The following is a 461373-nucleotide window of genomic DNA, read 5'->3' as shown; positions in this document are numbered from 1 at the left end:
ACGTTCGTGGGTAGTGTCACAGCCTCGGCAGGTACGTTTACACCCGCAGCCGACGGTGGTAGCTGGCGCATTGGAAGTTTAGCCGGCGGACAAGTAGCTACGTTACGCTATCGGGTGCGGCTCAACGACGAGGGCATTACCTATAACACCGTCACGGCCCCTAATGGACAGACGGCTACTGTCTGCACCACCGTGCCGTTTCGGGTATGTGCGGGTGAATCGTTTGAATTTCTGCTGTCGGTGCCTGCCAGTTACAGTACCTACCAGTGGAGCTTCAACGGCCAGCCCATTGTGGGCGCTACCACCAGCACCCTCTCGGTTACGGCCGTGGGTAAATATACGGTCATGGCCAATGGCATGGGCGGCTGCCCCACCGGCGACTGCTGCCCCTTTGTTATTGACTCCTTTGGCGAACTGCCCAGCCTGACCGCCGTTGCGCAGATGGCCTCCTGCCTGGGTGCCACGGCGCAAAACGACGCCAGGATTACGCTGGTGGGCAGCAGCGCATCCCTGAGCTACAACATCACCAAAGCCAGCAGCTTCACTGCTGCCACGCCCCTGCTGGCCTCCGCCCGCAACCTCTCGGCCGTGGTAGGCGGCGTGCTGCTGGGGGGAGAGGCCAACCCCGCCGCCCCCCAGGACTACACCATCCGGGTGTATTCGGCCACGGGCTGTTTCAGCGACACAGTGGTGAGGCTGTTGCCTACCACCTGCGTTTGTCCCCCCACTACCTGTGCCCCCTTTGTAGTGAAAAAAATCAAATCGCAGGGTAAAGCCGTGGCACCCTGATCCTACTTCTTTGCTTTATCAATGCCAAAAAGGTCACTGGTTCTCCAGTGACCTTTTTGGCGTACATCTAGTTCCTGCTAATCATCGTGCAGTTTCTGCTGATGGCGCAGATCCTTGGCACACCAATTGTTAAGCGAACCTACACCTTTTTAGGACTGCTGATGATGTCTGTCTAGCCCTGCCTGAAGTTGCACAGGCAACTAAACGGATAGATTTCTTATAAGTAAAAATGCGGAATTAGCCGTGGCACACTAATTGTATGCTTAAGGAAGCTACTTAGTTTTCGTACAATTACCTGTCACTATTATGCATATATCTACGTTCAAAACGCTTCGGGCGGTAGTCTGGTTGCTCGTTAGCCTGGCGTTCTGCGCTCTTCCCGGTTATGCACAGACTATCTCGGGTACGGTCTACCGTGACTTTAATGGAGACGGTACGTTTGCTGCTGCCACCGCTGAGGTCAAAGAAGTTGGCGTACAGGGAATTGTCGTTACAGCCTACAGCAGTAACAGCAGTACCGCACCCATTTCGGCAACGACATCCAGCACAGGCGGCTACACCCTTACCACCGGCGGCGGCCTATTCCGACTCGAATTTACCAACGTGCCAACAGGTTTTTACGAGACCATGACTGGTGTTGACAACGGCACGGGCATTCGGTTTGCGGCGGGTGGTGACGTAGTCAATCTGGGTGTCAACCGGCCAGCCGAATACTGTCCGCCAAATCCACCTGTGGCTATTCCCTGCTTTTTAATTGGCAAGGGAGCCGTTGATGAAAATGTGGTGGTCACCGTTCCGTATGAAGCATCGGGTATTGACGCGGGTTCCAAACAAATGCTCAACACGCCTTCGCCGGCATCGAGTGCTTCTGCCACGGTGGGTAGCGTCTGGGGTACGGCCTACCGACGTTCAACGGATGATCTGTTCACGGGTGCGTTTATGAAGCGGCACTCGGCTTTTGGCTCTGGCGGACTTGGCGCCATTTACCGCACCAGCAGCGCGTCTACGCCCAGCGCATCAGCCACCAGCCTGTTTGTCACGCTCAACGCTGGCACAGACCCCCATAATACTGCTGATTACTTCAAAGACGAAATTCAGAGCGGAAAGAACCCGTTCGATGCCGTTGGCAAAGTTGGCCTCGGCGACATCGACATCAGTGCTGACGGCAAGTATCTCTACGCAATCAACCTATTTGACAAAAAGCTTTATCGCATTGCCGTCGACGCCGACAATAATGCAGCTACGAATCCCGCTCCTGCCGATATTACGTCCTATGCGTTTCCGGCAACGAGTTGCCCCAGTGGCGTAGGACGTCCGTTCGGCATGGGTATCAACCCCATCACAGGCAACATCTACGCTAGCATTACCTGCGATGGCAGCGCTAACAGTAGTACGAGCACTGCTTCGGGTTTGTCAGCCTCGATTTATGAATTCAACGTCACCACGCTCAGTTTTAATTCGGCGCCAGTCAGTGCTTTCAGCCTGAACTATACACGGGGCGTCATTAATGATGGTCGCCAGGTTTTTGGCACCAAAAGCTGGCACAACTGGATCAGCACCTGGGAGAAAAATGTGTCGCCAAACATTAGCGACATAAACCAGGATTATGGTTTTTATCCGCAGCCGCTGTTGTCGGATATTGTTTTTGATGACGACGGCTCATTGGTGATTGGTATTACTGACCGGTTCTCGCATCAGTTCGTACCGGGCAGCTACGATGCCGTGGGAACTAACCAATATGGAGGTACCATGATTGCCGGTGGCGACATTGTCCGTGCCTGTAATACCGGAACACTAGCCAACCCTATCTATGTGCTGGACCCCTACAACGGGGGATTGTGCGGCACGAATGGCAATGGCACTACGGGCAAAAACAATAATGACAACACACTGTCAATTGCTGAATTCTATTCAGATGAATACATTGATCCATACCACTACGAAACGGCCCTGGGGGGCCTGGCGCTAGTACATGGCAGTGGCCAGGTCGTTACCAGTGTCATGGACCCAGTCAACGTAATTAATACCAACGGTTTTTCGGTATTTAGTAACACTACCGGCGACGAAGTGCGTGATTTTCAGATTGTCCCATCCGGTGAGCTTTTCTCGAAGGGTTCCAGCGTTGGCGATATTGAGATTATGTGTAAAGCCGCGCCCATCGAAATTGGCAACCGGGTCTGGAACGATACGAACAACAACGGCGTACAGGATGCCGGTGAACCACCGATGGCCGGCGTGACCGTAACCCTTAAAGGCCCCGGCTCAACCACCATCGCTACGGCTATCACCAATAGCGCTGGTGAATATTATTTCTCGAACGCAGCGGGTACTCCCACCACGGGCTTTGTGTACAGCCTCACGGGCCTGACCTACGGCGGCAGCTATTCGCTGTGTTTCCCCACCAGTTTCAATACACTGAGCCTGAGCGCCAAAGCCAACGCAGCCACGGGTGCTAATGCCGACGCTATTGACACCGACCCTAACGCGGCAGGCATTATTAGCTTCACGCTGGGACAGGCAGGCCAGAATAACTTCACCTACGATGCCGCCTTCGTCACAACCCCCTTTATCACCACCTCGACGCTCTGCGCCAAAGCTACCCTGATCGTGGGCGACCTGCTGCCAAATGGCGGCGGGCAAACCATGACATTCCCCTTCTCGACCTCTGCCAACAGCACCAACCCAGCGCCTGGCGCGGGAAACCTGAACACAGGCGGTGAAGCACTGGCCGTATCACCCGACAACAAATACGTCTACATCGGCCAGCCGGGGGCCAGCAATGGAGCCAGTCAGGTCAATATTTATGATGCGGTCACTAAAACCTTCGTGTCAAGTTTTACAACCACCGCCTCCCTCTACGATCTGGCAGTCAGTAATAACGGCAATAAGCTCTACGTCACAACGGCCAGAGGGCTTGAAAGCTTCGACGTGACCAACAAAGCTAACCCGGTTGCTTCTGCGGTACTGCTGACGGCGGCCTTCCCGGCCAGTTCAGGTGGGCAGCAGCAGTTGTGGGGCGTTGCGGTTGAACCCGTCACGGGTAACGTGTTCGTGTCGCGGGGGTTTGGCTTCTCGGGGGGCGACAAGGGTGGCATTATTGCCAAAGTGGATGCCAACCTGAGTACAACTCCAACGCTGGTGGCCAATGATCTCAAACGTACGCTGATGGGCATCAAATTTCTGCCCGACGGTTCATTCCTCACGGCGGGTAAAAACAATTTCAACAGCACCGATAACTCAACCCCCGATGCAATTCTGCACTATAAGGCCGATGGCACCTATCTCGACAAGCGCGACGTGGTCATCAGCAACTGGCAGAACTATACCGCTTCAGGGGCCACCTCGTCTACCTCGAATTCCACTCAGGTAAATAAAATTGCCTGCGGTCCCGATGGGAACATCTACGTTACCACGTTTGACGTCTACTGCGTTCTTCGCTACATCGTGAACCCGTCGGCCAGCACAGGGCCGGTCAACACCTGGGAAGTTTATCTTCCAAAACCAGCCGTGGGCAGCGGTAAAGCCTTGGCGTTCCTGTGCGATAATGATGTTACATTCCAGCCCTGCCAGTTGTCGGTGGCTACGCCAACAACTGCCTGCGTCCTAGCCAACAACACCTATAGTATTACAGGTACGATCTCTGTGAGCAGCGCCTCGCCCAACTCGCTGACCGTCAGAGACGGTGCAGTGTCAACGGTAGTGAGCTTGTCAGGCGGGCAAACAACAGCCACCTATAGCCTGACCGGCTTAACGCCGGGTTCGGGCAGCCACACGGTAGTGGTGACCAGCCAGGGCCTGGCCTGTGGCTCGGCGACGGTGGGTTATTCCGCGCCCACTTCCTGCTCAGTAGTACCCATGCCCACCTATGCCCTGGCCAAAACTGTGGATCTCAAGCAGGTAGAAAAAGGCCAGATCGTTACCTACACGATCTCGTTGACCAACACGTCGGGTACCACTGCCACCAGCCTGGTCCTCACCGACGGGCTTAGTTCCAGCGCCGTTACGCTGGTGGGCAGCGCCACCGCCAGTACAGGTACGTTTGCTCCGGGCCTCAGTGGTGGCACCTGGACCATTCCCAGCCTAAGCGGTGGTCAGGTGGCTACGCTGACGTTGAAGGTGCAACTCAATGAAGAGGGCATCATCTACAACACCATCACCCTGCCCGGCCAGCAAACGGCCACCACCTGCGTAAGTGTGCCCGCCCACGTTTGTGCAGGCGAGGTTTTCCAGTTTGACCTGACGGCCCCGGCCAGCTACTCGACTTATCAGTGGAGCCGCAACGGCCAGCCCATTGTGGGCGCTACCACCAGCACCCTCTCGGTTACGGCCGTGGGTGAATATACCGTCGCGGCCACCAGCTTGGGCGGTTGCCCCGACGGCTCATGTTGTCCCTTCATTGTGGTGGCCGACCCCGCTCCGAGTCTGACCGCGCTGGCCGTTTCGGCGCAGTGCATAGGCCAGCTTCCACAGGCCAACGGGGCCATTACGCTGGTGGGTAGCAGCAGCGCATCCCTGAGCTACAACATCACCAAAGCCAGCAGTTTCACAGCCGCCGCTCCTCTGCTGGCCACGCCCCAACCCCTTTCGGCAGTAGTGGGCGGTCTGCTCCTCGGCGGGCAGCCTAACCCCGCCACCCCCCAGGACTACACCATCCGGGTGTATTCGGCCACGGGCTGTTTCAGCGACACGGTGGTGAGGCTGTTGCCTACTACCTGCGTTTGTCCCCCCACTACCTGTGCCCCCTTTGTGGTTAAAAAAACCAAATCGCAGGGTAAAGCCGTGGCACCGTAACCAACCGCATTACAGGCAATTAAAACGGGATAGCCCCGGTACCGCTGTGTAGCGGTACCGGGGCTATCCCGTTTTAGGAGCATCAGCGCGTTAATCAACACCAACTCAACTACGCTGATCGGGCCGACCGGTGATCAACCCGGTTAGGGAGGCTCACTTAGTGAACTCAATAATATGGCTGGAGAGGTACTCGCTCTTTTCGGGCCTGATGTGTTTGGCGTAAAGCCGTGCCCGTTTGCCCAACCGCAGGCAGGTATGCTTATTCGCCACGTCGTCGGGGGTGTTCATGGGCTGCAGCGAGGGATACCACAGAAAATAGCCGGGACGATTAAGCAACAGTTGCGGTTTAGTCCAGTCCTGCGCGTTAAGTGCTTCGCCCAGGTCGGCGTGGGTGTTGAAGGCGATATGGATGCTGCTGCCCGCCCATGATGGCCCCGTTGCCTTGGCCATCAGCATAACCCAACTGTTGAGGTACGTATTCCAGCTCACCGACGGCCCCCAGTGGTAGCCCGCTGCGGGCGATGAGGCCGGCCCGCCCCCCGCCGACGGTGGAATCTGCAGTGCCGCAATGGGTGCTCCTACTCCGTTGTAGGGGGCGTTGAAGCCCTTTCCGTCCCAGCGCCGGGCTTTTCCCTGCGGTTGGTCCAGGTCGGCCAACCTAATTCGGGCTACGCTGATGCACTGCCCGCTTCGCTCTTTGTCGGCATCGTAGGTAGCGGCATTGTAGGTGCCGGGGTAACTGTATTCACCGTAAAAGAGGTAAAGGTAATCGCCGCTAGCCACCGCCGATGGGTCGCCCACGCCACCGGCAAACGTTTTCGATGTGTTTTGCGGCTTCAGGATCAGGCGCGGCTGAAGGTCCTCCAGAAACAGGCCTCTATTTTCCCAATGCCGCCCCCCATCGGTCGATCTCATGATCCCAATCCGGCAAACGGCGGCGGGTGTGGTGGGGCCTGTCAGGCCCTGCGGCCACCGTTCGTTTTTGTATCCCTGCCCCGTAGCAGGGTCATAGGGCAAGGTAGCGGGGTAATTTTCGTTGTGGTAAACGGCATACAGCGTCCTGCCTGACTTGTCGGCGGGTAACTGGTAGATGGTTTCAAACCACACGGCCCCGTGCAGCCCCGGCTGACCAACCGGCACGTTTTTGGGCATCACCGGCTCCGTAAACGCCTCTTTGGGGCTACTAAAGGCCTTTTCGGCGTTGACACCATCGGCGAATTTCAAATCGCGGGCGTTACCCCAGAGTGGATCTTCGCCGTATTTTCCTGGGAAAATGCGGAACGTATCGCCCACCCACGCCTCGGCCATGTTGCAGTCGACGAAGGAATTGAAATAGCGCGTAGGGGCGGGAACTAGCTTAAACGCAGGTGCTGATGGCTGACTCGTTTGGGCTTTTTTGTCAGCCGAACAACGGGCAAACGTGGCAACAGTGGCAGTAACGATCAGGCAGTTTAATAAACGGCAGGTAAGCAGCATAACAAGCGGTTTCCTACGAAACGCACACAACGCCGTTTTCTAACAGTTTAGCGGAGCGTGGTGGCAGTAGGGCTGACGCGTAGCTGATCCCGCGTTAGCAATACGCCACTAGACGGGTCAATCAATTTCGCGCCAGGTTGAGATGGGAGCCAGATCAACGGCAGGCAGTGGTGCTTCAACACTATGGTCAACGGGTACACCGGCAGTGGCCGTTTCTACACCAGCGGGGCGTGGACCACGGTTACGGCGACGTTTCTTGCGGCGGGCTTTTGTCGCAGCATCTTCGGTTGGGGCCTGACCAGTGGGCAACACCTGCACCTCACCATCAGCCGAAGCCTGAGCAACGCCGTTGGCGTCGGTTGGCTTATCGAGTTGTCCTTCAGGACGGGGACCACGACCACGGCGACGATTATTCCGACGGCGACCTTCACGGCCCGCCTCGGTGGGTTGTCCGTCCGTAACCACAGTGGTCTCACCGTCGGGCAACGCCGCAACCTCAGCCGTTTCCGCACGTGCCGCCGGATTAGCGACTGCCACCGCGGGGCGTGGTGCATGACGATCCCGGCTTCCGTCGCGGCCACCTTCCCGACGGCCACCACCCCGGCTGTCGCGGCCACCCCGGCCGTTGCGGCCATTGTCGCGACCCCGGCTGAACGGACCCGGCTCGTCCTTTTCGCCCGCCACCGGACCCGGACCAAAGCCCAGTTCTTCGGTGACAGACAGCCGTTCCAGCTTGCGTTCGATGAGTTTTTCAATCCGACCCAGCTTGTTCATGTCGGCCTCATTCACAAACGTGATGGCAATGCCGGTACTGTTAGCGCGGGCCGTGCGGCCAATACGGTGTACGTAATCTTCGGCGTCGCGCGGCACGTCGTAGTTTACCACGTGGGTAATGTTATCGACGTCGATGCCCCGCGAGAGCACGTCGGTGGCTACTACGATCTGGAGCTGCTTGTTTTTGAATTCACGCAGAACAGCCTCGCGCTCTTCCTGCTCCAGGTCTGAACTAACGCCCTTGGCTACGTAGCCGCGTTTGGCCAGTGCCCGCACAATGGCGTTCACTTCCGACTTGCGCGATGTAAACAGTACCATGCTTTCTACCTCCATCTGACCCATCAGGTGTTCCAGCAAGGGCAGTTTCTGGTGGTCTTTGGCCAGATAGATCCGCTGATCAATCCCCGCCGCGGGCTTCGACACCGATAGCCGGATCTCCTCAGGCTGGTTCAGTATCTGCGCTGCAAACGACCGAATTTTGGCGGGCATCGTAGCCGAAAACAAGAGCGTTTGCCGATTCGCCGGAATCGTTTTCACGATCTTCAGAATATCGTCCGAGAAGCCCATGTCGAGCATCTTGTCGGCTTCGTCGAGCACCAGGTAATTGAGCTTGTCGAAGTTGACATAGCCCATCTGCATGTGCGCGATGAGGCGACCCGGCGTGGCAATAATAATGTCGGCCCCCGTTTCGAGGGCTTTGCGCTGCTTGTCCCAGTCGTCGCCTTTGCCACCGCCGTAGATGGCAATGCTCGTGGCCGACACGAAGTAGCTGAATCCCTCTACCTGATCGTCGATCTGTTTGGCCAGCTCACGCGTGGGCACCAGCACCAGCGTACTGGTGTGGTCGTGTTCGGCGTGGGCAATTTTGTCGAGCAGGGGAATAAGGAACGCCGCCGTTTTGCCGGTGCCGGTCTGGGCGCAGGCGATGAGGTCTTTTCCTTCCTGAATGAGGGGGATGGCCTGCTCCTGAATGGGCGTAGCCTGTTTGTAGTTCATGGCCTCGACACCCGCCCGGAGGTCGTCGTGGAGGCTAAATTCCTGAAAAGTCAAGGTAACAGCTTGGTAAAGTGAATAGGACGCTGACCTTTTCTTCCCGGCCAGCTAACCGCTTGAGTATGAAACAAAGGTAAGCCAAAAGCCGTTCCGGTGGCTTACCGAGGCCGGGCAATACCCTACGCTACGGCTTCGTGTGTATTTTTGGCCGGAAAGCTGGACATCAGACTTTGGACATTATTGATTGAACAGACGTGGTAGCGATCAGGGCACTAAGCGAGATAACTGGCGTGGGCCGCCCCCAGCGTCTGATGCTCTACAGGCTGATATACTGCACCGGTGGTGAACTAGGCCTCACTGTCGACGAAAGCACGTTTACGCTCCGGGCAGGGCAAGTTGTCACCATCACGTCGGGGCAGGTACATGTGGTCAGCAGCCTAACCAAAGCGGAAGGCTTTGTACTTGACTTTACGTTCGATTTTTTCTGCAAAGACGACAACGACATCGAGCTAATTTTTCATAACGGTCTCTTCTGCCATTTCGACCAAAACGAAGTCATTCCTGTCGAGAATCCATTTGTTCATGAACAGCTTGCTACGATCCAGGACGAGCTGCAACGGCAGCCCTATCAGCATCTCATTGCTATTCACAGCCGCATCAAGCTCATCCTGGTAGCTATCAACCGGGCCAAAGTGCAACGGGGCGACGCTATCTGGAAGCCGGATGCGCTGTTTCTCAAATTTCTGGAAACCGTACGAAACAACATTGCGCAGCACTACACGCTGGCGCAGTGCGCCGAACGACTGGGCACTACCGAACTAAAACTAACCGAACTGGCCAAAACGCACACGGGTAAAACGGCGCAGAACGTGATCTATGGCCTGATCGTGTCGGAGGCCAAACGACTGCTCACCTACGAAAACCTATCGGTGAAGGAGGTGGCGTATCAGCTCGGATTTAACGATCCCTTTTACTTCTCGAATTTTTTCAAAAAACAGGTCAATACGTCACCGAAAGCCTATAAGAACCGGTTGTGGCCGTAGATGTTGCATGTTTTTCTCAGCATTGTCTATTTCTCAGCCTACTGACAGACAAGACCTTTGTGGTATTCTTAATCATGAAAACAGGAACGCCATGAACCAACTTGTGCGCAGCCAGCAACTCAACTGGCAACCGCTTATCGAAGCCAATACCAATACACCCCGCATCTCGGTTAAAAGCCTTCGCTACGACGAGGCCACCCAACGCGCCACCACCTTTCTGCTGAAATTTGAGGCGGGAGCGTCGTACCCCAACCACAGCCACCCGGCGGGCGAAGAAGTGTTCGTGCTGGACGGTGAGGTACGGTTTGGGGCCGAACAACTCCGGGTGGGCGATTACCTTTTCACCGCCCCCGGTGCTAAGCACGCCGTCTACTCAAAAACGGGCTGTACCCTGCTGTTTGTCGTGCCGGAAGAAGTTATTCTCCTCTGATAAGCCCATGAACCAGTTTCCCATCTGTACCACCTGTGGCACCCAATACCGCCCCGACCACGCCCCCGAACTGGGTTGCCCCATCTGCCTCGACGACAGGCAGTATGTGCCCGAAACAGGCCAAACGTGGACCAGCCTGAGCGAGTTAGACAAGCATTACAGCGTAATTATTCGGCCATTGCAGGCGCACCTCTACGAGCTAAAAATGGTACCCACGTTTGCCATTGGTCAACGCGCCCTGTTGCTGAAAACACCCGAAGGCAACATCCTCTGGGACTGTATTGCCCTGCTCAATGAGCCAACGGTGGCATTTATCAGGGCCAATGGCGGTCTCAGGGCTATCGCGTTCTCTCATCCTCACTACTACACCACCATGCATGAGTGGGCCGAAACGTTCGATTGTCCGATCTATATCCATGAGCATGATCAGCCGTGGATCTATGGACCACTAGGCCGCGTCCGGTTATGGTCGGGAGCAGAGACCGCGTTATGGTCGGGCGTAAAACTCATCAACGTAGGAGGTCATTTTCCGGAAAGCAGCATCCTGCACGTGCCATTTCTGTCTGCCCATGGGACGCTGCTCTGCGGCGATACGTTCTACATTGCTCCCAGCAAAAGGCACATAGCCGTGATGTACAGCTACCCCAACCGAATTCCGCTACCAATAGCTGAGGTACAGCGCATTAAGGCGCTCATGCAAACCATTCCGTTCGACGCAATGCATGGCTTTTACGATGACCAGAACATAGACCACCACGCCAAAACCCTCTTGTTTACCTCGCTGGACAGATATAGGTAAAGCACATCCCACACGCCCGGCTTTGGTTTGGCAGAGCAAGGTATGTGGAGTGGGAAAGTCGAGAGAAGGCGGGAGGGCTACAAGCAAACACCTACTGCTTCAATACCTTAAACTGACTGCGCCGCCCGTCGGCTTCGGCGGTGAGGATGTAGACCCCCGTGGGTTGCCCGCTCAGGTCGATGCGGTGGCTCAACCGCCCCCCGGCTGGGGTATTGACTGACTCATGCACCTGTCGGCCCGTGGCAGTGGTGAGCACAAAGGCCACCGGGCTGCCCGTGGGCCAGTCGCCCTCAATTTGCAAACCAGCACTAGTGGGGTTAGGAAATACCCGCACCGTTAGTGGCAGGGCGGGTTCGGTGGATAGTAAGACAGAAACGATGATTTGGGTGGTGCCACTGACAGTACCACGGCCACACTGAAGATTGTAGACAGAAGTAAGCTGGAAGCGGATTGTCGTATCTGGCTTAACTGCTAGTACATAAGGGCTTTGGTCTATCCCGTATGACAACGGCCCGACCTGACCAGGATAAGTCACTCGCCAGGGAGGCGTACCCGTTAAGGCTACTGATACACGGGCTGAATCGCCTTTAAAAATGGCCAACGTGCCTGTAAGAGTAGCCGTCGGTACATGCCTGACCATAAAATTTACCGACTCGGATGATCTTGGATCGACGAGCGAAGCGCTCATATGTGCAGGATTACTTGACCCAACCCGAAAGACAAAGCGGTCGCCATCTGGTAAGTCATTGGGCAGAAATATGTATAGACCATCAGATGAGAACTCCTTATTCGGCGCTATTGGCAGTGATCGAAAAACACGGCCCACTGAGTCGGCGATGTAGGCGGTAAAGACATTATCGGACCTAAATGACCCAACTGTCTGCATACTAACCAGATAAGATTGGCCCGTACAGTAGGCGCCATCTAATGTGTTGGGCATTCGAGGGAAAATTATTGCCTCCGACTGAGGCAAAATTGTCACCGACGCTACTCCCGACACGTGTCCCGGCCCACACCGACTTGAGGCATCAACCAGCGAATAACTACCTGATTCAGTAATAGGTACAAGAATTTTATTAGTAGTTCCACCAAAGGGCATCGTAACGGAATTAGTCTGAACACCACTTGGTGTGGCCATTTTATAAGAAAACGTTCCGCCGGCCGTAGAGCTTAGTATCAACTGATTATAGTAGTTTTTATAGATCGCTTTTGATACCGGCGCAAGGCTTAGGCTAACCGGCTTTTGTACGTAAAAAATGGGTGCCTGACTGAACGTGAGCGCGGGTGCTGATGCCCGGCATTCGAGCATGTACGCCCCAGCAACCGGAGCAGCACTGAGCGAGAAAGAAAATGAACCACTTAGCACAGCGGTTTCTTGGACTAGCATTTTGTTAGGCGACTTAGCGTTCGGGTCAAACACGTAGAACGACAGTTTGTTAGTAGCATCGAAATCACCTGTCGCTGTATAAGAAACCGACACCGGTTCGCTCAAGCAGTAGGTTGTTTCTCGCGTGAAAAAATAGGTTAAATCCGGCTTAACTGCCAGCCGGGCAATCTGTCGTTGTTTTGCCGTATTGCCGTTAAACAGTGTAGGGGCTGACCTGGGTTGAATCGATTGTGCGTAGCCAAGCAATGGCCGTAAAACAAACAGTACTACCAGCAAATAGTAGTTTTTCATGGTAATGAATAAAGCGACTAGGAACACATAGATAAGCAAAATTAATTGTGTCAGGCAGAGGGTTGTCCGACGTATTCTTCCCTTCTTTCCCTTACTGTTTCAACACCTTGAACTGACTGCGCCGCCCGTCGGCTTCGGCGGTGAGGATGTAGACCCCCGTGGGTTGCCCGCTCAGGTCGATGCGGTGGCTCAACCGCCCCCCGGCTGGGGTATTGACTGACTCATGCACCTGTCGGCCCGTGGCAGTGGTGAGCACAAAGGCCACCGGGCTGCCCGTAGGCCAGTCGCCCTCAATTTGCAAACCAGCACTAGTGGGGTTAGGAAATACCCGCACCGTCAGCGGTAGGGCGGGTTCGGTGGATAGTAAGACAGCGACCGTAACCAGTGCGGTGCCAGTGGCCGTGCCCGCACCACACTGGCTGTCGCGTACGTCTGTAAGCCGATAGCCAATGTCAGCATCGGGTTTTACGATCAGTTCAAACGGCGATTTAGTGGTGGTAAAAACGCGGGGACCAAACAAATCGGTGATGGTCAGTTGCCAGGGAGGTGTGCCGGTCAGGGCCACGCTAATTTTAGTAGAATCACCCTTAAAAATGGACGAGTTACCGCTGAGCGTTCCCGTTGGCGACTGCCTGATACTAACCGGTTGAAAAAGCGAAGCACCCAGATGAGCCGGAGCAGACGACCCTACGCGCAACACATACCGGTCGCCCACCGGCAGAGTAGCCAGAATCGTGACGGTGATTTGGGTTGGGCTGCTAAGCGTGGGGAGCACCTGCTGACTGCTGCCTGTTGAATCGAACAGGTAGGCAGTGAAGGCATTGGTTGTGCTAAACACCCCCGTCGTACGCAGGTAAACTATATACTGTCTTCCTGTGCAATAAGGACCACCGAAAAGTTCGGGACGGATGGTAACGCTGGCGTCGGGCAGTACCGAAAACGACGCACTACCCGTAGCCCGCCCCGGGCCGCACACGTTGGAAACACCCACAATAGAGTAGCTGCCCGACTGGGTCAGTGTCACGGGTATGTCTGTCAGCCCTGAAAAGGCCGCAATAACCGACTGGCTGCCAGGGCCCGCCAGGGTCAATGAATAGGGGCGTGCGTTGGAGCCGACCACACGAATAAAGGACGGATCGTTGGCGTAAACCACGCGTGTACCTGATAACAGCGTAGCACTGATGGGGCCATCAACATCCAGCGTGAAGCCGTAGAGGGTGGTCTTCGGTGCCGACGTTTCTACCCGGACGTAGTATGAACCAGCCTGTAACGCCGGATTTAACGAGAAAGAAACCACCCCGCTCAGCGCCGTCGACTCCCCCAGTGCCACCGCAGAACCAGACATTATTCCACTCGGCACAAGGGCAAATGACAACTTGTTGCCAGCCTCATAGTCACCGGCGGCAACGTAGGTGAACGATACCGCTTCACCTACACAGGCCTGGTATTTGCTCAGGCGGAGTTGTGCCAGATAAGGCTTTTCAGAGATCGTGACGCTGCCCTGGCCCGTGCCATAACCGCAGGTGTTGTATGCACTCACAATGCTGAACGTACCTGGCTGAGTAACAAAAACGGCTCCGCCCGGCCCAAAAATTGACACCGGATAAACCGTTTTCCCATTCGACACCACCACCGACGCCTCGGTATATGGATCGGTTACGTTCAGTTGAACAGTAGTGCTCAGCGACCGGTCCAGTTGCACAACCGAGGCGTTATTAGGGCCGGTTAAGGCTACCGTGGGAGTCGATCTGATCAGTAATTTGGTTGGTGCTGCAAGGCCTGCCACCAGCCCGTTGTCCTGATAGGCCACCCGATAATAGACGCTTTTATTGGCCAGCGATGGGGAGAGTGTAGCGGTCAGCGGACTAACCAGCCCCGAGGTGGGTAACGTTGTCCACGTAAGCTGATCGTCGGACACCTGCACCACATACGATACACTGGTGGGAACGTTACCCACATGCTTAAAGGGCACCAGCAACGGCGTTTGTACACAGGCCGATATACCCGCGTTTCCGGTTGTGAGCAGCGTTGCTACCACATTAACCTGCTGGCTGGACGTGCTGGTTGTAGACAGGCCACAACCATCGGTCACGCGTTTTATGGCGTAGGTGGTATTGACAGTAGGCTGATAGGTGGTTTGTATGGTGTTGTTTCTGAGTATGCCCCGCCTACCGTCGGCCAGTTCGTAAGTAAACGGACCTCGCCCCAGAATCGTGTACAGGGCCTTTACTGTCTGCCCCGCCACCACTGTTACTGACGATCCGGCGGTGGAGATACCGCTGGGGGCCTGCAGGGTAACGCCGGCACTGAGCGGCGCATAATCGACATAATAGGTGATTTCAGTACTGCGGGTCACCGGGTCGGTGGTGGCCACCCGCACCCGGTAGTAACCGTTTTGCGTGGGCAATGTCAGCGAAATCGGCTCCGTTTTTGTCAACGACATCAGCGGCGTGGTGATGAATGTGCCTAGTCCGTCAGATAGCTCAAGCCTGAACTGGTTGTTGGGGCCAAACGTGCCTGTAGGCGTTGCGTTGAGCCATACCTGCGCCCCAGGGCAGGACGTGTATATGGTATTGCCCACTGTGCTGGCCGACCGAAGCGTAACTCCGGTGGACAGCACGCCACTGTTTTGCACGGTGACGGTGGTTGTTTTGTCGGAAGCAATCCCACCGCATTCATTGCTTACCGACGCCACCGAAAACGTGGTTGTACCCGCAACGATGACCTCAATAGAGCCACCCATGGATAAAATCGGCCCTGAGAAATCGCGATCCATCAGTGATAATCGTACGCCGGTGTTCAGCAGCACGGTGGTGTTCCCACCGCCCGTGATGGTGTAACCCAGCGAATTATAACCCGGAGAAGACTGGAGATATGTTGGATACGAAAACGAAAATGAGGCCTTTGTTTTTATCCTTAATGGCAATGCGGCTTTAGACAGCACTGAATCAGCCCGGTCTTTAAACGTCAGCCGTATTTCCTGACTTTGAACGGGCGTGGTCGACACCGGTGACGTAAACACAAGCTGACCGGGTTTAGTGGCAACAACGTCGGCTGGGCTACCATTGTCAAATCGTACCTGTAGATTAGACGGCGGCGAATACCCTGGCGAGGCAGTGTAGTAGAGCGTTACGGGTTGTCCGGCGCACACCTCGCTCGTTGAAAGTGAGTCAATCCGGAGGCCCGGTCCCACCTGCACCCTTGCGGCACGACTGTCGTAGCTGATACCATCGGCGCAGGCACCCGCAAATGACACAATGCTGTATGACGTTGTGACACCGGGCTTTACCGTTACGAGCGCCTGGGTACCATAGCCACCGCGATTACCAAAAACCGAAACCACCTGACCATCGCTGAGCAACACGTCACCCCCCGACAAACTGGTTGCACTAAGGGTAAGGGTGGCCTGTCCGCCGAACGGAACACCACCGGGTCCCGTCAGCGACAGCCGGGGCGGGGCGTCAAACGTGAATAAAGACCGGTCCCGATACCAGGCCGACAAACCGGCGGACCGCGAAAAAATGCGCAGTCGATAACTAGCCGCCGGGTTTGTCTCTAGTGGCGTTGGCAACGTGACCAGCAATGGACTTGCCGTACCGCTCACTTTTACCGGTATAGTCTGATCAGTAGAGGACAGCCCCACCAGTTCACCCTCAAAGGTGGTGTTGGGTGGTAATGGACCGTCGGCGGAGTAGTAGACCGGCAACTGCTTACCATAGCATACCGCTTCGCCGTTGGTCGACAATAGCCTGAATCCTACCGGGTTAACACTAACTATTGCGCTCCCGCTTGCCGGACCGGTGCCGCAGCTGTTCTGCACACGCGCCAGGCGATAGGTGGTTGTGCGGGCCGGTGCCACCGGTATGGCGAAACTGCTGCTGTAGACATCATAGTTAACAATTCGGGTGCTATCCTGTAAGGTAAGCGTATAACTGCCTCCGCCTGAAAGAGACACCCGCAGGTTAACAGGTGTGTAGGGGTTTACGGGTTCGCCCTCTGTCGAACTACCCGTGAGTTGCGCCGTTGGGGTACGGTTTGCCATAAATGAACTGCTGCTGGAGCTGAACACCAATGGCTTTTGAGCCACTATCCGAATCACGTAGCTATTGATGGTGTTGAGCGAAGCGGGCAAGGTTACAGAAGCAGGGCTGCTCACAAACGATCCCGGCAGGTCGATGAAGCTGTTGCCGTAGTCACTCGATAATTGCGCCCTGAACGTATTGTCGGTGGCAAACGAGCCTGACGTGGTAAAGGACACGCTAATAACTGATCCCGCACATGGGTTACCGGCGGGCACAACGGGATAGCCAATCGTTTGTGTCCAACCCGAAAAAGGCAGCAGCAGGCTAATCAACAGTACGAAAAATGAGTAGCGTTTTTTCATAAAGAAGAGCTATCAAGGCAAAGCGAAAAGTAATCCCGGCAATTTTTTTGTGGCACGGGTTGTGAGTAATGAGCAACCAGCCACATAAAATAAGCAAAAATCCGTGATGACGATCATTCGAAAATGATCGTCATCACGGATTAACAGGCGAATCAGGCAGGCTATTACTGTTTCAGCACTTTGAACTGGCTGCGCCGTCCTTCCTGCTCAGTTGTGAGGATGTATAGACCCGTAGGCAAGCCGCTGAGGTCGATGCGGTGTTGCAACAGACCCTGCCGCACCTCGCCGACCGACTGATGCACCAGCGAACCCGTCACGGTATGCAGGCCAACGGCTACCTCGCCCCGACCCGGCATCTGGCCTTCAAGCTGTAGCACGCCCGCCGTGGGGTTGGGCCAAACCCGCACCGTCAGCGACAACACCGGTTCGGTAGCCAACAGCGGCGATACGCTGATCTGGGCGGTACCCGTAGCCGTACCCACCCCGCACTGGGCGTTGCGTACTTCCGTCAGGCGGTAACTGGTGGTAGTATCGGGCCGTACGGTCAACACATAAGGCGAGGTAGCGGCGGTATAGCTACGGGGGCCAGCCTTGTCGGCGATGGTTAACTGCCAGGGTGCGGTACCCGTCAGCGCTATCGATACCCGCGCCGAATCACCTTTGTAGACCGAAGTAGCACCCGTAATGAGGGCCGTCGGCGACGGCTGGACACTGAGATTCTGCATCAGCGACGCACCCAGGTGTTCGGGGCTGCTAGACCCTACCCGTAACGTGTATCTGTCGCCAGTGCGCAAACTGGCCGGCACCGTAACCGTGAGTTGGTTGGGACCATATACCGTGGGCAGTGCCACCTGATTGCCACCCGTAGAATCAGCCAGGTAGGCCGTGAAGACGTTAGAGGGGTTAAAAGCGCCTGTCGTATTTAGGTTAATGACATACTGTTTATCATAGCAATAGAACCGGCTGCTGGCAACGGGCCGGATGGTAACGTCGCCCACTGGGATAGCCACCAACGATACCGTACCGGTTGCCTTACCCACCCCGCACTGACTCGACACCCCTACGACAGAGTAGCTACCCGGCTGCCACGTGGCCAGCGGAACGGCGTTGGTGAATTCACCCGTCAGCACGACCTGGTTTGTGGGTGTAGCCAGCGTTAGGGTATACGGTCCTGTGTTGCCTGATGTTGTGATGGCCAGGCTGGGTGAATCGGTGGCATAAACGGCTTTTGTTCCCGACATCAGCGACACACTAACCGGGGTGCGTACCGTGAGCACCGAACCAACAAAGGTTCTTGCGGGTGCCGACGTTACGTACTGAACGGTATAGTTGCCGGCGCGCAGGGCGGGGTTCAGGGTTAGTGAGTACCCCCCGTTCAGCGTGGTAGTTTCGGTCAGTAGGGTTCTATCGGTAGGATTGTCGGTATTGACTAAGTAGATAGAGACTATGTTATCAGGGTCGTAGGCTCCACCCAGCGCGTAAGACAACGAGGTCGATTCGCCCGTGCAACCACTGGTTTTGCTCAGCGTTGATGCGGCCAGATAAGGCTTTTCTATTACCCGAACCACGCCCTGTACGGTTCCATAGCCGCACTCATTGTAGGTACCGGCAAGGCTGTAGGTGCCCGGCTGGCTCACAAACAGCGACTGGCTGGTGGTAGACGTGTTTATGATCTGGCTTGTTGACCCGTAGACAAGAATCGTTGTACCGGTAGTTAGAGCATCCGATAATTTCAATTCAGCTCTGGCAGCGCTACTTCGGTCGAGTTCAACAACGGTTGTATTGTTTGGCCCGGTCAACGTCACGCTTGGCAGCGCACTAACTTTAAGCTGAGTTGTATAAGTGGCCGGAATCCACTCGCCATCCAGCAGATAGGCTACCCGGCAGTTCACCTGCTTGCCAGCCATGCTAGCCGGGAAGTAGGTAGTCAGCGGGCTAGCCGTACCTGACGTGGGTAATGTCTGCCAGTTACTCTGACCATTCACAGTAGCCTGCACTACGTACGACACGCTGGCTGGCTGGTATCCCGATGCGACAAACTCTACCCGAACCGGCGACCCCACGCAGGCGTCGCCAGCCCGGTAGGTGAGCAGACGCAATGGCCGGACAGTAAGGTTGACCTGCCCCCCCACGGCTGTCGTTGACACACCACACAAGTCTGTCACTTGTTTGACCGCATAAGTGTTTGTCGTTTTAGGCTGGAAGTATCGGTCCGCACGAGCATAAATGCTGGTAGCCTCAGACGGGTCCACCGATACACCATCTGAAAAGTCGAACCGGGCTGGTGCCCGTCCTTCGATTGAATAGACAGCAGATAGGTATTCGTCAGGCCCTAATGTTATTGATATAGGCTGGCTGTTTACACTCTTCAATATACCGCTGGCAGACTGTACCGATGCGGCAACCAGTGGCGAAGGTGTGCTGATGCTGTAATATCCCTGCGCGCTACGAATAACAGGGTTTGTACTCGACACCCGCACCAAGTACTTCCCAGGCGTACTGGGTAGGGTAAATAGCCTGCTTTCTGCTTTTGAAAACGATTGAATAACAGTCCACGATGAGCCGATTGTTTGATCTCCCAACTCGATCTGAAATTGGTTATCGTCGGCAAACGTGCCACTGGAGGTAATATTCAACCATTCCTGGGCACCTGGACAGAAATAAGACTGTCCTCGGTTGTTTGGGCTTATGTATAGGGCTGGAGAGGTCGTAGTGGCATTTCGAAACGCAACTGTTGTGGAAGCAGACAAGGGCATTGTACCACAAGCATTGCTAACTGACACTGTTGAGTAGCTTGTTGTGCTGGCCGTATACACCCGCAGAAAATTGCCGGCATTGTTAAAGTAACCTCCTTGTATTATCGATTTTGTCCCGTCGCTTAACGCGATTGTCATTGTGCCACCACCAAATGCTTGAATCTCCAGAAATTGATCACCAGGTGCGGAAGCCGTTTGCAACGGCTTCGAGAACATAAGTTGAGGAACTGTATTGATTACCAAATTCGACCTGAACATCATTAATAGTGTGTCAACTGCAGCGTCTCTCAATTCAATAACTATACCTGATCTGGCCACCATCGTTGGAGGAGGTACAAACGTTACTTGACCGGCTTTGGTGGCGGTCACCTCGGCCACCACTCCGGGGTCTGACTCGTACCAACTCTTCAACCGGACCGACAACTGGTCTGGCACCCTATAGCCCGGTTTGGTGCTATAATAAAGCGTAACAGGCTGCCCTGCGCATACCATTTTTGTGGAAAGAGAATCCGCCAGCATAGACGGCTTTATGACCCTAGTTACACGATTAATAAAACGGGCGCTTTGGCTACAAGCCCCTGTGTAGGACACAAGACTATAAGACGTGATTGGGCTGTTGGCGTCTACTCGAAACGAAGGGTATGTGTTAGAGAGCCAAACTGTTTCTCCATTACTCAACAGCGCGCTTCCACCCTCCAAACCCGTATAGCTTATTGGAGCAGCCACGCTGGTCACGCCCGGTGCAAAGCTAACCGACTGAGGCATGGCAATGCGTGCCGGATAAGTCAGGTAGACACCCAGGGCCGGGTTATAGTAGCCCGACACCCCAGCCGTCCGAGAGAAAATCCGCAGTTGATATCCATACGGAAGCGGGCCAGGCGACTCCGCAGGCAGGGTTATCTGTAGGGGACTCGACGAGCCAGTGACGGGCAACTTGGTAATGCTGTTATTGTCCCGTTCGTTGATCAGTTCAGCCTCAAAAACGGTGTTAGCGGGCAGCGGACCACTGGTTGTAAAGTAAATGGGTACTGTTGAACCAAGGCAAAACATCTCACTGGGACGTACCTGAAGATTGAAGCCCACTGTATTTACGGCCACTGCCACGCTACCACTCACCGGCCCCGTGCCGCAGGCATTACGCACACTGGCCAGCCGGTAGGTAGTTGACTGAGCTGGTCGTACCGGAAGTGTAACCGAGACATCGTCCTCTGGCTTGATAAACTGGGTACTGTCTTGCAGCGTGACGGTATAGGGACCACCACCCGTGAGTGTCATCTGTAAATTAATTGCCGAATAGGGATTGATTGGGCCAGTCAGTGAACTGCCTGTCAGTTGAGCCGATGGCAGTGAAACAAGCTTAAACACATCGCTGGGGTTACTGACTACCTGCGGCTGGCTGGCTACCACCCGGTACACGTAGCCGCCAGCCCCTGTAACCGCCGCCGGTAGCGTAACCAACACCGGGCTACTCGCCGACGATTCTGGCAAATCGATATAGTTAGCTCCTTTATCGGCTGACAGCTGCACCTTAAAGACGTTTCCTGGTCCAAACGTCCCCGTTGTGGTAAATGAGATGCTAACGGCCGCGCCACCACAATAGGCACCTGACGGGGCATTTGTCAGTGAAATAGACTGGGCCCATCCTGCCACCGACAGTAGTAAACAGAACAGGCACAAAAGTGAGGAGTAGGCGTTTTTCATACAGGGAGAAGTGACGTGAGTAGACTATCACACTAGCAAATAGCTACAAATAGCGTGCTGAATTTGTCGGGTTAAAGTAGAAATAAAGCGATCACGAAATATAAAAAAAACAACATTTCTTAGTGCATAGCTACTATAAAAAAGGGTACTTTATTCATCAAGGCAGGCTCTTTGCCTTTCTGCAACGGCAAATTGCTCCCTTCCTGCAGCTTCTTCCCCTATCTTTGCCCCCTCAAAAATTAACACCATGGCATCATCCATTCGCATTGCGCTCCAGAAATCGGGACGCCTCAGCGAAGATTCATATCAGTTGTTTAAGGCCTGTGGCATCCGGTTCGACTACGGCACGGGCAAGCTCAAATCCGTTTCGTCTAACTTCCCCGCCGAATTTCTTTTCCTGCGCGACGATGATATTCCGGGCTATGTAGAAGATGGCGTGGCCGACCTCGGCATTGTCGGCGAAAACGTGTCCGTCGAAACCGGGCGGCAGGTGACTACGGTGCATAAACTGGGCTTCTCGAAATGCCGCTTATCCATTGCCATACCGCGCGGCGACGTCTATAACGGCATCAGTGATTTGCAGGGCAAAAACATCGCCACCTCCTACCCCAACCTGCTGGGCAAATACCTAACCGGTGAGGGTGTACAAGCTCATATCCACGAGATCAGCGGGTCGGTAGAGATTGCACCGAGCATTGGCCTGGCCGAAGCTGTCTGCGACATTGTATCGTCGGGAAGTACGCTGATGAGCAACGGGTTGAAAGAAGTGGAAACCATTTTTCGGTCTGAGGCCGTGATGATTGCCCACGCCAGTTTGTCATCGGATAAACAGGCGTTATTGGATCAGTTGCTGTTTCGTATCAACGCGGTGCAGGCGGCCAAAAACAACAAATACATTGTACTGAACGCCCCCAATACAGCTATTCCGGCTATTGCCAAACTCCTGCCGGGCATGAAGGCTCCCACCGTAACGCCCCTGGCCACCGAGGGCTGGAGTTCGGTACATTCGGTCATCAACGAGAACGCGTTCTGGGAAAACATCGAAGCCATCCGCGCCGCCGGGGCCGAAGGCATCCTGGTCGTACCTATTGAGAAAATGATTAACTAAAAAACGGTTAGACGACTTGCTTCGGTAGGCAATCGATAAGTGATTGACTGGTACAGCACCTATCCGTTTTTGTCATTACTTAGCGGACAAATGGTAAGTAACTGCCTATCATGAAAATCAGTTTACTATATAGCCTGTTAACTGGCCTATTGGTCAGCCTGAGCTTGTCGGCCCAACCCCGTTTTGGCATCAGAGCCAGTGTTCAAAACTGCTTTTTAACCTACCCGACCGTTCAAACCGGCACATCGTTTGGTACCCGTATTGGCTATGATGTGGGCGTTGTACTGGAGTGGCCATTGTCAACATCGTGGGCTATACAGCCGTCGTTGCTGTTAAGCAGTAAGGGCAGCACTTTCGCAGGCACAGTGAGTTACGGCACCACGGGGGTGGTTTTTGCGGCAAACAACACGGTGTTTCGTCCGCTGTATCTTCAGCTACCCGCGCTGCTGGTCTACCGCTTCCCAGTCACACCACGCTTTAAATTGCTGGTAGGGGCTGGACCTTATGGAGCGATCGGGGTAGGCGGTACTATGCTACGCGACGTCTTATACCAAAACTTTGAAGTAGCTATCACCTATGGCCCGAAGGGCACAGGAACGCAGTTTCGACGGTACGATTATGGTGTCAGCGCCCTGGCTGGCATTGAAGTGGGCAAATGCAACTTTACGCTTAACCTAAACGAGGGTTTAGCCAACACAACCAGTTTCATTGTGTCGACTGACATTCGTAACCGCACCATCGGTTTTTCGGCAGGCTTTTTGGTGGGGGCCGGAAGCGAGACGAAGCGCCTATCTACTACGACAAATAGCAACAGTCCTGCTCAATGCCCCGCCAGCAGTTCCAGGCTGCGCCAGACCAGGTCGCCCATGCTGCGGCTGGTGTCGAATAAGCGGGTTTGGTAATGGCGATCAAGGGCCTCGGCAAGCTGACGCACGTGACCGTCAGGGGCAATGGTGTCGAAGCGCATGGCCGCCATCAGGTCGCCGATACGGGTTTGCTCTACCCGTAGTCGTCCCGCCATTAAGGATCGTTCCTCAATCTGGTACTGCCGTACACTTTCGGGCGTCAGATACTCCGTTCCCAGCCTGATCATTGGCCCATTTTGCCGGTAATACTGCGGCATATACACCGATTTGCGCCCTTCGTACGACTGCTGATCAAAATCAATGGCCCGGATTCGGTAATACACCTCGTCGAAATCGGGCGTCACGTCGACCACAAAATTGCTCGAATGCATATCCCCCAACAGGCGCACAAAGCAGCGTTCGTTGAACTTGACAAACTCCTTGCAAAGCCGCACCGGGTTGCGGTCGGCATCATTCATTTGCTGCTCGAAAAACATGTCGCCCGGAATACCCGCAATGTGCTCTTCGATCAGGGTCTGTCCGCTGGTAAGGTAGCTGATGCGATTTGGCGACAGAATATGCTCTAATTCAAGGCCATACACCCGCGAGGCATCGGCGTTTTTGATGTAGAAATAGTCAAAGTTATCGTTGACCAAGTTTCGGACCCGCACCCGAAACGGTTGGGTATTGCCATAGCTGCACAGGTCTACCCGATCAATGGTGAGGTGGCCCGTCACCGACATATCGCCATCGGCTTTCAGGATGGCGTAAATCTGTTTCAACCCCAGCAGCATGTCGTTGGCCTCCGACGCGGGAAAATAAACCGTCTCCCAGAGCGTGTCGCGGTTGCGCTTATCGAACAGCGACGCCGAGTTGTCGTAGCGCAGCAAATCGCGGTACTGGATGGGCAGTTTGTGCTCTCGGTTATAGTGCGCCAGGTAATCGCGCAGGGGCTGCCGGATGGGGTAAACGAGCTTTTTGCGTGAAATGAGGGGCATGACAAGGCGCGGAAGGGTTTTGCAATTTTCAGTTGGGCAGGATAATCAAACTGTGTAGGTTTGCTACAGACAGGCTAATGCGATCCAAGCTACCTATGCATTTTGATGAAAACGGTTGGTTGCAACCATCTGGTTTATTACCTAACCGGCAAGAAACCGTTGAACAGCTATTTGTCACGAATAGTCATCGACAACGTTTATGGGATCAGTTTAAAGTATTAGTAAGCCGACTGGTTCAGCAGTCAATTCCTGTTCATGCCTTCTGGCTTGATGGTAGCTTTATCAGCACCAAAGAGAAGCCGAAAGACATTGATATTGTTATTTTCACCGAAGTCAATTTTCTAAATTCACAGTTTAGCCTTCTAGACGGATTGCGGAATCAGTTTGATGGCCTTGACGTTTTTTGGGCAAGTTCAAGTACAAAAGAAGATGAGTTGTCGGTAGCCATTACCAAGTTTGAAATACTGAAATGGGACTGGGTATTTGGTATGAACCGAGCAAAAAAAGCGAAGGGATACATCGTACTAACTGACTAAAGTTATGGAAATTGATGATCAGCAGGAGGTAGCCATTGTGACCACGATTCGGCTCATCCGCAAATTCAGTGAGTCAATAGTTGCGCTGGAAAAGATGGGAGCTACAGGTAGTGCCAATGAATCAATTCGCATGCGTGACCGACTAGTAGCTGAATTGAAACAACTGACTAATAAGGCAACAAATGCAGCTGTATTTGCCTAATACTCTTCTCTCCATTGCCCACTAAACTCCTCTTTGTTTGTAGCCGAAACCGGAAGCGTAGCCTGACCGCCGAACACGTTTTTGCTCATGAACCCCATTACGCTGTGCGGTCGGCAGGTACTGAGGCAGGAGCACGGACTAAGTTGACACCAGGGTTACTTGGCTGGGCCGACGTTGTTTTTGTGATGGAGATAAAACACCGCGATTGGATTCAACGACGCTACTCCGATCTAGTAGCCAACAAACCGCTGGTCAACCTGCTTGTCGCCGACAACTATGCCTGCATGGATGAAGAATTGGTGGATATACTCATTAGCCGCGTAACGACTTATCTCAGTGAACCATGATTGACACGAACAGACTATCAATCAGACCCTTAACACTGGACCAACTGCGCCTGCACCTGGCCGGGGGCACGGCACTGGAAGATGAGTTTGGCGCGTTGCCCGGTCACCGCGAAGTGGTCGAACCGTTATTGAGCATCCTGAAACATTTTACTATTCCCTTTCTCCAAAACCCCAACCGCCAACCCCTCTACGACACCATCTGGATTGCCCGCGACCGGACGCTGAACCAATTCGTAGCCGACGCTAAATTCAAAGGGGCACCCGACGAGGAGCAGACCGTCGAGATCGGCTACGGCACCTACCCTGCTTTTCAGCGGCGTGGCTACATGACCGAACTCGTGGGTGGGCTGGTGGCCTGGGCACTCAAACAATCCGGCGTGCGGCGCGTCACCGCCGAGACAGCCGTCACCAACACCGCCTCACAGGCCGTACTCCTCAACAACGGCTTCCATCCCTTTGCACAGGATGAGCACACGCGGTGGTGGGAGAGGGAACGATGATTTACGATGTACGATTTACGAATTACGATTGGTTGCTTTCGCGAGAATACCCCGGCGTCAGCCACTCGCGTCAGCAACCAATCATAATTCGTAAATCGTACATCGTAAATCAGCATCATGTACCCACTCTTCCTGCTTCTCGCTTTCCTCACCGGCGTTGCCATCTCTATTCAGGCGGGGGTCAACTCGAACCTGCGGCTAGGACTGAATAATCCGGTGCTGGCCGCGCTGATTTCATTTGGTACGGGCTTTGTTACCCTGATTATTCTGCACCTGGGTATGCGTGGTGGTCTGCCACCAACCAGTACACTTCGGTCATTGCCCTGGTGGAAATACACGGGGGGCGTAATCGGGGCAGTTTACGTGACCACCGTCATTCTGTCGGTGCCGCGCATCGGTACGGCCAACCTGGTTAGCCTGAGCGTAGCGGGGCAGTTGATTGCCGCCGTGGTGCTGGACCATTACGGTCTGCTAGGCTTTGTTCAACACCCCGCCAACGGCTGGCGACTGCTGGGTATCGGCCTTATTCTGGCGGGTGTTTGGCTGGTAGTAAAAAACTGATTGTCTCAATTTTACGTTTATTAGGTAGCGGTACAGCACGGGCTTAATCACCGCCAAACTCACATGAACTACCTTATTAACAGTACGTTAGCTATTGCCATTTTGGCTACTATTGCCTGTCAGACAAACACGTCGGCCAAAGAATCTGCCGCCCTTTATAGCCAGGGGCAAACCCCGCCCGGCGGTAAGACAGTCACCAAAACCGACGCCGAATGGAAAAAGCAACTCACACCTGATCAGTATGAGGTATTACGTAAGCACGGTACCGAACGCGCCGGCACTAGTCCGCTACTGAACGTACACGAAGACGGTACCTTCTATTGCGCCGGTTGCCACAACCCCCTGTTTTCGTACAAAACCAAATTTGAATCGGGCACGGGCTGGCCGAGCTTTTATGAGCCGATCAGTAAAAACGCCGTGAAAGTGGCTAAAGACAATAGCTATGGCATGGAACGCGACGAAGTGGTTTGCTCGGTCTGCAACGGCCACCTCGGCCATGTCTTCAATGACGGTCCCAAACCCACCGGTCTTCGCTACTGCATGAATGGCGTAGCGATGACGTTTGCGAAAAAATGAGTTCAATGTTTAACGTTTAACGTCTAAAGTTGGCTGATGCAAGAATACGCTTGCGTCAGCCAACTTTAGACGTTAAACGTTAAACATTGAACGCTAAAAAGCCCCCCCGCAAGCTGCGGGGGGGCTTTTTTATCAGTTTGGGCCGACTTTACGTTATCTTTGCTGACCACCTGCCATAGCAGGTACAGACTACCAAAACGTACATATGAGTATCCATAGAGAGCGGCTACGGGCTGTGCAGCGGGGTGTTAACTCGTTTCGGCAGCGTGCCCGGCACCGACGTGCGCAACTGGGCGCGGGCGTTTCGCGCATAATTGGCGAAGAACGCGTGAGTTCGTGGAAAGATGGCCTGATGGCTCGCCGCGAACAGTTCCGAACCTTTGTGCACCAATATATTGACCCTGAAAGCTGGTATTATCCGTTTCTGCGAGGTCTGGCCAAATACAGCCTGCTTTTCCTGCTGTTTCTGATCGGCTATGTGTTTGTGCTGCAAACCAACTTTCTCTACCTCACCGGCGCGCTGCCCAGCGTAGAAGACCTGCGTAACCCTAAGCTGAATCAGGCATCGGAGATTTATTCGCTGGACGGTAAGATGATTGCCCGTTTTTATGCCGAAAACCGTACGCCGATCAAGTACGAAAACATTCCGAAGCACTTAATTCAGGCGTTGATCGCCACCGAAGATGCCCGCTTTTATGACCACGGCGGCATCGACCCGCGCGCCATTGGCCGGGCGGCTTTTAGCCTGGGGCGCGACGGCGGGGGCTCCACCATCACGCAGCAGCTGGCCAAAAACCTGTTCAAAACCCGCCGCCGCACCAACGACGGTTTTTTGAATCGTATTCCTGGCATACGCAAGGTGATCTACAAGTCGAAGGAGTGGCTGATGGCTATCACGCTGGAACGGAATTTCACCAAAGAAGAAATCCTTACCTACTACTTCAACACCGTCGATTTTGGGTCGAACTCGTTTGGGCTGAAGACTGCCGCCCGTACGTTTTTCGACAAAGCCCCCGACAGCCTGAACGTGCAGGAAGGGGCCGTGCTGGTGGGACTACAAAAAGCCACGACGTACTATAACCCGCTGAAAAACCCCCAGAATTCGCTCAAAAGGCGCAATACGGTGATTCAGCAGATGGCCAAATACAAGTACCTTACCAAAACGCAGGCCGACTCGATCAGCGATCTTCCCCTCAAGACCGACTACACACCCGAAAATCCGTATGCGGGTCCGGCCAGTTACCTCAAAAATGCCGTGGTTGATTTCGTGACCGAATGGGGCAATAAAAACGGCTATAACCTGTATACCGACGGGCTTAAGATTCACACGACCATCGACTCGCGAATGCAGCAATATGCGGAAGAAGCGACCGCCGAGAAGATGAAACGCCTGCAGAAAACCTTCGACAGCCATTGGAAAGGCCGCAACCCCTGGACCGACGAAGACGGCAACGAACTCCCCGGCTTTATTGACTCGGTTGCCCGGCGTACGGAACGGTACAAGAGCCTGGTAAAACGATTCCAGATCTACCCCGATTCGGTCGATTATTACATGAAGGTCAAAAAGCAGCCCATGAAAGTCTTCGACTGGAATGGCAAGGAAAACGCCCGCAAGACCAGCATGACCCCCTATGATTCCATTGCCTACTACAAACGCTTTTTGCAGGCGGGCATGGTGGCCATGGATCCCCACACGGGCTTCATCCGGGCGTGGGTGGGTGGCCTCGACTACGACTACTTCAAATATGACCACGTGAAGCAGGGTCGCCGCCAGCCGGGGTCTACATTCAAGCCGTTTGTCTATGCCACAGCTATCGACGACACGGCCTTCAATATGACCCCCTGCGACCGGATCCGCGACAAGCCGTTCCGCAAACCATATCGCGAAAACGGCGAAGACAAGGTCTGGGAGCCTAAAAATTCAGGCGGCGGCTTTACCTATTCCAACATGACCCTGCGCCGGGCATTGGCCCGGTCGGTCAACTCCATCACGGCCCAGCTTACCGATATGGTTGGCCCGGAGCGCGTGGCCGAATACGCGCATAAACTGGGCATTAACAGCAAACTGGAGGCCGTACCGTCTATCGGGCTAGGCTCGTCAGACGTGTCGTTATATGAGTTGGTATCAGCCTATTGTTCATTTGTCAATGAAGGGCAGTACACCAAACCAATGCTGATTCAGCGCATTGAAGATCGGGATGGCAAAGAAATTGAGTCGTTCAAACCCGAACGCCGGCCCGCGATCCGGCCCGAATCGGCTTATCTGATGCTCTATATGTTGCAGGGTGGCTTGCAGGAGCGCGGCGGCACGTCGCAAAACCTGTGGTCGTTTGATCTCTTCAAGCACAACCACCAGATGGGTGGCAAAACCGGCACCACATCCAACAACTCCGACGGCTGGTTTGTGGGCGTTTCCGACAAATTGGTAGTGGGTGCCTGGGTAGGTGGCGACGACCGCAGCATTCACTTCCGGTCTACAGACATGGGCGAAGGCGCCAAGACGGCGCTGCCCCTGGTAGGTGGTTTCCTGGAAAAAGTGTATGCCGACCCCAAATTCCGCGATCTGCAGGGGCCGTTCCCCAAAGCCACCGTCGACATTCAGAAACAGTATGATGACTGTGTCTACGAAGATGATGGCTATGGTGATGAAAGCATCGAATCGGATTCAACCAGTACTGATGGCGGCAGCGGCGGAACCGATTCGCTCAACGTACCCCCACCGGTAGCCATTCCCGAACCAACCGATACCACCGGCAGGCAGAGGCCATAGGGTAAGAAAGGAGGTTTAACGTTAAAGGTCCAATGTTTAATGTTCGTTGCCGCTGTTCTTTACCATGAGCAAAAACGAACTTTAAACGTTAGACTTTAAACGTTAAACTTATTTCTCTACCCTATGGAAACCTACGCAGATGACCCCAGCGAATTGAAAGATGTACCCACGGGCATGGAAACAGACCCCGAAGCCGATGAGCAGGTGATTGATCAAACGGACGACGGCCTTACCAACGACCAGCCCGCCGAAGTAAATCCGTCGGGTATTGAAAAGCCAAAAGCAGGCGAAGAAACGGCCATTGACGACCTGGCCAATGCTCTTGCACACGCCATTGATGGCAGTGGGATGGGCCTGGCGGGTGCGCCGCCCGTGGCTCCGAGTGTGGGTACTCCTCAGAAAATAGCGACCGAAGGCACAACCGGGGCCGGGCTTACCGATGAGGAGAAGTAGTGAACAAAGGAATGAATAGTGCATCATGCATTATTCATTCCTTCCCACAACAGCCACCGTTGCCTTCCGGCGTTCATAAATGCGGCGACGGAGCGCTTCTACGGGCTCGCCCACGAAATGATTTAGCCCTAGTGCCAGCACCAGTGAGATAGCCAGCGTGAGGAGGTTGGTGTATTCGCCACCCACCTGGTAGGCCCGCAACGTCTCGAAAACGATGTAATGCACAATGTAGAGCGGGTACGACAAATCGCCGATGCGCTGGTCGAGGCGGTTGTTTTTGCCGTGGATGAACAATACCGGTATGCAGGCTGCAATGGTTAGCGTAAACAACGTAGACATAGCAATGGGCGGTACGCCAAGCCGGTTGGCCACCTGAAAGATTCCGCCGAAAAACAGGGTGAAACTGAGTGTTCCATACAAACACAACTGCCTCACCCACAACGGTATAACTTTTTTGCGTAACACCCGGTACGCTTTATAGCCCAACGCACCGAGCATGAAAAACGCAATTTCGGTGGGGAAAAACCGGTACTGCCAGGCCAGGCCCGTGAGTCCATAATGGCGGCGCAGATATACCCGCAGAGCCGTAGCCAGTACCACAATCAGGATCAGCAGCCAGCTTTTTCGACGAACCAAAAACGGGGCCATCAGGTAGAACGTGATCTCCAGCCCGATGGTCCAGCCCTGATGCACCAAGAGAAAATTGTTGAGGTTGACGGGTGCCGTCGAAAAGTCGCGGGTAAAGATCAGGGCATGCGTGGTGGGGTCGAGGGTCATGAAACTGACCCAGTCCTGCCCCACCATGGCGGCATTGGCCGTGGCCAGAAACGCCTTCGTGCCTACTGATAGTTGATCGCCATAGGTGCGCACGGCCTGCACAAACTCGAGACGTATATCGCCCAGCGTCAGCCACATAACCAGCGCAACCACGCCAATAATGGCCAGCGTAGCGTAGTAAATGGGCAGCAGCCGCAACAGCCGGTTGGTCAGAAATAGCCGGTACACCTGTCCCGCACGTAGTTGACCTGCGCCCGTTTTCGACGAAACAATGTATTTTTCGTTGAGGATCAGGGCCATGTAGAACCCTGAAATAATATAGAATGCCTGCACGGCCAGGTTACCGCCAATGGTAGGAAACCCGCGCATGGGTCCGGCATGAACAAAAACCACCGCCGCCGCCAGCAGTACACGTAAAAGACCCATTCAGGAGAGAGATTTATGTTTTTTTGACAGGATTTCAGGATTTGCAGGATGAACAGGATTTCTTTTTATCCAGAGGCAGGCATACCAGCGAACAAAGAAATCCTGTTCATCCTGCAAATCCTGAAATCCTGTCAAAAAAACCTCTACGCCATCTCTTTGTACTGCATCCGGTAGAGGTTGGCGTAGAACCCTTCCAGTTGCAGGAGTTGTTCGTGAGTGCCCTGCTCCTTGATTTCGCCCCGGTCTACAACCATGATCTGGTTGGCTTTCTGGATGGTGCTCAGGCGGTGGGCAATCACGATGGCCGTACGCCCGCGCATGAGTTTGCTGATGGCCTCCTGAATCAGTTCTTCCGTTTCGGTATCGACCGACGACGTGGCCTCGTCGAGCACGATGATGCGGGGGTTCTGCACCATGGCCCGCACAAACGAAATCAACTGCCGCTGCCCTACCGAGAGCGTAGCCCCGCGTTCCTGCACGTTGTAATCATACCCGCCAGGCAACCGCATGATAAACTCGTGAACGCCCACCAGCTTGGCCGCCTCGATAATCTGTTCGCGGCTGATGGTCGGGTCGCCGAGGGTGATGTTGCGCTCGATGGTTTCAGAAAAAAGAAACACGTCCTGCAAGACCACACCGATGTGGCGGCGCAGGGATTTGAGGTCATATTCTTCCACGTTCACACCATCAATCTGGATCGTGCCTTTGTTAATGTCGTAAAATCGGCTTAACAGGTTGATAATGGATGACTTACCCGCGCCCGTTGCGCCCACAAAGGCTACCGTTTCACCCGCCTTCACCTCAAACGATACGTCTTTCAGCACATAGTTTTCGTCGTTATAGGCAAACCAGACGTTGCGAAACGACACGTCGCCGCGCAGGTTGGCGGGGGCGTGGGTGCCGTTGTTGACGGTGTATTCGTCACTGTCGAGGAGCTTGATGATCCGGTCGGCGCTGACGATGCCCATTTGCAGCGTGTTGAACCGGTCGGCCAGCATACGGATGGGCCGGAAAAAGAGGTTGATAAACATCACGAACGCGGTAACGGTGCCAAACGAAATCTGTTCGTTCAGAATCTGCCGTGCTCCATACCACACCACCAGCCCCGTACCCGCCGCCGCCAGGATATCGGCCACCGGAAAGTAGATAGAATAGTACCAGATCGACCGGATGTTGGCCTTGCGGTGCACGTCGTTGATGACGCGGAATTTTTCGGCCTCAATTTTTTCGCTGCTGAAAATCTGGACAATGTTCATGCCCGAAATGTGTTCCTGCACAAAGGCGTTGAGGTTGGCCACCGCCGTGCGCACCTCGTTGAACGATGCCTTGATTTTCTCTTTGAACACATACGTACTCAGCAACATCAGCGGCACCATCGACAAACTGATGAGCGCCAGCCGCCAGTCGGTGTAGAACATTACGCCGATGATGAGGATCAGTTGCAGCAGGTCGCCCGCAATGGCTGCCATGCCTTCGCTGAATACGTCGGCCAGGGTTTCAATGTCGGAAATGGTGCGCGTCACTAGCCGACCGATGGGCGTATTGTCGAAAAATTTGAGGCGCAGGCTCAGTATTTTGTCGTAAAGCTGCACCCGCACGTCGCGGATCACGTGCTGCCCCAGCCAGCCCGACAGGTAGGTGTTGGCAAACTGCACCCCTGCCTGAATCACCAGTACACCCACCATCACCGAAAGCATCATGACCAGTCCGCCGTAATTAGCTCCGGCAATGTCATTATCAATGGTTTGACGAATAAGCAGCGGGGTGATAGGTGCCAGCGCGGCACCCAGCAGAATCACGCCCACCAACCCATAAAAACGCCCCTGGTAGGGCCGTACAAAGTCATACAAACGCTTGAGAATGGCAATATCGAAGACCTGGCCGGAAGCTGGTCCGCCGCTTTTTTGTTCGTCGCTCACGGGGTAAGATTTTCGCCCATTTTCGGCGATTGTTCGGGAGAGTAACAGTTATTTGGCGTTATAAAGTTTTACCGAACTGAATATGGAATGGATCATGAGTGCCTGCGTGGGCGTTGGCCTGGCAGCTTGTTGCGGTTTCCGCATTTTTGTACCCATGCTCGTGGCAGCAGCGGCAACCCACTTTGGCCTTATTGGTACTATGCCCGGTTTCGAATGGCTCGGTAGCTGGACAGCCATCATTGGCCTGAGCATTGCTACATCGGTTGAATTGGTGGCCTACTACATTCCCTGGGTCGATAATATACTCGACGCCATCGCCATGCCCGTTTCGGTAATAGCGGGCACGTTGCTGTCAACGTCGTTTCTACGCGTCGATGATAGCATGGTGCGCTGGTGTATGGGCCTGATGTTGGGTGGTGGCTCGGCAGGAATTGTGCAGGCGGGCACCAGTTTGTTGCGACTAGGATCTACCGCCACCACCGGCGGACTGGCCAACCCCGTGGTGGCTACGAGCGAAAACGCTGCCTCGCTGGGGCTGTCTGTGCTGATGGTCTTTCTGCCGCTGGTTGCCTTTGCAGCGGTACTGTGTATTGTGCTGTTTTTTGCTTTCCGCCTACTGGGTCGCCGCCGACTGAGTTTCACCAAAGCCGACGTACCCCTCACGCCCCCCGCCCCACTGGCTCCACCCCCACCCTCGCTGCCCGAAGACGAGAGGTAGAAGGATTGGGCTGGGGTGCGATGTCTCGGCCCCAACGTACCACGGACTTTAGTCCGTAAGAAACAGAATACATACGGACTAAAGTCCGTGGTACGTTGGGGCCGAGACATCGCACCCCAGCCCAAATCCCAGTAACCTTTACACCCGGCACGCAGTTAGGTCTGGTATGGAAAACAAACCCGACAACTACGACGCTGGCATTGACCAGAATCAGGGTGTTGTGGGCACGATGGCCCGCAACCAGGAACGCTCAGATGCCACCGACAGCGATGACCGCGTAAGCCGCCTGGACCCTAACGTGGTGACAGGCCAAACCGCCCCTCAGCCCGACGATGAGAACGCTGCCGAAGCGAATGATGACATGGGTGAGCGCACCTATATGAGCGATGAAGAAGCCTCAGAGGGTGGTGTAACTGCACAAGACGATACTAAGAAGTGATAGTATTATGTAGGGAAAATACTCTCTAGAAAAAATTCTATTTTCTTGCTTCTGTAAAGCCGCCGAAAACCTTGTATACAGGCTGTATGGCGGCTTTTTTGTGGATTCATTAATCTCTCAAAACTTGGTTACATACTATATCCCGTAGGATAATTCGCAGAACAACCATTTGTCAACCGCCACATAATCAGGTATTTTTGCATAATGATTTTTGGACTACGGCGTTACTTATGAGCGCCGTAACTAGTCTTAGTCTATCAACAAATACCTCTCGATCTTGATAAAATCTGTCGGATTCTCTGCCCTGATTGCACTGGCCAAACCAGCTAGTGCCGCCGCGCCCATCGAGGCCAATTTTGAACTCGATACCACGCACAAGGCTGGTAGCCCGCTGGCTATTTCACAGAAATTAAATACCCCTCTGCTGCTCAACGCCGACACTACCCGGCGGTTTGTGCCCATTTATTTTTGCGGCGAAGCCGTACCCATCGACAATGCTTCGGTGTCCCGGCAGTGGATGCGGAACCTGATGCAATGCCAGGCCGAGCGCGAAGAATTGTACGCTATCCGGAAACGGGCTGCTGTGTTTTTTCCGGTGATTGACCCCATTCTGCGGCGGTTCAACATCCCCCCCGATTTCCGATACATCCCCCTGGCCGAAAGTGCACTCATCAACAATTGTGTATCACCCAAGGGCGCGTCGGGCTACTGGCAGCTCATGCCCGAAACCGCCCGTGAATTGGGGCTGATCGTTAATGATGAGGTGGATGAGCGCTATGAACTGCCAAAAGCCACGGTGGCCGTCTGTCGGCTGCTCCGCGATCTGTACCATGAGTTAGGTTCCTGGACGCTGGTGGCAGCAGCCTACAACAGCGGGCTGGGTCATGTACAGAGCCGGATGTTGCAACAGCGGCAGAGCAGCTATTTTAACCTGAAGCTCTATCGCGAAACCAGCCAATACCTCTACCGGGTGCTGGCTTACAAAGAGTTACTGACCAATCCACAGCAGTACCGGTTGCTCCTGTCGTCGGCGGTGCTTGGGTTCCTGACCCGTCCCCTGCCGGCCCACCTGCAACCTCTGCCTGGCACCCGCAAACGGCCTGCTTCGGCGGTGGCGGTGGGCACCGATACCGAACTGGCCGACATTGAGAATATCGACCCGGCCTGGGGACCCCAAACGGGCGATTCCTTTCTGGACGCCCCTACCCTGGCCGAAATTCTGCTGGCCGGTGTCAATTATGCCAGTATCCTTCCTGCTAACGATGGCAACCGTCCTACTGACCTGACCAACGAGCAGAAAGGGCAACCCATCCCGAAACTGCTCGGCCTGATGGTGCTGCGGTTCCGTCGGCCCCGGTTCCTGCGGCAAACGCCCGGCACCGGCAGCCGCCCCCGCCATCGCTGGGAGTGGGTTTAGGGTAGTTCAAGGTTTAAAGTCTAAAGTCCAAGGTTGGCTGACGCATGTACTCTTGCGTTAGCCAACCTTGGACTTTAGACTTTAAACCTTGAACTACCCTAAACCTTAGACCCCTTTTTCCGTTAATTTTGGGGGTTGTTGATCTACAGAAGCATCCTAATCTATTATGGCAGAATTAATCCGTATGCCCAAAATGAGCGACACCATGACCGAAGGGGTGATCGCTGAATGGCATAAGAAAGTAGGCGATACCGTCAAGTCGGGCGATGTGCTGGCTGAAGTCGAAACCGACAAAGCTACCATGGACCTGGAGGCCTATGACGAAGGTACCCTGCTCTATATCGGCGTTGAAAAAGGGCAGGCCGTGCCCATAGACGGGGTTATTGCCGTTATTGGTCAGCAGGGCGAAGATTTCCAGGCACTGTTGAATGGTAACACGGGCGGCAGCGCCGAGGTAAAACCCACTACCGCTCCACCCGCCAACAGCCCCGCGCCCGCTGCCGCCGATACGAAGCAGGTGAATACCAGTATGCGCGACGCCGAAGTGATCTCTGCCGCCCCCGCCGCCGATGCCGGCAATGCCACCGTGATCCGTATGCCCAAGATGAGCGACACCATGACGGAGGGCACCATTGTGGCGTGGCACAAAAAAGAAGGTGACGCCGTAAAATCGGGTGATGTGCTGGCCGAAGTCGAGACCGACAAAGCCACCATGGACCTGGAAGCCTACGAAGAAGGCACGTTATTATACATTGGCGTGAAAGAAGGCGAAGCCGTTGCCGTTGATGCCGTTATTGCCGTAGTCGGCGAAAAAGGGGCCAATTTCAAAGTACTGCTTGACGGAAAAGGGGGTGGTGATGCCGCATCTTCTGCCCCGGCTCCCGCCTCAGCACCGGCTTCGGGTCCTGCTAATGAATCTGGATCTGCCTCCGGTAACGACACAGCCGAACAAAATCCGCAGGCAGACGTACCCGCCAATGCCGCCACGGACTTGTCGTACGCGGGTGCCTCTGAAAACGGTCACGATGCCAACGGTCGCCTGAAAGCCTCACCCCTAGCCAAGGCCATTGCCGACCAGAAGGGTATCGACCTGAAGCAGATTCACGGCACCGGCCCCGAAGGTCGCATCGTAAAAGCCGACGTTGAATCGTTCAATCCCCAAACGGCACCACAGGCCAAACCGGCTGCTCCCGCGCAACCCGCCGCGCCAGCACCTGCCGCTCCGGCACCGCAACCGGCCCAAAGCGCCCCTGCTCCGGCTATTCCGCCCGTACAACCTACACCGGTGGCCGCTGGCGACTACGAAGACATTCCGCTCACGCAGATGCGCAAGACTATTGCCCGTCGACTGAGCGAAAGCCTGTTTACCGCGCCCCATTTCTACCTCACCATGGAAATCACCATGGACAAGGCGATGGCCCTGCGCGGACAGGTCAACGCGGCGTCGCCGGTCAAGATTTCGTTCAACGATTTTGTGATCAAAGCGGCCGCCCTGGCCCTGAAACAGCACCCCAACGTGAACTCGTCGTGGCTGGGCGACAAGATTAGGAAGTACAACTACGTGAATATCGGCGTGGCCGTAGCCGTAGATGAAGGCCTGCTGGTACCCGTGGTGCGCAACGCCGACCACAAAACGCTCTCGACCATTGCGGGCGAGGTGAAAGAGATGGCGGGTAAGGCTAAGGACAAGAAGCTGCAACCCAAAGACTGGGAAGGCAGCACGTTCTCGATTTCCAACCTCGGCATGTTCGGTATCGACCAGTTTACGGCCATCATCAACCCACCCGACGCCTGTATTCTGGCGGTAGGGGCCATTAAACAAAGCGTGGCCTTCGAAGGCGAAATCCCCAAGCCCGTCAACATCATGAAGGTGACGCTCTCCTGCGATCACCGCGTGGTAGACGGTGCCACCGGCGCGGCCTTCCTTCAAACGTTCAAAGGCTTCCTGGAAGACCCCATGAAAATGCTGGTGTAGAGGCGAGTGCAAGACATAAACGTCAACGTTTTAGGGGCTTTGCTCAGCACAGGTTTGTGCCGGGCAAAGCCCCTGATTGTTAGCGCGCTGGCTATGCATAACGATCACCGTTACGGGGTTGTCTGTTGCTGTACGACCTCACCAGATGCAAAAAAATCGCACCCAGGTTGTCCAATTTGGGCTGACTCAGTCATTGGTAGGGTGAAACCAACACGGACTGATTATGACAACGAATCAACGTACAGCGAAAAAAAGCAAACACATTGGCTACTGGGTCGTAACCGGCCTGCTGCTTTTCGGAATGGTAGCGGGCGGTATTGCTCAGATTAGCCATGTTAGAGTTAACGTCGATGGTATGATCCGCCTGGGGTACCCGCTCTACACAATGAGGCTGCTGGGCATCTGGAAGCTAGCCGGTGCAGTGGTCCTTATCATACCTGGCTACGGCCTGGTGAAGGAGTGGGCCTATGCCGGTTTCTTTTTCCTGCTGACCGGGGCCGTCATGTCGCATATTGCGTCCGGCGATGCCTTTTTTCAGTGGGTAGCTCCACTCACCTTTGCCATCCTGACCGTAATATCGTGGTATTTGCGGCCCGCCAACCGTAGATTAGCCAGCACGACCGATACCCCCAGCGCGTCTTTCCAGGCCACAGAACCCCAATCTATCTAATTGACCATGAGCGAATTCATGTTGTTGTTTCGCCAGCCCAGCTTCGAAACGGGTCAGATGTCGCCCGCTGAATTTGCCGCCATCGCCAGTCGCTGGCAGGCGTGGGTAGGCGGTATAGAGGCAGAAGGTAAATTGGTTAGCCGGGGCACCCGGCTGGCTACAGAAGGCAAAGTAGTGCGGGCCAATGGCCTCATTACCGACGGCCCGTTTGTGGAAATAAAAGAACGGTTGGGCAGCTTTGTGCTTGTCAGGGCCAACAGCCTGGACGAAGCCACCGCGCTGGCCCACGGCTGTCCCGCCATAGCGGCAGGGGGCAGCGTTGAGGTTCGGCCCCTGCTGGTGTAATTTGTGAAGATCAAGTCAAGGTTAACTCGTCATCCCGTAGGGATAACGGGTTAGGCAAAACAGGCAACAATCGACACGGATGGAAGACGCGCAGGAATCGCTCAGGCAGGTATTTCAGCAGGAATTTACCCGGCTGGTGGCCGTTATCAGCAGACGGTTTGGCCTTCAGCACATCGAACTCGCCGAAGACATCGTGGGCGAAACGTTTCTGCTGGCCGCCGAAACCTGGGGCGTACGGGGACTGCCCGCCAACCCCACAGCCTGGCTCTATACCGTGGCTAAACAAAAGGCTATCTACCAGTTCAGACGGCGCAAACTGCTCAACGACAAGGTTATTCCCGAACTTGTGGCCCAACGTACTCAGGACGACGAGTGGGACGACCTGAGCTTTTCAACCAAAACCATCCGGGACAGCCAACTGCAGATGCTGTTTGCTATCTGCACACCCCTTATTGCCGACGAAGCCCAGATTGGGCTGGCCCTGCGTATCCTCTGTGGTTTCGGTATTGATGAAATAGCGGAGGCGTTTCTGACCAACAGAGAAACGATCAACAAACGGCTGTTTCGGGCGAAAGAGAAACTACGGGCGGCGGGTATAACGATGAATTTACCTACTGATCATGAACTGGTTAGCCGACTGGACACGGTGCTACGGGTGATCTACCTGTTGTTTAATGAGGGCTATTATTCCAGTACCCAGAATCGCTCGTTGCAGAAAGACGTGTGTCTGGAGGCCATGCGGCTGGGCGTTATGCTTACCGACTATGAGCAAACAGATAGTCCCAAAACCAACGCACTCCTGGCCCTGATGTGCTTCCATGCCTCCCGATTTGAGGCCCGGCATGGAGGTGCCCCGCATGGAGGTGCCCCGCACGGCGGTTTCGAGGGTGTGCTCCTGCTATATGAACAGCAAAATGATGCCCTGTGGGACAGGGCGCTGATTCGGCAGGGGTTTGTTTATCTGGAGCGAGCCATGCAGGGTAACGACCTGAGTACCTATCACCTCGAGGCCCGCATTGCTTCGTGGCATTGCGTAAAAGACGATACGCCCGAAAAATGGACCGCCATTCTGGATCTGTATAACCAGCTTTTGCTGCTCAACAAGTCACCCAGCGCGGCACTCAACCGGGTCTACGCGCTCTACAAAGTGGCCGGTCAGGCGGCGGCGCTGGCTGCGGCCAAACAGCTTCGGATGGACAGTAACCACCTGTATTTCACGCTGCTGGGCGAACTGTACCGCGAAACAGATACGGCGCAGGCGGCAGCTTGTTTTCAGCGAGCCTATGCCCTGGCAAAAACGCAGACAGACCGGCAGACCATTCAGCAGAAACTGGATGAACTGCGCTAAACAGGACCATAGATGAACACCCCGTTTTTAGTTGTGTATCGACCCGACCCGGCACGGCCGCCGTTACAGATGCCGTCTTTACCTACGAACTGCATCGCTGAGCGTTGGTGCCTTGGGACCGTATGCCTGGTCGTAGCAGCCTAGCCTGACCATGTATACCGGGCAGGGGAGCGGCAAAAGACTGCGCAACGTCCACACCCCGGAACCAAGCCCGGCTCAAAACTGTCAGCTTAAAAACAGCAGTCGTAACTAATGACACCAGTACACGCTACCACCGTAGTAGGCATCCGGCACAACGGGCAGGTTTCTTTGGGGGCCGACGGGCAGGCCACCATGGGTAACACCGTTGCTAAGAGCAACGTTAAGAAGATTCGTCGGCTGGCGGGCGGGCAGATTCTGGCCGGTTTTGCCGGGTCAACCGCCGATGCGTTTACGCTCATCGAACGGTTTGAAGAAAAGTTGGCCAATTACAATAATAACCTGCGCCGCGCCGCCATTGAACTGGCTAAAGACTGGCGCACCGACCGCTTTTTGCGCAAGCTGGAAGCCATGATGATCGTGGCCTCAAAAGATGACCTGCTCGTGATCTCCGGTACCGGCGACGTACTGGAACCCGACATGGACGTGGCCGCCATTGGCTCCGGGGGCACCTACGCGCAGTCGGCAGCGATTGCGCTTAAGAAGCACGCGCCGCAACTGACAGCGCAGGAAATGGTAAGCGAAAGCCTGCACATTGCCGCCGATATCTGCATCTACACCAACCACAACCTGGTTGTGGAAACAGTGGGCTGATTCTGGACCATACGGGCCATTGCCTAATATTGTGGATGGGTACCTGGTGGCAGTTCTACCTTTATTGCCAGGGCTTTGCCTGACAATTACTGTCCACCTTTATGCTGTCTGTGCTTCCGGCAATTGACGTATCTCGGCTGCTCCTTTGCTGACGTGCGTTTCTGTTGCGGGCTATGACGTCTGCCTGTCGTGATGAGTCTGTTTGCTGACTTACTTCCTGCTGAACCAACCAGCCGACGCATTGTCGTTGGTTTCACAATAGCCATGTTACTGGTTAGTGTAGGATTCGGGATGGCGCTGTACAGCTACGATGAGTCGAAACGGGACAACCAGCGAATCAATCATACGTTTACCGTTATCAACGCCATTGGCAACGTAGTATCGCTGCTGAAAGATGTTGAAACAGGCGCACGAGGCTATGCCGCTACAGGACTGACATCGTTTCTGGAACCTTATCAGAACGCCAGGCCTCAATTAGTGCCAAACCTCAACAGCCTGGACAGCCTCCTTGCCGACAACCCGGTTCAGCGGCGGGCAAGCCGTCAGCTACGGCAGTTTGTGCTCGCTAAGCTGGCTACCACCGACCGGCAGATCCGAGTTGGCAGGCAGGATACCGACTCCGTACGGCGCGCATACCTGCTGGAAGGAAAAGTACGGATGGACCATGTTCGGCAGCTGAGTGGTGTCATGATCAGGCACGAATATGTGCTGCTGGCTCAACGCAATGCCAGGGCAAGCAGGTCGTATCGCAACGGGCTGGTTGTCACGTTTTTTCTGGCGCTGACTACCTTCATCACCCTGATTATTCTGTATAACATGCTGACAACAGAATTGCGGCGGCGGGCTGAAAATGAACAACAATTACGTACCTACGAAGCCGATCTGACAACGAAACTTAATCAGCTGGAGATTTCGAATCAGGAGTTGGAACGGTTTGCTTTTGTGGCCAGCCACGATTTGCAGGAGCCGCTCCGTAAAATCAGCTCGTTTGGCACACTGCTTAACGAACGGTATGGCACCGTCTTTGACAATGACGGCCGGTCGTTTCTGGGGAAAATGCTTTCAGCAGCCGAGCGCATGTCGACACTCATTCAGGACCTGCTCAACTTCTCGCGTTTGGCAAATCAGCCGGAGTCTTTCCAGTTTTTACCCCTCAGCGACGTAATAAACCGGGTTATTGCCGAGCTTGACCTGCCGCTGAAAGAAACCAACGCCATGATTGAGGTAGGGCCGCTGCCGTCGCTGGAAATGGTGCCGCCACAACTAGAGCAGTTATTTTCCAACCTGATCAACAACGCGATGAAATACCACCGCCCCGACGTGGTACCTCATATTCAGATCACTGCCGATTCAGTGCCAGGCGCCGCTTACCCTACGCTTCAGCCCGACCAACTGTACTACCAGATTTTCGTGACCGATAATGGCATCGGTTTCAACGAAAAGTATATTGACCGCATCTTCAATATCTTCCAGCGGCTGCACACCAAGCAGCAGTATGAAGGCACCGGCATCGGACTAGCTATTTGCAAACGGGTAGTTGCTTATCACCAGGGGTATCTCACCGCCCACAGCCAGGAGGGCGTTGGCTCCACGTTTGTAGTGGTGTTGCCAGAGAGGCAAATTTAATTGTGAATGAGTGAATGGTGAAAGAGCGAAAGTTGCTGACGCCAGTATACTTCTGCCGCACTGGAATGCCAAGCCAGTCAGCGATTTTCGCTCTTTCACCATTCACTCGTTCACTTATAGCCCCACCAGCAGCACAAACAATTTCTCGATTTGCGGGGTCAGGGCGGCGTATTTGCCCTCGGCGTATTTGTTGACCATGAACGAAAAGCACATCAGGCTCCCATCCGTGGTGGTGAAATAGCCTGCGTAGGCCCGCACACCCTCGATGGTACCACTTTTAGCCCGTATGTTGCCTGCTGCTTTGGTATTTTTGGCCAGGTTCTTCACCGTACCCGTACGACCCACCACCGGAATACTGGCATAGAACGCCGGGTAGGCCGCTTCACGGGTCATAGCTGCCAGAATGCCCGTCATGTTAGCCGTTGTCATGGCTCCTACCGTCGACAGGCCGCTGCCGTCGCGGGGGCGAAAGCCCGACAGGTCAACACCTTTATTTTGCCAGAAACCCGTAATGGCCGAAATAGAAGCGGGCCAGCTCCGGGCGGGTATGGCAGGGGGATTCTGAGTCAGTTTTTGCGCCGCCGACCGCATCAGGGCTTCGGCGTAGAGATTGATACTCTGAAAGTTAGTCTCGCGGGCCAGATCGCTCAGCGGCGGCGAGAGGTAACGCGTGATTTCGGTGCGACGGAGAGGCTTGCCCGCCACTGATGCTTCGTTCATGCCAATAGTCCCCGGCACGTCGTTGCCCACGCCTGCCACCACCACACCCGTAGGGCTGGTGCCAACGCGGTAGGACATGGGTGCCCCCGTCACGCGGATGCTGTCGCGCCGGAACTGCTCGGTCAAGGCGTAGGCCACGAAATAGGCAGGGTCAGGCATAGACCCTTTCACAATGAATTCCGGGCTGTTAGCGGGCACGGTACCCTCCAGCGTTACGGTGTTCTGAAACGGTGCCCCGTAAATCATCACTTCGTCGCCGGTGGTCGGTTGGTCGGTGACGACGTGGTTGGTCAGCGCGAGGTAGGGCATGGCCGGGTCGAGGCGGGCAATAGGAGCCGATGCTCCCACCGCCGGACCGGTTTTAAACGCCACGCGGTACAGGTTTTCGTTAAAATTTAACCCAAAGAGACCCGCACCGTAATAGTTGCCCAGGTCACCATAAGGCCAGGTATCGGGGGTGGGCATGTCGTCGTAGAAGCTGGCGTCGCCAACAACGGCCCCGCTGATGCGCCGAATGCCCGCCTGCCGCACCGTATTACTCACCGACTTCAGAAACGTGACCCAGGCCGGGTAGCCCGCAAACCGCCCGCTGGCCAATGACGGGTCGCCGGTGCCGCGCAGATACAGGTTACCCTGCAAGGTGCTGTCACGGATAACGCCGTCGTATTCCAGCGTGGTGGTGTAGGAGTAGGTACTGCCCAGCGTGGCCAGCGCGGTAGCTGTGGTCACTAATTTCAACGTAGAAGCCGTAGCCAGACTAATGTGCTCGTTTTGCCCGAACACACAATACCCGTCACTGGCCCGCCTAACCGACAGCCCAACGATGCCGTTCTGCGCCAGCGCACCACGCTGCAGCGCCTCGGCCCACGCTCGCACCCGCTGCAACGCGGTAGAATCAATTATAGTTAGCCTATCGGCAGACCCTGGTAATAAACGAGGCCCTATTTCTACTGCACAACAGGCTGAATGACATATGATTAACAACGAAAACAAGAGCAGATGTGCCCGGCATAAACGGGCTATGGTAGGGAGCGTTGGCACGGCGTGGGGGTTAGGCGGTATGGGCCTTTTTCGTAGCTTTGCAAAGCTAAGGGAATTTTGGCATACCGTATCTGCGTTACGCAGTAGCCCTTTTTGCGCCAAAAAAGAACGAATACGCCGATCTGGCACGCCGCCCCGCTGGGGTTTTGGGGTGCCCTACGAGTGTCGGCGATGACCATATATAGACGGTAGACACCACGCATGAAATTAACGTTTTGGGGAGCCGCCCAGCAGGTTACGGGCAGTATGTATCTGCTGGAATTAGATGACGATTACCGCATTCTCATCGACTGCGGTTCCGACCTGGAGCGATCGAACGGACATACTCCCCCCCCTATTGACCAACCCACAACTGCTTTATTTCCCTTTGAAGCATCCAGCCTGAACGTGGTATTGCTGACCCACGCTCACATCGATCACTCAGGCAACCTTCCGAACCTGTACCGGGAGGGATACGAAGGCCAGATTCTGTGTACCGAACCTACTTTTGCCCTCACCGATATTCTGCTGAAAGACGCCGCGTCGCTGAATCAGAAAAAGATTAACGAACTCAACGGCAGCAAAAAAAAGAAGGTGCGCGACAAGCAGGTACAACTGCAGAAAGACCTGTTTCTGGACCGGCAGGTGCGCGAGAGCATGGAGAGTGTGGTAGCCATTCAATTTGGTCGCAAATTCCGCCTTACCGATACCTGCAACGTCACGTTTCTCCCCGCCGGTCATCTGTTGGGTGCTGCCCATATCGTAGTGGAAGTTTACGAAAATGGCCAGAAAAAAAGCATCTGCTTTTCCGGCGATATTGGCCGGAAGAATTACCCGCTGCTGGTTGATCCCGCCACCGTACCCCACGTGGATTACCTGGTTTGCGAATCGACCTACGGCAACCGGATGCACAACGACGACGTGAGTCCCGAAGACGCCCTGGCCGACGTGATCAAGCGTACCTGCGTCGATATTCCGGGACGGCTCATTATTCCGTCGTTTTCGGTGGGGCGTACGCAATCGCTGCTCTACACGCTGAACCGGCTATATTCAGAGCGGGGTTTTCCGCCCATAAAAGTGTTCTCAGACAGCCCAATGGCCTTCGAGAGCACCAAAGTGTACCTGAAAAACGTGCGGCAGCTGAGCAAAGAAGCCCGCGATTTCTACGACGCCAACGAGACCCTGTTCGACTTTGAAAACTTCGAGTTTCTGGAATCGAGCAAGGCCAGCAAAGCCGTGTCTGATTACAACGAACCATGTATCATTATCTCGTCGTCGGGCATGGTACAGGGTGGCCGGGTAGAGTATCACGTGGCGGCCAACATCGGTAATCCGTATTGCACCATCCTGCTTATTGGCTACTGCGCCGAGGGCACATTGGGCTGGCGGCTGCTGAACGGTCAACCTACGCTGACAATCAAAGGCGAAGAGAAACAGGTGCTGGCCAACATTGAGAAAATTGACGTGTTCAGCGGCCACGGTGACCGCGCCGATCTGCTCGGTTTTGTGCAAATGCAATCGCCGGAGACCTTGAAGCGGGTGTTTCTGGTTCACGGCGAAACCAGCAGCATGGAAGCCTTCAAAGGCACCCTCGCCGAAGCTGGTTACCCCAACGTAGAAATCCCCGCTAAAGGGCAGACGTATGAACTTTAAATCAGTTCAATGTTTAAAGTCTAATGTCTAAAGTTGCTTCGCGCTTGGATCAAGCAATACGCGAAGCAACTTTAGACATTAGACTTTAAACATTGAACTCCCCTTATGAGAACCTACCTCGACTTTGAGAAACCGATTGCCGATTTAGAAGGTCGATTGGATGAGATGAAGCGGCTGGCCGAGACCAATAAGGTCGATGTGTCGGAGGCTGTTGAGACGCTGGAAAAAAGCATCGACCGGCTGCGGCACGAGCTGTTTAGGAACCTCACACGCTGGCAGCGCGTGCAGCTTTCGCGCCATCCCGACCGGCCCTACACGCTCGACTATATCGAGCGGATGTGCGACCAGTTCATTGAGCTTCACGGCGACCGCACCGTGCGCGACGACCCCGCCATGGTAGGTGGTTTTGCCGAAATAGACGGGCAGACCATCATGATTATTGGGCAGCAGAAAGGCCGCAATACCAAGCAGCGGCAGCACCGCAACTTCGGCATGCCCAACCCCGAAGGCTACCGAAAAGCCCTCCGCCTGATGAAAATGGCCGAGAAGTTCAACAAACCCATCGTGACGCTCATCGACACGCCGGGTGCCTTTCCTGGCCTTGAAGCCGAAGAGCGCGGGCAGGGTGAGGCCATTGCCCGCAACCTGAAAGAAATGTTTTTGCTGAAAGTGCCCGTCATCTGTATCGTCATTGGCGAAGGGGCCAGCGGCGGGGCACTCGGCATTGCCATCGGTGATCGGGTGCTGATGCTCGAAAATACCTGGTACTCCGTTATTTCGCCCGAAAACTGCTCTACCATCCTGTGGCGTAGTTGGAACTACAAAGAGCAGGCGGCCGAAGCCATGAAGCTCACCGCCACCGACATGACCTCGTTCAAACTCGTGGACGGTATCGTCGACGAACCCGTTGGCGGTGCTCATTACGACCACGCCGAGATGGCCAACATCTTGAAAAGAACAATCCTCGACACCCTCACCGAACTCAACGCTCTATCGCCTGAAGAGCGCATTGACCAGCGCATCGACAAGTTCTGCGCGATGGGGGTTGTGGTGGAATAAACGGAGGAAGGGAGTAAAGGAAAAAAGGAGGAAGGGTTGCTTACGCCTAAGCAATGGACTGGCGTAAACAACCCTTCCTCCTTTTTCCTTTACTCCATTCCTCCCTTCCCTATTGCCAGCCGGATATGCGCCAGGTGATGTTGCCCATGCCAGACAACCATGTCAATGGCCTGCGCCAAACTCACGTCGATTTGCCGGAAAGGGTGATAATAAGCTTTTTGCAAATCGGTCTCTGTCAGGTGTTCATACAGGTAGGCCAACCGTTCGTGCAGCCCGTCGATGATGGCCAGCGACGGCGCCACGGGGGCATCATGACCGTCGGGTTGGGCGGCCCAGTCGTTAACGGTGCTCAGGATGCCGGGGGCCGTTTCGGGCAGGGTAAGGGCATGTTTGATCCGGTAATAGTGCCACCCATGCGTGTCGGCTACGTGATGCACCAACTGCCGGATGGTCCAGCTACCGGGTCGGTATACACGCGAAAGCTCGTCATCGCTCAGCGACTCGGTCAGGCTGCGATACTGCCGGGGTAGCTCACGGAGTTGCGCAATACGGTCGGTGATTTCGGCGGCAGAAAAGTGGGCTTGTCCAGCCCAGCGGCCAATAGGAAATTGACGGGCATCGTCAGCTTGCATAGGACGTTTGTTTAGTTTGGTGCGACCAATTTAAGCCCGATGATTGCCACAGCCAACAGCGCTACGAAGAAGAGCTCGGCGACCGTGTAACTGGCATTCAGGAATACCACATCGGCCAGTTTTAGCAGCACCAGCGTACCGGCAGTCCATACGCCGAAGGCGGTGGTAAGAGGCATTTGTTTAAACGCCAGGTTCAGAAAAAACACGTTCGCCAGCCCCGACACGATATTGACAACGATGGGCAACAGCACACCCAAGCTCAATCGAAACTGCACCAGTGCCCCAAAATCAGCTTGTTTCAGCGAATACGTCCAGACAGCCTGACAGGCCGACGCCAACAGCAGATACATCCAGGCCATAAGACAACAGGCGTTTTGTTGATTAGCCGGCAAGGTAGATGCACCAGCCATAAGGCCTGTTAAGCCACTGTTACCAACCTGCCGAACCCGCCTCAGCTACTTCCAACACTACGCTGGTACGCTGCCCGCTCACGGCGGGGTCGAGGCCTACGGTCATGAGAAAATCACCCGAATAGGTCAGCGACGAATTGATGGGCGATTTTTGCCCGGCGGCCAGGTTAATCTCTCTGATTTTATACTGCCGGTCGGCTTGCAGACCCTTTAGCCGAATGGGTGGCTGATCGGTTCCAGCTTTGTAGCGGGTGCTGACGAGGTACGAAAACCACACGGCCCGGTCTCCTTTTTCACTCACAAACAGCATGGCCGACACGTCATTGTTTTGCGGCGATTGCAGCCGATACTGATCTCCCTGCCAGATCACAGGTTTCAGGCGGTCATATGTTTTCAAAGCCTGCTGACTAAAGGCCAGGTCGGCGGGCGAGAGCTTACTCACGACAATGTCGTAGCCCATTTTGCCCGCCATTGCCACGTCGGTGCGGAACTTCATCGGAAAATCGCCCCAGGCCGTGATGTGGTTGCAGGTGGCAATGGCAGGGAAGAAATACGAGTAATTATGTTGAATGAAAATGCGCTCGGTGGGGCTGGTATTATCACTCGGCCAGAACTCAGTGAAGTAGTTCAGCGCACCATAATCCACCCGCGCTCCGCCGCCCGAACACAACATCATGGGCACGGCAGGGTGTTTGGCCCGCAGCTTCTCCAGCACCGAATACAGTCCCCGCACGTAGTCAACGTAAAGATGATCAGCGGGGTTAACGGACGAGTACGCATTGTAAATCACCGCGTTACAATCCCACTTGATGTAGCCAAGCGTCGGATTTTCGGTGAGCAGGCCGTCCACCACGCCGTAGACGAAATTCTGTACAGCGGGGTTAGAGAGGTCCAACACCTGCTGATGACGGAACACGGCGTCGGGGCGGTTGGGCAGTTTAATCACCCAGTCGGGGTGCTTCTGGTAGAGATCACTTTTGGGGTTTACCATCTCCGGCTCTACCCAGATACCAAACTTCACCCCCGCGGCTTCGGCTTCTTTCACGAGGTAGCCAATGCCGTGGGGTAGTTTCTTCTTGTTTGCCTGCCAGTCGCCCAGGCCGGCAAAGTCATCGTTGCGGGGATGATTATTACCAAACCAGCCATCGTCGAGCAGAAACAGGTCCACACCCAAGGTTTTGGCTTCTTTAAACAAACCTACCAGCTTGGGTTCGTCGAAATCAAAATAAGTGGCTTCCCAATTGTTAAGCAGGGTGAGCCGGTTGCCTTCACCCTGCGGAATGCGGTGTTTTCTGGCCCACCGTTGCAGGTTGCGGCTGGCTAATCCCGTGCCCTGATTCGAGAACGTGTAAATCAGCGCGGGGGTGTCAAATGCTTTTCCCGGCTCCAGCGAATAGTCAGAGGCGAACGGGTTCATGCCCGCCAGCAACCGCAGATTATGCTGCGGGTCAAGCTCAAACGCGAACTGAAAATTGCCCGACCACGCCAGCGTCCCGGCCAGCACGTCGCCGGTTTCTTCCTGTGCCGGCTGATTCATCGACAGCATAAACATGGGAGCCTGAAACAATTGCGCCCGCGTACCAAGCTTACTATCAAGCACCTTCATCCCCGCCGTCAGTTTGGTTTCTTCGGGCCGCACCTCCGAGGCGTGGGTGCCGTGAAAATGGGTCAGGTAATAGTCTTTGGCGGTCAGATACAGGTTCGCCGACGCGAAATGCGCCAGCCGGATAGCCTTCTTTTCGGTATGCCGGATGGTAGACCATTGCTCAATCACATCTTCATTCCGGTATGCCTGGTAATGCAGCGTCACCTCAAACGGATACTGCGGATCTTTCAAATAAACGTCCGTCAACGTCACCCCATCGCGCACAGGTTTAGTCTCATGCCGCACATACACCAGGTCGAGCGAGGGATTGCCATCGACGTGGGTGGCCTGCACGGCGGGCTCCAGTAAACTCCGCGACCCGGCAGGTGTGTAGGCCGAACTGTACAGATCGGAGTAACCCTCATACAAGCGCGGGTTACCCGGCAGCCGGGCATAGTCGGCTGCCTGCGTGAGCCGTTTGCCCAGATGCACAGTGGTTACGTGCCTATCGGCATCAACCCGTAGCACCATTGCCGTACGGGCTGTTTCAATTGGAATTTCGGATACGGTTTGCGCTATGCCCAGCGAGGGCAGGATCAGCAAGCCACTTAGCCAGTAGAAAGTAGATCGGATCAGGTACATAGTTGGGGGTTGTGCGGCATACAGCAACAATAGCTGAGAGCTATGCAAAACTACCCACGCGAATCATCACCAAGTGCAACACGTAGAGACCAAAGATCATCTGTATTGAGGATTCGGGCATATCCCTTCGCGCGAAGACCTGTATAAAGCACTTTATCGCCTGTCCAAAGTGTAGCGCTTAGTTGCTCATTGAGCGCAATGAATGCAGCATCATCTGGGTCAATATCGGCTGTAATACGCTCAGCAATTTCCCAATAGGAACCTGAAATAAGCTTTTCGTTTATGAGTGTACATTGACCAAGCACGTTATTCACTGCTATATCGACCTGTGATTCAGTCATTTTCTTAGCAATCTTCACTAGCTTAACTCTATGATTATTCAGTTCTGTTTTGAGAAAATCGCAACTATAAAACGTGAATAAGCCGGTGGAGTTAAAAAGCAAATCGCCGATTCGACCGTTCGAATTCAGAACCGCGCTAAAGACAATATTTGTATCAACAATAACCTTCACCGTGTACCGTGTCGGGAAATTTGCCGGGCTTTTTTCACTTCCGATACCAACACATCTACCTCATCCTGTGTGGCTTCACTTTCTGCGGTAGCTTCTTTGTATTCTAGATAATTAAGCACCTGCTGTAGTTCTTCCACATTAACTGAGGGAGAAAGACGAACAATGACTTCGCTGGCAGTACGTTCGACGATCATATGCAATCTTCATTTTTAGATTTAACAAGGTAACTATTTTCGGCATAAAAAAAGCCCCCACATGTTCGCAGGGGCTTTGTCATTATACAAACGGAGCAACGCCGCACGGGCGGCCCCGTCCGTTAGGCTATTATCCTACTGAACCTTCCAGGCTGATTTCCAGCAGTTTCTGGGCTTCGATAGCGAACTCCATCGGCAGTTGGTTCAGGACTTCTTTGGCGTAACCGTTGATGATCAGCGCTACGGCCTGTTCTGTCGGGATGCCGCGCTGATTGCAGTAAAACAGTTGATCTTCACCGATCTTCGACGTGGTGGCTTCGTGCTCTACCGTGGCCGATTGGTTTTTGACTTCGATGTAGGGGAACGTGTGCGCACCGCATTTATCACCCAGCAGCAACGAGTCGCACTGCGAAAAATTCCGGGCGTTGTCGGCGCGTTTCATTACTTCCACCAAGCCGCGATACGAATTTTGGCTCTTGCCCGCCGAAATACCTTTCGACACGATCCGGCTCTTCGTATTCTTACCGATGTGGGTCATTTTGGTACCCGTGTCGGCCTGCTGCATGTTGTTGGTTACGGCCACCGAATAGAACTCACCGATGGAATTATCACCTTTCAGGATCACTGAAGGGTATTTCCAGGTGATCGACGAACCCGTCTCTACCTGCGTCCACGAGATTTTGGCGCTGGTGTGGCAGATGCCGCGCTTGGTCACGAAGTTGTAAATACCACCGCGACCATCTTTGTCGCCGGGGTACCAGTTCTGCACCGTCGAATATTTGATCTCGGCGTTGTCGTGGGCGATCAATTCCACACAGGCAGCGTGGAGTTGGTTTTCGTCGCGCATGGGGGCGGTGCAGCCTTCCAGATAGCTCACGTACGATCCTTCGTCAGCCACGATCAGCGTCCGCTCGAATTGACCGGTGTTGGCGGCGTTGATGCGGAAGTAGGTCGACAGTTCCATTGGGCAACGGATGCCTTTGGGAATGTAACAGAACGACCCGTCGGAGAAAACAGCGGCGTTAAGGGCAGCGAAATAGTTGTCTTTGGCCGGAATCACCGAGCCAAGGTATTTCTTGACCAGTTCAGGGTGTTCCTGAACGGCCTCGGAAATGGCGCAGAAAATAATACCCTTTTCGGCCAGTTCTTTCTTAAACGTAGTCGCTACCGAAATGGAATCCATCACGGCATCAACCGCTACGCGAGGGCGCTCAATGGGGTTGCCGTCGGCGTCAACGGGTTCATCAACTACACCCGCCAGACGCTTTTGTTCGCTCAGAGAGATACCCAGCCGCTCGAACGTACGGCGCAGTTCGGGGTCGATTTCATCCAGCGAACCAACCGTTTTCTGCTGCTTCGGGGCTGAATAATAAATGATATCCTGGTAATCGATCTTGGGGTATTTCACATTTGGCCAATGGGGTTCTTCCATCTTCTGCCAGATGCGGAATGCCTCCATCCGCCAGTCGAGCAGCCATTGTGGCTCGTTCTTTTTAGCGGAAATGAAACGTATGGTGTCGTCGTTCAGCCCTTTAGGAGCTTCGTCGGCTTCAATCAGGGTCTCAAACCCGTACTTGTATTCGGCGTTGGTAATGCTCTCTAAGAGTTCAACTTCTTTGCTCATGGTTGTTGGCGAATGCCTTTGAAAACGGGCGTAAACGCAAAAGTAGCCCGTTATTGTGTAAAGAACGTATCGTATAGTTTTAACAAATACTATTCCGGCTCTGTTCCGGTGGGTTGAAATAAGGTTTACCTGTAGGGGCAGCCCATGGTGACTGCCCCTACAGGCGATACACCCGGCAACCGCTTTCTTCGAATACCAGCATACCCGGACCATCGGTCACAGCCGCCTCCCCTATCGAAGCCGTAAACACGTATTGGTCAGCTACTTGCCAGGCCAGGGCAGTACCGTTGGCTTGGGCGGGATCGGGCTTTTGACGCCATCGCATGGGCTGGGCGATCAGGTCGGGCCAGATGGTTTCGGCAAAAGCCCGGATACGATTGATGGCGGTAAACTGCGCCGCATTTTGGCCCCAGACAAACGGGCCGTGGGTTACTTTGTCGGTTTCGGCCTCGTCGCTGATACGGAAGACGTAGAGCTTGGTATATTCTTCGTTAGCCCCCCGTTCTTCGTGCAGATTCCGCTGCTCAAAACCGAGGCCCACGTAGCTGGGTAGCTGCGGTAAAAACAAACCCACAAAATACCGAAACACGTTGCCTGTGCGGTAGAACAGGTCAAACCGCGGGTCATCTTTGTCGGCGGTCATGACCGTGAAGTTGGGCGCAAATTTCCGCGTTTCGGCCAGGTCAATATAGGTGGCCAACTGCTCGTTAAACACTGCTGACCCTACCACCATCGACTGCAGATCACCCAACGTACTATCGGCGTTGATGGCTTCGAGGTGAGCGGCTTCGTTGCCGTAGGCCATCGTGTCGTCGGGGGCCAGGAAGGTTTCGGCGAAAAACGCGAAATGGGGTGTTCCCAGGTTCTGCACATAGTGTTTGATGGTTCGTAGCGGGTCGTAGTGGGCATCAGGACTGGCTGGAACGCCATCGGGCCGAAGCTGCACATGGGCCATGTCGCCACGCATGAAATCGAAGCTATACCGTTGCTGGCAGGCCCGTACCTTCTGACAGATATAGTCCCAGGCGGGCTGATTAGGCCGTTTGAAGTCCAGTTGCCAGTCGCGGTTATCATCCAGACTGTGGTAAAATTTGTACCGCGCCAACGGCCCAAATACCCGCGAAAATGGCTGGGGCTGGTTAAAAGCGTACTGGTACCATGTTTGCCCAAACTCATCGACCACAAACTCATTGGGCACGATATGCAACCCCCGATAAGGCGGGGCCATGGTCATGGGCAGCGTCTCGAACCCCTGCGCCGTGAGGTGCCGGATGAGGTCGATTCGCCGCCGGAGCCGCCCGCCATAGTCGCCGGGAAGGCCAAACAGGATCAGATGCCGCTGCTCGTCGGTGAGAAGCGGAATCTGGGTAGAAAAGAAAACGCTTTTCGAGTACGTAATAGGGCTACCGTCGGCGGTGCCGTGCTGGTTGAGATATTGCCAGATGACCTCTTCTACGTGGCTGAACACGTTTTCGGAATGGTCAACCAGCCGGAACCCGTCGCGGTGTACCCACTCGAACAGGGCGGGGTGCACCAGTGCCATCTCCGAAAACCGGTCCGTGTGCGGAATTACGTCCATGCCTACCGTGCGTCCCAGGGCGTGAAGCAGGTTTATAACCACCTTCAACTGCTTGTCGACGGTGTCGAGCGTGGGGATGAACCGGGCCAGGTCGACACTATAAAATTCGGGGTTTATCTGCCAGCTCACCATGCCGTAGAGGCTGCCCACCACCCCCGGCTCCCAGATGGGCAGCAGGTGGATGCTGTCATGGCAGGCGGGCAGCGTCAGGGCGTAGTTAATAATGTTCCAGAACGAGCCGATAGTCCGCACGTTGACGCCCACCATCTTGCTTTTTCGCAGCCATTGGCCATTTTTCTGCCCCAACACCGGCGAAGGCACGCTCTGTTGCGGGTCCAGCGCCTGCCGCATCCGGTCGGTCCCCAGCCGTTTTTGCAGAATGTCGAGCGTCTGAAATACCGAGAATTGCACGGCAGTTTGCGGCAGCAGATTTGGTACGTACGACGTTTTCCCGGATTGGTATTGATCCAGATAGTTGGGATAGTTACGTTGCCAGTCGGCGTTGAAATCAGCAATAGAAGTCGGCATGGCGCAAAAGTAGGATTTAAGCTATAGAGTTACGCCGGACCGGTGTAACTCTGTGGCCTCTAAACCTGTTTACCTTCTATGCAGGACGTAATCATTATTGGCGGGGGGTTGGCCGGGCTGGTGAGCGCGATTGAACTGACGCGGGCAGGCTTCGGCGTTACGCTGGTTGAGCGCAAGACGTACCCCTTCCATAAGGTCTGCGGCGAATACGTGTCTAACGAGGTGCGGCCCTATATTGAATCCCTGGGGGTAAATCTGGATGCACTTGATGCCGCCCGCATTACTGAATTCTGGCTCTCGGCACCGTCGGGCAAGCTGCTCAGATCACCCCTCGATCTGGGTGGGTTTGGCATTTCCAGGTACGTGCTTGACAACGAATTATACCACCTTGGCCTGGCCGCTGGCGTTGATTTCCGGCTGGGGCAAAGCGTAGAAAACGTCACCTTCAACGATGATCAATTTAGCGTTGAACTGGCTACTGGTGAGCCGCTTACGGCCCGACTTGTCCTCGGCACTTTTGGGAAGCGCACCAAACTCGACAAAACGCTTGACCGGGCGTTCATGCATGAACCTTCGCCGTATGTGGGTGTGAAATACCACATCAGCGGCATCGACTTTCCGAACGATGTTATAGCCCTGCACAATTTCCCGGATGGGTACTGCGGCATGTCGGCTATCGAGTCTGACAAGTACTGTTTCTGCTACCTGACCACCCGCGCCAACGTCCGCGCCAACGGCAACATTGCGGCCATGGAAAAGGCGGTGATGTACCGAAATCCGCATCTACGGGCCGTTTTTGAGGAAGCCACCTTCCTGTACGACCGTCCCGAAGTAATCAACGAGGTATCGTTTGCGCCCAAAAAAGCGGTGGAAAATCATATCCTGATGGCGGGCGACGCGGCGGGTCTGATCACCCCCCTTTGCGGTAACGGCATGGCCATGGCCATTCACGGTGCCAAACTTGCCAGCGGGTTGGCTACCCGTTTTTTGCACAACGAAACAGACCGCGCCACGCTGGAACGGGCGTACCAGGCGGGCTGGTCGCGGCTGTTTGGCAGACGGTTATGGGTGGGGCGCACGGTGCAAAATCTCTTCGGGCAGTCATGGCTGAGCGAGGCTGCCATTGCCGCTTTCGGAGCCGTGAAACCTGCTCTGCGCACGGTGATGAAGCAAACGCATGGAGAAGTGATTCCGGTGTAGCTGAACAGGCCATTCGATAGATAAGCAGATCATATTTATTGGTTAAGTTGGCTGATCCATAGCTTGGTACATAAAGTTATGTACCAAGCTATGGATCAGCCAACTACAAACTACATGAAACGCTTTGTTGTCCCTCTACTTCTCTTGTCGTCCTCCCTCTTTTGGGCTTGTCAGGAGGCCCCACGATCTGTTATCGCGCCGGTTGTTACGCCACCAGTAGTGTATTACCCGCCTGTTACAACAACTCCAACAGTCAAGCCTAGTGTCCCTTCAGGGGTGGATCTTTATGCGCAGTTTGCCCAGCCATTTGCTTCATCGGCCACGCAACGGCTCAAACAGATTAACCTCTACATAGACACCTTGCTCGTTGCTAATTCGGCCTTTACCTATAATAGCACCGGGCAAGTAGCTATGGTTGCCTACTTACGCTACTTTGGCGGTGAGCCTTACAGAAACACCGTCACTTACACCTACGACAGTCAGGGACGGCTACTGCGCGAAGCCTTCACAGAACCTATCAATTCTGGCAATGGACCAGAACAGGTAACAACCAGGCAAATCGATTACACTTACACTGCCGATAAACTTAGTTTAGCTGTTGAGCAGAGCAGTATCTATTTCGCCTTTCCATCTAGATTATCAGTATCAGCACGCACCCGATACGGCGCTTCGGTCAACGGCTACGATCTGATTACTAAAATAGGTTATCATAACGCAGTGGGTGGTGTCAACACAGCGGCCTCCGTGGATTCTACCCGGCAGTTACTTTCTCGAACAGGTAACGTAGTGACGCGTAGTGATTCACTGTTTGATGCCCGCACATCGATGTTGATCAACTACACAATCCGGCGAAAAGAGCTTGACCCCAAGAATAACGTCCTGCTCCTTCGCACAGATGAACGGCGTTTTTATCAAAGTGGCGATCAGCTCACTGTTACCACCAGTGCTTACACCTACCAATACAACGGTCCAGATGGCCTGCTCAGTGGTTCAACTAATCAGACGCTAGGGCTGCGATATGCGTTTGTTTACGAATCGAAATAGTACGTTAACGTTCACCTACCCGCCCCATGGGGGCATAACAGCGCAGCGTCGGTAACCAGCCAGATCGCCCAAACGAATAAAGTCCCGTCAGGGACGTGATAGCGGAGCGTCGGTAGCACCACCCCGATTGCCCGGGTAAACAAAGTCCCGTCAGGGACGCGATAGCCATAGGCGTCGGTTGGTTTCATGCCAATGTTCGACGCCCCGCTATCACATCCCTACGGGACTTTATTTGTATTCGCAACCTTGTTTGCTACCGACGCTACGCTGTTGTGCCCCCATGGGGCGGATAGGTGAACGTCAACTTACTACTTCGATGTCTAACCGCTACCGGTCGTAATCCGTATTCTGGGGGTTAAAATTGGTCCAGCCTGTAGTCCAATTATCGGTACCGAATGCGCCGCGGTAGGTGGTCGTGACGAAGAAACCGCTCGTGAGTTTGGTGTTCGAAACAGCCCCCGCCAGCAGCGTAGAGCCGGTTTGTGGCACAAAATTCGGGGCGGCAGCATTGAAGTTAGCTCCGTTCAGGGCCAATGTGCCAACATCGGCCGTACCCACAAACTGGTTGGCAAAAGCAGGCGTAGCCAAATACGCACTGGCCACACTACTTGTGATGGTGCCACTACCCGCCGCTGAGGTCAGCGTGTTGGCAAACACATTGCCGCGCAGGTCAATAGTCCCGTTGGCCAGACTCGCCGCCAGCCCCGTGGTGGTGCCCTCCAACCGCACACCTTCAGGATAGCCGTAGATGAGCGAGTTGTACAAACTAAAGCCCGTATTGCGACGCAGGTATACGCCCGACTGGTAGTAGCCCAGACCTGGCGAGGCCGCCGAAATGGCCGTAGGAGCCGTGCTGAAAGCAAACGTACTGATGTTGGCGAACACGGGTGCCGTCTGCGGCAGGCCGTTCAGGCGCGTTATTGGTGTGCCATCGGCGTTTTCGCCCGGATCGTAGTTCTGCGACTCAATGCCGTTGCTACCTGCCGGATCAGCCACGGTGGCGTCGCGCAGACCCACGCCAAACTGCACCCGCCCTACATAGCCCCAGTTAGTGGCCCATTCGTTGCGGGTGGTGCGGTTGGCCACCAGGTATTTCGCGTCGACGGTACCACCATACCAGCTAAAGGCATCGGCACTGCTTTGCGTAACCTGCACATTGTTGATCACCGTACCCCGACCCACGCCAATGAGCGTCAGGCCCGCCAGTTTGCTATCGGCCACCAGTGGCTGCCCCGTTCCGGCGTATTCGATGCGGACGTATTGCAGTAAACCGCTGTTGTCTTCAGGCTCGTTATACGTTTCGGCAGTGCCGCGAATGCCCCCGAAGTAGGTGGTCACCCCGGGCCGATTGGTGGGCGATTTACCGATCAGCACAATGCCACCCCAGTCACCGGGTTTACGCTGCCCGGCAGCTTTGTTCGACGTAAAAACAATGGGCGATGCCGCCGTGCCATTGGCAATTAATTTACCGCGGCGCTCCACAATGAGCGTACCGGCGGCATTTTTGCCCAATGGGTCCAGTTCGGGGCCACCTCCCTTGATTACCGTTCCCGGCGCAATAGTCATGGTGTAATCAGCCGCTACATAGACATAGCCTTTCAGCACATAGACCGTGTCTTTACTTAGTGTTCGGTTCTGGAAGATCGTCCCCTGCAGGGTTGCGGTGGGCTTTACCGGGCTGGGAGCCAGCGTAAACGTGGTAGGGCTCTGTACTGTTTGTCCCCCCGTAGTAACGGCAACGGCACCAGTCTGGGCACCGGTTGGTACGGTTACAACCAGCCGCGTGGCCGACGCCGACACAATAGTGGCTGTTACCCCGCCAATGCTAACGGTGTTGCTTCCGGGCGACGTGTTGAAATTGGTACCGTTGATGGCGATGGTGCTGCCTACAGGTGCGGTGGCCGGGTCAATACTGGTGATGGTAGCCACCGTGACTACCGGAGCCGGATCGGGCGTCTTGTCTTTGCAGGCGGCGAAGAGCATAAGCAGGGCCGCAAAAAGCCACAGGGTGTGGGTCCAGCGCATGGATGTTTTCATAACGTAGTTAGTAAAGTCAACCTACCAGTAAGGGGGCTGCGTTAATTAAACTTACGTTAAAGGCACCGATGTAGTCTGTGGTCGATATGGGAATCTTATTAAACGTCTCACAATCATCATAGGGTGCTATCTGACCTCTGAATCAGCCTATTCGCCTGGCCAAAGCAACGCTGCCTGTTACGCTAGAGCGGCGTATTCACTGGCACGGCTGTGGTACTTTTTACTTCAGCCATGACAAAGAAACTGCTGATATGCACAATGCCGGGAATAGTTGAGAAACGGTCCTGGTAAAAGCGGTTGTAGGCATCCATGTCGGTTACAATGAGCTTCACCAGGTAGTCGAACGTGCCTGATACCCGGCAGCAATCCAGCACTTCGGGCAGGTCGGCTATGGCGGCATCGAAGGTGTCGAAGCTGTCGCGGTTTTGTTTATCAAGGGTTATCTGGCAATAGATCTGTAGTCGGTTGCCCAGCTTTTTTTTATCAACGAGCGTTACGTAGCGGGCAATGACGCCTTCGCGCTCCATGCGTTTAATACGCTCATGCACAGGCGTTTTCGACAGATTGATGCGCTGCCCTATCTCCTGAATCGTCAGTCGGGCGTCGGTTTGCAGCAGCGTAAGGATAGCCTGGTCTATTTTATCGAGAATCATGGAGGCAGATACAGAACAGGCTGACGGGATTTATTGCCCGTAAGAACGTTATCCTGCGAAGCTACCAATCAGTGCGAACATTTCACCAATTATCCTGCTAAACGTAGATTAAATAGGTTTATTTCCTGATTATTTGCAGATCAATGCGTCAATATTCTGTTTTTATACATTTGTACTACCTATTGCAAACGCAGACAGACAGCTCGACATCATGGTTATTGGCGTTCCCAGAGAGATTAAGAATAACGAAAACCGCGTGGCGCTCACGCCTGCGGGCGTGGCCGAACTACGCAAAGCTGGCCACACCGTTTATATTCAGGTCAATGCCGGCGAAGGCAGTGGCTTCAGCGATGAAGAATATATCGGTGCCGGGGCTATCATGCTCCCTACCATTGAAGAAATCTACGGTATTGCCGAGATGATCATCAAGGTGAAGGAGCCTATTGCGCAGGAGTATTCGCTTATCAAAGAAAACCAACTGCTGTTTACTTACTTCCACTTCGCCTCGTCGGAGCCGCTGACCCACGCGATGATTGAGCGGGGGGCTGTTTGCCTGGCCTACGAGACCGTAGAGAAAAACGATCGGAGCTTGCCGCTGCTCGTACCGATGAGTGAAGTAGCGGGCCGGATGGCTATTCAGGAGGGAGCCAAGTATTTAGAAAAGCCAACCAAAGGCCGGGGTATTCTGCTGGGCGGCGTACCGGGCGTGAAACCCGCCAAAGTACTGGTACTGGGCGGTGGTATTGTGGGTGCACAGGCTGCCCGCATGGCCGCTGGCCTGGGTGCCCATGTGACGCTGATGGACGTGAGCCTGCCCCGCCTGCGTTACCTGGCCGACGTGATGCCCGAAAACGTTGACACGATGATGTCGAACGAATACAATATCCGTGAGGAAGTGAAGCATGCCGACCTGATTGTGGGTGCCGTGTTGATTCCGGGTGCCAAAGCGCCGCACCTCGTCACGCGCGATATGCTCAAGCTGATGCGTCCCGGTACGGTGCTCGTCGACGTGGCGGTAGATCAGGGCGGTTGCATTGAAACCTGCCGCCCCACCACCCACGAAGACCCAACGTACATCATCGACGACGTGGTCCACTATTGCGTGGCCAACATGCCCGGCGCGGTGCCCTACACCAGCACTGTGGCCCTGACCAATGCTACCTTGCCTTACGTGATGCAGCTGGCCAACAAAGGCTGGCAGCAGGCCTGCCGCGACAACGCCGAATTAAAACTGGGCCTCAACGTGGTGGATGGGAAAGTGGTTTACAAAGGTGTTGCCGACGCCTGGAACCTGCCCCTGGTAGCCGTAGAAGACGTTTTACAGCAAGAAGTTTTGAATTAGAGGTAAGAGATGAGAGGCAGGAGACAAGATTTTTACTGGTCTTGTCTCCTGCCTCTCATCTCTTACCTCTCTACACAGTATTACAAATTCGTCGACGAACGGGGTCGCTTTCTACGGAAGGCGGCCCTTCTTTTTTGCCCTCATGGACGGCCGCTTTCGTGGGCGTCCATGGGGACAAGACCCTTTGCCTGTATCAGCGGCCACTGCCGTGGCCGAGAGCGGGCGGGCACGAGGGCCCGCCCCTACAAATATGTCTTTACCAACTCGTTCCATTCCTCATCCAGCGTGCCTGGGAAAACGGGTTTTCGGGCGCGACGGTACCAGTAACCGGCGTTGAACGCGTCGCCTTCTTTCCGGTGGAGGTAAGCGTGCAGGTGGTCGTAGGCGGGGGTACCCTCCTGCGATTGAGCGATGGTATGAGCCGCTTCCCAGTCACCCCTGGCATCGTGCCATAGTGCGGTCAGAATAGGGTTTGCGGCAGCAGGTGGCGTTTGGGCGGTAAGCGACTGGGTAAATTCGTGGGTAGTCATGAAACGGCACTGTTGTTTGACGATGAACATTGAGCGGAGGTGCCTCCCCTGGCAAATAGCTTATGTGACGCGTTGAAACAGAGTCGCTAACGGTAGAGTTGGTCATCCATGTTCTTCTCCATAAAATCAGGGAATGACAGGGTTTTACCCTGTGTCAATACTGCTTGGCTTACCCGTTGTCTACTATGAAAACGAAACACTGGATTGGAAGTTTGCTGACGACCTCGGCAGTGGTTGTTGCCTGTACGGTTGCTAAATCGCCGCAACAACAAATGGCGGTTGCTTTAGAAGACGTTGCTGATCCAAAACCGGTGGTTAATCCCATTGCGAATCCGGCGCAGCTCACGCCCGAACAGAGTCTCAACGCCTTTCGGGTACCCAAAGGCTACCATATGGAACTGGTGGCGAGCGAACCCATGATTCATGAGCCAGTAGCCATTGCCTGGGATGGTAACGCCCGCATGTATGTAGCCGAAATGGACACCTACATGCAGGATGCCGACGCCACCGGTGAGCACGAACCCGTCAGCCGCGTGATGCTGCTGGAAGATACCGACGGCGACGGAAAGATGGACAAAAGTTCGGTCTTCATCGACCACCTGCTGTTGCCCCGAATGCTGCTGTGCGTCAACCACGAACTCATTGTCAATGAGACCGATACCTACGATATGTGGTCGTATAAAGACACCAACGGCGATGGCGTGGCAGATGATAAAAAGCAGATCTACCATGTAGACAGAAAAGCACCGGGTAACCTCGAACACCAGCGCAGCGGCCTCGACTGGAACCTCGACAACTGGCTCTACGTCACGGTTGATCCCGTCCGTTTTCGGTATACCAATGGCACCATCACCGTCGATTCACTGGCCAGTGGTTCCAACGGGCAGTGGGGCCTCACGCACGATAACTACGGGCGGCTTTTCTTTAGCCGGGCCGGGGGCGAAAATGCCGGGGCTGGCTTTCAGATCAATCCCAAATACGGGTCGCTGGAATTTGCCGACGCCTATGACGAGGCCACCTTCGCGCCCGTCTGGTCGATCATTGCCAACCCCGACGCGCAGGGCGGTGCCAAACGGCTACGCCCCGACAGCACCCTAAACCACTTCACGGCCGGTTGCGGGCAGTCGATCTACCGGGGCGACAAACTCCCCGCCGACCTGGTGGGCGATTACCTCATCTGCGAACCAGTGGCCCGCATTGTTCGTCGGGCGCACGTGCTGAACCAGCAGGGCAAAACCCGCCTCGAAAATGCCTACCACGAGCAGGAATTTATCGCTTCGTCGGATTTTAACTTCCGGCCCGTGAACACCTACACCGGTCCCGACGGCAACCTGTATATCGTCGATATGAACCGGGGCATCATTCAGGAATCGCAGTGGACACCGAAGGGCAGCTGGATTCGTCCGCAGATTGAGCGGTTGGGTCTGGACAAGCACGTGCAGCATGGCCGTATCTGGCGGCTGGTGCAGAACGGTGCCACGCCCGCACCACGCCCCCATTTGCTCGATGATTCGCCTGCCCAGTTGGTCACGTACCTGAGCCACCCTAATGGCTGGTGGCGCGACAACGCCCAGAAACAACTGGTGGCTCTCGGCGACAAATCAGTGGTGCCAGCTTTACAGCAAATGGCTTCGGGCGTGCAGAAAGCAGGCACACTGGCCCGGATTCATGCACTCTGGACGCTGGAAGGGCTAGGTGCCATTGACCCCACAATTGTGGCTAACGCCCTGAAAGACAGTGACCCACAAATTCGCCGGACGGCCATCTGGCTGAGTGAGCCGTTCATACGACAGAACAACGAAAGCGTGGTTGGTCAGGTGGCGTCGCTTCAGAATGACCCCGATGCCAACGTACGTATCCAGGTACTTGAGTCGCTGCACTACAGCACTGCCCCTACGGCCAAAAAGGCTGTCAGCGACCTGCTGTCCCAAAACGCTACCGACCCGGTGCTGATGGCGGTGGAGGCCAGCATTCAGAAAAATGCCGACTTTAAAACCTACGGCAGCAAACTTGGCAGCCTCGCTGTTGCAGAGCGGAATTCAGTGCTGAAAGGGGCCGAAATCTTCAAATCGTATTGTTCGTCCTGCCACGGCACCGACGGCAAAGGGTTAGCCAGTATGGTGGCGCCTCCCATCGCCGGGTCGAAACACCTGGCCGACAATGCCGTGCTGCTCCGCATTCTGATGCAGGGGTTATCCGGCCCCATCGACGGAAAAACCTACCCGACCCTGATGCCGCCCGTGGCCGACAACACCGATGAATGGATTGCCGCCGTGGCCAACTATGTCCGCTACGAGTTCGGTGGTCCGCCGCCCCGGCCAACGCCACCAGCCCAAACCACCCCCACGTCGGGCAGTGGCGTAGCGGGTGCTGCGCCGGTTCGGCCGGTGGGTGGTTTCCGGCGCACATTACCCATCATTCAGTCTGACGAGGTGGCCAAAATCCGGCAGGAAACCGCCACCCGCACCACCCCGTGGACGCTGGTAGAGTTAGAGAAAAAATGAATTCTCGTTGGGAATTGACTGACGTGTGAGACGTCGCGTTGGTGCTTCTTCCATGAGGGCGAGAGTAAACTACGCAGCAGGTAGGGGGCGGGGGGCATGGCCGTACGAAGGCATTACATTTAATCATCTATTCTTTTCAACCCTGCTTATCGGCATGAACGCATCAGTTACCTGGACGGGTGTCTACCCCGCACTGCTCACCCCTTTCACGGCCCAGGACACCCTGGACGTTCCTCTTTTCGAGAAAAACCTTCACGCTCAGCTCGATGCCGGAGTGCACGGTTTCATCATCGGCGGCTCATTAGGTGAGGCCAGTACGCTGGAAAACGACGAGAAAATCGCGCTGCTTCAATCGGCTTTGGCGGTGTGTCAGGGTAAGGTGCCGGTGGTCGTCAACATTGCCGAACAGGCCACCCGGCAGGCCGTTGCCCGCGCCCATGAAGCCGAAGCCAACGGTGCCGACGGCCTGATGCTACTGCCCCCCATGCGCTACCCCGCCGACGCCCGTGAAACGGTCGCGTTCTTCAAAGCCGTGGCCGGGGAGACAAGCTTGCCTATTATGATCTACAACAATCCGTACGATTACAAGATCATGACAACCGTGGCTATGTTCCATGAGCTGGCCGGGCACACCAACATTCAGGCGGTGAAAGAATCGACCCGCGACCTGACCAATATCACCCGGATGCGCAACGCCTTCGGCGACCGGTTTAAACTCATGGGCGGCGTAGATACCCTGGCGCTGGAGGCTCTGCTACTGGGTTGCGATGGTTGGGTGGGCGGCCTGGTCGATGCCTTTCCACGCGAAACCGTAGCGATCTACGACTTCGCCAAAGCCGGAAAAGTAGCCGAAGCCCTCGCTATCTACCGCTGGTTTATGCCCCTGCTGGAGCTTGATATTCACCCCAAACTGGTGCAATATATCAAGCTCGCTGCCACTGCTACGGGCATCGGTTCCGAACACGTCCGCGCCCCACGTTTACCCCTTGTTGGCGAAGAACGCGCTCAGGTACAGGCAGTTATTGACAGAGCACTGGCCGTACGGCCAGTGACGAGTGGTGCGGGGCTGAAGGTTGCTGACGCATAGCCATTACTCATCACTTACTCCTAACTTATGCCAACAACGCACTACTTCTGCATCGACGCGCATACGTGCGGCAACCCCGTTCGGGTGGTTACGGGGGGTAGCCTTCCGTTTCTGGAAGGGGCTACCATGAGCGAAAAACGGCAGCATTTCCTCCGCGACTACGACTGGATTCGGCGGGGGCTGATGTATGAACCGCGCGGCCATGACATGATGTCGGGCAGTATACTCTACCCGCCCGCTGATCCCCAAAATGACGCGGGCGTGCTGTTTATCGAAACATCGGGCTGTTTGCCCATGTGCGGCCACGGCACCATTGGCACGGTCACGGTAGCGATTGAGCAGGGGCTGATTTCGCCTAAAACACCGGGCGTGTTGAACCTCGAAGTACCGGCAGGACTGGTGCGGGCCGAATACCGGCAGGAGGGCCAGAAGGTGACGTCGGTGAAGATTACAAACATCAAATCGTACCTCGCCGCCGAAGGGTTAACCGTGGCATGTCCCGACCTGGGCACACTCACCGTCGATGTGGCTTATGGCGGCAATTTCTACGCCATCGTAGATCCGCAACCAAACTTTGCCGGGCTGGAAAACCACACCGCCGACCAGCTCATTGGCTGGGCACGGACCATGCGGCAACGGATGAATGAGCAATATACGTTCGTGCATCCCGACAACCCGACCATCAACGGCCTGAGCCATATTCTCTGGACGGGCGCACCCCTAAAAGCCACGTCTACAGCCCGAAATGCCGTTTTTTATGGTGACAAAGCCATCGACCGCTCGCCCTGCGGTACAGGCACGTCGGCCCGCATGGCGCAGTGGTACGCGCAGGGACGACTAAAACCGGGTGAGGTTTTCGTGCATGAAAGCATTATCGGCTCCATCTTCAACGGCCGTGTCGAGGCCGAAACAGAGCTTGCCGGTAAGCCCGCCATCGTGCCCAGTATTGACGGTTGGGCCAGAATTACCGGCTACAACCATATTATCCTCGACGATGACGACCCGTATGTACATGGGTTTCAGGTAATTTAAACTAAACAAACATGATCGGCATTGTTGGCGGGGGTATCATCGGGCTTTGCTCAGCGTATTATTTGCAAAAGGCAGGGCATAAGGTCACGGTTTTTGATCAAACCATTATTGCCGACGGCTGTTCGACGGGTAATGCGGGGATGATTGTGCCTAGCCATATTGTGCCGCTGGCGCAGCCGGGTATGATTGCCAAAGGCATGCGCTGGATGCTAAAGTCAACTAGTCCGTTCTACATCAAACCCCGCCTGAATGCCGACCTCATGCGGTGGGGATGGCTCTTCTACCGCCACGCTACCCCCGAACACGTGGCGCGGGCCATTCCCCAACTTCGCGACCTTAGCCTGTTGAGTAAACGACTCTATCAGGACCTGGCCACCAACGGCGAAATCACCTTCGAATGGCAGGAGCGCGGCTTGCTGATGCTCTACAAAACCACCGCCGCCGAACACGACATGGCCGAAGAAGCTGACGTAGCTAACCACGCAGGCATTGACGCACAAGTACTTACGAGCCAGCAAGTGCAGGATATGGAACCCCACACCCGCGTCGACGTGCGCGGTGGTGTGCTCTACCCCGGCGATGCTCACCTGAACCCAAACGAGCTGATTGCCTCATTGGTCGCGTATCTGCGCGGGGCGGGCGTGACTATTCTGGACGGCCAGGTGGTAACAGGCTTTGGCAAAACCGGGTCGCGGATCACGTCGGTGCAGACCGGGCAGGGGCCCTATGCTATTGACCAACTGGTGATTGCGGGCGGGGCCTGGTCACCGGGGCTTTCGCGGATGTTGGGCATTAGCCTGTCGTTACAGGGCGGCAAAGGCTACAGTTTCATGCTTCGCCACGTACTAAACAACGTGCAGATTCCGGCCATCATGCTCGAAGCCCGCGCCACAGCCACGCCAATGGGCCATGACCTACGCTTTGCCGGAACCCTGGAAGTGGCCGGTACCGATATGACCGTGAACAGGAACCGGGTACGAGGCATCGTGCAGTCCATCAACCACTACTACCCCGACCTTCCGGTACAAATGCCCGCCATCGACACCGTTTGGCGGGGCCTGCGTCCCTGTTCGCCCGACGGCCTGCCCTACATTGGCCGGGTCACCCACTTCGACAACGTGATCCTGGCTACGGGCCACGGCATGATGGGCCTGAGCCTCGGCCCGGCCACAGGCAAGCTGGTCAGCGAACTGGTTGACGGGGTCGCCAATAGCCTGGACATTAGCGGGTTTAAGATAGGTCGGTTTGCATAGTTCCGTTCTGGCCCATTGAGCACTCTAGGTGTGGCAAAAGTATACCCTACTAAAAAACACGCCCACTTACACACTCCTCTTTTACTGGTAATCAATGAACAAGGCCAAGCTGCTTAGCCAAACCGAGTACTGCTATCCGGAATCGGCGATGGTGATGTGATGCCAGCAAAGCCGCTAGTTCCTTCTTAGCCTCGTCGGTGCGGCCTAATTGAGCCAAGACTCGCACGTAAGACATAGAAGGCCGCCCATGTTGATCAAGGATATGGTCAATAGTATTGATACCATCCAGAAAGGGTAATATCTTGGTCAGAAGTAAGTTACGCAAATAACGAATCATGTTTCCTTCTGGTTGTAACAGGTCTAAAACTAGCCATTGATCACCTCGCCGTTTACCGAAAAATTTACCCAAACTGCGATTAACCTCATAAGGATAATGGGTATGAAAGGGAAAGTCAGGGGGCTGGATATCAGGATTAGTTATGGCCCAAAGTTCCTCTGATACAATCTTTACAGTAATGGTAAAGACCACCACCTGATAATGTGGGGGGTGAATAATCTCACGCCGTAGTGTAATTAGCTTTCCAATGCCCCCTGACTGTTGATAAAACTGGTCGCCAACCTGCTGGAAATTCTTCGGTAATAGAAGCTTGGCTAACGTCCCACGAACAACCCGTTCAAACCGGTTATCAATAGCTAAGGGCATAGAATTAGCTGGTCATTAGTATAGGGCCATTGGTGCAGAGCCTGCAATTAATACAGCCACTTCACTGCCGTTTTCAGTACACCGGGAATATTGCTGCCGAGGGCTTCGACCCAGATGGCTTTGTTGACTTTGCTGGCGGTGGGGTATGGATAGGTTTTGCCCAGAAACGCGCTGATGGATAACCCCTGCTGGTTGGCCAGAATCAACTCCTGGATTAGCTCGCCCGCGTTGGGGGCCACCATTGTTCCGCCCAACACCTTTCGGTTTAGCGGATTCAGGCCTGCGGGTTCTACCAGCAGCCACATGCAGGCATACTGATTGTCTTCTACCACCGCGCGGTCGTCTTTCTCGAAACGGTGTTCGATGGTCTCGAAAGCAACAGCTCGCTCCGTCAACTCCTTCGCCGACAGGCCAAACGTGGCTACTTCGGGATCGGTGAAGGTGACCCACGAAAAGTGGTCATAGCTGAGGCTCTTATCAAAAACCGGCGTGATAAAGTTGGCAACGAGCAGTGAGGCATGAAGCTCGGCGGCATGCGAGAAATACCGTTCACCGGCGGGTGCTCCGGCGGCCGCATCGCCCGCCGCAAAAACGTGCTGATTGGTGGTTTGCAGGTGGTTATTCAGCCGCAGCCGCCCTTTGTCATCCAGTTCGATGCCCGCCGCTGCAAGGTTCATATCGTCATAGTCGAACGTGCGGCCTAGTGTAGCCAGCACCTGATCGAACACTACAGTATGCCGCTGACCATCAGCCGATTCTATATGGGCGGTATGGGCATCGGTGAATGATTTCACTTCGGCGCTGAGCAGAAAATTAATGCCCTCGCCCGCCAGCCGCTCCTGCAACAGTGCCGACGCGGACGGTGGCTCTTTCGACAAAATCCGGTTTTCGTGGCCCACTACCGTTACGTCGCTGCCCAGCCGCCGAAACGCCTGCGCCATTTCAATACCGTTTGGCCCGGCTCCCACAATCAACAGGTGCCTGGGCAAGTCGTTTAGGCTAAATATCGTCTTGTGGGTCAGCACGTTAACCTGCTCTACGCCACTTGCTTTCAACGGTTGCGGCTGCGAGCCGGTACACAGCACGATGTTCTTCGCCGACGTTTCGTTGCCGTTGATCCGAATCGTTTTTGGCCCCACAAAAGAGGCCGTACCGATCTCCACATCCAGCATTTCCACGTCGCGGAGATATTGTGCGTTTTCGTGCGCCCGGATCACGTCCTGCCGTTCGCGTACGTACTGCATTACCCGCGCCAGGTCAACCTCGCCGCTCAGGTTGAGGCCATATGCTGTAGCCAGCCGAGCCTGATGCACCTGCCTGCTTATGTGAAGCAGGGCTTTGCTGGGTACGCAACCGTCGTTGAGGCAGTCGCCGCCGATGCGGTTATCGTTGCGGTCAATAAGCAACACCGACAGGCCAAAGCGCCGCATGGCAATGCTCACACTCAGCCCCGCCGACCCGGCTCCAATAACAATGAGGTCGTATTCAGCTTTCATACTGTGTTTCTGGATGTTATACATTGGATGCTGGATGCTGGATACTAGACGTTAGCTAACTAACAGTTAGTCGGCTGTCCAATATCCAACGTCCAGCCCCTGACACCCTACTTCTTCACAAAGTCGGCCAGTGTACCCCGGATGGTGCTGACGAATTTGCTGCCGTCGAACATTGGATTTTTACTTCTGTCGATCATTTTACAGCGAAACGCCACCTCTACTTTCGTGTCTTTTTTGTTAAACAACATCTTGGGCAACAGTCCCAGCGACTGACCGGGCTTCACGGTGGTGGGCAGCACAAACGGCGTGTTGGCCTGCGCTCTGATCCGGATGGGCTGGGGCTGGTCACCTTCGGCAATAGGCTTGCCGTCGATGGTGACGCTGTAGTGGGTATCCCGAATCTCGAACGGGAATTTGTTCTTGTTGCGGCACTCAATTTTGGCGGCTACATCCGTGGTTTTCAAACCCAGTTTTCCCAAATCAATATCGATAATCTTGAATTCGGGAATGTGGTAGGCAGGCATCCGCTTCGATAGGGTATTGGTAAAGGTGCGCTCACCGGCAATGGGTACGTCCAGGGCAAAGATACTGACCACCCTATAGTCGGCACTGTCGATGCCTTTGGCCTCCAGGCGCTTCAATAGGCTCGTTAGCTTTTTCACCTCCAGCCGCGCAGGCAGTGTCACCAGCGTACTATCCTGCGATTTCACCGAGATGGTCTTTTCATAAGCGCTCTTCATCACTTCTTCGTTGTTGATGAAGATGGTATAGTCTACTTTTTTGGCCGTAAAACTCACCGGCAGTGGATTGTCGATCAGCAGGTACATGTTTAGTTTGACGGCCTCATCGCTGACGTCGCTCAGGTCGAACCGGCTCAGCTCCAGGCGGGGTTTCAACGTACCATCATAGGCACCGCCTTCAGACAGCGCCTTGTTTTTCAGTTGGTTGTACCAAATAAACGCACCCAATCCGCCCAATAGAAGCAGGGCCAGTGCAATAATCCATCCTCGTTTCATATCGTTAAGTAGTCTATCAGTGGCTGTCTACAACCAACGACCTGCCCCCGCTATGGTTCGGAATACTGAGGTACTGAACAACGGTTGAGTATGGTAATGACTGAAAATAGTTTGATGTTTGACTTTTGGTCCGTTTCTCAATCCAATGTCAAACTGCTTCGGCGGTTCGTTTCACTATTAAACCTCACAAGTACCTATGTCGCTGTCTTCCTCACTCACCCGCGCCGAGTTTCTGAAAACCTCCGCGCTGGCCCTATCACTCCCCCTGCTCAGCCGTTTCGAGGCGCAGGCCAAACCCCTGAAAAACGTGGGTCTGCAACTCTACACCCTTCGCGACACGATCATGAAAGATCCCGATGGTGTGCTGAAACAGGTGGCCGCCCTTGGCTACAAAGAGGTGGAAACGTTTGGCTTCAACGAGGGTAAATTCTTCGGCAAAACGCCTAAGGATTTCAGGGCTTACCTCAGCAGCCTGGGCATGAGCACTCCCAGCGGTCACTACATGCCCAACCAACTCCGCACCGGCTGGGAAAAAACCGTGGAAGCCGGAGCCGAAGCGGGCCAGAAGTACATGGTTTGCGCCTACCTCATGCCCGACGAGCGCAAAAAAGCCGACGACTACAAGCAATTTGCCGAACTGTTCAATAAGTCGGCGGAGGTGTGCAAGAAAGCGGGCATCCAGTTTGTGTACCACAACCACGATTTCGAATTCCAGCCTGTAGACGGCCAACTAGGCTATGATATTCTGCTGAAAGGCACCGACCCCAAGCTGGTGAAGATGGAACTGGATCTTTATTGGGCCACCATCGCCGGGCAGGACCCCGTAGCCCTCTTCAAAAAGAATCCCGGCCGTTTCCCGCTGGTGCACATGAAAGACATGGCCAAAACCGAAAAGCGCGAATTTGCCGAAGTTGGCACCGGATCGATCAATTTTCAGCGCATCATCGACGCCCGCAAAATTGGCGGCATCCAGCACTTCTTTGTCGAGCAGGACGTCTGCAAACAACCCCCCATCGAAGCCATCGCCGTTAGCTTCAAAAACATGGAGAAGCTGAATTTTTAAGTGGTTGGTATGAACAAAGAAAGCCCGGTGATCACCGGGCTTTCTTTGTCACTGGTTATTGGTAGGGTGGCTACGCGCTCTAGGTGGCTGACGCCTGGCCCTTCGACTGGGCGTCCCCGACAAGCTCAGGGTGACACGCTACCTAAAGCTGTTTAGTGGACTAGATTTAAGTTCCTTGTCACCCTGAGCTTGTCGGGGACGCCCAGTCGAAGGGCCAGGCGTCAGCCACCTAAAGCGCGTAGCCACCCCACCAATAACCCTCAATTCAACCAGTGAACACAGTCTTTCTGAAGGCTCATCAGTGATTGTACTGCCTGATTATCGGCAACGCCCGTTGGACATTAGACTTGATACTTACTTCGCGTAGGCTACCGAGCGCATTTCGCGGATGACCGTGACTTTGATCTGGCCGGGGTACTGCATCTCTTTCTCTATCTTCTGCGAAATCTCGTAGGATAACGTACCGGCCCGCTCGTCGGTAACGTGGTCTGCATCCACCATCACGCGGAGTTCGCGGCCCGCCTGAATGGCGTAGCACTTGGTGACGCCCTGGAAATTGGTAGCCAGTTCTTCAAGTTCTTTCAGCCGCTTGATATACGACTCCATCATCTCGCGGCGGGCACCGGGGCGCGAGCCCGACACGGCGTCGCACACCTGCACAATGGGCGAAATCATGGTCGTCATCTCGATCTCGTCGTGGTGAGCGCCGATGGCGTTGATCACTTCGGGGTTCTCTTTGTACTTCTTCGCCAGTTCCATACCCAGCAGGGCGTGGGGCAGTTCGGCTTCTTCGGGCCACACCTTGCCGATGTCGTGGAGCAAACCGGCGCGTTTAGCGAGCTTGGCGTTGAGGCCCAGTTCGGCGGCCATCGTGGCGCAGAGCTTGGCTACCTCGCGGGAGTGTTGCAGCAGGTTCTGGCCGTATGACGACCGGAAACGCATGCGGCCCACCATCTTGATCAGTTCGGGGTGGAGACCGTGAATACCCAGGTCGATAACCGTGCGTTCGCCAATCTCCACGATCTCATCTTCGATGTTTTTGCGCGTCTTGGCTACTACTTCCTCAATGCGGGCGGGGTGAATACGGCCATCCTGCACGAGCCGGTGCAGCGACAGGCGGGCCACTTCGCGCCGTACGGGGTCGAAACCCGAAATGATAATGGCCTCTGGCGTATCGTCGACGATGATTTCTACGCCCGTGGCGGCCTCCAGTGCCCGGATGTTGCGGCCCTCGCGCCCAATAATCTTGCCTTTGATGTCGTCTGATTCGATGTTAAAAATCGAGACACAGTTTTCAATGGCGTGTTCGGTAGCGGTGCGCTGAATGGTGTCGATTACTACCTTCTTGGCCTCTTTGGTGGCGGTCAGTTTGGCTTCTTCAACAATATTTTTCACGTAGGCCGAAGCACGGGTTTCGGCTTCAGCTTTCAGGGTATCGATAAGCTGACTACGGGCTTCTTCAGCCGAAAGGCCAGCGATTTTTTCGAGCTGCGACACCTGTTCGGCCAGCATTTTGTCGGCTTCGGCCTGCCGGTGGTCTACGTCTTCACGACGGCGGTTCAGGGCTTCGGTCTGCTGCGCCAGGGCGTTTTTCTGACTGTTGAGGTCATTTTTCATCTGGTTCAGCTCACCTTCCCGAATGCGCTGCTGATCGGCCTGTTGGGTAAGCTGCTGCTCACGCTGCTTGAGTTTGCCCTCGTTTTGTTGCAGTAAAATTCGCTTCTGATTGCTCTGATCTTCAAACTCCGTTTTCAGCTTCAGGTATTTTTCTTTAGCCTCCAGAATACGGTCTTTCTTTAGATTTTCGGCTTGTAGCTCGGCGTTGCGCAGTATGTCGGCAGCTTTTTCTTCAGCTTCCTGTTGTTTGCCTGCAACGGTATTCTGGAGCATTTTTCGCCCCATAAATAGACCAATGCCCAAGCCGAGCAAGCCGGTCAGGAGCATTAGTAGTATGCTGGTAGTGGTCATTGATTCGTATCGTTTGAGTTAAACATAGTCACCTATGCACCCTCTTGCCAACACGCATTGCCCAACAATAAAACCAGATAGATTGCCAGTACATTACGCCGGAGGCGACGTAGCAATTTGGTCTATCTGGGACACTTTGTCATAAATCCGTTTTTGAGTCCGTCGGGCCTGATCTTCTGTTTTCAGACTCGCCACTAAACAATCCAGCGCCACCAGCGCCAAAATGTCCTGTGTGTCGCGCACGCCCCGGCCCCGGTGCACGTCGATGCGGTCGCGGATGAGCTTCACGGCATCGCGCAGGAAAGTTTCCTCTTCTGGCAACGATTTGAACGTGTAGTCACGGTCAGCAATTTTGACGTGTATGGAAAGTCGGTCGTCCATATGGTACGCTTACTTCGTATGTCGTGTAGGTATTATGACAAGGTACTCAGGTGAGCAATGCAACGGTCAAGGTCGCGGATGTACTCATCGAGTTGGTGCTTTACTGCTTCACGGGCAACCGCATCTGGGAGGCTGCTACTTACAAGATTAACAAAATCTTTTGATTTAGGCATCACGGCCGCTGCCTCAGCTCCCTTTTTAGGCTGCCTCAACTGCCGCTCCTGCTCGCGGTTTGTTTCCTGAAGCCGCGACACTTCGCTCTCTAACTGCGCGATACGCTGCTGCTGTTCAGCAGCCAGTATCGACAAGTCGTAGACTTTATGTTCGAGGTGATCCAGTAAAACGAAAATCTGCGATTCAGAGGCCATTTACAAGGGAGTTTACCGTTTGCTGTTTATTGTCTTCTGTTGGCTGACGCGTCTACACTCTTGCGTCAGCCAACAGAAGACAATAAACAGCAAACGGTAAACCTATTTTCGAATTGTCGCTCCCAGTTCGCGCTCGAAGGCGGTGATGAGACGTTGCATGGTTTTGTCAATTACGGTGTCGGTCAGGGTTTGGGTGGGGTCCTGCAAGGTAAAGCTCACGGCGTAGGCTTTCTTGTCGGCACCCAACTGTGGTCCTTCAAACACATCAAATACAGTTAAACGCTGTAACAATTTTCGTTCCGTTTGGCGCGCAAGTCGATTAATTTGTTCAAAAGTGACGCCCTTATCGATCACCAGCGACAGATCGCGGCGCACGTCGGGGAAACGGGGTACTTCAGTGTAAGAAAGACCGGCACGGTACTGTTTCAGCAGTGCTTTCCAATCGAAATCAGCGTAGTAAACCGGCTGCTTTGCATCAGCTAACTTAGCCAATTTTGGCTGTACTAACCCAAAGGTGACAACCGGCTTTTGATTAAGCGTATACGTCAACCCATACTGAAAGATCGTGCTGTCGGCGGGTTGCTGACCCGTTGGCTGCACCCGCATCACCGACAATACTTGCCCTACAGCTGCCATAAGATCATGGAAGTCAACCGGTTGTGGTTTATGCTGCCAGGTTTCGGCGGTCTTGTCACCTACCAGCGCGAGGGCCAAACGGGGGCTTTCGACGTATTTGCCAGCTTTGCCGTCGGTGGCAGCCTGGCGGCCGTAGGTGGTGCCAAACTCAAACAGGCGCAGGTCACGCTGACGGCGGTTGAGGTTGTACACTAGTGCGTCGATCACCGAAAACAACAGCGATTGCCGCATCACGGAAAGCTCTTCGCTCAATGGGTTCAGCAGCCGCACATCGGCAAGCGGCAACGAGGGCCGCAGGGCATCGTGGTAGGCCGGACGGGTCATGGACAGCGACATCGTTTCCACGAAACCATTGGCGGCCAGCAACTGCCCCACGCGGGTCTGCAACTGATTGGCGTCTACCACCGGGAAGTCCGACAGGGTGTCGGCGGCGAGATGGTCAGACAAGGGCACGTTGTCGAGGCCGTAGATGCGCAGAATCTCTTCTACCACGTCGGCTTCGCGCGTTACATCAACGCGATAGGGCGGTACGAGCGCGGTGAAGCCATTTTCGGTCAGATCGACGGTTTGAATGTCGAGCGCATGGAGAATGTCGTGTATGCGTTCGTAATCTATCTGGATGCCGATGAGCCGATTGACGTTTTTGTACGAAACTGCCACCCGGAAATCCTCAATGGGGTTAGGGTACAGATCCACCAGGTCAGACGTGACGGTGCCACCTGCCACTTCCCCAATCAGCAGGGCGGCATATTTCAGCGCGAAGGGCGGCATGTTGGGGTCAGTGCCGCGCTCATAGCGAAACGACGCGTCGGTTTTCAGGCCGTGATGCTGAGCCGTTTTCCGGATCGACGCGGGCGAGAAATAGGCACATTCCAGAAAAATCCGCGTGGTCTTCTCCGATACGCCCGACGTTTTTCCACCGAACACCCCCCCAATACACATGCCCTCCGTGCCATCGCCGTTGCAGATCATCAGGTCGGTGGCGGTCAGTTTGCGCTCAGTACCGTCGAGGGTGACAAAGGGCGTTCCGGCAGGCAGTGATTTCACTACCACGGCCCCCGACGTAATGGCATCGGCGTCGAAAGCGTGCATGGGTTGACCCAGGCCGTGAAGTACGTAGTTCGTTACGTCGACCACGTTGTTAATGGGCGTAAGACCAATGCTGAGCAGCCGTTTCTTCAGCCAGTCCGGCGACTCCTTCACGGTTAACCCACTCATGGTCAGACCCGTATAGTGCGGACAAGCTTCCGCGTCTTCCACCCGAACGTCGAGCGTAAAGTCCGTGGAATGAACCTGGAACGCCTCTGTGGACGGCCATTGCACGGGCTTGCCCAACACGGCGCGGAGGTCGCGGGCCACGCCAAGGTGCGAAGCGGCATCGGCGCGGTTGGGCGTGAGGCCAATCTCGATCCGGTGGTCGGCTTCGAGCTGGAAAAAGCGGGCGGCGGGCGTGCCGTTGGGTACGTCGGTGGTGAGCACCATAATGCCTGCGTGCGACTGCCCCAGGCCAATTTCGTCCTCAGCGCAGATCATACCTTCCGACGCGGCACCACGAATTTTTGCCTTTTTGATCTGTAGCGGTTCACCGTTGGTTGGGTAGAGTGTCGCGCCCACGGTGGCTACCACCACGCGTTGCCCGGCAGCCACGTTGGGGGCACCACATACGATGTTCAAAGGCTGATCGTCCCCAACGTCGACGGTGGTAAGGCTCAGTTTATCGGCGTCGGGATGACGCTGACAGGTCAATACAGTGCCAATAACCACGCCTGCAAGCCCGCCCGGCACGGCCTCAACGGTTTCGATACCGTCTACTTCAAGGCCGGTACCGGTCAACAGCTTACTTAGCTCGTCGGGCGTCTGGTCAACGTCGATAAACTGAGCAAGCCAATTATAGGAAATGTTCATGTGTCAGCTTTAATGTACAAAAATAACGAGTGAATGAGCGATTGAGTGACTGAGCGAATAGCCTGGTCGCTCAATCGCTCAGTCATGCGCCACATACCGCTCCCCGGCCCGCACCGCCACGTCGAGTTTGTTTTCGGGTGGAGGCAGGGGGCAGGCGTAGGTGGGGTTGTAGGCACAGTAGGGATTATAGGCGGCGTTGAAATCGAGGGTTACGGTGTTGTCTTTCACCGCGTTCGGTTCAATATCGAGATAGCGGCCACCGCCATACGATTCGTGGCCTGCGGTGGCATCCTGAAAAAGTACCGTCAGTGATTTCTGGTAGGTGAGCAGCAACAGTCGGCATGGTTTTCCGGCCAGGGTAAAGTTGGCGTGACCGTATTTTTCGTACACCTCTTCCGAGCCATCGGTCATCCTGATAACCAGTTTTTCCCGCTTGTCTTCGGGAAACGGCTCGAGTTTGGCCTGCACCCGAAACGACAGGTCAGCAGGAAAATAAGCCAGCCCGCGGAATGAGGCTTTGTCGGAAATGGGCGAATCGGCGCTGGTGCGCATGAAATCGTCTTTTTTGCGGCGTGCGGCGGCGAGTTCGGTTTGGTAGGCGGCCGGGTCTACGACTGTTTCGGTGGTTTGGCTAGGCAGCAGAAACAGCCAGACGAGACCAATGCCAATGATAGCCAGGATAATCCAGAGAATGGGATTGTTGCGCATGATGCGGCGGGGTGGTTGGGAAGGCTGGCGCAAAATTACGACGCCCATCGTTGTGTGGGGCCTTATCTTGCAGGCTTAAATTACCGTAACGACACGTTGACCTGTAAAATGGCTAACCTCCTAAAACTAACGACTCATACGGCTTCGGCGGGCAACCTGACGCTCTATGACAACGTGCTGCCCGGCGATATAAAGCGGGTATTCTACATCCACGGAGCCGGTACTGAACCACGCGGCGGGCATCGCCACCATACGGCCTGGCACGCATTGATCTGCGTGGCCGGTCATTGCCGCCTCACGATCAGCAACGGTAGCGAAGAGCAGATCATCAGGCTGCAACATCCCGATGAATGCCTGGTGCTGGAACCTCAGGACTGGCGCGTAATGGACCAATTTAGCCCCGATGCCGTGCTGCTGGTGGTTTCGAATACAGTCTATGACCCCGCCGACTATATCTACGAACCGTACCCGGCTTTTCCCGAAACAGCCAAGCTGGCACTGGCATGATTCCCTTTCTGGACCTGTCACGCGTTAATGCCCCCCACATGGCCCGCATCGAGGCAGCTATGCAGGCCGTAGCGCGGTCGGGCTGGTATGTGCTGGGTTCGGCGGTGCAGACGTTTGAGGAAGCCTTTGCCGCTTATGTTGGCGTGAAACACTGCATCGGCGTGGCTAACGGACTGGAGGCACTCACGCTGACCCTGAAAGCCTGGAATCTGCCGCCGGGCAGCGAAGTCATCACGCAGGCTAACGCTTACGTTGCCTCAGTACTGGCTATTAGTCAGGCGGGATTGACACCGGTATTGGTTGATCCTGACCCGGCTACTTACCTGCTCGACGCTGACCGGGTGGCCGCCGCCATTACCCCCCGTACCCGCGTTATCCTGCCTGTTCATCTCTACGGACGTTGCACGCCCATGGCTCCGTTGCGTGCGTTGGCAGACCAGCACAAACTGCTTATTCTGGAAGACGCCGCCCAGGCTCACGGGGCCACCCAACAGGGGCAGCGGGCGGGCAGTTTGGGCCATGCGGCTGGGTTTAGTTTTTACCCCACAAAAAATTTAGGTGCCCTGGGCGATGCCGGCGCGATTACCACCAATGATGACCAGCTGGCTGCTCAGCTACGGCAGTGGCGCAACTACGGGTCGAGCCAGAAATATATCAACGAGGTGCCGGGTCATAACAGTCGTCTAGACGAAATCCAGGCGGCTGTGTTATCGGCGAAACTGCCTTTTCTGGACGCGGAGAATGACCATCGGCGTGCGTTGGCCCGTCGGTATCTGGCTGAGTTGCAATGCGATGATTTGGTGCTTCCCCCCGCCAATACCATTGATGACGACGCCTGGCATTTGTTTGTGGTATGTCATCCCCGTCGTGATGATTTTCGTGCCTACCTGCACCAACACGGGGTGGGCACCGAACTGCACTACCCAATACCGCCCTACCGCCAGCCAGTATACGCCAGCCAATGGTCTCCCGCTGATTTTCCGGTCACAGAGACATTATGCAGAAAAATAACTACTTTACCACTGAGTACTTATATGACCGATTCAGAAATATCCGTCATAACATATGTGATAAATAACTATCGCTGAAACAATCACTATGGTGCGGTACAGCCTCCGATATACCGGCCGCATCATAGCCTGTTTCACCTGTTTACCTGTGGCAGAGTAGTAGGCAACTACCCGCGCCAGCATTTTGGGGCTGCTATGAGACAAATCCTGTACGTATTGCTACTGCTGTGCCTACCGCTGGCCGGGTATTCCGACCATGTTTTCGGGGGCGAGCTGACCATGCGTTATTTGGGGAAAGGGGGTAATTACCGCATTCAGCTCAACCAGTTTGTCGACGGGGCGCATGTGAATGCATCCAACCGTGACTACTCAGCCACAGTCTATATTTTTCGGAAAAAGAATCCTATCCTGATGGATAGTTTCATTCTTAATTTCCGTAAACGGGAAAGCATTAGTTACGAAAATGCGGCCTGTGCCAAAGCACAAAACCTCAGTACGTTCAACGACACCTTCGACACAGACGTACAACTCAATGTGGGTGAATATAATGACCCGGATGGCTATACCCTTGTTTTTGAACGCTGCTGCCGCGACAAGGCCATCACCAACGTAAGCAAGTCGACAGATGTAGGGCTGGTGTTTTATCTGGAGTTCCCGCCGCTGGTACGTGGTGGCGTTGCCGTGGTTAATTCGTCGCCAGTGTTCAGCACACCGGGGGGTAACTACCTTTGCCTGAACAAGTTGTTTACAACAGCGTATAGTGCTACCGACGCTGACGGCGACGAACTGCGTTACTCGCTGGTAACACCCTACCAGGGTTATACCGACGCCACGTTTGTTTATGGCACAGGCACACCGCGGTCAAGCTACCCGTTCATTACCTGGTCACCCGGCTTTGGGCCGACCAACGCCATTCCGGGTTCGCCCGCGCTGCAGGTAGATGCCAAAACGGGGCAGTTGACGGTGAAACCGTCCATGACGGGCTACTTTCTCTTTGCCGTGCAATGCGACGAGTACCGGGCCGGGCAGAAAATCGGAACCATCCGCCGCGATTTCCTCCTGTCGGTAGTCGATTGTCCTATCAACACGCCACCTGCGCCTGTCATTACGCTAAACGGAAAACCTGCTCAAACCGGTACCATCTGCGCGGGTGCTTCACTCTCTCTGGCCGCTGATGCCAGCCCTCTGTGGGCTTATCAGTGGCAACAGGACGGGGTCAATCTGGCCGGAGAAACCGCCCCCTCGCTCACCGTGGCTAACCCTGGGCGGTATACGGTGGTGCGGCGGTCGGTGGTTAACTGCGCCAGCGAGATTGCTTCCTCACCCGTTCAGGTGCAGACGGCACCCCTGCCCGCCGTGGCTGCCGACTCCATCACTCCGGTTTGTGTTGGCAGTTCAGGCATTCCGCTTAGGGGCACTCCCGCCACGGGTGTCTGGTCGGGCAAGGGGGTCATAGGGTCGCGGTTCGACCCCACCGCCGCCGGAGAGGGCGTCCAGCCAGTACGCTACACGGTCACAGACGGCAATGGCTGCCAGAATTCGGTTGTCCGTTGGGTGCACGTAACGCCACCCCTACGGCTGGACGGCGCCCTGACGCATCGGGTGCAGCGCAACGACGCCGTTCGGCTTCAGTTACAACCCAGCATGGCCAATGCTTCCGTCCGTTGGTCGCCCGCGCTATACCTCGACGACCCGGCTATACCCGCACCGCTGTATCGGTCAGGCGAATCGACCACATATACGGTACAGGCACAAACCGCGTCTGGCTGTCAGGCCACGGCCCGTGTTGCGGTGCAGGTGTTCGAACGGTTGTATATTCCTACTGCTTTTTCGCCCAACGGCGATGGCGAAAACGAACAATGGCGACCTATCAACAGCGAAAGTTTTCCCGACTGTGAGGTGTCGGTCTATAACCGCTGGGGGAATCTAGTTTACCAGGGAACGGGCAGCAACGCCGTCTGGGATGGTCGCTATCAGCAGGAAGTGGTTGAGCCGGGCGTGTATCTCTACCAGATCAAAACCGGTCCCAACGAACCCCTGCTTTCGGGGACTTTGACTGTTTTTCGGTAACGCACCAATTCAGTCCCCGAATCATTCGCTGCCTGTGGCTGTTCCCCTGCAATAGCCAAAATTGACCAAATACATGTTTACGGGTATTGTTGAAACGACGGGCCGGGTGGTGGCCATCGACGCCGAGGGAACCAACCTTACGTTCCACATCGAAGCACCAATTGCGCACGAATTAACCATCGACCAGAGCGTGAGCCACAACGGCGTATGTCTCACCGTGACAGCCGTTTCCGACCACGACTACAGCGTTACGGCGGTAGACGAAACCCTCAAGAAAACCAATCTGGGTCAGCTAGCCGTTGGCAACATCGTAAATCTGGAGCGGTGTATGCCCGCTACGGGACGTTTCGATGGGCACATTGTGCAGGGTCACGTCGACCAGACGGGGACGTGTGTGGCCGTACAGGATCTGAATGGAAGCTGGCTGTACGATTTCGAATATGACCCCGCCGTGGGCAATATCACGGTTGAAAAAGGGTCGATTTGTATCAACGGCGTGAGCCTGACCGTTTTCGATTCGCACGACACGGGGTTTCGCGTCACCATCATCCCCTACACCTACGAGCACACCACCTTTCGCAATTTACAGCCCGGCGACGTCGTTAATCTGGAGTTCGACGTTGTGGGGAAATATATCAAGAAGATGCTGGCAGCATATAAGTAGACTTCTGTTTACTGTCTTCCGTCTTCTGTTAGCTTGCGCGGGAGGATTGCTTACGCAAGCCAACAGAAGACTATAAACAAAAGACTTCCTTCTATTTTTGCCGAATGACGAAACTGAGTACCCGTTCCCGCACCGACCTTCTTCTGCATATTGGCATCATTCTGGCACTGACGGTGGTATTGGTGCTGGTCTTCTTTTTCGGCTATCTGCCATACTCGACAAACCACGGCCAAACCATCACGGTACCGGATCTAAAGCACATGAGTTTAGACGAGTTGGAAAATTACCTAGATGACCGCGACCTGCGCTACGAAGTCAGCGACTGCACCTTTGTGTCGGGGGGCGTGCCGCTAACGGTTTTTGCGCAGTACCCGCAACCAGGGTCTAACGTAAAGGAGGGCCGCAAAATATACCTCACCATCATCAAGCGCATGGCACCAACCATGCCCATGCCCAACCTGATTGACCAGACGTCGCGCACGGCCGAACTACAGTTGCGGGCGCTGGGGCTGGTGCTGGGTGAGTTGACGTACGAACCCGATCTGGGAAAGAACAAAGTGCTGAAGCAACTTGTCAACGGCAAGGAACTGGCACCAGGAACCCCCGTAGCTAAAGGCACTACCGTTGACCTGGTGGTAGGCGATGGCGAAGGCAAAGTGTATTTCCCCACGCCCGACGTGACCAACATGAACTTCGAAGAAGCCGTGGCGGCTATCCGGGGTTCGGGCCTGCGGGTAGGGGTGCGCGTACCTGTCGATGATCCGGAACAGGAAGTAGGTACGGTGATTAAACAAAAACCCCGCGCCGATGAACGCATCCGGCTGGGGCAGTCGGTCGATATCTGGGTAGTAGGGCCTATTGATGCCAATGCTGATGCGCAGTAGATTCGTGGCCCTGCTGGGCACTTTATGGCTGTTTTTAGGACAAATGGTCATTGGGCAAACGCTGCCACTCCCTTTCTTCGACGATTTCTCTACGTCTGCCCAAACGGCCTCACCTACACGCTGGGCACCGGGCAGTGGCGTCTACATCAACAACACGCTGACCGTCAATCACCCCACTGTTAACGTCGCCACCTTCGACGGGCTGCGGGCCGATGGGTTTCCGTATGCACTAAACAACGAAAACGCCGAGGGCGGCACCGACACGCTGATGTCCTTGCCAGTGAATATGGCCGGGCTTTCGGCGCGCGACTCGGTCTATATCAGCTTCTACTGGCAGCGTAAGGGTTTGGGCGAAGCCCCCGATGAAAATGACTCTTTGTCGCTGGCGTTCAAAACGGCTGGTGGCACCTGGCTCACTCTTTGGGCTAAATCACTGCCAGTCCATCCACTCGAGCCGCAGAAAGCAAACAACCCAGCCTATAAGGCTGACAGCGCTGCGTACGGCAGAAAACTACAGGTATACAAACTGGATAGCACGGCTTATTACAACCCAAATTTCAACCAGAGTTTTGTAAGAGTCGACGATCCAGCTTTGTTCCATGCCAATGCCCAGTTTCGCTTTGTGAGCAGAGGAAGGCAGTCTGGTGCCTTTGATGAGTGGCATATCGATTACGTATACCTGAACAAAGGGCGCTCAGCCTTCGATAAATACATTCGCGATATAGCTGTTCGTCAGCCGGTTACGCCGCTGCTTCGTCGGTATACCGCCATGCCGATGCGTCAGTTTCAGGCTAAAGCCACCGCCGAACTAGCCGATTCGGTAGCAACGGATATCAACAACCTGTTCAACGACTTCAACTTCACCACGTTCCGGTATCTTCTTCGCGACGAGACGAGCGGGCGGGAACTGCAAAACGTGCTGTCGCCCACGGCCACGCTGGTTCAGGCGCTGGGTCGGCAGAATAAAGCAGGACGGCCAACGGTGCCAGCGGGCCTTGGCGCAAAGGCCGTGCTGAGGTCTACATTCAATGTGACCACGACCGACAATCAGAACAATTCGCTGCCTGGCGTAGACCTGCGCCAGAATGATACCATTTCGGGAGTGACGGTGCTGGACAATTACTATGCCTATGATGATGGCAGCGCCGAAGTGGTGAAGCAGATCAATCAGCGGCTGGCACGGGTAGCCGTACGGTTTGTGAATAACCTGCCCGACGCCGTAACAGGCATACGCATCAACATTGTCCCCACCCGTCGTGACCAGACTGGTCAGCAAGTAGTATTCGGGATATATAACGACACCGGAAATGGGGTACCTGCGCCTCGTCCCGTTGCTCAAAAAAGCTTTTCGCTGACCTACGCCGCCGCCCGCAATGGCTTTGTCGACTACCGGTTTGATTACCCGGTCGATGTGCGCGACACGTTTTATGTGGCCTTCTCGCAACTTGATGACCCGCCTATTCCGGTTGGTTTCGACCGAAACAGTCCTTTCCGGAACCAGATTTATATTAATCTTGGCAATAGCTGGGACGTGTCGCCCGATCGGGATGGGGCGTTGATGATCCGGCCTCTAATGAACAACGGACCCAGCGCGGTTATTACCGCCACCGAACCCGTATTGCCTCTTTCAGTGTTTCCCAATCCAACCAATAGCACCGTCAACTGGCCCGCCACCACCGCCACGCAACTCGATGTGCTCGACGTAGTAGGCCGACCCGTGCTATCCATGCCATTGACAACAGGGCAAACCCGTGCCGACCTTGGGCAGCTACCCGACGGGTTTTACCTGCTTCGGTTTACCGATCCGCAGGGGCCACCCCGAACGTCGAAATTGCTGATCAGACATTAACACTAAATCAATCCCTAACTCATGGATATTACCGTACAGGAACTCCGCGAACGCCTCGAAAAAGGCGAAAACCTTCACCTCATCGACGTGCGCGAACCCAATGAATACGCTGAGGACAACATTGGCGGCATGCTCATTCCCCTTGGCGAATTGCCTTACCGTGTCGACGATCTCGACGGCCTGCAGGATGAGGAAGTGATCGTGCACTGCCGGTCGGGTGCCCGTTCAGCCCGTGCCCAGCAGTTTCTGGAAGAAAACGGCTTCAACAACGTCCGCAACCTGGTGGGCGGCATGCTGGCATATAGGCAGTGATAAATGATGAGTGATGAATGATGAATTTGCTTCCGCCAACGTATTATTCTGGCGAAAGCAAATTCATCATTCATCACTCATCATTACTTTCAAAATGCCTTCCACCTCATCCGGGTGAAACCACTGGAATTCGTTTTGGTGGCGAAACCAGGTAAGTTGGCGTTTGGCGTAGCGGCGGGTATTGCGCTTGAGCAGTTCAACCATTGCCGCGTAGTCATAGGCGCCATCCAGGTAGCCAAAAACCTCCTTGTAACCCACTGTTTGCAGGGCAGCGGTATGCCTGTAGGGCAACAAGGTTTGTACTTCACTGACCAAACCCGCTGCCAGCATGGACTCCACCCGCCTATCAATGCGGGCATAAAGTTCGTCGCGGGGGCGGTCCAGGCCAATGAGTATAGTGCGAAACGGCCGATCTACCCGCTTGCGTTGCCGAAACGACGAATAGGGCCGACCTGTGGTTAGGCATACCTCCAGCGCCCGCATCACCCGCTGGGTATTGTTCAGATCCATCAACTGCGCAAAGGCGGGATCAAGGGCCAGCAATTGCTCTTGCAGGGCCGTAATTCCGTTCTGTTCAAACTGCTGTTGCAGGCGCTGGCGCAGGGCAGGATCACCTTCCGGCATATCATCAAGTCCGTGTAATACGGCATTGACATACAGCCCGGTACCTCCACTCAAAATCAGCAGGTCACGATCCTGAAAAAGCCCATCAATAACGGTCAGCACTTCGCGTTCGTACTGGCCCGCACTAATGGGTGCATGAATTGAGTGAGAATCGATGAAGTGATGCCGCACCCCCGCCATCTCGGCCACGGTTGGTTTGGCAGTGCCAATGGTCATCTCTTGGTATAGCTGCCGCGAATCGGCCGAGATAATCTCGGTTTGAAAGCGCTGAGCCAGGTCTACGCTCAATGCCGTTTTGCCAACCGCAGTTGGTCCGGCAATCACAAGTACCGTTTTGATCAAGGTAGGCCGACTGATGTGAGTTTACGAAATTAAACTACAGAGATTCTGTCTGAGTTCAACGGGAGGCTGGATGATGTATCATAGTATACAACTACAATAGGAATAGTATTGTATTGAAATATTTTTCCTGCTAAATTCGTACAGTAATAGATGTTGATCTGTTGTGGCTAACCGTTTACTCAAATTAGGGTGACGAAAAAGTAGGATGACCAGTTAGCTACCGGGTAAGTTAGTGACCTATCAGATAGTCGTTTACGTACTTTTTTATCAGTATAAACAGCGTGTAAAGGTGAGTGATATAACCACTTTTTAATGGGTTTGTCTATCGGTAACATCTATTAATAAATGTGAATGTTTAGGAACAACTATTACCTTTGCAAAGTCGGTTAATCACTTACAAATCAGTCAGTTACAAACCACAAGGTTAGTGGCGTGTCGTTACAATGAACGGAATAAAACAGCCCGAGTTGATGGTCGACGAAGATCGGCTACTAATAAAAAAAGCGTTAGAAGTTGTTTGCGGAAAGTGGCGTTTGTTCATCCTGCTGCACCTGGCCGAAAAGACCCGCCGTTACAGTGAACTTCGTCGGCTTCTACCCGATGTAAGTGAGAAGGTACTTATTCAGGAACTGAAGGCGCTGGTTGTGCTGGGGGTGCTGGAGAAAGAATCATTCAATGAAGTCCCCCCCCGCGTGGAGTACCGGCTGTCTGAGCGAGGCAAAGCCGTAATGCCCCTCTTATTGCAGATCAAAGAAATTGGTCGGCATTTTGTGTAAGCCATCCTGCGTTTTTCTTCATACGTATAGTATGTAGCGTTATTGGGTTGGATCCACGATTGCTTTGGCTATCCCTAAAAAAGCGGGCGGTTAACTCTTGTACAAGAGTTAACCGCCCGCTTTTTTAGGGATAGCTGTTCTAGGTTACTCGATGCCGCCCATCCAGCGCTTCAGAGGGCGAACAAACAGGAGTAGCAATGCCCCACCGCCCAGTAGCACCAAGGCCACGTTCTGAAAGAGTACGGGCATTTGAGACACGTTTTTTTCGTCGAAACCGCCCGCAAACAGGCCCGCGACGAGATTACCTAATGACGAGCCTACAAACCAAAGGCCCATGAGCTGGCTGGTGTAGCGTTTGGGAGCCAGTTTGGAGAAGGCGCTCAGGCCCACGGGGCTTAAAAAGAGTTCGCCGAGGGTGAAAAACAGGTACGTACCCGTCAGAAACAGGGGTGACGTACGGGTACCGGTAAGGGCTATTTTAGCCGCTATCACCATAATCACATACGCCAGCCCTACCAGCAGCAGCGAGGTGGCAAATTTGGCCGGAACCGGGTAGTTGATTTTCCGATTAGCCAGAAAAATCCAGAGCGAAGCCAGCACCGGCGAGAAGAGCAGAATAAAGGCGGGGTTGAGGTTTTGGAACCAGCTTGACGGAATTTGCCAGCCAAAGAAAACCAGATCGGTATACCGGTCAGCAAAGATTTGCAGCGAAGAGCCTTGCTGCTCATTACCCGCCCAATAGAGGGCGGCTCCCAAAAAGAAGATAAACAGAACGGATACCCGTTTTTTCTCGACGGTATCGAGCCCGCCTGCCAGCAGAATAAACAGGAAGTAGCCCAGCGCAATCATGGAAATAATAGTCCCCATGCCTTTGGCTAGCCCCTGTGCGGTGGTCAGGTCAATAACGCCGGTTAGCTGTAGCGCTCCCAATACAACGACCATAACGGCCAGGAAGGCCAGAATAGGACCATTGTTGCTTGTCGATTTGGCAGTAGTGGCCACAACGGCTTCGGGTACGTTGCCCAGATGACTGAGGTATTTTTGCCCGGCCAGGCGAAAGGTAATGATACCGAGACCCATGCCCACTGCGGCGGCCCCAAAGCCATAGTGCCAGCCTACCTTTTGCCCCAGATACCCTACAATGGTGATGCCCAGCAATGAGCCGAGGTTAATACCCATATAGAATATAGAGAAAGCAGCGTCTTTACGAGCCCCCCCCTCCGGGTACAGTTCCCCCACAAGGGTGCTGATGTTGGGCTTGAGCAAGCCCGTACCCAGCGACACGATCAGCAGACCAATGTAGAATAGACTGGTGCCGCCGGGGACGGCCAGCACAATATGGCCTATCATGATGACGATGCCGCCTAAGAAAATAGACTTGCGCTGGCCCAGAACATTGTCGGCAATCCAACCGCCGGGGAGCGAGAGCAGGTAGACCGATGAAGTGTAGATGCCGTAAATAGCGGCGCCTTCGGCAACGGAAAGTCCCATGCCACCACTCACATTGTCGATCAGAAAAGCCAGCAGGATAGCCCGCATGCCATAGTAGCTAAACCGTTCCCACATTTCGGTGAAAAACAGCACATAAAGCCCCGGCGGATGGCCTACGGAGGCAGTGGAAGGGGCAGTGGTTGTTGGGGTCATGGGAGAAAGGGGGTCAACGTTTAAAGTCCAATGTTTAAAGTTGCTTCGCGTCCGCAATACTCGTGCGGAGCAACTTCAGACATTGGACTTTAAACGTTGAACTTAACTGTTATTTTTTATCAGCGATCACTTCCCGAATATCGGAGATGATTTTGTTGGCCAGGTAATCGGCGGTGGAGAGGGTGTCTGACTCGCAGTAGATACGGATGATCGGTTCGGTGTTCGATTTGCGTAGGTGAACCCATTCCTTGTCGAACTCGATTTTCACACCATCAATGGTGTTGACAGGGTTTTTGGCATACTTCGCCCGGATACCCTCCAGCACTGCGTCTACGTCGATATTGGGCGTTAGCTCAATCTTATTCTTGGAAATATAATAGCTGGGGTACGTCCGGCGCAGGATAGAGGCCGACTTACCGAAGGTAGCCAAGTGACTCAGGAATAGGGCAATACCTACGAGCGCATCGCGGCCATAGTGCAGTTCAGGGAAGATGATGCCGCCGTTTCCTTCGCCTCCAATGAGCGCGTTTTGGGCTTTCATCATCTCGACCACGTTTACTTCGCCCACCGCCGAGGCAAAATACTGACCGCCGTGTTTCTGGGTTATGTCGCGCAGGGCCACGGTGCTCGACAGGTTGGAGACGGTGTTTTTGTTGGTGCCAGGGCTTTGCTTGAGCACATAATCAGCCACGGCCACCAGCGTGTACTCTTCACCAAACGGTGAGCCGTCTTCGCAGATGAGGGCCAGCCGGTCTACGTCGGGATCAACCACAATGCCGAGGTCCTGGTCGTCGCGCTTGGTAACGGCCAGAATATCGGTGAGGTTTTCGGGCAGGGGTTCGGGGTTGTGGGCGAAGTTGCCGGTGGGGTTGCAGTGTAGCTTGGTGATCTGCTCAACACCGAGGGCTTCCAGCAACATGGGCACCACAATGCCTCCGGTTGAGTTGACGGCGTCGACCACCACGCGGAAGTTGCGGTTGGCAATGGCGTCACGATTAACCAGGGGAAGCGCCACTACGGCGTCAACGTGTTTTTGCAGCCAGGTATCATCCGTGCGATACTGGCCCAGCTTGCGCACATCGGCAAAGGTAAACGCCTCGCGCTCAGCAATGTCGAGTACGGCAGCCCCGTCGTCGGCCGAAATAAATTCGCCGGTTTCGGCCAGCAGTTTCAGGGCATTCCACTGAATGGGGTTGTGGCTCGCGGTGAGAATAATGCCGCCAATAGCGTTTTCGCCGGGTACGGCCAGTTCAACGGTGGGCGTTGTTGAGAGGCCCAGATCGAGCACATTGATACCCAGGCCCTGAAGCGTGGCAGCCACCAGTTGTGAGACCATCGGTCCCGATAGCCGCCCGTCGCGCCCGATAACCACGGTATGCGGACCGCTTTTCTGGGATTGCCGCGACAGCAGCCACTGACCAAACGCGGCCGTAAATTTCACTACATCAAGCGGGGTCAATCCCTCACCACTCTGTCCGCCAATAGTACCCCGGATACCGGAAATCGATTTAATTAAAGCCACGTGTTTGGGTGTAACAGGTATATGCTGATCTGTCTGTTTGTGAGTTTGTCTGTAATTACAAGGACCAACAAACCCACAAACAGACAAACCAACACACAACTTTGAGTCTGCTACAAAGATAAATTTACCCTACACCAAACCCTATCGGTTCACTCGGAAAGGACCAACTTTTATTTGAACCGAACGTCGCCATAGGTTGCCACCACCCGTATGTGAGGCCCCCCACCCGTGCCAAATTGCCCAATATACTGACGGGTTTGACTGGGGCGGCGGGGCAGGCTTGGCGGCGAAGGTGGCGTGGTGAGCCGAAACGAGGGCAGGTTGGGATAACTAAAGCCCCCGTGCGTAACGGTAATATCGAAGTTGCCGTTCGACTCGTTCTGCACGGGCATGGCCACCGTTGAGTAATTGGCTTCTACGTCAATTTTGTTAGCCGACGCGCCCACCTGCCCCAGCAAAAACCGCCGGGCGTAGTTCAGACGTAGTTTGGCCGACTGCCGAATCAGCCCAATGCTGGCATCGGCGTAGCTCATCCGGGCATCGACCTGGTTGGTTTCACCAATTTTCAGCTTGCCATAATCCTGCACAATAGACAATACGTTGCCCGAATTGATGTCGATATCACCAAACGACATGGTGAGCGTGCCGTTCTGAATATCGCGGATAGAGACATTGCCAAATTCGGCCTGAATGCGGGTGTTGGGGTTATTAAAATCGGCGCCGTAAACATTCCCAAATTTCGATGACAGCGAAAGCGGCGCCCAGAAATTAGGAATAGTGGTGTTGCCAAAGCTGTTTTTAATGGCCAGGCGGTTGGCTTTCGGCATAGAAATACGATAGTCGACCCGCAGGTAGTTCTGCCGGTCGCCTTTTTTCCAGCCCCCGTCGAAGCCGTCGGCAATAATCGTTTTGAAGCTGAAGGTGTCGTCTTTGCGTTGCTCATCAATAGTTACGGCGTCCAGCACTTTGCGGGCGCGTTCGGGCTTGTCAGACGAGGACGTAACGGCCACCTCGACGCGCATTTCGTTGCGTTCCCACAGCGTCACGGTCACGTCGCCGAAGTGATTGTCTACCGAGAGGGCATCTTTTGCCGTGACGGTGTATGATTTCACAATGGTTCGGTGCAGTTCGGTACGGTCGTCGGGCTGGGGCGTCCAGCGCTCAACCCGCGCCGGTCGGATGGTCATACCTCCCGTCTGGTTAGTGAAGATGAGCGAATCGAGCGTTTGGGCCAGGCCGATTGGGCTGGTTGCGGACAGCAGACAACCGCTGATGAGGGAAAGGCTAAACCGTTTCATGGGTGGTGTTTTGTTGTTTCATGCGCTGGATAACACGCAATTGCTCGTTGAGCAGGTCGATCTGAAGTTGCAGGTTCTGGATCATAGCCTGGATCAGTATCTCCTGGTTGGGCGTTTCGGGCAGGTCTTTTTTCAGGCTCGAATAGCTGGCTTCGAGACGGTCAAGATCATTGGCAAACTGCTGATACAGGGCCGGGTTGCTCTGCGTAAGCTGCTGTAGTTCGGCCCGTTTATCGTCGATCATGCTGGCATACTGGGCCACCTCTTTGGCGTAGGTGGGGCTAACGGCCACCACTTCGGGCTGTTCGGCCAGGTCATAACGGGCATTTACCCACCACAACACGCCCAGCAGCAACGCTACCGAAGCCGCCACCGCCCACCACCGCCCGGCTATGCTGTTACTTTTTTGTACAGCCAAAAAGGGCCTTCCCAGCGTAGGTTTGACGGTTTCGGCCGTACGATCAACCGTTGGTGATCCCGGTAACTGCGCAGCCAGCCGTTGCCAGACAGCATCGGTAGGGGCATCCTGATCAAATTCGTCGCGGTGTTCGCGTATGAAGTTTTCGAGAGACATTGTTGGATTAGTAGCCCGTAGCCCCCAAAGGAGGAAGCTGCTTGCGTAAGCAGGTTTCCCCTTCGGAGGCCAGGGGGCTACTCATTAATTACGCTAATTAATTTCCGTTTCGCCCGCAGGTATTGCGACCGGGACGTTGATTCGCTGATGTTGAGGATCTGGCCAATTTCGTCATGGTCATAGCCTTCAAACAGATAAAGCGTCAGCACCACGCGGTAGCCATCGGGCAGGCGGGCCACCGCTTGCCGAACTTGTTCTACATCATACTGCACCTGCTCTTCGTCGATACCCAACACATCATCGGCCCGATCAACCGATTCATTGTCAAGCACTTCTGTTGATACCAGGGGTAGCCGTCGTGCCCGGAGGCAACCTACCGCCCGGTTTACCACAATCTGCTTAAGCCAGGCTCCAAACGTGCTGTCGCCCCGGAAGCGGTGCAGGTTGCCAAAGGCGTCGATAAAGGCATCCTGCAACACATCTTCAGCTTCGGCATCATGCCCCACAATCCGTTTGCAAACGTTATACATGGCTTTGGCATAGCGTTTATACAGGTCATACTGCGCCCGCCGGTCGCCAAGCAGGCACCGCGCAACGAGTTCAGGAACAGGGTCCAGAGGCAGTATAGGTGCCAAGCGGGGTTCGGCCATTTCCTCGCCAGCCGCTACACTGCCGGTTGCCGGGTTAGGGGCCATTGGTTTAGATCATCAGTGCAGCAAAGACGCAGTGGGGAAGGGAACGTTGCACGGGAGGGAGAAGATTAATGTAGAATGCATAATGTACAATGAATAATGGCTTCGCAAACAGTCTGTTACAGCGCGAAGCCATTATTCATTGTACATTATGCATTCTACATTAATCTTCCTTCTTCAACCCTTCCTTATACATTTCCACTACACGCTGCCGGGCGAAGGCGTGGTCGATGATGGGGGCAGGATAATCCAGGCTATTGTATTCGGGCACCCAGCGGCGGATGTATTCGCCTTTAGGGTCGAATTTTTCGGCCTGGGCCGTGGGGTTAAACACGCGGAAATAGGGGGCGGCATCGGTGCCGGAACCCGCCGCCCACTGCCAGCCGCCGTTATTGGCCGCCAGGTCATAGTCGCGGAGTTTTTTGGCGAAATACGCCTCGCCGATACGCCAGTCGATAAGGAGGTGTTTGATGCAGAAACTAGCCACCACCATCCGCACGCGGTTGTGCATCCAGCCAGTTTCGTTTAGTTGCCGCATACCCGCATCAACCAGCGGGTAGCCGGTCATTCCCTGCTCCCAGCGTTCGATGTCTTCGGGGCGGTTGAGGAATTTGATGTTGTCATATTCCCGCCGGAACGCATGCTGCTCTACGTGCGGAAAATGGTCGAGCACCTGAAAATAGAAGTCGCGCCAGCACAGTTCGCTCAAAAACGTGGGACTGGTTTCCTGCGCCTGTCGGGCCAGATCGCGGATGCTGATGGTGCCAAACCGCAGGTGAATACCCAGCTCGCTCGTACCCCGTTCGGCGGGGTAGTCGCGCATTTTCTGGTACTGTTTCAGCAGCGCGTCATCGACGGTGGGTTTCGGGAAATTCTCACCCAGGCCCTCGAAACCCATATCCGTTAACGTAACCATGGGTAGCGGCTGCGTTTTTTCCAGCCGGTCGAAGTATTTCTCCGTAGGGTACGATTTAAGGTAAAACGGGTCGGCGAGCTTGCCAAGCCAGTTTCGGCTATACGGTCCGAAGACGGTGTAGGGTTTGCCGCTGCCGCTGAGTACTTCGTCACGGTCAAACAACGTCTGGTCTTTGTAGCTATGAAAGCCCGCGCCAACCGTCTTCAAAAACGCCGCTACCTCGGCATCGCGGCCTTTGGCGTAGGTTTCGTAATCGTAGTTGGTGAAGACGTTGGTGATCTCGTATTCTTTTGCCAGATCCTGAAACACCTCCAGCGGCCGACCATACCGCACAATGAGCGACGACCCCATCTGCTGAAGCTCGTCCTGGAGCTTCAGCACATATTTGTAAATAAACTCCACCCGCCGGTCGCGTTTGTCGTCGAGGTGGTCGAGGATGTCTTTATCGAAAATGAATAAGGGCAACACGGGCCGTCCGGCCTTAAGGGCGTAATACAGGGCGGCATTGTCGTGCAGACGCAAATCGCGCCGGTGCCACATAATGGCGATAGGCATAAAAGGGAGTTCCAGGTTTAATGTTTAATGTCTTCTGTTGCTTCGCCCAATACAGTAGTTCGCAAAGCAACTTTAGACATTAAACATTAAACCTGAAACTCCCCTTAAGGTTACCACCATTTTTCATAGCCCGCCACGGGTTTGAAGGTGGATTTAGGTTCGAAATGTTGCCAGAGAACGGCAGCTACGGTGCGGAGCAGGGCGAAGCCTTCGTTGGCGCGGGTCCAGCTTTCGTCTTTCTGATTTTTCGTCATTACGCAGTACACATAGTCGCCGTGCGGGGCATGCACCAGCGCCACCTCCGACCGTGACTGGTTGACAGCCCCGTTTTTGCAGGCCACTTTCACCTCGGCGGGTAGCTGCGACAGGCCGTCACCGTCCCAATACTGACGGCACAGGTTGCGGTACATGCGGTCGCTGGCGTCGGGGCTAACGGCCTTGCCCTGCCGGATGTAGTGGAGCAGGCTGGCCAGTTCGCGGGGGGTGGTCTGGCCCCAGCCATATTGTTTCTGAAACGGCTGTCGGCCCGGCGTGCGCGAGTTCACCCGCGTTTGCGGAAAGCCGTTGGCATCGAGCCAGGCGTTGATGGCTGTGCCCCCACCCGCCAGCGCCTGACACCAGAGGCTACCCGTATTGTCGGAAACGGTTTCCATGAGCATGACCACTTCGCTCAAGGGTAGTTTGGCCCCGTCTTTCAGCGATCCCACAATGCCGTCATCATAGTGCAGGGAATCTCTATAGACCACCTCCTGCCCGTAGCTAATTTTGCCTTTCTGAATCTGGTCGAAAAGGCCAATCATAATCGGGATTTTGACCGTACTGGCCGTAGGAAACAGCGTGTCGGCGTTGATAGCCGCGGTTTTACCCGTTTTCAGGTTCAACACATACACGCCCGCATCGCCTTTGAACCCCCGCAGGGCATCGGTTAATTTTTGGGTCAGCTTGGCGTCGGTTTTATCCGTACTGGTCTGAGCCGGAACAGGGTAGTGGAGCAATAGTAGAAGCACAGCAAGCAGCGAGACTGGGGGCAGACGGAGCATAATAGGATTGTTAAGCCATGATGTTCTAGTTGAAAGCCTACTTTCCAGAACACCTACCGCGTTATCCAATCGGTATTAATCCACAGCTAAACGCCAGTTGGTGTGCCCAGTAAGATTCGGGTATTGTCGCAAAAAGTCATCTTCAGCCGTATACAAATGTTTTACCGCTACCTGGCAGATGACATCTGTTTTACGATTGGCCTAATTAATCAATGATTATGGATCAGGAGAAACTAACTACAACCAGTGCCGAACAGGGCCAGTACCTATCGGTTGTGGGCGATACGTATCGCCTTGTTATTACGGGTGAACAAACCGACGGCGCCTATGCCGTCATCGACATGCTGGTTCCACCCAACGGCGGCCCCGGTCCTCACGCGCACCCCGATTTTCAGGAATCATTTTATGTCTTGGACGGCGAAGTGGAAGTAAAAACAGAGCACGAAACCTACGTGGCCCGCAAAGGAGCATTCGTCAATATTCCGTTGGGTGGTATTGTACATCGCTTCAAAAATAAATCGGGCGAAGTGGCCCATTTGTGGTGCGTTGTTGTTCCCGCCGGGCTAGAGGCCATGTTTCAGGAAATAGGTCAGCCCGTGGCCTCAGGTACGTTTTTGCCACCCCCACCCATGGGTCCGGATGACATGAAACGAATACAGGCCATTGCCGAAAAACATGGGCAGAAAGTGTACCCACCCGATTATCTGGGGGCGTAGGATCATCGGCTGAAAGAAGCGGGAGATAAAGTAGCTGTGCCAACGATACGGAAGAAATCGGCCACACAAAACGGTGCAATTCGCAGCACGTTATAACTTAACCCGCTGACCGTCAGATCGCTAAATCTATAAACTCAACAGAGTTTGGTGCGCCTCAGCACTAGTGACCTGCGTAAACAATTTTATAAAACAGGACCATTCGGTAAGCAAACACAAGTACCGCCAGTGTGACGCTGCTCAACATTGCCGCCAGCAGTGACCATACAACACCCGTTCGATAAAATCGACGGAAGGCAATAAACAAGTATATAGCTAATGCGAACAGAATAATGAACGATACCAACCCGTCGCCGTATCTGACCCAGGCCTGGATACCCATAAAGTGCTGAATAGGCATAGCGACAAGAAACGTTACCACCAGCATGTACAACAGCATGAAAGCCATAAAGTAGGTCGCAAAAAGGAGGTGTTCAATAAACGTACGCCGGGCAGTGACAAAAATTAAGCTAAAAACAAGCGCGTACAATGGGATTAGCAGTACCAGAAAACCTTTTGAACTGCTCGTCATGGCAGCATTAAAGCGAGGCGTATAAGTCAGTAATGTTTCGTGCCGTTCTGTGAGCAGGTGGTTCACCGTTTTATTCGTGCCGAATTCAATATAGGGCGAGTACGTCAGGAAACTGCTCAACGGCTGATTGAACACGTTTGTAGACGATAGCAGAAAAAATACCAGGTTAACTACCAGAAAAAATCCGAGCGGCTTCATGTACCGTATCCGTCGGCCTGCTACGTACTCGGCGGGCAATTTTCCGGGCTGCAACAGTACCGCCCGAACCGTTCGGAGCAGGTTATGGTCGGCATGAGTGAAGCTTTCGAGTGATTCTTCCACCACATGTTTCAGCGACAGGCTATGTGGGTCGTGGCGTTTCTCACCGCAGTTGGGGCAAAAATGCTCCTGATGTGGGTTACCACAGGTCTGGCAGGTCATAAAAGGGCAGGCATGTACCTTGGCCAAGATACAGAGATATACAATACGCCCTTTAGCCGAAAACACTTGCCGTTAACTCCCACACCCCTACCTGCCTCCCAATGCCGCAACTGTTTGCTTCACGGCCTTGGCGTTGGTGGTGGGTGTGTACCCAAACGCTTTGCTGAACTTCGCTGAATCGAAAAAATAGTCGCGGTCATATTGGTAGCGCATCTCATGCATCTCTTTCAGAATGGGTACGAACAAACCGAGCGCCCACATCCCCCATCCGGGCAGGACCTGAACACCGTTGGGCTTCTGAAGCTCGTGAGCAAACAGCGCGGTCCACTCCCGGCCGGTGGGGGCGTGGGTGTCAACGGGAAGGTTCCAGATTTGGTTGTAGGCCGTGGGCGTATTGCCCAGTATAGCCGTGCCAGTACCCAGGTCGGGGGTATAGCCGGTAGAGTGTAGTTTATCGGCGTTGCAGAACCACTGTGCTTTCTTGCCTTTCACCATGTTGTCATAGATCAGGTTCATGGTCAGGCTTTTATCTTTGATTGGCCCGAAAAAATCAGGCGCACGGGCAATAATGGCGTCGAGCTTGCCGGCTTCCACCGCCTCCAGAATATGCCGGTCTACCGCCGCCCGCACTTCGCCCTTTTTGCTCGACGGACTTATGGGCGACGACTCCGTGATGTGCAGGACATTGTCACCACCGATAGCATACACATTGTCGAAAAAGACAAGTTTACTCTCATGCTGAATACAGGCTTCAACCACGTTTTTGATGAGCACGGGCCAGCGTTCCTGCCATAGTTTGGTGTGGTAATCGTAGCCGACAGTCAGGTAGGTGACAGCGCTGCCCGCCACGGCTCTCGACACCTGATCCCAGTTGTTGAGGTCTGCCGATAACAGCGCGTCAGTGTCATTTACCTTTTTCGGATGGCGGCTCACTAGCCGAATCGTGTCTGTAGTGTATTGGGGAAGCGCTTTGGCCAGTTCAACGCCAATGGCCCCGCCGGCACCGAGGATAGTCTGCATAAGGGTGGGAGTTTAGAGTTTTCTGTTTAGAGTTTTCAGTTGGCTTCGCGCTACACACCGTGGGCCATATATTAACGCATTTCCTCCTCCCCTACTTCAGCTGCCGCACGTTGACGTAATAATCGGCGTCTACGTTTAGGCTGGTGGGTTTTTCCTTCGCCGAAAACGACTGCCAGGTGGTAGTGGGCTTCAGAGTCTGATACGCATCGGCATTGCCCAGGCAAACCGGCACGGGCATGTCGAAACCGGCCACGCAGTCGGCCCATCGGTACTGGATGGAACTTTTCTGGATGCGGTATTCCAGCACCGGAATACGCGTATCGCGGAGATATTGGTCGAAAATGGGTTTCAGATTCCGGCCCGATTGCCCACTCAGGTACGATTCAATCTGTTGACTGGTAACGGTTTGATGGTAAAACGTCCTGTTCAGCCCGCGTAGCATCTGCCGCCACTGCTCATCGTCGCCCACGAGTTGCCGGATGGTGTGGAGCATGTTGCCTCCCTTGTAATACATATCACCCGACCCCGATTTGTTTACATCATACGTCCCGATAATCGGGCTGTCGTTGCGGACGTTCTTGCGGCAACCAATTACGTACTGCGCCCCGGCGGCCTTGCCATGATAGTATTCCACGAACAGATTTTCCGAATAATTGGTGAAGCTCTCGTGAATCCACATGTCGGCCACGTCGCGGTAGGTAATGTTGTTGGCAAACCATTCGTGGCCCGACTCATGCACGATGATGAAATCCCAGAGCAACCCCCAGCCCGTGCCCGACAGGTCGCGCCCCCGATAGCCGTTTTTGAAGCCGTTGCCATACGTCACCGAGCTTTGGTGTTCCATGCCGAGGTAGGGTGTTTCCACCAGCTTATACCCATCCTCATAGAACGGATACGGCCCAAACCAATGCTCAAAGGCCTTCAGCATGAGCGGCACCTGCCCAAACTGCTTCCGTGCCAGCGCCTCGTGTTCAGGCAGGGCGTAAAAATTCAGGGGCAGTTTACCCTTCTCGCCCGCGTAGGCATCGGCCCAGTGCACATAGGTGGCGGCGTTGATATTGACCCCGTAGTTGTTGATCGGATTGCGTACCAGCCAGTCGAAGGTGTGCGTGCCGTCGTTGTTGTTGACCACCCGCTGCAACTGCCCGTTCGATACGTCTGTGAGCGGGTCGGGCACGGTGACACTGATGCGCATGGAGTCGGGTTCGTCATACATATGATCTTTGCACGGCCACCAGGCGCTGGCGCCTAACCCTTGGCAGGAGGTAGCAATAAACCACTGCTTGGTAGTATCGCGTGCCCAGGTCAGGCCACCGTCCCAGGGTGGACGTTTGGCTACACGGGGTTTGCCTTCGTAAAACACCGTCAGCCGTTCCGATTGGCCGGTTTGCTGCGGTTTCTGGAGCGTCACAAAATACGCGTCGCCATCTTGCCGAAACGTTAAGAGCCTTCCATCCTGCTCTATTTTAACCACGCGCAGGGGTCGTTGCAGATCAACCTGCAGCGTCTGGCTGGGTTTCAGCACTGTATACTGCATGGTGGTGCTACCGCCCAGGGCACTGTCGTTGGGCAATACCCGCACCTGAAGATGGTAATACGTCAGGTCCCACCACGCGCGTTCGGGCGTGATGCTACCGCGCAGGGTGTCGGCATGGGTGAAGGGGCTACCCTGTGCCCAGGCAAAAATGGGCAGCAGACAGAGGGCCATGCAGTAAAGCGTACGATTCATGGGCTTAAGTTAGGCAGGAATTGTGCTTACTTTTGATGTAGTCAACCTGAACGCATACCGAATGAATCCTTGTCGACAGACGCTTGCCGCGCTGCTTCTCCTGCTTACCCTTGCTCTCCCCGGTTTTGCCCAAATGGGCAATGGACAACCCGTCAATTCGCCCCGCCCCGCAAGCCCGACGAAACCTACCCCACCCGTTCGTACCACGGCTGCCCTGCCGACGTTTCTACGCGCCGATGCCCGCGCCAGCCGCTGGGCCGACTCCATTATGGCCCGTATGCCGCTGGATGAGCAGATCGCGCAACTGATTATGGTGGCGGGCTATTCTAACCGGACCACCGGTTATGAAGATTCGCTGACCACGCTGGTACGCACCTACAAACTCGGCGGCGTGGTATTTTTCCAGGGTGGGCCCGTCCGGCAGGCCAAATTGACTAACCGGTTGCAGTCGGCTTCGGCGGTGCCGCTGCTGGTAGCAATGGATGCCGAATGGGGCATTGCCATGCGCCTCGACAGCACCGTGCGATTCCCCTACCAGATGACCCTTGGCGGCATGCCACAGGCGTCGGAAAAGCTGATCTATGACATGGGCGCCGACGTAGCCCGGCAGTTTCGGCGGCTAGGTATGCACGTCAATTTCGCGCCCGATGCCGACGTCAACAACAACGCCAACAACCCCGTCATTAACTTCCGGTCGTTTGGCGAAGATAAGTACGCCGTGGCTCGCAAAGCCTTGGCCTACATGCGTGGCATGCAGGATAACCGCCTGTTAACCAGCCTTAAGCACTTTCCCGGCCATGGCGACACCGGTACCGATTCGCACTTTGATCTACCGCTGATCAACAAAAGCCGGGCGCAGCTGGACAGCTTGGAACTGTATCCGTTTCGCGAGTTGATCAAGGCGGGCGCGGCGGGCGTGATGATTGCGCACCTGAACATTCCCGCCCTCGACACCACCCGCAACCGCCCCTCTACGCTGTCGCCCAACATTGTGACGGGCTTACTGAAAAACGAGCTTGGTTTTGGCGGCCTGGTCTTCTCCGATGCCATGAACATGAAGGGCCTCACCAAATATTTTCCCTCTGGCCTGGCCGACCGGCGCGGGCTGGAAGCAGGCATGGACGTGCTGGAATTTACCGAAAACATTCCCCGCGCTGTGGCCGAAATCTGCAAAGCCGCCGACGAACGAACGCTGTCGACGCAAGAAATAAAAGACCGCTGCCGCAAGATGCTGCTGGCCAAATACTGGGTGGGGCTGAACAATTACAAACCCGTTGTGCTCGACAACCTGGTGGCCAATCTGAACCGTCCCGAATCGGAGGTGATCAACCGCCGCCTCACCGAAGCGTCGCTAACGGTGCTCACCAATGCCAATAACCGTCTGCCCCTGCAACGCCTCGACACGTTGCGGATCGCGTCGGTTTCGGTGGAAGCTACCGCCCCCACCCTATTTCAAAATCGCCTCGCCGACTACACATCGGTGAAGTCGTTTCTGCTATCGTCGAAATCATCAGACGCCGAGATAAAGGCCGTGCTGGACTCGCTGGGGCAGTTTAACACGGTGCTGGTGGGTGTGCATCTGAATAACATCCGGCCCGCCAAATACGGTGTACAGACCCGCACCGCCGAACTGGTGCAGAAACTGGTGGGTACCGGCAAGGCCGTTATCACGGTGTTTGGCAACCCCTACGTGCTCGACAAGCTACCTGATCTGGAAGGAGCGACGGCGCTGGTGATGCCTTACCAGCTCACCAATTTCACCGAAGACCTGTCGGCGCAACTTATTTTTGGGGCCATTGGCGCGTCGGGGCGGCTGCCCGTCACGGTCAATCAGCGGTTTCGGGTGGGCGACGGCATGACCATTCAGCCTATTGGCCGGTTGAAATACACCATCCCCGAAGAAGTGGGCATCAGCAGTGCGTATCTGGCGCAACAGGTTGATTCGGTGGTGAACCTGGGGCTAAACGCGAAGGCCTATCCGGGTTGCGTGGTGCAGTTGGCGAAAGATGGCAAAGTGATTTTCCGCAAAGCCTACGGCAAGCACACCTACGACACCAGCCTGGGCGGCAAAGCTGAACCTACCCAACTCGACGACCTCTACGACTTTGCGTCGGTTACGAAAATCAGCACCTCTACCCCTGCCCTCATGCGTCTGGTCGATGCCGGAAAATTCAACATCGACGGCACCATGGGCGAGTACCTGCCCGGCTATAAAAAGTCGAACAAAGACACGATCCGGTGGCGCGACGTACTCACGCACCAGGCCAAACTAAAGGCGTGGATACCCTTCTGGCAGGCCACCAAAAACCCCGACGGCACCTTCAAAAAGAAGACGTTTGTGGCTGAACGCAGTAACCGATACCCCATTGAGGTGACGGATAGCCTGTTTTTGTTCAAAAAATACCCCAAAACCATTTTCGAGCTGATCAAAGATTCGCCGCTGAACGCGAAGAAAGAATACGTCTACAGCGACCTGTCGTTCTACCTTTACCCGCAGATTGTGCAGCGCCTCACAGGCCGCGATTTCGAGGGGTATTTGAAAGACAGTCTCTACGCCCCCATTGGTGCGACCACGCTGACCTACAACCCCCGTCGGTTCTATCCGCTGAGCCGTATTGTACCCACCGAATATGATTCGCTGTTCCGCAAAACGCTGATCTGGGGGCGGGTGCATGACGAAGGCGCGGCTATGCTGGGCGGCTTGTCGGGCCACGCGGGTCTGTTCGGTACGGCCAACGACCTGATGAAACTGACGCAATTGTACCTGCAACACGGCACCTACGGCGACCGTCAGCTGATCAAGCCCGAAACGATCACCGAATTCACCCGCTACCAATTCCCCGAACTGGGCAACCGCCGCGGACTGGGCTTTGAAAAAGCGGCCTACAAATACAACGGCAACGCCCCCCGCCTGGCCAGTCCATCGAGCTACGGGCATTCGGGCTACACCGGTACGTTCACCTGGATCGACCCCGCCGTGGGCCTGAACTACGTCTTCCTCTGCAACCGCGTTTACCCCACGCGCAATAACAACAAAGTCAGCGAACTGGGTATCAGAACGGGCGTCGCCGATGCGTTTTACAAGGCAATACGACGGGGGATTTAGAAAAGGGTTTTTGGGACAGGATTTCAGGATTTATGCAGGATTTACTGGATTTCTTTTTGATCGAGAGTCATATCTCAGTATAAAAAAAGAAATCCAGTAAATCCTGCATAAATCCTGAAATCCTGTCCAAAAACCCTTTTATCCTTTTAATACTTCATCTCGCCGCGATCTTTTTCCACTGACGTCCGCCCCTCTTTCATCCAGATGGGCTGGGGAGCGTCTTTGAGGTAGTAATCGAAAAACTGGTACATGCGGATGCTTAAATCTTTGGCGTTGTGGCGTTGCGTCAGGTTGTGGCCTTCGCCGTTGTAGACCAGCATCCAGACGGGCTTATTCAGTCGGCGCAGGGCCGAAAACAATTCGATACCTTGATACCAGGGCACGGCCCCGTCGGCATCATTGTGCATCAGCAGCATTGGCGTTTCCACGCGGTTGGCGTAGAACAGCGGTGAATTTTCGATGTAGTTCATCGGCTTGTCCCACAACGTGCCCCCAATGCGGCTCTGCGTTTTTTCGTACTGGAACGCCCGGCTCACGCCCGTTTCCCACCGGATACCGCCATAGGCCGACGTCATGTTCGCCACGGCAGCCCCGGCCTCGGCGGCGCGGAACAGGTTCGTGCGCGTGACGATGTAGGCCGTCTGGTAACCGCCCCAGCTTTGCCCCTGAATACCCAGCCGGTTGCGATCCACAAAGCCCCTGTTGAGCAGGCTCAGCACCCCCGGCACCACGCAATCATAAGCATTCGGGCCGGGCTGGCCGGTGGTATACACGATGTCGGGCACGAAGACCAAATAGCCGTTTGAGACGCAGTAGGGTATGTTTATCGTCGACCGGCTGGGGCTGGGGGCGCGGTAGTCGTTGAGCGTTTCGGCATTGCGTTCGTAGAAATACGTCAGCATAGGGTACTTCTTGCCGGTGGTGTCGCCGGTGAAGCCTTCGGGTTTGAAGAGCAGCCCCTCCAGTTTGGTCCCGTTCGTGCCAACCCAGTTCACCAGTTCCACGCTGCCCCACCGGATGCTGTCCTGCTGGGGGTTGGTGCGGGTGAGTTGCACAGGCGTAGCCAGCGTGGTATCCGTCTGAAACAGGTTGACCGACTCCTGGAAATTACCCCGGTAGAACGTCATGGTGGCCGCGTGCTTCGCCTTGCTCAGACCCGAATAACGGTGGTTGCTGCGGGTCAGCACGGCGGGTTCAGTGGCGGCAAGGCCGTTTTTGCTTTTCAGAATGCCCGTAGCCTTGTCGCTCTCCCAGATACCCGTCAAAAACAGTTCGGTTTTCGGGTCAATGGGCTTCTCCGGCGTACGTCGGTTGGCACCGGGTGTGGGCGTGGGGGTAGGTGTGTCATCGTCGTCGTTCAGGTTGGCGCGGCGCAGGCGAATCTTGTTTTTGCGCCCCCAGCCCGCCGTCAGGTTCAATGGTTTTTCGGTGCCGGTGGGGTCAATCTGCCAGATATCGTAGCGGTCGTAAAGCCACAGGTACCGGTCGCCGGTGGTCCAGCCCGCGGAGCCGTAGGAGCCGGGCAGGTTGGGCGTGTCGTGCTCTTCGTCGAAAAATTTGCTGGGTAATCCGCGCGTGAGGTCGATGCGTTTGCCCGCGTCGATGTTCCATGCCCGCCACAGCGAATCGCGCTCATCGAACCAGTAGGCGTACTTACCACCGGGCGACAGTTTGGGGCTGGACGCCATCACATCGTTGGCGATGCGCTTTCGCTCACCCGTCTGTGTGTCAACCAGATACAGGTCTGTGTGGCCGGGGTCCCACGACGATTGCACCTGATAAGGTAAATCGCTCAGGCCGAGCAGGTAGCGCGTATTCACCTTCTCGTCGAACGCCACCGTAGGCACCTCGCGACTGGCCAGAAGCGTGACTCTGTTGGCGGGGAGGTCATAGACAGCCAGAAAACCGCGCTCTTTCTCTTCCTTCAACCGCTTTTGCTGCATGGGCTGCAGCCGCGTGTCGGTCCAGCTCCAGACGTCCATCTTCACTTTCTCATCCTCCGGTGTCAGCGTGTCTTTGGTCGGCTTCGGCGCAATCGGCGAGGCTGAGAAGTACAGCCGCTTGCCGTCGTCGGCAAACTGTGGTTCGCGGTATTCATTCACCGACCAGCCCTTGGGCAAGGCCTTCGTCAGCGTGTCGGCAATGACCGTGTAAGGCAGTTCGGGGGTGGTTGTTTTTGCCCGTTTACCCTTGGCCACCACAGAAGGAAGCAGGCTTTTGTAGTAAAGCGTAAACACCTTCACGTCGCTCCCGGCGCTGTCGGCGGAGGCCATCCAGGCGAGTTGCTTGCCGGGCTTGTCGATCGCTAACCCCTTGTAAATTTTCCGGGTCGAACTGGTGTCGATGAGCGTTGTTTGTCCAGTGGTGGTTGTGAACAAAAACACCCCAGGTATACTCTTTTCGCCTGTTTTCAACGAATCATTGGCCGATTCTTTACTGTAAAAAATGGCCTGCCCGTTGTCGGCCATCACCACGTTCGAGACATAACGCACCGTTTTCGTTGACCCATCGGCCATGTTCAGCAGCGTCAGGTCGTCGCCTTTGGGCTTCTTCGTATTGCCCTTTGCCGTAGTGGTCGACACGGGCGGCAGCGGGTTGAGGGTATCCTTCTGGTCACCTTTTTGGGCTACCGGTTTGGCCCCTGTTTTCGGGGTAGCTTCCTTGCGTTCCTGCAACGCGGCCACCCACGAACCCGCGTCTTTCCCCAGCACAAACGACTTCACGTTGGGGAGTCTGGTGGTCTTGCCCGTTGCCAGATTCAGGGCCAGCAAACTGTCTTTGGGCATCTCGTCGGGCTTCTTTTTCTTCAGTTTGGCTTTGCGTGTGTCGGCCACCGGCACCTTCAGTCGCATCACCAGATACTTGCTGTCGGGCGTGAACTGCGCCATATAGCCACGCGCAAAGGCGTAACGCGTCCGGCTACCAAGCGGACCGGTACTGCTCACCACCTCCAGCCGCCCGTCGCCATCCTGCGGATCAATCTGGTAGGCGATCCAGCGGCCATCATTCGCAATTTTTTCGGAGCGAACCGTTTGCCAGCGATCATAATCGGCCGCCGTGAGCGCCCGTTTCTGGCTCAGGGCAGGCAGCGAAATCAAGAGAAATAAAAGGGCAGTCAGTTGCCTGTATCGGGTCATGGGCTGGGTACGTTGATAAGTACAACATAAAGGTATAAACAAGCCGACTGCCCCGGCATTGCTTAGTGCATAAGTCATGTCAGGGCAGTCGGTTATGTATCAGGCAGGTTGGTTGGTGGGTTTGTGGTTGGCTGACGCGAGTGGCTTCGCGCTTGTGGCCCTTCGACAGGCTCAGGGTGACAGGCCAATAATTAATCTTCCTAGGTTGATTCAAGGTCATTGTCACCCTGAGCCTGTCGAAGGGCCACAAGCGCGAAGCCACTCGCGTCAGCCAACTATAAACCAAAAACCCACAAACCACCTCCCCCCCTTACAGCGGATTCTGCACGGCGGCTTTGTTGGCGTTCAGTTCGCGGCGGGGCAGGAGAAACTCCCACTGCTTGTCGCCTGCTGGTATGTCGAAAACAACGGCCACGGCGGGATTATGGTTGGCTCCGTTGCGGTTCAGCGGCAGGTTCATCCGCTTCAAATCGGTGAATCGCTGCCCTTCGCCCCACAGTTCGACGCGCCGGTTGAACAGGATTTCGTCAACCAACTTGGCCCCTGTGTTCGTTGAGCGTTTGTAGGACGGGTCACGCTTACTGACCAGATCAAACAGCAACGTGGTAGCCTCCGTCTCTTTGCCCAGCCGCGCCTGTGCTTCGGCCTCGATCAGATACATTTCGGCAGCCCGCATGTACGGAATATCGCCCATCGTGCTGGTCGAGGGCGTACCTGGCAACCGAAATTTCTGGTTCATATAGGGTGCCCGGATTCCCCCGGCTGGCACCACCGAGTTCGTCGTTGTCGGCGCTTTTACCCACATCTTCGAGCGCACGTCCGTAGCCGGAATCTGGTCGTAGAGCAGGCTGTTGATCAGCTTGGGCGTGGCCCGGATGTTGGTCGAGTTGAAGTTGCAGGAGATGTAGGAATGGTACGCCCCGAAAAACTCCGACTGGTCTTCTACGTGGTCGAAGCCCCAAATCCACTCCGGGTTACCAATATCCGCGAACCCCTCCTGGTACTGCGCCACCGACATCAGCGTGTAGCTTTTCCGGGCTTCGGCGGCAAATTTGGCGGCGTCGGTCCAGTTCTGCTGCGTCAGGGCTACCCGCGCCTGAAAACCCTTTATCACGTCGCTGTTGATGTGCGATTTAAACGTGCGGGTTGCTTTCAACAGGGTCGCCGCGTCGGTCAGGTCTTTGTTGATCTGCGTGTAAATCTCTTCCACGCTGGCCCTGGGCAGGCCGTCGGTGGTGGGCGTCAGCACCAGCGGCACGGCGGGCTGGGTGTTGGGCTTCACGGAGGCATCGTACCGCTTGCCGTAAAGTTGCACCAGGTTATAATAGGCGAATGCCCGCAACCCCAGGGCCTCTCCTTTTACCTGGTCGCGTTCCGCCTGAGTACCAGCGGCCTGATCAATATTAGCCACGGCAATGTTGGCATTACCGATGATCCGGTAATACATCTGGTAGGCAAACTGCGTCAGCGTACTGACGTCCGACCGGTGGGCCGTCCACCGTTGTTCGGGCAAATGCCAGGTGTTCGAGGCGTTGCTGAGCACCAGGTCCTCGCCCAGCGCGTCGACAATAATCATCATGGCCGGGTGGCCGAAGTGGCCCTGCGAATCGAGGTACCGCAACACCATGGCCCGGTAAATGCCGTTAATGGCTGCTGAGGCGTTTTTGGTGGTGGCATAGGCCGAACCAGCATCAACGCTGCCGGTGGGGGCTGTTTCCAGGTAATCTTTGTCGCACGAGGTTGTGAGTAAACCCAGGGCAATGACGATGGTTAGAAATCGTGTTTTCATGAGTGGGTTGCCGATTAAAGTGTGAAAGAGACGCCCAGAACGATGCTTTTGGCCGAACTGAACACGTTGCCCGTGGTGCCGCCGAAATTCTGCTGAACGTTCATCCCCTGCCGACGCGACCGGATGAAGAAGTTCTCGGCACTGACGTAAACCGACGCGTTTTCGAGGAACGCCTTCTTGGCAATGGTACTGGGAAGCGCGTAGGACAGCGTCACCGTGCGGATGTTCAGGTAGCTGGCGTCGATGAGCCAGCGGTCGGAGGCGGCGTCGAAATCAGACGTGCGGCCCGCGTCCATCCGGGGCACGTCGGTGATGTCGCCGGGGTTACGCCACCGCCGCAGAATGTCGGTGCTTTTGGCACTGCCGTACCCGCCCGAACTCATCAGTGCGGCATAGGCCCCGTCATACACCTTGCCACCCAACTGATACACCAGCAATGCCGACAGCGAGAAGCCTTTGTACCGGAAGGTGTTGGTGATGCCGCCCGTCATGGTGGGGATAGACGAGCCATTGTAGCGGAAACGGGCGTTGTTGACGTTGGTCGTGAGCGTGTCGCCGGTGTCGGTAATGCGCGAGTTGGCGGCTACGTAGCTGGATGCGCGGTACTGCGCCTCGCCCGTTTGCGGATTGACGCCCGCGTATTCCCGCAGCCAGAAATCATAGATCGAACTGCCCACCTTGAGCTTCTTGGTCCCGTCGATGATTTCGGGGTTCTCGTCGGGCATTTTGGTGATCCGGTTCTTGATGAATGTCGCGTTGAGGTTGATGTTCCAGCTAAAGTCGCGGGCACGAATTGGCTCCACGTTCAACTCCAGTTCCAGCCCCCGGTTATACATCGTCCCGATGTTGCGCGTCACCGTCGTGATCCCCGCCGAGAGGGGCAGGGGTACGTTGAAAATCAGATTCGACGACTGCCGGTCGAAGTACTCGATGGTACCCGACACCCGGTTTTTGAACAGGCCAAACTCCACAGCCACGTCAAACGAGTTGCTCGATTCCCACTCCAGATTCCGGTTGCCCAGGCTCGTTTGCAGGATGCCCGCTTCCGACGCGTTGTTGAAACCCAGGCCGTAGAGGGGTTGCCAGGCGTAGTAGCTAATGCCCAGATCAGCGGCGGCAGCGGCGGTTGTGCCCCCGCCGTCGTTACCCGTTTGACCATATGAGCCCCTCAATTTCAGCAGATTAATGCTCGAAATGGCCTGAATAAACGGCTCCTGATCGAGCCGCCAGGCCCCGCTGATGGAGTAGAACGTGCCCCAGCGCGAATCCTGGTAGAACTTGCTGGTGCCGTCGCGCCGAATGGAGGCCGACAGGAAATACCGCTGATCGTAGTCGTAGTTGACCCGCGAGAAATACCCCTCAATCCGCCGCGTGTTGTACACCGACTCCAGGTTGGTGGTGGTGGTGAAGTTGACCAGTTCAACGTTACCATCCAGAATCTGCTGCGACCGCGAGCCACTCAGGTAATTGTCGGTCGTGTGGAAGTTTTCATGGCCCAGCAACACGTCTACGTTGTGCCGCCCAAACGACTTGTTGTAGTTGAGCAACTGGTTGAGGTTGTAGCCGGTGATGTTCTGAAAATCGTGCGTAGCGCGGCCCGCCGGGGCACCATCCCCTACTTCGGGGTTACCGTAGGTGTAGAAATTATTGTTGGTGATGTCGGCCCCGATGTTGGCCGTAAACTTGAACGCGTTCAAAAACGATACCTCCCCGTAGGCTCGTGCACCCACCACATTGCGGCGCAGGTAGTTCTGGTTTTTCAGCGTTTCGGCCACCGAGTGCCGACCACCAAACTGAGGCCGCGACGGCAGGCCCAAACTGGTCAGGTTCCCATAATCGTAGCGTTTGTCGCCGTTGGGCAGGGTCAGAAACTGACCAGGATTAGCCGGGTCGTAGGCGTAGACCGGGTAGATCGGGCCAATGTTGCGCGAGAAATAGAATGGGTTCACAAACGTGGTGCCCCCGTCGGCGGGCACGTCGGCCTGGTTGGAGTTGATGACCGTGGCCGACAGGTTAGCCCCCGTTCTGAACCAGGGCTTCATCTGCGAATTGACGTTGAGCCTGGCCGTATAGCGCTCATAATCAGACCGAATCAGGAAACCTTTATCATTCAGATACGACAGCGACAGGAAGTAATCGGACTTCTGCTGCCCACCCGCGAAGCTCACGCCCAACTCGTCGCGGTTACCCTGCCGCGTCAGGGGCTTTTCCCAGTTCAGGTCGTCGGGCGAATAAATCAGTTTGGCGTTGGGGTTCATTTGCCCGTCGGTGTTCACCAGCTGGTTGAACGGCACGTCATAGACGTTGTAGCCAACCAGACTACCCAACCGGCTCGTGGCATCGGCGTTGGCAGCCGACAGGGAAAGCGGGTTGGTGGCGCGGTAAGCTACGCTGTTGCGGTACATTTCCCACATCAGGGGGTAATACTGGTCGGTACCCACCCGGTCGTATTCGGGCAGGGCGCGGCTGTTGAGACCCTTGGTATAGCGCACGCTGATGCTGTTGCGGTCTTTCATACCTTTTTTGGTTGTCACCACCACCACACCGTTGGCCGCGCGGGCACCATACAGGGCCGTAGAGGCGGCATCCTTCAAAATCGTGATGCTCTCGATGTCATTCGGGTTCAGCGTGGCGATGTTGGCTGTATAGGGGATGCCGTCTACCACATACAGCGGATCGTTTGACGAGGAAATAGAGCCAAAACCCCGAATCCTGATCGTGGGAGCCGTTCCCGGTTGCCCGCTGCCCGCCGTTGTCTGCACACCCGGTGCGGCTCCGGCCAGCGCCTGAGCGATGTTGTTGATGGGCCGGTCACTGATTTGTTTGGCCGCAATTACCCCTGCCGAACCGGTGAAGGCCGCTTTCTTGGCTGTACCAAATGAAGTAACGACTACTTCGTCAAGGTTGCCAACGTCGGCGGTCAGGTTGATCGTGATGTTGGTCTGATTACCAACGGCCACCTCCTGCGAGGCATACCCAACAAAACTGAATACCAGCCGACTGTTGGCCGGTACGTCGAGTTTGAACGTCCCGTCGGCACCCGTGCTGGTGCCCTGGGAGGTGCCCTTAATGAGTACGGTAACGCCGGGCAGCGCGGCCCCATCGTCGGCCGTTACTTTGCCCGTCACGGCCCGGCTTTGCGCCAGCGCAAACTGGCTGATCAGGCACAGGATCAGGAAGTAAAGTAGCTGTAAAATCTTTTTCATAGCATCGACATTTGGATTGAGTGATTTGCAAGTTATCGACCCATGTCTGATGCTGAAAGTTAATTGCTATTTAATTTGGCACATCTGTTTGTTATATCCATAAAATACCAGTTATTCTATTTTCGACCATATAATAGTTTGTGTACAGACTGATTGACAGTTATTGTATTAACATGTATTCTGTATACATTCTGTCACCGGCCAACACCGATTTATGGAAATAGCCCTGGCCCGGCATCAATACACTGTCGTTGATGTTCTGACTACAAACAGCCTGTACGTATGTTTTTCAAGCGCTTCCTGAGAAACCGCCCCACTGCCGATGCCGACTTCGTGTCGGCCTACAAGGCTACGGGTGATCTGGACGTGCTGGGTGAACTCTACGAACGGCATATGGACCTTGTCTACGCCGTTTGTTTCAAATACCTGCGCGACGAAGCCGAAAGCAAAGACGCGGTGATGCAGTTGTTCGAGCAACTGGTGGTGGACCTGCGGCGGCACGAGGTAACCAACTTCAAAAGCTGGCTGCACTCGGTAGCGCGCAACCACTGCCTCATGCATTTGCGCAAGCAGCGCATCAGGGTAGGCGATGGCGATACAGACCTGCTCGATGAAGAACGTCCCCTCAGCGATACCCTCGTTGTGTGGCCCGATGGGGACGACGATGCACTGGATGTAGAACGGCACCTGGCACGTTTACCCGCCGCGCTGAACCAGTTGCCCGAACCGCAACGCGTATGCATCGACCTGTTTTATTTGCAGCAGAAAAGCTACGCCGAAGTAGCCGACCTGACGGGTTTCGACCTGAAACAAGTGAAAAGCTACCTTCAGAACGGACGCCGTAACTTGAAAATAAGTTTACAAAAATGAGCCATTCAGCCTATAATCAGCCGCTTACCCTCGACGAGCTTCGGGCCTATCAGGCCGGACAACTCAGCGCGGCTGAGCAGCACCGCGTTGAACGGCTGCTGCTCGAAAACCCCTTTTATGCCGATGCGCTGGAGGGGTTAGAAGCCATCCAGCAGGCCGGCAGTAGCCTGCAACGCCAAACCAGAAGCCTGCACGAATCGCTGCAGGAACGCCTGGAAGAAGCCGCTACCCCCCGCCGACTGATGCCGCTTTGGGTGGCAAGTCTCGTAGCGTCGGTATTACTGGTGCTGAGCGTAACGTTCTACCTGATCTATACCACAAATCCTGTGGGTACTGCCGCCCGCAAGGGCAATATCCCCGCTATTACCGATGCAGTGCAGCCACATCTCGAACCAGGTACGGTGCTGCTGGATGTGAACGATCTGGGAACAGCCGAAACGCCACCAGTGGTCCAACCGGCCACTTCATCTGCTAAACCAATGCAACTGGCTGCCACTGCCAAAGCGCACCGGTCTGTAGTAAAAACGCCGCGTGTGCTCCTGTCAACCGTAGCGCCGGTCAGCACACTAGTTGAAGTTGCGGCAACGGGCTCAACAACGGGGTTACCCGCCGAACCCCACCTATCGGCCACTCCTACTGAAGAGCAACAGGCCATTCGCCGTGCCCGCACCATCAACCCCGAACGCGCCTTTGATGACTGGCCACCGGCGGTGAAGTTGTAAAGGGGAGTTTAAAGTCTAATGTCTAAGGTCTAAAGTTGGCTACGCTGTAGGTTGCTGCCGCCTGGCCCTTCGACAAGCTCAGGGTGACACGCCAATAAGCAATCTTCCTAAGTTGATTCAAGGTCGTTGTCACCCTGAGCTTGTCGAAGGGCCAAGCGGCAGCAACCTACAGCGTAGCCAACTTTAGACTTTAAACATGAAACCTTAAACTCTCTTCCCTTACGCATACGCCGGCTTATACGCCACGGCATCGACCACGATTTTGGCGATGATCTCGCGCATAATTTCGGAAGTGCCCCCGGCAATGGTACCGGCGCGGGCATCGCGGTAAGCCCGGCAGATGGGGTAGTCTTCCATAAAGCCGTAGCCACCAAAAAATTGCAGACAGGTGTCGATCACGCGCTTCTGCATCTCCGATGTATAGAGCTTCGCCATCGAGCACTCTTTCACCACCACTTCGCCCTGCGTGAAAAGCCAGCAGGTGTGGTGCACAAACTGCTTTGCCATCTCGATCTCGGTGGCTACGTCGGCAATTTTGTGCCGTATGGCCTGGAATTTGCCGATTTTCTTGCCGAAAGCTTCGCGTTCGTTTAGGTAATCGAGCGTCCAGTCGAGGGCTACTTCGGCACCCGACACGGCCATGATGGCGGCCACGAGGCGTTCCAGCTGCAGGCTTTCCATGAGATAATAAAACCCCGAATTTTCTACGCCAATGAGGTTCTCAACGGGTACGCGTACATCATCGAACCGAATCTCGGCGGTGTCGGAACTGTGCCAGCCCATCTTGTTGAGCTTTGTGCGTGTTACGCCGGGGCTATCTAAATCCACCACGATCAGGCTCACGCCGTTGGCTCCACCGTCCGGACGCGTCTTCACCGTCAGGGTGACAAAGTCGCCGTAGGTGCCGTTGCTGATAAACGTCTTGGCGCCATTCACAATATACTGATCACCGTCTTTGACCGCCGTAGTGCGAATAGACGACACGTCGGAACCAGTGTCGGGTTCAGAAATGGCCAGCGCGGCCACTTTCTGCCCGGCAATGGCTGGTACCAAGTACCTCTGTTTCAGCGCCTCGGACCCAGCTTTGGCAATGTGGTTGATGGCCATGTACTCGTGCACGCTTACCGCCGTCACGAACCCGCCCATACCACACCGGGCCAGTTCCTCCAGAAACACCACCGAAAACCAGAAATCGGCTCCCGACCCGCCGTAGGCTTCGGCATAGGGCAGACCCAGAAAACCCAACTCGCCCATGCGCCCAAAAACAGATAACGGAATGCGGCGGGCAGTCTCCCAGGCTTCGGTGTGGGGAATCACTTCTTTCTCAATAAACTGCCTGACGCTCTGCCGAAACAGGTCGTGGTCTTCGGTAAAATACAGGGACGGTCTTTTCATGTGTATTTGTTTGCTGAGTGCAATTTTTTCGTCAATGGGGTCAATACGTAAAAGTAGCCATTCGGGGCCGTTCGCAAAAACAATCGGTATTTGTGAAACAAAGCCGAAACACGGCCGTTATGGGTTCAGTTAGTTAACTTAAAATCGTTATAATTTGCCCAAAGTCAACAAGTGCCTGTCTGGTCTTATCTGGTTAGTAATGAGTAGATTATGCGCTTTTTGATCGTAAGCATGAAATGTCTCCCATCTTTTTATGCAAAACGCACGTTACATCTTTCTTTTCGCTACGCTTCTCTTTGTCCAGACCGTTAGTTTCGGTCAGTCACGCCAACGCTGGAGCTTTGGCCCTCGCGTTGGGCTGAACCTGACCAATCTGGTGGGCAACAGTATCAACGTTCCGGGTGCCCCGCAGGGAAGCAATGGCAATGGCTCAAATGAATTGCTTCCGGGTATATCGGCAGGCGTCGGTTTTGTCTACAGCGATATCAGCCGCTTCGGATTTGGCATCGATATCCTTTATTCACAACGGGGCAACAAAGCGAAAACCATCGTTAACAATGTAGAGTACACGGGTATCAACCGGGTTAACTACCTGGAGTTACCCATCACGGGCCGCTATTACCTTACGCGCGGTGGTAACTTCCGCCCAAACATCTACCTGGGTGCTGTGCCTGCCCTGCGCCTCAATGGCAAGGGTACAATTAAAGGGGGTGGCAACGAAATCTCGGTCAACACCACTGAAGACTACCGCACGGCTGACCTTGGTCTGACGGGTGGTCTTCAACTCAACTGGGGTACTGGCCCACGGCAGCACTTCACCGTCGATGCCCGCTACACGCAGGGTATTACTAACATTGCACTCAGAGCCGACGACGTACGTAACCAGATGATTACCATTGGGTTAGGTTACTCATTTGGTATTGGCCGTCAATACAGCCCCGACGATCGCAAACTGCCCATTCGAACACGGTAGTACTAACTAATCGGGCATAAAAAAGGGTCGTACCTCGTCTGGTACGACCCTTTTTTATGCCCGATTAGTCGCTATGGTTGCACCATAGACCTGTCAAAGTACTCTCAGGGCCATATCAACCACTCGATTCAGCAGGCTGGCACTTGTGCTGGTTTTTGCCAAAATGCGCAGGCCGGCCAGCTGACTGATTAGAAAAGGTAGTATGTCATCGAGGGACAAATCGGCCCGAAACTCACCGCTGCGGATCCCCTCTCCAACAATGGTGCGCAGCATAGCCTCCATTCGCTCAAAATTACCACACACAATAGTCACTATATCGGCATAATGGGGTAGCATTTCCAAGGTGGCGTTAGTCATGAAGCAACCTTTATGGTCACCATCGTCGAGGGTTTCTTGAATAAGCCGGTCGAAGATAGCGCGAAGCTTAGCCTTGCCAGTATCAGCGCCGGCAATAGATTCGGCCATTTCGGCGCAGTTCAAATCACGGTAACGCTCCAGTGCTTGTTTGTAGAGCGTATGCTTATCAACAAAAGTATCGTATAAGCTGGCCCGGTTAATACCCATCGCATCGACTAGGTCCTGCATAGAGGTTTGGTGGTAGCCTTTTCGCCAGAAAGTCTCCATTGCTGCTTGAAGTGCATCCTGTTCCGCAAAAGCCTTTGGTCGAGCCATAGTGTAGTGTTAATCTTTAAAGCGTTACCATCCCGCCATCAACGATAAGTTCGCTGCCCAGGATAAACGATGAGTCATCAGATGCAAAGAAAACAATCGTTCTGGCAATTTCATCCACATGCCCGAAACGGCCCAGGGGCACCAACCCAGCAATATGCTGTCCCATTTGCGTCAACTGCTCTTCATCGACGCCCAGCTTCGCTGTAGTGAACAGAGGCGTACCAACCGGACCGGGGCTAACCGCGTTCACCCGAATTTTACGCGGGAGTAATTCAGCCGATAAATTCCGCGCCAGCGAGACCAGTGCGGCCTTGCTCGCCCCGTAAGCACTAGCACCCGCCATGCCCATGTGAGCATTTACAGACGTATTTAACACAATAGACCCGCCCTCGCGCATCAGGGGTAAAACTGCCTGAATGCTAAAGAAAGCGCCTTTGAAGTTCACGTCCATGTTGTGATCAAAGGTTGCTTCTGTCATGTGTTCCAGCGGTGCAAACGTAGCCACACCAGCGTTGACAAACAGCACATCGACGTGGTCAGTTAATGTACCTAACGTCTCGCCCATCTGCCGGATCGCGGCCATATCGGCTACGTTAGCGACAATACCCGCCGCTCTGCTACCCAGCAACTCAACTGCCTCATCTATAGCACGTTGATCACGACCTGTAATGATCACTTTGTCGGCGCCTTCGGCTAAAAAGGCCTGCGCTGAGGCAAATCCAATACCGCTGTTACCGCCTGTAACAACGGCTACTTTACCCTGCAACTTGCTCATGTCTGTTTGTTTTAGACTGATTGTTCCAAAAATAGACCAGAAAAATGCCGAGTGGCCAACCCGGCAGCTTGCAAGCGAGGGTAAAGGTATGCTATTGGAATGAACAGTACAAAATAAAAGTTTTCAGTTCAAGGTGTTTTGAGTTGCTCCGTATGGAAAAAACGTACCCAGGCGGAGCTACTCAAAACACCTTAAACTGAAAACCTCCTGTTAGGCTCCGTGCAAAAACTCCATAATGTCGCCGTCCTGCACGACGTATTCTTTGCCTTCTACCGATAGTTTACCAGCTTCTTTCACGGCCGATTCAGTTTTAAACTGCTCGAAATCAGCCAGTTTCATCACCTGTGCGCGAATAAATTTCTTCTCGAAGTCGGTGTGAATTACTCCGGCGGCGGCGGGGGCTTTCCACCCCCGGCGAATGGTCCAGGCGCGGACTTCTTTCACACCCGCTGTGAAGTAAGTGATCAGGCCCAGCAGTTTGTACGACGCCTTGATGAGCTTGCTCAAACCTGATTCAGTGAGGCCATATTCGCTTAAAAACAGTTCACGCTCTTCGGGGTCGCTCATCTCGGCAATCTGCGATTCGATACCCGCCGAAATTACTACCACGTCGGCACCCTCTTCGGCCACCGCCGCCCGCAGCTTATCGGAATAAGCGTTGCCGTTGGGCAATGAGCCTTCGTCTACGTTGGCTACGTACAATACCGGCTTCACTGTCAGCAAATCAATGTCGCCAATAGCCTCTTCCTGCTCTTCGGCCGATACCTGCACCGTGCGGGCGCTTTTGCCCTGTTCCAGCGCAGTTTTGTACATCCGCAATGTTTCGAGCGCCGCTTTCGCCCTAGCATCGCCCGACTTAGCATTGCGCTCCAGCTTCTGCATTTTTTTGTCAACCGACTCTAGATCCTTCAGTTGCAATTCGGCGTCGATGATCTCTTTGTCGAAAACAGGATCAACGCGACCTTCTACGTGCACAATGTTATCGTCTTCAAAGCAGCGTACTACGTGCACAATGGCGTCTACTTCGCGGATGTTGGCCAGGAATTTGTTGCCCAGTCCGGCACCCTGACTAGCCCCTTTCACCAGCCCGGCGATGTCGACAAATTCAATAATGGTTGGCACCACCCGTTGGGGGCTCACCAGTTTTTCGAGCGAATCGAGCCGCTCGTCGGGTACCGTTACCACACCCACGTTGGGTTCGATGGTACAAAAAGGGTAGTTGGCAGCTTCGGCCTTTCCGGTCGAAATCGCATTAAATAAGGTCGACTTGCCCACGTTTGGCAAGCCCACAATTCCACATTGAAGTCCCATGAATAAGAGTCGATAGTCGCCAGTCGATAGTCAATAGTCGCTGACGCAAGAATAAAGTTGGCGGCAGATTACTTATGCATCAGCGACTATTGACTATCGACTGACGACTACCGACTTGTAAAATTACAAAAAAAGCCTCAGACGGGGGTCGAGGCTGGCTTAACGGCTTCAATCAAAATAGTACTATTCCCATTTTAGCTGCGTGTGGAGGTCATCAGTAACCTCATCAGGGCGATCAAATTGGGTGAAATCGGTGCCAGGCATGAGTTCCGTTTTCACATAGTCGATCGTTTCCTGGAGGGCTTCGAGAAATTTGGTGAAGTCCTCTTTGTAAAGAAACATCTTTTGCTTGTCGTAGGTGAATCCATCACCCTGTGGCAGGCGGCGGCTCTCGGTCAGTGTCAAATAGAAATCATTGCCACGGGTTGATTTCACGTCAAAAAAGTACGTCCGTTTGCCCGCACGCACCCGTTTTGAATAGATTTTCTCGTTTGTTCGCTCGTCCACTTGTCAATCAATTAAGGGCTAGTACGGGTCAAAATACGGCCCGGAGCGGCAGAACAAAAAGAAAGGCGAGAATATAATTTTCCAAAAAAATCATATTCTGTAGAATTAGCTCCACAGAATATGTGTAGATAATCTTCCCCTAATGCTTTGTCGTATAGCCTTTTATTAGTAGTTTTGTTACTAGGGAATTGCATTTTTTGGTGAATGAAGGCGTTATGAAACCCGGTTTTGGAAAGGTCTTCTTCTATTATTTCACGAACCAAAGACTGTATGAGTTTATTCACGACCCTACTGCTGCTGGCAGGCACCGTTTGCTCGTCAGAGTCGCCCCAAAAAGAAGAGCATAAGCAGTCAGGCCAGGCATCCTATTACGCCAATCGGTTCAACGGATGCCGGACAACAAGTGGCGAGCGCGTTAAGCAACATCTGTTTACAGGCGCACATCGCACATTTCCGTTCAATACGCTGGTTGAAGTAACCAATCAAGCCAACCAGCAATCAGTCGTCATCCGGATCAACGACCGGGGACCGTTTCACAAAGGCCGCGTGGTCGATATGACCACCGCCGCCGCCAAAGCCATCGGATTGCTCGGAAGAGGGGTGGTTAATGTTACATTACGAGTAGTGGGTAAAGACCGTTATGTCGCCCAACTCGATGAGTCGCCAACGCTCGATGGGCGTTCGCCGCTGCTACCCGGCCTGGTGCCAGTGCAGTAATTAAGGGGATGGGGAGCCCAGGCGTACCGACGCAACCCGCACCCACACATCTGTACGGACGAGTACAGTCCGTTTTAGTTAAGACCTGATTCACAGGCTGGCCCTTTTTTTGCAATTCCCTTTGCAAAGCGCCGGACCTACGAATCAGGTTTTTTTTGTGCTTTTGGACGTTGGATGTCGGATATTAGACGTTGGATATTGGACGTGGCTAGCTTCGCGCTTTGTGGCTGACGCGAGGCCGACCCGTCGGACCGCATTTTACATTCTTCATTTTACATTCCCCCTCTCTCCCTTGGCAGCAACACTCAACTTGGCGCAGGTACGTTCGTTTGGTAACGTCGAATTTCTGGCCAGGCAGCTGGTCGAGGGGTTCATTACGGGGTTACATAAATCTCCCTTCCACGGATTTTCGGTCGAATTTGCCGAACACCGGCTCTATAACCCCGGCGAAAGCACCCGCTACATCGACTGGAAGGTGTTTGGCAAGACCGATAAGCTCTTTGTGAAACGCTACGAAGAGGAAACTAATCTTCGCTGTCACCTGCTCATCGATACGTCGTCGTCGATGTATTACCCCGAGAAAGATTACGGCAAAATCACGTTCAGTGCCATGGGTGCGGCTAGTTTAGCCTACATGCTGCAACGCCAGCGCGACGCGGTGAGCCTGTGCACCTTCGCCGACGAGATTGAACTGCAAACACCCGTGAAATCTACGCCGGGGCACGTACACAAGCTCTTTACTCACCTCGATCAGCTCCTGCAGTCGCCAAAACCAAACCGCCGTACGAGCGCACCGGAGGTGATTCACCAACTAGCCGAGAAGATCAATAAACGGTCGCTGGTAATTCTCTTCAGCGATATGTTCGATTCGGCGGGAACAGATCCGGCCCGGCAGGATGCCCTCTTTTCGGCCCTGCAACACCTGCGCCACAACCTGCATGAGGTGCTTATTTTCCACGTCACTGACCGCCAAACCGAGCAGGCCTTTGCCTTCGACGAGCGACCTTACGAGTTTATCGACCTGGAAACCGGTAACCGCGTGAAACTCCAGCCTAACCAGGTGCGCGACGCCTACAAAACCGCCGTGACAAACTACCTCCACAACCTGAAACTCCGCTGCGCCCAGTACCGCATCGACTTCATCGAAGCCGACATTGCCCAAGGCTTCGAACCCATTTTGTCAGCGTATCTGGTAAAGCGGACGAAAATGAGGTAGTATTAATGCACAATGCACAATGAATAATGTACAATGGGCTGACGCGAGAAATGACTTGCGTCAGCCCATTGTACATTATTCATTGTGCATTGTGCATTAATACTACCGCCCTCTTCCCGTAGTTACCGGCTCAGGAACAGCATCGACGTCGGCGAGGATACGACCGCAGTGTTCGCACACGATGATCTTCTTCTTGTCTTTAATATCGGCTTGACGTTGTGGGGGCACTACGTTGTAGCAACCACCACAGGCACCGCGCTTCACGGTCACAACGGCCAGTCCATTCAGGGCATTATGCCGAATTTTGTCATACGACACCAGCAGTCGAGCTTCTACGTTTTTAGCCTGCTCTTCGCGCTCAACGGCTAGTTGCTTTTCGTCAGCTTCGCTCTCCGAAATCAGCTGATCAAGCTCCTGCTTTTTCACTTTCAGGTCTTCCTTACGCAGATTCAGTGTCTCTTGCGTCGCGTTGATTTCGTCCTGCTTACCCTGCATCCGAAACTGCGACTCGCCGATTTTCTTGTCCGACAATTCCATTTCCAGCGACTGCAACTCGATTTCTTTCGTGATCGCGTCGAATTCGCGGTTGTTACGCACGTTCATCTGCTGCTCTTTGTAGCGGGCAATGAGTTTGTCGGCGTCTTTCTTAACAGTCTTGTTACGGTCAATTTCTTCCTGAAGGGTGCTGACCTCGCTGTTGAATTTTCCGATGCGCGTCTCGAAACCGATGATCTCATCTTCCAGATCACGAACTTCCTCGGGGAGGTCGCCCCGCATACGGCGGATATCATTCAGTTGAGAATCAATGGCTTGCAGTTTAAGAAGTGCGTCTAATTTTTGCGCTACCGTTAGTTCCATTCGGGGGAGTGATGTTAATGTACAATGAACAATGTATAATGTACAATGAAAGCTAGCGGAATTGATCCCGTAAACTGTGTTGAATGCTGACAATGATGTCCTTAAAGGTCATTGTACATTGTGCATTATTCATTGTACATTAAAAAAATATCGCACCGGGTTGGTGTTTGTTTCTGCTAAAATTACCGCAAAGGTAGTGAATTTTTGGGCCAAACGCTGTTGAATCAGGTCTTTGGTAAAGACCTCGCTTTCGTAGTGACCAATGTCGCAGATGATTAGTCGGCCTTCGGCGTCAAAGAACTCGTGGTATTTATAATCGGCAGTGACGAAGGCGTCGGCACCAGCCCGGATGGCGTCGGAGAGCAGAAAACTGCCTGCTCCACCGCATACCGCCACGCGCCGGACGGGCCTGTTACGCAGAGGCGTATGCCGAATCACAGACGCGTTCATGTTCATGCTAAGGTAACGCAGCCAGGCCGTCTCGTCCATGGGTTCGGGCAGATCACCCACCGCACCGGAGCCGACAGTCTGGTTAGCGTTGTTAAGCGCGTAGAGATCGTAGGCGGGCACCTCATACGAATGCGCACGGGTCATGGCCCGCACCACAGTGCCTTCCAGGTGCGTGGGCAGGATCACTTCCAGCCGCAGTTCCTCTACGGATTCATCCTGCCCCACGGCCCCCACCACTGGGTTGGACCCGGTTAGCGGCCGGAACGTGCCGGTGCCCCCTACTCGGAACGAACAATGGTCGTAGTCACCAATCTGACCTGCTCCAGCCTCATAGATAGCCGCGAGTACGTTGGCCATATCAGCTTTGGGAGTAAAGACTACGAGCTTACTGAGCACCTGCGCTTTCGGAGCTAGAATCTGTACATCCTGCAACCCTAACCGACTGGCAATGTGGTAGTTTACTCCCCCTGCCACACTGTCTAGGTTGGTGTGGGCAGCGAAAATGGCGACGTCGTTTTTGATCGCTTTGATTACCGTGCGTTCTACGTAGTTTTTGCCGTTCAGCTTTTTCAGGCCCCGAAACACGATGGGATGGTGTGCCACAATGACGTTACAACCCCTGGCAATGGCCTCATCCACTACCGCTTCCGTGGCATCGAGCGATACCAGTACGCCGGTGATGACTGCGTTGGGATCACCCACGATCAGCCCGGCGTTGTCGTATGATTCCTGATACACGGGCGGTGCCCAGGCGTCCATATAGCGCGTCAGGTCACGAATTTGGGGCTGGTTCATAAGGGCAAAGGTACAGGCAATTGGATACCTAGCTGGCCTAATTGCCGGACTGGACAAATTTGCGATCCGATTGCAAATTTGTCCAGTTTGCATTCTTACACCATTAAAAAATTGACAGTTAGCTAGTTAGTTATATTTATACCCCCCCACGTGCTCATAAACATCACGAATAGTAATGGTGCAACCGCCAATGGTGACGGATTGATCGGGCTGTTCAGCGAAGGTGTTGAGCCAGTCGTTACTGTCGCCGACGCGGGTATAGAGATCGAGCCGGAGCGCGTTTTGCGATACCCGGATGTATTGCTGAAGGGAATGGAGCTTATTGTAATTGTACCACTTCATCGTCTCATCGTAATCGCTGGTCGATTCGGAAAGGACTTCAATCAACACCGTTGGATTGACCGTTGCCTGCATCTTGCCTTTGTACGTTTTGAAGACTGACTCGCCGCAAACAACCATCACGTCGGGGTAGTAATAATTCGCGGTTTCCGGCACAAACAGCATCCGGTTGTTGGGATAAACGCGGTATCCGGTGCCTTTTAAAGAGGTGCCTAACAAGCCAATCAGGTTAGCCACAATGAGGCCGTGATTTTCGGACGTGTAGGGCATGAGGCGAATTTCTCCGTCGATGTATTCCTGTTTTTGAACAGACTGAACCACCGTCGTCATGTATTGATCGAGCGTGGCTTTACGGCGACGTTGAGCTTGCCGTGTTGCGGAGCGGCGTGTGGGTGGTGCTTGCATACGGCTAAACGAGTTAACGAAAGATAGGAAAACTTCGCCGCATCTAGTAACCCGGTATAATCCACTCAACCAGGTACGCCTGCGCTAGCGTCAGGAAGCAGATGATAACGAGCAGGATGAAACTGTGTTTCACCGTGAACCGGAACAACTGCGACTCCTGCCCCACCAGATTACCTGCGGCGGCGGCTACGGCAATCGACTGGGGCGAGATCATTTTACCCACCACCCCACCCGACACGTTGGCCGCCACCGTCACCACCGGGTCAATGCCGATGGACTGCGCCGTGGCATACTGAATCTTGCTAAATAGGGCATTGGCCGATGTATCGGAGCCCGTGATAAACACGCCCAGCCAGCCCAGCACGGGCGCGAAAAACGGGAACAGTACACCCGTTCCCGCCAGCATGGTAGCCAGCGTGAGCGTGATGCCCGAATCGTTCATGATGTAGGCAAATCCCAGCACGGCCGCGATGGTCAGGATCGGAAATTTGAGTTGACTCAGCGTAGCGCGGAATACAGCGGCTCCTTCCCGATAGGTCAAGCCAACCAGGGGAATGGCGATGAGCGCAGCAAGCAGAATAGCCGTGCCAGCCGCTGACAAATAATTGAGCTTGAACAATTTGGCCAGATTAGTACCGTCTGCTCCCTGAATGGCATTGTGTAGTCCCGGCACCTCAAACTGAACCAGGCCAACAGCGTTCAGTCCATTTTTGACAGGCTGCAATCCCCACATAATGATGATGACCGTCAACACCAAAAACGGCGACCATGCCCGAATGATCTGCCCGGTTGAATAGCTCGTCTGGTCGGCGATGAGGGTGGGAGCTGGTTCATTGGCAAAGCGCCAGATAGTTTTGGGTTTCCAGAAACGGAGGAAAACGATCAGGCTGATGATGGAACCCAGCCCCGCAATGACGTCGGGCAGGGCGGGGCCGAGGAAATTGGACGACAGGAACTGCAACACCGCGAATGATACACCCGACACCAGCACCGCCGGGCCAATCTCCCACGCTTTTCTGGCCCCGGCAATGATGCTCACCAGGTAAAACGGCAACACCAGCGACAGCATCGGCAACGTCCGGCCCACCATCTGCGAGATGGGCATCTCTGGTATGCCTGACACCTGCGAGGCCACCGTGATGGGAATGCCGATGGAGCCAAACGCCACCGGTGCCGTATTGGCAATCAGGCAGATACCCGACGCATAAAGCGGGTTGAAGCCCAGTCCCACCAGCATGGCCGCCGTGATCGCTACAGGTGCCCCAAACCCGGCAGTCCCCTCCAGAAACGAGCCAAACGAAAACGCAATCAGCAAGGCCTGCAATCGGCGGTCGGCGGTGATACCCGCCATCACATGCTTGATGACCTCAAACTGCCCGCTTTTCACCGTGACGTTGAACAGAAAAACGGCCATGACCACCAGCCAGCAAATAGGAAAGAGGCCGTACAGGGCACCGTGGGTAACAGAAAGGAAGGCTAGCTTCAACGGCATTCCATACACAAAAACGGCAATAAGCAGGGCTAATCCAGTAGCGATCAGACTAGCCTGATACCCTTTCATCTTCTTGATAATCAACGCCCAGAAGATAAATAGAATGGGTATGGCTGCCACCAGCACCGACAGCGTGAGATTGTGAAAGGGGTCAATTACTTGCTTCCAGATCATGCGTTTTTGGTAAAGAAAGCCCGCTGGCTAATCTGTGCTAACAGGCAGTTGACAAAGGAAAAGAGCCAGCCTGTTATACCATACCGACGACCTGCAATGCCATCACCATAAACACAAAACGCCCCTAACCAGCAGGCCAGGGGCGTTTTGTGTATAGCGAGCGGGTGATGTTACATCATGCCGCCCATGCCGCCACCGCCGTGGGCGTGAGCACCCGCACCGGCACCAGCTTCTTCCGGCTCGTCGGTGATCAGGCACTCAGTCGTCAGCAACAGGCCGGCGATAGAGGCTGCGTTCTCAAGAGCAAGACGCGTTACTTTCTTGGGGTCAATCACACCAGCAGCGAAGAGATCTTCGAAGGTGTCGTTCTTGGCGTTGTAGCCAAAACCACCCTGACCATCTTTTACCCGGTTTACCACTACCGAGCCTTCGCCACCGGCGTTGGCTACAATTGTGCGGAGGGGTGATTCGAGGGCCACACGGATGATGTTGACACCCGTTTTCTCGTCTTCGTTGATCGTGTTGACACCGTCCAGTGCCGCAATAGCGCGGATCAGGGCGATACCACCACCCGTTACGATACCTTCTTCAACGGCAGCGCGGGTAGCGTGCAGGGCATCGTCAACGCGGTCTTTCTTTTCTTTCATCTCTACTTCGGTGGCAGCACCGATGTACAGAATAGCTACACCGCCCGACAGTTTCGCCAGACGCTCTTGCAGCTTCTCACGGTCATAATCAGACGTGGTGTTTTCAATTTGGGCTTTGATCTGGTTTACGCGACCGGCGATATCATCTTTGCCACCCACGCCATTGACGATGGTCGTGTTGTCTTTGTCGATGATGATCTTCTCGGCCTGACCCAGGTATTCAGCCGTAGCGCTTTCCAGCTTGTAGCCACGCTCTTCGGCAATAACGGTACCACCCGTCAGGATAGCGATGTCTTCCAGCATAGCTTTCCGACGGTCGCCAAAGCCAGGGGCTTTTACGGCAGCCACTTTCAGGGCGCCACGAATTTTGTTTACTACCAGTGTGGCAAGCGCCTCACCGTCAACGTCTTCGGCGATGATCAGCAGCGGACGACCCGTTTGGGCCACCTGCTCCAGCACCGGCAGCAACTCTTTCATCGACGATACTTTTTTCTCCGAGATCAGGATGAAGGGGCGTTCCAGCTCCACTTCCATTTTCTCGGTGTTCGTCACGAAGTAAGGCGACAGGTAGCCCCGGTCGAACTGCATACCTTCTACGGTCTTAACTTCCGTTTCGGTACCACGCGCTTCTTCCACCGTGATCACACCTTCTTTACCCACTTTCTTCATCGCCTCGGCGATCATGGTGCCGATTTCCTCGTCGTGGTTCGCCGAGATCGTGGCTACCTGCGCGATTTTGCTGAAATCATCACCCACCGTCTGCGCCTGCTCTGACAGGTTGGCGGTTACGGCCAATACGGCTTTATCGATACCGCGCTTCAGGTCCATTGGGTTGGCACCAGCGGCTACGTTTTTCACCCCGATTGAGTAGATTGCCTGGGCCAGTACCGTTGCCGTGGTCGTACCGTCACCGGCCGAATCGGCGGTTTTCGACGCCACTTCTTTAACCAATTGAGCGCCCATGTTTTCCATGGCGTCTTTCAGTTCAATTTCTTTGGCCACCGTCACACCGTCTTTGGTGATTGATGGTGAACCAAATTTCTTGTCGAGGATGACGTTGCGACCTTTAGGGCCGAGGGTTACTTTAACCGCGTCGGCAAGGGTATCAACACCCTTTTTGATCTTGTCGCGGGCTTCTGTATCGAAGAGAATTTTCTTAGACATGATTTTTTGAAGTTTAAAGTTCAAGGTTCAAAGTCTAAAGTCGCACTGCATGTGGCAGGCTAACCGAACTTTGGACATTAGACTTTAGACGCTGGACTAATTTTTTAAACAATGGCGAAGATGTCAGACTCGCGCATGATGAGGTACTCTTTGCCTTCAACGGTGATCTCGGTGCCGGCGTACTTGCCGTACAGCACCGTGTCGCCAACCTGAACGGTCAGAGGCTCGTCTTTTTTGCCCGTGCCGATGGCGACGATGGTGCCACGCTGGGGTTTTTCTTTGGCCGTGTCGGGAATGATAATTCCGAAGGCGGTCTTTTCTTCAGCCGGGGCGGGTTCAACCACCACGCGGTCGGCGAGGGGTTTTACTTTCACGTCTTCCATTGCTGTGGTCATAGCGATAAGAGATGATTAAGGTTGTTAAACTGTTTTTTTTGCTTAATCGAACGGGTTTGCGGCGTCAAGCATTATGCCAGATAAAAAGACTGACAAAATTTCAGGCTTTGTACGTTATTGGGGTAAATAAGGAGCAGAGCTATTGATTATTTGGCAACAAAAGCACTTTAACACGCTTTATTTTGCCGTAACCAGTTATGACCTTATCTTGTTACGCACCAACCGCACGATGAATTATGGCCGAAATCCGTCTGAATTCCCTTTCATCTGACTGGCTGACACAAAGCCGAATCGATGCCGAATACAAGCAGTATGTCGTTTTGGCGTATCTGCAGGGCGTTCACCAACGGTTTGCCGATAACAGGCTCTGCCCCGATTTACCCGATCTTCAACGCCATTACGAAGCCACCCTCCGTTTTCGGACGGGCAAAGGTACGCTGATGGCGGCCTTTCCCAAGCGTGTGGCGGGTATTGGCGGGCCGCCACCTCAAATAACCTATGCACCGGAACACACCGACGACCCGCTACTGACCGAAGTAGATGAAATCGTCGATTTTGCGCTGCCTCGTTTCCAGGCTACCCTCACCGACGGTCGTGAGCGCTGGGCCGAACTGGCACGAACCCTGACGCTGGAACCTGTTGGCCTTATGCCCCTGCATCCCGAAGAAGGGTACCTGCTGGTGCATTATACCACCACCACCGATTTGTCGGTCTATCAATACCGGCTTACGCTCTATGATCAGACCGCGCCAGGTGGGCGGTTGGTCCACTGGCAGTTTCGGGAGCGGTTGCGTCGGGGTATAGGCATTACGTTCGAGCGGTTGAAGCTCGATCTCATTCGCCGATATGATTTGCCAAATCCGGCAGCGTTTCGGCTGGAAAGTCAGCGCTTCATTTCAGAAGAAGAAACATTGCTGCCCATTGCACAGGAACTGCTGAATCAGGTAGTAAAGGCCTGATAGCCCCCGTAACCAGACACTGAATCCGCCTAATTTATTGTTGGTTTATTACGCCAATATTACGTCGGTGTGTTTTTAGTAAAAAATAGCTTAATATATAATCTGTTGACAATCAGCGAGATTACCTGTTTTTAGTAAGTATTGCGTGATTAATCTCTTCTGAAAAAGACCATTTGTTAACATTGGCTTAACATTAAAGCCGATTTTTTATTACTATTGTATTATCAGTCGCACAACTGTATTCCATGACATGACCACGTAGGCCATAAACGGACGAGTACACCGATAGACTGGGTTTGGATTTTCTCACCTCTAAAGCCTGCATAATCATGAAGACGCTCCTGTGCTCATGGATGTTAATCGGTCTGGCGACCGTAGCGGCTTTTGCCAACCCTGGAACGAAAAAGCAGAGTAAGGCAAAGCCACAAGCCAATTTGGAACAACAATTGGCCAGTCAACTCACCTACCCCGAAGCCCTGCGCGAAGGAAAAGGCGGTAGTGTGGTGGTGGTTCAGTTTCGCCTTGCCGATGACAATTCGGTACTCGCGCCGACCGTTTTCACGGCCAATGAAAAATTAAAAAACGACCTGACCCGGCAGTTGCTGAATGCTAAACTGACAACCAATGAGATTAGCCGAGCCGACGAAGTACACACCGCGCGGCTCCATTTTAAGGCCGAATAATTTCCGTTAACTTTCCCGAAAAGGCTCTTCTGTATCAGAGGGGCCTTTTTTTATGCGCTCGTTTTGCGGCCGCCCAATGGCTGCTATAGGGCTTTCAACAGGTAAATTTCGCCCTGAACAGCCCTTTCTGGCTGAAACTTAGTACCTACCCCCTCCCCTATGTACCTACTTGGACTTGATCTGGGCAGTTCGTCTGTCAAAGCCTGCCTGCTCGACGCTGACAAAAATACCGCTGTGGCCTCGGCGTTTTTCCCCGAATCGGAAATGGCCATCGACGCGCCGCAACCGGGCTTTGCTGAGCAACAACCCGACTTGTGGTGGCATAACGCTACGCAGGCTGTACAGGCGGTGATGACCGCCGCCGGAGCAAAACCCACAGATATAAAAGCCATCGGTATCTCCTACCAAATGCATGGGCTGGTGGTGACAGACGCCCACCTTAATGTACTCCGGCCCGCCATTATCTGGTGCGACAGCCGGGCCGTTTCGCTCGGGCAGCGGGCGTTCGATGCACTGGGGCATGAGCGGGTATTGCGGCAGTTGCTCAACTCACCTGGCAACTTCACGGCGGCGAAACTGGCCTGGGTGAAGGAGAATCAGCCAGACGTGTATGCCAACGTGGCCCACTTTATGCTCCCCGGCGATTACCTGGCTGCCCGCCTCACGGGCGAAATCGTCACCACGGCGTCGGGCTTATCAGAAGGCATTCTCTGGGATTTTCTGGAAAACCGCCCCGCCGAGTTTCTGATGCAGTATTACGGGTTCGATCAGTCGCTGATGCCGCCATTGCGCCCCACCTTTGGCGAACAGGGCAGGGTGCATGCCGCTGCTGCCGCCGAAATGGGGTTGGCCGTAGGTACGCCCGTCACCTACCGTGCGGGCGATCAGCCCAACAACGCCTGGTCGCTGAACGTACTCGACCCCGGCGAAATTGCCGCCACGGCGGGCACATCGGGGGTGGTGTATGGGGTAAGCGAGCAGGCCAGGTTTGACCCACAGTCGCGGGTGAACACCTTTTTGCACGTGAACCACAGCCCGGAAACGCCACGCTACGGGGTATTACTATGCATAAACGGCACGGGCAGCCTGAATAGCTGGCTACGGAATGGCCTCCTGCAGGGGCAGTTATCCTATAGTCAGATGAACGAACTGGCACAGAAGGCCCCTATTGGCGCCGACGGGCTGGTGTGTTTACCTTTTGGCAACGGGGCCGAACGCGTGCTGGAAAATGCTGATCCGGGGGCCTCGTTTCATGGGCTGCGGGTAAACCAACATGGGCTGGCACACTGGCTGCGGGCGTCGCAGGAGGGGATCGTGTTTGCCTTTTATTATGGTATTCGGGTCATGGAACAGGTAGGGGTGGGCGTGAAAACAATCCGGGCGGGCGAGGCCAACATGTTCCTTAGTCCTCTGTTTGCCAACACGTTAGCCAACCTGTCAGGTGCCGCCATTGAACTCTACAACACAGACGGGGCGCAGGGCGCAGCGCGGGGAGCGGGCTTGGGGCTGGGACATTATGCCAACCGCACCGAGACCTTCAGCGGTCTTCAGGTGGTGCGCACCATCACCCCCGACGCCCGCGTGCGGCAGGCGTATGAGGCTGCGTATGAGCAGTGGTTGGCGGCGCTGGAGAAAGCCTAGGCAGGTGGCGCACAAGGTCACGTCTGCCTACTTTTCAGCCGATGTTGCTTACTTTTGGGCCAACAAGATCAGTCTGTGGTTTGTGGCAGACCGCCACATTTCACAAACCCTTCCTGCATGAACCCAACTCAGTTAACAGACGCTTTACGTCAACAATTTGACCTCACCAACTACGGACAGCAGCCCCCCGAACTCTACGACCCTATCCGCTACATTATGGGCCTGGGGGGCAAGCGGTTACGGCCACTGATGACGCTGCTGGCCGCCTCACTCTTTACCGACGATTATACGCTGGCCCTAAAACCTGCTGTGGCCGTAGAGGTTTTTCACAACTTCACGCTCCTTCACGACGACATCATGGATCAGGCCCCACTCCGCCGGGGCATGCCCACCGTGCACGAAAAATGGAACGCCAACATTGCCATTCTTTCCGGCGACGTAATGCTGGTGAAAGCCTATGAACAGTTGCTCGACATCGACGCCCAGCACCTGCGGCAGGCCCTGCAACGGTTTAGCCAGACGGCCGCCGAAGTATGCGAGGGACAGCAGATGGACATGAATTTCGAAAGCCGCGACACCGTATCGGAGGCTGAATACATTGAAATGATCCGGCTGAAAACGTCGGTATTACTGGGTCTGGCGATGGAACTAGGTGGTCTTGTGGCCGGTGCCGACGCCGAAAGCACCCAACACCTTTACGACGGCGGGCTGAACATTGGCATCGGTTTTCAGCTAAAAGACGACCTGCTCGACGTGTATGGCGACCCGGCCAAATTTGGCAAGCAGGTGGGTGGCGACATTATTGCCAACAAAAAAACGTTTCTGCTTATCGAAGCCCTTGAGCGCGCCGAAGGCACAGTACGCACCGAACTGCTGGACTGGCTTGGCCGCGACACGTTCGACAAGGCCGAAAAGGTGGCTGCCATTACGGCTATTTACGATCAACTGGGCATTCGGACACTGACCGAAGCCCGCATTGCCGATTATTTCCAAAAAGGCTTTGCCAATCTGGATCAGGTCAACGCCGACCCCGTCAGAAAGGCTACCTTGCTGGACTTTGCGCATCAACTGGTGGAGCGCGAATCCTGACCACCGTAACCCCTGTTTATGTCTGCTACCCTGCTTCTTGTTATCGCCACGGTCCTCATCAGTATTGCCGCCTGGCGGAATGAATCGCTGATGGACCGCTGGATTATGAACCCCTACGCTGTGGCCAAACGGGGCGAATATTACCGGCTGGTGACGTCGGGGTTTCTGCACGCCGACTATGGGCACCTGTTTTTCAATATGTTCAGCTTCTTCTCGTTTGGGCAGGCGCTGGAAGGCGTTTTCACTATACTCTTCGGCGATTTAGGCGGGGTGGTGTTTGTGCTGTTCTATATCGCGGGCATTATTGTTTCCGACATTCCCACGCTGCTAAAATACCGTGATCAGTCGCGGTATAACTCGCTGGGGGCATCGGGTGGAGTATCGGCAGTGATTTTTGCCATGATTTTGCTCAACCCGTTTATGTCGTTGCAGCTTATATTTATTCCCATACCCATCCCGGGCTTTATTTTCGGGTTTCTGTATTTGGGGTATTCCTATTATGCGTCGCGGCAGGGTGCATCAGGCATCAACCACGACGCTCACCTTTATGGGGCGCTGTTCGGCATGCTGTTTATGGCTGTTGCTTATCCCGCTTCCCTCCCCGCCTTTGCCGAACAATTGTCGGCCTGGCGTCCTTTTTCGCGTTAAAGCCATTCGCTGCTCATGGATCTGTTGCGCCAGCCGTATCCACGAAACGAAACACCCGGTCATGCCTGGCGGCTGGCCTTGTTCTTCGGCCTGTTTGTGGGCCTGTTTCTCTGGTTGTTTCAGCCCTTTGGTTTAGCTACCTGGCAAACAGCCCATAAGTCGCTTAAAATCTGGGGGTATGGGCTGATCACCTTCGGCATCACGGCGTTTTGCAATGGGGTGGTTCCCCGGCTGATACCACGCCCTTTTGCCGAAGAGCGCTGGACGGTGGGCAAAGAAATTGCTCAGATTCTGCTTCATATTGTCCTTATCAGCGTGGCCAACTGGCTCTATATAGCCTGGCTTACAAACAACTACGTCACAGAAGGTTTTGGCTGGAGTCTTGCCGTTACGTTGCTGGTGGGCATCTTTCCGGTGGCCGGGGCGGTAGTAGCCAACTACATTCGCCAGTTGAAACGCTATCAGCAACAGGCCGCTACGCTCTCGGCCAAGCTGCCGCCCCACCCCACCGCCGACGCTCCTGCGCCCCCCGTTGTTACGTCAGCCACTAAACCCGCCGGACCGTCGGCTACCTCGTCAGAAACCCGAATTACGTTGGTGGCCGAAAACGAAAAAGACACCTTCACAATTCCCACTGCCGACCTGCTGGCTATTGAATCGAGCGATAACTACTGCACCATTTTTTTCGTCCGAAAGCAAACGCTGGCGAAGGAACTGATGCGCAGCAGCCTGAGCCGCCTTGAATCGCAACTAACTAACAGTCCTGGACTTACTGATACAAATCATTTTGTTCGCTGCCATCGGTCCTACGTCGTAAACCTGGAGCAGGTAGAGCGTATTTCGGGCAATGCGCAGGGTTACAAGCTGCACTTGCTGAACGGACAGTTAACCGTGCCTGTGGCCCGTAAATACAACGATACCCTGATTGCTCAACTGGGGCAGCAGGTGTAGGCTACCCATCATACTGCAAAAACTCGATGCGGTTGCCAAACGGGTCACGGATAAAGAACCGCTGCCGCCCGTCGATGTCAGACGAGTATGAAATGGGCACGCCTTTTTGGGTTAACTCCTGCCGCGCTTCGTCCAGATTGGCTACTTCAAATGCAGGGTGACGGGCCGACAATGGCCCGATTGCTTCTTCGCGCAAATGCAACTGAATATCGGCCATGACAAACCAGATGGCCCCACCTGGGTGGTTACCCCCCATTTCGGTCAGGCCCATCACGTCGGTATAGAACGCCCGTGCAGCAGCGGTGGCTCCTTCGGGAATAGACAGTAAAATATGGTCTAAACGTTTGAAAATGATCATAGTAGCAGCTTGTTGTTCAGTTACACGTCATCTGGACCAGGGCGAAAACGGGCACGAAACTGCTCTTTGAAACGACGTTTATCTTCGTCGCTCATTTGTTGCCATTTACCCCGCCAGGCTGGTCCGCCGCCATGCCGGCCCCGGCCACCACCGGGCCAGCTACCCAGCAGCAACCGACTCAGCAACAGCAGCCCCGCCGCCTGCCAGAACGTGACCGGCCGCACCGTGACCACCGCCACCAGCACGGTATTCCACAAATACATGACCGCCCACGACAGCAGCGCACAGGCCGCAGCAGCGAAAATGGGGATCCAGACGAAACGTTTTCTTGATCGGTACATGGCTTAGGTGTTTGACAGGTCGTTGTAGAGGGTTTGGAGGCGTTTTCGCAGGTGTTGCACGGCGTAGCGTTTACGCGAAATAATGGTTTTCAGGTTCTCGCCGGTCTGGTCGGCAATGGCTTGCAGGGTTTTGTCTTCCAGTTCGTTCTGAATAAACACCGCCCGCTGATTTTCGGGTAGTTCGTCGAGTGCGCGCATGAGTTCGTCCCAGACCAGGTCGCGGAAAAGCGGGTCGTCTGCCGCGTCGGGGTCGGCCAGCAGCAGATCGCCGAGCGAGAGATCATCATCTGATTCGTCGCCATCGCCCGCGTGGGTGGCATCGCTGAAGGCCGTCTCGCGGGTGCGGCGATAGCGGTCGGTAATGCGGTTGCGGGCCACTTCATAGAGCCACCCGCTGAGGCTGCCAATCTGGTCGAGGTCTACTACGCGGCTGAGCTGGTACCAGACATCCTGCAAAATATCTTCGGCATCTTCCTCAGTACGCACCCGGTCGCGAATGAACCCAAACAGCCGCCCGCTGTACTGCTTCACAGTATCAAGAATGGTTCGTTGGGGCGGTTGGACAGGCATGGATGACTATGATAGACGAGAAACGAAAGTCAGGGATAGACACATAAGTGGCCCGTCTTACCCAGGATGACGCGTAACTGCCCGAATTACGCTAAACTTGGCAAGAATTTTTCGTCACCCGCTTCGTCTGCGTCATGACCTTGCAACTCAACCCATTCACCCTTTTTGACATATGCTGCATTGCGCAGGGCTTCACCACCGCCGCTGTGCTCTTCTGGCGATCTGACCAGCCCGCCAACCGGTGGCTGGCGTGGTTACTGGTTGGGCTGACACTCCAAATTGTCGATTACTTTCTGAGCCTGTCGGGCATCTATTACCATCACCAGTGGCTTTACTTCCTGCCTCTCTTTTATTCATGGAGTTTTGGCCCACTGCTCTACGGCTACATGTGCGCACGGGCGGGCAGACCAGCCACTCTACCCCGTTGGTATTGGGTACCGGTAATCATCCAGGTGCTTTTTTACGGGCTGCTTATGACCCAGTCGCTCGATACCAAAACCTGGTTCTGGAAAACTGTTCACAAGCCCTACACCCGCTACGTAGACTATTATGTAGCCTGTGCGATGGTGCTCTACGCCATCTACCAAAGCCGCCGTTTCACGACCGATCGTTGGCTGAGGCGGTTGCTCAATGGGTTAGCACTCTTTTATGGCATTGCCGCCATTGACCCCCTCCTAAACCAGCTCTACATTGAGCCAGACTGGCCCAAGTTTTACCTGACTACTCTCATACTGCCCATCCTTGTTTATGGACTGGCGCTGGTGAGTATTCTGTATGACCGACGACAAAAACTAGACCGCATACCGACTTCAGTTGTGGTCTTGCCCGCCCAGCGCGACCGGCTACTTCAGGCCATTCAGGCACAGGCACTCTACAAAGACCCCGATCTAACGCTAACGACCCTGGCACAGCACCTCGGCGAAACACCCAACGCCGTGTCGCGCCTTATTAATTCGGGCTTCAACCAGTCGTTCAACGAGTTTATTAATTCGTACCGGATTGAGGAGGTGAAACGGCGAATGGCCGCCGGCGACACCGAACACCTGACCATACTGGCCCTGGCTCTTGATGCGGGCTTTGCCTCGAAGACAACCTTCAACCGGGTATTCAAGGAGCAGACGGGCGAAACGCCAAAAGCTTACGTAAAGAAGTCCCAAATCACACTTCGGGACGACGCCGATGCTTAATCGACTGATTTTTGGGCCACAATCAACATAAAAGACCATGTCGACGTACCCTATCCGATTCACCCTGCTCCTTGTTTACTGGCAATTGACCATCGGTTCCATGACCATGGCGCAGCCTGCCCGCAAACAGGCCGACAGGATCACCGCCGTTGAAAACAGCCTGCTCCCCTACGTGCCCGTAGCAGGCCTGCCCGGCTGGAACCTCCTCGACCGAATGCGTCATTACAAGGTGCCGGGCCTGAGCATTGCCGTGATCCACAACTACCAGGTCGACTGGGTAAAGGGCTATGGCCTGGCCGACACCACCACCCATCGCGCTGTTACGCCCCAGACACTCTTTTCGGCAGGGTCAATATCCAAACTGGTGGCGGCTATGGCGGCGCTCAGACTGGTAGAGCAGGACAAACTAAGCCTCGACGCGCCCATTAATCAGTACCTGACATCGTGGAAACTGGGAGATAACGGCTTCACCCAACAAACGCCCGTCACGTTGCGGATGCTGCTCAGCCACCGGGGTGGCACCAGCCAATCGGCTTATTTCGGTTTCACACCCGACAAGCAACCGTTGCCTTCGGTACCCGACATTCTGGCGGGCAAACCCGGTACCGAAAGTCGCCGGGTGGTGGTCAACAGCGAGCCAAACAAGGAGTTTCGGTATTCGGGCGGGGGTTATCTGGTGGCACAAATGGCCATGATGGACGTAACAAAACAAGATTTTGCTACGCTCACCAACCAACTGCTGTTTAAACCACTGGGGCTGACCCGGACTACGTTTGCGCAGCCGCTGCCCCCCAGCCTGGCCACGCAGGCCTCGTGGGCCTATTCAACAAACGGCTGGTTTAAAGGAATGCCCTACGTCTATCCGCAGCAGGCTGCCGCCGGACTTTACAGTACGCCAGCCGACCTTGCCCGGTTAGTAATTGACTTGCAAAATAGTTACCGAGGCAAGGGAGGGCTGTTGAGTCAATCATCAGTGAAGGCGATGATGACCCCACTGGCCGTAGTAAGCGACGGATTTATCAACGAACAGATTGGCCTGGGGACGTTTTTGCTTCAGCAACATGGCAACACCGACGAGCGGGGGCGTTATTTTGAGCATACCGGCACCAACGCGGGCTTTGTGGCCTACGCACTTGGCAGCCTGGTGGGAGGCAATGGCGTGGTGGTGATGCTCAACGACAACAACGGTGCGAACGAGCTGGGTAAAGAAATTCGCCGGGCCGTGGCGCAAGCGTATGGCTGGACTGGTTTTTTGCCTAAACCACTAGTAACCAAGTCCCTACCCGATTCGCTACTCAACGCCTACGTGGGCCGTTACCAGCGGGGTGCCGACGAGGTGGTGTCGATTCGGCGATCGGGTAACCGACTGATCGAGCGGGTGAACAATGGTGATGATATCATTTGTGTACCCGTAGGCCGTGACACCATTGCTTTCACCGACTACACAGCCAGGGCCTATTTTAGCCGAAACAAGGCAGGCAGGGTCGATTCGCTACGGGTCGAGTGGCAGCAAACACCCATGCCCCGCCTGCCCGACGGGCAGTATTTACCTAATGAACTGATTCGTATGGGTCGCATTGACGACGCCGTAGCGGGCTACCGAACCATGAACATGAATGTGTCGCAGTTGACGTATCTGGCCTATGAGCTAGCCATGAGCCGCCCCCGCAACCTGCCCGCCGCCGAGGGACTGCTTAGACTGGCCCAAGAGCAGTTTCCCAACGAAAGCATTGTCTACGCGTCGCTGGGTGAGCTTTATCGGCTGCGAGGCGAAAAGAATAGGGCCATTGAAGCCTTCAGGCAGTGCCTGAAATTCGACGCATCGGATGAAGAAGTTCGAAAAAAACTGATCGCGCTGGAAGCCAATTAGCGCCAACGCAGGGCATTATTCGCTATACGTTATATCCTATCAACTAACGCACAGTGTAATTTTGCCCTCATGAGTTACCAACCTGTTAAACAACTGCTGCAAACCCCGCCGGGACAGACCGTGACGGTCAAAGGCTGGGTGCGCACTAAGCGCGAAAGTAAAAACGCGGTTTTTGTCGCCATCAACGACGGCTCCACGATCCACACCATCCAGGCCGTGGCCGAAACGGGTACGTTGCCCGACGACACCCTCCGCCTGATCACCACCGGGGCCTGCGTAGCCATCACCGGCGAACTCGTCGAATCGCAGGGAGCCGGGCAGGCGGTAGAGGTAAAAATTACCGACGTGACCATCTATGGCCCCGCCGACCCGGAGAAATACCCGCTGCAACCCAAGCGGCACTCGCTCGAATTTCTGCGCGAGATTGCCCACCTGCGGCCCCGCACCAATACGTTTAGCGCCATTCTGCGCATTCGTCATGCGCTGGCCTTCGCGGTGCATAAGTATTATAACGACAACGGATTTTTCTACCTCAACACGCCCATCATTACGGCCTCCGACGCTGAGGGCGCAGGCGAGATGTTCCGCGTCTCGACACTCGACCCCATGCACCCGCCCAAGACGGAAGAGGGTAAAATCGACTACAGCCAGGATTTCTTTGGTCGCGAAACCAATCTGACCGTATCAGGTCAACTGGAAGGTGAGCTAGGCGCGTTGGCCCTGGGCAAGATTTACACGTTCGGACCAACATTCCGCGCCGAGAACTCAAATACCACGCGCCACCTCGCCGAATTCTGGATGATTGAGCCGGAAATGGCCTTTTACGAGTTGGAAGATAACATGGCCCTGGCCGAAGACTTCGTGAAGTCGGTGATTCGCTACGCCCTCGACAACTGCGCCGATGACCTGGCTTTCCTGGAAAATCGACTGGCGGAAGAAGAAAAAACAAAGAAAAAGGAAGAGCAGCAGGAGATGACACTGACCCAGAAGCTGCGTTTCGTGATAGACAACGACTTCGAGCGGCTAACCTACACCGAGGCCGTCGAGATTCTGCGCAACTCGAAACCTGCCAAGAAAGGGCAGTTTCAGTATGAGGTAAGCTGGGGCGTGGACCTACAGTCGGAACACGAGCGGTATCTGGTCGAAAAGCATTTCAAAAAGCCCGTTATCCTGACCAATTACCCCCGCGCCATCAAGTCGTTCTACATGAAACAGGACAACGAACCCGCCACCAACGCGCGTGGGGAGGTGTTTGGGCCAACGGTTCGGGCGATGGACGTACTGTTTCCCGGCATTGGCGAGATCATCGGCGGCTCGCAACGGGAAGATGATCTGGATAAGCTTACCGCCCGCATGGCCGAGGTGGGCATTGACCCCGAAGCCATCTGGTGGTACCTCGACACGCGCCGCTTCGGCACGGCCCCCCACGCTGGTTTCGGCCTGGGTTTCGAGCGGCTGGTGCTATTTGTGACGGGCATGAGCAACATCCGCGACGTAATCCCCTTCCCAAGAGCACCCAAGTCAGCGGAATTTTGAACTGAGTCCAAGGTGTAGAGTCTAAGGTTTAAAGTCTAAGGTTTAAAGTTGGCTGACGCGAGATGTACTTGCGTCAGCCAACTTTAAACCTTAGACTTTAAACCTTAGACTCTACACCTTGGACTCAGTTTCTAAAACAGAACTTCGCCAAATCGGTTAATCATGTCGATTGTTAAACCATCGCGGCGGCGATCCGCTCAAGAACAACGATTATGATTAAGAACGAAGACATTGTTGACGACCTCAACGAACTAGTAAAAATCAACAATGACCGTATTCAGGGTTATTTGAAGGCTGTAGAAGACACGGAAGACAGCCAGCTTGATCACCTTTTCAACGAGATGATTGTGCAGAGCCAAAACTTCCGTAGCCAACTAGCCGACCATATCGTGCGCATCGACGGCACAGCCGTTTCAGACACTACCTCAACCGACGTGGGCAGCAAAATTCACCGCGCCTGGATCGATATCAAGTCGGCGGTGACGGGTAAGGATCGGGATACGGTACTTAGCTCAGTGACTTTCGGTGAGAACGCAGCTGTTGAAGCTTATGAGTCGGCTATCGAAAACGATAAATTGCCTGCTTACATCAAAGAAGATCTGACCAAGCAACTCTCGGAGCTGAAAGCAGCCCGCGAGAAAATGGACGCGCTGAAAGAGAGCAAGTAAACAGATTTAACGTTTAACGTCTAAGGTCCAAAGTTGGCTGACGCGTCATACCGCTTGCGTCAGCCAACTTTGGACCTTAGATTTTAAACGTTAAATTTGTTTAGGTAGCGGCATATCCTGGAAATCTTCTTCGGTCAGTTTTATCTGAGCGGCAGCTGTGTTTTGCTCCAGATGCTTCACCGATGAGGTGCCGGGAATCAGCAGCATAACGGGCGAAGCAGCCAGTAACCATGCCAGCGCGATCTGATACTCGGTGGCACCGTGGCGTTCGGCTACTTTGTGAATAGCCTGTTCGGCACTTAAGTCGCCACCACCCAGCGGATACCACGGGATGAAGGCGATGTTGTTTTCTTCGCAGTACTTCAGCGTGGGGTTCCATTTCTGCTGCCCGAAGCTGTACATATTCTGTACCGATACCACCTCAAAATACTGCTGGGCTTCTTTGATCTGGTCTACGTCTACTTCCGACAAGCCGATGTGCTTGATCTTGCCCTGCTGTTGCGCTTCTTTCAGAAAGCCTAAAAACTCTTCCGAAGGCACTTTCTCATCAAAGCGGTGCAACTGATAAAGGTCAATCTGCTCCACTTTCAGCCGTTTCAGACTACCGTTCAGGGCTTCTTCCAGGTGCTTGCGGCTACCGTCTACAGGCCATTGATTAGGGCCCGTACGGAGTAAAGCACCTTTGGTAGCAATCACCAGCCCTTCGGCGTAGGGGTGCAGGGCTTCGGCAATGAGTTCTTCTGAGACAAAAGGTCCGTAGCTGTCGGCGGTATCAATAAAGTTGATGCCCAGATCGAGGCAGCGTTTCAGTACCCGGATAGCCTCGTCGCGGTCTTTGGGCGGCCCCCAGATACCGTCGCCGGTAATTCGCATGGCTCCGTAACCGAGGCGGTTCACGGTTAACTGGCCGTTCATACGGTCGCTACCGAGGGTAATGGTGCCGGATGCGGTGGCTAGTCCACCTCCGGATTGTGTGGTTGCTTGTTGCATGGGTAATATGTTGTTAACGAACGGCCGGTAAGCAGCCGCCTGTTACTTTACACGTCGAAATCCCGAACTGTTTGTTATGTGCCCGCTTTTTTCAAAAATACGCACACCACACACCCCTACCATTGCATAACAAACGCCTGATAATCATAGTTAAAGGGCATAGAACAACTGCTTTGATGGGTATGAAAACGCTGTTCCTTCTCCTGCTGTTAGTACCCTTCGGTAGCCGGGCCGACGAGTTGCTTATTCCGATGGATGCCGCCCAGACGGACCACCTCAAAGCGTATGGCGTGGCCTACATGGTGCTAAAAAATGACGGCGAAGTAGACTGGCTGCTCAACTACCGGGGTGGAAGTTTCATGACGCCAGCCACCCCAGCACTGGAGTCGGAATGCCGCATTCGTAACGTTCGTTTCGAGCATTTGAGCAATGGTACAGCCCAGCGTATCCGGCAGGAGGTGGCCCAGCCAAACACCAACACCGATGCCGTGAAACTGCTTAAAGCGGCTCGGATCGCGGTTTATTCCCCCATAAAAATCAGCAAGGCAGAATTTGAAAATACCGATGCTGTCCTGAACGTACTGACCTACGCCGAAATCCCATTCGAGGTGGTGTATGACGAGGAAATCATGAAAGGCGACCTCGCCAAATTCGACTGGCTGCACCTGCACCATGAAGATTTTACGGGTCAGCTAGGTCGGAACCTGCACCGGATCTCGCCCGAAGATATGGCCGCGCAAAAGGGCCTTGCTGCCAAATTGGGGTATGCCAAACTGTCGCAATTGAAGCTCGACGTGGCTAAACGCATTAAGGTGTTCTGTGCGGGTGGGGGCTTTTTGTTTGCTATGTGTTCGGGTGCCGAAACGTTTGATATTGCCCTGTCTGCCGAAGGTGTCGACATTGTGCCCAGCCTGTATGACGGCGACGGAATTGACCCACAGGCGCAAAGCAAGCTCGATTTTGGCAAGACGCTGGCCTTCCAGAATTTTCAGCTTAACCTCGACGACGGCGATGGCTACGGTGGGGGCATCTCGTTTTCCAACATCAACAGTTCGGCGGGGCGGGGCGGCTGGGATCAACCATCGGGCTATTTTCAGTTGTTCGATTTCTCAGCCAAGTTTGATGCTATCCCGGCGATGCTGGTGCAGAACCACGAGTCAGTCATCCGCGAATTTTTCGGACAAACCACCGCCTTTACCAAATCGACGGTGAAATCAAGCGCATTGGTGATGGGCACCAGCACCTCGTCTGACCGGTATATCTATGGCGAACTGGGCCGGGGGCAGTGGACCTTCTATGGCGGTCACGACCCCGAAGGCACCCGTGGTGGCGGTGGCAACTTCCGGCAGGCCACCGATCTCAACCTTCACCCCCACTCAGCCGGTTACCGCCTCATCCTCAACAATGTACTGTTTCCTTCGGCAAGGAAAAAGAAGCGGAAAACGTAATGACTTTACCGCTTCTCGATCCCCTCCAGTACCCGGCGGATAACATTGGCGCGGGCCATGAAATCGAGGGAATTTGATACGTCGCGGTCGTCGATGAGCGTTTTGAAGCGTTGCAGAAACTCGATATAATCGGCAAGGGCCTGCGAGACGTTTTCGCGGTTTTGGTCGAAAATGGGTGCCCACATCTGAGGTGAGCTTTTAGCCAGGCGGACAGTGCTGCTGAAACCCGTACTGGCCATATCGAAGATGGCCTGCTCGTCTTTTTCTTTTTCCAACACAGTCAGCCCCAGAGCAAACGCGCTGATGTGACTCAGGTGCGACACGTAGGCGAGGTGTAGATCATGTTCCTGAGGGGTCATGTAAAATAGCTTCATACCAATATCCAAAAACAGCGCTTCCACTAGCTTCAGACTATCGGGGGCGCTCTTCTCGCGGTCGCAGATAATGAGGTTTTTGCCCGGCAGCAACTCCCGGAACGCCGCGCCGGGTCCCGAGTTTTCGGTACCCGCCATGGGATGCGCCGCCACAAACTGCCTCCGTTTGGGGTGTGCGTCGGCCAGGGTGCAGATGCTCTCTTTGGTCGACCCCAGATCAAGCACCGTGGCCTGTTCGGGCAGGGTATTCAGAATACCGGGCAGTAGGGTCAGAATGGTGTTGACGGGGGTAGCCAGCACGACTAGATCGCTTATGGGAACGGCCTGTTCTAGCGGCATTGCCTCATCAATAATGCCCTTAGCTAAGGCCAGTTGTCCGTGCACTTGTGAGGCATCAACCCCAATAAATCGTGCCTTCGGATATTTTTCGCGTACAGCCAACGCAAATGAGCCGCCGAGCAAACCAATACCAATGATGGAAATGTTCATGTCAGAATGCGTTTGGTGGCCTGCTCGATACGCTCTTTGGGCATACAGAGCGAGACGCGTATGTACCGGTTGCCTTTGGGGCCGAAGATCAGGCCGGGGGCAATGAATACGTGTTTATTGTACAGCAAATCATCTACCAGCCCTTCCGCTGACGGAATATGGTCGGGCAGTTTAGCCCAAAGAAACAGTCCTTCCTGATCACGGGCGTAAGCGCAGTCGAGGGCATCTAAAAACGCATAGGCAGCTTCCAGGCGGCCCTGATAAACAGCATTGCGTTCGGCATGCCAGGCATCGGTGTTGTGCAGTGCTGTAGCGGCTGCCTGCTGAATGGCCAGAAACATTCCCGAATCAACGTTGCTCTTTATCGTCAGCACCGCGTCGACATAGGGTTTGGCAGCGGCCATCCAGCCTACGCGCCAACCCGCCATATTGTGCGATTTGCTCATCGAATTCAACTCGACCGCTACCTCATTGGCTCCGTCAACCGATAGCAGGCTGATTGGGGCCTTTTTATTCAGAATGAGGCTATACGGGTTGTCGTGGCAGAGCAACACGCTGTGGTCATGAGCAAACCGCACCGCCGATTCAAACAGTTCACGCGTGGCGGGAGCACCCGTAGGCATATGTGGGTAGTTGAGCCAGACAAGGCGCGTCCGGTCGGTGAGAAGGTCGGCCATCTGTTGCCAGTCGGGTTGCCAGCCCTGGTGCTCCTGCAAACTGTACTCCACTACGTTGGCACCTACCATTTGGCTCACAGCGCGGTAAGCGGGGTAGCCCAGTTCTGGCACCAGCACTTCGTCACCTTCGTTTAAAAACGTCAGCGACAGGTGCGTAATACCTTCTTTCGAGCCAATCAGGGGCATTATCTCCGTTTCGGAGTCCAGGGTCACACCATAGGTATGGCTATAGAAATGAGCAATGGCCTGCCGGAGGGCGGGGATACCTTTATAGGATTGGTAACCATGCGCACCGGGCTGTTGGGCCGTCTGCGCCAGGGTTTCCAGCGTGGTGTTGGAAGGCATCATGTCGGGGTTACCGATGCCAATATTGATAACATCATGACCCGCTGCCACGAGTTTCCGAACCTCGGCGAGCTTGATGGAAAAATAGTATTCCTGGGCTTGGTTGGCACGGTGGGCCAGTGGGATAATCATCAACGAACGGGAGAACTGCGTAAGAGAACAAAAATACGAAAGCCGCCCCGTGTAGGGCGGCTTTTCCAACGTCTAAAACTATCGTCCAACGGCTAATTAATTCATAAACGAAAGCCGCAGGTCATTCAATTGACTGCGCAGCGATGCATCAAACTGCCGGTCGCCCACGCGCAGTACATAACCACCAATGAGTTTATCATCATACTTTTCTTCCAGTTCCACAGTCTTGCTGCCGGTCATGGTCTTCACCTGGGCCTTCAGTTTTTCACGAACAGCCTCGGTGAGGGGAACCGTAGTGATAACAGTAGCCCGTTCGATGCCCTTCATTTTGTCGTACTGCGCAATGAATGCATCAGCGATGGCGTCAAGAATATTGTCGCGGCCCTTCTGGGCTACAATGTGGAAGAACGACATCGTCAGCGGTTGCAGCCGGGTGGCAAAAACAGCCTTAATGATACTCCATTTCTTTTCGTTACGCACAATCGGATTCTTAAGCAATACACCCAGCGACCGGTTCTCGGTGATGGTGCGCTTAAAGTATTGCATATCCGTATGCATCTCTTCGACAATGCCCTGTGTCTGAGCCAGATCAATCAATGATTTGGCATAACGGGCAGCAACAGTTGAAATAGCCATGCCTGCCTTAGTTTAGGTGTGACGTAGCCACCAGATCCTGCACCAATTTCTCCTGCGATGCCTTGTCGTTCAGTTCACGACGAAGCACTTTCTCGGCTACTTCGATAGAGAGATTTACCACCTCTTTTTTCATCTGGGCAACCAAGGCCTGACGTTCGTTCTGCATGGCCTCACGGGCTTGCTCCAGCATCCGCTGACCTTCTATGTTGGCCCGGTCACGGGCATCAGCTACCATCTTATCGGCAGTTTCTTTAGCACCACGCAGCATAACGTCGCGCTCGTTGCGGGCTTGGGCCAGAATCTGCTCGTTTTCTGATTTCAGCTTGGCCATTTCGCCACGCGTCTTTTCAGCCAGATCAAGCGCACCCTGAATATTGTCTTCGCGTTCTTTCAGGCTTTGGGTGATGGGCCCCCAGGCAAACTTGCGCAGGATGAAGAACAGGCCTCCGAAAATGATGATCTGCCAGAACAATAAGCCGAGATCGGGAATAAGCAGGTCCATGGTTGGTATAAACTAAAAGTGATGTGTAAAACAGTACGCTTTCTTTTGTTTCAGAGAAGTAGCCCGCCAATGGCGATTCCAGTTGGCAGGCTACCTTCAAATGCGGTGTATCCCGTGTGTCATTGCCTATTGCGCCGACGAGATACGGTAAAAGCTACTTAGGCCAGTGCAACCAGCAGACAGATAACCGCAGCAAACAGGGCCACGGCCTCAATCAGGGCCGCAATAATCAGCATGGCAGTCTGGATACGACCAGCCGCTTCCGGCTGACGGGCAATGCCTTCCATGGCAGAACCACCAATACGACCAATACCCAAGCCAGCACCGATAGCAGCCAAACCAGCGCCGATAGCGGCACCCATGATGGCTACGCTACCCGTAGCTTCCAACAAAATCGAGAGCATCAAAGCGAACATCTCAGAACAGTTTATATAAGTGAAAAACAAAAGAAAGCAACGAAAAATGGGTTCAATGTTTAACGTTTAACGAATCCACCGCTACGGGTTTAAGATTTTGCTAAACACATGAAGCAGTACCAACAATAGTCAACCTTAAACTTTAGACATTGAACGTTAAACTTTACCCTATCTCAACGCCGGGACCTTCGTACCCAATGCCGTGGTCAGCTTCGTGGTGTTCTTCAATGGCGCTACCGATATACATCGACGTCAGCAGCGTGAAGATGAACGCCTGCAGAAACGCTACCAGCAATTCGATCAGGTTCATAAAGAGTGTAAAGGGCACAACAATCAACGAAACACCATAACCGGTACCTGCGCCCGCCTGTCCGGCAATGAAAATGAGCGCAAGCAGGCTAAGAATGATAATGTGGCCCGCCGTGATGTTGGCAAATAACCGGATCATCAGTGATAGGGGCTTCATGAACAAACCCACAATTTCTACCGGGATCATAATGGGCAGCAGCGCCACGGGCACGCCAGTAGGTTTTACCAGGTGCATCCAGTAATGTTTGTTGCCGCTGAAACTCGTTACGAAAAACGTGATTACTGCCAGCACCATCGTCACGGCAATATTGCCGGTCAGGTTGGCACCGCCCGGAAGCAGACCCAACAGGTTGTTTACCAGAATAAAGAAGAACAGCGTAAGCAGATAAGGCAGATACGTGGCGTATTTAGGGCCAAGGTTAGGCTTGGCGATTTCGTCACGGACAAACATGACAATAGGCTCCAGAAACGACTGCAAACCTGACGGGGCCTTGCCTTTATTCTTATCGTATCCTTTAGCAACTGATGTAAAGACGAAAAACAGAATCAGCGCACTCAGTATCAGCGATGCCACGTTTTTGGTAATGGAAAAATCATAAACGTGCACATTTTCGTCTGGCTTACCAGCAGCATCGACACGGTGGATGTGACCATGCTCCGACTTGTAGCCTTCATAGATGGCACCGTGGTTCAGGTGCGACGATGAGAAAACTTCCAGACCGCGATCTTTTGAGTACAGAATGACGGGCAATGGCAGGGTAATGCCATGCGCAAACTCCCACCCCCGGTCATCGCGGATGTGGTGCTTGATCATATCGCCCACATTGAATCCTTTCTCCTGCTCGTGTTTGGTCTCCTGCCCGTCGAGGGTATGCTCCTGCGCAAAAACGCCCGAAACCGTGCTGATAATCAGGGCGAACGCGAGTAATAATTGCTTGATTGATGAACCCATCATATGAAATTAGTAGGCGTTTCTATGAATCGCGTCGCAATTTACGCGTAAGGCCGTAGATTTCAAAACTCGTATAAACTAAATACAGTACAAGAAACGTAATCACAAACGTGGCCCGTGCAGACACGCCATTGTAGAGTAGCACGCCCATGAAGATGAAACTCAACACAAGCTTGGCCGTGACAAAAGCAAGATAGAAAGTGGTGAATTGGGCTGATTTAGGGTCTTTTACAAAACTCATCAGTCGATTGAGCAGTGCAGCCACCGCCACGTAGAACAGTAAAATGTAAGGCCAAAGCGGATGTACCCACGTAGCCCCGTAAAAACGTCCGGCTACAAAAAATACAATTCCGAACAGGGCCGACAGTAGTAATGTATTGCGCATTGCCTTAACCCGGCTTTAATTCTTTGGCAATTGCCGGATAAACAGATATAACGACGCGAAAATGGCCGTCAGCGACAAACCGATCGTCCAGCCAGGGGTCTTGTTGCCCTGCCATTGATCCAGTTTCATACCCGCATAAACGCCAAGGCCGATGGTAGCCAGCATCTGAAACGCAATGCTACTGTATTGCGCATAAGCCGACGGTCGACGGTCTATGTTGGGGTCTTCGTCAGGGCGCTGGTCGGGGTTGGGGGCGTCGTTCATGGTTGAAAAATTGCGTAGATTCGCGGGATTGGCACGAACATGGATACGTTCGATAACTGGAAATCGTTTACCTTTTAGAAGGCTCACCCGTACCGACGCTTAGCGGCAAAGGTACGTTTCTGGTGGTGGCTCGCCAATCGGGCACCCCCAAATTTGTCTACACCCATGACGGCATCCTGGCCACATAAACTACTTCTTTACAGCTTACTGGTAGGGTCGGCAGGCAGTTTGCTGTCGTGTTCACAGACAAGCAACGGGGCCATGAGCAAAGGTTACCACAACCTCACGGCGCACTTCAATGCTTATGTGATGGCCCGCGACGACATCGACGAAGTAGAGCGGCATCTGTTCAAAAACCGCAAAGACAATTACAACGAAATACTGCCCATTCTGCTCCCGCTCGACTCGAACGCGACGCAGGGCGTGCGGCCGCAGCTAGACGACGCCATCAAAAAGGCGTCGCTGGTGGCCGAGCGGCATCAGAACAGTAAGTGGCTTGATAACGCCTATATCCTGGTGGGTAAAACGCGGCTCTACCGGCAAGACCTGCCCAACGCCATTGAGGTGTTTAAGTATGTGAATACGAAAGGCACCGATGATAACGACAAACACGAGGCACTCATCTACCTCATGCGGGCCTATACTGAAACGGGCGATTTTGCCAACGGGCTGACTGTGGCCGAATACCTGCGGACGCAGCCATTGAACAAACCGAATACCCGTGATTTTTACCTCACCAAAGCCAACCTGCACCAGAAAAAAGGCGAAAACCTGATAGCAGCGGGCATTCTGGATGCTACGTTTCCGATGCTGCCGAAATCGGAAGCCACAGCACGGCTGCACCTCATTGCGGGGCAACTGTATGAAGCAGGTGGTAAACCAGCCTTGGCCACACCCCATTTTCAGGCGGTGCTGAAATCGCGTCCCAACTACGACCAGGAATTTTTCGCCAACATTTACCTGATGCAGGCCGATGGTAGCGACCCTAAACAGCAGGCCCGTAATACCGACCGGTTTGAATCGATGCTGGCCGACCGGAAGAACTCAGACCTGAAAGACAAGATTTATTTCACGATGGCGCGCACCGACGCCCGTCGGGGTAATTACGACCGGGCATTGGCGAACTACAACAAAGCTGTGCAGGTGGGCCTGACCAACACCGATCAGGTACCGCTGACCTATGCTGAAATAGGTTCGATTTATTTTGACCAAAAACGTAATTACAGCAAAGCGCAGGCCTATTACGATAGCGCATTAGCGTTACTGCCCCAAAACAACTCCCTCTATGCAAAGCTGGCAGGGCGCAAAAAAACGCTGGACGAGTTTGTGGCTAACCAGGCCATTATTCTGCGCGAAGACAGTCTGCAGCGCCTGGCCCAAATGAACCCCGCCGCCCTTGACAAACTGCTCGACCGGGTGCTGGACCAGCAGGCCAAAGATGAGGCGGCTCAATTAGCCCTGGCTCAACAGGTGACCGGTCGAACGTCGGTCAGCGGAGCGCAGGCTACCAACTCTGACCTTGCCCCCGCCGACCGTTGGGTGCTCTATAACCCGGTGCAAATGGCCCAGGGCTTGCAGGAATTTAATCAGGTCTGGGGCAACCGGCCATTGACCGACAACTGGCGGCGATTGAACAAGGATGCGTCGGTGGCAGTGGCCTCAGAAACAAATCCGCTGAACGGTGCCAACCCAGCCAACGCCACGAACCCCGACCCTCAACTGGCTACCACTGGCACCCGGTCGGCCGTGGGCGGCAATACGCTCAACCAGCGCAAAGCGCAGAAGGATGAGCTTTACCGGCAGATTCCGTTCTCTACCGAGGCTATTCAGAAGTCGAATGACCTGCTCGAGTCGGCACTGTACCGGCAGGGAAAAGTGTACAAGTTTCAGCTCGACCAGCCTGCGCAGGCTATGGCCGTAATCGATCAGTTGCTGACCCGTTTTCCTAACTCCAGCTACCGACCAGAGGCCTATTACCTTATGTACTTGTCAGCACAGCAACTGGGTAAGCCATCCCCCTGGCGTGAGCGACTGTTGACCGAATTCCCTACATCATCCTACGCCAAGCTGGCCTCGGCTGATGGACAGGCCACGGTGGCCGAAACAGGTTCGACTACATCTGGGCGGGGCGGGGCAGTCAATGAAGTGGTTGCCAACCAGGTTTACTCGTCGTTATATGCCTTGTTTCAATCGGGTAATAGCACCGAAGCCCTGGCCCGCACCGAAGCAGCTATTGGCACGTACGGTGGCTCAAAAATTGCAGACAAGTTCGCCCTGTTGCGCATTATCTTGCTGGGGCGTGTGCAAAACGTGGACGCGTATCGACAGGCACTGGGCGAATTCGTCCGCGACTACCCGACTAGTCCCCTATTGCCCCACGTAAAAGAACGTCAAGCCGCCGCTGAGCAACTCACGGCGAAAAGGAAATAGTATTGATTTACGCTGGACGCATGACGATGGACAATTTATGGCTTGCGCGTCAGCTTGCTCGTGTAAAAGCTGACGCGCAAGCCATAAATCGTCCATCGTAAATCCCTCCCCTACCCACCCCTATGATTCAGTTTGCCTCTGGGCGTTATCGCCTGTTGATTACCCGGCTTTGGAAATTATTTCTGATTGGCATTGTCGGTATTATCCTCTACGTACTGGCTGTAGCCGTCAATTTTCTCTGGCTGTTTGGTGGCATGCCTAACCTCAAAGCGCTGGAAAACCCCAAAAGTCAGGAAGCGTCAACCATTTATTTCAACGACGGGCCACAGATGGGTAAGTTCTACCTGGAAAACCGTACCCCCGTTGATATTACGCAGGTGTCACCCAACGTCATTTCGGCCCTGCTGGCGACCGAAGATGCCCGATTCATGAAGCATTCGGGGATCGATGCCCGGTCCATTGCCCGCGCCATAAGTGGGTTAGTCACGTTTAAGAATACGGCAAGCACGGGCGGCGGTAGTACCCTCACGCAACAAACGGCCAAGAACCTGTTCGATACCCGCGAGGAGGTATACGAAGGTATTCTGGGCAAAGTCCCCGTTGTTCGACTGATAATTGCCAAAACCAAGGAATGGATTCTGGCCGTGCGGCTGGAGCGGAATTACACCAAGCAGGAGATCATCATGATGTACCTGAACACGGTGTCGTTTGGCAACAACACATACGGCATCAAAACCGCCGCCAAGACTTATTTCAACCGGGAACCCTGGCAACTTACAGTCGACGAGAGCGCCCTGCTGGTGGGAATGCTGAAAAACCCGTCGCTGTTCGATCCCCGTATTTTCGAGACTCGCGCCCGCGAACGGCGCAATGTGGTGCTGGGCCAAATGAAAAAGTATAATTTTCTGACACCCGACCAGTTTGTGCTCTACAAAATCAGACCGGTCAAGCTCGATTTCAACGTTGAAAATCAAAATACCAACAAGGCTCCCTATTTCTGTGCGGTAGTAAAAGACAAGCTTAAAAACTGGATCAAGCAGTATAACAAGGAGAACGGCAAGGAACTGAACCTGTATACCAGCGGCCTGAAAATTTATTCGACTATTGACTCGCGGATGCAGCGCGATGCCGAAGAGGCCGTGATGACCAATATGCGCGATCAGCAGGCTAAGTTCTACCAGCAGTGGCGTGGGCGCAACCCCTGGGTTTTCCGTAACGCCAGCAACGCCTGGCAGGAAATGCCCAACTTCATCGAAAACTCGGTGAAGCGCACTACACGGTATAAGTTGCTTTCGGCAGTGTATGGCGATGATAAGAAGGCGATCTGGCGCGAACTGAACAAAAAGGTAAAGATGAAGGTGTTTACCTACGCCAACCGGCGTATGGAAAAAGACACTACCATGAGCACACTGGATTCGCTACGCTACTACAAACGCCTGTTACACACGGGCTTTATGTCGATGGACCCTACCACGGGTTATGTGCGGGCCTGGGTAGGTGGTGTTAATTTCAAGCACATGAAATTCGACCATGTGTCGCAGGGGAAACGGCAGCCGGGGTCTACGTTCAAGCCGTTTGTGTACCTCACCGCCCTGAACAACAATTATTTTACTACCTGCGACCGCATCACCGACCGCCCGGTAGTATTTGCCCACGGCGAAGACGGCAATGGTGGGCCGCCCTGGATGCCTAAAAACTCAACCGGACGTTACAGTGGCGCCAGTCTATCGCTACGTGAGGCCCTGGGGCAATCCGTAAACAGTGTATCGGCGCAGTTGATTAAGAAAACCAAAGCCCGGCCCGTGCTGAAAACGGCTGCCGACCTGGGCATCGATACAACCGGTTTCCCCGCTAACCCCACCCTCTGCCTTGGCACCGCCGACGTGTCGGTACTGGATATGGTGGCTGCCTACTGCACATTTGCCAACAGTGGCCACCGTGTTGAACCGATCCTGATTTATCGCATTACAGACAAGAATGACAACGAGCTGGCCCGGTTTACGCTCAACGCCGTACAGGTGATTAGTTCGCAGAAGGCCTACGATATGCTTTATCTCATGCGCGGGGCTACCGAAGAGGCTAATGGCACCGCCAAACGCCTGGCTACGCAATACAAACTGTTGGAAAATGGCAGTCAGATTGCGGCTAAAACGGGCACTACGTCGAGCTTCTCTGATGGCTGGTTTATGGGCATCACACAGAACCTGGTGTCGGGCCTGTGGGTAGGCGGCGATGAGCGGTCGATTCACTTTAAAAACATCGAATTTGGCCAGGGAGCACGGTTGGCCATGCCTGCCTGGGGGATGTACATGCAAAAAGTATTCGCTGATAAAGGGCTGACGAAGTATAAACCAGCCCCCTTCCTGAAGCCCAACGGCTATAAGGTAGATTGCGGTGGCTATTACATCGACTCGGCCCAGCGCTATATACCTCCTGCTATTGCCCCAACGGAGGAAGAGGAGATATTGAATTAGCGGCAGTAATCTATGCGCTTCTTACTGGCTCCTGATAAATTTCGTAGTTCACTGTCAGCAGCGGAGGCATGCGCGGCGATGGAGGCGGGCATCCGGTTGGCGCTACCCGATGCGCAGATCACGGCTCTCCCCATGGCTGATGGTGGCGAAGGAACGGCTGAGTTGTTGACGCTAGCCACACAAGGCAGCTGGCACACTACACCCGTCCATAACCCACTTTTTAAGTTAACAGAGGCTGGTTTCGGTCTTTCGCCGGATGGGCAAACGGCGTTTATCGACAGTGCGGCAGCGGCGGGGCTTGCTTTGCTGGCTACACCGGAACGCAACACAACAATTGCGACCACCCACGGGCTGGGCCAACTTATTCAGCAAGCTATAACCAGCGGAGCCAGGACCATCGTGCTTGGCCTTGGTGGCACGGCCACTACCGACGGTGGAACGGGGCTGGCGGCGGCATTGGGCTGGCAATTTCTGGATGCGGCCGGCCAATCATTTATACCAACGGGTGGCACGCTAACAAAGATCGCGCAGCTGGTTCCACCGGCTGCACCCCTACCTGTTCGCTTCCGCGTGGCCTGCGACGTGCAAAATCCACTGTATGGACCAACCGGTGCAGCTGTGATGTTTGCCCCCCAAAAAGGGGCTACCCCAGCACAGGTTGGTCAACTCGACGTTGGTCTAAAGCACCTTGACCACGTCGTGCAACAGCAATTGGGCCTGAGCCATGTCGCCATGCCGGGGGCGGGTGCAGCGGGCGGACTGGGCTACGGCCTGATCACCTTCCTGGGCGCCACGCTGGAACCTGGGGTCGACGTGGTGCTGGACGCCGTCGCTTTTGATCAGCATGTAGCAAATATCGACCTGATCCTGACGGGCGAAGGCAAACTCGACCAGCAAACGGCGCAGGGCAAACTTATTGCAGGCATTTGTCGGCGGGCCGAGCGGGCGGGGGTACCGGTGGTGGCCCTCTGCGGCACCCTCACCCTGACCCCTCAAGAGATTCGGGAACTGGGGTTGTTGGCTGCTTTTTCGGTGCTAAATCGGCCTCAGCAGCTTAAAGAGGCCGTTTTGACAGCCGCTGGCGACCTGATGGGGGCAACCTTTAATGTGGTGCGCTTGTTAACCAATCATGCCAGCCTTCGACTATAAATCTGAGTTAGCCCGCGTACCACACGAGCCGGGTGTGTACCGTTATTTCGATGCCAGCGGCGAAGTTATTTACGTTGGCAAGGCCAAAGATCTCAAGAATCGGGTCAGTAGCTACTTTGTCAAATCGAACCAGCACGACCGCAAAACGCAGCGGTTGGTGAGCCAGATTCGCAAGATCGAGTTCACCATAGTGCACACCGAATTCGATGCGTTGCTGCTGGAAAACCAGCTGATTAAACGCTACCAGCCGCGCTACAATATTCTCCTGCGCGACGACAAGACGTACCCTTTCATCTGCGTGACCGATGAGCCATTTCCACGCGTGGTAACAACCCGGCGCATTGAGCGGGGAAAGGGCACCTACTATGGGCCGTTTGCCAACCTGAAGCCCATGTATACGGTGCTGGAGATGTTTAGCCAACTCTTCACGCTACGCACCTGCAACTACAACCTGACCCAGGAAAACATTGAAGCGGGCAAGTTTAAAGTGTGCCTGGAATACCATATCGGTAACTGCAAAGGCCCCTGCGAAGGCAAGCAGGGCGAAGCTGAATATGACGCCGACATCGAGCAGATTCATTCCATTCTGAAGGGACAGCTCAAGCCTGCCCAGGAATATTTTAAGAACCGGATGGTGGAAGCGGCCAATAGCATGGCGTTTGAGCAGGCGCAGCAGTATAAAGACAAAATGGACGTGCTGCAACGGTTCCAGAGCAAATCGACGGTAGTGAACCCCAAGATTGCTGATGCCGATGTATTCACCATTGCGTCTGACGAAGTGGCGGCGTACGTCAACTTCATGAAAGTGGTCAACGGAACGATCATCCAGACGCATACGGTCGAGATCAAGAAAAAGCTGGAAGAAACCGACGCCGATCTGCTCACGATGATGATCATCGAATTCCGCGAGCAATATGGAAGTCAGGCTAAAGAAATCATCACCAATATTCCGCTAGAGACTGACCTGAAGGCCGAAATTACCGTTCCCCAGATCGGCGATAAGCGGAAACTGCTGGAAATGTCGCTTAAAAATGTGCTCTATTTCCGGCGCGAACGGCAGGACCGTCAGGCAGCCGAATCAACGGCCAACGCATCGAAGAAAGATCGGGTGCTGATTCGGTTGAAGCAGGATTTGCAGTTGAAAAACCTGCCCCGGCGTATTGAATGCTTTGACAACTCCAACACGCAGGGTACCAACCCGGTATCGGCCATGGTGTGTTTCATCGATGGCAAACCAGCCACCAAGGAGTACCGGCATTATAGTATCAAAACTGTGGTTGGCCCTAACGACTTCGCCAGTATGCACGAGGTGGTTACACGTCGGTATACGCGGATGCTGGAAGAAAAAGGCCCCCTCCCCGACCTTATTGTCATTGACGGTGGCAAGGGGCAGCTATCTGCCGCCTGCGATGCCCTTAAAGAATTAAATCTCTACGGTCAGATCCCGATTATCGGCATTGCCAAGCGGCTGGAAGAGATCTATTTCCCGGAAGATACACTCCCGCTCTATCTCGACAAGAAATCAGAGTCGCTCAAATTGATCCAGCAATGCCGCGACGAAGCCCACCGGTTTGGTATCACCCATCACCGCGACAAACGTAGTCGGAACAGTCTTATCAGTGAACTGGAAAGTATTGAAGGCGTAGGTAAGAAAACCACGGCTAAACTGCTTACCTATTTCAAAGGTGTGAGCAAAATCCGCGAAGCCAGTGTGGAAGCCATCGGCGAGGTCATTGGCCTCGACAGGGCGAAGAAGGTAAAAGAATACTTTGAGGCGCAGGAAGTAGGGTAAAAAAGAGTTTAACGTCTAAGGTCCAAAGTTGCTTCGCGCCCGGAAAAGCAGGGCGCGAAGCAACTTTGGACCTTAGACGTTAAACGTTAAACCCCCTAATATTCCCAGAGACCGTGCTCCAGTTCCATGAGTTCGTATTCAGTCTGGTACGATTTCAGCAGACCTTCTTTGTCGCTACCATAGAGACCAACCAGTTCCTTGTCTTCCGGATTAGCCACTTTCGTGATCCGGCCATAGAACAAACGCAGGTCGAAGGCATCAGCTAGATTCTTGTGTTGCGCCTGGTTTTGTGGGTTATACCAGATAAACTTCTTCGGGTCAGACCGGAACAGCTTATCCAGGTCCTTGTATTTGAACGAAGCCACTGGTACTTCAAAACCAGCTACGTTTTTATCAGCGGGCAACAACATGGTTACCGTTTGAATATCATAGTATAGGCGTGACCGTTTTTTGTCAAAAATCCAGTCTTCTTTCACTTCCAACACCGAGAATTCTTTGGCAAAACGCTCGTCTCCAGAGAAAGTGGGTGCCGTACTGCTAACGGGTGCAGCCACAGTGTCTACTTTGGCTACTACTGGCTGAGTGGTTTTTGCACCCTTCTTACCCTTCTTCCCGGTGGCTACCTTCTTAGCTGGGGTTCCCCAGCCGTCGTCAGCAGGTTTCGCAGCGGCTTTGGGCGCAGGCGTACCCCAACCATCATCGACAGGTTTTTTAGCAGCAGGTTTCTTGGGATCCTGCTTCGTTGGGTTTCCCCAACCGTCGTCCTTACCGCCCGCGCCAGCGTCTGTCTTACCGAAGCCGGCTTCAATTTCTTCCTTCGACAGGCCACCTTCCTGGTTAGGTACTAACAGCCGTTCATGAAATTTGGCAGGGTCTACTTTTCGGGTACACGAGTCATTTTCGTAAGCATCTAATAAACCCGCCTTCACGGCATCCATCAGGTACTTTGTAATCTCGTTATTCTTTGAAAACATGCTGGCATTCTGCGTCTCTTTCAAGTCGATACGGCGCCATAGCGTTTTCTTCATCATAATATCGCTGTCGTCAATGGGACGCACCGACATGGAGTTTGCTTTCCGGTTGTCACGTTCCTGAGCCATGGCTCCCGTACCAGCTAGTGCTAGTAAAGCGGTAGCCGACAGAATCATGGACCGGGTGAGTGTTGCTTGCTTCATCGCTGTGAAATGCTGCATGTGATATAGTCTAAAAACGGCCCGAAGGCCGTTTTTAGTGCGTTAATACAAGGATATTACCTGGAGTTGAGTGCCCATTGGTACATCACTAATTTCCCCACGGAAATTACGCCGTTGCACACCATCTAACTGAATCGTAATCCGATCTCCTGGCTGCATTTCTGCGGCCATAGCACCTAACGAACCACCACCAGCACCTAAAGAAATGGGACCAACAACACGTTTAGTACCCCGTGCTAAGTTAACCGTAACGCCTGTTACTCGGAAGTTAGCGTCTTGCGGTGAGTAGGCGGCGAAGCTAGGGTCAGGCTCAGCATCGACACGAAGGCTACGTGCGGCATTGGCTGGCACACCACGTGGGTCCGTTACCCTATTTCCACCCACATAGTACACAATCGTAGGCCGTGGTACCCGGTTTACTTTAAAATCTTCACTACCTAGTGTAGTACCTGCATTAACAACACTTAGCCGTACACGTTGCGAATTAGGTACCACAGTGATCTTACCCCGTTCCCCTGATTGAATAACTGTAGCTCCTTCCGCTGGGAAGCTTGGATTCCATAAAGCTCCCAACTGCGGGCTTTGAATGCTCAGCTTATTGGCACAACCTAAATACAAGGGCGGCATGGTACCAGTTTCTACCTGATACGACGGCTTCGCCACAAAGTATTCAGCCTGCATCGGCACCGTTTTTACTGTACCGTCAGGTGCGTTATACGAAATGGATCCTGATAGCACTCGACGTGAGAGGCCCTGCTTATCGTAGTTGCCCCCTCCCTGCGCAGTAAATTCAATGATGCCTTTGCCATTATCCATCCGAACAGGACCGCCGTTGAGGCTCATACGGGGCTGAATGCCCGATGAGGAAGCCGCCAGGAACATTTCGCCCTTAAACTTGGTACCGGCTACCACTACTTTCGACTCCATGCTCAGCATGGCCATGATCTTGTCGAACTTAACGTCCTGCGCACCAACTTTGGTAGCCAGGTAGTCAAGCACTTCACCTTCAACCCGACGCACATCAGACTGCTTCTGGCTTAATACTGCGAGCGCAGCCGGGACCGGCGTCTGGGCAAAATTCAGGTTGGCAAAATCTTTACCTTTCTGATCTTTCGACCGGCTGGCAATAGGATCATCTTTGCCGTCCAGGGCCATAGACCCGTATTTAGCGTTACCGATTTTAGACATTGACTCAGTATAGGCGTTCAATGTCTTCTGCAATTTGTAGGCCTCACCATTGCGGCTTTCGCCTTTGATCATAATCTGAGCTACTTTTTCTTCTTCGCTCAAGTTTTTGATGTTACCCTGCTCGTCAGTTCCGCCTCCTGCCTCAACGGTAATTTGTTGTTTGAGCCGATCTATTTCGGCTACCAATTCCGACGAAGTCTTCCGAACCTGATCAGCTTGTGCCATCACAGCAACGTCAGCAGGACGGTTTCCTGATTTACTTACGGCCTGTTTTATCTTCTCAACCGTCTCCTGATTCACCCGGTTGCTCGAACCAGTAGATGTCTCTAATGAATTGTTGAGCAGGACAAATTTCTCCAGAATGGCCGACGTCACCTGCAACGCAAGGAGTGCGGTCAATACCAGATACATCATCCCGATCATTTTCTGACGGGGTGTCTCTTTTCCACCTGCCATGGATTGTATAGCTTAAATGAGTTTGATTTGAATGAGTTCAAAGTCCAGTCTCTATCGTTTTTCCAGAGAAGATTCTTCCGTCAGGAAAACTTTAGACACCGGACTTTTGGACTTTGACCTGTTTATTGATTTCCTCCGCGCATGGCAGTCAGCATGCTGCCGTATACGTTATTCAACGAAGCCAGATTGCTGGTCAGTTTCGAGAGCTCACTCTTAAACTGCTGCGTGTCTTTGCTGGCATCGGCCATATTCTGCATGGCACTGGTAAGGTTACCGTAGAAAGCATTCATCGCTTTCAGGTGCTTATTGGTATCCTGCAACTCCAATTCATACACGGCATTCAGGGCTCCCATGTTTTTGGTCACCTTCTGGAACTGATCGCGGTAATCTTTAGCGTCGGTAGTAGCGTCGGCCATTGAGTTCATCGCCGTAATAGCCGTACCGTATGATTTGTTCATCTCCGAGATTGATCCCGAAGCAGACTTCACGTTACGGGCGTAGTCGTTGGTAGCTACGGTAGCGTCGGTTAAGTCCGTTAGCTTAGACACTGTGCTGTTCAGGTTCTGAAAACCTGATCCCAGTTTCTCAAATACGTCGGGAGTAATTTTGGCTTGTGCCAGCATCTGATCCATGTTAGCAGTCAAGCCATTGGCCTGTGGGCTGGCAACTGCCTTGCGGGCTTCACCTTTATAATCAGGCGCTAATTCGGGGTATACACGCTCCCAGGCATAGTCCTCACCGGTTGCTACGGGCTGGGTGAAACTTTGAATAGCATACAAGGCGAAAATAACAACTTCCGTTAGCAGGCCGACGGTCAGCATAAAGCCGAATTGCTCATTGTGGGTAATCTTTGCCCAGGCGCCGAAAATTACAACGGCGGCCCCAGCACTATAAACGGTAGGAACGAGACGGTCCCAAAAGAAATTTACTTTTCCTGCTGCCATGAGTTGGTTTACAGATGATTAAAGAATATAAAGTGATTGGGTAAGGGATGTTGAGGTCTATTTGCTGCCACGCATACCCGTGCCGCTACCGCCTTTGGCTGACTTCGATAATTTAGACGAACGGGTGCTTGCCGACTGACGGCCACCACGGGCTGTTGCGGTACGGCCTTCCAGATTGTCCATCACCGAACGGAAGCCAATGTATGACCGACGCGAGTTTTCGTCTTCGTAAGTACGCGTACCTGATTCCAGATAATAGGCAATGTCTTTCCACGAACCACCACGCACCACCTTACGGGGTTCATCGGCGTTTTGGTTATCTGGGTTCATGTCCCACACAATGGCGTTCGAGTTTTCAGCGTAGGCATCGCGGCACCATTCAGCCACGTTGCCAGCCATGTTGTAGAGGCCGTACTCGTTGGGGTTGAACTTGTTGGCAGGGGCAGTATATGGGTAGCCGTCGGCATCAAAGTTGCCACGCTGAGGCTTGAAGTTAGCCAGGTAACAACCTTTGCCATTGGCTACGTAAGGATTACCCCAGGGGTATTTGGCACCCTGCTTACCACCACGGGCAGCCCACTCCCACTCAGCTTCCGATGGCAACCGGAACCGGGGTGAGTTGAACATACCCTCTTTACTACGGTAGTCATTGTAGAGATTGGTACGCCACTGGCAGAAATGCTGCGCCGCCTTCCAGCTAACACCCACTACCGGGTAAGTATCGAACGCTGGATGACCGTAATAGTACTCCAGCATAGGGTCACCATTGTGGTAGGTAAAGTCATTTTTCCAGACTGCCGTATCGGGATAATATTTGGCCATGATCTCTTCTTCACCAATAGTTGAAGCTGAGTCGGCTAACAGTGCATTTACATACTGACGGTATTCGTGGTTGGTAATTTCGGTGTCGTCCATATAGAACGAACTGATGGTTACACGCCGGTTCATGTTGATTTGCGTAGCCGCCACATCTTCGTCAGCCTGACCCATAATGAACGAGCCCGATGGCACCAGCACCATACCAAATGGCGTAGTTTGCTTATAGCCAGGACGTGCCGTGGCTACAACTTCGCCATTGGCCACGCCAACGTCACCCTTTTTTCCACCTCCAAATTTCGACTTTACAAAGCCGCAACTTTGCAGAGCCAAAACTGCCGCCACAACCCATACACCTCGGAAAAAGAGTGCTGGCATTCGGTTCGATTTCATATTTGTAGAAAGCATAAAAAACTTTTGCAAGACCTGTCGTAAGAACGAAAATACGCTGGCTTATTGTATAGACTGGTTTAATTCGCTGGTAGCGCACTGGCATACCAGTAAAAGCAGAAACGGTTAACCGTCAAAATTAGCGTGGAGGCTGCAAACTGCCTAACAAGAATAGAGCCAAAATGTTGATGAATGCCCATCTGACCCTGTTTTCCACGAAAGTGATACATCAATACCGGAAGCGTGGCGTGCGCACAATTGGCTTGGGGGTGGCACTGGGGGCAGGCAGCACATAGCTAAGCAGCAATTCAAATGAACTGGGTCGTTTGGCGTTCTGCCCGTACGTAACAAAATCATAGGCAAAGCCGACCCGTGCTTTGTTGTTCAGTACGTTTGCCGTAACCAGGCCCGTAAATGATTCCTGCTTGCGATAAGAAGCGCCAACAGAGTAGCGCCCATCGTAGGTAGCCAGCAGGTTTATGTCAAACGTTGATCCATTTTGGTCGCCCTGAACATATTGGTACAAGATAGACGGCTGCAGGTCTATAGCATACGTTAGCCCCAACTTGTAGCCTGCCGAGACATAGGCTGTCCGGGCCAAAGGATTGATGCCCCGTTCGGTACCTAATTTATAAGCAGGCGTATTCAGGTGAAACACACTGGCACCCACCCAATAGTCGACGGTACTGTAATACAGACCCGCACTAAAATCGGGTTGAAACTGCGAGTACTGGCCTGTTGGTACTAATGGATCGGGACCACCAGTAGGCAGGATAATCCCTGAATAATCAATCTTCTGGCTTTGTAGGCCCGCCTGCACCCCAACGCGGAATGTGCCGTTTTTCAGCGGAAACCGATACGAGTAAGCCAACTGGACGGCCTGATTAGTTTGCGGGCCAATGGCGTCGTTGAACGCATAGATCCCCACGCCACTATTGAGTTTATTAAGCGGCAGGTCGGCCGTTATCAGCTGTGATGTGGGAGCGCTGCCAGGACTGTTTGGTGCCTGATACCCCGTCCATTGGCTGCGGTGAATAAGTTGAATCCGCGTAACGCCTTCAGCACCAACTGCTGCCGGATTTAGGTATGTGGGCGTGAACATAAAGAAACTAAACTGAGGGTCCAGTTGCCCAAACGCTTGCAGCGAAAGCAGGCAGGCACCCAACATCACGTAAAGTTTACGAAGCATATAAGCGAGAATTTCGGGCTGTGTGCGCCTGGCACCGAATTACCAGATTAACGCACGAAAACGCAAAATATTGACCAAAAAGAAGCCGAAACCGAGGGCTGTTACATATACCCTTAGGTCTCGGCTTACGTTGCAGAACAACGCCAAATGGTTATAGATTGTTGGCTTTACGGATGTAGAGGTCCAACGCCCCCGTCATTGAGGGTGCATTCGGTAGTGGTGCTTCAATATCGAGGGTCAATCCAGCGTCAATGATTGCTTTAGCGGTAGTGGGGCCGAAGGCCGCCATCCGGGTACCGTTCTGCTTATAGTCGGGAAAGTTGCTCATTAGCGAGGCCACCCCCGACGGGCTGAAGAACGCAATAATGTCGTACTGCGCCACGGCCAGATCAGCCAGATCAGTAGCTACCGTTTCATACATCACAGCCTCGGTTAGTTGCAGGCCACCCGTGTCCATGAAATCAGGAATGTCGTTGCTGCGGATGTTCGAGCAGGGAAAGAGGAATTTCTCCGTCTTGTGTTTCCGAATCAGGTCGAAGAGTTCTTTGGCCGTTTTAGTACCCGAAAAGATCTTCCGCTTCCGAATCACGATATACTTCTGCAGGTAATTGGCCGTCTGTTCCGAAATACAGAAGTACTTCATATCAATCGGTACCTCAATTCGCCCTTCCTGACAGATTCGAAAGAAGTTATCAATGGCATTACGGCTGGTGAAAATAATAGCCGTATGCTCAAGGATATTAATTTTCTGCCGCCGGAAGTCTTTGAACGCCACGCCCTGAATTTGAATAAACGGACGGAAATCGACGGTGAGGTTGTACTTAGAGGCTAACTCGAAATAAGGCGATTTGTCGTCGGTGGGCTTGGCTTGGGTAACTAAAATCTGGGTGACTTTCGTCAGACGGTCTTCGGCGGGCTGAGTGCTGGTTTGGCTCATTGAATCTAACTCAGTTTTTAAGCATTCCGGCTTGCTGGGCGTGGAGATAGGAACGGGTTAAACAGCAAGCACTCGTCAAACGGCAAAGCGAATACCGACAACGAGAGGAATCAATTCTACGATACAAAGGTAGGAAAATAAATATAGATTTTTGACCGGCAGTTGGCCCACCAGGGTTACATAAAGCCAGGCAAGGCGCGCCAGGTAGAACCCTACGAACGGCAGCAGCACATAACTAACCGGCACATTTATGGACTGATGAGGATTAACTGCGGATACGATGATAACTAACGATGTGATGAATAACAGCGACGACTGAAGTACCCGGAAATAATGCAGGTTTACAATGGCGTCGAATTTATACAGGCTGCCCACGGCAGCAATAAAAACATACTTACCCAACAGAGCCAGAAAAATAAGCCCGCTGATGACGCCATAGCTAAGCACAATGGTACCAAAGCCTGGTTCGCGTGGCAACAAAGTGGCCATTCCAAACAGGTTTATGTTCAGGTGCTGCACATACATAAACAGGAAGGCCATGCTAAAGCTTAACGCCAGCGCAAATGCCATAGATACCCGGCCCAGAGGTCTATTAATCAGGAAAGATTCATCGGGTGGGTCAGCAGTAATCAGATTGACTGGGTTGTAGAACGTTTGAAAGGCCCGCCGAAAAAAGCTGATCAGGAAAGCGTGTACGGCCAGCAGAAAGAGTAAACCCGCGCTGAAAAAGCTGACAAAGCCCGAAAAACCGCGGGGACGTACGCTGAGCAAATCATCATTAAGCCGGATTGTTTGCCCCGCCGCCGACCGTGGGTGGCCAATGTATGCCTGCCAGTTTCCGGCTCCGGCAGCACCGTAAAGCGTGATGAAAAGCTGCGGTTTTTTGTACACCTGAAACAGGCTGTCGAGGTCAAGCACAAGCCATTGCCCGGCGGGGCACTTGCGGCGTAGGGCAGCTTCGATAAAAAGAAAGCCGTCGGCCTGACTTTGCAACAGCAACTTATAGCGCCGGTTACTTTCTATGTCGACGTACGCGCTCAGTGCCTGTTCGCCCGCATGCTGTTCTATAATATAAGGAACGTACGTTTTAAAGGCTTCATCGTAAACCAGCAGATCGGCCTGAATATCGTGGACGGGAAAATACCGTTGTTCGGGACCGACGCCCTCCCGACGGCCTTGAGCGAAGGCACAATGAGTGAATGAGTGAATGAGTGAATGAGCGAATAAAAAAAAGAGCAAACAAGCGAATGAACGAACAAGTGAATGAGGGATGGCATAGCTGTCTGCATTTGCCGGTACTCCTTTGCAGAAGTCAATCAGTCGCTCTTTCACTCGTTCGCTCATTCACTCATTCGCTAATTTTACTTCCCTAGTGCTTTCAGCATGGTGTCGCCGATCATGGCGGGCGATTCGACCACGTGGATACCGCACTCCCGCATAATGGCCATTTTGGCAGCGGCCGTATCATCGGCACCACCGACAATGGCACCGGCATGCCCCATCCGGCGACCTTTCGGTGCGGTTTGGCCCGCAATAAATCCTACGACGGGTTTGCGGTTACCATCAGCTTTGATCCAGCGGGCAGCTTCGGCTTCCATACCCCCACCAATTTCGCCAATCATAACGATGGCTTCGGTTTCGGGGTCGTTCATGAGCAACTCAACAGCTTCCTTCGTAGTTGTGCCAATAATGGGGTCGCCACCAATGCCGATAGCTGTGGTTTGGCCCAAACCGGCCTTGGTCAGTTGGTCAACAGCTTCGTAAGTAAGCGTACCCGACTTCGAGACGATGCCGACTTTACCTTTCTGGAAAATGAACGCAGGCATGATGCCCACCTTACATTCACCGGCGGTCATCACGCCGGGACAGTTGGGGCCAATGAGGCGGGCGGCTTTCCCTTTCATAAATGCCTTCACGCCTACCATGTCTTCGGTAGGAATACCCTCTGTGATGCAGATGATCACTTTGATACCGGCGTCGGTTGCTTCCATGATCGCGTCGGCGGCAAATGCGGGCGGCACAAAGATGATCGACGTGTCGGCGCCTGCTTTCTCAACGGCCTCCCGGACCGTGTTGAACACGGGACGATCGAGGTGCGATTGTCCGCCTTTCCCCGGTGTTACGCCACCCACTACGTTGGTGCCGTATTCAATCATCTGTTGGGCGTGAAAAGAGCCTTCAGAGCCTGTAAAGCCCTGTACTATCACTTTTGAGTCCTTGTTTACTAGTACGCTCATGCTGTTCGTGGATCGTAGGCGATGCCTTCGCGTTGACGTTATATTCTGCTAAAAGAGGCGTAAAAGTAGACCGAAAAACATTACCTTCCGCTATGGTTCTTTCGCATATGCTCTCCGATGCGGTACTGGCCGCCACGGGTTTGGGTGTCTACGCCACGTCGTTTCAACGGCTCCCTTTTTTCAATCGAATCCTCTGGGGTTTCTTCTTTCTAACCATCTCATTGGCCGCGCTGGTGGGGGTTTTCACGTTCGGTGGTCTGGTCGCCCTGGAGCCGTTGCATCAGTCATTGACCAAGTTGGCGGGCAGCCTGGGGGTAGTCTGTCTGGTAGTGGCTGTTTATGCTCAAACCAGGCTAAAGCCCGCCACCCCACTCATCTTTGGGAGTACGCTGGTGGTAGGTGTGGTTGTATTTGTACTGCTTTTTTTGCCCACCATTCGCGTGTTTGCGCCGGTAGTACCCGCCCTGGGTATTCTGCTCGTGATGCTGCTGGCTGTTTTCGCCTTATTGCGTCAGCAGCGTTGGGCGGTGTGGATTGTTGTAGCCGTGATGTTAATGGCCCTGGCTACCAAAGTAGATAAGGTAGCCCTGCCCATTCATCCCACCGATGCCTACCATTATTTGTTAGCCCTTGGCTTACTCAGTTTTGGCAAGGCTGCGCGGACAGCCAGATTAGCGCATTAATTTTCTGAAATGCCGTTTCTGCCGACGTAGGTTGAGCCAGGTGTTTTTTAGCCCCAATGCTATTTTTTCGTAGCCACTCACCACAAAAAAATTACGCTTTATATACACGCTGTCGCTACGGTCTTTATACCAGATAATGTAATCATTGGCCTGCATCCATTGCCTGATTTCCTTTATGAATGGATTAACGTAGAATTTGCCGTGGGTTTCTATCGAAATAACGTTAGGTCGGCTGATCATGTATTTCAGCACATACCATTCACTTCCTTCAATATCAATGCTCAACAGGTCAAAAGCACCTGTATCTATCTCTGAAAACCGCTTGCAGGGCACATCAAACGTAGCGCCTGTAGCTACCTGAAACCCATCGTTTTCGAGCGCGGGACTCGACGCCAACGCCGACACAAATGTGGATGCAGCAGCTTTAGACAGCTGTAGCGTACCGTTATAATCCCACATGGCAACGGGATGAACAAGTATGTTATACCTGCTAAAATAAATGGCTATATCAACCGCAACATCTGGGTCTGCTTCGACCAATGTGGCGGCTATGCCATCCTTGATAAAATCACCAATATTGGATACAGTTGGCACATAAACGCCTACTTCGCAGACGTGTTTGAAGGTGACTTTTTTTTCTTTGAGGCGCTGGTATAGGGTCGTCATTTATTAATTGATGGTTAGCTGGTGGGGCTACTAACAGGCAAGTTAGGATCGCATACGATACGCAGGTACACAGGCGAAATCTTATTTACCGCGCCAAACCTCATCAGCAGCCGGCGGGTTGTGGTATATAGCTGTTTATATACAGTCAGGCTTACACGCAACAATCCCTATGAACCTTTTAGAATTGGCGCAGGACCCGGCTAAAGTGGCTCGGGCGGCCAAACTTGTTTACGTTAGCGACACGATGCCGGGCCTCTCGCGCCGACAAAATGGCGATCATTACGACTACCTCGATCACAAAGGGCAACTTGTCGACGATGAGTCTACGCTGGAGCGAATCCGGCGTATGGCATTACCCCCCGCCTACGAGCATGTCTGGATTTGCCCGAAACCAAATGGTCATCTGCAGGCAACGGGCGTAGACGCCAAAGGGCGGAAGCAGTATCGCTACCACACCAACTGGAATGCTATCAGGAGTGAGACTAAGTTTTACCGGATGGAGGCGTTTGGCGAAAAGTTGCCTCAGCTACGCAAACGCCTGCACGAAGACCTGAGCAAGCCTGACCTTTCGCGCGAGAAGGTGATCGCTATTGCCCTTAGCGTGATGGAACAAACTTTGATTCGGGTGGGTAATGCCGCCTACGAAAAAGAGTATGGCTCCTATGGTCTTACCACGCTCAAAGACCGGCATGTGAAAGCAACCGACAAAGACGTCCGGTTTAGTTTCAAGGGTAAAAAAGGCATCTATCACGACATCACGCTGCATGACAAACGCCTGGCTAAGCTGGTGAAAGCGTGCCGCGACATCCCGGGAAAAGAGTTGTTCCAGTACATCGATGATGCCGGTGACCGCCACCCCATCGATTCGGGGATGGTGAACGATTACCTGCACGAAACCATGGGCGACGAGTTTTCGGCCAAAGATTTTCGCACCTGGGCCGGTACAACCAACGCCTTACGACTACTGGTAGAGATGGGGCCGTTTACCACGGAAAAGGAAGCGAAGAAAAATGTGAACACCGTGCTTGATGAGGTATCGCATCGGTTAGGCAACACCCGTACCGTTTGTCGCAAACACTACGTGCACCCGGAAGTACTGGACGCTTATGAATGCGCCGACCTCAATCCGTATATTCAGCATCGCAACCGCTATCGGCAAACGTCGCCGCATGGCCTGGATGGCGTTGAAAAACTATTGCTGTCGTTTTTAAACGATCGCACCAAACAACGCTGATGCCGCTGGTTAGCAGTCTACTATATATAAAACAGCAAAACCCGACCATCATGGTCGGGTTTTGCTGTTGAATGAAGGCTGTAATCAGACTTTAGCAGCACGGCCAGCCGTTTGTCCGCTCATGATTCGCTCGCTGATGGCCGATTCCAGACTACGCTCATTTTGAGTTGACGCCATGGCAGCGCTATACACCACCAAGCCGAAACCAATTTTATTGACCGCGTCGGCAATGTTGTAGATTAAGTCAAGGTTCAGCCCCATACCCGACAGCAGATTGCCCGACATGGTCATATAGCCAATTGGATAAATAGCCCAACCTACAATGGCAAAGTTGCGGAGCAAACGAACAGCCTTGCTTACCTCAGGATTCGACGAGGCGTCGGCCACTTTTTTCACGTCGCCGGCAGTGGCTTCATAAATAACGCCGAGGTAACCCACCGTTGAAATGATGCCCCACAAGATGGTTTGCTCTGGGTGGATGGCCTCACCAATATACCCGGCCACGAGCATTAACAGGGAGTAGGCAACCAGTTTGTAAAGGGTCGATGCTTTCCCGCCGTATGGCTTGATGAGCAGGTAAAACTCTACGCACATCAACGGCACGGTCAACGTCCAGTCAATATAGCGGAACTGAGTTGGCGATGTATGGGTCTCCAGCCATACACCACGCATGTAGAAGTAGTGCACAGCAGCAATAAATGTGATCAGACCCGATACGACTAATGACGTTTTCCACTTACCATCTACCTGACTCCGCTCCATAAAGAAGAAGATAGAGGCAGCCAGCATGGCCATGTAACCCGTAAAGAACGTGAAGCCGACAACATCGCCAGCCGCGAGGTCTGCAACCAGAACAGACGCGAATTGAAGTAAAGTTTGCATAGTGGTAGGAATAAGAAATTGGGATTTGTTTGATTAGGCAATTCCACAGAGACAAACCCGTTCGATAATATTTTTGTTTAATCTTTTGGTCAAAAACTTAAACAATACACACTCTAGATACTAAATATTATTTAAATAATTATATTTTTAAGTCTGTAACTATTCGTAATGCAACTTCTGTATCGGAAAAATTAAAGTGCTAATTTTAGCGGCTTATCAGCAAAAAAAACTTGAAACCGTTCCGCTTTACCCGCATTCAATACAGCTCTGGCGACTGGGACACCGATCAGCGAATGCCAGCTAACCTGCTGCATTCGTTGATTGAGTATACCACAATACCAATAGAGGAGGCTGAAAAGGTGGTGCAACTGAACAGTAACGACCTGTTTCGTAATCCTTTCTGTTACCTAAGTGGCCATAAACTGGTTGAGTTTTCGACGGTGGAACGCGACCATTTCAAACGCTACGTTCAGAATGGTGGCTTCGTCTTTGTCGACGATTGTAATCATGACATCGACGGGTTGTTTGCCAAGTCCTTTGAGCAGGAGATGGCTCGTACGTTCGGCCCAAAAGCGTTGCAGAGGATCCCGAATAACCACCCACTTTACACGTCGTTTTTCAAGTTTCCGGAAGGTCCCCCAACTACCTCGTTTGAACTGAACGGCTGGGGCGACGACCTGGTGCACGACTACCTGAAAGCGATCACCATTAACGGACGCATTGGCGTGCTTTACAGTAACAAAGACTACGGCTGTGAGTGGGACTATGACTTCCGCAACAAGCGTTTCCTGGCCGAAGACAACACCAAATTTGGAGTCAATATTGTGGTTTACGCCATGACTAGCGTATGAGTTTGAGAAGAAAAGGAGCTAAAACACAGAAGTACACAGAGAGACACGGAGGTGCACTAAGATGCTCTCACTACGCATAAAAAATCTTAGTGCACCTCCGTGTCTCTCTGTGTACCTCTGTGTTTTAGCTCCTTTTCTTCTCCCCTTCTTATGAATACAGATCACTATAAAGCCCTTGTGGCGAAATTACCTCTGCTCAAGGCCGAGATCGGTAAAGTTATTATTGGGCAGCAGGAAGCCATTGACGAAGTACTCATCACCCTGTTGGCGGGGGGGCACTGCCTGCTCGAAGGTGTGCCTGGACTGGCGAAGACACTGCTGGTCAGCACGTTGGCACGCACCCTGAGTATGTCATTTAAGCGCATCCAGTTCACGCCAGACCTGATGCCCGGCGACATTGTGGGCACTGAGGTGCTGGAGGAAGACCACGAGACCGGAAAGAAATTTTTCCAGTTTAACAAAGGTCCCATCTTTGCCAACGTAGTTCTGGCCGATGAGATCAACCGGACGCCGCCCAAGACACAGGCCGCCCTGCTGGAAGCCATGCAGGAATACAAGGTCACCTACGCGGGCACCGATTACCCGCTGCCTCGGCCCTTTCTAATCATCGCCACGCAGAACCCCATTGAGCAGGCGGGCACCTACCCCCTCCCCGAAGCCCAACTCGACCGGTTTTTGCTCTACATCCGCCTCGGCTACCCATCGGAACAGGAAGAGCTGGCCGTGCTCCGCGCTACCACCGGCACTGACCGCCCTACGCTAAGCACCATCCTGACCGACAGCGACGTACTTGATTTACAGACGTTAACGCGGCAGGTGTTTATCAGTGACGAACTCCTGACGCTAGTGAACCGGATCGTGCGCAGCACCCGCCCGGCAGATAGTAGTGTACCCTTCGTGAAGCAGTGGTGCGACTGGGGGGCTGGTCCGCGGGCTGGTCAGGCCCTGATCCTGTGCGCCAAAGCCCGCGCCGTACTGAACGGTCGTTTCTCGGTCATTCCCGACGACATTCAAACGCTGGCTTACCCCGTTCTCCGCCACCGCATCGCCCTCAATTTCCGCGCTGATTCCGAAGGCATTACGACAGACAAAGTAATTGAGGAGGTGGTAACAAATAAAGTAAAATGACCGCCGCAGACCTTATCCGCCTCAATAATCTGCCGTTGGTAGGTAAACTCGTTAGCGATGAACTAACGCTGGGGCTGCACCACAGCCGCCGGAATGGGGTTGGGGTAGAGTTTGCTCAATATCGGGACTACCGCCCCGGCGACGATCCTAAACGAATAGACTGGAAACGGTACGCCCAAACAGATAAGCACCTGGTGCGTGAGTCGGAGACAGAGAGTAGCCACCAGGTGCGGCTGTTGCTCGATCTGTCGGGGTCCATGAACTATGCAGAGGACAACGTCAGTCGGCTGGATTATGCAAAGGTGCTGCTGGCCTCGTTGGCTTATATAGCCAACCGCCAAAGTGATCAAATCAGCCTCTACGGCCTCAGAAACGGCCAAATTGAACCGCTCGTACCACCAGGAAAACAGGCCTTTCAGAAGGTGTTAGGTGTGCTGACGAGTGTGAAAGCCGCCGGTGCCTGGCCCGATACAGTACCCACCTTACCCGGATTGAAGCGTAACCAAACTGAACTGCTGATACTGGTGTCGGACCTGCTGCAACTCAACGACGAGTGGCTGACGTTGCTTCGACAAGCTGCCAGCCCCCACCGCGAGGTATTGCTGATTCAGGTCTTGGGCAATCAGGAGGTAGCCTTCAATTTAGCTGGATTTTACCAGTTTCAGGACCTCGAAACCGGCCAAACGCTGGAGGTAGAGGCGGGCACCGTACAGGCCACCGTTCGGGCCGCTGCCACCACCTACTTTCAAACCCTGACCGATCAGCTTCAGCTACCTAACCTCCGCCGTGTACGCGCCCTGCTCACCGACCCACCCGCCCTGGTACTGCGTGAATTGCTGTGATAGGCAGGCGCACTCTATTTCCCAACCATAGCTCATTACCACAGACCAACGTTCGCGTTACCTACCTCAACAGTACTACGAGCACTAGTGCAATTATGGCAGGGAGGCCCTGCACCAGCATAATTCGTTTGCTAGCGGATAAACCACCGTAGAGAGCCGCTACGGTAACACACGACAGAAAAAATAAGGCCACGTTTTTTTGCCAGATAGGGTCGGTAATCATCAATGACCAGATGAGGCCGGCAGCCAGAAAACCATTATAAAGTCCTTGGTTGGCTGCCAGCACTTTTGTAGGTTCAAAAAGGTCGTTGCGCAGGGTGCCACGGAACACTTTTGGCCCGCGGGTGGTCCAGGCAAACATTTCGAGCCAGAGAATATAGAGGTGCTCAATGGCAACCAGACCGACAAACAGTTGCGTTATGATGTGCATGATGGTAGCTACGTTTGGCGAAATATCGGTTATTATCAACGCGGTAGTATTTTCACCTTTGGGGTCTTTTATTCAACGATGGCGTTTTTAAATCCTGCCCTGCTCTGGGGGATGCTGGCCGTAGCCGTGCCCATTGCCCTGCACTTCTGGCATCAACAGCGGGCCAAGCCCATGCCCTGGGCTATGCTCCGCTGGCTCGAAACCCCCAACCAGCCCCCAAAACGCGGTTTCCGGTTCGACAACTGGTTGCTGCTCGCGTTGCGTTGCATGCTGCTGGTGGCATTAGCCCTGCTGTTGGCGCGACCCGTATTTCCGGACAAAAAACGTACATCGGCCATTCAGGCAGTGCATTTGGTAGAACCCAATGCGCAGTTGGTTGAAGCGTACCGGTTTGAATTAGCACAGGCGCTGCAACGGCATGAACGGCTTTATTGGGCCACCGCACCCGTATCGGTCATTACGGCGCTCAACGAGATCCCTCATTCGCAGCCGCTGAACCCACTGACATTACAAGTGGCTATCGACGAAGCAACCATCCCACAAACTGGGCTGCATCTTTACGTCCGTAACACGCCAGCCTGGATCGACGCTCCCTTTCTGCAAGTGCCGGAAGCCTTTGTGCTTCATCCGCTTAGCACACCCGACAAAGCCCCGCTGCCGTACGTAGCTCTGCCATCGGGTAAACGGCTGGCTGTTGGAGCAGACGGGCGGCTGGCAGTCTTCGCAGCCAGCAATGGTCCCGCCAGCCAGGCCGCTGCAGCCCCGCTCCGGGTATTGATTCAGTTTAGTAATACCGCCGAGCGGCAAACCATTAAAGCCGCACTCGAGGCGCTTACTCAGGTCTACGGACTTAGTTTTCTAATTGACTACCAACCGGTTAACAGCAAGGTTTACACCTGGATATTGACCGACAAACCGGTTGCAAGCCCCAATTTAGGCATGTTTTATACCCTCACCAGCGCCGCTGTCCGTACAGATTGGCCCAACGTACAGTACCTGCCGGGTCCCCTCACGCCGGCGGCCAGCGATGACGTGGCCAATGGTCAGTTACCGGAACAATTGGGAACGCAGCTTATCCAAGGTCTTGGTTTGTCGCGTTACCAGCATCCCCTCGGCAGGCAGGCATTCGCAGCTTTGTTCAGGCCCGGCAGCACCAGCCTTTCTGACTCATTACCAACCACCCATCCCAGAAATGCGCTCCAAAACGGGCTGTTGGTATTATTTTTATCCCTGTTACTCGCCGAACGCTGGCTAGCCAACAGGCGTGGGGCGTAATAGCCAGTGGCAAAGACGGTTGAACGCAGCGTCAAACGCAGGTGTGTTTCCTGCTCTGTGCTTTACCTCCACTGCTGCTTGCTGGTTCACTCAACAATGGAATCACTTCATCAACTCATACGGTCTATTACAGCGCAGCTTCATGCTAACAGTTGGCTGAAGGCCCTGCTGGTTGGAGCGTCGGCGGGGCTACTAGTGGGTTTGTTGCCTGTTGGTTTACCCGTTCTTCTTAGCATCGGGGCTTTGGTTACCTGCCTGACAGCCTGGCAGTTGGGTGCTTTCGAGGCCAAACACGCAGAAGCTATTGCCCTGTTGCACCGCACCCTTGACCAAACCGAATACAGTTTGCCCCTGCTCACCAAGCCTGATCTAAACATGGCTGAGCAACTGCAGCTTGACCGCCTGGGTGAACAGGCCGCGCGCACCTCCCAACCCGTTGTTGTGGGGCAGCATTTGCGCCCTTATGCGCTCCTGCTGGTTGGCTGCCTGACCCTTGTGGGGCTAGTCAACTACTGGCCATCTGAGCAAAAAGCCGCTGCACAGCTTACTAAACGGAGTACTAAACAAACTGCCAAACAAACAGACCCCTTGATTCCACCGGCTTTTCAGTCGGCGCGGCTGGTGGTGCTGCCCCCCGCCTATACGGGTTTGCCCACACGCACCACGACCGATCTGAACGTGACAGCCTATGTAGGGTCAGTGCTGCGGTGGCAGGTTCAGCTTAGCCAGACCGAGCGCGTGCGGGTGGCGCTGGTAAACAGCCGGGGTGGCGAACTGGCCTTCACACGTCAGAACGGGCGGTTTTCGTACCAGGACCGGGTGCTTAACTCTGGCCTTTATGCGCTACGAGCTTACTGGCGAACGCCCCGGAACCGGGATTCGCTGGTGTACCAGTCTGATTTTTACCGCCTCGAAGCCCAACCTGATACGCCGCCCCTGGTTCGGCCCACATCAAAAGAGTTACACCGCTTTCATCGCCTTGGCGAACCCATGCAACTGCGCATACAAGCGCAGGTTTCTGACGATTTCCAGGTGCGGGGAGCCTATATCGTGGCTACCCTGGCGCGGGGTTCGGGCGAGAACGTCAAGTTTCGGGAGAGTCATTTCCCGGTTAGTGCCGGCCCGTTTAAATCGTCGCTGCTGAGTCACACGCTCGATCTGGCCAAACTTGGGTTTACTCCCGGCGACGAGTTGTACTACTACTGGGCTGCCATAGACAACCGGCAACCCGACCCGCAGCTCACCAAATCCGATACCTATTTCGTGGTCTTCAAAGACACGACCAAGACCGATGATGCTGAACTGGCTACGATGGCGGTGAATATTATGCCCGACTATTTCCGCTCGCAACGGCAGATCATCATTGACACCGACAAGCTGATTGCGAAGAAAAAGCGGCTAACCAAACCGACATTCAACAGCGGGTCAAACGAAATTGGTTTCGACCAAAAAGTGCTCAGGCTGCGCTACGGGCAATATTTGGGTGAAGAATTCGAGAATCAGATTGGAGGACATAGCCCCATGGCCGACAACGATGCCAATCTGCTGGCGGGCTACGAACACCGCCACGATGTAAACCCGGACCCTAACGGCGACGTAAGCACGACCAAAGAAGAGCATCATGAGGAACACCACGCCGAAGCCGGGCATGACCACGGCGGCGCCAATGGCCCTGCCACCGGGCAGGAGCAGGACCCGCTGGCGGCTATGATGGAGCAGTATGTGCACAACCACGACAACGGCGAGGTAAACACGTTCTACGAACAGTCGACGCGAAGCTTGCTGAAAATGGCTCTGGAACAAATGTGGCAGTCGGAGCTGCATTTGCGGCTTTATGAGCCTGAACTGGCCCGTCCGTTTGAACAGAAGGCGCTTGACTACCTGAAACTCGCTCAACAAAAAGCCCGCGCCTACGCCAAAAAGAGCGGCTATGATCCACCGCCACTGAAGGAAAAGGAAACCCGCCTCACCGGCGAACTGAAAAATGTAGCTAATCAGCATCGGGTTGCACGTCGGTACCAAAACGTGCCCGTTGCCATGCTCGTAGCCGAGGTGCTGGGTTATGTTTCGCTGCCAAAATTGTCGTCTGCGCAACGGCAAACGGTAGGGCAACTCAGTGCCGCGCTCAGCGGGCCGCTGCTTCAAAGCGGTCTGGCCAACTGGTCGGTGCTGGCACACCTGCAGCAATTGGCATCGGGTAAACCGCTGACAGCCAGCGCTCTCGAGGTAGTGCAAAGTCGTTTGTCGGCGTTTGCGAACCAAACTACAACGGGGAGCCGACCGGGGCTGGTGTCGGACAAGAAATTAGAAAATGCCTTCTGGCAGAAGCTGGAATAACCGTAAACCACATACCCATCAATGCCCGCTCCCACCGACTGGACAACACCATGGCCCTGGCTCATTGCTGCTTTATTGCTAGCCTTATCAGGATTGTCTGTCTGGTTCATTGGTCGTCATCAACACCTGTCGGCGGGGCGTAAGTGGGTGCGCATCGGGTTGCACGGGCTGCTGTTGCTGGCGTTGCTGGGCCTTTTTCTACAACCCCGCTGGCGTAGTCAACTCCCTGCCGGGCGGGTGTTGCTGGTTGCCGATGATGTACCCAGTGCAGTTGTGCGCAGGATGCAAGACAGCCTGAACATCCGCGAGGCGATACGGGCAAAAAAATTTCGCGGTGCAGCTGACTCGGTAACGTTACTGGGTGGGTCTTTTTCAGACCAACTGCTGGCACAACTGGCTGAACGAGCGGTTACGTGGGTTCCCTATGACGCAGCTAACCAACTGAAAAGCCTGCGTTGGGAAGGCATTGTACAGGTAGGGCAAAACCAGACAGTCAGCGGACGGGTCAACCTGCCAGAAGCGGATGTATTGCGGCTAAAATTTGGCAAACGCGCGGTCGACAGCACACAATTAGCTGCTGGTGATCAATCGTTTACACTGAAGTACCCCGTCTTTTCGCTGGGTCGAAACAGCCCGACGCTCTGGTTGGGCAACACCCTGCTCGACACGCTTCATTTTGTGGTTCGGCCCACGGCCCGGATGCGTATCCGGTTTGTGCTGACCGCTCCCGATTTCGAGACGCGTACCCTCGCCGACTGGCTGGGGCAGCAGGGTCATCAGGTCGAACTAACCAATACGCTCTCGAAAGGCATTGGCAGTTCAACAAGCATCAACAGCACGGCTTTAACCAGAAGCACCCCACCCGATCTGATCATCACCGACCCAGGCAACGTATCTAACGTATTAGTAAACAAGGCTTTGCTGGCGGGCAAAAGTGTGTTAGTGTTGAATTTAGGTCAGCCGGAGACCGATGTAGCAGCCATCAACCGGGCGTTGCATACGCGCTGGCACGTGAAGCGGGTACCGGGCAAAGACACCCTGCACGTCGGCCCGTCCCTTACGGCCCTCCCCTACCGCTTTGTATCGACTGCATATACGCTGCCGGTGCCGGGCTATCCCGTCGCGATTCAACCCGCGCCAGGTCATGTTGCGGTAAGCCTGTTAACTGAAACATTTCCGCTGCGTCTGGGCGGTGACAGCACTGCTTACAGCCGGCTTTGGCTCTCTGTGTTAGCCCGACTACAACCCACAGCACTAAATAACTTATTACTTGAACAACCTGTCTATCAGCACGTTTCAACGGCAGTCACGCTGAATAATCCTAGCGTGATACCCACGCAGCTACGCCTCGGTAGCGATACCATACAACTCCGTGCGGCACCAGTCAACGCCCGGTCGTGGACCGGCTTTACCCGACCAACCCAATCAGGCTGGCAGACACTCCAGGACACGCTGGCGGTCTATGTTTACCCTACCGAAGCAGTCCGAACAGGAGCTTTAACGCAATTAGCGCAACGCCAAAAAACAGCGGCGGTCGCTCTCGCTCACCGCCGCTATGATACAAAACGCACCGCCGAGACGCGTTTCATCGAAAAAGAAATTCCTGACTTGGTTTGGTTTGCGCTGATCGTAACCCTGTTAGCGGCCCTCTGGATCGAGCCGAAGTTGAGCTAAAATAGGGTGATAAGTGGCTACCGCGTCTACAGCTTCGCGCCGGTAGCCACTCACCGTTCATTTGATGTATCGAAAATCTTCATCACCTTTCAGGGTCAGCAACACGCTGTACATCAAACGAATAACCGCCTGCACGTCTTCCTGGTGCACCGTCTCTACGGTGGTATGCATGTATTTCAGCGGCAGCGAAATCAGGGCCGAGGCAACGCCTTCGGCGGCGTAGGCGAAGGCGTCGGTATCGGTGCCCGTAGACCGGCTTACGGCCTGTCGCTGAAACGCAATTTCGTGCGTATCGGCCACGTCGATCATGAAATCGAGCACGTTATTCTGCACGGCAGGGCCGTAGCACAGCACCGGACCAGCCCCGCATTTCAAGTCGCCCTGTTCTTTCTTATCGTATTTCGGCGACTGTGTATCATGGGTCACGTCGGTACAGATAGCCAGGTCGGGTTTCAGGCGGCGGGCAATCATTTCGGCCCCACGCAGGCCAATTTCTTCCTGTACCGCGTTAACAACGTAAAGCGTAAAAGGCAGTTTGACCCCGTTCTCTTTAAGCTGACGGGCCACTTCGGCAATCATGAACCCACCCATACGGTTGTCGAGCGCACGACCCACAAAATAGCGGCCATTCATCTCGGTCAGGCCATCAACAAACGTGCAGACCGTGCCTACGTGAATGCCCATAGCCAGCACCTCGTCTTTGGTGGCCGCGCCCACGTCGATAAACAGGTCGGTAACTTTAGGAGCAGTGTCTTTGGCAAGGTCGCGCACGTGGATGGCAGGCCATCCAAAAACTCCCTCTACCACACCCTGTTTGGTGTGCAGGTTCACGCGCATGGAGGGAGCAATGAGCGCATCGGACCCGCCGTTGCGACGAACGTAGAGATAGCCGTCGTCGGAGATGTAGTTCACAAACCACGAAATCTCATCGGAATGGGCCTCAATGACCACTTTATAGTCTTTGGTTGGTGAACTGGAATCACCATGGATGACGCCCACCGCCGTACCGTAGGTGTCTACAATATACTCGTCGATGTAGGGTTTAAGGTAATCGAGCCAAAGCTGCTGCCCCGATGATTCGAAGCCCGTGGGAGACGCATTGTTAAGGTAGGCGTAGAGAAACGCTTTACTGGTATCAGTCATAGAATGGAAGAATGTTGGGTACCAGACACTGGACGTTGTACATTAGACAAAAGGCCTCCAATGTCCAACATGCTTTTACACCTTAAAAAACAGGTTTTGGTTGAACAGAGTCGCCCAGAAGAAACGGCTAAATATACCGACTTGTTGGGCAAACGCCCGTTGATTTGTTAGTTCGCTCAACAGGGGTTTCCCCTGCCGAAGGTTGGCAGTCATTTTCCAGGCGTAGACAATAGGCACGAGCGTGTAATAGTGTATCATCAACACCAGGTAAGCACCGGCACCATACTGCTTGCGTACCCATAGCAGATTAGACACCTGCATTTGCGTTTTGAACCGGTTGATAAACGTTGTTTTTCGAGTGGCATTACTGGCATCGGAACCGTATTCCAGGTGGACAAAAAAGCCATCGCGCAGTACCAGCATCCGGCCCTGCCGTCTAAGCCGCCAGCCCAGTTCCACGTCTTCGCCGTACATAAAAAAACGCTCATCGAAGTTACCCGTCTGCGCAATAGTGCTTTGCCGGGTCATCAGAAAAGCCCCGATAATCCAGTCTACTTCGTTAGGGTCGGCGTACTGATTGTCGGGGAAAACGCGGTTCAGCCAACGCTCGGGCAGGATGTAGCAGAAGCGGCGCAGTTGGGCAAATCGGGTATACAACTGCGTATGAACTTGCCCGTCCCGGTTGATCTGCATAGCCCCGACGGCGGCCACATCCCGTTGTCTGTCCAGCAGTTGCGAACAGCGTGTGATCAGATCGTCGACCAGCAATGTGTCTGAATTGAGCAGCAGAAGGTTACGTCCCTGCGCCTGTTTCATGCCAAAATTATTAGCCCGCCCAAAACCTGCATTATAACCCATGTTGAACCAGCGTATTTGAGGAAACTGCGCTTCAGGAAAGGCGGCCCTCACCAACAATTCGCTGTTGTCTCCTGATTCATTGTCAATGATAATAACCTCAAAATCAATGCCCTGCGTGTGTTGCTGCACCGAATGCAAACAATCAATGATGAGTTGAGGCGTTTTGTAGTTAACAATGATGATGGAAACGTCGGGGGAAGTGGTGGACATAGACTGCACGAAGAATACTGATCAGGAGTAGTGAAGCGATAAGGTTCGGCGTATAAACGACTTTAATCCCTGCTTTTCCAACCGTTCCGTTCGTCGTAGGGTTATTGATAATAGACAATAAATAACGTCAACTCCTATGCAACGCGTTAAAACATACTTCTTTCTGCCTGCCATTCTGCTGATGGCGTTTAGCTGCGAGAAAACCGTAGCGCCCGAGCAGACGACGTCGATTGAGCAAAAAGCGTTGTTGGTCGGCAACGCTCTACCTGCCGATGGCTGTAGTGCGCACTTGCTCATTAACCTCAATGCCACCAACGACAATGGCACTGCGGTATTGCCTACAGAGGTTACCCGCACCCTTTTCGATAAAGCCATTGCCGCCGAGGAAGCGAAACAAGCCAATGGTTTTTGGGCGGGTCAAAAAATTGTGACGATCCGCTATGCTCCTACCACCAGCACCAGCACACTGGAATGCGGCTGGGGCAAAAACAGCACTGTGCCATTAATTCAGCTACAGTCTTTACAATAATTCAACTGCTTGCCAGAGCAGTCACTTATCAAATCTTTTCCCGGTGCATAAGGGTCGCTACGCCCTTAGTAGTTACTTTTTTGCTTTGTACGTCGCGGATCTCGCCGAGAATTTTGGCGATATGCTTCTCAGGGTCAATGTCCTGCACGGTAAAGGTTACCTCATAATCTGTGTCGACGAACATGGGGCGCAGGAAGTCCAGCGTCTGCCCCATATAGACAGATCCGTAACCGGGAAATTCGGTGCCCAAGACTTTCGTGAAAATGCTGGCCCCCAGCATACCGTGAATGATGGGTCGTTTAAAAGGCGTCTGCGCTGCAAAATCGGCGTCCAGGTGGAGGGGATTATTGTCGCCCGTGACGCGGGCAAAGGCTTCCACGTCGGCCTGCGAAAACCGAAAGGCGTGGGTGTGAGTGTCATTGACTTGCATAAGGCAAAGGTATCATTGATGCGTGGTAAACGATGAGCGGTAAGTAGGCTTACGCAGAAGCAACACGCTTGCATAAGCCCACTTACCGCTCATCGTTTACCACGCATCACTTATCAATATCCCGGATTCTGCTTCAGGGTTTCGGCACCAGCTACTTTGCTGTTCAGAATTTCCTGCACCGGAATGGGGTAATATTCATGCTTGCCTTTGGCGAAGGTGGCTCCGTTGAAATACGACCGCAGCCGGGCTTCCTTGGCCATATAGGCATTCAGGGTTTCGGCGGCGATGCCCCAGCGTACCAGGTCGAAAAAGCGATGACCTTCCATGGCAAACTCCAGCCGGTGTTCAAACCGGACGGCCGTGCGGGCGGCAGCCTTGTCGGCAAAAGGCGTGGTGTATTCCTTTACCACGTAGTTGGCGGCGGGTTTGCCATCGTCTAGTTTCACAAAACCGTCGGGGTTGGCGGCGCGGCGGCGGATCACATTGATATAGTCGCGGGCTTTTTCGAGCGAACCAACCTCAATTTCGCATTCGGCCAGCCACAGGTATACGTGCGAGAGGCGAATGAGGCGGTAATTGTTGGCGTTTAACCGCGAGTTGCCCGAAAAGGTGTTCGTGCCCACGTCTGACTTCTGGAACAGGTGTTTCTTGCCCTCATAGGGTCCGCCATTGCCCTGATCGCGTACCCAGGCTTTGCCCGGCATGATACCCCAGTCCAGATACGGGATTCCCCGGCGGCCAACCGTATGGTCGAGGCGGGGGTCCAGCGGACCGGCGTAAGGCGTGAAAGGAGCCGTTGACTCTACACCCTGATCACTTGTTACGTCGGCATCGTTGAATGTAGTGGGCAGCGGAAGGCCATTGGCATCGGTTTTAAAGGCGTTGACCAGGTTCTGCGACGGCTGGTAGAACCCGCAGCAGGTGGTAGGCCCACCGTAGGGATAGTTGAGCGTGGCACCCTGATTGCCGTTTTCGCCCCCACCCGCACCATCGTTGACCGAAAATTGAATTTCGAAAATCGACTCGGCGTTGTTGTTGGTCACAGCCTTGTGGTTGTCGGCGTATTTCGGCATCAGGCTATACTTACCGCTGGCAATGATAGCCTCAAACAGGGGCTTGGCTTCGGCAAATTTCTGCTGAAACAAGTACGCCTTACCCAGCATGGCCGCCGCCCCCCACTTGGTCACCCGCCCCTTTTGCGATTGCACTTCGGGCAGGTTGTCATAAGCAAATTTCAGGTCGGCTTCTATGTTGGGCCAGATGTTCTTGTCGTTGGTTACTTTGGTGCTGTTCAGGTTCGTCGGGTCGTACGTTTTCTCGTCGATAAACGGCACCATGTTGAACATCTTTTTGGCCTCGAAATGGTAGTGCCCCCGCAGAAAACGGGCCTGAGCACGCACCAGTACCTTTTCGGCCTCACTCATATCCGTCGCTTTTTCTACCGCCTGCAGTGCATCGTTCGACCGGGCCACGCCGTCGTAGACCGCCTGCCACTTACCCCGAAAGTGACTGTTGTCGGGCTGGATGGCCTTGTATTCGATATACGAAATCTCGGGTTGGTCACCCGATGTTGACCCTTTATAGGCGTCGTCAGACGCAACCGATCCGTAGATCCAGTTGTCGGCCGAACCATGCCAGGAGGTTGTTCCGGCGCCTACGCCGTCGAGGAGCGAATAGGCCCCCGTGAGCAGGTAGCCCACACCCACGCGGTTGTAGAAGTTGTTAGCACCCAATACGGCTTTGGGAGCCACATCAAGAAATTCGTCTTTGCAGCTCGTAGCCAGACCAAGTGTCAGCACAAACGCGAGTATTGTTATCTTTTTCATATTGACTTACAAGTTGAGAAGGTGATTAAAAGGCCAGATTTAGGCCCAACAACAGGGTTTTGGCCACGGGGTAAGCCCCTTCGTCTACGCCGATCTGCCGGTCCTGACCCGTGGTTGCCCCCGAATCGCGGAGGTTGATTTCGGGATCGAGGCCGGTGTATTGCGTCACCGTGAGCAGGTTTTGCCCCTGCACATAGACCGTGGCATTGCTCAGGCCCACTTTGCTCATGATACTCACCGGCAGGTTATACGATAGCTGCACGTTTTTCAACCGCAGGTACGAACCCGACTCCAGGTAATACGTTGAGGGCAGGCTGCTGATGTTGTCGTTCGACCGCGGGATGGGCAGTTTAGCATCGGTCTTGCCGGGCCGCCACGAGTCGTAATACATGCGGGTGCTGCGGTTGCCGCCAAAGGTGGGGAAATCGGTCCAGTAGCGGACGTAGTTGAAAATCTGGTTGCCCTGCACGCCCTGTCCAAACAGGGTGAGGTTAAAATTCTTGTAACCCAGGTTTACGTTCAGGCCGTAAGTGAAATTAGGGTGTGGGTTGCCAATGATGGTCCGGTCAGCAGCGGTGATCTTGCCATCGCCGTTTACGTCGCGGAAAATAAAGCTGCCTGCCCGGTTGTAGTTGTTGGTTCCGTCGGGGTTGGCAAAGGCAGGCGGGGCCGCTTTGGCTGCTTCGTCGCTCTGGAAAATGCCGTCGAGTTGGTAACCAAAGAACGAGGCGATGGGGTAGCCCTGCTGCGTCACGTTAGAGGGGGCCAGCCGGGTAGCAAAGCCGAAGTATTGCGTTGAGGCGTTACCGTCTGTCTTCGTTACCAGGTTGCGGTAGGTCGAGATGTTGGCCCCCACGCTGTACGTAAACCCACTTGACCCGATTTTCCCGCCTGTGTTCAAACCCAGTTCAATGCCCTTGTTGGTAAACGACGCAATGTTCTGAAACGGGTTGGTGGCCACGCCCTGGGTGAGTTGCACCGGAATGGGAAACAGGGCGTCGGTGGTGGTGCGGCTAAACCAGTCGAAGGTTACGTCGAGTTTACCTTTGAACAGGGTAGCGTCGACCCCAAAATCCAGCGAAGTGGTGGTTTCCCATTTGGCGTTGGCATTGCCAAACTGCTGCAACTCATACCCCTGCACGGCTGAGGTGCGCGAACCGTTCAGGTCATAGAACGAGGTGGTCGGGTTGGTGCCAAAAATCAGGTAAGGGTTGTAGTTACCAATTTCCTGGTTGCCGGTTTGCCCATAAGCCGCCCGCAGCTTCAGGTCGTCGATACCCCGCAGGCCTTTCATGAAGTTTTCCTGCGAAATACGCCAGCCGGCGCTCAGGGCGGGGAAATAGGCGGTACGGTTGGCCGCCGAGAAACGGGATGACCGGTCGCGGCGGATGGTGGCATCAACTAAGTATTTGTCGTAGAAGGAAAAACTCGCTTTGGCAAATTCCGAGGCCAGCCGCCAGTTTGAAGCACCACCACTGTTGGTGGCCGTACCCGCGTTACCGGCGTCGAGGTAGCGGTTCTCGATGTTGTCATCCGCAAAACGGCTCCGGTTGGCGTTGAAAAACTCGAAGTAGTTTTTGATCGACTCGGTACCCGCAATCAGGTTCATCTTGATGTTTGGCCCCAGGTCACGGTTATACGTCAGCGTGTTATACCACGTCCAGGTGTAGCCGTAGTTGTTGCTGGTGCCCAGGCTGTTGGTCCCCGCCGACTCCGACGATTCGATGTCGCGGATGTTGTAGTTACGGACATTAAACAGGTTGTAATCCATACCAAAGCTGGTCTTGGCCGTCAGCCCCGGCAGCAGGTCGAGCTCGGCATAGACGTTGCCGAATAATCGCACGTTTTTGTTGACGTTGTCTTTGTTGCGATACAGCGCCGCCACAGGGTTACGGGCGTTATCGAGGTCGCCGCCTTTGGTACCGGCAAAGTTGCCCGCCACGTCATAAACCGGAATAATAGGCTGAATTCGGTAGGCAAACGAGATGGAATTACTCTCGTTGTTGTTGCCGTTGGGCTGACCAATCCGCTCGTCGTAGGATACCTGCAGGTTCTCGCCGATGCGTACGCGTTTGGCTACGTTAAACTCGGTATTGGCCCGGATAGAGTACCGTTCATAGCCCGTGTATTTCTGAATACCCTGCTGGTTGAAATAGTTGAACGATACGGCATAACGGCCGCCCTCATTCCCCCCCGATACCCCCAACTGATGGTTTTGGATGGGTGCGGGCGAGAAGATTTCATTGAACCAGTCGGTGCCCTGTTTGTTGGCCTGGGTAATCAGGAACTTCGTTTTCCGGAAGTCGGGGCTGTCGATGTCGTTGGAGTAATTGACGTAGCTGCCATCGGGGTTTTTAGCCAGCCGGGGGTCGGAGGCTGAGGCCCCGTCGGGGAAAATAAAATCGGGAATGACAGGCGTAGTGCCTGAACCAAACTGCGCGTTTTTCGGGTAAATCAGCCCCGTTTGGCCTGGGTTAGGTGTGGCCACGCCGTTGACCAGCGTGTTGGCCGCGTTGATGCGCGACTCCCAGAGCAGGTCGGCATATTGCTGCGTGTTCAGCAGGCTGAGGCCTTTACCCAGTTGCTGCGTGCCGTAGTACACATCATAGGTCAGTTTAGCCTTGCCTGCTTTCCCTTTTTTGGTGGTAATGATAACCACGCCGTTGCCCGCCCGCGATCCGTAGATGCTGGCCGCCGAAGCATCTTTCAGCACCTGCATGGTTTCTATATCGTTGGGATTCAGGCTGTTGTTAGTACCCTTGGTGGGCACTCCGTCAATGATGTAGAGCGGTGAGTTATCATTGATGGTACCGAAACCCCGGATACGCACCATGGTGCCGCCGCCGGGCGAGTTATCATTGCCCACCTGTACGCCTGCTACACGCCCCTGCAATGCCTGCGATACGTTGGTGACGGGCACCTTGAGGGCTTCTTTCACATTGACCGTAGCAACAGCCCCCGTAATGTCGCGCTTGGCCTGGGCGCCGTAGCCCGTCACGACCACCTCGCTCAGCGTTTTAATGTCGCTGGTCATGGTAATATTGATCTCCGTGCGGTTACCAATAGTAACTTCCTGACCCACAAAGCCGATGGCCGACACAATGAGCACATCACGGCCATTGGGTACGCTTAAGGAGAACTTTCCGTCGGCATCGGTAACCATACCGGTCTGGGTGCCCTTGATCAGCAAATTCGCGCCCGGAAGGGGGGTGTTGTCGGACCCATCCGTGATGCGGCCCGTGATACGGCGATCCTGGGCTATCGCGCTGATACACAGCAGAAAACCCAATACTACTAGCGACAAGATTCGCCCCCTGATTTGGTGAAGTTTTTTCATTGCAATCGTTTGAGTTTAGTGAGTAGTCTACTTAGACTATCTATCGCACCAAAGCTATATCCGACCAAGTACTAATGCTTCACCGCCCAATAAATAACACTTTATTCACATTTGATAACAGTTTATTACCATAACATTCTCATTTGTTTAAGTATAAAATCTCAACGTAAACCTGAGTAAAGCCTGTGTCATTGTTCTTTTGGAGCGTTATTCTGCGGGATGATAAATGCGTTTGGCAGTGCTGAGTACGGTGGCTTTATCAAGGGTCATGGGTTTGGTTTTCATACCAGTGAACAAGTTCATCTGATCTGTAAAATGAGGACTACTGGGGTTAGCTGATGCCCCAAAACAGTTGACGGTTTCGATGATGGGCAAACCCGTTTTCGGAAATTTCACCAGCATGATATACGACTCGCCGTTGGTACTATGAACGCGTCCGGTTTGACCGGTGGGCGTTTTGTAGGGAGCCGAATAGATGGAAGCCAGCACGTCGGGGAGGCCCCAGATGGGCGTAGCCCGATTGCCCCGGGCATGCTGCTGGTACTCGCCCAGGGTGACTCCCGTTTTACCGAAATGCTTCAGCATGAACGACTTAGCATAACGCAAACTTTCGGCGCAGTCGGCGGCGGTAAGCGCGGGACGGGGCGATACATCGTTTAATTTGTCGGTCCAGTAATGATATACCATCAGAAACAAGCCCGCGCCGGGGCTATCGACGGTCGCCTGCCGGTTCCAGGTCTTCAGCGTCAGAATCTGTTCGCTGATATCGGGATAGGCGTCGGGCGAGAGGGTGAAGAGGGCGTTGGCATCGGGACCGGCGGCGTAGGAAAGCTTTTGCGGTAGTTGCAGGTCGTATTTAATGCGCTTAAAATCAGCATAACTCACCTTGTCCAGCGGCGCGATGAGTTCGCCGAACCGAACGCTGCGGTTGGTATTAAAGCGTTCGTAACCAATGGTTAGGTCAAACTGCTCAGGCTTGAGGTTATCGGCGGGGGCGGTGGCGTTGAAGGGCGTGTGGTTCATGTTGAACACGTAGCCACCGGGGGGATTGACGTAGGCGGGAAAGTCGGACAGGGGGTGAAACTGCGTCCAGCGCGTGCGCGAGGTGTTTCCGGGTAGGGTGCCCGCCCAGTTGTAGGCCGGGTCGCGGCGGGGAATCTTACCGTTGCTGACATAGTAGATGGTGTCGCGGTCGGCATAGACGATGTTGAAGCCGGGGATGGCGGTGGGTTCGAGGGCCTTGTGAAACTCGCTGAATGACCGGGCTTTGTTCATGCGGTACCATTGTTCCAGCCCATGCAGTTCCTGATTAGCCCCCAACCGTAGCGCGAAAGTGCCTTTTTTTGTTACAACCGTAGGCCCGTAAACGCTCCAGTAGGCTTTTCGGCCAATGGCAACCGGAATGCCCTTCACGTGCAGCTTCACCTTTTTGACCTCCAGCGGCAGCCACTTTCCATCGAACAGATACTGGCCGGGGTGGGCTTTGTCGGTCTGGAGCTGGTAGGTGTCGATCTTGTCCTGATAATTCACGGTATGCGCCCAGCCGAGGTGCTCGTTGACCCCGTGGAAGATGGTAACGCCCCCCGGAAACAGCCCACCAATGATGTTCCAGCCCTGTTCGGAACACAAATGCGCCTCGTACCACGCCACCGGCCCTTCTAGTGGCTGGTGCGAATTGATGGCCAGCAACGCCTCACCCTCGGTGGTTTTGGCGGGATGAATGGCGAAGGCGTTCGAGCCGGGAAACGACAACTCGTTCAGTGCATCGCCTAGCCAATCGGCCCGGTTTTGCCGCCGACGAGCCGGACGGTGAGCCGTGGCAGGTGAACCAAAATCAATGGTAGGAGTTCGACCCGCATAAATGGCTTTCAGTGCCCCGTCGAATCCCGAAATCACCGACAGCGATAGCACCGACGTTTTGAGGTAGTCGGTGAGCGAAAACGGAAACGCCCGTTTGTCCAGCACCTGCTCGGGGTGGGCACGAGCGAAGTCGTTGATGCCCTGCAAGTAGCCTTCCACCACCGCCTGAAAGTCGGGCGACAGGGCCGGGCCTTTGGTGCCGGCTACCAGTTCGCCCGCGTGGAGTAGTTCCATGACGTAATCGGCGGCGGCACCGGTCTTACCTAATTGCCTGCCCAACAGTCCTTTGGCGGGCAACATAAGGTACTGGATCGTCTTGAAATTGTCTTCGGCATGTGCCCAGGCCAGTCCATAGGCCACTTCCGGGTCTGTTTTGGCAAAAATATGGGGCACCCCAAACGCATCCCGCGCAATGGTGACGCTGGCGGGGTTTATCTGCGCAACAACGATTTGGGGAAGGAAAAAGAAGAGGAAAAGGTAACGCATAGGGGATGGTTTTATGGAGGTATAGGTTTGACGTACGGCTAGCTACCAATGTCCGTTTCGCCGTAAGTTAGCAGAAACAACCACCCTATGCTGCATCACTTAGCCAACACAGCAACCGCCTGCCTCGGCACCCTCGGTCTGCTGCTCACCCTAGCCTGCACTCAACCAAAACCGTCTGTTCAGATGACCACGCCCACTAACGCCGGTAGCCGCCATTTTCTCGCTCTCGGCGACTCCTACACCATTGGCGAAAGCGTGCCCGAAGCCGACCGCTGGCCCGTTCAGTTTGCCCGCCTGGCCCGTGCAAAAGGCATTGACCTGGCTAACCCCGACATTATTGCTAAAACCGGCTGGACCACCGCCGAACTTGCCGAGGCCATCGCCGCATCGGGCAATACCAATTCATACGACCTTGTTTCGTTGTTGATCGGCGTTAATAACCAGTACCGGGGGCAGGAGTTAGACCGTTATAAAACGGAGTTTACGGGGTTGCTGCAAACGGCCATCCGTTTCGCCAAAGGCCGTCCTGAGCACGTAATGGTGCTTTCTATCCCCGACTGGGGGGCGTCGCCTTTCGCCAAAGACCGCGATCCGGTTGCCATTGGTCAGCAAATCGACCGGTTCAACGCCGCTGCCAAACAGGTGTGTAACCAGCACAAAGTAACCTTCATCGACATAACGCCCCTAACCCGCGCTGCCGCCGGAGACGCTACTCAATTTGCCCCCGACGGTCTCCATTATTCCGGCAAACAGATGAAGCAATGGGCGGAGGCGGTGAGAAGGGAGTTTAACGTTGCTAGGCGCTGTAGGCTCCGCGCTAGTCGCCCTTCGACAGGCTCAGGGTGACAACGACCTTGAGTCAAGTCAAGAACCTATCTTATTTGCCTGTCACCCTGAGCTTGTCGAAGGGCGACTAGCGCGGAGCCTACAGCGCCTAGCAACCTTAAACCTTAGACATTGAACCTTAAACTCGTTTCGCTTCCTCCCAGTACACATCCATTTCGGCGAGGGTCATTTCGTGAAGAACCTGACCGTTGGCGCGGGCGCGGTCTTCGAGGTACTGGAATCGCTTGATAAACTTCTTGTTGGTGCGCTCCAAAGCCGTTTCGGGGTTGAGGTTCATGAACCGGGCGTAGTTCACCAGCGAGAACAGCAGGTCGCCGAATTCGCCTTCAGCACGAGCCTCGTCAATGGCCCCACCATCGGCGTTGTATTCCGCCTGAAACTCCTGCATCTCTTCCTCTACCTTGGCCCACACCTGCGCCGGCTCGTCCCAGTCGAACCCGGCACCGCGGGCTTTTTCTTGTATGCGCATGGCTTTCACCAGCGCCGGCAGCGATTGCGGCACCCCACCCAGCACCGATTTGTTGCCTTCTTTCAGCTTCAACTGCTCCCAGTTGGCCTTTACTTTCTCTTCGGTATCAGCTACCACTTTGTTGCCGTTAACGTCGCCATAGATGTGCGGGTGACGGCTGATGAGCTTGTCGGAAATGCCGTTGAGCACGTCGGCCACGTCAAATCGTTGCGGGTCGTTTTCTGGGGCTTCCGAACCGATTTTGCTGTAGAAAACCATGTGCAGCATCAAGTCGCCGATTTCCTTTTTGATCTCGCTACGGTTGCCTTCCAGAATCGCGTCCGAGAGTTCGTAGGTCTCCTCGATGGTGAGGTGGCGAAGCGTTTCCATGGTCTGTTTCCGATCCCAGGGGCACTGTTCGCGTAGCTCGTCCATGATGGTGAGCAGGCGATTAAACGCCATCAGTTGCTCCTGACGGCGGGCGGGCAGTTGATCAAAAGTCATATAACAAAGGTAGAGATTTAACCTTTCAGGGGTAGAGCGGGTTGAGGAATGGCAGTTTCAGCCGTACTGTGGCTTCGCGCTACGTGCCCTTCGACTGGGCGTCCCCGACAAGCTCAGGGTGACAGGGAAATAGATTTATCTTCAAGAGTAGATTCAAGTTTCCTGTCACCCTGAGCTTGTCGGGGACGCCCAGTCGAAGGGCACGTAGCGCGAAGCCACAGTTACTACTCCTTTTTTATGTCCTCCAATCGCCTCCCCCTCGCCACCATTTTTCTCACCGTGTTTATCGACGTGGTGGGCGTTGGTATTGCTACACCCACCATTACGCCGCTGCTATTGCGGGCCAGTTCGGGGTTTTTGCCCGCCAGCTACAGCATCGACCAGCGCACCATTTTGCTGGGCTATCTGCTGGCGTCGTTTTCGGTAGCGGGGTTCATTGGCGGGCCGCTGCTCGGTGCGCTGTCGGACCGGTACGGGCGCAAACCCATGCTCCTGTTTTCGCTGGTGCTGACCATCACGGGCTACCTTATTTTCGCCGTCGGCATCCAGACCCAGGCGCTGTGGATGCTCTTTCTCAGCCGCATTGTCTACGGCATCGGCGGGGGTAACATCGCCATTATTCAGTCGGCCATTGCGGATGTGAGCGACGTGAGTTCACGGACAAAGAATTTCGGGCTGATCGGCGTAGCATTTGGCATCGGGTTTATCATCGGCCCCACGCTCGGCGGTGAACTCTCGAATCCCAAAACGGTGTCGTGGTTCGACTTCTCCACGCCTTTTTATGCGGCAGCGGGCCTGGCTGTGATCAACATCATTATGGTGATGACCACCTTCCGCGAAACGCTGGCAACGCCCATTATGCGGCCCATCACACCGCTTACGGGCTTCCGCAACATTGGCGAAGCCTTTGCCAACCCACGGCTGCGGGTGCTGTTTGCCGGGGTGTTTTTCTACGCGCTCGGCTTCAATTTCTACACCCAGTTCTTCTCGGTGTACCTCGTCAAACGCTTCGATTTTGATCAGGTACACATTGGCCGCTATTTCGGTTTTGTGGGGCTTTGCATTGCCTTGATGCAGGGGCTGGTGGTGCGGCGCGTGGCGAGTCGGTATACGCCGCAGCAGATTTTGCGGGTAAGCGTACTGGGCCTGGCGGTGGCATTATGGTGCTTTTTGCTGCCGCAGCAGTCGTGGCAAATCTTTCTGGTGGCTCCGCTCATGGCTCTTTTCCAGGGACTTACTTCTCCCAACGCCACTACCCTTGTCTCGGCCAGCGCGGGAGATGAAGGGCAGGGTCGCACGTTGGGTATCAACCAGTCGGTGCTGTCGGCAGCGTTTGCCATCCCGCCCGTCATTGCGGGCTACATCGAAACCATCAGCCTCAGTTTGCCGCTGGTCATTGCAGGCGCGATGGTGGTGGTTGGCTGGCTCTACTTCAACCGATTTATCAACCGTGAAGCCATCAGCGACGCGGTAAAGGCGTAAACCTGGTCTACGATAGTATGCCTGCTACCATTCTCCTCATCGACGACGAACCCCGGCTGCGGCAGTTGCTGGCCCGGATTCTGCAACTGGAAGGCTACACCATGCTGGAAGCCGAAAATGGCCGCGCGGGTCTGAAAATCCTGGAGCGTGAGGCCGTTCAGCTGGTGATCAGCGACGTGAAACTGCCCGACAAAAACGGCATTGAACTCACCGCCCAGATCAAGCAGCTGTACCCCGCCACGGAGGTGATTGTGCTCACCGCCTACGGCACCATCGCCGACGGGGTAACGGCCATCAAAAACGGCGCCTTCGACTATATCACCAAAGGCGACGACAACGACCGCATCATCCCGCTGGTGAGCCGGGCAGTGGAGAAGGCTAATTTACAATTCAGGATCAGGCAGTTGGAGGCGCAGATGAGTCAGCGGCTGGGCTTCGAGAGCATCGTAGGGCATTCGAAGACCGTGCAGCAGGCCGTGGATTTGGCCCGCCGCGTGGCAGCCACCGATACTACCGTGCTGCTCACCGGCGAAACCGGCACGGGCAAGGAGGTATTCGCGCAGGCCATTCACCAGGCCAGCCCCCGCAAGGCGCAGTCGTTTGTGGCTATCAACTGCGGGGCGCTGGGCAAAGACATCCTGGAAAGCGAGTTGTTCGGTCACCGCGCCGGGGCGTTTACCGGGGCCAGCCGCGACCAGAAAGGGCTGTTTGCCGAAGCCGACCGGGGCACGATTTTTCTGGACGAGATCGGCGAAATGCCGCTCGATTTGCAGGCCAAGCTGCTGCGTGTGCTGGAGACCCATGAGTTTCTGCGCGTGGGCGACACCAAACCCACCAAAACCGACGTGCGGGTTATCGCCGCCACCAACCGGGGGCTGGAGCAGGAAGCCCACGCGGGCCATTTTCGGCTTGACCTGTATTACCGATTGTCGGTGTTTTCTATCGAACTGCCCCCCCTCCGCGACCGCCGCGACGACATCCCCGATCTGGCTACTCAATTTGCCCGGCAGGCCGCCGCCAAAATCGGCAGGCGCGACGTGCAGTTGAGTCCGGCTTTTGTGCAAAAACTGCAACAGCACCCCTGGAAAGGCAATATTCGGGAGCTAAAGAACGTGATTGAACGCGCCGTAATTCTGGCCGACACCCGCCCCAATGGCACCACCGAACTCACCCCCAGCACCCTCCCCTTCGACCTGCAATCGTCACTGCTGGACGAAACCGCTCTGGACCTGGCCACGGTCGAGAAAGCACACATCCGCCGGGTCATCATCCACACCAACGGCCACAAACCCGAAGCCGCCAAGCTGCTGGGCATTGGGCTAACGACGTTGTACCGGAAGATGGCGGAGTATGGCATTGAGGGGTAAGGAGCGTATCAACATTACCCTGATGGCCGCCCGTTATCCCGTAGGGATTCAACAGCACGGTGTCGGTAGCCAAGCAGGCTGCACCGTATTCGTTGCGTGCCGTAAGTGCTAGCTGTTTGTGGTAGACCTACGGCGCTTGTTGCAAAGCCGTCACTCATAAGCCAGGGCTTCGCGGGTGGTAATTCGGCTGGCTCGCCGGGCGGGGAAAAGCGTGGCCAGGTAGGAGCCAACCACCAGAATAACCACCCAACCACCCGTTGCCAGCGGCGAAATGGTCAGGTTTAGTGGCGTACGAAACGACATGTTGCCCACCGATCTACCAAGATAAAATGACAGCAACAATGACCCCGCGAAAGCCACAAAGAAGCTCAGGAAGCCAATGATCAGCCCCTCCCAGACAATCAGCGCGTTGACGGTGGCGGGCGTGGCGCCAATGGCCCGCATCACGCCGATCTCGCGGGTGCGCTCCAGTACGTTTAGGCTCATGGTAGAAAACAAGGCCAGCGACCCCACCAGGGCCATCAGAACGGCCATGGCCAGCAGGGCGTTGACCAAAATTTTCATGTGTTCACCCACGGCGTTCTTCACCAGCCAGGTCGGCACACTCGACACCACCACCACGTTAGCCTGGGCCAGGATGGCATCGACCATTCGAATCCTGTCGGTCGTATAGGCTCGGTCGCGGTTGGCAAAGGCAATACGAAGCAGGTACGTACGATCGGTGGGAAGGGTGGCGCGGGCGAAAGCCCCGGCGCTGACGTAGGCGGTGGCGGGTGAGCCAACATCTTCGGCAAAGCCAACTACCCGCCAGGTACTCTTTTTTCGGCCCACCGACAACACAATCAGGTCGCCGGATTTGGTGCCCGCCCTCCGCGCCGACTGATTCAGTACCACATCCATAGCCCCCGGCTGGCTGAGCCAGCGCCCGGCCGTCAGCGTGGGCCGCAGCAACCGGGCAGGCAATGAGAGCGCCTGTAGTTTAAAGCTACCATGGCCTTTGTCGGGATACGCGTGGCTGATGGTGTAAGGGCCATTGCTGGCGAAACTGACCGGAGCCAAGGCCCCTGCTTCTACCGTATTGACCCCTTCAACAGCCCGGAGCTGCGCCAGCGTAGCGGGCGACAGGGGCTGACCAAGCCTGATTTCCAGGTCGAAAAGACGCTGGGCGTAAATCTGCGCCAGTGATTTGTCCCAGGCCGCCGATACGTTTAAGGCGGTCATGAACATAGCGCCACCAGCGGCCAGCAGACCCAGCGTCATGATCAGCCGGGCCTGCTGCCGAAATACGTTCCGCACCGACAGCCGGACGGTTTCGCTCAGCGACAACCAGGTACCCAGACGGTTGATCCACCCCATGGGCCTAACCTTGGCAGACGATACGCCCACGTTATCGAGTGCTTTGCGGACCGACAGGCGGCTTCCCCGCACCACCGGAAACAGCACCGCCAGCAGGGGCAGCAACAGACCCGTGACCACCTGTACCCCCGCGACCCAGCCCGGCACAGACGGGTTAGTCAGATCGAGGTTAAGCAGCGTACCGACTCGCGTGGCCAGCACCGAGGCCCCTACCCGGCTTAGCGGGATGCCAACCACCAGCGCGGCCAGGCAATACAGCCCGATCTGAAGCAAATACAGCCCGGCAATCTGTCCCGAACCCGCCCCAATGGTTTTCATGATACCAATTTGCCGCACCTGCTTCACCATGAGCGTGGCTACCGATACCGACACCAGTATGGATGCCAGCAGCAGCACCAGAAAGCTGAACACGATGAAGATAGACAGCATAGTGGTCATCTGGCTTTGGTGGGGATGTCGGTTGGGCGGTGGTACCTGAATTTCGTGAACGGCATGGCCCCGCTGCGCCAGCCAGGTAGCCACGGTTTCGGCCTGTTTCGTAATCGTTTCTGCCGACTCACCACCGGTTACGAACCTGAGTTTGATCTGGTCGAACCCCTGTTTCTCGCCCAGGCTATGTAGCGTGGTCAGCGTAATGTAGCCATAGCCCGCCTGCTCCTGCGCGGCCGGGGCCAGTGCAGGGTCATGTACCGTGCCCACAATCCGGAGAGGAGTGAGTGGCCCGTTGGCTGTTTTTACGAACATGCGTTCCCCTTCGCGGGCCTGCATAATGGCCAGGGCCGTTCGCTCAACCAGCATGGTGCCGGCGGGCGGTTCTGCGCGACCCGATAAGAGCCGTACCGTGCTGATGGTGTGGTCGTTCATATCGTCGACTACGAAGAGCAGCATGGGATACCACCTGTTCTGAACGCGCATGCGGGCAGTCAGCGTGGTACGGCGGGCGGCGGTTTCAATATTGGGCAGTGCCCTGACGCTGTCGACCAGTGCACGGGTGATGTCGCCTTCCAGTTCGATGGTGGCGGCGGCGGGACGTGTGCTGCCGTAGTTGACGGTCATTTCCCGGCTCACTACGGCGTAGCCTCCCAAAATGGCCCCGATAGCACTTACGCCAAGGGCAATAGCCAGCACCAGCGTCAGGCTCCGGGCATAGTCGGTTGTTACGTCGCGCAGGACTTTTAGGTAGAACGTTTGCATGAAAAGTGTTGGTTGACTTAGTCTTGTTTTGGTTGTCAATGGCAGCTTACTGATCGCCCATAATAGCCCCGTCGGTAAGGGCAATGGTATGTTCAAACCAGGTGGCAAACTCTTTTTCGTGGGTGACCACAATGACGGTCTTGCCAGCCAGGGCCAGGGCCTGAAACAGCTGAAAAATGGCCGTTGCCGTTTGCGAATCAAGGTTGCCGGTAGGTTCATCGGCCACCAGAATGGGCGGGTCGTTGGCCAAAGCCCTGGCAATGGCCGCTCGTTGTTGCTGCCCTCCCGACAACGCCGACGGCAGTTTATTAGCCTGATCACCAATGCCTACCTGCTCCAGCAATTGCAGGGCACGCTGTTTCCGCTCGTGGCGGGGGTAGGTCTGGCAGAAGTCCATCGGCAACAGCACATTTTCCAGGATGGTGAGGGTGGGCAGCAACTGGAAAAACTGGAATACCACCCCCACCGTCCGCCCCCGCCACGAGGCCAGCGCCCGCTCCGACAGCCGGTCGATACGAATACCGTTGACCGACACGCTCCCTTCCGAGGGTTTGTCGATGCCCGTGATCAGGTTAAGCAGCGTGGATTTGCCACTGCCCGATTTGCCGGTCACGGCTACGAGTTGCCCCGCCGGTATACGGACTGTGATGGCTGTTAAGGCCCGAAAAGGACCAGAAGCCAGCGTAAACGATTTGGTTACGCTGACCAGTTCGACGGCGATGTTGTCTTGCACCTGCTTGTGTTTTTTGAGGCAATGCTCGTGAACAAAAACAGGCCCGTCGTCCGGCTACATCCCGTTGGACGCCATTGGCTGGCTGCCTGCCATTGGCGTGTAGCTTCGACCACACACCAATGGCCACCATTATCCGTTGATATATAGCTGACCGTCAAATTATTAACCAAAATAATAAGCAGGCCAGTCTAATCATTCAGTTAGCGAACCGTCTGCATATACTCGCTCGGTGTAAGGCCGGTGAAGCGTTTGAAGATGAGGTTAAACGTCGATTTTGATTTAAACCCGGCTTCGAGTGCAAGGCCCAGCAAACTGAAGTGCGCCAACGCCGGGTCGACCATACATCGCTTCACCTGCTCGACCCGGTACTTGTTCACGAAATTGTAAAAATTATCTCCCACGCCTTCGTTGATTAACTGCGACAATGCGCTCCGGCTTACACCCAGTTGATTCGCCAGACTGCTCAGCGTTAGTTCGGGGTCGAGGTACGGTTTTTCGGACTCCATGTAGCGAAGCAGGCGATCGATGAGTAGCTGATCGGGCTGTTTGGGCTCAGCGGCGGGCAGGCTGTCGGCAGCATCATTATGGCCGTTGGGGGCAGGCAGGGGTACGTGGAAGACGTCGTTCTGAAGAATGCCTTTGTAGCCCAGAGCGAAAATCGAGCCCGCCAGCACCACTGCCGACAGTCGGTTGATGCCGCTCATGTCGCCGTGGTGAATAAGGTTAATCAGCACCAGCAGAAAGAACACGGTGATACCCAGAAACACCCGCATGAAAAACCGTATCCAGCCAATGTTCACCTGCTCAGTGTTCGACACCTCCTCTTCCAGTAGTTGCTGGTACTCCAGCCACCGCTTGTTGACAACGTAGCGATAACCCAGAAACTGCACAACCACCAGGGCCCAGAACAGCAAATAAGTCCAGTGTAGGTTATTGCCTGTCAGCCGGTTTTCACCAAAATCATTTGATACGTGACCCAGCAACAACGAGCCGGCGCTCAGGACCACCGATGGCGCAAAGTGCAGCGCTGTCTGTGCCGATAGCCTCACCCGATGCCCCGTCAACTCCTGCACGTAGAGCCACAGCAACGGCGCAATGACCAGAAACGTAGGGTCGCCGAGGGGGTAGGCTTTGATGGAAAAATGGGCAAGGGTCTGACCGGCGTAGAGGCTGTGCAACACGCTGAAGGCCATAGCCAGCAATAACACCGACAGAAACCCATTCGCCCGGCTTTTGCGGACGCGCCTGTTGTTGAGCAGCAGGGTCACAAAAACAGCCTGGGCAACGCCCGCGTAGGTCAGCAACAGACAGAGTTGGTCAACGATTGCGGCCAAGGTGGTGGGGTAAGCCAGGATGAAAACGGCTCGTGCCCGCAAAAGTAGCCGATCACTCAACGCCGCACGTCCACGTGGATACTGATGGACGACCATAATGCGCGTAGAACACCTCCAACCGCCCGCTTCCGCTTCCCTGCCTGCGTATGTCAACTGCATGAACTCTGCGGGACGGGCAATGAGGGTATCGCCGGCTATTACTCTATTTTCAGCACTTTAACCGTAATGAGTTGTTCGGCAGCCTGGGCTTTCAGCAGATACATTCCGGCTGGGTGCTGGCGCAGATCCCAGATCACCTCTTCGCTGGCACTCGCCACGGCCCATGCCTGCTGCCGCACCAGTTGCCCCCGCCCATCCCATAACGTCAGCAATAACGCGTTGCCAGTGGCACCCGTCACAACTGCCCGTAGTTCACTATTCGTGATGGGGTTGGGCAATAGCTGAACCGACAGGGCAGTAACCGGCTCCCCGGCAACCCCTGACCTACGACCGCCACAAGCAGCATTGACCGTGATGACAAACGGCCCCGCCCAGGTAAAACTGCCATCGGCGGCGAAGACCTTACTGTAGTACGTGGCGTTGGTCTGCACACTCACCAGTGTGAGGCTGGCCGTGGTAGTGCCCAACTGTACACCGACCACGTTGATGAGCTTGTTGGCGGCCGTCTGCCCATTCCGGTACCACTCATAGCGCACACCATTGGGCAAAACGTCGAGCACCACCTGACTGCCCCGGCAGAGCGTCTGGCTGCTGGGGGGCTGGGGCGAGAGCACCGTGAGGCTGAACACCGTGGCCGGACTGACGCAGCCCGCGGGGCTGGTTTGCACCACCGAAAATGTCTGTACCCCCGCCGCATTGATATTGGCAACCGGCGGGTTGACTACCCCCGAAGGGCCGGTGAACGTCAGCACGTTACCGCCTGTAGCCGTCACCAGCGTGGTCAGCAAAATAGGCGTGGGGCTGGCCGTGACGGTCAGGCTGGCCCCCGACAGGGCCGGAGCGCCGGGCGTTGGACTGCTGCTGATGACCACCCCCGCCGACGCCGAGCAGCCGTTGGTGCCTGTAACGACCACCGAGAAGGCTCCGCCCTGGGCGACAACAGCCGTTGCCGACGTACCCGACTGGCTCAGGCCGGGGCCAGCGAAAAGGTAGCTTATACCCCCACTCGCCGTGAGCGTTGCGCTGCCGGGTGTACAAATCAGGGTTTGGCTAGCCACAAGCGTAGCGGTGGGAGCCGTCTGGTTGCTACCGATGGTCACACTGCTCACGGACGTACAGCCATTATTCCCCGTCGCTGTAACTGAGTACGCACCAGCGACGTTGACGGTCAATGTGTTGCCGGTGCTGCCGCCCGTCCAGCGGTAGGCTGTACCCGTGCCCGCTGCGGTGAGTGTGAGGCTGGGGTTAGTGCAGGTCAGCGTACCGCTCGTTGGGCTGACACTCAGGGTGGGGGCCGTGGTGTTGCTGACAATGGGGGTGGTGGTCGTGCTGAAACAGCCGGTGGCGTTTGTTGCGGTGACCGAGTACGTGCCTGATGCACTGATTGTGCGGGTGTTGCCGCTACCCGCCAACGTACCCGATGGCCCGGCGAAGGCGTAAGTCAACCCCGTGCCGGTGGCTGTGGCGGTGAGCGTAAGGCTGGTCGCGGCGCAGGTTAGCGTGCTGGACGCAACCCCGGTCGATGTGCTGGCCGAGAGTGCGAGGTTAGTGGGCGGGGTACTGACAGTAAGGCTGAACGCGGTGCTGGTGACGGAATTACACGGCCCCACCACGACCGCTGAATAACTACCCGTGCTGGCAGTGGTAACGGCAGGCAGCGTGAGCGTAGCCGATGTCTGGCTCGTCAGCAATACCGGCCCAGACGGACCATCTCGGTACCACAGGTAATTCACCCCTGTGCCCGTTGCGCTTACGCTGGCTGTTATGGTTGTTCCCGTACACACCGCCGTTCCCGCAGCCGGTTGCCGGGTGATCGCCGCCTGTGCAATCGGAGTTCCGGTAAATTCAACAGCCCCCATGTCGACCCGGCCCCCAATGACGCGGGGGTTGCCCGCCAGATCGGTAGCGGGCAGGTTGACGGGTGAATACGGCCCGTTAGCCACGGTAACGCTGGCCGGATTACCCGCATTGATTGCCGGGGAGCAGGCGTTCAACCCCACCGAAGTTGTGCTCAAAAAGGGCGAACGGGTAACGGTTGGCGTGACGCTGGTCAGGTTGGTAGGGTTGGCTAAGTACCCCGTCACGGTGTTGTCGAAGAAGCTGTAAGTAGCCTCCACCGCCACGTCGCCGCTATTGACGAACGTATTGGCTCCGTTAGAGAGGCTTACCCCGTTATTCCAGAAAACCGAGTTGGATACTATGGGGCGGCTCGAGCCAGTGGGCTGCGCTGTGTTGTACATGGCCCCGCCCCGCGTAGCCCGGTTGGCCTGAAATGAGCAGTTGATCAGCGCCGGGCGACTCGTGCCCGAATTGTCGCCATCGTTGTGCATTGCCCCGCCGTTGTCAGTAGCGTTGTTACCCTGAAAGCCGCAGTTGATGAGCGTCGGATTACTGTTGCCGGCACTACGCCCATCGTTGTAGATGGCCCCGCCGTCGTTGATAGCGCTGTTGCTCTGAAAAAAGCAGTTGGTGATCACGGGGCTGCTCGTACCGTTTAGCCCCAGGTTGCATATGGCCCCACCAACGGAAGCCTGGTTAGCGACAAACGAACAGTTGCGAATCGTGGGGTTACAAACCGAGCCAAACCCTTCATTGTAGATTCCGCCGCCCCGGCCAGTTGGGTTTAGAAAACCGCCACTGGCATTGCCGCCCGTGATCACGAAACCATCCAGCACCGCTGTGTTGGTAAGGCTCAGGCTAGCCGGGTTGTTGATAACGTGGTAGCTGTTGTCGGTGCTGCTGTTGGAGGTGCCGATCGCGCCACTGAGCGTACTGCTGGCTGGTTGCCCGCTAATGGGATCGATGCGGGGCCGTTGACTGAGGCTGGTTTCGTCGCCTGTAAAGCCGCCGTAGATGGCCAAGCCGTTTTTCAGCGCAAAGCTGGCGTTCCGGTCGGTGCCCGTCGTGGGCTTATACGTACCGGCGGCTACCCAAATTTCGGTTACGCTTTGGCTGCATGGGTACGTCAGGGCACTTTGCAGGTCGGAGAAGGCCGAGGCCCAACTCAGACCGTCGCCCGTACCTGCTGCTGACGCATCGACGTAAAGCCGCGTGGGGGCCGTGCTGATCGGGTACTCGAAAGCCCCCATATCGACCCGGCCGCCAACGATGCGGGGCGTGTTGGCCAGGTCGGTGGTGGGCAGGGCGGTGGCCGAGAATGGCCCCGAAACCACCGTTTGGCTGGCCGGATTACCCGCATTGATGGCTGGCGAACAGTTTGTGAGGGCCAGGCTACCCGCCCCGGCGAAGGGCGAGGTTGTTACATTGGTCAGGTTGCCCGTTCCGGCGGTATAGCCCGTCACCGTCGGCTCAAACAGGCAGTAGGCGGTCGTGATGCTGGCCTCGTTGTTGACAAACGTGTTGGCTCCACCGTTGTCCCAAAACACCGAGTTGGTCAGTACCGGCCGACTTACTCCCAACAAACCTGCGGCGCTGTACATTGCACCACCCTGCTGGGTGGCGGCGTTGTCGCGAAACGAACAATTAATTACCTGCGGTCTACTCCGGCCATCGCGGGCATCGCTATACAACCCTGCCCCAAAAGGCGCTCTGTTGGCCAAAAAACCGCAGTTGACCATCACCGGGTCACTCGTCCCGGAGACCCCAAAATTATACATCGCCCCACCGGAGCTAAACGCTTCGTTGGCCCGAAACAGGCAGTTAACCACCACCGGATCGCTCTGCCCCTGATTGCCGTTGTTGAACAGCCCACCTCCGGAGGCAAACGCCGTATTAGTCTGAAACAGGCAGTTGATCAGTTGCGGATTCGCCGTACCCTGCCCAAAACCATCATTAGCCCCGCCCGCCCCAAACAGCGCAAAATTCCGCTGGAACAGACAGTTGCGGATGGTGGGGCTACATACGCCCCCCATGCTCCGGTTATAGATCCCACCCCCACTGTTGTTCGGATCAGCATTGGGGTTGCTGGTATTGGTGGTTACGGCGTTACCGGCGGTGATCACGAAGCCATCCAGTATCGCCGTGCTCGTTAGCCCCGTTCGGGTGTTGCCCCGGTTGCTGATGACGTGGAAGCTATTATCAGTCGGGTCGCCGGGCGTACCGATGTCGCCGCTCAGCGTGGTACCGCTGGGGCCGCCTACGATGGGATTGACGGCGGGGCGTTGGCTCAGGGTTTGTTCGTTCCCCCGAAACCCGCCGTAAATCGCCACACCATCCTCCATCGAAAAGCTGAGGGTACGGTCGCTGCCATTTGTGGGTTTATACGTGCCCACCGCCACCCAGATCATGTCGCCCGCGCTGCTGGCGTTGATGGCCCCCTGCAGGTTATTGGTGCTGGCGGCCCAACTCGTCGCGCTGACGGGGTTGGTGCTGCCCGTGGTGCTCACATAGCGCGTCACCTGAGCATGGGCGGTTTGCGGCAACAGTAAACTAACCGGAACAACCCAAAAAGGAAGGAGGCGTAGTAGTTTGTTCATCAGTCGGGTAGTAAAAATGAATCGCCAAAACAGCTTATTTGTCTATCCTTAGCCAAGCACCAGGCGTGGACAATCGCGTGGACAATTCGTTGTCGGCAGCTACTCCAGCAGTTCGAGCAGTGGGGTGCTGCCCGTAACGCCCAGTTTTTTGCGGAGCCGGTATTTGGCCTTGCGAATCGACTCCGGCGAGATACCCAGCATCCGGCTCATGTGGAGGCCGTCTATCCGAAGTTTCGAAAGGGCCATCAGCCGCTCTTCGGCGGGAGTGAGGTCGGTAAATTGGTGGCGAAGCTGTCCGAAAAACAACGGATGCACCCGCTCAAATCGACGGCGAAATTCGGCCCAGTCATCGTTGGTGAGCAGGTGAGCGTTTAGCAGCGACGGGTCGGCGGTGGCAAGTGGGGGGTTCGACAGAACGAGTTGAGCCTGTTTTTGCTGCAGAGCCTCCATCAGCAGGGCGAGGTCGGCTCTGGCGCGGTCAAGTTCATCCGTCACAAGTTGCTTCTCCAGCGTGAGTTGCTGTTCACGCCCGGCGTTGGCCAGTGCCTCCTGCTGCCGACGGCGTTGGCTGGACCAATACAACCAGCCCAACAATCCCGTCAGGCCAGCCCCCGCGCCCAGCAGCAGCCATTGCGTCCGGCTCAGGCGCTCCAGGTGGGCTACCTCGGCCTCGTGTTGCTGCACCAGCAGCCGCTGCTCAGCCAACGCCGCATCCCGCGACCGGGCGCGGTTGTCGATACGTACCTGGTAACTAAGCAAGCTGTCGGCGCAGCGATCCGATTTGGGCAGGTTACCCGTTCGCTGGTAGTAGCGGCGGGCCAGTGCGTAATATAACTGCCAGAACACGTCATCCTGAAAAGGCTGGCTAAAGTCTTTGGTTGAATTAAACTGGCGCAGGCGCTGGGCTTCGTCCAGGTAATAGCGGCAACTATCGAGTTGATTGAGTTCGTAAAAAGACCGGGCCAGTTCTACCGCCGTGATGTTTGGATAGCCATTTTGGCCCGCCGAGCGCATTTCCAGTCGGTAGTCGGTCCGAAAGGCAGCGAGGGCTGCCTGCCACCGCCCCTGATGGGCATACAGTCCCCCCAGATTACCCCGCACAATGCCCATCCAGACCGAATCACGGTAGGTCACGGCCAGCTGATACGCCTTTTGGTAATTTGCTTCGGCCAGGCCTACCATCGTGGCCGATTGGGGCTGTTGGCGGGTATAGGCCATGGCCAGCGTGTTGAATGCCTGGATGTGCAGATTAGGACTGAAGGCTGGGTAGTGGGCCGCCTCGGTCAACAGGCTGATGACCTTCGCATCATCGTTGAGGTAATAGTAGTTGAAGGCCAGTTCGTAGAGGTAGCGGTGAATTTCGGGTACATTGGCATAGCCGATTTGCCGGAATCGTCCGTTGGCCGACAGCAGGTACTGAAAAGCGCTGCCGTAGTCCTGACCGAGGTAGTAATACTGCCCGGTGAAGTGTTCAGCAACTCCGGCCAATTGCTCATCGCCTTCAGCATCAGCCCGTTGGGCTATACGCAGAAACAGGTCGGCATTCTGGCGGTCGGTGCGGTTGGGCTTGTTTTTGACCCACGTGTCGCGCAGCATCCGGGCATACCGCCGGAGCTGATTGTCGTGCCGCCGTTGACCAACCGCGTCCAGTTGGCCGAGCATCTGAAAGGCAGCAGACTGGTTCTGCGTAACCGCCCGGCAGGTATCGAAGTAATAAAGTACCATCCGAACGCGCTCGGCAGGTAGTGCCCGCTCCACCCGCTGCAGAAAGGATTGGGCACGAAGGGGCAGCGCGAGAAACAGGCCACTTAAAAACAGGCCTACAGGTCGTGCCGGGTTAAGACAAAGGCATCGGTATGATTTACCACGCAGCAGCATAAGCGGCCAACCGCTCTGTACGTCTTATCGAACAAAGGCGGGTTGACGTGCTGAAAAATAACCATACGCCGAAAAAAGTAAGCAGGAATATTGGGTGAAAGGCCGTAGGTTCAACATACTGGTCTTTGTGGCGTCACGCTTCCCCTCCTCTGCTAACCCGTTTCAACCGTACGAACTCGGCGGGGCGCACCACCAGAGGGACCTGCTCGGTTTCTACGTTCTGGGTGTCGAGACCATAGGCGCGCTCGTCGGCCAGACTCAGGCGTTTAAGGCCGAAATAGCCGTTCATCACGAAGGTGTCTAAAGCAGCCAGGTCGTTTTCGTAGGACAGAAACCGGTTGATGACCACAAACCGGAAATCGCCGATGAAATCAGGGGTGGCACCGAGGGGGCGGTACTTGGGCTTCAATGTGATCTCGTGGCAGCGCACCATTTCTTCCACCACCTTGCGGAACAGCAGATTGATGCGCGGCTGCACCCGGAATCCCAACCGGAATGTAATGCGCACTACCTCTTCAGGGTCCAGAATGTCAATGCTATACTCGGTAGTATAAGGATCATCGACCAGTTCGATATGGATGAACCAGTAGACATCAGCCCGTTTGGGCATCCCGCCCAATATCGAATTAACAATTTGTTCTTCAATCTGTTGGCTACGGGGTGAGGCCGTCAGATACACCAGGTTGGTGGCGTATTTGGGCGTGGTTTCGTCGTTGCTTAGCTGCCGCAGGAGGGGCAGGTGGTCAGATAGGCTGACGAAGGTTGTGAGGCGGCGTTTAATGCGGCTGCCGTTATACCAAACCAGCATCACAGTGAGCATAATCAGTCCCAGCAGCAGCGACACCCAGCCGCCATGCGTGAATTTGCGGAGGTTGGCAATGAGGAAACTGCCTTCGATAAACACGTATAGCAGGATCAGGGCCAGCACCGCCAGACCGTTCACATGCTTTTTGGCGTAGAGGTACATACCCAGCAACACAGTGGTGGTGAGCATGGTCAGGTTGACCGACAGGCCAAACGCCGCCTCCATATTTTTCGATTCTCGGAAGTAGAGTACTACGCCAAAACAGCCCGCCATCAGCAGCCAGTTAAACGCTGGAATGTACACTTGCCCCCGCGCATCGGAGGGAAAAACGATCCGCATTTTGGGCAATAGCGTCAGCCGGAAGGCCTCAGAAACAAGCGTGAAGGTGCCACTAATGAGGGCCTGCGAGGCAATGATCGTAGCCAGGGTGGCGATGCCAATGGCGGGCAGCATAAACCAGTTTGGTACCAGTCCGAAAAAGGAATTCAGGTTGCCCAGGGGCTTACCGGTATGGTCTAACAGCCAGGCCGCCTGACCTAAGTAGCAGAGAATCAGTGTCAACTTGACATAAAACCACGACACCTGCACGTTACGCCGCCCCACGTGACCCATATCGGAATACAGCGCCTCGGCGCCTGTCGAGCAGAGGAATACGCCACCCAGCAGCCAGAACCCGTCGGGATAATGCACGATCATGTTGTAGGCATACACGGGGTTGAGGGCGCGGACCACGGCGGGGTTTTGCATTACCTGCACCGCGCCCATGATCCCGATCATGGTAAACCAGATGGTCATGATGGGACCAAACGCTTTGCCCAGTTTGTCGGTCCCCATTTGTTGTGCCGTAAACAGCAGGAGCAAAATTCCCAGCACAATGGGCACGGTGGGCAGGTCGGGATACAGCGGCAGCAGCCCTTCAATGGCCGATGCCACCGAAATGGGCGGGGTGATAATGCTGTCGGCGATGAGAAAACTACCGCCCGCAATGGCCGGAAACAGGAGCCATTTGGCATACCGCCGAATGAGCGTATAAAGAGAAAAGATGCCGCCCTCACCGTTGTTGTCGGCACGCAGGGTAAGCAGCACATATTTAAGGGTGGTCTGAAATGTGAGCGTCCAGAAAATGGCCGACACGCCCCCCAGGGCCAGGGTTTCATCAACGGCGCGGTCTTCAATAATGGCGCGGTAGGTATACAATGGCGAGGTACCAATGTCGCCGAAAACAATGCCCACGGCCACCAGCAGGCCCGCCGTCGTCATTTTGTCGATGTTATGCTTGCTCAAAATCTAGTCTTGATTTTCAATGAGTTATCGTGTTGTTAACGCATTTGGCTTCGCGAGTCGTGCCCTTCGACAAGCTCAGGGTGACAGGAAATTAGAGCAATCTTCCTGAGTTGATTCAAGTTTCCTGTCACCCTGAGCTTGTCGAAGGGCACGACTCGCGAAGCCAAACGCGCCGAGAAGCCACAGCGCGTCAGCCAACCTCCCCTTTTCCGAAAATCGTGCCAATGCCGAAATAACCACGAACAGAGCAGAATTGACAGCGCATTTTTCCAAAATGAAAAAGAGGCCTTTTCAAAACGACAAAACAAGAGGGGCCGATTAGCCAATGCACTTACATACTATTAGCATAAAAGTCTGTTAGTCAAGATATTACGATAAATCATCGAAAGTTTTTGCCAGACTGGATCGCATTTTGGCATATCCTCTTCGAAATCAGATCGCAAAATCAATCAACTCAATGGGTACTACCCTGCTCCTGCTTCTCTCGGCTTTTCTGTGCTTTGCCCTCTTCTACAAGGTCATCGAATGGTTCGAGAAAGTCTAACATCACACAACCATGCTGCTCATTCTGTTTATTGTCTCGCTCATGGTCTTCGGCTACATGCTCTATGTGCTGATTCGGCCAGAGAAATTCTAAAAAGTGAAAGAGTTAATAAGTGAAAGAGCGACACACGCCAGTTCACTCTTCCGCTCTTTCAGTCTAACACGCTTTCACACATCGTTATGAATACCGAATTGACCGGCGTTGTGGTCACGTACCTGATCACTTTGCTACTGGCTATTCCACTGGGAAAGCTGGTCGGCAAGATCTTCAGGGGCGAACCCAATGCATTTGATTTTATGGCTCCCCTAGAGCGATTGATTTACCGGGTCGGTGGCATCGACCCGAAGCTGGACATGACCTGGAAACAAAACCTCGTGGCCCTGCTCACTATCAACGCCGTCTGGTTTGTGTACGCCTTTTTCATGCTCCTGTTTCAGGACAAGCTGCCTCTCAACCCCGACGGCAATGGTGCCATGACGCCTGATCTGGCCTTCAACACGGCTATCAGCTTCATGGTCAACTGCGATTTGCAGCATTATTCGGGCGAGTCGGGGCTGACGTACCTCACGCAACTTGGCGTAATCAACTTCCTGATGTTTGTGTCGGCGGCCACGGGTATGGCCGCGCTGGCGCTGGTGGTGCGGGCGTTTTTGCCCGAAAAAACCAGCCTGTCGGGCAACTTCTACGTGTATTTCACAAAAGCCATTACGCGGGTATTGCTGCCGGGTTCACTTATCGTTGCCACCATTCTGGCGTTCAACGGTACTCCTGCCAGTTTTGCCGGGAAAGATCAGTTTATTTCCCTGCAGGGCGACACCGTCAACGTGTCGCGCGGACCAGCGGCAGGGTTGATTGCCATTAAGCACCTGGGCACCAACGGCGGCGGCTATTTCGGGGCCAACTCGGCGCACCCGCTGGAGAATCCCAGCTACGCTACGAATATGGTTGAATTGATTGCACAGGTAATGCTGCCCATTATCATGCTCTTTGCCCTGGGCTATCTCATCAACCGCAAACGTTTTGCCTGGACCGTATTCGGCGTAATGACCGCTGGCTTTCTATTGCTGGTGACGCCTACCCTGATCACCGAATTTCACGGTAGCCCAGCCATTGCGCACCTTGGCGTGGCGCAGCCAGCAGGAGCTATGGAAGGCAAAGAAGTCCGTTTCGGCCCGCTTTCGTCAGCCTATTGGAGCATTGCCACGACTGTTATCTCAACGGGTTCGGTCAACTCCATGCACGATTCGAGCATGGCGCTGTCGGGGTCGATGCAACTGCTGGGCATGATGACCAATGCCTTCTATGGCGGCTGTGGCGTGGGTTTCCTGAACTATTACTACTACCTCATCATCGCCGTCTTTATTTCGGGCCTGATGGTAGGCCGTACGCCGGAACTGTTTGGCCGGAAAGTAGAAGCGCGGGAGATCAAAATTGCTTCTATCGTGGCTTTGCTGAGCACATTGCTCGTGAAAGGTGGCGTAGCCATTGCAGCCTACGTTCTGGTTCACCATCCCGACGTCAATTGGGCGGTGAAACCCGCGGCCTGGCTCAACAATACTGGCTACCACGGCTTCTCCGAAATTCTCTACGAATTCACGTCGGCCAATGCCAACAACGGATCAGGTTTTGAAGGGCTGGGCGACAACAACTTCTTCTGGAACGTCAGCACGGGTATTGTCATGATGCTGGGTCGGTTTATTCCCATTATCGGACCACTGGCTATTGCCGGGTTGCTGGCCGACAAGAAGTACGTGCCCGAAAGTGCCGGTACGCTGGCCACGGATACGTCTACGTTTGGTCTGATGACCTTCGCCGTTATTATCATCATCACCGCGCTATCGTTCTTCCCCGCCCTCGCACTGGGTCCGCTGGCCGAATATTTCTCATTGAAATAGAAGAAAGGTTTTTGGGCAGGTTTAAAGGGATTTCAGGATTGACAGGATTTTTCAAATCCATTCTCAGAAGCGAACAGGAAAATCCTGTCAATCCTGAAATCCCTTTAATCCTGTCCAAAAACCCCTTTTCAAGCATATACATGGCTCAACAATCTTCGCCGTCCGAACGCGGCACCGCCCTCTTCCAGTCTGAACTGATCGGGACGGCTATAAAACAATCCTTCGCCAAGCTGAATCCAGCTCAGTTGGTGAAAAATCCGGTGATGTTCACTGTCGAAATTGGTACGATAATCATGCTGTTCGTGACGGTTTACATCGCCCTCTCCGGCGACAAGACGCAGGGAACGCTGGTCTACAACAGCGTGATCACGGTGATTCTGCTGCTGACGGTACTCTTTGCCAACTTCGCTGAAGCCATTGCCGAAGCGCGGGGCAAAGCCCAGGCCGAGTCGCTGCGAAAAACGCGGCAGGAGACGCCCGCCAAGAAAGTAGGCAGTGGGCAGTCGGCAGATGCGTATACGACGGTTAGCTCGGCGCAACTGGTGAAAGGCGACGTGTTTCTCTGCGAACCCGGCGATATTATTCCCTCCGACGGCGAGATCATCGAGGGCCTTGCCACCATCGACGAGTCGGCCATTACGGGCGAATCGGCCCCGGTGATTCGGGAAGCAGGTGGTGATAAATCATCGGTGACGGGCGGTACGAAAGTACTGTCTGACCGGATCAAAGTGATGGTAACAACCCAACCCGGCGAGTCGTTTCTCGACAAAATGATTGCGCTGGTGGAAGGGGCTTCGCGGCAAAAAACACCCAACGAAATTGCCCTGACGATCCTGCTGGCGGGCTTCACGCTTATTTTCATCATCGTCTGCGTGGCCCTGAAACCCTTCGCCGACTATGCCAACGCGCCCATTACTATTGCCGCCCTGATTTCGTTGTTCGTGTGCCTCATCCCCACCACCATCGGCGGGCTGCTGTCGGCCATTGGCATTGCGGGCATGGACCGCGCCCTGCGGGCCAACGTCATTGCCAAGTCGGGGCGGGCGGTGGAAACGGCGGGTGATATTGACACGCTACTGCTGGACAAAACCGGCACGATCACCATTGGCAACCGAAAAGCCACCAACTTTTACGCTGCCCCCGGCGTATCAGCTGCCGACATGATCCGGGCATCAGCGCTAAGCTCACTCGCCGACGAAACTCCGGAGGGCAAGTCGATTGTGGAGCTGGCTGGAACCGATGTAACCCGCGGTCTGAGCACAGAAGGGGCCACGATGATCAAGTTCACCGCCGAAACCCGCTCATCCGGTATTAATCTCATCAGTGGTCGCGGTGGCGAACCGCAACGCATCCGGAAAGGGGCTACCGATTCGATTCGGGCCATCGTCGAGCGGGCAGGCAACCACTTCCCCCCCGAAGTGGAAACGCAGGCAAAGGCTATTGCCGGTAATGGCGGAACACCGTTGGTCGTTATTGACAATGAGCACGTTATGGGCGTGGTGGAATTGCAGGATATCATTAAACCGGGCATTGCCGAACGGTTCGACCGGCTGCGCAAGATGGGCGTGAAAACGGTGATGGTAACCGGCGACAACCCGTTGACAGCCAAGTTTATTGCCGAAAAAGCAGGCGTTGACGACTACATCGCCGAGGCCAAGCCCGAAGACAAGATGCAGTACATCCGCACCGAACAAACCGGCGGTAAGCTCGTAGCCATGATGGGCGACGGTACCAACGATGCCCCCGCCCTGGCACAAGCCGACGTGGGGGTGGCGATGAATTCCGGTACGCAGGCCGCTAAAGAAGCCGGTAACATGGTCGATCTGGACAACGACCCTACTAAGCTGATTGAGGTGGTGGAGATTGGTAAGCAGTTGCTCATCACGCGGGGTACGCTCACCACGTTCAGCATTGCCAATGACGTGGCCAAATATTTCGCCATTGTACCGGCCCTGTTTGTGGTGTCTATTCCGTCGCTGCAGGCACTGAACATTATGCGCCTTCACAGTGCTGAGTCGGCTATTTTGTCGGCGGTGATTTTCAACGCCATCATTATCCCGATGCTCATTCCGCTGGCCCTGCGGGGGGTTGACTACAAACCCATTGGTGCCTCGGCCCTACTGCGGCGAAACCTGCTCATCTACGGCGTGGGTGGACTGGTGGCGCCCTTCGTAGGCATCAAATTGATTGATCTGTTAGTGGGGCTGTTTGTGTAAAAAGACGTTAGACATTGGACGTTAGACACTGGATTCTCGCAACGAAGTCCAGCGTCTAATGTCCAGCATCCAGTATCATTTCCAATGAAAACGCATCTTTCTCCGGCCATCCGTCTCACCCTGGTGATGCTCGTTTTGGTGGCCGTTATTTATCCGCTCGTGGTATCGGGCATTGCCAGGTTTGCACCCGGTGGCGGCAGTGGCGAAAAAGTAATCGTCAACGGCAAGGTCGTGGGTTATACGCTCATCGGCCAGAAGTTTACCCAGGACCGGTATTTTAACTCGCGGCCATCGGCGTTAGACTACAATGCTGCCGGCTCGGCTGGCTCAAACAAAGGCCCCTCCAACCCCGATTACCTGAAGGTGGCTCAGGCCCGCATCGACACGTTTCTGGTGCACAACCCCGGTGTAGACAAAGCGCAGATCCCGGCGGAGTTGGTAACGGCTTCCGGCTCTGGTCTGGACCCCGACCTGTCGCCAGCTGCCGCCAAAATACAGGTGGCCCGAATCGCCAGGGTACGTGGTATCTCCCCCGAACGGCTGAATCAACTGGTCGATGAGCACACCAAAGGCCCTGCGCTGGGACTGTTTGGGCCATCGACAGTTAATGTTTTGAAAATCAATGTGGCGCTGGACGCGCTAAAATAAAAAGACCCCGCCCCCGGCCCCTCCCCTAAACCGCAGGGGAGGGGCCTGGGTACTACCCCTATGAAAACATTTTTTTCTGCCCTGGCAATGGCCTCGGTATCCTATACATCAATTGCCCAAACGACAGACACTACTACTGCTTCAGCGCCGACGCAGGCTGCCACGCAGGCAGTCCCCAATAGCGGGTTGACTGTGTCTGGCTACGTCGAAGCGTACTATTCGCATGATTTTTCGCTGGCAAAAACCACACAGGAACGGCCTTCATTTCTGTACAACCACCGCCGCAACCGGGAGGTAAACGTGAACCTGGCGTTTATTAAAGCCGCTTACGTCAATGACCGCGTTCGGGGGAATCTGGCCCTGCAAGTAGGTACCTATCCGCAGTATAACTATGCTGCCGAGCAGGCGCTGATAAAGAATCTGTTTGAAGCCAACGCTGGGGTGAAACTCTCAAAAAACCGTGATCTGTGGCTCGATGCGGGCATTTTTGCCTCGCACATTGGCTTTGAAAGTGCTATCTCGAAAGATTGCTGGACGCTCACCCGCAGCATCCTCGCCGAAAACTCACCCTACTATTTGTCGGGGGCCAAAATGACCTATAACACCGCCAATGGGAAATGGACGTTGCTGGGGTCAGTTGTCAATGGCTGGCAGCGCATTAAACGGCTGGACGGCTATTCCGGTCCGTCGCTGAGTACGCAGGTGCAATACCGCCCGTCGCCGGAACTGACGCTCAACTGGAGTAGCTTTCTGGGCAGCGACCGCCCCGACTCGCTACGGCAGACGCGCTTTTTCAACAATTTCTACGCCATCATCAATCCACAGGGCCGGTTCGGCGTGATTTTAGGCTTCGACATTGGCTCAGACCAAAAACCCGTTGTCCGCACCGGCTCCGACGCTCGCGTGGAAGGCGGCGGCAGTTACGTCTGGTATTCACCGGTGGTGATTGCCCGCTACAAAACATCAGACAAAAGCTATGTTAACGGCCGCGTAGAATATTACGATGACAAAGCTGGTACGCTCATCGGCACCCCAGGTTTCCAGACAATGGGGTACTCGCTGGGGTACGACTACGCCATGCTGCCCAACGCGCTATTTCGTTTGGAAGGCAAAATGTACGATAGCAAAACGCCACTGACTACGTTCGAGAATAGACGCGTCAATACGTCATTGACAACAAGCATAGCTATTTCTTTTTGAGCAAAAGAGGCAGGGCTACAACACGGAGTTACCCGGAGGTCCACGGAGCTACACAGAGGTTTTTTCGAGCGTACACTCTTTTTCTCTGTGTAGCTCCGTGGACCTCCGGGTAACTCCGTGTTATAGCCCTGCCTTCTCTTATTCCCATGACACCCAACGACCAAAATGCCGACCGGTTTCTGTCCCTCATCCGTGAGTCGCGACGGGGAAAGTTTAAGGTGTATATCGGCATGAGTGCGGGCGTGGGGAAATCATACCGGATGTTGCAGGAAGCCCATAACCTGCTGCGCAACGGGGTCGACGTGACCATTGGGTTCATCGAAACCCATAAGCGGGCCGAAACGGAAGCACTGGTGGCAGGTTTGCCTATCATTCCCCGACGCACACTGTTTTACAAAGGACGGCAACTGGAGGAGATGGACGTGCAGGCCATTATCAACACCCACCCCGAACTGGTGATCGTGGATGAACTGGCCCACACGAACATTCCCGGTTCCAAAAATGAAAAACGCTGGCAGGACGTAATCGAGATCCTCGACGCAGGCATCAACGTCATCTCGGCAGTCAACATCCAGCATATCGAAAGCCTGTATGACGAAGTAAAAAAGATCACCAACATCGACGTTACCGAGCGGGTACCCGACCGTATTCTTCAACTCGCCGACGAGGTGGTCAACATCGACCTCACCGCCGACGAGCTGATTACGCGGTTGAAGGAAGGAAAAATTTACGACCCCACGAAGGTGCAGACCGCGCTGACTAATTTTTTTCAGGCCGATAAAATCTTGCAGTTGAGGGAGTTGTCATTGAAAGAGGTAGCCGGACAGGTGGAACGGAAAGTCGACCTGGCCCTGCCACAGGCAGGGCCGCCGCGCAATGAACGATTCATGGCCAGCATCAGCAGCAACGCCGACGTAGCCCGGCGCGTGATTCGGAAAACGGCCCGACTGGCCAGCTATTACAATTCGCGCTGGTTTGTGCTGTATGTGCAGCTCCCCAGCGAAAGCTCCGACCGCATCCGGCTCGACGTGCAGCGACATTTGATTAACAACCTGAAGTTAGCTACCGAACTGGGGGCTGAAGTGATCCAAACCAAAGGCGCCAACATCGTAGACTGTATCATGGAGGAAGTAGAAAAACGAAAAATAACTACCGTTTGCATCGGCAAACCACACCTCAACCTGATTCAGATTATTATCCGCACCAACGCCTTCAACCGTCTCCTCAACAAGCTTTCAGATTCGGATGTCGATTTAATTATTCTATCCTGATTACCGGAGCCGCACAGGTCGCCGCTGCGGTTGCTTTCCCTCCCATGACTATAAAATCGAAAATATCGTCGGCCTTGCTGTTCATGTTTGCCATCCTGATCACCGTTGGGGGGCTGGCAGCCTATTACCTCAATGAGCTTTCCCACGACTCACAGGCCATTCTGAAAGACAACTATGAGTCGCTCGAATATGCCAGCAACATGCAAAAAGCCCTGGCCGATTTGCGCGACCCCGACGCCATTGCCGACTTTGAGGCAAACCTGAAAAAAGAGGAAGCCAACATCACCGAGCCTGGCGAGCGCGGCGTGGTGGTGGCTATTCGGAAGGAGTTCAGCCGCCTTCGCACGGCACCCACCGACACCACTACAGCGGCCCGGCTACGGCAGCACTTATTTACGCTCGATGACATCAATCGACAGGCCACGTTCCGAAAAAACAACGTAGCCAAACAGACCGCTAAAGACGCCCTGTTATGGCTAGCCAGCGTAGGCACGCTCTGCTTCCTTATCCTGTTTTCGTTTATCGTTAGCTTCCCCGGCTACATCGCCAATCCCCTCCGCGAACTGACGCAGGGAATCCGGCAGGTGGCAAGCCGCAATTTCGAAGAGCGATTACACTTCCGGTCGAGCGACGAGTTTGGCGAACTGGCACGGTCGTTCAACAGCATGGCGCAAAAGCTGGACGAATATGAGCACTCGAATCTGGCCAGCGTATTATTTGAAAAACGGCGTATCGACACCCTCATTCAGATCATGAACGAAGGCATCATCGGCCTCGACGAAAACCGCCGCATCCTTTTTGCCAACCCCGTGGCCTGCCGACTGCTCGGCGTGAAAGACACGGATATTGTCGGAAAATACGCACCCGATGTAGCGACATCCAACGACCTCATGCGGACGCTGATTCAGGACGTAATGGCTAGCCAGACACCTACGCCGGAAAACTCAATGCTGAAGATATTCGACCCAAACCCGGCGGGGTCACCAGCGGGCAGTGGCAGTTCTGAAAACCGGGGCAAGGAAAGTTATTTTAACCGCCGTACCCACACCGTGGCCGTAACGCGCACGGGCGAAGAACAACCGCAACTGGCGGGCTATGTTATTGTGCTGGAGAATATTACATCTTACAAAGAGCTTGATCTAGCCAAAACCAACTTTATCGCTACGGTCTCACACGAGCTGAAAACACCGCTGTCGAGCATCAAAATGAGTCTCAAACTGCTTGACGATCAGCGAGTTGGCGAACTAAACACCGAACAACATCAACTCCTCGGCAACATCCGCGCCGACGCCGACCGGCTGCTGGGCCTCACCGGCGAACTGCTCAACATGGCGCAGGTAGAGTCGGGCCAGATCCAGCTCAATCTTCAGCCTGTGTCCCCCACCGAAATTGTCCGCTACGCCGCCGACGCCCTCCGAACGCAGGCTGACCAAAAGAACATTACGCTGAAGCTGAACCTGCCCCCCACCCTGCCAACCGTCATGGCCGACCCCGACAAGGCGTCGTGGGTGCTGATCAATTTCCTCTCCAATGCCCTGCGTCACAGTCCCTCTGACACCAGTATCGACATCAGCGTAGCGGTGCAGGAGAAGGCTGTTGAATTCCGGGTGCGCGACCACGGCGCGGGCATCCGTCCCGAGCACCGCAACCGGGTGTTCGACCGGTATTTCAAGGCCCCCGGCCGCAATGGACAAGCCAGCGGCACAGGACTAGGCCTCGCCATTTCCAGCGAATTCATCCAGAGCATGCACGGCCAAATCGGCCTCGACACCACCGTGACCGACGGAGCGGCGTTCTGGTTTACCCTGCCCGTGGTCTAGACTTCAGGGGTTGAGTTGCGGGTTCATACTTAATTAGCCTGTATTAGTAAAATGGAAGCAGGGATTTTGATAAGTAAACGACCTGTTATCTGATTGATTCAGCTTAAACTAAAGCGACGCCCGACTAGTCGGGCGTCGCTTTAGTTTAAGCTGAATCAATCAGATAACAGGTCGTTTACGACGGTGACTTTCACCTGCTTGGTGTAATTCACAGCCTTCTGCATGAACTCTGATTGGAACGAGGGGCCAGTCTGCCCATCCTGCCAGTTACTTCGCTTATACAGTTCTTTCAGCGAGACGGTCATATCTACCTGTGTGGCAGTAACGGGCTCGGTGTTGTTAAGCATGGGATAAATTTCCGCCATTACGTTGATGACGCGAACGAACGCCGCGTCGATATCAGCACGGTTGCTTCCTTTGCCGGGGTAGAGATAATTAGCCCAATCCACAACTGTAGCACCACCCTCGTACATACGCCGAATCCAGTTTTTGTGTTGGTCGAAGCTAAACTTCGCGTCCGTCCCTTCAATTTCGTCTTTGGCAAAATAACTGGGCTTACGATCCCGTAACGCAACAGCTACGCTCATTTGCACCTCGTATTCGGGCTGCGAGTTATTGCCGACGCCATCGCAACGCAAACGGGCCGGAACGCCCATCGTTCCACGCCCTGCCGCAATATTGTCGGCTACATTTCCGAACTCGGATTGAGTTTTGATCTTAGGCGATACTGCTTTAACCAGATCGTGCCACCAGTTAATATGATCGGCAAGCACCTGTTCGCGGTAGTTGGCCCACCGGCGTTCCAGCGGTGTTCTGGCTACCCACTGATCCCCACCTGCCTGAACGCGGGGCAGGACGGGAAGTTGCACGTCATTCCACACACTCCAACTGGTGCCAAATTTTTCTTTGGCTGAATCCAGACTACTGAATTCGGCCTGCAAACTGGTGATAAAACCTGTCCGCATCGACTCATTGTAGTCTGCTAGCACAGAAATACCTTCATTATTTTGTGAGTATTCCCCTTCTACGTTGCCCTCACCTGTTACGCTCACACCCATCAACCATTTAGCGTTTGGACTGTCGTTCCTGATGTGATTAAGTTGGGCCTGAATCCATCGACCAGTGCGTTGACGGGCTGTGGGATGGTTATAGGACAGCACTCTTCTTCCACTCTGGATCATTATCGCCCCGGTTTCATCTCGCATAGCCTGATCATCAGGGATATAATACGTGGCTGCATAATTATTTATCTCCGGCTTTAATTTATCCACCGCCGTGTTAAAGTTCAACAACAAGGGCCGTTGCAGGGCATTGGCGATGGCCAGCATCGATTCAACTAGTTTGAAGTCGTCACTGCCATCCACCTTTTCGCAGTACATCCACCTCACCGTTCCGGTGATGTAATTGGCGTGGGCTTGTGCCACACTTTTCTCCCAAATGTACTGTTCGTTAGGGTCAACGCCGCCCTGCGCGTTCAGGTCATTGTTGTAGGTGCGAATGCCAAACCAGCGTTTAGTCGTGAAGTTATAATCTACGAAAGGGTCATTTCCGCTACCTGACTGATTAATAATGATATTCTGGCTGGCCCCGTTGCCTCCAACTGTGAAGCTGGCACTGCGGGCCGCACTCGTGTTAGCCTGCACCGTTAGGGTGAAGCTGCCATTATTGTTGCCACTGGTGGGGCTAGCCGTAGCCCAGGCAGGCAAGCCACTCACTGTCCAGGCAACGTTGCTGGTTACCATTATAACTGTACTATTGCCACTGGCTGGGGCGCTTACACTGTTGGTGTTAACGGCTAAGCTGGCCGTAGAGCTGATTGGACAGGTCGTTTCAGTAAAACTAAAGCGGCGGTAGGGCTTGTCCCAGTCAGGGTCTGTCTGATTGGTTTCGTTACCGTAGAGTTGCAGTGGCGTGTTACCGCCTGCTCCTACGTGATCCCAGGTATTCTGGTTGACACCCCCGTATACCCGGTAGCCCCCGTTGTTGCTGGCCACCAGGTTCCAGCGGTACTTGTCGTCATTAGCATAGGGACCCACCAGCAGGGGATACCCGCTTTGTAAGGTGCTGACATACATCACTTGGGTGGCATTACCGCTCTGGGTGATAAAACGGTAGGCCGTGCCATCGCTTTGCGCTTTCCAGATCTGGTTGGCTTGTCCGCCCACGGGAGCCTGGTGCTGAACCGTATTGTCAGCCATGGCCTGGAGGGTATTGAGAGCACCGGGTTGAAGGTTAGTAATTACGTAGCAATTACCTGATGTGACACCACCAGCCTGCATGACAGTGATGAGTTGACTAACGCCGCCCCCGCCGACGATGAAGCTGGCATTGCGGCTCCCGCCTGTGTTGGCCTGCACCGTTAGGGCGAAGCTGCCGTTGTTGTTACCACTGGCGGGGGTAGCCGTAGCCCAGGCCGGCAAGCCGCTCACGCTCCAAGCTACGTTGCTATTTACCATTATGACTGTACTGGTGCCACCAGCCGGGGCACTCACGTTGTTTGTACTCACCACTAGGGAAGTCCCGATTGGACAAGTGGTGGCGGTGAAGGTGAAGCGACGATAAGGTCTGTCCCAGTCTGCATCGGCCGTGTTGGTGTTGGTGCCGTAGAGCTGTATGTCCACCCCACTGCCCCCACCAGCCTGATCCCAGGTGTTCTGGCTGCTGCCCCCATACACTCGATAGGTCCCCGCGTTGGCGGCGCTGGCAGCCAGACTCCACTGATGGCGATCATCGTTGGTATAGGCACCCACCTTCAGAGGGCTGCCGTTCTGGAGGTTGTCGACGTAGATCACTTGATCTTTGTTGCCACTCTGCACGGTCATCTTGTAGCTCCCCCCTGGTGCGCTTTCCAGTTTCCAGATCTGGCTGGCCAGGTTGGTGACCGGCAGTTGGCTTTGCACCAGGTTAGAGGCCATAGCCTGCAAAGTGTTCTCCGCCCGGTTGGTTTGCAGGTTTTTCACCACATAGCAACTGCCCGGGATAATGCCACCACTATCACAATCCTGATCGATACCTACAAAATTGGTAGGGCCTGGGTTGTTAGTGTGCCACATGGTGCCCGTGTTGCCGTCGAAGGCATTCTGCGGGCCATACATGGCTGTTTGGTTCTCGAAGGCGGGCGTATTTGAGTAAAAGGGTATGCCTGTAAGCCTGTCTGCGCCTGCATAGAATTCCAACTCTTGAATTTCACCGTAGCTATCGGGACCTGCCTGCCAACGCAGGTATCGATATGCTGTACTGTTGGTTAAATTCAGATCCCACCAACCCCCGCCGGCAGGTGCTGTGGTAATACTACCAAGGGTTGTCCAATTCTGATTGTCATTAGATCCCTGTACGCCTGAACCGGGCAATCGCTGTAGCCAACCATCATAACGGGCAAAGTAGCGCGCCTTGGTAACTGCTTTACAAGGACCCGTCAAGCTGTTGGTGATTGGCCTAGGCGTGACAGCGGGCTTGTTAGTTGTTGCCAGCCGGGCACTGGGTAGCACAGTACCATTTAAACAGACTGTGGCCTTCTCCACAAACAGGCTGTTGTTATCGGCCTGCCCCCCACCCCGCAGCACCCTGAAGCACATACTGACTGAAGTACGTTCAAAGAAACCCTGTAGTGTATACGTCGCGGTAGATTTGCCCCTCAGCGAGAGCTTCTCGCCAGCCAAGTCAGCAAAGCTCCCTCCCGTAGTAACAAACCCCGCCGGGGTAAGCACCTTAAGCCGGAATGCGGCGGCGTCGTCTGTGAAAAACATGAGCGAGGACGAGATGTCAAGCAATTCGGCCCGGATGGTCAGCTCGAGAGGCTCATTGACAGCTACAGTTGACTTGTTGCTGGCAATTGTAAAGCGAATAGGGTCATTAGCTGCCGTCGTTAACGGTTTAGCTTGAGCATCGAGTTTGCTTTTTACTAACTGGCTGGTGGGCCGTGGCCGAACGGGCCGGTCGGGCTCTTTGCTAGGTGCAGATCTGAGTAGTGTCGATGACTTGCCCGGCGGATTAATTCCTCCGGCATGAGCAACGAACATGGTATTGATACTAAACAGCAAAGTCACTATCAAGCCAATCCACGGCCTGATAGAAGCGCGGTAAACGTTGATAAGCATAACCCACATGTTTATTGGCCAAACCTTGTTGTTTGGTTGACCAATACTAGGGCAATGTAACCCGGTTGTGATTACCGTTGAATAAGCTCTTTTAAAGATTCAAATTCACATCTATTATTTATCTACTGAGCCAATATAATATAAGAAAAATTATATTATGTTTTCCCACAAATCAAATAGAAGCATTTTATGTAACTATTTGTAAATTAATCCACTTGAATGATCACAATGATGAATACCTAAATTGGGAATCTGGTATTGCTGTTTTCCGAAGTGTAGAGGCCAGCGGCACAGGACTAGGCCTCGCCATTTCCAGCGAATTCATCCAGAGCATGAACGGCCAGATCGGCCTCGACACCACCGTGACCGACGGAGCAGCGTTCTGGTTTACCCTGCCCGTAGCGTGAGGGGGTTTTGAAGTAGTTCCGTGCCCGAAAACAACGCAACCGTCATCGCTTATTCAGGCGATGAGGACTGGTCTATCAACTTGTCCAACCGACGAATCGACTGGATCATCGACCGGATGGTGTGGTAGTTAATTTTCCACGAATGGCTCATGTGTGTCCAGATAGGAACCCCCTGCCGGGTCATAAGCGGCCACCATTCGCCCACCCCATGATTAACCATCTTATCCAGCACGAAGCGGTGTACGTTTTCATAGGCCTTCCCATATTTTTCCTCGCTGAAAAGCCGGTAGGCATCTAAAAAACCGATGAGCACCTCGGCCTGCTGCCAGAACTCTTTTTCCCGGTCATATACCTGCCCGCTGTGTGACCCTTCCACGAAAACGCCGCCATATTCCCAGTCTACCCCGTAGTCGACTGCATGAGAAAAGGCTTTTTGCAGAGACGTACGGTACTTTTCGGGCTGAATGTCCAGTACATCGATCGCATGAAGCAGCAACCAGGCAAACTCCGCGTTATGTCCATAGCTGGTGTTGTCTTCGGCCTCCCGCTTCACGCCATCCTCGGTGAAGCGATCCCAGCCCCAGATTACGTCAAACTTGATCTGGGGGGCCACCCGCCAGTCGGCCCAGAATTGTGGTACGCCGGTGCCGTAGACAGGATGCATAATTTTCCCAACCAGCAGATCAATTACTTCCAGTAGTTTGCGGCGATGGATGGGCTGGCGGGTGCATTCGTAGAGAGTCGTGAAGGCCTCCATGAGGTGCATATGGGCATCGAGCGTTTTCCGGTCTCCCCCGGCGGCTCCGGGTCCTGTTAAGGTCCAGTCGCGCTCAAACATCTCGAAATAGCCACCATAGGTTGTATCCGAGGCGTATTTCTGGAGCAGATCAAACACCTTCTGAGCGTAGTCAACCCCACGCGGATCACCCGTGGCTAACGTGTATTCGCTCAGGCAGTAGATAGCAAAACTTTGACCATACACGATCTTCTGCCGGTTGAGCACATCGCCCCGGCGGTTGGTCATCCAGTAAAATCCACCGTAGTCGACATCCCACATCCGGTTTAGCAGATAATCTACCCCATGCCGGGCCAAATCGGCCAGTGCTCCCCCGCCGTAGCCGGCCCGATGAGCGGACGCATAGGTGTAGATGGAACGGGTCTGGGCGATGAGTGATTTTTCGTCTTCGCCCGAATCGTGCCCGTACTGGTCGAAATGCGTAATGAACCCCCCGTTTTCGTAGTCGGCAGTACGCGCCGTCCAGAAAGGCAGTAGCTCATTGGTTAAATGGATGTGCAGTTCCCGACGGCACCCCAGCAGCGTTTCGTTGGTCATAATTGATCGAGTTCGTAAGGGTTTGATGCAGCTGAAGAATTTCGGACTGGCTGGCCGTACCTGTCTGGTTTATTTTCTGAACCGTTACGGCCGCCGCCAGATTCGCAAGCTGTACAGCGTCTGCCGGGCTGACACCAGCCCCCAAACAAGCCGCCCAGGTTGCCACAACGGTGTCGCCGGCACCAACCGTATCCAGTTCGCCCCGTAGCGGCAGGCCATTCACCGCCTCTACCCCGTGGTCGTCGAGATAGAGCATACCCGCCTGACCACGCGTAATCAACAATGGGCCACCCGTTTGCTGGCGTAAGGCATTGCCGTGATAGACGCACCACGCAAAATCAGGCTCCCGGGGAGATTCGATAGCCAGGAATTTAGCTAATTCGGCGGTATTTACTTTCAGCAAAGCCCCCCGGATCAGCGGGCCAACATCCCGCATATCGGCCAGAAACCGAACGTTAGGAAAGCGGCTGATCAACGCATTGAGGGCTGCTACCCGGTTTTTATCGAGCAGTGGGTGGGCAAACTGCTGGTTGATGATCAAGACGTCGAGATCCCTAAGGGCCTGTTCCAGGTCGTCGATGACGGTAGAAAAAAAGGCATCAGACAGTGTATTGGCTGTGCCGAAATCGATCCGGCTCGCTTCCCGGCCATCCACTTCAGGCTTGGTGTAAACACAGGTATCCCACCCGGTTTCGAGGGTACGCAAATGCGCCGTATCGACCCCCAGCCTGGTGAGCAGTCCATGCATCTCCCGCCCAAACAGGTCATTTCCCAGGCAGCCTATTACCCGGCAATTCGACACGCCCAGGGCAACCAGGTTCTGAACAACGTTGCCAGCTGCCCCGAGTGACGCCCTGGGATGGCTCCCCCAGAACACGTCCCGGTTCGTTTCCAGGGATCGTTCGCCCGTCTGGGTTTGCAGGGTAAAATACAGATCGAGGGCAAAGTCACCGACAACACCCACATTCAGGGTCGAGAATCGCCGGAAAATGACACTGATATCAGACGCTGTCATTAAGTCAGGTATATCTTATATTTTCATGTTAACTAGTTCGACTGCTGCTAAACACAGCAACCGCCTGCCGGTCGATGTTCATCAGAGAGCGGCCTGGCCCTGAAAGTTCAGTCACCCTGTAAGATACCCTTGGCTTTCATCGACGAGAGCAGCGGACCCAGCGTTGGGTCACTGGCTGATCGGGTGCCCGACACGGTTTTCCCAGTTCACTCAGGTCTGACATCGTTGGACTAAATGCCAATCGGGCTTAACTCTACCGCTATGGTAGTTGTCGGAATATGCTGTCTAAGGCCAGCCATGAGTAATCGGCCGGAAATGCAGGCAGGTAAGTAGGACTTATATGTCGTCTTTGCTAGAAAATCAGAGTCCTGTTTAGAGGAATCACTGCCTTTCTATGAACAAAACCTTATTCTCGTTTTCCTGCCTCATTACTGGCCTGCTGGTGGTCAACAGCCTACAGACAGATGCCAGCTCTGCACCTCCCAAAAAAACGGCGGCCACTGTCAGGCCGATTAAATCAGCGGATGTAAAGCTTCCGGCGGGTTTTTCGGCGTCTATCGTCGCAGAAGACCTGGGGTCTCCCCGGCATGTTGTTGTTAGCAAAACCGGTGATATCTACGTGAAATTGGCCAAGCTAAAAGATGGTAAAGGAATTTATCGCCTGCGTGACACCAATAAAGATGGCGTGGTTGATGAGCAGGTCGGATTCGCCGATTACCCTGGCACTGGCATTCTCATCAAAGACGGCTATTTGTACGCCTCGTCAAATAACAGCATCTACCGCTATAAGCTGACGGATAATCAGGAGGTGATCAATCCAGAGAAACCTGAAAAGCTCGTATCGGGCTTACGCGAAAAAGATCGGGATAAGTCGAAGTCGATAGCCGTTGATAATCAGGGCAATATTTACGTCAACATAGCGTCGGATAATGACCGCTGTCGCGAACCCGGCACCGGAAAAGGGATTATGCCGTGTTCGTTGCTGGATTCGGCAGCTGGCATCTGGCGTTTCAAAGCCAACGTGCTCGATCAATCTTTTGCCAGCGGTGTTCGCTATGCTACCGGCCTGAAAAACGTAGTTGGGCTGGACTGGAACACGAAGACAAACTCGCTGTTTGTCATGCAGCATGGCCGGGGTGCCTTCGATGATTTCTATCCGCAGTACTATACGCCCAAGCAAAGCGCCGAACTCCCCGCCGAAACTATGTACGAACTACACCAGGGCGACGATGCCGGTTGGCCGTACGTATATTACGACCAATTCCAGAAAAAGAAAATTATGGCACCGGAGTACGGTGGGGATGGCAAGAAAACAGGTGCTGCTAAGACGATTGATCCGATAGCCGCTTTCCCGGCGCACATGGGCCCTAACGCCCTTCTGTTTTACACGGGCACAGCCTTTCCCGAGCGCTATCGGAATGGCGCCTTCATTGCCTTCCATGGTCAATCGCAGGAGCTTCACAAAGGCTACCTGATTGGATTTGTTCCTTTCAAGAATGGCAAACCGTCGGGCCCCTGGGAAATCTTTGCCGATAATTTTGCCGGTACGGATCTGGTAAAACCCACTGGCCCTGTACAGCATCGTCCCTGTGGCCTGGCTCAGGGGCCAGACGGTTCGTTGTACGTAACGGATGATTTGAACGGTACGCTTTTTAGAATCAGCTACCAGGGGTCGGCATCAACCAAAAAAGCAACGCCCTCGCAAAAGTAGCGAGACGCTCGCTTACGTCTCGCTACCTGCGAATGTGAAGCAGCCGGCCATGCCACCAGGGCGGATACGCTGGTATTGATGCACAGCTTGTAGCTATATAGTACGCTGAAAGGCCGTTGAACAGGAGTGGGTCCTTGCACCTGCCAGAAATAAAAAAACGCTCCTAGCAATGTGCTAGGAGCGTTTTTTTATTTCTGGCGGTCCGGACGGGACAGGATAACAATTTTGATTATCAGCTAGTTACAAGGCTTTTCTAGCGCGGGTAGCAAATCGGTAGCAAAATGCTGGAGATACATTAACTTTGACTCAAAGCTATCAGAGCCTTCACTTCATTGTTTACTCCAGTAGTGTCTTAGTTTGAATTTAATCAGTCAGTTCGACAAGTTGCTGAATGCTCATTGGCCGGTCAGCTAATTTAGCTTCCATTGCCGGGGTTACGCGCAAGGTCTTATGCACTTTGCAGAAGTTGTAGTAGACGAAGTGCAAGGCAATGGCATGGCAATGGCTCTCAATTTTTTTGGAAAAGCCGTTGGTAAAACGCGTAAACCGGCGCATATGCATACGCATGGTCAGATTCTGACGCTCCACGAACGAGGTAGAAATGTGCTTTTCGTCGGGACGACCTTCAATGATTACTTTCTTGGTGCCAGTAAACTCAGCCGAACTATACCACTTTTCATTACCCGTACCCTCTGGTGAGCCGTATATCTTCACCAGTTGGGCAAAGTATACCTCACCGTCAAACGCAGTGTCAACTGCCTTTAGATGAGGCTTATGACCGTCCGTAGTGAGTTGAATACGATTAGCAACACGGCTCTTCACGTCCTGCATAAAGTCAAGGGCTGATTCGGCATCCCGATTGCCCACGTACCAGCTTATAATCAGCTTCGCGTCAGCATCTAAGCCTGTCCATGTCCAGACGTCCCCCGCGCCTTCTGGTGCGGCTGTTGCCTCTTCTACGTTCTTCGCTTTAGCATAGACGAAGCTCCATATCTCATCACATTGTACGCGCTGACTGGTGACGTTGATTACCGTATCGTCGTGAAACTGCTGACAAGCTGCCCCAACGTCTACCAATAGCTTCGTAACCGTATTGATCGACACGTCAGCAATCTGTGACGTTGCCCGTAGGCTGGTGCCCTCTACTAAGAGTTGAATGATCTGGGAGCGTTTGGCAATGGGTAGCTTGTTCATATGTTAAAGATAATAATTAATGCTTTATCAGTCAAGCATAAATTCATTATGATTTGTATTTTTACAAATATTTCTTCAAAAGTATTGCTAATTGCCAAAAAACGCGTAATTTTGATTTGTAATTTTACAAACAAACACGGTCATGCTAGATAATACAGATTTGTTCCACGATGAAGACCGGCTATTTTTGGGCAATATCTTTGGTAAAAGCGAAGGCCCGATAAGGCAGCACTTTGAGAAGAGGCTAGCTGAGTTGGGTATCAATCAAACTACAGCTCTTTCAATTTTAGATATTGAAAGTAGAACTTTAACGGGAATCCTTGACGGGACACAAAAACGATTAGATTTTTTAGCACTTCTTAAATTTGCGCACTTCCTAAATTTATCGCCTGAACACGTTGTCAGTTTGTTATTCAAAAAACTTCAAACAGGTTTTAAAGATGAATTGGAAGAATACAAGGTTAGGGAGTTTATTGTCAATAATTTTGACTTAAATACTCTGCATAAAATTGGTTTCCTCGATAGTACAACAGACTTCAAACACATAAATGAAAGGCTCATTTCCTATTTTGGCTATAAATCAATTTTTGAGTATGAGAGTGAAAAGTTTGATAGCGCGTTAAGTAGTAGTACTAAACGTAAACCAAAAGATAAGTTAACTAAAAACTTTTGGTTAAAGTCAGCTAGAAAAAATGCCTCAAAGATTAACAATTACTTTGAATACGACAGAGGGAAACTTTTCGAATATATACCTAAGTTAAGATGGCATTCTATGAATGAAGAGAAGGGTCTTTATCAAGCAATAAGAGACCTTTTTAAACTTGGAGTAACAGTAATATTTGAGCCATACATTGACGGCATGTATGTAAGGGGTGCAACATTTGCAGTTAACGATAAGCCTGCAATCGCGTTGACCAATTATACGAATTATTATCCTTCATTGTGGTTTGCACTTATGCACGAAATACACCATGTGCTGTACGATTGGGAACTAATACAATTAGAATCGTATCACGTTTCAGGCGCTCTCGATCTATTTTCCAAAGAAGAGGTAGATGCTGATGACTTTGCCCGTAGTTGCTTGGTTCCAATAGAAATGATGAAGGACGTCGTACCATACATAGGCAATTCAACCTTTGTGAGGGAGTTTGCAAAGGCGAACTACATTCATCCTAGTATAATTTATATTTTTTATTGCTGGGATAACCAAGATAAAGATAAGAAGGTGTGGGGAAGATTTAATGAGTTTATCCCTAACGTGAGCAAAGCTATTAGTGCTTTGAACGGAAATCCGTGGCAAAAACGAAGGTCTATAAAAGAAATCACACAACAACGTCAAGAAGAGGTTTTTAACGGTTTGTAATATGTCAAAGACAAAAAAGACAACTAACCTCAATGAGGTTAAGAAGCCAAAAGTAAAAAAACTGAGCCCTGAAGAAGAAAAGCGTCAGCTTTATTCTAACATTAAAAACTTTGTTGACGTACAGGGAACGGACGAGGCACTCGACAGAAAAAACGAAAAGTTTAGTCTATCAGAATATAGACGTCGTAACAAGAATAGTAGCAACCCCATGATAGGGGAAGCAAAACCCCATGTTGTTACTTTCCCCCGACCGTTTTATACAGAACTTCTTAGGTTGTTAGGTTTACCTTATGATGAAGAAAGTCTCAAAAGAAAACCGAAAATTTTAGCAAGGATAACGAATGAAATTATTTATCTGCGTTTCCCAAAAGGCACGCTCAAAGAATTACAAAACAGGAATCCCATAACTACCGAAGGATACCGACTACTTAAACACTTTCAACTCCTTACCGATTTGGGCGAAGCACACTTAAAGCAATTTATTGACGGTGTAATTGAAGAAGCAAAAGACTGTGTTACTTACTCACAACTTTACAATCGCTTGCGCAAAAAAGCAGGTGATTCGTGGCAACTGAATTTGTTTGAGGAGTACAATTAATCAATCTCTCTTCCACCGTTTCGCCGCCGCCCTCTGTGCAATCTCTTTGCGCTGTTCCGGTGTGAGGCTGCTTGCCCTTGCCTTACCACCTTTCAGCCCACCTAAGCGGCCCAGCGCAACAGCAGCGGGGTTCTTGGTGTTTTCGGGTTGATCGTTGGATTCTTCGCCTGTTGCAATGTCAGCAATCAGCTTTGCAAGCTGGTTTACGTCTCTGGGTCTGTCTTTATTAGCCATGCACCAAAGATACAAACCTGTTGCTTATCCGGTCAAGCATTAAAATTCAAACTGAGACACTACCTTTACTCCCTTCATCTGATATAAATAAATCAATGGTCATATCAAACGGGTCTAACCGCCCTAGAGGCTGGTTTGAGTTTTCTGAGGAACGGTTTGAACGTTTGAAACAGGAGATAAAGAAGCAACCCAAAGACTACATTTTAAATGTGAACGAGGCAGAGTATCAGAAGCACCTCTTAAGTGCATTTAGCTTTGAGCCACTTCAACTTTTTGAAGAGTCGCTGGATATCCAACCGCCCAGACAGCGGGAAAGAAAATTAGACGAAAATGAACGCAGGCGATATAGCCCTTACTATTGGGAATGTAATATCGCGTGTCTTGTAGAAGGATCAGCCGAACTATGGGGTATAATGCCGACAATTTACAGCATTGGTGGACGCCCTAAATTTGCCGTTTCGGGGAGTAAAATTACTTTTCAATTCAATATCCAATCCCAAGATCCAGATGAGTTTAATCAAGAGAAAAATAGTGCATTGCGTTCATTAAGGGAACATGTTCAAGCAATTAACAATAACGCATCTACATTTAATGCTCAATTGCCTGCTTTTATAAGTCGTCAATTCGCTGAGGTCAAGGAAGCTTATATACAAGAGAACAGTTTTTTCACTGCCATCAATGTAACAAAAAACCCGGACGCTCCTAAAACATACAACGTCCCTAAAATAGAGAAGAGGCCAGCGATTCAAAAGCCAACTGTTACTGCTAAGACATGTGTCCCTCAGCCAACCGTCGATAACAAAACATACCGGGACATTATTGACTGCTTGACTCGTTTTGGTTTATCTGCTGAGCGTAAACCATCGTTATATGTTGGGAAAGACGAAGAAGCACTACGAGACCTTTTTTTGATGCAATTAGAGGTGTCATTTGATGGAGGGAGCGTTACGGGAGAAACCTTCAACCGTAGTGGTAAAACAGATATTTTGCTCAAGAATAACGACGGTACGAATTTGTTCGTTGGAGAGTGTAAAGTCTGGAAAGGGCCGAAGCACTATCTCGAAGCTTTAACTCAGTTGTTAGAATATTTAACCTGGGACGACTCTAAAACAGCGTTAATTATTTTTGTCAAGGGACCTAATTTATCAGCTATCCTTCAGGCAGTTAATCAGGTAACACTAACTCATCCAGCAGCTGTTAGCTTCGTTGGTACTCGTAAGGAAAGATTTCTTCAGTTCATATTTAAGTTACCGCAGGACGACCAAAAGCATATCGCGGTTGAAGTAATGCTGTTTCATTTCGATAAAATGGCAGAAGGAAGAGGATAATACGATTGTACACTTTCTATGTTGCGCAGAAAGATGTACTTAGCACGTGTCTGCTTATATAGTTTGCACTTCGATCTTAATATAACCTCAAAGGTTTTTGAGCAACATACTGACTTTTATTGAGTAAACTAAAGTTCGAGAATATCAATCAGGACTGCTTGAACCTTTAACACGTCTATATCTGGTAATTTTCCCCGTTTGCCTACAATTCGGTCAAACGAAATAGTTCTAATTTGGTGACACAAGGCGTAGCTGTCGGCTGTGAGCCCAGCGGTTTTCTTTATAATTTTTACAGTTGTAAATAGACTGTATTTAGGCTCTTTGGTTGTGAGTGGAACAACAACCGCTAGATTCAAGTTGTCGAACGACTTTATAATTACACAAGGTCTTTCTAAGCCTTGTTCGTGACCTTTGACTTCCTCTGGAGGATTTCCAAGATTCACATTGATAATTTGTCCCTTAGTAAAGCTTTGACCCATCAATTAGCAAAGTTTAAGGCAAATTCATCTAAACCCGAATCGGCCAGTTCCTTCTGCTCATCTATAAAATCAGAATCAAGGGATATAGTTGGGATGGGGTTTCTGATTGACCGTGGTTTCAAAAGACCAAGTTCAGTCGCTATAGCAACATAGTTTTGAGCTGCATCGGCTATTAGAAAGGCTAGCTCGTTGATAGTACTATCAGCTACGCTTGCCTTTTCGTCATTAATAATATCTGCGGCAAAAAGACCAAATTCAATATGCAATGAGGCATTTGTGAAATCCACAATTTTCTGACCGGTCCTATCGTCAATGCTGGCCAGAGCTATCGAAGTGACAAATTGTGAGTAGGTTATATCCGGTGTGATTGGCAAAGGTGTGCCATCTGATACCCCATTCTCAGCTAAAGATTCAGCAACACGTTGATTACATCTCAGTGCAAACAGAATATTATCGAACAAAAACTCAAGTCTCTTGCTCGACTTCAGTTCTTCCATCCTTGAAATGTTACCCTCAAACATATCTGACAGCGTGAGGCTCCTGTTGGCTGCAAACCATATGAGTGCTTTAACGCGTAGGTTGAAAACTTGACCAAGCATCATGACCGACTGGGGGCGAATCTTCCGTTTAGACCGCACCAATGCACTTATCTCGGAGGTCAATCGGTCCAGATCACTTTTCAACTGAGCGTCCGACTGAGCAGACGGGTAATGCCTCAACTGAAAACAGATTCCATCATAATTTTTTGCCAGTGCTGTCATTTGAGTGTGATTATGCTGTACAATACTACAACAAAGCAACAGCAAATTTAGCTCACTACCACGCTGTAGACCAGCAGGGGACTACGTACACCGAATAACGACAAGCTAGTAGGTGTGTAGGAATCGAGTCTACTCGGCCCAAAGGCAACGGTGGTATAGACCATTCCGGCTCTCTTACTCCGGCGCACACCCGATTGTGGGAGCCAACACATCGGCCCATGACCTATCCGATGTAAGTTGAATGAACAGATAATCACCGGTCTTATTCACCCGGCTACCCGATATGATCAGGGCAGGACGAACCTTGAATTTCGTACCGTCGCTGAAGGGAAAGTTCACAAAAACTATATCGCCTTTTTAGTACATAGCTCCTGGTAATACGCGTCCCAAACCTCATCTTCCGGGCTGTTCCAAGCTTGGGCCAAGCTGGCTTCGCTAGCCAGCGTAACAGGATCGACACGGGCGCGGGTGCGGCGAGGCGTCGTAGATGGCTGAATCGAAACGGCCATCACGCCGCTTTGTTCAGCCAGTGCTTTAGCCATCGTCTTGGCCCTGTGTAAGCTGGTTACTTTGATAATTAGCGTCTCCATGTGATAAATATAGCTAATCTCATCCCCTGATTCATGGTGAATCGGCCAACCATGTCGCTTTTTCAGTGCTGGTTTACTAGGTGATGGTGCCCGCTCAAGCTAACAACAAATAAGCATCAATCACAGCTACGGAGAAGGGCATACGTTGGTCATCAATAACAGCAAATAGATCCAAAATAGTACGTTTGTGGTTAGTATAGGCGGATAATCGAGCTGTATTCAGGCTGGAAAACGGCAGAATAGCCAAAAAACGGCCAAATAATAGACCGAAGAAGGGAAATAATAGCCAATAATCGAAAATAATACTGAGTGATTATACTCATTTAAGGTAAATAATATTGTAATAATCGAAAAGAATACGTCAAGAACACCCAAAGAATACAACCCAAAGACGGCCAAAATTTGACCCACGTTACCACTAAATTGCCAACACGGCTGCACAGACTTATGCTCAAAACGAAGTTGGTTCAGAAAGTAATCAGCGCACCGAAACGGCGCAGAAACTCCAGGCTTAATCCAGATGCCAAACAAGGTCGGTTTCGTTATGAAGGCGTTTGGTATGGCTACAACGAGGAGGGCCAACTGGAGAAATTATCCCAGTAACTTGTTGACAAACTGCTTTCTTAACAGGCTCATAAAGGGTAATTCGTTACTGAATTATTTCCCGATTCACACCCAACCTATTGCTCTGCAATTCAGTGTGAGATAAAGATGTAACTTCTAACAATAATCCCCACTTTCAGAAAAAGCGGGGATTGATAGTAATAGATCACTTCAGGCAAATGCTGGTCGATGGTAATATACATACCATCGGTCTTTAGTCGGAGCAGCCACCTGTACCGGATGACAATCCCGGCTCCGGCCTGATCACGCCAGGTCTTGTGCTACTGGAAGGGCTTGAAGCCACCATTGCCCAATAACCTTTGGTCTGATAAACACCTAAACTCAACAAACCTTTATCGGTTGATGCCGAGCTTGTCCAATATCATCTCTGGCGGTAGGTCAAGGTAAGCGGCATATGTGTGCAGCGGAATACCCGGATGCCTTTTTTTGTCGATGCCGAATAAATCGCATAAATACCGGTGATCTTTTCGGCAGGACGCAATGGACCGGTTACCAGCAATCTGCTGTAAATCAGCCGGCGTCAAAAAGTAGAGCGGAGCGTTTAGTTGGTCTGCCATTCAGTCCGAAGAAACCCCAAAGATAAGGTCACTTACATTATGAATTAAGCATCATTTACCCTCCTATTACAACGGGTTGACCACTAGGGTTGTTAGCCATCAATCCTAACGCCGCCGCCTGCTGAAAATAACCACCGGGAGCTAGGTGATCGGCAATGTAACTACGGGCTTCGGGAACAGACTGGATAGCGCGAAGGGCCGGGGCTGATAAGGTAAAGGCTTTGGGGAACACCCAGGTAGGCTTAGCGACTTCCCGGATGAGAAAGTCTTGTTTTTTGCCCATGTAGCCTGCTATCTGGGTCATGGTCCAAGCAATGCCCTTGTTGTAGCCAAGCACCAGTCTAGGCAAGTCAACCGGTAAGCCAGGCTGTGCGCCGCTAGTAAACCGAATTAGGCAAGCTAGGTGTAATCCCGCCATCGTCAAGTTCAATTCGGGGTCTCTCAGCAGCTTAATAGCCATCGGGTAGGGACGTGGCTCAGCCTGTCGGTTCATGGCCAGTTGCTTGTAGCGCGGCCAGAAAGAACCCATTCGTTGTTGCATATAAGCGGTGAACGCTGGCGTAACCAGCCCCCATGTAGTAGCGATGTAAAAAATATCGTAAAACGTGAGGGGCGTGATTTGGGCCGCACCGGTGGCATAGGGTCTTTTTGTATTGGCCTTACCGTAAGGTGAAAACTTGATTTCATGGGCGGCAATGACGGTAATGAGCCAGGGCGGTACGTTGGTTCGGGATGCCGCTGCCTTGATCACCGGTTCCAGGTCGCTCCACAACCGATGGATAGAGCCAATAATCTCGTTTTGGGGTAAAGTGGGTGAAAAAGTAACCTCTTTACTTAGTAGGGTGGGTGTTGCCCCAATACTACCTATTCCCGGATCGGCTAAGTTGGTTGGCGTGTTGGCGGGTAGCCCCATAATCTCCTGCATCGCCTTTAAGTGAGGCAGCAACCTCATTAGTGCCCCCGTATCTATCTCTCTCATTCTTACACTGCCGCCGTTCCCCCAACCACCGAGAATAGCTGCCTTCAACCGGGCGGCATCGCCACCTACTGCGGCGAATTTCCGGTTGGCCATTAGTAAGGCTACCTGCGCCCCCCTGCGCCTGTCTAGGCTACAGCCGTTGGCAAGGGCTGTAGCTTCATCGTAATAGGCAAATCGCAGCCACTGGGCCACCGAGCAAATGTTACATTCCATTAAGTCCAACCACGTGGGATACAGCAAATCGTCGGTGGTGGTGTCGTGTGATCCGTAGATAACACCAGTTTCCGGGTCTGAGCCGGCGAGGGATCGTGAATTCATAACTTAAGTTGAAGTGAAAAGCAACGAGACAATCAATACCCGGCAGCAGGCCAGCATGTCATGATGGGCTGCCTAGTGGATGTATCCACGTCTGAGATCGGTTAACGTTACCAGAAGCTAATCATCTTCCTCGTCTTCATCTTCTTCATCTTCCTCATCTTCATCCTCCTCGTCCTCATCCGCTTCATAGGCCTCCTGGTCAAATTCATCCACCATATTATCTTTCCAAGAACGAATCGCTTCTTTACTCAGGTTGAACGTCACTTCCGAACCCAGCCAAGGGCGGTTTTCCTTCATGTGTGCGGTCATGAAGTTGACCAGCTCGGTCAAGACGGCCCAGAGTTGTAGCCCTTCCTCGTCGATGGCGTGCTTCTCGCAGAATTTGAGCAGCTTTTCTTTAAGCGTGTCTACCCGCAGAATATAATCATCAACTTCTCCCTCATCCCAAGTGGTTCTACCCGCGTTTTTGATTAATTCCTTGATAAGCCGGTTGACCTTATCGACAAACCACTGCTTACGGTTATCAATGCGGTCGGTTTCTATCTGGCGCACTTCGCGTTGTCGGTATAAATCAGCCATTAAGGCATGAACCGCCAAGTTGGCTTCCGGAGCGGCTTGACGTACCTGTGGCAAGGTAGCGGGGATGATTGCTTCTTCGTCTTCTTCCTCATCGGTTGTCCCAATTGCTTGCTTGAGGGCGCGTTCTACCGTCGATTTTGCCACGCCTAACTCCTTGGCAATCTCGCGGAAGCTGTATCCCTCATCCTGTAGATCCTGCGCTAGCTCAATCTGTTCCGTCGTCATTCTTTTTGCCCTTGTCATTGTTTTTGCTCTTGGTTTGTGAGCAACAAGAATAGCAGAACGCTACGACGGGGTATCCACTAGGGGCAACCAAAGGCCATGAGTGGCCACGCATGGGACGCAATGACCACCTAGTCCTCGATAGTCATATCCCAGGGACCCAATACTGCTACTATCCGCGCTACCTGGTCGGGCGAAAACAGGCGAATCCCGGTAAATTCTCCTTTAAAGTGAAAGACAAGCGACTTCGTAAACGTCTTGGGCGAGGTCTTATAAACGGTACTGAGTTGTTTGCGGGACATAAAACCGCTGATCTGAATGGCCATGAACAGATACTAGTTGATGGTGATTGATGCTACTGCCTAGTGGGACAGACGAAGCGGGTTGGCTAGGTTTAGATTGAAGTAATACAAGCTACTGGCCCCGTATTATTTCATATTACGCCGATGGCTCACTGTATTATTTCGTATTATCTCCTGCTCACAAGTGGCAATCCAGTAACCTACCCGGCCACTTTTCGGGCTTTTTCGATGGTCCGGGCAATGTATTTGCCGGTGTACCGCTTTTTACGGCTGGATAAATTAGGGCTGTGAGCTACCAGGTGCGCCGCAATACGGTCATCATCCCACCCTTTTCGGACCAATCCTATCACAATACCGAAATCGTGTTCACTAAAGCTGTGAGTCGGTGTCCCAGCCTGTCTATCAAGTAGTTGGACACCTTGGGACACAGTAGTTAGTGGGTATGATGGTGTCTCAGTTGTCCCGGACGGGGGTACCGGGGGATCGTTCAGCACACACCCCCCCGAAGGGGTAGAAAAATGGGACAGCCGATGCGTAGCCCCGTGGAGGCGAACGAAAGGAAATTGACCATTCGCCTGGCGGTATTTGGCTTTTCGGTTGGTTAGGCCCGGCAGTCGTCCGACGTGATCCGGCTCGGCACTGCATAAATCAGCCTGGTATGTTTGGGCCATCGCCCGGCAGATGGTTTTAGCCCCTTCGCGGTCGGTGGGACACTCGGCTAGAATGACCCACGCCTGGTAGTTGCCAGGGGAGGTTTCCAGTAGTAGACAGGGCCGCAACTCGTCGGCTTTGATGCGGGTCAGCGCATCGAGCGTCAAATCATCGAGCAGCACGTACTGCCAGCCAACGGGACGGGCGTATACGTCGAAGCCCAGGCTGTTTTGCCACCGCAGGTATGCGACCGTCTTGGGGTCGGTGAGCTGCGTAGCCGTGTAGATGACGGGCTTGGCCTGGTCGGTCTGGAAATTAAGCAGGCGAACGTGGTATTGGGTAGCCCCCAGGGCGGCCACGTAGCGCTCAATGGCTTGTTGGGTAAGGTGGTGATTCGTCATTTTTTACCCCTTTCGGGGGGTGTGTGCTGAGTAGTCACGGGCAGAAACAGCCAAAGACAAAAAACTCTGAAAACTTTTTACCTACTTTTTACCTACCCATCTTACCCACCCTCGCTAAGTCACTCATTCGGCAGTTTTTTCAATAATGGGTAAGTTGTGGGTAAGATGTGGGTAAGATTAATCTTACCCAGGAAAAAACCATTTTTAGACTGTATCGTGGCTTTTATACATTTGGGTAAGATGGGTAAGTAAAAAATATATAAAGACTTATTAGTAATAAAATGGGGTCGCTTTCGAGGCAAAACGGGGTAAGGTGGATTTCATCCGATCTTACCCCGATGCAGAATTGATCTTACCCACTCTCTTGTGAACTGGCCAGATCGGGCGTGGATAGCGCCTCTAATTCGCTCCCGGTTCGCTCCCGCAGAAAGTAGCAGTAGTTACGGTTTTTCCCTTTTGCTTTCTGCCGGATGGCGTTCGCTTTACGCAGGGCTTCGCCTAATTTTTTCAGCGATAGCGTCACGCGGGTTTTGTCCTGGAGGCGGCTTAGTAGCATGGTCGTCGTCAAGGCTACGCTCGACTGGCTCACGTCGTTGACTACTTCATAGTAGTGATGAAGCATTTCCGATTCGGGGGTAACGACCTGAAACTCGTCGCTATTGTTGAATTTAGCCGCTACCTCGTCGGCGCTCCACCAATACTTAAACCCGCTTTTGTAAAGCGTGTTGGCTTCGGCCCATGCGTGGTCGATGTCAAGTTTCTGAAACGTATCAAGGTCAATATCCAGCACCCGAAACGGAAAAAATCGGCGGCTTCCCGTCGAATCGGCTAAAAACTCATCGTGGTTAACCGAAGCCAGGAACGAAGCGGTTCGTTCAAGCTCCGAGGTGATCTTGTCGTAGGGTCGCCGCACTGTTACGCTACCGTGGCTGATGAGCGTTTTGACCGTATCGGCATCCTTTTTGTTAAGCTCCCGAAGCTGATCATCCAGGTTGATGATGAATTTAAGCGCCAGCAGGACAAGCGTGTCTTTGTTTTCAAGGTTGATCTTGCCGGTAAACTTATAGGGAAGCAGTGTTGGTGGACACAGACCGTCAAGCCAGGTCGTCTTAAATATGCCCTGTCCTCCCGTTAATACCAGGCACGTTTGGTTGCGGCAAATTCGCTTATTCTTTTCCACGGCGTTGGCCACGGCGGCAACCATCCAGCGCATGAGCGCCTCGGCAAATAGACCCGCATTCTCCACCTGCACAGTAGCGGCAACGGCATCAATTGTAGCTGTACCCTCTCGGTCAGACAATCCCTTGAAGTAGTCTATCAACGGATGATAAGATGGGACAAAATCGGACTGGAGATAGCCTAACAGCGTGGCCGGTGCAATTTCGATCTGGCGTTTGGTATCAAGCTGCCGACAGATCGAGTTGAGTTGGTAGTCATCGAGTGATCTAAACGTATCCTTTCCATAAGGCGTGAACTCAACCCCACCTGTCAGTTCATTATAGCGAAATTGATAAAGGCTTTCCAGGTTTCGCTCGACCATTTGCCGTTTGGACTTTTTACCCTCCGTCTCGTTGTGGTGGGAAATGCGGCGGGGTTTAGTCGATGGTGGTTGGGGCTGGCTACTATCGGCATTTACGCCGATGGCCGCAGCAGCCTCTGCGCGTAGTTTGTCTAATTTAGGTTTTAGGGGTTCCAGAATAGGCTTCATAAAATCAGTTGGAAGTCGAAACCCCCGTACCGATCTAGCAGCCGGTACGGGGGTTTGGTGGGTGGTTGTCTAGCCAGCTTGCTGCTGGTCACTGTCTGGCCGGAAGATGTTTTTAAACCGCGTGATGACCGGTTCCCGGCGTCGTTGATAGTAATGATCTTCGAGCATGGTGACGTTTTTTAGTCCCATCATCACCGCCATTTCACTCAGGCTAAAGCCTAGCTCTTCGGAGTACATGGTGAACGTCTTCCGGGCCAAGTGGGTATGCAGACTCTCCTTGATGCCTACGGTATTCCCAATGATCTTGAGCCACTTATTCATTTTAGGATTGGACAGCACGGGCAGCAGCAGCCCTTTCATGCGACATGCTTCGTGCTGGGCGTAGCGGTCTAAAATGGCACTAGCCTCTGGAAACAGGGGCACGAAGGCCTGTACACCGGACTTGGTGCGCGACTTGAGAATACACGGCACGTCGCTGATCGTAGTCAGGCTGTGCCGGCTTAGCGTGGCCACGTCCACAAAAGCAAGGCCGGAGTAGCAGCAGAACAAAAACACGTCGCGTACCTGGTTGGCGTGTGGCTCGGCAAACGTGAAATCACGCAACCGCTCCAGATCGGCCATCGTCAGGGCAACGGGGTCTTTATGATATTTGCGAATCTTGACGTGCCGGATCGGGTTTCGGTCGGCCCACTCTTCGGCTACGGCGTACTCGATGATTGAGCGCATGAACTGAAAGATTTTCAGGGCGTAGTTGTGGCTATAGCCCCTTTTGGCTTTCAGGTAGTCGTATACCAGATGATGCTCCAGGGCGGGTTTCAGCTCGTTGAAGTTGGTGTCTTTACCGTAGCCAGATTGCAGGGTAAAAAAGCATTCCAGGATATCGGCGTAGGTACGGTAGCGTTTCATCGACCCGTCGGCCAGGTCTTGAATCGCCACCCGTTTCTCGTGCCGTTCCAGATAGCGGCGAATGCCCTCAATGACGGTAGGTAACGGCTCATTGTGTCCGCGCAGGCCCAAGGCTATGTCACGGATCACCTTGGCATTCAGACTACGCCCCGTTAGCTCGCGGTCCTTGAAAATGCGTTGCACAGCGGCCTCCAGAGTACGTAGCCGGGCTGAATTAACCGGATCGTTTTTGATGGTGCGGGTTTTAGGGTCAAAGTTTTCACGGTCGCAGTGAATGCCCGTTGATACGTCCGGAGCGCGTTTGCCATTCGTGAGGAGTCGAAACACGATGATACTGAATGTATTACGACGTTTTACAAAGAAGCTGACACAACAGGTAGGTGCTTTGAAGGCTTGCCCACCTTCGACGGCAGCTTCTAGCCGTCTATATGCAGGAGAGTTATTCATCATTTACTGACATAAAATGAGTAAAGCCCGGCCATTGCGAGTAGCCGGGCTGAGTGATCCAGTCAATGAGGGTGCGTGACGAAGCCTCGTTCTAACCGTTGGGCGGCTCGGTCAATGGCCTGGCAACGGCGCTTGGCCTGCTCTCCAGTGATAGCGGATAAGCTAAGCAGATCAAGTACCCGGTCCACGGCTTGCTGAGTGACCGCAATGCAGTCAAACCATAGTTGATGTTGCACGCTATAGTCAACGGCAGCCTGTACGTCGGATTGGGTCAGGGCTTGTCCATTGGCTATCCTATGAATGAGCACACGGTAAATAGCTGATTTGAAAGCCATTAACTGATGATGAGCCTCAAAATTGGCTACATCAGAAATGCCCGTTTTCGTAATGGATGAGCCATCAATAAGGATACCGGTTGGCCAGTGTACAAAATCAGATTCGCTATCAAGCGAGGCGATAATGAACACCTCAAAGCCTTCTTGACGCCTGATGGCAGCGTAAAAAATGTCTACATCGGCCTGTGACATGACCGACCTTGTATTAATTTTCGATCTGGGGATAGGTCGTGAAGTGGCCATTCCGGAATTTTTTATCCGAGGCTTGTCGTAGGGTCGTTTCGACCTGGCAGTACCGGTAGATAGACCTGTAGCGGTCCGTGTTCGCGCGTGGCGTACCGGAAGAAATTTTCTTTTAAATTGCATCGTCTTGTCCTGAAGACTCTTGCCCTTGTTAGTGTTCGAAGCACTGGCAGGGGCTTTTTGATGAAAAAATAGTTCGAGGAATGGGTTGGAGATGGGCAAGTCTGTTTTGATGCCTATCGCGTAGGAGGAGCATTCCGAGTTCACACAGACTGCGCAGCCGGATAACCTCTACGAACAAAGGCATCTACGTCAGCTTTACTGACGTATACCAACCGGCCTTCTGGGTCTGGTTTGGTTACAGGGAATGCGTTGTCCTTGATGAGTTGATAATACCTGTTCGCGGATACTTTTAGATACCGCTGAACATCTTTTGGCCTGAGCCATTCATCGGCCTGAGCCGGGGGGGGAGGGGACTTTGCCACAATGTAAAGGATACAGGGGGATTGTTTGCGACCCTGTGGGGCAAAGCTAACGGATAATATTCGACAAATAAAAAATTAATCCATTAAAGCGGTACATGTGTCGCCGGGTCGTGTGTCTTCAAGAACTGCTGATAGTCAGAGTGCATACCACTCCGCAAAGTGTCAAACCCTTCGTGGATGGCCTTCAATGCTCCTTCATCCTTCCAGGTAGCCATAAACAGTCGATCAAATTCACCAGAGAACCAGTCATCTATCGTGATAAGATGTATATCTTGATCCTTTTTTATACGATTTACATATGAATGTAAATCCCAAAACTCGGCAGGAAATTCTGCCCTGAGTTTACCAAAGCCAGGTAGATAATTACTAAATAGCAAGCTAAAAAAATTAGCATCATCATCTCCATTTAAATTAATCCTATGGTGAATTCCTATGTCTTCTGATTGTAGAAAGCCATTATCAGGATAATATTCTTCTATCGCATTTTCAAACTCTATATCTGTTAACTTTTCCGCTGGAAGGTGATTGTACTGCGCTCTATGCCAAATGCGCTCAAGTGGAATCAAGGTATTATCGACAAATTGTTGAAGCAATCTGTCAACTCGTGACTGGAGCGCACTATTCACAAATAAATCAAACTGATACTGAGTGCTGCCATACGAACTACCAAGTGGTGCATAGCTCCATCTTAAATCAAATTCACCACTTTCTGAGGCTATTTGAAACAGTTGATACCGTATTATGGAAGCCTCTTTAGCTAAATCTGCGGCGTACTTTTCTTGATAAGATGCAAATTCATTTACAGATACATACGAGCCTAAAAGGCTTCTAATTCTTGTATTCTGCCCCTGTGCTGTAATTTGAACGTACAGGGGATATGATTCTTTCTGCTCGCTATCCGTTATAATAATTTTCGGCTTGAGTTTAGTATTTAAAAAGTGTTTAACTCCTATGCCGCGAAATTTTTGTTTAGGTTTTTTTGCCATTACAGTACGATTTATAAATATTGTTCTACCAACTAGTCACGTTGCTTAGTGCTTGCTCTACATCGACCCCCGACAAGTGGACGTAATGCATAGTCATCTTAATGTTGGCGTGACCGGCTAACCTCATCACGATAGTAGGCATCACGCCACGCCGACACAAATCAGTAATGCCACTGTGCCGGGCAGTATGAAAGCCAATACGTGTCTTGTTGATCCGGGCCAGAGCCAAAACCTCCTTCAACCGTTTATTCAGATTCTGGGCAGATCGTTTCATGAACCTGCCCCCTTCAGTAGACGGCCAGTATGACCGCAGTAAGTGTTGTGCCTTACCCTCGTGTAACCTCCAAGTGGGTATCTGTACCCGTTGCTTCGTTTTCACCTGCACCTTGTCAATCAAGAGGCCATTGGCCGTTTCACTGATATGCCTAGGCGTGAGTGTGAGCAAATCACTCACGCGCAACATGGTGTAGTAAGCCAGCAGAAACGCATCTCGGTAAATCGCAAGCTGGGCTTGCTCTCCCTCTAAGATCAAGGCTTCGATGCGCTTGATTTCTTCGTCGGTTAGGATCACTTTGTCAACGACCTTGCCCCTAATCTTAAACTGGTCGTAGGGGTTTTGGGGCAACAGGCCACACTTCACGGCCCGGCTGATGTAGCGTTTAAGAATCTTGTGTTCCGCCTCGACGGTGTTATCGTCCAGTTTAAAGCGGCCCCGCTTGGCCTGATCAAAGCGGTTGATGAAGGCAAACGTCAAATCGCCAAATGCTACCAGCCCGCCGTGGTGCAGGTTGAGCCGGTTCCACACCCGCATCCGTCGCTGATAAGTAACAGCAGCAACGCCCGGCTTGTCGGCCTCGATCTCGGCTTTCATGTAGGCCGAAAACGTTTGGGTGGGTGCGGCCTCGTCCACGTTGGCACTGGCCATGAGATCGAAGTCAGATAGAGCAAAGGCCCGGCCATGCGTAGCAGGGAAATAGGTCTCGAAATTGCGCAGTTCGGTGAGCCGCTGGGTAATGCGCTGGTTGGCCAAAGCGTCGTTTCTAACCTCCCGGCTTTTGGCGTTCCACTGGCCGGGTGTTATCCGAACGCCGGTCGTAAAATGACGACGTAAGCCGTTCTTCTTATATACTTCAATTTGCACCAATGCTTTGCCGTCTTCACCGAGCTTCTTTTTGCGGTTGAATACGAGTTTGTACGTGACCATCAGATCGTGTGTTAAACGGTGATGGCCCAAACCTACACGGGGCAGTTCAGAAAAAGCCCGGTAACAAATGGGTAGCAAACGTAAAGTATGATAAAGCATCCTAACGTGCCTAAACAGGTTTTAAGCTCAATCAGGAAAAAAGCAAAAAAGCCTGTAAGTGATTGACTTACAGGCTTTAGGCCAATCTCTTGGCGGTCCGGACGGGACTCGAACCCGCGACCTCCGCCGTGACAGGGCGGCATTCTAACCAACTGAACTACCGAACCAGAAACTCGTTTTCAGAGCAGATAAACGTTGCCGTTGTTCTGAAATCGTGGTGCAAAAGTAGGGCGTTGGGGTACTTGGCGCAAGTGTCGGCCCGAAAAAAACCGACATTTTTTCTACCAGACTGGCTTTGCGTCTGGTTAACAGACATATAAGCAGCCCGTTCTTTTTCACCTAGTCACTATTCGTTGTCTTCCGGCCCCGGCGCATCGTCGGGTGTCATTAGCTCGGCGGCACCGGCAGGTTTCTCTTCGTTAGGGTCTTCCTGTATCCCCAGTACTGATTCGTCAGGGTTGGCAAACTTGGTCAGGTTAGGCAGGGCTTCGTCAGGTTTATTCTCCATGATAATTGCTGGTTTTGTATTGCCATAACCCGGCGCAGGCCATTGTGCTCCATTCTTCGAGGCAACGGCTGGCCTGGCAAAACAAAACGGCCCATAATTTGTGTTACCAACCAACACAAGGCCCTGGGCCGCTTTATCCATCCAAGCCATTGGATATTCACTACCTTGACTCCCTTAAAAACCGCTGGTCGTGCCCTGTTCCAGGGTACCGTTGGCTTTCTGGTATTACTGGCCCTTGTCCTGACCGGTGCCTGGCTGTTTGATTTCCGACAGTCGGATGAGGCGTTGCGGGCGGAATTTGCCGGTCAGGCCATTCAACCTTCCGTGCACCGGTATCAGGTAGGCAACCGCACCATCCGGTTTATGGAGACGCCCGTTTTGCCGGGGAAGCCAACCGTTATTTTCGTGCATGGTGCACCCAGTTCACTCTCGTTTTTCAACGAATTCTTTAAAGACACAGCCCTCCTGAACCGGGCGCAACTGGTATCGGTTGACCGCCCCGGCTACGGTTATTCCGATTTTGGCCGCGTAGAACCCTCTATTCTAAAACAGGCCGAACTGCTTCAGCCGCTCATCAACCGCTATAAATCGTCGCCTTATCTGGTGGTGGTAGGCTCGTCGTATGGCGGGTCGGTGTCGGCGCGGCTGGCCATGAACAACCCCGGTGTGATTGATCAGGTTGTGTTTGTCTCGTCGGCGCTGGGACCGGGTCTGGAACGTACTTTCGATATTAGCTACTGGGTCGACAAAACACCGTTGCGGGCACTGGTGCCACCTTTGTTGCTGCTGGCCAACGACGAAAAACTGGCCCACAAACACGCACTGGAGGCTATTCTGCCCGATTGGCCCCGCATTACGGCCCGCATCACCATGCTCCACGGCCTGCGCGATGACCTGGTCTACCCCACCAACGTGGCCTTCGCCAAACAGCACCTTATCCATGCCGCCGTCAAAGAGTTTATTCTCCCCGAAAGCCGCCACGACATTGTGGTTAACAAGCGGGATTATATGGCGGCCATTCTGTTGAATACATTGCCTTTACGCTAGATTCCCGCATTTACGCCGTTACCTCAATCCTGTTGCCCTCCGGGTCGAGGATCACGCTTTCATAATAGCCGTCGCCGGTGCGGCGGGGTTCGCCCACTACGACAAGGCCATCGGCCCGGAGCCGTTCGGTAAGCGCATCAACGGTGGCTTCGGTGCCAACCGAAACAGCGAAGTGGATCAGGCCCGAAAACTGCGCCAGGGCATCGTTTTTCGTGTCAGGAATACCCGGCATCTGCATTAGCTCAAGGCGCGGGCCGCCCCGTGGAAACGACAGAAAATAGGATGAAAAGCCTTTGGCGCCATTCACGTACTTTTTGTTGGCCGTGGCGGCGAAATACGTCTCGTAAAAAGTTCGCATCCGTTCCAGATCGCGAACCCAGATGGCCAGGTGTTCGATGTGCATGAGACAAAGGTGGTGCTTTTCGGCAGGCCGTAAAAATTGGGTAGATTGGTCGGGCAAATCGCCGAATACAACCGTCAACCATCCCAACGTATGTCTACTTCTCGTCGCCGTTTTTTCCGGCAGTCAACCCGGCGGGGTATCGCAGCCCTGGCCCTGGGTCATGTCAGTCCTTCGCTCGTTGAGGCAATAGTACCCCCGGTGGAGGCTGATCTGTTGCCCGAACCTGCCCGGCGAATCAAGCCCGACAGTGTGGTGCGGTCGCTGCCCGAAAACATGGTGTGGGGCTATTTCGGGGCCGACGTTCCTCCCGTGAGCCGGATCAAAGACGGCGACATCGTTGAAATACAAACCGTAAACCCGTCGGGGGTAAGCCGCACCGATCCCGAAGCATTTTACAAAACGCACAACCTCCCGCTCGACGATCATGCGCGGGAAGTGATTGCTATTATGAAGAACGTGAAGCCCGAACCGTCGGGCATTCGCGGGCACATGCTCACCGGCCCCATCTACATCGACAATGCCCAGCCCGGCGACTATATCGAAATCCGGATTCTTGACCTGACCCTCCCCGCCGACTTTGGCGTGAACAGTGTGTGGCCGGGTGGCGGCGGTATTCCCGACCTGGTGAAAGACCGCGAAACGTTTGTGTACCGCTACGATGCCAAACGCCGCACCGGCACCTTCATGGAAGGCGTGGAAATACCCCTGCGGCCGTTTATGGGCGTTATGGCCCTATCGCCGCCACCCGAAACGGGGCGGGTTAGCTCGATTCCGCCGGGCTTTTTTGGTGGTAACCTCGATATCAAACACCTCACCAAACACACCACGCTGCACCTGCCCGTGTCGGTACCGGGGGGCCTGTTCACCACCGGCGACGGTCACGCGGCGCAGGGTAATGGCGAGGTGAGCGGGGTAGCCATCGAAACCGCCGTGAACCTGACGGCGCAGTTCATTGTGCATAAAAACAGTGGCCTGAAGCAGTGCCGCGCCGAAACGCCCACGCATTTCATTGCCGTAGGGCTGGATAAAGACCTGAACAAAGCCATGAAGCAGGCCCTCGCCGAAGCCGTTCAGTTTATTCAGACCGAACTGGGCTTTACGTTTAATCAGGCCCTGTCCATTGCCAGCACCGGTGTTGATTTTGAAGTGAGTCAGGTAGTAGACCAGGTGCTGGGCGTCCACGCCATGATCCCAAAAGCGATTTTCCCGAAAAAGAAATTTGGCTATTGGTGAAGAGCAATAGACCGCTGATGGCGCGTTCTATTTGACCAGTAGAATCAGGAAAAAAGCGTTCATACCCCAGCCGGTGAGGCGGGTCATCCAGGTGGCGGCGCGGTAGTTGGCGGCAGCCGGATTTTGCCAGACGCGGTAGGTGAGCACGGCCAGGTATACGATGCCCGGCACCAGCAGCGACAGCATGAGCCAAAACGGCCATTGCGCCTCGTAAAATGCCAGAAAACACCCACCAGACGCCAGCAGGCACAGCCAGGCATTGATAAACGTACCCCGAACGCCCATCAGCCGACTAATGGTAAGATCGCCCCGGCCCGCATCTTCGGCGTGCTGATACACCTGCGTGACAGGGTACAAGGCCAGAATATTCAGAAACGCAATCAATACACCCAGCCATAGTTTGATCTGGCTCGGCGTAGCCAGCAGTTCCCACAGGCTCATGTCGTGGAGCGCGGCGTAGGTCATCAGAAAAACAAATCCACCCTGAAACGTGCTGATGAGCAACCAACTGGCAATGGGCCTTTTTTTAATGCGAATAGCCGGGTGACTATAAGCCTTCATAAACGCGCCATAGACCAGAATAAACACCACAAATGGTGTGTTGATCAATATACCACCCAACAGGGCCAGCGCTTCAAGGCCCATCGACACCCAAAACAACGTTCTGTCCACAGGGGGCGGATTTTCGAGCCCGTTCACGCTGCCTTCATCTTTGTCGTAATAGCTGTTGAACGTGTTGGCCGCCGGGTACACCAGCACATGAATGATGATCAGCATCCAAACAGCTAGCCACCAGTTGCTTACACCGGGCAGCAAGGTCATGGCGAACAGACAGACAGGCAGCAGATAAACAGAGAAAGGCAGACGTAGGTGGAGCCAAACGGCGCGGAGAGTCATATGTTTAGGAAGGAAAACAACCTTATTGGAATGGTGTAGTTATACTAGTGTAGTTGCAATGCTACATCGCTTTATCCGAAATGCCCGTATCTGGTCTGGTAGACACAAAAGACGGGTGTTTGTCCGAACAGTCAATACAACTTCATGAACGAGAAAGCCAGTTTCATTAACGCATTAGGTACGGCTGTACCGGCCAATGAGATTCCCCAGGCACAGATCGCCCACTTTATGGCCGAGGCACTGGGTATGGATGAACGCGATCAACGTCGGCTTACTGCCCTGTATCGCCAAACCCGCATCGATCAGCGGCATTCAGTGCTACCCGACTACAACAAGCGGCGGGGTGAATATACATTTTACCCCAACACCGAAGGGCTGGAGCCTTTTCCAACGGTGGGACAGCGCATGTTGCTGTATCGGCAGGAGGCCGTGCCTCTGGCCCTGCAAGCCATCGACGATTGCCTCGACAGTTATCCCGACTTCGACCGGCAGCGCATTACCCACGTTATTACGGTGAGTTGCACAGGCCTGTATGCGCCCGGCCCCGACATCGAAATCATTGAAGCCATGGGCCTGCCAGGCACAACGCAACGGCTCGCCATCAACTTTATGGGTTGCTACGGAGCCTTCAACGGCCTTAAAGCCGCCGACGCCATTGTGCGGTCTACACCCGGCGCGGTAGTGCTGGTAGTCTGCGTGGAACTGTGTACACTCCATTTCCAGAAAAAGACCGACCTCGACAACCTGCTGTCCAATGCGCTTTTCTCCGATGGTGCTTCGGCGGTACTGGTTGAGGGCACACCCCGACCCGACCAGTCGATGCGCCTGCGGTCGTTCTATTGCGATCTGCTCCCCGCAGGTAAAGCCGACATGGCGTGGCACGTGACCGATTTTGGTTTCGAGATGACCCTGACTTCAGAAGTGCCTACGGTGATTCAGCAGGGCATCGGGCAGTTGCTGTCGAGGCTCCTGGAACAAAGCGGCCTCACCATCGGCGACATTGGCACCTATGCCATGCACCCCGGCGGGCGGCGTATTCTGGAAGTGATTGAAAAACAGCTTGGCCTGGAAACCGCCGACAACCGCTATGCCTACCAGGTGCTGCGGCAGTATGGCAACATGTCGTCGGCCACGGTATTATTTGTCTTGAAAGCCATCTGGCAGGATATGCTCACCACCAAAACCGGTACCGACGAGGCTCAGCACATCCTGAGTTGCGCTTTCGGCCCCGGCCTCACGCTGGAATCCATGATCCTGGAAGCGCACTTTACGCCGGTGCAGGAAGAGATAGCACAGATTGGTATAGAGACGGTTACGGTGTAGTGCTGCCCTATTTCAGTACATTCCACGACAGCAGCCCCCAGCGGGTGAGGCGGTACAGAAGCGACACTTTCAACACGCCCAGGCCGTAGATGGCGCTGCGTTTAAAGTTGATAGACGATGCCTCGTCGAAGTATTTGGTGGGGCAGGTCACCTCGGCGATTTCGAAGCCTTTGTAGAAAATCTGCGCGATCATCTCGTTGTCGAAGATGAAGTCGTCGTCGTTGTGGGTAAAGTCGAGCGCCCGGAGCACCTCACCCGAAAACGCCCGGTAGCCGGTATGGTACTCTGACAGCTTTTGATTCATCAGGATGTTTTGCGTCAGGGTCAGAAACCGGTTAGCTACGTACTTGTACATGGGCATGCCGCCTTTGAGGGCACCCTTACCCAGAATCCGCGAGGCAAACACTACGGGGTAAAGCTCATTACCAATGATGGAGATCATAGCCGTTAGCAACAGCGGCGTGTACTGATAGTCGGGGTGGAGCATGATTACGATGTCGCCGCCCAGTTCAAGGGCTTTGGCGTAACATGTTTTCTGATTACCCCCGTAACCTTTGTTCACATCGTGCCGGATAACGTGCCTGATACCCAACTGCTTAGCCACATCAACGGTATTGTCGGGGCTGTGATCATCGACTAAGATTACCTCGTCGACCAAATCGAAGGGAATTTCGCGGTAGGTACGTTCAAGGGTCAGCGCGGCGCGGTAGGCGGGCATCACGACCACGACTTTCTTACTATTATACATGGCACAAAACTACGTTAGACTGCCATTAAGTACCAATTTTGTGTCGGCCGTTCGCCGCCAGGCCGGTCGAGATTAACTTTTTTAATCTGCCTGCGTTGTCTTTGGTAGATAGTCAATCCCCTATGTTCACCAGCGAAACCTTGTTTTTTAGCGGCTTTGCCGTTTTTGTTCTCTTCGTGATGTCGCTCGATCTGGGCGTTTTTTCGTCAAAGCAAGCCCGCCAGAGTCACGTCGTGTCATTTAAAGAAGCCGCCTTCTGGAGTGCCGTCTGGGTGGCTCTATCGCTGGTGTTTTACGTATTTCTGCAACAATATGGCTACCTCGTGCACGGCATTACCGACATGGCCCGGCTGCAGGAAGTCCGCGATAAATACGCCGATCACGTCGATTTCACCGCCGGTAATTTCGCGGGCAATCTGGCTATCTTCCAGAAGAACATGTCGCTCGAATACATCACCGGCTACCTGGTGGAGTACTCGCTGTCGGCCGATAATATCTTTGTATTTATCCTGATTTTCAACTCGTTCGGCGTTCGCGAACGGTACTACAAGAAGATTCTGGTGTGGGGTATTCTGGGGGCCATCGTTCTGCGGTTCATCTTCATCTTTGTGGGCTCGGCTCTGTTGCAGCGCTTCGACTGGGTCATCTACATCTTTGGCGCGTTTCTGGTGTACACGGGCGTAAACCTGTTTTTCCAGAACGAAGAAGACGAGCAGATCGACACGGACAAACACCCCGTGGTGCGGTTCGTATCGAAGTACATGAACGTGTATGGCCGCAACGTGACCGACAATTTTTTTGTCCGCCGCAAAAGCGATAAGAAGCTGTTTATCACGCCCATTTTCATTGTGGTGCTGGTAGTGGCTGTCACCGACCTCATCTTCGCCGTCGACTCCATTCCAGCCATTTTTTCGATTACCAAAGACCCATATATCGTCTTTTTCTCGAACGTGTTTGCCATCATGGGCCTGCGGTCGATGTTCTTCTTCCTGTCGAGCATTATGGGGCAGTTCCGGTTCCTGAAAACGGGGCTGGCGGTGCTGCTTACATTCATCGGCGTGAAAATGCTGCTGGAACACCAGCTTGAAGGCTGGGGCTTCAAACCCGCCTATTCGCTTTATGTGATCCTGGGCATTTTAGGTACCAGCATCCTGGCATCGTACCTGATTCCGGCAAAGGAAAAGGCACAAGAGTAGGTGTTCATGACTACAGGATGGCCAACCATGAGTTCTGATTCAGACTAAGCCTGATAAGGACATTGCCCACTCGCCTTACACGCTTCCTAGGGGCCTCGTCGTTAGCTTTACATATGCAATTGTCGCCCGCCGTACTTCGTGCTTATCGTCGCCGCCTGACCAATTTGAGTAGCCGCAATCGGTCTCTGTTACTAAATACCCTGCCCGTTGATCAGTTTGTAGACCTGCACGAAGCCAATTTTCGGCTTAACAAACCCTCATTCGACCTTATAGTGGGCCTTATTGCCCAAAAAAAGCATGTGCCCCTCTGCGCGGTATCAGACCCCCGCGACGAACGGGCCAACGTACTCAGCAAACACCTCCGCCGACTGATGCGGACCGAACGGTTTATTGAAGAAGAACGCGGCACCGAAGACCTCTACGTGGGCTGGCCGTTTGTGCGGGGCCGCTTCAACGATGGTACGCCCGTGCACGGTCCGCTGCTGTTCTTTCCCGTCCACCTGACCACCGAGGGCAACGAATGGCGACTGGAACGCCGGGGCGACGTACCGGTGCAATTCAACCAGTCGATTGGCCTGGCCTACAGCTATTTCAACGGCATCAGGCTCGGCGACGAGTGGACCGACCCCGATTTCGACCACTTCGACAAAGACCCGCTTACGTTCCGGATGCAGCTCTACGACTGGCTCAAAAGCAGCCCGTATGAACTGAATTTTAACACCCAAAACTTCACCAACCTCCTCCAGCCGTTCGACAAACAATCGGCCAGGTCACTAACAGAGTTGGAAGCCGTCGGCGAGCTAAAACTATTCCCAGAGGCCGTTTTGGGCATTTTCCCCCAAGCTGGTTCGTTTCTGGTGCCGGATTATGATACAATGTTGGAGGAAGGGATGCGAGGAGGAGAGGAGGAAAGGGAAGAAGGGAACGAGATGGAAAAAGCAATCGCAGCTACTACGACGCCTTCCTCCCTTCCTCCTTTCCCCCCTTCCTCCTTTTCTCCCTCCCTCCTCCCCCTTGCCATTGATGCAGCGCAGGAGCGGGCGGCGATGGCCGTAAAAACGGGGCAGTCGGTGGTGGTACAGGGGCCGCCGGGCACGGGCAAGTCGCAGTTGATTGCCAACCTGATGGCCGATGCCGCCGCCGCGGGGAAACGTGTACTGCTGGTATGTCAGAAACGCGCGGCCCTCGATGTGGTCTACAAGCGATTGGCCGACGTGGGCATGGCCCCGTTTGCCGCGCTGATTCACGATTTTCAGGACGACCGGAAAGCCCTCTATGCCCAGCTAACGGCCCAGATTGACGCCGTAGAAGCCTACCGGCAGCAAAACAACGGATTAGACGCCGTTCTGCTCGACCGGACGTTTACCCAGGAAAGCCGCCGCATCGACGCGCTGGTGACTGAGTTGCAGGGCTTTAAAGATGCGCTGTTTGATGCTTCCGTTTGCGGCTTGTCGGCCAAAGACCTCTACCTAAGCAGCAACCCCGCCGGACCGACCGCGCCGATGGCCGATCTCTACCGTCACTTCCGGTTCGACGAGGCGACGGACTTCCGCGACCGGCTGGGCTACTTTATTACCTACCGCGACCGCCTCGGTCCGAACCATCCGTTTGCCAGCCGGGTGTCGTTTGCGCCGTTTACAGGACAGGACATCGCGGCGGTGCGCCAGACGATTGACGAGGCCGCGCAGACCATGCCCGACCTGCTCGACCGGGCCGCCTCGCTGATGGAACAACGCCTCAGCTGGACCGACGTAACAGAGCAATATGCCTCCCGCCGCGCCGTTTTGGACGATATTGTACAAACGCTGACCGCCCCAACCAACGCCCAGGTGTGGCCCGTGCTCACGCGCATAGGCACCGGCGCCCTCCCCGACCCTACCGATACCTTTGCCGAAAAGCGCACCCAGCTGGGTCAACTGGAAGCCGATGGCCTGCTGAAAACCAGCGCCGACACCAGTACGCTAACCGCCCGGCTGGCAGCGGGTATTGCGGCGCGGCAGTCGGTATTCAAATGGCTCTTCTACAGCGACAAGCCGTTTCTGACCGCGCTGGCAACCGAAAACGGCCTGGGCACGTCGATGGACGACCTACTGACGATAAAGCAGTTATGGGAGAGCCGGCAAGTCTGGACCACACAGGCAATGGCCCTGATTGAGCAGTTTACGGGCAGTTGCGCCCCGGCTGAACCGGCTACGTTGCTGACACAGTTGCAAACGCTGGAAACCGCTGTGGTGGGTGCCCATGGTTTATACGACACCCTCGGCAATCTGTTCTTACCCCTGCGTAACCAGTTGAAACAACCAATTGCACTGGCCGCGTTTACCCAACGGCTGACAGACGTTCGGGTGCTGCTGGCCGAACTAGCAACGAAACAACAGCAATGGCAAACGTACCTGACAGCCAGCCAGTTAACTACTCTTTCAGCAAATCCGGAACACCAGCAGGCATTGCAAACCGCCCTGCGGCAAGATGCAGATAACCTGATTGAGCAGGACCGGCTCTGGGCGGCGTTTACAACCAATGAACGCACCGTGGCCGACCGGGTTGCTTCAGTAGCGGCGTTCGACAATGGGCTGCGGCTGGCCTGGATTGACCATCTCGAAAGCCTGTATCCGCAACTGCGGAGCGTGTCGTCGTTGAAAATGGAGCAGGACGAAGCGGCCTTACAGACGAGTATTGCCAACCGGCAGGTGCTCACGCGCGACATTTTGCTCCTGAAACTGCGCGAACAAACCTACCGCGACCTAGTGCTGAACCGGCTCAGCAACGTGGTTAGTTTTCGCGACCTACGGCACCAGGTCACCAAGAAGCGGAGTGTATGGCCGGTGCGGAAACTCATGGAGACCCACTTCGCCGAGGTGTTCCGGCTTATTCCGTGCTGGATGGCCTCGCCCGAATCAGTGTCGGCTATTTTTCCCATGCAGCGTGACCTGTTCGACCTCGTTATTTTTGATGAAGCGTCGCAGTGTTTTGCCGAAAATGGGTTGCCCGCCATGCTCCGCGGGCGGCAGGTAGTGGTGACCGGCGACAGCAAACAACTCCGCCCCAGTGACCTGTACCGCGCCCGTTTCGACGATGCCGAAACCGACCCCGACGAGGTGCCCGAAGCGGCAATGGAAGTGGAATCGCTGCTTGACCTGGCGGCACAATACCTGCCTCAGGTGCTTCTGACGGGCCATTATCGCAGCCGTAGTCTCGATCTCATTGATTTTTCAAACGAACATTTTTACAACCACTCGCTGAGTCTGCTCCCCGATTTTGAGCAGGCCAATCACGGCGAACCAGGCATCCGCTACCGGCATGTGTCGGGTCAGTGGACGGCCAACCGTGCGACCGGTGCGCCGGAGCGAGACCGTACCAACCCCATCGAAGCTCAGGCCGTGGTTGATCTGGTAGCCGAACTCCAGACCGAATTACCAGGTCGGTCTGTTGGAGTGGTGACAGTCAATTTTCAGCAGCAACAACTGATACAGGACTTACTGGAAGCCTCACCGCATGAGGTTCTTTTTGTGAAAAACATTGAGAACGTGCAGGGCGATGAGTGCGACGTACTCCTGTTTTCGGTAGCCTACGCCCCTGACTCAACAGGTCGTTTGGCGGCACAATTTGGGAGCCTGAACATGGCTGGTGGCGAAAACCGACTCAACGTGGCCGTGACGCGGGCGCGGGAACGTATTTATGTTATCACCAGCCTGCTGCCCAACCAGTTAGTTGTCGAAAACACGGCCAACATAGGGCCAAAATTGCTCAAGGTCTACCTGCAATACGCCCTCGACGTGTCGCAGGGGCGGTACCGGCCCACACCCACCCCCGACGGCGACGGTCCACGGTCGGGTCAGTTACTGAAAGATCAGTTGGCCGCCGAGCACCCCAACTGGCAACCCGAACTGCCTTTCGCTGACCTCACTATCCGCGATGCTAACCAGTATACAGGCCTTGTTTTAACCGACGATGCGACGTATTTTCAACAGTCGCCAAAAGAGGCCCATGCTTACCGCCCCATTGCCCTTGCCGAGCGCCATTGGCCCTTTCAACGCCGCTGGAGCCGTAATCACTGGAAGAATAAGTCCAATGTTTAACGTTTAAGGTCCAAGGTTGCTTCGCGCATTACAGTAGAAGCAACCTTGGACCTTAAACGTTAGCCATTGGACGTTAAACATCACCCTTATGTCCGCTTTCATCATCGTCATTTTCGCGCTTTGGTTTTACCCACCGATAGCTTACGTGGTCATCAGCGCTACAGCCGACCAGCCCGGCACGCGGCAGCTTATTCTCTGGACATCGTTTATCCTCAGCGGGTTAGCTATTGCTGGCCTTATCACGGGCATTAGCACCACCAGCAGTTTGATCGACTGGTTTATGCTCATGTCCATTTATGGAACCGTATCGCTGTTGATCTGGATTTTACGAACGGAGCGGGGCAAAAAGGGGCATTACCTGGCCGGAATTGCGCAACTGTCTATCTTCGGAGCGGGCTACGTATTCAGCACGGCAGGGTTCACCGCCATCGGTTTTATGGTGGCCGCCCACGTACCTAATGACGTGCGCAACGTAGGCGATGGACTGATCTACAAGGAAGTGCCCTATGGCAATGCGGTCTCTGATTTTCGCCTTAAGCGGGTTGAACTCACCCGTACGTCCTCGGCTCTGCCGCTAATTGAATGGCCGATTGTCAGGAAAGAATACGACGCCTCGGATGAGTTAATGGCACCACCGTTTGGTATCTACTACAACCAGCAACGGCAGCAGCTATGCCTTTCAGCCAGCCACCTTTCCGACGAAACTAAGCGACTGGAAAGCTGGTCCGATACGCTGGATTTGGGAAAATAAAAGGCAATCAGGTTAACTACCGCCCCGAATAAACGCTTCCAGCGCGTTTAAATGATCGGTGAACGCTTGTTTGCCGGCATCAGTGGCCGAATAACTGGTATTGGGTTTTCGACCAATGAACTGTTTTTGCACCAGCACATACCCCTGCTCTTCCAGCGCGCGAAGGTGCGTGGCGAGGTTGCCGTCTGTGAGTGACAGCAGTTCCTTCAATTCATTAAAACTGACCGCGTCGTTCACCATCAGCACCGACATAATGCTGAGTCGCGCTTTGCTTTCAAACGCTTTATTGAACCGGGCCAGCAGATCGTTCATCATAGGGTATCCTGATCAAAGTCAACCGGACCCGACGCAGGCTGAGGACCGGTTTGATCATACTTAAACCACATCACGGTGCCGTAGACAATGTGCAACACCCCAAAACCGAGCGTCCACATCAGCAGGCCGTAGCCCGTCAGAAACAGCGCGAGTAAGCCCAGCCCAATTTCGCACAGGCCGAGGTATTCAAGGTCGCGGTAGGTATAGCGGCTGGCATTGAGCAGGGTAAGGCCGTAGAAGGTGAGCATGGTGGGGCAAACAAGCCACACGGCATGCTGGTAAACCAGCCCGACGCAGAACACACCCGCTGCCGCCAACGGCACCACCAACGCCCAGATGAGCCGCCGCGAAGCTGAATTCCAGACCGTTAGCCCCTGCCGACGGGCCTTTCGTGATGTAAAAAACCAGGCCGCCAGCACAGCCAGCACCAATACAACCAAGGCATCGATGAGCAAAAAATCGAGCGTTTCCCGTTGCGTCATGGATGGTCGCGTCAGGCGGTCGTACTGACCTGAATCGAGCACGGTAAACCAGCTTGTCCGTAGCCGAAGGTAAGCCACCATGGCGCCACCCATGGCAACCAGCCCCGCCGACACGCCCGACAAGCCGCTGAGTGACAGGAACTTAGTAGACCGTTCCATCATGCCACGGATTTCGGTCAGGGTTTGTAGATGTTCGTGCGACATGAGTTAGTTGATAAGGTCAAAAAAAGCATACAATCTTGGTACGAAAATAAGCAGGCCGACCACTACTGCCGTGAGGCCCAGGATCAGGACGGCGGCGGCGGCCAGGTCTTTGGCTGCTTTAATGAGCGGATCATGTTGCGTGGTAACACGGTCGCAGAGCTTTTCGAGGGCGGTGTTAAACCCCTCTGCGGCCCAGACCAGCCCAATCTGCGTAACGATCAACGCCCACTCTGTTGTAGACAGCTTCAGCCAAAATCCTGCAACCACAACCACAACCGCGACTAGCAAATGCACTTTCGCGTTGTTCTCATACCGAAACAGGTCGATGATGCCCTGACCGGCAAACCGAAAACTACGCAGCACTTTAGGCAAATTGATCATGGATACGTGTCTGACCGGGTACTGACGCGGCTTTCGGTAAATAACCAGAACGCAACATACAGCACAGCCAGCCCAAAACCGTAGGTCATGGTCACTTTCTGCGCCACCGGGTCGCCCAGCGCATCCCAGAGGGCACGGCTCAATACAATGGGCTTACTCACCAGATGCCAGCTATTCCAGCGCCCAAACCGGCCCAGAAAAATACCGAACCCCGCCAACCCCTGACAAGCCAGCACCAACCCCCAGGCCGTGATGCTGTCGGTAAGGGTATTGAGCAGCCGGTGGGCCAGCAGCGTACTGTAGAGTCCCGCCAGCAGCCCCGTTAAGGCACCCACAAAAATCAGTAGCGTGTCGTAATAGATGTACGTATTGTCGGTATGGCGCAGGTGAAACAGATCAGTAATGATGTAGGGCGCATTGGGCATGAAAAGCAGCCAAAGGCCTAATGCTGACCAGGTTACCAGTTTCAGCCGATTGCCGGTGAGTAGTCCCGGTGCAGCCCGCAGATCGCGGAGGACAAGCATAACGCCCAGCGGAAACAGGGCCAGAAAGAGGTTCCAGGCACCCAAAATGAGGTACCACCAAACGCCCGTGAACAGTCCGCGCCCCACGGCAAACAACAGACAAACCGCCGTGAGCAAGGCGAGTGCCCGAAGGCCCTCTCCCTGCGACGACGGAACGGTGGGGGTAGACTGCTTTACCAAAAACTTGGTTGGATAAAGCATAGTGCTGAAAGTACTTTGAATTACAAAGTAACAAAGACAATGACGAGAGATGCAAGGGTTTGGGGGATTTATTTTTAAGATGAGGTAAGAAAAGGAGGCTATAACACAGAGGGCCACGGAGTTACACGGAGACATTAATAACTCTGTGTAACTCCGTGGCCCTCTGTGCACCTCTGTGTTATAGCCTCCTTTTCTTACCTCATCTTCACCCGAAACACCTCATACGGCCGCTTGCGGGTCGATTTGCCGCCGTTGTTTTTGGCCATATGGTCAATCTGCGACGTGGTCACGTAGAGGTAGCCGTCGTGGAAGGCGTAGCTGTCGGGCCACTGTAGCTGCACTTTGTCGGTGAGGATGTCGGTGCGCTTCAGCGGGGCGGCGGAGTTACCATTGGTAGCCAGGCTGTAGAGCGCATAGCCTTGAATATCACCCATGTAGAGGTTCCCTGCCGGGTCGATAATCATACCGTCGGTCGTGGTGTATTTGCCCAGATCTTCCACTTTAGCCTTCACATCGGCGTCGCTCATGTTGGGGTCGCGAAGGGCAGCGGTGGGCACACGATACAGCTTGTTGTCTGACAACGGTTTGTAATAGAGCATATTACCATCGGGAGTGAGCGCAATACCGTCTGAGTTAAACACCACGGGGCCTTTGTTGTCCTGCAGGAGTCGCCCGTCGATGGTGAATTTGAACGTCGGGTCGGCCTTCACGGATGGATGCCCCTGTAGTTTCATCGTAATCTTGCCGCTTTTAATATCGACCACAGCGATGCCCCCCTGCTGCGACTCGGTCAGGTAAACCACCTCACGTCCGGTATCGACCCGGATATCGTTGAGGTAGCTGTCGGGACCTACAATGTCTTTGAACGAGTATTGTCTGATGATTTTGTTTGTAGCCAGATCGAAGCAGACGAGCTTATGTGCATCGCGGTAAACGCCCTGCTGTTTGGGGCTGGCCGGGTCAATCACCCACAGCCGATCCTTATCATCTACGAACTCCGACTGTACGCAAATCCAGCGGTTGGCCGGGTCCTGGCCGGGTTTCCAGCTATTCCAGGCTTCGTCGGGGTACGGTTTTTTGGTGCCGTCTTTCATTACCTCCACCAGCGCGTATTTGTAGGTATCGGTCCAATAGGGGTAATTCACAAACATCCGCCCGGTCTTAGACACCGCCACACCGGTAAGCTGGTAGGTATCATCTTTAAAAACAGGTTCGAGTTTAGCCTGCGCCTGTGTGAATTGAACGGCACTGGTCAACAGCGAAAAGCCTAAACCAGCCTGTAGAAACCACTTTTTCATAATCGTTGTGTTGTTTGACAGTGAAACGGTGTGGCCTGGGGAAGGTTTAAGAAAAGGATTTACGAATTACGAGGTACGAATTACGATTTTTGCTTACGTGTCAGTACGCTGGCGTAAGCAAAAATCGTAATTCGTACCTCGTAAATCCCGTTCGACGTTATGCAACCTCTTCAGAGACCGGCTCTTTCCAACTGGCAAACTGTGCTAAGCCTCCCCGTACTCGTTGCTGCACTGGGTTATTTTGTGGATGTCTACGACCTGCTGATATTCAACATCGTACGTGTGCCCAGCCTTACCGAGCTAGGGTTGGATGAGAAAGCCGTTTCGCTGGTAGGGGCGCGCATTCTGAATTTTCAGCAGGCGGGGCTGTTGCTGGGTGGCATCCTGTGGGGCATTTTGGGCGATAAGCGTGGGCGGCTCTCGGTGCTGTTTGGCTCCATCATAACCTATTCACTAGCCAACATTGCCTGTGGTTTTGTGGGGTCGGCAGAAGCCTATGCGTGGCTGCGGTTTGTGGCTGGTCTGGGGCTGGCGGGTGAACTGGGCGCGGGCATTACGCTCGTGAGCGAGGTGCTGCCGAAACACCTGCGCGGCTACGGATCGAGCGTGGTAGCCAGCGTGGGACTGCTGGGGGCTGTAGCCGCTTTTCTGACGGTCAACGCGAGTGGCAACTGGCGGCTGACCTATTTCATTGGCGGCGGGTTGGGCCTGGCCTTGCTCCTGTTGCGCATCGGTGTGTTGGAGTCGGGTATGTATAAGCAGTTGCGGGAAACGGCTGTGAAACGGGGCAATTTCTGGGCGTTTTTTAGCAGCAAATCCCGGTTGCTGCGCTACCTCCGTTGTATGGGTATTGCCTTGCCTACCTACTTTGTCATCGGCTTGCTGGCTACGTTCAGCAACGAATTTGGCAAGGCGCTGGGCATTGGGGAAGCTGTTTTGCCCGGCAAGTGCGTGATGTTCACTTATATTGGCATGGCGGCAGGCGACCTGTTCAGCGGACTTTTCAGCCAGTGGCTTCGGTCGCGACGGGGGGCTATCGGCTGGATGATGGCCTTTACGGCATTGTTCGTCACCCTGTTTTTGGTGGGTGCAACAAATTCAGCTACAAGCCTTTACATCGTTTTTGGGTGTATGGGATTTGGCATTGGCTACGTTGCCATGTTTCTCACCATCACCGCCGAGAGCTTCGGCACTAACCTGCGCGCCACGGCTACTACCTCGGTCGCCAATAACGTGCGGGCCACCACACTGCTCACGCTACCCCTGTTTCAATATTTGAAAACGCTGCCCCAACTGGGCGTCTTAGGTGCCGCTGCCACAGTAGGCGTCCTCTGCTTCACCCTCGCCGCCTGGTCGTTATCCAGACTAGCCGAAACGTATGGGAAGGAACTGGATTACAATGAGTAAGGGGAATGTACCGCAATGCATAATGAACAATGCATAATGAACAATGGCTCCGCGTATTGAGTGTAGTGTGCAAAGCCATTGTTCATTGTTCATTATGCATTGCGGTACATTCCCCCTTCCTTACTGATTACTCAGCACCTGTTCGCGGCGGATGTTTTCGGGGGGGGCGCTGTTGTTGCCCTGCCGGAAGTCCTTCGATTTGAAATCGCCCCGCTTCACCGACTTGATAAAGTTGGCCCAGGCAAACGGGTTCAGGAACGGAATGTTGGTGATGCTGCCCCGGTTGGCAAACGATTCACGGCCCAGAAACTGCTGATTCATGAAGTACTGGTGGTTCGAGAGCGCACCCATCGGGGTAGCATACGAGGCCCGGAGCATCGCCGCGGGGTCCATGTTGCGGGCCAGCGCCTCACGCTCTTTTTCGTCGGGCAGTTTCATGTCTACCAGCGCCCGCTTGAACAGTTCTTCCGTGGGGTAGGGATATACTTTAACTTCTGATAGCAGCTTCACGTCTTCCTGCAGGGCCACCACCGCCGAGTAGGTCGTTTCAGACAAGCGGCGGGGAATGATGTGGTACTGCGTTTTGTAGCCTACGTAGCTGAAAATAATGCTGTCGCCAGGGAAAACGGGCAAGGCAAAATAGCCGTTCATAGCCGACAACACCCCCTTACCCGCCCGGGGAATAAAGATGCGGGCCAACGGCAGTGGCTCATTGTTTTTGCCGCCGGTGATGATACCCGTGAAGGTCACCTGCCGCTCCTGCCCCTGCGCCTGTCCGTCGGTAGCCAGGCTCAACAAGCCTAACACTAGCAGTACCAATGCACTATATCGTTGAATGAATCCGTTCATGCCATCGGCAAGACCCGGCAAATGCGCCAAGCGTTGCGTTGAAAGATTAACAAAGTAAAGGGGTAGGCGGTTGCAGACACCCCCACGAACCGCATTTTTAACGAATCTTAAGGAGTAAGAGACAAGAAGTTAGACGCGAGAAACAAGGGGTTTACGATAAAGTGGAATAGTGAGAGCAAGGCAGTCTTATCATTAACGCTTATTTCCTGCTTCTCACCGCTTATTTCTCACATCTTACCTCTTGCTTCTCTGTTAAGCAAACAGCTTCAAAAACGTCAGGATGAAGGGGGCGGCAAGCAGCAACCCGTCGAAACGATCCAGGAAACCGCCGTGGCCGGGGATACTCGTGCCCGAATCTTTGATGGCAATGCTCCGCTTGAATAACGACTCAACCAGGTCGCCGTAGGTGCCCGTTACCACAATAATTGCCCCGATGCAATACCATTGCCAGGCGGGTAGTTCGGGAGCGTACCAGGTCAGGCCCAGTGCCACCAGCCCTGCCGCCACAGCCCCGCCGATGCTGCCCTCCCACGATTTTTTGGGCGATACCCGCTCGAACAACTTGCGTTTCCCAAACTTGGTACCTGCAAAATAGGCGCCGATATCCGACGCCCACAGCAACAGCAGGCACCCCAGAATAACGTTCGGCTGATACGTGCCTGTGCGCAGGGCGAGCACATTGAGCAGCGCAAAGGGAACGCCCACGTAGATTATCCCCAGAAACGTGAAGCCAATATTAGTGAAGGGCTTCATGTCTTTTTTCTTGTACAGTTTGATGAGGAAAATCATCGACGAGGCCGGGCTGATGAGGTAGTAAGCCGACTCCTGCACCACGCCCGTCTCGACCAGAAACGTCAGTACGCTAATCAGGCAGCCAACTACCGTTCCATAGTAGGTCAGCGGTTGGTTGCCATCGAGACCCAGCAGTTTGTAGAACTCAATCTGCGCCAGGGCGCTGACCACTAAAAACAGCAATGCGAACGTATAAACGCTGTTATAGATACAAAACAGAATGACGGCCACACCAACAACAGCCGCAATAACGCGCTGTTGCAGGTTCGACATATTAGCTAGCTGTTGTCTCATTATCAAGGATTATCCGCGCCAATATCGCGTCTTTGGTGGGAACATACACCTCGTGATTCCCGAAAACGGGGTAAGCGCTGCTCTGTTTATTAATCACCACCGCGTTGATGTCCTGTTCGGCCAGTTTGGCTTTTGCCAATTCAGCCTGATGAGACAAGCGGGTCGTCATAATTTTTTCCCAGTCAGAAGTCATTCGTTGATTCGTTTAAGTCGAAAGGCCAGCACAACGCTAACAACGACAGCAAATAGGGCTACGGGCAGGGGAACAATATCGTTGGCTTCCAGGTCGATGGTGGTGAGTTTTTGCTTGTTCAGCGCCATCATCACTACGGCAAACCCATTGTTGAAAAAGTGGGCCAGTATGGGTACCCACAGGTTGCCGGTCCAGACGTAGAGATAGCCAAACAGGGCACCCAGCAGCATCCGGGGTACAAAGCCGTAGAATTGGAGGTGGATGGCACTGAACAACGCCGCCGCCAGCCAGATACCCACATGCACGCTGCCCGACCAGGCAATGAACTTGCGCTGCAACACACCCCGAAACAGCACTTCTTCACCAATGGCGGGTAAAATAGCCACCACCAGCAGGGCCATCAGCAACTGCGGTACACCCGAAATGGTGGTCAGGAACTGGGTCAGCTTGGCTACGTCGTCTTCTTTCTGGCGCATCCATTTTTCCAGCGGAGCCAGCGTATCAGGCAGGTGCATCTGCTGATTCCACTCAATGATGTAGCCATTGAAAAGACCAAAGAAGAAAACGATGGGTATTACCATCCACCAGCCCGACACGCGATTGCGGAAATTAAAATCGGCGGGAGACCGGTTGTCTACCCAACGCCAGTAGAGCAGTGCAGGCAATAGGAATGAGCAAACATGCGAGACCGCCTGCACCCCCATCAGCCACCACCAGCCATTGGGTACGTTGGTGGGGTCAACCAGCAGGTCATTGACCGAAAACCCCTGCCCTTTTACCGACGAACCCAGGCTTACTACCACCAGCACCAACGCGCCACCGAGAGTCATGCCCAACATAACGATGCCGAAAAACAGCAGCATCGACCGCAGGGGTTGCGGTTCGGGTGTAATGGTGTAGGGTGTATTCGTTTCGGGCATATATCCGGTAAATTTACTGCCTGATTGTGACACGGCGAACCAAAAAGGCCATTGCACCTACGAATCGTACAAAAACTAATCTGCCGGGAAAGACGTTGGAACGGACAAGAAAAGAATGCACAATGAACAATAGCTTCGCGTCTATCTACTCTCGCGTTAGCAACCATTGTACCGCATCGGCGGACCGATTGTTCATTATACATTGTGCATTCACCACGATGTTATGGTAAAAATAGGACCCATTGAACTAGGCGATTTTCCGCTGTTGCTGGCTCCCATGGAAGATGTCAGCGACCCGCCGTTTCGTGCCGTTTGTAAGGAAAACGGGGCCGACCTGATGTATACTGAATTCATCTCGTCGGAAGGCCTCATCCGCGATGCAGCCAAGAGCGTACAGAAGCTCGACATTTTTGACTACGAGCGGCCCATTGGTATTCAACTCTTCGGCTCTGATGTCGACACGATGGGCGAATGCGCCCGCATTTCAACGGGCGCCCATCCCGACCTGATCGACATTAACTACGGTTGTCCCGTGAAGCAGGTGGCTTGCCGTGGAGCGGGGGCGGCGCTGTTGCAGGATATTCCGAAGATGGTGCGCATGACCAAGGCCGTCATCGACAACACGCACCTGCCCGTGACGGTGAAAACCCGCCTCGGCTGGGACGACAGTACCAAAAATATTCTGGACGTGGCCGAACGCCTGCAGGACATTGGCATTCAGGCCCTTACTGTTCACGGCCGCACCCGCGTGCAGATGTATAAAGGTGAAGCCGACTGGACGTTGATTGGGCGGCTGAAAGAAAACCCGCGTATCACCATCCCCATTTTCGGCAACGGCGACATTGATTCGCCCGAAAAGGCGCTGGAGTACCGCGACCGTTATGGCGTAGATGGTATCATGATTGGCCGGGCCAGCATTGGCTACCCCTGGATTTTCAACGAGATCAAGCACTTCCTGGCTACGGGTATCCACCGCCCCGCCCCCACCGTACAGGACCGCGTAGATGCGTGCCGTAAACACCTCGATTTCTCTATCCGGTGGAAAGGTGAACGGACGGGCATCGTGGAAATGCGCCGCCATTATGCCAACTACTTCAAGGGCCTGCCCGATTTCAAACCCTTCCGTATGCGCCTCGTCCTCACCTATTCGCTTGACGAACTGCTGACTATTTTAAACGAGGTAAGTGAGTTTTACGAAGGCGTAATGGCTTAAGTTAAATAGACCGCAGATAACGCAGACTGGGCGGATCTTCGCGGATTTAATAATCGTAGTTGCAACAAATCCGCGAAGATCCGCCCAATCTGCGTCATCTGCGGTCTATGTGATCCATGACCGAAACCACTACTCCCACCCCCATTCTTGAACCAACTGTTAAGGCTGAAAAACGCCCTCTGCTGGCGTGGGTGTTGCTCACGTGCATGGCCCTGGTGTGGGGTAGTTCATTCATCATGATGAAGAAGGCGCTGAGGGCCTTCACAGTACAGCAGGTAGCGTCGGGGCGGATCTTTTTTGCGTTTCTTTTTTTCGTGCCGTTCATGCTCGTGCAAATCCGGCAGGCCGAAGTGCGGCAGGCGTTGCGGCACCGGTGGCTGGCCCTATTTGGATCGGGTACACTGGGCTTTCTGCTGCCTGCATTTCTTTTTGCCGAAGCCGGCGCTCATCTAAGCAGTTCATTGTCAGGCACCTTAAACTCACTTAGCCCGCTATTTGTGCTGCTGGTGGGTACAGTGGTGTTTGCGCAACGATTTAGGACCAATCAGGTTTGGGGCATCCTGCTGGGTTTTGTGGGGTCGCTGATTCTGGTGTTTTTTAGTGCTACAGGGTCGTTCTCCATCAACGGTTACGCCCTGCTGGTGGTGCTGGCCACGCTCATGTATGGAGCCAATACCAACCTGATTTCCAAATACCTGGCCCACCTACCCGCGCTGGTTGCTACGCCCTGGACATTCGCTTTTGTTGGACCAATCGCCGGCATCTTTCTGCTGTCTACCGATTTCATCAACCGCGCTACGCAGCCGGGCGTTTGGGAGCCACTGGGAGCCATTCTGTTTCTGGGCATTCTGGCGTCGGGCATCACGTCGGTGCTGTTTATCCGGGTGGTACAACTGGCGTCGGGTGTGTTTGCGGCGTCGGTTACGTACCTCATCCCCGTGGTGGCCGTTGTCTGGGGTCTGTTCGACGGCGAGACCATTTATCCCCAACAGTACCTTGGCCTGACGATCAGTCTGCTGGGCATCTATCTGGTAAACCGGCAGAAGTAAATGCCTTATTGAGCGTTGGTTATTGGATGTTAGATAATGACCCGCTTGCTTTGTTTCTCCTGTCCAAAACCCAGTAGCTAACGCCCTTCTTTCATGTACAAAGCCTCTGTCAACGCTGCCGAACCTGTCAGCATCGAGATTACGCCTGCGGGCATCATGCTCAATGAGCAGCCATATGCCTGGGATTTATCGAAACTAGCTGACCGTCAGTACCATATCTTAAAAAACGACCAGTCATTTTCGGTGGAAGTGCTCTCCATTGAAGCTGCCACAAAGACCGTACGGCTGAAGATTAACGGGCATATTCAGGAGGTGCAGGTCAAAGACCGGTTCGATCTGCTGCTTGAACAGATGGGCATGAGCAATGCAGCGGCGGGTAAGGTCAACAACATCAAAGCACCCATGCCCGGCCTTATCGTAGGCATCAGTGCACAACCCGGCGACGTGGTGGCGAAAGGCGATACGGTCCTGATTCTGGAGGCCATGAAAATGGAAAACGCCATTAAAGCCCCCGGCGACGGCACCGTGAAAGCCGTCAAAATTCAGAAAGGGGATCGCGTAGAAAAAGGGCAGGTGCTGATAGAATTCTAAACGCCCGTCAGTTACCCAGTAGGGATGGCTTAGCCGTTTGATTGTCTATGGGGTCTCGTTTATGCTTTAAAGTCAATCGTTTTGCGGGTTCACTCAAGTGGATGGTCGTGCCAGTCCAAAAGCAGTTGCTCTGCATTAGGGTAGCCTTCCCAAACTCGCGTAAGGTTCATTTTGCACTAACGCTCGATAAGGCACAACGAAGGAGTGGAAAAGTTGCCGTTAGGGCTGGTAGTGATGCCATCGCTTTGAGCGATGGCATCACTACCAGCCCTAACGGCATACAGACTTTTATCCCTGCAAGTACAGGCGCTTCTTTACCGCTCTCCTACCCGCCTCCTTTCTCCCTTTCCTCCTTTTCTCCCTATATTTGCCCCCGCAAAAAAGCCACCTCTTCATGAGTCAACCACCCAAGTACAAACGCATTTTGCTGAAGCTTAGCGGCGAAGCATTGGCCGGCCCCAGCGGCTACAACATCGACCCCGCCATTCTGGAGCAGTATGCAAAAGAGATCAAGCAGGTGCTCGATATGGGCGTCGAAGTAGCCGTGGTGATTGGAGGGGGAAATATATTCCGGGGGGTGTCGGGCGAACGGTCGGGTATTGATCGGGTGCAGGGCGATTATATGGGTATGCTGGCTACGGTCATCAACGCCATGGCACTACAGAGCGCCTTTGAGCGTCAGGGTATGTATACCCGTGTGATGTCGGCCATTAAAATGGAGCAGATCTGTGAACCCTATGTGCGGCGGCGGGCTATCCGGCACCTCGAAAAAAACCGGGTGGTCATCTTCGCAGCCGGTACGGGCAATCCCTATTTCACCACTGATAGTACGGCTGCCCTGCGTGCCAACGAGATCGAAGCCGACGTGGTACTGAAAGGCACCAAGGTAGACGGCGTTTATACCGCCGACCCTATGAAAGACAAAACGGCCACGCGCTACACACATATCACGTTTCAGGACGTTTACGAGAAGAAATTGAGCGTAATGGACCTCACAGCCTTTACGCTTTGCCAAGAGAATAACCTGCCCATCATCGTTTTCAACATGAATGAGCAGGGCAGCCTGTTACGCCTCGCCCAGGGTGAAGATGTGGGCACGTTGATAACCGTAGATTTACCAGCATAAAAGCAAGTCTGGGAAGTCGCCAGGAAGTAGTGCAGAGTCTGGTAAGTCACTCTTACAGAAGCCAGACTTTCCAGACTCTACACTACTTCCTGGCGACTTCCCAGACCACATTACAAAATGGAAGAGATTGAATTATATCTCGATGATGCCAGAGATACGATGGAGAAGGCCCTGAAGCACCTCGCCATCGAATTAACCAAAATCAGGGCGGGTAAAGCCTCTGCCGAAATGCTTGGTGGTATTCAGGTAGAATACTACGGCTCCCTGTCGCCGCTGACCAACGTAGCCTCTATCACTACGCCCGACGCCCGTACGCTGGTTATCAAACCTTTCGAGCGGAAGCTGATTGGTGAGATTGAGAAAGCCATCCGGAACAGCAACGTCGGATTAGCCCCCAACAATGATGGCGAATTAATCCGCCTCAGCGTGCCGCCTCTCACCGAAGAACGCCGCCGTGATCTGGTGAAGCGGGTGAAGCAGGAGGTGGAGGTAGCGAAAATCAACGTCCGCAACATCCGCAAAGACACTAACGACTCCATCCGGAAGCTCACCAAAGAGGGCGTGTCTGAAGATGCCGTGAAAATGGGCGAAGAGCGTGTACAGAAACTGACCGACGCTTTCATCAGCAAAGTAGATGACACCTACGCCGCCAAAGAACGCGATATTCTGACGGTATAGTAGAGGGCCACAGAGTCACACAGAGTTAAGGGGGAGGAGCACAGAGGTATTTTCTATTACTGAAGAAAATCGCTGTGCCCCTCCCCTTTTTCTTTGTGTGACTCTGTGGCCCCGTTATCCAACAAAAAACCTGCAAACGAGAGGCTTGCAGGTTTTCTAAAGACAGCTAAGGGAGCTGGCACGATGTGCCAAATCCAGTGTCAAAGATAGGAGCTGTTAAAGCAATACCTACTTTTTGGCGAACTCACGGTTATAGGCCGCGGCGTAAAGTTCTTCTTCCGGCAGACTTTTGAAGTAATCATAGGTGATCTTCAACCCTTCCTCGCGACTCACTTTCGGCTCCCAACCCAAAATCTCCTTTGCCTTCGTAATATCTGGCTGACGCTGTTTTGGATCATCGACGGGCAGGGGCTTCAAAATCAGTTTCTGCGATGTACCCGTCAGCTTGATAATCTCTTCGCCAAATTGCTTGATCGTAATTTCTACCGGATTGCCAATATTAACCGGTTGGGCGTAATCACTCAGCAGCAGGCGGTAGATACCTTCTACCAGGTCATCCACGTAGCAGAATGAACGCGTCTGCGAACCGTCGCCAAAAACGGTGAGGTCTTCGCCGCGCAGCGCCTGCCCGATGAACGCGGGCAACACCCGACCGTCGTTGAGGCGCATGCGGGGGCCATACGTATTGAAAATACGGACAATACGCGTCTCCAGGCCGTGGTAGGTGTGATAGGCCATAGTGATGGCTTCCTGAAAGCGTTTGGCTTCGTCATACACCCCGCGCGGACCCACCGGGTTCACGTTGCCCCAGTATTCTTCAGGCTGCGGGTGCACGTTTGGGTCGCCGTATACTTCTGACGTAGACGCAATCAGCACACGCGCGTTCTTTACCCGCGCCAGACCCAGGCAATTGTGAATACCTAACGAACCTACCTTAAGCGTCTGAATCGGAATCTTCAGGTAGTCAATCGGGCTGGCCGGTGAGGCAAAGTGCAGAATATAGTCCAGTTCACCCGGCACATGGATGAACTTGGAAACGTCGTGGTGATAAAACTCGAAGTTAGGCAGTTTGAACAGGTGCTCAATGTTGCGCAGGTCGCCCGTGATGAGGTTATCCATCGCAATGACGTGATACCCTTCTTTGATAAACCGGTCGCACAGATGCGATCCCAAGAAACCGGCCCCGCCGGTGATTAGTACACGTTTCATATTAAGCTTGTTGTTCAACGGAAGACATAACTACTTCACGACCAATAGAGTAGTATGTATAACCCAGCTCGCGCATTTGATCCAGTTCGTACACGTTCCGACCGTCGAAAATGACTTTGTTCTTCAACAACAGGTTCATCTTCTCGAATTCGGGGGTGCGGAACATCGGCCATTCGGTCATGATCACGAGGGCGTCGGCATCATCGAGCGCGGCGTATGACGTGTGGGCAAACGTGACCTGGTTACCCAGAATCTGCCGTACGTTATCCATCGCTTCGGGGTCGTAGGCCGTTACTTTGGCACCTGCTGCCAGCAGATCGCGGATGTTGTCGAGGGCTGGTGCCTCGCGGATATCGTCGGTGTAGGGTTTGAAGGCCAGACCCCAAACAGCAATGGTTTTGCCGGCCAAATCACCGCCGAAATGATTTTTGATCATGGGCAACAGCCGCTTTTTCTGGGCGTAGTTTACGTCCATCACCGACTGCAAGACCTTAAAATCGTAGTCGTAATCCTGCGCCGTACGGGCCAGGGCCTGCACGTCTTTGGGGAAACAGCTACCGCCGTAGCCGATGCCTGCAAACAGGAACCGCTTACCAATGCGGCTGTCTGTACCAATACCCTTCCGGATGTCGTCAACGTTGGCACCCACTTTCTCGCACAGGTTAGCGATCTCGTTCATGAACGTGATTTTGGTAGCCAAAAACGCGTTGGCAGCGTATTTGGTCATTTCGGCCGACCGCTCATCCATGAAAATAACGGGGTTACCCTGCCGTACCAGCGGCGCATATAGCCGGTTCATTACCGCCTTGGCCTTGTCTGATTTGGTACCGATCACTACGCGGTCAGGCTTCATGAAGTCTTCCACGGCCACACCTTCACGCAGGAATTCGGGGTTCGAGACCACGTCGAAATCAACCTTGGCGTTTTTCACGATGCAATCATGCACCTTCTCGGCAGTGCCCACGGGTACAGTACTCTTGTCTACGATAACGGCGTACTGCTCCAGGATGGGGCCAAGATCATTGGCTACACCCAAAATGTACTTTAAATCAGCCGAACCATCTTCGCCGGGAGGGGTTGGTAAAGCTAAGAAGATGACTTCCGCACCCTTGATTCCATCGGTCAGGTTTGTGGTGAACTTCAGGCGGCCTTCTTCCACGTTGCGGTGAAACAGCACATCGAGGCCCGGTTCATAAATAGGAATGATGCGGTTGTTGAGCTTTTCAACCTTCCGCTCGTCGATGTCGACGCAGGTAACCTGGTTACCGGTTTCGGCGAAGCAGGTGCCGGTGACCAGCCCTACATACCCCGTGCCTACTACTGCAATTTTCATATAACTGGTTTATACCAAATGGACGTGCAACTGATAGGCCAGTCACAACCCGATTTGTACTTTTCGGATATAGCTACTGACGGGCACAAAAATAGACGTTTTTCGGAATAGGCCCACGATAACGGCAAAGACACTGATTAAGTGGGCCTTTGGCAACAAAAAGTTTTGTGCAGCGTAACCGTATCAGCCGTCAGCAGATTAGTTTTCTATGGCATTTTTACCAGATAGAACTATAAAATTCTGACCAATAACCAGTTGACTTATCTGCCTGTTTATTGCCTATCTTCCTCAATAACAACCCCTTTCTATCGTCGTTATAATTGTATACATTACAGAAACTTCATCAAAAAAAGCCCTGACCGGCGCGCTGTTAATGACTACTGAAATTGTCCAAAACCAAGTCCACACCCATTCACCCACCGATGCTCCCGCTATGACGCAGCTCATTGCCGATTCGGTCCGCGATTTTGCTGCCCGTGCCATAGCTCCCCACGTACGCGAATGGGACGAAGCGCAGCGTTTCCCCGCCGAGATCTTTCGGCAGATGGGCGAGTTGGGCCTGATGGGTATGCTGGTACCCGAAAACTACGGTGGGGCAGGCCTCGGCTACCATGAATACGTTGCCGCTATTGTTGAGCTTTCTAAAGTTGATGGGGCCATTGGCCTGTCTATGGCAGCCCACAACTCACTCTGTACCAATCATATACTAATGTTTGGCAACGAGGCTCAGAAGCAGCAGTATCTGCCCCGACTAGCTTCTGGCGAACACCTCGGTGCCTGGGGCCTCACCGAACCCAATACCGGTTCAGATGCAGGTAACATGCGTACCCGTGCCGTGCAGCAGGCAGACGGCAACTGGCTGCTCAATGGTGCCAAGAACTTTATAACGCATGGCATTTCAGGCAATGTAGCTGTGGTGATTGCCCGCACGGGTGAGCCAAATACGCCCCGCAACGCCACGGCTTTCGTAGTTGAGCGCGGGACTGACGGTTTCCGGGGTGGCAAAAAAGAAGACAAGCTGGGCATGCGGGCCTCCGAAACCGCCGAGATGATTTTTGAAGACTGTATTATCCCCGACAGTCAGCGGCTGGGTAACGTGGGTGAAGGCTTCGTGCAGTCGCTGAAGGTGCTCGACGGAGGGCGCATTTCTATTGCCGCGCTCAGTTTGGGCATTGCGATGGGGGCCTATGAGGCCGCACTAGCCTACGCGAAGGAGCGGCAGCAATTTGGGCAGTCGATCATGAATTTCCAGGGTATTTCGTTTAAGATTGCTGACATGGCTACCGAGATTGAAGCAGCGCGACTGCTGATTGAGCATGCGTCCGAGCTAAAAAACAACCATCAGCCCGTCACGAAAGCCTCGGCTATGGCGAAGTTGTTTGCCTCAGAAGTATCGGTTCGGGTAGCCAACGATGCCATTCAGGTGCTGGGCGGCTACGGCTATTTGAAAGATTTTCCGGTCGAGAAATTTTATCGCGATGCAAAGCTTTGCACCATTGGCGAAGGCACAAGCGAAATTCAACGACTGGTTATTTCGCGACAACTCATGTAGTGCGCTGCTGATTAAATTTTAGGGCGGTTGGTGATTATAATACAAGTAAAATATATACTTGCACTATATATCATATTTGTATTATAATCCAACGCCCCATGATCCGCCTTAACCATGTTCAAACGCAGCGCCTTTTTGCCCTGCACGAATATATCTACGACCATTTTACCAAGGCCGACTGGCTTAAAATAGCCTACCTGACCAACAGCCTTGATATTATTGAAGATCACCCCCGGTTATTGCGCAGCCTCGATTTCGACGACGATGATTATGAGGGAAACTGCCTGCACGTACTCTCAAAATTGACCGAGGGAAATGACCATCGGCTGACGGCTATCGAAGCGTTTGTAGCCGAAAAAAAGGCCAAACAGGCCATCACTGAAGCCACAGGCAGTTTTGTATCGACCAATCGGCATACCGAGCCGGAGCGTGTAATCCGGTTTGCTCCCGACGTGTTTCAGATACCCGATAAGCCCGTCGACACCAATGTGTTGAGCGTGATGATGCCGTTTGACACCCGTTTTTCGGGTACGTATATGGCTATCCGTAGTGTATGCGCCCGGTTGGGCATCCTCTGCAAACGCGCCGACGACATCTGGGATAACAGTATTCTGATGCAGGACGTATTTGACCTGATCTTCACCAGTCGGGCCGTAATTACCGATTTCACGGGGCGCAACCCTAATGTGTTTTACGAAACAGGTGTTGCGCATACGCTGGGTAAGCTGGTGGTGCCCATTACGCAGTCGGTAGATGATATTCCGTTTGATCTTAGGCACCACCGGGCGCTTACCTACCTGCCCACCCGCGAGGGCCTGCAAAAATTTGAACTCGCTCTTGAACGCAAGCTAACGGCTGTCTTCAGATAGTCAGGGGATTGGGGGAATCCGCAACATCAGCGGTCTTTCTGTCCTTTTGAAAATACGTATCTTCGTATACAGGCTTTATCGACTAATTTGGGCCGGAACAAAACTAACTTCATGAAAAAACAACTCGTTTTGCTAACGGCCGCGCTGCTGGTATCGGTTGGCACATTTGCCCAAACCGCCACTGATGTTGTCAATAAACACATCGCCGCTATTGGCGGCATCGACAAGATCAAGGCGATCAAAAGTGCTCAATATGACCAGCACATGAGCATCGCGGGCATGGAAATGACCGGGAAAACAGTCGTGGTTGTAGGGCAGGCTATGCGGGCCGACGTGACGGTGATGGGTAGCCAGGTCACGCAGGTTATCAACGGCGACAAAGGATGGAGTGTGAACCCCATGCAAGGCGGCAGCACCCCGCAGGATACCCCCGCCGATCAGGTGGCGCTCTCAAAAGGCAACACTGAACTAACGGGTCTTCAGCTGGCCTATGCGAGTCTGAAAGGGTACCCAATGGTGATGAAAGGCACCGAAAAAATGGGGACAGCCGACCGTCTGCGCGTCGACGTAACCCGCCCCGAAGCCACGGTGAGTTATTACCTCGACCCCCAGACCTACTACATCACCAACACCAAAGCCACAGTGATGGCTGGCGGGCAGAAAGTAGACGTAGAAAGCACATTCGCCAACTATAAAGCAGTTGAGGGGATAACGATGCCGTTTTCGGTTGATCTGAAAGCTCCCGGTATGCCGTCGAACCTGACAACCATTGTGGATAAGGTTACACTCAACCCCACTATTGACCCGGCAATTTTCAACAAACCAAAATGAGTTTACCGTTTGTAGTTTACCGTTTTCTGTGGCTTTGTCAACATGAGCCAAAGCGAAGCCACAGAAAACGGTAAACTCATTTTACACGAAAGCCTTGTCTATCACCGTTATAGACTTATCACCAAGTTGATTTTGTTTTGCTTAAACGTGTTGGATTATCTCTTTTGATGGCCGTTGCCCGCCCTGCGGCAGCCGCTATAACCAAGCTCACCCACGCACCGCTGGTGCCCAAGAGCGACTCTCGAAAACAGCCTGTACGCCTTATCAGCACCGATTTAGTACCGCTGGAACGTACGTTGACCGAGGTTGAACTCCCCCTGTTGAACGTTGATTTTTGTGGCGAATCTATGCCACTTGACCAGGCCGACGTACTGAGCCGCTGGCGGCATGTGTTCACCCTGTTCCGGCCACATTCGGCTAGTATTGGCGATCTGCGCCAGCGAGCCGATGCCTTTTTCCCGCTTATCGATTCTACACTAGCTGCCTACGATATCCCCGCCGATTTCAAATACATCCCACTAGCCGAAAGTGGCCTGAAAGCGCGGGCTGTATCGCCCAAGGGAGCCGGTGGCTACTGGCAACTGATGCCTGGCACGGCCCGTGATCTGGGCTTGAAAGTAGGCGGCAAACACGACGAGCGTTTCAACACAAAAAAAGCCACCGTGGCCGCCTGCCAATATCTGCGGCGGTTGTATGACATCTTCGGGTCATGGTCGCTGGTGGCGGCGGCGTATAATGTGGGACCGGGGTACGTGAAAAAGCAGTTGGCCCGCCAGGCTAAGTGCGATTATTACCAGATGAAGCTCCCCCGCGAAACCCGCTACTACCTCTTCCGCGTGTTGCTCTACAAGGAACTCCTCTCCCGCCCCGAAGATTATTCCAGCTTTTTCACCCCTGCGCCGCTGACCACGTTCCGGCTCAGGCCGGGTAGGCTGGCGGTGGCAGCCTGAACCGGATACGGTATCTTTGAGGCGCTCATGACCACCGAACGCCTCAAACGATACTGCCAGCAATTGGTAGCTTTCTCGCCCGATGAACTGGCATTGGTTGATGCTTGTTTCGTGGCCAGACACGTAAAAAAAGGCAGCTTTTTGCTCGAAGAGGGGCATATATGCGACTTCATCACCTTTATTGATCAGGGTATTATCCGCCATTTTCACACCAAAGATGGCGTGGAAAAAACCTGCGACCTGTCGTTTCCAGATACGTTTATCACTGAGTTTACCAGCTTCACAAAAAACGTTTCGAGTCTGTATGCGTTTCAGGCATTGCAGGATTGCGAGGTGCTCTTTGTCAAAAAAGCAGACCTCCTGAGTTTATATAATCAATGCCCAAAATATGAAACTATTGGGCGGCTGGTGGCCGAATCCGTGGCGCAACGGGCTACCGAAATTGCGATGTCGCTGTCGTCAGAGAAACCCGAAGAGCGATACAAGAAGCTGATGCTGAAGCACCCAGATCTGTTTCAGCAGGTGCAGCAAAAGTACATTGCCAACTTTCTGGGAATCAGTCCTGAAAGCTTAAGCCGGATTAGAAAAAGGGTAGCCCTACAGGAGCGATCTTAACAATAGTCAACGAGTGGCAGGGATGGTAAAAGTGAATTTTGTCTCATCAATATCGATACAAAATGAGACACGCAATCACCATCTCAATCATCATGCTCATGGCTCCATCCGCCACCGCAACGGCCCAGTCATTACAACTTGCCGCCGTCAAAACATATGAACGTCAGCTACTCGACGTGACCGAAATCACTGACACAACGTATCTGAAAAATAAGCTGGCTGCCGTGGAATATGAGGCCCGGCATAACCCAAATGAGTTAACCAACGTCCGGCTTGGCCTTGTTTGCCACGAAGTAGCATTGAACCTGACTTTTTTGACGAAAACGGGCTACCGTGGCTACGCCAAAAAGAGCTTCGACCTGCTCAGCGAACTGGCCAACGACGCCCACACAACGCCCGAGGCGATGCCAGTTATTCAGGCTTACCGAGCCTCGGCATTGGCATTGGTGGGAGCCGAAACCAGGAAAACGAGCCTGCTGGGGCAATCTTTTGCGCTATTTAGGGAAGCTATCTCGAACTACGCAGCGGTATCGGCGTCACCAGAATTTTTGCGGGGCAGCGTAGCCGAAAATCTGCCGTGGTTCTTCTTCGGAAAACGCAAAGCCGCCCGCCACGATTTCGAGTCAATTATTGAGAAGCAACGCCAGAATACAGATTATGCCGACGCCAAAATCATGAGCTTTACGTACTGGGCGTGGGCCAATCAACATCGGTCAAAAAAGCACCGACAGCAGGCCCTCGGCTACCTCAATCAGGCCATTTCTATTGATCCCAACTACCAGTCGGGCCGACAACGCGCCGAACTATTGAAAAATAAATGGCTAAACTAGCTAACGGGTACTGAGACCCAAAAACGAAAGGCGCCAGACTGGTTTTCCCAGTCTGGCGCCTTTCGTTTTTGGGTCTCAGTACCCGTCTACATTACTGCCGTACTCGCACGGGTAGCCCTTCCAGTTGGGCGAAGCTTAGCTTCCAGGTGTCGTCGGCGGCTTTTTTCCAAAGGAGGGTAAAGTTGCCCTCACCAATACCGCGCGGTTCGCCGGGGGCTTCGGGAAGCACATCGACAGAATACGTACCGGCTTCGTAGGCCATCGTGGCATCGCTGCCCGTACTGATGGCGCTCGTTTTCAGGTTGGTAATGGTCGGTACTGTGGCGCGAACCCATTTTTCGGCAACCTCCGATTTACCGGTAAAACGGCTTTCGCCTTGTAGAAACTGCACGTTGTCGTCGAGCATGGCCACGACTTTGTCAACTTCCTTATTGTTCCAGGCCTGGATGAACTGTTGATCCATTGTGGCCACGTTAGCAGTTTCACTCGACTTGCAGGACGAGAACAGGGCCACAAAGGCCAAAAGGGGCATGATCGTTTTCATAGTGTGTGAGTTTGTATGTGAAAAGAAAGTAACTGTAAGGGGCAAGAATTACGTAACGAATTCTTGCCCCCTTATGTTTTTAACTACCTACCAATGAGCCGATTACCAGCTTTTGCGGCGATATTCCGAATTAGGATAAGCCGAGTTGGGGTCGCCATAGGCGGTGTTTAGCAGGTAACCGTTTTTGGTCAGTACCGGCGTTTCAGCTACTTCAGCCTCAGCTACCGTTGGGGCAGCAAGCGCATTACGTGTAGCAGCAGCCGCAACCGGTGCAGCGGCACGGTGAGCTACTGAGTGCGAACGCGAACGGCCTTCCGTGTGATAGGCAGGAGCTGTGCGGGCGGCGTATTCACGTTGCTCGGCAGCCTGGGCGGCAGCGGCAGCCCGTTTGTGGCGGTTGTCGATCACTTTACCGACGCCATAGCCAACAGCGGCACCAACGGCCAACCCTACACCCGCACCTACTTTGCGGTCACGTTTGTGGATGAGCGCACCGGCAAGACCACCGGCACCGGCGCCAATGGCAACACCCTTAGCTTCGGGGTTCCATTTACGCTTCAACACGCTTTGTGCGTTGACGAGTGAATTACTGATGAAGGCCAGCAACAGGGCCAGGGCGATCAAACGTTGATTGGTTTTCATGGTGAAAGTTGGTTAATAAGCATGTCCAACACTGTGTACTACAGGTTTGACAGATAGCTGAGCAAAGGGTTTAATCAATACTCAGTTATGCCCATAATCAACATAGCCTAATCACCGATTGTTTACCAGGGCACGTTTACGCTACTCCAGCATCTTCAATAACTCATTAAGCTTCAGCAGGGCTTCAATGGGTGTGAGGCGGTTCACGTCGATGGTGCGCAGTTTGTCTTTGATAGCTTCCGATTTGGGATCGCCCGCTTCGATAATGCGTAGGGCTAGCTCCCGTTCGGTGCCGGGGCCCGCTTCGCGAATGGCTTCTTTGTTGCCTTCACGCTGATGTGATGCCTCCAGTTGGGTCAGGATGTGGGCGGCACGTTTCACCACGCTGCCCGGCATACCCGCCATTTGGGCCACGTGAATGCCGAACGAATGTTCCGAGCCCCCTTCCTTCAACTTCCGCAGAAAGATCACTTTGTTGCCCACTTCCTTCACCGCCACATTGTAGTTCCGAATGCGGGGTAGGTCGGCGGCGAGGTCATTAAGCTCGTGGTAGTGAGTGGCAAACAGTGTTTTGGGTCGGCAGTCGGTGTTGTGCATGTACTCGGTAATGGCCCAGGCAATGGATACCCCGTCGTACGTACTGGTACCCCGGCCAATTTCGTCCATCAACACCAGGCTACGTTCGCTGAGGTTGTTCAGGATGGATGCCGTCTCGGTCATTTCGACCATGAACGTACTCTCGCCCCGCGACAGGTTATCAGACGCCCCCACCCGCGTAAAAATCTTATCGACCAGCCCAATATCAGCACTCGATGCCGGGACAAAGCTGCCCGCCTGTGCCATGAGCACAATCAGGGCCACCTGCCGTAGCAAGGCTGATTTACCCGCCATGTTAGGCCCGGTGATCACGATAATCTGCTGCGTCTCGTCGTCGAGGTGTACATCGTTGGGTACGTAAGGTTCGCCGGGGGGAAGCTGCTGCTCAATCACCGGGTGCCGCCCGTCTTTGATCGTCAGAGCCTTGCCGTTATTGATGGTTGGACGGACGTATTTGTGCCGTACCGCCACTTTGGCAAACGACGAAAGCACGTCGAGTACCGAAATGACGCGGGCGTTTTGCTGAATGGCGGCTACGTATTCGCCGGTTGCCGCTACGAGTTCACCAAACATCCGCGACTCGATGGCGAAAATCTGGTCTTCGGCGTTCAGAATTTTTTCCTCGTATTCTTTCAACTCAGGCGTGATGTAGCGCTCGGCGTTCACCAGCGTCTGTTTCCTGATCCAGTCGTCGGGTACGCGGTTTTTGTGGGCGTTGGTCACTTCCAGGTAATAGCCAAACACCTTGTTATATGCAATTTTGAGCGAGCTGATGCCCGTACGCTGCACCTCGCGGTCCTGCAGTTGCAACAGGTATTCTTTGCCCGAATACGCCAGTTTGTGTAGTTCGTCAAGCTCCGCGTCGATACCCGTACGGATCATATTGCCCTGGTTACTGAGCACTGGTGGCTCGTCGCGTAGTTCAGCTTCAATTCGGTCTACCAGAAACGAGAGCGGGTTGAGTTGGTCAGCGTATTTTTTCAGTGATGGGGCATCAGCGTGCTGATTCAAGGCCGTAATCAGCATTTCTTTAATCGGCAGCACGTGTTGCAGCGACCGCTTCAATTGCACCATCTCGCGTGGGTTGATCCGCCGCACCGCCACCTTCGACACCAGCCGTTCCAGATCACCGATTTGTTTCAGGTGCGCCAGCATAGCATCGAGCAAGTCGGTGTCGCTTGTTAGGAGTGATACGAGATTCAGTCGCTCGTCTATGAGGGCTTTCTCCTTCAGGGGCAACATAAGCCACTTCCGCAACAACCGTGCGCCCATAGGCGTCACGGTATGGTCGAGAATCTGAATCAGCGGAATGCCTCCCTCCTGCTGCGCCGCCACCAGTTCAAGGTTGCGGATCGTAAACCGGTCGAGCCAGACGTAGCGGTCTTCTTCCAGGCGGGTTACGCGCTGAATGTGCTGCAGGTCTTTGTGCTCAGTTTCGTTGAGATAATGCAGGATAACACCCGCCGCAATGATGCCGTCGGGAAGACCGTCGATACCAAACCCCTTGAGTGAGGTGGTCTGGAAATGCTGCCGGAGGTAGTTATAGCTAAAATCGTAGGTGAAAGCCCAGTCTTCCAGCGTATAGGTGTGGAATTTGTCGCCGAAGAGATTACCAAACTCGGTACGGTTGCGTTTGCAATACAGCACCTCCGAGGGGTTAAAGCTCTGCAACAGCTTGTCGATATAGGCCGCGTTGCCCTGCGAGGCCAGAAATTCACCCGTCGAAATATCAAGAAACGACACGCCGAATTCGTCTGCGCCCTTGCCAAAATGCACCGCCGCGAGGTAGTTGTTGCGCCGCCCGTCGAGCACGTTGTCGTTGAATGAAACCCCCGGTGTAACGAGCTCGGTAACGCCCCGTTTCACAATGCCCTTGGCCATAGCCGGGTCTTCGAGCTGATCGCAGATGGCTACGCGCTGCCCCGCCCGCACCAGCTTGGGCAGGTGGGTATCGAGCGAATGATGAGGGAAACCGGCCAGTTCTTCATTGGCCCCGCCGTTGTTGCGCTTGGTGAGCGTAATGCCCAGAATCTTACTGGCCTTAATGGCATCTTCGCCGAAGGTTTCGTAGAAATCACCTACCCGAAACAAAAGCAGCGCACCCGGATACTTTGCTTTTACCTGGTTGTATTGCTTGTTGAGCGGCGTTTCTTTGGCGGATTTTACAGGCTTGTTCGGCGGGGCAGTCATCACAAAATTGAGGGAGGTCGTTTAGACAAATTTACCCATTTTTGACCAGATTTGGCCCCTTTTTAGCCACCAAAAAGGCTATTAACCATCAAAAATAGCGTTGCTACTTATTGCCCTATGAATAACGCCCCACCCCGCAAACTGGCCATGGAGCAACTCAACCGACTTTCAGTTGACGAGTTTAAAGCCGCCGAGAAGTTTCCGTACTGCCTCATTCTGGATGATATACGCAGCCTCAATAACGTGGGGTCGGTTTTCCGCACGGCCGATGCATTCCGGGCCGAGCGGCTCTACCTGGCGGGCATCACCGGTACCCCACCGCACCGCGACATCACCAAAACGGCCATCGGGGCTACCGAATCCGTCGACTGGACACATACGCCGGACATTGACGCGCTGGTGGCACAGTTGCAGGCAGACGGCTATACGATTGTAGCGATTGAACAGGCCGAGAACAGTACATTACTCACAAATTTCCGGCCCGACCCAAACAAACGCTACGCCTTTGTGTTTGGCAACGAGGTGACTGGTGTGCGCGACAGTGTGGTGCAACGGGCCGATGAGGTGGTTGAAGTACCTCAGTTTGGTACGAAGCATTCCCTTAATATTGCCGTCACAGCCGGGATTATTTGCTGGGATTACCTACAAAAGACCAGAATCGGTTAACATTGTAATATGGCTGTCGCAGTCAACACTATTCATTCTGAACCACTTACTCATTAAAACGATGTCGAAGAAAGCTGATAAACCCAAAAAATATGAATCGCTGGCCAATGATCTGGCAGGTGCCATTGGCGAAAAAGTTGGTCAACTGACCGCAGGGTCAAAAAAGATGGCCAAGTCGATTGAAAAAACGGCCAAACAGTTAGCCAAGAAACTGACCAAGATGCGTGATAAAGCCGCGAAGAAGCAGCTTGAACTGAGTGCCAAAGCGGCAAAAAAGGAAGAAAAGAAGGCCCATAAAGACGCCAAGAAAGCCATCAAAAACGCCAAAAAAGCCGAAAAGAACGCCAATCGGGCTAAAAGCAAGAAAGCAAAGACCACCCCTGTTGCCAGTGAGAAGCCAGCGCTGAAAGCCGTGGCTATGCCAGTTCCCAAACCAGCACCAGACCGCAAGCCAACAGCGCCAAAAGCCACTGCTCCCCCCGCTACGGTTTCCAAACCAGCTCCGGCCCGCAAACCTGCCCCTGCTCCTAAAGAACCGTTAGATAAGCCAGCTAGCGATAATCCAGCAGCATAGAAAATGCTTATATGACTTGGAAAGCCCGTTTTTATGCGGGCTTTCTGGTTTTAAAATATGATCAGTTGTTGGTCGAACATGTGACTAAACAAACTATCTTTACGTCTACTGCCAGTAGTGATATTGGTAGGTTTCTACTGCACCCACCGCAATTAGCCAGTCCATGAAAAATATCCTCGTTTACGTGGCCCGTAACTGGTATTACGGTGTGCTCATTGTAGCGGCGTTCTTTGTTATCAACGCCTATTGGCCTGCCCATATCCAGTCTGGTGCGTTAAGCTGGTACATCTGGGGTCCTACCATCCTTGGTATCTTCGTTATCGGCTACTTCGTGTGGGGTAATGCCCGTGAGCATCAGATACCTTACGTGCGCAAGGAGGTGCTCGACACGATCGTCCACGAATTTCAAACGCCCATATCAGCTATAAAGATGGCTGCCGATATTCTGCAGACGCCTTTTGGCCGGTCGTCGCCGGAACGTATGGACAAGTACGTTCAAATGATCCGGGAAGAAACTGAACGTCTCCAGCAACAGGTGGATGTCATGCTTAGCCTAGCCCGCGCCGACAGTAACCGTCTTTCGCTTTGCCTCGACACCGTTGACCTTAACAACCTGCTTCAATCCATTGCCGAACGCCATGGCGAGTACCTTGAACTTCGCCTGCTGGCAACCAAACCCTTGCTGGTAGCTGACCGCCTCCACCTGACCAACGTGCTTCACAACCTGCTCGATAACGCAGTCAAATACAGTGTTAGCGATCCGGAGCTTAAAATCCACACGGAATTCGACAAGTCGGGGTTGGTGATCGCCGTCACAGACCACGGCATGGGCATCCCTAAACACTTGCAGCGTAAAGTGTTTCAACCCTTTTTTCGGGTTAGCGAAGCTGATCAGGTTAGCGTGAAAGGCTTTGGTTTAGGACTTAGCTACGTGCAACGCATCATCGAAGCCCACGACTGGCGCATTGAACTAGTAAGTGAGGTAGGTCGAGGCAGCGAGTTTAAAATACGTATTCCGCTACGTTCATTGGCAAATCCAGAGCCTGTTGGGGTTAGCACAATAGCTTGATTGTAAAAATGACTATAAACAAAAAGGGCCTCCTGATCATCAGGAGGCCCTTTTTGTTGGGTTACTGCATTAATATGTCGTGGTTGCAGAAGGCTGCTGTTGATACGTTTCAGATTCCTGCACAAACGATACCAGGTCGGCATTCAACCGGTCTTTCTCCGTGACGTACAAACCATGCGGAGCGCCTTCGTAGACTTTGTAGGTGGCTGTTGGCAACAAGTTGGCCGTTAGCTCACCCGACGACTCAATAGGGACTGTCTTGTCGTCGTCACCATGAATGATCAGCGTTGGCACTTTAATCTGGGTCAGGTCGTGGCGGAAGTCTGTCATGGCAAAGGCTTTCGCGCACTCAACCGTAGCGGTATGCGATGCCAGATAAGCACGGGCGAAATCACCGTCGAGGTGGGCCTGGCTAACGGGGTGGCTTACCAGGTTGACACCATAGAACTGCTTGCCGAACGTTTGCAGGAAGTCGGCACGGTCTTTTTGAATACCCTCCAGCATGCCGTCGAATACACTTTTGTCGACGCCATCCGGATTATCATCTGTTTTTAGCAAAAAAGGCGTTACTGAGCCAACAAATGCAACCCGCGACACGCGGGCACCACCGTAACGGCTCATGTACCGGGCTACCTCACCACCACCCATTGAAAAGCCGACGAGTGTGACATTATTCAGGTTTAATTCATCCAGCAAAGCTTTCAAATCGCTTGCCAGCGTATCGTAGTCATACCCATCCCACGGTTTCGACGACTGACCAAAACCACGGCGGTCGTAGGCGATTACACGCATATTATGTTTGGGTAACTCGGCCAGTTGATAGTCCCACATAGAGCCACTCAAGGGCCAACCGTGAATCAATACCACGGGATTGCCCGTACCCAGATCCTGATAATGCAGTTTGATCTCGTTGCCATTGGCATCGGTACCCACTTTTACATAACTCATAACGCCTTTCCAGTTAGGTTAGAATTAGTTGAACTCTACTTACTAACTATAGTCATTCGGAATGGTTTGTGATTAAGAGGCAAGAGCGGAGAAACAAGAAATAAGAGGCAAGAATCAAGAGGTAAGAATCAAGAGGCTAACGCAGGTATACTGGTGCGTCAATTTCTTAATTCTTACCTCTTAATTCTTGCCTCTTATTTCTTACCTCTTATTTCTTGTTTCTCCGCTCTTGCCTCTTGACGTTCTATTTCGCTACTGCTCCAGCCACTACAGGGGCCTTGGTCACGGTCATGACGCCATTCATGATGCGCCAGTGGCCGGGAAACGTACACACGAACGGGTATTCGCCAGGCTGGTCGGGGGCCTTAAACGTCAGACGTACCGTTTGGTTAGGATTCACTAGGGCCGTAGCTGCCACAATGTCTGACGATTCAGGGACGTAGTTTTTCTCAGCTCCGTTTTTCGCTGTAATCATGGCGTCGGCCAGTTTACCCACCCGCTCCGTTGATTTAGGTTTGATCACCACCAGGTTATGCTGCATGGCATCGGGGTTTTCCAGAATGATAACCACAGGTTTACCTGCCACCACGCTGAAGGCTTTTTTGTCGTACCGCATCTCTTCGCGAACGGTTTTCAGGCGAACCACCTGGGCGTTGGGGTCAAGGTCAGCGTTGGCATCGCGGAGACCCCAGGCTTCGAGCAGGCGGTTCAAACGCGGACGGGCATCATCGGGCAGTTTCTTGCCCAGGCTGGCCAGCAGGGTATTATGGCTGGCAGCAGGTTTACGTTTGGCACCATAATCATACCCGTCAGAAAGTCCCTTTACGAGCGCCAGGGCATTATCGCCGTCCAGCTCAGTAGCTTTCTGCAGCATCACCACCACCGAATCAGGCGAGGCTGTAGAGGCATAAGCGCGGGCAGCACGTTCCACGGCCACGGTACTCATCTGCGCCGGAGCCCGGAAAGAGATTGTTTGGCTAAACGTATTGTTGCTCTTATTACCCTCAGGCAACGTGTTGTCTTTGTCAATCTGCACAGACAATGTATAGTCGCCCGCGAGTTCGGTAGTCATCCATAAATCGCCCGTCCAGGGGCCATTGTTGGTACGCCGAATGGCCACCGTTTCGCCCGGCTGAATCCCGTCTTTGAATGTATAGCTGACATAGTCGATTTTCAGTGCGGGACGATCCCCATCACCGGCACCCGGCTTACTTTCAAACCGCATCGTCAGCGGAACGGGGGTCCCTTTGGCAATAGCCGTACCACCCTGGTTAGTCACGTAAATAATACCCCGCGTTCCCTCGCGCACCACGGGCCGGGCGGGATCGGTTTCAATGCGCGCCACCACCAAATCAGCCAGTGTAGCCGCTGCGGGTGCATTAGTGGACGTAGTGGCAGGTTTAACCGAAGCTGTCCTGCCCATATCAGAACCACCCATCTGGTGCTTACTGTGATCCATAGGCGCAGCCTGGCTGCTGGTCATAGCCGCATTGGTGGCCGTGGGGGGCATGGTGATGGTGCTGAGCCACTGGCGCAGTAAGCGAGCGTTGTGGGTGTTCATCGCGCAGGCAAACGCATCGGGCAACCAACGGTCGTCGTTGGCGGTGGCTTGCTTCAGACGCGCCAGCACGGCAGCATCGGTGGCAGCACTAGCGGGGGTTTCGTTCAGGGCCAGCAACGTGTTGACAACCACCACTGGCTCTTTATCGGCCAATAAGTTGTTTGACAGCAACAAAGCGGCGCCCTCAGCAGTGCGCGGCATCACCTGCACCGCTGCTTTCCGAACATCGGCAGAAGAATGTTTCAGGGCCTTTTGCAGATCCGCTGGCGTAATGGCACCGAGTCCCTGCAACGTCCAGAGGGCATGAATGGCCGGGGCGTTGATGCCAATTCCATCCACCGACGGGTCGTTGGCAATGGCCCAGAGTTGCGGGGCCACGTCGGTGTTTTTCCGTTCTACCAGCAAACGTTGGGCCGCCATACGCCAGAACTGATTGGGGTGTTTCAGGGCCACAAGCAACCCCGCCGGGTCGGCCATCGACAAGTTCGGCACCTGGGGCTGCGGCATGGCTTTGTCATAGCCCACGCGGTAGATACGGCCGTGGGTGAAATCGCGCAGGTTTGTCTCATAAGCATTACCAGCGCCATTTTTAAACCCTTCCGGCACGGGATTATGCTGAATGATGTAGCTGTACCAGTCGGCTACCCACACAGCACCGTCGGGACCTGTTTCGGCGAAGACAGGCGCAAACCATTCGTCGGCACCGGCCATGAGGTTGAAGTTCACACCTGCACTGGGGCCTTCGGCGTCTTCGAAATCGCTGCCGTGTTTTTGCATCACGTTCTGGTGTACAATGTGGCCCGTGGGTTCACAGACAAAGGCCACGTTGTTCCAGTACGCTTTTGGAAAACTGCGGGCGGTATAGAAATTGTGTCCTGCCGCCGCCGTAAACCCGCCGAACACGTCTACCTGCCGAACACGCCCGGTAATGGGTTTCATGTCTTTGTGGGTGTCGGTGCTACGGCTGCCGTTCATGCTGTTGGGGCGGGCATGATAGGCACCGTTGGGAATAGCCATGTACCAGCCGTGGCTGTTATTGGCGGTGCTGCCGAATACGTCGCCGGTTTCGTTGAAGCCCATACCCCAGGTGTTGTTGGAGGTCGTAGCCATGTGCTCCATTGCCGAGCCATCGGCCTTAAACCGGAAGAGGGCCTGCCCAAACGATAGCGAATCGCCGGTGCCCACTTTTCCCTTGAAACCTGAATACCCCACGCAACCCCAAATCCAGTTGTCGAAGCCATAGTGCAGGTTACTAGGCCCGGCGTGGGTGTCGAACGTGCCAAAACCGGTAAACAGAATCTTCTTTACGTCGGCCTTGTCGTCGCCGTTCGTGTCTTTCAGAAACAGCATATGCGGAGCCTGCGACACGATCAGGCCACCGTTGGCAAACACCAGACCCGTTGGAATGCTCAGGCCTTCGGCGAAGTTGGTGAACTTGTCGGCCTTGCCATCGCCGTTGGTGTCTTCGCAGATCACAATGCTATCTGAGCCGCCCTCGGGTTTGCGCTCATTGGGGTAATCTTTGGTGATGAGCACAAACAGCCGCCCCCGGTCGTCCCAGGTCATGGCAATGGGGTGCATCACGTTTGGCTCGTGGGCAAACAGGCTCAGCGTGAAATCGACCGGCACCTGAATGTGTTTCATCGACTCTTCGGGCGACAGGGGAAGCTGCTCCAGTTGTTCGCCGGGTCGCTTTTCATAGTTGGGCAGATTGGCCCCTTTGTAGGTAAATGCCTGCGGTTTCAGATCGTCGTGCTGCTTTTTGGCCACGTCGCCAATAGCCCAGAGAATACCGCGTTCCAGCAACTGCTGGAAACCAGGTTGCCGCCAGGTGCGCTCGTCGTGGCCATAGGCAGTGTAAAACACGCGCCCTTTGCCATATGTCCGCGTCCAGGTATAAGGTTCGTCGGGCGTGTTGGGCCGGTTGGCCGCAACCAGGTCTTTAGCCTGATTGGGCTTTACTTCGCGAACAGCAAGTACGTTATTGTCGCGCTGCAAATGGCTGTGCAGATAGGTCTCGTCGTAGGCTGTAAACGGCTTTAGACCGGCCATAATTGGACTGTCGGGTTGCACCGCCCTGGTCGTAATCGAATCCATGCCGTGCCGCCAGAATTGCCCACCCACTACCTTGTCCACGTATTCGGCAGAATTACGGAAGCAATACGATGCGCAATGCACCGGAATAAGTCCATGCCCCGACGATACGTAGTCGAGCAACGCGCGTTCCTGCGGCCTAGGGATACTGTCCCAGTTGGCGTAGATCAGCAGCCCGTCGAACCGGTTCAGATTGGGGGTGTTGAGGTCTTCCAGCCGGTCGGTATAGGTGATGTTGATGCCTTTATTACCCAGTGCAGCCATCAGTTCAGGTACCCGCTCGATGGGCTTGTGGTGCCCCTTATCGCCCAGAAACAGAATCTCCGTGCGCCGCGGTCCGGTCCGCATGGCGTTGTCGCCCGCCGCCGATGAACCCGACAAAATGGTAGTTGACGTGGGCGTAGTGGGTTGTTTGCCACCCAAATTGTGCAATACCCGCGACGGCGTTCGGTTGCAATTGGCTAGCGTCAGCGTAGTCAGCGCGGCAACGATCAGCGTATACTTGATTGGGAAAGCCATTGGTTATAAACCGTTAAAATAGGGGTTAATTTGAGGTGTATGCGTTGACGCGCTCTGTCCAATTAACACCAAAAGGTATCTTCATTCGATTGCCCTGTGGTGTAATGAGTACTTTGGTTGGGTAACTACCAACGCGAAACTGTTTAATCAACTTTTCGTCTCCCGTTACAACGGGAAACGTGTAATTATTTTTTTGCATAAATGCCTGCACTACTTCAGGACTAGCATCGTGACAATCGACGGTAAATACAATAAGATCTTTTCGATTATTTTTTACTACATTGGTATAGAATGTCTGCAATTCTGGCAGTTCACCAACGCAGGGTTTACACCACGTACCCCAAAAATCAATCAAAATCCATTTGCCTTTAAGCTGTTCGTAGTTAAAGACTTGCTTATCGAAGCTGACTAATGAAAATGTTTCGGCGGGTTTCAACTTTTCGTTGAGCGCTTTCGTCCAATATGCACTAAATGGTAAGCCTGATTGGGGTAATTTCTGATAATACGTTTTGAGCAAATTGATCTTACCGGGATCAGCCAAAGCAATGTCTGTCAAAACCTTAATTGCTGACAAGGTATCCCCTTTTTCCAACAGCATATTGGCGTAAGACTGATGGAAATCGTCTTTTCGCTCTCCATCAAATAGCATCACCGACTCGTAAAAATAGGCCGATACTAACTGCCGGTCTGTCTCATCGGGGCTAAAATCAGAAGCTACTTTCCGATACTGTTCCTGGTCAATTGATTTATTCTTTCCAATTAGCTCGTTGGCTTTCAGGTCATTACTATAAGCAAGCAGATAGCGAAAATAAGCGCGGCCTTCGCGCAACTGTGGCGCGATACCATCTTCGCCCTGAAAATACCTGCTGTTGAGCGCGTGTTGCAACCGGGCCTGTGTGTGTTTAAAAAGGGTGTCGGCCAATGGGGTGTAAGCCGGGTTTTGTTTTAGCAGTTTGTACACAAGCAACGCGTACCGATCTACACGGTTACCAGGCTCTTCGGGAGAGCGTTCCAAGGCAACCAAAAAGCCCGAAACAATCTGGCGTATTTTAGCTGAATCATTCAGGTTAGTCATCACATCGACCCATTTATAAAGCGGATATACTGACTGTTGCAACGAACGGCTACTGGTATCGGTGTACATGCGCCGCAGTAGCTTTTGGGCAAGTGATTTATCCACTTCTGCCGAAGCCGACGGACGAAATGATTGGGTTAATGATTCATGAATCAACTTATTGAGTACGTTACTATTTAATCTCGCTAGTTTCTGCGCATTTTGATAAGCAGAATCTAATTTCTTTTCAGCATAAAACCGCTGAAAATCATTAAAAAGTGTAGTTATGCTTTCTTTCTTAGGTTGCGCAAATCCTATTGACGCTGAAAAAACCAGTGTCAATACTATGAATAGAGTTCTGGGCATCGTATTCATCTTTTTCTCGCAGCACAGCAAGCGTTATCTGTTACCATTGCTTTGTCAGTCAGTATAAAATTACAATGGTTTTCTGTTACCTTGACCATCACAGCCACCACCGATAAACTCCACCCCGGTGCGCTCACAAGTACTTCGCGAGAGCCAGCTACTAAGTATATAGAACGCTAATTGGTATGATGCTTATGACTGAAAAAGATCCTCTTAAATCATAAGCATCATACCAATCAGCGTTCTATATACGCATTGAAGTCAGGCAGCTTCATTATCTCACCCCCACGCATGGCCGACTCATGAGCCAGAATACCCACGCTCGTCCAGTTAGCCGATTGGGCGGCATTCGGGAATGGGTCACGGTCATCAGCAAGGGCCGTCAAAAACTCGTGCACCATATGGGGATGCGACCCGCCGTGCCCGCCGCCCTGCGTAAACGACAGGTGCTGCGCTTCGTCAGCATCATACACGCCTTTGGTGGTAAATCGCTGAATTTCAGCAGGTAGCAGGTGTGCATAATCCGGCACGGTCACTTTTTCGGGAATCTCCGGCTCAGGCTTTTTAGCCGTATGAATCACCGGCTGCTCGTCTTCAATAAGTTGCCACTCAAACGATTTCTTGTCGCCATACACCTCGAAACTCTCCCGGTACTGCCGCGCCACGTCGAACAGGGACCGGTACACGAGAGCCGATAGGTCACTGTTTTTGAATTTGATGTGCGCCGATTCCACCGCAAACGGCGAGTTATGAATAGCCGCCAGTTCGGGTCGGATGGTGCCCGACCCAAAGCAGGACACATAGTCGGCCTCAAGGCGGAGTAGACCTGCTACGGGGCCAACGCAGTGGGTGGCGTAGTGCATGGGCGGCAGGCCGGGCCAGTAGTCGGGCCAGCCGTCCATATCCTGCTGATGGCTCGCTTTCAGAAACTGTACTTTGCCCAGTTCACCCTTCTCGTATAGCTCTTTCACGAACAAAAACTCACGGGCATACACCACCGTTTCCATCATCATGTACTTTTTGCCCGTTTCGCGGCAGGTACGTACAATCTCCAGGCACTCATCGACGGTGGTAGCCATGGGTACGGTGCAGGCTACGTGTTTCCCCGCCCGCAGGGCCTTCAAACTCTGCTCGGCATGGTTGGGAATGGGTGAGTTAATGTGCACGGCGTCTACGTTAGGGTCGGCCAGTAGCTCGTCGTAATTGCTGTAGCGTACGTCGATACCATACATATCGCCCACCTTATTCAGGTTTTCGACGTTGCGCTGGCAAATGGCATACATAGTAGCCAGCGGATGGCGCTGGTAGATCGGAATGAATTCGGCCCCAAATCCGAGGCCCACGATGGCGATGTTTAGTTTCATAAAGAGTAGTTTAATGTACAATGTACATTATTCATTGTACATTAATAGTTTAGTCAAATACCTATACCCATCCCTCGCCAGCTGCTCCGGCGATTCGAACATGGGGCGGAAGATGTGCGTGGCAGCGGCGAGATCGGGCGGATGCAGACCAAAGGCTTCAATGGCGATAGGACCGTTGTAGCCTACCTCCTGCAAAACTGAGAAGACGTTTTTGAAGTCAATCTGGCCACTTCCGGGCGTAGATCGGTCGTTTTCAGAAAACTGGACGTGAATCAGATAGGGGGCCAGCGTGTGGATGGCATTGGCTACGCTTTTCTCCTCCATGTTGGCGTGGAAGGTATCAAACGCGGCCCGGCAGTTGGGGTGATCAACAGCCTCGATATAGCGGCAAACATCATCGGCGCAGGTGAGCAGGTAGGTCTCAAAGCGGTTCAACGACTCGATAGCAAGCCGTACATGTTGAGTCTGCGCGTATTCAGCTACCTCACGCATACCCGCTACCGACCAGGCCCATTCGTCGGGCGTGGCGGGCTTGCCGGTAAAGGTTTTGAAACCCGCGTAAATTGGTCCCATCAGAATGGATGATCCCGCCGCAGCTGAGCAATCCACCACATGCTTCAGGTAGTTGACTCCAGCCTGGCGAACGGTGGCATCAGGACTGAGCAGCGTCAAATCGGGTGGTAAGAGTGAACAGGTTTGCACACCCAAACCCAACTCGGCAGCTTGCTGACCTATACGGCGGTATTTGACCAGGTCGGCAGCACGGTCGTCGGTGCCGCCCACGGGCATTTCGACAAAGTCGAACCCGATTTGTCTGAGATAAGCGAGGGTACTTGATAAGTCCTCATCCATACTCATGGTCCAGGTAAACAGGTTCATGCCAAAAGGCTGCATAGAGCGTCAGTGCTAAAATTTCAGGAAATCAGTCTACGAAAGTACTGCCCAAGTGTCAGTATGAATAGGCATGGCTTTGCTAGTTTTGACTGTATTTTGTCTAGATTCAATCCCTATTTTTATTCATACAGTTAATTCTGGCTTATTTCAGATGAAACAGGCATTACGGAAGGATTTAGAAACCACGCTGGGGTCATTTCTGGTGAAAGATCTGACCGAGCCACACTTCGACCCCAACTGGCATTTTCATCCCCATTATCAGCTGTTCCTGGTTGAACAGGGTATTGGCACTCGGTTTATTGGCGATTCCATCAAGCCGTTTGGGCCGGGCGACCTGGTGATGCTCGGACCGGATTTACCCCATCTCTGGCGAAGTGACAAACCTTATTTTGACCCTAATTCGGGCCTGACAACACGGGGACTTGTTGTTTATTTCACCGACGACTGTCTGGGTACTGGTTTCTTTGACCGTCCTGAAATGCACCGGGTACGTCTACTGCTCGACGGGTCGCGGCGGGGACTAAGCTGGTCGGGCGCCACCCATGATAAAGCTGTGCAGGCGCTCCGTGAACTGGTTGCGCAGCCGCCCACTTTTCGGCGGGTGTTGTCGCTGCTGTCGCTGCTGGATGAGTTATCACTTACCTCTGATACAGAACTCATTACAAGTGCTACCTACACTAATCCAATGAAACCCGCCGACGCTGATGAGAGTAGTGCTTCATCGCAGGCCTACCGACGTATGCAGGCGGTACATACCTACGTGCTTACCCATTTCCACGAACCTATCCGCCTTGAGACCGTCGCTGATTTGGCCGGATTAAGCCCGTCGTCGTTTTGCCGGTATTTTAAAGCGCGAACAAACAAGACGTTCGTCGATTTTGTCTCGGAAGTGCGCATCGGCCACGCCTGTAAATTGCTCATTAACAGTAGCCTGACTATCACTGATGTTTGTTATGACAGTGGTTTTAGAACGCTCTCCAACTTCAACCGGCAATTCCGCGACGTTACCGGCCAAACCCCATCGCAATACCTCAGGTCGATGCAGAGTGTGTAATGTCTGGCGGAGCAACGCTCCGCTAGGCACACAAAAAAAGCCTGAGCAGACGCCCTCGTTGTCGCTTGGCTCCAGCCGGGGGCGCCCAGCCGAGTGACCTCTATTTGAGGGCCTCCGGCCCGTACTAGGAATTTGACATCGTTTGGCCGAGTTGTTCCAGAGTTTAAGTACGGGCCGGAGGCCCTCAAATAGAGGTCACTCGGCTGGAGCCAAGCGACAACGAGGGTGCCTAGCGGAGTGTCGCTCCGCTAGACACACAAAAAAAGCCTGAGCAGACGCTCAGGCTTTTCAAAACGAGATACCGATTCAATTACTTCTTCGGCGCTGGAGTAGTGCCGGGGGCCGGAACCGGCTTAGGCGTCACACCCATTTTCTTCAACACGATGTCTGAGATGTTACCATCTTCAGGAGCGTACAGCAAGATGACGGCAGTACCCGCACCCGCGTCGAGGTTGAACACGTGCGAGTAGCCATTTTCACGTGCTACCGCGTCGATGTTCTTTTGGATCTTCTGCAACACAGGGCTTACCAACTGCTGGTATTTCTGCTGCAACGTAGACTCCGACGTGCGCTGAAACTCCTGGAAACGGGTTTGCAGGTTCTGCAATTCCTTCTCGCGGTCAGCCTTGATCACGTCCGACATTTGGGCGGCACCCGCCTCGTAGGCTTTATATTTATCTTCAAACTCCTTCTTCATCCGGTTCGACTCATTTTCGAGTTGCGTACGCTGAATGGTCAGTTGGTTTTGAATATCTTTTGCCTCAGGTACATTGCCTAGCAGGTAATCCATGCTGGTGTACCCGATCTTGATCGGCGTAGCGGCTGTAGCCCGTGGGGCCGTGGTGGCCGATGTCGTAGCAGGCGCTACCGGCGTAGACGCCTGGGCTTGTGCCCGTGCGCTGAGACCCCCCATTAACAGGGCTGCGCCAAGCGCCATGACCAGATTCTTTTTCATTCGACTGTGTATTGGATTGTTATTTAGGTTTTGCACTGTTTGTTGGCTGTGTGGTGGCAGACTGCTTTCCCTTTTGGCTGTCGGGATCAAGACCCATTTCTTCCATCACGTAATCGGTATAGTCGTGGCGGGGGTCAGTGTATAGCATCAACATCCCTTCACTGGCTTTATCGAAAATAAAATTGAGTTTCCGTTGTGCAGCCACCTTTTCAAGTGCCTTTTGCAGTAACTCCATCGGCGCTTTCATGAGTTCCTTTTTCTTTTGCAAAAGCAGGCCCTCATAGCCAAACACCTTGTTGTTGTATTCCCGGACTTCGCGCTCTTTGTCGCTAATAACGCGCTGCCGTTCCCGTTTCATTTCGTCGGTCAGCAGAATCTCTTCTGCCTGATACGCCCGCTGCATTTTATCAATCTCGGCCTGCTTGTCGAGTATGTCTTTCGACCACCGGTCAGCAAACTGATCAATACCCGCCTGGGCCTTCTGATATTCGGGTAACTTACTGAATATGAAGTCTGTATCAACGTACCCAAACTTCTGTGCCCATGCTGGTTGCGTAGCAGTAAGTACGCACAAAGTTACGAATAACAAACCCCTTTTCATACTATGCCGGTGGCTGTCTGATGGTTAGATGTGTTTAGGAGAAGAACGTTTAATCCTGGTTAAAAAATGTACAATGGATAATGTACAATGAACAATGGGGTCCGACGGGTCGGCTTCGCGCTGGAGGTATTCCGAATCCGGAACCATTGTTTATTGTACATTCTCCATTGTACATTCTCCTACCTAAACTGCTGCCCGATGGTGAAGTGGAACTGGCCCGTACCGGCTTTTTGGATACCCGGAATGGCGTCGAAACCCCAGCCGTAGTCGATACCGATCAGACCGAAGGCGGGCATAAAGATACGTGCCCCCGCCCCCGCCGACCGCCGCAGGTCGAACGGGTTGTATTGCTTGTAGCTGGCCCAGTTGTTACCCGCTTCCACAAAGCCCAGCACGAAGATCGTGGCCGACGGGTTAAGCGATACCGGATAGCGCAGTTCAGCCACGTACTTGCTGTAGACCACCCCACCCTGCCGGGTTTCGTTGCCCGACGCCGTCCGGTTGTTATCCAGCGTGAGTACCTGCCGGTCAGGGTAGCCGCGCAGACCAATGATGTCCTGTGCCAGGGCAAACTGACCTTGTCCGGCCAAACCTGAACCACCCAGCACAAACCGCTCAAAAGGACCAATGGGCGTACGGCTGTTATAGCTACCCAGGAAACCCATGTGGGCGCGGGCGTTCAAGACAAACTTGCCCACCGCCGTCTGGAACCAGCTGGCGTCGAACATCCATTTGTGGTACTCCACCCACCGGTAGGGATTGGCGGCATCAGGCTGGTAATCCTTCGACCGGAAGATCGAGTAGGGTGGCGTAAAGTTGCCACTCAGCGTAAACGACGACCCGTTCCGTGGGAACTGCGGGTTATCGATGCTGTTACGCGAAAGCGTGGTGTTGAACGTGAAGTTGTTCGACACGCCGTTGCGGTAGCCGTTGTAAAAAATATCGATGTTGTTCAGGTCATACTGCTGGTACGAGATCGAGTTGCTCAGCGAGAAGAAATCATCCGGCTTTTTCAACTGGCGCCCTAATCCCACCGTAATGGCGGTGTTGGTATACGAACCAATGGGTGGTCCCACGGTAGAGTAATAGCTCAGGAACTGTTTGTAGATCGTATGGCTCAGGCTAACCGACAGCGCGTTGGGTTTACGCCCCCCCAGCCAAGGTTCGGTAAACGTAGCCGAGTAGGTCTGGAACTGCCGTCCGTTGGCCTGAAAACGCAGTTGCAGGCGTTGGCCGTCGCCGGCGGGCAGGGGTCGCCACGCGCTCAGGTTGGTGATGTTACGGGCCGAGAAGTTGTTGAACGTCAGGCCCAGCGTACCCACAAAACCGATATAGCCACCCCAACCACCCGACAGTTCGATCTGGTCATTTGGCTTTTCTTCTACCGTGTATTCAATGTCTACGGTGCCATCGGGTTGAGGAACAGGCACAATACCAATCTTCTCAGGATCAAAATAGCCCAGTTGCGAGAGTTCACGCTGGGTACGGATGATGGCCGTCTTCGAAAATTTCTGACCTGGCAACGTCCTGATCTGGCGCATTACCACGTGGTCAGACGTTTTGGTGTTGCCGTTCAGAATGATGCGGTTGATGGTGGCCTGTTTGCCTTCCGTAATTCGGATGTCGAGGTCGATGCTGTCGCCCACCACAGCCCGTTCCACAGGTTCAGCGCGGTAATAGAGATAACCATCATCCATATATTGTGAGCTAAGATCCTGACCGGGGTTGCCGTTCATCTTCTTCTCCAGCTCTTCGGGGTTATACACGTCGCCCTTATTGATATTCAGCACTGAGCGCAGTTGGGCGCTGGTGTAGATGAAGTTACCCTCGAAGTTGATGTTGCGGTAGTAGTATTTCTTGCCCTCCGACAGGTTCAGCTTCAGACCAATGGTTTTGCCGCCGTTGTTGATTACGCAGTCTTTCTCGATCACAGCATCGCGGTAGCCTAACTTGTTGTAGTAGTCAACAAGCTTGCCTTTGTCTTCCTCAAATTTCTTCGGGATAAACTTTGACGGTGAAAACAACCGCCCAAACCGCTGTTGCTTTGTGTTTTTCATCTTGCTCCGCAACGCACTTTCGGCCACCTCTTCCCGTCCGGCAAACTCGATGTTGTCGATCTTGACCTTTTCACCTTTCGTGATGAAAATACGCATGGTGGCATTATTCCGGGTGCTGTCGGGAATGGTGGTCACCTTCACTTTAGCATTCAGATAGCCTTTTTCGATATAATACCGACGCACGGCTAGCTGGGCATTTTTGATGTCGGTGTTGGTGATGATTTTACCACGCGTCAGTTTCACCTTTTCTTTCAGGCTTTCCGATTCGCCCTTGCGCACACCGCTGTAGGCGATCTGAAACAGCCGGGGGCGTTCCAGTACATTAAACTGGAGCCATATCTTATCGCCCTCTACTTTGGGGGCCATCATGCGTACGTCGAAGAGCAGGCCCGAATCCATCAGCTTTCGGATGGCGCTGCCCTGTGCTTCGCCCGGTAGCCGAATTTTGTCGCCCTTGCGCAGGCCCGTCAGTGACAGCAGCGAATTGGGGTCCAGAAAACGGGTACCTTTCAGGGTAAGGCCGCTGATGGTGTATTCTTTAGGGTTGGCGTAATCAATGACATCATTGGTCACGGGGGCCGCCTCCACCGGAGTTTGCGGTATACCAACGCCAACGCGTACCTGCGCCTGCACGTGGGTAGCGAAGGCGGTCAGTAACAGGCTGGCAATGAGAAGTTTTTTCACGAAAAAAAAGTTTAATGTCTAAAGTCCAATGTCTAAAGTTTGGCGTCAGGGTCGAGGTTGTTTGGCACAACATTGAACTTTAGACATTAGACCCGCAGCGGCAGACCGCTTGAACTATTATTTCACCACTTGCTCGGATGTTTTACCAAATCGGCGTTCACGCTTCTGATAGGTCAAAATAGCCTCCCAGAGGTGTGGTTTGCGGAAATCGGGCCAAAGCACATCGGGCATATAGAATTCGGAATACGCCAGCTGCCAGAGCATAAAGTTGCTGATCCGCATTTCGCCGCTGGTCCGAATCATGAGTTCGGGGTCGGGAATGTTGCCAGTAGCCAGGTACTTGCTGAATAGACCCTCATCAATGGCTTCTGGTTGGAATTGCCCCCGCTGAACATCGGCGGCCAGTTGTCGTACCGCTTCAATGATCTCCCAGCGGCCGCTATAACTCAGAGCCAGAATAAGCGTCAGGCCAGTATTACCTTCGGTGGCACGGATAGCTTCCTGTAGTTCGTTCTGACACGCTTTCGGCAACGCTTCGGTATGGCCAATGGTAGCCAGCCGCACGTTATTGTCCATCAGGGTTTTAATTTCGCCCCGGATAGTGTGTACCAGGAGCGTCATCAGAGCATCAACTTCAAATTTCGGGCGATTCCAGTTTTCAGTCGAAAAGGCGTAGAGAGTCAAGTATTTGACACCCAGTTCGGCGCAGCCTTCGGTTACTTCGCGCACGGCTTTAATGGCTGAGCGATGCCCGAATACCCGGGCGGCTCCCTGCTGTTTGGCCCATCGTCCGTTTCCGTCCATGATAACGGCGATGTGTTGCGGGAGATTGCTCAGGTCAATGTGGTCTTTCATTCAACCAATTGGTTTTTAACAACTTTTAAGTGAAGACGACAGTCGTTGAGATATGCCGTCTACGGGACTGCGAAGTTACACAGTACCCTAGCCGTTTCAAAATACCCACTGGGTAGGAAAGAGGCTTTGGAGATGCCACCAACAGCAAAAGAAGCCAGCCCATAAGGCTATTTTTGCTAATACATTTGGGGATGGCATATCATTTGTTCTGACCTTAACCGTTACGGGTGTATACACACGAGGCAGGGTAGCCCAACGTCCCGCCGCCTTTAATCAACCTTCATATGAATCGATTGACGTACCTCTTCTTCACATTGACTTTTGTGTGGCTTGGCGGCTGCAAGAAAAACGAAACAACTGCCGACGCGCAGCCTAAAACCATCAGCGATGTACTAGCCGAAACGCCTACCTTCTCACTATTCCGGGCGGCCCTGATTCAGGCGGGAATGAGCGACGCTCTTAAAGCACCCAATCTGACACTCTTTGCCCCTACTGATGCCGCTTTCCGCGCTCGGGGATTCAATTCTGTTGATGCGTTCAAAAGTTTTGCTGCCGCCGATCTCACCAACTTGCTCCGCTACCACTTAGTCACGGGCGTGGTAACCACCAAAACACCCGAGCTGGCCAACGCCAATAACCTGGCCATCGAAACCAGCAATACCGGGCTGGCGTATCTCACCAACAGCACGAACGGCCTGTATATCAACGGTGTAAAAGTGAGCCAGGCCGACCAAACCGTGGCCAACGGCGTGATCCATACAATTGACAAAGTGCTGGTGCCGCAGGGTACCGACGCGCTCACAGCCCTGAAAAATCGACCCGACATGACGTTGCTGGTAGCAGCCATAGAACGGGCATCGTCTGTCCGGCCCGATCTACGCACCATTCTGAACGGGACCACTACTAATCCTAACTTAAAACAGATTACTGTTTTTGCCCCCAACGATGCGGCTTTTAACGCAGCCGGCTACAAAACTACCGCCGATATCAACAACGCGTCGGCGCAGACACTGGTTAACATTCTGACCTACCACGTCCTGCAGGGCTTTACGTTTTCCAATCAGTTGCAGGTTGGGCAACTGACCACCCTCAACACCAGTTCGGCCAACAAGCTGACCGTGGCACTACCCACCACCGGGCCAACGATCAAGGGCAACAAAAACACGGTTCCCGCCCAGTTTAAAGATACTGACCTCGTCAGCGGCAACGCCGTGATCCATGTCATCGACCAGGTCTTGCAACCGTAAAAAGGGAGTGATAAATGATGAATCGGTCCGCCGATGCGGATGATTCATCATTTATCACTCCCTTCTATGCTCTTCCCGTCATCTTCGTCAACGCCAACAGCTGCTCACCGGCTTCGGGGGTAATTTGACCGGGTTTCAAGCGCCACTGCCAGCTATAGCCACCCAGGCCGGGGGTGTTCATGCGGTGTTCTTCGTTGAGGTTCAGCACATCCTGAATGGGCATAATAGCCAGCCGCGCCGTCGATTGCATGGTCATGCGCGAGAGAAGCGACACCACATTTTCCTCCGTTACGGGTACACCGAAATAGGCATTCAGGCGTTCGCGGAGATCGTCGGCACCCTGTCGGAACCAGCCTAAAGTAGTGTTGTTATCGTGGGTGCCGGTGTATACCACGTTGTTAAGCGTGTGGTTATGCACGATGTGCGACGATGTAGGCAGGTCGTCGCCAAAGCCGAACTGGGCCACGCGCATACCCGGAATAGCATAGTGCCGCAGGAACGGCTGTATTTCTGCCGACCGTGCCCCCAGGTCTTCGGCGATGAGTGGCAACTGCACAAACTGCCGGTACATAGCCTGAATAAACGACTCGATGGGGGCCTTCACCCAGGTACCCACTTTGGCTGTTGGCTCCGTAGCCGGAATTTCCCAATACATCTCGAAGCCCAGGAAATGGTCGAGCCGTGTAAGGCTGTAGAGCGACATCTGGTGCCGCATCCGCCGGATCCACCAGGCGAAACCCGTGCGCTCGTGCTCTTCCCAGTCATAGATCGGGTTACCCCAGCGCTGCCCATCCGACGAGAAATAATCAGGTGGTGCACCGGCCACAAATAAAGGTAGACCGCCTTCGTCGAGCTTAAACAGGCTTTTATTGCCCCAAACGTCGGCGCTGTTTTGTTGCACATAGATCGGAATATCACCGATGATATGCACCTTCCGGGCATAGCAGTAGTTGATCAGGTCGTTCCACTGCTGGTAGAACAGGTACTGCAACACCTTGACAATCACGATTTCATGAGCCAGCCGCTCAGTCTGCACCGACAGCTCGGCTTCGTCGCGGCGCACAAGGGCGTCGGGCCAGTTATTCCAGGTTGGAATGTTCAGATCCTGTTGCAGAGCCACAAACAAAGCATAATCGTCGAGCCATTCAGACTGCTGGTAGCAGAACGTGTCGAAGCCCAGGCCCGTGGTCGTCAGCCCCTGCTCAATAAACGTTTCGGCAGCACGACGCAGCAACGGTTGCTTTTTCGACCAGGCCGTAGCCATCGAGGCTTCCGTATTTTGCCATTCAGCGGCCAGTTCGGCCACTTCACCAACGGGAAGCAGGCCCTGCTCTACCAACCGGTCGAAGCTGATCATGAGCGTGTTACCGGCAAACGCCGACGGACTGCTATAGGGTGAAAAACCCGCGCCGGGGTCAAGGGGTGTAAGGGGCAGAATTTGCCAGTAGGTTTGTCCGGTGCTGGCCAGAAAATCAGCAAATCGGTAGGCTTCGGGACCCAGATCACCCACACCGTGGGGTGAGGGCAGCGACGTAATATGGAGCAGGATACCGCTCTGACGAAGTTGCAACATGAAGTGAAGACGTTGAGTAACAGAATTTTACCAGTCGGTATACCGCGTCTTGAGTGACCCGTCGTTTCTGATAAAACCTACCTCCTTCAACTTCACACCAAAGCGAATAGTTTTCCCCGCCGCCGAATCTGCAAATTGTCTTTACCAGAGCCAATTACGTCTTTGTTTAAGTCCACAAATTCCTAGACCACTCCCCGAACAATGCCTCATTTCCGTTACATACTCCTGCTGTGCCTTGCGCTGCCTCTTCAACGCATTACTGCCCAAACCGCCCCCGATTCGGTCACGATTTTCGTGGAAAAGCCAACCGTTAAAATAACGGTTGACAAAAATAAGCTCAACGATCAGCCTCTGTACCTGAGCCGTATTTCCCAACCTGAGGTGGTCCCCTTAACGGCGGGTGTCAATAAAATGGCCCTACCTGTCCAAGTAATGGATGAATACCAGAAGGTGAACTATCTATTTGATAAGCCTGAACAGCTTCGACTGGTTTTCGACCCAAAAATAAGGCTATGGAAAGTCCATTCGGGCAGCGAACAACGCGATCATATTCTGAACGTCGATGTAGCTTACCGTCGACAGCTTGCCCCGTCAACCAATTCGCCTGATATGCTGGGTTATTATTTCTTCGGTGAAAAAACCCCGGAAAAACGCGAAAGGCTGATTAAGGCCGCAGAACAAAAGCAACAGGCTTTTTTAAACCAATATGCTGTTCAGTATCAGCTACCAACCGCCGACGTACAACGATGGGTCAATTACTACAAATTCAATTTCTTAAATCGGCTATTGTACGCTCCCCTAGGGCCAGCCCCGCACCCTTACCGGGCTAAACTCGCCGCCTTATCAGTCAACTACCAAAACGATTCGCTTACCTACCTGTCAGACTATATATCGGGGGCAGGCATGTGTGTCTTTCAACAATTAGCCAATAATAGCGGCATAAGAAAAGTAACGCTCACTCAACGCTATCAGCTTAGTAACCAGACATATAGAGGAAATACCCGCGATCATGTACAGTTCCAAAACGTCGTTGCCGGGTTTATGGACTGGTTTAATCCGTCACCCACCAAAGCCGAAACGGACTCTGTTGTAGCGCATTTTATGACCGACTGCCAAACGCCTTCGCTCAAAGAATACATTCAAAACATGATTGCATTCAGCCAGATGCCTGTGTCGGATGGTACGCTGCTGACTACGGCTAAACAACCTGTCTCGTTCCGCGAAGCTACCACTGCCGCCGCCGTTACCTACGTCGATTTTTGGGCAAGTTGGTGCGGTCCCTGCCGCGAAGAAATGCCCGCCTCGAAAGCCCTGCAAGCCGCCTTCGCCCACAAAGGCGTCCGGTTCATTTACGTGTCGATGGACAAAGTACCAGCCGCCTGGGAAGCTGCCATGAAGGGCATCGGCCTGTCAGCGTCAGACAGTTATCTGCTGCCTAAAGACTTCACATCCTCTGTTGCTAAAGATCTCAAGATCAAGTCGATACCTCGTTACTTGGTTATCAGCAAATCGGGCAAGATGCTATCGTCGGATGCTCCGCGCCCCGGCACCACTGCCATTCGCACCCTGCTCGATGCAGCGCTTAAGTGAGTTTATAGTTTTTCACTTTAGCGCTGCCATCACCGCGTCATCGCCCACCACAGCGTTGGCGGGGCGAGGGTGTTCAGGGGTAAAAACGGCCAGATCCGTGGGGCTGAGCAGGGTGTTTGGCGACTCGTCGATCTGGCCATTTTTCAGGATACGGTTTAGGTCGAGGCCCAGATGTTTGGCCAGAAACCGGTAGGCGGCAGCGCGTTTGCTGGGGCCATAATCATGCTTTTCGGCAGCCAGATGCACGTTTTCGACCGCGTTAGCAGCGCCATAGTAGCCATATATAGTCTGGATGTGCGGAAACTCAACCGTAGGTGTGTGCTTGGTCCAGTCGCCGCCGTCCGAGACGAGTAACAGTGGTCGGGGGGCAGCCAAAGCAGCAATCTCAACGTTGTTGGTCTCGTGGGTGGGCCGTTTATGAATAGGCATTCCACTCTCGCAGGCACAGCCGCCGAAGAAATACGACGACACCATCACCACCGGCACCGAAACTTTCACGCGGCTGTCTAGCGCCGTGAGCAGAAACGTCTGCGTCCCCCCACCCGATTCGCCTGACATGCCAATGCGGGCCGTGTCTACGTCGGGTAGACTAGCCAGAAAATCGAGTGCCCGAATGCCGTTAAGTGTTTGCAACTTGAGGGCTTTGGGTAGCTTATGAACGCACTGTTTTGAATCGCCGTAGTCGAGCATGTCGTAGACGAATACGACGGCACCCATACGGGCCATTGTGGCGCACCGCTGCTGGGTCTGCTCTACAAAACGGGCGTCCTGCTCTTTAGTGTGGCCATGTGGACAAAGTACCGCTGCCGTTCTACCCGCTTGCTTAACAGGCTTATACAGATTTCCCGTTACAAAAATACCCGGTAAGCTCTCGAAGGCCACATTCTCAACCGTGTACCCGTTCATCGTACGCAGGCTATGCCGGATCGGTTGAAGCGGAGCAAAAATGGGTCGGTCAGGAAGCTCCATTCCCTCACGCAACCCCTTCCGAATCAAGGCTGCCCGCGTTTCCCAGGTGGCCCGGTCAGTATAGAGCTTGGTCAGTTGACGCAGCTTTCTTGCTCCCCTCTTTTCAGCATAATATTTCCCCTGCCGCAAGTTGGGGCGAGACGAGTTGGGTTGCGCAACAACCTTTATGCTGGTAACCACCTGAAAAGTGAGAAGTAACAGGAGCAGTGTAAGGCGCATAAGACCGGGGGTTAAAATGACATCGAAAGCAACTGGGGCTAGTGCGCCTACTTGTGTTTAATGAAGTGGGACGCCGTCTGGCAACGCTCCGTTATACAGGGGGTAAAAAGCGAGCTATCAACCCTTTCTGAATGCATAATCACTCTGACATGACAACCTGGCTATACCCAATCGGCTTCTTATTCCTGACCCTGCTTGGTCTGCAAACGCCTGCCACTGACAGAACGCATCCGTCACCGGCAACGGGTCGTTTCGTAGCTGATACAGCAAACCGACCCGACGAAAACCGGTTTACAAAAACGGTGTTGTTCAATGACCTCAACGAGCCTATGGAGCTGGCCGTCGCTCCCGACGGGCGGGTATTTTTTGTGGAACGGGCGGGTAAATTTTACATGTATGACCCGGCGAAAAAGAAAACCTTACTGCTGCATGACTTTCCGGTAAAAGCGGTTGAAAAATACCTCAACGGGCTGCTGGGCATGACCATAGACCCCGATTTTGCGCGCCACCCCTACCTCTATTTCTTTTACACCACCCAGGATGCCGGGCTGACCAAACAACGCATTGCCCGTTTTACGATGGCAAAAGACAACACCCTCGATCTGACCAGTGAGAAGGTGGTGATCGATTTCCCCATCGACCTGGAAGTGAGTGCCCACACGGGAGGCTCAATGGCCTGGGACGCCCATCGGAACCTGTTTATTTCTACCGGCGACAACACCGTGCCTTTTGAGTCACAGGGCTTTGCCCCCATCGACGCGCAGCCCGGAAGGCTGGTATACGACGCCCAACGCTCGGCAGGGAACCCGAATGATCTGCGGGGTAAGATTCTGCGAATCAACGTCGATCTGGACGGAAATTACACGGTGCCGCCGGGTAACCTCTTCCCCAAAGGCACACCCATGACCCGCCCGGAAATCTACGTGATGGGGTGCCGCAACCCCTACCGCATCTCGGTCGATACGGCCACATCCATCGTGTATTGGGGTGAGATCGGGCCAGATTCGGGGGTAGACGGACCGCAGGGACCACGCGGTTACGACGAATTCAACCAGGCCAAAAAGGCGGGTAATTATGGCTGGCCTTATTTTGTAGGCGACAGCAAGCCGTATCACCAGTATGATTTCGCCACCAAAACCGTCGCCGCCCTGTTCGACCCCGCCGCGCCGGTCAACGAGTCGCCCAACAACACGGGAGCACACACGTTGCCACCAGTGAACAAGCCAATGGTCTGGTACCCCTACGGTAAGTCCGACGAGTTTCCGCAGTTGGGCGTGGGTGGTCGCTGCGCCATGGGTGGGCCAACGTACCACTTCAACCCCGCGCTGAAATCGGCCACAAAACTGCCTGCCTACTACGACAAGGCCCTTTTTGTCTATGATTGGATGCGTAACTGGGTGATGGCTATCCGGCTCGACGATCAGCAGAACTACCAGTCGATGGAAGCGTTTATGCCCAAAACCGGCGATTTCCGGCGGCCTGTCGACATGGAAATCGGACCAGAGGGGTCTATATACATGCTTGAGTATGGATCGGTCTATGGCATCGACAACGACGACGCCCGGCTGGTTCGGGTCGATTTCAATCCCGGTAACCGCGCGCCCATCGCCAAAATCATGGCCAACGACACCATTGGCCTGGCCCCATTGACGGTAGCGTTTGGCAACGGCAGCTATGATTACGACAAGGCTGATCAGCTGCGCTATTCGTGGCAGTTTGAGAATGAAAAGACGGGCACGGTAGCGGCTACGCCCACGCACACCTTCCGCAAAAACGGTATATACAAAGTACGCCTTTCCGCTACGGACCCCGCTGGCCGACAGGATGTCGATACCCTGACGATCCGGGTGGGCAATACCCTGCCGCAGGTTGCCATTGCCACCACCGATAACAAAACGTTTTTCTTCCCCGACCAGAAAACGCTGGCCTATAATGTGGCCGTAGCTGATAAGGAAGATAAAACAATCGACAAAAAACGGGTGAATGTGGCGCTGAACTACATTCCTAAGGTAGCCGATAATAACCCGCAGATAGGTCATCAGCAGTTTTCGGCGTCGTACAACCTGGGTAAATCGCTTATTGCGGGCAGCGACTGCAAAGCCTGCCATCAGGTAGCGGCTAAGTCTGTGGGACCAGCCTTCACGGAGATATCGAAAAAGTACCGCGACGACAAAACCGCCACGGCCAAACTAGCCAACAAGATCATTACGGGGGGCAACGGCGTTTGGGGCGAACACGCCATGAGCGCCCACCCCCAGCTCTCACGCGACGAAACTACCGAGATGGTCAAATACATTATGTCGCTCGGCAATGAACCTACGGCGGCCAAATTACCACAGTCGGGTAACGTGGATTTAACCGCGCACCAGGGCACCGACCAAAACGGGCGCTACATTCTCACGGCCTCTTACACCGACGGCGGCGGGGCTATTAAACCGCTCACCACCACCGAAACGTTTATGCTACGCCCCACCCGCATAGCAGCAATTGAGGCCACCGATCTGCACAATATGGAACGGCAGGGCCGGCGATTAGGCGGCGCGCATGATCAGTCATATTTCGCTCTGAAGGGTATTGACCTCACGGGCATCAGCGGCGTGACCTACCGATATGGTGCTAAGGATCAGGGCGCTACCATTGAGATACGGACCGGTTCGCCCACCGGCAAAGTAATCAGCACCGTTCCCTACACCACCACCGGCGACTGGCGCACGTTTGCCAACGTTCGCGCCGCCATTCAGCCCACCACCGGCAAGCAGGATCTTTATTTTGTCTTCCTAAAACCCGAAGACCCTAAGGCAAATCTGGTTTCGCTGGAGAGCATCACGTTTGAGAAATAAAGTTTAATGTTTAACGTCTAAGGTCTAAGGTTGCTTCGCGCTCGCAGGGGTTGAGCGGCGAAGCAACATTAAACCCTATATCAACTTAATCCGGGCTGAATACTGCATAGCTTCGGCACTGTGTTTAAAATAGCAACAGGGTATCCCGGCGGCTTCGATGGCAGCAACGGTGGCTATTACGTCTGGCTTTTTTACTGAACCAAGCTGCCGCAGATATACACATCGGATTTGGGCGGCATGGTGTTTAACCACAGTGGCGTAAATGTGCGGGTCAGCCTGCGTGTCGTCGCCGAGCAGGATAAACTGATGGTCCGGGCAGGCGGACAGAATACGGGCAATACGGTCGAGCTTGGTAAGGTGTTTGTCTTGTCCGGTTTGCCGTAACTGGCTAAACTGCTTTAACTGACTCAGCATCAACACACCCGCGGGTAGATTGTGCTTGTGCAAAAACGCGCTCAGATAATCATACAGGTTCCACTCGCTGCTCGACACGTAAAAGAACGGGTTAGGTTCGTTGGGGGTGGTGCCGGTCAGGCTCAGCGCCTGATAATGCACCACAACGCCCTCAAACGGTTTTCGTGCGTGAGCGTTCTGAAAAAGGAGCACACGTAGTCGTTTCAGCTTCGTGCCCGAATGCGATACCAGAAACGTATCGTCTATATCCGAGATGAATCCGTATTGGGTCTGGTGCGGTACATACACATCGCTCACGCCAACAGGCGTAGATTGTTTGTCAGCAGAGCCACTAACCAGTTCGACCTGAATTGGATGCCAGCCCGACGGAAGCGGGGTGTCGGGGGACCAGTCGAAGCGAAAAAAACCGTCGATATCCGTTTTCGCGCAGATGGTTGTGCCCTGTAGCCGCACCTCGACATGCGCCATGGGTCGTACCAGAAACAGCCGGATCATATCAATCATATTGGTCCAGAACCGTTGCTGGTAGTGTTGCTGTGGCAGCGGGCTACGCCTTAACACATGCCCCTGCACGGTTATCTGCGTTGCCGTTCCAAAGCCCCGATATAGTTTCACCGTAGGTTGGTCGGTCATGCGCAATGCCGCCAGAAAATAGGTTCGCCAGCCGCCTGACAGGCTGGTAAGTTGTTTAGGGAAATGGAATGACGTTGAGGTTGGCATTGGCAGTCGACACGTGGTATCCGTTGATCTTAAAAAGAAGCCAGATTGAACATTCTCTTCGTTATTAACCCTGTTTCTGGCGGAAAAGATAAAGCCGATTGGGAACACGCCATTCAAGCTTTCTGCCAGCAATTCGACCATACGGCCCATCTGTTGCTGCTCACCGGTCATGCCGACGATAGCCTGCTCCGTGATCAGGTGCGCGCTATCAGGCCCGACCGGGTGGTCGCCGTTGGGGGCGATGGCACCGTGAAACTCGTGGCCGAAGAAGTACTGGGCACCAGCACACCCATGGGTATTTTACCGGCTGGATCGGCCAATGGCCTGGCATTTGAACTCAACATTCCACCGGTTGTTGAAGAAGCGCTATCGGTGATAGTGAACGGGGACATCGAAGCGATCGATACCATTTGCATTGATGATTCAGACAACTGCCTGCACTTGAGCGACATTGGTATGAACGCTCAATTGGTCAACTATTACCAGCAAAACAACTGGCGCGGTAAACTAGGCTATGCCCGGGGGGTGTTTCGGGTACTCCTGCGCCACCGGCTATTGAAAGTCAGCCTTCAGATGGACGACAAGGTTATTCACCGGGCGGCTATTATGGTGGTGCTGGCCAACGCCCGTGGCTACGGCACGGGAGCGGTGATCAACCCTGATGGCAAACTGGACGATGGTGTTTTTGAAGTGGTCATCGTGCGGCGGCTATCGGTTTGGGCATTGCTGAAGATGTTCTGGCAATACAGCCCCTTCGACCCAAGCGTTGTTGACATTATTCCGACGAAATCTGTCCACATCACCACCCGCAGAAAGGCCTACTTCCAGGTCGACGGCGAATACCGGGGCCGGGTTACTGAGATTCGGGCCACAATCAGGCCTGGGCAGGTGAAGATGATGGTGCCCAAAAAACCGGCTTAACAGAACTAACTGACCGCCACCAACGCAATGACCACCAACGAGCTCAACACCCTGTTTCAGCGGCGGTTTAACCGTTTGGCAAACCGTTATCCAACCGCTGCTTACTGGCTGGCCCGGCGGCTATCGACCGATTCGTTCACCGGCCTGCCCCTGACCGGATTACTTGGTCTGTTGCTCGGAACGGGTATGTTGCTCTCGGAGGTGGCTGAAAACATTGCCAATGCTGAGCCAATGGTACAGATCGACGGTCAGTTTACGCACTGGCTGTTTCAGGGCCGGTCAAGTCGGTTAAGTCAGTTACTCTTTGGCATTACCTGGTTTGGGTCGCGCTTCGCTACCGTAGGCTTTACGCTGATTGGCTCAATTGTGCTGCTCTGGCAACGCCAACGCCGTAATGCCCTGATCCTGTGGTTACTATTAGGCGGCGTGTCGCTGTTTGTACAGGTGGGTAAACGAACCTTCATCCGCGCCCGGCCGCAACAGGTTGCCTACTACCCGGAAGTTGGCTATTCGTTTCCCAGCGGACATTCGGCGGTGTCCATGACCCTCTACGGCCTACTGGCTTATTGGGCCATTCGTCGGCTGCGCTCCGCTACTGCGCGGCTGCTCACTGGGTTGATTGCCGTTTGCCTAATCCTGGCCGTAGGTTTCAGCCGCATTTACCTGGGTGTCCATTTCCTGAGCGACGTGCTGGGTGGCTACTTACTGGGTATTGGCTGGCTTAGCGTGGGGATTATCCTCTCTGAATGGCAACGAAAAGCCCGGCCACAGAATAGTGACCAGGCGATATAGCGACTCTTTACATATTGATTGCCCGGTTATCGGTAGCCACCAGACACGCCTCTTTGAAGGCTTCCGTGTAGGTGGGGTGCGCGTGCGAAATGCGCGACACGTCTTCGGCAGAGGCGCGGAACTCCATCGCCATCACGGCTTCGGCAATCATGTCGGCGGCGCGGGGACCGATGATATGGACGCCCAGTAATTCGTCGGTTTCTTTGTCGGCCAGCACCTTCACCAGCCCATCAATATCCATCGACGCGCGGGCACGACCCAGTGCTTTGAACGGAAACGAACCCACTTTATAGGCCATGCCTTTGTTTTTCAGTTCCTCTTCGGTATAGCCCACAGCGGCCACTTCCGGCCAGGTATAGACCACGTTTGGAATAAGCAGGTAGTTAACGTGCGGCTTCTGTCCGGCAATGGTCTCGGCAATAAATACGCCTTCTTCTTCAGCTTTGTGGGCCAGCATCGCCCCCCGAATCACGTCACCGAGGGCGTAGATATGAGGGACTTTGGTTTGGAGGTGGTCGTCAACCTCAATTTTGCCACGCCCATCCACAGCCAGCCCCGCCGCTTCCAGATTCAGGCCGTCGGTATACGGTTTACGCCCCACCGACACCAGGCAATAGTCTCCAGTCATGGTGATGGTTTCCCCCTTCGGCGTTTCGACCGACACGACTACTTCGCTGCCCGTATTCTCAACTTTCGTGACTTTGTGGTTGAAATAGAAATCTGCGCCGAGTTTTTTGATCGACTTCTGAAGTTCCTTGCCCATCGTCTTGTCCATGGTCGGAATCATCGAATCGGCAAACTCGACAAACGACACCTTAGCGCCAAGGCGGGCATACACCGATCCCAGTTCTGCCCCAATTACGCCCGCGCCAATGATGATCATGTGCTTGGGAATTTCGGTCAGTTTCAGGGCTTCGGTGCTGGTAATCACCCGTTTTTTGTCCAGCGGCATCGACGGGAACGACATGGGTTTCGACCCCGTGGCGATGATGATGTTTTTGCCCGAAATGGTTTCTTCACCACCTTCCGTTTTGGCAATCTTCACCGTATGCGCGTCCACAAACGAGCCGACGCCATAATAGGTGTCGATCTTGTTTTTCTTCATCAGAAACGCCACGCCCTTGGTGGTTTGGTCGACCACGTCCTGCTTGCGGGTAATCATCTGCGGCAGATCAACGGCGAGGTGGTCAAGCTTGATACCGTGTTCGGCAAAGGTATGGCTGGCGTTGAAAAAGTGCTCTGACGAGTCCAGCAGGGCTTTTGAGGGAATACAACCCACGTTGAGGCAGGTGCCACCGAGGGTGTTGTATTTTTCGATAATGGCCGTTTTCAGACCCAGTTGCGCGCACCGAATCGCGCCAGTATAACCGCCCGGTCCCGAACCGATAACGATAACGTCGTATTGTTGCATTGTATTGATTTTAATAAATGCGATTCATTGGTTGATACATCGAAGGCTGATTGGCAATTACCACGTCCAACCTTTCGCATCAAAATTGTTAGGCAGGTTCTCTAATAGGTCTTTGTTAGGTGTGTAGCCCTGCTCTTCAACTTTACGAAAAAGCTCTTCCCAGCCTATTCTTGAATGCTTTACAGGACTCAGATCCGGCACATCAGAGTTGATGCCTTTATAAACATCACTTGTGTCTTTCTGCGAGAAATCCATATTGGATCAACAAAACTGATTGAGCAATAAGTCCTTATTCTTTAGGTCGTTTGAACACTACGACGATGCCGGCGGAGGCGTTGCCACCGTCGAAAAGGCTAATGCTTTTGGCCTCGATGGTTTGCATAGCCACCAGCTCCCAACCCAGGTTGCCAAACTTATTCAGCTTGTCCTGAAACTCATCGAGCTGGTCGGGACGGAAGCTGATTGAGATGTATTCCCACTGTGTCATTGGTCATAGAATCGTTTGAATAGAAACATCAACTCAACGCCCACTACACTCGTGCCCAGTTGCACACAGTTGACCAGTTCCCAATCCTGTTCGCCTTGTTCATTCAAAATATCCTCAACTACCTCAGCGGGAATCATCGGACTCTCGGATGCGTCCGAATCGAAAAAGGATGATGACTGCGCCATCACCTTCGTTTTCAACGTTTTATATTCCCAGGGCATAGAGAAAGGGTTTAATGTTTAAAGTCTAAAGTTAGCCGCCTTATAAGTGGCTGGCGTCAGCCAACTTTGAACCTTAGACTTTAAACATTGAACTCATTTTACACGTCCAGCAAGATCCTTGTTGGATCTTCCAGGAGTTGCTTAATGCGCACCAGGAAGCTCACCGACTCTTTGCCGTCAATGACGCGGTGGTCATAGCTGAGGGCTACGTACATGATTGGCCGCACCTCGATCTGACCGTTGATGACCACGGCACGCTCCACAATGTTGTGCATGCCCAGAATGGCCGACTGTGGGGCATTGATGATTGGCGTCGAGAGCATCGACCCGAAAATACCACCGTTGGTGATCGTGAACGTGCCACCCTGCATCTGCTCAATGGTCAGTTTGTTATCACGCGCCAAGCCAGCCAGCCGCACCACCTCTTTCTCAATCTGCGGGAAGCTCATCTGCTCGGCGTTCCGAATGACAGGCACCACCAAACCCCGCTCCGACGACACGGCGATTGAGATATCGCAGTAATCATTGAATATCATCTGATCCCCATCAATCATGGCGTTTACGGCGGGAAACTCACGCAAGGCGATACAAACGGCTTTGGTGAAGAACGACATGAAGCCGAGGCTCACCGCATACTTCTCCTTAAACTTGTCTTTATACTTACCACGCAGATCCATAATCGGCTTCATATCGACCTCGTTGAAGGTCGTGAGCATGGCCGTCTCGTTCTTCACCGCCACCAGGCGGCGGGCAATGGTCTTGCGCAACGAGGTCATTTTCTCGCGCCGCTGGCCACGACTGCCGGGGGCTGGAGCGGGCGCTGATGGTGCCGGAGCCGCTGGCTTGGCCGCTGCCGGAGCAGGTTGCGCAGTTGGCTGGGGGGCCGGAGCCGGGGTTGGGGCTGCAGCCGGTGCCGGACTGGCCGACATGGCATCGCCCTTTGTAATGCGTCCATCTACGCCCGTACCCTGCACCTGTGAGGCTTCAACGCCCTTTTCGGCCAGAATTTTGGCGGCAGCAGGCGACGGATAATTAGCAGCATAGGTGTCTTTACCGTTCCCATTTTGGGCCGCAGGCTGTGTTGCACCGTTCTGCGCCTGTTGCGGAGCGGGTTGCGTCGGCGTATCTGTCGCTCCACTGGCCTGTCCTACTTCGATGCGGGCAATGGTCGCGCCGATAGCTAAGGTCGCACCAGCTTCAGCCACGATACGGAGCGTACCGGCAGCTTCGGCGGGTAGTTCAAACGTGGCCTTGTCCGACTCCAGTTCGCAGAGTGTTTCGTCCATCGCCACAGTGTCGCCATCTTTTTTGTTCCAAACGGCAATGGTCACTTCCGTAATGGACTCACCAACCGATGGGATTTTCACCTCAATCGTACTAGCCGGGGCTGACGATATGGGTGCCGCTGCTGGCTCAGCCACGGCCTGTATCGCCGGGGCGGGTTCATCGGCAGGTTTGGCCGGTGATGCCGTTGCAGCAGGTGCTGGCGTAGCAGGTGGTGCTGATTCCGGTGCTGCCTGAGCCGCAGGAGCCGGAGCCGAGCCGTTCGACGAACCGCCATCGTCTATGGTACAGATGGTGGCACCAATGGGCAGCACGTCGCCGGCCTGCGCCATAATGTGTAATGTACCCGCCGTATCGGCAGGCAATTCAAACGAGGCCTTGTCAGAATCGAGGGTACACAACACCTCATCGACCTTCACGACATCACCTTCTTTTTTCAACCATTCGCCCACCGTGACTTCGGTAATGGACTCACCCACTGCGGGGACTTTTATTTCAATAGCCATCTTTTTCAGTTTAAAAAAGTTTTCAGTTTTCAGTTTTCAGTTTTGCTGACGCTGGAGTATACTGGCCGGTCCGCCGGTGCGGTCAGCAAAACTGAAAACTGAAAACTGAAAACTGAAAACTCCTTTACGAAAACGCTTTTGCTACCAGTTCTGCCTGTTCCTGCGTGTGGACTTTAGCGAAGCCAGTGGCGGGTGATGAAGCTGAGTCGCGACCCACATAGCGCAGGTTGCGCTGGTGCATCCTTCGCAGCATAAAAGACCAATAGCCCATATTTTCAGGCTCTTCCTGCACCCAAACCAGTTCGGGCTTTTTGTATTGGTTGAGCACCGCGTCCAACTGGGTTTCGGGCAGGGGATACAATTGCTCCATCCGCACAATGGCTACATCAGTGCGACTATCAGCCTGCTGCTTTTCCAGCAAATCATAGTATACTTTGCCTGAGCACAGTAGCACGCGTTTCACCTTTTTGGGGTCAGCATAGCTGTCGCCAATCACTTCGCGAAACGAGCCGTTGACCAGTTCATCGAGCGGCGAAACGGCCAGCGGGTGGCGCAGCAATGATTTTGGCGACATAATCACCAGCGGCTTGCGGAATTCCCAGGCCAACTGCCGACGCATGGCGTGGAAGATGTTGGCGGGCGTGGTGATGTTGGCCACCACCATGTTGTTTTCGGCGCACAGCTGTAGATACCGCTCCGGACGGGCGTTTGAGTGCTCGGGTCCCTGCCCTTCATAACCGTGTGGCAGCAGCATCACCAGGCCGTTCTGAATACCCCACTTCGATTCGGCTGCGGCAATAAACTGGTCGATAATGACCTGCGCACCGTTGGCAAAATCACCAAATTGAGCCTCCCAGATCACCAGCGCGTGAGGCGCGGCCATCGAGTAGCCAAATTCAAAGCCCAGCACACCGTATTCCGACAGCAGCGAGTTATAGATCTGAATCGGCATCTGCCCGTCCTGAATGTGGTTCAGCGGGGTATACTGCTTATTGTTGGTTACGTCGTGCAATACGGCGTGACGGTGTGAGAACGTGCCTCGCTGCACATCCTGCCCACTGAGGCGAACCACCTTGTTTTCGAGCAAAACAGACCCGTAGGCCATCTGCTCCGCCACCGACCAGTTGACCATTTTCGTCTCGAAAATCATCTTCTGCCGGTCGCTCAGCAACTTGTCAATTTGCTTCAGTGGCTTAAAATCGGCGGGAACAGCTGTGAGTGCTTTGCCAATTTTTTCCAACGTTTCGGCAGGCACCCCGGTTTGTGGCGACTGCTTGAAATCAGCGGGTTCGGCGTAGCGCAGTTCGGCCCATTGCTGGTCAAGCCGCAGGGGTTTGTAGGGCAGACCAGGCTTCTGTTTTACCTGGTCGAGCCGGTCCTGCAACATTTTTTTAAACTCGGCGTCCATCTTACTGGCCAGAGCCGCATCCACATCGCCACGCTCAATCAGCAGCTTGCTGTAGATCTCGCGGGGGTTGTTGTGCTTCTCAATGACCGAGTACATGGTTGGCTGCGTAAATTTCGGCTCGTCACTCTCGTTGTGGCCGTACCGACGGTAGCAGACCATGTCGATGAAGACATCGCGCTTGAACATCTCGCGGAATTCCACGGCCAGTTTGGCGCAGAAAATCACCGCTTCCGGGTCGTCGCCGTTGACGTGAAAAATGGGCGCGTCGATGATCTTGGCTACGTCGGAACAATAGATCGACGAGCGGGCATCATCGAAATCCGTCGTGAAACCGATCTGGTTGTTGATCACAAAGTGTAGCGTACCACCGGTTTGATAACCGGGTAGTTTGGCCATTTGGGTCACCTCATACACAATACCCTGACCAGCCACCGCCGCGTCGCCGTGGATGAGGATAGGCATGATTTTGGCGAAATCACCAGCGTATTCTTCGTCGGCCTGGGCGCGCACGAAACCTTCCACCACGGGGTTCACCGCTTCGAGGTGCGAGGGGTTCGGGGCCAGCTTTACATTGATCTCTTTGCCGCTGGGGGTTTTGGTCAGGCTGGTATAGCCGAGGTGATATTTCACGTCGCCGTCGCCGTGCACCTGCGTGGGTACGCTCCCCTCGAACCCGTCGAAGATGGCCTCGTAGGATTTGCCCAGAATGTTGGTCAGCACGTTAAGCCGCCCGCGGTGGGCCATGCCGATCATCACCTCCTGCACTCCCAGATCAGCAGCGCGGGTAATGATAGCGTCGAGTGCCGCGATGGACGTTTCGCCCCCTTCGAGCGAGAAGCGTTTTTGACCTAAGTATTTGGTATGCAGAAAGTTCTCGAAAATAGACGCTTCGTTTAGCTTTTCCAGAATCCGCTTTTTCTCGTCAGATGTAGGCGTAAACGTGAGGGCTTCTTTCTCGATTTTGTTCCGCAGCCAGTTTTTCACATCGATCTCGCGGATGTACATGTACTCGAAGCCAATGCGGCCCGCGTAGATGGTCTCCAGCGATTCCATGATTTTGCGCAGCGTGGCCGAGCCAATGCCGAGCAGTTTACCTGCTTCAAAAACCGTGTCCAGGTCAGCTTCCGACAGCGCGTAGTCGGTCAGGCTAAGGCGGGGATTACGGTCTTTACGTTGCCCAATGGGGTTTGTTTTCGACAGCAGGTGCCCCCGCGACCGGTAGGCTTTGATCAGGCTGGCGACCGATACTTCTTTCTCACTTTGTTTGGCATCGACGGGGGTAGTAGCTGCGCCATTGGTGGCGGCACCAGTTGGCTTCCCGTTGGTTAGAGCACTTTTGTCGGCGGGGTCGCCGTAGGTTAACGAAAACTCAAACCCCTTAAAAAATTGCTGCCAACTGGTGTCGACCGAGGCGGGGTCCTGCTTATACGACTGGTACAACTGGTCGATATAGGCCGCATCGGAGTTGGCTACATAAGAGTACTGATCCATGATTGGTTGCAACGCGCTGTTTAACGGACAAAGGTAAAGCAAAGGGCATGAACGGGTAGGGAAAAATTCCTTATTTTATCCTATTTAGCCCATTACTTGTACGTTATATAAAAGACAACTCACTTTGCCCGAAATTGGTTGATTTGGGATATAGAGCCCTCAACTAGAGCGACTGGTACAAAAATTGCTAACGCGCTGGGCCATGTGTGAGCAATTTTACGCCATTGGCTCAAGTTGCGGTCCGTTTCTTTCCCCAAAAAGTGCGTATTTAGCCTTCTCTGCCTCCAACTGCATGAAGACCCTACTCCTATCCTGTATACTAACAGCCCTGCTGGGTTGTGAATCCTTTACGCTCGAACGCCGCAGTTTCGCCAACTGTATCCCGCCTTCAGCGACCATTGGAGCCACCATTACCCGCCTACAGGCCGATTTATTCCTCCAAAATCCCAGTGCCGACATCCGATCTGTTAGCTGGGATTTCGGCGACAGCCGGGCGTTGCCCCAGACCGGTGTGCGCACGGCTTATAGTTACGACAAAGCAGGTACCTACCTTATCAAGGCTACGCTGACCAATTCGTGTAGCCAAACCGCCCTTGCCACCCGGTCTATCACCGTTAACAACTAGCCATTCGCTTTTCCACCATGACGATCTCACTACCTACTTTTCGTGGCTGGCTTTTCCTGGCCTTTGTTGGCATTACCACCAGCGCGCTGGGACAGGGCCGCGTCAGCAACGTGCGGATGCGCGCCGCCAATCAGCAATCCATTGACATTTATTACGACCTGAAAAACGCCCAGCCCAGCGACTCAATCTACGTGCGGTTGCAACGCCGGTCGGGCATTTTGGTCAGGCCCAATGCCGCTAATGTGTCGGGGGCGATTGGCCAAAATCAGACCGACGGACGCGACAAAAAAGTAGTCTGGAACCTGCGGGAAAACAAGTTGCTGCTCCGCGAAGAAGTCCGGGCGGTTGTGTTGGTGAAACAGCTTGGTGCTGGTGCAGTTGAAACACCCAAACCCGAACCGCCCGCCGCCGAAGACAAGCCGTACGAAAGCGTGGCTACCCGACGGTACAACGGACCAGGATGGGCATTGCTGTCGGCGCTGGCACCGGGTATCGGCAATATTTTTGTGCAGAACCCAACACCCAAAGTGGGCTTTCGTCCGTTGGTAACAGTAGCGGCCTATGGGCTTCTAATCTATGGAGCCGGGCAGCAGGGCGAAGCCACGCAGGCCTATGACGCCTACAGTCGGTCGCCGTCTGAAACCGATGGGGAAGCCTATTACCAGCAAGCGAATTCGGCACATCAGCGGTACTACATCGCCACCCGCGCGGCAGGCCTGATCTGGCTCACCGACGTAACGCTGACGCTGCTTAAAGGCCTTCGCAATCAGCGGACCGCCCGAAAACAGCCCGCCATATCGCTCAATGTAAACTACCAGGCCAACACACCCGTGGCCTTGTTTCGCTACTCGTTTTAAGCTATTTCTTATGCGTTCATTCCTCCTGTTTCTTACCGTTTCCCTGGTTTCAATCACTACTTTTGGCCAGAAAGCCAACGTTGTCTCGGCAGCCAGCGACTGGACTACATTGGGTATTACGGCAACCGACACCGTGGCTACGGCAGTTGCGACCAAACCGGGCCGCAAAACCAAAGCGACTAAGGTAGCCCCTGCGCCGGTTGCCGAAGCAACCAAACCAACGGCCAAAACAGTGGCTGTGGCAACCAAAACGCCCACGCCGAAAGCAGAAGCCAGTCCTGTTGTAGCCAGCGACACCAAACCTGCAGCAACAAAAGCCACGGAGCCGACAAGGGAAAAGACCACCTCGTTTCTGGAAACCTTCGCCGACAACCATAACGGCTGGCTGGTGGGCAAACGTAACGGTTTTGTGCTGGAAGTAGCCAAAGACAGCTATTACATCCGTAAAGAAAAGCCCGCCCTGACCCGCCCCGGCCGCAGCTACATCAAGCTCCCCAACGACCTGAATCTGAACAAAGCCGATACGTTTACGGTAAGTGTGGAAATGGTTGTACCCGTTGGTTCACAGCCAGATGGCGGCTTGTTGATTGGCGTGAAAGACACGAACAACTACTGTCAGTTTCGGCTTATCGGCACCCAGAAAGTGTCGCTTTACACCCGCGTGAATGGCACGGCTATGGCTTCGTATATGCCCGGTAAGCCTACCAACGCCAAAGTGCCGATTGACCCCGTTCGCAACACGCTCACCATCCGCCGCACCGGCGACGACCTGCACTTTTATGTAAACGGCAAAGAAGTAGAAGACAGCCCTCACCCCTATCGAAACTTCAAGGGCAACAGCGTGGGCTTCATCTCCTTCACCGACGCCACTAAGTTTCAGTACCTCACGGTGCAAGTGGGAAAGTGATTTACGATGTACGAATTACGATGTACGATTTGTTGCTGACGCACGAATAGTCCTGCGTCAGCAACAAATCGTACATCGTAATTCGTACATCGTAAATCACTTCACTCTATCGCCAAACCGATCGATCTCGTAGCTGTGGCCATTGTTGGTCACGGTGGCGCGGCCGTTGTTGAAGACACTGATGTCGTCGTACTGGGGTTCGATAAACCACTTTCCGCTACGCCAGAGGCCCCATTGGCCGCCTTTTTTAGCCGCCCGTTCGCCATACTGGCCCACATCGTTGAGCAGTTCATCGTAGGGCTTATCAGCATTAGCACCAGTACCACGGGCGGCATCGGTCGAGGGTTGTGGTGCTGCCTGCGTACGGGCCAGTTTTGCGGCCTCTGCCGCCTGCCGCGCTTCTTTGGCTAAACGACGGCGACGTTCCTTGTTCGACTCGCGCCTGGGCGGTACCGAACTTGCAGACTCATCTACCTGAGCCGGTTTAGTTGCCTGCGTTTTCTGTTGATCCGCCTGATTACCCCGCTGACTGCGCACCAACACAACCACAAACCCAATGAGCCCCCCGGCAATGAGCAGGGCCATAAAAAAGTCGCGAAGCCCGGTCGACTTTTTCGCGGGGGGTACTGGCGCAGCGGGAACGGGTGCAGCGGGTGGTGCCTGAACAGCAACCGGGGCCGGTGGCGGCGACGTGGGCCGATCCCACCACGCCAGGTGCCGCCAGTCGGTGGAGGTGAGCTTGTCGCGGAGAGACTGGCCGGCGGGTTCGGTTTCAGCCGCGTAAAAGTTGGTCGACAAATACGTTTTCACGGCGTCGGCCAGCGCAGTTTCGTCGTAATCAATGGCCCGAAACAGGCCCCGGATAGCATTGGCAGGAATGTGTTCTTTGTAATCGTCCAGAATATCGCGGACTTTCTGCTGCATCCGCTCTGCTGACTCACCACTGGTGCTGGTCGGTGGTACTGGTGTTGGGGCTGGAGCAGCCAAAACTGGATCAGTTTTCGCACTGGCAGAAGACGTGGGAGCCGGCTCGGCGGCATCGGGCAATTGAGCCAGAATATGAGGGATCCATTGCTCCGTTATAAACGTCCGCGATAAACCCAGCCGGTCAGCATCCTGCGCAAAAAGGTCAATCTGAAGACCTGAGAGGTGTTTTTCATTATCAACCCCCGCTTTTCGGATTGCCGCCTGCAACTCCAGAATTTTGCTAAACCGTGTGTTGAGCGCCCGACTGACGTCCTCCACCAACCGGGGAAAATCGGTAATACCTAACTCGGTGGCCTCGGCAGGCAAGCCGGTACGGTTCCACTGCCAGTCGGCAATGTTGCCTTCGTGCAGCACCAGTTCATTCTTAATCCGTTCGCGTAAATCGTCCTGCGTCATTGAAAAGAAGTTCAATGTCTACTGTTCCATGTCCAAAGCAAAATTACTTTTTGACGTGGCTCCGAACATTGGACCCCGGACATTGAACCTTATACTCGCCTAAACAAATCCAATCCGGGCTTTTTCCGTGATCTGCCATTTATCACCTTGAAGCACCAGTTTGCCAGGAGCAATGGTTTGAATACGCGCCGTACCCGACTGGGTGTTAGGCTGGTTCTCATACAGACAGGCATCGCTCAGATACGAATATGGGTCGCTCATCGCTACCTGCTGTGCGTCGGGTGCATTGCTAACGTTGAACAGGGCTGTTTGGGGGCTGGTTAATTCCAGTTCATACACCGTACCTCGTTCTGCATGATCCAATAACCCACTGACACTGAAACCATTACCTAAGTCAGCCGTTCGGGCAAACAACCGGGTAGGTGCCGCGGGTGGAGCAGGGGGCGTTACTGGCGGTGGGACTACCGGTGTGGCGGCAACGGGCTGCGGAGCCTGAGAAACAGGCGCGGTGGGCGGGGGCGTCACAGACAAAGGTATGGATGCCGGGTTGGTTGTTCCTGCCATCGGCTCAGCTTCGCGCTGACTGGGTGGCGGCGTTACAGGCGGTGTTGGGCGCAGGGCCGACGGGCCCGCCATGCTTGCTCCAGGCTGGTTAGTAGCCTGGGCTGGTGGCTGTTGAGCAGGTGATGCGGACGTGTTGGGTACGTTACCGGGATTAACCGGGTTGTTACCCATAGGTCCGCCTGGTTGCGGCTGCCGCGGTTGGTTGGCCGAAGCCGCCGGGTTGATGCCCGGTTGCATGCGGTCGGCCGGGCGGTTGAGGTCGGCGGGGCGGTTTGGTTCTCCGGGACGTGAGGCCGTAGTCTGGCGTTTTTCTACCATCGTCAGCCGGTTCGACAGTTCAGACAACATCATGTTAAGCCGTCGGTTATCGTCTTGCAAACCAGCTAGTTGTGTTTCAAGGGCACTGGTATCAGCCTTAGCGCCTCCCTTGCCCGATTGCATCAATTGCCAGTAAAGATAGCCCACACCCATAAGGCTCAACACCGACAGCACCCACAGCGGCCATGTGCTACCCCCACCCGACGATGGAGCCGCTGTATCATTGGCGGGAGGCGTTTCCGAATCAGCTTCGTCAGTGGCACCTGCTTGCTCAGCCACTGCCTTTTCGGGGTTTTGTCCACCCGCTAGGGCCATCATTTTGGTTTGGTAAGCCGAAAACGATGCGAGTTTAGTCCGATGCTGCCGTTCGGACCCGCTCGTAATCCGGTTGATCACATACTTACGAAGGCTATCCAGTACGGCTCCTTCGCTGGTAAACGCGTCGGCGGCAAATTCGTCGTTGAGCTTCAGGCTATGCTTCTTGATGTCGTTGACCAGCACGTCGGCCTTTTTCAGGTTGTTGTCTTTGATGAACATCGACAAATCGGCATACGTGTTGCAGTCGGTGCAAACGGTTTTTTTGGCCGCCGGAAACGTCTTCTGATCAGTAGCCAGAAACTCCAGCGTGGCTTTGGTCATGCCGAGGGTACCTTTTTCAATGCCCGTTGGCTCCTGCGACGGTGTTTGAGCAGTGGCAGCCATAGCGATAACAGTCAGCAAAAGGGTGGTGATGGTTTTCATAAGGTTTAGAGGAAGGAAGTTCAATGTTTAAAGTCTAAGGTTTAAAGTTGCGGTCCCGCGTCCGGGCTGACGCGTCAGCAATTCACATGCGTCAGCCCGGACACGGGACCGCAACTTTAAACCTTAGACTTCAAACTCATTTTTCATCCGGCAATTTGCTTCGATAACTCGTAGAGCGCGTGCTTCAGCGGCAGGAAGAAGTACGTCTCCGAAACGGCTTGGTTCGGCTCCTGCTCCATCCCCATCCGGGCCAGCATATAGCTGTCGTACAGGGCACCGTTGCGCGTCACGTCTGAACCCAGCAGGAACGGCAAATACTGCTCTGGTGTCTGAATTTTGTGTTCGCTCAGGAAATAGGCAATGTCGCGGTCGGTTAGCGTCTTTTCCAGGAACAGCTTCACGTTGGTGAGCACTGAGTCGTGGAAGGCGCGGTCACCACTCACCTCGCCAATCTTGGTACGGCGGTATTCAAATGGCGCGTTAACCACCTTTTGCCCCGGCGCAACCGACGGACTGTGTACCGATTGCGAACCCCACGTAGTAATGGGCGCACCAAAACTAGTGTCCTGCTGTGCCTCAGCCGGAGCAGGCAACGCCTTTTGTTCCAACGGTGCATTGCCCCAGTAGCAGGCCGTCTGGCGGGTGTCGTACTTGGCTTTTTCCATTGGACTGGCGTTCTCAAACAGCACTGCGCCATTGGCCGTCGTCTCTTTTGGGTTCTCGCTCAGCACCACTTCGAAATCGCTCGGCACGGGCAGGGTCGAATACGCGTTGAACAGCATTTTGGTAAACTCGATCAGCCGCCGCGACGACCCCAGCATCTTCAGATACTGGCTCCCCCGACCCGTAAACGTCAGATAACGAGGCAAGGCTAACTCGTTCGCTTCGATGAGTTGCACCAAGTGGTACACAATGGCCGAGTAGTGCAAAAACAGTACGATCCGTAGCGCAGGCCGTCCGTCGACAATGGACTGGGTGAACTTATAATGGTCGTTGTTGCGGAACAGCAGGCTCACGATGTCTTCGGCGCTCAGATCATTATTGGCCAGGAACGTATCCAAGATCTGATCTTCTGGCGCCGGAGCCTGACTAAGCGTACGGCGATACTGCAAATAATTCAGGATGAAGCCGTTGTCTTTTTGGTGCGACGGGTGACCCTGCTGATTTAACCCACCACCCCAGATGTCGTAGCCCGCAAACCGGAATGAGGTGTTGAGGTAGCGGTTCTGCTGCTTCATAAACAGCATAATATCGGCCGTACCGCCCCCAATGTCCACGTTCACGGCATCTGCGAATGATTTTACGCCCTTCGTAACGAGGTAGAAATGCGGAGCCAGCGATTCGGGAACGGGCGTGGGGCGGAAGTACTGCGTGGTTTTGAACACCCGCCGAAACGCCTTCTCCCACTCCTCAACCAGTTTATCTTCTGTGTCGGCCTGCATACTCGTCGGAGCCAGCCACGTAATTTTGGTATCGGTTAAATTGCCCTGGTTGAGCAGGATTTTGTTGCGAATCAGGAGCAGCATTGCCTCGAAAAACGCCCGGACGCGGGGGCGGTTCATGGGGTCGCCAGGCTGATTTTCAAACAACCATTTCAGGTTCGTCACGTAACGGTTCACGCCCGTGCTGCCGTCTTCAAGGTCGATATTAAAGCCCAGGTTGATCTTGCTGAACAGGTTATCGCCCGCGTCGGCTGAACCCGTTTTCTCGTAAACCGTGGTTCTCAATGGGAACGTAAACGGCGAACCATACTCCTTACCAATGATAGCGGGCACAAATTCGCGACGGATAAACCGCTCCATTTCAGGCAGTTTACCATAACTCACCGGCAGCCGATAGCGCGCATACGGCGTCTGGGCCTCGTAGCCGTCGTAGGGTTTATTAAGGGCCACCATCTGCAGTTCGTCGTTGTCCAGATTGACCTTATCATCGCTGATCGACAGCGTTTTAGGCTCACTGTTTCCCATGTTACCGTCGCTGTAGGCCACGTGCGTATTGGACGTACCAAAGTCGATGGCGAAGGTAAACGGCTTGTAACCCCGTTCGCTGATGAGCGTGAATTTGGGTAGCACCAAACCACGATACGGCATGCCATTGCGCTGCAATTGTACCTCGATCAGGTCAAACGCCTGTGGCACTTTATAATAATACGAAGCCGCCTGCGTGGGTCCCGATTTGGGCGTACGGTGTTCCGGCGCAGCCACCACCAGCGGCTGGTTGTTTACTACCTGATCGAACTGGAAAAACCGCACCGACCGGCCCGCGTGGAAGTTCGCTTCGTCCTTACTGGCGTCGAGCAGCATCACCGTATACTCGTTCAGGGCCTGCAACTGAGGGTCGGGCAGGGTGATGCGATAGAACGGAAAGCAGGCCAGCCCCGCCCGGAACTCGAGCATGGTGTCGGGGTTGCCAAGATTATATTCTTTCCGGAACGTAACCGTGCGGCTGTTTTTAATCGGGATCGTCAGTGATGCAATCACAATGCGGTCCAGGCCCCGGTCTTCCGTGCGAAGGGTAAGCTGTTTGGGCAGATCTTCGAGCCGGAAGAAGTTGAAGTACTCTTTCCGTACGGGCAGTAGAAACTCCATGTCGCCGGGGGTGCCGGTGAAAAAACGCCCGCTGTTGAGCTTGTAGGGCATCTGTACCAGAAAATCCTCCAGAAAATCGTCGGTCGTCACAAACGGATATTTCACGTTGTCGACCCCCGGCAGGAACCGCTCCGACAGAAGAAAGCCACTGCCCAGATCACGCTGCCGCATAATGACGGTGTTGGCGTTCCAGACCGTATTTTTTACGTATCGTCCCGCTACGTCCATCCGCGATGCCAGGGCCAGCGGTTTGCGAACTCCCGTGGCCGTGCCGTTTTGCATTTCTCGGCTGTAAAAATCCACCGTCGGCTGCATCACGAAGTCCGAACTGTCTTCGATGTCATTCAGCACGTCGTCTTCCCGAACGCGATACAGCGGCACGCCGGGCAGCACCTGCAACACCGTCGTGCTTTCGCCCCGCACCTGAATGGGTTCAAAATTAGCCAGCGTCAACCCCGCCGACAGTGGCGGCACCAGTTGGCTGTCGAAGAACACACGGTAGAGGTATTCCTTGAAGCCGCCCGCAGGCAACATGTTGTTATACTGCTCATACCAGCGGCGCAGATAGGTTGTAAAACCCTCGTCGCGGCTGTGCAGAGGCATGTATTCGTTCTGAAACAGCACCCGGCCCGTACTGCTTTTGGGCGGATCTATAAACTTGTTCTGACGTTCCTGCTCCCAGTTGGGCGATGTGAACACCAGCGTCAGCGGCGTAGTGCCACCCAGCAGGGCGCCTTTGTAATAGATCATCGTGGTGGTCTGCACCGTCGCCAGTTCGTTCCGGAAATCAAGTTCCAGCGCCTTGGCCAGCACCTGATGCGGATGCCGTGCCGCGCCGCCCACAGCCGTACCCAGCTTACCCAGCCGCTCGGCTTTGTTCCAGAGCTTATAGGTCAGGTCGTCGGTGTTGCCCGCCTGAAACAGCAGTTCCAGCAGATCGAGCGTGTGCGACACCAGCACGTGGTACATGCTTAATTCGGCAGGCTGCAGGTTGTTTTTCACCATCCGAAACGCCGTGTCGAACAAATACAGCCGCGCAAACGGAGAGGGAATAGACGTTCCGGCTTTGGCAGCAGCCCCGGCGGCACCACCCGCCGCGCCCGTGAGCGTATCGGGAATATGTTCGATGCGGTTGCCCGTCAGGCCCGCCTGACTCCCCGTCCAGCCATTATGGTTCTGCTGACTAACGTTAGGGTCGGTATCAATGCGAAGGATATGAGGCATGAGAATGAGTTTAATGTCTGATGTCTAACGTTCAGCGTTTAAAGTCTAACGTCTAAAGTTGCTTCGCGCTCTTAGGTACTAGAACGCGAAGCAACTTTAGACGTTAGACTTTAAACGCTGAACTATCAATCAAGCGTCGGCCAACTGACGGTTGAGCGGACCGAGTTTTTCGAGGCATTTATCAGCTACGTCCATCAGGAGTTGCATGAAGCGGGGTTCCGGGGCGGGGTAGGCGGCTTTAAGGCTGTTTTCTCCTTTTCCCGCCACGTCCTGCAGAAACCCTTCGCTGATGCCCTTACTGAAGAACCCTGTTTCGATGCGCTTGGAGCGTATTAGTCCATTGAAATCGGCGTCGAGATCAAACGGCGCGAAACTCCGGTCGTTGGTGGCCAGTTCACGGACCCACGTTTTATAGGCATTAATAAAATTGTCGAGGGCAGTGTAGAACGTAGCCGTGCGCAATTGCTGTGGCAGGTTCAGATTTTTGGCAAAGGCTTCGCCAAGGTTGTTGGGTACAAAATCGGTGTAGAATTTGGCGGCGTAGGTAAACCGCACCAACGGTTCCAGCAGGTTGGTATACGTACTGTCGCCGAAGTGGGCAAGGTCGAGGCTGCGGTCATTGCGGCGCAGGCCATATTCGAGATAGCGTTTGTCGGTGCTGAAGTCTCCCGCCCCGCGCCGGGCAAAATCAAGCACCGATTCGGCCGCCAGCATCTCGACTACGTGAGCATTGTTGGCCTGCTTGGCGCCACCTTCCACGTTAGGATACAGCTTGCTACCAGGCCGGTCACCAATGTAGTAGAGCGCGTCGAGGTTGATCTGGCTCTGATAGTATGACAGTGCGGCCTTTGTTTTCGACAAAAACCGGTTCTGATCAATGGCGCTTTGGTTGTTTTCTTCCAGCGCAAAATAAGGCATCACCGTCACCGCACCCTTCTTGGCGTTGCGAATGGGCACTTTCTGACTCGGATGCTGCAACAGCTTGATCAACTGCGGGAACCCCGCCGACCCCGTTCCACCGAAGATGGAACTGATCACAAAAATCCGGTCGGTCTGATCATTGAAGGCACTCGTGAAGTATCTGTACACCGGCGAATCTTCCAGCGCGTTGAACACCACCGAACCAATATTTGGGTTGCCCTTGAACCCTACCGAGAGGTTCAGCTTCAACTCAGCGTTGGTCGGCTTCGCCGAATTGTCGTAGAGTAATTTCAGGAATTCACGGTCAACGTCTTCAAGGCTGCTCACCTGCAAAAACTCTTCGAACGTGCCCTGATGGTCGGTTAATTTGGGCAAAATAGAATCACCAATCTGCTGCTGAGAACCTTCGCCCGGGGTTTGCAACGACCCTAGCGGTTGCAGGGCCGTACTGAAAAATGGCCGCGCTGCCGTGACTACGCCAGTGGTTTTCCCGTCGACTTTAGGTCCATTGGGGTAGCCTGTTTGCCGGATGCTGCGATAGAGGTCAACCAGCCGCAATGCCCGTTCGGTGTCGCCGTTCTGCATGTCCATGTCCAGCAGAATCGGAATAATCGTCAGATCAGCGGGCACATTAGCGCCGCTTGCCAGCAGCATGGTCAGCGAGCGCAACACCCGCGCCCCCGTACCGCCAATACCAAAGAGAAAGAGTTTCATAAAAGATTTTGGATTTTGGATTTGGGATTGCGGATTGCGGATTTTGGATTACTACACTGTTCTCTTATCCAAAATCCGCAATCCGCAATCCCAAATCCATTTAAAAAGGCGTTCTTTTAGCGAAAATAGACACGTTCTTTAACGCCAGTGAAAAGAGAAAAAATAAGACTACGGCCAGCAATGCATTTACACCACCAAAACTGGTCATGTACGAGTCCATATCATCAGCACCGGTGCGGTCTTTAGCATAATACGTTGCGTAGAAAAATCCGAATACAGCCATGACAATCAGCGTAATAACCCAATGGCTGGTGCGATGAAAAACAGCTTTCCATCGCCCTAAGCCTGCGTAAAAAATTGCGGCTAATACCAGCGCAACCAACGTAGTGGTGGTGCCAACGGGCGCAAATATTTCGTCAACGTAAATAGGGTCATTATTCTGACCAAGGAAGAGTTCGTAAATGGATTGGAACATAGAAGGGAATGATGAATGATGAATGATGAGTTTGCTTACGCTAGAGTAACTGGCTGACGTAAGCAAACTCATCGTTTATCATTCATCACTTTTTTAATTGAATAGTCAAGTTAGCAAACTCATTGCCGCCGGTTTGGTAGGCTTCGCGGACGCCGGTCATGAGGTGTTCCAGGGCAAAGGTCTTGTTCTTGCGACCTGCCTCTGTCCGGTCGTCCATTGTCGACCAGGTGGTGTACCAGGTATCAAAACGGACGGGCAGTTTCAGGGTCAGCATGGCAGCATCGGCAAATAAGTTATCAACGCGGAAGGTGAGCACATGCGTATTTTGGCTCAGCAATTTTTGTTCGCGGTCACTCATGCGGTCGGTCTTCACGGCGTCTTTTCGCTGCACGCTCACCAGTTTCACAGCCCCGTTGTCGGCAGTGGCGGCAAGGTTACTCTTTAAATAGGCTTCTGCCTGCGCGTAGTCGGGCAAACCGCTCATGTTCAGACCAATAGCAAATTCAACGGGTTGTGCTTTGCGGCCCATCCTGATGTTGGTTACGTTGTTGTGGTCGGCCCGCCAGTCGCCTTTTTTGTTTAGGGCGAAAAACAGGTCGTACCGGTTCAGCGCACCGGCCGCACCAAAGTCAAGCCGTTTGATGGGGGGCGTAGTTAAGCCATCAATCAGTTGTTGCACAAACGGACCCACCAGCTTTTGTTTGCCAATAACCCAGATGTAGAACGGCCGCTGTTCGCCCGCCAGCTTCTGTTTTTGGTTTTGGTAGGTGTAGTAAGTACCGTTGAAAGGTGAGGTATAGGCCAGCACTGTAGCGCCGATACCCTGCTTGCTAAAGGAGGCAAACTGGTCGTAAATATTGTTTTTTAACGTGCTGGACGCATCACTGCGGTTCACCTCCGGGTTGCTCTTGATGTCGGCATCGGGAAACGACAGGATGCAGTCAGACACGAAAATGGCGAGGTCATTGCCCGTAGCCTTACTACCCACCTGCTTAAAGATTTGGTGCATCTCCGAGCTTTTGCCCGTAGCCAGCGGTGTGGTAGCCAGTTGGGCCACAAACGAGTTTACGCCACCTGTTACTGGTTGTGGGGCTTTTCCCGAAATGGTATAGAGTGACGTAGGCCTGATCTGGTTCGCTTTCGTGACCACATCGGCCACCACGTCTTTAAACGTGGTGCCTCCCTTCAGGTAACCACCCATACTGGCCGACGTTTCCAGAAAGAAATGGACAGTCCCTACCGACTCTGTTTTAGCAGGGGCGGCGACTTCTTTTTTATCGCGCTTTTTGCCGCCACCACAGGCCGAAAACAGCAGGAAAAGGGCCATCAGGCATACAGAATATCTCATCTATGGTGTTTTTGTTTGGGGCGGAAAGGTAGTACGTAAACGGCGAATCCGAGTGCTAACAGCCCCCAGCCATAAGCCGAGGCCGCCTGATCGGCCTCGAACCCACGAAACGACATCGAGATGTAGGCAATCAGCGAACTGATGGCTACCAGCCAGTAGGTACGCCGGACATTTTTGCGGGGCGACAAGGCAAAAAAATGCACCATCATAATTACCAGCCCTACCGCCGACAGCACGCCAAACAGCGATTCGGTCAGTTTGGGGCCGGGCGTAGTATAGAAATTGCCCGTTTCACCACCTGCACCCAGCAAACAAAACAGCGTGAGCAGAGCCAGTACAAAACCGGCAATGTTACCCAATGCCGATGGTTTCCGCGGGACGGTATCATGAAACTGCCCCGGATGGTCAACAGGCACGGCTTCGACGAACTCAACGTCGGGCTCGTTAGCATCGTTACCTGCGTCTGTGGCGTAGGTAGCCACGCTGGTACGCAGGGTCACACGTTGCCCTGGCGTAATGTGGCCAACGTTTATGACCTCGTCGTCGCGAAAATAATGGAGTTGACCAGGCGTGGGCGTATCAGTTTCGGCGCGGAGTACACCGCAACGCGTCAGTGGGTCGTAATGAATGACGGTACCCTGCATTAGGCAGCAATTGATTATTGATCTGTATTGCTAACGAAGCGTTCCCGAAACTGTTTTATGAAGGAGAAGCAAGAGATGGGAGGCAAGATGCAAGAGACAAGCTGTAGGGCCCCTTCTCTTGCCTCTTACCTCTCATCTCTTGCTTCTCACTCCTTTTTCTTGTTTGGATCGCGCTTGGTAACCAGGTCACCGGGCTTCAATTTCTGCGAAACAACCAGGAAAGGACCAGAAATGACCTGATCACCCGCCTTCAGACCCGATACGATCTGGATATTTTCAAAATCACTGATACCCGTTTTTACTTCACGCTGCACAGCTTTGCCCTTTTCAGCCACAAACACGATCTCGCGAACGGCCTTTTTCGGGGCTGCAACGACTTGGTCAGTAGGGGCATTGTTATCTGTTTTAGACGCATCTTTTTGTGCCTGCGTACTATCACTCCGGGTTGTTACGGCGGCGATAGGCACCGACAACACGGCCGGACGGCGATCGGTGATGATTTCGACAGAGGCAGTCATTCCCGGCTTAAACGGAAATCCACGGCCGCCCAACTTAGCCGACAGGTCGGTATACGAGCTGTTCAGAATCTTGATTTTTACTTCAAATTCCGTCACCACATCCGACGATGCTGCCACGCCGGCGGCGTTTGTGAGGCCGTTGGCGGTGTTGGCTACCTCGGTCACGATACCCTTGAACTTGCGGCCTGCCGTGGTGTAGGAGTCTACTTCAATATCGGCAGTGTCGCCAAGACTGACGCGCACAATGTCGTTTTCGTTGACATTCACCCGCACCTCCATGTTGTTGAGGTTCGCCAGGCGCATGATCTCTGTACCCGCCATCTGCGACGTACCCACCACGCGCTCGCCCTGCTCCACGTTGAGTTTAGACACCGTGCCATTAACAGGCGAGTAGATGGTGGTTTTGCGCAGGTTCTCTCTGGCATCGCGGAGGCTGGCTTCGGCGCTTTGGATGCTGTACTGAGCGGCCCGAACATTGGCTTTCTGGGCTTCGATATCCTGTTTGGCGACGTTGTAATTGGCCTCGACGGTTTCAAAATCAGCCTGCGAAATCACCTTGTCGGCCAGCAGTTTGCGGCTCCGTTCGTAGTCGGCTTTGGTGCGAATCAGCCGCGCTTCGGCCTGTAATACGCCCGCTTTGCTCTGCTCTAGCTGGGCTTTGCTCTGATTAACGGTGGCCTGCGCCCGCGCCGAAAACGATTCGTAATTGTCAGGACGGATGCGGCACAACAGTTGCCCCGCCTTCACAGGATCGCCCTCTTTTACGTACATGGCAATAATCTCACCCGACACGTCGGGGCTGATTTTCACCTCTACTTCGGGCTGCACCCGACCCGACGCGCTCACCCGCTCCACAATGTCGGTGCGTTGCGCCACGGCAAAATCGACTTCGGTCATGGGTGGTTTCCCAATCAGGCCCGCCTGTTTGGCCGCCACCAGTCCCACAATTAGTACCACCGCCAATGCGGCCAGTACCCACCAAACCCGATTTGACTTTTTCTTCATAAATCAATGAGCGAATGAATGATTGAGCGAATGAGCGAATAGCTTGGAACGCTTCGCGCCTGTCTAAAAAATACGCTGCGCAAAGCGCTCCAAGCTATTCGCTCATTCGCTCAATCATTCATTCACTAATTAAATGTAAGTGGCTTGTTCTGGTAAAAATCTAAAATCTTGACGCGGAATACGTAGTCATATTTGGCCTGTACCAGCTGCCCGCGGGCAATGTCATAGCGGTTTTTGGCAATGTTATAATCCGTGGCGTTAATAGACCCGGCGTTGTAGCGACTCTCGGCCGCGCGAAAGGCCCGTTCCAATGAAATTACGGATGCTTCCGTAGCCTGATACCGGTTCGACGAAGCCAGCAGGCTTGTGTAGGCCGTTTCTATTTGCTGCCGTAGCTGCAGGCGCGTATTGTCGGCGTTGAGTTGCGCGTTACGCTGCTGAATCGTAGCGTTGGTGATGTTGGTCCGCGCCAGGCGCTGGCCAAAAATTGGGATATTTAGGTTCAATGAGATTCCTTGACTGATGTTGTTGTTCAGCTGTTCTAGAAACGTGTATTCGGAGCGAACAAACCCTGTTGACGTTGTAGAAACAGGAACAGATGCGTTCCCAACGTTGATTGTACCGATCTCAGTCGTGACAATGGTGCCCGTAGGGGTTATTTTCGGATTCCCATTTGATGAATAGATCGTGTTCACACTGCCACTCAATGAAAGGCGAGGATACAAGCCAGCACGAGCTACTTCAATACTCCGACGGGCAGCCTCTACGCGCAAGTCGGCTCCGAGCAGTTGTGGTTGCGTTTGCTTTGCTACATTGTATACCTCTGACGCAGGGAGTTCGTAGGCTTCAATCCGTGGATCGGGCAGGTTGATAAACTCCACCTCAAACGGCTGTCCGGCGGGCAGGTTCATAGCCTGTAGGAGAGCCAGTTTAGCCAGGTCTACGGTGTTCTGATTGTTTACTACCGTCAGTTGATCATTAGCGAGTGTCGCCCGGATTTCAAAGAGATTTGCCTCTGGGGCAGCACCCGCGTTTACCAATTTCTGCGTCCGGTCAACCTGAGCCTGCGACGTCTCCACCTGTCGCCTGGCAATAGCCAGTTGCTCAGCTCCGGTCAATACGTTGAGATACTGCTGAATTACGTTGAGAGCAACATTGTTCTGCGTTGCAGCTAGTTCTTTCTCCGTCGCTTGCCTGATCAGCTTGTTTTGCCTGATTGTGTTTTTCAACTGATAGCCTTGAAAGATGGGGACTGTTGCGTTCAGTTGTACGTTATTTGATCCGATAGTCCTGTTAACAAACTGATAAGTAACGGGATCTACGTTATATCCTGAGCTGATATTTTGCGACACAAAGGCGTTAACTGATGGCAGTTGGTTGAACCGTGACTGCCGCAGTTGCAACTCGCTGCTTTCCACCTGCAACTGCCCCTGCTGAATGGTGATGTTGTTCTTCAGCGCAATGTCGATGCACTGCTGCAGGCCCAGCACCTGCACAGCGTTGGCCTGGGTATTAGTGGCGCTGCCCGCCGTAGCCGACACTGCTGTGGCTGAGCCGCCGGGCGTAATGGCCGAAGGAGCTGAACCAAGCGTTTGCGCCAGACATGCCAGATTGGTTGTCGGCAATGTGCCGATAGTGAGGGTCAGCCCGATGGCCAGCAGAAACCGCGTAAAGGGCATTTGGTAGATAGTCATACGTATTTGTGGGGTCAATGTTACATGCTTACATTCGCCATGACCACCGTTTTGGGATAAACGGTGGAAAAGCGCCATGAATCTGGTTTATAATTCGGATGTGCTCTCCGTCGCCTCGTTCGGCGTTCAGAGTACTAATCGGGCCTTTCAATACGGCGACGGTTTGTTCGAGACCATCCGCTACGAGGGTGGTAAGCTCTGGTTTTGGCCCGACCATGTCGACCGCCTCACGCGGGGGATGGCGGCCCTGCAACTGGCCCCTGCCGTGCCCTTCAATACGGATGAACTCCGGGCGACGTTACTGGATCTGGTGCAGCAAAACGGTCTTGCCAATGGCCCGGCGCGACTTAAACTGCAGGTATGGCGGCAACCCGGAGGCCTCTATACACCCACCACCCACACCGCCGACTGGCTTCTGACCGCCCAACCCACCGAACCCTTTGGCATTACCAGCAAAGCCCGCCTGGGTATCTTCCGCGACGTCCGGCTGTCGCCCTCTTCAATCTCGCCTTTTAAGACGCTCAATGCCCTACCCTATGTGCTGGCGGGCCTTTTCCGACAGCAGCACCACTACGATGAGGCACTGCTGCTCGATACCCACGGCCACATTGCCGAGTGCGTAGCCTCCAGCATTTTTTGGGTAAAAGCCCATCAGCTATTCACCCCTTCCCTTGAAACAGGATGTATCGACGGCATTGTACGGCGGCAAATCATGCGCAATCACCCAGTGCAGGAGGGCCTGTTTCTGCCCGAGGTCCTGGCCGATGCCGACGCCGTTTTCTGCGCCAACGTCAACGGCATCCAGGCATTGCTGGATACGCCGATTGAAGCGGTGAGGCAGTTTTCAGTTTAGAGTTATCAGTTGCTTCGCGCTGTAGGCTTCGCGCTCTAGGCCCTTCGACAAGCTCAGGGTGACAGGGCAATTAAATCAACTCAAGATGATTACTCTTATAACCTGTCACCCTGAGCTTGTCGAAGGGCCTAGAACGCGAAGCAACAGCAAACAGTAAACTTCAGACTGATAACTTCTCCGGCACCAGCCAACCATCTTTGAGGCGCACGATGCGATTACCATACTCTGCGTTGACTTCTGAGTGGGTTACCTGCACGATAGTGACGCCGTCTTTCTGGTTTAGTTCGCGGAAAAGGGCCATAATCTCGGCGGCTTGTTCTGAGTGCAGGTTGCCCGTGGGCTCATCGGCGAAGATGACCTTAGGTTGCGCCACGATGGCCCGCGCCACCCCCACCAGTTGCTGCTGCCCCCCCGACAACTGACTGGGAAACAGGTCTTTTTTAGCTACAATGTTGAACCGATCCAGCACGTCGGCCACGCGGCTTTTGCGTTCAGCGCCCGACACCCCTTTGTAGAGCAGTGGGGTTTCAATGTTTTCATACACCGTCAGTTCGTCGATGAGGTGATAGGCCTGGAACACAAACCCGATGTGGCTCCGGTGTAGTTCAGTGCGCTTTTTCTCCGACAGCTTCTGCACGGGTTCGTCCAGAAAGCGGTATTCGCCCTCCGAGGGTTCTTCCAGCATACCCAAAATGTGGAGCAGCGTACTCTTGCCCGAACCGCTGGGGCCCATGATGGAAACAAACTCGCCCTGGTCGATGGTCAGGTTAATATTCCGCAACACGTAGGTACGGCCAAACCCGGCGGGGTAGTGCTTGGCCACGTTGATTAGCTCGATCATAATCGGTTATATTTGACAAGGTTGACTGCTAAATTTATGTACCATCCCTATTTCGACGGCCCGCTGCTTTTGCACGACGACGTGGGCACTTATGACCGGGTGCGGTACCACCCCCGCGTCCATCAGCGGATTATTGCCAAACTAATGGCGGGTTTGGGTCATATGCATTTTCAGGAAAAAACATTGGCCCTGGAGCCACTACCCGAAACGATGGTTGACGAAGGTGGGGCTAGTCCAACGCCAGATCTCATTTTGGCCAATAATGATAACGATACCATACCCATTATCATCGAGGTTAGCCATAGGGCTGGATTAAAACAGGATATGCGCAAAATAATTAAGTTGATTGATGAAGACCTGTATGGCATTCTGGATGGCTTCATTTATGATTACAAAACTCAAATCTGGTATCACTATCAAGTGGTCAACGGTGGTTTACTACAAGAGACATCGGTTTCTGAACAGTTAGGGCTTGACCTGAACAAATTCCTGCAAACCGAGTAATCTCCCTACAAACATACCTAGTCAATCGGTGTGCCACGGCACAAAAAAGCCCCAAATCGTGTGATTTGGGGCTTTTTTGTAATCGCCTCGTCCGTAATCGGACAGCTGCCGTTCGCGGGCGGACACGCTTATTGCTGGTTGATAGACACGCTGCCCGCCGTGGCCGACAGGACAACCGGGATGCCGCCGCCGTTGGTTTTACCTACAATCCGGTCACGCTCTGCCGAACCGCTAAAGTTGCTCAGCGGTGCACTCACGCGGCTGCCGCTCAGGTCCAGGCTCATGCCTTTGTCCATGGGCATCTGTACCCGTACACTCCCCGCTGAGGTTTCCAGCTTCACGTATTTATCTACGCGGGTGAAGTTCACTTCCACGCTACCGGCACTGGTTTCGGCGTCGATGCTGCCCGCCATGTCGCGGATACGGATACCCCCACCCGACGTGCCCGCTTTCAGTTCCCCGTCGATCCGGTCGCCGGTAATGCTACCCCCCGACGTTTCCACGTTGATTATGCCGTTGAGATTACTGATTCGGATGCCCCCGCCAGAGGTATGCATTTTCAGGTTGCCACTGGAGTTGCTGGCGTCAATGCTCCCCCCCGACGTTTCAACGACCACGCGGTCGCGGCATTCAGTTAGTTTAATGCCCCCACCCGAGGTGTTTCCTTCGATGTCGCCTTTCAGATCAGTCAGGTTGATACCACCGCCCGACGTCTCGAACCGTTGCTTGCCCGTCAGGTGGCTCATCTTGATACCACCCCCCGACGTACTGATGTTGGTGGACATATTGCGGGGCGTAGTGAATTTGAAACTGATACTTAATCCTCTTTTCCAGTTCCACCCAAATGAGCTACGCTGCTTGGCAATAGCTACCACCGTATTACCCTCCTGCCGAATCGATACTTCGTAATCTTTTAAACGTTCTTCAATTTCATCCTTGCTGAGGCTACCATTACCATTGTTGCCGCGAATGAACATCTCAACTTTCACACCATTGCCCGAACCGCCTTCTACGGTTAGCCCACCGCCCGACGTCTGAGCGCGCACCAAATTGATGTTTGTAAACGATAACGTTTTGTAGGGCGTGTCGTCATTGTCATCTACCAACGCCGCCTGAACCGTAGTAGCTGTTTCCGGATTGGCTGCTGGAGCACCCGTAGCCAGTGTCTGACCAACAACCAATAGAACGGGTATAAATTGGGTAACGAATGCAGTATTCATAAGCAGGGCGGTTATGTGTGTATTATCAATAAAGATGCAGAAGCATTAGGCATAGTTGCACGAATATCTGTCCAGCAGTCAAAATACCTGCATCAATATAAAGGCCACGTAGTCATCATGCTGACAATCAACAGCCTATCTATAATTTTCGTGTACGATTTCGGACATCTATGTTCGGCTTTGGACAGTAATGAATTGCATATCGGTCAACATTAAAATACAGATGAGCCAAATGAATCGACCGCAGCTTCTACCCAGCTATACTTAAAAATAACATATGCAGAATGAATAGATAAATACTCAATCATTCGTTCTATCTTTAGCCCATTCTCTGTACAAACAATCTATCAATTGCTGATGAAAACTCTGTACCGTTCGGTCGCTCTATTGGGACTAGCTTCACTATCCAACTTTCCCGCATTTGCGCAGGCACCTGTTCAACCAATCGCCAGTATCCAACTACCCGATTCGACAAACGGGCGTCCACTTCTTCGCATTGGCCTCAACCTTGGGCTTACCCAGCTATACGGTGATTTATCGACGCCTAACTTTGGTTTCGGTGCCGGGCTAAACGCTAGTTATCCCATCAGTTCGGTAGTGGCCGTCACCTTACTTGGCGACGTTGGCTCACTGGGGGCGCAACAGTCCGACTACTACAATTCAAAAGCGTCAGCGTCCTACATTCAGGGGGCCGTCGGTGGTACGTTTAACCTGACACGGTTAATAGCAGGTAAGCCCCGGCAGATAACCACCAGCCCCACCAACGGACAATTATCGCCCGACAATTTTGACACCAACCGCGACCACAGGAATACCAAAAGCAACATCGACTTTTATATTGGCGTGGGGCTTATTGCGTTTGACGCCACTGCCAGTTCACTCACTACGGGCAAGTTACAGCGCTATACCAATGGTAGCGGCAGCCATAAAACACAATCGGACAACGTAACAGCCAGGGGCGACGCCGGGACTACAGCAACACGCGAGTTTGTGGTACCTCTGGGTCTACGCTACAACCGGATGCTTAGCACCGCGCTGAGTATCTACGCCGATCTGCGATACAATTTCGTGGCTTCTGACAAGCTGGATGCCACCAGAGAGAATGATAACTCAACGATAGATATGCCGCTGGGTGGTGCTATTTATGGCAAAACCGTGCTGAGCACCAACCGCGATAAGTGGGCATCATTGTCGGTTGGCATCATGTATCAGATCAGGCGTAAGTCTGGCCACAATCGCATTCGTATTACTGATTTTTAAATTTTCGGCGATCAACGAAAGCCCGATAACTGGCTAATTATTAGTCCATTCAGGACGATACCACTGAAAAAGGGCAACTTTTTTAGGCTTCAGACCTTGACAAACATCCAGTATTAACCTACTTTTGCATCATCAAATCGCTGACGATAGAAGGTCTGAAGGCGGTAAACGCGAAAGTAGCTCAGCTGGTAGAGCGCGACCTTGCCAAGGTCGAGGTCGCGGGTTCGAACCCCGTCTTTCGCTCCACAATGAAGGCACCGCAACCAACGGTGCTTTTTTTGTACATACCCGATTCGTCGGGAATTGCCGGGATGGTGGAATCGGTAGACACGCCGGACTTAACAAGTTGAGTGCGCGAATGGAAACGTTTGCAGTAGAACCGCTTAAATTCGGGGAAACCTTGTCGAATTAGTTCGATTGGCAATCCCGAGCCAAGCCCATCAGCACCATGTTGATGTGGAAGGTGTAGAGACTTAACAGGCGGCACCTACGTTTCAGACAGTCTGAAATAAGGTGAAGAGAAAGTCCAGACCACAAATCTCCCGCCGTGGCGGGATGAGCAGCGAAAGCTGTAGTTGGTAAGAAAATCCTGTGGGCCACAAGCCCGTGCGGGTTCGACTCCCGCTCCTGGTACGGAGTACAAAAGCACTGATCTTCAGTGCTTTTTGTGTTTCCAATTCACCCAAATAAACCCGTCTGTATGCGGATGGCGGGAGTTTTTCGTTTGCTTTATATGGCATTATTCTTTTGGCATAACTGGTCTAAATCAGACCGGATTGTGGTGGTTAGCGGACTGACACTTCTGGCGTTGTGTGGCCTTGGCTATACCTATGTCGCTTACCGGGGCCTGGAAAACGTGGTTTCCTGGAATGTGCTGAGCGAATTGGTCAGCTTACCCGGTACCCTCTACAGTTTCACCGACGGTCTGCTCACGTACCCCATTACTGGGCGCATCCAAACCGTTACAAACCAGTTTGCTGTATCGCCCATGGAAGTGCATCCGGGCGTTGCCATGCTTGTGGCGGGCTTGCTCTGCGTAGCACTCTCCTACACGCTGGCAGCTATTTGCCGGTTGCCGGCGCTACACTATCGCATTGCCATGGGCCTGTTTGTACTGCTGCTGGCGGTCTGTCGGTTTGAGGTGTTGGGCCTGCCCGGTGAGAGCAGATGGCCGTTTCTGGTGCTGGTCGCGCTGTTTGGTGGGGTCAGCTACTACTTTCACGCTTTTCGGACAGGCACGAGTCTGCTCAACCGGCTGTTGGTCTTTGGCGGGCTGTTTGTATTGGCCGCACTGGGCATGAGTGTGGGGGCTACGGTGGTCCATCCGGCACAGTTGCTCATGAGTTATGCGCTACCGGGACTGGTCATTATCAGCGTTATGTTTATAGCCTATATCGCTATCGATATTGTGGGCGGCCTCGTTTGGCTCACGAGTGTCAGCCGCCCCAATGGTCGCCCCCTGGGCGCAGTCAACTTCATCTTCATCAGTGTATTGTATTTGCTCAACCTGCTGCTTGTCTGGCTACGAAACACCAAGACCATTGACTGGGATGCGCTTACCATCAGTCCCTTCCTCATTTTGCCAGTGTCGATCGTGATTGGGTTCTGGGGGTTCCGGCAACTCGCGGAACAGCGCAGTTTGCTTTCTTTTTCGAACGCTGGTGCCGGGCTGTACATAGGCATGGCTGTACTCACCATCCTGACTGTTGCCTACGCGTTTGCTACAGCCAATGACCCGCTGATCGAAGTGTTTGAAGATGCTATCGTCTACAGCCATTTTATCATGGGTCTGCTGATGGTCCTTTATGTGCTGGTCAATTTTTTGCCTATCTACAAACAGCAACTACCTGTGTACAGGGTGCTGTACAAAGCGCGCCTGGCCGATCTGCCTCTGTTTCGACTGGCTGGCATAGTAGGTATCATTAGCGTGAGTGCGTCGACGGGGCATTTTACGGTGCGGCAGGGCTACGCGGCCTGCCTGTCGGCGTTGGGCGATGCTTATCAGGCGGAAAACGAGCCTGATCTGGCGCAGACCTATTACCAGGAATCCGTAGCGCAGGAGTTTCAGCAGCACAAAGCCAATTATGCCCTGGCTTCGATAGCGATTTACCGCAATGACCCCACAACGGCGGCCCTTTTCTTCTCGCAGGCGCTGCGCAAGCAACCATCACCACAGGCTTTTATCGGCCTTTGCAGCACCTTTCAGCAGACAAATCTGTTTTTTGAAGCAATAAAAACCCTGCAACGGGGTATCCACACGTTTCCAAATAGCGGCGAGCTACGCACCAACCTGGGCTACCTCTATGGCAAAACCGCCATTGCCGATTCGGCCTACTACTACCTGAAGTCGGCTGCGGACCTGACACCGCGCGCCGAAGTGCCACTGGCAAATCTGCTGGCGCTTTATGCCCGTAATCCACAAATTCTGACCAGCGACTCAACACTGGCGGGGCAGATACCGGATAGTGACGACCCTGCCCTGGTTGCCAACAGAATGGCCCTGCGCCTGCAACATTCGCACGACACAACGACCCTGCCCAGGCCCAACCGGATTACCAAAACGCGGCCCAACGCGGCGCTCAGTGCAGGGGAATTTGCCAGCCTCTATAATTACGCATTGCTGGTCCCAAACCCCGATACCACCCTGCGCAATACGTTGCAGCGTGCCGCGCTCAGTCCCGGCAACCAGACAGTTAGCGATGAACTGTTGCTGGCGAACGCGCTGGCCCTGTACAAAGCACATCGGCACCATGAAGCCTTCAATCAGTTGACCCAGTTGGCCGTCACCGATGCCCGCGCCGCGCCCACCTACCGCGCCACACTCGGCCTGCTGGAACTGGAACAGGGCCTACATAAGCAGGCTGCGGCCACTTTCGCGCAGAATACCGATACGCTTTCCATAGGCTACCGGGCTGTGGCTATGACCAAAGCAGGTGACCTGGCGGCGGCAAAGCCGTTATGGGAAACAGCCACACGTAATGACGCTACCCTGCGCGGTATGCAGCAGGCGCTTTACACGGCACCCGCATCAGCCACAAGTCAGGCGGGTTGGACAGATTTACAGAAAGCCTTTTATGTCAGCTATCGCCCCGACGATACCAACCGGGGTAAGGTGTGGGAAACGATTCGCGATGCCAGCCTGAAAACCGTAGCTGGGGCTGCGCTAATTACAGGATACCTGAATACCCGGCAATACTTCTATGCCCAGATGATTTTAAGCCAGATGGGCAAACCAAGCCAGTTAACGCCCTTTGCCCGGTCGCTGGAAAACCTGTCGGCGGTGAGGATTGCGGCGTTTCGAAACAAAGCGGCGGCTACAGACTCGCTGGCAAAAGCATTCTTTGTAGAGCAACACCTGGCCGAAGTAGCCCTGTTGCGTGGACAGGCGCTGGCGAGTCAAAAACAAGCAGCAGAGGCCTTGACGGCCTACCGCACTGCCCTGCAACAAGCCCCAATACATGGGTTAATTGTAAGCAAAGGGGCGGGCTTCCTGCGTCGGGCTGGCCAGGTGAAAGAAGCCTACGCGGCAGTGTTGCCCGCACTGGATTATAACGAAGCCGACGTTGATCTTATCAAGACATACGTACTACTCTGTCTGGACCAAAGCCTGATCGACTATGCCGACGATGGACTAACGCGGCTTCAGGTAGCCACCACCCCCGCCGATTATCAGGCGTTTGAACAAGCCTATCAGCAAAAACTCGCGGTTATCGAAAACGCCCGCACCACGTTCAAAAACTAGCGTAGCTTTAGCTTCCTAAAACCACTGGCACATGGCTACGAATCTACATTGGGTGAAGCAGGCGTTCGATAGAGAAATACACATTACCGAAAACGGCGTGGAAGTAGGCAGACTGCACCGGGCTGTGTTTGACCGTGACGTAGATGCCGCGCTTCATAAGACCCAATTGCGGTTTGATGTGACGGGTTTTTTAATCAACACCGTCAATATCCATGATCTGGCCGCCGACAATCGTATTGTGGGTACCATCACCTTTCATTTTGGCAAACGAGCTGAATTGACGCTGGAAAATGGCAACATCTATACCTGGAAACGGCAAAATATACTGATGCGCCAGTGGATCATGATCCGGGAAGGGGTTACCGACGCCGATGACAAAGAAGTAGTTAACTACAGCCTGACCCGGCAGTTTTTTGTTCAGGAGGGCGATATGCAAGCTGACCTGGACTCACCTGAAGCCGATATCGTGATGCTGGCGGGCTTGTTTATCCGTCAGTACTTTCAACGGAGACGCAGAATTGCGGCGGGCGGGGCCGTTGCGGCTTTTGGTGTTTAATGACGAACCAGACGACAATGAATATTATTGAAACCCGCGCCATTTCGAAACGCTATGTCATGGGCAGCGAAGTAGTCGATGCCCTCAAATCTATTACCATTGACATTCAGAAAGGCGAATACGTAGCCTTTATGGGTCCATCGGGATCGGGGAAATCAACGCTCATGAACATTGTAGGCTGCCTGGATTCGCCTACGTCAGGTACCTACGTGCTCAACAATAAAGACGTGAGCAACATGGACGAAAACGAACTGGCCGAAGTCCGCAACAAGGAGATCGGTTTTGTGTTCCAGACGTTTAACCTGCTGCCCCGTCAATCGTCGCTCGACAATGTGGCTCTGCCGCTGATCTATGCGGGTTACAGCAAAGCCGACCGGACAGAAAAAGCAATGATTGCGATGAAGAACGTGGGGCTGGAAAACCGCGCCGGCCACCGCCCCAACGAACTGTCGGGTGGTCAGCGGCAACGGGTAGCCATTGCCCGCGCGCTGGTTAACGACCCCAGTATTTTACTGGCCGACGAACCCACGGGTAACCTTGACACCAAGACATCCTACGAAATCATGGACCTCTTCGACCAGATTCACGCCAAGGGTAACACCGTGATCATGGTGACGCACGAAGAAGACATTGCCGAATATGCCCACCGGATTATTCGCCTCCGCGATGGCCTGATTGAAACCGACCGCGCCAACGCTAATATCCGCAAAGCAAGGGCGTTTATGCAAGCATAGAAGGTAAGAGAAGAGGCAAGAAGCAAGAGGTAAGAGCCAGGAATTAAGAAAGGGCTTACGCAGGAGAACATCTCTCGCGTAAGCCCTTTCTTGATTCCTGGCTCTTACCTCTTGCTTCTGTGCTTATGGCCGCAATGCCGAAGCTGAATTGCCAGGTGCTGCTGCCGGGGCGGTGGCTGGCGCAGGACGCGGTGCCTGGGCCGCGCTCGGTGCCGGGCGGGTGGTAGCCCGCTCAATGTTGGCGCTATTAATCGTGGCCGAGCCGTTCTTGTCGATCAGGGCGTATGAGGCCAGCACCAGCACCATAATACCAATGCCAAGGCCCCAGGTGATCTGCTCAACCACGTCGGTCGTTTTCTTAACGCCCATCAGTTGGTTCGAGCCAAGGCCGCCCAATTCGCCAGACAAGCCGCCGCCCTTTGAATTCTGAATCAGGACCACCAGAATCAACAGGACGGTCAGAATGCAAGCAAATACAATAATGGACGTAACTAACATACAGTAGAGGTCGTAAAAGTCAGTGGTGATGTTTAGCGATTCGTGACGGATTTTGTATCGGTCAGCTCGCTTATTTTGGCCGCAAAGTACGCGTTTTTCTCTGGGTTTTTCAAGGCCAGTTTTTCGTAGATGGCAATCGCTTTGTCGTACTTGCCCTGTCGGGCCAGGATCTTGGCGAAACTTTCGGTCACCATGCTGCCAGCGGGCAGGGTTGGCTGGCTACGCTGGGTTAAGTCTTCCTGATCGGTATGATCGCCAAGTTTACCACGTACAGGCCCAATGCGCGGCTCGTTACGAATGAAATTTTCAATGATCTCCAACTGCCGCCGCCGTTCCAGATCCTGCACCTGCTGTGTGTCTGGCACCGGGTCAGGTTCCGTTTGTCCAGACAGCGCCAGATCGGCCTGAATGGCTTCTTCGGCCAGCGTGGCGTCATCTATGGGCGGTTTAGTCTCGGTAAACAGCCCGTCTGGATCGTTAAATGCCAGCCGGGGCATGGTTATCAACGGCATTGACAAACCACCAGCGGTACCGGGCTTACTCCGGTACAGTGCGTAGCTTTCATGCTTATAATCATCTGGAATGGGCACCTGCCGCGACGCCAGCTCATTTAGCTTAAGCAGCAAATTATCAGACCATTGAAATTCGTTTTCGATCAGCTTACGCAATGCGTTTCGGCTCAGTGCGTGCGCGGCAGCACGACGCAACAGCGGCACGGTTTGCCCCTTCTGGTACATCGACGAGGCTTTGGCCGTCAGCGTATACAACGCCTGGCAGTAAGGGTACGTAGCCAGGTTCTCCTGCATTTGCTGAAGATCGGCTACAGTGAGGTCATTGGGATGGGTGACCCAATACGAAAACGTTTCTTTGTCGATGGGTTGCATACAGAGGAAGCGGTGTCGGAGTACGAAAGTACTGATTTACGACTTACAATGGACGAGCGGTCCGCCGCCGCGGTTACGATTTGTTGCTTACGCCTGCGTATGGTTGCTCCGGCATCAGCTCAAATCGTACATCGTACATCGTAAATCAATTCACCAGTCAGCGGCAGTTTTATTGAAGATGTCCAGAATAATCTGGTCCAAAATCTTGGGTACCAACCGGCTCTCGTTTTGACTCAGGGTCTGGTTTTGCGGAAAATCCTGGTAGAATGAAAAGGGCTGTTCAAAGCTCTTGGTGTCATCTTTGTTGTTGGTAAATCGCGTCGTCACCGTGATTTGCAGGCGGTTAAGTCCAGCCTGATCGGTAGCCGTTGGGGCCACAGCCACCAGATCGTAGCCCGATACAGCTCCCTCCAGCACCAAGTCGCCACCAGTCGGCACCACCTTCAGGTTGGTATACCGCTGGTAATATTCTTTGATCCTTTCCGTCAGGTCGAGCGGCAGGTTGGCCGGGCCACCCGCCGTCTGTAGCGTGAAGTTGTTGACCGTAATGGTCTTTATTGTGGGCGAGAGTGTAGTTCCCGAAAAGGAATAAACGCCGCAGGACTGAATGCACAATGCACAAGTAACAATGCACAATGTTTTCAGCAACCACTTCATGGTATACTCATTGTACATTGTTACTTGTGCATTGTGCATTCCCTTACTCTTCATCAATTTCATACTGCTTGATTTTACGGTATAATGTGCGCTCAGAAATACCGAGCGCCTGCGCAGCATACTTACGCTTGTTGCTATTGCGACGAAGAGCCTTCACAATCATCTCTTTCTCTTTCTTTTCGAGCGACAATGAATCGTCCTCTTCCGTTTCGTGGCTCACGTCTTCTACCGTCACGTCGTTGATATCGCCATCGGTGTCGTCCACGATCTGCACCGCCGGGTGACCAAAATCAGGTTCGTAAACGGGTTGGTCGGGACGTGACTGGCCGTTAGGCAATAAACGGGTGTAGTTAGGCTCAGTAGCATCAGGGGGGCCGGGGTAGCCGTTGTCGGTCGGACTAGTCTCGAACAGGTCGCGGTGTTTGTGTAACAACTGACTGCCGTATGCCTCATTACCCAGGGCTTCGCGCACCAGCTTTTTCAAGTCGTTCATGTCGCGGCGCATATCAAACAGCACCTTGTAGAGCAATTCGCGCTCTGAGAATGAATCGGTTGCTCCATTACCGCCAATAGCCGTCAGGGCCATTGATCCAGGCTGTTTGCTCTGCTCACGAGGCAGGTATTTGGCCAGCGTTTCTGCGTCAATGGGCTTATTTTGCTCCGATTCGAGGATCGAGATTTGCTCGGCCAGGTTTTTCAACTGCCGAATGTTTCCCGGAAACGGAAAAGCCAATAGCAGCCTTCGGGCGTCGTCGGTCAGTTGAATGGGTTTGATCCGATACCGCTCGGCAAAATCGGTGGTGAACTTCCGAAAGAGCAGGTCAATGTCGTTACCCCGTTCGCGGAGGGGCGGCACAAAAATGGGCACGGTGTTGAGCCGGTAATACAGATCTTCGCGGAAACGCCCTTTCTCTACCGCCGCCAGCAGGTTCACGTTAGTGGCCGCTACCACCCGCACGTCGGTCTTCTGCACTTTCGACGATCCCACGCGGATAAATTCGCCGTTTTCGAGCACACGCAGCAGACGGGCCTGGGTACCCATAGGCATTTCACCGATTTCATCCAGGAAAATAGTGCCGCCGTTGGTGGTCTCGAAATAACCCTTTCGCTGATCTACGGCACCCGTAAATGAGCCTTTCTCGTGCCCAAACAGCTCTGAATCAATCGTTCCTTCGGGAATGGCCCCGCAGTTGATGGCAATAAACTGACCGTGCTTGCGGGCGCTGAGGCTGTGGATGATCTTGGAAAATGACTCTTTACCACTGCCACTTTCGCCCGTAATGAGCACCGTCAGGTCAGTAGCCGCCACCTGCGTAGCCACGCTGATGGCGTAGTTGAGCGCCGGAGCATTACCAATGATGCCAAACCGCAACTTGGCAGACTGTATTTCCTGTGTGTTCATTAACTAGTTGTTTGTCTGTTTGGCTGTCTGTCTGTTTGGTTGTCAAGTCCGAACAGACAAACAACCAAACAGACAAACAACTAAACAACAGTTCCAATGAGCGTTGCCGATGAGCATTCGGTGACGAGCACGTTGACGTAATCGCCTTTCTTATGTGTACCACGCGGGAAGACAACGATTTTGTTCTGGTCATTCCGGCCTGACAAATCAGCCTCCGACCGCTTCGAGAAACCTTCGACCAGCACCCGTTGTACTTTGCCCAGGTGACGCTGGTTGCGCTCCAGCGACAGGTCACGTTGCAGAGCAATGATTTCGTTCAGGCGACGTTTTTTCACATCTTCCGGCACGTCATCAGCGTATTTTTTGGCCGCCAGCGTGCCAGGCCGCTCCGAGTAGGCAAACATGTAGCCATAATCAAACCGGGCATATTCCATCAGCGACAGCGAATCCTGGTGTTCTTCTTCCGTTTCTGAACAGAAGCCTGAAATCATGTCGTGCGAGATACCGCAGTCATCGCCGAGAATAGCCCGAATCCGGTCTATTTTCTGGAGATACCATTCACGGTCATACGTCCGGTTCATCAGTTCCAGAATCCGGCTGTTGCCACTTTGAGCAGGCAGGTGGATATAGTTACAGATGTTGTCGAACCGGGCCATCGTATAGAGGACATCGTCAGTGATGTCTTTGGGATGTGAAGTCGAGAAACGTACCCGCAGATCGGGGTGAATACTCGCTACACGGGCCAGCAAGTCGGCGAAAGTGACAGGGGATTTCGGATTGGGGCGGTCCGCCGCTGCGGTTTCGGATCTCAGATTGGCTCGCGCTGCCGATGAATCATCCAGCCATTTGTATGAATCCACGTTCTGCCCCAGCAGCGTTACCTCGCGGTAGCCGTCGGCGAAAAGCTGTTCGGCTTCGCGCACAATGCTGTGCGGATCACGGCTGCGTTCGCGACCACGCGTGAAAGGCACCACGCAGAAGCTGCACATATTGTCGCAGCCACGCATGATTGAAATGAAGGCCGTGACACCGTTGGAACCCAGGCGGATGGGGGCAATGTCGGCGTAGGTTTCCTCGCGGGAAAGAAAAACGTTAACGGCTTTTTGGCCTGTTTCGGCTTCTTCCACCAGCCTTGGCATGTCGCGGTAGGCATCTGGTCCAGCCACGATGTCAACGATCTGTTCCTCTTCCAACAGTTTGGTTTTCAGGCGTTCGGCCATACAGCCCAATACGCCAACTACCAGTTCGGGCTTGCGCTTCTTGAAGGCGTTGAGGTGTACCAGCCGGTTGCGTACCTTCTGCTCGGCGTTGTCGCGAATGGCGCAGGTATTGAGAAAAATAACGTCGGCTTCTTCAGCCGTTGAGGTAGTTGCAAACCCGGCATTGCGCATCACGGCGGCCACAATCTCCGAATCGGAGAAGTTCATCTGGCAGCCGTAGCTTTCAATGTAAAGCCTTTTTTTGCCAATAGCCAGTTCATCAGCAGAGACGCGGGGCAGTTCGGCGGCGGCTTTATCGTCGGGCGAAAGGATAGTTAATTCAGCAATGCGTTCCATAGAACAAAGGTACGAATTTAAGGAGCCTCGTGCTGACAGTTTGTCAGGCTTAAATAATCATAAACAAGGTCCTACAAACTAGCTATTTCCCTATAGGTATAATATACCAGTGATCAATACGTTGTTTTTTTCATGTTTCTCTTTAAGTGTGTTTGCATACAATGAGTTAGCCCATTAGTTTTGGTCGTCTTCGGGCAAAAACACAACCCATAAAATCAGCTTCAATGAAAAAAATTTATGCATCCTTTCTCGCCCTTGGTATCGGTTTATTGACCGTTACGAGTTCATTGGCCCAACAAACGGCGGTCGATTTTTTCAATGAGGGTGTTCAGAAAAGCAACGCCAAAGATTTTACAGGCGCATTGCAGGCGTTCACTACGGCCATCATCATGAACCCCGAGAATTCGGCTAGTTACTACAACCGCGCACTTGCCAAAAGCAGCCTTAACGACATTCAAGGCGCTGTCAGTGACCTTGATCAGGCCATTGAACTGAATCCACAAGATGCCAACGCTTTCCTGTACCGGGGCATGAGCCGGTCAAAGCTGGAAGACTTCCGGGGCGCCATGCAGGACTTTAACCGGTCTATCGAACTCAGCCCGAATGATGCGTTTCTGTACTATAACCGGGGCATCTGCCGGTCGCAGATGAACTACCTGGCCAGCGCACTCACTGATTTCAACAAGGCCGCGTCTATTTCACCCAACGATGCCAATGTGCTGACCGCCCGTGGCAACTGCAAAAACCAGCTGACCGACTATCGGGGTGCGCTGGCTGACTTTGGCCTGGCCCTCGAAAAGTCGCCGAACAAGGTGACGGCACTGGCGGGGCGTGGTTATTCGCGTTTCAAAACAGAAGACTACAAGGGGGCACTTGCCGACTTCTCACGGTCTATTGAACTCAGCCCGCAGGATGCCGACCTGTTCTACAAACGCGGCCTGGTGAAAACCCGCATGGCCGATTTTGAAAACGCCGTGGCCGACTACAACAAAACGCTGGAGTTGAACCCCAATCATTATAAGGCGTTTTTCAGCCGGGGTTTTTGCCGTAGTCGCACCGGATCAAATAAACTAGCGCTGACCGACCTCGACAGAGCCATTGAAATGGACAACCGGGGGTTGCAAACGACCAAAGCGTATTACAGCGAGTTCATCACGCAGAACCTGTTGCCCCTGCTGGCAACGGTAGTGCAGGACCGCTATAAGGTGTCTGAACTGGGCGACGACCGGGCCGACGCCTATCTGGTGCGCGGCATTCTGAAAAACTCAACCGGCGACGGTAAGCCTGCTCTGGCCGACCTGAACCGAGCCGTAGAACTGAACCCAACCAGTTCGGAATCATACTTCATTCGGGGGATCATCCGTTCGTCGCTCGGCGATCAGAAAGGTGCCCTCATCGACTGCAACAGCACGGTGAAGCTGAACCCACGCCATGCCGAGGCCTATTATCTGCGGGGGATTGTGCGCTATGATTCAGGCGATGAAGTAGGCGGCTGCACGGACTTAAGCCGCTCCGGCGAACTGGGCTACGTACAGTCCTACAAAATCATTGCCGACCGTTGTAACAAAGTGGTTAGGCAGTAGAAGAGTTTAGAAAGTCAGTATGGGCAGAGAGTCCTGCTAAGTCTGGAAAGTCGTTTTTACTAACGATAATTTTCCAGTCTTGACAGGACTCTCTGCCCATACTGACTTTCCAAACTTATTGTACTCCTCTATACAATTTTCCAGCCTTAACAACGGCCATCACCAACAAGCCAATGCACAGGCCGGTGGTGTCGGCCAGGGCGTCCTGCCAATCACCGCTACGGCCAAGGGAGGTTACCACTCCCTGATAAAGTTCGGTAATGATGGCGTAGCCAACGCCAACCAGCAACGTCCGCTGCCACGACCAGCCTGCTAACCGCCACAGCACGGCGATGCCGAAAAAGGCAAACCCATGCACCCACTTATCGCGCGAGTTACCCATGTCGGGCATACCATCGCCGGGAATAGACATACCGAGGAAGATTGCGACGGTCCAGGCGATGGCCAGCCACCGGGCTATTTTTTGAAACGTTGAGGCAGAAAGCATACTTGATTACCGACCACCCAACCGGCGTTCGGTCAGGGCCAGAAAGAGACTGGTTAAGCTAAGGAGATAGATTACGTTGCGGGTATCAACCAGGCCGCGCCCCAGGGCCTCGTACTGGCTGTCGAGGCTAACATAGCTAAGCCAGTAGGCCAGATCAGACGTACCCAGCAGGCCACTGACGGTACTAAAACCGGCATACAGCACCAGGCTCACTACCGAACCCACTACGAAAGCAACGACCTGATTGTCGTTGAGGGACGAAGCCCACAGGCCTACCGCAACAAACACGCCCGCCAGCAACAGCAGTCCAACATACGAGCCGGCCACCGCCGCCGAGTCGATATTGCCGGGCGGGTTACCCAACTGATAGAGACTGTAATAGTAGATCAGCGTGGGCAACAGGGCCAGGGCTACGAGCAACCAGTTGGCCCAGAATTTGCCCAGCACCACGCCCCAGCGGCTCACAGGCTTGGTCAGCAGCCATTCGAGGGTACCACCACGCACTTCGTCGGCAATGGAACGCATGGTGATGGCGGGGGCCATGAAGAGCAGCACCCAGGGTGTGAGGCTGAAAAACTGCCCCATTTCGGCATACCCGTAGTCGAGCAGGTTGGTATCGGCAAACACCCACAACAGCAGGCCCAATACACCCAGAAACACACCCAGAATGATGTAGGCGATGGGTGAGCTAAAAAACTGCCCAATCTCTTTTCTGAAAATAGATAACATCGAATGGATTACCGTGAAAAAGGATCAACGGGTTCGCGGCGCAGGATAGCCGCAATAATCAGCGACAGAATAGCCCCGCTCAAGACCGACCAGATTACACTGACCAGAAACAAAATACCCGGCGAGCTGAACTTCTGCGAAATTTCCATGGCCTGATCAATCTGATCGTCGGTCATATTACCCTGATCTTCCATCTGCTGTCGCGCAATTTCCATGCCCTGCTGCATGATGGTGGGGTCAACGTAGGTCATGTATATGATGGAATAGGTAGCCGAGAGTATACCCATAATAGTAGCCGCCAGCACGCCCAGGCCCACGCCTTCGCCAATGGAAAGGTAGCCGCCATTTTCGCGTTTATATTCGGCAAGGGCCAGGTACAGACCGCCGATAGTAAACACCAGCGTTACGTAACCCAGCGACTGATTGCGATTTAGGCCCGTAACAAAGAGAATGGTTTGGTAGATGATGGTCGTTACACCAGCAATAGCACCCCATTTTAGGGCAATTTTAGCGGTAGAGGGTTTTTCATTCATGGTTTCAATACGGAATAGTCCTGTTTACGGAAGAGTAACGAAATAATAAGCGCCACAAAAATGGTATAGAGCGTTTTTTTACCCAGCATACTCAGCGGAATCACGTCGGGGCGGCTTTCCTTGGTTTGTTTGAGCAGCGCCACGTAAGCTTCCTGCCCAAATTGCTTCACCATGGCCGCCTTGTCGCTGATTTGAAACTGCGTAAGGTCGTCGATGTAGCGCGTGAACAGGGCCGGATCAACGTAGGTGATAAAGCCGTAGATCAGCCAGCCGGCCACCAGCGCGCCGACTGTGTTGATGACGTAACAAATGGTTAGCCCTTCCCAGAGGTGTAGCATACCCTTGCCCACGTTTTTCCGATAATACCAGACCGCCGCCACCATCAGAATAATATGAATACCGTAATCGAGGGGGTATTTTTCGATGATAAACAACGCCGACCGACCCGTGGCGTACAGAGCCATGAAGTAGCCAAAAACAGCCAGCCCCGCTCCCAGCCCAAACAGCAGCGGTATTTTTAGTAATGGATGATTGAAATAGGCCATAGAGGTGAGTCTACTGTTGAACCGTGTAATGTCCTCCCAGCACCGTGCCAACTACGTTTCCGACCAATGTCTGGCCCAGGAGCGGACTGTTTTTGGCGGGCGACAGTGTGCGGGTATAGGTCCAGGAAGCGGTTGGATTGAAGATAGTTAATGCGGCGGGTTGACCCTCGGCCAATAAGACGGGCGGCAGGCGCAACACCCGGCGCGGGCCGGTGGTGAGGCGGTCGATGAGGTCAGCTAGCGCCAATCGGTCTTTGTTATGTGTTTGTATTAGCGCAAACACCGTTTCGGCTCCCAACATCCCAAATTCGGCCACGTCGAACTCCACGTTTTTGGTTTCCTCTTCGTGCGGGTGGTGATCCGACACGACTGCGTCGATGGTGCCGTCGGCAAGTCCGGCCCAGAGCGCGGCCACGTCGGCAGCACCCCGGAAGGGCGGGTTTACTTTCAGGTTCGAATCGAACGTGTGCAGGGCTTCGTCGGTGTAGGCCAGTTGGTGAGCGGCTACGTCGCAGCTTACGGGCAGACCCTGCGCTTTTGCCTCCCGGATCAGGGCTACCGATTCGGCAGCGGAGAGGCAGGTAAAATGCAGCATAGGTGCGGCATCAGGTGCGGCAGGTTCGGTCTCCAGCACATAGGCCAGCAGCCGCAGGTCACGCGCCACGGTCATCACTTCGGCCAGCGCGGGCAGACCTTTCAGCCCCTGACGGGTGCTTTGAATGCCCTCGTGCATCTGCCCGTATCGGGTAAGGCGGGTGTCTTCGGGCCGGTTGATGAGCAAACCACCAAACGGACGCAGGTATTGCAGGGTTTTAACCAGCAGGTCGGGGTGTTGCAGGGGGTGGTCACCGTCTGAGAACGCCACGGCCCCCGCCCGGTGCAGGTCGATCATGTCCGTAAAATCGTCACCCTTAGCCCCTTTGGTAATGGCCGCCACGGGATGCAGCCGCACGGTAGGGAACCCATCGGCGGTGCGGCGCAGGTAGCCCAGGGTATCTTTGGCATCGACCACGGGCTGGGTATTGGGCAGCAGCGCCACGTCGGTGAAACCACCGGCAGCGGCCACCCGCGCCAGGTCGGCCAGCGCTTCGCGGTGCTCATAGCCGGGGTCGTTGGCGGCAGCGCGTGCGTCGACCCACCCCGCCGAAACGTGCAGGTTGCCGCCCTCGATGACCACTGCACCTGTTTCCGGCCTTAGGTCAGGGTTGGTTGTTGTGAAGCTGGCGATAAGACCGTTGCGCACCAGTATGTCGACCAGCTGACCGTTTTGCAACGACGCCCGATCTACTACCCGCGCTGACCGAATAAATATATTCATGAGCATAAAAAAGGCTCCTCAACAGGGGAGCCTTTTTGACTGAACAAGTTGACAATGAATACCGAAGGCAGAACCAACATAGTCCAATACAGTGTGTGGAAAGCCTTCTTCATCAGCTAGCCTTACTGGCCAATAAGGTCTTTATACGCGTCGACACTCATTAACCCCTCAACCTCGGCAGCGTCGGAGGGACGAACGCGCACGATCCAGCCGCGACCGTAGGGATCCGTATTGACCAGTTCCGGGCTTTTTTCGGCTTCGTCGTTCATTTCCATAATCTCACCGGCAATGGGCAAGAACAGGTCCGACACGGTCTTAACAGCTTCTACCGAGCCAAACACTTCGCCTTTATCGAGCGTCTGGCCCAACGTGTTGATGTCGACATAAACGATATCGCCCAACTCATGCTGTGCAAAATCAGTGATGCCAACAATGGCCGTGCCGTCGGCTTCGAGGCGAATCCATTCATGATCCGCGGTATAACGTAGTTCGTCTGGGAACGTCATTTGAGTGCATTAGTTATGGTGCAAAAATAGGGTTAAAAGTCGATTTTTAGTCTGGAAAGTCGTAGAGCGGAGTACCGGCAGTCTGGAAAGCCGCTTTCTGTAGGTGACTGGCGCGTTTACTCTTATCGTAAATTAGCAAAGCCGACTTATCAGAACGATTTCCCAGACTACCAGTACTCCATTCTACGACATTCCAGACCATACGTATGACCTATCAAGTAGCCATTATCGGAGCCGGTTTTGCTGGCCTGGGAGCCGCCATCCGGCTGACGTTGAGTGGGCGCAACTCGTTCATCGTGTTTGAACGCGCCAACGACGTTGGCGGCACCTGGCGAGAGAACACCTATCCCGGCTGTGCCTGCGACGTACCCTCGCACCTATACTCGTTCTCGTTTGCGCCCAATCCTAACTGGTCGAAAGCGTATTCACCCCAGCCCGAAATTCACCGCTACCTCCAGCAGTGCGTAGACCGATTTGGCATTCGCGACAGAATCCGGTTCAACACCGAAATCGTCTCGACTGTCTGGCTGGAAGAGCAAGCCTGCTGGCAACTTACCGACGGGCGGGGCACCGTAACTACGGCCCGTGTGGTGGTGGCCGCCATTGGTCCCCTTAACCGGCCCAGCGTACCCAAACTGCCGGGCCTGGACACTTTCATGGGCACCACCTTTCACTCGGCCCGCTGGAACCATAGTTATGATCTGGCTGGTAAGCGCGTGGCGGTGATCGGCACGGGTGCTTCGGCTATTCAGATTGTGCCGGAGATTGCACCCGTTGTCGGCCAACTTACCGTCTTTCAGCGTACTGCCCCCTACGTAACGCCGCGTAACAACCGGAGCTATGCGCCCTGGCAGCAGCGTCTATATAACCGGGTGCCCACTTTGCAGCAACTGCACCGGGGTTTTTTCTACTGGCTCAATGAGCTGTTTGGCCTTTCATTTATGGGAAATGACGTGCTCAACAAGGTAGGCACAGCGCAGGCGCGCAAACACCTTGAAAGCCAGATCAGCGACCCCGAGCTACGCCGCAAGGCCTGGCCAACCTATAAGATGGGCTGCAAGCGCGTACTGGTTTCCGATGATTATTACCCTGCCCTCACCCGCCCCAACGTTGAGCTGGTTACTGACCGGATCGAGGCCGTTACGCCCACGGGCATCCGCACACAGGATGGCGCCGAACGACCTTTCGACGTTCTTATTTTCAGCACGGGATTTGTTGTAGCCGACATCTATCTGAACCAGACCCTCACTGGCCGCAACGGGCGCAGCCTGCTGGGCGAATGGGCGCAGACAGGGGCGCAGGCGCTGCTGGGCACCACCGTGTCGGGCTTCCCAAACCTGCTGTTTCTGATGGGACCCAATACGGGGCTGGGTCACAATTCGGTGGTGCACATGATTGAGTCGCAGCTCAATTATGCCATGGATTACATTCAGAAACTGGAGCAAGTTGGCGACGATGCGTTTCTGGACGTGAAGCCTGACGTACAGGAAAGGCACAATGCTGACCTGCAACAGCAGTTAACCGGCACCGTCTGGGCGTCGGGTTGCCAGAGTTGGTATATGAATGAGCAAGGGCGCAATACTACTTTATGGCCTGCCCTTACTGTTGCCTACCGCAAACGAACCCGCCGCGTCAATCTAGCTGATTACACCATTGAACATGCCCACCAGGTTCAGGAGGCGTCTGTATCGTCTATGAAGTGAGAGTCCCTGGCCGTGCCTCACAAACATGGCAAAACCACAACTGGCTTAAATTACCATTAGACACATCGTTGTAAAAGCAGTATGAGGTAAATTTGACACTTGTACCTGTATCAATTCATCCTCAAACTGTTATGAACTCAATGGTCGAATCAGTGCCAACAACCTGGTTGCAACGTATACTCGACGCAGCCATCCATGGCATGATCGTCTATGAAGCCGTACGCACTGGTGGGGCCAAATCGGCCATAACCGACCTTCGCATTGTGCTGGCGAATCAGAAGGCAGAAGCAGATTTAAACCTGTTAGCTGGTGATTGGCAGGGCCAGACACTGCGCGATATATACCCCAGTTTGGTTCAAACGCCTTTTTTTAACCAGTTGATAGCCGTGCTGGATACCGGTACATCCTGCCAGTTTACGTTTGCGACCGAGGATAAATTAAGTCCACGCTGGTTTGAGGTGTCGGCATCCAATCTGGATCATCAGGCAATATTATCCTATCATGACATTACGGAAAAGCACCAGCTTGAGCAGCAGGTTGATGAATACAAACATTTGATCGACAACGCTTTGGCTGGCGTTTCGCATTTTACCAGTGTGCGCGATTCGACCGGTAAGATCATCGACTTTACGTATAAATCCTACAACAAAGCAGCGGGTATGGTTACGGGCCTTACCGCCGACGATGTGGTGGGCAAAAGCATGCTGGAGTTGTTTCCAGAACATAATTCCAGCGGTTTTTTCAGCAAGTGGGTGGAGCTTGTCGAAAAAGGCGAGTCGGTGCGGTTTCAGGACCGATATCAGGGTGATGGTTACGATTTCTGGTTCGACGCGCAGGCTGTAGCCTGGAAAGACGGATTTATCCGGTCCTACATCGACATCACACCCATTAAAACCGCCGAGTTGGCGCAACAACGGCAGGCCGAGCTGCTCGACAGTCTGCTTATGGCAGCTCCCATGGCCGTGGCTCTGTATGAGGCCGTCCGCAATGCTGCAGGCGAGATTGAGGATTTCGTTTGCGTACACGTCAATCAGGCTGCTGCCGATGCCCTCCAGTCTTCCATCAAAGAACTCACTGGCAAACGCATGACGGCGATCAACCCCAATGTAAAAGCCAGTTATGCCTACGAACATTATCGGCACGTAGTGACCACAGGCGAGCCTGTCCAATTTGAGCGGCAACTGGGTAATCAATGGTTTCAGGTGTCGATGGTAAAGTTTGGTGATGGCTTCGTCAGTGCCTCGCTCGACGTAACTGAAAGCCGCCTGTATCGGCAGCAACTGGAAGCGGCCAATCAGGAATTGCTTCACTCAAACGATAACCTGCAACAATTTGCCTACGTGGCCAGCCACGATTTGCAGGAGCCCCTCCGCAAAATTCGCGCCTTCGGTGACCTGATCAGCGAACGCTATGGTACCGAACTGGGCGATTTTGGGCAGGATGCACTTCAGCGAATGCAGGTGGCAGCAGGCCGCATGAGTCGGCTCATCAACGATCTGCTTATCTATTCGCGCATTACCACGCACCGGCAGCCATTTACGCCCGTTGACCTGGAAGGGATACTCAACGACGTATTGGCCGATCTAGACCTGCGCATTGCCGAAACCGGGGCCGTGATTCAACGCGACCACCTGCCCGTAATAGCCGGCGACGCCTCGCAGCTGCGACAACTGTTTCAGAATCTGCTCACCAACGCACTGAAGTTTCATCCGCTCGACAGCCCCGATCACCTAGTTCACATTGAGATCCGGTGCCAACGCACCGAAACCGACGGCCAGGGCTGGTACGAGATCAGCGTGATCGACAACGGTATTGGTTTCGACGATAAGTACACCGACCGTATTTTCCAGGTGTTCCAGCGCCTGCATGCTCAGCAGGTATACCCCGGCACCGGCGTGGGCCTCGCCATCTGCTTCCGCGTAGTCGATAGCCACGGCGGCACCATCAGCGCCACCAGCCAACCCGGCAAAGGTTCTACGTTTCTGGTGCGGTTGCCCGCGTAGGGTGAACGAGTGAAAGCTGAACGAGCGAAAGAGTGGCTATCGCGGGGATTTATTTGTTCTGTTGTTGTCGCTTGGCTCATACCGAGTGACGAGTATCAAAGGGCCTCTGGCCCGTAGTGCGACGTTGAGTCTGTTTGCCTAACATGATTCAACGTCGCAATACGGGCCAGAGGCCCTTTAATACTCGTCACTCGGCATGAGCCAAGCGACAACGGGATAGCCACTCGTTCACGCCTACTGCGCCAGATTGAACCGGGCTTGTATACCCCCGGCAGTGGTGGCGCGGATGAAGCTGTTGGTGACGAGGGGGTCGTTGAAGGAGCGGTCGAAGTAGGCGTTCAGGCTCAGGCGGCTGTTGACTACGTAGCTGATCTGAGGACGCAACTGGAAGTTGACGTTACCCGCCACGATGGTCTGCTCGGCATCGAGTTTGCGCTGAATGGTGCGGGTGTCGCGCAGGGTGAGGGCGCACTGGAATGTGAGGTCATTTTTCAGTCGCTTCACCTGTCCATTTACTAGGAAAGGAAGCCGGATGTTTTTCTTCGTAAAACCCAGCGATCCCGTGATGTCTTTGGTGGTCACCTCGGCCACCTGCGCGTTTGAGAGGTTCAGGCCGGCCTCGCGGGCCCGGTTGTAGGTAAGCGACCCCGTCAGGCGGCTGCGCGTCTGGAAATTCACGCCGATAAACGGCTCAAATCGCTCCGACATCGTGATCGTACTCATCACAAACGCCGGAATAAACTGCCCGTAGGTGGTCAATTGCCGCGACAGGGGGTAGCCCGAAATAGCCAGGTTCACGTACTGCGCCTCGTAGCTCAGCGACGACACAAAGTTGCCCACGCTGTAGTTCGAGTTATAGCGGTGGGTGAGGTTGAACGACGTAAACAGCTTTTGAAACGGCTTCAGCCTGGTTAGCCCCTGGTAGTTCAGATCCCAGTTAGGGAACGGGATGCTGTAGAACGGCGAATACTTCACCGAATAGGGGTTAGCCCCGCTGTAGGCCGCAAAAAACGCCGGAATCAGCACGTCCTGCGACTTCTTATCATAGGCATTGGGGTTGTCAGCGGCAATTTTATTGTCCACGTTCAGCCGATTCTGAATAATGGTCCGATACTGCTCGAACCGATCAAAAATTGGCGACGTGTTATCGGACCGCAGCCCCTCGAACGTGGTACCGAAGGAGAGGTATGACATGCTGTAGCTGCCATTACGTACCGGATTTTGGTAGCTGAACCCAGCGCCCAGCAGGGCCGGGCGGTAGAATACCTGGTAGTTGTCGGCGCGGTTGTAGTTGGCGTTGACCACCAGCCTGAAATCGCGGAAGGGTTCGAGTGTGGTACTGGCCGTAAACCGCCGCGTAATGGTCTGCGTAAAGGGGGCGTTTTGCACGATACTCGGCGAGAGCCACCCTCGCTGCGCGGCCCGTTCGGCAAGGCCCGCATCCTGACTGCCCAGCACAAACGGTAGTCCTGGTGCGCCATACTGGTCAAGCCCAAAAATGGCGGGCGACCGTAGAAAACCCGGCAAAATGGTGCCCTCCTGCAAATTATAGGTCACGTTGATGCCCCGCACCGTGAGCAGTGCCCGCACAAAACTCTTTGCCAGCCGGCTACCACCTGGGTTAATGTCCTGGATGCTACCGGGGTTACGGGCAAAATTCAACCGCGCCGGACTGGGTGTGTTGGCCCAGCGCAGGGCTTTAATCTTGTTGTAAAGCAGCACCAGATCCACCCTACCCTGGATATTGATGTCGCGGGTGTTGCGAATGGTATTGCCGAAGGGTACGTTCAGCGAATCTTTGATACCGTATGAGTTAGCCTGGAACTGGTATTCGGTGCGGGCACCCACGTCGGCGGTCATCCAGTTCAGGGCCGGGAACTTGTCGAACGGCACGCGGTAGGTGGCATTGAAGCTCTGGATATAGTTTTTCATCCGGCCCAGGCTCTGCACGTTTCGCCAGATTGAATCACGCTTGGTTTGGGTGTTGATGTCGCCCTGCGGTTCGTCGATGATGGAATTGGCGGCGGCCCTGTAGGTCAGCACCAGGCTTTTCGTCAGGTTCCAGGTAACGTCGTAATAGCGGTTAAAGAGAAAATATTTTTCGAACTGCGCCGGAATGCCATTGGTGGTCAGGTCGGCGTTGCGGAGTTGGGTTTTAATGAAACTGCGGTCCATGTCGGTGCGGAATGCTACCAGCGTGGGCAACAGTGTGATGTTGAAGTCGCGCAGCCAGTAGAGGTATTTTCGCTCCAGACCCTTCACGTTACGGAACGGCTCAAACGGCTTGGGCTGACTTGAAAACGTATACGTAAACCCGCCCCGGTACTGCTCCTGAAGGTATTCGCCGGTTAGAATATTTGACCGCGTAATGTTGTTAAAGGCATAGTTGAAGCCAAAATTCTCAATGTCCCACGGGCGCGGAATTGCCGACGGGTTGGTGCGGATCTTGCGCACGTTGGAGAAGTTGATGCCCTGCCGCACAGTAATGTCCTGTACCAGCCGACGATACAAATTCCGGTCTACGCCGTCGGGCAAACTCGCCAATGATGTTTCCAGCGGGGTGTCGGGGTCGAGTGGGTTAAACTGCGGGGTCACGTGCCGGGCGTCGTAGTTTACGTAAACGGGTATTTGCAGGCCCCACTTTTCGGGTGTCAGCTTACCGAGGGCCACGGCGGCAGTGAGGCCATATTCGGTGGTAAACTCACGGGTACGTTCGGTGGGTTTGGTCTGCACTCCGCCAAAGCCAAACGTGGTATACCGTCCCGACGCCGTAATGGTAGCCAGGTCAGCCAGCCGTACATTGGCCGCGCCGATGGCCGCATAGCCCGATTTCTGGTTGATGCCCACCGCCCGGAGTTCGTCTACCCATACGGTAAAGCTCCGCGTCTGCTCATCGACCGATTTGGGGTTACGTACCCCGATCATAATGCTCTGCACCGAGCTTAAATCGGGGTTACCCACCACCGTCAGCTGATACCGCCCATTCTCCGACGGCAGCGTAAACCCAAGACCCGACGCGCGTCCGTTGGCCCGGTTGCGGGCCGCCTTGAGGCTAATCAATTCGTCGAAAGCCAGGTCCAGTTCGTTCTGGTACGGCCAGACGTCTTCGGGAATATTGGTGCCTTCGGGTGTGGCCAGCAGACCGGGCACTTCAATTTCGTAGTAGTTTTCGGTGTAGTCGGTGCCAATACGGATAAAGGCACTTACGGGGCCGGTTTGGGGGGTAATGGTCTTGTCGGGGCTGTGCATGTGAATAAACATCTTCAGCCGGTCGCGAAACAGGAAGTCGAAATTGGTGTTTTTGAACGCCCCCCGCGAGTCGCCGTCGCGCAGGTTGGTCACGCTCAGGGCCATCGACTGCTCATTCAGGGCCACGTCGTTGATCTGCGTATAGTCGCGGTCGCGGATAAAGCCCGGTGGCACCGAGTACGCATACTTGTCGTTGGTAGTCTGACTGTTTTCTTCAATGTTCACCGCCGACACCTTAAACTGGGCGTCGTAGGGTTCGGGCACTTCCTGCAGGCCGCGCTGCGTGAGGTCGCCGGTGTATTTGCGGTACTGGTTGGCTTCCATTTGCAACTGGGCAAACCGCAGCACTACCGGCTCCTGAAAATCGGTGAGCACCATCCGCATAAACCGGATCGACTTAAAGCCATTGATGTTGCCATACTTGCGAGCAGGCGTCCGCACCGGCACCCGGAACAGGTACCAGTTTACACCCTCGGCGTTCACTTTGTCGATAATGTAGCCTGTGCCCACCTGTAGCCGTTCTTTCGACAGGGGTACGTCATATTCGTAATAAGCCTCCTGTTCGTTGATTGTGTTGTCGGCGTTAAGGTCTTCAATATCAGGCAGTATACTGTTAGCTGGGGTAGTGTATTGATTCAGGTCGTTGGCATTTTCGGGCGAGTTGTTTTGCATGCCCAGAAACTGTTTGTACCGGGCCACAATGTACTTCACCGAGTCGGCCTGGGCACCGAGGTAATACCGAAAATCGTCGTTCGAGGGGTCATTCTCAATCTGCCTGCGGGCCTCAGCATCCGTTACCCGTGCCCGGACGGCGTCCAGGTATGGCTTGAATTTGGCCTGCTCCTGTTCGTTGTTCAACCCATCCAGACCAATGTCCTGCCTTTCGCGGGCACCAGCCTGATTGGTAAAGGCGTTGGTGACAAACTGCTGCCGCGGTGCGTTGCCCCAGGGCGTCATGTCGACCCCCCGGTTGCGCACGTTGGTCGTGTCGATGGGAAAACCGTTTTCAAATTCGTACCGCCCGTCTTTGATTACATCCTCCGAAATATCGCCCAGGTTAAAGCGGAGCAGCCCCCCGGTTTTGTTAGGCTTGTTCTTCTTTGGGTCGGGCGTGCCGCGCACGGGATCATCCGTGAAAGGGTCCATCATCCAGAACGTGATGTTCTCGATGTTCGCATTGTCGAAATCATTGTCCGACGACACAGCGCGGGTTACAGCCCCGAAGTTCTGACGTGGGTTGGGCAGCTTACCGTCGGTGGTCAGTTCGGGGTTGTAGTTGTACATCCCCCGCTCGTCGGGGAAATAGGCGATGTCGAGCACGTTTTCGGGCAACTGAATCTGCCGCGCCGACCGCCCCGGAAACAACGAAGTGGGCAGGAAGAATTTCTCGTTGACGTTATTTAGATCCTCGGCCGTGAGGTTGATGTTGATCCCCGCCGACCCACCACCGGGCAACCCCAGGGTTTGATCTACGTTATAGACCGAAATTCGCGCCCGCCGGTAGCCATACTCCAGCGGGTTGGCAAACGTACCCTGCGGAAAGTTCTGCGGCGTGGCCCCCAGCCGCCAGCGAATGGGTTGGCGCGTTAGGTCAAAGATGGTGCGGGTGGCTTCAAAATCGTCAATAAACGCATTGTTATTCACCGACTTAGCTATGCCGGGAATAAACTGAGCGGCTTCGCCCGTAAACTGAATCGCCGACGGCTCTTTGGTTTGAATCAGGGGCAGGCGGTCGAGCAGCCGCGTGAGGCCGGGAGCATCTTTGCGCAGGTTTATGTCAACGCCCAGCATAGTGTTGTTCACAGGTTCGTTCCCGATAGCCACCCGCGTCAGGAATCCTGCGGGGGTTTCGCGCATGTTCATCGCCGTGAAGCCCACGTTGATATCGGGGGCCAGACGATAATCAAACCGGCCACCGATGAGGGTGCGAATCTGGTTCTGAAACAGGTCGGGTAGTTCGTAGGTGATGCGAATTTCGCGACCTGAGTTAGCAATGCTCTCGTTGAGAAACCGGATGCGCTGTGCCTCGATCACGTAGTCCTGCCCTGCCACCAGCGGCACCCCGCCTGCCGTCACCTGCACCGACTGTTCTTTCACCCCGTAGGGCAGGTCGGTTGGTAAGCCGTTTGTCGACTGGAAACTGCCCCGCAAAAAGAACTTGTTTTTCACCGAAATCTGCTGGGCATCGGCCAGCGTAGTGCGGTAAAGTTCATTGAAGACGTACTTGGCCTTCGATTCCGGGCTGGCCAGCTTCCGGTCCAGAAACGAGCCAAACGGCTCCAGTACCGGAAAGATCACCAGGCCATTGCGGCTGTCGACGGTGGTGCCTTCCACAAAGTCAAAGTTACCGTCGGGCTGAGGGTCCAGCTGTTGGTTTAGCTGGTCCATGTTAAAGACCTGCACCAGCGGGATGCCCGCCAGTTCGCTGTCCTGCAGCACGGGGTTGTCAATACCCGTAACGTCGTCCTTGTAGATAATGCGAAACTGGAAACCCTGCCGTGCTAAGCCTGTAGTATTCAGTGAATAAATGTTTTTCATCATCAGATTCCACATCGGATTCTGAAGATTGTTCCGTATCGTCGAAGACTTTAACAGCTTCAGATACAGTACTTTATCATCAGCCTGGCCCTGGTAGTCTTCGGTCAGTTCACCCACCTGATAGTGCCTGCCCTGGTAGGTGTATTCATACGAAACGGCCAGCACTTCGTCGTTGCGCAGGGGTGTGATGAGCGAGATATAGCCCAGTTGCGGGTCAAACCGGAACTCGCGGTCGGTGAGGCGTTTGGCCCCCCGCAGCAGGTCATAATCCGTGCCTTTTTGTAGCCCAAACGTGGTGGCTAACTCTTCCGATGTGCGGTCTACCTGCCGCAGGTTGGCGTTGGCTTTCACCCGGCCAAACAGCGCGTTGGCCTCATTGCTGGCTGGTGACCCCGCCGGCGCTGCCGACTGCACGTTGGGGTTGGCCGTGTTGTAGGGCACTGGTTCGGCCAGATCGGCAAACCCGAGCACGTTCCGCAACGACTCGGTCGTGTTGGTCCGGTTGGTTACGTATACCTCTAAACGCGTTACCGTCACACCCGATGTGATCACGGGCAGGCTCTTCAGCGACCGTTCGTAGTTGCTCCGGAAAAACTGCGACAGGAAGAAGTGTCGGTTTTCGCTGTACTGATCCGCCCGAATCTCGAAGGGCCGGTTCATGGCTCCACCGCGCAGGATGATCTCCTGCTTACGCGACCGTTGCTGCGAAAGCACAGTGGTGGCGTTGAGCTTGCCGAAACGCGTTTGCAGCTTGATACCAAACAGGTTTTGCACCCCCGGAATAAGCTGGCTGTTGAGGTTCCAGGTCAGGTTGCCCACTTCCACGTTTTGCAGAATACTCTCATTCTGCGGCGTGAAGGGCAGTTGCGGATTCATCTGCGTGCTACCAAAGGCAGGCAGGTTCGGCAGGCCTGGTACCGTCGGCATCTGAGGCAGCCCGTTGGCTCCCAGGCCCGGAATTAAGCCCTGTGGCCGGTAATTGACCTTCAGCGCATTCTCGAAATTGAAACTGGCTTTGGTGTCGAAGTTGGCCAGCACACCCAGCCGTTCACCAATTTGCCCGTTGAAATTGAGGTTAATCTGTTCGTTGAAAATAAAATTACCCTGCCGACGCAAACGCACCGCCACGGCGGGGTTGTCGATGAACTGGTAGAGGTAGCCCAGATCAAGCGTGACGAAGCCGTTCGGTTTAAAATCAATGTTATTTCCTCCAAAAATGCGGTCGAGAATGGGCGGCATCTCCAGTTTGGGAATCAGGCCCCGACCACTCACGGCGCTTTGCCCATCACGGCGGGCGGCATATTCGCGGAAGAGGCGGTCTTCCATGCGCTCATTCTGGAGGCGGTTGAAGTCTGAAAATGGCACCACTTCGCCGGGTCGGTAGGGCAATCCTGCTGGTCTGCCACCCGCGGGGCCGGTCTGACTCACAGGCGCACCGGGTGTGGGCCCAACCGTTACGACACTGGCATTGGCAACGCCCGTGGCCGCTCCAGATCGGGGGATGATCCGTTCGTTGATAGAAACCGACTTGTCGGGTAACATCCGAAAATCGGTACCCAGTCCTTTGGGGTCGCGCAGTAGGTAGGGCGAACGGGGATTGCGGTCCGAAAACCGCGACGTGTACCGGTCCTGCCAGCGAATGGTGGGGCGGCGGGCGGCGTTTTTCACAGCCCGCAAACTATCCAGACGTTCCTGAGCCACAGCCTTCATCGAATCAGCTACGGCTTTCCGGCGGTCGGCAGCAGGGGCGGTCGTTGACGCAGCGGGTGTAGTGCGGCCACGGCGGGCTGGTGTCTGCGCGAAAGCCGACGCGACAGATGCACTCACCAAGCCAATCAGCAACCAGAGCCGGGTAGAATGCCTCAGCCAGCTGGCACTAACTAACTGATTCAGAGCACAATATAAATCAGAATTAGGTCGTCGAACGGTGTAACGCTTCACCATAACTGGTGTACAATCGGATGGGTAAACAACTTGGGTTGTTGGGACGTTATCACAACGGCTAAAACCGGGCCAATCGTATCAGGGGAATGAACAATGTATAATGAACGATATACAATGGGGTCACGCCGAAGCGCGAAGCCATTGTACATCGTTCATTATACATTGTTCATTCCTCAACGCAGTGCCTTCCGGATAATGTCTTCTACGCTAAGGGCGGGGTCGGTGCGGAGGATATCGTCTACCGATTTTTCGGCAGAGGGGCGGGGGAAGCCTAGGGCTACCAGCGCTGCCAGGGCTTCTTCGCGAACAGGGTTGCCTGCATTTTGGCGGTAGGTGGGGCCGTCGGGCAGCAGACCCGACTTTTTCATCCGGTCTTTCAGTTCCAGAATGATGCGCTGTGCCGTTTTGGCCCCGATGCCTTTGATAGCCTGAATAGCCCGGACGTTTTCGCTCATAATGGCCAGCCGCAACTCCTGCGGCGACATCGACGACAGCATACCCAACGCCGTGTTCGGCCCTACACCCGACACAGCAATCAATTCCCGAAACAAAGCTTTCTCGTCGGCCTGCGCAAAGCCAAAAAGCGTTTGGTTGTCTTCCCGAAAGTTATGGTGAATAAATAGCTTCACCTTATCGCCGCCACCAGGCAGTGTGGTATAGGTCTGCAATGAGATAAACACCTCATACCCAACACCATTGACGTCGATGATGGTGTATGCGGGTTCTTTATAGGCCAACGTGCCGTCTAAGTAGGCGATCATATTTTTAATGAATAATGTACAATGAATAATGAACAATGTACAATGTACAATGGCTTCGCCCTCAGAGGTCTAGTACGCGAAGCCATTGTACATTGTACATTGTTCATTATTCATTCTTGTTCACCCCACCAGCAGCTTTTGTCCGGGGCGGACACTGTTGCCTTTGATGTGATTAATTTTCTTGAGTTTGTCAATCGAGAGCAGGCCGTAGCGCTGAGCAATGTTCCAGAGGGTATCGCCACTTTGTACGCGGTGGTAACGGGGGCGTTCGCGCTCGTGGCGGGCAGTGGTTTCGGCCTTGCGGTGATTCTTGGGGCTATCCTGCTTCGCCATGCGTTCGGTATGGGTTTCGCCCGCTTCGCGCAGAATGGTCAGTTTCTGGCCCACCTTCACCGTTTTTGAGTGCAGATGGTTCCACTGCTTTAAATCATACGTGTCTACGTGATACCGCTCGGCAATCTCCGACAGCGTTTCGCCCCGGCGCACAGTATGACTCTGCTTTTTGGGTTTGCGCATCACCACCGTCTCCAGGTCATCGGGCTCAGGCAGAGCCTGCCCCGCCCCGGCGGGGTCATTTTCGGCCACAACCACAGCACTCACGGGTACGGCATCGGCCAGCCGACTGGCCACCCGCCAATGTGCCGGATCGTTAGCTGAGTCAAGGCTGGAGCCAGCCTCTTCACTATGCGCCAGCAGCATGTTGGCCATCAGCACAGGCAGTTTACTGGCCGAGTCCATGATCATGCGGCGGTTGCTCTGGAAATGATGCATCCGTTCGCTGGGTACGCGCAGCACGAAATCGCGGGTATAATCGGGCAGGCGGTCGGTGCTGATGGCGGGATTAAGTTTGCGCAAATCGGCAAGGGGCATCTGGCTCAGATCGGCAAACGTTTTCAGGTCCAGATACGAATTCACCTGCACGGTATCAAACGCAATGGGGTAGTCGGGGTGTTCGGCCACGATGCCGTGGTCGGGGCCGTAGTTCATCATGTAGGCGATGGCAATGAACTGCGGCACGTAAGAGCGCGTCTCTTTCGGCAGGAAATCATAGCAGGTCCAGAACGTGGTTCCCCCCGACCGGCGCATGGCCCGGCGCACGGCTCCCGGCCCGCAGTTGTAGGCGGCCAGGGCCATTTCCCAGTCGCCAAAAGTCCCATAAAGCTCTTTCAGGTACCGGCAGGCGGCGTCGGTGGCCTTTTGCGGGTCCATCCGGTCGTCGGTATAATCATCAATATTGAGCTTGAAATCTTTGCCGGTATATGGCATAAATTGCCAAAGTCCCCCCGCTCCTACCCGCGACACCGCCCGTGGGTTCAGCGCCGACTCCACGATAGAGAGGTACTTCAGTTCGTCGGGCATGTTATACTTCGCCAGCGTCTTTTCATACATCGGGAAATAAAACGGCATCCGTTCCATCACCATACGCGTGTAGCTGGGTTTACGGTAGGTGAAGTAGTCGATGAAGTTATGGACGACCTTGTTGTAGGGCAGCGGAATCTGGCGCTGTAACTTGGGTAGCCGCTCACGCAAGGTGGCTTCAGGAATGGTGGGCAGGTTGAGCACCTCTTCCACAATAAAGGTGCTATCTACCACCGACGAATCGGCTACCTGCGCCCGTACAGGGCTGATTATCAACAGACTGGCCGCCACAGCAAGCCCATACCCTACTTGCGTTACTCGCTTCATTAGCTCACTCATCTCTCTCAGGTTACGAAGGGGAAGGAACAAGTTTAAGGTTTAACGTCTAAAGTTTAAAAAAGGCATCAGACGTATAGCTGTTTCCTGTTTAGCAAACTTTAAACATTGAACTTTAAACATTAGACTTTAAACATACGCTCTGCCATGGCAATCAGGCTTTCTTCAGCAAAGGGCGGAGCCATTAGTTGTATACCGATGGGCAGGCCGTTGCTGTCGGTGCCGTTGGGAATAGATATGGCCGGATATCCCGTTACATTAGCCTGAACGGTAAAAATGTCGGCTAAGTACATCTGTAACGGATCTGTTTCGGCAGTATGGTCTGATTTCTCGCCCAACCGAAACGCCGAACCTGGCGTGGTGGGGGTCAACAGAAAATCGTAATTGGCAAAAACCCGTTCGGTTTCGTCGCGTACCAGGCGGCGCACCTGCTGGGCTTTAGTGTAATAAGCGTCGTAATAGCTGGCACTGAGGGCGAACGTACCCAGCAAAATACGCTTGCGCACCTCGGGCCCAAACCCCTCTGTCCGGCTCTGTTTATACATCTCGACCAGATCCGTCTGCGCACCCGACGCGGGCTGGGCACGGTGACCATAACGCACCCCGTCGAACCGCGACAGATTAGACGACGCTTCGGCGGTGGTCAGAATGTAATACGTTGGTAATAAGTATTTTAGAAGCGATAGCGACACCGGTTCAACCACATGGCCCGCCGCCAGTAACCGGTCAATAGCCCCCTGCGTGGCCCTTCGTATGTCAGGAGAAACGCCTTCGCTTTCTACCCCGTCAATCAGGTAAGCCACGCGCACGGGGCGACCACCGCTGGCCAGGCTGGGTAGTGTAGCCTGCGAATAAGCCGCTACGGGCCGGGTCGAAACGGTACTGTCGAACTCATCGGCACCGGCCATCACTTCCAGCAGCAGGGCCACGTCGGCAGGTGTATTGGCAATAGGACCGATGCAGTCGAAAGAAGAGGCATAGGCTACCAGCCCCCATCGGCTTATGCGTCCGTAGGTGGGCTTCAACCCCACTACACCACAAAACGCCGCCGGTTGCCGCACCGAGCCACCCGTATCTGACCCAATACTGGCCAGACAAAGCCCCGCCTGCACCGCCACCGCCGACCCGCCGCTGCTGCCACCAGGCACCCGCTCAGGATCGGCCGCGTTACGCACCACACCAAACGCCGAGCTTTCGTTGGACGACCCCATCGCAAACTCGTCGCAGTTTTGGCGGCCAATAATAATGGCATCTTCGGCCAGGAGGCGTTCAACGGCCGTGGCCGTAAACTGTGCCGTGAATCCGCTTAGGATATGGCTGCCCGCCTGCAGACCATGACCGGCGTGACTGAGCACGTCTTTAAGGCCAATGACCATGCCATGCAACCGCCCAATACGAACCGGATTTTCGGCCCGACGGCCATCCAGTTCATCAGCACGCTGGCGGGCTTCGTCAGCATACACTTCCGTAAATGCATTCAGGTGAGCGTTTTCGGCGATGCGCGTCAGGTAATCATCTACCAGCCCGCGACAGGTAGTAGTGCCATTAGCCAGATCAGCCTGAACAGAACGGAAGGAGCGGTAGGGCATAAAGAAAGTTTACAGTTTTCTGTTTACTGTCTTCTGTTGCGGTTTGGCGGCTCACTGTTTACGCTGCCGAATGGCAACAGAAGACAGTAAACAGAAAACTGTAAACTGATAAAAAGCAGAAACCGGGCGTCTTGGGGGCGTCCGGTTGTCTGCGTATAGGAAGCAAACCTTATTTCGTTTCTTTCAGGCCGTCTTCGATGTTCTCGCGAACGTCTTTGGTGGCATCCTTAAATTCGCGGATACCTTTACCCAGGCCACGCGCCAGTTCGGGCAATTTCTTGGCACCGAAGAAAAGAAGGAGCGCCAAGAAAATGAGCAGCATCTCCTGACCGCCCAAACCCATAAATGCTAAAATGGATGCTGTAATCATGTCTATTGGTTGTTTAGAACGTACGCAAAAATAAGAAATGCCTTCCGAAGAAGCGATTAAATTAGTCGTTAATATCAATCACCTTTCCCGTTACGCGGGCCTGATTGCGCTCCCAGTCGCGGAAATGAGCAATATCATCCTGCAGCGAGTTAAAGAGCCACACCATCAGGGCAATGTCGTCGGCGAAGCCAAGGACTGGCAACACGTCGGGAATAAAATCAATTGGCGATACGAAATAGATCAGTGAAGCCAGAACGGAAATCAGCGTCTTAGTCGGAATTTCGCGGTACTCACCGGCCACATATGCCTTGATCATCCGGCTTAGCAAAACCACTTGTTCGCGAAATCCAATGGAATCATCGCCTTTCATCGCTTTACTCTTACCCAGTGCTGCTTTCAGTAAGCCCAACATACTGAGGCTATTACGGGCATACTTGCCAGCTTTGGCTTTCGAGCGGCCGAAAAAAATGGAACTGAGTACCTGAGCGATCAGACTACGCTTTGCCATGAACAGTAACTTGGTTTATAGTTGGTTGGTGTGCTGCGTACCTACGCAAAACAGATAGATAACAGATTTATGAAAGAAAAAGTGTTCATTAACTTACGCACTGCAACTGGCCCGTTGGCTTGGTTGTAGCGCTTTCGGTATAGCTTTGTATAAATGGCTTCACTCTGGCAAACGCTTAAAGACAAATTCAATTCAGCCTCCACGGCAGGTGGGGCGGTGGCCGTTGGCTATCCTTTTGATATGCACAACCATCTTCTACCCGGTGTTGATGATGGTATCCAGGATATTGATGAGGCCCTGGTTTGCCTGCGACAACTGGCCGACTGGGGTATTCAGCATGTTGTCACTACCCCGCATGTCAGTCAGGATTTTCACCCCAATACCTCGGATCAACTACGCGAGGCAGGTAAGCTGGTGCAGGCACTCATCCACACAAATGAACTACCACTCACGTTCACCGTTGCTGCCGAATACCTCACCGACGAGCTTTTCGATGCCCGGTTGCAGCAGGACGACCTGCTCAGCTTTGGCACCGAGCGGTTTGTGCTGATTGAAACGGGCTGGGCGGCACTACCCCGGCAATTACCCAACTGGCTTTTTCAGATGCAGGTGAAAGGTTACCGACCTATTCTGGCTCACCCCGAACGCTACCAGTATTTCCGGGGGCATATCGATCACCTGTTCTATCTAAGGCAACAGGGGTGTAGTATGCAGCTAAACCTGATGTCGCTGGTGGGTCGCTATGGCAGTGAGGCCCGGCGCATGGCACACACCCTCATCCGTGAGGGACTGGTCGATTTCGTCTCCTCTGACCTGCACCGTGCCCGCGATTTGACCCATCTGGAAAAGGTATTACAATCAGCTGACTATCATGCTGCCTGCCAGTTACCGTTGACAGTACCAACGTTTGTATGATGATACGATTTATATTTGTTGCCCCGTCCGTAACTTGACTACTTCCTTTAACCAATGCTTCCTGTTATTTCATCGCCGGCATCCGTGCATATCGGTGTTGTTGGTCTTGGCTACGTTGGCCTGCCACTAGCACTCGAATTTGGTAAATGCTGGCCCACCGTTGGGTTTGATATCAACGGGCGGCGCGTGGCCGAACTTCGACAGCAACAGGACCAAACTCGCGAAATTGAGCCGGAAGCCTTTGCACTCAGCCCCCACATTACGTTTGCCAGCTCAGCTACCTCACTGGCGCAGTGCAACGTTTTTGTTGTAACGGTCCCCACCCCGATCGACAAATTCAAACGGCCCGACTTATCGGCTCTGCTAACGGCTACCAATATGGTGGCCCAGTACCTTAAACGGGGTGATGTTGTTATCTATGAATCGACGGTATATCCCGGATGTACGGAAGAAGAATGCGTACCCGTCCTGGAACTTGTGAGTGGCCTGCGGTTTAACAAAGACTTCTATTGCGGCTATTCGCCGGAGCGCATTAACCCCGGCGACAAAACCCGAACGGTAGCCAACATCCTGAAAATCACCTCCGGCTCTACCCCTGAAGCGGCCCTTTTTGTTGATCAGCTTTACGGAACCATCATTACGGCGGGCACCTACGCAGCACCCTCCATTAAAGTTGCCGAAGCCGCTAAAGCCATCGAAAACGCCCAGCGCGACGTAAATATCTCGTTTGTGAATGAACTGGCCCTGATTTTCGACCGGCTGGATATAGACACAATGGATGTGCTCGAAGCGGCCGGTACCAAGTGGAACTTCCTGAAATTTACGCCCGGGCTGGTAGGTGGCCACTGCATCAGCGTTGACCCGTACTATCTGGCTCACAAAGCACAGAGCGTGGGCTACCACCCGCAGGTGATCCTGTCGGGGCGGCGCGTAAACGACGACATGCCCATCTACGTAGCCAACAAAATGGTGAAGGCTATGATTAAGGCGGGCATCCCGGTGTCGGGGGCAGCGGTGCTGCTGCTGGGGATTACGTTTAAAGAAAACTGCCCCGACGTGCGCAACACCAAAGTAGCTGAGATCTACCACGAACTGCGGAGCTTCGGCATCAACGTAGACGTGTATGACCCCTGGGCCGTACCGCAGGAAGTAGCCGATGAACATGGCATTGTTCTGCAAAGCTGCCTGAATGGCAACTACGACGGCGTGATTCTGGCTGTGGCACATGATGAGTTCAATAGCCTGCCTATCCGCTCATTATGCCGACAGGAGCAATCTGTTGTCTACGACATCAAATCGGCGTTTGACCGTTCCCAGGTGTCGATGCGTATATGAGCGGGCGTTAGTCTGCGACGAAATTTTCTCCACCGCTTTACCTACCGATACACTTGATACGACTCACTACTTTACTGATTTTCTGGAGTCTGCTGGCAGCTCACCTGGACGTTAGTGCACAATCGTCGAAAAAGAAGCGCGACGACATGACCTATTTCCAGCAAAAAGCCCTGGCCGACAGCCTGGCACAGCTTCCAGCCGTGACCTACACCTATCGGCTGCAACCCGGCGACGTGCTGGCGATTGCCGTCTCGAGCCTGAATACCGACGCCGACGTGGTGTTTAACCCCTTTACCCGCGTCGGCACCAGCTTATCGTTGGGCACGGCCAGTACGCAGAACAACAACAACCTGCCCATTGGTTACCGGGTGAGCGAAACGGGCACCATCAATTTCCCTAAAATTGGTTCTGTACGCGTGGCGGGCAGGAGCCTGGCCGAACTGGAGGTGATGCTTCATGACACCCTCACTACCTATCTGCGTGAACCTTACGTAGCTGCCCGGCTGCTTAGCTTCAAAATATCGGTTATGGGCGAGGTACAACACCCCTCGGTATTTACGGTGCAAAACGAGAAGATTACGATTACGGAGGCCATCAGTCTGGCGGGCGACCTCACCGTATATGGCAAGCGCGAGAACGTGCTGGTAGTCCGCGACGGGGGCGGCCAACGAGAGTTTATTCCTGTTGACCTCACCAGCCGCAGTGTGTTTTCGTCGCCGGCGTACTACCTGAAACCCAACGACGTGATCTACGTGGAGCCCAAAAGCAGCAAGAAAATTCAGGCTAGCCGTACGCTGCCCTACGTGCCCACCATCATTAGCGCCGTTACCCTTATTGCCACTGTGATTCTCAACGTCATCCGCGTGAAGTAACCTGCGTCTGTCTGACGCCATTTTTTTTATTTGTACGCAATTTGCAGTAAGAACAGCATGATCCGCTCACCGCAATTATGACAGCATCAGGACAATCAGAAAGTCAATTTGGCCAGGAGTACATCAAGTTTCTGGCCACCAAATACCTGCGCAACTGGTACTGGTTTGTGGTTACGCTGCTGTTGAGCCTGGTGGGCATGTTTGCCTACCTCACCACCCTGAAATACACCTATAGCGCTCAGGCCAGTATTCTCATCAAAGAAGATGACCGCGCTGGCGGGGCCTCCAAGCAGGATTTGATGGAGGAACTGGACATGTTTGGCTCGAAGAAGCAGGTCGAAAACGAGATAGAGATCTTCAAATCGTATAAGCTGGCCGAAAAAGTAGTCGACGATCTGGGCCTCGACATGGTCTATTCCTACAAAGACCGGTGGCGCATCCGCGACATTTACCGCGATGCTCCTGTGGTGGTGAAGGTGCTGAAACCCCTTGAAGCTGCCTATGATCTGCCCGTCAACGTGACCGTTGCAGCCAGCGCAGCTACCCTCGACGGCGTCATCTGCCCTTATGGAAAAGCTACTCAGACACCCCTAGGGCTGGTTTTGATCACCAAACGGCCCAACGCCCCCCTCAAACACAAGACCATTCAGGTCACGATGAACCACCGCGAGGCGGTTATCAAATCCTTTTCCAGAGGCCTGCGTGTGTCGCAGCCTAATAAATCGGCGTCGGTGCTTTTTCTCACCATGGAAGACACCGCCCCCGACCGGGCCGCTACCTACCTCGACCGGCTGCTGTATTTCTACGAACTGTCGTCGCTGCAGGACAAAAACCGCGTGGCGGCCAATACACTGCGGTTTGTGGAAGACCGGCTGGGGATCATCTCGCGGGAGCTAACCTCCGTTGAGGGCGACATCCAGCGCTACAAAACCAATTCGGGCATCGTGGACCTCAGTTCTGAATCGAACCTGTTTCTCGACAAGGTAAAAGAAAACGACGCCCAGCTTAGCCAGGTCAACATTCAGCTGGGTACCCTGCGCGAGATTGAAAACTACCTCGCCAGCAAAGGCGACACGCGGGTGGTGACGCCCGCCACCGTGGGCCTGGACAGCCCTACCCTCACGGCCCTGGTAGGCAACCTGCTGGAATTGGAAAGCCAGCGCGAAAAACTCGTTCGCACCGTACCCGAAAAATCAGTCCCGATTGAAACCATCGACGAGCAGATCCGAACCACCAAGCGTAACATCGGCGACAACGTGCTCACCCTGCGCCGCATTCTGGTAAGCACCCAAAACAGTCTGCAAACCACCAACAAACGCATTGAAGCCACGATCCGCACCATTCCGCAGAAGGAACGGCAATTGCTGGACATTTCGCGGCAGGCCAGCATTAAAGGCAACCTATATAACTATCTGCTCCAAAAGCGCGAGGAAACGGCCATGTCGTTTGCCTCGACCGTCTCTGACCTGCGCGTGATCGACGACGCCAAGGCCGAACCAAGCCCTGTGAAGCCCGTGAAGCGTAATTATTACCTCGTGGCGCTGCTGGTAGGTTTGCTCCTGCCCGTACTGGTGCTGTGGTTGCTGGATTACTTCAACAGCAAAATCAGCCGTAAATCACAGATTGAAGACGTTACGGAAGCCCCCATCATTGGCGAAGTAATCCAGTCTGACGACACCAGTTCGCCCCTGGAGATAACCGCCAAAAGTCGGTCATTGCTGTCGGAGCAGATTCGGGCACTGCGTACTAACATCCAGTTTTTTAACCCCGACGGGGGCACCAAACAAACCATTCTGATCACCTCCAGCATCAGCGGCGAGGGCAAGTCATTTATCTCGCTCAACCTGGGGGCCAGCCTGGCCATTGCCGAGAAAAAAGTAGTGATGCTGGAGCTTGACATGCGCAAGCCCAAATTACACCGCTATATCAATGAGACCAGCCCCAAAGGCCTGTCGAGCTACCTGTCCGGTCAGGCCACCATGGACGAGATCATTAAGCCGGTGCCGGGCTACGAAAACCTGTTTTTCATTCCCTGCGGTATCCTGCCCCCCAATCCTTCCGAACTGATCAGCGGCGACAAAATGCGTTACCTGTTCGAGAACCTGCGCGAACACTTCGATGTGGTCATTGCCGATACCCCGCCGGTGGGGTTAGTAACGGATGCTAACATACTGGCCAAACACGCCACCATGACACTTTACATTGTGCGTCACCTATACACGGGTAAGGGATTCCTGAAAAACATAGACACGCTCTATCGGGAAAAGCGGTTCCCCAACATGTGCCTGGTCATCAACGGGATCGATATTAAAAAAGACTTTGAATACAACTACGGCTACGGCTACGATGCAGGCTACGGCTACATGTATCGCTCTACCTACGGCAACGAAGATGACACGTCGGCAACGGCAAAGAAGGTAACCAAAAAAGGACCCGGTTTTGATTTCTGGAACAGGAAATAACACGATCTAATCCGCAGATCAATTATGACTTCTGCACGGCTCCGCTTTGCAATTATCAGCATGACAGTAATCATGCTTTTGTTGTTCACCTCAGATATAAGTGCCTGGGAAGCCACTTCGCTTGGCTTCTCTTTGTTTACTCTATTGACTTTTCTGTATGAGTTGGGCAGAAGCATTGCCGTCCGCGAGTTAATTGTGCTCATTACCACCTTGACGATGGTCTTTTCTCCAGTGATGGTTTTGCTGAGCCGTCCTGAAGAGATGATTCTTTCTTCGGATGAATACCTGAGCTATGGACTACCGGCAACAATTGCGTTTAGCACGGGTATTTTATTACGTCTTCATGAGGTAACACCTCATAAAGATCTTTTGGAAAGCGTACGAGCCTATTTAGAAGATAAGCAAAAGACAATCACCGTTCTTCTGGTATTGGGTATCACAGGCAGTGTATTAGTTGACTACATGCCAGTGGAAATACGGGCCGTCGTTTATTTATTTGCTGTTTGCTTATATACATCTGTTTTGTATAGCCATTATTCGGCGGGAAAATCAAAACAAATAACCCTGGCCATCGCATTAGGGGTGCTGATATATAATACAGTCCGTGAGGGTATGTTTGGCGCACTGCTCTATTTCACGGCGCTCTACCTCTGCATTGTGTTGGTGAGCCGAAAAACGGTTATTGCTTTTTACTACAAGCTAGTTTTGGTGGGTTTGTGCGCTTTGTTCATCATACTGGTCCAGTCGATCAAGATGGAGTACAGGATGAAAACCTGGGGAAACACAATTGCAGACCGGAAAGCGGATCCGGCGCTGATGCTGAGTTTAGTAGGGCAACGGCTGAGCAACACCGACTTTCTGTTTGGAAAAGATCACCTTTATTCCACCTACAACCGCACAAACCAGGGGCAGCTTATATCAGAAACGATGAGCTATGTACCCCGCGTTGAACCTTATGCAAACGGTGAAATTTTTTTATATTTCATCTACCCATTCATTCCCCGTTTTATATGGCCTAATAAACCAATAACCGGCGGCGTGGCTAATATCGAACGCTTTACGCGCATTGTTCATAATGGAGCCAGTAGCTCTAATATTTCACCATTAGGCGAAGCATACGCAAATTTTGGCCGGACTGGAGGAATTATTTTTATGTTCTTCTTTGGGCTACTGTTCAACCTATGTTTTCATAAAATTCTTCGCATTGCCGAAACAAAGCCTACTGTACTATTGTGGATTCCCTGTCTTTTTGCGGGCTGTCTTACGCTAGAAACAGATGTATTAACGGTATGGGGTAGTTTCGCAATTATGTCTACATTTTTAATCCTATTCTGGATAATAACAAAACGTTTGAATATTCAACTTTAAACTTCTTTTCAAATACGAATTCTTGGTTAGACACGAACTATATCTAAGACGATACATTCTGTGATTAAAACAGCTATACACTTATTAATAGTTAACACGCATCCTATTCAATATTTTGCGCCGCTATACCGTGAGTTAGCCGCAGACACTGCTTTTGACGTAACGGTGCTGTATTGCTCGCGGCATGGTTTATCAGGCGAAGTTGACAGGCAATTTGGCACAGCCGTGCAGTGGGATATTCCACTACTGGATGGTTATACCCACGCGTTTCTGTCGAATCAATCCCCCCGCCCGTCGATTCATGGTTTCTGGGGGTTGTTTAATCTCTCGGTAATTCGCTGGCTTTGGCAGGCTCCCAAAGGTGTAGTCATCATCAACGGCTGGGCATCGGCCACCTGCTGGCTGACCATCTTGTTTGGGCGGCTGTTTGGCCATACCGTCTGTATGCGTGCCGATAGCTCGAACGTAGTTGAGCAACAAAAATCGCCACACAGGATTCAGCTACGGCGCTGGGTGCTGGAACGTGGGTTGTTCCCCATGATCAACTATTTTCTTTATATCGGGCAGCAAAACAGGGCGTTCTACCAGTTCTTCGGCGTTGCTCAGAAGAAGCTGATTCACGGCCCGTTTTCAGTCGATAATAGCCGGTTTCAGCAGCAGTACCAGCTGCTGAAACCGCAACGGATGGCGCTACGCGAAGCGTTTGGGCTATCGCCAGACCACTTCGTTATCGTCTTCAGTGGTAAGTATTTACCCAATAAACGGCCTCTGGACTTGCTGAAGGCTGTTCATCAGCTACAACGACCCAACGTGGCGGTGGTGCTGGTGGGTGAAGGCAGCGCACGCAACGAACTGGCGGCCTTTGTTCAGGCACATCATATGGACCACGTACTGCTGACGGGTTTCGTTAATCAATCGGTCATTGGTCAGTACTACGCCGTCGCTGATGCGTACGCCATGTGTTCCACCATCGAAACATGGGGTTTGTCGACAAACGAAGCCATGAATTTTGGCTTGCCGGTGGTCCTCTCCGACACCATCGGCTGCGTGGCTGACCTGGTTCAGGAAGGCGTCAATGGCTACACATACCCGTGTGGCGACGTGGGTCAACTGGCCGACCGGCTGGCCCGGCTGATGGATATGCCGCCATGTCAACGCCAGGCTATGGGGCAGGCCTCACTGACGCTGATTAATCAATACGGCTACGCCAAAACGGTTGACTCGTTAAAGGCAGCTTTGCACCCTACGCGCTTATGAACATCTTCATGGTGGGTAGCAGCGCCGACACTGCTCTTGAGCAATCGTACCGCCGGGCCATGGAAGCAGCTGGTCATGAGGTATTTATCTACGACGTAGTTGATCAGTTTGGCGAGTTTACGCGCTTTGGTCGGCTGGGGCAAATAGTTAACCAGTATATATCTGTGGATCCCTGGCGGCAGAAATTAAACCGGGATCTGTCCCTGCGCATTCGGGCGGGGCGGCCCGATCTGGTGCTGGTTTTTGGCAACGCCCGCATCCTGTTTAGTACGCTGGCGTTTGTGAAATCGGTCCATGACTGCCGGTTTGTGCTGGTTTGGCCCGACCCGCTCACCAGCCTGCAACCCCACGTGCGCGACGCTGCCCTGCTCTACGACGGTGTGGCAACGTATTGCCGGGCCTCGGTCGCCCTGTTCGAGCGCATGGGATTCGCCAATGTGCAGTGGGTGCCCCTGGCCGCCGACCCTGCTTTGCACGAAAATGCAGCACCCGCCAGCCAGTTTTTGTATGACCTCACCTTTGTGGGTGCCTGGCGACCCGAACGTGAACAGGCCCTGGCAACGCTGATTCGCCATTTTCCAGCGTTGAAAATGGGTATTTGGGGCACCAGCTGGTCGCGTAGCCAAAGCCGCACGCTGAAGTCGCACTTACACCCAAAACCGCTGTTGGGCAGGCAATGTGCCGCCATGTTTGGCCAGAGTCGTTTGAACCTCAACGTCATCGACGATGCCTGTTTCCCCGCCGCTAACATGCGCTTTTTCGAGATTCCAGTAGCCCACGGTCTGCAACTGGCAAGTGCCTGCCCCGAAATGGCCGGCACGTTTAAAGCCAACGAACACATCCTGTACTTCACCGACCACGACAGCCTCTGCACCACCGTTGACTACGCCCTGAGCCACCCCGCCGAGATGGTCACCATTCGGCAGGCAGGCTATGACCTGGTGCGGCAACAACATACCTACGCCCACCGGACCACCCAACTGCTGACCCGTTTTTTGTAACCCGCCCCACCTGTGACCCTCGCTGCTACCTGGCACCGCCTGACTGACTTCGTTGCTGATACCTGGCAGCGCACTGCCGCCCTGTGGTGGTCGCAGGGGATCAGCGTGGGGGCAGGCGTTGCCTATGGTAAACTAACGGCCCTGTTTGTAACTCCGGCTGTGCTGGGGGCCTATAACCTTCAGCTGGCCACCACCATGCTGTTGCACGGCATTGTGGTGTCGCCCACGATTCAGGCGTACATGTCGGCGTTGCAACAGTACCCCCCGGCGCGGGCAAAACGATTCTACGTCATCGTGCTGGCGGTGGTCTATTCGGTGGCATTGTTGGGTACGGCACTGTACGCAGCTGCTCATCAGGTGTGGCTGCTGGGCCTGCTGATGTGGCTGTCTACCTGTCTGCAGGGGGTCTATCTGCTCAACAGCGGCTATTTCACCGCCTACGGGCATATCCGAAAACTGGCGCTCATGCAGGCACTCAGCCCACTGGCAAACCTGATCCTGCTGGTGACGCTCATCAGCAGCGGATTTCCGGTTACCACACCGGCACTCTGGGTTTGTGTAGTGCTGCTCAACGGGTTGCTTTGGCTGGTGAGCGTATATGCCACCCGCCGCTTTCACGTAGCCCCGGTGTTGTCTCCTCAGCCACCAGCTCACTCACTGGCGGGCCATCTCCGGCGTTATGCCCTGCCCCTGTTTACGCAGGCCATTTTTTCGTGGCTGACCAACTACGTCGACAAATACATTGTGGGTCTGCTGCTGACCGAAGCCGCCGTGGGTTACTACTCGGCGGGCTACAGCATGGGCGCTCGTGTAGCCATGCTGGGCGCACCGCTGGTTACGCGGCTCACGGTTAGTGTCTACGCACTGCGCCGTGCCAGTGAGCCGCCCCGCGCAGCCCTGCCGGTACTCAAAAAGAGCTTGCTATTCCTCTGGCTTATGGGAGGCGGGGTGGTGGTGCTACTCTTTATTTTCTCGGATCAGATCGGCGCGCTATTCCTCTCCAGCCGCTACGAGCCGTCGTTCGGCCTTATTCCGGTGGTGGCGGTGGCGTTTCTGTTCTTGTCGAGCACGCAACTCGTCGACTCATCGTTTCTGGCCTACGAAAAAACGACCTACATCCTGTTCTATTCAGTTAGTACAGCGGTCAGCAACATAGGCCTGAATTTCCTGCTAATACCGCGCTACGGCATCAGCGGAGCCGCTTTTGCCATGGCCCTGAGCATGGCTTTTCAGTTCACGCTGGTGCTGGGCCTCTACCGGCGTTTGCTGGCTACATCCGTAACTCCCTCATGAAACTACTACGCTCTCTGGTTCGCTGGGTGGGCCATCAACCCGCGCTGCGACACGGCATAAAACACAGGCTGTTAACCCGTTACCACAATCCGGATCGGGCTAATTCCGAGTCGTTTCTGGCCAATTTTTACGGGTTGCGTTACGAAGGCAACTTCAACTCCTACATCGACTGGTGCATCTATTACCAGGGGGCCTATTCGCGGCAGGAACTCAGGCTGCTGGAAACCGTGGCCCGGCGGTTGCCTACCTCGTCGGTGTTCATCGACGTGGGGGCTAACGTGGGCAATCACAGCCTGTTTGCCAGCACGGTATTTGGGCAGGTTTATTCGTTCGAACCGGTGCCGTGGCTGGTGGAGCGGATCAACCGGCAGCAGCAACTCAATAATATCCAGAACCTGCACGTGTTTCCTTATGCCCTCGGCGAGCACGATGCCCGGCAGGAATTTTATAGCTCGACGGTGGCCAATCAGGGCATGGGTACGCTCATTAAAGACCGCGAGGCCAATATGAAGCCTATTCAGGTCGATGTGAAACGGGGCGACGATTTTCTGCCAAACCTGAGCCTGGATCGGGTCGATTTCATTAAGATCGACGTGGAGGGTTTTGAACGCTATGTGCTGAATGGCCTGGCGCAGACAATTATTTGTTTTCAGCCCATTGTCTTCTTTGAATGGTCAGAGTCAGGCAGTTCCACGCAACCTGACCTGCTTGACAGTCCTTATTTCGATCAATACAATTTTTTCAGATTTGGTGAGGGCCAACCGCGAGGCCTGGTTTTTGAGGAAGACAACTTCAACCTCCTACCCGTGCAAATACTCAGTCCTGATTATAACTACGTGGCCGTACCAATGGCGAAACGTTCGCTGGTCGAAGCCCGAATTATAACTGCGTAACGCATCTATTAACCTTATGAAACTCCTCTACCTTTTTCGCAAGCAGCAGTCGGGTTACAGCATCGAAGGGCTGTTTACCCAATTGGCGGTGGCCATGCGAAAAAGTCGTAGCTATACGGTCGACGAGGCATTTGCACCCAGCATGACCTTAAGCCTGGCTTGCCTGTATAAAAACCTGCGCTTTGCCGGAAACCAACAGGCCGACGTTTACCACATTACCGGCGACGTGCACTACCTCATGCTGGCCCTGCCCCCCGCCTGTACGCTGCTCACCATCCACGATTGTGTGTCGCTATCCCGGCAGCGGATGGCGGGTAATCCGGTCAAATTCAGGCTGCTGTGGCTGCTTTACTATTACCTGCCCATGCACCGTGCCCGGTACATTACCACGGTATCGGAGAAGTCGCGGCAGGAGCTGGAACACTACATGGGAAAGGCACTGGCCGACAAAGTGAGGGTGATACCCAACCACTATAATCCCTGTTTCGCCGCGTCGCCCAAGGTGTTTAATGATCGCAAACCCACGATTCTGCACATCGGCACGGCGCCCCACAAGAACCTGTCACGCCTTGTCGAAGCCCTGGCTGGTATTTGCTGCCACCTGGTCATTGTTGGTCAGCTTTCGCCCGAACAGCGCCAGCAACTAGACCTGTCGGGCCTGGATTATAGGCAAAAAGAGCGACTCTCCGAAGCCGACATGCTGGCCGAATACGTGGCCTGCGACCTGGTGGCGTTTGCCTCTACCTACGAAGGTTTCGGCATGCCCATCATTGAAGCCAATGCCGTTGGCCGTCCCGTGCTGACCTCCGCCATTCTGCCGTTGCAGGAGGTGGCCGGCCCGGTGGCTTGTCTGGTCGATCCGTATTCAGTGGCCGCCATCCGGGTGGGTCTGGTTCGCATCATCACCGACGAAACCTACCGAAACCAGTTGATCAAAGCGGGTTATGAAAACGCCCGGCAGTATACAATTGCACAGGTAGTCACCCAATACCAGGCTATTTACCAGGACATAATCCACTGACAGCCAGACTATGCACCTCTTTTACCCCATCGGTACGTTCTATCCTGCCCAGTCGGGTGGGCCGAGTAATTCGGTCTACTGGCTGGCGAAGGCACTGGTGCGGCAGGGGGTAAACGTGACGGTGCTATCGACCGATACCGATCAGCCTGATAATACCCTGCGCAACCAATGGCTTACCACCGAGGCCGGGCGGGTACGCTACGTGTCGACGCGCCACCACAACCTGCCCTGGCGGTCCATTTGGCAGTCGTGGCAGCTTATTCCGACCGTTGACCTGGTGCATCTGACCAGCCTGTTTTACCCACTATCGCTGGCCGCGGCGGTCATGGCCATCCGGCACCAAAAACCGCTGGTCTGGTCACCACGGGGCGAGTTGGCTCCTGCCGCGCTGGCCCTGCGCCCCTGGCTGAAACAGTTAGTGCTGAAGGGTATCCGCCCCTGGGCTTCACGCATTACGTTTCATGCGACTTCGCGGGAGGAAATGCGTCAGATCAGGACCCATTTTGGCCCCGACGTGCGGGTGGTTGAGCTACCCAACTACCTCGAATTGCCCCCGCTGTTGCCTCCATCCGTACCCGGTGCCCTGCCACCCTACCTGCTGTATCTGGGCCGATTGCATCCCATCAAAGCCCTTGACCGGCTGCTGGAAGCCGTGGCGCTATCGGCCGTTTTCAGGAATGGCCCGTGGCAACTGCGGCTGGTGGGTACCGACGCCAGCGGTTACGGGGCCACCCTCCGGCAGCAGGCCGACGCGCTGGGCCTGGGCCATCGGGTTAGTATAGAACCACCCGTAGCGAGCGAAATAAAACAACGGATACTGGCGGATGCGCATGCCCTGGTGTTACCGTCGCACAGCGAAAATTTCGGCAACGTGGTAATAGAAGCGCTGGCGCAGGGAACACCTGTTGTTGCTTCTCTGGGCACGCCCTGGTCTATTCTCCCAGCCGAAGGAGCCGGTTTTTGGGTAGCCAACGACCCGGCTACCTTAGCAGCAACGCTGGACACCTGCCTATCTTTACCTACCGGTAAGTATGCCCAATATCGCCAACGGGCCATAGCCCTGGCAACGGCTCAGTTTGATATACGTACCAACGGCCACCGCTGGCTCTCAACGTATACTGCCCTAACCACCAACCAGTTGACAACACCTTTATGTGTGGAATAGCCGGACTGATTACCCGACAGCCTACTGTTGCTGATCCAAATCTGGTTGGGCTAATGACCCGTCGGCTCACCCACCGTGGACCTGATGCAGGTGGGTGCTGGGCCGAAGAAAACGTGGTCCTGGGGCACCGCAGGCTGTCGATCATTGACCTCACCGACGGCGCTAACCAACCCCTGCTTAGCTCAGACAGACGGTATGTAATTACCTTCAACGGCGAGATCTATAACTATCAGGCTATTCGGCAGCAGTTGACGGGCTACGCGTTTCAGACCCAGTCAGACACCGAAGTAATCCTGGCGGCTTATGAACGCTGGGGCACGGCTTGCCTGGACCGCCTCAGCGGCATGTTTGCCTTTGCCATCTGGGATCGCCACACCAACGAACTGTTTGCCGCCCGCGACCGGCTGGGCAAAAAACCCTTCTACTACTACCACGACGAACACGTGTTTGTCTTCGCCTCTGAAGTGCGGGCGTTGCTGGCAACGGGCCTGGTGCCCCGCCGCCTTAATACGGCCATGCTGCCCCAGTACCTGATGTACCAGACCGTGGCAGCCCCCAACACACTGGTGGCGGGCGTGCGGCAACTACGGGCAGGTCATATGGCGCGGTTTAGCAACTATCAATGGACCGAAACGCCCTACTGGGATCTGATGGCCCCGCCCCCCACCGACCCCGCCCGGCTAGACAACGAAGCATCGGTGCAGCAACATGTCCGGCATCTGTTGCAGGCATCGGTGGCGCAACGCATGATCAGCGACGTGCCACTGGGGGCGTTTTTGTCGGGCGGGATCGACTCCAGCGCGGTAGTAGCGCTGATGGCCGAACAAAGCGAGCAGCCCGTCAACACGTTTACGGTCACATTTCAGGAAGCGGCCTTCGATGAGTCGGCCTATGCCCGCCAGATGGCGAAACGGTTCAACACCCGCCATACCGAACTGCCTCTGTCGGCGGGACAACTGCTGGGCGAACTACCCACGATCCTGGCTAGTATGGACCAGCCCAGCGGCGACGGACCCAACACCTATATGGTGTCGAAACTCACCAAAGCGGCGGGCATCACGGTGGCTCTGAGCGGGTTGGGTGGCGACGAAGTCTTTGCGGGGTATTCTACGTTTCAACGCTACGCCCGGCTGCGGCAGCTAAACTGGCTGTGGCACTTGCCCAAGCCTATCCGGCGCGGGGTGCTCAACCGGTTTTCGCCGGGTACAAACCAGCAAAAGCTGGCCGACCTGGTCGATTTGCGTTCACTGGATCCCACCGGCCTGTTCCCCCTGTTTCGGCAGTCGACCTCAGCCACGGCAGCCCGGCAACTACTCGGCTCCGACAGGCTGGCCAATCCATACCCGGCCCTGTTAGGCAGGCAGCGGCAAACACCGATTCAGCTTGAGAGCATGAGTCAGCTCACCATCAGTGAGTTACTGACATACACCGAACCGTTGCTCCTGCGCGATGCCGACCAGATGAGCATGGCCCACGCCCTGGAGCTACGGGTGCCCTTGCTGGATTACGAACTAATCGAGTTCATGCTGCAGGTGCCAGACCGGTATAAGATAACCCAGGCACCCAAGCAACTGCTGGTCGATTCGCTACAGCCTCTATTGCCCACCGAACTACTGAAACGTCCTAAAATGGGTTTCAGCTTTCCCTGGGCGCAGTGGATGCGCACCGACTTGCATGATTTCTGCACTGTACGTATCGAGCGCCTTGGTGGACGAGGCCTGTTTGATAAAACCGCGCTGCTGACTTACCTGCAACGTTTTCTGAACAACGACCCAGCCGTATCCTGGAATCATATCTGGCTGCTGGTTGTGCTGGAAGACTGGCTTTCACAAAATAATATGCAGTAATTCTACCTCCGTAACAACCGTACTTCCCCCCATGCAGACTATCCTACATCGCAGTTTCAAAACGGTCAAAGCACTGTTGCCACGGCCAGTTACCAACCTGGCTCGAAATACCATTACGGCGTTTCTCACGCCTATTATGTTCAGCCACCACAGCGGTCATTTCAGGTCCAGCTTTAGCATGAAAGCGCTCGACAAATCGGGCAGGGCGTTACCCTGGTATACCTTCCCCTGCATTGACTTGCTCACCCGGCGAGATTTTAAAACCAAACGGGTGCTCGAATTTGGTGGGGGGCAGTCGTCTATCTGGTGGGGCGGTCAGGCCAGCCAGGTGGTATCATTTGAAGGGAACAAGGCCTGGTTTGATTACATCAAGCAGCAGATGCCCGGCAACGTTGAACTGCATCATGTGCGCGACGAAAATGCCGCCGTTTGCGTAAGCGACGTGGAAGGTATACTAGCCGCCAGAGGACATCACCAATTCGACATTATTGTTATTGATGGCCTCTGGCGCTCCGAATTAATTCCGCTCTGCCTTGGCCTGCTCGCAACGGATGGCGTCATCATCTGCGATAACTCAGAAGGGTACGGGTTTCGTGAAGGATTCGACAAGAGCGGCATGCAGCGGGTCGATTTTTACGGCTATGCCTCCGGGGCCATTATGCGAACCTGTACGTCGCTGTTTTTTCGTACCAGTTCCTTTGTATTTGACAACACCAACCGTCTGGAAACCAACGGATTCAACTAGCCCGGCTGAACAGCAACGCGTTCTGGCTTACCCATGATCCCGCTCACCGTACTTATTCTAACCAAAAACGAAGCACTTAACCTGTCCCACTGTCTGCGCAGTGTGGTTGGCTGGGCGTCGGCTGTTTTTGTGCTCGATTCAGGCTCCACCGACCAGACGGTATCGTTGGCCGGAGCCGCGGGGGTACCCGTTTTTCACCGGGATTTCGACAACTATGCAGCGCAACGAAACTATGCCCTCGAAGCCCTGCCAATCACGACCGAGTGGATACTTTTTCTGGATGCCGATGAGTACGCAACCGATGCCTTAAAAGCTGTAATTGAGTCTGTTTCGAGGCAAGGCGGAGGCCATAACGGCTATTTCATTCCGTTTAAATTTATTTTCATGAACCGCTGGATACGGCATGGCGGCTACTACCCCACCTATATCCTGCGCCTGTTTCGGAAATCGGCGGTGCAGCGCATCGACCGCGACATGGATGAGCAAATTTCGGTGCGGGGCACTACCGGCTACATCAGCGAGCCTTTTGTGCACCACGACCGCAAACCCGTTCAGTTCTGGTATGAAAAGCACGCCCGCTACACCCGGTTTCAGGTGGCCGACTTGCTGAAAGCCGACCACGAAAAGACCCTCCGCTGGGCCGACGCCACCAGCCAGCGCGACAAAAAAAGGTGGGTGAAGGAGCAGGTCTGGAGTCGTATTCCCGTGTTGCTGCGTCCGCTGCTGTACTTCGGCTATCGGTATGTCATTCAACTGGGGTTTCTGGATGGCAAAGCGGGGTTTATCTTTCACTTCAGCCATGCCTTTTTGTATCAGTTTATGATTGCCGCCGTATACATCGACGAACGCGACCGATTACCCATAACCCGCCCATGAACGCTGTCGATTTCCACTCGGGCATAGCCGCCGCCTTTAGCGAACGGTACCAGCAATCACCTGACTTTCAGGAGCGCTACCGTATCTGGACCGCTTTGCTGGATACCTATATTCAACCCGGTCAACACGTACTCGATGCGGGTTGCGGCACGGGAGTTTTCAGTCACTACCTGGCCGGGCGGGGCTGTTCGGTGACGGGTATCGACGGTTCACCCGAAATGATTCGCCGCTGCCAGGCACAGGGGGGGGCCAGCGCGACATTCAGCGTGGCCATGCTACCGCTGACCCACCTACCAGAAACGGCGCTGTTCGACGCTATTATCTCGTCGAGCGTGCTGGAATACGTACCCGATTTAAGCCAAACGCTTCGATCTTTTGATCAGCACCTCCGGCCCGGTGGGTACCTGCTGCTGTCGTTGCCCAACCGCCAGTCTGCCTACCGGCTGGTAGAGCGGTTGGGGTATCGCCTTACGGGGCAACCGCCCTATCTCCAGCACGTATTGCACTACGGCACGGCAACCTCTTTATCGCATCAGCTTGGTGCCTATACCTATCAACTACTTACGCAACAGACCTTCGGCGGCACCAACGCCGTGGCCCGGCTGATGCGCTTTTGCCTACCCGCTACCTTCTCCGACACACTTTTTGTGGCCGTTTTTCAGAAAAAATGAAGATTTTAACCATCGTAGGCGCCCGGCCCAATTTCATGAAAGTAGCGCCGCTACACCGGGCTTTTCTGGCGCACCCCACCGTTGAATCGAAAATTGTGCATACCGGGCAACATTACGACGCCCGTATGAGCGACGTGTTTTTCAACCAGCTCGAACTGCCCAAGCCAGACTATTACCTGGGGGTGGCCAGTGGCTCACCGACTCAGCAGACCGCCGAGATCATGACCAAATTTGAGGCCGTGATGCACACCGAACAGCCCGACTGGGTGGTGGTGGTAGGCGACGTAACCAGCACACTGGCCTGCGCGCTGGTGGCAGTCCGCATGGGTGTACGCGTGGCCCACGTAGAAGCAGGCCTACGCTCTGACGACCGCCAGATGCCCGAAGAAATCAACCGCATCCTGACCGACAACCTGTCTGACCTGCTTTTTGTGACCGAGCAGGCAGGCCTCGACAACCTCCGCCGTGAGGGTATTGCCGACAAAAAAGTCAGGTTTGTTGGCAACGTCATGATCGATTCACTCATACACTACCGCCTGAAAGCCAACAGCTTAGACACCGTTGGCCGGATGTACCTCGCTCCACAAAGCTATGTGCTGGTCACGATGCACCGCCCGGCCAACGTAGATCATCGGGCGGGGCTTCAGAGCATTTTACAGATTATAGCCGATGCGGCCCGGCACCATACCGTGCTGTTTCCGATCCATCCCCGCACGGGGGCAAACCTGGCGCGATTTGGGTTGATGGATGAACTGAAGGCAATACCTAACGTACACCTGATGGAGCCGCAGGGATACCTCGAATTCCTAAACCTGATGGAACACGCGCTGGCGGTGGTGACCGATTCAGGTGGAATTCAGGAAGAAACAACCTACCTGCAAGTACCCTGCCTCACCTTCCGCAACAGCACCGAGCGCCCCAGCACAACCACCCTGGGCACCAACACGCTCCTTGCCGACCTGGACCCCGTCACCGTTGACATGGCCTTGACCGCCATCCGGTCAGGTGTGGCCCGGCGAGGGTCTATCCCGCCACTTTGGGATGGTAGAGCCGCGGGGCGTATTGCCACCCTTCTTGCTGAATCTGTACCAGCCGATATGTGCGAGGGAGAGAAGCTAGCAGAATCAGCGTTTTCTTAGCTCAAAAATACCGCAGCCATAGCGGCACCCAAACTGGGCGTCGATGCTGGCATGTGTGAGGGGCACATGCCTGTGCAGGTCGCCTTTGTCATCTACATACGAGAAATGCAGCACGTCGTAATCGGTCCGGAACAGATCGAGCAAATAGCCCACGCTAAACACACGATGGGCATTGAATTCAATGCGTTGCGGGCCGATGGGCGTAGAAAAATAAAAAATGCCGCCACTACGCAGCACCCGTCCCAGATTCTGTAGGCCTTTCAGATAGCCCTGCGGGTCGATGGGATCACCATAGCGTCCCAGCCCGAAGTGTTCAATGGTGTGCAGGCACGACAGCGAATCGGTATAGTTCACGAGTTGGTCGTCTACCTGCATCAGGTTGGCCTGGGTAAATGTCACGTTATGAATCTGGTTGGTCAGGGGCCGAATATCAAACACTTCGACCAGACGGAAGGCCGCCACGTGAGCAATGAACCCGTCTATCCGAGACCCCACGTCGACATGGGTTGCGGGGGCATTGGCGAACACGCGTTGCGCCACCAGCAGATCCTGATGGAAATAATGTCCTTTAGCACTACCACTACTCTCTTGCTTATCGTGCAGCATCGGATAAAACGACTGGATGGGAAAGAGCGGATCAGGGCCGGCCAGTTTGGTAAACGCCCGGTAGTCGCGCCAGAACCAGCCGAGACCGCGCATATTTTGCAGAAAACGCAGGGGGTCAACACCCAAAAAAGTCAGCGTGGCGTATACGTTACGGAGAAATCGCATCATCAATTAGTATAGGGCAGTTAGGCAACAGTAATCAGTTCACGTTCGCCGGTAAGGGCGTGGGTGAGTGCAACGCCTGTCAGTTTGGGCTGAAAATCAGTGGCGGGTTGTTGGTATAAGTAGGTAAGGCGGTACCCCGCCAGCAGCTTTTCATTCAGGTAAGCCGGTGACACGTCCAGACTGCGGTTGCCGTTATAAGTCTGCACTTTGTTCAGGATAAAACCCACCAGGCTGGGCTGCGCATCGAACAGCAACGTGGCAAATAAGTCGGGGCGGACGTTGGCGATGTATTCCTGCACAAACCCCTCCAGCGAATTGGGATTGGCGTAGGTCAACCGGCGGAGTATAGGCAGCAACGTTCGGCGTGAATACAGGTGCCCGTCGACCGAAAACCGCCATGTCCAGTGCCCTAATTCAGGCTGACCCGGCTGTAACTGCCATTGGCATTTTCCGGCATTACCTACCTGAATATCAGTTGGTTTTGGTTGCAGTGTCAACCCGTGGCGCAGGCTGTAGGCATGCTTACCAGCGGGGTCGTTGATTACCTGCGCCATCCGGTTGGCATCTAGCTGCACGGGACGGGTAAACAGGCTGTCGTCCGTCAAGAACATCACGCCTTCGTGCCGACTTTCGGCAATAATTTTTTCCGTCAATGCCTTGAAATCGCCCGTCTGTTGCAGGCTGGCGTGAGACAGGTAACGGTACAGATTTTTCCAGTAGCTGAAGGGTTTAGGCCATGCCCATTGCCGTTGCTGTCGTTCGCGGTGGAATTTAACGTGAGCGTATTGCTGACCAATCTGCTGATAACCAAGCTCATATACGTCATCACTGGCAGCATACAGCACATGAACCGAATACCCCCCCTCGACCGTGAGACAGGTCAGCAAACTGTGCAACAGCGTCTGTAACTGCAACGCGCGATTGCAGGAGAAAATCAGTAGGGTCATAGACTACGGCGGGTACCTGGAAAGCACCTCAAAAGTAACGAGCAGGGTCTATTGTCCCTACCTTTGCGGTACTTTTACCCCCGTACATGTAATGGCGACCAAAGAACAGCTAACCCAGATTAATGAAGCACTGGAATGGATTGCCCGCACAAACAGGACGCTGGCTAATGTTCAACATGACCAGCTACAAACCATGCAGTATACCCGGCTTCGTCAACAGTTTATTGACCAGCTGACAACGCTGCTGACGGGCACAACGCAACTGCTCAAAGTCATTCCAAAGTCAACACGCAAGGCAGCGTAATCGCCTCTAATGTGATTTTGGTAACTGCTGGTCAACAATTCATTGACCCCTACCTTTGCGGTACTTTTACCCCCGTACATGTACCAACTGATACAGAATTTAAAATCCGGCCAAACGGTGCTGGAGAACGTACCTGCGCCACAGGTACGGGCCGGGCAGGTGCTCATCCGTACACGCCGCACGCTGGTGTCGCTCGGAACCGAGCGGATGCTGGTGGAATTTGGTAAGGCAAACCTGCTTAGTAAAGCCCGCCAACAGCCCGATAAAGTCAAGCAGGTATTCGAGAAGATCCAGTCCGACGGGCTAATTCCTACGCTGGAGGCCGTATTTCGGAAACTCGACCAGCCGCTGCCGCTGGGTTATTGCCACGTAGGCGAGGTAGTAGCCGTGGGCGCAGGTATCACCGATCTGGCCATCGGCGACCGGGTAGCCTCAAACGGGCACCACGCCGAAATGGTCTGCATCCCCCGCAACCTGGTTGCCAAAATCCCCGACGCGGTGAGCGACGACGAAGCCGCTTTTACCGTGATCGGGGCCATTGGTTTGCAGGGTATCCGGCTGCTGAATCCCACCCTCGGCGAAACCGTGGTGGTAATTGGACTCGGACTCATTGGCCTGCTGACAGCCCAACTGCTCCGCCTGAACGGTTGCCGCGTGATTGGGCTGGACCTTGACAACGATAAATTGACACTGGCGCAATCGTTTGGTATCGAGGTACTTAATCCAAAAAATACGGACGTGATTCAGGCTATTACCGAGCTGACAGGCGGCGTGGGTGCCGACGGCGTGGTCATCACCGCCTCGACAAAATCAGATGAGGTGATGACGCAGGCAGCCCGCATGAGCCGTAAACGCGGGCGCATTGTGCTGGTGGGCGTGGTGGGCCTGAACCTGAGCCGCGCCGATTTCTACGAGAAAGAACTAACCTTTCAGGTGTCGTGCTCCTACGGCCCCGGCCGCTACGATGCCGCTTACGAACAGGCCGGGCACGACTACCCCCTCCCCTTTGTACGCTGGACCGAAAACCGGAATTTCCAGACCATCCTACAACTGCTGGGCAGTGGTCAGCTACGCGTGAAACCGCTGATTACCGAAGTGGTACCCCTGGCTGATTATCAACAGATTTACGGCAAGATGGGAGGTAAAAGCACGGGCGACGTGGGCAGCATTGCCTCGTTGCTAAGCTATCCGGAGGCCGTAGCTACCTTGTCGGGCAGTGTGCAGTTGCGCGAGGTGGTAGCCGGGCCGTCGGCGGGGGTGGTAGGCATTATCGGAGCGGGCAACTTTGCAGGGTCCACGCTGGTGCCGGCGTTGAAAAAAGCGGGTGCCACACTCCACGGCATTGCCAGCGCTAATGGCCTTAGCGGTACGTTACTGGCCAAAAAATACGGTATCGCCACCAGCACCACCGACTACCAGACCCTTCTCAACGACCCCGCCGTTGACCTCTGCGTGATCACTACCCGCCATAACAGCCATGCCCGGCTCGCTATTGAAGCCCTGCAGGCGGGTAAGCACGTGTTTGTGGAAAAGCCGCTGGCGATTTACGACGAGGAGCTTGCCGATGTCATTGCCGCACAGCAGGCATCGGGCAAAACCGTCCTGGTGGGCTTCAATCGGCGGTTTTCGCCCACGGCGCAACGAGCTAAGGCCTTGCTGGGTGGTGAGGCATCGGGGGCGGTACCCATGAACGTGATTGCCACCATGAACGCGGGAGCCATTCCCGCCAACGCGTGGGTGCATGACCGGACCGTGGGCGGCGGACGTATTCTGGGTGAGGCCTGCCATTACGTTGACCTGATCACGTTCCTGACGGGCAGCCGCGTTACACACGTGTGCATGAACGCGATGGGGCAACACCCCTCCGAAACAACCGATTCAGCGTCCATCTTACTTCGCTACGAAAATGGGTCTACGGGCGTGATCAACTACTTCGCCAACGGCAGCAAAGCCTACGCCAAAGAGCGTGTCGAAGTGTATTCGCAGGAGCGAACCTTGATTCTCGACAATTTCAAGTCGCTGAAAGGCTATGGTTTCCGGGGGTTTTCGGGCCTGTCGGGGCGGCAGGACAAAGGCCATACCGAGCAGTTTCGGCGGCTCATCACGACCCTCCGCGCCGGTGGCCCTCCCCTGATTCCCTTCGCCGACATCGTTAACACCACCCAGGCCACACTAGCCGCGTTGCGTAGTTTGCAGGAAGGGAGATGGGTAATGATGAACGATGAGTGATGAATTGGCTGACGCCAGCGAATACTCTTGCGGAAGCAAATTCATCGCCGCGGCGGACCGCTCATCACTCATCATTACATTTTCCCCATGTTCTCAAACCTACCCCTCTACTGGCGCACCATCCGACACCTGACGTTACGGTAGGTGGTATATCAGGTGTGGCATCGGCTGCGTGAGCGGCCCCGGCTGCACTGGTCAGAAACAGTGCCTGACACGGTGCCGCAAATACCCTTGCCAATTACGTTCTCCTTCCTGAATCAGCCTGTTACGTTCACCGACCGCATTGACTGGAATTATGCTGCCAACGGCAAGCTATGGACCTATTGCCTGAACTACTTCGAGACTATTACGTCCGATAACGGGCTTGCTCTTATCTATGATTTCATCCGGCAAACGCCTAACCTGCGCGACGGACTAGAGCCTTACCCAACTTCGTTGCGGGTGCTGAACTGGCGGACGTTTTTGCTCGACAACAACATTAACGACCCGCTGGTCGAGCGGCATCTGTATGCCCAGACGGCCCTGCTACGGTCGCGGCTGGAGTACCATCTGGGCGGAAACCATTTGCTCGAAAACGCCTGCGCCCTCACCATTATGGCCGTGCATTTTGCCGAACGGGACTGGTTTGTGCAAGGATCACAACTGCTTCAGGACCAGCTTATCGAACAGATTCTGACCGACGGCGGGCACTACGAACGCAGCCCCGTATACCATCAGCTACTCGCCAACCGCCTCCTCGATGTGTATGCCGTGCTCCACGCCGACACCTGGGCCGATCACCTCGCGCTGACCGATTTAGTACGCCAAAAAATTGGGCTGATGTTGGGTTGGCTCCGGGCCGTTACCTTCCGCAACGGCGACGTCCCAATGGTCAACGATTCAGCTTATGGCGTGGCACCTGATACAGCAACCATTTTGTTAAAAGCGCAGGCACTTGGTTTACAGCCCACCGCCGTTGCGCTGGGCGAAAGCGGCTACCGGATGCTGATCACATCGCGCCTCGAATGCTTCGTCGATGTGGGACCGGTGGGACCCAATCATCAGCCCGGCCACGCCCACGCCGACACGTTCTCGTTTGTGCTGCACGTCGATGGACAACCGGTTATTGTAGACCCCGGCACGTCGACCTACCAGGCAGACGAACAGCGGAATTGGGAACGAAGCACGGCCGCCCATAATACGGTAGCCATAAAGGGCCAGAATTCATCGGAGGTGTGGAGTGCTTTTCGGGTGGGCAGGCGGGCTAACGTTACGCTGATCAGTGATACGCAAGGCCATCTCTGTGCCAGCCACAATGGGTACCGTTATTTAGCTGATCAACATACCCGATCTTTTACATTAAGTGATGAAAAAACGCTTGTGATCAACGATGAATTTTTAAGCAAAAATTTAATCAAATTATGCAGTTTTCATATGAATCCTTTTTTACATTTGGTAGACGAAGGACATGAATTAAAAACCCCTAGTTTATCCATTCATTATAAAAGCGAGGGGCATGCTAGTACCAGGCTTGTTGCTTACAATTTCTCAGCCGGTTTTAATGTATTGCTACCAGCCGAGAAATTGATTATCGATGTTGACAATACCACCGTAACGACTTATCTAACTGTTCTGTAATGAAATTACTTCTCCTTACTTATTATTTCGAACCAGACCTCAGCGCGGGCTCTTTCCGCAACACACCACTGGCTTATGAGTTGGCCCGGCAAATTGGGGAGTCGGGCACGGTGCATGTGATCACCACGCAGCCAAACCGATACGCCTCCTTTCGGGCCGAGGCGCTGCCCAGCGAACAGCACGGCAACCTCCGCATAGACCGCGTGTCGGTGCCGGGGCACGCCAGTGGTTTTGCCGACCAGATCAAGTCCTACGTGCAGTTTTACAGGCAGGCGCTGACCCTTACCCGCAACGAAAGTTATGATGTAGTTGTGGCCTCATCGTCGCGGTTGTTTTCGGCTTTCTTGGGGGCTTATCTGGCCCGACAGCGACGGGTGCCGCTTATTCTGGACATCCGGGACCTTTTCCGCGAAAACATCCTGGAGTTGCTCAAAAACCCGGTAGCCTGGCTTGGCCTGGCCCCAACGCTGAAAGCCGTTGAGAAATACACGTTTGGGTATGCAAGCCACATTAACCTGGTTTCGGAGGGTTTCGGCGATTATTTCAGCGAGTATCCACAGGCCACATACAGCTATTTTACCAACGGCATTGATGCCCCTTTTCTACGCCTGGCTACCCCTGTGGCCGCGGCTAAATCAGGGGTGCGCACGATACTCTACGCGGGTAACATCGGCGACGGACAGGGACTGGAAAAGATCATTCCAGACACTGCCAAGACATTGGGTACTGGCTTTCGGTTTGTCATCATCGGCGATGGTGGCACTAAACACAAGCTTGAAAAAGCGGTGGCCGATGCGCAGCTTACCAACGTAGACATTCGCCCACCCATGAACCGCGCCGCATTGTTGGCCGAATACGAACAGGCCGACTATTTATTTCTGCACCTCAACAACCTACGGGCGTTTGAGCGGTGTCTTCCCTCTAAACTGTTTGAATACGCCGCCACCGATAAGCCCGTACTGGCGGGGGTGGCAGGCTATGCGGCTCACTTTGTGCGCCAACACATTTCGAATAGCTTTGTTTTCAGCCCTGGTGATGCCCCTGAACTAACTCATTACCTGCAAACAACGCCTTACCATACCGAAACGCGGGCGGCATTTATAGCGCAGTTTGGGCGGCAATCGATCATTCAATCGTTAGCTGATCAAATTCTTAAAACCGCCTCTTTCAAGAGTACAGTCAGGCAAGAGCAGATGGTAGTGGAAGCGTAATTTAGGGTTAACGTTAAACCTTCCGTCTGCTTTCCAAAAATGCCTCAATGCGGTCGAGGGCGATGGTTAATTCGTCGACGTTGGGCAGGCACACAATGCGAAAATGATCGGGGGTGCTGTAGTTGAAACCCTGCCCGGCCACGACCAATACTTTTTGCTCCGTGAGCAGGTCGTAGACAAACTCATTGTCGTCTTTGATGTTGAACCGGTTTAGATCAATCTTCGGAAAAATGTACAGCGCTCCTTTGGGTGGGGTGCAGCTAATGCCTGGTATGGCTACCATGCGGTCGTAGGCCAGCTTGATTTGCCGGTAGAGCCGTCCTGTGGGAAGCACCAGATCATGAATGCTCTGGTAGCCACCCAACGCCGTCTGGATGGCGTACTGCGTGGGTACGTTGGCACAAAGCCGCAAGCTGGCCAGCAGCGTCAGCCCCTCAATATAAGACTGCGCTTTGTGCTTGGCCCCGGTCAGCACCAGCCACCCGCCCCGAAATCCTGCCGCCCGGTAATTTTTGGACAGGCCGCTCATGGTAATGCACAGCGTGTCGTGCACGAACCGGGCCATGGGGTGGTGGACGGCATCATCGTAGAGAATTTTGTCGTAGATCTCGTCGGAGAAAACAATGAGCTCATGCTTTTCGGCAATGCGGGCCAGCCCTTCCAGCACCGGTTTATCATAGACCGCCCCGGTTGGATTGTTGGGATTGATCATCACCACGGCACGGGTACGGCTGGTGATCTTGCTTTCAATATCGTCCAGATTGGGATTCCAGCCGTTCTCTTCCTCGCAACGGTAATGCACTGGTTTGCCGCCACAAAGAGCCACTGAGGTTGTCCAGAGCGGGTAGTCGGGAGAGGGTACCAGTACTTCATCGCCTTCGTTAATGAGCGCCTGCATCGAGAGCAAGATCAGTTCGCTCACACCATTGCCGATGTAAATATCCTGAATCGTGACGCCCGGCAAGCCCAGGTCTTGGGTATAGTGCATCACCGCCTTGCGGGCAGAAAACAACCCCCGTGAGTCGGCGTAGCCCTGCGCGTTGCGGATGTTCAGGATCATGTCATGCACGATCTCATCGGGCGTGTCGAAACCAAACGACGCTGGATTACCAATATTGAGGCTGATGATTTTATAACCCTGACTCTCTAATTCGAGCGATTTTTCATATACCGGCCCTCTGATGTCGTATTTGAGATGGGTAAGCCGGTCCGATTTGCGAATGTCCATGGTACAAAAAACCCGTGCAGTCTATCAGGGCTGTACGGGTCAGGCAAAGGTACGGCTTTCTAAGAGCATTGGCATTTCAGAAAGCGGTTAACAAAGAACGTGCCTAAATTAAACGACTAATCTGATCAACATATCCCATTTAACCAAGTTTAGTGTAGGTACATAAAACGAGAGAGTATGTATAATTTGGCGGGCTACACGATCAGATTATTCGTTAACGAAGGCCCTACAATAGAATAAGGCAAAGTTTTTGATAGATGAACGGTTACTACTAGCAGCCTTTTTTAAACAGCCTCATTATGTTGCCGCTTACGTACACTTCTACGGCAACCGTTCTGGTCATCTGGCATGTCACGGCCACGTTGATTGAAAGCGATAAACCCGGTTTTTGGGTTTGGACGGCTACTCCCAGGCCCAGACCTTAAAAACCAACCCGGACCCCTTCCACGCGGTCGCCGGAGATGGTTTGCTCTTCCGTATTGAAAATATCGGCCAGTGTCATAGGCACGTCGGTGTGGTAATTCACCCCCAGCGACGACATCAGCGCGTTGGCTTTTGGCGTGGCTAGCTTGCCAAACGCATAGTCGACCATAAGGCGGCCCTTGCGGAGCAGGGCCTTGTCGAGCAGGCTCTTGTTTGCGTTGAAGGTGGCGATGATCTGAATGTGCAGGCAATCGGCCAGCAGGCCGTCGGTCAGGTTCAAAATATTCGACACGCTGTTGGTATCCCCACCAGCTTCGCGGGCCTGTAGAATGCGTTCGGCGTCTTCTATGATGAGCACCGAATCGCGCTGTTCAAGCAAAAACGGGATCAGATCCGGCGACGTGAGGTAGTTGGTCATGTAGGGCGGCAGAATCAACATGTTCTTGCGCACTTGCGAACTGAGGTATTTGATATAGGTCGTTTTGCCAGTGCCGGGTTCGCCATGCAGCAAAATCAGTCCCTTGTATTTGGGGCGGTTTAGCAGGGCCACCAGTCGGTCATGCACATCAACAAAACCATCATTGTAATAAAGGTCCAGGTCAATTTCGGGCGGCTGAATATCCACCCGTTCCGTATGAAGACCACCTAACCCACTCTGAATAAGGTATATATGCGTCTGCTCTGGTTCGTGTTCGTAGATCAGGTCTTCAATACCTGCCAGGGTAGTATGAAGAGCTGCTTCTGTCTGGAAGAACCCCGACAGGCGGCAGTAGGAATCGGCAATGAACTCACCCTCCAGCATCACGCCGTCGGGGTGTTGATAGATGCGACCATTGTTCCGGAAACCTTCTTTCGAGAGCCGAACCGACTGATTGATGACCGCAAAGCCGCGGCTCAACAGCCACTGATGTAGATCGGCTTTATAGTCTTCGTGGGTGAACAGGTAGTTTGGATAATGACCATACGTATGCACGAAATAGGCCGCCAGTGGAAACTCACGGTCCAGATCGTGGGTAATGAACAGGTCATTAATGGTTCGTTGGTTCGACATACGAGGCTAAAAGTAGGAGAACCGAAGTTGGTTAGGGTTGGGTGTAAAGCGAAAAATAAGTTCGTGTATCTGCGGCTGAAACGAATTCGGTGCCGCTTCGGGTGCAGTAGAGTTGAAAGTATATCCCAGCCGGATATTTTGCGACAATTGGTAATCAAGTGAGGCCTGTACGTAGCTGACCGGTCCCTTGTAATAGAAGACATTGTTCTGCCGCACCGACACCCCTATGGCAGCCCGTTGAGCATACCAGAGTTTAGCATTGAGGTCATAGGCCAGGGGGTACCCATCGGTTTGGGTCAGCAGCACAGACGGCAGTAGCCGAAGGTCGTCGGAGAGATCGAATTTGCCACCCAGCTGGGCAAAAACAGGGTGGTTTACCGTAAACTGCGGCAAGCCCAGCAGGCTTTTGGCACTGCGACCCAGTTCGGGCACCGACAAGCCCGCAAACACGTGTTCAGCATCGTAATACAATCCGGCTCCATAGCTAAACAGTACCGTGCTGGTGTTGACACTACTGGTCAGGTCGGTGATAGGCAGGATATTGGCTCCTAGCTGCGCACCCAGATACAATTTGGCAAGGTTAGGCAGATCAACGCGATACGACAGGTTACTGCCCAGACAGATCAGGCCCAGACCCAGAGCGCTGTTACGGTCGTTGAGGATTTGCAGGCCCAGACCGAAAGGCCCCGTACCCAGTTGCCCGTCGCCCGCGAAAGTTTGGGTGATAGGGGCGGCAATCTGCCCGGCACTGCGGTTGAGAAAGCTGAACAGCCGCCCGCGAAAAGCCAGCGTCATGCTAAAGTCCTCACGTACACCAGCCAGCGCGGGATTGATAGCCATTGGGTTGGTTAGGTACTGCGCGTAGAGTACCTCTTTCTGCGCCATCACGCGGCTATGCCCTACAAGACCTACCAAAAAGCCAGTTAGCAACCAGATGCGTATGATGTGAGGTACGAGCTTTCCCATTGCTGCAAGTTGCTTTTTCCACGGCTATTTTCCTAAAAGCAGTGAGCCAAGAGATGAGAAGCAAGAGATAAGAAGCAAGAGACAAGAAGCGTGGAGGATAGAGCAGAGAGTGAAAGAGCGTAGGGGCCATAGAGCACAGGGCGATGCCCCATGCTCTGGATAACGCCCCTTCAGGGCTATCTAGACTGTCTGCGCTTAAGCCCTGAAGGGGCGTTATCCAGAGCATGGGGCATCGCCCTGTGCTCTATGGCCCCTACGCTCTTATCTCTACTCCACCGTCAAGATCTTAATCTCGGTACGGCGGTTTTGCTGATGTTGCTCTTCGGTGCAGTCCACACCGTCGGCACAGCCATTAACCAGGGCTGATTCGCCATAGCCTTTGGCCCGCAAACGCCGCCTGGCAATACCCTTGGAAGCCATGTAATTGATGGCAGCAGTAGCCCGGTTGCCGGAGAGCCGCTTGTTGTACTGTGTAGTGGCCCGGCTATCGGTGTGCGACCGCATCTCAATTTTCATGTCGGGGTATTTGGTAAGCAATGCTACCAGTTTATCCAGTTCGGTGGCGGCGTCAGAGCGGATTTCGGCTTTGTTGAGGTCGTAGTAGATGTCTTCGATCCGCATTATATCACCCGCGCTGAACATCAATAGTTTCGTGTCGCCGGTACCATCTTTACGCACCCGTCCGCCTTTAGTGGCCATGCGGTCTTTGGCTCCTTCGATCAGGTATTCGCAGCCCGCCACTGATGAAAAGCTGTAATTACCGTCAGCGTCGGAGTAGACTTCCTGCCGGGAACCATCACACTGATTAATGAGCACTACCTTAACCGAGCCGAGGGCTTTGCCATCTTTCTGGCTCACTACGTGGCCGTTCACATCGCGTATTTCGCCGGTGGTGGTACCCGCCGCGGCCGACATCAGCGTGGGCTTCGTTAGGGCCATATCAAGGCGCGAAGGTAGATCGTCCTGTAAATTTCGGGTCGAGAAGCCTACTTTACTGGCTAGATAACCCGTATGGGACGCAGTAAAGAGCAGGTCACTTTCGTCGTTAACGCATAGGCGAATGTTACCCTTGGCGTCGGTTTGTAAGGCTTTGTGGTCGTTACCAGGTTCACCGCCCTGCACTATGATGGGCGTGTTGGGTAGCGGCTCATGGGTTTGCGCGTCGAAAAGGGCCACCGTCAACTGGCGGCAAGGGTACAGTGAACCTTCGCGCTTGAACCGGTAGATGTCGTCGTCGGCGCCACCGTTTTTGCGGTTACTGCTAAAAAAGCCGCCTTTCCGGTCGCCGTCGGTGATAATGCCGAAATCATCTTTGGCGGAGTTAATGGGTTCGCCCAAATTGCGCACCACGCCCGTAGCCTTGCCGCTAGGGCTTATCTGCGCAAAAAACACGTCGAGATCACCCAGTCCGGGTAGACCATCTGATGAGAAGTAAAGGTTATTTTTTTCGTCGACGAACGGAAATAACTCATTGCCTTTTGAATTGACAGCCGCCCCCATATTGACCGGTGCTGACCAGCGGTTACCATCCCAGCGTGAACTGTAAATATCAGTGCCACCAAAACCACCAGGCATGTCGGAGGCGAAGTAAAGCGTTAGGTTGTCGGCGGTAAGTGTGGGGTGACCCGTTGAATACTCATCGCTGTTGAAGGGCATCTCTTCGATGTCGCTCCAGGCACCACTGGTCTGTTTGGCGGTGTATAGTTTGAGCTTGTTGATGCCCTCGCTGCTTTTGCGTTCGTGACCGTTGTTGAAATTGTTGCGCGTGAAAATAACCCGCGACCCGTCTCTGCTGAACGTAGCGGGACCTTCGTGATACTTGGTGTTGAGCGATCGGCTAAACTGATCCGATTCTGACATCGGAATAATATCGTACCCTTCGCCTGCCTGCACCTGGTTTCCACCAAAAACACCCACTGTGCGGCTGTCGTTGGCGGTGCGGGCCGTAAAATCGTCGCGCCCCAAGAGCCGATACGACTGCTGCCGCAGGGCTTTACGGCCTGACTTGCCGCCGCCCATCCGGGCAGCATCGTCGGCTTTCAACACCGACATGTCGGGCACATAGTAAAGGTCCAGAAAAGGTGAATTATCCCAGTTGAACACCCGCCTGATGCTGTTGTCGGCCCCAGCCGAAGTAACAAACACCAGTCCGTTGCGGAAATACATGGGGCTAAATTCAGCTTTACGGGTGTTGAGATCCAGAAAGTCGACGCGGTAACTGCCACTATTGCTGGTCAGGGCACTCACGTCACTGTAGAGTGCTGAAAACCGGGGTCCGCGCGGGTCTATCGGGTTGCTGGTTTGCAGACTGGTGAAGGTTTCGTAGGCTTCCTGAGCTTCTTTGTATTTGCCGTTGCTGGCTAGTGCCTGGGCAAAATGAAGGTAGGCATCGGTGTAGCTGGTGGGCAATTTACCTTCGCCAACCAGATCGCGGTATACGCGTTCGGCCTGTTGCGTATTGCGGAGCTGACGGTAGCATTCACCCAGTTTGTAGCGAATGCTACGTACTTCGTTTTCAGTGGTGGATCGAGCCTGACCCAGTGCGCCTTCGTATAATTCAGCGGCATTGGCGTAGGCTAGTTGGGCAAATTGCTGATCGGCCTGTTTGAGTGTACTCTGGGCCAAAACGGGCACACAAAGCCCCCAAAAGAGCAGCCAAAGGTAAATAGAAGGACGAGCGGTCATTGTTTTGAGAAACCGGATAGGTTAGTCAACAAAAAAGGGTATGTGCTCACAAAAGGAGCACATACCCGTCAAGAGCAAATACATTGCCAGAAATTCTTAGAAATAACGCGGGGTAAGAATCCGATTTTTGCCAAAACCAAACTCGTAGCGGATCATGATCTCGTGTGAGCTTGGCGCAAACCGGCCCAGCGAACCAAAGGTATGGTCGTAGGCATAACCCAGTCGGAACTGGTCGCTCAGTTGCAGTTCCAACATACCCACCACGGCGTCGGTTGTTTCGGTAGACCAGGTGTTGAACTGGTTCTTCCGCAACGAAGTGCCGATCGCTACGCGGTCATTGATCCAGAGATTCACGTTACCGTCGAAACCAAGTGGGGCACCTTCGGCATACTTCACCAGCACCGACGGTTTCAGTTTCAGAGCCGGACTTAAGCCCACCACAAAACCAGCCGCGGCGTAGGCATGACGTGCCTGCCGGGCGCGGGTTTGTCCCGAATTGAAATCGCCGAGGTTGTTGCGCAACAGGCGGGGCACCGAAACGCCGATATAGGACCGGTCGTTGCTCAGGTAAATACCCGTGCCGAAGTTGGGCAGCATCTTGTTGATGTTGGTCGCAAAAGCAGGATCAGTTCCCGACGTGCCGGGGGCAGTGATTACGTCAGTCAGCCGGACGCTGTAGGCCGAAAGGCCACCGTTCAGACCCAATGACAGCGTTGAGCGTTCGCCTACCCGGAACCGGAAGGCATAGGACAAATAGCCACCTGTTTCGTTCGAGACCCCGATCTGATCGTTGTAAAGTTGAATGCCAATGCCGATGCGCTCACGGTTGAGGGGCATATCGGCGGTGAACGTGGTGGTTCGGGGAGCGCCTTCTATACCCATCCACTGCGCCCGGTAAAGAGCCGTCATGCTCAGCACGTCGCGGCTACCGGCATAGGCCGGGTTGAGCGCCATCATGTTGAACATATACTGCGAGAACATTTTGTCCTGCTGTGCCTGAACCCGGCTGCTACCCACCCCAAGGGTAAGTAGCAGCACAGCGGCCCAAAGCTTGAATCCGTGTTGCTTGCACATGGCTGTTAACGGTTAATCGTCATGAATCGCACGAACTGGCGACCATCACTCAATTTCACAACATAGTAGTACGTTCCGTCGGGTACACCATCCGTAGTGGCATTGCCAACCTGAATACCTGTGTTCGACTTACCGTCCCAATCGTTCTTGTAGTCCTCATTCATGTAGACCCGGTGGCCCCAGCGGTTGGTAACTTCCAGCGAAACGGTCAAACCCTGTACACCCCGGATCACGAACAGGTCGTTGATGCCATCACCGTTGGGCGAGAAGCCCTGCGGAATGAACACTGTCTGGTCAGACAGGGGCAGGTTGAGCGGCGTGGCTTCGCTTTCGTTCGGATCGGTTGGGTTGTTATTTCCGTTCAAGTCCGGATTCAACCCGTTGGTCGATACGTCGCGCAGCATTTCCGAATCAACTTTGGCTCCTGAGGTAAGCAGTCTGGCTGTGGCGTAAACGCTGTTGAAGAATAGACCCGTCTGGCCCGTTGTCGTCACGTTTATGCGTACCAGCAGCGTATCTGTTGCCCCAACCCCTAACTGACTGGTTGAGTCGCCCAGGACGATAAAGGGACTTGAGCTACCATTGAACCCTGGGTTAAGCTTAAGCTTACTACCTTTTGATGCAATTGGTGTGCCAAGAACCGTGAAGCCAGCACCCACCTGGTCGTTAAAGACCTTCGAGAGGGTATCGGCCAGGGATACATCGCGCATGGCCACCGTGCCGTAGTTTTTCACTACCACGCGGTAGGTCACATTATAGCTGCCGTTGCTCTGGCGGGCTGTGTCGCGTACCGATAGAGCAACGCCAATGTGTGACGCGCTGGGCAGACTGTTGAGCCGCACCTTCGTGCCATCGTTGTTGTTGCGCGGATCGAGGTCATTGTCGGGGTCAACGTTTGAGCCTGCGTTTGATACATCCGATACCGTTGCCGTACCGCTCATACCCGAACCTACGGCTACGTTGGTGAACGTCAGCGAGGTGGCGGCCGACATGTTTACGCGGGCTACCAGCCGTATGTATTTCACGTCTTTCACCGCCAGGCTGCTGGCTGTCGTATCGAGCATATTGGTGAGCAGACCCAAGCCGGTATAACCCGTATTGATCTTCAAACCGGCGTCGGCTGTGATGGTCACGCTCTGCACCGAAGCACCATTTCCGAATGTCTTCGATAAGTCGTCAACTACCTGTACACGCTTCAGATCGGTCGTACCCAGGTTACATACTTTGATGAGGTATGGAATATCGTAGAGCTTCTTAGCCTGGTCAATCAGTACGGGATCCCCCACTTCTTTGGCCATACCGATCAGCGCCGCTGGCAGGTCGAAACGTACGCCCGTTGGCTGGTCGATGGCGGGGAAGACAGTTGAACCTGGGTTCGACCGGTCACGTACCGTCATTGTGGTGCTTTCAGGGCGGGCTGCGCCATACACCGTGCTGTAGAACAGGCCATTGTTGCTACCCGGCTGTACGTTGACCGTGAAGGTGATCACATCCTGCTGACCAGCCGACAGCGAACTAACGCCGCTGAAGAGCAGGTAAGGCGAATCGGCTGTTCCCTTGAAGTCATCGCTCAACACCAGGCGGCTACCTACGCTCAACGTTGGTTTGCCCACCAGCGAGAAGCTTGCCGGAGCCGGGAAGGCGGCGGCCAGGGTGTCGGTCAGGCTTACGTTCGTCAGTGTGGTTGTGCCAAAGTTCTTGGCGAATATCTGGTAGGTCACGTTGTAGCTGCCATCTGCCTGCTTCTCGGTCGAGGCTACGTTTAGGGCCACACCCAACTGGCCATTCTCCTGCGTTACAGGATCAAGCTGGAAGGTAGTTGCACTCATGTTGTTGCCTGGATCGAAATCTCCGTCCGGATCAGCATCAGCACCGCTTACAGATGCGTCGCTTACCAACGTGGTGGCGTTTGCGGCTGTGGCTACTGCCGAGTTGCTGTAGCTACTGGTAGCGTCGTTCCGCACAGCCGTCAGGCTCAAGACCACCGTAGCGGTTTCGCCCGGAGCCAGTTTGCTCGTCGATGCCAGCATCTGCGTATTGGTACCCGAGCCCGTAAAGGCAGGGTTGAGGTCCAGATCGTTGGCGGCGTCGGTTGTTACTTCCGATGCCAGCACGTTGCCGGTTCCAAATGCCTCATCGAGGTTATCGGTGATACCCACGTTAGAGAGGGCATCGTCGCCATAGTTCGTTACCGTGAAGCGATAGGTGGCTACGAAGTTCTTGTCAGAAATCATAACGGGCGTACCCACCACCTCTTTAGCCAGGCCAATGATACCTGTTCGTGCGGGGGCATTGTCGCTCACCGTCACGCTCGACGTATTGTTGTCGGCGTTGGGGTCGATGAGGTCGCTGTAGGTAATACTGGCCATGTTTATCACGTCGCCTTTCTTCGTTAGGCGGGCGTTGATCTCGATAGAAGCCGATTGGTTGGCGCTCAAACTTTCAAAGCGCTTCAGGATGGCTCCGTTCGTTACTGTAAAGGCCAGCGGTGCAGTGCCCGGCACCAGTTCAAGCCCCGCCGGCAGCACGTCGCGGACGTCTACGTTGGTAGCATCATTGGGGCCAAGGTTTTTCACTGTCAGGGTGTACGTCACCATGCCACCCGTGCGCACTGCCGTGCTGCTAACCGTTTTGGTGAGTTGAATATCGGCCGTTTGCGTATTGCTGCCGCAATCGGTGATTTTCACAATCACTTTACCCGGTAGGCTCAGGCATTGGCTGACCGTGCGCTCGAAGACGTAGTATGTACCCTCACCTACGGCACTCGTCATTGGCGACCCTGACGCAGGGTCTTCGCTGATATGGTACTCGTAGGTACTGCCTGGTGTTGGCGTGATGCCAGCCAGGGCGGCGCTGAGGCTAACCGTACTAGCAGGGCATGCGTTGCGCAAATTCACTACCAGCGGTGCCGGCACCGGGGCCGCTATCATTACCGAAACGGCCTCAGATGGCACCGAGCTGCAGAGACCCTGATCAAACACCTGTACGGAATAGCTGCCGCTCTTGTCAACCACGATACTCTGGGTGGTGGCTTTGTTAGACCAGAGGTAGGTATACCCGGCTGGAGCTTCCAGTTTCACCGTTTCACCAGCGCAAAGCTGTGTAGAGCCTACAACTTTGATGACCGGCTGAATCTTGGGTCCGTTGATTGCCAGTACCATCTGGTCGCTTTGTCCCGGACAAGATGCATTATTTGAGCGAACCGAGAGCGTCAGTGTCACCTGACCTGCCTGTACGTCCGTCAGCGACGGAACGTACAGGGCAGTTGGGCTAAAGGCATTGTCGAACGTACCCGTGCCGCTGGTTTTCCACTGGGCCGTGGCATTGGTACCCGATATGACACCTGCCAGTTTGTATGACTTGGCCGCACAAATCTGGTCGTCTTTACCGGCGTTGGCCGTTACGGGGTTGTCACCGCATGGCAGTTGATCTCCGCAACCTACGATGTTCACCTGAATCATCGACGGCAGGCTGTAGCAGCCAGTGGTCGTCTTCTCAACCACGTAGTACGTACCTGACACGGTCACGTTGGTGTTAGCCAGTTTTGAAGCTGGCTCCAGCGTACTGGTCGTGTAGTACTCAAACGTTCCGCCGCTAGTAGTCACTGTACCTACACCATTGGCCAGGTTTACAGACCTGAACGGGCAGACATTGGTCAGATCCGTCGTTTTCGGCTGTGCTACTTTGGGTTGCACTATCAGCGTGAACACGTTCGACCGCTGGCTCTTGCAGTTGGTTGAGGTACAACACTGGGCCGAGTACGTAGCCGATTGAGCTGGTATAACGGTGATACTGCTACCTACCATATTGTTGCTCCAGACAGCGTATGAACCAGCAGGGCAGCCTTTGGCAGTCAGCGTTACAGGTACGCCGTAGCAGGTGCTCACGGTGCCGGTGGCATCGTTAACCGTTACCGTCGGCGTCTGTGGTGCGCCTACCGTGAGGCTACAAACGGGTGACCATGCGCTTTCGCACTTGCCAATTACGCACTTCACAGCGTATGTCGTGCTTAGTTGTGGGGTTACGACCAGACTGCTGCCGGTAGCACCGTTAGACCATAGGAAGCTGCCACCTTCACAACCTACCGCCGTCAGTGTAGCTTCGTCGCCAGCACAAACACTCGATTTGTTGCAGGCTACCGTTGGTACTGCCGGACGGGCCAGATACGAGTCAACCATCTCTGACTTGTCGCTGGTACAACCATCTATCGTGCAAGTGGCGAAGAACCAGTGGTCTGTCAGTACCGTCACTGATGCTACAGCACCCAGGGTACCATTGCTCCAGGCAATGGTGCCGTTCTCACAACCCGTGGCCGTGAATGACACCACTGTACCATAGCACTGTACGTCGCGGTTCGGACCTTTAATACCTGGCGCAGGCACGTAGTTCACTTTCGTGCGGGCGCCCGCCACGTCAAGGTCAGCGCAGAGCTTGTTGGCCTGAATCAGGTTCAGTACATCAACACCTGTAGTCACACCTGGTTTCACCACCGACAGGTCGAGGGTTTTCGGATCGTAGACCAGCGTATGGATGGTGTAGATACCGGTGGCCGTGGCAGGAACCGCAAATGACGGTGTATTGCTCGTTTGCTGGATGACCAGTTCTGACCCTTTCGTGAGTACGTACACAACCGAGTAGCCTGTTGGCACTACGCGGCCACCGTTGTCAGTAGCAGAGAGCGTTACTGTGGTCAGACTCGATGCACACACGGCCGATGTTGAGGCAACCAGCGTACCGGCTTTTGCAGCACAGTTGTCTGGTCCTTTCTCCTTGATGGTGATCGCCACCGCCGGATCGGTTGTGCAGCTACGGTAGCGGCAGGTAGCGTTGTAGAAGCTGACAGCCGCCGTCGGCGTGATCACGATCACGCTACCAATCTGGTTGTCGCTCCAGGTTACTACACCTCCCACAGGGCAACCCGCGGCCGTCAGCGTCACTGATTCACCCAGGGTGATTTCGGTCTTCGAAGCCGAAATATCGAGCGGTTTCAGCGGTACCACCGTGATGGTATACAGTTGCGATGGCGCGCTGGTGCAACCACTGGCTTCTTTGCAGATTACCGAGTAGCTGGTTGTTACCGTTGGCGTCACCGTGATGGTTGTTTTACCATTGTCGGCGGCACCTGTGCTCCACAACGACGAACCGGTGCAGTTCTGGATCGTCAGATCAACTGATTCGCCTAGGCAGATAATGCTCGTGCTGCAAACCACAGTGGGCGCTGGTGGCGTAGACAGGTTGATCTTGATGGTGCGAGACTGCGGGCTACCACACTTGTCGGCCTGTTTGCAGATAGCGTAGAAGCTGTTTACTTCAGCCGTTGGCGTCACCATAATCGACGCACCCGTCATGTTGTTGCTCCACATCACCGTGCCCGTGCAGCCGCTGGCGGTCAGCGTAACGCTGCTACCGTTGCAGACAGCCGTACTTGAGGCCACGATGGTTGGGGCAGTACCAGCTGTTTTCACAATCACCTTCACTACGTTCGACGCGCCGCTGATGCAGTTGCCGTCAACTACGCAGGTGGCCGTATAGTCGGTGTTTACCCCTGGCATCACCACAACAGTGCGGCCTGTCAGGTCTGTATTCGTCCAGCGTACTGTGCCGTTGGCGCAGCCTTCAGCCACTGTCAGCGTTACCGACTCACCAGCGCAGATGGCTGTGTTCGGGATGGCGCGGATGGTTGGTGCCTGTGGCTTACCAACCGTGACAGCTACGGACTTCGACGGATCGCTTACGCAGTCGCGCACTTTGCAGGTAGCGTAGAAGCTTTCCGATGCAGTCATCGTCACTGAAATCACGCTACCCGTCATGCTGTTGCTCCACTTCACGGCCCCTTCACAACCGCTGGCGGTCAGGCTTACCGTGCCACCTACGCAGATGGACGTAGTGCTGGCCGTTACTGTTGGAATCACGTTCGGAATAATACGGATCCTGTAATCGTTCGAGCGTGGGCTGTTGCAGTTGGCGCCATTGCTACAGAATACTGAGTAGCTGTTGTTGCCCTGCGTAGGCGTCACCGTGATACTTGCGGTGGTTTCGCCCGTGCTCCAGTGTGGCGTACCCGTGCAGTTTTGGGCTGTCAGAGTAACCGTTTCGCCGGGACATACTTCCGTTGTGCTGCAAATCACCGTTGGTTTCGGCAGGTCGTTACCTACCTTAATCAGCTTCTCAGCGGCTTTGCCGTAACAGTTATTCACGCGGCATTGGGCGGTAATGAGGGTCTCGCCAGAGATGGTCAGCGATACGACGCTGCCTACCATGCTGTCTGACCAGTACACCGTGCCATTCTCGCAGCCGACGGCCGTGAGGCTAACCACACCACCCACGCAGACCTTGTCGGCACTGGCAAGAATGGTTGGCTTCGGCGCATCTGTTACTGTCACCTTAATTGTATTCGACATACCGCTGGTGCAGGCACCAATCACACACGAAGCCGAGTAGACCGTAGTGGCGGTTGGCGTTACCGAGATGCGGTTGCCCGTCATGCCGTTGCTCCACGTAATGGTACCGTCGCAGTCGCGGGCTGTCAATACCGTCGACTCCCCTTCACCGCACAGGGCCGTTACGGCACAGGCAATGGTTGGCGGGTTCACAGCGCATTGATCCACCATGATCCGGGCGGCCGAGACGTTGTCTTCCGGCATGTTTGGATCGTTGTCCGGGCTATCTATGGTGGCCGTGTTGGTCAGCATACCAGTACCTTTCACGCGGGCCTGAACGATCAGGTTGCGATCTGAGCCATTCGTCAGCGTGCCCACCGTCCAGACACCCGTTCCGGCGTTGAATTCAGCCGCAGGTGTGGCGCTCACAAATTCGAGCGAAGCTGGCAGCAGGTCAGATACCGTCACGCTCTTGGCCGTTATCGGGCCGTTGTTCTTGGCCAGGATACCGTATGATACGAAGTCGCCTATCTTGTATGGGCCAGCCGTCAGCACCGTTTTCACCACTGCCAGGTCGGCCAGACAGGTTGCTTTCACAGTCACGACTACCTCTACTTTCGTCAGGCTCACGCAGCCGGCAGCACTTACGGCCTCGGCCAGGTACGTTGTCGATGCCGTTGGTGTCACTGTCAGCGGCTTGCCATTCATCGACGTGCCGACCAGTATACCCGTGGCCTTGTTGTACCAGTTGATCTTACCGTTCGATGCCGTGAAACCAAACAGTTTGGTGCTGCCACCTTTGCACAGAATCTCGTCTTCACAAGCAGCGCCGAGCGGTGCCTCCGGCCGTGGACTGATGGCCACTACCACCGAACTCTTAGCCGGCACACAGTAGCCAGAACCGTCCGGATCGTTGGTCATCACCGCAAACTGTACCGTACCCGCCGCGATGTCAGCCGCCGACGGCATGTAGTAGGCTGTCAGGCTGTTGGCCATTGTCAGCGTACCCGTGCTGGTACTTGTAGACGTCATCCAGGTCACACCCGTTGCCGAGCCGCCCATGCTGGCGATCAGCGTAATAGGGCCACCGGCGCAGGCTGAGCCAGAGGTGAGCGTGGTCGATACCACGGCCAGGTTTGTGCAGCGGCAGTCGATCTGATTCACCGTCAGCACCGTTGGGTAGCTGTAGCAGCCAAACTTAGACCGCTCGAAGAGGAAGTACTCACCCGCCGACACCGCCGTCAGGTTCGTGACCAATGGGCTGGTTTCGCTCTTACCCGTGTGCCATTCCAGTGTGCTGCCTGGCAGAGGAACGTTGTTGAGCTTCACCTTCGTCAGATCATAGAATGCATCCTGACAAACGTTGACTTCCTTAATGCACGATGGCGTGTTCGGGCGGGCATTCACGATGATCGTGACGGGCTTGCGTTCGCTCTTGCAACCATCGGCCGTTTCAGCCTCTACGTAATAGGTCGTCGTAGTCGATACATCAACCGGCACCGTCTGCCCGCTGGCTGATGTGAACGCTACGGCATCGCCAATAGCGGCGAGGTACCAGCGAATCACGGTTGCCCCAGAAGCAGTGGCACTAACCGACGTCATGTCGCCAACGCAGATGCTGCTGTTGGTGGCCGAAGCAACCAGTACCAGCGGCGTAGAACATTTGGCTTTCACACCCGCATCAATCGTCAGGTTGTCGCGACCCACGTTGCCCAGTGCCAGGCTGGTACTGATGGGAATCACGTCGCTTAAGCCGTCGGCACCGGGGTTACTGTCGATGCCACGATCACCACCCTGCGTCTGAAGAGTAAAGACCTCACCAGTTGGCAGTGTGAATTTCACTTTATAGTTGCCAGCAATTAATTGGGTGAACAAGTAATAACCGCTGCCATCCGTCACCGTCTCGTCGAGCGGGTTGGTGAGGTCGGTAGACGTGAAGAGTTGAACCTTCACGTTCGGAATACCCGTTGGGCCATCGTCTTGCAGACCGTTGTTATTAGTGTCTCGCCATACGTAGTTACCAATAGACCCGTAAGGTACAATACCTGCGTCGATGGTCAGGTTAACCCGTGCTGTGCTTGAGATCGGCTGCGTTACATCGATGGTAATCAGGTCTGACAGACCGTCGGCACCTGCATCGCTGTCGAGATCGGTTGGTACACCATTGCGGTTCTTTGTCGTGAAGACGCTACCAACCGGCGCGGTGAATTTCACCGTATACTGACCTGATCCTAACCCACTAAACAGGTACTTGCCATTCGCATCTGTCAGTGTTGTCCGGATGGCTGAACCACTCTGGAACAAGGTTATCAGCAGATTTGGCACGCCTGGCTCACCCACTGGGGCTTGTTGACCATCGCTGTTGTAATCAAACCACACAAAGTCACCGATGGCGCCAAGTTGTGGTAGGAAGCCTGCATCGACAGAGGTGTTGCTCTCACCCGACGACAAGGTCAGGCTTGGCGCACGACCCGTGATGGGGTCAGCATCTGAATCGAGACCATCGAAACCAACGTTGGCCGAGGTGGCGTCGAAACCGGCGGGCTTGGCAAAACCTACCTGGTAAACATTTGTCGTACCCGGAGCCAGACCTGTGAAGCTGTATGCGCCTGAACCATTTGTGGTTGTTGTTGCCACAGCCGAACCATTCAGGTAGAGTGTCACTACCACACCTGGCATTGGCGCATCGCCTGCGTTCTGCACCCCATCGCGGTTGTTGTCAACAAAGACATAGTCGCCCAGTGAAGCAGGCCGGTAGAAGCCCGCATCGATAGTTAAGTTGTACTCTTCCGAAGCGAGCGTTACCGTCTGGCTAAAGCCGGTGGTCACATCGGCGTCCGAGTCTTTCGTATCGTCACCCAGGTTGGCCGCCGTTGGCGTGAAACCAGCTGGTTTGCCGAAGCCTACATAATAAGGCGTTCCTGGCGTGAGACCCGTGAAACTGTACATGCCCGACGAACTGGTTAGCGTAGTGGCAACAGCCGAGCCATTCGTGTACAAAGTCACCAGTACGTTTGGAATTGGCATGTCGCCTGCATCCTGTGTCCCGTTGGCATTCTTGTCTTCAAACACGTAGTCACCTAAACCAGCCGACTGTGGTGCGTAGCCGGCATCGATGGTAGTGTTGCTTTCGCCATTGCTCAGCGTGAAGCCAGTCGTGCGGCCCGTGACCGGATCAGGATCTGAGTCGAGCGTTGGGTTACCACCTACACCTGCCGTGGTCGTGTTGAAGCCCGATGGCTTGGCAAAACCTACTGAGTAGGTGTTACTGCTGCCCGGCGTCAGACCCGTAAAGCTGTAGGCACCGTTGACGTCGCTCATCGTGGTCGCCACGGCTGAACCGTTTTGGTACAGTGTGATGATCACACCCTGAAGCGGTTTGTCACCCGGCGTTTGGGTGCCACTCTTATCAGTGTCGACAAATACGTAATCACCGATAGAGGCCGTGCGGAAGAAGCCAGCGTCGAGTGTGGAATTGAACTCACCCGGAGCCAGGGTCACTGACTGGGTTTTGCCCGTTGCCCCATCGGCGTCTGAATCAGCCGTGTCCGAACCTACGTTCGACAGCGTTGGCCCAAAGCCCGCAGGCTTGGCAAAACCAACCACATAATTGTTAGCAGGACCTGACGTCAGACCAGTGAAACTGTACAGGCCAGCACCATTGGTCGTGGTCGTCGCCACGGCTGAACCGTTTAGGTAAAGCGTTACCAGTACCCCTGAGATCGGCACGTCGCCGCCGTTCTGAATACCGTCCAGATTTTTGTCTTCAAATACATAGTCACCCAAACCCGCCGTTGGCTGGTAGAAACCCGCGTCCACCGTGCTGTTGGTCTCGCCCGAGGTCAGCGTTACACTGCCCGACTTACCCGTAAGTGGGTTGACATCCGAATCCAGGGCCTTGTCCGTACCCGACAATGGGCTGGTTGCGCTGTAGCCCGCAGGCGGCGTAAAGCCGACCACATAGCTGTTTGCCGCCCCTGGCGTGAGGCCCGTGAAGCTGTAGAGCCCCGAGGCGTTGGTCGTCGTGGTGGCCACGGCACTGCCGTTCTGGTAGAGCGTCACCACCACCCCGGCAAGCGGCGTGTCACCTGCATTCTGCACCCCATCGCGGTTCACGTCGGTAAAGACATAGTCGCCCAGCGAAGCTGGCTTGTAGAAACCAGCATCCACTGTCGGGTTAAACTCGTTCGGCGCTAGAATATAACCTTCGGTTAAGTTCAATGCTTTAGCCCAGTCCGACACATAAGCGTGATTCGCATCTGAGTCTTTAGTGTCGTTACCCACATTGGCAACCGTTACAGTATAGCCAGCCGGGGTACCAAATCCAACAGAGTACGATACGCCGGGAGTTAACCCTGTAAAGCTGTAAAGGCCATTTATATCTGTTGTAGTCGTTTTGATAGCTTCACCAACACTATACATAGGTGACTGCATAGCATACAGCGTCACTACTACACCCGGAATAGGCACGTCGCCCGCATCCTGGATGCCGTTGACGTTCTTGTCCTCAAAGACATAGTCGCCCAGGCCCGCCGTCAACTGATAGAAACCAGCGTCGAAGGTTGTATTGCTCTCACCCGAGGTCAGCGTTACGCTACCTGTCAAGCCCGTGATTGGGTTAGCATCTGAGTCCAGTGCTTTATCTGTACCCGACAAGGGTGTGGTAGTGCTGAAGTTGGTGGGCGTAGTGAAACCAACCTGGTACACATTGGCTGCCCCCGGCGTCAGACCCGTGAACGAATACAGACCCGAAGCATTCGTGGTCGTGGTCGCTACGGCACTGCCGTTTTGGTAGAGCGTCACTACCACACCTGCTAGTGGTGTATCACCCCCATTCTGGACGCCGTCTTTATTGGTATCATTGAAGACGTAGTCACCAATGGAAGCAGGCCGGAAGAAGCCAGCATCGACTGTCGGGTTGAACTCGTTGGCGCTCAGGCTGTAAGCCCCTGTCAGGCCCGTGATGGGGCTGGCATCCGAGTCAGCCCCGTCACCTGCCGTACCCGAGAGCACGTTGGCCAGCGTGGGCACAAAGCCCGCGGGCTTGCCGAAGCTCACCGTGTAGGATACGCCCGGCGTGAGGCCCGTGAAGGAGTAGAGACCCGACGCACTCGTGGTGGTTGTGCCCACGGCCGAGCCATTCGTGTACAAGGTTACTAGTACGTTTGGAATAGGCATGTCGCCCGCATCCTGGATGCCGTTGGCGTTCTTGTCCTCAAAGACATAGTCGCCCAGGCCCGCCGTCGGCTGGTAGAAACCAGCGTCTAGTGTCGTGTTGTTTTCACCTGGCAGCAAGGTTACGCTCTGCGTCATACCCGTAATCGGGTTAGCATCGCTGTCGGCAGTGTCGCTGCCTACATTCGTCAGCGTCGCCGTCATATTGGCCGGTGTTGTGAACCCAACTACGTAGTTGCGGTTGTTACCCGGATTCAGACCCGTGAAACTGTAGAGACCACTGATGTCTGTCAATGTTGTTGCAACGGCGGTACCATTCAGATACAGTGTCACTTTGACACCTTGAATTGGTGCGTCACCTGCATTTTGAATACCGTCCTTGTTGTTATCCAGGAAAACGTAGTCACCCAGGCTAGCCATTACCGGCGAATCGTGCGGTGGCTCTTCAGTTGGCATAAATCCAGCGTCGAGCGTGGAGTTAAACTCACCTATGGCCAGCGTAACCGACTGAGAACGTCCCGTGATTGGATCGAGGTCACTATCAATGGTACCGTCCGACCCTACGTGAGCCATAGTAGCCGTCAGACCAAGCGGCGTAGTGAAGCCCACTGAGTAGCTAATGCTGCTGCCCGGCGTCAGACCCGTAAAGCTATAGAAGCCATCAGGGTTCGTCAGCGTGGTTGCTACTGCGCTGCCATTCTGGAACAGGGTCACCAGGATATCCTCAAGCGGAAAATCGTCAGGTGTTTGCAGACCGTCCTTATCTGTATCAAAGAACACATAGTCGCCCAGACCCGCCGTTGGCTGGTAGAAACCCGCGTCCACCGTGCTGTTGGTCTCGCCCGAGGTCAGCGTTACACTGCCCGACTTACCCGTAAGTGGGTTGACATCCGAATCCAGGGCCTTGTCCGTTCCTGACAATGGGCTGGTTGCGCTGTAGCCCGCAGGCGGCGTGAAGCCGACCACATAGCTGTTTGCCGCCCCCGGCGTGAGGCCTGTGAACGAATACAGCCCCGAGGCGTTGGTCGTCGTAGTGGCCACGGCACTGCCGTTCTGGTAGAGCGTCACCACCACCCCGGCAAGCGGCGTGTCGCCCGCATTCTGCACCCCATCGCGGTTCACGTCGGTAAAGACGTAGTCGCCCAGCGAAGCTGGCTTGTAGAAACCAGCATCCACCGTCGAGTTGAACTCGGTGGCGCTCAGGCTGTAAGCCCCCGTCAGGCCCGTGATGGGGCTGGCATCCGAGTCAGCCCCGTCACCTGCCGTACCCGAGAGCACGTTGGCCAGCGTGGGCACAAAGCCCGCTGGCTTGCCGAAGCCCACTGTATAGGATACGCCCGGCGTGAGGCCGGTGAAGGAGTAGAGACCCGAGGCGCTCGTGGTGGTTGTGCCCACGGCCGAGCCATTCGTGTACAAGGTTACCAGTACCCCTGAGATTGGCATGTCGCCCGCATCCTGGATACCATTGGCGTTCTTGTCCTCAAAGACATAGTCGCCCAGGCCCGCCGTCAACTGATAGAAACCAGCGTCGAAGGTTGTATTGCTCTCACCCGAGGTCAGCGTTACGCTACCTGTCAAGCCCGTGATTGGGTTAGCATCTGAGTCCAGTGCTTTATCTGTACCCGACAAGGGTGTGGTAGTGCTGAAGTTGGTGGGCGTAGTGAAACCAACCTGGTACACATTGGCTGCCCCCGGCGTCAGACCCGTGAACGAATACAGACCCGAAGCATTCGTGGTCGTGGTCGCTACGGCACTGCCGTTTTGGTAGAGCGTCACTACCACACCTGCTAGTGGTGTATCACCCCCATTCTGGACGCCGTCTTTATTGGTATCATTGAAGACGTAGTCACCAATGGAAGCAGGCCGGAAGAAGCCAGCATCGACTGTCGAGTTGAACTCGTTGGCGCTCAGGCTGTAAGCCCCCGTCAGGCCCGTTGTTGGGTTGGCATCTGAGTCAGCTGTGTCCGAACCTACATTAGCGATGGTCGCGACAAAGCCCGCGGGTTTGCCGAAGCCTACCGTGTAGGATACGCCCGGCGTGAGGCCCGTGAAGGAATACAAGCCGCTAACGTCTGTTAGCGTTGTACCCACGGCCGAACCATTTGAATACAAGGTTACCAGTACCCCTGAGATTGGCATGTCGCCCGCATCCTGGATGCCATTGGCGTTCTTGTCTTCAAAGACATAGTCACCCAAACCAGCTGTGAGGCGGAAATAACCCGCATCGACAGAGGTATTACTCTCACCCGATGTCAGCGTCAACGTCTGGGTCAAGCCTGTAACCGGATCAGCATCCGAATCCAGCCCGTCAGAGCCAATATTGGCCGACGTGCTGCTGAAGTTCGTTGGTGCCGTGAAACCTACCTGATACACATTACCTGCACCGGGGGTTAGGCCCGTAAATGAGTAAGCGCCCGAAGCATCCGTTGTGGTTGTACCCACAGCCGAACCGTTCAGGTATAATGTCACGAGTACACCCGAAATCGGCGAGTCACCAGCATTCTGTACTCCGTCTTTGTTAGTATCATTAAATACGTAGTCACCAATGGAAGCGGGTTTCACATAACCGGCGTCAATAGTAGCGTTGAACTCATCCGCCGCCAGCGTTACTGACTGCGACTTGCCCGTTACCAGATCAGCGTTTGAATCTTTTGCTGCATCGGTACCCGACAGTGGCGTGGTTGTAGCAAAACCGGCTGGCTTGGCAAAGCCTACCACGTAGCTGTTGCTGCTACCCGGTGTCAGGCCAGTGAAACTATAGAAGCCTGCAGCGTTGGTTGTGGTCGTCGCCACAGCGGATCCATTCTGGAACAGAGTTACCAATACACCCTGAATGGGCAGGTCGCCACCGTTTTGAATACCGTCAGCATTCTTGTCCTCAAATACATAGTCGCCCAGACCCGCTGTCGGCTGATAGAAACCAGCGTCTACCGAGGTATTGCTCTCCCCAGAGGTTAAGGTCAACGTCTGGGTCAGGCCCGTAACCGGATCAGCATCTGAGTCCAGCCCGTCGGAGCCAACATTGGCCGAAGTAGAGGCCAGCCCCGCCGGTTTGGCAAAGCCTACCTGATAGACATTAGCCGCCCCCGGCGTGAGGCCCGTGAACGAATACAGACCCGAGGCGTTGGTCGTCGTGGTGGCCACGGCACTGCCGTTCTGGTAGAGCGTCACCACCACCCCTGGCAGCGGCGTGTCACCCGCATTCTGCACCCCATCGCGGTTCACGTCGGTAAAGACATAGTCGCCCAGCGAAGCCGGCTTGTAGAAACCAGCATCCACCGTCGAGTTAAACTCGTTGGCGCTCAGGCTGTAAGCCCCCGTCAGGCCCGTGATGGGGTTGGCATCCGAGTCAGCCCCGTCACCTGCCGTACCCGAGAGCACGTTGGCCAGCGTGGGCACAAAGCCCGCTGGTTTGCCGAAGCCCACTGTATAGGATACGCCCGGCGTGAGGCCCGTGAAAGAGTAGAGACCCGAGGCGCTCGTGGTGGTTGTGCCCACGGCCGAACCGTTTGAATACAAGGTTACCAGTACCCCTGAGATTGGCATGTCGCCCGCATCCTGGATACCATTGGCGTTCTTGTCCTCAAAGACATAGTCACCCAGGCTCGCCGTCGGCTGGTAGAACCCGGCATCGACCGAGGTATTGCTCTCCCCAGAGGTTAAGGTCAACGTCTGGGTCAGGCCCGTAACAGGGTCTGCATCCGAGTCCAGCCCATCAAAACCAACGTTGGCCGATGTTGAGGCGAAGCTAGCTGGTGTAGCGAACTTCACCTGATATACGTTGGCTGCGCCGGGGGTCAGGCCCGTAAATGAATAGGCACCCGCCGCGTCGGAAGTTGTTGTCGCAACGGCTGATCCATTTTGATATAAGGTAACCAGTACGCCCTGAATGGGGGTATCACCGGCGTTCTGAACACCGTCCTTGTTCTTATCATTAAAAACGTAGTCGCCCAGTGAGGCGGGCTTGATGTAGCCAGCGTCCAGATCCGGATTAACCTCACCGGGGGCCAGTGTAACCGATGCGGTCTTGCCCGTGATGGGGTTCACATCCGAATCAACTGCGCCATTGCCGCCCACCAACGGGGAAGCTGCGGTAAAGCCTGTCGGCGTGGTAAACCCAACGGCGTAGCTATTGCTGCTGCCAGGAGTGAGGCCCGTAAACGAGTAAAGGCCCGACGCGTCGGTTGTGGTCGTAGCTACCGCGCTACCATTTTGGTAAAGTGTTACCAATACGCCCTGAATAGGCAGGTCACCACCGTTTTGAATACCATCGGCATTTTTGTCTTCAAACACATAATTGCCCAAACCCGCTGTTGCGCCAGGCTGGACGATGATGTTACAGCAGTTGCTGACAGGGCAGGCATTGCGGGTGGCAGCAAACGAGAAAATACCGGGCCCTTTAATGACCAGGTTCCCGTTTGCATCTACACTTGCTACCGTGCTCGACGCTGATACGGGTTGGCCACCGGCCAGCCAGGTAAAGCTGGTGAAGCCCGTTGGCTTGTCGACGGTGTATTCATCACCGGGGTACCAGGTGATAGGTACCGAGAAGCAGGCATTATCATAATCGTCTTCCAGCAGATCACCGTTGCCTGGAACCGAGTTAGCATCGGTGCCATCCATCGACTTCACTTCAGCGGCGTTGAAGGCAACGCCCTCGGCGTCTACCCGCGCTGATACCAGCAACGTTACAGTTTGGCTGGGAGCAATGGAGCCAATAGTCCAGATACCCAGCCCTGTAGCAGCAGTTGAACTATACGTACCGACCGACGCCGTTGAGGACAGTACGGTGCTATAGCCCATTGCCATTGAATCACTCACCACTACGCTGGTGGCTGTAGCCGAACCAGTGTTAGTGACGGCTACCGTATACGTAACCACCTGACCTAAGGCCGGCGAGGCGTTACTGATTGATTTGGTGAGGCTTAAGTTAACCTGACTGCCTGTTTGCGCAAATGCACCCGTAAGCAGTCCGGTCAATGACAGCAATCCTGCGAGTGCGAGCTGGCGGTGTAACTTTCCACCTACGCGTTGCGGGCGGTCTGGTATGGCTAAAAACGCCAGTAAATAGGCTAAACAAGAGCCTATTCGGTGCCAGACTTGGTTTAGTAGAGATTGATTCATTGCAAGTGGACTTAATAAGAGACTTAAAAATTTGATCAGCGGTGGGTGTCTGAATCGTTTATCGGGTGGTTCAGCCTGGTGAGTTGGCTTTTGGGCCCCGGTATGCTGTCTTCGTGCATGAGCACGGCGGGCTGTAGCAGCCAGAAAGGCTGGTTGGTTTTGAGTAGAAAATCGCCAGACAGGCAGAATGCACAAAATCTGTGCGGCCACCTGCCGAAGAAACTGAAGCAGCTTGCTTCCAACGGCATAGGCCATGGCGTAATTCCGGGGCATATTCTGTTCTGAATACGTCCGAATCGGGCCGGATATCAGCGTAGAGATTACATTCATCTGCAACTAATTTGTGGCGGTTAATTCACTAGTGATCTCCCTACAGACGCAGTCAATTATTTGACTGCCCCCCCCACAAAAGTCACGGGCTGCTAGTCTGAATGGTTTGTATGAATTGCACACTGTCACGTTTATCTAAAACTATGCCAAAGGACAGGTCGGTCATGTCAATTCACTGCATACCTTAATAATCTACTCATATTAAGCCCATTATGGTATTTTCCCCTAGTGCCCATTTTAAATGACAAACGGCGGAAGAAGCTAATATTCAGCGAATTCTGTATGTGCCTGAGTTTTGGCCATTTAGCTAAAACTATGCCAAAGAGGCCAATCTTAACCGCCCCCACTACGTTCCGCAGGCTGCTGCGGGACTGGCAACAGAGCTTCATAATGTATGAATTCTGACGTTTATAAACTGAGTAAATATGCTCTGTATACGTTCAGGGGTTAAACAATAGCAAACAGGGGTCAACAAAAAATGCCCCGTTCTCACGGGGCATTTTTTGTTTCTTAAGAAAGTATACTTTTTCAAAAATCGTAACCTAACGTCAGGTACGCAATGGGCTTATTAACTACATTATTTTCCAGCCCCCAAGCATAATCGAACTTCACATAGTACCCCAGTAACATAGTACGGGCACCCACGCCATAACCAATCAGGAATGGATTTTTAAAGTTTGTGACCTTGGCCCGGAAGGGACTGCTGCTACCCACCGGAGCCTCAATGATAGTTGTATTTAAACTGTTCTCACGGCTAAGCGGACCACTGCCGCCAGTCCAGGCGGTGCCGATATCGCTGAAGCCCACGAACTGTAGATTGCGCAAAAAATTGGAGGTGATATTGCCCTGATACAGCAGCCGGACAAGGGGAAAGCGTAGTTCAGCATTAGCCAGTAAATGACTTGTACCTGTCACTTTTCCGAGGGCAAACCCACGCAATGGAGCCACAAATTCCAGGAAAAAAGCATTGCGTACGTTGTAGCCAACAGGCAATAACAGCGGGTTACGAGCCGTCTGCTCTTTGCTGTTATTGATCCAGTTTTCCATGCCGCCCAGCACACTCTCTTTGGGTGCTGCCCCCCCCGACTGACTATACGACAGGCGTACCGCCAGTACGAGATCACGGTAAATGCGCTGATAATGACGTACATCGGCGGTGATCCGGTTGAACGATTCGCGCGCTGACTGCAGACCCGCGTAGTTGTCGTAACGGAGTTTGAAGCGGGTGCCTTCCAGCATGTTCATACCGTTGATTTTGGTATTGTCAAATACCACCTCGGCCCGTGCCCCGGCATAGTCCGACACCCGGTCGGGTTTACCCTGAAACGACAGATCGATCTGCCGGGTCATGGTGAAGTTGGGCGACAGGCTGAATCGGGTATTCACCGAAATGGGGTACGAGGCCGTCAACGCCACCCGGTTGTAACGGTAACGCTGACTGAATTCGTTGGCATCGACAAACAGCGTGTTCCTGTCTACGCGAACGCCAAAATCAACACGGTGGGTTAAGTTCTGGTACTCAAACCAGAGGTCACTGTTCCGCAACTGGTTGGCAGTAACAAAGAAGCCAGCCTTAACGATGTGGTTTTCGAGCAAATCGTTTAAGGCAATGTTCTGCGAATACCCAAATCCCCGGATTGGGTCGACCCGAAAAGCCGACTTGGAATCGTTGACCACAAACAGGCCATTGTAACCAAAAGGCCCCCGAACAGTCACGTTCTCACGGCGGCGGGAACGTGGTAGCGCCGAATTTAGGCCTGACGACGTACCAACGGTACTGGCCGCTGTGCGCCGCTGCCGGTACTCAGCAGCCTTCAACACGTCGGGATCAAATTCATAATTGTCGGTATCTACCTCGCCGGGGGCCAACACCATCCGGGGGGGCGCTGGCGAAGCAACAGCACTTTGGGTTTGTGGGGCAGCCGTAGTCACGGTGTCACGGCGAGAAACAGTTGTTGTATCACGCCCGGCTACTGGGGCCGTTTTAACCACTGGTCTTACATTCAATCCCAGGCTGGTAGCTCGCTGGGTTACAGGCACGTCGGCGGGAGATTCTGTCAGTTTAGCACGGTAACCAATGTGAATCGACCCGTTTTGCATCGCACTATACACAAACCCGCCGTTGGCAGGTACGTAGTCATAATGCATAATACTGGTAGGCATGGCTGCCACTACGGCGTCGGTCTGTTCTTCTATTGACCGTTTGTAGAGCATCCGAATACCGTTGCGGTCCGACAGGTAATACACCTGATTTTCGCCTAGTGGCACTGGCATAGTTGCCCGTGCGAGCGAATCTGTAATGCGACGAACCGACGTATTGCGGGGAGTAGCCTCCATAGTGTACAGGCTAAACTGATCGCGAATGGTCTTATACGACCCTTTGTCAACGTTGAGCGTATCGGCAAACCGGTTCGACGAGAACACAATCTGCCGACCCGACCGACCCACGAAACGCGGGTTCAGGTCGTCGTAAAGGTCATTGGTCAGCTGCTGATAGTTATTACGGTTCAGGCTGTAGAGAAACAGATCGGTCTGCCCCTTCCGAACACCACTCATAATCAGGCTGCCGCCATCGGCCGACGCGTCGATACTGCTGATCTGCGATAACCCGCTGATGCTTTGATTCAGAACCAGTTTCGGACGCTTGTCGAGATTGGCATATATATATAGGTATGGATGTCCGCGTTCTTCCACCAGAATCACCAGCCGGTTGTCGCGCTGCCAGGAAACCAATGGTGTGTTGGGGCGGTAGCTTATGCCATCGAGCCGGTAGCCACCCGTCAGTAGGGAGAATGATTTCTTGGTCGTTGTGTTTACCACGTCAACCTTGTATTTGCCATCACGAACAGTTGAATAAGCGAAATACTGCTTGTCGGGACTTAATTTCAGGCTGTTTAATTGAACGGGCGTTTTAGAACTGGATAAATTGATCCGGAAATCGTCCGCATTAGTTTTAAAGGAGTTTGTAAATGGGTTTGCCTGATTGGTGTAATAGTCGCGCCAGTCGCGGAGGAAGCGGTTGTAGGGTATGCCCAGCGTGCTTTGGATGCTGCTTTGCTCATTGCGAATGATCCGGGTCAGGTTCAGGATATTCGAGATGTTATCCCGCCCATATTTCTGACCAATGTAATTCCAGATAGACTGTCCCACCCGCTCTGCGTCGATGCCGGTCAGGTTAGAAGGTTTGCGGATGGGCCGGTTGATCGATGCGTCACGGATGTAATCGTCCAGTTCGGCACTCCACCCCTCGGCCACATAGGCAGCCATACCGGGCATAAACCAGTCGGGCAGGGTCAGGAGGAGTGAACTCTGGAGGGCATCCTTTAAGCTACCGCCGTAGAGCATGTCATAGACGTAGAGCATCGATACATCGCGGATGAGCTGTTTCCGAAAGCTAACCTGATCGCCGGTGAAGGCCAGTTCCACCCGCGATTTCGACAGGTCCAATTCCTTCCGGTTCAGGTCGCCCAGGGGTGCCGCGCCAATGTTACTTTGGGCCAGTTCCTGCGGAGAGTTATATAAAAACAGTTTGATCCGATTGTAAGGGGTGTAACCCAGCAGTTCGGTGATCCGGTCGAAATCGGACTCAGCATACTGAGCAGCCAGGTTGGCAATCTGCTCACCATCTTCGTAGAAATAGATTTCGAAGTTCGACGTACGCACAATTTTCCAGTCGAACGTGCGGTATTGAATCCGGTTTTTGCCGAACTGTTCCATCGAGGGGTAATTCTGCGCAACAGCTGCGGTCCCCAGCCCCAGACACAACATGATGAGATATAACTGACGCATACAGAGCGAGCTAACTAACGTTTTGGAGTAACTTACTTATAACGAACGAAAACGACTAATATTAACGGCCTCATTTATTTCTTGACCAGCCCATAAAGCGCCCGCAAACTGATCGGCCAGGTAGGGAGCGAGTGATACGCCTTTGGTACCCATACCACCAAAAATACCAATTCGTGGCAACTGTGGGTGCATGCCAACAAACGGGCGTCGGTCTTTGGTAGACGGTCGGATACCCGCCTGCTGCTGAACAACGGTAAACGGAATGCGCAGTAAATCACGGGCTTTCGTTTCTAAAAACGTACGCCCTGCCTCTGTTGTTTGCCAGTCAAGCTCATGCCACGAATACGTCGCCCCGATCCGAATGATAGTGCGGTTGATAGGCATCACAAACACACCCTGATTAATGATATCCTGAACCGGGTAGTCGGTCACGCGGGCGGTCAGTATTTCACCCTTCACTACGTTGTAGGGCAGGTAAGAGAATAACGGGTTTGCCTGTCCGTGTGATCCTTCGCAAAAAATGACGTAGCGGTATCGTACACCCGCGTAGGTGACTGAATCTGAGCCAATGGTCAGGTTATCGGGCTGCACATCGGCCCTGATAAACCGGTCTTTTTGTATGAAATAGGTCCGTACCGCCCCCACAAAAGAAGGTAAATCGACCCAGCCCGCCTGCGTTACGCGCAACCCACCGAATGGATTGCTGACTACGGCACCATAAGCCGCGTCGTCACCAGGCTCACCAACGTACCTGACCAGGTCAGCATCAGCCGTAACCTGTTGATAATCAGCCCGTTCTTTCGCATCTCGATAGGGACGGTAAATGCCGAGCGGGGTAAAAAAAGATTGATTGAGTTGCCCTTCGGCGGCGGTATAGAACTGATGCAGATAGGGAAACAGCCGGTCGGCCTCCCAGGTGCGCACCAGTTTTCGACCTGTAAGGGGGTTCACAATCCCCGCCGCCACTGCCGATGCTGCGGGCAGTGATGCCGACGAAGCCACCGTAACCGAGCAACCGTAGCGTTCTAATGTCAGTGCCAGCACCGACCCGGCCACCCCCTGCCCTACTACAAGTACGTCGGCTACGGCACTGCTCATGAAGCAGCGGGCTCGCGATCACGACCAAGACGACCGTGGCGATGCAGCTTAGCAATATGCCGGTCGGCGAGTTCAACTACCCATTCCACTTGCTCGTCGATCATCATGAAGGAGGTATCAAGCAGAATAGCGTCGGCGGCCTGCGTAAGGGGACTTTCTGAGCGGGTACTGTCGATATGATCGCGCTTTTCGAGGTTACGTACAATGTCGTCAAGGTTCACTAGTTCACCTTTTTCGAGTAGCTCTACCTGCCGTCGCTTGGCCCGGATGAAGGTGTCGGCGGTCATAAACACTTTCACTTCAGCGTCTGGGAAAACCTTGGTACCGATGTCGCGTCCATCCATCACTACGCCCCGTTTCCGGCCCATCCGTTGCTGTTGTGCCACCATAGCTCGCCGCACCTCCACGATGGTGCTGACCTCAGAGACCATATTGGAAATGTACATTTTCCGGATCTCATCTTCTACGTTCAATCCGTTGAGGCATGTTTCATTTCGACCCGTTTTTTCGTTGAAATTAAACGATACGTGCAGGTTTTCGAGGGCTGTGGCAATAGCCTTCGGATCGGTATGCGAAACGCTATTCTGGTGAAAGTACAAACTCACGGCGCGGTACATGGCCCCGGTGTCGATATAGGCATAGCCCATTCGGGCGGCTACGGCCTTGGCGGTTGTGCTTTTCCCACAACTTGAATAACCGTCTATGGCAATGATTATTTTCGACATGAATCTCCGTTGAACTGGCCCGCAAAGAAACCACAATCGGGGCGTTTATGAAAGTTGGCCCTGCTGCTGAAGGTACTCCTCGCGCAGGATGGCGTAGATGTGTTCGTCCACAAAGCGGTTATTTTTAATGGCCCCTTTCAGCAATGTAGCCTCATGCCGGAAGTGAGCACGTTCCAGCACTTTCATTGAGCCAACATTACCGTCTAACACGCAGGCAAACACCCGGTTAACCTGCGTGTTATTGAAAATATAGTTGACCATAACTGGTATGATTTCGGTCACGATACCCCGCCCCCAATAAGGCTCGGCCAGCCAATAGCCTACCTCGGCGTTGTAGCGGTATAGGTCGTCGCGGACAGTATAGCCCACGTTACCCACCGCCTCGCCATCGACTTCAATAGCCAGATTAGTAGGCAGTTGATACGTTTTGTTAGACCGCACCCAGGAGGTAGCGTCGCGCAGGGTGTATGGATACGGGAAAAAATCGCGCACCCAATTCCATATGTTGCGGTTGCTAGCGTGGCGTGATAAGGGTTCTTCATCTCCCTCGCGCCAGGAACGCAGTCGGCAGGTGGTTAGATCGATGCTGGTCAACGGTGTAAGCTTATGGCGGGCAAATAGGGTTGTATCTGCCAAAATAACAACCTATGGGCCGGTTTGTTAACCGAAGATTACCCGGCAGATGCTTTACAGCTCACGGCGTTGTAGCATAAAATGCTTCTACATCAACCGGCGATAGCCCTCGGGCAATTTCGTCGGCGTTGGCAAAGTTGCGCACGTCGAGTACCTCCGGTAACTGCGTGTAGGCAGCGGTGGTTTTCCCCGCGCCGTTGGGTCCGGCCAGGATGTAGAAGTTGGGCATAGATTATCGAATTACGGCAGGTCATAGATCTGCTTCATCAGCACCCATTTTTCGCCGGACCGGGCAAAGGGCAGAGCTTGCTGATAGGTCCACATGAGAGCCTCCCATTCCTGCACGGTGGGGTTGTCGGCGTCCATCTGCGCCTTACGCTCGAAGGAAAACGTGTCGTCGGTTTCCATGAGCATCACCAGCCGGTTGCCTGCGCGGTAGAGGGTCATACCCGTAATACCCGCCGCCCGAATGGTAGACTCAATGGCGGGCCGCATCGTGGCGTGATAGTACTCATACTCGGCAATCAGCGCCGGGTCATCTTTCAGGTCAAGAGCAAGGACGTGGAGCATGTAGAGGAGGAAAGGGGAAAAGGAAGGAGTGGAGAAATGAGAAGAGAGAAGGAAAGCTGATTTCTTTATTTACGCGAAGCTCCCTTCCCCCATTCCTCCCTTCTCCCTTTCCTCCTTTACAATATGACCCTTCCAGCCGTACCAGGCCACGACCAGAAAGCAGAGCAATGGAACAATGTAGGCGATCTGGATATTGCTGCGGTCAGAGATGAGGCCCATGAACAGGGGGAAAACGGCTCCACCCGCCACCGACATTACAAGTAACGAAGAGCCAAATTCGCGATCATGACCCAGCCGGTTGATACCCAGTGCGAAGATGGTGGGAAACATGATGGATTCGAAAAAAGGCACGGCGAAAACGGCCCAAACAGCCAGTTCAGACTGGAAGGTGAGCGCACCCAACAGCAGCACCATACAGGCCACCGAACAGATCATCAGCAGGCGGTTGGCAGGCATGAACCGCGTCAGAAACGTACCCACAAAGCGACCTATCAGAAAGCCCAGCAATGCATAGCCCAGCCACGCGGCGGCCTGTTTCTCAGGTATATTGCTGGTGTACTTGGCATAACGGATGAAAAAACTGGTTACGCACACCTGCGCGCCAACATAAAAGAACTGGGCAATCACCGCCCCCGACAAGTGCCGATGGCGCCACGCCGACCGCAACGACGATACTCGTCCGGCTGCCTGATCCTGCACGGCGGGCATTTTTGTGATTATGAACAGCCCCATCACACCCAACACCACTAGCCCGATAATGATGTACGGCGTTTTGACTGAATCGGCCTCTGATTGCAGGTACTGATTCAGCGCTACGGGCGTCATACCGGCCAGTTCGGCAGGGGTATGTTCAATGCCGCTGAGAATAAATTTACCACCCAAAAACGGCGCAATAAATGAGCCTAATCCATTAAACGATTGGCTCAGGTTGAGCCGTGTCGTGGCCGATTCGGGTGCACCCAGCAGAGTGACATAGGGGTTGGCGGCCGTTTCCAGAAATGCACAGCCCGCCGCGATAATGAACAGTGCCCCCAAAAACAGGGCATAGAACCGGGTGTTGGCGGCGGGCACAAACAAAAACGCCCCCAGCGCATAGAGTGCCAGACCCATCAGGATTCCCCGTTTATACCCATATTTCCGCATCACCAATCCCGCCGGGATAGCCATGATGAAATAAGCCAGATACACCGACGAGTCGATCAAAGCCGACTGTAAATCAGAAAGTTGACATGCTTTCTTCAGGTGCGGAATCAGAATTGGCTCCAGGTTATGAACAAATGCCCACAGAAAAAACAGACTCGTAATGAGTGCAAATGCCAGTTTGACGTTTCCGACTGGCGCAGCGGTGGTGGTAACAGGGTTTGGATGGGTCATGAGGATAGGGGAATGTACATTGTACATTAGTCATTGTGCATTATACAGCTCGGTCTAAATGCGTGTAGCCCCCGTCTACGTGGATGAGTTGGCCGGTGGTGTGGCTGGACAGGTCAGAGAGTAAGAACGCCACCATGTTCGCAATTTCGGTGGGGGTGGTCATGCGTTGTCCCAGCGGAATTTTGGCCGTGATATCGCGCAGTGTAGCGGCAGGGTCGGGCAGGGTGTTGAGCCAGTTTTCGTAGAGCGGCGTCCAGCATTCGGCCACCACCACAGCGTTGACCCGAATACCGTCGGGCAGGAGTTCCACGGCCCATTCGCGGGTGAGGGCATTGCGCCCACCGTTGGCGGCGGCATAAGCCGATGTCCCCCCCTGCCCCGTCTCGGCTACCTTCGACGTGATATTCACGATGGCCCCGTGCGCTGCTTTTAGTGCAGGCAAGGCGTGGTGGGCCATAAGGTAATAGTGCACCACATTCCTGTGCAAGGAGGCCATAAACGCTTCGTAATTACCTGATGATAAGTTGATTCCATCGTTGACGCCCGCGTTATTCACCAGGCCATTCAGCTGCCCATCTGTTTTCTTAAGCACTTCGTTTACGGCCCGTTGACAATCATCTGGCTTAGTCAAATCAGCCCAAAACCCATAAGCGCGTCCGCCAGCTTCGGTTAAGCTATCTACTGTTTTCTGTAGGGCAGCTTCGTCACGGTCAACAAGGGCTACTGTTGCACCTTCGGCCAGCAGCACCCGCGCAATGCCTTCGCCAATACCTTTGGCACCGCCCGTGATCAGAATGACCTTATCGTGTAGGTTCAGGTTCATGGTTTAGAGCCGGTAGAACCGTGTTGCATTTGCGCCAAAGACCTTGGCACGGGCTTCATCGCCCCATTTTAATACGTACTCTTCCACTACGGTTTTCACCTGTGTATAATCGGCGGCGGTGAGGCAGACGGGCCAGTCGGAGCCAAATAACAGCCGGTCGGGGCCGAAGTGTTCAAACACCACGTCGAGGTAGGGAAACAGGTCGGCTTTACTCCAGTTTTGCCAGTCGGCCTCGGTCACCATACCCGACACTTTGCAGGACACATTAGGCTGTTTGGCAATCTCGGCCATGAAGTTCGACCAGCGGCTGATCTCCTGCTTCCTGATCACCGGCTTGGCCAGATGATCAATCACGAAATTCACTTCGGGCACCGCCCGTACGAGATGCAAAGCCGCTTTCAGCTGGCTGGGGTAGATCAGGATATCGTACGAAAAGTCGAACGCAGCCAGTTGCCGGATGCCCCGGACTACGTTGGGCCGCATCAGAAAGTCATCGGGCTCAGCCTGCGCCACGTGCCGAAAACCCCGAATCTCTTCATACTGCGAATAGGCCTCCAGCCGGTCATAGATGTCGTTGGCCTGCAGATCGACCCAGCCTACCACGCCCTGAATAAAGCCGTAGGCCTGCATCATATTGACCATAAACAAGGTCTCTTCGTCAGACTGATGCACCTGTACGGCCACGGTGCCTTCGATACCATTGGCCCGTAGAACAGGCTCAAGATCGGCAGGCAGGAAATCGCGGCGCAGGGCAGCCATATCGTCGGTAAGCCAGGCGTCGCGTTCGGGGGTGTAGACCCAAAAATGCTGGTGTGCGTCAATGGTCATAGAGAGGAGGTTAGACGCTGGACGTTGGATATTGGACAATCCTTGTGATGAAATCTATGGACTCACATCACAGATAAAGCGATGTTCTGTTTCGATGCCATCTACTGTTGCAGAAGGATGTGGTAGGGGAAAAAACGCTCAGTTGATTCACTTTCTAGACATCTCAATTGGATCTTCCTGCGAATTAGAGACGCAAATTATCCTGGCAAAAGACGTCGACTATTGTTCGAAAAGAACTTTGACCAATGGACAAGTCGAGTGAACTCTTTCCAACGCCAGACCCGGGTATTTCGAGAACGTCTTGCTAAGAATACGCTTTAAGTATGTTGGATGCTAGATATTGGACTACGTTAAATAATTCATAACCAACGTCCAATGTCCAACGTCCTCATTGGTACCCCACCGCCATCTGCTTCTGCTCCCCCAGCCCCTCAATGCCCAACGTTACTACGTCGCCGGGTTTCAGGTAGCGGGGTGGTTTGAAACCCATACCAACACCCGAGGGCGTACCAGTAGAGATGACGTCGCCGGGGAGCAGGGTCATAAACTGACTAATGTAGCTGACGAGTGTTTTCACGTTGAAAATCATGTCGTTTGTGTCTGAATCCTGTAGCTTTTCATCGTTCACACATAGCCAGAGGCCCAGCGCATTGGGGTCCGGCACTTCATCTGCCGTAACCAGATACGGACCTAGTGGCGCAAAGGTGTCGCAACCTTTGCCTTTGTCCCATTGCCCACCGCGCTCCAGTTGAAATTCGCGCTCGCTGTAGTCGTTCAGCACGGCATAGCCCGCCACATGGTCCAGTGCTTCGTCAAGTTCCACGTAGCTGGCCCGCTTGCCAATCACCACGGCCAGTTCTACCTCCCAGTCCGTTTTCAGCGATTTTTTCGGAATCACTACGTTGTCATTAGGTCCGCAGAGCGAGGTAGTCGCTTTGAAAAACAAAATCGGCTCTGCGGGGGGTGTAGCGCCAGTTTCGGCGGCGTGTTTGGCGTAATTCAACCCCACGCAAATAATCTTGGACGGTCGTTTTATACACGGCCCAAAGCGCGAATCGGCGGGGATGTCGGGGCAGTGGGGGGCGTGGGCCGTGAGCCAGTGCGCCAAGCGGGCGGGGCCGTCGGTCTCAAAGAATATCTCGTCAAAATCACCGCCGAAGTGCGTTACGTCAATGTGGCGGCCGTCGGGTAGCAGCACGCCGGGATGTTCGTGCCCGTCGGGGCCAAAGCGGAATAGTTTCATGGTTGCTGGTTGTTGGTGGCAAAAGTAAGCCCGGCCATGTCTCTAACTATACCCGTTAGCGGACGCGCCAATCCAGCCACGCGCAATCATCCTCGCCATTGCCAACACCATTGCCCGGAACACTGTCTGCGTCGACGGGCAAATTCGGTCCTGGCCCACCCACCGACCATACCTGCGCCGCCGTTCGGCCTGGCCCCGTCTTTGTTGGCCGCACTACAAACACCATCACCGCCGATTGCTGGGGTAGAACCCTGGCAAATGTAGCCTCGACCACAACATAGTCGGTGCCTGTTGCTACCACCGACAGCGCCGAAGGTAGGCTCAGCGTCAGGTACCGGAGCGTATCGCGCACCACCACATTGGTAGCTGTCAGGCTGCCAGCGTTGGCAACGGTTGCGGTGATTGTCAGGGGTTGACCAACGGCGGGTGTACGGCTGCTGACCTGTAGGCTCAGGCTTAGATCTACTCTGTTAGCCACTGGGCTGGGCTGGTTGCGCTGCAACGGCGGCAATGGCACCTGACCAGGATTGGGCGACACCCAATTGGCGGTGCTGGCTTCAATGGTACGCAAATCGGCGGTGGCCTGGTCATCTTCTCCGTCGCCGGTCCCCGAACCGGCCTGGCTGTCGGGGTCGAATGTGTCGGTGCTGGCCAGTTCGGCACTAAGCCGGTAGTGGCCCGCCATCCTGGGCTTAAGGGTCATTTCCAGCGTTTGGCTAAACCCCGTCGAAACCGCCACCATACCCGACACTACCCCGTTTTGGTAGGTCATCGAAGGACTACTGACGAATGATAAATTAGTGGGTAACTGACTATTGATCAAAACGTTCGATACGGCATCGGGCCCACTATTTGCCACTGTTAACATCACTTTGACCGTGCTGTCGACCGAACCAACACGGCGGTTAAACGCCAGTTGCAGGCTCAGGTCGGCGGTGGTGCTGTTTACGACCTCAAACGCCCTCTCTACAGCCGTTGCCGGGCGAAACAGATTGCCACCAGACTGCACTGCCCGCAACACAACCCGCCCCACGCGTCCGGTGAGGTATACCGCTTCGCCCTGCATGTAGGCGGGTCCCTCCACCACATAAACCATCACAGGCAGACCCGAACTGCTCCAGACAACAGGCTGGAATGACGTGGCCGAAACGGCTCGTCTGCCCGGCGTCGGAAACGTAATAGTCTGGGCCATACCACCGCAATCGGGGTAGAGGTCTCTGGTTACGGTGGTACTCAGGCCCGCCGCGTCAGTCACCGTCAGCACCACCCGATACCAATAAGTTTCTAACCCGCTACACGTTCCCAGCGGTGGCACCACCACAGAGGCCGTTGGCGTGGTCAGGTCAGCTTCGGGGTGGCCATGATCGTTGTGCTGTTCAATCACCTGCCAACGGTAGGTTAACTGATTACCAGCGTGTTCCTGATCACTCACCACCGCCGAGAGCGCCAGCGACGTAGTGGTCGTAGCACTCAGCAGGGTCAGATTGTCGAGGCTGGTGCTCAGAATTGCTGGCGGCGTATTGTTGACTGATACTACCACTGCCTGCTGCGCCGATGCTCCACCCGCGTCGGTTACCGTTAGCGTAGCCGTATACGTCTGCACGCCCAGGGCGGTGTAGCTGTGCGTAGGGCTGGGCAGGGTGCTCGTTGCACCATCACCAAAAGTCCAGACGTAGGTAAGAGCCGTCTTTTCAGGGTCATACGACGTGCTGCCATTAAACCGTACTGCCAGCGGACCGGGACCAAACTGCCTGTCGGCCTGCGCCCGTGCCACTGGTGGCTGATTGCTTGTATAACTGACCTGAAACGGGTCGATCGTGAAGCCGTAGAACATATACAGCTTGGCATTGTTGGGATTTACGGTGAACCCGATGATATTATTAAATTCCTGACCAAAATGCTTCACTTCCAATATGTTATCTTCATCATCGACATTGATGCAGCTAATCCAGCCCCGGGAATAATCACTGAAAAAGTACTTGTTCCGGTACGCTTCGGGTAGGGTATTCACGCGGGATGTCCACCCCCCATCAATAATGGCTGTTGAGCCGTTGGTAATGTTGGCATAGGGCAAATTGAGATCGGGCATTTTCACCTGAACACCGTGCTGAAGGTAGGTAACACCCTGCTGTTGATGGCCAATGGCTAATTCAGGTTTGGAAAACAACGCCAGTGAATCGCTCGGATCAGGCAGCGCGTTGTAGTAAATGTTCTGGCTGGAGTCGGAGGCATTCACGATTTTGTTGGGAGGCACCACGTAAAACTCCGACCGGCCTTCCACAAAACTGGATCCTTCAAAAAAAGGCCAGCCAAAGTTCTGCCCGGCCCTTTTCATCACGTGCACTTCTTCGTAGCGGTTCCAGCCCACGTCGCCAATATAGAGCGAACCGGGCTGGCCCACCGCAGGGTTGGTGCTGCCCGTGCCGGGACGCATACTCATGCGGTAGGGGTTTCGCAGCCCCCGCGCAAACACCCGCGACCGCGCCGACCGGGGATGCGCCGGGTCGAAATAGGGGTTGCTGGGCAGGCCGTTGCCCGTGGCGGGATCGAGGCGTAAAATCTTGCCACAATGCGAATCGAGCAGCTGACTGCGGTAGGAACCAACGTTTTCCCGAAACGTCATAATGCCATCGTCGAGCGCCTGTTGCCAATAATTGGAGCCGTAGCCCGGATTGTCTTTACCGCCCACATCGCGCCCGTTCAGGCCCGCACCATCGCCGGTAGCCACCAGCAGCGACCCATCGGCACCAAAGGCCAGGTCGCCCCCCGCGTGCGACCCGTCGAGCACCGGCGCACTTGTCGACTTCGATTCGCCCAGTAACACCAGCCTGCTGCCGGGCACCACGCTCATCTGATTGGGGTTGGTAGCCGTCAGGCTTTGGGGGCTAACGGTGTAGCGCGTTACCCGCAAAATGGTGGCGCCCATATCGTTGACGTCGGCATCATAGGTCGGTGTGCCGTAGTAAAACAGATGATGGCGATCCATTACGTAGCTCAGATACACATACCCGTTGAGGCTGAAATTAGGGTCCAGTTCTAAACTCAGCAGCCCCCGGTCAGACGAGTTGTCTACTTCTTCCCGAAGGTCAATCAGAGGATTGTTGGCTCGTATACCATTAATCGTCACATACACACGACCTGCTTTTTCGCAGGTATACATCCGGTTGCTGGCATCGAAATCGAGGTCGAGGCTTCTACCCGGTAGCCGCTGCCCGTACTGTGCCGTTTCGAAACCCGGCGGACCTTGTTGCGCTGACAACGGATGCACGATGGTAAATAAAATCAGAAATAAAAAAAGCTGGCTAGCCGTGAGGATAGGTTTAATCATGTCAAGAATGGTGTGTTATTATTAACTGGTTATTTTGTCTAAGTAGCAACTACATATTTGATAGATTACTACTCTTAATTATACAATACACTGAAAATTAGTTAACCTTTACAAGGAATAATTATTTTTTTTAAACGGTACTTTATATAACGTAGATTAATGGAAGCAATTGATTGGGGATATTATTTGATATAAAAGGCGGGACAAGGCTTAGCGGCATGCGTTGTTCAGTTCATTAAATCAAGTCCCAAAACCGGTTCTGTTTCGCAACAGGTTATTTGTTTATGAACAAGAAAACCGTCATTATCACCGGGGCCGGGCAGGGCATTGGCCGCGCCACCGCCGAGTTTTTGCTCAACCACAACTACGCCGTTTCGCTCTGGGAAAACCAACCCGACGCCCTCGCCGAAGTGCAAACCGAACTAGGCCCAGCCCACCCCGACGCGCAGTTTTTACACTGCGATGTATCAGACGAAAAAGCCGTGAAAAAGGCCATTTCTGATACCGTGAAGCATTTTGGCCGCATCGACGCGCTCGTTAACAATGCGGTGGTGATGCATCACAAATCGATTGACGAGCTAAGCGTTGATGAGTGGAACGAGGCCATTGGTGTAAACCTGTCGGGACCCTTTTTGTGCGCTAAATACGCCGTTCCGCACCTGCGCAAACAGCACGGCACCATCATCAGCCTCTGCTCTACGCGGGCGTTCCAGTCTGAGCCCGACACATTTGGTTATTCGGCTTCTAAAGGCGGTATTTTTGCGCTGACGCACTCGCTGGCTGTGAGCCTTGGCCCCGACGTGCGGGCCAACTGCATCAGCCCCGGCTGGATCGACGTGTCGGGCCTGAAAACGGGGCATCCGGACGCGGAAAAACTCAGCCCCGCCGACCACAGCCAACACCCTGCCGGGCGTGTTGGCCGGCCTGACGACATTGCCCGAATGATTCTGTTTTTGCTCGACGAGGCCAATGATTTCATCACCGGTCAAAACTTCATCATCGACGGCGGCATGACCCGAAAAATGATATACGTGTAGCGCGGTGCTGGTTTCGGCCAGTATTACGCGACCCAACAGCACAGCTTTTTCGTTATTATTACAGCACCAAATTCACCACCAATGCTGACCGTCGAAACCCTGCTACAAGCCCCAAACCTCCGTTCATTATTAGACGAGACCGAAAAGGCCTGGCAGGATGAACAACGTCGTCGCCATGAATTTTGGGCCGATGCCGACGAAGGGGTGAAAGCTGAATTTATTCTGGGTGAAATTATTTACCACTCGCCCGTCTATGGTCGGCATTGGATGGCCTCGACCAACATTACGCGCCGGTTACTCCCTTTCGTGTATGATAATCGACTAGGCATGGTTGGCTATAAGAAGGTAATGGTACGAATGACTCGTAACGATTATGAACCCGACATTTGCTTCTGGAACGACGATATTGCCAGTAGTTTTGGTCAGAAACAATCCGCTTTCCCCTCACCCGATTTCATCGTTGAAATTCTCTCTGACAGTACAAAAGACCGGGACTACGGCGTCAAAATGACAGACTACGCCCTCCACGGCGTGCGCGAATATTGGATTGTTGATGTTGACAATGAGGCTATCGAGCAATATCTGCTGTCTGGAACTGAGTTCACCCTAGCCCAAAAATTAAAAGACGGTACCTTGGCGGCTGAAGCCATTCCCGGTTTTGCTATTGCTGTAAAAGACGTATTTGCCTTTGGCATGTGAATTAGGTGCTCAGCCTCAATATCGCTAACAATAGCAACAACTTGCTGTTGATCAGTCATTTGTAAATTTCCCAAACGCGTTGTATAACTAATGTTATATAATGTGAATAGATCTTGATTTATCAGAATCGTTTGAATAGTGACAATCTAACTATTATTCAAATTAGAGTATCAAGCTCGTAGTTCTGCCAAATCTGATTTTGAATACTTGGATAAAAGAGAAACCATTTTCTGCGTAGTAATTTTAATGCTAGCTCTTTGCTCTTCATTAGGGTCGTCCCAAAGATTCGTTTGTAGCTGAATTAAATAATTTTCAATGGGTCGATTCGCTAGATAAGTCTGTATAACAGGCATCACATAGCTTGAGTATTCTCCAAGAGCATCTATGCCATAATCAATTGGCTTAAACCGCTGTAAAATTTCAAGAGGGTCCCACTCATCAAGTAGTCTTCCAACCTCTACCAATACAGATTTGTGTTGCATCAATTGAAAATTTCTTGTTGTATAAGTGGCAACTACGTAAAGTGGGGCTGCGATCTTACCGGCGATACTATACCGTGGTGCTGGCTACGACACCGGCCAGTCTAAACCCTACGGGTTCTTTAGGCTTAACCATAGGTACATACCTGCTTTATTACTACGTACTCAGTCGCACCACGCCACCGTCGATAGGGTAGTCGCAGCCGGTGACGAAACCCGCCTCGTCGGAGCAGAGGTAGAGGGCCAGGGCGGCAATTTCGTTTGGGGTACCCATGCGGCCAATAGGTTGTGCTTTCGATAGTTTGTCGAACATCTCGGCTTCGTTTCCGGCGTAGTTTTTGGCCAGAAAACCATCCACAAACGGGGTATGTACCCGCGCCGGACTGATGCAGTTGCAGCGGATGTGGTGGGGCAAATAATCTTTGGCTACCGACAGTGTCATGCTCAGGACCGCACCCTTGCTCATGGAATAGGCAAAGCGGTCGTTCAGACCCAGCGTGGCGGCAATAGAAGCCATGTTCAGAATAACCCCGCCACCAGCAGCGCGCATGTGGGGCAACACCGCGTTGAGGCAGTTGTACACGCCCTTCACGTTCACCGAAAAGACCCGATCAAAATCAGCTTCTGTGGTGGTTTCGGCGTTGCCAATATGCGCAATACCGGCGTTGTTGACCAGAATGTGCACCGGTCCTTCGCCCGCAATCTCGCCGATCACGCGCTGCACGTCGGCCTGGTCACTGACATCAACTACATGCAGCGACATGCCTCCGGCGTTGTCGCTGATAGCCGTAAAAAGTGATTCAGGATCGTCCATTGCCCGGTCCAGCACATGCACATGCGCCCCGGCCTGCACAAACGTCCGGCAAATGGCCAGCCCAATGCCGCTGGCTCCACCCGTCACGATGGCTGTTTTGTTTTGAAGAGAGAACATGATGAAGGGATTTGGGATTGTGGATTTGGGATTTCGGATTGGTTGCTGACGCGGACGTACCACGGACTTTAGTCCGTAAAAATCAGAACACATACGGACTAAAGTCCGTGGTACGTCCGCGTCAGCAACCAATCCGAAATCCCAAATCCACAATCCCAAATTTTAAAGTGATACTCCCCGCTTCCAGGGGATAAAATCGTTTTGTCCGAGTTGTTCGGCTTTGGTCAGGACCTCGCCGGAGGCCACGCCGATAAGCCAGTTAAGAAGGGCGTCGCCGTTTTGTTCGATGGTCTGTTCACCCCTGATGATAGGACCACTATCGAAGTCGATCACATCGGGCATCCGGGTTTGCAGGGCGGTATTGGTCGATATTTTCACGACGGGGCAAACAGGGTTGCCCGTGGGGGTGCCGAGGCCCGTGGTAAATAGAATCAGGTTGGCGCCCGACCCCGCCATGCCCGTAGTGGCCTCTACATCGTTGCCCGGCGTACAAAGCAAGTTCAGGCCCGGTGCAGTAACCGGTTCGGCGTAATCGAGCACGTCGGCCACCCAGGCCAGCCCGCCCTTCTTCGCCGCCCCCGCCGACTTGATGGCGTCTGTGATCAGTCCGTCTTTAATATTGCCCGGCGAAGGGTTCATATCAAACCCCGACCCGGCCGCTTCGGCCTGGGCGGCGTAGGTTTCCATGAGATCAATGAATTTCTGCGCCTGCGCGTCGTCGGGCATCCGGTCGATCAGGTTCTGTTCGGCTCCGCACAGTTCAGGAAACTCGGCCAGCACAGTACGCCCGCCCAATGCCCCCAGCAGGTCTGACAGATGCCCAATAGCCGGGTTGGCCGACAGCCCCGAAAAGCCGTCGGAACCACCGCATTTGAGGCCTACACAAAGCTGGCTGAGGGGTGTTGGTTGCCGCTCAATTTTGTTTATCTCGATCAGGTGCAGAAACGTTTCTTTTATCGCCTGCGACAACATGTCGTATTCGGTACCCGCCTGCTGCTCATAAATTAATATGGGCTTTTTGCCGTGCGGGTTCTGCCGCTTTACCGCCGACGCCAGCATATCGCCCTGAAGATGCTGACACCCCAGGCTGAGTACCGTGGCCCCCGCCACGTTGGGGTTATTGATGTAGCCCGCCAGCAGTTCACAGAGCATAGCCGAGTCTTGCCGGGTGCCGCCGCAGCCCATTTCGTGGGTCAGAAACCGGATGCCATCCACATTGTTAAAGGGCCGTTCGGGAGCCTGAGTCAGCGTCTTGTTTTGCTCGGCATCCACAAACGGCTGCATCTTTTTGATCACGTCGGTTTGTCCGTGCTGGTAGAGGTGCAGCATCTCACGCACCTGATCACGGTACCGGTCGGTTTGGCCGTAGCCTAGCTCGCGCTCAAATGCTTCTTTCATCATCAGCACGTTCCGGTTCTCGCAGAATACCAGCGGAATTACAAGCCAGTAGTTACGTGTTCCCACCCGTCCATCGGCACGGGGATAGCCCATAAACGTTTTTTGGGCAAACGCCGAAGCGTCGGGCGGCTGATACGTATAGGGCTGCCGTTTGGCGATCCCGTAGGCATCGGCCTCGTGTTTAAGGTTGAACGTCGTGATCACCTCGCCCCGGGCAATGGGCTGCGTGGCCCGCCCCACCGTGACGCCGTACATCCGCACAGGGTCGCCGGGCTGGCGGTCTTCGGTCACGAATTTGTGCTTGGCGCGGGCACCATTGGGCAGGATATAGGTATCGTTTTCCAGCACAACCTGTTCACCGGCGGGCAGGTCCTGGAGGGCTACGATCACATTATCAGTGGCTTGTAATTTAAGAATTAGGTCAGGCATAGGCATGAAGATTGCCGAAAGAGTGATGTTGGTAAAAAAGCGGCTGATTCGCCGGGTATACCTACGCGTACGTAGGCTAAAACTTTACGGTTTCGTTTGCTTATCTACCTGCCAATGTAAACATTTGACTTCCGAACCCACCGATTTATGCTAACGGCCAACATTCTTAATCTATTTGACAAGTCGATTTATTATGGCACCATCCACCTCGACCATGGCCGCATTCTTCGCATTGACCGTCTCGGACCCGAACGCCCCGAAGAACCCTATATTCTGCCCGGCTTCATCGACGCCCACGTACACATAGAGAGTTCGCTGCTGACACCTGCTCAGTTCGCCCGGCTGGCCGTAGTGCATGGTACCGTAGGCACGGTATCTGACCCTCACGAGATCGGTAACGTGTTGGGCGTGCCGGGGGTGGAATACATGCTGACCGACGGCCAACGGACACCATTCAAATTCTGCTTTGGTGCGCCCTCCTGCGTACCTGCCACCACCTTCGAAACCGCCGGGGCCATCATTAACGTCAAAGACGTGCGTTACCTGCTGGGGCTACGTGACATCGGCTACCTGGCCGAAATGATGAATTTCCCCGGTGTGCTGAACGAAGATCCCGACGTGATGATGAAAATCGCGTACGCCAAAGCGTTTAGCAAGCCCATCGACGGTCACGCGCCCGGGCTGCGCGGTAACGATGCTCAGCGCTACATCGACGCAGGCATTGAAACCGACCACGAATGCACCACCTACGACGAAGGTCTCGACAAAGCCCGACGGGGCATGAACATCCTGATTCGCGAGGGGAGCGCGGCCAAAAATTTCGATGCACTCATGCCACTGATCGACGAGTTTCCGCAGTTGGTCATGTTCTGCTCCGACGATAAACACCCCGACACCCTGGCCGAAGGCCATGTTAACCAATTGGTGGTCAGGGCTATCAAGTCAGGTTATAACCGCTGGAATGTGTTGCGGGCGGCTTGCATCAACCCAGTTTTACATTATCGGCTTAGTGTGGGGCTACTTCGCGAAGGCGACCCGGCCGACTACATTGTGGTCTCTGATCTGACAACGTTTAACGTGCTGGAAACGATAATCAATGGCGAGGTCGTGGCCCATCATGGGCGGTCGCTCCTACCCGACCTGCGCTCTGAGCATGTGAATCAGTTTGCCTGTTCCGTAAAAGAACCCGCCGATTTCTGGGTGCCCGCCCACCGGCCCTACGGCCAGCTGCGCGTTATCGAGGCCATTGATGGTCAGCTTATAACAAACGAACTGCACCTGGACGGCGTAGTAAAAGAGGGTGCTTACGTAGCCGATGCCTCCCGTGATTTGCTCAAGATTGCCGTTGTCAACCGCTATTCCGACGCACCCGTTTCCGTTGGTTTCATTAAAAACTTCGGGCTTAAGCACGGGGCTATTGCTTCGTCGGTAGGGCACGATTCGCACAACATCACCGCCGTGGGCTGCGACGATGACAGCCTTTGCCATGCCGTCAATGCGGTCATTATGGCGCGCGGGGGCCTGGCAGCGGTTGATGTGGTCACCCAGGAAGACACCATCCTGCACATCAAAAAGCTATTGCCACTGCCCGTGGCAGGCCTGATGACCGACGTAGACGGCTATGATGTAGCGGCTCAATACGCCGAGCTGGATCATTTTGTAAAACACACATTAGGTAGTACGCTGAGTGCCCCCTTTATGACGCTTTCATTTATGGCGTTACTGGTTATCCCAGCGCTGAAGCTCAGCGACAAAGGGTTGTTTGATGGGAATCAGTTTAAGTTTACTCCGCTAACGTTGCCCAAATAGTGGGTGTTTTTGTCACGCAGTGACACCTAATTCTGTACAATTCTTTCCATCTATTGCGCTATTTATCCTTTATTGAATACAGGTAGTATTTTTTTGTACTTTCCCTATAGTTATGAACAATTCAATGGTAAGTTTACCGTAATCCTCTCAACTAACTCGCTACAGAACAATGGCTCGTCAGCGCAATACGCCCAAAATAGACGAAATTAAATTGTGGGATGAATTCCGGGCTGGCGACCAGTCAGCATTCGCTCAACTTTATCAGGAATATGTCAACGTTCTTTTCCACTATTGCATCCATTTCTCCCCTGACCGGGCGTTAATTAAGGATTGTATTCACGACCTGTTTGTCGAACTCTGGCGGCACCGGCAAAATATTGGCCCAACCACGTCGGTCCGTTTTTACCTGATGGCCTCGATCAAGCGAAAGCTCGTTCGCCACATCACCGCTGATCAGAAATTCTGTAATCCCGACGATTTGCGCCCCGGCGAAGGGTTCACCGACAGCGACCGCTCACACGAGATGACGCTGGTGCATATCGAAGAAGAAACCCACATAAACGATTGCCTGGGCCGTGCTATGGACCGCCTCCCCCGCCGCCAACGCGAGGCCGTTTACCTGAAATTCTACGAGAATATGGGCAACGAAGAGATTTCGAAGATGATGAACATCAATATCCAGTCGGTGTATAACCTCATCTTCGGCGCCCTTTGCAACCTCAAAAAGCACGTTTCTACGGATAAAGTGCTGCTGTAATGTAGAAACAAGATGTAAAAGACAAGAGACAGGACATTGCTTGTGAACAGCTAACTTCTTGTCTCTTACTTGTCACATCTTGTTTCTTAACTCCTTGCTCTATTCCTAAACCTCCCTGCGGGGCCAGCGGTTCGACCGGCTGGCCCCGTTCGTTTTTGGTAGCTTTGCGGTATGAACACAGCCACAATCCCCCTGCCCGAACGGATACGGCCCCGCACGCTGGACGAGGTTATTGGTCAACGAAAACTGATCGGTCCCGGTGGGTCGCTGCGCATGGCCGTGGCATCGGGCCGGTTGCCGTCCATGATTTTGTGGGGACCGCCCGGTGTGGGCAAAACGACGCTGGCCTTGCTGTTGGCCGAGGCCGTGAAACGTCCGTTTGTGGCACTCAGCGCCATCAATGCCGGGGTAAAAGAAATCCGCGATGTGCTGGCCCGCCCCAGCGGCATGTTTCCGCCGGTAGTCTTCATCGATGAGATCCACCGTTTCAACAAAGGGCAGCAGGACGCCCTGCTGGGGGCCGTAGAAAAAGGGCAGATTACGCTCATCGGGGCCACCACCGAAAACCCCTCGTTTGAAGTGAACGGTGCCCTGCTTTCGCGTTGTCAGGTTTACGTGCTCGAAGCACTCGACCGCAACGACCTGGTGCAACTGGTAGACCGCGCCCTGCAGCATGATGCGGTTCTGAAACAACGCCCGGTACGCATTGACCAATACGATGCCCTGCTGCGCCTATCGGGTGGCGATGGCCGAAAACTGCTTAACCTGCTCGAACTGGTTGTGTTGAACCACATCGGTACTGATGAACTGGTAGTTACCGACGAGTATGTGACAACCGTGGCGCAGCAGAATATTGCCCGTTATGACAAATCCGGTGAGCAGCATTACGACATCATTTCGGCGTTTATTAAATCGTTGCGTGGTTCGGACCCTAACGCGGCCCTGTATTGGATGGCCCGGATGCTGGTAGCGGGCGAAGACCCTGTTTTCATTGCACGACGGATGGTAATTCTGGCGTCGGAAGACATCGGCAATGCTAATCCCACGGCCCTGATCATGGCCACCGAAGCCATGCAGGCGATTCGCGTAATCGGCATGCCCGAAGGCCGCATTATTCTCTCGCAGGTGGCCGTATACCTGGCTACCTCGCCCAAAAGCAACGCGAGTTACGTAGCTATAGATGCAGCCATGGCCCTGGCCGAAAAGACGGCTCACCTGCCGGTACCCTTGCATCTGCGTAACGCCCCCACCAAACTTATGAAGCAGTTAGACTACGGCAAAGGGTATCAATATGCTCATGATTACAACGGCAATTTCAGCCAGCAAAACTACCTCCCCGACGAACTGGAGGGGCACAAGCTCTACGAGCCTGGTCAGAATCCGCGCGAGAACGATATTCGCAAAACCCTCCACGCCTGGTGGGGAGACTGGTATGGGTATTAACAGCCCCGCTCTGAGTGCCTGATTCTGTATAGCTAGATAGCTATTTATACGATAATCCCCCGACGATCGCCAAGTCTGATTCGCTGGCCACATTTTTTGTGCACTATAACACAACGATGAAGAAAATGGACAGTCTATTTCTGACATAACCAACGCTCTGAAATTTCTACGTTCAGCGTCGGGCTGGGTGGATTTCTGTGCTTTGCTCCCGCCACTATCACTGGATTCAGCACCCTGGGGCACGTACAGGACGATTATCAGGCCCTGGGGTTGAATTACGGTTTGGCCAGTACGTTTAGTTTCACCGGCTTTTCGGCGGGCCTCGCTGTAGGCATCGAGGCCATCACCGACCGTAACCGTGCCCTCTGGATCTACCAAAACCAACCCTGGCTCGGTATCACCGTTGGGCTAAACCTTAATTAATTGCCCCCTACCAGCATGTTGCTGGTCAGTTCCTGCTCGATGGTAATATAGCCGGGGTAATTCACGGCCTTGTTGAGCATATCTATCGTAGGCTTGATCTTGATTGTCACCTTAGTGGGAGTGCTCGACTTGTCGCCGCTGAGGTTGCGTAGTACGTTGGTAAACGCATCGCGTGTGCTGGGGTCAGTCACCAAATCGTAGGCGTTGGTTTTCAGGTGCACCGGAATGACTGTCTTGCCACCTGCTGAGGGCACTTCAATACGCTGATTAATGAACCCGTTGGCAAACTCTTTTCCAGCCAACAGCACCCGGTATTCCAGTTGATTCAACGCGGCCGTTTTCAACGTTGGATTAGTGATTTCCAGGTTGATGCGCGTGCTGAAGGGAATATTGCGCGTTAGCAGGCCCGCCGCCAGCCGGGGGTATTTCAGAGGGTTGATATCTTCCATTTTGCGGATGCTCTTAAACTCCCGCACGTCATAGCCAGCCACCAGCATACTATCGGCCGAAACAATGTTGTATTTACAGTCGCCGAGGGCTTTGGCTTCGCTGATTTGGCGGCTCACCCCACAGGCGTAAAACAGGGCTGGAATGGCCAGCAACAGCAATAGTGTGATCTTCTTCATACTGAATTGGGGAAACTGATTTTGTAGCTTCATTAGTAAAACAACACCCGTTTGACGGAAAAGGCCGCTCGAAGTTTAATTTTTGAGCATAAACAGACGCAGTCGGTCCCGTTTTTGGCTTACCAGCAGTGCTGATTTACCGCCCATTGTTGGCACTACGGCTATACTGCGGGCATCGCCCGGCACCATAAATCCACTCTGTTGCGGGGTCTGCGCCCTAAACCGGCCCCGGCCCGCGTTGAGCAGCACCAGGCCGTAGCCCGCATCGGCCCGGCCCTGAAAGACTTCCATACCAAAATCATTGCCTGCCAGCACCAGATCAGGCAGGCCATCGTGATTAAGATCGGCAGCACTCATGGTCATAATGGGTGAATACTGGGCCTCAACGGGCAGCGCTACCAGCCGGTATTGCCCTTTCCCCTGGTTTTCGATGTAGCACGACGCCAGTTGGGTAGCCTGCTGCATGGTCGCCCTTTGCCGGAACTCATCGGGCAACGTCTGCGCGAAGGTGGCCTTGCCAAAATCTTCATACTTCAGGAACCGTCGCCGAAACGCGATGGTCTGCTTAATCAAATCATCGCGGCTGTGGTAGGCATACAGATTTCGCTGCCCCTGCCGATTGTTATCGAACTGGGCCAGAATAGCGTCGTAGGTGCCATTCTGATCGAAGTCGGCGGAATATACAGAGAGCGGTTCAGCTTCCGACGCATGGTATGCGGTATTAAGGCCATAGTTGCCCGCCACAATATCCAGATCACCATCGTTGTCGAAATCGGCCACGCACAGCGATGTCCACCAACCAGCGGGGCTGTTTGTTTGTGTATTTGTCAGTTGACCCCGTTGGTTTTTTAGGATGGTGATGGGCATCCATTCGCCAGCCAGAATAAGGTCGGGCTGCTTGTCATTGTCCATGTCGGCCCACTGCGCGTCGTTGATGATGCCAATGTTCAATAGGTTAGGAGACTGTTGCAATGTAACGTCGGTAAAGCGGATCTGGCCAGCCCGACTATCATTGCGGAGCAGATAGGACCGGTCGGCTTTGGGGTACGCTCTGGGTACCACACTGCCCCCCACAAACAGATCCAGATCCCCGTCTCTGTCTATGTCGGCGGCCCGCACTACGCGCCCGTTGGCCGTTTCGCGGGGCAGGGCCAGGCTGTCGGGGCGAAAATGACCCCGACCGTCGTTCACATACAGTACATCTTGCAACAGTAGCGCATTGGGCTTGACGAGATACCCGCCCCGCACGCAATAGAGGTCATTGTCACCGTCGGCATCAGCATCGAACAACAATACACCCGCGTCCTGCTCTAGTTTACCGACGCTCTGTTTTACCCTCGGCTGCTGACTGGTAAACAGCCCGTTAGCCTGTTGTAGCAAAAACGTACCCTCAACCCGCGACGAGCCACCCAAAAACACATCGGCACGGCCATCGCCATTCACATCACCACTCGTCATGACAGGCCCAAACGACGAGAACTTGTGTGGCAGGGTCTTTTGCACGTTGAAATCAATCGTTTCGCCCTCGCCATGCACATAATCGATGCCCAGCGAGCGCGGATCAACGGCCGTCAAGGAGCTAGTTGGGGAGACCACAACAGACGCGGCTGGTTTTTCAGTAGCCTGCTGCCAGTGAAGCGACAGTACCTGGTTGGCCGCTACGTTTCGCAGCAGTTGCACTCGTTGTGTGGCCCTGGTCGCCGCCGGCTGGCCCACGCCGTTGCCCGTACCCATAGGCCATACCACCCGTACTGAGTCAAGTTTGGTGATTTTACCGAGGCCTAAATGGATGGTAGCTTCGGAGGTGGACAGGTAGCCGCGCACAATGCTCTGTTCGGCATAAAAAAGCTGTCCGTTGGCCCAGGCGGTCACTTTGGCACCCAGACCCAGTAGATTTTGTGCGGAGCCTGCCAGCCGGATACGGAGATAATTTGGGGGCGCCTGGGAATCATTGAGGTGGTTTTCGTACAAATGGGCGTAGTCATTGGTGTTGTTAATCACCACGTCTACATCGCCGTCATTGTCGAAATCGGCATAGGCAGCCCCGTTTGAGAACGTGGGCGTATCGAAGCCCCAATCGGTGGTTTTGTCGGCGAAAGCCATCGTATTGGTCGAATCGCCCGATGCGTCGCCCAGCCGGTTACGGTAGATATAGTTGGCGATTTTCACTTCGGGAATAATCCGGTACAGGGCAGCTTTGTCGGTCAGAATACTAGCCGCGTCGTTGCGGTAGGCCAGAAAATCCTGATCCGAAATATCTTTGGGAAAGCCGTTGGTGATGAGCAGGTCGCGGTAGCCATCATTGTCGGCATCAAACCAGAGGGGGCACCAGCTCCAGTCGGTTTCGTTCACGCCCGCCATCTGACTAACATCGCTGAAACAGGGCAGGCCCGTTTGCGGATCAAGCCCCCGATTTAACTGAAGGGTGTTTCTGATATGCTGATAGTCATAACCATACTGCTGTGTAAACTGGTAGTGAGCGTAGCTATTTTCGCGGATTAAGGCTTTTTTTCGTTCGTTGACATCGGGCAGCATGTCCATGGTGATCATATCCAGCAACCCGTCATTGTTGATATCGGCTACGTCGTTACCCATCGCCGACCATGACTGGTGTTTCAGACAGTCGTGGGCGTGGTCGGTGAAGAGCGAAGGGGAGGAAAGGAGAAAAGGAGAAAAGGAGGAAATGGATTGCTTACGTAGGCGTTTCTGTCCCTTCCTCCCTTCCTCCTTTCCTCCTTTTTCATTTATAAACAAATTATCATTCGTCAGGTAATCATTCGTCACGTACAGGTCCTGCCAGCCGTCCTGATTGATGTCCATGACCGAAATACCGTGGCCGTAGCCCTGCGTTTGGATCCCCGCCTCTTTGGAAACGTCGGTGAAAACGGCATGGCCTAGTTTGGGGTCGAAATCGTTGCGCAACAGGTGATCGGCGGTGGGTGAACTATCGCGGATGGGTTTAGAGAAGTATTGGTTGGCAAACTGCATATCCATCTGGTTGACAAGGATATACGCGTCCAGATCGCCGTCGTTATCATAGTCGAAGAAGGCTGTCTGGGCGGAATAGCTGTCACTGTCGAGGCCATATTCCCGGCCCATTTCACGAAATGTGGACACCCCATCAGCCCTGTTTCCCTGGTTTACATAGAGCAGGTTACGGCGCAGGTCGGTCTGCCCGTAGAGCATGTTCGACACGTAGAGGTCCAATTTTCCGTCTGCGTTGATGTCTACCACCGTCGACCCCGCCGACCAGCAGGTGCGGGGTTTGCCCACACCAGCGGCTTTGGTTATGTCCTCGAATTTCAGGCCGCCCCGGTTTAGGTACAGGGCGTTGTCTTCCATATTGGCAGTAAAGAAAATATCGGTCAGGCCATCGCCGTTCCAGTCGGCCACCGACACGCCCGCACCGTTGTAAATCAGTTCATTATCAATAATATTGAGTGTGTCGTGGATGGTGAGTGCATTACCGAACTTGATACCCGACTGGCTGGGTGTCAGCAATTGAAACTGTTTTTTTGCACGGCATGAAACTGCTCCGAAGCCCACGAAACAGGCCAAAAAAAACGGAAGCACTGGAAAACGAAAGATCATGGAAACGGTGGTCGATCAATAGGAAATATACAAAAAAGTGGGCTGCCCACTAGTGAGCAGCCCACTTAAACTCAGAAGGAGTTTAACGTTCAAGGTCTAAGGTTTAATGTTGCTTCGCATACGGCACAGATAGTGTGCGAAGCAACGTTAAACCTTAGACCTTGAACGTTAAACTCCTCTTAATATCCGTCGTTCTGCACCAGCGTTGGTTTGCCATCTATTGAACTACGCGTAATAGCCTGGTTTGGAATAGGCTCATACTCAGACTTGCCCTTGGTGAACTTGGCACCCGTGAGGTAGGTCCGGCGCTTTGATTCGGTTGCCAGGTAGTCGTTCAGCACCTGATCGGCTACACCCCAGCGCACCAGGTCGAAGCGGCGGTTGCCTTCCATGCCTAGTTCAATGCGCCGCTCGAACCGAACAGCATCACGCGCTACGGCTTTGTCGGTCCAGGCTGTAGCATATGGCTTCACCACATAGTTTGCCGCTGGTTTTTCCGAAAAACCTTTTTCTGGCTTGTCATTGTCCAGATAAGCCTTCACGAAGCCATCTGGGTTAGCCGCCCGTTTCCGCACCTGGTTTACGTAATCGCGGGCTTTTTCCAGGCTGCCTACTTCCACTTCGCACTCAGCGGCCAGCAGCAACACATCTGAGTAGCGCAGCAGCTTCACGTTGTTGGTGTTGTAGCCTTTGGTCCAGCCCGATGCCGAGGTTAGCGTACCCTCCTGCGACTTGTAGTATACGTTTTTCTTTGGCGAATAAGACCCGGCATAGGCAGGATCACGCTGCCAGCCAATGCCACCGTGTAGGCCCCAGTCGAGGTACGGAATACTGCGGCGGCCAACCGTCCAGTCGAGGCGGGGGTCAAGGTTAGTGGCATCCGGAATGAAAGTGTCGGTAACTTTGGTGCCTTCGTCGTTCTTCACGCTCACGTCGTTATACGTTTTCAGGAACGGCAGGCCATTGGCATCCGTACGGAAGGCATTCACCAGGTTCTGCGAGGGCTGGTGAAATCCGCAACACCCACCGGGGCCGCTGCCGTAGGGGAAATTCAGCACGTCACCGTTGTTACCCTGGTCATCTGTACCGATGTTAACCGCCTGCTGCACTTCCAGCACACCCTCTGGTGAGTTTTGAATGGCGGCATCGAAATTATCCTGGTACTTGGCGTTTAGCTTATATACCCCAGAAGCAATGATAGCGTCGAATAGGGGTTTGGCTTCGCCGTATTTCTGCTGCCACATCAACGAAATACCCAATATGCCCTGCGCAGCACCTTTGGTAGCCCGGCCTGGTTCGGTCTGCTTCAATGGCAGGTTAGCCGCGGCAAACTTGAGGTCGTCCTGAATGTTAGCCCAGATGTCTTTGTCATTGGGTATGCGGAACTCAACCACATTATCGTCAATGTAAGGCACCTTGTTGAAAGTACGCTTCAGTTCGTAGTGGTAAAACCCACGCAAAAAGCGCGCTTCCGCTATTTTGGCCGTACGTGTTGCCTCGGTTACGCCAGTGATGGCTTTCAGGGCCTGAATAGCCTTGTTGGCGCGGGCAATACCGTCATAATACGTGTTCCATTTTGATTGTGGATACGGGTTGTTGGCATTGGTTTCGTGCCGCTCGATGGGCACTACATCGGGCTGGTCATTGGCCTCTGATCCCTTGTAGGCGTCGCCACCGGCAATGCTGCCGTAGGTCCAGTTGGACGCTGCCGAACCCCAGGGTGAGCCGTTGTCCCAGCTCGAAAAACCGTCCATGTTCGAGTAGGCCGCAATCAGCAGTGCGTCGGCCCCCGTGAGGTTGGCCGACAGGGTGCTTTCGTTAACGGCTCCGAACGGCTTTTGCTCCAGAAATTTATCATTACAGGCCCATACCAGCCCTAAAAGGAGCGTTCCGGTGCCTAGTGTAAGTTTGTAATTCATGATGTTTTTGTGGTTGTTAGAATTCAATGTTGGCACCGAAATACACCGAGCGCGAGATGGGGTACCGACCATAATCAACCCCCATCGACAGGTCACGCTTCGCGTTGTAGCCTTCTGTCAGGTTAGCAATGGTCACGTCGGGGTCCAGGCCACTGTATTTGGTGATCGTAAACAGGTTCGACGTTTGCACATACAGCCGGAGACGGTCAATACCCAGGCGGCTTGTGGTAGCCGCAGGCAGCGTGTAGCCGATGGTCAGGTTCTTCGCCCGGAAGTACGAACCTGGTTCCACGTAGAACGAGCTACGTTGCGAGCTGTAGGTATCGTTCCGGTCCAGCACGGGGTAGGTGATGCCCGCCTGGTATAGCATGTTCTTCGAGTAGTTCGCCTGGAAGGCAGGGAAGTCGGTGAAGTAGCGCGTATAGTTGAACAACTGATTGCCATACACCCCCTGCATATACAGCGTGAAGTCGAAGCCTTTGTAATTGGCTGTCAGGTTAATGCCGTAGTTCAGTTTGGGAATGGGACTGCCAATCACGGTCTGATCTTTGTCATCGATCACACCGTCGCCGTTCAGGTCACGGAAGTTCAACCGACCCACCTTGGCATCGCCCGGTGTCTTGGGTAACTGGGCTTCAGCCTTAATGACACCATCATTGATATAGCCCCAGTACTGCGAAATGGGGTAGCCCACCAGCGTACGGGTGATGTCGCCAATCCGTGAACCGGCGCCCGTAATAAACGAGTTGGAGTTGGCATCGATCTTAGTCACATTGTTCACATACGTACCTGCCGACACCGTAACGCCATAGTTCAACTCGTTGCCCAGGCCTTTTCCTTTGTAGCCCAGTTGAATGTCTACGCCGTTATTTTCCATGTCGCCGATGTTGAGAGGCACCTGACCAATATTACCCGCCGTTGAGGGCAGAGGCACCTTATACAGGATGTCCGACGTTTTGCGGCGATAGTATTCCACCGTCAGGTCGAGGGCGTTAAACAGACGGGCATCAATGCCAATGTTGAGCATTTTGGTAGTCTCCCATCTCAGGTCTTTGTTGGCCACCGAGTTCTGCGCAAAACCAGGCGTGATGGCGCTGGGGCTCCCCTGAATCGAGTAGCCGGTGCCACCAATGCTCTGCCCAAAATTGGCGAAGCCGGGGTAATCATCACCGATTTCGTTGTTGCCCACCACCCCGTAGCTGGCCCGTAGTTTCAGATCGTTGACCGCCGTTACGTCTCTGAAGAAATCTTCTTTCGACACCCGCCAGCCAAGACTGGCTGAAGGAAACGTACCGTAGGGATTGTTGATAAACCGAGATACCCCATCGCGTCGAATCGTACCGCTGAACAGGTACTTGTCGCTGTAGTTGTAGTTTACCTGCGCAAAGAAGGGTGAGTAGAACGTTACCTGACCACGGTAGTCGCCCAGATTCCAGGTTTTTGAATTGGTATTGGTCAGTATTCGATAGTTGGGATCATCACCAAACGTCAGGCCATTACCAGCGGCATTGAACCCTTCGTAATCATTCCGCTTGGATTCGGTACCCAACAGAGCCGACACCCGGTGGGGACCAAAGTCCTGATTATAGGCTATGGTGTTGAAAAACACCCAGTTGCGGTTAGTGAACGTGCTACGACTGAGGCTATTGGAGGCGTTGATCTCCGTCGCTTCAAAGTTGCGGAAACCATAACCGCGGCCTGAACCAGTGTTCAGGTCAACACCAAAGCTTGATTTCAACGTAAAATGCTTCAGGAAATCGATTTCCATGTAAGCGTTTCCCGTTAGGCGGTAGCTGTAGCCGGGGTTAGCAGCAGACCGGTCTTGCTGGGCAATAGGGTTACCTGCATTCGACGGCAAACCTGCCGGGCCAGCGTAATAACCGTTAATATCATAGACCGGGACAATGCCGGGCATCCGGTAGGTGTTCAGAATGACCGAACCTTCGCTGGGGTTACCCACACTACCCTGCGATGTCTGGTAGGATACACTGAAGTTTTCACCCACACGCACGTGCTTCTTGGCGCTGTATTCGCTGTTGATACGAGCCTGGTATCGTTTGAAATAGTTCTGAGTCAGAATACCGTTGTTGTCGAAGTAGTTAAAGCTGGTGTAGAACCGGCCCCGCTCTGAACCGCCCGACGCGCTCAACTGCACATTGGTTGACGGAGCCGTTTTGAACAGCTCACGGAACCAGTCGGTGCCTTCCTTATTCGCTTTTGCAATGAGGTAATTCTGCCCGGCATCTGCCGTAGGGTCAGAGTTGAGGTAATATTTGGCAGGATCAACCGCGGGATCTCCGGCCTTGAAACCGCCCGTCCGGGTGAAGTAGTCCGGCAGGGTCCAGGTGCCGCCGTTATTGATGTAGAAATTCGACGTAAACGGAATACCCGCACCGGCTGATAGCCCCTGGTTAATTTTTAACAGTTCGTCGGGTGTGGCCAGCACGGGGTATTTGGCGGGGGTTGCAACACCGCTCCAGATATCGAGGTTGATTTTCGATACGCCCGCTTTACCTTTTTTGGTCGTTACCACAATAACGCCGTTGGCCGCCCTTGACCCGTAAATAGACGCCGAGGCGGCATCTTTCAACACCTGAATTGACTCGATATCGTTCGGGTTGAGGAAGTTCAGGTTCGATTCGTTCTGCACTGGCACCCCATCGATTACGTAGAGGGGTTCGTTTTGGTTGAATGAACCAATACCTCGCACCCGAATGAAAGCTGCGCTGCCCGGATCGCCCGATGAGCTCACCTGCACGCCCGCGATACGTCCCTGCAACTGATCGGCGATGTTACCGGCAGGAATTTTCTTCATTTCCTTCACGTCCACCACGGCTACCGCTCCGGTGATGTCTTTGCGCTGCTGGGCAGCATAGCCCGTTACGACTACCTCCTGTAGCGAGGTAGCATCAGATGTTAGACTAACCGAGACGCTATTCCGGTTGCCTACTTTCACCTCTTGCCGCACGAAACCAACAAAAGAGAACACCAGCACACTTTCTTTATTGGGTACAGCAATGGTATAGCCTCCGTCGGCATCGGTTGTGACACCCTTGGTGGTGCCTTTCAGCAGTACGTTCACACCCGGCAGCCCGTTATTCGACTCAGCGTCGAGCACCCGTCCAGTGACACGTATGTCCTGTGCCATCGTTGTCAACGATAGCAGAAGAAGGAGAAAAATTGCCGGAATTGTCGTCCAGCGTGTTAGGTAAGAGTTTGTCATATCGTATGACCTAGTTTATGTTAAGTAGTATTACCATCACGAAGCTACTGATTTACTCAATTGGCGTCCTAAATTCTGTTAAAATTTTTCAGCAATATGTGCTATTAACGATTTATATATTTTTGTGTCTATATTGTTTATTTATTATAAAAAGCTAGTGTGCAAATGCACCTGTGTAGATAGCCAATCCATTAGGTGAAAGTTTTACGTTTTTCGTATATAAAGAAAACGCCATAGCCTGCAGGCTATGGCGTTTTCTTAAACTATGTAGGTTATTTGGATTAATACCCTGGGTTTTGCGCCAGTACATCCTTACCCTGCAAGTCAATTTGCGACTGTGGAATTGGCAGGTATTCGTCCTTCTGCGCCTTGAACCGAGCGCCACCTAACGTAGTCGGCAGTTTAGTGCCTTCATATGTAAGATACGCGTTGATTGTCGGTTCAGCAATACCCCAGCGTACCAGGTCGAAGAACCGTTGTCCCTCATCACCCAGCTCCAACCGGCGCTCAAACCGAACAGCGGCCCGAGCAGCTTCTTTGGTAGCAAACTGCGCAGCCGGATACAGATTGATCACATAATTGGCAGCGGGTTTGCCATCAGCACGGACCACAAAGCCAGCGGCGTTGGCAGCCCGGCCACGAACCATGTTGGTGTATTCCAGTGCCTTTGTCAACGAACCAGCTTCAATTTCGGCTTCAGCCGCCATTAAAAGCAGATCAGCAAATCGAATGATCGTGAAATTAAGGGCGGTGTACCCCGGTGTCCACGAACTGTTGTCCTGCAATGATCCCCTGTCGGACTTATAGTAGGTGTACTTTTTAGGTGAGTAAGGACCACCGTTGGGTTGGTTCCGAATCCAGTCGGCGCCGGGGTGATCCTGCCAGTCGAGATACGGAATACCACGCCGGCCAATGGTATGGTCGATCCGGGGATCAAGGTTACCGGCGTCAGGCGTAAATGCTTCTTTCGACAGCACACCCATATCGTTTTTCACTTGATTAGCCCCTGTGTTGTAGCTACCATCAAGTAGTGGTAACCCTTTGGCATCAGTACGGAAGGCATTGGCGAACTCAAAGCTGGGCTGGTTGAATCCGCAGCAGTTACCTGGTCCGTTAGGTCCTGTGTTGTAGGGGTAGTTCAAATCAAACTCGGGGTTAGCGTTGTTGGTGCTGCCCGTGTTGGCTGCTGCCTGAATGGCAAAAATCGACTCTTCGTTGTTGTCATTCGATGCCTTATACAGGTCAGCGTATTTGGGTACAAGGCCGTATTTTTTACCGTTAGACGTTTTTCCGTTGGCGATGATCAGGTCGAAGAGCGTTTTGGCTTCGGCATATTTCTTCTCATACAGATACACCTTGGCCAGCATAGAGGCTGCCGCCCATTTGTTTACCCGGCCCACAGCTGCCTGCTTTTCGGGCAGGTTGTCGTAAGCAGCTTTCAGATCGGCCTCAATCTTAGGATAGATGTCGGCGTTGTTGGGCACTTTCTCAATCCCCGTACCATAATCTACCGTCTCGTCGATATAGGGCACCATGTTATAGAGGCGCTTCAGTTCGAAATAGTAGAAGGCGCGCAGAAATTTGGCTTCGGCTGTAATACGGGTTTTGTCGGCGGCTGTCAGATCAGGAATTGGGCTAGCCAGCAACCGCAGGGTAGCGTTGGCCCGGCTGATACCCTCGTACTTACGCTGCCAGGTGCCGCCTACGTCGCCTGTTGAAATGGTTTCAAACCGCTGAATCGGGTTGATCGTCGAAAAGTCGCCGGGGTCAGTGCCTTTGTTGGCGTCACCGCCACGAATGCCACCCCACACCCAGTTGGATGCCGATGCCAGCCGGTCTCCGCGCCCGTTGAGCACTGAGTAGGCAGCAATAAGAGACCCTTCAACGCCCGCTTTTGAGCTAAGTTGCGATCCACTCAACTGACCCGTAACTGGCACTTCCAGAAACGTGTCTTTGCAGGCAACGGTTGTTAGGGCAAAGGCCACCGTTGCACCAATAATGGTCAATTTATTTGTCGATTTCATTGTTGTTGTCGGTTTTAGATCAGAAGCCAATGCTTACGCCGCCCAGTACGCTCCGGGTGATGGGATAGTTACCCACGTCGATACCGAAGTTGGTATCAGCTGCGCCGCCTACACTTGGGTCCAGGCCTTGGTATTTGGTGATAGTGAACAGGTTATTGGTTGAGGCAAATACCCGAACCCGCTGCAGGCCAACCCGCTTCAACGCAGTGGCAGGTACATTGTAGCCAATATTCAGGTTTTGCAACCGGAAATACGAGCCATCTTCTACGTAGTATGAGTTCGACTGCGTGTTGGTGCTGAAGTTCGACGCCGCCTCGAAAATGGGCACGGTAGCGCCTGTGTTTTCTGGCGTCCACGAGTTCTTCACGCGTGCACTGATGGCTGCCCCGGCAAACGAGGGATAGAAGTCCGTAAACCACTTCGACACATTGAAGATTTTGTTGCCAACAGACGTGTAAGCGTAGGTTTCGATGTCAAAGTTTTTGTAGGTAAACCGCAGGTTCAGGCCTCCCGTGAATTTCGGCACAGGGCTACCCAAATAAGTCCGGTCTGAGGCGTCAATCTTACCATCGCCGTTGATATCAGCAAAACGGAACCGGCCTGGTGCGGCACCATCCTGCTTGGGAGCACCGTCTACTTCAGCCTTGCTTTGGAAGAGACCCAGGGTCTGATAGCCGTAGAAAGCAGAGATTGAATAACCCAGTTGGTTGCGGATGGGGTTGATACCCCGGAATCCTGGGTTCACCGTGGTCAGATACGTCAGGTTAGGAGCCAGATAAGTAATCTCGTTCTTCAGTATGCTACCGGTTACGTTAGCTTCGTAACCCACTTCTGACCCGATTTTGCCCCGCGTAATAATTTGCAGGTCAATGCCCTGGTTGAGCATCTTACCAATGTTGACAGACGGTGCCGAAGCGTAGGTTCCGATTACGTCAGGTACGGGTACGGCAAACAGCAGGTCTTTGGTGTCTTTCCGCCAGATGTCGAAAATAATGTCTAACCGCCCACCGAAGAACGTACCGTCAAAGCCGATGTTTGATGTGATACTGGTTTCCCATTTCGCGTCTGGGTTGCCAATACGTGACCGGTAGTATCCATCGACGGTGCTTGAGTTCGAGCCATTGATATCGTAGGCTGAGTTGCCCAGGTTAGAAGCGTAGAGGCTAAACTGGTTGTTAGGGTCTACGTTGTTCGAGTTACCCATAATACCATAACCACCCCGAATTTTCAGGTCCGTTACCCAGGGAACCTCTTTCATGAAAGATTCTGCAGAGATACGCCATGCCGCTGATGCCGCCGGAAATACGCCATAGCGGTTGTTGGCCCCAAACCGGCTCGACCCATCGCGACGGATAAGGCCGGTTACAATGTACCGGTCGTCGTAGGCGTAGTTAACACGGCCGAAGAGCGAATAAAAGTTTACGCCCAGACCCTGACCGCTGCTGACCGTCCGGCCCGTAGATGACACAGTGGCGAGCGTGATATAGTTCGGATCAAACGAAAACGGATTCTGACCGTTACCGTTGATGTTGCGGGTGATGCCCGTGTTCAGCGCTTCCTGACCAACGATAGCATCAATGCTATGAACACCAATGCGCTTCTTATAAGCGGCCGTGTTTGTCAGCACGTAGGCATACGAATAACCGCTGAACTCGTTGTAGCCTGTTGCCGAGTTATTTTCCGAGTTTTCGTACTGTAACCGGCTGTAACCCTGACCGTAAAAATTATTGTACTGACCGCCCAGGCTGCTGCGTAGTGTCAGTCCTTCCAGGGGCTCAACCTCCAGGTAGAGGTTACCAAATCCGTTGGCGTTGAAGTTGCGGTCGTTTGCCTGTCCCTGACGGCTAGCCACCGGGTTACGCGGGTTGTTGAACCCTTTGGCTGCAGTACCGGCGTAACCTCCAAACTCGTCGTAGACGGGAATGATAGAAGGCATACGGAACGCTTGCAGAATATCATTTTCGTCTGCCGCAACACCAGCACCGCCACCGCCACCACCTTGGCCTAGCACAGAACGGTAAGTAAACTGTAGGTTCTCACCGATGCGAACGTATTTCGACAGGTTGAACTCCGTGTTAGCCCGGAAGGTGTAACGAGAAAAATTATTGTTCAGCAGGATACCAGCCTGATTTTGGGCACTTAAACCAATGTAAAACCGGCTCGACTCGGTACCACCCGAAAAACCCAGCGAGTGACGCTGTAGTGGAGCTACACGCGTAATGGCCTTGTACCAGTCTGTACCTTCTTTGTTGGCCCGGACCACCTGATAAATTGCACCAGCCGCAGGGTCAACGTTGTATTTGGCCCGCTCAGCCGTCAGATCGACGGAACCCACTACACCTGCACTACCACCTACGTTGATATAGTCGGGAACAACCGGTGTAGCACCGGTACCAAACTGAGGGTGACTATAAACAGGAGCAATCCCGTTTTGGCTGGCTGTATTGCGGAATTGCCGCCACGTCCAGTCGGCAAATTCTGTTGGATTCAACATCGTTTGACCAACACCTGGATCTGTTACACCATATTGCCCATCATAGCTGATGTTCAACCTTTTGGCATTTTTTGAACCCTTCTTGGTCGTGTATACAATAACGCCGTTGGCTGCCCGCGCACCATACAGTGAAGCCGAGGCGGCATCTTTCAGTACGGTCGTTGTCTCCACATCGTCGGGCGACAGGAAGTCAGTTGAACCAACAGGTACGCCATCAACTACATACAAAGGAGCATTACCACCAAAAGCACCAAAGCCCCGCACCCGTACCTGGCTGGTTGTACCTGGCTGCCCGTTTGAGATTACCGTAAGGCCCGATACCCGACCCTGCAACTGCTGCTCGATGTTGCCAGAAGGCACTGCCGTGAGGGCTTTGGCTTTCACCGTTGCTACAGCACCGGTGGTAGTCCGCCGGTCATCAGTGGTGTAGCCCGTTACAACTACTTCTGTCAGCGTAGTAGCGTCGTCGGCCAGACTAATATTGATTGATGTGCGGTTACCCACTACAACTTCCTGTGCCGCATAGCCAATAAACGAATAGACCAGCACCGTCTGCCGACTCGGCACATTGATCACGTAGTTACCAGCGCCATCAGTCACAACGCCTTTGGTAGTACCTTTAATGACAACGTTCACACCTGGCAGCCCACTGTTACCAACGGCATCGAGCACCTGACCCGATACGCGTATATCCTGGGCTATTGCGGATAGTGAGAGAATAAAAAAGAGGAGAAATGCCGGAAACCTTCTCCAACAAATTACGTAAGGGTTCTTCATGGTAAAATAGGTTTAAAATGAAATTTTTACTAGGCACAATTCTGATAATGCTTAGGCGACAAAGCGCACATGCCTAGTTCATATACTTGTCTGGTTCAATTATTTGCCATGTTAGTTGAGGGCCATTCGATACATGAGCGAAACTTTATCGCAACAATTAGTCTGCTTTATCCGTCCTTTATCAGAGCATTGCCCCACTGTCATTTGACCTTTTGCCCCTAGCTACCATGCAGTCACTCCCTTCCATAGCCTTTTTTGCCTTTGTCGTTGCCGCCTGCCAGCCTACCACACCGACGCTTCAGTTTAGTAGCGAACCAACAATGACAAAGGTTGAGGCCGGACAAATCGATGAAGCATCAGGTATTGTCGACAGCCGCACCATGCCCGGTGCCTTATGGGTGGAGCAGGATGGCGGCAACCCCGCCGAACTAGCTTTATTGGGCTACGATGGTAAAGTGCGTGGTAAGTTGGCAATCCCGAACACAACCAACCGCGACTGGGAAGACATAGCTATCGGACCAGGGCCGCAAGCCAATGTGAACTATCTCTACATTGCTGAAATTGGCGATAATAATGCCCAGTATGGTCAGTATGCCATTTACCGTCTGCCCGAACCGCGCAATATGACCGACGCACCAGGACCGGTAGAACGTATCCAGTTTAAATATCCGGATGGTGCCCGCGATGCCGAAACGCTTATGCTCGACCCTCGGACAAAAGATATCTATATAGTCTCGAAGCGCGAGGCGAAGGTGCATCTTTACCGTCTCCCCTATCCCCAAAGCACAAATGAGCTACTAACAGCCGAAGCGTTAGGCGAGCTACCTTACACGTATGTGACTGGAGGTGGTTTTTCATCCGACGGCTCCGAAATACTGCTGCGCACTTACGCTGGCATATACCACTGGTCGCGCACGAGCAGTCAGTCCGTTGCCGATGCTATGCAGCGTACCACTGCCCGGGATTTGCCCTACCGCCTCGAACCACAGGGAGAAGCTGTTTGCTTCAACCGCGACAACAGCGGCTATTTCACCCTTAGTGAAAAGGCCAGCGCTCCCAACGTTACGCTCAACTATTACGCAAGGCAGTGAAGGTTACGAAAGTCGCCATTATTGGCGCGGGTATTGCCGGCATTGCATCGGCCATCCGGCTGGCAGTTAAAGGGTATTCAGTCGATGTATTCGAGGCCAATAGTTACCCCGGCGGCAAACTCTCGACGTTTGAGAATACGGCTCCTGACGGCGGTACCTACCGGTTCGATGCCGGCCCGTCGCTGTTTACTATGCCCCAGTTGGTTGATGATCTGTTTCGCCTGGCCCACCGTAATCCCGCCGACTATTTTGAATACACCCGCCTCGATGAAACCTGCCGTTATTTCTGGGACGATGGCACGCGCCTTACCGCCTGGGCCGACCACGACCGCTTTGCCCAAGAAGTGGAAACGGTGCTGGGTGAACCTGGTCAACATTTGCGCGATCACCTGGCCGACAGTGCCCTGAAATATGACGTCACCGAGAAATTGTTTCTGCAAAAATCACTGCATAAGCTGGGTACCTGGCTGGGCCGCGATGCCCTTCGTGGTTATCTGAACATACCCAAACTGGGTGTTTTCGGTACCATGAGTGCGGCCAACGAACGGCGGTTTCGGCACCCCAAGCTGGTACAGCTCTTTAACCGCTATGCCACCTATAACGGCTCAGACCCCTACCAGACACCCGCCACGCTCAATATTATCCCTCACCTGGAATACAATATCGGCGCGTTTTTCCCAAAACAGGGCATGGTCAGCATCACCACCAGCCTGGAAAAACTAGCACAGGATCTAGGCGTGCGCTTTCACTACAACGCCCGGGTAGAGGCCATCGAAGCAGCCGGGAAACAGGTAACGGGGCTGCGCGTGAACGGCCAGACAATACCTTTTGATCTGGTGGTTTCTAACATGGACGTGGTCAATACCTTCCGCAAGCTGCTACCCAGTGCCCGGCAGCCAGAGCGGATTCTGCGCCAGCCAAAGTCCAGTTCGGGCCTGATTTTTTACTGGGGCATCCGCCGCGAATTTCCGGAACTGGATCTACACAACATCTTTTTCAGCAACGACTACCGCGCCGAATTTAACCAGCTTTTTGGCAAGAATGGCCCGCCGAGCCTCTCCGACGACCCCACGATTTACCTCAACATCACTAGCAAACACAAACCAGACGACGCGCCGCCGGGCCGCGAAAACTGGTTCATTCTGCTTAACTCGCCTAACAACACCGGTCAGGATTGGGACGCGATTATTGCCCAGGCCCGGCAAAATGTGATCCGCAAGCTAAGCCATGTGCTGGGTGTAGACGTAGCTTCACTCATTGAAACAGAGAGTATTCTCGATCCCCGCAGTATCGAGTTCCGCACATCAAGCGCGCAGGGTGCCTTGTATGGCAACAGCAGCAACAATCGCTTCGCTGCCTTTATGCGTCACGCTAACTTCTCGCATGAGTTCAGCAACCTCTACTTCGTGGGCGGCAGCGTCCACCCCGGCGGCGGTATCCCCCTCTGCCTGCTCTCGGCCAAGATAATGAGCGACCTGGTGAATGAGTGACAGTTGGGCGTCCTGGTCCAGACTAGTCATTCACCAGGTCACTCATTATTTATTTAGTCCCAGCCGAATGGCGGCCAATACTAGCCCTACGCGGGTTCTAACTTGCAACTTCTCGAAAACAGATTCGCGGTAGCCGTCTACGGTGCGGGCACTTACGCACATCTTGTCGGCAATTTCAACGTAAGTTAATTCGCTGCACGCCAGACGAATAAACGTTAGCTCGCGGTCATTCAGGCGATGTGTCGTTTTAGGCGAAGCCGGAACGGGTCGATTTAGTTGTGATAATAAACGACCCGTTAGAAATGCGCTGTTGTAAATGCCCTTTGTTCGTATGTCATCCAGCGCCTGTAACAACTCAGCGGGCTGGCAACCTTTCAGCAGGTACCCCCGTGCCCCATGCTGCATCATTTGCACAACAGAAGCCTCATCATCAAGCATGGACAGGGCCAGCACCCGAATCAGGGGGTATTGATCCCGGAGGGCAATGGCTGTTTCCGGCCCGCTCATAATAGGCATGCCTACGTCCAGCAGCACTATATCCGGAGCCGTTTGGTGCATCAGCTTACGCAGCAGATCCTGCCCATTCTCGGCACAGAATAATACGGTATAGTCTTCCGAACGATTTACGAAGTCGGCTAGTGCCTGCGCCAGCAGCCGGTGGTCGTCAACAATGGCAACGGTAGTTTTCATCTGTCCGATAATTAGGTGTGGACAGGCAAGTTAGGATTGACGGGCAATTGCTACCAATACCCCTAAGGCGGTATATTTAATTGACCGTCAGTTTGTTGTGGGTGACTTATCAATCACGGGTTTGTCCTTCCGCGGAATCCATAATGTAACGCGGGTGCCTTGTTGTGGAGCCGTTTGCCAGGTACAGGTACCACCCAGCAGCGTGGCCCGCCGCCGCAGGTTATGCAACCCCTGCCCCGACCCCGTCAGTGGCCGTGCGTCTACCTCACTCATCGAAAAACCGGGTCCCTCATCGGCCACGGTGAGCATTAGCGCGTCGGGTTGATAATCGAGGGTAAGTGTTATGGCAGCATCATAAGCATATTTGAGGGCGTTGTTAAGGGCTTCCTGCACCATCCGCAGCAGTACAATCTCTGTTTGTTCGCCCAGCTGATAAGGCTCACCCAACACCTGTAACGTAGCCTGTTCGGCACGGTCAGCCCGATTAATTCGCTCTATTTCCAGGGTCAGACAGGCCACCAGTCCAAAGCGGGCAATGGTGTCGGTACTCAGCGATTTAGACAGGCCGCGCACGTCATTAACCAGCATGGTTGTGTGAGTAAGTAGCTTGGCCACCCGCTCCCGATAGGGCGTTTCGCTCGTCTCCTCGTGCAGCACGTTCAGGTACAGCACCACCACGGCCAGCATCTGCCCTACATGGTCGTGGAGTTCTTCGGCTACGTGCTGCAACATCTGATTCTGCGTCTCCAACTGGGCCTGAAGGATAGCCTGTTCATAAGCCGTATGGATGTCCGCTTTTTCAGTCAGATTCTGCCGTTGCCGTTGCTTAAAGAAGAGTAATAGAATAATAATAAACGCACACAACAGCAGGAAGATAAACGTCCCGAAAAGCAAAACGATTATGAGTTGTGCTTTGCTCTGTTGCATAACGTAGCGGCTATATAGGAGGTGTAAAGTACAATATTCAAGGATGGAATGATGGCTACATAAAGCATGTCAGCCAGTGCCTGGTCTTCATGACGTATCAGGGCATATAAGCCCATGACAAAGAACGAACCCATGCAAAAAATAAAGAATCCTGAACATATCCAGAATGAAGGCAAGCTGGTCACTAACGTAATAGACTGGCTCGTATAAAGCTCGTAATAATACCAACCCGTAATAATAATGAACAAAAAACAACGAAGTAGAAAATAGTAGTTGTAAGATAATAGACTATTTAAAAGTATCAAGTTCACAAATCCTAAAATTACAAATAAACCAACACTGACGTAGGTCACTCGTCGGGCGTACATAGATCGATACTGACTCCCAACTAGCCAACCATAAAAGATGCATTCAATAATCACTATGATGTTATATACATACGTATAGTCTACTTTAACTGGGCCTTGATTAATGTATAACTCAGAAGACAGATTAGCCAGCAAATAAATCCATTGGTAACGAAGTGAATTAGGTTCATTGCGCCAGTGACTAAAAGTCAATAAAATAGCCACAGCATTAACGGTATAGTAAGCAAGGTACAGAACCATTTTGCTGTGGCCTATTAGATGTCAATTATAGGGACATGAAATTGATAACGGTAGTGCCGATTCTTGTTGGCGGTGGTGTTCCGCAACAGGCTATTTGATTTGCGGAGGCCATTGTAACGTCCAGCGATATAATATCATCGTTTTGTGCATTGTGACCTACCAAGACAAGGGAAAGTGCACTCTTAACCATTTTTGGCGACGCGTTTGACAAGGCCAAATCACCTACCGGTAGCGCTTCCAAGGCGAAGTAAACCCTCATGCCAACGCAACCCGGCGAATTAAGCAATTGCTGCACTTTATCAATCGGAAATTCTAGGCTGTAAGGGGCATCGGGGATACCCAGAATGACCTGTCTGGTATACGACCAAAGGGTGGAGTTGCGAAACGCATTGATGCGATCAGCAATGCTTTTGGCATCTTGGGGGCAAGCTCCGCTAGAGACGGGGAGGAGAACAACATTGGGGTTTTGGGTAGTGACATTCATACGATTATTCATGATTTAAGTGAACCCAAAGATGAGCGATAGCAATAGAATGAACGAGGGGAGATTTCCCGTATTTATTCGGGTAATTTCATCAGTTAACTTCCGTGTTCTACTCGTTTCAACAGCTAATAACAATGAGCAACTTTGCCCTGCTTCTACCACACTTTCTCTATTATGAAACTACCTTTCCTCGGCCTTTTCCTAGCTTTTTGCATGATTAGGAATACCCATGCTCAGTCTGATACTGACGAATTATTGGGGGCACCAAACGCCAAAAGTTACATTCAGCTTTGGCCCGATTTTGACAAGAAAACATTTCTCTACTCACTGGACCGTGATGTTACCCGAAAGCAGTACAAGTTGCTGTCTAGCTGTCCCACCGTGGGGGTACCGCGTAGGCAGCGTGAAGTGGCTTTGACCATTCGGTTTTATAATCCATTACAATACTCTATTCGTACAACCGACACTTTACTACTTGACCCTTCTTTCGTGGCCATCAGCCAATTTGCTTCTTCCTTGACCAATTTCATCCGGCAACTACCAACCATACCCGAATCACCAAAAGCGGCAAACTCAGGAACCAACAAATTAGACAAAAGTGCTAATGATCCCTTACCACTCACCACGGAAACTGAACTGAATTCATTTACAGTGAAAGCCGCTGGATTATTTTCGCCTGAATCAGTGTCCATTACAAACACGAAAGCCAAGTCCCCTGTCGATACCAGTCTAATGAAAAGTATGGTCATCACAAAAGTAAAATCGGAGACGTTAGCCACAAAAACGTTAGACATCGTTACAAACCTAATCAATGATCTTGCTTTTAGTGACTTAGCTGAATGGAAATATGCATTCATGCAAGGACGACTATCCTGTATTGATACGGCTACGGTGCTTATTAGGCGTT

Annotated in this window: 359 protein-coding genes and 2 tRNA genes (1 of these 361 only partly in view); 158 read left to right on the top strand and 203 right to left on the bottom strand. The window is 53.9% G+C overall.

All coding sequences use genetic code 11. The features are described 5' to 3' along the window. A protein-coding gene (locus J2I47_RS01805) for an SdrD B-like domain-containing protein (protein WP_207362833.1) crosses the window boundary here: on the top strand, window positions 1–789 show its end. 2757 nt of this gene lie to the left of the window's left edge; only the last 789 of its 3546 coding nucleotides appear in the window; its start codon lies off the left edge, out of view; its stop codon occupies window positions 787–789. 306 nt (window positions 790–1095) lie between these two features. After that, on the top strand, window positions 1096–5580 hold the full coding sequence (locus tag J2I47_RS01800; protein ID WP_207362832.1) for an SdrD B-like domain-containing protein: 4485 nt from the start codon (window positions 1096–1098) through the stop codon (window positions 5578–5580). Window positions 5581–5733: 153 nt separating this feature from the next. Here J2I47_RS01800 and J2I47_RS01795 read toward each other — a convergent pair whose 3' ends face one another. Together J2I47_RS01795 and J2I47_RS01790 are read right to left on the bottom strand one after the other, a co-directional pair. After that, entirely contained in the window at window positions 5734–7056 is a 1323-nt protein-coding gene (locus tag J2I47_RS01795) for a glycoside hydrolase family 183 protein (RefSeq protein ID WP_207362831.1), read from the bottom strand. A 117-nt stretch (window positions 7057–7173) separates the two neighbouring features. Further along, window positions 7174–8880, bottom strand: a complete 1707-nt coding sequence (locus J2I47_RS01790; protein ID WP_310587607.1) for a DEAD/DEAH box helicase — start codon at window positions 8878–8880, stop codon at window positions 7174–7176. 254 nt (window positions 8881–9134) lie between these two features. Between J2I47_RS01790 and J2I47_RS01785 the strand changes: the two genes are divergently transcribed. The 3 genes from J2I47_RS01785 to J2I47_RS01775 all read left to right on the top strand — a co-directional run bounded on the left by J2I47_RS01785 (window position 9135) and on the right by J2I47_RS01775 (window position 11095). Continuing rightward, entirely contained in the window at window positions 9135–9866 is a 732-nt protein-coding gene (locus J2I47_RS01785; RefSeq protein ID WP_207362830.1) for a helix-turn-helix domain-containing protein, read from the top strand. A gap of 91 nt (window positions 9867–9957) precedes the next feature. Continuing rightward, window positions 9958–10296, top strand: coding sequence for a cupin domain-containing protein (locus J2I47_RS01780; protein WP_207362829.1), 339 nt, complete (start codon window positions 9958–9960; stop codon window positions 10294–10296). Window positions 10297–10303: 7 nt separating this feature from the next. Continuing rightward, the gene (locus J2I47_RS01775) at window positions 10304–11095 is read left to right on the top strand and encodes an MBL fold metallo-hydrolase (protein ID WP_207362828.1); all 792 of its coding nucleotides are present in this window, start codon (window positions 10304–10306) and stop codon (window positions 11093–11095) included. Between the two features lie 91 nt (window positions 11096–11186). Here J2I47_RS01775 and J2I47_RS01770 read toward each other — a convergent pair whose 3' ends face one another. From J2I47_RS01770 to J2I47_RS01760, 3 genes are all read right to left on the bottom strand, one after another. Continuing rightward, window positions 11187–12482, bottom strand: coding sequence for a T9SS type A sorting domain-containing protein (locus J2I47_RS01770; protein WP_207362827.1), 1296 nt, complete (start codon window positions 12480–12482; stop codon window positions 11187–11189). Between the two features lie 382 nt (window positions 12483–12864). Beyond that, window positions 12865–17157 (bottom strand): T9SS type A sorting domain-containing protein, encoded by a 4293-nt coding sequence (locus J2I47_RS01765; RefSeq protein ID WP_207362826.1) that lies wholly within the window; start codon window positions 17155–17157, stop codon window positions 12865–12867. Window positions 17158–17321: 164 nt separating this feature from the next. Further along, a complete protein-coding gene (locus J2I47_RS01760) occupies window positions 17322–21614 on the bottom strand; it encodes a T9SS type A sorting domain-containing protein (protein WP_207362825.1) in 4293 nt (1430 codons plus the stop codon). A 247-nt stretch (window positions 21615–21861) separates the two neighbouring features. Between J2I47_RS01760 and hisG the strand changes: the two genes are divergently transcribed. Further along, window positions 21862–22722: an ATP phosphoribosyltransferase gene (gene hisG, locus J2I47_RS01755; RefSeq protein WP_207362824.1), complete on the top strand. Its 861-nt coding sequence runs from the start codon at window positions 21862–21864 to the stop codon at window positions 22720–22722. A 110-nt stretch (window positions 22723–22832) separates the two neighbouring features. Then, window positions 22833–23624 (top strand): porin family protein, encoded by a 792-nt coding sequence (locus tag J2I47_RS01750; RefSeq protein WP_207362823.1) that lies wholly within the window; start codon window positions 22833–22835, stop codon window positions 23622–23624. Here J2I47_RS01750 and J2I47_RS01745 read toward each other — a convergent pair. Next, window positions 23543–24565: a hypothetical protein gene (locus tag J2I47_RS01745; RefSeq protein ID WP_207362822.1), complete on the bottom strand. Its 1023-nt coding sequence runs from the start codon at window positions 24563–24565 to the stop codon at window positions 23543–23545. The two genes, J2I47_RS01750 and J2I47_RS01745, sit on opposite strands and share 82 nt — an antisense overlap. Window positions 24566–24660: 95 nt before the next feature. Between J2I47_RS01745 and J2I47_RS01740 the strand changes: the two genes are divergently transcribed. The 8 genes from J2I47_RS01740 to J2I47_RS01705 all read left to right on the top strand — a co-directional run bounded on the left by J2I47_RS01740 (window position 24661) and on the right by J2I47_RS01705 (window position 30510). Further along, entirely contained in the window at window positions 24661–25101 is a 441-nt protein-coding gene (locus J2I47_RS01740; protein WP_207362821.1) for a DUF6932 family protein, read from the top strand. A gap of 4 nt (window positions 25102–25105) precedes the next feature. Further along, entirely contained in the window at window positions 25106–25303 is a 198-nt protein-coding gene (locus tag J2I47_RS01735; protein ID WP_207362820.1) for a hypothetical protein, read from the top strand. Between the two features lie 14 nt (window positions 25304–25317). Beyond that, on the top strand, window positions 25318–25650 hold the full coding sequence (locus J2I47_RS01730) for a low molecular weight protein tyrosine phosphatase family protein (protein ID WP_207362819.1): 333 nt from the start codon (window positions 25318–25320) through the stop codon (window positions 25648–25650). After that, a complete protein-coding gene (locus tag J2I47_RS01725) occupies window positions 25647–26150 on the top strand; it encodes a GNAT family N-acetyltransferase (RefSeq protein WP_207362818.1) in 504 nt (167 codons plus the stop codon). Before J2I47_RS01730 ends, J2I47_RS01725 begins: the two co-directional genes overlap by 4 nt. Before the next feature lie 117 nt (window positions 26151–26267). After that, on the top strand, window positions 26268–26711 hold the full coding sequence (locus J2I47_RS01720) for a DMT family transporter (protein WP_207362817.1): 444 nt from the start codon (window positions 26268–26270) through the stop codon (window positions 26709–26711). Window positions 26712–26774: 63 nt separating this feature from the next. Then, window positions 26775–27287, top strand: a complete 513-nt coding sequence (msrB, locus tag J2I47_RS01715) for a peptide-methionine (R)-S-oxide reductase MsrB (RefSeq protein WP_207362816.1) — start codon at window positions 26775–26777, stop codon at window positions 27285–27287. A 205-nt stretch (window positions 27288–27492) separates the two neighbouring features. Beyond that, complete coding sequence (locus tag J2I47_RS01710; RefSeq protein ID WP_207362815.1) at window positions 27493–30057, top strand: penicillin-binding protein 1A; 2565 nt, start codon at window positions 27493–27495, stop codon at window positions 30055–30057. Window positions 30058–30180: 123 nt separating this feature from the next. Then, window positions 30181–30510 (top strand): hypothetical protein, encoded by a 330-nt coding sequence (locus tag J2I47_RS01705; protein WP_207362814.1) that lies wholly within the window; start codon window positions 30181–30183, stop codon window positions 30508–30510. A 30-nt stretch (window positions 30511–30540) separates the two neighbouring features. Here J2I47_RS01705 and J2I47_RS01700 read toward each other — a convergent pair whose 3' ends face one another. Then, complete coding sequence (locus J2I47_RS01700; protein WP_207362813.1) at window positions 30541–31713, bottom strand: acyltransferase family protein; 1173 nt, start codon at window positions 31711–31713, stop codon at window positions 30541–30543. Between the two features lie 143 nt (window positions 31714–31856). After that, window positions 31857–33632, bottom strand: coding sequence for an ABC transporter ATP-binding protein (locus J2I47_RS01695; protein WP_207362812.1), 1776 nt, complete (start codon window positions 33630–33632; stop codon window positions 31857–31859). Window positions 33633–33714: 82 nt separating this feature from the next. Between J2I47_RS01695 and J2I47_RS01690 the strand changes: the two genes are divergently transcribed. From J2I47_RS01690 to J2I47_RS01650, 9 genes are all read left to right on the top strand, one after another. After that, on the top strand, window positions 33715–34350 hold the full coding sequence (locus J2I47_RS01690) for a DUF4126 domain-containing protein (RefSeq protein ID WP_229374203.1): 636 nt from the start codon (window positions 33715–33717) through the stop codon (window positions 34348–34350). Window positions 34351–34516: 166 nt separating this feature from the next. Next, a complete protein-coding gene (locus tag J2I47_RS01685) occupies window positions 34517–34789 on the top strand; it encodes a hypothetical protein (RefSeq protein ID WP_207362811.1) in 273 nt (90 codons plus the stop codon). A gap of 277 nt (window positions 34790–35066) precedes the next feature. After that, window positions 35067–36206, top strand: coding sequence for a lytic transglycosylase domain-containing protein (locus J2I47_RS01680; RefSeq protein ID WP_207362810.1), 1140 nt, complete (start codon window positions 35067–35069; stop codon window positions 36204–36206). Between the two features lie 166 nt (window positions 36207–36372). Further along, the gene (locus J2I47_RS01675; RefSeq protein WP_207362809.1) at window positions 36373–38181 is read left to right on the top strand and encodes a pyruvate dehydrogenase complex dihydrolipoamide acetyltransferase; all 1809 of its coding nucleotides are present in this window, start codon (window positions 36373–36375) and stop codon (window positions 38179–38181) included. Window positions 38182–38404: 223 nt separating this feature from the next. Then, window positions 38405–38851 carry a DoxX family protein gene (locus J2I47_RS01670; RefSeq protein ID WP_207362808.1) on the top strand — a complete coding sequence of 149 codons (447 nt, stop codon included), beginning with the start codon at window positions 38405–38407 and terminating at the stop codon, window positions 38849–38851. A gap of 6 nt (window positions 38852–38857) precedes the next feature. Further along, window positions 38858–39196 (top strand): YciI family protein, encoded by a 339-nt coding sequence (locus tag J2I47_RS01665; RefSeq protein WP_207362807.1) that lies wholly within the window; start codon window positions 38858–38860, stop codon window positions 39194–39196. 79 nt (window positions 39197–39275) lie between these two features. Continuing rightward, entirely contained in the window at window positions 39276–40544 is a 1269-nt protein-coding gene (locus J2I47_RS01660) for an RNA polymerase sigma factor (protein ID WP_207362806.1), read from the top strand. Between the two features lie 252 nt (window positions 40545–40796). Beyond that, window positions 40797–41336: an ATP-dependent protease subunit HslV gene (gene hslV / locus J2I47_RS01655; protein ID WP_207362805.1), complete on the top strand. Its 540-nt coding sequence runs from the start codon at window positions 40797–40799 to the stop codon at window positions 41334–41336. Between the two features lie 192 nt (window positions 41337–41528). After that, entirely contained in the window at window positions 41529–42962 is a 1434-nt protein-coding gene (locus tag J2I47_RS01650) for a sensor histidine kinase (protein ID WP_207362804.1), read from the top strand. 114 nt (window positions 42963–43076) lie between these two features. Here the strand turns inward: J2I47_RS01650 and J2I47_RS01645 are convergent, their stop codons facing one another. Further along, on the bottom strand, window positions 43077–44558 hold the full coding sequence (locus tag J2I47_RS01645) for a D-alanyl-D-alanine carboxypeptidase/D-alanyl-D-alanine-endopeptidase (RefSeq protein ID WP_310587616.1): 1482 nt from the start codon (window positions 44556–44558) through the stop codon (window positions 43077–43079). Window positions 44559–44924: 366 nt separating this feature from the next. Here J2I47_RS01645 and J2I47_RS01640 point away from each other — a divergent pair, with 366 nt between their 5' ends. Next, window positions 44925–46355 (top strand): MBL fold metallo-hydrolase RNA specificity domain-containing protein, encoded by a 1431-nt coding sequence (locus J2I47_RS01640; protein WP_207362802.1) that lies wholly within the window; start codon window positions 44925–44927, stop codon window positions 46353–46355. A 105-nt stretch (window positions 46356–46460) separates the two neighbouring features. Then, window positions 46461–47414 (top strand): acetyl-CoA carboxylase carboxyltransferase subunit alpha, encoded by a 954-nt coding sequence (locus J2I47_RS01635; RefSeq protein ID WP_207362801.1) that lies wholly within the window; start codon window positions 46461–46463, stop codon window positions 47412–47414. Between the two features lie 89 nt (window positions 47415–47503). Here J2I47_RS01635 and J2I47_RS01630 read toward each other — a convergent pair whose 3' ends face one another. From J2I47_RS01630 to J2I47_RS01600, 7 genes are all read right to left on the bottom strand, one after another. Further along, the gene (locus J2I47_RS01630; protein ID WP_207362800.1) at window positions 47504–48046 is read right to left on the bottom strand and encodes a YfiT family bacillithiol transferase; all 543 of its coding nucleotides are present in this window, start codon (window positions 48044–48046) and stop codon (window positions 47504–47506) included. A gap of 11 nt (window positions 48047–48057) precedes the next feature. Then, window positions 48058–48405 (bottom strand): DMT family transporter, encoded by a 348-nt coding sequence (locus J2I47_RS01625; protein WP_207362799.1) that lies wholly within the window; start codon window positions 48403–48405, stop codon window positions 48058–48060. A gap of 70 nt (window positions 48406–48475) precedes the next feature. Continuing rightward, the gene (locus J2I47_RS01620; RefSeq protein WP_207362798.1) at window positions 48476–50683 is read right to left on the bottom strand and encodes an alpha-galactosidase; all 2208 of its coding nucleotides are present in this window, start codon (window positions 50681–50683) and stop codon (window positions 48476–48478) included. A 50-nt stretch (window positions 50684–50733) separates the two neighbouring features. Beyond that, on the bottom strand, window positions 50734–51195 hold the full coding sequence (locus tag J2I47_RS01615; protein WP_207362797.1) for a PIN domain-containing protein: 462 nt from the start codon (window positions 51193–51195) through the stop codon (window positions 50734–50736). Continuing rightward, entirely contained in the window at window positions 51192–51389 is a 198-nt protein-coding gene (locus tag J2I47_RS01610) for a hypothetical protein (RefSeq protein ID WP_207362796.1), read from the bottom strand. The genes J2I47_RS01615 and J2I47_RS01610 overlap by 4 nt, the downstream gene beginning before the upstream one ends. A gap of 130 nt (window positions 51390–51519) precedes the next feature. Further along, the gene (gene sufB, locus J2I47_RS01605) at window positions 51520–53013 is read right to left on the bottom strand and encodes a Fe-S cluster assembly protein SufB (RefSeq protein ID WP_207362795.1); all 1494 of its coding nucleotides are present in this window, start codon (window positions 53011–53013) and stop codon (window positions 51520–51522) included. Window positions 53014–53170: 157 nt separating this feature from the next. After that, window positions 53171–55120: an alpha-amylase family protein gene (locus J2I47_RS01600; RefSeq protein ID WP_207362794.1), complete on the bottom strand. Its 1950-nt coding sequence runs from the start codon at window positions 55118–55120 to the stop codon at window positions 53171–53173. Window positions 55121–55198: 78 nt separating this feature from the next. Between J2I47_RS01600 and J2I47_RS01595 the strand changes: the two genes are divergently transcribed. Continuing rightward, the gene (locus J2I47_RS01595; RefSeq protein ID WP_207362793.1) at window positions 55199–56320 is read left to right on the top strand and encodes an NAD(P)/FAD-dependent oxidoreductase; all 1122 of its coding nucleotides are present in this window, start codon (window positions 55199–55201) and stop codon (window positions 56318–56320) included. Between the two features lie 114 nt (window positions 56321–56434). Next, a complete protein-coding gene (locus J2I47_RS01590; protein ID WP_207362792.1) occupies window positions 56435–57364 on the top strand; it encodes a hypothetical protein in 930 nt (309 codons plus the stop codon). Between the two features lie 327 nt (window positions 57365–57691). On the opposite strand, the gene J2I47_RS01585 is transcribed toward J2I47_RS01590, so the two are convergent. Together J2I47_RS01585 and J2I47_RS01580 are read right to left on the bottom strand one after the other, a co-directional pair. Next, the gene (locus tag J2I47_RS01585) at window positions 57692–59401 is read right to left on the bottom strand and encodes an IPT/TIG domain-containing protein (RefSeq protein WP_207362791.1); all 1710 of its coding nucleotides are present in this window, start codon (window positions 59399–59401) and stop codon (window positions 57692–57694) included. Window positions 59402–59583: 182 nt separating this feature from the next. Continuing rightward, entirely contained in the window at window positions 59584–60054 is a 471-nt protein-coding gene (locus tag J2I47_RS01580) for an Lrp/AsnC family transcriptional regulator (RefSeq protein WP_207362790.1), read from the bottom strand. A gap of 211 nt (window positions 60055–60265) precedes the next feature. Here J2I47_RS01580 and ald point away from each other — a divergent pair, with 211 nt between their 5' ends. Continuing rightward, window positions 60266–61396: an alanine dehydrogenase gene (gene ald / locus J2I47_RS01575; protein ID WP_207362789.1), complete on the top strand. Its 1131-nt coding sequence runs from the start codon at window positions 60266–60268 to the stop codon at window positions 61394–61396. 242 nt (window positions 61397–61638) lie between these two features. Here the strand turns inward: ald and J2I47_RS01570 are convergent, their stop codons facing one another. Then, complete coding sequence (locus tag J2I47_RS01570; RefSeq protein WP_207362788.1) at window positions 61639–61926, bottom strand: hypothetical protein; 288 nt, start codon at window positions 61924–61926, stop codon at window positions 61639–61641. Window positions 61927–62111: 185 nt separating this feature from the next. Here J2I47_RS01570 and J2I47_RS01565 point away from each other — a divergent pair, with 185 nt between their 5' ends. From J2I47_RS01565 to J2I47_RS01550, 4 genes are all read left to right on the top strand, one after another. Continuing rightward, window positions 62112–64430, top strand: a complete 2319-nt coding sequence (locus J2I47_RS01565; RefSeq protein ID WP_207362787.1) for a DUF7133 domain-containing protein — start codon at window positions 62112–62114, stop codon at window positions 64428–64430. Between the two features lie 154 nt (window positions 64431–64584). Continuing rightward, window positions 64585–65517, top strand: a complete 933-nt coding sequence (locus J2I47_RS01560) for a dihydrodipicolinate synthase family protein (RefSeq protein ID WP_207362786.1) — start codon at window positions 64585–64587, stop codon at window positions 65515–65517. Window positions 65518–65544: 27 nt separating this feature from the next. After that, window positions 65545–66549 carry a 4-hydroxyproline epimerase gene (locus tag J2I47_RS01555; protein ID WP_207362785.1) on the top strand — a complete coding sequence of 335 codons (1005 nt, stop codon included), beginning with the start codon at window positions 65545–65547 and terminating at the stop codon, window positions 66547–66549. An 11-nt stretch (window positions 66550–66560) separates the two neighbouring features. Further along, window positions 66561–67802 carry an NAD(P)/FAD-dependent oxidoreductase gene (locus J2I47_RS01550; RefSeq protein WP_207362784.1) on the top strand — a complete coding sequence of 414 codons (1242 nt, stop codon included), beginning with the start codon at window positions 66561–66563 and terminating at the stop codon, window positions 67800–67802. Window positions 67803–67893: 91 nt separating this feature from the next. Here the strand turns inward: J2I47_RS01550 and J2I47_RS01545 are convergent, their stop codons facing one another. The 3 genes from J2I47_RS01545 to J2I47_RS01535 all read right to left on the bottom strand — a co-directional run bounded on the left by J2I47_RS01545 (window position 67894) and on the right by J2I47_RS01535 (window position 71017). Continuing rightward, a complete protein-coding gene (locus tag J2I47_RS01545) occupies window positions 67894–68505 on the bottom strand; it encodes a hypothetical protein (protein ID WP_207362783.1) in 612 nt (203 codons plus the stop codon). A 47-nt stretch (window positions 68506–68552) separates the two neighbouring features. Beyond that, window positions 68553–70001, bottom strand: coding sequence for a dihydrolipoyl dehydrogenase family protein (locus J2I47_RS01540; protein WP_207362782.1), 1449 nt, complete (start codon window positions 69999–70001; stop codon window positions 68553–68555). Between the two features lie 107 nt (window positions 70002–70108). Beyond that, window positions 70109–71017, bottom strand: coding sequence for an LEA/WHy family protein (locus tag J2I47_RS01535; RefSeq protein ID WP_207362781.1), 909 nt, complete (start codon window positions 71015–71017; stop codon window positions 70109–70111). Between the two features lie 196 nt (window positions 71018–71213). Here J2I47_RS01535 and J2I47_RS01530 point away from each other — a divergent pair, with 196 nt between their 5' ends. Beyond that, complete coding sequence (locus tag J2I47_RS01530; RefSeq protein WP_207362780.1) at window positions 71214–72080, top strand: sugar phosphate isomerase/epimerase family protein; 867 nt, start codon at window positions 71214–71216, stop codon at window positions 72078–72080. A 354-nt stretch (window positions 72081–72434) separates the two neighbouring features. Here the strand turns inward: J2I47_RS01530 and rny are convergent, their stop codons facing one another. From rny to J2I47_RS01505, 5 genes are all read right to left on the bottom strand, one after another. Beyond that, window positions 72435–74048 (bottom strand): ribonuclease Y, encoded by a 1614-nt coding sequence (gene rny / locus J2I47_RS01525; protein WP_207362779.1) that lies wholly within the window; start codon window positions 74046–74048, stop codon window positions 72435–72437. 93 nt (window positions 74049–74141) lie between these two features. Continuing rightward, on the bottom strand, window positions 74142–74429 hold the full coding sequence (locus J2I47_RS01520; RefSeq protein ID WP_207362778.1) for a cell division protein ZapA: 288 nt from the start codon (window positions 74427–74429) through the stop codon (window positions 74142–74144). Window positions 74430–74461: 32 nt separating this feature from the next. Continuing rightward, window positions 74462–74797, bottom strand: coding sequence for a hypothetical protein (locus J2I47_RS01515; protein WP_207362777.1), 336 nt, complete (start codon window positions 74795–74797; stop codon window positions 74462–74464). Between the two features lie 102 nt (window positions 74798–74899). Next, a complete protein-coding gene (gene pheT, locus J2I47_RS01510; RefSeq protein WP_207362776.1) occupies window positions 74900–77338 on the bottom strand; it encodes a phenylalanine--tRNA ligase subunit beta in 2439 nt (812 codons plus the stop codon). 78 nt (window positions 77339–77416) lie between these two features. Beyond that, a complete protein-coding gene (locus J2I47_RS01505) occupies window positions 77417–78046 on the bottom strand; it encodes a DUF1684 domain-containing protein (RefSeq protein WP_207362775.1) in 630 nt (209 codons plus the stop codon). Between the two features lie 108 nt (window positions 78047–78154). Here J2I47_RS01505 and J2I47_RS01500 point away from each other — a divergent pair, with 108 nt between their 5' ends. The 7 genes from J2I47_RS01500 (at window position 78155) to J2I47_RS01470 (ending at window position 85342) form a co-directional block, all read left to right on the top strand. After that, window positions 78155–78553: a sugar 3,4-ketoisomerase gene (locus J2I47_RS01500; protein ID WP_207362774.1), complete on the top strand. Its 399-nt coding sequence runs from the start codon at window positions 78155–78157 to the stop codon at window positions 78551–78553. Next, entirely contained in the window at window positions 78550–79641 is a 1092-nt protein-coding gene (locus J2I47_RS01495; RefSeq protein WP_207362773.1) for a DegT/DnrJ/EryC1/StrS family aminotransferase, read from the top strand. Before J2I47_RS01500 ends, J2I47_RS01495 begins: the two co-directional genes overlap by 4 nt. A gap of 117 nt (window positions 79642–79758) precedes the next feature. Then, window positions 79759–81633 (top strand): T9SS type B sorting domain-containing protein, encoded by a 1875-nt coding sequence (locus J2I47_RS01490; RefSeq protein ID WP_207362772.1) that lies wholly within the window; start codon window positions 79759–79761, stop codon window positions 81631–81633. A 73-nt stretch (window positions 81634–81706) separates the two neighbouring features. After that, a complete protein-coding gene (locus J2I47_RS01485) occupies window positions 81707–82297 on the top strand; it encodes a riboflavin synthase (RefSeq protein ID WP_207363170.1) in 591 nt (196 codons plus the stop codon). A 104-nt stretch (window positions 82298–82401) separates the two neighbouring features. Further along, complete coding sequence (locus J2I47_RS01480; RefSeq protein WP_207362771.1) at window positions 82402–83181, top strand: PASTA domain-containing protein; 780 nt, start codon at window positions 82402–82404, stop codon at window positions 83179–83181. Further along, a complete protein-coding gene (locus J2I47_RS01475) occupies window positions 83171–85030 on the top strand; it encodes a T9SS type A sorting domain-containing protein (protein WP_207362770.1) in 1860 nt (619 codons plus the stop codon). The genes J2I47_RS01480 and J2I47_RS01475 overlap by 11 nt, the downstream gene beginning before the upstream one ends. A 21-nt stretch (window positions 85031–85051) precedes the next feature. Next, complete coding sequence (locus tag J2I47_RS01470) at window positions 85052–85342, top strand: rhodanese-like domain-containing protein (RefSeq protein WP_207362769.1); 291 nt, start codon at window positions 85052–85054, stop codon at window positions 85340–85342. A gap of 66 nt (window positions 85343–85408) precedes the next feature. Here J2I47_RS01470 and miaA read toward each other — a convergent pair whose 3' ends face one another. Further along, window positions 85409–86305, bottom strand: coding sequence for a tRNA (adenosine(37)-N6)-dimethylallyltransferase MiaA (miaA, locus tag J2I47_RS01465; RefSeq protein WP_207363169.1), 897 nt, complete (start codon window positions 86303–86305; stop codon window positions 85409–85411). A gap of 446 nt (window positions 86306–86751) precedes the next feature. Between miaA and J2I47_RS01460 the strand changes: the two genes are divergently transcribed. Further along, window positions 86752–87084, top strand: a complete 333-nt coding sequence (locus J2I47_RS01460) for a winged helix-turn-helix transcriptional regulator (protein WP_207362768.1) — start codon at window positions 86752–86754, stop codon at window positions 87082–87084. A gap of 144 nt (window positions 87085–87228) precedes the next feature. Here the strand turns inward: J2I47_RS01460 and J2I47_RS01455 are convergent, their stop codons facing one another. The 7 genes from J2I47_RS01455 to J2I47_RS01425 all read right to left on the bottom strand — a co-directional run bounded on the left by J2I47_RS01455 (window position 87229) and on the right by J2I47_RS01425 (window position 95325). Further along, window positions 87229–88728 carry a peptide MFS transporter gene (locus tag J2I47_RS01455; RefSeq protein ID WP_207362767.1) on the bottom strand — a complete coding sequence of 500 codons (1500 nt, stop codon included), beginning with the start codon at window positions 88726–88728 and terminating at the stop codon, window positions 87229–87231. Between the two features lie 109 nt (window positions 88729–88837). Further along, window positions 88838–90250: a phosphoglucosamine mutase gene (glmM, locus tag J2I47_RS01450; protein WP_207362766.1), complete on the bottom strand. Its 1413-nt coding sequence runs from the start codon at window positions 90248–90250 to the stop codon at window positions 88838–88840. A gap of 170 nt (window positions 90251–90420) precedes the next feature. After that, window positions 90421–91548 (bottom strand): DUF4097 family beta strand repeat-containing protein, encoded by a 1128-nt coding sequence (locus J2I47_RS01445; protein WP_207362765.1) that lies wholly within the window; start codon window positions 91546–91548, stop codon window positions 90421–90423. After that, on the bottom strand, window positions 91535–92122 hold the full coding sequence (locus tag J2I47_RS01440; RefSeq protein WP_207362764.1) for a hypothetical protein: 588 nt from the start codon (window positions 92120–92122) through the stop codon (window positions 91535–91537). The genes J2I47_RS01445 and J2I47_RS01440 overlap by 14 nt, the downstream gene beginning before the upstream one ends. Window positions 92123–92199: 77 nt before the next feature. Further along, entirely contained in the window at window positions 92200–92772 is a 573-nt protein-coding gene (locus tag J2I47_RS01435; protein WP_207363168.1) for an RNA polymerase sigma factor, read from the bottom strand. A 205-nt stretch (window positions 92773–92977) separates the two neighbouring features. Continuing rightward, window positions 92978–94285: a cryptochrome/photolyase family protein gene (locus tag J2I47_RS01430; protein WP_207362763.1), complete on the bottom strand. Its 1308-nt coding sequence runs from the start codon at window positions 94283–94285 to the stop codon at window positions 92978–92980. Between the two features lie 110 nt (window positions 94286–94395). Next, complete coding sequence (locus J2I47_RS01425; protein ID WP_207362762.1) at window positions 94396–95325, bottom strand: serine hydrolase; 930 nt, start codon at window positions 95323–95325, stop codon at window positions 94396–94398. A 218-nt stretch (window positions 95326–95543) separates the two neighbouring features. On the opposite strand from J2I47_RS01425, the gene J2I47_RS01420 reads away from it, so the two are divergent. Then, window positions 95544–96041, top strand: a complete 498-nt coding sequence (locus J2I47_RS01420; RefSeq protein ID WP_207362761.1) for a cupin domain-containing protein — start codon at window positions 95544–95546, stop codon at window positions 96039–96041. 160 nt (window positions 96042–96201) lie between these two features. Here the strand turns inward: J2I47_RS01420 and J2I47_RS01415 are convergent, their stop codons facing one another. The 3 genes from J2I47_RS01415 to J2I47_RS01405 all read right to left on the bottom strand — a co-directional run bounded on the left by J2I47_RS01415 (window position 96202) and on the right by J2I47_RS01405 (window position 99778). Next, a complete protein-coding gene (locus J2I47_RS01415) occupies window positions 96202–97029 on the bottom strand; it encodes a DUF3667 domain-containing protein (protein ID WP_207362760.1) in 828 nt (275 codons plus the stop codon). An 87-nt stretch (window positions 97030–97116) separates the two neighbouring features. Continuing rightward, on the bottom strand, window positions 97117–98049 hold the full coding sequence (locus tag J2I47_RS01410; RefSeq protein ID WP_207362759.1) for an NAD-dependent epimerase/dehydratase family protein: 933 nt from the start codon (window positions 98047–98049) through the stop codon (window positions 97117–97119). 91 nt (window positions 98050–98140) lie between these two features. After that, the gene (locus J2I47_RS01405) at window positions 98141–99778 is read right to left on the bottom strand and encodes a M1 family metallopeptidase (protein WP_207362758.1); all 1638 of its coding nucleotides are present in this window, start codon (window positions 99776–99778) and stop codon (window positions 98141–98143) included. A 61-nt stretch (window positions 99779–99839) separates the two neighbouring features. Between J2I47_RS01405 and J2I47_RS01400 the strand changes: the two genes are divergently transcribed. Then, window positions 99840–102884, top strand: a complete 3045-nt coding sequence (locus tag J2I47_RS01400; RefSeq protein WP_229374200.1) for a serine hydrolase domain-containing protein — start codon at window positions 99840–99842, stop codon at window positions 102882–102884. A gap of 146 nt (window positions 102885–103030) precedes the next feature. On the opposite strand, the gene J2I47_RS01395 is transcribed toward J2I47_RS01400, so the two are convergent. The 3 genes from J2I47_RS01395 to J2I47_RS01385 all read right to left on the bottom strand — a co-directional run bounded on the left by J2I47_RS01395 (window position 103031) and on the right by J2I47_RS01385 (window position 111016). Next, complete coding sequence (locus tag J2I47_RS01395; protein WP_207362757.1) at window positions 103031–106021, bottom strand: S9 family peptidase; 2991 nt, start codon at window positions 106019–106021, stop codon at window positions 103031–103033. 310 nt (window positions 106022–106331) lie between these two features. Then, the gene (locus tag J2I47_RS01390) at window positions 106332–107810 is read right to left on the bottom strand and encodes a RagB/SusD family nutrient uptake outer membrane protein (protein ID WP_207362756.1); all 1479 of its coding nucleotides are present in this window, start codon (window positions 107808–107810) and stop codon (window positions 106332–106334) included. A 14-nt stretch (window positions 107811–107824) separates the two neighbouring features. After that, window positions 107825–111016: a SusC/RagA family TonB-linked outer membrane protein gene (locus J2I47_RS01385; RefSeq protein WP_207362755.1), complete on the bottom strand. Its 3192-nt coding sequence runs from the start codon at window positions 111014–111016 to the stop codon at window positions 107825–107827. Window positions 111017–111298: 282 nt separating this feature from the next. On the opposite strand from J2I47_RS01385, the gene J2I47_RS01380 reads away from it, so the two are divergent. Both J2I47_RS01380 and J2I47_RS01375 read left to right on the top strand, forming a co-directional pair. Then, window positions 111299–111886: an RNA polymerase sigma factor gene (locus tag J2I47_RS01380; RefSeq protein ID WP_207362754.1), complete on the top strand. Its 588-nt coding sequence runs from the start codon at window positions 111299–111301 to the stop codon at window positions 111884–111886. Continuing rightward, window positions 111883–112608: an anti-sigma factor gene (locus J2I47_RS01375; RefSeq protein ID WP_207362753.1), complete on the top strand. Its 726-nt coding sequence runs from the start codon at window positions 111883–111885 to the stop codon at window positions 112606–112608. Before J2I47_RS01380 ends, J2I47_RS01375 begins: the two co-directional genes overlap by 4 nt. A gap of 219 nt (window positions 112609–112827) precedes the next feature. On the opposite strand, the gene J2I47_RS01370 is transcribed toward J2I47_RS01375, so the two are convergent. Next, entirely contained in the window at window positions 112828–114003 is a 1176-nt protein-coding gene (locus J2I47_RS01370) for an acyl-CoA dehydrogenase family protein (protein WP_207362752.1), read from the bottom strand. Between the two features lie 253 nt (window positions 114004–114256). Here J2I47_RS01370 and J2I47_RS01365 point away from each other — a divergent pair, with 253 nt between their 5' ends. Continuing rightward, a complete protein-coding gene (locus tag J2I47_RS01365) occupies window positions 114257–114976 on the top strand; it encodes a porin family protein (protein WP_207362751.1) in 720 nt (239 codons plus the stop codon). A 93-nt stretch (window positions 114977–115069) separates the two neighbouring features. On the opposite strand, the gene J2I47_RS01360 is transcribed toward J2I47_RS01365, so the two are convergent. From J2I47_RS01360 to J2I47_RS01345, 4 genes are all read right to left on the bottom strand, one after another. Continuing rightward, window positions 115070–115648, bottom strand: coding sequence for a TetR/AcrR family transcriptional regulator (locus tag J2I47_RS01360; protein ID WP_207362750.1), 579 nt, complete (start codon window positions 115646–115648; stop codon window positions 115070–115072). Window positions 115649–115664: 16 nt separating this feature from the next. Beyond that, window positions 115665–116423 carry an SDR family oxidoreductase gene (locus tag J2I47_RS01355; RefSeq protein WP_207362749.1) on the bottom strand — a complete coding sequence of 253 codons (759 nt, stop codon included), beginning with the start codon at window positions 116421–116423 and terminating at the stop codon, window positions 115665–115667. Window positions 116424–116633: 210 nt separating this feature from the next. Next, window positions 116634–117734, bottom strand: coding sequence for a redox-regulated ATPase YchF (gene ychF, locus J2I47_RS01350; RefSeq protein ID WP_207362748.1), 1101 nt, complete (start codon window positions 117732–117734; stop codon window positions 116634–116636). Between the two features lie 183 nt (window positions 117735–117917). Continuing rightward, complete coding sequence (locus J2I47_RS01345) at window positions 117918–118241, bottom strand: DUF3276 family protein (RefSeq protein WP_207362747.1); 324 nt, start codon at window positions 118239–118241, stop codon at window positions 117918–117920. Between the two features lie 270 nt (window positions 118242–118511). On the opposite strand from J2I47_RS01345, the gene J2I47_RS01340 reads away from it, so the two are divergent. Further along, complete coding sequence (locus J2I47_RS01340) at window positions 118512–118958, top strand: septal ring lytic transglycosylase RlpA family protein (protein WP_207362746.1); 447 nt, start codon at window positions 118512–118514, stop codon at window positions 118956–118958. Between the two features lie 292 nt (window positions 118959–119250). Next, window positions 119251–120174 carry a DUF58 domain-containing protein gene (locus tag J2I47_RS01335; RefSeq protein ID WP_207362745.1) on the top strand — a complete coding sequence of 308 codons (924 nt, stop codon included), beginning with the start codon at window positions 119251–119253 and terminating at the stop codon, window positions 120172–120174. A 102-nt stretch (window positions 120175–120276) separates the two neighbouring features. Here the strand turns inward: J2I47_RS01335 and J2I47_RS01330 are convergent, their stop codons facing one another. The 6 genes from J2I47_RS01330 to J2I47_RS01305 form a co-directional block, all read right to left on the bottom strand. After that, entirely contained in the window at window positions 120277–121032 is a 756-nt protein-coding gene (locus tag J2I47_RS01330; protein ID WP_207362744.1) for a zinc ribbon domain-containing protein, read from the bottom strand. Between the two features lie 129 nt (window positions 121033–121161). Beyond that, window positions 121162–122277: a Nif3-like dinuclear metal center hexameric protein gene (locus J2I47_RS01325; RefSeq protein WP_207362743.1), complete on the bottom strand. Its 1116-nt coding sequence runs from the start codon at window positions 122275–122277 to the stop codon at window positions 121162–121164. A gap of 126 nt (window positions 122278–122403) precedes the next feature. After that, complete coding sequence (locus J2I47_RS01320; RefSeq protein WP_207362742.1) at window positions 122404–123021, bottom strand: Uma2 family endonuclease; 618 nt, start codon at window positions 123019–123021, stop codon at window positions 122404–122406. Between the two features lie 43 nt (window positions 123022–123064). Beyond that, window positions 123065–124687: an L-lactate permease gene (locus J2I47_RS01315; RefSeq protein ID WP_207362741.1), complete on the bottom strand. Its 1623-nt coding sequence runs from the start codon at window positions 124685–124687 to the stop codon at window positions 123065–123067. Window positions 124688–124857: 170 nt separating this feature from the next. Beyond that, window positions 124858–126498 carry a chaperonin GroEL gene (gene groL, locus J2I47_RS01310; protein ID WP_207362740.1) on the bottom strand — a complete coding sequence of 547 codons (1641 nt, stop codon included), beginning with the start codon at window positions 126496–126498 and terminating at the stop codon, window positions 124858–124860. 104 nt (window positions 126499–126602) lie between these two features. After that, window positions 126603–126881, bottom strand: coding sequence for a co-chaperone GroES (locus J2I47_RS01305; protein ID WP_207363166.1), 279 nt, complete (start codon window positions 126879–126881; stop codon window positions 126603–126605). A 248-nt stretch (window positions 126882–127129) separates the two neighbouring features. Here J2I47_RS01305 and J2I47_RS01300 point away from each other — a divergent pair, with 248 nt between their 5' ends. The 6 genes from J2I47_RS01300 to J2I47_RS01275 all read left to right on the top strand — a co-directional run bounded on the left by J2I47_RS01300 (window position 127130) and on the right by J2I47_RS01275 (window position 132864). Further along, complete coding sequence (locus tag J2I47_RS01300) at window positions 127130–127852, top strand: hypothetical protein (protein WP_229374199.1); 723 nt, start codon at window positions 127130–127132, stop codon at window positions 127850–127852. Window positions 127853–128181: 329 nt separating this feature from the next. Continuing rightward, window positions 128182–128535, top strand: a complete 354-nt coding sequence (locus J2I47_RS01295; RefSeq protein ID WP_207362739.1) for a hypothetical protein — start codon at window positions 128182–128184, stop codon at window positions 128533–128535. 159 nt (window positions 128536–128694) lie between these two features. Further along, complete coding sequence (locus J2I47_RS01290) at window positions 128695–130176, top strand: xylulokinase (protein WP_207362738.1); 1482 nt, start codon at window positions 128695–128697, stop codon at window positions 130174–130176. 117 nt (window positions 130177–130293) lie between these two features. After that, the gene (locus J2I47_RS01285; RefSeq protein WP_207362737.1) at window positions 130294–131265 is read left to right on the top strand and encodes a polyprenyl synthetase family protein; all 972 of its coding nucleotides are present in this window, start codon (window positions 130294–130296) and stop codon (window positions 131263–131265) included. 18 nt (window positions 131266–131283) lie between these two features. Continuing rightward, on the top strand, window positions 131284–131913 hold the full coding sequence (locus tag J2I47_RS01280) for a rhomboid family intramembrane serine protease (protein ID WP_207362736.1): 630 nt from the start codon (window positions 131284–131286) through the stop codon (window positions 131911–131913). A gap of 15 nt (window positions 131914–131928) precedes the next feature. Continuing rightward, window positions 131929–132864, top strand: a complete 936-nt coding sequence (locus J2I47_RS01275) for a LytR/AlgR family response regulator transcription factor (protein WP_207362735.1) — start codon at window positions 131929–131931, stop codon at window positions 132862–132864. 1 nt (window position 132865) lies between these two features. Here the strand turns inward: J2I47_RS01275 and J2I47_RS01270 are convergent, their stop codons facing one another. The 3 genes from J2I47_RS01270 to J2I47_RS01260 are packed head-to-tail and all read right to left on the bottom strand — an operon-like array spanning window position 132866 to window position 134133. Then, window positions 132866–133222, bottom strand: a complete 357-nt coding sequence (locus J2I47_RS01270) for a VOC family protein (protein WP_207362734.1) — start codon at window positions 133220–133222, stop codon at window positions 132866–132868. 20 nt (window positions 133223–133242) lie between these two features. After that, the gene (locus J2I47_RS01265) at window positions 133243–133563 is read right to left on the bottom strand and encodes a hypothetical protein (RefSeq protein WP_207362733.1); all 321 of its coding nucleotides are present in this window, start codon (window positions 133561–133563) and stop codon (window positions 133243–133245) included. A 3-nt stretch (window positions 133564–133566) separates the two neighbouring features. Continuing rightward, window positions 133567–134133, bottom strand: coding sequence for an RNA polymerase sigma factor (locus tag J2I47_RS01260; RefSeq protein ID WP_207362732.1), 567 nt, complete (start codon window positions 134131–134133; stop codon window positions 133567–133569). A gap of 134 nt (window positions 134134–134267) precedes the next feature. Here J2I47_RS01260 and J2I47_RS01255 point away from each other — a divergent pair, with 134 nt between their 5' ends. From J2I47_RS01255 to J2I47_RS01240, 4 genes are all read left to right on the top strand, one after another. After that, complete coding sequence (locus J2I47_RS01255) at window positions 134268–135320, top strand: helix-turn-helix domain-containing protein (RefSeq protein ID WP_207362731.1); 1053 nt, start codon at window positions 134268–134270, stop codon at window positions 135318–135320. A 37-nt stretch (window positions 135321–135357) separates the two neighbouring features. Continuing rightward, a complete protein-coding gene (locus tag J2I47_RS01250; protein ID WP_207362730.1) occupies window positions 135358–137190 on the top strand; it encodes a serine hydrolase in 1833 nt (610 codons plus the stop codon). 69 nt (window positions 137191–137259) lie between these two features. Next, the gene (gene asnS, locus J2I47_RS01245; protein ID WP_207362729.1) at window positions 137260–138726 is read left to right on the top strand and encodes an asparagine--tRNA ligase; all 1467 of its coding nucleotides are present in this window, start codon (window positions 137260–137262) and stop codon (window positions 138724–138726) included. Between the two features lie 212 nt (window positions 138727–138938). After that, window positions 138939–139394: a ferritin-like domain-containing protein gene (locus J2I47_RS01240; RefSeq protein ID WP_207362728.1), complete on the top strand. Its 456-nt coding sequence runs from the start codon at window positions 138939–138941 to the stop codon at window positions 139392–139394. Between the two features lie 90 nt (window positions 139395–139484). On the opposite strand, the gene J2I47_RS01235 is transcribed toward J2I47_RS01240, so the two are convergent. Continuing rightward, complete coding sequence (locus tag J2I47_RS01235) at window positions 139485–140384, bottom strand: aldo/keto reductase (RefSeq protein ID WP_207362727.1); 900 nt, start codon at window positions 140382–140384, stop codon at window positions 139485–139487. Between the two features lie 176 nt (window positions 140385–140560). Between J2I47_RS01235 and J2I47_RS01230 the strand changes: the two genes are divergently transcribed. Next, window positions 140561–141832 carry an asparagine synthetase B gene (locus J2I47_RS01230; protein WP_207362726.1) on the top strand — a complete coding sequence of 424 codons (1272 nt, stop codon included), beginning with the start codon at window positions 140561–140563 and terminating at the stop codon, window positions 141830–141832. Between the two features lie 5 nt (window positions 141833–141837). Here J2I47_RS01230 and J2I47_RS01225 read toward each other — a convergent pair whose 3' ends face one another. From J2I47_RS01225 to J2I47_RS01190, 8 genes are all read right to left on the bottom strand, one after another. Next, entirely contained in the window at window positions 141838–142695 is an 858-nt protein-coding gene (locus tag J2I47_RS01225) for a prephenate dehydrogenase (RefSeq protein WP_207362725.1), read from the bottom strand. Then, the gene (locus J2I47_RS01220; RefSeq protein WP_207362724.1) at window positions 142692–143849 is read right to left on the bottom strand and encodes a pyridoxal phosphate-dependent aminotransferase; all 1158 of its coding nucleotides are present in this window, start codon (window positions 143847–143849) and stop codon (window positions 142692–142694) included. The genes J2I47_RS01225 and J2I47_RS01220 overlap by 4 nt, the downstream gene beginning before the upstream one ends. A gap of 96 nt (window positions 143850–143945) precedes the next feature. Beyond that, window positions 143946–144485, bottom strand: coding sequence for an ATP synthase F1 subunit delta (atpH, locus tag J2I47_RS01215; protein ID WP_207362723.1), 540 nt, complete (start codon window positions 144483–144485; stop codon window positions 143946–143948). Between the two features lie 7 nt (window positions 144486–144492). Then, window positions 144493–144987, bottom strand: a complete 495-nt coding sequence (gene atpF / locus J2I47_RS01210) for a F0F1 ATP synthase subunit B (protein WP_207362722.1) — start codon at window positions 144985–144987, stop codon at window positions 144493–144495. 158 nt (window positions 144988–145145) lie between these two features. Beyond that, on the bottom strand, window positions 145146–145403 hold the full coding sequence (gene atpE / locus J2I47_RS01205; RefSeq protein ID WP_207362721.1) for an ATP synthase F0 subunit C: 258 nt from the start codon (window positions 145401–145403) through the stop codon (window positions 145146–145148). Between the two features lie 163 nt (window positions 145404–145566). After that, window positions 145567–146667, bottom strand: a complete 1101-nt coding sequence (gene atpB, locus J2I47_RS01200) for a F0F1 ATP synthase subunit A (protein ID WP_207362720.1) — start codon at window positions 146665–146667, stop codon at window positions 145567–145569. 19 nt (window positions 146668–146686) lie between these two features. Further along, window positions 146687–147049, bottom strand: coding sequence for a hypothetical protein (locus J2I47_RS01195; RefSeq protein WP_207362719.1), 363 nt, complete (start codon window positions 147047–147049; stop codon window positions 146687–146689). A 15-nt stretch (window positions 147050–147064) separates the two neighbouring features. Then, on the bottom strand, window positions 147065–147313 hold the full coding sequence (locus J2I47_RS01190; protein ID WP_207362718.1) for an AtpZ/AtpI family protein: 249 nt from the start codon (window positions 147311–147313) through the stop codon (window positions 147065–147067). 165 nt (window positions 147314–147478) lie between these two features. Between J2I47_RS01190 and porW the strand changes: the two genes are divergently transcribed. From porW to uvrC, 4 genes are all read left to right on the top strand, one after another. Then, window positions 147479–149743 (top strand): type IX secretion system periplasmic lipoprotein PorW/SprE, encoded by a 2265-nt coding sequence (gene porW / locus J2I47_RS01185; RefSeq protein ID WP_207362717.1) that lies wholly within the window; start codon window positions 147479–147481, stop codon window positions 149741–149743. A gap of 122 nt (window positions 149744–149865) precedes the next feature. Beyond that, window positions 149866–152217, top strand: a complete 2352-nt coding sequence (locus J2I47_RS01180; RefSeq protein WP_207362716.1) for a penicillin-binding protein 1A — start codon at window positions 149866–149868, stop codon at window positions 152215–152217. A gap of 12 nt (window positions 152218–152229) precedes the next feature. Next, window positions 152230–153366, top strand: coding sequence for a glycerate kinase family protein (locus J2I47_RS01175; RefSeq protein ID WP_207362715.1), 1137 nt, complete (start codon window positions 152230–152232; stop codon window positions 153364–153366). Continuing rightward, a complete protein-coding gene (gene uvrC / locus J2I47_RS01170; RefSeq protein WP_207362714.1) occupies window positions 153347–155158 on the top strand; it encodes an excinuclease ABC subunit UvrC in 1812 nt (603 codons plus the stop codon). Before J2I47_RS01175 ends, uvrC begins: the two co-directional genes overlap by 20 nt. 95 nt (window positions 155159–155253) lie before the next feature. On the opposite strand, the gene porN is transcribed toward uvrC, so the two are convergent. From porN to sucD, 8 genes are all read right to left on the bottom strand, one after another. Further along, on the bottom strand, window positions 155254–156351 hold the full coding sequence (gene porN, locus J2I47_RS01165; RefSeq protein ID WP_207362713.1) for a type IX secretion system ring subunit PorN/GldN: 1098 nt from the start codon (window positions 156349–156351) through the stop codon (window positions 155254–155256). 42 nt (window positions 156352–156393) lie between these two features. Further along, the gene (porM, locus tag J2I47_RS01160) at window positions 156394–157995 is read right to left on the bottom strand and encodes a type IX secretion system motor protein PorM/GldM (RefSeq protein WP_207362712.1); all 1602 of its coding nucleotides are present in this window, start codon (window positions 157993–157995) and stop codon (window positions 156394–156396) included. A 122-nt stretch (window positions 157996–158117) separates the two neighbouring features. Further along, window positions 158118–158939: a type IX secretion system motor protein PorL/GldL gene (porL, locus tag J2I47_RS01155; protein ID WP_207362711.1), complete on the bottom strand. Its 822-nt coding sequence runs from the start codon at window positions 158937–158939 to the stop codon at window positions 158118–158120. Between the two features lie 57 nt (window positions 158940–158996). Continuing rightward, window positions 158997–160148 (bottom strand): T9SS ring complex lipoprotein PorK/GldK, encoded by a 1152-nt coding sequence (gene porK / locus J2I47_RS01150; RefSeq protein WP_229374198.1) that lies wholly within the window; start codon window positions 160146–160148, stop codon window positions 158997–158999. Window positions 160149–160374: 226 nt separating this feature from the next. Continuing rightward, complete coding sequence (locus J2I47_RS01145) at window positions 160375–161334, bottom strand: PorP/SprF family type IX secretion system membrane protein (RefSeq protein ID WP_207362709.1); 960 nt, start codon at window positions 161332–161334, stop codon at window positions 160375–160377. A gap of 151 nt (window positions 161335–161485) precedes the next feature. Then, complete coding sequence (locus J2I47_RS01140; RefSeq protein WP_207362708.1) at window positions 161486–162271, bottom strand: uroporphyrinogen-III synthase; 786 nt, start codon at window positions 162269–162271, stop codon at window positions 161486–161488. Window positions 162272–162346: 75 nt separating this feature from the next. Further along, window positions 162347–163615 carry a DUF4271 domain-containing protein gene (locus J2I47_RS01135; protein ID WP_207362707.1) on the bottom strand — a complete coding sequence of 423 codons (1269 nt, stop codon included), beginning with the start codon at window positions 163613–163615 and terminating at the stop codon, window positions 162347–162349. A gap of 17 nt (window positions 163616–163632) precedes the next feature. After that, window positions 163633–164508 carry a succinate--CoA ligase subunit alpha gene (gene sucD / locus J2I47_RS01130; RefSeq protein WP_207362706.1) on the bottom strand — a complete coding sequence of 292 codons (876 nt, stop codon included), beginning with the start codon at window positions 164506–164508 and terminating at the stop codon, window positions 163633–163635. Window positions 164509–164600: 92 nt separating this feature from the next. On the opposite strand from sucD, the gene J2I47_RS01125 reads away from it, so the two are divergent. Next, on the top strand, window positions 164601–165191 hold the full coding sequence (locus J2I47_RS01125; protein ID WP_207362705.1) for a DUF6962 family protein: 591 nt from the start codon (window positions 164601–164603) through the stop codon (window positions 165189–165191). On the opposite strand, the gene J2I47_RS01120 is transcribed toward J2I47_RS01125, so the two are convergent. Further along, complete coding sequence (locus tag J2I47_RS01120; RefSeq protein WP_207362704.1) at window positions 165180–165857, bottom strand: FkbM family methyltransferase; 678 nt, start codon at window positions 165855–165857, stop codon at window positions 165180–165182. The two genes, J2I47_RS01125 and J2I47_RS01120, sit on opposite strands and share 12 nt — an antisense overlap. A gap of 169 nt (window positions 165858–166026) precedes the next feature. On the opposite strand from J2I47_RS01120, the gene J2I47_RS01115 reads away from it, so the two are divergent. Then, the gene (locus J2I47_RS01115) at window positions 166027–167091 is read left to right on the top strand and encodes a DNA topoisomerase IB (protein ID WP_207362703.1); all 1065 of its coding nucleotides are present in this window, start codon (window positions 166027–166029) and stop codon (window positions 167089–167091) included. A gap of 84 nt (window positions 167092–167175) precedes the next feature. On the opposite strand, the gene J2I47_RS01110 is transcribed toward J2I47_RS01115, so the two are convergent. Next, a complete protein-coding gene (locus J2I47_RS01110; protein WP_207362702.1) occupies window positions 167176–167973 on the bottom strand; it encodes a bacteriorhodopsin-like in 798 nt (265 codons plus the stop codon). A gap of 230 nt (window positions 167974–168203) precedes the next feature. On the opposite strand from J2I47_RS01110, the gene J2I47_RS01105 reads away from it, so the two are divergent. The 3 genes from J2I47_RS01105 to J2I47_RS01095 all read left to right on the top strand — a co-directional run bounded on the left by J2I47_RS01105 (window position 168204) and on the right by J2I47_RS01095 (window position 170794). Then, the gene (locus J2I47_RS01105; RefSeq protein ID WP_207362701.1) at window positions 168204–168824 is read left to right on the top strand and encodes a DUF4159 domain-containing protein; all 621 of its coding nucleotides are present in this window, start codon (window positions 168204–168206) and stop codon (window positions 168822–168824) included. A 150-nt stretch (window positions 168825–168974) separates the two neighbouring features. Beyond that, complete coding sequence (locus J2I47_RS01100) at window positions 168975–169952, top strand: AAA family ATPase (protein ID WP_207362700.1); 978 nt, start codon at window positions 168975–168977, stop codon at window positions 169950–169952. Next, on the top strand, window positions 169949–170794 hold the full coding sequence (locus J2I47_RS01095) for a DUF58 domain-containing protein (RefSeq protein WP_207362699.1): 846 nt from the start codon (window positions 169949–169951) through the stop codon (window positions 170792–170794). The genes J2I47_RS01100 and J2I47_RS01095 overlap by 4 nt, the downstream gene beginning before the upstream one ends. Window positions 170795–170855: 61 nt before the next feature. Here the strand turns inward: J2I47_RS01095 and J2I47_RS01090 are convergent, their stop codons facing one another. Further along, on the bottom strand, window positions 170856–171224 hold the full coding sequence (locus J2I47_RS01090) for a DUF1304 domain-containing protein (protein WP_207362698.1): 369 nt from the start codon (window positions 171222–171224) through the stop codon (window positions 170856–170858). A gap of 78 nt (window positions 171225–171302) precedes the next feature. Between J2I47_RS01090 and J2I47_RS01085 the strand changes: the two genes are divergently transcribed. From J2I47_RS01085 to J2I47_RS01075, 3 genes are all read left to right on the top strand, one after another. Beyond that, a complete protein-coding gene (locus tag J2I47_RS01085; RefSeq protein WP_207362697.1) occupies window positions 171303–172499 on the top strand; it encodes a BatA domain-containing protein in 1197 nt (398 codons plus the stop codon). Window positions 172500–172595: 96 nt separating this feature from the next. Next, the gene (locus J2I47_RS01080) at window positions 172596–174836 is read left to right on the top strand and encodes a hypothetical protein (RefSeq protein ID WP_207362696.1); all 2241 of its coding nucleotides are present in this window, start codon (window positions 172596–172598) and stop codon (window positions 174834–174836) included. A gap of 21 nt (window positions 174837–174857) precedes the next feature. Next, the gene (locus J2I47_RS01075; protein WP_207362695.1) at window positions 174858–176510 is read left to right on the top strand and encodes a hypothetical protein; all 1653 of its coding nucleotides are present in this window, start codon (window positions 174858–174860) and stop codon (window positions 176508–176510) included. 57 nt (window positions 176511–176567) lie between these two features. Here J2I47_RS01075 and J2I47_RS01070 read toward each other — a convergent pair whose 3' ends face one another. Further along, window positions 176568–177653 carry a M42 family metallopeptidase gene (locus J2I47_RS01070; protein WP_207362694.1) on the bottom strand — a complete coding sequence of 362 codons (1086 nt, stop codon included), beginning with the start codon at window positions 177651–177653 and terminating at the stop codon, window positions 176568–176570. A 75-nt stretch (window positions 177654–177728) separates the two neighbouring features. Then, on the bottom strand, window positions 177729–178721 hold the full coding sequence (locus tag J2I47_RS01065) for a glycosyltransferase family 2 protein (protein ID WP_207362693.1): 993 nt from the start codon (window positions 178719–178721) through the stop codon (window positions 177729–177731). Between the two features lie 136 nt (window positions 178722–178857). Here J2I47_RS01065 and J2I47_RS01060 point away from each other — a divergent pair, with 136 nt between their 5' ends. Beyond that, window positions 178858–179250 (top strand): hypothetical protein, encoded by a 393-nt coding sequence (locus J2I47_RS01060; protein ID WP_207362692.1) that lies wholly within the window; start codon window positions 178858–178860, stop codon window positions 179248–179250. Between the two features lie 28 nt (window positions 179251–179278). On the opposite strand, the gene J2I47_RS01055 is transcribed toward J2I47_RS01060, so the two are convergent. The 4 genes from J2I47_RS01055 to J2I47_RS01040 all read right to left on the bottom strand — a co-directional run bounded on the left by J2I47_RS01055 (window position 179279) and on the right by J2I47_RS01040 (window position 187189). After that, on the bottom strand, window positions 179279–179680 hold the full coding sequence (locus tag J2I47_RS01055; protein WP_207362691.1) for a MaoC family dehydratase: 402 nt from the start codon (window positions 179678–179680) through the stop codon (window positions 179279–179281). 113 nt (window positions 179681–179793) lie between these two features. Then, window positions 179794–181506: a RagB/SusD family nutrient uptake outer membrane protein gene (locus J2I47_RS01050; protein ID WP_207362690.1), complete on the bottom strand. Its 1713-nt coding sequence runs from the start codon at window positions 181504–181506 to the stop codon at window positions 179794–179796. Between the two features lie 25 nt (window positions 181507–181531). Beyond that, entirely contained in the window at window positions 181532–184843 is a 3312-nt protein-coding gene (locus tag J2I47_RS01045) for a SusC/RagA family TonB-linked outer membrane protein (RefSeq protein ID WP_207362689.1), read from the bottom strand. Between the two features lie 207 nt (window positions 184844–185050). Continuing rightward, the gene (locus tag J2I47_RS01040) at window positions 185051–187189 is read right to left on the bottom strand and encodes a penicillin acylase family protein (protein ID WP_207362688.1); all 2139 of its coding nucleotides are present in this window, start codon (window positions 187187–187189) and stop codon (window positions 185051–185053) included. Window positions 187190–187372: 183 nt separating this feature from the next. Between J2I47_RS01040 and J2I47_RS01035 the strand changes: the two genes are divergently transcribed. Continuing rightward, window positions 187373–188035, top strand: coding sequence for an SGNH/GDSL hydrolase family protein (locus tag J2I47_RS01035; protein ID WP_229374241.1), 663 nt, complete (start codon window positions 187373–187375; stop codon window positions 188033–188035). Between the two features lie 118 nt (window positions 188036–188153). Here the strand turns inward: J2I47_RS01035 and mazG are convergent, their stop codons facing one another. Next, window positions 188154–188987, bottom strand: coding sequence for a nucleoside triphosphate pyrophosphohydrolase (mazG, locus tag J2I47_RS01030; RefSeq protein WP_207362686.1), 834 nt, complete (start codon window positions 188985–188987; stop codon window positions 188154–188156). 237 nt (window positions 188988–189224) lie between these two features. On the opposite strand from mazG, the gene J2I47_RS01025 reads away from it, so the two are divergent. Beyond that, complete coding sequence (locus tag J2I47_RS01025; protein ID WP_207362685.1) at window positions 189225–190469, top strand: MFS transporter; 1245 nt, start codon at window positions 189225–189227, stop codon at window positions 190467–190469. Between the two features lie 17 nt (window positions 190470–190486). Then, window positions 190487–191836, top strand: coding sequence for a sigma-54-dependent transcriptional regulator (locus J2I47_RS01020; RefSeq protein WP_207362684.1), 1350 nt, complete (start codon window positions 190487–190489; stop codon window positions 191834–191836). A 150-nt stretch (window positions 191837–191986) separates the two neighbouring features. Here the strand turns inward: J2I47_RS01020 and J2I47_RS01015 are convergent, their stop codons facing one another. The 6 genes from J2I47_RS01015 to J2I47_RS00990 form a co-directional block, all read right to left on the bottom strand. Beyond that, window positions 191987–194386: an ABC transporter permease gene (locus tag J2I47_RS01015; RefSeq protein WP_207362683.1), complete on the bottom strand. Its 2400-nt coding sequence runs from the start codon at window positions 194384–194386 to the stop codon at window positions 191987–191989. A gap of 46 nt (window positions 194387–194432) precedes the next feature. Beyond that, the gene (locus tag J2I47_RS01010; protein WP_207362682.1) at window positions 194433–195119 is read right to left on the bottom strand and encodes an ABC transporter ATP-binding protein; all 687 of its coding nucleotides are present in this window, start codon (window positions 195117–195119) and stop codon (window positions 194433–194435) included. A gap of 200 nt (window positions 195120–195319) precedes the next feature. Then, on the bottom strand, window positions 195320–196549 hold the full coding sequence (locus J2I47_RS01005) for a helix-turn-helix domain-containing protein (protein ID WP_207362681.1): 1230 nt from the start codon (window positions 196547–196549) through the stop codon (window positions 195320–195322). Window positions 196550–196650: 101 nt separating this feature from the next. Then, a complete protein-coding gene (locus J2I47_RS01000) occupies window positions 196651–201048 on the bottom strand; it encodes a choice-of-anchor Q domain-containing protein (RefSeq protein ID WP_207362680.1) in 4398 nt (1465 codons plus the stop codon). Between the two features lie 99 nt (window positions 201049–201147). Continuing rightward, window positions 201148–202926 carry a tetratricopeptide repeat protein gene (locus J2I47_RS00995; protein ID WP_207362679.1) on the bottom strand — a complete coding sequence of 593 codons (1779 nt, stop codon included), beginning with the start codon at window positions 202924–202926 and terminating at the stop codon, window positions 201148–201150. Window positions 202927–203059: 133 nt separating this feature from the next. Further along, window positions 203060–204991 carry a KUP/HAK/KT family potassium transporter gene (locus J2I47_RS00990; RefSeq protein WP_207363164.1) on the bottom strand — a complete coding sequence of 644 codons (1932 nt, stop codon included), beginning with the start codon at window positions 204989–204991 and terminating at the stop codon, window positions 203060–203062. A gap of 580 nt (window positions 204992–205571) precedes the next feature. Here J2I47_RS00990 and J2I47_RS26945 point away from each other — a divergent pair. The 7 genes from J2I47_RS26945 to J2I47_RS00955 all read left to right on the top strand — a co-directional run bounded on the left by J2I47_RS26945 (window position 205572) and on the right by J2I47_RS00955 (window position 214609). Then, entirely contained in the window at window positions 205572–205652 is an 81-nt protein-coding gene (locus J2I47_RS26945) for a potassium-transporting ATPase subunit F (protein ID WP_207363163.1), read from the top strand. Window positions 205653–205738: 86 nt separating this feature from the next. Then, a complete protein-coding gene (gene kdpA, locus J2I47_RS00980) occupies window positions 205739–207454 on the top strand; it encodes a potassium-transporting ATPase subunit KdpA (RefSeq protein ID WP_207362678.1) in 1716 nt (571 codons plus the stop codon). A 140-nt stretch (window positions 207455–207594) separates the two neighbouring features. Continuing rightward, window positions 207595–209670: a potassium-transporting ATPase subunit KdpB gene (gene kdpB / locus J2I47_RS00975; RefSeq protein WP_207362677.1), complete on the top strand. Its 2076-nt coding sequence runs from the start codon at window positions 207595–207597 to the stop codon at window positions 209668–209670. An 84-nt stretch (window positions 209671–209754) separates the two neighbouring features. Next, a complete protein-coding gene (locus J2I47_RS00970) occupies window positions 209755–210318 on the top strand; it encodes a K(+)-transporting ATPase subunit C (RefSeq protein WP_207362676.1) in 564 nt (187 codons plus the stop codon). A gap of 60 nt (window positions 210319–210378) precedes the next feature. Next, window positions 210379–211518: a porin gene (locus tag J2I47_RS00965; RefSeq protein ID WP_207362675.1), complete on the top strand. Its 1140-nt coding sequence runs from the start codon at window positions 210379–210381 to the stop codon at window positions 211516–211518. Between the two features lie 146 nt (window positions 211519–211664). Continuing rightward, window positions 211665–212789: a sensor protein KdpD gene (locus J2I47_RS00960; protein ID WP_207362674.1), complete on the top strand. Its 1125-nt coding sequence runs from the start codon at window positions 211665–211667 to the stop codon at window positions 212787–212789. 44 nt (window positions 212790–212833) lie between these two features. Continuing rightward, entirely contained in the window at window positions 212834–214609 is a 1776-nt protein-coding gene (locus J2I47_RS00955) for an ATP-binding protein (protein WP_207362673.1), read from the top strand. A gap of 155 nt (window positions 214610–214764) precedes the next feature. Here J2I47_RS00955 and J2I47_RS00950 read toward each other — a convergent pair whose 3' ends face one another. After that, window positions 214765–218706 (bottom strand): BACON domain-containing protein, encoded by a 3942-nt coding sequence (locus J2I47_RS00950; RefSeq protein WP_207362672.1) that lies wholly within the window; start codon window positions 218704–218706, stop codon window positions 214765–214767. 215 nt (window positions 218707–218921) lie between these two features. On the opposite strand from J2I47_RS00950, the gene J2I47_RS00945 reads away from it, so the two are divergent. Beyond that, window positions 218922–219113 carry an ATP-binding protein gene (locus J2I47_RS00945; protein WP_229374197.1) on the top strand — a complete coding sequence of 64 codons (192 nt, stop codon included), beginning with the start codon at window positions 218922–218924 and terminating at the stop codon, window positions 219111–219113. A 49-nt stretch (window positions 219114–219162) separates the two neighbouring features. Here J2I47_RS00945 and J2I47_RS00940 read toward each other — a convergent pair whose 3' ends face one another. Further along, a complete protein-coding gene (locus J2I47_RS00940; protein ID WP_207362671.1) occupies window positions 219163–220446 on the bottom strand; it encodes a beta-1,2-mannosidase in 1284 nt (427 codons plus the stop codon). Next, on the bottom strand, window positions 220388–221461 hold the full coding sequence (locus J2I47_RS00935; RefSeq protein WP_207362670.1) for a bifunctional heptose 7-phosphate kinase/heptose 1-phosphate adenyltransferase: 1074 nt from the start codon (window positions 221459–221461) through the stop codon (window positions 220388–220390). Before J2I47_RS00935 ends, J2I47_RS00940 begins: the two co-directional genes overlap by 59 nt. Window positions 221462–221855: 394 nt before the next feature. Between J2I47_RS00935 and J2I47_RS00930 the strand changes: the two genes are divergently transcribed. Then, on the top strand, window positions 221856–223172 hold the full coding sequence (locus tag J2I47_RS00930; protein ID WP_207362669.1) for a PQQ-dependent sugar dehydrogenase: 1317 nt from the start codon (window positions 221856–221858) through the stop codon (window positions 223170–223172). Between the two features lie 363 nt (window positions 223173–223535). On the opposite strand, the gene J2I47_RS00925 is transcribed toward J2I47_RS00930, so the two are convergent. After that, window positions 223536–224366: a DDE-type integrase/transposase/recombinase gene (locus J2I47_RS00925; RefSeq protein WP_207362668.1), complete on the bottom strand. Its 831-nt coding sequence runs from the start codon at window positions 224364–224366 to the stop codon at window positions 223536–223538. 142 nt (window positions 224367–224508) lie between these two features. On the opposite strand from J2I47_RS00925, the gene J2I47_RS00920 reads away from it, so the two are divergent. Both J2I47_RS00920 and J2I47_RS00915 read left to right on the top strand, forming a co-directional pair. Next, window positions 224509–225729: an ImmA/IrrE family metallo-endopeptidase gene (locus J2I47_RS00920; protein ID WP_207362667.1), complete on the top strand. Its 1221-nt coding sequence runs from the start codon at window positions 224509–224511 to the stop codon at window positions 225727–225729. A 1-nt stretch (window position 225730) separates the two neighbouring features. Then, window positions 225731–226327, top strand: a complete 597-nt coding sequence (locus J2I47_RS00915) for a P63C domain-containing protein (RefSeq protein WP_207362666.1) — start codon at window positions 225731–225733, stop codon at window positions 226325–226327. Here the strand turns inward: J2I47_RS00915 and J2I47_RS00910 are convergent, their stop codons facing one another. Then, window positions 226328–226561: a hypothetical protein gene (locus tag J2I47_RS00910; RefSeq protein ID WP_207362665.1), complete on the bottom strand. Its 234-nt coding sequence runs from the start codon at window positions 226559–226561 to the stop codon at window positions 226328–226330. Window positions 226562–226581: 20 nt separating this feature from the next. Between J2I47_RS00910 and J2I47_RS00905 the strand changes: the two genes are divergently transcribed. After that, window positions 226582–227889, top strand: coding sequence for a hypothetical protein (locus tag J2I47_RS00905; protein ID WP_207362664.1), 1308 nt, complete (start codon window positions 226582–226584; stop codon window positions 227887–227889). A 128-nt stretch (window positions 227890–228017) separates the two neighbouring features. Here J2I47_RS00905 and J2I47_RS00900 read toward each other — a convergent pair whose 3' ends face one another. From J2I47_RS00900 to J2I47_RS00825, 16 genes are all read right to left on the bottom strand, one after another. Next, window positions 228018–228368 (bottom strand): type II toxin-antitoxin system PemK/MazF family toxin, encoded by a 351-nt coding sequence (locus J2I47_RS00900; RefSeq protein ID WP_207362663.1) that lies wholly within the window; start codon window positions 228366–228368, stop codon window positions 228018–228020. Further along, window positions 228368–229129, bottom strand: a complete 762-nt coding sequence (locus tag J2I47_RS00895) for a hypothetical protein (RefSeq protein ID WP_207362662.1) — start codon at window positions 229127–229129, stop codon at window positions 228368–228370. The genes J2I47_RS00900 and J2I47_RS00895 overlap by 1 nt, the downstream gene beginning before the upstream one ends. A 174-nt stretch (window positions 229130–229303) precedes the next feature. Next, complete coding sequence (locus J2I47_RS26940; RefSeq protein ID WP_207362661.1) at window positions 229304–229468, bottom strand: hypothetical protein; 165 nt, start codon at window positions 229466–229468, stop codon at window positions 229304–229306. Window positions 229469–229473: 5 nt separating this feature from the next. Next, window positions 229474–229719 (bottom strand): hypothetical protein, encoded by a 246-nt coding sequence (locus J2I47_RS00885; protein WP_207362660.1) that lies wholly within the window; start codon window positions 229717–229719, stop codon window positions 229474–229476. 1236 nt (window positions 229720–230955) lie between these two features. Continuing rightward, window positions 230956–232197 carry a lysozyme family protein gene (locus J2I47_RS00880; protein WP_207362659.1) on the bottom strand — a complete coding sequence of 414 codons (1242 nt, stop codon included), beginning with the start codon at window positions 232195–232197 and terminating at the stop codon, window positions 230956–230958. Window positions 232198–232314: 117 nt separating this feature from the next. Continuing rightward, window positions 232315–233001: a helix-turn-helix domain-containing protein gene (locus tag J2I47_RS00875; RefSeq protein ID WP_207362658.1), complete on the bottom strand. Its 687-nt coding sequence runs from the start codon at window positions 232999–233001 to the stop codon at window positions 232315–232317. Between the two features lie 128 nt (window positions 233002–233129). Beyond that, window positions 233130–233324, bottom strand: coding sequence for a hypothetical protein (locus tag J2I47_RS00870; protein WP_207362657.1), 195 nt, complete (start codon window positions 233322–233324; stop codon window positions 233130–233132). 176 nt (window positions 233325–233500) lie between these two features. Further along, a complete protein-coding gene (locus tag J2I47_RS00865) occupies window positions 233501–234352 on the bottom strand; it encodes a DNA-primase RepB domain-containing protein (protein ID WP_207362656.1) in 852 nt (283 codons plus the stop codon). A 352-nt stretch (window positions 234353–234704) separates the two neighbouring features. Beyond that, window positions 234705–236060, bottom strand: coding sequence for a VapE domain-containing protein (locus tag J2I47_RS00860; protein ID WP_207362655.1), 1356 nt, complete (start codon window positions 236058–236060; stop codon window positions 234705–234707). A gap of 69 nt (window positions 236061–236129) precedes the next feature. Further along, a complete protein-coding gene (locus J2I47_RS00855) occupies window positions 236130–237293 on the bottom strand; it encodes a site-specific integrase (protein WP_207362654.1) in 1164 nt (387 codons plus the stop codon). A 182-nt stretch (window positions 237294–237475) separates the two neighbouring features. Continuing rightward, window positions 237476–237940 carry a hypothetical protein gene (locus J2I47_RS00850; protein WP_207362653.1) on the bottom strand — a complete coding sequence of 155 codons (465 nt, stop codon included), beginning with the start codon at window positions 237938–237940 and terminating at the stop codon, window positions 237476–237478. 314 nt (window positions 237941–238254) lie between these two features. Then, entirely contained in the window at window positions 238255–238476 is a 222-nt protein-coding gene (locus J2I47_RS26935; protein ID WP_207362652.1) for a helix-turn-helix domain-containing protein, read from the bottom strand. Window positions 238477–238559: 83 nt separating this feature from the next. After that, window positions 238560–239462 carry a hypothetical protein gene (locus J2I47_RS00840; RefSeq protein WP_207362651.1) on the bottom strand — a complete coding sequence of 301 codons (903 nt, stop codon included), beginning with the start codon at window positions 239460–239462 and terminating at the stop codon, window positions 238560–238562. A gap of 25 nt (window positions 239463–239487) precedes the next feature. Continuing rightward, a complete protein-coding gene (locus J2I47_RS00835; RefSeq protein WP_207362650.1) occupies window positions 239488–240666 on the bottom strand; it encodes a site-specific integrase in 1179 nt (392 codons plus the stop codon). A 189-nt stretch (window positions 240667–240855) separates the two neighbouring features. Then, window positions 240856–240932, bottom strand: a tRNA-Asp gene (locus J2I47_RS00830). Window positions 240933–241111: 179 nt separating this feature from the next. Further along, window positions 241112–241273: a hypothetical protein gene (locus J2I47_RS00825; protein ID WP_207362649.1), complete on the bottom strand. Its 162-nt coding sequence runs from the start codon at window positions 241271–241273 to the stop codon at window positions 241112–241114. Between the two features lie 165 nt (window positions 241274–241438). Between J2I47_RS00825 and J2I47_RS00820 the strand changes: the two genes are divergently transcribed. Next, complete coding sequence (locus J2I47_RS00820; protein ID WP_229374193.1) at window positions 241439–242320, top strand: alpha/beta fold hydrolase; 882 nt, start codon at window positions 241439–241441, stop codon at window positions 242318–242320. A 10-nt stretch (window positions 242321–242330) separates the two neighbouring features. Here J2I47_RS00820 and J2I47_RS00815 read toward each other — a convergent pair whose 3' ends face one another. Then, entirely contained in the window at window positions 242331–242723 is a 393-nt protein-coding gene (locus J2I47_RS00815) for a VOC family protein (RefSeq protein ID WP_207362648.1), read from the bottom strand. A 90-nt stretch (window positions 242724–242813) separates the two neighbouring features. On the opposite strand from J2I47_RS00815, the gene J2I47_RS00810 reads away from it, so the two are divergent. Further along, window positions 242814–243956, top strand: coding sequence for an acetamidase/formamidase family protein (locus J2I47_RS00810; RefSeq protein ID WP_207362647.1), 1143 nt, complete (start codon window positions 242814–242816; stop codon window positions 243954–243956). 27 nt (window positions 243957–243983) lie between these two features. On the opposite strand, the gene J2I47_RS00805 is transcribed toward J2I47_RS00810, so the two are convergent. After that, window positions 243984–244853 (bottom strand): UbiA family prenyltransferase, encoded by an 870-nt coding sequence (locus J2I47_RS00805; RefSeq protein WP_207362646.1) that lies wholly within the window; start codon window positions 244851–244853, stop codon window positions 243984–243986. A gap of 144 nt (window positions 244854–244997) precedes the next feature. Between J2I47_RS00805 and J2I47_RS00800 the strand changes: the two genes are divergently transcribed. Continuing rightward, window positions 244998–246176: a type III polyketide synthase gene (locus tag J2I47_RS00800; RefSeq protein ID WP_207362645.1), complete on the top strand. Its 1179-nt coding sequence runs from the start codon at window positions 244998–245000 to the stop codon at window positions 246174–246176. 7 nt (window positions 246177–246183) lie between these two features. On the opposite strand, the gene J2I47_RS00795 is transcribed toward J2I47_RS00800, so the two are convergent. After that, on the bottom strand, window positions 246184–246924 hold the full coding sequence (locus J2I47_RS00795) for a glycosyltransferase family 2 protein (RefSeq protein WP_207362644.1): 741 nt from the start codon (window positions 246922–246924) through the stop codon (window positions 246184–246186). A 122-nt stretch (window positions 246925–247046) separates the two neighbouring features. On the opposite strand from J2I47_RS00795, the gene J2I47_RS00790 reads away from it, so the two are divergent. The 3 genes from J2I47_RS00790 to J2I47_RS00780 all read left to right on the top strand — a co-directional run bounded on the left by J2I47_RS00790 (window position 247047) and on the right by J2I47_RS00780 (window position 252950). Further along, the gene (locus J2I47_RS00790; protein WP_207362643.1) at window positions 247047–248120 is read left to right on the top strand and encodes a TerC/Alx family metal homeostasis membrane protein; all 1074 of its coding nucleotides are present in this window, start codon (window positions 247047–247049) and stop codon (window positions 248118–248120) included. A gap of 113 nt (window positions 248121–248233) precedes the next feature. After that, window positions 248234–252199, top strand: coding sequence for an AAA domain-containing protein (locus J2I47_RS00785; RefSeq protein WP_207362642.1), 3966 nt, complete (start codon window positions 248234–248236; stop codon window positions 252197–252199). Window positions 252200–252287: 88 nt separating this feature from the next. Next, window positions 252288–252950, top strand: a complete 663-nt coding sequence (locus J2I47_RS00780; RefSeq protein ID WP_207362641.1) for a hypothetical protein — start codon at window positions 252288–252290, stop codon at window positions 252948–252950. 12 nt (window positions 252951–252962) lie between these two features. Here the strand turns inward: J2I47_RS00780 and J2I47_RS00775 are convergent, their stop codons facing one another. The 5 genes from J2I47_RS00775 to J2I47_RS00755 all read right to left on the bottom strand — a co-directional run bounded on the left by J2I47_RS00775 (window position 252963) and on the right by J2I47_RS00755 (window position 256355). Next, the gene (locus J2I47_RS00775; protein WP_207362640.1) at window positions 252963–253265 is read right to left on the bottom strand and encodes a winged helix-turn-helix domain-containing protein; all 303 of its coding nucleotides are present in this window, start codon (window positions 253263–253265) and stop codon (window positions 252963–252965) included. Beyond that, window positions 253262–253951, bottom strand: coding sequence for a hypothetical protein (locus tag J2I47_RS00770; protein ID WP_207362639.1), 690 nt, complete (start codon window positions 253949–253951; stop codon window positions 253262–253264). The genes J2I47_RS00775 and J2I47_RS00770 overlap by 4 nt, the downstream gene beginning before the upstream one ends. 3 nt (window positions 253952–253954) lie before the next feature. Continuing rightward, window positions 253955–254332 carry a diacylglycerol kinase family protein gene (locus J2I47_RS00765; protein ID WP_207362638.1) on the bottom strand — a complete coding sequence of 126 codons (378 nt, stop codon included), beginning with the start codon at window positions 254330–254332 and terminating at the stop codon, window positions 253955–253957. Beyond that, window positions 254329–255057 carry a DUF1361 domain-containing protein gene (locus tag J2I47_RS00760; RefSeq protein WP_207362637.1) on the bottom strand — a complete coding sequence of 243 codons (729 nt, stop codon included), beginning with the start codon at window positions 255055–255057 and terminating at the stop codon, window positions 254329–254331. Before J2I47_RS00760 ends, J2I47_RS00765 begins: the two co-directional genes overlap by 4 nt. 194 nt (window positions 255058–255251) lie before the next feature. Further along, the gene (locus tag J2I47_RS00755; protein WP_207362636.1) at window positions 255252–256355 is read right to left on the bottom strand and encodes an L-dopachrome tautomerase-related protein; all 1104 of its coding nucleotides are present in this window, start codon (window positions 256353–256355) and stop codon (window positions 255252–255254) included. A 159-nt stretch (window positions 256356–256514) separates the two neighbouring features. Here J2I47_RS00755 and J2I47_RS00750 point away from each other — a divergent pair, with 159 nt between their 5' ends. Further along, window positions 256515–257762 (top strand): MFS transporter, encoded by a 1248-nt coding sequence (locus J2I47_RS00750; RefSeq protein ID WP_207362635.1) that lies wholly within the window; start codon window positions 256515–256517, stop codon window positions 257760–257762. A gap of 120 nt (window positions 257763–257882) precedes the next feature. Here the strand turns inward: J2I47_RS00750 and J2I47_RS00745 are convergent, their stop codons facing one another. From J2I47_RS00745 to J2I47_RS00730, 4 genes are all read right to left on the bottom strand, one after another. Further along, a complete protein-coding gene (locus J2I47_RS00745) occupies window positions 257883–258611 on the bottom strand; it encodes a carboxypeptidase-like regulatory domain-containing protein (RefSeq protein ID WP_207362634.1) in 729 nt (242 codons plus the stop codon). 252 nt (window positions 258612–258863) lie between these two features. Beyond that, the gene (locus J2I47_RS00740; protein WP_207362633.1) at window positions 258864–259697 is read right to left on the bottom strand and encodes a phosphatidate cytidylyltransferase; all 834 of its coding nucleotides are present in this window, start codon (window positions 259695–259697) and stop codon (window positions 258864–258866) included. Then, the gene (locus tag J2I47_RS00735; RefSeq protein ID WP_207362632.1) at window positions 259678–259890 is read right to left on the bottom strand and encodes a DUF2007 domain-containing protein; all 213 of its coding nucleotides are present in this window, start codon (window positions 259888–259890) and stop codon (window positions 259678–259680) included. The genes J2I47_RS00740 and J2I47_RS00735 overlap by 20 nt, the downstream gene beginning before the upstream one ends. Beyond that, window positions 259887–260810, bottom strand: a complete 924-nt coding sequence (locus J2I47_RS00730) for a CPBP family intramembrane glutamic endopeptidase (protein ID WP_207362631.1) — start codon at window positions 260808–260810, stop codon at window positions 259887–259889. The genes J2I47_RS00735 and J2I47_RS00730 overlap by 4 nt, the downstream gene beginning before the upstream one ends. Window positions 260811–261033: 223 nt before the next feature. Here J2I47_RS00730 and dusB point away from each other — a divergent pair, with 223 nt between their 5' ends. The 5 genes from dusB to frr all read left to right on the top strand — a co-directional run bounded on the left by dusB (window position 261034) and on the right by frr (window position 265467). Then, window positions 261034–262023, top strand: a complete 990-nt coding sequence (gene dusB / locus J2I47_RS00725; RefSeq protein WP_207362630.1) for a tRNA dihydrouridine synthase DusB — start codon at window positions 261034–261036, stop codon at window positions 262021–262023. Between the two features lie 116 nt (window positions 262024–262139). Beyond that, complete coding sequence (locus J2I47_RS00720) at window positions 262140–263072, top strand: DMT family transporter (RefSeq protein ID WP_207362629.1); 933 nt, start codon at window positions 262140–262142, stop codon at window positions 263070–263072. Window positions 263073–263165: 93 nt separating this feature from the next. After that, window positions 263166–263663 carry a biotin/lipoyl-containing protein gene (locus J2I47_RS00715; protein WP_207362628.1) on the top strand — a complete coding sequence of 166 codons (498 nt, stop codon included), beginning with the start codon at window positions 263166–263168 and terminating at the stop codon, window positions 263661–263663. 394 nt (window positions 263664–264057) lie between these two features. Further along, complete coding sequence (gene pyrH, locus J2I47_RS00710; protein ID WP_207362627.1) at window positions 264058–264789, top strand: UMP kinase; 732 nt, start codon at window positions 264058–264060, stop codon at window positions 264787–264789. Window positions 264790–264906: 117 nt separating this feature from the next. Further along, window positions 264907–265467 (top strand): ribosome recycling factor, encoded by a 561-nt coding sequence (frr, locus tag J2I47_RS00705; protein ID WP_207362626.1) that lies wholly within the window; start codon window positions 264907–264909, stop codon window positions 265465–265467. 228 nt (window positions 265468–265695) lie between these two features. Here the strand turns inward: frr and J2I47_RS00700 are convergent, their stop codons facing one another. Both J2I47_RS00700 and J2I47_RS00695 read right to left on the bottom strand, forming a co-directional pair. Further along, window positions 265696–266676, bottom strand: coding sequence for a UDP-glucuronic acid decarboxylase family protein (locus tag J2I47_RS00700; protein ID WP_207362625.1), 981 nt, complete (start codon window positions 266674–266676; stop codon window positions 265696–265698). Between the two features lies 1 nt (window position 266677). Further along, the gene (locus tag J2I47_RS00695; RefSeq protein ID WP_207362624.1) at window positions 266678–268009 is read right to left on the bottom strand and encodes a UDP-glucose dehydrogenase family protein; all 1332 of its coding nucleotides are present in this window, start codon (window positions 268007–268009) and stop codon (window positions 266678–266680) included. A gap of 373 nt (window positions 268010–268382) precedes the next feature. Between J2I47_RS00695 and J2I47_RS00690 the strand changes: the two genes are divergently transcribed. From J2I47_RS00690 to J2I47_RS00665, 6 genes are all read left to right on the top strand, one after another. Further along, window positions 268383–269561: an acyl-CoA dehydrogenase family protein gene (locus J2I47_RS00690; protein WP_207362623.1), complete on the top strand. Its 1179-nt coding sequence runs from the start codon at window positions 268383–268385 to the stop codon at window positions 269559–269561. A 98-nt stretch (window positions 269562–269659) separates the two neighbouring features. Then, window positions 269660–270430, top strand: a complete 771-nt coding sequence (locus tag J2I47_RS00685; protein ID WP_207362622.1) for a hypothetical protein — start codon at window positions 269660–269662, stop codon at window positions 270428–270430. A 111-nt stretch (window positions 270431–270541) separates the two neighbouring features. Further along, the gene (locus J2I47_RS00680; RefSeq protein ID WP_207362621.1) at window positions 270542–271261 is read left to right on the top strand and encodes a DUF4292 domain-containing protein; all 720 of its coding nucleotides are present in this window, start codon (window positions 270542–270544) and stop codon (window positions 271259–271261) included. A gap of 167 nt (window positions 271262–271428) precedes the next feature. Next, entirely contained in the window at window positions 271429–272211 is a 783-nt protein-coding gene (locus J2I47_RS00675) for a lytic transglycosylase domain-containing protein (RefSeq protein ID WP_207362620.1), read from the top strand. A 27-nt stretch (window positions 272212–272238) separates the two neighbouring features. Beyond that, a complete protein-coding gene (locus J2I47_RS00670) occupies window positions 272239–272826 on the top strand; it encodes a Crp/Fnr family transcriptional regulator (RefSeq protein WP_207362619.1) in 588 nt (195 codons plus the stop codon). 62 nt (window positions 272827–272888) lie between these two features. Then, a complete protein-coding gene (locus J2I47_RS00665; RefSeq protein WP_207362618.1) occupies window positions 272889–273656 on the top strand; it encodes a hypothetical protein in 768 nt (255 codons plus the stop codon). Window positions 273657–273747: 91 nt separating this feature from the next. Here the strand turns inward: J2I47_RS00665 and J2I47_RS00660 are convergent, their stop codons facing one another. The 3 genes from J2I47_RS00660 to mutS form a co-directional block, all read right to left on the bottom strand. Next, window positions 273748–274200 carry a nuclear transport factor 2 family protein gene (locus tag J2I47_RS00660; protein WP_207362617.1) on the bottom strand — a complete coding sequence of 151 codons (453 nt, stop codon included), beginning with the start codon at window positions 274198–274200 and terminating at the stop codon, window positions 273748–273750. Window positions 274201–274302: 102 nt separating this feature from the next. Then, window positions 274303–274842, bottom strand: coding sequence for a YMGG-like glycine zipper-containing protein (locus J2I47_RS00655; RefSeq protein WP_207362616.1), 540 nt, complete (start codon window positions 274840–274842; stop codon window positions 274303–274305). A gap of 141 nt (window positions 274843–274983) precedes the next feature. Continuing rightward, a complete protein-coding gene (mutS, locus tag J2I47_RS00650; protein WP_207362615.1) occupies window positions 274984–277629 on the bottom strand; it encodes a DNA mismatch repair protein MutS in 2646 nt (881 codons plus the stop codon). 117 nt (window positions 277630–277746) lie between these two features. On the opposite strand from mutS, the gene J2I47_RS00645 reads away from it, so the two are divergent. The 3 genes from J2I47_RS00645 to J2I47_RS00635 all read left to right on the top strand — a co-directional run bounded on the left by J2I47_RS00645 (window position 277747) and on the right by J2I47_RS00635 (window position 279938). Further along, the gene (locus tag J2I47_RS00645; RefSeq protein WP_207362614.1) at window positions 277747–278295 is read left to right on the top strand and encodes an RNA methyltransferase; all 549 of its coding nucleotides are present in this window, start codon (window positions 277747–277749) and stop codon (window positions 278293–278295) included. Between the two features lie 61 nt (window positions 278296–278356). Then, on the top strand, window positions 278357–278869 hold the full coding sequence (locus tag J2I47_RS00640) for a hypothetical protein (protein ID WP_207362613.1): 513 nt from the start codon (window positions 278357–278359) through the stop codon (window positions 278867–278869). Between the two features lie 163 nt (window positions 278870–279032). Further along, window positions 279033–279938: a sensor histidine kinase gene (locus J2I47_RS00635; protein ID WP_207362612.1), complete on the top strand. Its 906-nt coding sequence runs from the start codon at window positions 279033–279035 to the stop codon at window positions 279936–279938. A gap of 69 nt (window positions 279939–280007) precedes the next feature. Here the strand turns inward: J2I47_RS00635 and J2I47_RS00630 are convergent, their stop codons facing one another. The 5 genes from J2I47_RS00630 to J2I47_RS00610 form a co-directional block, all read right to left on the bottom strand. Beyond that, window positions 280008–280886, bottom strand: a complete 879-nt coding sequence (locus tag J2I47_RS00630; protein ID WP_207362611.1) for an alpha/beta fold hydrolase — start codon at window positions 280884–280886, stop codon at window positions 280008–280010. 244 nt (window positions 280887–281130) lie between these two features. Beyond that, on the bottom strand, window positions 281131–284889 hold the full coding sequence (locus J2I47_RS00625) for a PVC-type heme-binding CxxCH protein (protein WP_445451874.1): 3759 nt from the start codon (window positions 284887–284889) through the stop codon (window positions 281131–281133). A gap of 196 nt (window positions 284890–285085) precedes the next feature. Further along, complete coding sequence (locus tag J2I47_RS00620; protein ID WP_207362609.1) at window positions 285086–286489, bottom strand: TlpA family protein disulfide reductase; 1404 nt, start codon at window positions 286487–286489, stop codon at window positions 285086–285088. 227 nt (window positions 286490–286716) lie between these two features. Then, window positions 286717–287844 carry a Gfo/Idh/MocA family protein gene (locus tag J2I47_RS00615; RefSeq protein ID WP_207362608.1) on the bottom strand — a complete coding sequence of 376 codons (1128 nt, stop codon included), beginning with the start codon at window positions 287842–287844 and terminating at the stop codon, window positions 286717–286719. 27 nt (window positions 287845–287871) lie between these two features. Further along, on the bottom strand, window positions 287872–288738 hold the full coding sequence (locus J2I47_RS00610) for a sugar phosphate isomerase/epimerase family protein (protein WP_207362607.1): 867 nt from the start codon (window positions 288736–288738) through the stop codon (window positions 287872–287874). A 151-nt stretch (window positions 288739–288889) separates the two neighbouring features. On the opposite strand from J2I47_RS00610, the gene J2I47_RS00605 reads away from it, so the two are divergent. Continuing rightward, the gene (locus tag J2I47_RS00605; RefSeq protein WP_207362606.1) at window positions 288890–289792 is read left to right on the top strand and encodes an AraC family transcriptional regulator; all 903 of its coding nucleotides are present in this window, start codon (window positions 288890–288892) and stop codon (window positions 289790–289792) included. A 310-nt stretch (window positions 289793–290102) separates the two neighbouring features. On the opposite strand, the gene J2I47_RS00600 is transcribed toward J2I47_RS00605, so the two are convergent. From J2I47_RS00600 to uppS, 4 genes are all read right to left on the bottom strand, one after another. Beyond that, complete coding sequence (locus J2I47_RS00600; RefSeq protein WP_207362605.1) at window positions 290103–290747, bottom strand: OmpH/Skp family outer membrane protein; 645 nt, start codon at window positions 290745–290747, stop codon at window positions 290103–290105. A 19-nt stretch (window positions 290748–290766) separates the two neighbouring features. After that, window positions 290767–291348: an OmpH/Skp family outer membrane protein gene (locus J2I47_RS00595; protein WP_207362604.1), complete on the bottom strand. Its 582-nt coding sequence runs from the start codon at window positions 291346–291348 to the stop codon at window positions 290767–290769. 179 nt (window positions 291349–291527) lie between these two features. Then, window positions 291528–294089, bottom strand: a complete 2562-nt coding sequence (gene bamA / locus J2I47_RS00590) for an outer membrane protein assembly factor BamA (protein WP_207362603.1) — start codon at window positions 294087–294089, stop codon at window positions 291528–291530. A 117-nt stretch (window positions 294090–294206) separates the two neighbouring features. Continuing rightward, window positions 294207–294944: an undecaprenyl pyrophosphate synthase gene (gene uppS, locus J2I47_RS00585; protein ID WP_207362602.1), complete on the bottom strand. Its 738-nt coding sequence runs from the start codon at window positions 294942–294944 to the stop codon at window positions 294207–294209. A 284-nt stretch (window positions 294945–295228) separates the two neighbouring features. On the opposite strand from uppS, the gene J2I47_RS00580 reads away from it, so the two are divergent. Beyond that, window positions 295229–296191 carry a fasciclin domain-containing protein gene (locus tag J2I47_RS00580; protein ID WP_207362601.1) on the top strand — a complete coding sequence of 321 codons (963 nt, stop codon included), beginning with the start codon at window positions 295229–295231 and terminating at the stop codon, window positions 296189–296191. A gap of 64 nt (window positions 296192–296255) precedes the next feature. Here J2I47_RS00580 and malQ read toward each other — a convergent pair whose 3' ends face one another. Continuing rightward, window positions 296256–297764: a 4-alpha-glucanotransferase gene (malQ, locus tag J2I47_RS00575; protein ID WP_207362600.1), complete on the bottom strand. Its 1509-nt coding sequence runs from the start codon at window positions 297762–297764 to the stop codon at window positions 296256–296258. 201 nt (window positions 297765–297965) lie between these two features. Between malQ and J2I47_RS00570 the strand changes: the two genes are divergently transcribed. Next, on the top strand, window positions 297966–299354 hold the full coding sequence (locus tag J2I47_RS00570) for a TlpA family protein disulfide reductase (RefSeq protein WP_207362599.1): 1389 nt from the start codon (window positions 297966–297968) through the stop codon (window positions 299352–299354). Window positions 299355–299366: 12 nt separating this feature from the next. Here J2I47_RS00570 and J2I47_RS00565 read toward each other — a convergent pair whose 3' ends face one another. After that, window positions 299367–300542, bottom strand: a complete 1176-nt coding sequence (locus J2I47_RS00565) for an alpha/beta hydrolase family protein (protein ID WP_207362598.1) — start codon at window positions 300540–300542, stop codon at window positions 299367–299369. 131 nt (window positions 300543–300673) lie between these two features. On the opposite strand from J2I47_RS00565, the gene J2I47_RS00560 reads away from it, so the two are divergent. After that, entirely contained in the window at window positions 300674–303382 is a 2709-nt protein-coding gene (locus J2I47_RS00560; protein WP_229374189.1) for a PQQ-dependent sugar dehydrogenase, read from the top strand. Between the two features lie 75 nt (window positions 303383–303457). On the opposite strand, the gene J2I47_RS00555 is transcribed toward J2I47_RS00560, so the two are convergent. After that, a complete protein-coding gene (locus J2I47_RS00555; RefSeq protein ID WP_207362597.1) occupies window positions 303458–304516 on the bottom strand; it encodes an App1 family protein phosphatidate phosphatase in 1059 nt (352 codons plus the stop codon). Window positions 304517–304561: 45 nt separating this feature from the next. On the opposite strand from J2I47_RS00555, the gene J2I47_RS00550 reads away from it, so the two are divergent. Together J2I47_RS00550 and J2I47_RS00545 are read left to right on the top strand one after the other, a co-directional pair. Continuing rightward, entirely contained in the window at window positions 304562–305437 is an 876-nt protein-coding gene (locus J2I47_RS00550) for a diacylglycerol/lipid kinase family protein (RefSeq protein ID WP_207362596.1), read from the top strand. Window positions 305438–305464: 27 nt separating this feature from the next. Then, the gene (locus J2I47_RS00545) at window positions 305465–306229 is read left to right on the top strand and encodes a phosphatase PAP2 family protein (protein ID WP_207362595.1); all 765 of its coding nucleotides are present in this window, start codon (window positions 305465–305467) and stop codon (window positions 306227–306229) included. Window positions 306230–306236: 7 nt separating this feature from the next. Here the strand turns inward: J2I47_RS00545 and lpdA are convergent, their stop codons facing one another. The 6 genes from lpdA to J2I47_RS00515 form a co-directional block, all read right to left on the bottom strand. Then, the gene (lpdA, locus tag J2I47_RS00540; RefSeq protein WP_207362594.1) at window positions 306237–307640 is read right to left on the bottom strand and encodes a dihydrolipoyl dehydrogenase; all 1404 of its coding nucleotides are present in this window, start codon (window positions 307638–307640) and stop codon (window positions 306237–306239) included. Window positions 307641–307697: 57 nt separating this feature from the next. Further along, window positions 307698–307895, bottom strand: coding sequence for a hypothetical protein (locus J2I47_RS00535; protein ID WP_207362593.1), 198 nt, complete (start codon window positions 307893–307895; stop codon window positions 307698–307700). Window positions 307896–307929: 34 nt separating this feature from the next. Continuing rightward, window positions 307930–308127, bottom strand: a complete 198-nt coding sequence (locus J2I47_RS00530; protein ID WP_207362592.1) for a DUF4177 domain-containing protein — start codon at window positions 308125–308127, stop codon at window positions 307930–307932. Next, window positions 308124–308348, bottom strand: coding sequence for a DUF4177 domain-containing protein (locus J2I47_RS00525; RefSeq protein WP_207362591.1), 225 nt, complete (start codon window positions 308346–308348; stop codon window positions 308124–308126). The genes J2I47_RS00530 and J2I47_RS00525 overlap by 4 nt, the downstream gene beginning before the upstream one ends. A 98-nt stretch (window positions 308349–308446) precedes the next feature. Further along, complete coding sequence (gene odhB, locus J2I47_RS00520; RefSeq protein ID WP_207362590.1) at window positions 308447–310138, bottom strand: 2-oxoglutarate dehydrogenase complex dihydrolipoyllysine-residue succinyltransferase; 1692 nt, start codon at window positions 310136–310138, stop codon at window positions 308447–308449. A 124-nt stretch (window positions 310139–310262) separates the two neighbouring features. Then, a complete protein-coding gene (locus tag J2I47_RS00515; protein ID WP_207362589.1) occupies window positions 310263–313037 on the bottom strand; it encodes a 2-oxoglutarate dehydrogenase E1 component in 2775 nt (924 codons plus the stop codon). A 292-nt stretch (window positions 313038–313329) separates the two neighbouring features. Between J2I47_RS00515 and J2I47_RS00510 the strand changes: the two genes are divergently transcribed. From J2I47_RS00510 to J2I47_RS00500, 3 genes are read left to right on the top strand one after another with little or no spacing between them, the layout of a single operon-like run. Then, window positions 313330–313662, top strand: coding sequence for a PKD domain-containing protein (locus tag J2I47_RS00510; protein WP_207362588.1), 333 nt, complete (start codon window positions 313330–313332; stop codon window positions 313660–313662). Window positions 313663–313679: 17 nt separating this feature from the next. After that, the gene (locus J2I47_RS00505) at window positions 313680–314519 is read left to right on the top strand and encodes a hypothetical protein (protein WP_207362587.1); all 840 of its coding nucleotides are present in this window, start codon (window positions 313680–313682) and stop codon (window positions 314517–314519) included. Between the two features lie 10 nt (window positions 314520–314529). Then, entirely contained in the window at window positions 314530–315426 is an 897-nt protein-coding gene (locus J2I47_RS00500; protein ID WP_207362586.1) for a LamG-like jellyroll fold domain-containing protein, read from the top strand. Window positions 315427–315522: 96 nt separating this feature from the next. On the opposite strand, the gene J2I47_RS00495 is transcribed toward J2I47_RS00500, so the two are convergent. From J2I47_RS00495 to J2I47_RS00455, 9 genes are all read right to left on the bottom strand, one after another. After that, window positions 315523–316809: a WG repeat-containing protein gene (locus J2I47_RS00495; RefSeq protein WP_207362585.1), complete on the bottom strand. Its 1287-nt coding sequence runs from the start codon at window positions 316807–316809 to the stop codon at window positions 315523–315525. Window positions 316810–316908: 99 nt separating this feature from the next. Next, a complete protein-coding gene (locus J2I47_RS00490; RefSeq protein WP_207362584.1) occupies window positions 316909–318432 on the bottom strand; it encodes a hypothetical protein in 1524 nt (507 codons plus the stop codon). 143 nt (window positions 318433–318575) lie between these two features. Next, complete coding sequence (locus J2I47_RS00485) at window positions 318576–322244, bottom strand: hypothetical protein (RefSeq protein WP_207362583.1); 3669 nt, start codon at window positions 322242–322244, stop codon at window positions 318576–318578. A gap of 129 nt (window positions 322245–322373) precedes the next feature. Continuing rightward, a complete protein-coding gene (locus J2I47_RS00480) occupies window positions 322374–323879 on the bottom strand; it encodes a hypothetical protein (RefSeq protein ID WP_207362582.1) in 1506 nt (501 codons plus the stop codon). Between the two features lie 100 nt (window positions 323880–323979). After that, window positions 323980–324354, bottom strand: a complete 375-nt coding sequence (locus J2I47_RS00475; RefSeq protein WP_207362581.1) for a hypothetical protein — start codon at window positions 324352–324354, stop codon at window positions 323980–323982. A gap of 85 nt (window positions 324355–324439) precedes the next feature. Continuing rightward, window positions 324440–325702, bottom strand: a complete 1263-nt coding sequence (locus J2I47_RS00470) for a hypothetical protein (protein WP_207362580.1) — start codon at window positions 325700–325702, stop codon at window positions 324440–324442. Further along, entirely contained in the window at window positions 325699–326346 is a 648-nt protein-coding gene (locus J2I47_RS00465) for a hypothetical protein (RefSeq protein WP_207362579.1), read from the bottom strand. Before J2I47_RS00465 ends, J2I47_RS00470 begins: the two co-directional genes overlap by 4 nt. Window positions 326347–326492: 146 nt before the next feature. Next, window positions 326493–327869, bottom strand: a complete 1377-nt coding sequence (locus J2I47_RS00460) for an efflux RND transporter periplasmic adaptor subunit (protein WP_207362578.1) — start codon at window positions 327867–327869, stop codon at window positions 326493–326495. 125 nt (window positions 327870–327994) lie between these two features. Next, window positions 327995–329563 (bottom strand): TolC family protein, encoded by a 1569-nt coding sequence (locus J2I47_RS00455; RefSeq protein ID WP_229374187.1) that lies wholly within the window; start codon window positions 329561–329563, stop codon window positions 327995–327997. Window positions 329564–329639: 76 nt separating this feature from the next. Between J2I47_RS00455 and J2I47_RS00450 the strand changes: the two genes are divergently transcribed. Continuing rightward, the gene (locus tag J2I47_RS00450; protein WP_207362576.1) at window positions 329640–330416 is read left to right on the top strand and encodes an aminotransferase class IV; all 777 of its coding nucleotides are present in this window, start codon (window positions 329640–329642) and stop codon (window positions 330414–330416) included. 160 nt (window positions 330417–330576) lie between these two features. Here J2I47_RS00450 and J2I47_RS00445 read toward each other — a convergent pair whose 3' ends face one another. Beyond that, complete coding sequence (locus J2I47_RS00445; protein ID WP_207362575.1) at window positions 330577–331257, bottom strand: ABC transporter ATP-binding protein; 681 nt, start codon at window positions 331255–331257, stop codon at window positions 330577–330579. Window positions 331258–331293: 36 nt separating this feature from the next. On the opposite strand from J2I47_RS00445, the gene J2I47_RS00440 reads away from it, so the two are divergent. After that, on the top strand, window positions 331294–331761 hold the full coding sequence (locus J2I47_RS00440; RefSeq protein ID WP_207362574.1) for a hypothetical protein: 468 nt from the start codon (window positions 331294–331296) through the stop codon (window positions 331759–331761). 128 nt (window positions 331762–331889) lie between these two features. Here the strand turns inward: J2I47_RS00440 and J2I47_RS00435 are convergent, their stop codons facing one another. Next, complete coding sequence (locus J2I47_RS00435; RefSeq protein WP_207362573.1) at window positions 331890–332981, bottom strand: DUF4097 family beta strand repeat-containing protein; 1092 nt, start codon at window positions 332979–332981, stop codon at window positions 331890–331892. 357 nt (window positions 332982–333338) lie between these two features. Between J2I47_RS00435 and J2I47_RS00430 the strand changes: the two genes are divergently transcribed. From J2I47_RS00430 to J2I47_RS00410, 5 genes are all read left to right on the top strand, one after another. Further along, on the top strand, window positions 333339–334241 hold the full coding sequence (locus tag J2I47_RS00430; protein ID WP_207362572.1) for a hypothetical protein: 903 nt from the start codon (window positions 333339–333341) through the stop codon (window positions 334239–334241). A 170-nt stretch (window positions 334242–334411) separates the two neighbouring features. Continuing rightward, window positions 334412–334487 (top strand) — tRNA-Gly (locus tag J2I47_RS00425). A gap of 487 nt (window positions 334488–334974) precedes the next feature. Next, window positions 334975–337983 carry a tetratricopeptide repeat protein gene (locus J2I47_RS00420; protein ID WP_207362571.1) on the top strand — a complete coding sequence of 1003 codons (3009 nt, stop codon included), beginning with the start codon at window positions 334975–334977 and terminating at the stop codon, window positions 337981–337983. 31 nt (window positions 337984–338014) lie between these two features. Further along, window positions 338015–338539 carry a hypothetical protein gene (locus J2I47_RS00415; RefSeq protein ID WP_207362570.1) on the top strand — a complete coding sequence of 175 codons (525 nt, stop codon included), beginning with the start codon at window positions 338015–338017 and terminating at the stop codon, window positions 338537–338539. 17 nt (window positions 338540–338556) lie between these two features. Next, on the top strand, window positions 338557–339273 hold the full coding sequence (locus tag J2I47_RS00410) for an ABC transporter ATP-binding protein (RefSeq protein ID WP_207362569.1): 717 nt from the start codon (window positions 338557–338559) through the stop codon (window positions 339271–339273). Between the two features lie 123 nt (window positions 339274–339396). On the opposite strand, the gene secG is transcribed toward J2I47_RS00410, so the two are convergent. The 5 genes from secG to miaB all read right to left on the bottom strand — a co-directional run bounded on the left by secG (window position 339397) and on the right by miaB (window position 344270). After that, the gene (secG, locus tag J2I47_RS00405; protein WP_207362568.1) at window positions 339397–339771 is read right to left on the bottom strand and encodes a preprotein translocase subunit SecG; all 375 of its coding nucleotides are present in this window, start codon (window positions 339769–339771) and stop codon (window positions 339397–339399) included. A 32-nt stretch (window positions 339772–339803) separates the two neighbouring features. Further along, a complete protein-coding gene (locus J2I47_RS00400; protein ID WP_207362567.1) occupies window positions 339804–340655 on the bottom strand; it encodes a DUF8458 domain-containing protein in 852 nt (283 codons plus the stop codon). Window positions 340656–340805: 150 nt separating this feature from the next. Further along, window positions 340806–341312 (bottom strand): LPS assembly lipoprotein LptE, encoded by a 507-nt coding sequence (gene lptE, locus J2I47_RS00395; RefSeq protein ID WP_229374184.1) that lies wholly within the window; start codon window positions 341310–341312, stop codon window positions 340806–340808. Between the two features lie 43 nt (window positions 341313–341355). Continuing rightward, entirely contained in the window at window positions 341356–342714 is a 1359-nt protein-coding gene (locus J2I47_RS00390; RefSeq protein WP_207362565.1) for a sigma-54 interaction domain-containing protein, read from the bottom strand. An 80-nt stretch (window positions 342715–342794) separates the two neighbouring features. Continuing rightward, a complete protein-coding gene (miaB, locus tag J2I47_RS00385; protein ID WP_207362564.1) occupies window positions 342795–344270 on the bottom strand; it encodes a tRNA (N6-isopentenyl adenosine(37)-C2)-methylthiotransferase MiaB in 1476 nt (491 codons plus the stop codon). Window positions 344271–344494: 224 nt separating this feature from the next. On the opposite strand from miaB, the gene J2I47_RS00380 reads away from it, so the two are divergent. Continuing rightward, complete coding sequence (locus J2I47_RS00380; protein WP_207362563.1) at window positions 344495–345853, top strand: tetratricopeptide repeat protein; 1359 nt, start codon at window positions 344495–344497, stop codon at window positions 345851–345853. Between the two features lie 115 nt (window positions 345854–345968). On the opposite strand, the gene J2I47_RS00375 is transcribed toward J2I47_RS00380, so the two are convergent. From J2I47_RS00375 to gcvH, 6 genes are all read right to left on the bottom strand, one after another. After that, window positions 345969–346340: a VanZ family protein gene (locus tag J2I47_RS00375; RefSeq protein WP_207362562.1), complete on the bottom strand. Its 372-nt coding sequence runs from the start codon at window positions 346338–346340 to the stop codon at window positions 345969–345971. A 6-nt stretch (window positions 346341–346346) separates the two neighbouring features. Then, window positions 346347–347069, bottom strand: coding sequence for a gliding motility-associated ABC transporter permease subunit GldF (gene gldF / locus J2I47_RS00370; RefSeq protein ID WP_207362561.1), 723 nt, complete (start codon window positions 347067–347069; stop codon window positions 346347–346349). An 8-nt stretch (window positions 347070–347077) separates the two neighbouring features. Further along, a complete protein-coding gene (locus J2I47_RS00365; RefSeq protein WP_207362560.1) occupies window positions 347078–347602 on the bottom strand; it encodes a DUF4199 domain-containing protein in 525 nt (174 codons plus the stop codon). Then, entirely contained in the window at window positions 347599–348147 is a 549-nt protein-coding gene (locus tag J2I47_RS00360) for a DUF4199 domain-containing protein (protein ID WP_207362559.1), read from the bottom strand. The genes J2I47_RS00365 and J2I47_RS00360 overlap by 4 nt, the downstream gene beginning before the upstream one ends. A gap of 10 nt (window positions 348148–348157) precedes the next feature. Next, complete coding sequence (locus J2I47_RS00355; RefSeq protein WP_207362558.1) at window positions 348158–349465, bottom strand: dihydroorotase; 1308 nt, start codon at window positions 349463–349465, stop codon at window positions 348158–348160. Between the two features lie 122 nt (window positions 349466–349587). Beyond that, the gene (gcvH, locus tag J2I47_RS00350) at window positions 349588–349971 is read right to left on the bottom strand and encodes a glycine cleavage system protein GcvH (protein WP_207362557.1); all 384 of its coding nucleotides are present in this window, start codon (window positions 349969–349971) and stop codon (window positions 349588–349590) included. Between the two features lie 206 nt (window positions 349972–350177). Here gcvH and J2I47_RS00345 point away from each other — a divergent pair, with 206 nt between their 5' ends. Both J2I47_RS00345 and J2I47_RS00340 read left to right on the top strand, forming a co-directional pair. Then, window positions 350178–351674: a flavin-containing monooxygenase gene (locus J2I47_RS00345; protein ID WP_229374182.1), complete on the top strand. Its 1497-nt coding sequence runs from the start codon at window positions 350178–350180 to the stop codon at window positions 351672–351674. A gap of 131 nt (window positions 351675–351805) precedes the next feature. Next, window positions 351806–353677, top strand: coding sequence for a PAS domain-containing sensor histidine kinase (locus tag J2I47_RS00340; RefSeq protein ID WP_207362556.1), 1872 nt, complete (start codon window positions 351806–351808; stop codon window positions 353675–353677). Between the two features lie 234 nt (window positions 353678–353911). Here J2I47_RS00340 and sov read toward each other — a convergent pair whose 3' ends face one another. From sov to J2I47_RS00310, 6 genes are all read right to left on the bottom strand, one after another. Beyond that, window positions 353912–361408, bottom strand: coding sequence for a T9SS outer membrane translocon Sov/SprA (gene sov / locus J2I47_RS00335; RefSeq protein WP_207362555.1), 7497 nt, complete (start codon window positions 361406–361408; stop codon window positions 353912–353914). A gap of 173 nt (window positions 361409–361581) precedes the next feature. After that, window positions 361582–362169 (bottom strand): Holliday junction branch migration protein RuvA, encoded by a 588-nt coding sequence (gene ruvA, locus J2I47_RS00330; RefSeq protein ID WP_207362554.1) that lies wholly within the window; start codon window positions 362167–362169, stop codon window positions 361582–361584. A 120-nt stretch (window positions 362170–362289) separates the two neighbouring features. After that, window positions 362290–363897, bottom strand: coding sequence for a lytic transglycosylase domain-containing protein (locus J2I47_RS00325; RefSeq protein WP_229374180.1), 1608 nt, complete (start codon window positions 363895–363897; stop codon window positions 362290–362292). Window positions 363898–363986: 89 nt separating this feature from the next. Further along, entirely contained in the window at window positions 363987–365453 is a 1467-nt protein-coding gene (gene gatA, locus J2I47_RS00320; RefSeq protein ID WP_207362553.1) for an Asp-tRNA(Asn)/Glu-tRNA(Gln) amidotransferase subunit GatA, read from the bottom strand. 169 nt (window positions 365454–365622) lie between these two features. Next, window positions 365623–365823, bottom strand: a complete 201-nt coding sequence (locus J2I47_RS00315; RefSeq protein ID WP_207362552.1) for a Sec-independent protein translocase subunit TatA/TatB — start codon at window positions 365821–365823, stop codon at window positions 365623–365625. Between the two features lie 61 nt (window positions 365824–365884). Then, window positions 365885–366331 (bottom strand): YkvA family protein, encoded by a 447-nt coding sequence (locus J2I47_RS00310; protein ID WP_207362551.1) that lies wholly within the window; start codon window positions 366329–366331, stop codon window positions 365885–365887. 153 nt (window positions 366332–366484) lie between these two features. Between J2I47_RS00310 and J2I47_RS00305 the strand changes: the two genes are divergently transcribed. The 16 genes from J2I47_RS00305 (at window position 366485) to wecB (ending at window position 385191) form a co-directional block, all read left to right on the top strand. Then, window positions 366485–367246: a tyrosine-protein phosphatase gene (locus tag J2I47_RS00305; RefSeq protein WP_229374178.1), complete on the top strand. Its 762-nt coding sequence runs from the start codon at window positions 366485–366487 to the stop codon at window positions 367244–367246. A gap of 54 nt (window positions 367247–367300) precedes the next feature. Beyond that, window positions 367301–368581: a nucleotide sugar dehydrogenase gene (locus tag J2I47_RS00300; protein WP_207362550.1), complete on the top strand. Its 1281-nt coding sequence runs from the start codon at window positions 367301–367303 to the stop codon at window positions 368579–368581. A 53-nt stretch (window positions 368582–368634) separates the two neighbouring features. Continuing rightward, window positions 368635–369453, top strand: coding sequence for a polysaccharide biosynthesis/export family protein (locus J2I47_RS00295; protein WP_207362549.1), 819 nt, complete (start codon window positions 368635–368637; stop codon window positions 369451–369453). A 77-nt stretch (window positions 369454–369530) separates the two neighbouring features. Next, window positions 369531–371915 carry a GumC family protein gene (locus J2I47_RS00290; RefSeq protein WP_207362548.1) on the top strand — a complete coding sequence of 795 codons (2385 nt, stop codon included), beginning with the start codon at window positions 369531–369533 and terminating at the stop codon, window positions 371913–371915. A gap of 24 nt (window positions 371916–371939) precedes the next feature. Then, the gene (locus tag J2I47_RS00285; protein ID WP_207362547.1) at window positions 371940–373283 is read left to right on the top strand and encodes a DUF8712 domain-containing protein; all 1344 of its coding nucleotides are present in this window, start codon (window positions 371940–371942) and stop codon (window positions 373281–373283) included. Between the two features lie 60 nt (window positions 373284–373343). Next, window positions 373344–374540: a glycosyltransferase family 4 protein gene (locus J2I47_RS26835; RefSeq protein ID WP_207362546.1), complete on the top strand. Its 1197-nt coding sequence runs from the start codon at window positions 373344–373346 to the stop codon at window positions 374538–374540. Then, a complete protein-coding gene (locus tag J2I47_RS00275) occupies window positions 374537–375541 on the top strand; it encodes a CgeB family protein (RefSeq protein ID WP_207362545.1) in 1005 nt (334 codons plus the stop codon). The genes J2I47_RS26835 and J2I47_RS00275 overlap by 4 nt, the downstream gene beginning before the upstream one ends. Window positions 375542–375553: 12 nt before the next feature. Continuing rightward, window positions 375554–376834 carry an oligosaccharide flippase family protein gene (locus J2I47_RS00270; RefSeq protein ID WP_207362544.1) on the top strand — a complete coding sequence of 427 codons (1281 nt, stop codon included), beginning with the start codon at window positions 375554–375556 and terminating at the stop codon, window positions 376832–376834. After that, window positions 376831–377727, top strand: coding sequence for an FkbM family methyltransferase (locus J2I47_RS00265; protein ID WP_207362543.1), 897 nt, complete (start codon window positions 376831–376833; stop codon window positions 377725–377727). Before J2I47_RS00270 ends, J2I47_RS00265 begins: the two co-directional genes overlap by 4 nt. Before the next feature lie 16 nt (window positions 377728–377743). After that, entirely contained in the window at window positions 377744–378748 is a 1005-nt protein-coding gene (locus J2I47_RS00260) for a glycosyltransferase family 4 protein (protein WP_207362542.1), read from the top strand. A gap of 10 nt (window positions 378749–378758) precedes the next feature. Continuing rightward, window positions 378759–379913, top strand: coding sequence for a glycosyltransferase (locus tag J2I47_RS00255; RefSeq protein ID WP_207362541.1), 1155 nt, complete (start codon window positions 378759–378761; stop codon window positions 379911–379913). Then, a complete protein-coding gene (gene asnB, locus J2I47_RS00250) occupies window positions 379901–381760 on the top strand; it encodes an asparagine synthase (glutamine-hydrolyzing) (RefSeq protein ID WP_207362540.1) in 1860 nt (619 codons plus the stop codon). Before J2I47_RS00255 ends, asnB begins: the two co-directional genes overlap by 13 nt. A gap of 31 nt (window positions 381761–381791) precedes the next feature. Then, a complete protein-coding gene (locus tag J2I47_RS00245) occupies window positions 381792–382505 on the top strand; it encodes an O-methyltransferase (RefSeq protein ID WP_207362539.1) in 714 nt (237 codons plus the stop codon). A gap of 33 nt (window positions 382506–382538) precedes the next feature. After that, the gene (locus J2I47_RS00240; protein WP_207362538.1) at window positions 382539–383381 is read left to right on the top strand and encodes a glycosyltransferase family 2 protein; all 843 of its coding nucleotides are present in this window, start codon (window positions 382539–382541) and stop codon (window positions 383379–383381) included. Beyond that, window positions 383378–384052, top strand: a complete 675-nt coding sequence (locus tag J2I47_RS00235) for a class I SAM-dependent methyltransferase (protein ID WP_207362537.1) — start codon at window positions 383378–383380, stop codon at window positions 384050–384052. Before J2I47_RS00240 ends, J2I47_RS00235 begins: the two co-directional genes overlap by 4 nt. Beyond that, the gene (gene wecB, locus J2I47_RS00230) at window positions 384049–385191 is read left to right on the top strand and encodes a non-hydrolyzing UDP-N-acetylglucosamine 2-epimerase (protein ID WP_207362536.1); all 1143 of its coding nucleotides are present in this window, start codon (window positions 384049–384051) and stop codon (window positions 385189–385191) included. The genes J2I47_RS00235 and wecB overlap by 4 nt, the downstream gene beginning before the upstream one ends. Here wecB and J2I47_RS00225 read toward each other — a convergent pair. Together J2I47_RS00225 and J2I47_RS00220 are read right to left on the bottom strand one after the other, a co-directional pair. Further along, a complete protein-coding gene (locus J2I47_RS00225; protein WP_207362535.1) occupies window positions 385177–385965 on the bottom strand; it encodes a DUF268 domain-containing protein in 789 nt (262 codons plus the stop codon). The two genes, wecB and J2I47_RS00225, sit on opposite strands and share 15 nt — an antisense overlap. 17 nt (window positions 385966–385982) lie before the next feature. After that, complete coding sequence (locus tag J2I47_RS00220; protein WP_207362534.1) at window positions 385983–386909, bottom strand: hypothetical protein; 927 nt, start codon at window positions 386907–386909, stop codon at window positions 385983–385985. Window positions 386910–387000: 91 nt separating this feature from the next. Between J2I47_RS00220 and J2I47_RS00215 the strand changes: the two genes are divergently transcribed. The 4 genes from J2I47_RS00215 to J2I47_RS00200 all read left to right on the top strand — a co-directional run bounded on the left by J2I47_RS00215 (window position 387001) and on the right by J2I47_RS00200 (window position 392270). Beyond that, window positions 387001–387213 carry a hypothetical protein gene (locus tag J2I47_RS00215; RefSeq protein ID WP_207362533.1) on the top strand — a complete coding sequence of 71 codons (213 nt, stop codon included), beginning with the start codon at window positions 387001–387003 and terminating at the stop codon, window positions 387211–387213. A 78-nt stretch (window positions 387214–387291) separates the two neighbouring features. After that, the gene (locus J2I47_RS00210) at window positions 387292–389442 is read left to right on the top strand and encodes a bi-domain-containing oxidoreductase (RefSeq protein WP_207362532.1); all 2151 of its coding nucleotides are present in this window, start codon (window positions 387292–387294) and stop codon (window positions 389440–389442) included. Between the two features lie 231 nt (window positions 389443–389673). Next, window positions 389674–391059: an alginate lyase family protein gene (locus tag J2I47_RS00205; protein WP_207362531.1), complete on the top strand. Its 1386-nt coding sequence runs from the start codon at window positions 389674–389676 to the stop codon at window positions 391057–391059. Beyond that, entirely contained in the window at window positions 391059–392270 is a 1212-nt protein-coding gene (locus tag J2I47_RS00200) for a glycosyltransferase family 4 protein (protein WP_207362530.1), read from the top strand. Before J2I47_RS00205 ends, J2I47_RS00200 begins: the two co-directional genes overlap by 1 nt. Before the next feature lie 13 nt (window positions 392271–392283). Here J2I47_RS00200 and J2I47_RS00195 read toward each other — a convergent pair whose 3' ends face one another. The 15 genes from J2I47_RS00195 to J2I47_RS00125 form a co-directional block, all read right to left on the bottom strand. Continuing rightward, a complete protein-coding gene (locus J2I47_RS00195) occupies window positions 392284–393498 on the bottom strand; it encodes a pyridoxal phosphate-dependent aminotransferase (protein ID WP_207362529.1) in 1215 nt (404 codons plus the stop codon). Window positions 393499–393919: 421 nt separating this feature from the next. Then, a complete protein-coding gene (locus tag J2I47_RS00190) occupies window positions 393920–394972 on the bottom strand; it encodes an AAA family ATPase (RefSeq protein ID WP_207362528.1) in 1053 nt (350 codons plus the stop codon). Between the two features lie 6 nt (window positions 394973–394978). Next, window positions 394979–395938 (bottom strand): PorP/SprF family type IX secretion system membrane protein, encoded by a 960-nt coding sequence (locus J2I47_RS00185; protein ID WP_207362527.1) that lies wholly within the window; start codon window positions 395936–395938, stop codon window positions 394979–394981. A gap of 267 nt (window positions 395939–396205) precedes the next feature. Then, window positions 396206–398623, bottom strand: coding sequence for an OmpA family protein (locus tag J2I47_RS00180; protein ID WP_207362526.1), 2418 nt, complete (start codon window positions 398621–398623; stop codon window positions 396206–396208). A gap of 96 nt (window positions 398624–398719) precedes the next feature. Next, window positions 398720–399697, bottom strand: a complete 978-nt coding sequence (locus J2I47_RS00175) for a PorP/SprF family type IX secretion system membrane protein (protein WP_207362525.1) — start codon at window positions 399695–399697, stop codon at window positions 398720–398722. Between the two features lie 5 nt (window positions 399698–399702). Beyond that, window positions 399703–416232 carry an SdrD B-like domain-containing protein gene (locus J2I47_RS00170; protein WP_207362524.1) on the bottom strand — a complete coding sequence of 5510 codons (16530 nt, stop codon included), beginning with the start codon at window positions 416230–416232 and terminating at the stop codon, window positions 399703–399705. Window positions 416233–417234: 1002 nt separating this feature from the next. Further along, complete coding sequence (locus J2I47_RS00165) at window positions 417235–420495, bottom strand: hypothetical protein (protein ID WP_207362523.1); 3261 nt, start codon at window positions 420493–420495, stop codon at window positions 417235–417237. Window positions 420496–420531: 36 nt separating this feature from the next. Beyond that, window positions 420532–421593: an NAD(P)/FAD-dependent oxidoreductase gene (locus tag J2I47_RS00160; RefSeq protein WP_207362522.1), complete on the bottom strand. Its 1062-nt coding sequence runs from the start codon at window positions 421591–421593 to the stop codon at window positions 420532–420534. Further along, window positions 421590–422318 carry a (d)CMP kinase gene (gene cmk / locus J2I47_RS00155; protein WP_207362521.1) on the bottom strand — a complete coding sequence of 243 codons (729 nt, stop codon included), beginning with the start codon at window positions 422316–422318 and terminating at the stop codon, window positions 421590–421592. The genes J2I47_RS00160 and cmk overlap by 4 nt, the downstream gene beginning before the upstream one ends. Before the next feature lie 45 nt (window positions 422319–422363). Continuing rightward, window positions 422364–422912, bottom strand: coding sequence for a GNAT family N-acetyltransferase (locus J2I47_RS00150; protein WP_207362520.1), 549 nt, complete (start codon window positions 422910–422912; stop codon window positions 422364–422366). Between the two features lie 100 nt (window positions 422913–423012). Next, window positions 423013–423180, bottom strand: a complete 168-nt coding sequence (locus J2I47_RS00145; protein ID WP_207362519.1) for a hypothetical protein — start codon at window positions 423178–423180, stop codon at window positions 423013–423015. An 11-nt stretch (window positions 423181–423191) separates the two neighbouring features. Continuing rightward, entirely contained in the window at window positions 423192–423521 is a 330-nt protein-coding gene (locus J2I47_RS00140) for an L-rhamnose mutarotase (RefSeq protein ID WP_207362518.1), read from the bottom strand. A gap of 69 nt (window positions 423522–423590) precedes the next feature. Then, window positions 423591–424895, bottom strand: a complete 1305-nt coding sequence (gene fucP, locus J2I47_RS00135; RefSeq protein WP_207362517.1) for an L-fucose:H+ symporter permease — start codon at window positions 424893–424895, stop codon at window positions 423591–423593. A 40-nt stretch (window positions 424896–424935) separates the two neighbouring features. Continuing rightward, complete coding sequence (locus tag J2I47_RS00130) at window positions 424936–425718, bottom strand: L-fucose dehydrogenase (RefSeq protein WP_207362516.1); 783 nt, start codon at window positions 425716–425718, stop codon at window positions 424936–424938. A 3-nt stretch (window positions 425719–425721) separates the two neighbouring features. After that, window positions 425722–426546, bottom strand: coding sequence for an amidohydrolase family protein (locus tag J2I47_RS00125; RefSeq protein WP_207362515.1), 825 nt, complete (start codon window positions 426544–426546; stop codon window positions 425722–425724). Here J2I47_RS00125 and J2I47_RS26930 point away from each other — a divergent pair. After that, window positions 426539–426808 carry a four helix bundle protein gene (locus J2I47_RS26930; protein WP_374759892.1) on the top strand — a complete coding sequence of 90 codons (270 nt, stop codon included), beginning with the start codon at window positions 426539–426541 and terminating at the stop codon, window positions 426806–426808. The genes J2I47_RS00125 and J2I47_RS26930 overlap by 8 nt on opposite strands. 126 nt (window positions 426809–426934) lie before the next feature. Here J2I47_RS26930 and J2I47_RS00115 read toward each other — a convergent pair whose 3' ends face one another. Then, the gene (locus J2I47_RS00115; protein ID WP_207362513.1) at window positions 426935–427789 is read right to left on the bottom strand and encodes a fumarylacetoacetate hydrolase family protein; all 855 of its coding nucleotides are present in this window, start codon (window positions 427787–427789) and stop codon (window positions 426935–426937) included. Window positions 427790–427844: 55 nt separating this feature from the next. Then, a complete protein-coding gene (locus J2I47_RS00110) occupies window positions 427845–431117 on the bottom strand; it encodes a PKD domain-containing protein (protein WP_207362512.1) in 3273 nt (1090 codons plus the stop codon). Between the two features lie 284 nt (window positions 431118–431401). Between J2I47_RS00110 and J2I47_RS00105 the strand changes: the two genes are divergently transcribed. Continuing rightward, window positions 431402–432154 carry an SDR family oxidoreductase gene (locus J2I47_RS00105; protein ID WP_207362511.1) on the top strand — a complete coding sequence of 251 codons (753 nt, stop codon included), beginning with the start codon at window positions 431402–431404 and terminating at the stop codon, window positions 432152–432154. Between the two features lie 81 nt (window positions 432155–432235). After that, window positions 432236–432853: a Uma2 family endonuclease gene (locus tag J2I47_RS00100; protein WP_207362510.1), complete on the top strand. Its 618-nt coding sequence runs from the start codon at window positions 432236–432238 to the stop codon at window positions 432851–432853. Window positions 432854–433023: 170 nt separating this feature from the next. On the opposite strand, the gene J2I47_RS00095 is transcribed toward J2I47_RS00100, so the two are convergent. The 3 genes from J2I47_RS00095 to J2I47_RS00085 form a co-directional block, all read right to left on the bottom strand. Next, window positions 433024–433335 carry a hypothetical protein gene (locus J2I47_RS00095; RefSeq protein WP_207362509.1) on the bottom strand — a complete coding sequence of 104 codons (312 nt, stop codon included), beginning with the start codon at window positions 433333–433335 and terminating at the stop codon, window positions 433024–433026. 154 nt (window positions 433336–433489) lie between these two features. After that, window positions 433490–434263 carry an SDR family NAD(P)-dependent oxidoreductase gene (locus tag J2I47_RS00090; protein WP_207362508.1) on the bottom strand — a complete coding sequence of 258 codons (774 nt, stop codon included), beginning with the start codon at window positions 434261–434263 and terminating at the stop codon, window positions 433490–433492. Window positions 434264–434425: 162 nt separating this feature from the next. After that, window positions 434426–436090 (bottom strand): UxaA family hydrolase, encoded by a 1665-nt coding sequence (locus J2I47_RS00085; protein ID WP_207362507.1) that lies wholly within the window; start codon window positions 436088–436090, stop codon window positions 434426–434428. 147 nt (window positions 436091–436237) lie between these two features. Between J2I47_RS00085 and ade the strand changes: the two genes are divergently transcribed. The 4 genes from ade (at window position 436238) to J2I47_RS00065 (ending at window position 440522) form a co-directional block, all read left to right on the top strand. Further along, window positions 436238–437899, top strand: coding sequence for an adenine deaminase (gene ade, locus J2I47_RS00080; RefSeq protein ID WP_207362506.1), 1662 nt, complete (start codon window positions 436238–436240; stop codon window positions 437897–437899). Between the two features lie 169 nt (window positions 437900–438068). Continuing rightward, entirely contained in the window at window positions 438069–438656 is a 588-nt protein-coding gene (locus J2I47_RS00075) for an RNA polymerase sigma factor (protein WP_207362505.1), read from the top strand. 171 nt (window positions 438657–438827) lie between these two features. Continuing rightward, window positions 438828–440099 carry a replication-associated recombination protein A gene (locus J2I47_RS00070; protein WP_207362504.1) on the top strand — a complete coding sequence of 424 codons (1272 nt, stop codon included), beginning with the start codon at window positions 438828–438830 and terminating at the stop codon, window positions 440097–440099. A 270-nt stretch (window positions 440100–440369) separates the two neighbouring features. Continuing rightward, entirely contained in the window at window positions 440370–440522 is a 153-nt protein-coding gene (locus J2I47_RS00065) for a hypothetical protein (protein WP_207362503.1), read from the top strand. Here J2I47_RS00065 and J2I47_RS00060 read toward each other — a convergent pair. The 6 genes from J2I47_RS00060 to J2I47_RS00035 form a co-directional block, all read right to left on the bottom strand. After that, on the bottom strand, window positions 440519–441148 hold the full coding sequence (locus J2I47_RS00060; protein ID WP_207362502.1) for an LEA/WHy family protein: 630 nt from the start codon (window positions 441146–441148) through the stop codon (window positions 440519–440521). The genes J2I47_RS00065 and J2I47_RS00060 overlap by 4 nt on opposite strands. A 75-nt stretch (window positions 441149–441223) precedes the next feature. Then, the gene (locus J2I47_RS00055; RefSeq protein WP_207362501.1) at window positions 441224–444739 is read right to left on the bottom strand and encodes a VCBS repeat-containing protein; all 3516 of its coding nucleotides are present in this window, start codon (window positions 444737–444739) and stop codon (window positions 441224–441226) included. Window positions 444740–444918: 179 nt separating this feature from the next. Continuing rightward, entirely contained in the window at window positions 444919–446658 is a 1740-nt protein-coding gene (locus J2I47_RS00050) for a RagB/SusD family nutrient uptake outer membrane protein (RefSeq protein ID WP_207362500.1), read from the bottom strand. A 16-nt stretch (window positions 446659–446674) separates the two neighbouring features. Next, the gene (locus tag J2I47_RS00045; protein WP_207362499.1) at window positions 446675–449806 is read right to left on the bottom strand and encodes a SusC/RagA family TonB-linked outer membrane protein; all 3132 of its coding nucleotides are present in this window, start codon (window positions 449804–449806) and stop codon (window positions 446675–446677) included. Window positions 449807–450162: 356 nt separating this feature from the next. Then, the gene (locus J2I47_RS00040) at window positions 450163–451905 is read right to left on the bottom strand and encodes a RagB/SusD family nutrient uptake outer membrane protein (protein WP_207362498.1); all 1743 of its coding nucleotides are present in this window, start codon (window positions 451903–451905) and stop codon (window positions 450163–450165) included. 19 nt (window positions 451906–451924) lie between these two features. Further along, on the bottom strand, window positions 451925–455176 hold the full coding sequence (locus J2I47_RS00035) for a SusC/RagA family TonB-linked outer membrane protein (protein WP_207362497.1): 3252 nt from the start codon (window positions 455174–455176) through the stop codon (window positions 451925–451927). A 227-nt stretch (window positions 455177–455403) separates the two neighbouring features. On the opposite strand from J2I47_RS00035, the gene J2I47_RS00030 reads away from it, so the two are divergent. Beyond that, window positions 455404–456267 carry a PE-PGRS family protein gene (locus J2I47_RS00030; RefSeq protein WP_207362496.1) on the top strand — a complete coding sequence of 288 codons (864 nt, stop codon included), beginning with the start codon at window positions 455404–455406 and terminating at the stop codon, window positions 456265–456267. Then, complete coding sequence (crtD, locus tag J2I47_RS00025; RefSeq protein WP_207362495.1) at window positions 456264–457757, top strand: 1-hydroxycarotenoid 3,4-desaturase CrtD; 1494 nt, start codon at window positions 456264–456266, stop codon at window positions 457755–457757. Before J2I47_RS00030 ends, crtD begins: the two co-directional genes overlap by 4 nt. Window positions 457758–457802: 45 nt before the next feature. On the opposite strand, the gene J2I47_RS00020 is transcribed toward crtD, so the two are convergent. The 3 genes from J2I47_RS00020 to J2I47_RS00010 all read right to left on the bottom strand — a co-directional run bounded on the left by J2I47_RS00020 (window position 457803) and on the right by J2I47_RS00010 (window position 460478). Beyond that, window positions 457803–458447 carry a response regulator transcription factor gene (locus tag J2I47_RS00020; RefSeq protein WP_207362494.1) on the bottom strand — a complete coding sequence of 215 codons (645 nt, stop codon included), beginning with the start codon at window positions 458445–458447 and terminating at the stop codon, window positions 457803–457805. A gap of 87 nt (window positions 458448–458534) precedes the next feature. Then, window positions 458535–459374 (bottom strand): sensor histidine kinase, encoded by an 840-nt coding sequence (locus tag J2I47_RS00015; protein ID WP_207362493.1) that lies wholly within the window; start codon window positions 459372–459374, stop codon window positions 458535–458537. 633 nt (window positions 459375–460007) lie between these two features. Continuing rightward, on the bottom strand, window positions 460008–460478 hold the full coding sequence (locus J2I47_RS00010; RefSeq protein WP_207362492.1) for a hypothetical protein: 471 nt from the start codon (window positions 460476–460478) through the stop codon (window positions 460008–460010). Between the two features lie 162 nt (window positions 460479–460640). Here J2I47_RS00010 and J2I47_RS00005 point away from each other — a divergent pair. Continuing rightward, a partial coding sequence (locus tag J2I47_RS00005; RefSeq protein WP_207362491.1) for a hypothetical protein occupies window positions 460641–461373 on the top strand: 733 nt, incomplete at its 3' end.

Source organism: Fibrella rubiginis, assembly GCF_017353185.1.
GTDB lineage: Bacteria > Bacteroidota > Bacteroidia > Cytophagales > Spirosomataceae > Fibrella > Fibrella rubiginis.
This window is presented reverse-complemented; position numbering and strand designations above follow the sequence as displayed.

Excerpts from the sequence above, each read along its gene's own strand:
- J2I47_RS01800 (WP_207362832.1), top strand. The coding sequence starts at position 1,096 with ATGCATATATCTACGTTCAAAACGCTTCGGGCGGTAGTCTGGTTGCTC.
- J2I47_RS01795 (WP_207362831.1), bottom strand. The coding sequence starts at position 7,056 with ATGCTGCTTACCTGCCGTTTATTAAACTGCCTGATCGTTACTGCCACT.
- J2I47_RS01785 (WP_207362830.1), top strand. The coding sequence starts at position 9,135 with ATGCTCTACAGGCTGATATACTGCACCGGTGGTGAACTAGGCCTCACT.
- J2I47_RS01780 (WP_207362829.1), top strand. The coding sequence starts at position 9,958 with ATGAACCAACTTGTGCGCAGCCAGCAACTCAACTGGCAACCGCTTATC.
- J2I47_RS01775 (WP_207362828.1), top strand. The coding sequence starts at position 10,304 with ATGAACCAGTTTCCCATCTGTACCACCTGTGGCACCCAATACCGCCCC.
- J2I47_RS01770 (WP_207362827.1), bottom strand. The coding sequence starts at position 12,482 with ATGCTAGTCCAAGAAACCGCTGTGCTAAGTGGTTCATTTTCTTTCTCG.
- J2I47_RS01765 (WP_207362826.1), bottom strand. The coding sequence starts at position 17,157 with ATGAAAAAACGCTACTCATTTTTCGTACTGTTGATTAGCCTGCTGCTG.
- J2I47_RS01760 (WP_207362825.1), bottom strand. The coding sequence starts at position 21,614 with ATGAAAAACGCCTACTCCTCACTTTTGTGCCTGTTCTGTTTACTACTG.
- hisG (WP_207362824.1), top strand. The coding sequence starts at position 21,862 with ATGGCATCATCCATTCGCATTGCGCTCCAGAAATCGGGACGCCTCAGC.
- J2I47_RS01750 (WP_207362823.1), top strand. The coding sequence starts at position 22,833 with ATGAAAATCAGTTTACTATATAGCCTGTTAACTGGCCTATTGGTCAGC.
- J2I47_RS01745 (WP_207362822.1), bottom strand. The coding sequence starts at position 24,565 with ATGCCCCTCATTTCACGCAAAAAGCTCGTTTACCCCATCCGGCAGCCC.
- J2I47_RS01740 (WP_207362821.1), top strand. The coding sequence starts at position 24,661 with ATGCATTTTGATGAAAACGGTTGGTTGCAACCATCTGGTTTATTACCT.
- J2I47_RS01735 (WP_207362820.1), top strand. The coding sequence starts at position 25,106 with ATGGAAATTGATGATCAGCAGGAGGTAGCCATTGTGACCACGATTCGG.
- J2I47_RS01725 (WP_207362818.1), top strand. The coding sequence starts at position 25,647 with ATGATTGACACGAACAGACTATCAATCAGACCCTTAACACTGGACCAA.
- J2I47_RS01720 (WP_207362817.1), top strand. The coding sequence starts at position 26,268 with ATGTACCCACTCTTCCTGCTTCTCGCTTTCCTCACCGGCGTTGCCATC.
- msrB (WP_207362816.1), top strand. The coding sequence starts at position 26,775 with ATGAACTACCTTATTAACAGTACGTTAGCTATTGCCATTTTGGCTACT.
- J2I47_RS01710 (WP_207362815.1), top strand. The coding sequence starts at position 27,493 with ATGAGTATCCATAGAGAGCGGCTACGGGCTGTGCAGCGGGGTGTTAAC.
- J2I47_RS01705 (WP_207362814.1), top strand. The coding sequence starts at position 30,181 with ATGGAAACCTACGCAGATGACCCCAGCGAATTGAAAGATGTACCCACG.
- J2I47_RS01700 (WP_207362813.1), bottom strand. The coding sequence starts at position 31,713 with ATGGGTCTTTTACGTGTACTGCTGGCGGCGGCGGTGGTTTTTGTTCAT.
- J2I47_RS01690 (WP_229374203.1), top strand. The coding sequence starts at position 33,715 with ATGGAATGGATCATGAGTGCCTGCGTGGGCGTTGGCCTGGCAGCTTGT.
- J2I47_RS01685 (WP_207362811.1), top strand. The coding sequence starts at position 34,517 with ATGGAAAACAAACCCGACAACTACGACGCTGGCATTGACCAGAATCAG.
- J2I47_RS01675 (WP_207362809.1), top strand. The coding sequence starts at position 36,373 with ATGGCAGAATTAATCCGTATGCCCAAAATGAGCGACACCATGACCGAA.
- J2I47_RS01670 (WP_207362808.1), top strand. The coding sequence starts at position 38,405 with ATGACAACGAATCAACGTACAGCGAAAAAAAGCAAACACATTGGCTAC.
- J2I47_RS01665 (WP_207362807.1), top strand. The coding sequence starts at position 38,858 with ATGAGCGAATTCATGTTGTTGTTTCGCCAGCCCAGCTTCGAAACGGGT.
- J2I47_RS01660 (WP_207362806.1), top strand. The coding sequence starts at position 39,276 with ATGGAAGACGCGCAGGAATCGCTCAGGCAGGTATTTCAGCAGGAATTT.
- hslV (WP_207362805.1), top strand. The coding sequence starts at position 40,797 with ATGACACCAGTACACGCTACCACCGTAGTAGGCATCCGGCACAACGGG.
- J2I47_RS01650 (WP_207362804.1), top strand. The coding sequence starts at position 41,529 with ATGAGTCTGTTTGCTGACTTACTTCCTGCTGAACCAACCAGCCGACGC.
- J2I47_RS01640 (WP_207362802.1), top strand. The coding sequence starts at position 44,925 with ATGAAATTAACGTTTTGGGGAGCCGCCCAGCAGGTTACGGGCAGTATG.
- J2I47_RS01635 (WP_207362801.1), top strand. The coding sequence starts at position 46,461 with ATGAGAACCTACCTCGACTTTGAGAAACCGATTGCCGATTTAGAAGGT.
- J2I47_RS01630 (WP_207362800.1), bottom strand. The coding sequence starts at position 48,046 with ATGCAAGCTGACGATGCCCGTCAATTTCCTATTGGCCGCTGGGCTGGA.
- J2I47_RS01625 (WP_207362799.1), bottom strand. The coding sequence starts at position 48,405 with ATGGCCTGGATGTATCTGCTGTTGGCGTCGGCCTGTCAGGCTGTCTGG.
- J2I47_RS01620 (WP_207362798.1), bottom strand. The coding sequence starts at position 50,683 with ATGTACCTGATCCGATCTACTTTCTACTGGCTAAGTGGCTTGCTGATC.
- J2I47_RS01610 (WP_207362796.1), bottom strand. The coding sequence starts at position 51,389 with ATGATCGTCGAACGTACTGCCAGCGAAGTCATTGTTCGTCTTTCTCCC.
- sufB (WP_207362795.1), bottom strand. The coding sequence starts at position 53,013 with ATGAGCAAAGAAGTTGAACTCTTAGAGAGCATTACCAACGCCGAATAC.
- J2I47_RS01600 (WP_207362794.1), bottom strand. The coding sequence starts at position 55,120 with ATGCCGACTTCTATTGCTGATTTCAACGCCGACTGGCAACGTAACTAT.
- J2I47_RS01595 (WP_207362793.1), top strand. The coding sequence starts at position 55,199 with ATGCAGGACGTAATCATTATTGGCGGGGGGTTGGCCGGGCTGGTGAGC.
- J2I47_RS01590 (WP_207362792.1), top strand. The coding sequence starts at position 56,435 with ATGAAACGCTTTGTTGTCCCTCTACTTCTCTTGTCGTCCTCCCTCTTT.
- J2I47_RS01585 (WP_207362791.1), bottom strand. The coding sequence starts at position 59,401 with ATGAAAACATCCATGCGCTGGACCCACACCCTGTGGCTTTTTGCGGCC.
- J2I47_RS01580 (WP_207362790.1), bottom strand. The coding sequence starts at position 60,054 with ATGATTCTCGATAAAATAGACCAGGCTATCCTTACGCTGCTGCAAACC.
- ald (WP_207362789.1), top strand. The coding sequence starts at position 60,266 with ATGGTTATTGGCGTTCCCAGAGAGATTAAGAATAACGAAAACCGCGTG.
- J2I47_RS01570 (WP_207362788.1), bottom strand. The coding sequence starts at position 61,926 with ATGACTACCCACGAATTTACCCAGTCGCTTACCGCCCAAACGCCACCT.
- J2I47_RS01565 (WP_207362787.1), top strand. The coding sequence starts at position 62,112 with ATGAAAACGAAACACTGGATTGGAAGTTTGCTGACGACCTCGGCAGTG.
- J2I47_RS01560 (WP_207362786.1), top strand. The coding sequence starts at position 64,585 with ATGAACGCATCAGTTACCTGGACGGGTGTCTACCCCGCACTGCTCACC.
- J2I47_RS01555 (WP_207362785.1), top strand. The coding sequence starts at position 65,545 with ATGCCAACAACGCACTACTTCTGCATCGACGCGCATACGTGCGGCAAC.
- J2I47_RS01550 (WP_207362784.1), top strand. The coding sequence starts at position 66,561 with ATGATCGGCATTGTTGGCGGGGGTATCATCGGGCTTTGCTCAGCGTAT.
- J2I47_RS01545 (WP_207362783.1), bottom strand. The coding sequence starts at position 68,505 with ATGCCCTTAGCTATTGATAACCGGTTTGAACGGGTTGTTCGTGGGACG.
- J2I47_RS01540 (WP_207362782.1), bottom strand. The coding sequence starts at position 70,001 with ATGAAAGCTGAATACGACCTCATTGTTATTGGAGCCGGGTCGGCGGGG.
- J2I47_RS01535 (WP_207362781.1), bottom strand. The coding sequence starts at position 71,017 with ATGAAACGAGGATGGATTATTGCACTGGCCCTGCTTCTATTGGGCGGA.
- J2I47_RS01530 (WP_207362780.1), top strand. The coding sequence starts at position 71,214 with ATGTCGCTGTCTTCCTCACTCACCCGCGCCGAGTTTCTGAAAACCTCC.
- rny (WP_207362779.1), bottom strand. The coding sequence starts at position 74,048 with ATGACCACTACCAGCATACTACTAATGCTCCTGACCGGCTTGCTCGGC.
- J2I47_RS01520 (WP_207362778.1), bottom strand. The coding sequence starts at position 74,429 with ATGGACGACCGACTTTCCATACACGTCAAAATTGCTGACCGTGACTAC.
- J2I47_RS01515 (WP_207362777.1), bottom strand. The coding sequence starts at position 74,797 with ATGGCCTCTGAATCGCAGATTTTCGTTTTACTGGATCACCTCGAACAT.
- pheT (WP_207362776.1), bottom strand. The coding sequence starts at position 77,338 with ATGAACATTTCCTATAATTGGCTTGCTCAGTTTATCGACGTTGACCAG.
- J2I47_RS01505 (WP_207362775.1), bottom strand. The coding sequence starts at position 78,046 with ATGCGCAACAATCCCATTCTCTGGATTATCCTGGCTATCATTGGCATT.
- J2I47_RS01500 (WP_207362774.1), top strand. The coding sequence starts at position 78,155 with ATGGCTAACCTCCTAAAACTAACGACTCATACGGCTTCGGCGGGCAAC.
- J2I47_RS01495 (WP_207362773.1), top strand. The coding sequence starts at position 78,550 with ATGATTCCCTTTCTGGACCTGTCACGCGTTAATGCCCCCCACATGGCC.
- J2I47_RS01490 (WP_207362772.1), top strand. The coding sequence starts at position 79,759 with ATGAGACAAATCCTGTACGTATTGCTACTGCTGTGCCTACCGCTGGCC.
- J2I47_RS01485 (WP_207363170.1), top strand. The coding sequence starts at position 81,707 with ATGTTTACGGGTATTGTTGAAACGACGGGCCGGGTGGTGGCCATCGAC.
- J2I47_RS01480 (WP_207362771.1), top strand. The coding sequence starts at position 82,402 with ATGACGAAACTGAGTACCCGTTCCCGCACCGACCTTCTTCTGCATATT.
- J2I47_RS01475 (WP_207362770.1), top strand. The coding sequence starts at position 83,171 with ATGCGCAGTAGATTCGTGGCCCTGCTGGGCACTTTATGGCTGTTTTTA.
- J2I47_RS01470 (WP_207362769.1), top strand. The coding sequence starts at position 85,052 with ATGGATATTACCGTACAGGAACTCCGCGAACGCCTCGAAAAAGGCGAA.
- J2I47_RS01460 (WP_207362768.1), top strand. The coding sequence starts at position 86,752 with ATGAACGGAATAAAACAGCCCGAGTTGATGGTCGACGAAGATCGGCTA.
- J2I47_RS01455 (WP_207362767.1), bottom strand. The coding sequence starts at position 88,728 with ATGACCCCAACAACCACTGCCCCTTCCACTGCCTCCGTAGGCCATCCG.
- J2I47_RS01445 (WP_207362765.1), bottom strand. The coding sequence starts at position 91,548 with ATGAAACGGTTTAGCCTTTCCCTCATCAGCGGTTGTCTGCTGTCCGCA.
- J2I47_RS01440 (WP_207362764.1), bottom strand. The coding sequence starts at position 92,122 with ATGTCTCTCGAAAACTTCATACGCGAACACCGCGACGAATTTGATCAG.
- J2I47_RS01435 (WP_207363168.1), bottom strand. The coding sequence starts at position 92,772 with ATGGCCGAACCCCGCTTGGCACCTATACTGCCTCTGGACCCTGTTCCT.
- J2I47_RS01430 (WP_207362763.1), bottom strand. The coding sequence starts at position 94,285 with ATGCCTATCGCCATTATGTGGCACCGGCGCGATTTGCGTCTGCACGAC.
- J2I47_RS01425 (WP_207362762.1), bottom strand. The coding sequence starts at position 95,325 with ATGCTCCGTCTGCCCCCAGTCTCGCTGCTTGCTGTGCTTCTACTATTG.
- J2I47_RS01420 (WP_207362761.1), top strand. The coding sequence starts at position 95,544 with ATGGATCAGGAGAAACTAACTACAACCAGTGCCGAACAGGGCCAGTAC.
- J2I47_RS01415 (WP_207362760.1), bottom strand. The coding sequence starts at position 97,029 with ATGACCTGCCAGACCTGTGGTAACCCACATCAGGAGCATTTTTGCCCC.
- J2I47_RS01410 (WP_207362759.1), bottom strand. The coding sequence starts at position 98,049 with ATGCAGACTATCCTCGGTGCCGGCGGGGCCATTGGCGTTGAACTGGCC.
- J2I47_RS01405 (WP_207362758.1), bottom strand. The coding sequence starts at position 99,778 with ATGAATCGTACGCTTTACTGCATGGCCCTCTGTCTGCTGCCCATTTTT.
- J2I47_RS01400 (WP_229374200.1), top strand. The coding sequence starts at position 99,840 with ATGAATCCTTGTCGACAGACGCTTGCCGCGCTGCTTCTCCTGCTTACC.
- J2I47_RS01395 (WP_207362757.1), bottom strand. The coding sequence starts at position 106,021 with ATGACCCGATACAGGCAACTGACTGCCCTTTTATTTCTCTTGATTTCG.
- J2I47_RS01390 (WP_207362756.1), bottom strand. The coding sequence starts at position 107,810 with ATGAAAACACGATTTCTAACCATCGTCATTGCCCTGGGTTTACTCACA.
- J2I47_RS01385 (WP_207362755.1), bottom strand. The coding sequence starts at position 111,016 with ATGAAAAAGATTTTACAGCTACTTTACTTCCTGATCCTGTGCCTGATC.
- J2I47_RS01380 (WP_207362754.1), top strand. The coding sequence starts at position 111,299 with ATGTTTTTCAAGCGCTTCCTGAGAAACCGCCCCACTGCCGATGCCGAC.
- J2I47_RS01375 (WP_207362753.1), top strand. The coding sequence starts at position 111,883 with ATGAGCCATTCAGCCTATAATCAGCCGCTTACCCTCGACGAGCTTCGG.
- J2I47_RS01370 (WP_207362752.1), bottom strand. The coding sequence starts at position 114,003 with ATGAAAAGACCGTCCCTGTATTTTACCGAAGACCACGACCTGTTTCGG.
- J2I47_RS01365 (WP_207362751.1), top strand. The coding sequence starts at position 114,257 with ATGCAAAACGCACGTTACATCTTTCTTTTCGCTACGCTTCTCTTTGTC.
- J2I47_RS01360 (WP_207362750.1), bottom strand. The coding sequence starts at position 115,648 with ATGGCTCGACCAAAGGCTTTTGCGGAACAGGATGCACTTCAAGCAGCA.
- J2I47_RS01355 (WP_207362749.1), bottom strand. The coding sequence starts at position 116,423 with ATGAGCAAGTTGCAGGGTAAAGTAGCCGTTGTTACAGGCGGTAACAGC.
- ychF (WP_207362748.1), bottom strand. The coding sequence starts at position 117,734 with ATGGGACTTCAATGTGGAATTGTGGGCTTGCCAAACGTGGGCAAGTCG.
- J2I47_RS01340 (WP_207362746.1), top strand. The coding sequence starts at position 118,512 with ATGAGTTTATTCACGACCCTACTGCTGCTGGCAGGCACCGTTTGCTCG.
- J2I47_RS01330 (WP_207362744.1), bottom strand. The coding sequence starts at position 121,032 with ATGGAACTAACGGTAGCGCAAAAATTAGACGCACTTCTTAAACTGCAA.
- J2I47_RS01325 (WP_207362743.1), bottom strand. The coding sequence starts at position 122,277 with ATGAACCAGCCCCAAATTCGTGACCTGACGCGCTATATGGACGCCTGG.
- J2I47_RS01320 (WP_207362742.1), bottom strand. The coding sequence starts at position 123,021 with ATGCAAGCACCACCCACACGCCGCTCCGCAACACGGCAAGCTCAACGT.
- J2I47_RS01315 (WP_207362741.1), bottom strand. The coding sequence starts at position 124,687 with ATGATCTGGAAGCAAGTAATTGACCCCTTTCACAATCTCACGCTGTCG.
- groL (WP_207362740.1), bottom strand. The coding sequence starts at position 126,498 with ATGTCTAAGAAAATTCTCTTCGATACAGAAGCCCGCGACAAGATCAAA.
- J2I47_RS01305 (WP_207363166.1), bottom strand. The coding sequence starts at position 126,881 with ATGGAAGACGTGAAAGTAAAACCCCTCGCCGACCGCGTGGTGGTTGAA.
- J2I47_RS01300 (WP_229374199.1), top strand. The coding sequence starts at position 127,130 with ATGGCCGAAATCCGTCTGAATTCCCTTTCATCTGACTGGCTGACACAA.
- J2I47_RS01295 (WP_207362739.1), top strand. The coding sequence starts at position 128,182 with ATGAAGACGCTCCTGTGCTCATGGATGTTAATCGGTCTGGCGACCGTA.
- J2I47_RS01290 (WP_207362738.1), top strand. The coding sequence starts at position 128,695 with ATGTACCTACTTGGACTTGATCTGGGCAGTTCGTCTGTCAAAGCCTGC.
- J2I47_RS01285 (WP_207362737.1), top strand. The coding sequence starts at position 130,294 with ATGAACCCAACTCAGTTAACAGACGCTTTACGTCAACAATTTGACCTC.
- J2I47_RS01280 (WP_207362736.1), top strand. The coding sequence starts at position 131,284 with ATGTCTGCTACCCTGCTTCTTGTTATCGCCACGGTCCTCATCAGTATT.
- J2I47_RS01275 (WP_207362735.1), top strand. The coding sequence starts at position 131,929 with ATGGATCTGTTGCGCCAGCCGTATCCACGAAACGAAACACCCGGTCAT.
- J2I47_RS01270 (WP_207362734.1), bottom strand. The coding sequence starts at position 133,222 with ATGATCATTTTCAAACGTTTAGACCATATTTTACTGTCTATTCCCGAA.
- J2I47_RS01265 (WP_207362733.1), bottom strand. The coding sequence starts at position 133,563 with ATGTACCGATCAAGAAAACGTTTCGTCTGGATCCCCATTTTCGCTGCT.
- J2I47_RS01260 (WP_207362732.1), bottom strand. The coding sequence starts at position 134,133 with ATGCCTGTCCAACCGCCCCAACGAACCATTCTTGATACTGTGAAGCAG.
- J2I47_RS01255 (WP_207362731.1), top strand. The coding sequence starts at position 134,268 with ATGACCTTGCAACTCAACCCATTCACCCTTTTTGACATATGCTGCATT.
- J2I47_RS01250 (WP_207362730.1), top strand. The coding sequence starts at position 135,358 with ATGTCGACGTACCCTATCCGATTCACCCTGCTCCTTGTTTACTGGCAA.
- asnS (WP_207362729.1), top strand. The coding sequence starts at position 137,260 with ATGAGTTACCAACCTGTTAAACAACTGCTGCAAACCCCGCCGGGACAG.
- J2I47_RS01240 (WP_207362728.1), top strand. The coding sequence starts at position 138,939 with ATGATTAAGAACGAAGACATTGTTGACGACCTCAACGAACTAGTAAAA.
- J2I47_RS01235 (WP_207362727.1), bottom strand. The coding sequence starts at position 140,384 with ATGCAACAAGCAACCACACAATCCGGAGGTGGACTAGCCACCGCATCC.
- J2I47_RS01230 (WP_207362726.1), top strand. The coding sequence starts at position 140,561 with ATGGGTATGAAAACGCTGTTCCTTCTCCTGCTGTTAGTACCCTTCGGT.
- J2I47_RS01225 (WP_207362725.1), bottom strand. The coding sequence starts at position 142,695 with ATGAACATTTCCATCATTGGTATTGGTTTGCTCGGCGGCTCATTTGCG.
- J2I47_RS01220 (WP_207362724.1), bottom strand. The coding sequence starts at position 143,849 with ATGATTATCCCACTGGCCCACCGTGCCAACCAAGCCCAGGAATACTAT.
- atpH (WP_207362723.1), bottom strand. The coding sequence starts at position 144,485 with ATGGCTATTTCAACTGTTGCTGCCCGTTATGCCAAATCATTGATTGAT.
- atpF (WP_207362722.1), bottom strand. The coding sequence starts at position 144,987 with ATGGACCTGCTTATTCCCGATCTCGGCTTATTGTTCTGGCAGATCATC.
- atpE (WP_207362721.1), bottom strand. The coding sequence starts at position 145,403 with ATGTTCGCTTTGATGCTCTCGATTTTGTTGGAAGCTACGGGTAGCGTA.
- atpB (WP_207362720.1), bottom strand. The coding sequence starts at position 146,667 with ATGATGGGTTCATCAATCAAGCAATTATTACTCGCGTTCGCCCTGATT.
- J2I47_RS01195 (WP_207362719.1), bottom strand. The coding sequence starts at position 147,049 with ATGCGCAATACATTACTACTGTCGGCCCTGTTCGGAATTGTATTTTTT.
- J2I47_RS01190 (WP_207362718.1), bottom strand. The coding sequence starts at position 147,313 with ATGAACGACGCCCCCAACCCCGACCAGCGCCCTGACGAAGACCCCAAC.
- porW (WP_207362717.1), top strand. The coding sequence starts at position 147,479 with ATGACGGCATCCTGGCCACATAAACTACTTCTTTACAGCTTACTGGTA.
- J2I47_RS01180 (WP_207362716.1), top strand. The coding sequence starts at position 149,866 with ATGATTCAGTTTGCCTCTGGGCGTTATCGCCTGTTGATTACCCGGCTT.
- J2I47_RS01175 (WP_207362715.1), top strand. The coding sequence starts at position 152,230 with ATGCGCTTCTTACTGGCTCCTGATAAATTTCGTAGTTCACTGTCAGCA.
- uvrC (WP_207362714.1), top strand. The coding sequence starts at position 153,347 with ATGCCAGCCTTCGACTATAAATCTGAGTTAGCCCGCGTACCACACGAG.
- porN (WP_207362713.1), bottom strand. The coding sequence starts at position 156,351 with ATGCAGCATTTCACAGCGATGAAGCAAGCAACACTCACCCGGTCCATG.
- porM (WP_207362712.1), bottom strand. The coding sequence starts at position 157,995 with ATGGCAGGTGGAAAAGAGACACCCCGTCAGAAAATGATCGGGATGATG.
- porL (WP_207362711.1), bottom strand. The coding sequence starts at position 158,939 with ATGGCAGCAGGAAAAGTAAATTTCTTTTGGGACCGTCTCGTTCCTACC.
- porK (WP_229374198.1), bottom strand. The coding sequence starts at position 160,148 with ATGAAATCGAACCGAATGCCAGCACTCTTTTTCCGAGGTGTATGGGTT.
- J2I47_RS01145 (WP_207362709.1), bottom strand. The coding sequence starts at position 161,334 with ATGCTTCGTAAACTTTACGTGATGTTGGGTGCCTGCCTGCTTTCGCTG.
- J2I47_RS01140 (WP_207362708.1), bottom strand. The coding sequence starts at position 162,271 with ATGAGCCAAACCAGCACTCAGCCCGCCGAAGACCGTCTGACGAAAGTC.
- J2I47_RS01135 (WP_207362707.1), bottom strand. The coding sequence starts at position 163,615 with ATGAGCGAACGAGTGAAAGAGCGACTGATTGACTTCTGCAAAGGAGTA.
- sucD (WP_207362706.1), bottom strand. The coding sequence starts at position 164,508 with ATGAGCGTACTAGTAAACAAGGACTCAAAAGTGATAGTACAGGGCTTT.
- J2I47_RS01125 (WP_207362705.1), top strand. The coding sequence starts at position 164,601 with ATGGTTCTTTCGCATATGCTCTCCGATGCGGTACTGGCCGCCACGGGT.
- J2I47_RS01120 (WP_207362704.1), bottom strand. The coding sequence starts at position 165,857 with ATGACGACCCTATACCAGCGCCTCAAAGAAAAAAAAGTCACCTTCAAA.
- J2I47_RS01115 (WP_207362703.1), top strand. The coding sequence starts at position 166,027 with ATGAACCTTTTAGAATTGGCGCAGGACCCGGCTAAAGTGGCTCGGGCG.
- J2I47_RS01110 (WP_207362702.1), bottom strand. The coding sequence starts at position 167,973 with ATGCAAACTTTACTTCAATTCGCGTCTGTTCTGGTTGCAGACCTCGCG.
- J2I47_RS01100 (WP_207362700.1), top strand. The coding sequence starts at position 168,975 with ATGAATACAGATCACTATAAAGCCCTTGTGGCGAAATTACCTCTGCTC.
- J2I47_RS01095 (WP_207362699.1), top strand. The coding sequence starts at position 169,949 with ATGACCGCCGCAGACCTTATCCGCCTCAATAATCTGCCGTTGGTAGGT.
- J2I47_RS01090 (WP_207362698.1), bottom strand. The coding sequence starts at position 171,224 with ATGCACATCATAACGCAACTGTTTGTCGGTCTGGTTGCCATTGAGCAC.
- J2I47_RS01085 (WP_207362697.1), top strand. The coding sequence starts at position 171,303 with ATGGCGTTTTTAAATCCTGCCCTGCTCTGGGGGATGCTGGCCGTAGCC.
- J2I47_RS01080 (WP_207362696.1), top strand. The coding sequence starts at position 172,596 with ATGGAATCACTTCATCAACTCATACGGTCTATTACAGCGCAGCTTCAT.
- J2I47_RS01075 (WP_207362695.1), top strand. The coding sequence starts at position 174,858 with ATGCCCGCTCCCACCGACTGGACAACACCATGGCCCTGGCTCATTGCT.
- J2I47_RS01070 (WP_207362694.1), bottom strand. The coding sequence starts at position 177,653 with ATGACTGATACCAGTAAAGCGTTTCTCTACGCCTACCTTAACAATGCG.
- J2I47_RS01065 (WP_207362693.1), bottom strand. The coding sequence starts at position 178,721 with ATGTCCACCACTTCCCCCGACGTTTCCATCATCATTGTTAACTACAAA.
- J2I47_RS01060 (WP_207362692.1), top strand. The coding sequence starts at position 178,858 with ATGCAACGCGTTAAAACATACTTCTTTCTGCCTGCCATTCTGCTGATG.
- J2I47_RS01055 (WP_207362691.1), bottom strand. The coding sequence starts at position 179,680 with ATGCAAGTCAATGACACTCACACCCACGCCTTTCGGTTTTCGCAGGCC.
- J2I47_RS01050 (WP_207362690.1), bottom strand. The coding sequence starts at position 181,506 with ATGAAAAAGATAACAATACTCGCGTTTGTGCTGACACTTGGTCTGGCT.
- J2I47_RS01045 (WP_207362689.1), bottom strand. The coding sequence starts at position 184,843 with ATGAAAAAACTTCACCAAATCAGGGGGCGAATCTTGTCGCTAGTAGTA.
- J2I47_RS01040 (WP_207362688.1), bottom strand. The coding sequence starts at position 187,189 with ATGCGTTACCTTTTCCTCTTCTTTTTCCTTCCCCAAATCGTTGTTGCG.
- J2I47_RS01035 (WP_229374241.1), top strand. The coding sequence starts at position 187,373 with ATGACCACGCCCACTAACGCCGGTAGCCGCCATTTTCTCGCTCTCGGC.
- mazG (WP_207362686.1), bottom strand. The coding sequence starts at position 188,987 with ATGACTTTTGATCAACTGCCCGCCCGCCGTCAGGAGCAACTGATGGCG.
- J2I47_RS01025 (WP_207362685.1), top strand. The coding sequence starts at position 189,225 with ATGTCCTCCAATCGCCTCCCCCTCGCCACCATTTTTCTCACCGTGTTT.
- J2I47_RS01020 (WP_207362684.1), top strand. The coding sequence starts at position 190,487 with ATGCCTGCTACCATTCTCCTCATCGACGACGAACCCCGGCTGCGGCAG.
- J2I47_RS01015 (WP_207362683.1), bottom strand. The coding sequence starts at position 194,386 with ATGCAAACGTTCTACCTAAAAGTCCTGCGCGACGTAACAACCGACTAT.
- J2I47_RS01005 (WP_207362681.1), bottom strand. The coding sequence starts at position 196,549 with ATGGTCGTCCATCAGTATCCACGTGGACGTGCGGCGTTGAGTGATCGG.
- J2I47_RS01000 (WP_207362680.1), bottom strand. The coding sequence starts at position 201,048 with ATGAACAAACTACTACGCCTCCTTCCTTTTTGGGTTGTTCCGGTTAGT.
- J2I47_RS00995 (WP_207362679.1), bottom strand. The coding sequence starts at position 202,926 with ATGCTGCTGCGTGGTAAATCATACCGATGCCTTTGTCTTAACCCGGCA.
- J2I47_RS00990 (WP_207363164.1), bottom strand. The coding sequence starts at position 204,991 with ATGACGACGGCGGGCCTGCTGGTGGCCGTGGGCATTGTTTTCGGCGAC.
- J2I47_RS26945 (WP_207363163.1), top strand. The coding sequence starts at position 205,572 with ATGCTGCTCATTCTGTTTATTGTCTCGCTCATGGTCTTCGGCTACATG.
- kdpA (WP_207362678.1), top strand. The coding sequence starts at position 205,739 with ATGAATACCGAATTGACCGGCGTTGTGGTCACGTACCTGATCACTTTG.
- kdpB (WP_207362677.1), top strand. The coding sequence starts at position 207,595 with ATGGCTCAACAATCTTCGCCGTCCGAACGCGGCACCGCCCTCTTCCAG.
- J2I47_RS00970 (WP_207362676.1), top strand. The coding sequence starts at position 209,755 with ATGAAAACGCATCTTTCTCCGGCCATCCGTCTCACCCTGGTGATGCTC.
- J2I47_RS00965 (WP_207362675.1), top strand. The coding sequence starts at position 210,379 with ATGAAAACATTTTTTTCTGCCCTGGCAATGGCCTCGGTATCCTATACA.
- J2I47_RS00960 (WP_207362674.1), top strand. The coding sequence starts at position 211,665 with ATGACACCCAACGACCAAAATGCCGACCGGTTTCTGTCCCTCATCCGT.
- J2I47_RS00955 (WP_207362673.1), top strand. The coding sequence starts at position 212,834 with ATGACTATAAAATCGAAAATATCGTCGGCCTTGCTGTTCATGTTTGCC.
- J2I47_RS00950 (WP_207362672.1), bottom strand. The coding sequence starts at position 218,706 with ATGCTTATCAACGTTTACCGCGCTTCTATCAGGCCGTGGATTGGCTTG.
- J2I47_RS00940 (WP_207362671.1), bottom strand. The coding sequence starts at position 220,446 with ATGACCAACGAAACGCTGCTGGGGTGCCGTCGGGAACTGCACATCCAT.
- J2I47_RS00935 (WP_207362670.1), bottom strand. The coding sequence starts at position 221,461 with ATGACAGCGTCTGATATCAGTGTCATTTTCCGGCGATTCTCGACCCTG.
- J2I47_RS00930 (WP_207362669.1), top strand. The coding sequence starts at position 221,856 with ATGAACAAAACCTTATTCTCGTTTTCCTGCCTCATTACTGGCCTGCTG.
- J2I47_RS00925 (WP_207362668.1), bottom strand. The coding sequence starts at position 224,366 with ATGAACAAGCTACCCATTGCCAAACGCTCCCAGATCATTCAACTCTTA.
- J2I47_RS00920 (WP_207362667.1), top strand. The coding sequence starts at position 224,509 with ATGCTAGATAATACAGATTTGTTCCACGATGAAGACCGGCTATTTTTG.
- J2I47_RS00915 (WP_207362666.1), top strand. The coding sequence starts at position 225,731 with ATGTCAAAGACAAAAAAGACAACTAACCTCAATGAGGTTAAGAAGCCA.
- J2I47_RS00910 (WP_207362665.1), bottom strand. The coding sequence starts at position 226,561 with ATGGCTAATAAAGACAGACCCAGAGACGTAAACCAGCTTGCAAAGCTG.
- J2I47_RS00900 (WP_207362663.1), bottom strand. The coding sequence starts at position 228,368 with ATGGGTCAAAGCTTTACTAAGGGACAAATTATCAATGTGAATCTTGGA.
- J2I47_RS00895 (WP_207362662.1), bottom strand. The coding sequence starts at position 229,129 with ATGACAGCACTGGCAAAAAATTATGATGGAATCTGTTTTCAGTTGAGG.
- J2I47_RS00885 (WP_207362660.1), bottom strand. The coding sequence starts at position 229,719 with ATGGAGACGCTAATTATCAAAGTAACCAGCTTACACAGGGCCAAGACG.
- J2I47_RS00880 (WP_207362659.1), bottom strand. The coding sequence starts at position 232,197 with ATGAATTCACGATCCCTCGCCGGCTCAGACCCGGAAACTGGTGTTATC.
- J2I47_RS00875 (WP_207362658.1), bottom strand. The coding sequence starts at position 233,001 with ATGACGACGGAACAGATTGAGCTAGCGCAGGATCTACAGGATGAGGGA.
- J2I47_RS00870 (WP_207362657.1), bottom strand. The coding sequence starts at position 233,324 with ATGGCCATTCAGATCAGCGGTTTTATGTCCCGCAAACAACTCAGTACC.
- J2I47_RS00865 (WP_207362656.1), bottom strand. The coding sequence starts at position 234,352 with ATGACGAATCACCACCTTACCCAACAAGCCATTGAGCGCTACGTGGCC.
- J2I47_RS00860 (WP_207362655.1), bottom strand. The coding sequence starts at position 236,060 with ATGAAGCCTATTCTGGAACCCCTAAAACCTAAATTAGACAAACTACGC.
- J2I47_RS00850 (WP_207362653.1), bottom strand. The coding sequence starts at position 237,940 with ATGTCACAGGCCGATGTAGACATTTTTTACGCTGCCATCAGGCGTCAA.
- J2I47_RS00840 (WP_207362651.1), bottom strand. The coding sequence starts at position 239,462 with ATGGCAAAAAAACCTAAACAAAAATTTCGCGGCATAGGAGTTAAACAC.
- J2I47_RS00835 (WP_207362650.1), bottom strand. The coding sequence starts at position 240,666 with ATGGTCACGTACAAACTCGTATTCAACCGCAAAAAGAAGCTCGGTGAA.
- J2I47_RS00825 (WP_207362649.1), bottom strand. The coding sequence starts at position 241,273 with ATGGAGAATAAACCTGACGAAGCCCTGCCTAACCTGACCAAGTTTGCC.
- J2I47_RS00815 (WP_207362648.1), bottom strand. The coding sequence starts at position 242,723 with ATGCACATCGAACACCTGGCCATCTGGGTTCGCGATCTGGAACGGATG.
- J2I47_RS00810 (WP_207362647.1), top strand. The coding sequence starts at position 242,814 with ATGTCTACTTCTCGTCGCCGTTTTTTCCGGCAGTCAACCCGGCGGGGT.
- J2I47_RS00805 (WP_207362646.1), bottom strand. The coding sequence starts at position 244,853 with ATGACTCTCCGCGCCGTTTGGCTCCACCTACGTCTGCCTTTCTCTGTT.
- J2I47_RS00800 (WP_207362645.1), top strand. The coding sequence starts at position 244,998 with ATGAACGAGAAAGCCAGTTTCATTAACGCATTAGGTACGGCTGTACCG.
- J2I47_RS00795 (WP_207362644.1), bottom strand. The coding sequence starts at position 246,924 with ATGTATAATAGTAAGAAAGTCGTGGTCGTGATGCCCGCCTACCGCGCC.
- J2I47_RS00790 (WP_207362643.1), top strand. The coding sequence starts at position 247,047 with ATGTTCACCAGCGAAACCTTGTTTTTTAGCGGCTTTGCCGTTTTTGTT.
- J2I47_RS00785 (WP_207362642.1), top strand. The coding sequence starts at position 248,234 with ATGCAATTGTCGCCCGCCGTACTTCGTGCTTATCGTCGCCGCCTGACC.
- J2I47_RS00780 (WP_207362641.1), top strand. The coding sequence starts at position 252,288 with ATGTCCGCTTTCATCATCGTCATTTTCGCGCTTTGGTTTTACCCACCG.
- J2I47_RS00775 (WP_207362640.1), bottom strand. The coding sequence starts at position 253,265 with ATGATGAACGATCTGCTGGCCCGGTTCAATAAAGCGTTTGAAAGCAAA.
- J2I47_RS00770 (WP_207362639.1), bottom strand. The coding sequence starts at position 253,951 with ATGTCGCACGAACATCTACAAACCCTGACCGAAATCCGTGGCATGATG.
- J2I47_RS00765 (WP_207362638.1), bottom strand. The coding sequence starts at position 254,332 with ATGATCAATTTGCCTAAAGTGCTGCGTAGTTTTCGGTTTGCCGGTCAG.
- J2I47_RS00760 (WP_207362637.1), bottom strand. The coding sequence starts at position 255,057 with ATGCTTTATCCAACCAAGTTTTTGGTAAAGCAGTCTACCCCCACCGTT.
- J2I47_RS00755 (WP_207362636.1), bottom strand. The coding sequence starts at position 256,355 with ATGAAAAAGTGGTTTCTACAGGCTGGTTTAGGCTTTTCGCTGTTGACC.
- J2I47_RS00750 (WP_207362635.1), top strand. The coding sequence starts at position 256,515 with ATGCAACCTCTTCAGAGACCGGCTCTTTCCAACTGGCAAACTGTGCTA.
- J2I47_RS00745 (WP_207362634.1), bottom strand. The coding sequence starts at position 258,611 with ATGAACGGATTCATTCAACGATATAGTGCATTGGTACTGCTAGTGTTA.
- J2I47_RS00740 (WP_207362633.1), bottom strand. The coding sequence starts at position 259,697 with ATGAGACAACAGCTAGCTAATATGTCGAACCTGCAACAGCGCGTTATT.
- J2I47_RS00735 (WP_207362632.1), bottom strand. The coding sequence starts at position 259,890 with ATGACTTCTGACTGGGAAAAAATTATGACGACCCGCTTGTCTCATCAG.
- J2I47_RS00730 (WP_207362631.1), bottom strand. The coding sequence starts at position 260,810 with ATGCCCGAAACGAATACACCCTACACCATTACACCCGAACCGCAACCC.
- dusB (WP_207362630.1), top strand. The coding sequence starts at position 261,034 with ATGGTAAAAATAGGACCCATTGAACTAGGCGATTTTCCGCTGTTGCTG.
- J2I47_RS00720 (WP_207362629.1), top strand. The coding sequence starts at position 262,140 with ATGACCGAAACCACTACTCCCACCCCCATTCTTGAACCAACTGTTAAG.
- J2I47_RS00715 (WP_207362628.1), top strand. The coding sequence starts at position 263,166 with ATGTACAAAGCCTCTGTCAACGCTGCCGAACCTGTCAGCATCGAGATT.
- pyrH (WP_207362627.1), top strand. The coding sequence starts at position 264,058 with ATGAGTCAACCACCCAAGTACAAACGCATTTTGCTGAAGCTTAGCGGC.
- frr (WP_207362626.1), top strand. The coding sequence starts at position 264,907 with ATGGAAGAGATTGAATTATATCTCGATGATGCCAGAGATACGATGGAG.
- J2I47_RS00700 (WP_207362625.1), bottom strand. The coding sequence starts at position 266,676 with ATGAAACGTGTACTAATCACCGGCGGGGCCGGTTTCTTGGGATCGCAT.
- J2I47_RS00695 (WP_207362624.1), bottom strand. The coding sequence starts at position 268,009 with ATGAAAATTGCAGTAGTAGGCACGGGGTATGTAGGGCTGGTCACCGGC.
- J2I47_RS00690 (WP_207362623.1), top strand. The coding sequence starts at position 268,383 with ATGACTACTGAAATTGTCCAAAACCAAGTCCACACCCATTCACCCACC.
- J2I47_RS00685 (WP_207362622.1), top strand. The coding sequence starts at position 269,660 with ATGATCCGCCTTAACCATGTTCAAACGCAGCGCCTTTTTGCCCTGCAC.
- J2I47_RS00680 (WP_207362621.1), top strand. The coding sequence starts at position 270,542 with ATGAAAAAACAACTCGTTTTGCTAACGGCCGCGCTGCTGGTATCGGTT.
- J2I47_RS00675 (WP_207362620.1), top strand. The coding sequence starts at position 271,429 with ATGGCCGTTGCCCGCCCTGCGGCAGCCGCTATAACCAAGCTCACCCAC.
- J2I47_RS00670 (WP_207362619.1), top strand. The coding sequence starts at position 272,239 with ATGACCACCGAACGCCTCAAACGATACTGCCAGCAATTGGTAGCTTTC.
- J2I47_RS00665 (WP_207362618.1), top strand. The coding sequence starts at position 272,889 with ATGAGACACGCAATCACCATCTCAATCATCATGCTCATGGCTCCATCC.
- J2I47_RS00660 (WP_207362617.1), bottom strand. The coding sequence starts at position 274,200 with ATGAAAACGATCATGCCCCTTTTGGCCTTTGTGGCCCTGTTCTCGTCC.
- J2I47_RS00655 (WP_207362616.1), bottom strand. The coding sequence starts at position 274,842 with ATGAAAACCAATCAACGTTTGATCGCCCTGGCCCTGTTGCTGGCCTTC.
- mutS (WP_207362615.1), bottom strand. The coding sequence starts at position 277,629 with ATGACTGCCCCGCCGAACAAGCCTGTAAAATCCGCCAAAGAAACGCCG.
- J2I47_RS00645 (WP_207362614.1), top strand. The coding sequence starts at position 277,747 with ATGAATAACGCCCCACCCCGCAAACTGGCCATGGAGCAACTCAACCGA.
- J2I47_RS00640 (WP_207362613.1), top strand. The coding sequence starts at position 278,357 with ATGTCGAAGAAAGCTGATAAACCCAAAAAATATGAATCGCTGGCCAAT.
- J2I47_RS00635 (WP_207362612.1), top strand. The coding sequence starts at position 279,033 with ATGAAAAATATCCTCGTTTACGTGGCCCGTAACTGGTATTACGGTGTG.
- J2I47_RS00630 (WP_207362611.1), bottom strand. The coding sequence starts at position 280,886 with ATGAGTTATGTAAAAGTGGGTACCGATGCCAATGGCAACGAGATCAAA.
- J2I47_RS00625 (WP_445451874.1), bottom strand. The coding sequence starts at position 284,889 with ATGCGGACCGGACCGCGGCGCACGGAGATTCTGTTTCTGGGCGATAAG.
- J2I47_RS00620 (WP_207362609.1), bottom strand. The coding sequence starts at position 286,489 with ATGAATACGATGCCCAGAACTCTATTCATAGTATTGACACTGGTTTTT.
- J2I47_RS00615 (WP_207362608.1), bottom strand. The coding sequence starts at position 287,844 with ATGAAACTAAACATCGCCATCGTGGGCCTCGGATTTGGGGCCGAATTC.
- J2I47_RS00610 (WP_207362607.1), bottom strand. The coding sequence starts at position 288,738 with ATGCAGCCTTTTGGCATGAACCTGTTTACCTGGACCATGAGTATGGAT.
- J2I47_RS00605 (WP_207362606.1), top strand. The coding sequence starts at position 288,890 with ATGAAACAGGCATTACGGAAGGATTTAGAAACCACGCTGGGGTCATTT.
- J2I47_RS00600 (WP_207362605.1), bottom strand. The coding sequence starts at position 290,747 with ATGAAAAAGAATCTGGTCATGGCGCTTGGCGCAGCCCTGTTAATGGGG.
- J2I47_RS00595 (WP_207362604.1), bottom strand. The coding sequence starts at position 291,348 with ATGAAAAGGGGTTTGTTATTCGTAACTTTGTGCGTACTTACTGCTACG.
- uppS (WP_207362602.1), bottom strand. The coding sequence starts at position 294,944 with ATGAAAGACCACATTGACCTGAGCAATCTCCCGCAACACATCGCCGTT.
- J2I47_RS00580 (WP_207362601.1), top strand. The coding sequence starts at position 295,229 with ATGAATCGATTGACGTACCTCTTCTTCACATTGACTTTTGTGTGGCTT.
- malQ (WP_207362600.1), bottom strand. The coding sequence starts at position 297,764 with ATGTTGCAACTTCGTCAGAGCGGTATCCTGCTCCATATTACGTCGCTG.
- J2I47_RS00570 (WP_207362599.1), top strand. The coding sequence starts at position 297,966 with ATGCCTCATTTCCGTTACATACTCCTGCTGTGCCTTGCGCTGCCTCTT.
- J2I47_RS00565 (WP_207362598.1), bottom strand. The coding sequence starts at position 300,542 with ATGCGCCTTACACTGCTCCTGTTACTTCTCACTTTTCAGGTGGTTACC.
- J2I47_RS00560 (WP_229374189.1), top strand. The coding sequence starts at position 300,674 with ATGCATAATCACTCTGACATGACAACCTGGCTATACCCAATCGGCTTC.
- J2I47_RS00555 (WP_207362597.1), bottom strand. The coding sequence starts at position 304,516 with ATGCCAACCTCAACGTCATTCCATTTCCCTAAACAACTTACCAGCCTG.
- J2I47_RS00545 (WP_207362595.1), top strand. The coding sequence starts at position 305,465 with ATGACCACCAACGAGCTCAACACCCTGTTTCAGCGGCGGTTTAACCGT.
- lpdA (WP_207362594.1), bottom strand. The coding sequence starts at position 307,640 with ATGCAACAATACGACGTTATCGTTATCGGTTCGGGACCGGGCGGTTAT.
- J2I47_RS00535 (WP_207362593.1), bottom strand. The coding sequence starts at position 307,895 with ATGGATTTCTCGCAGAAAGACACAAGTGATGTTTATAAAGGCATCAAC.
- J2I47_RS00530 (WP_207362592.1), bottom strand. The coding sequence starts at position 308,127 with ATGACACAGTGGGAATACATCTCAATCAGCTTCCGTCCCGACCAGCTC.
- J2I47_RS00525 (WP_207362591.1), bottom strand. The coding sequence starts at position 308,348 with ATGCCCTGGGAATATAAAACGTTGAAAACGAAGGTGATGGCGCAGTCA.
- odhB (WP_207362590.1), bottom strand. The coding sequence starts at position 310,138 with ATGGCTATTGAAATAAAAGTCCCCGCAGTGGGTGAGTCCATTACCGAA.
- J2I47_RS00515 (WP_207362589.1), bottom strand. The coding sequence starts at position 313,037 with ATGGATCAGTACTCTTATGTAGCCAACTCCGATGCGGCCTATATCGAC.
- J2I47_RS00510 (WP_207362588.1), top strand. The coding sequence starts at position 313,330 with ATGAAGACCCTACTCCTATCCTGTATACTAACAGCCCTGCTGGGTTGT.
- J2I47_RS00505 (WP_207362587.1), top strand. The coding sequence starts at position 313,680 with ATGACGATCTCACTACCTACTTTTCGTGGCTGGCTTTTCCTGGCCTTT.
- J2I47_RS00500 (WP_207362586.1), top strand. The coding sequence starts at position 314,530 with ATGCGTTCATTCCTCCTGTTTCTTACCGTTTCCCTGGTTTCAATCACT.
- J2I47_RS00495 (WP_207362585.1), bottom strand. The coding sequence starts at position 316,809 with ATGACGCAGGACGATTTACGCGAACGGATTAAGAATGAACTGGTGCTG.
- J2I47_RS00490 (WP_207362584.1), bottom strand. The coding sequence starts at position 318,432 with ATGAAAACCATCACCACCCTTTTGCTGACTGTTATCGCTATGGCTGCC.
- J2I47_RS00485 (WP_207362583.1), bottom strand. The coding sequence starts at position 322,244 with ATGCCTCATATCCTTCGCATTGATACCGACCCTAACGTTAGTCAGCAG.
- J2I47_RS00480 (WP_207362582.1), bottom strand. The coding sequence starts at position 323,879 with ATGAAACTCTTTCTCTTTGGTATTGGCGGTACGGGGGCGCGGGTGTTG.
- J2I47_RS00475 (WP_207362581.1), bottom strand. The coding sequence starts at position 324,354 with ATGTTCCAATCCATTTACGAACTCTTCCTTGGTCAGAATAATGACCCT.
- J2I47_RS00470 (WP_207362580.1), bottom strand. The coding sequence starts at position 325,702 with ATGAGATATTCTGTATGCCTGATGGCCCTTTTCCTGCTGTTTTCGGCC.
- J2I47_RS00465 (WP_207362579.1), bottom strand. The coding sequence starts at position 326,346 with ATGCAGGGTACCGTCATTCATTACGACCCACTGACGCGTTGCGGTGTA.
- J2I47_RS00460 (WP_207362578.1), bottom strand. The coding sequence starts at position 327,869 with ATGAAGAAAAAGTCAAATCGGGTTTGGTGGGTACTGGCCGCATTGGCG.
- J2I47_RS00455 (WP_229374187.1), bottom strand. The coding sequence starts at position 329,563 with ATGACTATCTACCAAATGCCCTTTACGCGGTTTCTGCTGGCCATCGGG.
- J2I47_RS00450 (WP_207362576.1), top strand. The coding sequence starts at position 329,640 with ATGAATCTGGTTTATAATTCGGATGTGCTCTCCGTCGCCTCGTTCGGC.
- J2I47_RS00445 (WP_207362575.1), bottom strand. The coding sequence starts at position 331,257 with ATGATCGAGCTAATCAACGTGGCCAAGCACTACCCCGCCGGGTTTGGC.
- J2I47_RS00440 (WP_207362574.1), top strand. The coding sequence starts at position 331,294 with ATGTACCATCCCTATTTCGACGGCCCGCTGCTTTTGCACGACGACGTG.
- J2I47_RS00435 (WP_207362573.1), bottom strand. The coding sequence starts at position 332,981 with ATGAATACTGCATTCGTTACCCAATTTATACCCGTTCTATTGGTTGTT.
- J2I47_RS00430 (WP_207362572.1), top strand. The coding sequence starts at position 333,339 with ATGAAAACTCTGTACCGTTCGGTCGCTCTATTGGGACTAGCTTCACTA.
- J2I47_RS00420 (WP_207362571.1), top strand. The coding sequence starts at position 334,975 with ATGGCATTATTCTTTTGGCATAACTGGTCTAAATCAGACCGGATTGTG.
- J2I47_RS00415 (WP_207362570.1), top strand. The coding sequence starts at position 338,015 with ATGGCTACGAATCTACATTGGGTGAAGCAGGCGTTCGATAGAGAAATA.
- J2I47_RS00410 (WP_207362569.1), top strand. The coding sequence starts at position 338,557 with ATGAATATTATTGAAACCCGCGCCATTTCGAAACGCTATGTCATGGGC.
- secG (WP_207362568.1), bottom strand. The coding sequence starts at position 339,771 with ATGTTAGTTACGTCCATTATTGTATTTGCTTGCATTCTGACCGTCCTG.
- J2I47_RS00400 (WP_207362567.1), bottom strand. The coding sequence starts at position 340,655 with ATGCAACCCATCGACAAAGAAACGTTTTCGTATTGGGTCACCCATCCC.
- lptE (WP_229374184.1), bottom strand. The coding sequence starts at position 341,312 with ATGAAGTGGTTGCTGAAAACATTGTGCATTGTTACTTGTGCATTGTGC.
- J2I47_RS00390 (WP_207362565.1), bottom strand. The coding sequence starts at position 342,714 with ATGAACACACAGGAAATACAGTCTGCCAAGTTGCGGTTTGGCATCATT.
- miaB (WP_207362564.1), bottom strand. The coding sequence starts at position 344,270 with ATGGAACGCATTGCTGAATTAACTATCCTTTCGCCCGACGATAAAGCC.
- J2I47_RS00380 (WP_207362563.1), top strand. The coding sequence starts at position 344,495 with ATGAAAAAAATTTATGCATCCTTTCTCGCCCTTGGTATCGGTTTATTG.
- J2I47_RS00375 (WP_207362562.1), bottom strand. The coding sequence starts at position 346,340 with ATGCTTTCTGCCTCAACGTTTCAAAAAATAGCCCGGTGGCTGGCCATC.
- gldF (WP_207362561.1), bottom strand. The coding sequence starts at position 347,069 with ATGTTATCTATTTTCAGAAAAGAGATTGGGCAGTTTTTTAGCTCACCC.
- J2I47_RS00365 (WP_207362560.1), bottom strand. The coding sequence starts at position 347,602 with ATGAATGAAAAACCCTCTACCGCTAAAATTGCCCTAAAATGGGGTGCT.
- J2I47_RS00360 (WP_207362559.1), bottom strand. The coding sequence starts at position 348,147 with ATGGCCTATTTCAATCATCCATTACTAAAAATACCGCTGCTGTTTGGG.
- J2I47_RS00355 (WP_207362558.1), bottom strand. The coding sequence starts at position 349,465 with ATGAATATATTTATTCGGTCAGCGCGGGTAGTAGATCGGGCGTCGTTG.
- gcvH (WP_207362557.1), bottom strand. The coding sequence starts at position 349,971 with ATGACGTTCCCAGACGAACTACGTTATACCGCGGATCATGAATGGATT.
- J2I47_RS00345 (WP_229374182.1), top strand. The coding sequence starts at position 350,178 with ATGACCTATCAAGTAGCCATTATCGGAGCCGGTTTTGCTGGCCTGGGA.
- J2I47_RS00340 (WP_207362556.1), top strand. The coding sequence starts at position 351,806 with ATGAACTCAATGGTCGAATCAGTGCCAACAACCTGGTTGCAACGTATA.
- sov (WP_207362555.1), bottom strand. The coding sequence starts at position 361,408 with ATGGTGAAGCGTTACACCGTTCGACGACCTAATTCTGATTTATATTGT.
- ruvA (WP_207362554.1), bottom strand. The coding sequence starts at position 362,169 with ATGATCGCCTACTTAGACGGCACGTTGGCCTATAAAGAACCCGCATAC.
- gatA (WP_207362553.1), bottom strand. The coding sequence starts at position 365,453 with ATGCCCTACCGCTCCTTCCGTTCTGTTCAGGCTGATCTGGCTAATGGC.
- J2I47_RS00315 (WP_207362552.1), bottom strand. The coding sequence starts at position 365,823 with ATGATTACAGCATCCATTTTAGCATTTATGGGTTTGGGCGGTCAGGAG.
- J2I47_RS00310 (WP_207362551.1), bottom strand. The coding sequence starts at position 366,331 with ATGGCAAAGCGTAGTCTGATCGCTCAGGTACTCAGTTCCATTTTTTTC.
- J2I47_RS00305 (WP_229374178.1), top strand. The coding sequence starts at position 366,485 with ATGGCTTCACTCTGGCAAACGCTTAAAGACAAATTCAATTCAGCCTCC.
- J2I47_RS00300 (WP_207362550.1), top strand. The coding sequence starts at position 367,301 with ATGCTTCCTGTTATTTCATCGCCGGCATCCGTGCATATCGGTGTTGTT.
- J2I47_RS00290 (WP_207362548.1), top strand. The coding sequence starts at position 369,531 with ATGACAGCATCAGGACAATCAGAAAGTCAATTTGGCCAGGAGTACATC.
- J2I47_RS00285 (WP_207362547.1), top strand. The coding sequence starts at position 371,940 with ATGACTTCTGCACGGCTCCGCTTTGCAATTATCAGCATGACAGTAATC.
- J2I47_RS00275 (WP_207362545.1), top strand. The coding sequence starts at position 374,537 with ATGAACATCTTCATGGTGGGTAGCAGCGCCGACACTGCTCTTGAGCAA.
- J2I47_RS00265 (WP_207362543.1), top strand. The coding sequence starts at position 376,831 with ATGAAACTACTACGCTCTCTGGTTCGCTGGGTGGGCCATCAACCCGCG.
- J2I47_RS00260 (WP_207362542.1), top strand. The coding sequence starts at position 377,744 with ATGAAACTCCTCTACCTTTTTCGCAAGCAGCAGTCGGGTTACAGCATC.
- J2I47_RS00255 (WP_207362541.1), top strand. The coding sequence starts at position 378,759 with ATGCACCTCTTTTACCCCATCGGTACGTTCTATCCTGCCCAGTCGGGT.
- asnB (WP_207362540.1), top strand. The coding sequence starts at position 379,901 with ATGTGTGGAATAGCCGGACTGATTACCCGACAGCCTACTGTTGCTGAT.
- J2I47_RS00245 (WP_207362539.1), top strand. The coding sequence starts at position 381,792 with ATGCAGACTATCCTACATCGCAGTTTCAAAACGGTCAAAGCACTGTTG.
- J2I47_RS00240 (WP_207362538.1), top strand. The coding sequence starts at position 382,539 with ATGATCCCGCTCACCGTACTTATTCTAACCAAAAACGAAGCACTTAAC.
- J2I47_RS00235 (WP_207362537.1), top strand. The coding sequence starts at position 383,378 with ATGAACGCTGTCGATTTCCACTCGGGCATAGCCGCCGCCTTTAGCGAA.
- wecB (WP_207362536.1), top strand. The coding sequence starts at position 384,049 with ATGAAGATTTTAACCATCGTAGGCGCCCGGCCCAATTTCATGAAAGTA.
- J2I47_RS00225 (WP_207362535.1), bottom strand. The coding sequence starts at position 385,965 with ATGATGCGATTTCTCCGTAACGTATACGCCACGCTGACTTTTTTGGGT.
- J2I47_RS00220 (WP_207362534.1), bottom strand. The coding sequence starts at position 386,909 with ATGACCCTACTGATTTTCTCCTGCAATCGCGCGTTGCAGTTACAGACG.
- J2I47_RS00215 (WP_207362533.1), top strand. The coding sequence starts at position 387,001 with ATGGCGACCAAAGAACAGCTAACCCAGATTAATGAAGCACTGGAATGG.
- J2I47_RS00210 (WP_207362532.1), top strand. The coding sequence starts at position 387,292 with ATGTACCAACTGATACAGAATTTAAAATCCGGCCAAACGGTGCTGGAG.
- J2I47_RS00200 (WP_207362530.1), top strand. The coding sequence starts at position 391,059 with ATGAAATTACTTCTCCTTACTTATTATTTCGAACCAGACCTCAGCGCG.
- J2I47_RS00195 (WP_207362529.1), bottom strand. The coding sequence starts at position 393,498 with ATGGACATTCGCAAATCGGACCGGCTTACCCATCTCAAATACGACATC.
- J2I47_RS00190 (WP_207362528.1), bottom strand. The coding sequence starts at position 394,972 with ATGTCGAACCAACGAACCATTAATGACCTGTTCATTACCCACGATCTG.
- J2I47_RS00185 (WP_207362527.1), bottom strand. The coding sequence starts at position 395,938 with ATGGGAAAGCTCGTACCTCACATCATACGCATCTGGTTGCTAACTGGC.
- J2I47_RS00180 (WP_207362526.1), bottom strand. The coding sequence starts at position 398,623 with ATGACCGCTCGTCCTTCTATTTACCTTTGGCTGCTCTTTTGGGGGCTT.
- J2I47_RS00175 (WP_207362525.1), bottom strand. The coding sequence starts at position 399,697 with ATGTGCAAGCAACACGGATTCAAGCTTTGGGCCGCTGTGCTGCTACTT.
- J2I47_RS00165 (WP_207362523.1), bottom strand. The coding sequence starts at position 420,495 with ATGCGTCAGTTATATCTCATCATGTTGTGTCTGGGGCTGGGGACCGCA.
- J2I47_RS00160 (WP_207362522.1), bottom strand. The coding sequence starts at position 421,593 with ATGAGCAGTGCCGTAGCCGACGTACTTGTAGTAGGGCAGGGGGTGGCC.
- cmk (WP_207362521.1), bottom strand. The coding sequence starts at position 422,318 with ATGTCGAAAATAATCATTGCCATAGACGGTTATTCAAGTTGTGGGAAA.
- J2I47_RS00145 (WP_207362519.1), bottom strand. The coding sequence starts at position 423,180 with ATGCCCAACTTCTACATCCTGGCCGGACCCAACGGCGCGGGGAAAACC.
- J2I47_RS00140 (WP_207362518.1), bottom strand. The coding sequence starts at position 423,521 with ATGCTCCACGTCCTTGCTCTTGACCTGAAAGATGACCCGGCGCTGATT.
- fucP (WP_207362517.1), bottom strand. The coding sequence starts at position 424,895 with ATGACCCATCCAAACCCTGTTACCACCACCGCTGCGCCAGTCGGAAAC.
- J2I47_RS00130 (WP_207362516.1), bottom strand. The coding sequence starts at position 425,718 with ATGAACCTGAACCTACACGATAAGGTCATTCTGATCACGGGCGGTGCC.
- J2I47_RS26930 (WP_374759892.1), top strand. The coding sequence starts at position 426,539 with ATGGTCATAGAGAGGAGGTTAGACGCTGGACGTTGGATATTGGACAAT.
- J2I47_RS00125 (WP_207362515.1), bottom strand. The coding sequence starts at position 426,546 with ATGACCATTGACGCACACCAGCATTTTTGGGTCTACACCCCCGAACGC.
- J2I47_RS00115 (WP_207362513.1), bottom strand. The coding sequence starts at position 427,789 with ATGAAACTATTCCGCTTTGGCCCCGACGGGCACGAACATCCCGGCGTG.
- J2I47_RS00110 (WP_207362512.1), bottom strand. The coding sequence starts at position 431,117 with ATGATTAAACCTATCCTCACGGCTAGCCAGCTTTTTTTATTTCTGATT.
- J2I47_RS00105 (WP_207362511.1), top strand. The coding sequence starts at position 431,402 with ATGAACAAGAAAACCGTCATTATCACCGGGGCCGGGCAGGGCATTGGC.
- J2I47_RS00100 (WP_207362510.1), top strand. The coding sequence starts at position 432,236 with ATGCTGACCGTCGAAACCCTGCTACAAGCCCCAAACCTCCGTTCATTA.
- J2I47_RS00095 (WP_207362509.1), bottom strand. The coding sequence starts at position 433,335 with ATGCAACACAAATCTGTATTGGTAGAGGTTGGAAGACTACTTGATGAG.
- J2I47_RS00090 (WP_207362508.1), bottom strand. The coding sequence starts at position 434,263 with ATGTTCTCTCTTCAAAACAAAACAGCCATCGTGACGGGTGGAGCCAGC.
- J2I47_RS00085 (WP_207362507.1), bottom strand. The coding sequence starts at position 436,090 with ATGCCTGACCTAATTCTTAAATTACAAGCCACTGATAATGTGATCGTA.
- ade (WP_207362506.1), top strand. The coding sequence starts at position 436,238 with ATGCTAACGGCCAACATTCTTAATCTATTTGACAAGTCGATTTATTAT.
- J2I47_RS00075 (WP_207362505.1), top strand. The coding sequence starts at position 438,069 with ATGGCTCGTCAGCGCAATACGCCCAAAATAGACGAAATTAAATTGTGG.
- J2I47_RS00070 (WP_207362504.1), top strand. The coding sequence starts at position 438,828 with ATGAACACAGCCACAATCCCCCTGCCCGAACGGATACGGCCCCGCACG.
- J2I47_RS00060 (WP_207362502.1), bottom strand. The coding sequence starts at position 441,148 with ATGAAGAAGATCACACTATTGCTGTTGCTGGCCATTCCAGCCCTGTTT.
- J2I47_RS00055 (WP_207362501.1), bottom strand. The coding sequence starts at position 444,739 with ATGATCTTTCGTTTTCCAGTGCTTCCGTTTTTTTTGGCCTGTTTCGTG.
- J2I47_RS00050 (WP_207362500.1), bottom strand. The coding sequence starts at position 446,658 with ATGAATTACAAACTTACACTAGGCACCGGAACGCTCCTTTTAGGGCTG.
- J2I47_RS00045 (WP_207362499.1), bottom strand. The coding sequence starts at position 449,806 with ATGGCACAGGACATACGTGTCACTGGACGGGTGCTCGACGCTGAGTCG.
- J2I47_RS00040 (WP_207362498.1), bottom strand. The coding sequence starts at position 451,905 with ATGAAATCGACAAATAAATTGACCATTATTGGTGCAACGGTGGCCTTT.
- J2I47_RS00035 (WP_207362497.1), bottom strand. The coding sequence starts at position 455,176 with ATGAAGAACCCTTACGTAATTTGTTGGAGAAGGTTTCCGGCATTTCTC.
- J2I47_RS00030 (WP_207362496.1), top strand. The coding sequence starts at position 455,404 with ATGCAGTCACTCCCTTCCATAGCCTTTTTTGCCTTTGTCGTTGCCGCC.
- J2I47_RS00020 (WP_207362494.1), bottom strand. The coding sequence starts at position 458,447 with ATGAAAACTACCGTTGCCATTGTTGACGACCACCGGCTGCTGGCGCAG.
- J2I47_RS00015 (WP_207362493.1), bottom strand. The coding sequence starts at position 459,374 with ATGCAACAGAGCAAAGCACAACTCATAATCGTTTTGCTTTTCGGGACG.
- J2I47_RS00010 (WP_207362492.1), bottom strand. The coding sequence starts at position 460,478 with ATGAATAATCGTATGAATGTCACTACCCAAAACCCCAATGTTGTTCTC.